The organism is Streptomyces sp. B3I8, from assembly GCF_030816915.1.
In the GTDB taxonomy this organism is placed as follows: Bacteria; Actinomycetota; Actinomycetes; order Streptomycetales; family Streptomycetaceae; genus Streptomyces.
Genome location: NZ_JAUSYN010000001.1, coordinates 1 through 457,256, shown reverse-complemented (window position 1 = coordinate 457,256; position 457,256 = coordinate 1). Strand labels below are relative to the sequence as shown.

At 70.5% G+C, this 457,256-nt stretch carries 393 protein-coding genes and 53 pseudogenes (1 of these 446 running past the window's edge); 233 read left to right on the top strand and 213 right to left on the bottom strand.

The window, feature by feature from the left end; translation table 11 throughout:
* Positions 1-165, top strand: the final stretch of a protein-coding gene (locus QFZ64_RS02225) for a CGNR zinc finger domain-containing protein (RefSeq protein WP_307061699.1). The gene continues 447 nt to the left of window position 1, outside the view; the window shows 165 of its 612 coding nt (coding positions 448-612); its start codon lies beyond the left edge, outside the window; it ends in the stop codon at positions 163-165.
* A 72-nt stretch (positions 166-237) separates the two neighbouring features.
* Positions 238-467 (top strand): annotated as a pseudogene (locus tag QFZ64_RS02220) (helicase); the annotation flags it as partial.
* Positions 468-1,353: 886 nt separating this feature from the next.
* On the opposite strand, the gene QFZ64_RS02215 reads toward QFZ64_RS02220, so the two are convergent.
* A complete protein-coding gene (locus tag QFZ64_RS02215; protein ID WP_307061697.1) occupies positions 1,354-1,686 on the bottom strand; it encodes a PCC domain-containing protein in 333 nt (110 codons plus the stop codon).
* Complete coding sequence (locus QFZ64_RS02210; RefSeq protein WP_307061695.1) at positions 1,683-1,883, bottom strand: hypothetical protein; 201 nt, start codon at positions 1,881-1,883, stop codon at positions 1,683-1,685. Before QFZ64_RS02210 ends, QFZ64_RS02215 begins: the two co-directional genes overlap by 4 nt.
* 165 nt (positions 1,884-2,048) lie before the next feature.
* Between QFZ64_RS02210 and QFZ64_RS02205 the strand changes: the two are divergent.
* A pseudogene (locus QFZ64_RS02205) lies at positions 2,049-2,258 on the top strand (transposase); the annotation flags it as partial.
* Positions 2,259-2,374: 116 nt separating this feature from the next.
* On the opposite strand, the gene QFZ64_RS02200 reads toward QFZ64_RS02205, so the two are convergent.
* The gene (locus QFZ64_RS02200) at positions 2,375-3,295 is read right to left on the bottom strand and encodes a LysR family transcriptional regulator (RefSeq protein ID WP_307061693.1); all 921 of its coding nucleotides are present in this window, start codon (positions 3,293-3,295) and stop codon (positions 2,375-2,377) included.
* A gap of 314 nt (positions 3,296-3,609) precedes the next feature.
* On the opposite strand from QFZ64_RS02200, the gene QFZ64_RS02195 reads away from it, so the two are divergent.
* The 3 genes from QFZ64_RS02195 (at position 3,610) to QFZ64_RS02185 (ending at position 6,019) form a co-directional block, all read left to right on the top strand.
* Positions 3,610-4,377 (top strand): enoyl-CoA hydratase/isomerase family protein, encoded by a 768-nt coding sequence (locus QFZ64_RS02195; RefSeq protein WP_307061691.1) that lies wholly within the window; start codon positions 3,610-3,612, stop codon positions 4,375-4,377.
* A gap of 7 nt (positions 4,378-4,384) precedes the next feature.
* Complete coding sequence (locus QFZ64_RS02190) at positions 4,385-5,197, top strand: maleylpyruvate isomerase N-terminal domain-containing protein (RefSeq protein WP_307061689.1); 813 nt, start codon at positions 4,385-4,387, stop codon at positions 5,195-5,197.
* Positions 5,198-5,311: 114 nt separating this feature from the next.
* Positions 5,312-6,019 (top strand): SDR family oxidoreductase, encoded by a 708-nt coding sequence (locus tag QFZ64_RS02185; protein ID WP_307061687.1) that lies wholly within the window; start codon positions 5,312-5,314, stop codon positions 6,017-6,019.
* 300 nt (positions 6,020-6,319) lie between these two features.
* Here QFZ64_RS02185 and QFZ64_RS02180 read toward each other — a convergent pair.
* The 4 genes and pseudogenes from QFZ64_RS02180 to QFZ64_RS02165 form a co-directional block, all read right to left on the bottom strand.
* Positions 6,320-6,634 (bottom strand): annotated as a pseudogene (locus QFZ64_RS02180) (transposase); the annotation flags it as partial.
* A complete protein-coding gene (locus tag QFZ64_RS35250) occupies positions 6,556-6,756 on the bottom strand; it encodes a DUF6192 family protein (RefSeq protein ID WP_373430531.1) in 201 nt (66 codons plus the stop codon). The pseudogene QFZ64_RS02180 and the gene QFZ64_RS35250, both read right to left, overlap by 79 nt.
* A gap of 442 nt (positions 6,757-7,198) precedes the next feature.
* Positions 7,199-7,732, bottom strand: a complete 534-nt coding sequence (locus QFZ64_RS02170; protein ID WP_307061685.1) for a GNAT family N-acetyltransferase — start codon at positions 7,730-7,732, stop codon at positions 7,199-7,201.
* Between the two features lie 52 nt (positions 7,733-7,784).
* Positions 7,785-8,288: pseudogene (locus QFZ64_RS02165) on the bottom strand (MFS transporter); the annotation flags it as partial.
* Between QFZ64_RS02165 and QFZ64_RS02160 the strand changes: the two are divergent.
* Positions 8,221-8,478 carry a hypothetical protein gene (locus QFZ64_RS02160; protein WP_307061683.1) on the top strand — a complete coding sequence of 86 codons (258 nt, stop codon included), beginning with the start codon at positions 8,221-8,223 and terminating at the stop codon, positions 8,476-8,478. The pseudogene QFZ64_RS02165 and the gene QFZ64_RS02160 sit on opposite strands and share 68 nt — an antisense overlap.
* A 260-nt stretch (positions 8,479-8,738) precedes the next feature.
* Here QFZ64_RS02160 and QFZ64_RS02155 read toward each other — a convergent pair whose 3' ends face one another.
* Positions 8,739-9,779 (bottom strand): NADP-dependent oxidoreductase, encoded by a 1,041-nt coding sequence (locus QFZ64_RS02155; protein WP_307061681.1) that lies wholly within the window; start codon positions 9,777-9,779, stop codon positions 8,739-8,741.
* A gap of 114 nt (positions 9,780-9,893) precedes the next feature.
* Here QFZ64_RS02155 and QFZ64_RS02150 point away from each other — a divergent pair, with 114 nt between their 5' ends.
* Positions 9,894-10,784 (top strand): LysR substrate-binding domain-containing protein, encoded by an 891-nt coding sequence (locus QFZ64_RS02150; RefSeq protein WP_307061679.1) that lies wholly within the window; start codon positions 9,894-9,896, stop codon positions 10,782-10,784.
* Positions 10,785-10,995: 211 nt separating this feature from the next.
* Here the strand turns inward: QFZ64_RS02150 and QFZ64_RS02145 are convergent, their stop codons facing one another.
* The 3 genes from QFZ64_RS02145 to QFZ64_RS02135 all read right to left on the bottom strand — a co-directional run bounded on the left by QFZ64_RS02145 (position 10,996) and on the right by QFZ64_RS02135 (position 13,734).
* On the bottom strand, positions 10,996-11,601 hold the full coding sequence (locus QFZ64_RS02145) for a TetR/AcrR family transcriptional regulator (RefSeq protein WP_307061677.1): 606 nt from the start codon (positions 11,599-11,601) through the stop codon (positions 10,996-10,998).
* 31 nt (positions 11,602-11,632) lie between these two features.
* On the bottom strand, positions 11,633-12,472 hold the full coding sequence (locus QFZ64_RS02140; protein WP_307061674.1) for an NADPH-dependent oxidoreductase: 840 nt from the start codon (positions 12,470-12,472) through the stop codon (positions 11,633-11,635).
* 434 nt (positions 12,473-12,906) lie between these two features.
* Positions 12,907-13,734 carry an IclR family transcriptional regulator gene (locus QFZ64_RS02135; protein WP_307061672.1) on the bottom strand — a complete coding sequence of 276 codons (828 nt, stop codon included), beginning with the start codon at positions 13,732-13,734 and terminating at the stop codon, positions 12,907-12,909.
* A 123-nt stretch (positions 13,735-13,857) separates the two neighbouring features.
* On the opposite strand from QFZ64_RS02135, the gene QFZ64_RS02130 reads away from it, so the two are divergent.
* Together QFZ64_RS02130 and QFZ64_RS02125 are read left to right on the top strand one after the other, a co-directional pair.
* A complete protein-coding gene (locus QFZ64_RS02130; protein ID WP_307061670.1) occupies positions 13,858-14,808 on the top strand; it encodes an alpha/beta hydrolase in 951 nt (316 codons plus the stop codon).
* A gap of 100 nt (positions 14,809-14,908) precedes the next feature.
* Positions 14,909-15,097: a hypothetical protein gene (locus QFZ64_RS02125; RefSeq protein ID WP_307061668.1), complete on the top strand. Its 189-nt coding sequence runs from the start codon at positions 14,909-14,911 to the stop codon at positions 15,095-15,097.
* Positions 15,098-15,371: 274 nt separating this feature from the next.
* Here the strand turns inward: QFZ64_RS02125 and QFZ64_RS02120 are convergent.
* Positions 15,372-15,833: pseudogene (locus QFZ64_RS02120) on the bottom strand (NmrA family NAD(P)-binding protein); the annotation flags it as partial.
* 235 nt (positions 15,834-16,068) lie between these two features.
* On the opposite strand from QFZ64_RS02120, the gene QFZ64_RS02115 reads away from it, so the two are divergent.
* From QFZ64_RS02115 to QFZ64_RS02105, 3 genes and pseudogenes are all read left to right on the top strand, one after another.
* The gene (locus tag QFZ64_RS02115; RefSeq protein ID WP_307061666.1) at positions 16,069-16,707 is read left to right on the top strand and encodes a TetR/AcrR family transcriptional regulator C-terminal domain-containing protein; all 639 of its coding nucleotides are present in this window, start codon (positions 16,069-16,071) and stop codon (positions 16,705-16,707) included.
* 1,004 nt (positions 16,708-17,711) lie between these two features.
* Positions 17,712-17,954, top strand: a complete 243-nt coding sequence (locus QFZ64_RS02110; RefSeq protein WP_307061664.1) for a hypothetical protein — start codon at positions 17,712-17,714, stop codon at positions 17,952-17,954.
* A gap of 75 nt (positions 17,955-18,029) precedes the next feature.
* Positions 18,030-18,944: pseudogene (locus tag QFZ64_RS02105) on the top strand (IS5 family transposase).
* Here the strand turns inward: QFZ64_RS02105 and QFZ64_RS02100 are convergent.
* The 5 genes and pseudogenes from QFZ64_RS02100 to QFZ64_RS02080 form a co-directional block, all read right to left on the bottom strand.
* A pseudogene (locus QFZ64_RS02100) lies at positions 18,905-19,027 on the bottom strand (IS5/IS1182 family transposase); the annotation flags it as partial. The pseudogenes QFZ64_RS02105 and QFZ64_RS02100 sit on opposite strands and share 40 nt — an antisense overlap.
* Positions 19,028-19,253: 226 nt before the next feature.
* Positions 19,254-20,453: an FAD-dependent monooxygenase gene (locus QFZ64_RS02095; protein ID WP_307061661.1), complete on the bottom strand. Its 1,200-nt coding sequence runs from the start codon at positions 20,451-20,453 to the stop codon at positions 19,254-19,256.
* Between the two features lie 5 nt (positions 20,454-20,458).
* Complete coding sequence (locus QFZ64_RS02090; RefSeq protein ID WP_307061659.1) at positions 20,459-21,676, bottom strand: FAD-dependent monooxygenase; 1,218 nt, start codon at positions 21,674-21,676, stop codon at positions 20,459-20,461.
* Between the two features lie 17 nt (positions 21,677-21,693).
* Entirely contained in the window at positions 21,694-22,044 is a 351-nt protein-coding gene (locus tag QFZ64_RS02085) for a hypothetical protein (RefSeq protein ID WP_307061657.1), read from the bottom strand.
* Positions 22,045-22,202: 158 nt separating this feature from the next.
* A complete protein-coding gene (locus tag QFZ64_RS02080) occupies positions 22,203-22,574 on the bottom strand; it encodes a hypothetical protein (protein ID WP_307061655.1) in 372 nt (123 codons plus the stop codon).
* A 395-nt stretch (positions 22,575-22,969) separates the two neighbouring features.
* Here QFZ64_RS02080 and QFZ64_RS02075 point away from each other — a divergent pair, with 395 nt between their 5' ends.
* Together QFZ64_RS02075 and QFZ64_RS02070 are read left to right on the top strand one after the other, a co-directional pair.
* On the top strand, positions 22,970-23,344 hold the full coding sequence (locus QFZ64_RS02075) for a peptidase inhibitor family I36 protein (protein ID WP_307061653.1): 375 nt from the start codon (positions 22,970-22,972) through the stop codon (positions 23,342-23,344).
* Between the two features lie 302 nt (positions 23,345-23,646).
* Entirely contained in the window at positions 23,647-24,414 is a 768-nt protein-coding gene (locus QFZ64_RS02070; protein ID WP_307061650.1) for a dienelactone hydrolase family protein, read from the top strand.
* A 387-nt stretch (positions 24,415-24,801) separates the two neighbouring features.
* Here the strand turns inward: QFZ64_RS02070 and QFZ64_RS02065 are convergent.
* Positions 24,802-25,214, bottom strand: a pseudogene (locus QFZ64_RS02065) (transposase); the annotation flags it as partial.
* 130 nt (positions 25,215-25,344) lie between these two features.
* On the opposite strand from QFZ64_RS02065, the gene QFZ64_RS02060 reads away from it, so the two are divergent.
* Together QFZ64_RS02060 and QFZ64_RS02055 are read left to right on the top strand one after the other, a co-directional pair.
* Positions 25,345-25,854, top strand: coding sequence for a hypothetical protein (locus tag QFZ64_RS02060; RefSeq protein WP_307061649.1), 510 nt, complete (start codon positions 25,345-25,347; stop codon positions 25,852-25,854).
* A gap of 229 nt (positions 25,855-26,083) precedes the next feature.
* Positions 26,084-26,904 (top strand): IS5 family transposase gene (locus QFZ64_RS02055; protein ID WP_373430525.1). Its coding sequence is split into 2 segments (ribosomal slippage): positions 26,084-26,438 and positions 26,438-26,904, totalling 822 coding nucleotides; the frame shifts between segments, so codons are not numbered across the junction.
* A 16-nt stretch (positions 26,905-26,920) separates the two neighbouring features.
* On the opposite strand, the gene QFZ64_RS02050 is transcribed toward QFZ64_RS02055, so the two are convergent.
* Together QFZ64_RS02050 and QFZ64_RS02045 are read right to left on the bottom strand one after the other, a co-directional pair.
* Positions 26,921-27,931, bottom strand: coding sequence for a hypothetical protein (locus QFZ64_RS02050; RefSeq protein WP_307061647.1), 1,011 nt, complete (start codon positions 27,929-27,931; stop codon positions 26,921-26,923).
* A 91-nt stretch (positions 27,932-28,022) separates the two neighbouring features.
* Complete coding sequence (locus QFZ64_RS02045) at positions 28,023-28,817, bottom strand: MerR family transcriptional regulator (protein WP_307061645.1); 795 nt, start codon at positions 28,815-28,817, stop codon at positions 28,023-28,025.
* A gap of 78 nt (positions 28,818-28,895) precedes the next feature.
* Here QFZ64_RS02045 and QFZ64_RS02040 point away from each other — a divergent pair, with 78 nt between their 5' ends.
* Together QFZ64_RS02040 and QFZ64_RS02030 are read left to right on the top strand one after the other, a co-directional pair.
* Complete coding sequence (locus tag QFZ64_RS02040) at positions 28,896-29,258, top strand: nuclear transport factor 2 family protein (RefSeq protein WP_307061643.1); 363 nt, start codon at positions 28,896-28,898, stop codon at positions 29,256-29,258.
* A 688-nt stretch (positions 29,259-29,946) separates the two neighbouring features.
* Positions 29,947-30,543 (top strand): annotated as a pseudogene (locus tag QFZ64_RS02030) (IS701 family transposase); the annotation flags it as partial.
* Here the strand turns inward: QFZ64_RS02030 and QFZ64_RS02025 are convergent.
* The 4 genes and pseudogenes from QFZ64_RS02025 to QFZ64_RS02010 all read right to left on the bottom strand — a co-directional run.
* Positions 30,534-30,752: a recombinase family protein gene (locus tag QFZ64_RS02025; protein WP_307061641.1), complete on the bottom strand. Its 219-nt coding sequence runs from the start codon at positions 30,750-30,752 to the stop codon at positions 30,534-30,536. The pseudogene QFZ64_RS02030 and the gene QFZ64_RS02025 overlap by 10 nt on opposite strands.
* A 380-nt stretch (positions 30,753-31,132) precedes the next feature.
* Complete coding sequence (locus tag QFZ64_RS02020) at positions 31,133-32,125, bottom strand: aldo/keto reductase (protein ID WP_307061638.1); 993 nt, start codon at positions 32,123-32,125, stop codon at positions 31,133-31,135.
* A gap of 121 nt (positions 32,126-32,246) precedes the next feature.
* Positions 32,247-32,372, bottom strand: coding sequence for a hypothetical protein (locus tag QFZ64_RS02015; RefSeq protein ID WP_307061636.1), 126 nt, complete (start codon positions 32,370-32,372; stop codon positions 32,247-32,249).
* An 88-nt stretch (positions 32,373-32,460) separates the two neighbouring features.
* Positions 32,461-32,835: pseudogene (locus QFZ64_RS02010) on the bottom strand (Tn3 family transposase); the annotation flags it as partial.
* Between the two features lie 711 nt (positions 32,836-33,546).
* On the opposite strand from QFZ64_RS02010, the gene QFZ64_RS02005 reads away from it, so the two are divergent.
* Genes QFZ64_RS02005 through QFZ64_RS01995 form a run of 3 tightly spaced genes read left to right on the top strand, consistent with a single transcriptional unit; the run spans position 33,547 to position 35,934 of the window.
* A complete protein-coding gene (locus QFZ64_RS02005) occupies positions 33,547-33,948 on the top strand; it encodes a hypothetical protein (protein ID WP_307061632.1) in 402 nt (133 codons plus the stop codon).
* Entirely contained in the window at positions 33,902-34,564 is a 663-nt protein-coding gene (locus QFZ64_RS02000) for a response regulator transcription factor (protein WP_307061630.1), read from the top strand. The genes QFZ64_RS02005 and QFZ64_RS02000 overlap by 47 nt, the downstream gene beginning before the upstream one ends.
* Positions 34,561-35,934: a sensor histidine kinase KdpD gene (locus QFZ64_RS01995; RefSeq protein WP_307061628.1), complete on the top strand. Its 1,374-nt coding sequence runs from the start codon at positions 34,561-34,563 to the stop codon at positions 35,932-35,934. Before QFZ64_RS02000 ends, QFZ64_RS01995 begins: the two co-directional genes overlap by 4 nt.
* A 6-nt stretch (positions 35,935-35,940) precedes the next feature.
* Here the strand turns inward: QFZ64_RS01995 and QFZ64_RS01990 are convergent, their stop codons facing one another.
* On the bottom strand, positions 35,941-36,849 hold the full coding sequence (locus QFZ64_RS01990) for a hypothetical protein (protein ID WP_307061626.1): 909 nt from the start codon (positions 36,847-36,849) through the stop codon (positions 35,941-35,943).
* 233 nt (positions 36,850-37,082) lie between these two features.
* Between QFZ64_RS01990 and QFZ64_RS01985 the strand changes: the two are divergent.
* From QFZ64_RS01985 to QFZ64_RS01970, 4 genes and pseudogenes are all read left to right on the top strand, one after another.
* A pseudogene (locus tag QFZ64_RS01985) lies at positions 37,083-37,409 on the top strand (transposase family protein); the annotation flags it as partial.
* Positions 37,410-37,552: 143 nt separating this feature from the next.
* Complete coding sequence (locus QFZ64_RS01980) at positions 37,553-39,538, top strand: APC family permease (protein ID WP_307061624.1); 1,986 nt, start codon at positions 37,553-37,555, stop codon at positions 39,536-39,538.
* 11 nt (positions 39,539-39,549) lie between these two features.
* Positions 39,550-40,962, top strand: a complete 1,413-nt coding sequence (locus QFZ64_RS01975) for an ATP-binding protein (RefSeq protein WP_307061622.1) — start codon at positions 39,550-39,552, stop codon at positions 40,960-40,962.
* A complete protein-coding gene (locus QFZ64_RS01970; RefSeq protein WP_307061620.1) occupies positions 40,959-41,645 on the top strand; it encodes a response regulator in 687 nt (228 codons plus the stop codon). The genes QFZ64_RS01975 and QFZ64_RS01970 overlap by 4 nt, the downstream gene beginning before the upstream one ends.
* Positions 41,646-41,753: 108 nt before the next feature.
* On the opposite strand, the gene QFZ64_RS01965 is transcribed toward QFZ64_RS01970, so the two are convergent.
* Both QFZ64_RS01965 and QFZ64_RS01960 read right to left on the bottom strand, forming a co-directional pair.
* Positions 41,754-41,957 carry a DUF6300 family protein gene (locus tag QFZ64_RS01965; RefSeq protein ID WP_307061618.1) on the bottom strand — a complete coding sequence of 68 codons (204 nt, stop codon included), beginning with the start codon at positions 41,955-41,957 and terminating at the stop codon, positions 41,754-41,756.
* An 89-nt stretch (positions 41,958-42,046) separates the two neighbouring features.
* The gene (locus QFZ64_RS01960) at positions 42,047-43,051 is read right to left on the bottom strand and encodes a zinc-binding dehydrogenase (protein ID WP_307061616.1); all 1,005 of its coding nucleotides are present in this window, start codon (positions 43,049-43,051) and stop codon (positions 42,047-42,049) included.
* Between the two features lie 17 nt (positions 43,052-43,068).
* On the opposite strand from QFZ64_RS01960, the gene QFZ64_RS01955 reads away from it, so the two are divergent.
* Complete coding sequence (locus QFZ64_RS01955) at positions 43,069-43,743, top strand: TetR family transcriptional regulator (RefSeq protein ID WP_307061614.1); 675 nt, start codon at positions 43,069-43,071, stop codon at positions 43,741-43,743.
* A gap of 493 nt (positions 43,744-44,236) precedes the next feature.
* Here QFZ64_RS01955 and QFZ64_RS01950 read toward each other — a convergent pair whose 3' ends face one another.
* The 4 genes from QFZ64_RS01950 to QFZ64_RS01935 form a co-directional block, all read right to left on the bottom strand.
* Positions 44,237-44,590 (bottom strand): hypothetical protein, encoded by a 354-nt coding sequence (locus tag QFZ64_RS01950; protein ID WP_307061612.1) that lies wholly within the window; start codon positions 44,588-44,590, stop codon positions 44,237-44,239.
* On the bottom strand, positions 44,587-45,444 hold the full coding sequence (locus QFZ64_RS01945) for an alpha/beta fold hydrolase (RefSeq protein ID WP_307061611.1): 858 nt from the start codon (positions 45,442-45,444) through the stop codon (positions 44,587-44,589). Before QFZ64_RS01945 ends, QFZ64_RS01950 begins: the two co-directional genes overlap by 4 nt.
* A gap of 81 nt (positions 45,445-45,525) precedes the next feature.
* Positions 45,526-46,434, bottom strand: a complete 909-nt coding sequence (locus QFZ64_RS01940; protein ID WP_307061609.1) for an NAD-dependent epimerase/dehydratase family protein — start codon at positions 46,432-46,434, stop codon at positions 45,526-45,528.
* A gap of 11 nt (positions 46,435-46,445) precedes the next feature.
* A complete protein-coding gene (locus QFZ64_RS01935) occupies positions 46,446-47,198 on the bottom strand; it encodes an SDR family NAD(P)-dependent oxidoreductase (RefSeq protein ID WP_307061607.1) in 753 nt (250 codons plus the stop codon).
* A gap of 142 nt (positions 47,199-47,340) precedes the next feature.
* Here QFZ64_RS01935 and QFZ64_RS01930 point away from each other — a divergent pair, with 142 nt between their 5' ends.
* Positions 47,341-47,838, top strand: coding sequence for a MarR family winged helix-turn-helix transcriptional regulator (locus tag QFZ64_RS01930; RefSeq protein ID WP_307061605.1), 498 nt, complete (start codon positions 47,341-47,343; stop codon positions 47,836-47,838).
* Positions 47,839-48,248: 410 nt separating this feature from the next.
* On the opposite strand, the gene QFZ64_RS01925 is transcribed toward QFZ64_RS01930, so the two are convergent.
* Positions 48,249-48,854, bottom strand: coding sequence for a TetR/AcrR family transcriptional regulator (locus QFZ64_RS01925; protein WP_307061603.1), 606 nt, complete (start codon positions 48,852-48,854; stop codon positions 48,249-48,251).
* An 88-nt stretch (positions 48,855-48,942) separates the two neighbouring features.
* Here QFZ64_RS01925 and QFZ64_RS01920 point away from each other — a divergent pair, with 88 nt between their 5' ends.
* From QFZ64_RS01920 to QFZ64_RS01905, 4 genes are all read left to right on the top strand, one after another.
* The gene (locus QFZ64_RS01920; RefSeq protein WP_307061601.1) at positions 48,943-49,368 is read left to right on the top strand and encodes a nuclear transport factor 2 family protein; all 426 of its coding nucleotides are present in this window, start codon (positions 48,943-48,945) and stop codon (positions 49,366-49,368) included.
* Positions 49,365-50,213, top strand: a complete 849-nt coding sequence (locus QFZ64_RS01915; RefSeq protein ID WP_307061598.1) for an NAD(P)H-binding protein — start codon at positions 49,365-49,367, stop codon at positions 50,211-50,213. The genes QFZ64_RS01920 and QFZ64_RS01915 overlap by 4 nt, the downstream gene beginning before the upstream one ends.
* Positions 50,201-50,344, top strand: coding sequence for a hypothetical protein (locus QFZ64_RS01910; RefSeq protein ID WP_307061597.1), 144 nt, complete (start codon positions 50,201-50,203; stop codon positions 50,342-50,344). Before QFZ64_RS01915 ends, QFZ64_RS01910 begins: the two co-directional genes overlap by 13 nt.
* Positions 50,345-50,483: 139 nt before the next feature.
* A complete protein-coding gene (locus QFZ64_RS01905; RefSeq protein ID WP_307061595.1) occupies positions 50,484-50,819 on the top strand; it encodes a hypothetical protein in 336 nt (111 codons plus the stop codon).
* A 534-nt stretch (positions 50,820-51,353) separates the two neighbouring features.
* Here the strand turns inward: QFZ64_RS01905 and QFZ64_RS01900 are convergent.
* Genes QFZ64_RS01900 through QFZ64_RS01890 form a run of 3 tightly spaced genes read right to left on the bottom strand, consistent with a single transcriptional unit; the run spans position 51,354 to position 52,920 of the window.
* Positions 51,354-51,773, bottom strand: coding sequence for an arsenate reductase ArsC (locus QFZ64_RS01900; RefSeq protein ID WP_307061593.1), 420 nt, complete (start codon positions 51,771-51,773; stop codon positions 51,354-51,356).
* Positions 51,770-52,546 (bottom strand): aquaporin, encoded by a 777-nt coding sequence (locus tag QFZ64_RS01895; protein WP_307061591.1) that lies wholly within the window; start codon positions 52,544-52,546, stop codon positions 51,770-51,772. Before QFZ64_RS01895 ends, QFZ64_RS01900 begins: the two co-directional genes overlap by 4 nt.
* A complete protein-coding gene (locus QFZ64_RS01890; RefSeq protein WP_307061589.1) occupies positions 52,543-52,920 on the bottom strand; it encodes a helix-turn-helix transcriptional regulator in 378 nt (125 codons plus the stop codon). Before QFZ64_RS01890 ends, QFZ64_RS01895 begins: the two co-directional genes overlap by 4 nt.
* 89 nt (positions 52,921-53,009) lie before the next feature.
* Here QFZ64_RS01890 and QFZ64_RS01885 point away from each other — a divergent pair, with 89 nt between their 5' ends.
* The 4 genes from QFZ64_RS01885 (at position 53,010) to QFZ64_RS01870 (ending at position 56,274) form a co-directional block, all read left to right on the top strand.
* Positions 53,010-53,516 carry an ArsI/CadI family heavy metal resistance metalloenzyme gene (locus QFZ64_RS01885; protein ID WP_307061588.1) on the top strand — a complete coding sequence of 169 codons (507 nt, stop codon included), beginning with the start codon at positions 53,010-53,012 and terminating at the stop codon, positions 53,514-53,516.
* Between the two features lie 92 nt (positions 53,517-53,608).
* The gene (locus QFZ64_RS01880) at positions 53,609-53,851 is read left to right on the top strand and encodes a hypothetical protein (protein WP_307061587.1); all 243 of its coding nucleotides are present in this window, start codon (positions 53,609-53,611) and stop codon (positions 53,849-53,851) included.
* 21 nt (positions 53,852-53,872) lie between these two features.
* Positions 53,873-55,138 carry a ParA family protein gene (locus QFZ64_RS01875; RefSeq protein ID WP_307061585.1) on the top strand — a complete coding sequence of 422 codons (1,266 nt, stop codon included), beginning with the start codon at positions 53,873-53,875 and terminating at the stop codon, positions 55,136-55,138.
* Entirely contained in the window at positions 55,135-56,274 is a 1,140-nt protein-coding gene (locus tag QFZ64_RS01870; protein ID WP_307061583.1) for a ParB/RepB/Spo0J family partition protein, read from the top strand. Before QFZ64_RS01875 ends, QFZ64_RS01870 begins: the two co-directional genes overlap by 4 nt.
* Positions 56,275-56,504: 230 nt before the next feature.
* On the opposite strand, the gene QFZ64_RS01865 is transcribed toward QFZ64_RS01870, so the two are convergent.
* A complete protein-coding gene (locus tag QFZ64_RS01865) occupies positions 56,505-57,278 on the bottom strand; it encodes a helix-turn-helix transcriptional regulator (RefSeq protein WP_307061581.1) in 774 nt (257 codons plus the stop codon).
* Between the two features lie 54 nt (positions 57,279-57,332).
* On the opposite strand from QFZ64_RS01865, the gene QFZ64_RS01860 reads away from it, so the two are divergent.
* Together QFZ64_RS01860 and QFZ64_RS01855 are read left to right on the top strand one after the other, a co-directional pair.
* The gene (locus tag QFZ64_RS01860; RefSeq protein WP_307061579.1) at positions 57,333-58,544 is read left to right on the top strand and encodes an MFS transporter; all 1,212 of its coding nucleotides are present in this window, start codon (positions 57,333-57,335) and stop codon (positions 58,542-58,544) included.
* 69 nt (positions 58,545-58,613) lie between these two features.
* Entirely contained in the window at positions 58,614-58,835 is a 222-nt protein-coding gene (locus QFZ64_RS01855; protein WP_307061577.1) for a hypothetical protein, read from the top strand.
* 26 nt (positions 58,836-58,861) lie between these two features.
* On the opposite strand, the gene QFZ64_RS01850 is transcribed toward QFZ64_RS01855, so the two are convergent.
* The 12 genes from QFZ64_RS01850 to QFZ64_RS01795 form a co-directional block, all read right to left on the bottom strand.
* The gene (locus QFZ64_RS01850; protein WP_307061575.1) at positions 58,862-60,070 is read right to left on the bottom strand and encodes an NAD(P)/FAD-dependent oxidoreductase; all 1,209 of its coding nucleotides are present in this window, start codon (positions 60,068-60,070) and stop codon (positions 58,862-58,864) included.
* On the bottom strand, positions 60,067-61,449 hold the full coding sequence (locus tag QFZ64_RS01845) for an NAD(P)/FAD-dependent oxidoreductase (protein ID WP_307061573.1): 1,383 nt from the start codon (positions 61,447-61,449) through the stop codon (positions 60,067-60,069). The genes QFZ64_RS01850 and QFZ64_RS01845 overlap by 4 nt, the downstream gene beginning before the upstream one ends.
* Positions 61,446-63,542: a molybdopterin oxidoreductase family protein gene (locus tag QFZ64_RS01840; RefSeq protein WP_307061571.1), complete on the bottom strand. Its 2,097-nt coding sequence runs from the start codon at positions 63,540-63,542 to the stop codon at positions 61,446-61,448. The genes QFZ64_RS01845 and QFZ64_RS01840 overlap by 4 nt, the downstream gene beginning before the upstream one ends.
* Positions 63,535-64,911 (bottom strand): nitrate/nitrite transporter, encoded by a 1,377-nt coding sequence (locus QFZ64_RS01835; RefSeq protein ID WP_307061569.1) that lies wholly within the window; start codon positions 64,909-64,911, stop codon positions 63,535-63,537. The genes QFZ64_RS01840 and QFZ64_RS01835 overlap by 8 nt, the downstream gene beginning before the upstream one ends.
* A gap of 24 nt (positions 64,912-64,935) precedes the next feature.
* Positions 64,936-65,469, bottom strand: coding sequence for an NADPH-dependent FMN reductase (gene ssuE / locus QFZ64_RS01830; protein WP_307061567.1), 534 nt, complete (start codon positions 65,467-65,469; stop codon positions 64,936-64,938).
* 138 nt (positions 65,470-65,607) lie between these two features.
* Positions 65,608-66,471 carry a PAS domain-containing protein gene (locus QFZ64_RS01825; RefSeq protein WP_307061564.1) on the bottom strand — a complete coding sequence of 288 codons (864 nt, stop codon included), beginning with the start codon at positions 66,469-66,471 and terminating at the stop codon, positions 65,608-65,610.
* A 71-nt stretch (positions 66,472-66,542) separates the two neighbouring features.
* Positions 66,543-67,277, bottom strand: coding sequence for a thioesterase II family protein (locus tag QFZ64_RS01820; RefSeq protein ID WP_307061563.1), 735 nt, complete (start codon positions 67,275-67,277; stop codon positions 66,543-66,545).
* 25 nt (positions 67,278-67,302) lie between these two features.
* The gene (locus QFZ64_RS01815; RefSeq protein WP_307061561.1) at positions 67,303-67,533 is read right to left on the bottom strand and encodes an acyl carrier protein; all 231 of its coding nucleotides are present in this window, start codon (positions 67,531-67,533) and stop codon (positions 67,303-67,305) included.
* Positions 67,534-67,573: 40 nt separating this feature from the next.
* Positions 67,574-68,137, bottom strand: coding sequence for a hypothetical protein (locus QFZ64_RS01810; RefSeq protein WP_307061559.1), 564 nt, complete (start codon positions 68,135-68,137; stop codon positions 67,574-67,576).
* Positions 68,138-68,244: 107 nt separating this feature from the next.
* On the bottom strand, positions 68,245-69,447 hold the full coding sequence (locus QFZ64_RS01805) for an acyl-CoA dehydrogenase family protein (protein WP_307061557.1): 1,203 nt from the start codon (positions 69,445-69,447) through the stop codon (positions 68,245-68,247).
* Between the two features lie 2 nt (positions 69,448-69,449).
* Positions 69,450-71,135 carry an amino acid adenylation domain-containing protein gene (locus tag QFZ64_RS01800; RefSeq protein ID WP_307061556.1) on the bottom strand — a complete coding sequence of 562 codons (1,686 nt, stop codon included), beginning with the start codon at positions 71,133-71,135 and terminating at the stop codon, positions 69,450-69,452.
* A gap of 236 nt (positions 71,136-71,371) precedes the next feature.
* Positions 71,372-71,542 (bottom strand): hypothetical protein, encoded by a 171-nt coding sequence (locus QFZ64_RS01795; RefSeq protein ID WP_307061554.1) that lies wholly within the window; start codon positions 71,540-71,542, stop codon positions 71,372-71,374.
* Between the two features lie 1,731 nt (positions 71,543-73,273).
* Here QFZ64_RS01795 and QFZ64_RS01790 point away from each other — a divergent pair.
* Both QFZ64_RS01790 and ectB read left to right on the top strand, forming a co-directional pair.
* Positions 73,274-73,420, top strand: coding sequence for a hypothetical protein (locus QFZ64_RS01790; RefSeq protein WP_307061552.1), 147 nt, complete (start codon positions 73,274-73,276; stop codon positions 73,418-73,420).
* Between the two features lie 200 nt (positions 73,421-73,620).
* Positions 73,621-74,907: a diaminobutyrate--2-oxoglutarate transaminase gene (ectB, locus tag QFZ64_RS01785; protein WP_307061550.1), complete on the top strand. Its 1,287-nt coding sequence runs from the start codon at positions 73,621-73,623 to the stop codon at positions 74,905-74,907.
* Between the two features lie 707 nt (positions 74,908-75,614).
* Here the strand turns inward: ectB and QFZ64_RS01780 are convergent.
* From QFZ64_RS01780 to QFZ64_RS01765, 4 genes are all read right to left on the bottom strand, one after another.
* Entirely contained in the window at positions 75,615-76,520 is a 906-nt protein-coding gene (locus QFZ64_RS01780; RefSeq protein WP_307061548.1) for a ParA family protein, read from the bottom strand.
* Positions 76,521-76,828: 308 nt separating this feature from the next.
* Positions 76,829-77,989 (bottom strand): ParB N-terminal domain-containing protein, encoded by a 1,161-nt coding sequence (locus tag QFZ64_RS01775; protein WP_307061546.1) that lies wholly within the window; start codon positions 77,987-77,989, stop codon positions 76,829-76,831.
* A gap of 237 nt (positions 77,990-78,226) precedes the next feature.
* Complete coding sequence (locus QFZ64_RS01770) at positions 78,227-79,708, bottom strand: phage/plasmid primase, P4 family (RefSeq protein WP_307061544.1); 1,482 nt, start codon at positions 79,706-79,708, stop codon at positions 78,227-78,229.
* A gap of 259 nt (positions 79,709-79,967) precedes the next feature.
* Positions 79,968-80,348, bottom strand: a complete 381-nt coding sequence (locus tag QFZ64_RS01765) for a MarR family winged helix-turn-helix transcriptional regulator (protein ID WP_307061542.1) — start codon at positions 80,346-80,348, stop codon at positions 79,968-79,970.
* Between the two features lie 717 nt (positions 80,349-81,065).
* On the opposite strand from QFZ64_RS01765, the gene QFZ64_RS01760 reads away from it, so the two are divergent.
* The 5 genes from QFZ64_RS01760 (at position 81,066) to QFZ64_RS01740 (ending at position 87,072) form a co-directional block, all read left to right on the top strand.
* Positions 81,066-82,181 carry a bifunctional DNA primase/polymerase gene (locus tag QFZ64_RS01760; protein WP_307061540.1) on the top strand — a complete coding sequence of 372 codons (1,116 nt, stop codon included), beginning with the start codon at positions 81,066-81,068 and terminating at the stop codon, positions 82,179-82,181.
* Complete coding sequence (locus tag QFZ64_RS01755) at positions 82,178-83,698, top strand: phage/plasmid primase, P4 family (RefSeq protein ID WP_307061538.1); 1,521 nt, start codon at positions 82,178-82,180, stop codon at positions 83,696-83,698. Before QFZ64_RS01760 ends, QFZ64_RS01755 begins: the two co-directional genes overlap by 4 nt.
* A complete protein-coding gene (locus tag QFZ64_RS01750; RefSeq protein WP_307061536.1) occupies positions 83,695-84,096 on the top strand; it encodes a DUF6009 family protein in 402 nt (133 codons plus the stop codon). Before QFZ64_RS01755 ends, QFZ64_RS01750 begins: the two co-directional genes overlap by 4 nt.
* A gap of 241 nt (positions 84,097-84,337) precedes the next feature.
* Positions 84,338-85,180 carry an endo alpha-1,4 polygalactosaminidase gene (locus QFZ64_RS01745; RefSeq protein WP_307061534.1) on the top strand — a complete coding sequence of 281 codons (843 nt, stop codon included), beginning with the start codon at positions 84,338-84,340 and terminating at the stop codon, positions 85,178-85,180.
* A 155-nt stretch (positions 85,181-85,335) separates the two neighbouring features.
* Positions 85,336-87,072, top strand: a complete 1,737-nt coding sequence (locus QFZ64_RS01740) for an endo-1,4-beta-xylanase (RefSeq protein ID WP_307061532.1) — start codon at positions 85,336-85,338, stop codon at positions 87,070-87,072.
* 160 nt (positions 87,073-87,232) lie between these two features.
* Here QFZ64_RS01740 and QFZ64_RS01735 read toward each other — a convergent pair whose 3' ends face one another.
* Positions 87,233-88,249, bottom strand: coding sequence for a YafY family protein (locus QFZ64_RS01735; RefSeq protein ID WP_307061531.1), 1,017 nt, complete (start codon positions 88,247-88,249; stop codon positions 87,233-87,235).
* 61 nt (positions 88,250-88,310) lie between these two features.
* Between QFZ64_RS01735 and QFZ64_RS01730 the strand changes: the two genes are divergently transcribed.
* Positions 88,311-88,766, top strand: a complete 456-nt coding sequence (locus QFZ64_RS01730; protein ID WP_307061529.1) for a VOC family protein — start codon at positions 88,311-88,313, stop codon at positions 88,764-88,766.
* A 132-nt stretch (positions 88,767-88,898) separates the two neighbouring features.
* Here QFZ64_RS01730 and QFZ64_RS01725 read toward each other — a convergent pair whose 3' ends face one another.
* From QFZ64_RS01725 to QFZ64_RS01710, 4 genes are all read right to left on the bottom strand, one after another.
* Positions 88,899-89,144, bottom strand: coding sequence for a hypothetical protein (locus QFZ64_RS01725; RefSeq protein WP_307061527.1), 246 nt, complete (start codon positions 89,142-89,144; stop codon positions 88,899-88,901).
* A gap of 89 nt (positions 89,145-89,233) precedes the next feature.
* The gene (locus QFZ64_RS01720; RefSeq protein WP_307061525.1) at positions 89,234-89,824 is read right to left on the bottom strand and encodes a sigma-70 family RNA polymerase sigma factor; all 591 of its coding nucleotides are present in this window, start codon (positions 89,822-89,824) and stop codon (positions 89,234-89,236) included.
* 205 nt (positions 89,825-90,029) lie between these two features.
* A complete protein-coding gene (locus tag QFZ64_RS01715) occupies positions 90,030-90,629 on the bottom strand; it encodes a redoxin family protein (RefSeq protein ID WP_307061523.1) in 600 nt (199 codons plus the stop codon).
* Between the two features lie 104 nt (positions 90,630-90,733).
* Entirely contained in the window at positions 90,734-91,384 is a 651-nt protein-coding gene (locus QFZ64_RS01710) for a MarR family winged helix-turn-helix transcriptional regulator (RefSeq protein WP_307061521.1), read from the bottom strand.
* 116 nt (positions 91,385-91,500) lie between these two features.
* Here QFZ64_RS01710 and QFZ64_RS01705 point away from each other — a divergent pair, with 116 nt between their 5' ends.
* The 9 genes from QFZ64_RS01705 (at position 91,501) to QFZ64_RS01665 (ending at position 98,683) form a co-directional block, all read left to right on the top strand.
* Positions 91,501-92,706, top strand: a complete 1,206-nt coding sequence (locus QFZ64_RS01705; RefSeq protein ID WP_307061519.1) for an acyl-CoA dehydrogenase family protein — start codon at positions 91,501-91,503, stop codon at positions 92,704-92,706.
* A 137-nt stretch (positions 92,707-92,843) separates the two neighbouring features.
* Positions 92,844-93,641 (top strand): aldolase, encoded by a 798-nt coding sequence (locus tag QFZ64_RS01700; protein WP_307061517.1) that lies wholly within the window; start codon positions 92,844-92,846, stop codon positions 93,639-93,641.
* Positions 93,641-94,570, top strand: coding sequence for a dihydrodipicolinate synthase family protein (locus QFZ64_RS01695; protein WP_307061515.1), 930 nt, complete (start codon positions 93,641-93,643; stop codon positions 94,568-94,570). Before QFZ64_RS01700 ends, QFZ64_RS01695 begins: the two co-directional genes overlap by 1 nt.
* Positions 94,571-94,675: 105 nt before the next feature.
* Entirely contained in the window at positions 94,676-95,431 is a 756-nt protein-coding gene (locus QFZ64_RS01690) for a DUF2180 family protein (RefSeq protein ID WP_307061513.1), read from the top strand.
* Positions 95,428-96,426 (top strand): hydroxymethylbilane synthase, encoded by a 999-nt coding sequence (hemC, locus tag QFZ64_RS01685; RefSeq protein ID WP_373430530.1) that lies wholly within the window; start codon positions 95,428-95,430, stop codon positions 96,424-96,426. The genes QFZ64_RS01690 and hemC overlap by 4 nt, the downstream gene beginning before the upstream one ends.
* A 116-nt stretch (positions 96,427-96,542) precedes the next feature.
* A complete protein-coding gene (locus tag QFZ64_RS01680) occupies positions 96,543-96,890 on the top strand; it encodes a hypothetical protein (RefSeq protein WP_307061511.1) in 348 nt (115 codons plus the stop codon).
* Positions 96,887-97,609 (top strand): glutamine amidotransferase, encoded by a 723-nt coding sequence (locus QFZ64_RS01675; protein ID WP_307061509.1) that lies wholly within the window; start codon positions 96,887-96,889, stop codon positions 97,607-97,609. The genes QFZ64_RS01680 and QFZ64_RS01675 overlap by 4 nt, the downstream gene beginning before the upstream one ends.
* Entirely contained in the window at positions 97,606-97,998 is a 393-nt protein-coding gene (locus tag QFZ64_RS01670; protein ID WP_307061507.1) for a hypothetical protein, read from the top strand. The genes QFZ64_RS01675 and QFZ64_RS01670 overlap by 4 nt, the downstream gene beginning before the upstream one ends.
* Before the next feature lie 103 nt (positions 97,999-98,101).
* On the top strand, positions 98,102-98,683 hold the full coding sequence (locus QFZ64_RS01665; protein WP_307061504.1) for a helix-turn-helix domain-containing protein: 582 nt from the start codon (positions 98,102-98,104) through the stop codon (positions 98,681-98,683).
* A gap of 45 nt (positions 98,684-98,728) precedes the next feature.
* Here the strand turns inward: QFZ64_RS01665 and QFZ64_RS01660 are convergent, their stop codons facing one another.
* Positions 98,729-99,316: a MarR family winged helix-turn-helix transcriptional regulator gene (locus tag QFZ64_RS01660; RefSeq protein ID WP_307061502.1), complete on the bottom strand. Its 588-nt coding sequence runs from the start codon at positions 99,314-99,316 to the stop codon at positions 98,729-98,731.
* Between the two features lie 118 nt (positions 99,317-99,434).
* On the opposite strand from QFZ64_RS01660, the gene QFZ64_RS01655 reads away from it, so the two are divergent.
* The 4 genes from QFZ64_RS01655 to QFZ64_RS01640 all read left to right on the top strand — a co-directional run bounded on the left by QFZ64_RS01655 (position 99,435) and on the right by QFZ64_RS01640 (position 101,305).
* Positions 99,435-99,977, top strand: a complete 543-nt coding sequence (locus QFZ64_RS01655) for a carboxymuconolactone decarboxylase family protein (protein WP_307061499.1) — start codon at positions 99,435-99,437, stop codon at positions 99,975-99,977.
* Between the two features lie 176 nt (positions 99,978-100,153).
* Positions 100,154-100,609, top strand: a complete 456-nt coding sequence (locus QFZ64_RS01650; RefSeq protein ID WP_307061497.1) for an ATP-binding protein — start codon at positions 100,154-100,156, stop codon at positions 100,607-100,609.
* Between the two features lie 70 nt (positions 100,610-100,679).
* Positions 100,680-100,934 (top strand): hypothetical protein, encoded by a 255-nt coding sequence (locus tag QFZ64_RS01645; RefSeq protein WP_307061495.1) that lies wholly within the window; start codon positions 100,680-100,682, stop codon positions 100,932-100,934.
* On the top strand, positions 100,931-101,305 hold the full coding sequence (locus tag QFZ64_RS01640; protein ID WP_307061493.1) for a PIN domain-containing protein: 375 nt from the start codon (positions 100,931-100,933) through the stop codon (positions 101,303-101,305). Before QFZ64_RS01645 ends, QFZ64_RS01640 begins: the two co-directional genes overlap by 4 nt.
* 164 nt (positions 101,306-101,469) lie before the next feature.
* On the opposite strand, the pseudogene QFZ64_RS01635 reads toward QFZ64_RS01640, so the two are convergent.
* Positions 101,470-101,745, bottom strand: a pseudogene (locus QFZ64_RS01635) (dTDP-4-dehydrorhamnose reductase); the annotation flags it as partial.
* A gap of 129 nt (positions 101,746-101,874) precedes the next feature.
* On the opposite strand from QFZ64_RS01635, the gene QFZ64_RS01630 reads away from it, so the two are divergent.
* Positions 101,875-103,308, top strand: coding sequence for a lamin tail domain-containing protein (locus tag QFZ64_RS01630; protein ID WP_307061491.1), 1,434 nt, complete (start codon positions 101,875-101,877; stop codon positions 103,306-103,308).
* 131 nt (positions 103,309-103,439) lie between these two features.
* Here the strand turns inward: QFZ64_RS01630 and QFZ64_RS01625 are convergent, their stop codons facing one another.
* Positions 103,440-104,555: an NAD(P)/FAD-dependent oxidoreductase gene (locus QFZ64_RS01625; RefSeq protein WP_307061489.1), complete on the bottom strand. Its 1,116-nt coding sequence runs from the start codon at positions 104,553-104,555 to the stop codon at positions 103,440-103,442.
* A 100-nt stretch (positions 104,556-104,655) separates the two neighbouring features.
* On the opposite strand from QFZ64_RS01625, the gene QFZ64_RS01620 reads away from it, so the two are divergent.
* Complete coding sequence (locus QFZ64_RS01620) at positions 104,656-105,351, top strand: TetR/AcrR family transcriptional regulator (protein WP_307061487.1); 696 nt, start codon at positions 104,656-104,658, stop codon at positions 105,349-105,351.
* 585 nt (positions 105,352-105,936) lie between these two features.
* On the opposite strand, the gene QFZ64_RS01615 is transcribed toward QFZ64_RS01620, so the two are convergent.
* Positions 105,937-109,257 carry a right-handed parallel beta-helix repeat-containing protein gene (locus tag QFZ64_RS01615; protein ID WP_307061486.1) on the bottom strand — a complete coding sequence of 1,107 codons (3,321 nt, stop codon included), beginning with the start codon at positions 109,255-109,257 and terminating at the stop codon, positions 105,937-105,939.
* 74 nt (positions 109,258-109,331) lie between these two features.
* On the opposite strand from QFZ64_RS01615, the gene QFZ64_RS01610 reads away from it, so the two are divergent.
* Positions 109,332-110,528 carry a S8 family serine peptidase gene (locus QFZ64_RS01610; protein WP_307061484.1) on the top strand — a complete coding sequence of 399 codons (1,197 nt, stop codon included), beginning with the start codon at positions 109,332-109,334 and terminating at the stop codon, positions 110,526-110,528.
* A 131-nt stretch (positions 110,529-110,659) separates the two neighbouring features.
* Here the strand turns inward: QFZ64_RS01610 and eccCa are convergent, their stop codons facing one another.
* The gene (gene eccCa, locus QFZ64_RS01605; protein ID WP_307061481.1) at positions 110,660-114,640 is read right to left on the bottom strand and encodes a type VII secretion protein EccCa; all 3,981 of its coding nucleotides are present in this window, start codon (positions 114,638-114,640) and stop codon (positions 110,660-110,662) included.
* 369 nt (positions 114,641-115,009) lie between these two features.
* Between eccCa and eccD the strand changes: the two genes are divergently transcribed.
* From eccD to QFZ64_RS01545, 12 genes and pseudogenes are all read left to right on the top strand, one after another.
* Positions 115,010-116,410, top strand: a complete 1,401-nt coding sequence (gene eccD / locus QFZ64_RS01600; protein WP_307061479.1) for a type VII secretion integral membrane protein EccD — start codon at positions 115,010-115,012, stop codon at positions 116,408-116,410.
* Between the two features lie 43 nt (positions 116,411-116,453).
* Positions 116,454-118,004 carry a type VII secretion protein EccB gene (eccB, locus tag QFZ64_RS01595; RefSeq protein ID WP_307061477.1) on the top strand — a complete coding sequence of 517 codons (1,551 nt, stop codon included), beginning with the start codon at positions 116,454-116,456 and terminating at the stop codon, positions 118,002-118,004.
* Between the two features lie 81 nt (positions 118,005-118,085).
* Positions 118,086-118,427, top strand: coding sequence for a hypothetical protein (locus QFZ64_RS01590; RefSeq protein ID WP_307061475.1), 342 nt, complete (start codon positions 118,086-118,088; stop codon positions 118,425-118,427).
* 127 nt (positions 118,428-118,554) lie between these two features.
* Positions 118,555-118,875: a WXG100 family type VII secretion target gene (locus QFZ64_RS01585; protein ID WP_307061473.1), complete on the top strand. Its 321-nt coding sequence runs from the start codon at positions 118,555-118,557 to the stop codon at positions 118,873-118,875.
* Positions 118,876-118,947: 72 nt separating this feature from the next.
* Positions 118,948-119,445, top strand: a complete 498-nt coding sequence (locus QFZ64_RS01580; RefSeq protein WP_307061472.1) for a type VII secretion system-associated protein — start codon at positions 118,948-118,950, stop codon at positions 119,443-119,445.
* Between the two features lie 163 nt (positions 119,446-119,608).
* The gene (locus QFZ64_RS01575; RefSeq protein ID WP_307061470.1) at positions 119,609-122,923 is read left to right on the top strand and encodes an AAWKG family protein; all 3,315 of its coding nucleotides are present in this window, start codon (positions 119,609-119,611) and stop codon (positions 122,921-122,923) included.
* Positions 122,924-122,945: 22 nt separating this feature from the next.
* Positions 122,946-123,401, top strand: coding sequence for a YbaB/EbfC family nucleoid-associated protein (locus tag QFZ64_RS01570; protein WP_307061469.1), 456 nt, complete (start codon positions 122,946-122,948; stop codon positions 123,399-123,401).
* 4 nt (positions 123,402-123,405) lie between these two features.
* Positions 123,406-123,777, top strand: coding sequence for a hypothetical protein (locus QFZ64_RS01565; protein WP_307061467.1), 372 nt, complete (start codon positions 123,406-123,408; stop codon positions 123,775-123,777).
* A 2-nt stretch (positions 123,778-123,779) separates the two neighbouring features.
* Positions 123,780-159,569: a lonely Cys domain-containing protein gene (locus QFZ64_RS01560; RefSeq protein WP_307061465.1), complete on the top strand. Its 35,790-nt coding sequence runs from the start codon at positions 123,780-123,782 to the stop codon at positions 159,567-159,569.
* 4,668 nt (positions 159,570-164,237) lie between these two features.
* On the top strand, positions 164,238-165,161 hold the full coding sequence (locus tag QFZ64_RS01555) for a type VII secretion system-associated protein (protein WP_307061463.1): 924 nt from the start codon (positions 164,238-164,240) through the stop codon (positions 165,159-165,161).
* A 71-nt stretch (positions 165,162-165,232) separates the two neighbouring features.
* Positions 165,233-165,697 (top strand): annotated as a pseudogene (locus QFZ64_RS01550) (type VII secretion system-associated protein); the annotation flags it as partial.
* A gap of 34 nt (positions 165,698-165,731) precedes the next feature.
* Complete coding sequence (locus tag QFZ64_RS01545) at positions 165,732-166,118, top strand: hypothetical protein (RefSeq protein WP_307061755.1); 387 nt, start codon at positions 165,732-165,734, stop codon at positions 166,116-166,118.
* A 54-nt stretch (positions 166,119-166,172) separates the two neighbouring features.
* Here the strand turns inward: QFZ64_RS01545 and QFZ64_RS01540 are convergent, their stop codons facing one another.
* From QFZ64_RS01540 to QFZ64_RS01530, 3 genes are all read right to left on the bottom strand, one after another.
* On the bottom strand, positions 166,173-167,621 hold the full coding sequence (locus QFZ64_RS01540; RefSeq protein ID WP_307061461.1) for an RICIN domain-containing protein: 1,449 nt from the start codon (positions 167,619-167,621) through the stop codon (positions 166,173-166,175).
* A gap of 69 nt (positions 167,622-167,690) precedes the next feature.
* Positions 167,691-169,625 (bottom strand): BTAD domain-containing putative transcriptional regulator, encoded by a 1,935-nt coding sequence (locus QFZ64_RS01535; protein ID WP_307061459.1) that lies wholly within the window; start codon positions 169,623-169,625, stop codon positions 167,691-167,693.
* A 519-nt stretch (positions 169,626-170,144) separates the two neighbouring features.
* The gene (locus QFZ64_RS01530) at positions 170,145-170,705 is read right to left on the bottom strand and encodes a TetR/AcrR family transcriptional regulator (protein WP_307061457.1); all 561 of its coding nucleotides are present in this window, start codon (positions 170,703-170,705) and stop codon (positions 170,145-170,147) included.
* Positions 170,706-170,815: 110 nt separating this feature from the next.
* Between QFZ64_RS01530 and QFZ64_RS01525 the strand changes: the two genes are divergently transcribed.
* Both QFZ64_RS01525 and QFZ64_RS01520 read left to right on the top strand, forming a co-directional pair.
* On the top strand, positions 170,816-171,202 hold the full coding sequence (locus QFZ64_RS01525) for a nuclear transport factor 2 family protein (protein WP_307061455.1): 387 nt from the start codon (positions 170,816-170,818) through the stop codon (positions 171,200-171,202).
* 392 nt (positions 171,203-171,594) lie between these two features.
* Complete coding sequence (locus QFZ64_RS01520; protein WP_307061454.1) at positions 171,595-172,155, top strand: GNAT family N-acetyltransferase; 561 nt, start codon at positions 171,595-171,597, stop codon at positions 172,153-172,155.
* 182 nt (positions 172,156-172,337) lie between these two features.
* Here the strand turns inward: QFZ64_RS01520 and QFZ64_RS01515 are convergent, their stop codons facing one another.
* Together QFZ64_RS01515 and QFZ64_RS01510 are read right to left on the bottom strand one after the other, a co-directional pair.
* Positions 172,338-172,925 carry a protoglobin domain-containing protein gene (locus tag QFZ64_RS01515; protein ID WP_307061451.1) on the bottom strand — a complete coding sequence of 196 codons (588 nt, stop codon included), beginning with the start codon at positions 172,923-172,925 and terminating at the stop codon, positions 172,338-172,340.
* 265 nt (positions 172,926-173,190) lie between these two features.
* The gene (locus QFZ64_RS01510; RefSeq protein ID WP_307061449.1) at positions 173,191-173,604 is read right to left on the bottom strand and encodes a Fur family transcriptional regulator; all 414 of its coding nucleotides are present in this window, start codon (positions 173,602-173,604) and stop codon (positions 173,191-173,193) included.
* A gap of 189 nt (positions 173,605-173,793) precedes the next feature.
* Here QFZ64_RS01510 and QFZ64_RS01505 point away from each other — a divergent pair, with 189 nt between their 5' ends.
* The 5 genes from QFZ64_RS01505 to QFZ64_RS01485 all read left to right on the top strand — a co-directional run bounded on the left by QFZ64_RS01505 (position 173,794) and on the right by QFZ64_RS01485 (position 179,755).
* Positions 173,794-175,257 carry a catalase gene (locus QFZ64_RS01505; RefSeq protein ID WP_307061447.1) on the top strand — a complete coding sequence of 488 codons (1,464 nt, stop codon included), beginning with the start codon at positions 173,794-173,796 and terminating at the stop codon, positions 175,255-175,257.
* Positions 175,258-175,400: 143 nt separating this feature from the next.
* Positions 175,401-175,787, top strand: coding sequence for an ankyrin repeat domain-containing protein (locus QFZ64_RS01500; RefSeq protein WP_307061445.1), 387 nt, complete (start codon positions 175,401-175,403; stop codon positions 175,785-175,787).
* Between the two features lie 294 nt (positions 175,788-176,081).
* The gene (locus QFZ64_RS01495) at positions 176,082-177,884 is read left to right on the top strand and encodes an HAD-IIIC family phosphatase (protein WP_307061443.1); all 1,803 of its coding nucleotides are present in this window, start codon (positions 176,082-176,084) and stop codon (positions 177,882-177,884) included.
* Positions 177,881-179,368 (top strand): FkbM family methyltransferase, encoded by a 1,488-nt coding sequence (locus QFZ64_RS01490; protein ID WP_307061441.1) that lies wholly within the window; start codon positions 177,881-177,883, stop codon positions 179,366-179,368. Before QFZ64_RS01495 ends, QFZ64_RS01490 begins: the two co-directional genes overlap by 4 nt.
* 3 nt (positions 179,369-179,371) lie before the next feature.
* Positions 179,372-179,755, top strand: a complete 384-nt coding sequence (locus tag QFZ64_RS01485; RefSeq protein WP_307061439.1) for a cupin domain-containing protein — start codon at positions 179,372-179,374, stop codon at positions 179,753-179,755.
* On the opposite strand, the gene QFZ64_RS01480 is transcribed toward QFZ64_RS01485, so the two are convergent.
* Entirely contained in the window at positions 179,727-180,494 is a 768-nt protein-coding gene (locus tag QFZ64_RS01480; protein WP_307061437.1) for a thioesterase II family protein, read from the bottom strand. The genes QFZ64_RS01485 and QFZ64_RS01480 overlap by 29 nt on opposite strands.
* A gap of 35 nt (positions 180,495-180,529) precedes the next feature.
* Between QFZ64_RS01480 and mmsB the strand changes: the two are divergent.
* Positions 180,530-181,483: pseudogene (mmsB, locus tag QFZ64_RS01475) on the top strand (3-hydroxyisobutyrate dehydrogenase); the annotation flags it as partial.
* A 76-nt stretch (positions 181,484-181,559) separates the two neighbouring features.
* Here mmsB and QFZ64_RS01470 read toward each other — a convergent pair.
* Positions 181,560-181,964: a luciferase family protein gene (locus QFZ64_RS01470; RefSeq protein ID WP_307061435.1), complete on the bottom strand. Its 405-nt coding sequence runs from the start codon at positions 181,962-181,964 to the stop codon at positions 181,560-181,562.
* Positions 181,965-182,081: 117 nt separating this feature from the next.
* Between QFZ64_RS01470 and QFZ64_RS01465 the strand changes: the two genes are divergently transcribed.
* On the top strand, positions 182,082-182,309 hold the full coding sequence (locus QFZ64_RS01465; protein WP_307061433.1) for a hexameric tyrosine-coordinated heme protein: 228 nt from the start codon (positions 182,082-182,084) through the stop codon (positions 182,307-182,309).
* Positions 182,310-182,949: 640 nt separating this feature from the next.
* Here QFZ64_RS01465 and QFZ64_RS01460 read toward each other — a convergent pair.
* Positions 182,950-183,672 carry a hypothetical protein gene (locus QFZ64_RS01460; RefSeq protein ID WP_307061431.1) on the bottom strand — a complete coding sequence of 241 codons (723 nt, stop codon included), beginning with the start codon at positions 183,670-183,672 and terminating at the stop codon, positions 182,950-182,952.
* A 63-nt stretch (positions 183,673-183,735) separates the two neighbouring features.
* Here QFZ64_RS01460 and QFZ64_RS01455 point away from each other — a divergent pair, with 63 nt between their 5' ends.
* Both QFZ64_RS01455 and QFZ64_RS01450 read left to right on the top strand, forming a co-directional pair.
* On the top strand, positions 183,736-184,500 hold the full coding sequence (locus QFZ64_RS01455; RefSeq protein ID WP_307061429.1) for a polysaccharide pyruvyl transferase family protein: 765 nt from the start codon (positions 183,736-183,738) through the stop codon (positions 184,498-184,500).
* Positions 184,497-185,333 (top strand): aspartyl/asparaginyl beta-hydroxylase domain-containing protein, encoded by an 837-nt coding sequence (locus QFZ64_RS01450; RefSeq protein ID WP_307061427.1) that lies wholly within the window; start codon positions 184,497-184,499, stop codon positions 185,331-185,333. Before QFZ64_RS01455 ends, QFZ64_RS01450 begins: the two co-directional genes overlap by 4 nt.
* Before the next feature lie 5 nt (positions 185,334-185,338).
* Here QFZ64_RS01450 and QFZ64_RS01445 read toward each other — a convergent pair whose 3' ends face one another.
* Together QFZ64_RS01445 and QFZ64_RS01440 are read right to left on the bottom strand one after the other, a co-directional pair.
* Complete coding sequence (locus QFZ64_RS01445) at positions 185,339-187,513, bottom strand: sulfotransferase (protein ID WP_307061425.1); 2,175 nt, start codon at positions 187,511-187,513, stop codon at positions 185,339-185,341.
* Positions 187,510-188,871 carry a 2OG-Fe(II) oxygenase gene (locus QFZ64_RS01440; RefSeq protein ID WP_307061423.1) on the bottom strand — a complete coding sequence of 454 codons (1,362 nt, stop codon included), beginning with the start codon at positions 188,869-188,871 and terminating at the stop codon, positions 187,510-187,512. Before QFZ64_RS01440 ends, QFZ64_RS01445 begins: the two co-directional genes overlap by 4 nt.
* Positions 188,872-188,953: 82 nt before the next feature.
* Between QFZ64_RS01440 and QFZ64_RS01435 the strand changes: the two genes are divergently transcribed.
* Positions 188,954-189,847 (top strand): hypothetical protein, encoded by an 894-nt coding sequence (locus QFZ64_RS01435; RefSeq protein WP_307061422.1) that lies wholly within the window; start codon positions 188,954-188,956, stop codon positions 189,845-189,847.
* Here the strand turns inward: QFZ64_RS01435 and QFZ64_RS01430 are convergent.
* The 7 genes and pseudogenes from QFZ64_RS01430 to QFZ64_RS01400 all read right to left on the bottom strand — a co-directional run bounded on the left by QFZ64_RS01430 (position 189,783) and on the right by QFZ64_RS01400 (position 197,052).
* Positions 189,783-190,607, bottom strand: coding sequence for a DUF1826 domain-containing protein (locus QFZ64_RS01430; RefSeq protein ID WP_307061420.1), 825 nt, complete (start codon positions 190,605-190,607; stop codon positions 189,783-189,785). The two genes, QFZ64_RS01435 and QFZ64_RS01430, sit on opposite strands and share 65 nt — an antisense overlap.
* A gap of 147 nt (positions 190,608-190,754) precedes the next feature.
* The gene (locus QFZ64_RS01425) at positions 190,755-192,608 is read right to left on the bottom strand and encodes a peroxidase family protein (protein ID WP_307061417.1); all 1,854 of its coding nucleotides are present in this window, start codon (positions 192,606-192,608) and stop codon (positions 190,755-190,757) included.
* 780 nt (positions 192,609-193,388) lie between these two features.
* Positions 193,389-193,829, bottom strand: a complete 441-nt coding sequence (locus QFZ64_RS01420; protein WP_307061416.1) for a hypothetical protein — start codon at positions 193,827-193,829, stop codon at positions 193,389-193,391.
* Between the two features lie 89 nt (positions 193,830-193,918).
* Positions 193,919-194,458: a hypothetical protein gene (locus tag QFZ64_RS01415; RefSeq protein ID WP_307061414.1), complete on the bottom strand. Its 540-nt coding sequence runs from the start codon at positions 194,456-194,458 to the stop codon at positions 193,919-193,921.
* Positions 194,459-195,023: 565 nt separating this feature from the next.
* Positions 195,024-195,107, bottom strand: a pseudogene (locus tag QFZ64_RS01410) (IS5/IS1182 family transposase); the annotation flags it as partial.
* Positions 195,108-195,130: 23 nt separating this feature from the next.
* Positions 195,131-195,694 (bottom strand): hypothetical protein, encoded by a 564-nt coding sequence (locus tag QFZ64_RS01405; RefSeq protein ID WP_307061412.1) that lies wholly within the window; start codon positions 195,692-195,694, stop codon positions 195,131-195,133.
* Positions 195,695-195,864: 170 nt separating this feature from the next.
* Positions 195,865-197,052 carry a DUF2235 domain-containing protein gene (locus QFZ64_RS01400; RefSeq protein WP_307061410.1) on the bottom strand — a complete coding sequence of 396 codons (1,188 nt, stop codon included), beginning with the start codon at positions 197,050-197,052 and terminating at the stop codon, positions 195,865-195,867.
* A 397-nt stretch (positions 197,053-197,449) separates the two neighbouring features.
* Between QFZ64_RS01400 and QFZ64_RS35245 the strand changes: the two are divergent.
* A pseudogene (locus QFZ64_RS35245) lies at positions 197,450-197,545 on the top strand (transposase); the annotation flags it as partial.
* Positions 197,546-197,643: 98 nt separating this feature from the next.
* Here QFZ64_RS35245 and QFZ64_RS01390 read toward each other — a convergent pair.
* The 6 genes and pseudogenes from QFZ64_RS01390 to QFZ64_RS01365 form a co-directional block, all read right to left on the bottom strand.
* Complete coding sequence (locus QFZ64_RS01390; RefSeq protein ID WP_307061406.1) at positions 197,644-198,318, bottom strand: peptidoglycan DD-metalloendopeptidase family protein; 675 nt, start codon at positions 198,316-198,318, stop codon at positions 197,644-197,646.
* 27 nt (positions 198,319-198,345) lie between these two features.
* Positions 198,346-199,662 carry a peptidoglycan-binding protein gene (locus tag QFZ64_RS01385; protein WP_307061404.1) on the bottom strand — a complete coding sequence of 439 codons (1,317 nt, stop codon included), beginning with the start codon at positions 199,660-199,662 and terminating at the stop codon, positions 198,346-198,348.
* Between the two features lie 183 nt (positions 199,663-199,845).
* On the bottom strand, positions 199,846-200,157 hold the full coding sequence (locus QFZ64_RS01380; protein ID WP_307061402.1) for a protealysin inhibitor emfourin: 312 nt from the start codon (positions 200,155-200,157) through the stop codon (positions 199,846-199,848).
* Between the two features lie 53 nt (positions 200,158-200,210).
* On the bottom strand, positions 200,211-201,404 hold the full coding sequence (locus QFZ64_RS01375; protein ID WP_307061400.1) for a M4 family metallopeptidase: 1,194 nt from the start codon (positions 201,402-201,404) through the stop codon (positions 200,211-200,213).
* A gap of 536 nt (positions 201,405-201,940) precedes the next feature.
* A complete protein-coding gene (locus QFZ64_RS01370) occupies positions 201,941-202,291 on the bottom strand; it encodes a DUF2235 domain-containing protein (RefSeq protein WP_307061744.1) in 351 nt (116 codons plus the stop codon).
* A 92-nt stretch (positions 202,292-202,383) separates the two neighbouring features.
* Positions 202,384-202,662, bottom strand: a pseudogene (locus tag QFZ64_RS01365) (phospholipase effector Tle1 domain-containing protein); the annotation flags it as partial.
* A 498-nt stretch (positions 202,663-203,160) separates the two neighbouring features.
* Here QFZ64_RS01365 and QFZ64_RS01360 point away from each other — a divergent pair.
* Together QFZ64_RS01360 and QFZ64_RS01355 are read left to right on the top strand one after the other, a co-directional pair.
* Positions 203,161-204,045, top strand: a complete 885-nt coding sequence (locus QFZ64_RS01360; protein WP_307061398.1) for a nuclease — start codon at positions 203,161-203,163, stop codon at positions 204,043-204,045.
* Between the two features lie 117 nt (positions 204,046-204,162).
* On the top strand, positions 204,163-204,354 hold the full coding sequence (locus QFZ64_RS01355; RefSeq protein WP_307061397.1) for a hypothetical protein: 192 nt from the start codon (positions 204,163-204,165) through the stop codon (positions 204,352-204,354).
* A 254-nt stretch (positions 204,355-204,608) separates the two neighbouring features.
* Here QFZ64_RS01355 and QFZ64_RS01350 read toward each other — a convergent pair whose 3' ends face one another.
* Positions 204,609-205,142 carry a winged helix-turn-helix domain-containing protein gene (locus QFZ64_RS01350; RefSeq protein WP_307061394.1) on the bottom strand — a complete coding sequence of 178 codons (534 nt, stop codon included), beginning with the start codon at positions 205,140-205,142 and terminating at the stop codon, positions 204,609-204,611.
* A 243-nt stretch (positions 205,143-205,385) separates the two neighbouring features.
* Here QFZ64_RS01350 and QFZ64_RS01345 point away from each other — a divergent pair, with 243 nt between their 5' ends.
* The 3 genes and pseudogenes from QFZ64_RS01345 (at position 205,386) to QFZ64_RS01335 (ending at position 207,687) form a co-directional block, all read left to right on the top strand.
* Positions 205,386-206,783, top strand: coding sequence for an FAD-binding oxidoreductase (locus QFZ64_RS01345; RefSeq protein ID WP_307061392.1), 1,398 nt, complete (start codon positions 205,386-205,388; stop codon positions 206,781-206,783).
* A 51-nt stretch (positions 206,784-206,834) separates the two neighbouring features.
* Positions 206,835-207,396, top strand: a pseudogene (locus QFZ64_RS01340) (IS5 family transposase); the annotation flags it as partial.
* Between the two features lie 33 nt (positions 207,397-207,429).
* Positions 207,430-207,687: a DUF6221 family protein gene (locus QFZ64_RS01335; RefSeq protein ID WP_307061271.1), complete on the top strand. Its 258-nt coding sequence runs from the start codon at positions 207,430-207,432 to the stop codon at positions 207,685-207,687.
* 31 nt (positions 207,688-207,718) lie between these two features.
* On the opposite strand, the pseudogene QFZ64_RS01330 reads toward QFZ64_RS01335, so the two are convergent.
* From QFZ64_RS01330 to QFZ64_RS01320, 3 genes and pseudogenes are all read right to left on the bottom strand, one after another.
* Positions 207,719-207,877 (bottom strand): annotated as a pseudogene (locus tag QFZ64_RS01330) (hypothetical protein); the annotation flags it as partial.
* A gap of 68 nt (positions 207,878-207,945) precedes the next feature.
* Entirely contained in the window at positions 207,946-208,683 is a 738-nt protein-coding gene (locus QFZ64_RS01325) for an SDR family NAD(P)-dependent oxidoreductase (RefSeq protein ID WP_307061390.1), read from the bottom strand.
* 46 nt (positions 208,684-208,729) lie between these two features.
* On the bottom strand, positions 208,730-209,083 hold the full coding sequence (locus tag QFZ64_RS01320) for an MFS transporter (protein WP_307061387.1): 354 nt from the start codon (positions 209,081-209,083) through the stop codon (positions 208,730-208,732).
* A gap of 106 nt (positions 209,084-209,189) precedes the next feature.
* Between QFZ64_RS01320 and QFZ64_RS01315 the strand changes: the two genes are divergently transcribed.
* From QFZ64_RS01315 to QFZ64_RS01300, 4 genes are all read left to right on the top strand, one after another.
* On the top strand, positions 209,190-209,774 hold the full coding sequence (locus QFZ64_RS01315; RefSeq protein WP_307061385.1) for a helix-turn-helix domain-containing protein: 585 nt from the start codon (positions 209,190-209,192) through the stop codon (positions 209,772-209,774).
* A gap of 860 nt (positions 209,775-210,634) precedes the next feature.
* Complete coding sequence (locus tag QFZ64_RS01310; protein WP_307061383.1) at positions 210,635-211,441, top strand: MarR family transcriptional regulator; 807 nt, start codon at positions 210,635-210,637, stop codon at positions 211,439-211,441.
* 337 nt (positions 211,442-211,778) lie between these two features.
* A complete protein-coding gene (locus QFZ64_RS01305; RefSeq protein ID WP_307061381.1) occupies positions 211,779-212,195 on the top strand; it encodes a hypothetical protein in 417 nt (138 codons plus the stop codon).
* 489 nt (positions 212,196-212,684) lie between these two features.
* Complete coding sequence (locus tag QFZ64_RS01300; RefSeq protein ID WP_307061380.1) at positions 212,685-213,062, top strand: HGxxPAAW family protein; 378 nt, start codon at positions 212,685-212,687, stop codon at positions 213,060-213,062.
* A 157-nt stretch (positions 213,063-213,219) separates the two neighbouring features.
* Here the strand turns inward: QFZ64_RS01300 and QFZ64_RS01295 are convergent, their stop codons facing one another.
* The 6 genes and pseudogenes from QFZ64_RS01295 to QFZ64_RS01275 form a co-directional block, all read right to left on the bottom strand.
* A complete protein-coding gene (locus QFZ64_RS01295; protein ID WP_307061378.1) occupies positions 213,220-213,702 on the bottom strand; it encodes a MarR family transcriptional regulator in 483 nt (160 codons plus the stop codon).
* 291 nt (positions 213,703-213,993) lie between these two features.
* Positions 213,994-214,329 carry a helix-turn-helix transcriptional regulator gene (locus QFZ64_RS01290; protein ID WP_307061376.1) on the bottom strand — a complete coding sequence of 112 codons (336 nt, stop codon included), beginning with the start codon at positions 214,327-214,329 and terminating at the stop codon, positions 213,994-213,996.
* 134 nt (positions 214,330-214,463) lie between these two features.
* A pseudogene (locus QFZ64_RS35240) lies at positions 214,464-214,691 on the bottom strand (cupin domain-containing protein); the annotation flags it as partial.
* Positions 214,692-214,751: 60 nt separating this feature from the next.
* Positions 214,752-215,816, bottom strand: a complete 1,065-nt coding sequence (locus QFZ64_RS01285) for an NAD-dependent epimerase/dehydratase family protein (RefSeq protein WP_307061374.1) — start codon at positions 215,814-215,816, stop codon at positions 214,752-214,754.
* Positions 215,813-216,283 carry a MerR family transcriptional regulator gene (locus QFZ64_RS01280; protein WP_307061372.1) on the bottom strand — a complete coding sequence of 157 codons (471 nt, stop codon included), beginning with the start codon at positions 216,281-216,283 and terminating at the stop codon, positions 215,813-215,815. The genes QFZ64_RS01285 and QFZ64_RS01280 overlap by 4 nt, the downstream gene beginning before the upstream one ends.
* A gap of 488 nt (positions 216,284-216,771) precedes the next feature.
* Positions 216,772-217,857, bottom strand: coding sequence for a Gfo/Idh/MocA family protein (locus QFZ64_RS01275; RefSeq protein WP_307061370.1), 1,086 nt, complete (start codon positions 217,855-217,857; stop codon positions 216,772-216,774).
* 70 nt (positions 217,858-217,927) lie between these two features.
* On the opposite strand from QFZ64_RS01275, the gene QFZ64_RS01270 reads away from it, so the two are divergent.
* From QFZ64_RS01270 to QFZ64_RS01260, 3 genes are all read left to right on the top strand, one after another.
* Positions 217,928-218,727 (top strand): IS5 family transposase gene (locus tag QFZ64_RS01270; protein WP_307061741.1). Its coding sequence is split into 2 segments (ribosomal slippage): positions 217,928-218,263 and positions 218,266-218,727, totalling 798 coding nucleotides; the frame shifts between segments, so codons are not numbered across the junction.
* 219 nt (positions 218,728-218,946) lie between these two features.
* Positions 218,947-220,215 carry an IS701 family transposase gene (locus QFZ64_RS01265; protein ID WP_373430524.1) on the top strand — a complete coding sequence of 423 codons (1,269 nt, stop codon included), beginning with the start codon at positions 218,947-218,949 and terminating at the stop codon, positions 220,213-220,215.
* Positions 220,216-220,553: 338 nt separating this feature from the next.
* The gene (locus tag QFZ64_RS01260) at positions 220,554-221,501 is read left to right on the top strand and encodes a helix-turn-helix transcriptional regulator (RefSeq protein ID WP_307061367.1); all 948 of its coding nucleotides are present in this window, start codon (positions 220,554-220,556) and stop codon (positions 221,499-221,501) included.
* 36 nt (positions 221,502-221,537) lie between these two features.
* On the opposite strand, the gene QFZ64_RS35235 is transcribed toward QFZ64_RS01260, so the two are convergent.
* From QFZ64_RS35235 to QFZ64_RS01235, 5 genes are all read right to left on the bottom strand, one after another.
* Complete coding sequence (locus QFZ64_RS35235) at positions 221,538-221,939, bottom strand: hypothetical protein (RefSeq protein WP_373430523.1); 402 nt, start codon at positions 221,937-221,939, stop codon at positions 221,538-221,540.
* Complete coding sequence (locus QFZ64_RS01250) at positions 221,891-222,133, bottom strand: helix-turn-helix domain-containing protein (RefSeq protein ID WP_307061365.1); 243 nt, start codon at positions 222,131-222,133, stop codon at positions 221,891-221,893. The genes QFZ64_RS35235 and QFZ64_RS01250 overlap by 49 nt, the downstream gene beginning before the upstream one ends.
* A gap of 195 nt (positions 222,134-222,328) precedes the next feature.
* Entirely contained in the window at positions 222,329-223,804 is a 1,476-nt protein-coding gene (locus QFZ64_RS01245; protein WP_307061363.1) for an aldehyde dehydrogenase, read from the bottom strand.
* Positions 223,805-224,000: 196 nt separating this feature from the next.
* On the bottom strand, positions 224,001-224,603 hold the full coding sequence (locus QFZ64_RS01240; protein ID WP_307061361.1) for a carboxymuconolactone decarboxylase family protein: 603 nt from the start codon (positions 224,601-224,603) through the stop codon (positions 224,001-224,003).
* Between the two features lie 153 nt (positions 224,604-224,756).
* On the bottom strand, positions 224,757-225,608 hold the full coding sequence (locus QFZ64_RS01235; protein ID WP_307061359.1) for an SDR family NAD(P)-dependent oxidoreductase: 852 nt from the start codon (positions 225,606-225,608) through the stop codon (positions 224,757-224,759).
* A gap of 87 nt (positions 225,609-225,695) precedes the next feature.
* On the opposite strand from QFZ64_RS01235, the gene QFZ64_RS01230 reads away from it, so the two are divergent.
* Positions 225,696-226,286, top strand: a complete 591-nt coding sequence (locus QFZ64_RS01230) for a TetR/AcrR family transcriptional regulator (protein ID WP_307061357.1) — start codon at positions 225,696-225,698, stop codon at positions 226,284-226,286.
* Between the two features lie 169 nt (positions 226,287-226,455).
* Here QFZ64_RS01230 and QFZ64_RS01225 read toward each other — a convergent pair.
* A pseudogene (locus tag QFZ64_RS01225) lies at positions 226,456-226,722 on the bottom strand (IS701 family transposase); the annotation flags it as partial.
* Between the two features lie 154 nt (positions 226,723-226,876).
* Here QFZ64_RS01225 and QFZ64_RS01220 point away from each other — a divergent pair.
* The 6 genes from QFZ64_RS01220 to QFZ64_RS01195 all read left to right on the top strand — a co-directional run bounded on the left by QFZ64_RS01220 (position 226,877) and on the right by QFZ64_RS01195 (position 231,062).
* A complete protein-coding gene (locus QFZ64_RS01220; RefSeq protein ID WP_307061355.1) occupies positions 226,877-227,239 on the top strand; it encodes a hypothetical protein in 363 nt (120 codons plus the stop codon).
* Positions 227,236-227,895 carry a nucleotidyl transferase AbiEii/AbiGii toxin family protein gene (locus QFZ64_RS01215; protein WP_307061353.1) on the top strand — a complete coding sequence of 220 codons (660 nt, stop codon included), beginning with the start codon at positions 227,236-227,238 and terminating at the stop codon, positions 227,893-227,895. Before QFZ64_RS01220 ends, QFZ64_RS01215 begins: the two co-directional genes overlap by 4 nt.
* Before the next feature lie 370 nt (positions 227,896-228,265).
* A complete protein-coding gene (locus QFZ64_RS01210; protein ID WP_307061352.1) occupies positions 228,266-229,588 on the top strand; it encodes an Nramp family divalent metal transporter in 1,323 nt (440 codons plus the stop codon).
* Between the two features lie 428 nt (positions 229,589-230,016).
* Positions 230,017-230,349 carry a hypothetical protein gene (locus QFZ64_RS01205; RefSeq protein ID WP_307061350.1) on the top strand — a complete coding sequence of 111 codons (333 nt, stop codon included), beginning with the start codon at positions 230,017-230,019 and terminating at the stop codon, positions 230,347-230,349.
* Positions 230,350-230,429: 80 nt separating this feature from the next.
* The gene (locus QFZ64_RS01200; protein ID WP_167796191.1) at positions 230,430-230,777 is read left to right on the top strand and encodes a hypothetical protein; all 348 of its coding nucleotides are present in this window, start codon (positions 230,430-230,432) and stop codon (positions 230,775-230,777) included.
* Between the two features lie 42 nt (positions 230,778-230,819).
* Positions 230,820-231,062 carry a transposase gene (locus tag QFZ64_RS01195; RefSeq protein ID WP_373430529.1) on the top strand — a complete coding sequence of 81 codons (243 nt, stop codon included), beginning with the start codon at positions 230,820-230,822 and terminating at the stop codon, positions 231,060-231,062.
* Between the two features lie 108 nt (positions 231,063-231,170).
* On the opposite strand, the pseudogene QFZ64_RS01190 reads toward QFZ64_RS01195, so the two are convergent.
* The 8 genes and pseudogenes from QFZ64_RS01190 to QFZ64_RS01155 form a co-directional block, all read right to left on the bottom strand.
* Positions 231,171-231,539: pseudogene (locus QFZ64_RS01190) on the bottom strand (integrase core domain-containing protein); the annotation flags it as partial.
* A 90-nt stretch (positions 231,540-231,629) separates the two neighbouring features.
* Positions 231,630-232,256 carry an NAD(P)-dependent oxidoreductase gene (locus QFZ64_RS01185; protein ID WP_307061347.1) on the bottom strand — a complete coding sequence of 209 codons (627 nt, stop codon included), beginning with the start codon at positions 232,254-232,256 and terminating at the stop codon, positions 231,630-231,632.
* A gap of 206 nt (positions 232,257-232,462) precedes the next feature.
* A complete protein-coding gene (locus QFZ64_RS01180; RefSeq protein ID WP_307061345.1) occupies positions 232,463-232,906 on the bottom strand; it encodes a MarR family winged helix-turn-helix transcriptional regulator in 444 nt (147 codons plus the stop codon).
* Positions 232,907-233,581: 675 nt separating this feature from the next.
* Positions 233,582-234,235, bottom strand: a complete 654-nt coding sequence (locus QFZ64_RS01175; protein WP_307061343.1) for a CoA transferase subunit B — start codon at positions 234,233-234,235, stop codon at positions 233,582-233,584.
* The gene (locus QFZ64_RS01170; protein ID WP_307061341.1) at positions 234,235-234,990 is read right to left on the bottom strand and encodes a CoA transferase subunit A; all 756 of its coding nucleotides are present in this window, start codon (positions 234,988-234,990) and stop codon (positions 234,235-234,237) included. The genes QFZ64_RS01175 and QFZ64_RS01170 overlap by 1 nt, the downstream gene beginning before the upstream one ends.
* Positions 234,991-235,179: 189 nt before the next feature.
* Entirely contained in the window at positions 235,180-235,773 is a 594-nt protein-coding gene (locus QFZ64_RS01165; protein ID WP_307061339.1) for a hypothetical protein, read from the bottom strand.
* A gap of 6 nt (positions 235,774-235,779) precedes the next feature.
* Complete coding sequence (locus tag QFZ64_RS01160; protein ID WP_307061337.1) at positions 235,780-236,706, bottom strand: VOC family protein; 927 nt, start codon at positions 236,704-236,706, stop codon at positions 235,780-235,782.
* Positions 236,707-236,747: 41 nt separating this feature from the next.
* Entirely contained in the window at positions 236,748-237,590 is an 843-nt protein-coding gene (locus tag QFZ64_RS01155; RefSeq protein WP_307061335.1) for a fumarylacetoacetate hydrolase family protein, read from the bottom strand.
* A gap of 227 nt (positions 237,591-237,817) precedes the next feature.
* Here QFZ64_RS01155 and QFZ64_RS01150 point away from each other — a divergent pair, with 227 nt between their 5' ends.
* Positions 237,818-238,243 carry an FCD domain-containing protein gene (locus QFZ64_RS01150; protein WP_307061333.1) on the top strand — a complete coding sequence of 142 codons (426 nt, stop codon included), beginning with the start codon at positions 237,818-237,820 and terminating at the stop codon, positions 238,241-238,243.
* Between the two features lie 54 nt (positions 238,244-238,297).
* Here QFZ64_RS01150 and QFZ64_RS01145 read toward each other — a convergent pair whose 3' ends face one another.
* Entirely contained in the window at positions 238,298-238,768 is a 471-nt protein-coding gene (locus tag QFZ64_RS01145) for a MarR family winged helix-turn-helix transcriptional regulator (RefSeq protein WP_307061331.1), read from the bottom strand.
* A gap of 123 nt (positions 238,769-238,891) precedes the next feature.
* Between QFZ64_RS01145 and QFZ64_RS01140 the strand changes: the two genes are divergently transcribed.
* From QFZ64_RS01140 to QFZ64_RS01085, 12 genes are all read left to right on the top strand, one after another.
* Positions 238,892-239,788 carry a dioxygenase gene (locus QFZ64_RS01140; protein WP_307061329.1) on the top strand — a complete coding sequence of 299 codons (897 nt, stop codon included), beginning with the start codon at positions 238,892-238,894 and terminating at the stop codon, positions 239,786-239,788.
* An 82-nt stretch (positions 239,789-239,870) separates the two neighbouring features.
* On the top strand, positions 239,871-240,806 hold the full coding sequence (locus QFZ64_RS01135) for an NADP-dependent oxidoreductase (RefSeq protein WP_307061327.1): 936 nt from the start codon (positions 239,871-239,873) through the stop codon (positions 240,804-240,806).
* Positions 240,807-240,997: 191 nt separating this feature from the next.
* Positions 240,998-242,338 carry a CdaR family transcriptional regulator gene (locus QFZ64_RS01130; protein ID WP_307061325.1) on the top strand — a complete coding sequence of 447 codons (1,341 nt, stop codon included), beginning with the start codon at positions 240,998-241,000 and terminating at the stop codon, positions 242,336-242,338.
* Positions 242,339-242,516: 178 nt separating this feature from the next.
* Positions 242,517-243,011 (top strand): flavin reductase family protein, encoded by a 495-nt coding sequence (locus QFZ64_RS01125; protein ID WP_307061323.1) that lies wholly within the window; start codon positions 242,517-242,519, stop codon positions 243,009-243,011.
* Between the two features lie 35 nt (positions 243,012-243,046).
* Positions 243,047-244,252, top strand: a complete 1,206-nt coding sequence (locus QFZ64_RS01120) for an acyl-CoA dehydrogenase family protein (RefSeq protein WP_307061321.1) — start codon at positions 243,047-243,049, stop codon at positions 244,250-244,252.
* Between the two features lie 138 nt (positions 244,253-244,390).
* Complete coding sequence (locus tag QFZ64_RS01115; protein WP_307061319.1) at positions 244,391-245,239, top strand: hypothetical protein; 849 nt, start codon at positions 244,391-244,393, stop codon at positions 245,237-245,239.
* Positions 245,236-245,988 carry an HpcH/HpaI aldolase/citrate lyase family protein gene (locus QFZ64_RS01110; RefSeq protein ID WP_307061317.1) on the top strand — a complete coding sequence of 251 codons (753 nt, stop codon included), beginning with the start codon at positions 245,236-245,238 and terminating at the stop codon, positions 245,986-245,988. The genes QFZ64_RS01115 and QFZ64_RS01110 overlap by 4 nt, the downstream gene beginning before the upstream one ends.
* Positions 245,985-246,476: a nuclear transport factor 2 family protein gene (locus QFZ64_RS01105; protein WP_307061315.1), complete on the top strand. Its 492-nt coding sequence runs from the start codon at positions 245,985-245,987 to the stop codon at positions 246,474-246,476. The genes QFZ64_RS01110 and QFZ64_RS01105 overlap by 4 nt, the downstream gene beginning before the upstream one ends.
* A 12-nt stretch (positions 246,477-246,488) precedes the next feature.
* The gene (locus tag QFZ64_RS01100; RefSeq protein WP_307061313.1) at positions 246,489-247,721 is read left to right on the top strand and encodes a DUF3500 domain-containing protein; all 1,233 of its coding nucleotides are present in this window, start codon (positions 246,489-246,491) and stop codon (positions 247,719-247,721) included.
* A gap of 236 nt (positions 247,722-247,957) precedes the next feature.
* Complete coding sequence (locus tag QFZ64_RS01095) at positions 247,958-248,485, top strand: flavin reductase family protein (RefSeq protein WP_307061311.1); 528 nt, start codon at positions 247,958-247,960, stop codon at positions 248,483-248,485.
* Between the two features lie 152 nt (positions 248,486-248,637).
* The gene (locus tag QFZ64_RS01090; protein WP_307061309.1) at positions 248,638-249,936 is read left to right on the top strand and encodes a CdaR family transcriptional regulator; all 1,299 of its coding nucleotides are present in this window, start codon (positions 248,638-248,640) and stop codon (positions 249,934-249,936) included.
* A 140-nt stretch (positions 249,937-250,076) separates the two neighbouring features.
* Positions 250,077-251,279: an acyl-CoA dehydrogenase family protein gene (locus QFZ64_RS01085; protein WP_307061307.1), complete on the top strand. Its 1,203-nt coding sequence runs from the start codon at positions 250,077-250,079 to the stop codon at positions 251,277-251,279.
* A gap of 230 nt (positions 251,280-251,509) precedes the next feature.
* On the opposite strand, the pseudogene QFZ64_RS01080 reads toward QFZ64_RS01085, so the two are convergent.
* The 3 genes and pseudogenes from QFZ64_RS01080 to QFZ64_RS01070 form a co-directional block, all read right to left on the bottom strand.
* Positions 251,510-252,623: pseudogene (locus QFZ64_RS01080) on the bottom strand (family 43 glycosylhydrolase); the annotation flags it as partial.
* 239 nt (positions 252,624-252,862) lie between these two features.
* Entirely contained in the window at positions 252,863-253,306 is a 444-nt protein-coding gene (locus tag QFZ64_RS01075; protein WP_307061305.1) for a MarR family winged helix-turn-helix transcriptional regulator, read from the bottom strand.
* A gap of 443 nt (positions 253,307-253,749) precedes the next feature.
* Positions 253,750-254,400 (bottom strand): hemerythrin domain-containing protein, encoded by a 651-nt coding sequence (locus QFZ64_RS01070; RefSeq protein ID WP_307061303.1) that lies wholly within the window; start codon positions 254,398-254,400, stop codon positions 253,750-253,752.
* A 659-nt stretch (positions 254,401-255,059) separates the two neighbouring features.
* Here QFZ64_RS01070 and QFZ64_RS01065 point away from each other — a divergent pair.
* The gene (locus QFZ64_RS01065; protein WP_307061301.1) at positions 255,060-255,917 is read left to right on the top strand and encodes an NAD(P)H-binding protein; all 858 of its coding nucleotides are present in this window, start codon (positions 255,060-255,062) and stop codon (positions 255,915-255,917) included.
* Between the two features lie 179 nt (positions 255,918-256,096).
* On the opposite strand, the gene QFZ64_RS01060 is transcribed toward QFZ64_RS01065, so the two are convergent.
* A complete protein-coding gene (locus tag QFZ64_RS01060; RefSeq protein ID WP_307061299.1) occupies positions 256,097-256,519 on the bottom strand; it encodes a transposase in 423 nt (140 codons plus the stop codon).
* A gap of 595 nt (positions 256,520-257,114) precedes the next feature.
* Here QFZ64_RS01060 and QFZ64_RS01055 point away from each other — a divergent pair.
* From QFZ64_RS01055 to QFZ64_RS01045, 3 genes are all read left to right on the top strand, one after another.
* Positions 257,115-257,762 carry an HD domain-containing protein gene (locus QFZ64_RS01055; protein WP_307061297.1) on the top strand — a complete coding sequence of 216 codons (648 nt, stop codon included), beginning with the start codon at positions 257,115-257,117 and terminating at the stop codon, positions 257,760-257,762.
* 8 nt (positions 257,763-257,770) lie between these two features.
* Positions 257,771-258,760, top strand: coding sequence for a GlxA family transcriptional regulator (locus tag QFZ64_RS01050; protein WP_307061295.1), 990 nt, complete (start codon positions 257,771-257,773; stop codon positions 258,758-258,760).
* A 68-nt stretch (positions 258,761-258,828) separates the two neighbouring features.
* A complete protein-coding gene (locus QFZ64_RS01045; protein ID WP_307061293.1) occupies positions 258,829-259,320 on the top strand; it encodes a helix-turn-helix domain-containing protein in 492 nt (163 codons plus the stop codon).
* 169 nt (positions 259,321-259,489) lie between these two features.
* On the opposite strand, the gene QFZ64_RS01040 is transcribed toward QFZ64_RS01045, so the two are convergent.
* Positions 259,490-259,975 (bottom strand): helix-turn-helix domain-containing protein, encoded by a 486-nt coding sequence (locus QFZ64_RS01040; RefSeq protein WP_307061291.1) that lies wholly within the window; start codon positions 259,973-259,975, stop codon positions 259,490-259,492.
* A 133-nt stretch (positions 259,976-260,108) separates the two neighbouring features.
* On the opposite strand from QFZ64_RS01040, the gene QFZ64_RS01035 reads away from it, so the two are divergent.
* From QFZ64_RS01035 to QFZ64_RS01025, 3 genes are all read left to right on the top strand, one after another.
* Complete coding sequence (locus QFZ64_RS01035) at positions 260,109-261,494, top strand: MFS transporter (protein WP_307061289.1); 1,386 nt, start codon at positions 260,109-260,111, stop codon at positions 261,492-261,494.
* A gap of 214 nt (positions 261,495-261,708) precedes the next feature.
* Positions 261,709-261,942, top strand: a complete 234-nt coding sequence (locus tag QFZ64_RS01030; RefSeq protein ID WP_307061287.1) for an aldo/keto reductase — start codon at positions 261,709-261,711, stop codon at positions 261,940-261,942.
* A 366-nt stretch (positions 261,943-262,308) separates the two neighbouring features.
* On the top strand, positions 262,309-263,787 hold the full coding sequence (locus QFZ64_RS01025; RefSeq protein WP_307061285.1) for an MFS transporter: 1,479 nt from the start codon (positions 262,309-262,311) through the stop codon (positions 263,785-263,787).
* Between the two features lie 265 nt (positions 263,788-264,052).
* On the opposite strand, the gene QFZ64_RS01020 is transcribed toward QFZ64_RS01025, so the two are convergent.
* The 4 genes from QFZ64_RS01020 to QFZ64_RS01005 all read right to left on the bottom strand — a co-directional run bounded on the left by QFZ64_RS01020 (position 264,053) and on the right by QFZ64_RS01005 (position 268,366).
* A complete protein-coding gene (locus tag QFZ64_RS01020; RefSeq protein WP_307061283.1) occupies positions 264,053-265,024 on the bottom strand; it encodes an alpha/beta hydrolase in 972 nt (323 codons plus the stop codon).
* A 264-nt stretch (positions 265,025-265,288) separates the two neighbouring features.
* A complete protein-coding gene (locus tag QFZ64_RS01015) occupies positions 265,289-265,915 on the bottom strand; it encodes a TetR/AcrR family transcriptional regulator (protein ID WP_307061281.1) in 627 nt (208 codons plus the stop codon).
* A 138-nt stretch (positions 265,916-266,053) separates the two neighbouring features.
* Positions 266,054-266,836 (bottom strand): oxidoreductase, encoded by a 783-nt coding sequence (locus QFZ64_RS01010; protein ID WP_307061279.1) that lies wholly within the window; start codon positions 266,834-266,836, stop codon positions 266,054-266,056.
* Positions 266,837-267,646: 810 nt separating this feature from the next.
* Complete coding sequence (locus QFZ64_RS01005) at positions 267,647-268,366, bottom strand: hypothetical protein (RefSeq protein WP_307061277.1); 720 nt, start codon at positions 268,364-268,366, stop codon at positions 267,647-267,649.
* Positions 268,367-268,540: 174 nt separating this feature from the next.
* Between QFZ64_RS01005 and QFZ64_RS01000 the strand changes: the two genes are divergently transcribed.
* Together QFZ64_RS01000 and QFZ64_RS00995 are read left to right on the top strand one after the other, a co-directional pair.
* On the top strand, positions 268,541-269,371 hold the full coding sequence (locus QFZ64_RS01000) for an alpha/beta hydrolase (RefSeq protein WP_307061275.1): 831 nt from the start codon (positions 268,541-268,543) through the stop codon (positions 269,369-269,371).
* Between the two features lie 77 nt (positions 269,372-269,448).
* Positions 269,449-270,291: an alpha/beta fold hydrolase gene (locus tag QFZ64_RS00995; protein ID WP_307061273.1), complete on the top strand. Its 843-nt coding sequence runs from the start codon at positions 269,449-269,451 to the stop codon at positions 270,289-270,291.
* 1,022 nt (positions 270,292-271,313) lie between these two features.
* Here QFZ64_RS00995 and QFZ64_RS00990 read toward each other — a convergent pair.
* From QFZ64_RS00990 to QFZ64_RS00980, 3 genes and pseudogenes are all read right to left on the bottom strand, one after another.
* Entirely contained in the window at positions 271,314-271,571 is a 258-nt protein-coding gene (locus QFZ64_RS00990; RefSeq protein ID WP_307061271.1) for a DUF6221 family protein, read from the bottom strand.
* A 33-nt stretch (positions 271,572-271,604) separates the two neighbouring features.
* Positions 271,605-272,463: pseudogene (locus tag QFZ64_RS00985) on the bottom strand (IS5 family transposase).
* Positions 272,464-272,931: 468 nt separating this feature from the next.
* Complete coding sequence (locus QFZ64_RS00980; RefSeq protein WP_307061270.1) at positions 272,932-273,849, bottom strand: NAD(P)H-binding protein; 918 nt, start codon at positions 273,847-273,849, stop codon at positions 272,932-272,934.
* A 358-nt stretch (positions 273,850-274,207) separates the two neighbouring features.
* Between QFZ64_RS00980 and QFZ64_RS00975 the strand changes: the two genes are divergently transcribed.
* Positions 274,208-275,077: an aldo/keto reductase gene (locus QFZ64_RS00975; protein WP_307061268.1), complete on the top strand. Its 870-nt coding sequence runs from the start codon at positions 274,208-274,210 to the stop codon at positions 275,075-275,077.
* 102 nt (positions 275,078-275,179) lie between these two features.
* Positions 275,180-275,584, top strand: coding sequence for a nuclear transport factor 2 family protein (locus QFZ64_RS00970; RefSeq protein ID WP_307061266.1), 405 nt, complete (start codon positions 275,180-275,182; stop codon positions 275,582-275,584).
* An 834-nt stretch (positions 275,585-276,418) separates the two neighbouring features.
* On the opposite strand, the gene QFZ64_RS00965 is transcribed toward QFZ64_RS00970, so the two are convergent.
* Complete coding sequence (locus QFZ64_RS00965) at positions 276,419-277,024, bottom strand: CGNR zinc finger domain-containing protein (RefSeq protein WP_307061264.1); 606 nt, start codon at positions 277,022-277,024, stop codon at positions 276,419-276,421.
* Between the two features lie 323 nt (positions 277,025-277,347).
* Here QFZ64_RS00965 and QFZ64_RS00960 point away from each other — a divergent pair, with 323 nt between their 5' ends.
* Positions 277,348-278,196, top strand: a complete 849-nt coding sequence (locus QFZ64_RS00960) for an MBL fold metallo-hydrolase (protein ID WP_307061262.1) — start codon at positions 277,348-277,350, stop codon at positions 278,194-278,196.
* Between the two features lie 321 nt (positions 278,197-278,517).
* Here QFZ64_RS00960 and QFZ64_RS00955 read toward each other — a convergent pair whose 3' ends face one another.
* From QFZ64_RS00955 to QFZ64_RS00940, 4 genes are all read right to left on the bottom strand, one after another.
* Positions 278,518-279,717, bottom strand: a complete 1,200-nt coding sequence (locus QFZ64_RS00955) for an MFS transporter (protein WP_307061260.1) — start codon at positions 279,715-279,717, stop codon at positions 278,518-278,520.
* A 172-nt stretch (positions 279,718-279,889) separates the two neighbouring features.
* A complete protein-coding gene (locus QFZ64_RS00950; protein ID WP_307061258.1) occupies positions 279,890-280,459 on the bottom strand; it encodes a TetR/AcrR family transcriptional regulator in 570 nt (189 codons plus the stop codon).
* Between the two features lie 239 nt (positions 280,460-280,698).
* Positions 280,699-281,703: an NAD(P)-dependent alcohol dehydrogenase gene (locus QFZ64_RS00945; RefSeq protein WP_307061256.1), complete on the bottom strand. Its 1,005-nt coding sequence runs from the start codon at positions 281,701-281,703 to the stop codon at positions 280,699-280,701.
* A gap of 94 nt (positions 281,704-281,797) precedes the next feature.
* Positions 281,798-282,427, bottom strand: a complete 630-nt coding sequence (locus tag QFZ64_RS00940; RefSeq protein ID WP_307061739.1) for a TetR/AcrR family transcriptional regulator — start codon at positions 282,425-282,427, stop codon at positions 281,798-281,800.
* A gap of 419 nt (positions 282,428-282,846) precedes the next feature.
* On the opposite strand from QFZ64_RS00940, the gene QFZ64_RS00935 reads away from it, so the two are divergent.
* The 4 genes from QFZ64_RS00935 to QFZ64_RS00920 all read left to right on the top strand — a co-directional run bounded on the left by QFZ64_RS00935 (position 282,847) and on the right by QFZ64_RS00920 (position 286,581).
* A complete protein-coding gene (locus QFZ64_RS00935) occupies positions 282,847-283,575 on the top strand; it encodes a flavin reductase family protein (protein ID WP_307061255.1) in 729 nt (242 codons plus the stop codon).
* Positions 283,576-283,661: 86 nt separating this feature from the next.
* Positions 283,662-284,798: an alpha/beta fold hydrolase gene (locus QFZ64_RS00930; RefSeq protein ID WP_307061253.1), complete on the top strand. Its 1,137-nt coding sequence runs from the start codon at positions 283,662-283,664 to the stop codon at positions 284,796-284,798.
* 25 nt (positions 284,799-284,823) lie between these two features.
* Positions 284,824-285,714, top strand: a complete 891-nt coding sequence (locus QFZ64_RS00925) for an alpha/beta hydrolase (RefSeq protein WP_307061250.1) — start codon at positions 284,824-284,826, stop codon at positions 285,712-285,714.
* Positions 285,715-285,792: 78 nt separating this feature from the next.
* Complete coding sequence (locus QFZ64_RS00920) at positions 285,793-286,581, top strand: enoyl-CoA hydratase/isomerase family protein (RefSeq protein WP_307061247.1); 789 nt, start codon at positions 285,793-285,795, stop codon at positions 286,579-286,581.
* 78 nt (positions 286,582-286,659) lie between these two features.
* Here the strand turns inward: QFZ64_RS00920 and QFZ64_RS00915 are convergent, their stop codons facing one another.
* Positions 286,660-287,115, bottom strand: coding sequence for a helix-turn-helix domain-containing protein (locus tag QFZ64_RS00915; protein ID WP_307061245.1), 456 nt, complete (start codon positions 287,113-287,115; stop codon positions 286,660-286,662).
* 156 nt (positions 287,116-287,271) lie between these two features.
* On the opposite strand from QFZ64_RS00915, the gene QFZ64_RS00910 reads away from it, so the two are divergent.
* Positions 287,272-288,126: an alpha/beta fold hydrolase gene (locus QFZ64_RS00910; protein ID WP_307061243.1), complete on the top strand. Its 855-nt coding sequence runs from the start codon at positions 287,272-287,274 to the stop codon at positions 288,124-288,126.
* Positions 288,127-288,128: 2 nt separating this feature from the next.
* Complete coding sequence (locus QFZ64_RS00905) at positions 288,129-288,443, top strand: putative quinol monooxygenase (protein WP_307061242.1); 315 nt, start codon at positions 288,129-288,131, stop codon at positions 288,441-288,443.
* A 617-nt stretch (positions 288,444-289,060) separates the two neighbouring features.
* Here the strand turns inward: QFZ64_RS00905 and QFZ64_RS00900 are convergent.
* The 4 genes from QFZ64_RS00900 to QFZ64_RS00890 form a co-directional block, all read right to left on the bottom strand.
* A complete protein-coding gene (locus QFZ64_RS00900) occupies positions 289,061-289,582 on the bottom strand; it encodes a hypothetical protein (RefSeq protein ID WP_307061239.1) in 522 nt (173 codons plus the stop codon).
* A gap of 451 nt (positions 289,583-290,033) precedes the next feature.
* On the bottom strand, positions 290,034-290,255 hold the full coding sequence (locus tag QFZ64_RS00895; RefSeq protein ID WP_307061237.1) for a hypothetical protein: 222 nt from the start codon (positions 290,253-290,255) through the stop codon (positions 290,034-290,036).
* Complete coding sequence (locus tag QFZ64_RS35230; protein ID WP_373430528.1) at positions 290,173-290,379, bottom strand: hypothetical protein; 207 nt, start codon at positions 290,377-290,379, stop codon at positions 290,173-290,175. The genes QFZ64_RS00895 and QFZ64_RS35230 overlap by 83 nt, the downstream gene beginning before the upstream one ends.
* 78 nt (positions 290,380-290,457) lie before the next feature.
* A complete protein-coding gene (locus QFZ64_RS00890; RefSeq protein ID WP_307061235.1) occupies positions 290,458-290,700 on the bottom strand; it encodes a hypothetical protein in 243 nt (80 codons plus the stop codon).
* 354 nt (positions 290,701-291,054) lie between these two features.
* Here QFZ64_RS00890 and QFZ64_RS00885 point away from each other — a divergent pair, with 354 nt between their 5' ends.
* On the top strand, positions 291,055-291,615 hold the full coding sequence (locus tag QFZ64_RS00885) for a hypothetical protein (RefSeq protein ID WP_307061233.1): 561 nt from the start codon (positions 291,055-291,057) through the stop codon (positions 291,613-291,615).
* Positions 291,616-291,766: 151 nt separating this feature from the next.
* Here QFZ64_RS00885 and QFZ64_RS00880 read toward each other — a convergent pair whose 3' ends face one another.
* Both QFZ64_RS00880 and QFZ64_RS00875 read right to left on the bottom strand, forming a co-directional pair.
* A complete protein-coding gene (locus tag QFZ64_RS00880; protein WP_307061231.1) occupies positions 291,767-292,405 on the bottom strand; it encodes a HEAT repeat domain-containing protein in 639 nt (212 codons plus the stop codon).
* Between the two features lies 1 nt (position 292,406).
* Positions 292,407-293,957, bottom strand: a complete 1,551-nt coding sequence (locus QFZ64_RS00875; RefSeq protein ID WP_307061229.1) for a hypothetical protein — start codon at positions 293,955-293,957, stop codon at positions 292,407-292,409.
* A gap of 469 nt (positions 293,958-294,426) precedes the next feature.
* Here QFZ64_RS00875 and QFZ64_RS00870 point away from each other — a divergent pair.
* From QFZ64_RS00870 to QFZ64_RS00860, 3 genes and pseudogenes are all read left to right on the top strand, one after another.
* Positions 294,427-294,765: pseudogene (locus tag QFZ64_RS00870) on the top strand (transposase); the annotation flags it as partial.
* A 192-nt stretch (positions 294,766-294,957) separates the two neighbouring features.
* Positions 294,958-295,809: an NAD(P)H-binding protein gene (locus QFZ64_RS00865; RefSeq protein ID WP_307061227.1), complete on the top strand. Its 852-nt coding sequence runs from the start codon at positions 294,958-294,960 to the stop codon at positions 295,807-295,809.
* Positions 295,810-296,076: 267 nt separating this feature from the next.
* A pseudogene (locus tag QFZ64_RS00860) lies at positions 296,077-296,529 on the top strand (transposase); the annotation flags it as partial.
* 284 nt (positions 296,530-296,813) lie between these two features.
* On the opposite strand, the pseudogene QFZ64_RS00855 reads toward QFZ64_RS00860, so the two are convergent.
* The 6 genes and pseudogenes from QFZ64_RS00855 to QFZ64_RS00830 form a co-directional block, all read right to left on the bottom strand.
* A pseudogene (locus QFZ64_RS00855) lies at positions 296,814-296,936 on the bottom strand (transposase); the annotation flags it as partial.
* Positions 296,937-297,029: 93 nt separating this feature from the next.
* On the bottom strand, positions 297,030-297,377 hold the full coding sequence (locus QFZ64_RS00850; protein WP_373430522.1) for a transposase: 348 nt from the start codon (positions 297,375-297,377) through the stop codon (positions 297,030-297,032).
* On the bottom strand, positions 297,338-297,865 hold the full coding sequence (locus QFZ64_RS00845; RefSeq protein WP_307061223.1) for a transposase: 528 nt from the start codon (positions 297,863-297,865) through the stop codon (positions 297,338-297,340). Before QFZ64_RS00845 ends, QFZ64_RS00850 begins: the two co-directional genes overlap by 40 nt.
* 241 nt (positions 297,866-298,106) lie before the next feature.
* Complete coding sequence (gene rox / locus QFZ64_RS00840) at positions 298,107-299,534, bottom strand: rifampin monooxygenase (protein WP_307061221.1); 1,428 nt, start codon at positions 299,532-299,534, stop codon at positions 298,107-298,109.
* Positions 299,535-299,975: 441 nt separating this feature from the next.
* Positions 299,976-300,643 (bottom strand): annotated as a pseudogene (locus tag QFZ64_RS00835) (site-specific integrase); the annotation flags it as partial.
* Between the two features lie 135 nt (positions 300,644-300,778).
* Positions 300,779-301,075 carry a hypothetical protein gene (locus tag QFZ64_RS00830; protein WP_307061219.1) on the bottom strand — a complete coding sequence of 99 codons (297 nt, stop codon included), beginning with the start codon at positions 301,073-301,075 and terminating at the stop codon, positions 300,779-300,781.
* A 300-nt stretch (positions 301,076-301,375) separates the two neighbouring features.
* Here QFZ64_RS00830 and QFZ64_RS35225 point away from each other — a divergent pair.
* A pseudogene (locus QFZ64_RS35225) lies at positions 301,376-301,522 on the top strand (DUF4158 domain-containing protein); the annotation flags it as partial.
* A gap of 147 nt (positions 301,523-301,669) precedes the next feature.
* On the top strand, positions 301,670-304,522 hold the full coding sequence (locus QFZ64_RS00825; RefSeq protein WP_307061217.1) for a BTAD domain-containing putative transcriptional regulator: 2,853 nt from the start codon (positions 301,670-301,672) through the stop codon (positions 304,520-304,522).
* A gap of 41 nt (positions 304,523-304,563) precedes the next feature.
* Here QFZ64_RS00825 and QFZ64_RS00820 read toward each other — a convergent pair whose 3' ends face one another.
* A complete protein-coding gene (locus QFZ64_RS00820) occupies positions 304,564-304,875 on the bottom strand; it encodes a hypothetical protein (protein WP_307061215.1) in 312 nt (103 codons plus the stop codon).
* A 465-nt stretch (positions 304,876-305,340) separates the two neighbouring features.
* Positions 305,341-305,463: pseudogene (locus QFZ64_RS35220) on the bottom strand (IS256 family transposase); the annotation flags it as partial.
* Positions 305,464-305,583: 120 nt separating this feature from the next.
* Between QFZ64_RS35220 and QFZ64_RS00810 the strand changes: the two are divergent.
* Entirely contained in the window at positions 305,584-306,057 is a 474-nt protein-coding gene (locus QFZ64_RS00810; protein ID WP_307061213.1) for a diadenosine tetraphosphate hydrolase, read from the top strand.
* A 75-nt stretch (positions 306,058-306,132) separates the two neighbouring features.
* Here the strand turns inward: QFZ64_RS00810 and QFZ64_RS00805 are convergent, their stop codons facing one another.
* From QFZ64_RS00805 to QFZ64_RS00750, 12 genes and pseudogenes are all read right to left on the bottom strand, one after another.
* Positions 306,133-306,552, bottom strand: coding sequence for a hypothetical protein (locus QFZ64_RS00805; RefSeq protein ID WP_307061737.1), 420 nt, complete (start codon positions 306,550-306,552; stop codon positions 306,133-306,135).
* Positions 306,553-306,599: 47 nt separating this feature from the next.
* On the bottom strand, positions 306,600-307,124 hold the full coding sequence (locus tag QFZ64_RS00800) for a DUF6262 family protein (protein WP_307061212.1): 525 nt from the start codon (positions 307,122-307,124) through the stop codon (positions 306,600-306,602).
* On the bottom strand, positions 307,121-309,616 hold the full coding sequence (locus QFZ64_RS00795; RefSeq protein ID WP_307061210.1) for a hypothetical protein: 2,496 nt from the start codon (positions 309,614-309,616) through the stop codon (positions 307,121-307,123). Before QFZ64_RS00795 ends, QFZ64_RS00800 begins: the two co-directional genes overlap by 4 nt.
* Positions 309,616-310,767 carry a site-specific integrase gene (locus tag QFZ64_RS00790; RefSeq protein ID WP_307061735.1) on the bottom strand — a complete coding sequence of 384 codons (1,152 nt, stop codon included), beginning with the start codon at positions 310,765-310,767 and terminating at the stop codon, positions 309,616-309,618. Before QFZ64_RS00790 ends, QFZ64_RS00795 begins: the two co-directional genes overlap by 1 nt.
* A 142-nt stretch (positions 310,768-310,909) precedes the next feature.
* Positions 310,910-311,282 (bottom strand): annotated as a pseudogene (locus tag QFZ64_RS00785) (transposase); the annotation flags it as partial.
* Between the two features lie 65 nt (positions 311,283-311,347).
* Positions 311,348-311,503: pseudogene (locus QFZ64_RS35215) on the bottom strand (ISL3 family transposase); the annotation flags it as partial.
* Positions 311,504-311,972: 469 nt separating this feature from the next.
* Complete coding sequence (locus QFZ64_RS00775) at positions 311,973-313,142, bottom strand: hypothetical protein (protein ID WP_307061206.1); 1,170 nt, start codon at positions 313,140-313,142, stop codon at positions 311,973-311,975.
* A 60-nt stretch (positions 313,143-313,202) separates the two neighbouring features.
* Positions 313,203-313,430 (bottom strand): hypothetical protein, encoded by a 228-nt coding sequence (locus tag QFZ64_RS00770; RefSeq protein WP_307061204.1) that lies wholly within the window; start codon positions 313,428-313,430, stop codon positions 313,203-313,205.
* A gap of 166 nt (positions 313,431-313,596) precedes the next feature.
* Positions 313,597-313,935, bottom strand: coding sequence for a hypothetical protein (locus QFZ64_RS00765; RefSeq protein ID WP_307061202.1), 339 nt, complete (start codon positions 313,933-313,935; stop codon positions 313,597-313,599).
* A 561-nt stretch (positions 313,936-314,496) separates the two neighbouring features.
* Positions 314,497-315,747: a cytochrome P450 gene (locus tag QFZ64_RS00760; protein ID WP_307061200.1), complete on the bottom strand. Its 1,251-nt coding sequence runs from the start codon at positions 315,745-315,747 to the stop codon at positions 314,497-314,499.
* 175 nt (positions 315,748-315,922) lie between these two features.
* Positions 315,923-316,045 carry a hypothetical protein gene (locus QFZ64_RS00755; RefSeq protein ID WP_307061198.1) on the bottom strand — a complete coding sequence of 41 codons (123 nt, stop codon included), beginning with the start codon at positions 316,043-316,045 and terminating at the stop codon, positions 315,923-315,925.
* Between the two features lie 73 nt (positions 316,046-316,118).
* Positions 316,119-316,758 (bottom strand): annotated as a pseudogene (locus QFZ64_RS00750) (transposase family protein).
* Between the two features lie 16 nt (positions 316,759-316,774).
* Between QFZ64_RS00750 and QFZ64_RS00745 the strand changes: the two are divergent.
* The 5 genes and pseudogenes from QFZ64_RS00745 to QFZ64_RS00725 all read left to right on the top strand — a co-directional run.
* Entirely contained in the window at positions 316,775-317,272 is a 498-nt protein-coding gene (locus tag QFZ64_RS00745; RefSeq protein WP_307061196.1) for a nuclear transport factor 2 family protein, read from the top strand.
* A 506-nt stretch (positions 317,273-317,778) separates the two neighbouring features.
* Positions 317,779-318,627 carry an IS5 family transposase gene (locus QFZ64_RS00740; RefSeq protein WP_307061194.1) on the top strand — a complete coding sequence of 283 codons (849 nt, stop codon included), beginning with the start codon at positions 317,779-317,781 and terminating at the stop codon, positions 318,625-318,627.
* Positions 318,624-319,022, top strand: a complete 399-nt coding sequence (locus tag QFZ64_RS00735; RefSeq protein WP_307061193.1) for a hypothetical protein — start codon at positions 318,624-318,626, stop codon at positions 319,020-319,022. Before QFZ64_RS00740 ends, QFZ64_RS00735 begins: the two co-directional genes overlap by 4 nt.
* Positions 319,023-319,120: 98 nt before the next feature.
* Positions 319,121-319,562: pseudogene (locus QFZ64_RS00730) on the top strand (hypothetical protein).
* Positions 319,562-319,744: pseudogene (locus tag QFZ64_RS00725) on the top strand (type I-E CRISPR-associated endoribonuclease Cas2); the annotation flags it as partial. The pseudogenes QFZ64_RS00730 and QFZ64_RS00725, both read left to right, overlap by 1 nt.
* Before the next feature lie 218 nt (positions 319,745-319,962).
* Here QFZ64_RS00725 and QFZ64_RS00720 read toward each other — a convergent pair.
* The 4 genes from QFZ64_RS00720 to QFZ64_RS00705 form a co-directional block, all read right to left on the bottom strand.
* Entirely contained in the window at positions 319,963-321,072 is a 1,110-nt protein-coding gene (locus QFZ64_RS00720; protein WP_307061191.1) for a hypothetical protein, read from the bottom strand.
* Complete coding sequence (locus QFZ64_RS00715) at positions 321,069-323,177, bottom strand: ferritin-like domain-containing protein (RefSeq protein WP_307061189.1); 2,109 nt, start codon at positions 323,175-323,177, stop codon at positions 321,069-321,071. Before QFZ64_RS00715 ends, QFZ64_RS00720 begins: the two co-directional genes overlap by 4 nt.
* A 229-nt stretch (positions 323,178-323,406) precedes the next feature.
* Positions 323,407-324,837 (bottom strand): radical SAM/SPASM domain-containing protein, encoded by a 1,431-nt coding sequence (locus QFZ64_RS00710; protein WP_307061186.1) that lies wholly within the window; start codon positions 324,835-324,837, stop codon positions 323,407-323,409.
* Positions 324,834-326,246, bottom strand: coding sequence for a hypothetical protein (locus QFZ64_RS00705; protein ID WP_307061184.1), 1,413 nt, complete (start codon positions 326,244-326,246; stop codon positions 324,834-324,836). Before QFZ64_RS00705 ends, QFZ64_RS00710 begins: the two co-directional genes overlap by 4 nt.
* Positions 326,247-326,481: 235 nt before the next feature.
* Between QFZ64_RS00705 and QFZ64_RS00700 the strand changes: the two genes are divergently transcribed.
* Positions 326,482-326,889 carry a cupin domain-containing protein gene (locus QFZ64_RS00700; RefSeq protein WP_307061182.1) on the top strand — a complete coding sequence of 136 codons (408 nt, stop codon included), beginning with the start codon at positions 326,482-326,484 and terminating at the stop codon, positions 326,887-326,889.
* 452 nt (positions 326,890-327,341) lie between these two features.
* Here QFZ64_RS00700 and QFZ64_RS00695 read toward each other — a convergent pair whose 3' ends face one another.
* Entirely contained in the window at positions 327,342-328,517 is a 1,176-nt protein-coding gene (locus QFZ64_RS00695; RefSeq protein WP_307061181.1) for a hypothetical protein, read from the bottom strand.
* A 426-nt stretch (positions 328,518-328,943) separates the two neighbouring features.
* On the opposite strand from QFZ64_RS00695, the gene QFZ64_RS00690 reads away from it, so the two are divergent.
* Positions 328,944-329,264 carry a hypothetical protein gene (locus QFZ64_RS00690; RefSeq protein WP_307061179.1) on the top strand — a complete coding sequence of 107 codons (321 nt, stop codon included), beginning with the start codon at positions 328,944-328,946 and terminating at the stop codon, positions 329,262-329,264.
* A gap of 574 nt (positions 329,265-329,838) precedes the next feature.
* Here QFZ64_RS00690 and QFZ64_RS00685 read toward each other — a convergent pair.
* The 4 genes and pseudogenes from QFZ64_RS00685 to QFZ64_RS00670 all read right to left on the bottom strand — a co-directional run bounded on the left by QFZ64_RS00685 (position 329,839) and on the right by QFZ64_RS00670 (position 332,307).
* A complete protein-coding gene (locus QFZ64_RS00685; protein WP_307061177.1) occupies positions 329,839-330,705 on the bottom strand; it encodes an IS5 family transposase in 867 nt (288 codons plus the stop codon).
* A gap of 59 nt (positions 330,706-330,764) precedes the next feature.
* On the bottom strand, positions 330,765-331,184 hold the full coding sequence (locus QFZ64_RS00680; protein WP_307061175.1) for a RacP protein: 420 nt from the start codon (positions 331,182-331,184) through the stop codon (positions 330,765-330,767).
* Positions 331,185-331,186: 2 nt separating this feature from the next.
* A pseudogene (locus tag QFZ64_RS00675) lies at positions 331,187-331,522 on the bottom strand (DUF6192 family protein); the annotation flags it as partial.
* Between the two features lie 494 nt (positions 331,523-332,016).
* A complete protein-coding gene (locus tag QFZ64_RS00670; protein WP_307061173.1) occupies positions 332,017-332,307 on the bottom strand; it encodes a hypothetical protein in 291 nt (96 codons plus the stop codon).
* Between the two features lie 459 nt (positions 332,308-332,766).
* Here QFZ64_RS00670 and QFZ64_RS00665 point away from each other — a divergent pair, with 459 nt between their 5' ends.
* The 3 genes from QFZ64_RS00665 to QFZ64_RS00655 all read left to right on the top strand — a co-directional run bounded on the left by QFZ64_RS00665 (position 332,767) and on the right by QFZ64_RS00655 (position 335,277).
* On the top strand, positions 332,767-333,966 hold the full coding sequence (locus tag QFZ64_RS00665; RefSeq protein ID WP_307061172.1) for a serine hydrolase: 1,200 nt from the start codon (positions 332,767-332,769) through the stop codon (positions 333,964-333,966).
* Between the two features lie 247 nt (positions 333,967-334,213).
* A complete protein-coding gene (locus QFZ64_RS00660) occupies positions 334,214-334,753 on the top strand; it encodes a winged helix-turn-helix domain-containing protein (RefSeq protein WP_307061170.1) in 540 nt (179 codons plus the stop codon).
* Positions 334,750-335,277 carry a transposase gene (locus tag QFZ64_RS00655; protein WP_307061734.1) on the top strand — a complete coding sequence of 176 codons (528 nt, stop codon included), beginning with the start codon at positions 334,750-334,752 and terminating at the stop codon, positions 335,275-335,277. Before QFZ64_RS00660 ends, QFZ64_RS00655 begins: the two co-directional genes overlap by 4 nt.
* Before the next feature lie 298 nt (positions 335,278-335,575).
* Here the strand turns inward: QFZ64_RS00655 and QFZ64_RS00650 are convergent, their stop codons facing one another.
* The 3 genes from QFZ64_RS00650 to istA (QFZ64_RS00640) are packed head-to-tail and all read right to left on the bottom strand — an operon-like array spanning position 335,576 to position 338,503.
* Positions 335,576-336,100 (bottom strand): DUF1877 domain-containing protein, encoded by a 525-nt coding sequence (locus QFZ64_RS00650; protein WP_307061169.1) that lies wholly within the window; start codon positions 336,098-336,100, stop codon positions 335,576-335,578.
* 33 nt (positions 336,101-336,133) lie between these two features.
* Positions 336,134-336,907 carry an IS21-like element helper ATPase IstB gene (istB, locus tag QFZ64_RS00645; protein ID WP_307061167.1) on the bottom strand — a complete coding sequence of 258 codons (774 nt, stop codon included), beginning with the start codon at positions 336,905-336,907 and terminating at the stop codon, positions 336,134-336,136.
* An 18-nt stretch (positions 336,908-336,925) separates the two neighbouring features.
* The gene (gene istA, locus QFZ64_RS00640) at positions 336,926-338,503 is read right to left on the bottom strand and encodes an IS21 family transposase (RefSeq protein WP_307061166.1); all 1,578 of its coding nucleotides are present in this window, start codon (positions 338,501-338,503) and stop codon (positions 336,926-336,928) included.
* A gap of 420 nt (positions 338,504-338,923) precedes the next feature.
* Between istA (QFZ64_RS00640) and QFZ64_RS00635 the strand changes: the two genes are divergently transcribed.
* Positions 338,924-339,628: a hypothetical protein gene (locus QFZ64_RS00635; RefSeq protein WP_307061164.1), complete on the top strand. Its 705-nt coding sequence runs from the start codon at positions 338,924-338,926 to the stop codon at positions 339,626-339,628.
* A 560-nt stretch (positions 339,629-340,188) separates the two neighbouring features.
* Here QFZ64_RS00635 and QFZ64_RS00630 read toward each other — a convergent pair.
* Entirely contained in the window at positions 340,189-341,556 is a 1,368-nt protein-coding gene (locus tag QFZ64_RS00630) for a tryptophanase (RefSeq protein ID WP_307061162.1), read from the bottom strand.
* Positions 341,557-341,629: 73 nt separating this feature from the next.
* Complete coding sequence (locus tag QFZ64_RS00625) at positions 341,630-342,733, bottom strand: tryptophan dimethylallyltransferase family protein (RefSeq protein WP_307061160.1); 1,104 nt, start codon at positions 342,731-342,733, stop codon at positions 341,630-341,632.
* A 228-nt stretch (positions 342,734-342,961) separates the two neighbouring features.
* Here QFZ64_RS00625 and QFZ64_RS00620 point away from each other — a divergent pair, with 228 nt between their 5' ends.
* Both QFZ64_RS00620 and QFZ64_RS00615 read left to right on the top strand, forming a co-directional pair.
* Positions 342,962-345,907, top strand: a complete 2,946-nt coding sequence (locus QFZ64_RS00620; protein WP_307061158.1) for a BTAD domain-containing putative transcriptional regulator — start codon at positions 342,962-342,964, stop codon at positions 345,905-345,907.
* An 867-nt stretch (positions 345,908-346,774) separates the two neighbouring features.
* Entirely contained in the window at positions 346,775-347,350 is a 576-nt protein-coding gene (locus QFZ64_RS00615; RefSeq protein WP_307061156.1) for an SMI1/KNR4 family protein, read from the top strand.
* A 7-nt stretch (positions 347,351-347,357) separates the two neighbouring features.
* Here QFZ64_RS00615 and QFZ64_RS00610 read toward each other — a convergent pair whose 3' ends face one another.
* Entirely contained in the window at positions 347,358-348,164 is an 807-nt protein-coding gene (locus QFZ64_RS00610; RefSeq protein WP_307061154.1) for a transposase family protein, read from the bottom strand.
* 210 nt (positions 348,165-348,374) lie between these two features.
* Between QFZ64_RS00610 and QFZ64_RS00605 the strand changes: the two genes are divergently transcribed.
* On the top strand, positions 348,375-349,124 hold the full coding sequence (locus QFZ64_RS00605; RefSeq protein WP_307061152.1) for a transposase family protein: 750 nt from the start codon (positions 348,375-348,377) through the stop codon (positions 349,122-349,124).
* A 214-nt stretch (positions 349,125-349,338) separates the two neighbouring features.
* Positions 349,339-349,518 (top strand): hypothetical protein, encoded by a 180-nt coding sequence (locus tag QFZ64_RS00600; RefSeq protein ID WP_307061149.1) that lies wholly within the window; start codon positions 349,339-349,341, stop codon positions 349,516-349,518.
* A 225-nt stretch (positions 349,519-349,743) separates the two neighbouring features.
* Here the strand turns inward: QFZ64_RS00600 and QFZ64_RS00595 are convergent.
* A pseudogene (locus QFZ64_RS00595) lies at positions 349,744-349,946 on the bottom strand (hypothetical protein).
* Between the two features lie 925 nt (positions 349,947-350,871).
* Complete coding sequence (locus tag QFZ64_RS00590; RefSeq protein WP_307061751.1) at positions 350,872-351,213, bottom strand: hypothetical protein; 342 nt, start codon at positions 351,211-351,213, stop codon at positions 350,872-350,874.
* Here QFZ64_RS00590 and QFZ64_RS00585 point away from each other — a divergent pair.
* Entirely contained in the window at positions 351,134-351,958 is an 825-nt protein-coding gene (locus QFZ64_RS00585; protein ID WP_307061147.1) for an ATP-binding protein, read from the top strand. The two genes, QFZ64_RS00590 and QFZ64_RS00585, sit on opposite strands and share 80 nt — an antisense overlap.
* Positions 351,959-352,512: 554 nt before the next feature.
* Here the strand turns inward: QFZ64_RS00585 and QFZ64_RS00580 are convergent.
* The 6 genes from QFZ64_RS00580 to QFZ64_RS00555 all read right to left on the bottom strand — a co-directional run bounded on the left by QFZ64_RS00580 (position 352,513) and on the right by QFZ64_RS00555 (position 356,037).
* Complete coding sequence (locus QFZ64_RS00580) at positions 352,513-352,992, bottom strand: HIT family protein (protein WP_307061144.1); 480 nt, start codon at positions 352,990-352,992, stop codon at positions 352,513-352,515.
* A 159-nt stretch (positions 352,993-353,151) separates the two neighbouring features.
* On the bottom strand, positions 353,152-353,469 hold the full coding sequence (locus tag QFZ64_RS00575) for a hypothetical protein (RefSeq protein ID WP_307061142.1): 318 nt from the start codon (positions 353,467-353,469) through the stop codon (positions 353,152-353,154).
* Positions 353,433-353,897, bottom strand: a complete 465-nt coding sequence (locus QFZ64_RS00570; RefSeq protein WP_307061141.1) for a hypothetical protein — start codon at positions 353,895-353,897, stop codon at positions 353,433-353,435. The genes QFZ64_RS00575 and QFZ64_RS00570 overlap by 37 nt, the downstream gene beginning before the upstream one ends.
* Before the next feature lie 42 nt (positions 353,898-353,939).
* Positions 353,940-354,608, bottom strand: coding sequence for a hypothetical protein (locus tag QFZ64_RS00565; protein ID WP_307061138.1), 669 nt, complete (start codon positions 354,606-354,608; stop codon positions 353,940-353,942).
* A gap of 381 nt (positions 354,609-354,989) precedes the next feature.
* Positions 354,990-355,445 carry a hypothetical protein gene (locus QFZ64_RS00560; RefSeq protein WP_307061137.1) on the bottom strand — a complete coding sequence of 152 codons (456 nt, stop codon included), beginning with the start codon at positions 355,443-355,445 and terminating at the stop codon, positions 354,990-354,992.
* Between the two features lie 274 nt (positions 355,446-355,719).
* Positions 355,720-356,037 carry a hypothetical protein gene (locus QFZ64_RS00555; RefSeq protein WP_307061135.1) on the bottom strand — a complete coding sequence of 106 codons (318 nt, stop codon included), beginning with the start codon at positions 356,035-356,037 and terminating at the stop codon, positions 355,720-355,722.
* Here QFZ64_RS00555 and QFZ64_RS00550 point away from each other — a divergent pair, their 5' ends adjacent.
* Positions 356,038-356,202: a hypothetical protein gene (locus tag QFZ64_RS00550; RefSeq protein ID WP_307061134.1), complete on the top strand. Its 165-nt coding sequence runs from the start codon at positions 356,038-356,040 to the stop codon at positions 356,200-356,202.
* Between the two features lie 495 nt (positions 356,203-356,697).
* Here QFZ64_RS00550 and QFZ64_RS00545 read toward each other — a convergent pair whose 3' ends face one another.
* Positions 356,698-357,414 (bottom strand): ATP-binding protein, encoded by a 717-nt coding sequence (locus tag QFZ64_RS00545; RefSeq protein ID WP_307061132.1) that lies wholly within the window; start codon positions 357,412-357,414, stop codon positions 356,698-356,700.
* Between the two features lie 58 nt (positions 357,415-357,472).
* Here QFZ64_RS00545 and QFZ64_RS00540 point away from each other — a divergent pair, with 58 nt between their 5' ends.
* Positions 357,473-357,754 carry a hypothetical protein gene (locus QFZ64_RS00540; protein ID WP_307061732.1) on the top strand — a complete coding sequence of 94 codons (282 nt, stop codon included), beginning with the start codon at positions 357,473-357,475 and terminating at the stop codon, positions 357,752-357,754.
* Positions 357,755-357,791: 37 nt separating this feature from the next.
* Here QFZ64_RS00540 and istA (QFZ64_RS35210) read toward each other — a convergent pair.
* The 5 genes and pseudogenes from istA (QFZ64_RS35210) to QFZ64_RS00510 form a co-directional block, all read right to left on the bottom strand.
* Positions 357,792-359,263 (bottom strand): annotated as a pseudogene (gene istA / locus QFZ64_RS35210) (IS21 family transposase).
* 201 nt (positions 359,264-359,464) lie between these two features.
* Positions 359,465-359,932 carry a hypothetical protein gene (locus QFZ64_RS00525; RefSeq protein WP_307061730.1) on the bottom strand — a complete coding sequence of 156 codons (468 nt, stop codon included), beginning with the start codon at positions 359,930-359,932 and terminating at the stop codon, positions 359,465-359,467.
* A 170-nt stretch (positions 359,933-360,102) separates the two neighbouring features.
* Positions 360,103-360,558 (bottom strand): annotated as a pseudogene (locus QFZ64_RS00520) (serine/threonine protein kinase); the annotation flags it as partial.
* A 539-nt stretch (positions 360,559-361,097) separates the two neighbouring features.
* Positions 361,098-361,496, bottom strand: coding sequence for a hypothetical protein (locus QFZ64_RS00515; protein ID WP_307061127.1), 399 nt, complete (start codon positions 361,494-361,496; stop codon positions 361,098-361,100).
* Positions 361,496-361,771 carry a hypothetical protein gene (locus QFZ64_RS00510; protein ID WP_307061125.1) on the bottom strand — a complete coding sequence of 92 codons (276 nt, stop codon included), beginning with the start codon at positions 361,769-361,771 and terminating at the stop codon, positions 361,496-361,498. Before QFZ64_RS00510 ends, QFZ64_RS00515 begins: the two co-directional genes overlap by 1 nt.
* 62 nt (positions 361,772-361,833) lie before the next feature.
* Between QFZ64_RS00510 and QFZ64_RS00505 the strand changes: the two are divergent.
* From QFZ64_RS00505 to QFZ64_RS00470, 8 genes and pseudogenes are all read left to right on the top strand, one after another.
* Positions 361,834-362,781: pseudogene (locus QFZ64_RS00505) on the top strand (IS701 family transposase); the annotation flags it as partial.
* A 521-nt stretch (positions 362,782-363,302) separates the two neighbouring features.
* Positions 363,303-363,689, top strand: a complete 387-nt coding sequence (locus QFZ64_RS00500) for a hypothetical protein (RefSeq protein ID WP_307061123.1) — start codon at positions 363,303-363,305, stop codon at positions 363,687-363,689.
* Between the two features lie 345 nt (positions 363,690-364,034).
* Complete coding sequence (locus tag QFZ64_RS00495; RefSeq protein WP_307061121.1) at positions 364,035-364,454, top strand: hypothetical protein; 420 nt, start codon at positions 364,035-364,037, stop codon at positions 364,452-364,454.
* Complete coding sequence (locus QFZ64_RS00490; RefSeq protein ID WP_307061119.1) at positions 364,451-364,801, top strand: hypothetical protein; 351 nt, start codon at positions 364,451-364,453, stop codon at positions 364,799-364,801. The genes QFZ64_RS00495 and QFZ64_RS00490 overlap by 4 nt, the downstream gene beginning before the upstream one ends.
* A gap of 414 nt (positions 364,802-365,215) precedes the next feature.
* On the top strand, positions 365,216-365,506 hold the full coding sequence (locus QFZ64_RS00485) for a hypothetical protein (RefSeq protein WP_307061117.1): 291 nt from the start codon (positions 365,216-365,218) through the stop codon (positions 365,504-365,506).
* A gap of 310 nt (positions 365,507-365,816) precedes the next feature.
* Positions 365,817-366,565: pseudogene (locus QFZ64_RS00480) on the top strand (transposase family protein).
* Positions 366,566-367,103: 538 nt separating this feature from the next.
* Positions 367,104-367,226: a hypothetical protein gene (locus QFZ64_RS00475; protein WP_307061116.1), complete on the top strand. Its 123-nt coding sequence runs from the start codon at positions 367,104-367,106 to the stop codon at positions 367,224-367,226.
* Positions 367,227-367,605: 379 nt separating this feature from the next.
* Entirely contained in the window at positions 367,606-368,004 is a 399-nt protein-coding gene (locus tag QFZ64_RS00470; protein ID WP_307061114.1) for a peptidase inhibitor family I36 protein, read from the top strand.
* Between the two features lie 180 nt (positions 368,005-368,184).
* On the opposite strand, the pseudogene QFZ64_RS00465 reads toward QFZ64_RS00470, so the two are convergent.
* Both QFZ64_RS00465 and QFZ64_RS00460 read right to left on the bottom strand, forming a co-directional pair.
* Positions 368,185-368,727, bottom strand: a pseudogene (locus QFZ64_RS00465) (transposase family protein); the annotation flags it as partial.
* A gap of 619 nt (positions 368,728-369,346) precedes the next feature.
* Positions 369,347-369,478, bottom strand: coding sequence for a hypothetical protein (locus tag QFZ64_RS00460; protein ID WP_307061112.1), 132 nt, complete (start codon positions 369,476-369,478; stop codon positions 369,347-369,349).
* 95 nt (positions 369,479-369,573) lie between these two features.
* Here QFZ64_RS00460 and QFZ64_RS00455 point away from each other — a divergent pair, with 95 nt between their 5' ends.
* Genes QFZ64_RS00455 through QFZ64_RS00445 form a run of 3 tightly spaced genes read left to right on the top strand, consistent with a single transcriptional unit; the run spans position 369,574 to position 371,818 of the window.
* Entirely contained in the window at positions 369,574-370,038 is a 465-nt protein-coding gene (locus tag QFZ64_RS00455; protein WP_307061110.1) for a nuclear transport factor 2 family protein, read from the top strand.
* Positions 370,035-370,964 carry an alpha/beta hydrolase gene (locus QFZ64_RS00450; RefSeq protein WP_307061108.1) on the top strand — a complete coding sequence of 310 codons (930 nt, stop codon included), beginning with the start codon at positions 370,035-370,037 and terminating at the stop codon, positions 370,962-370,964. Before QFZ64_RS00455 ends, QFZ64_RS00450 begins: the two co-directional genes overlap by 4 nt.
* A 29-nt stretch (positions 370,965-370,993) precedes the next feature.
* Complete coding sequence (locus QFZ64_RS00445; RefSeq protein ID WP_307061728.1) at positions 370,994-371,818, top strand: helix-turn-helix transcriptional regulator; 825 nt, start codon at positions 370,994-370,996, stop codon at positions 371,816-371,818.
* Positions 371,819-371,894: 76 nt separating this feature from the next.
* On the opposite strand, the gene QFZ64_RS00440 is transcribed toward QFZ64_RS00445, so the two are convergent.
* Positions 371,895-372,712 (bottom strand): IS5 family transposase gene (locus tag QFZ64_RS00440; protein WP_307061106.1). Its coding sequence is split into 2 segments (ribosomal slippage): positions 371,895-372,364 and positions 372,364-372,712, totalling 819 coding nucleotides; the frame shifts between segments, so codons are not numbered across the junction.
* A 64-nt stretch (positions 372,713-372,776) separates the two neighbouring features.
* Positions 372,777-372,980 carry a hypothetical protein gene (locus QFZ64_RS00435; RefSeq protein WP_307061104.1) on the bottom strand — a complete coding sequence of 68 codons (204 nt, stop codon included), beginning with the start codon at positions 372,978-372,980 and terminating at the stop codon, positions 372,777-372,779.
* Positions 372,981-373,730: 750 nt separating this feature from the next.
* Here QFZ64_RS00435 and QFZ64_RS00430 point away from each other — a divergent pair.
* The 11 genes from QFZ64_RS00430 to QFZ64_RS00380 all read left to right on the top strand — a co-directional run bounded on the left by QFZ64_RS00430 (position 373,731) and on the right by QFZ64_RS00380 (position 385,303).
* Positions 373,731-374,729: a substrate-binding domain-containing protein gene (locus tag QFZ64_RS00430; protein WP_307061102.1), complete on the top strand. Its 999-nt coding sequence runs from the start codon at positions 373,731-373,733 to the stop codon at positions 374,727-374,729.
* Between the two features lie 79 nt (positions 374,730-374,808).
* On the top strand, positions 374,809-376,344 hold the full coding sequence (locus tag QFZ64_RS00425; RefSeq protein ID WP_307061100.1) for a sugar ABC transporter ATP-binding protein: 1,536 nt from the start codon (positions 374,809-374,811) through the stop codon (positions 376,342-376,344).
* Between the two features lie 11 nt (positions 376,345-376,355).
* The gene (locus QFZ64_RS00420; protein WP_307061098.1) at positions 376,356-377,375 is read left to right on the top strand and encodes an ABC transporter permease; all 1,020 of its coding nucleotides are present in this window, start codon (positions 376,356-376,358) and stop codon (positions 377,373-377,375) included.
* 42 nt (positions 377,376-377,417) lie between these two features.
* Entirely contained in the window at positions 377,418-378,503 is a 1,086-nt protein-coding gene (locus QFZ64_RS00415) for a zinc-binding dehydrogenase (RefSeq protein ID WP_307061097.1), read from the top strand.
* A 3-nt stretch (positions 378,504-378,506) separates the two neighbouring features.
* Positions 378,507-379,778, top strand: a complete 1,272-nt coding sequence (locus QFZ64_RS00410; protein ID WP_307061095.1) for a DUF4380 domain-containing protein — start codon at positions 378,507-378,509, stop codon at positions 379,776-379,778.
* 59 nt (positions 379,779-379,837) lie between these two features.
* Positions 379,838-380,626, top strand: a complete 789-nt coding sequence (locus tag QFZ64_RS00405; RefSeq protein ID WP_307061093.1) for a FadR/GntR family transcriptional regulator — start codon at positions 379,838-379,840, stop codon at positions 380,624-380,626.
* On the top strand, positions 380,623-381,771 hold the full coding sequence (gene dgoD / locus QFZ64_RS00400) for a galactonate dehydratase (RefSeq protein WP_307061091.1): 1,149 nt from the start codon (positions 380,623-380,625) through the stop codon (positions 381,769-381,771). Before QFZ64_RS00405 ends, dgoD begins: the two co-directional genes overlap by 4 nt.
* Positions 381,772-381,840: 69 nt before the next feature.
* The gene (locus QFZ64_RS00395; RefSeq protein WP_307061089.1) at positions 381,841-382,473 is read left to right on the top strand and encodes a bifunctional 4-hydroxy-2-oxoglutarate aldolase/2-dehydro-3-deoxy-phosphogluconate aldolase; all 633 of its coding nucleotides are present in this window, start codon (positions 381,841-381,843) and stop codon (positions 382,471-382,473) included.
* Positions 382,470-383,435 carry a sugar kinase gene (locus QFZ64_RS00390; protein ID WP_307061087.1) on the top strand — a complete coding sequence of 322 codons (966 nt, stop codon included), beginning with the start codon at positions 382,470-382,472 and terminating at the stop codon, positions 383,433-383,435. Before QFZ64_RS00395 ends, QFZ64_RS00390 begins: the two co-directional genes overlap by 4 nt.
* A 192-nt stretch (positions 383,436-383,627) precedes the next feature.
* The gene (locus QFZ64_RS00385; RefSeq protein WP_373430521.1) at positions 383,628-384,527 is read left to right on the top strand and encodes an SMP-30/gluconolactonase/LRE family protein; all 900 of its coding nucleotides are present in this window, start codon (positions 383,628-383,630) and stop codon (positions 384,525-384,527) included.
* The gene (locus tag QFZ64_RS00380) at positions 384,524-385,303 is read left to right on the top strand and encodes an SDR family NAD(P)-dependent oxidoreductase (RefSeq protein WP_307061085.1); all 780 of its coding nucleotides are present in this window, start codon (positions 384,524-384,526) and stop codon (positions 385,301-385,303) included. Before QFZ64_RS00385 ends, QFZ64_RS00380 begins: the two co-directional genes overlap by 4 nt.
* Before the next feature lie 703 nt (positions 385,304-386,006).
* On the opposite strand, the gene QFZ64_RS00370 is transcribed toward QFZ64_RS00380, so the two are convergent.
* Both QFZ64_RS00370 and QFZ64_RS00365 read right to left on the bottom strand, forming a co-directional pair.
* Positions 386,007-386,405 (bottom strand): hypothetical protein, encoded by a 399-nt coding sequence (locus QFZ64_RS00370; RefSeq protein WP_307061083.1) that lies wholly within the window; start codon positions 386,403-386,405, stop codon positions 386,007-386,009.
* Positions 386,402-386,515: pseudogene (locus QFZ64_RS00365) on the bottom strand (IS5/IS1182 family transposase); the annotation flags it as partial. The pseudogene QFZ64_RS00365 and the gene QFZ64_RS00370, both read right to left, overlap by 4 nt.
* 201 nt (positions 386,516-386,716) lie before the next feature.
* Between QFZ64_RS00365 and QFZ64_RS35205 the strand changes: the two are divergent.
* Positions 386,717-386,866: pseudogene (locus tag QFZ64_RS35205) on the top strand (IS3 family transposase); the annotation flags it as partial.
* Between the two features lie 354 nt (positions 386,867-387,220).
* On the opposite strand, the gene QFZ64_RS00355 reads toward QFZ64_RS35205, so the two are convergent.
* The gene (locus QFZ64_RS00355; RefSeq protein WP_307061080.1) at positions 387,221-388,501 is read right to left on the bottom strand and encodes a nucleotide disphospho-sugar-binding domain-containing protein; all 1,281 of its coding nucleotides are present in this window, start codon (positions 388,499-388,501) and stop codon (positions 387,221-387,223) included.
* Between the two features lie 135 nt (positions 388,502-388,636).
* The gene (locus tag QFZ64_RS00350; RefSeq protein ID WP_307061078.1) at positions 388,637-390,919 is read right to left on the bottom strand and encodes a helix-turn-helix domain-containing protein; all 2,283 of its coding nucleotides are present in this window, start codon (positions 390,917-390,919) and stop codon (positions 388,637-388,639) included.
* 42 nt (positions 390,920-390,961) lie between these two features.
* Between QFZ64_RS00350 and QFZ64_RS00345 the strand changes: the two genes are divergently transcribed.
* The 3 genes and pseudogenes from QFZ64_RS00345 (at position 390,962) to QFZ64_RS00335 (ending at position 393,243) form a co-directional block, all read left to right on the top strand.
* Positions 390,962-391,765 (top strand): nuclear transport factor 2 family protein, encoded by an 804-nt coding sequence (locus QFZ64_RS00345; RefSeq protein WP_307061076.1) that lies wholly within the window; start codon positions 390,962-390,964, stop codon positions 391,763-391,765.
* Positions 391,766-391,973: 208 nt separating this feature from the next.
* A pseudogene (locus QFZ64_RS00340) lies at positions 391,974-392,577 on the top strand (transposase family protein); the annotation flags it as partial.
* 126 nt (positions 392,578-392,703) lie between these two features.
* On the top strand, positions 392,704-393,243 hold the full coding sequence (locus tag QFZ64_RS00335; protein ID WP_307061072.1) for a hypothetical protein: 540 nt from the start codon (positions 392,704-392,706) through the stop codon (positions 393,241-393,243).
* Here QFZ64_RS00335 and QFZ64_RS00330 read toward each other — a convergent pair.
* Positions 393,191-394,030, bottom strand: coding sequence for an IS5 family transposase (locus QFZ64_RS00330; RefSeq protein ID WP_373430527.1), 840 nt, complete (start codon positions 394,028-394,030; stop codon positions 393,191-393,193). The genes QFZ64_RS00335 and QFZ64_RS00330 overlap by 53 nt on opposite strands.
* Positions 394,031-394,363: 333 nt before the next feature.
* Positions 394,364-395,131 carry a TetR/AcrR family transcriptional regulator gene (locus QFZ64_RS00325; protein ID WP_307061724.1) on the bottom strand — a complete coding sequence of 256 codons (768 nt, stop codon included), beginning with the start codon at positions 395,129-395,131 and terminating at the stop codon, positions 394,364-394,366.
* A gap of 225 nt (positions 395,132-395,356) precedes the next feature.
* Here QFZ64_RS00325 and QFZ64_RS00320 point away from each other — a divergent pair, with 225 nt between their 5' ends.
* From QFZ64_RS00320 to QFZ64_RS00305, 4 genes are read left to right on the top strand one after another with little or no spacing between them, the layout of a single operon-like run.
* A complete protein-coding gene (locus QFZ64_RS00320) occupies positions 395,357-395,980 on the top strand; it encodes a (2Fe-2S)-binding protein (protein ID WP_307061068.1) in 624 nt (207 codons plus the stop codon).
* Positions 395,977-396,957 carry a xanthine dehydrogenase family protein subunit M gene (locus tag QFZ64_RS00315; RefSeq protein WP_307061066.1) on the top strand — a complete coding sequence of 327 codons (981 nt, stop codon included), beginning with the start codon at positions 395,977-395,979 and terminating at the stop codon, positions 396,955-396,957. The genes QFZ64_RS00320 and QFZ64_RS00315 overlap by 4 nt, the downstream gene beginning before the upstream one ends.
* The gene (locus tag QFZ64_RS00310) at positions 396,957-399,170 is read left to right on the top strand and encodes a xanthine dehydrogenase family protein molybdopterin-binding subunit (protein WP_307061064.1); all 2,214 of its coding nucleotides are present in this window, start codon (positions 396,957-396,959) and stop codon (positions 399,168-399,170) included. The genes QFZ64_RS00315 and QFZ64_RS00310 overlap by 1 nt, the downstream gene beginning before the upstream one ends.
* On the top strand, positions 399,167-400,318 hold the full coding sequence (locus QFZ64_RS00305) for an XdhC family protein (protein ID WP_307061062.1): 1,152 nt from the start codon (positions 399,167-399,169) through the stop codon (positions 400,316-400,318). Before QFZ64_RS00310 ends, QFZ64_RS00305 begins: the two co-directional genes overlap by 4 nt.
* Positions 400,319-400,339: 21 nt before the next feature.
* Here the strand turns inward: QFZ64_RS00305 and QFZ64_RS00300 are convergent, their stop codons facing one another.
* A complete protein-coding gene (locus QFZ64_RS00300; RefSeq protein ID WP_307061060.1) occupies positions 400,340-400,570 on the bottom strand; it encodes a hypothetical protein in 231 nt (76 codons plus the stop codon).
* Between the two features lie 146 nt (positions 400,571-400,716).
* Entirely contained in the window at positions 400,717-401,136 is a 420-nt protein-coding gene (locus QFZ64_RS00295; protein WP_307061058.1) for a hypothetical protein, read from the bottom strand.
* A 735-nt stretch (positions 401,137-401,871) separates the two neighbouring features.
* Here QFZ64_RS00295 and QFZ64_RS00290 point away from each other — a divergent pair.
* From QFZ64_RS00290 to QFZ64_RS00275, 4 genes and pseudogenes are all read left to right on the top strand, one after another.
* Positions 401,872-402,066: a hypothetical protein gene (locus QFZ64_RS00290; protein WP_307061056.1), complete on the top strand. Its 195-nt coding sequence runs from the start codon at positions 401,872-401,874 to the stop codon at positions 402,064-402,066.
* A 48-nt stretch (positions 402,067-402,114) separates the two neighbouring features.
* Positions 402,115-402,516, top strand: coding sequence for a toxin Doc (locus tag QFZ64_RS00285; protein ID WP_307061723.1), 402 nt, complete (start codon positions 402,115-402,117; stop codon positions 402,514-402,516).
* 207 nt (positions 402,517-402,723) lie between these two features.
* Positions 402,724-403,232: pseudogene (locus QFZ64_RS00280) on the top strand (transposase); the annotation flags it as partial.
* Positions 403,233-403,503: 271 nt separating this feature from the next.
* A complete protein-coding gene (locus QFZ64_RS00275) occupies positions 403,504-404,538 on the top strand; it encodes an aldo/keto reductase (RefSeq protein WP_307061054.1) in 1,035 nt (344 codons plus the stop codon).
* Between the two features lie 82 nt (positions 404,539-404,620).
* Here the strand turns inward: QFZ64_RS00275 and QFZ64_RS00270 are convergent, their stop codons facing one another.
* Together QFZ64_RS00270 and QFZ64_RS00265 are read right to left on the bottom strand one after the other, a co-directional pair.
* Positions 404,621-405,217 carry a YdeI family protein gene (locus QFZ64_RS00270; protein WP_307061052.1) on the bottom strand — a complete coding sequence of 199 codons (597 nt, stop codon included), beginning with the start codon at positions 405,215-405,217 and terminating at the stop codon, positions 404,621-404,623.
* Between the two features lie 117 nt (positions 405,218-405,334).
* On the bottom strand, positions 405,335-406,294 hold the full coding sequence (locus tag QFZ64_RS00265; protein ID WP_307061721.1) for a YafY family protein: 960 nt from the start codon (positions 406,292-406,294) through the stop codon (positions 405,335-405,337).
* Between the two features lie 106 nt (positions 406,295-406,400).
* Between QFZ64_RS00265 and QFZ64_RS00260 the strand changes: the two genes are divergently transcribed.
* From QFZ64_RS00260 to QFZ64_RS00245, 5 genes and pseudogenes are all read left to right on the top strand, one after another.
* A complete protein-coding gene (locus tag QFZ64_RS00260; RefSeq protein WP_307061050.1) occupies positions 406,401-406,868 on the top strand; it encodes a VOC family protein in 468 nt (155 codons plus the stop codon).
* A gap of 258 nt (positions 406,869-407,126) precedes the next feature.
* Entirely contained in the window at positions 407,127-407,273 is a 147-nt protein-coding gene (locus QFZ64_RS00255; RefSeq protein ID WP_307061048.1) for a hypothetical protein, read from the top strand.
* Between the two features lie 42 nt (positions 407,274-407,315).
* A pseudogene (locus tag QFZ64_RS35200) lies at positions 407,316-407,519 on the top strand (diiron oxygenase); the annotation flags it as partial.
* A gap of 56 nt (positions 407,520-407,575) precedes the next feature.
* A complete protein-coding gene (locus tag QFZ64_RS00250) occupies positions 407,576-407,836 on the top strand; it encodes a hypothetical protein (RefSeq protein ID WP_307061046.1) in 261 nt (86 codons plus the stop codon).
* A 75-nt stretch (positions 407,837-407,911) separates the two neighbouring features.
* Entirely contained in the window at positions 407,912-408,373 is a 462-nt protein-coding gene (locus QFZ64_RS00245; RefSeq protein ID WP_307061720.1) for a hypothetical protein, read from the top strand.
* Here QFZ64_RS00245 and QFZ64_RS35195 read toward each other — a convergent pair.
* The 3 genes and pseudogenes from QFZ64_RS35195 to QFZ64_RS00230 all read right to left on the bottom strand — a co-directional run.
* A pseudogene (locus QFZ64_RS35195) lies at positions 408,370-408,897 on the bottom strand (transposase); the annotation flags it as partial. The gene QFZ64_RS00245 and the pseudogene QFZ64_RS35195 sit on opposite strands and share 4 nt — an antisense overlap.
* Before the next feature lie 23 nt (positions 408,898-408,920).
* Positions 408,921-409,049, bottom strand: a pseudogene (locus QFZ64_RS35190) (transposase); the annotation flags it as partial.
* 263 nt (positions 409,050-409,312) lie between these two features.
* Positions 409,313-410,029 (bottom strand): TetR/AcrR family transcriptional regulator, encoded by a 717-nt coding sequence (locus tag QFZ64_RS00230; protein ID WP_307061042.1) that lies wholly within the window; start codon positions 410,027-410,029, stop codon positions 409,313-409,315.
* A 150-nt stretch (positions 410,030-410,179) separates the two neighbouring features.
* On the opposite strand from QFZ64_RS00230, the gene QFZ64_RS00225 reads away from it, so the two are divergent.
* The 6 genes and pseudogenes from QFZ64_RS00225 (at position 410,180) to QFZ64_RS00200 (ending at position 414,841) form a co-directional block, all read left to right on the top strand.
* Positions 410,180-410,917, top strand: coding sequence for an SDR family oxidoreductase (locus QFZ64_RS00225; protein WP_307061040.1), 738 nt, complete (start codon positions 410,180-410,182; stop codon positions 410,915-410,917).
* A 79-nt stretch (positions 410,918-410,996) separates the two neighbouring features.
* Positions 410,997-411,695 carry an SDR family NAD(P)-dependent oxidoreductase gene (locus QFZ64_RS00220; protein ID WP_307061038.1) on the top strand — a complete coding sequence of 233 codons (699 nt, stop codon included), beginning with the start codon at positions 410,997-410,999 and terminating at the stop codon, positions 411,693-411,695.
* Positions 411,696-411,713: 18 nt separating this feature from the next.
* Positions 411,714-411,887: a hypothetical protein gene (locus tag QFZ64_RS00215; protein ID WP_307061037.1), complete on the top strand. Its 174-nt coding sequence runs from the start codon at positions 411,714-411,716 to the stop codon at positions 411,885-411,887.
* A 228-nt stretch (positions 411,888-412,115) separates the two neighbouring features.
* Positions 412,116-413,570 carry an aldehyde dehydrogenase family protein gene (locus QFZ64_RS00210; RefSeq protein WP_307061035.1) on the top strand — a complete coding sequence of 485 codons (1,455 nt, stop codon included), beginning with the start codon at positions 412,116-412,118 and terminating at the stop codon, positions 413,568-413,570.
* A gap of 43 nt (positions 413,571-413,613) precedes the next feature.
* Positions 413,614-414,282 (top strand): annotated as a pseudogene (locus QFZ64_RS00205) (BTAD domain-containing putative transcriptional regulator); the annotation flags it as partial.
* On the top strand, positions 414,275-414,841 hold the full coding sequence (locus tag QFZ64_RS00200; RefSeq protein WP_307061033.1) for a hypothetical protein: 567 nt from the start codon (positions 414,275-414,277) through the stop codon (positions 414,839-414,841). The pseudogene QFZ64_RS00205 and the gene QFZ64_RS00200, both read left to right, overlap by 8 nt.
* Before the next feature lie 382 nt (positions 414,842-415,223).
* Here the strand turns inward: QFZ64_RS00200 and QFZ64_RS00195 are convergent, their stop codons facing one another.
* Together QFZ64_RS00195 and QFZ64_RS00190 are read right to left on the bottom strand one after the other, a co-directional pair.
* The gene (locus QFZ64_RS00195; RefSeq protein WP_307061031.1) at positions 415,224-416,249 is read right to left on the bottom strand and encodes an aldehyde reductase; all 1,026 of its coding nucleotides are present in this window, start codon (positions 416,247-416,249) and stop codon (positions 415,224-415,226) included.
* Entirely contained in the window at positions 416,246-416,851 is a 606-nt protein-coding gene (locus tag QFZ64_RS00190) for a TetR/AcrR family transcriptional regulator (protein ID WP_307061029.1), read from the bottom strand. The genes QFZ64_RS00195 and QFZ64_RS00190 overlap by 4 nt, the downstream gene beginning before the upstream one ends.
* A gap of 1,116 nt (positions 416,852-417,967) precedes the next feature.
* Between QFZ64_RS00190 and QFZ64_RS00185 the strand changes: the two are divergent.
* Positions 417,968-421,267, top strand: a pseudogene (locus tag QFZ64_RS00185) (RHS repeat-associated core domain-containing protein); the annotation flags it as partial.
* 110 nt (positions 421,268-421,377) lie between these two features.
* Here QFZ64_RS00185 and QFZ64_RS35185 read toward each other — a convergent pair.
* Entirely contained in the window at positions 421,378-421,677 is a 300-nt protein-coding gene (locus QFZ64_RS35185; protein ID WP_373430520.1) for a transposase, read from the bottom strand.
* A 183-nt stretch (positions 421,678-421,860) separates the two neighbouring features.
* Here QFZ64_RS35185 and QFZ64_RS00180 point away from each other — a divergent pair, with 183 nt between their 5' ends.
* A complete protein-coding gene (locus QFZ64_RS00180; RefSeq protein ID WP_307061025.1) occupies positions 421,861-422,508 on the top strand; it encodes a hypothetical protein in 648 nt (215 codons plus the stop codon).
* A gap of 186 nt (positions 422,509-422,694) precedes the next feature.
* Here QFZ64_RS00180 and QFZ64_RS00175 read toward each other — a convergent pair whose 3' ends face one another.
* Positions 422,695-424,056: a hypothetical protein gene (locus QFZ64_RS00175; RefSeq protein WP_307061023.1), complete on the bottom strand. Its 1,362-nt coding sequence runs from the start codon at positions 424,054-424,056 to the stop codon at positions 422,695-422,697.
* Positions 424,057-424,527: 471 nt separating this feature from the next.
* On the opposite strand from QFZ64_RS00175, the gene QFZ64_RS00170 reads away from it, so the two are divergent.
* The 3 genes from QFZ64_RS00170 to QFZ64_RS00160 all read left to right on the top strand — a co-directional run bounded on the left by QFZ64_RS00170 (position 424,528) and on the right by QFZ64_RS00160 (position 427,122).
* Entirely contained in the window at positions 424,528-425,133 is a 606-nt protein-coding gene (locus QFZ64_RS00170; protein ID WP_307061020.1) for a TIGR02391 family protein, read from the top strand.
* Positions 425,134-425,338: 205 nt separating this feature from the next.
* Complete coding sequence (locus QFZ64_RS00165; protein ID WP_307061018.1) at positions 425,339-426,304, top strand: PIN domain-containing protein; 966 nt, start codon at positions 425,339-425,341, stop codon at positions 426,302-426,304.
* On the top strand, positions 426,301-427,122 hold the full coding sequence (locus QFZ64_RS00160; protein WP_307061015.1) for a hypothetical protein: 822 nt from the start codon (positions 426,301-426,303) through the stop codon (positions 427,120-427,122). Before QFZ64_RS00165 ends, QFZ64_RS00160 begins: the two co-directional genes overlap by 4 nt.
* A 56-nt stretch (positions 427,123-427,178) precedes the next feature.
* Here the strand turns inward: QFZ64_RS00160 and QFZ64_RS00155 are convergent.
* Together QFZ64_RS00155 and QFZ64_RS00150 are read right to left on the bottom strand one after the other, a co-directional pair.
* Positions 427,179-427,877 (bottom strand): annotated as a pseudogene (locus tag QFZ64_RS00155) (class I SAM-dependent methyltransferase); the annotation flags it as partial.
* 353 nt (positions 427,878-428,230) lie between these two features.
* Complete coding sequence (locus tag QFZ64_RS00150) at positions 428,231-428,545, bottom strand: HNH endonuclease family protein (RefSeq protein WP_373430526.1); 315 nt, start codon at positions 428,543-428,545, stop codon at positions 428,231-428,233.
* Between the two features lie 133 nt (positions 428,546-428,678).
* On the opposite strand from QFZ64_RS00150, the gene QFZ64_RS00145 reads away from it, so the two are divergent.
* From QFZ64_RS00145 to QFZ64_RS00130, 4 genes are read left to right on the top strand one after another with little or no spacing between them, the layout of a single operon-like run.
* On the top strand, positions 428,679-429,854 hold the full coding sequence (locus QFZ64_RS00145; protein ID WP_307061013.1) for a tyrosine-type recombinase/integrase: 1,176 nt from the start codon (positions 428,679-428,681) through the stop codon (positions 429,852-429,854).
* On the top strand, positions 429,844-431,034 hold the full coding sequence (locus QFZ64_RS00140; RefSeq protein ID WP_307061011.1) for a hypothetical protein: 1,191 nt from the start codon (positions 429,844-429,846) through the stop codon (positions 431,032-431,034). The genes QFZ64_RS00145 and QFZ64_RS00140 overlap by 11 nt, the downstream gene beginning before the upstream one ends.
* Positions 431,031-431,438 carry a DUF6262 family protein gene (locus QFZ64_RS00135; RefSeq protein WP_307061009.1) on the top strand — a complete coding sequence of 136 codons (408 nt, stop codon included), beginning with the start codon at positions 431,031-431,033 and terminating at the stop codon, positions 431,436-431,438. The genes QFZ64_RS00140 and QFZ64_RS00135 overlap by 4 nt, the downstream gene beginning before the upstream one ends.
* A gap of 52 nt (positions 431,439-431,490) precedes the next feature.
* A complete protein-coding gene (locus QFZ64_RS00130) occupies positions 431,491-432,633 on the top strand; it encodes a DUF6183 family protein (RefSeq protein WP_307061007.1) in 1,143 nt (380 codons plus the stop codon).
* A gap of 19 nt (positions 432,634-432,652) precedes the next feature.
* Here the strand turns inward: QFZ64_RS00130 and QFZ64_RS00125 are convergent, their stop codons facing one another.
* Both QFZ64_RS00125 and QFZ64_RS00120 read right to left on the bottom strand, forming a co-directional pair.
* A complete protein-coding gene (locus tag QFZ64_RS00125) occupies positions 432,653-433,306 on the bottom strand; it encodes a hypothetical protein (RefSeq protein WP_307061005.1) in 654 nt (217 codons plus the stop codon).
* A 71-nt stretch (positions 433,307-433,377) separates the two neighbouring features.
* The gene (locus QFZ64_RS00120; RefSeq protein ID WP_307061004.1) at positions 433,378-433,758 is read right to left on the bottom strand and encodes a hypothetical protein; all 381 of its coding nucleotides are present in this window, start codon (positions 433,756-433,758) and stop codon (positions 433,378-433,380) included.
* Positions 433,759-435,210: 1,452 nt separating this feature from the next.
* Between QFZ64_RS00120 and QFZ64_RS00115 the strand changes: the two genes are divergently transcribed.
* The 3 genes from QFZ64_RS00115 to QFZ64_RS00105 all read left to right on the top strand — a co-directional run bounded on the left by QFZ64_RS00115 (position 435,211) and on the right by QFZ64_RS00105 (position 437,150).
* A complete protein-coding gene (locus QFZ64_RS00115; RefSeq protein ID WP_307061002.1) occupies positions 435,211-435,459 on the top strand; it encodes a hypothetical protein in 249 nt (82 codons plus the stop codon).
* Positions 435,460-435,565: 106 nt separating this feature from the next.
* Positions 435,566-435,994: a hypothetical protein gene (locus QFZ64_RS00110; protein ID WP_307061000.1), complete on the top strand. Its 429-nt coding sequence runs from the start codon at positions 435,566-435,568 to the stop codon at positions 435,992-435,994.
* Positions 435,995-436,091: 97 nt separating this feature from the next.
* Positions 436,092-437,150 carry a hypothetical protein gene (locus tag QFZ64_RS00105; RefSeq protein ID WP_307060998.1) on the top strand — a complete coding sequence of 353 codons (1,059 nt, stop codon included), beginning with the start codon at positions 436,092-436,094 and terminating at the stop codon, positions 437,148-437,150.
* Positions 437,151-437,246: 96 nt separating this feature from the next.
* Here the strand turns inward: QFZ64_RS00105 and QFZ64_RS00100 are convergent, their stop codons facing one another.
* Entirely contained in the window at positions 437,247-438,449 is a 1,203-nt protein-coding gene (locus QFZ64_RS00100; protein ID WP_307060996.1) for a hypothetical protein, read from the bottom strand.
* Positions 438,450-438,645: 196 nt separating this feature from the next.
* On the opposite strand from QFZ64_RS00100, the gene QFZ64_RS00095 reads away from it, so the two are divergent.
* From QFZ64_RS00095 to QFZ64_RS00080, 4 genes are all read left to right on the top strand, one after another.
* The gene (locus QFZ64_RS00095; protein ID WP_167357511.1) at positions 438,646-438,789 is read left to right on the top strand and encodes a hypothetical protein; all 144 of its coding nucleotides are present in this window, start codon (positions 438,646-438,648) and stop codon (positions 438,787-438,789) included.
* Between the two features lie 21 nt (positions 438,790-438,810).
* A complete protein-coding gene (locus QFZ64_RS00090; RefSeq protein ID WP_307060994.1) occupies positions 438,811-439,983 on the top strand; it encodes a cupin domain-containing protein in 1,173 nt (390 codons plus the stop codon).
* Between the two features lie 246 nt (positions 439,984-440,229).
* Positions 440,230-440,889, top strand: a complete 660-nt coding sequence (locus QFZ64_RS00085; protein ID WP_307060992.1) for an aldo/keto reductase — start codon at positions 440,230-440,232, stop codon at positions 440,887-440,889.
* 19 nt (positions 440,890-440,908) lie between these two features.
* Positions 440,909-441,706 (top strand): hypothetical protein, encoded by a 798-nt coding sequence (locus QFZ64_RS00080; RefSeq protein WP_307060990.1) that lies wholly within the window; start codon positions 440,909-440,911, stop codon positions 441,704-441,706.
* Positions 441,707-441,799: 93 nt separating this feature from the next.
* Here QFZ64_RS00080 and QFZ64_RS00075 read toward each other — a convergent pair whose 3' ends face one another.
* Together QFZ64_RS00075 and QFZ64_RS00070 are read right to left on the bottom strand one after the other, a co-directional pair.
* Complete coding sequence (locus tag QFZ64_RS00075; RefSeq protein ID WP_307060988.1) at positions 441,800-442,714, bottom strand: hypothetical protein; 915 nt, start codon at positions 442,712-442,714, stop codon at positions 441,800-441,802.
* A complete protein-coding gene (locus tag QFZ64_RS00070; protein ID WP_307060986.1) occupies positions 442,711-443,268 on the bottom strand; it encodes an RNA polymerase sigma factor in 558 nt (185 codons plus the stop codon). The genes QFZ64_RS00075 and QFZ64_RS00070 overlap by 4 nt, the downstream gene beginning before the upstream one ends.
* A 640-nt stretch (positions 443,269-443,908) precedes the next feature.
* Between QFZ64_RS00070 and QFZ64_RS00065 the strand changes: the two genes are divergently transcribed.
* The 10 genes from QFZ64_RS00065 to QFZ64_RS00015 all read left to right on the top strand — a co-directional run bounded on the left by QFZ64_RS00065 (position 443,909) and on the right by QFZ64_RS00015 (position 453,475).
* A complete protein-coding gene (locus QFZ64_RS00065; protein WP_307061718.1) occupies positions 443,909-444,169 on the top strand; it encodes a hypothetical protein in 261 nt (86 codons plus the stop codon).
* A 428-nt stretch (positions 444,170-444,597) separates the two neighbouring features.
* Positions 444,598-444,855, top strand: a complete 258-nt coding sequence (locus QFZ64_RS00060; protein ID WP_307060984.1) for a hypothetical protein — start codon at positions 444,598-444,600, stop codon at positions 444,853-444,855.
* A 225-nt stretch (positions 444,856-445,080) separates the two neighbouring features.
* Positions 445,081-445,914, top strand: coding sequence for a hypothetical protein (locus QFZ64_RS00055; protein WP_307060982.1), 834 nt, complete (start codon positions 445,081-445,083; stop codon positions 445,912-445,914).
* A gap of 141 nt (positions 445,915-446,055) precedes the next feature.
* Positions 446,056-446,358, top strand: a complete 303-nt coding sequence (locus tag QFZ64_RS00050; protein ID WP_164420520.1) for a hypothetical protein — start codon at positions 446,056-446,058, stop codon at positions 446,356-446,358.
* 6 nt (positions 446,359-446,364) lie between these two features.
* A complete protein-coding gene (locus QFZ64_RS00045) occupies positions 446,365-446,685 on the top strand; it encodes a hypothetical protein (protein WP_307060979.1) in 321 nt (106 codons plus the stop codon).
* A gap of 569 nt (positions 446,686-447,254) precedes the next feature.
* A complete protein-coding gene (locus tag QFZ64_RS00040) occupies positions 447,255-447,668 on the top strand; it encodes a hypothetical protein (RefSeq protein WP_307060977.1) in 414 nt (137 codons plus the stop codon).
* Complete coding sequence (locus QFZ64_RS00035; RefSeq protein WP_307060975.1) at positions 447,665-449,818, top strand: hypothetical protein; 2,154 nt, start codon at positions 447,665-447,667, stop codon at positions 449,816-449,818. The genes QFZ64_RS00040 and QFZ64_RS00035 overlap by 4 nt, the downstream gene beginning before the upstream one ends.
* A 591-nt stretch (positions 449,819-450,409) precedes the next feature.
* Positions 450,410-450,574, top strand: a complete 165-nt coding sequence (locus QFZ64_RS00025) for a hypothetical protein (RefSeq protein WP_307060973.1) — start codon at positions 450,410-450,412, stop codon at positions 450,572-450,574.
* A gap of 150 nt (positions 450,575-450,724) precedes the next feature.
* Positions 450,725-452,374 (top strand): hypothetical protein, encoded by a 1,650-nt coding sequence (locus QFZ64_RS00020; RefSeq protein WP_307061716.1) that lies wholly within the window; start codon positions 450,725-450,727, stop codon positions 452,372-452,374.
* A 159-nt stretch (positions 452,375-452,533) separates the two neighbouring features.
* Positions 452,534-453,475, top strand: coding sequence for a DUF4238 domain-containing protein (locus QFZ64_RS00015; RefSeq protein ID WP_307061713.1), 942 nt, complete (start codon positions 452,534-452,536; stop codon positions 453,473-453,475).
* An 86-nt stretch (positions 453,476-453,561) separates the two neighbouring features.
* Here QFZ64_RS00015 and QFZ64_RS00010 read toward each other — a convergent pair.
* Together QFZ64_RS00010 and QFZ64_RS00005 are read right to left on the bottom strand one after the other, a co-directional pair.
* Positions 453,562-456,259 (bottom strand): annotated as a pseudogene (locus QFZ64_RS00010) (Helicase associated domain protein).
* 43 nt (positions 456,260-456,302) lie between these two features.
* Positions 456,303-456,839 (bottom strand): hypothetical protein, encoded by a 537-nt coding sequence (locus QFZ64_RS00005; RefSeq protein WP_307060971.1) that lies wholly within the window; start codon positions 456,837-456,839, stop codon positions 456,303-456,305.
* Positions 456,840-457,256 lie beyond the last annotated feature (417 nt).

Sequence of the window (457,256 nt, the reverse complement as noted above, 5' to 3'; positions counted from 1 at the left end):
TGCAAGAACCCGGCCTGCGGCGCGGCGTTCTACGACCGGTCACGCAACGGCACACGCGTCTGGCACGACATGAAGACCTGCGGCAACGCCCTGAATCTGCGCGCATCGCGCGCCCGCCGCCGGCATCCTGCACATCCAGGCGAAGCCATCGAAGCCACTCCCTGACAGCGCCCCCCGTCACGACCGTCCGGTCTGACGGCCGCAACACATCGGACAACCAGACTAGGACCTGGATCCGAGCGGGACGAGGACCCGGCCGACATGGTCGCCAGCGCCGGCTTCAAGCCGCTCGTGGCCGTACTCCAGGGCCTGCGCCCGCATGATGAACGACTCGTCGAGCAGCTCGCCTCCCGCGCCCGCACCCACGGGCAGCACAAGGTGCACGTACGGCGCGACGAGGATGGATCATCGGCGCCGGCGGTGAGCAGGACGGCGAGGACCGGGAGCTCGACGACACCCAGGCCGCCGAAGCAGACCACCTCCGCATCCAGTCGGCTCAAGGCCCTCAAGGATTCCAGTGCACGAGAGCTTGTCGGTTCGGGAGAGGAACGCTGCGGGACGGAAGTCCGGTTGCAGCCGGATGACCGGCGCGGCGGCATCGGTAAGTTCGTCGGGCACAGGACGGTAAGTTCGTCGGGCACAGGACTCCTTGCTGTTCCATGCGCGGAGCAGCCAGTTGCTGCGGTGTTGCGGGCTGGTTCCGCGCGCAGCCGGACGGTCTCCCCCGGTGCATCCATGACAACGATGTGGCCGTGCCGCTTGGTGCCCGTCCCTGCGGCCGGGAGGCGAAGGGGCCGGCGCGAGACCAGCTGCGCGGCATGGCGTCTTCGCCTCTGGGCCCCCCGCGCCCCCGCAGCCGTGCAGGTGGGCGCCGCAGGCCCCGGTGGGAACCTTGGCCGGCTTGGCTCTCCCTGCGCCGGCGCGGGCGGGGTGCGGCGGCGGCGGTACGCGCCCTGCCGGTCGGCACCGCAGCGGAAAGCACTCGTCCTCCCCCGCCGCGCTGAGACCTCCGACTGATCGGGATGCGTCGTCGACCGGGCATCCGCCCCACCGAGCGCTGCCTGACATGGCAGCTGGGCACCAGGGCGTCACGGTGACAGCGGACGTGTCCGCAGGCGGTTCGGCGGCCTTCAGGCGCACGGTGACGGCGAGACGGAGTTCACCGAGGGCGCGGTGAACGGCCTCCTCGACGGCGACGAGCGGGACGCCGGACGGGGCGTGCAGGACGAGTACGGGTGGGCGGGGTGAACGGGCCAGGCGCCCGGGCGGGGAGCGTGACGGCCCCCGCCCGGGCGCCTTGAGCCTGCGGGCCGTCTCACGGGCTGGACGCACATGCCGCCGCGCAGGGGCTGATCAGCTGACGGGGAGGACGTAGGCGCGGGCGAAGTGGGTGCCGATGTGCGCTTCGTGGAGGTGTCCGGCGATGGCGCGGTCGCCTTCGACGCCCATGACGACGTGGAGGTGGACGAAACCGTTGCGGATCTCGCCGGTGCCGGTCATCTCGCCGGGCAGGCCGTACGTGGTGATGGTGTCCTTGAGCGCGTCGCCTTCGGGCATGGTCGAGACGGTGAAGGAGTCGGCGGCCCCGATCAGGGAGACGATCGCCGGGTCGGTGATACCGGCTTCGGCGGCCTGGCGGTTCAGCTCGTCGACGAGCTCACCGGCGGGGACTTCGAAGACGATCATGCGGGACTCCGTCCGATCATGGGGCTCAGCTCCCGCAGCATGACCGAGGAGCACCAGCGGGCGCCAGAGTCCCGGGGGTTGAGGGCCTCCCCCGCCAAGCGGGTGGCGAGGAAGTCCGCCCGGTGGCCGTACGCGGCGAGCTGGGAGACGATCCGGCCGGCGGTCGTCCAGTCGACGGCACACACACGGGAGGTCACGGCCGTCATGCACAGGAGGCGTACCTCCCCGTCGTCATGCAGAGGTGGCCTACCTCCCCGTCGTCATGCAGAGGTGGCCTACCTCCCCGTCGTCATGCAGAGGTGGCCTACCTCCCTGTCATGGGCCACGACGCGGGCGACCTGATCGCCCTGCCCCCGGCCGGGGGCTCGGAGATCCACCTGATCACCGAGCGGACCGGCCTGCCCCTGTCCATCGGCATCTCGGGGACCAACGTCCACGACAGCCAGGCCCTGATCCCGCTCGTGAAAGGCATACCCCCGATCCGCTCCCGCCGAGGACCCCGTCGGCGCAGGCCCGCCGAACTCCACGCCGACAAGGGCTACGACTACCGCCACCCGCGACAATGGCTGGCAGAAGCTGTGTCGTAACCCCTCATCGGTAACCGTCGGTAGCTCCGAGTCAATTGACATCGGCAGGCTGGGCGCGGTCCCGGCGGCCGGAGTGATGTCCTCCGACCGGCGATGTGGCTTCAACCGGCGGTGGTGGATGCTTCTTGAGCGGTGGGCTGGTCCAGGGCGGCGATGAGGTGGCCGAGGTCGCGGCGGTGGGATCCCGCGTTCCACACAGCCCAGGTGCGGCGGACGAGGGGATGGCCGGCCAGTGGGAACCAGGTGACGGTGTCGGGCAGGGGCTGGGACCAGCCCGGAGGCGCCAGGGTGAAGGCGTGGCCGGCGCTGACGGAGGCGAGTTTCACCTCGGCGATCAGTGGCTGTCCTTCGGGGACCTGCGCGCCCGGGTCGATGCCGTGGCTGCGCAGGATGGCGGTGAGTTCGTCGTACCAGGCGGGGCTGCCGGAGCGGGTGAAACCGACCCAGTCCAGTCCGGTCAGGGTGTCGAGGCGGATGCCGTCGGGGCCGGCCAGTTCTGTGGCTCGCTCCGCCGCGAGGAGAACTCCCAGGCGTTCTTCGACGACCAGCATCGCGTCGAGTTCCTGCCCCAGGGGGCGTTCTCGCAGCAGCCCCAGATCCAGGTCGCCCTTGCGCAGTTCCACCAGCTGCGCGGAGGTGGACAGGTGCCGGGCCTGGACGCGTGTGCCGGGATAGGCGACGGCCAGGTCGAGCAGCGCTCTGGACAGCAGGTCGGCGGGCAGCTCCAGCGGGATGCCGATGCGCAGTGTCGTAGCGCTCTCCCCGGTGCGGGCGGTCATGACCGCCAGTGCCTGGTCGTAGCGGGCCAGGACGGCACGGGCCTCGGCGAGCAGGGTCAGACCGGTGGGTGTGGTCTGCACGCCGGTGGAGCTGCGGATCAGCAACTGCGCGCCGAACTCGCGTTCCAGTGCGTTCACTGTCTGGGACAGGGCGGGCTGGCTGATGTGCAGCCGCCGTGCCGCCGCGGACAGGCCTCCCTCCTCGGCCACTGCCACGAACGCGCGCATCGCTCGGATCTCCATGCGCCTATCGCATCACGTGCAGCAAGTGACACACCACGCACGTCTGCGGAACCGACGTAATGTCGCTGTCCGTCACCTACGCCGTGCTCTTGGTCAGGGTGGGCACGAGCACCGCGATGCCACCACGGCAGGCCGTTGCCGCTTTGGGGAACACCCGCGTGCGATCCGGCCGGACGCAGGTCCGATGCCATCACCGGAGCTTATGGCCGCCCTCGGAGGGTGCTCTGGCCAGGCACTGTGCAGCAGACCGGGCCAGGAGTTGAGTAGGAGGCACAGAGCGGAACGCCCGCTCGCCCTTGACCGAGGAGCCTTTCGTGTCCGAGCAGATCCCGTCCTACTTCACGGCGTTCAAGAACCTGGCGATGAGCCGCACCGCATCAGGCGTGCTCACCCTGCGTTTCCACACCGACGACGGGCCGGCCACCTTCACCGGCACCACCCACACCGACCTCCCGCGCGCCCTGTACGAGATCGGCGAGGACCGCGCCAACCGGGTCCTGGTCCTCACCGGCACGGGCGACCGGTTCATGACCGACATCGACGGTGCCAGCCTGGGCGACATCACCAAGCCCGCCCAGTGGGATCGCACCATCGCCGAGGGCCGCCGCGTGCTGCAGCGCCTGGTCGACCTGGAGATGCCCGTCATCGCCGCGGTCAACGGCCCCGCCTCCGTCCACAGCGAGTACGCCCTGCTCGCGGACATCGTCGTCGCCGCCGACACCACCGTCTTCTCCGACTTCCCCCACCTCACCTTCGGCATCGTCCCCGGCGACGGCATCCAGATCGCCTGGGAGGAAGCCCTCGGCGTCAACCGCGCCCGCTACCTCACCCTCACCCAGGGCTCCTTCACCGCCGAGCAGGCCGAGCGCTGGGGCGCCGTCGCCGAAGTCCTGCCGCTTCAGAAGGTCCTGCCCCGCGCCCAGGAACTCGCCGAGGACCTGGCCGCCAAGCCCCAGCTCCTCACCCGCTACCTCGCCGTCACCCTGCGCCAGCGCATCAGCCGCCGCATGGCCGAGGGCCTCCAGCTCGGCATGGCCCTCGAAGGCCTCACCGCCGCCGACCTCGCCTACCAGAACAACTGAGAACGACATGACGACACAGACGATCACCGCCGACGCTCGCTGCGCTCTGCGCCCCTGGCTCGCGGCCCTGCACACCAGTTCCGCACGCCTGGCCGGTACCGTCGGCGCCCTTTCCGCGGAAGAACTGGACCGGCCCTCGAAAGCCGGCGGATGGAGCATCGCCCAAGTCCTCTCCCACCTGGGCAGCGCCGCCGAAATCTCCACCACTCTCCTCCGACGCGGTATCACAGGCGACGCGACCGGACCCAGGCGGGAGGACTTGCAGCCGGTGTGGGAGCGGTGGAACGCGCTGTCCCCACTCGCCCAGCGCGAAGCCTGGCAGGACGCCGACGCCCGCCACCTGCATGTGCTGGACTCCCTCAACGCGCCGCAGCAGCGGTCGGTGCGCGTCCCGTACTTTGCGGGCCTGCTCGATGTACCCGCCTACGCCGGCTACCGGCTCTCCGAGCAGTCCGTCCACGCCTGGGACATCGAGGCCGCGCTGGACCCGGAGGCCACCATCCCCGCACCGGAAGCGGAACTGCTGTGGCAGCGGCTGGACCTGGTCGCCACCCGCTTCCGGGACGCCGACACCCTCACCCGGCTCGCCCCGGCGCAGCTCACCCTCACCCTGACCGACCCGGCCGCCACCATGCTGTTGGACCTGGGCGCCGAGCTGCACCTGTACCCGTGCGAATCGGCCCACCCGGCCGGCACCCTCGCCGGCACGGCGGAAGCCGTACTGCGCCTCGTCTACGGCCGCCACCGGCCCACGGACGCCCTCCAGGCCACCGGAACCCTCACCCTTGCCGACCTGCAGTCCCTCTTCCCCGGCTTCTGAGCCCCGCACCGCCACGGGTGCCGGTGCCCGACAGGACACCGGCACCCGGGCTCCCACGCCCTCACGAACCCCGTACGGACACGCCCCGCAGACATAAGAAAGGCCGCCCTCTCCATGAACCCCCGACGCGTGCTCATCACCGGAGCCTCGCGCGGCATCGGCCTGGCCATCGCCGAACGCCTGGTCGGGCAGGGCCATCGGCCGATCGGCCTCGCCCGCACCCCGCTCGACACCTTCCCCGGAAAGCTCCACGCTGTCGACCTGTCCGATCCGGCCGCCACGCACCACGCGCTGCGCGCAGTCCTGGCCGACGGTCCCGTCGACGCCGTCGTCAACAACGTCGGCCTGGTCCGGCCCGCACCCCTTCTCCATGTCGGCCTGGACGACCTGCACGCCGTCTACGACCTCACCGTCCGCGTCGCCGTCCAGACCGTCCAGGCCGCCCTGCCCTCCATGACCGCCCACGGCTGGGGCCGCATCGTCAACATCACCAGCCTGGTGACCCTGGGGAAACCGGAGCGCACCGCCTACGGAGCGGCCAAGGCAGCACTGGACTTCTGCACCCGGGCCTGGGCCGGCGAACTCGCCGCCACCGGAGTGACCGTCAACTCCGTCGCCCCCGGCCCGACCGAAACGGAACTCTTCCGTGCCGCCAACCCCGCCGGATCCGTCTCCGAGCAGCGCTACCTCGCAGGCGTGCCGTCCGGGCGCCTGGGCCGTCCCGACGACATCGCTGCGGCCGTGTGCTTCCTGCTCTCCCAGGACGCCGCCCACATCACCGGCCAGATCCTGCGCGTGGACGGCGGCGCCGGCACTGGCTGACGCACGAGAAAAGGCCCTACCGGGATCACGTCGAAAAACCTCGGCCAAGCGGCCGTCATGACCAAGCACCTCACGACGTCTCATGCCGTGATCAGGGAGAAGGACTGTGATGTCGAGATCACTGCTGAGAGTGGACTGACCGCGGGCGGCAGAACCACCCAGCACCGCACCGGTCGCTTCCGGACAACGCGGAAACGAGTCCGACAGCCGCACGGACGTCTGAGGCCGCTTGGTCGGAACCGAGCCGGGGGCAGGGGTGCGGCTGGGGATTCACGGCCGTCATCGTGTCAGGTTGGGTCAGGGCCGCTTCGTCCAGCTGCCGGTGCGGGGTCCTCTGCGGGCGATGCGACGGGTCATCAAGGTGATGGCGGCCCAGGTGATAAGGGACTCCGAGTGCTGGATGAGCCGCTCGTAGTCGCGCGCGTGCCGGCGGGCGTTCATCATCCAGGCGAGCGATCGTTCGACGACCCAGCGGCGGGGAAGGACGACGAATCCGGTGGTGTCCTTGGGCCGGGAGATCGTGCTGATCGTGAGGTTCAGATACTTCTTTGCCCAGGTGCCGAGCTTTCCCGCGTAAGCACGGTCGGCCCGGACGAGGATGATCTCGGGGTGAGTTGGAAGTCGGTGGTGACCGCGGCCGCGACTTCCGCGTCCCGGGCCGGCGAGTGGATCGCGGTGACCTTCTCCTGCGGCGTAGTTGGCGCAGTTCGGGCAGGTGGGTGAAGTCGGTGGTGCAGAAGGCGCAGGAGAAGCAGCGGTTGTATACCGGGCAGCGGTGTCCGTCGGCGCGGACGTTATTCATTTCGTGGCAGCGTCCCGCGGGGACGGGCACCGAGCCGACGCCTGCGCGGATCCGGTCGGCAAGGTCGTCAGCGTAGTTGCGGGCGCGGAGCCGGCCGCCGGTGAGGTCGAACTGGTACGTGGCGGCGATGGCGCGTACCGCTTCCACTCGCCGGGGGTGCGAGGGCCGGTCGTAGACCTGTGTGGTGGAGGGGTCCTGGAGCAGCCGCCGGTGAGAAGAATCCACCCGGCGCCGACTCTGTCCGAAATTCCGCGAAAGCGCAGGTCAGCGACGGTAGGGCACTATCTGTCCCTCGTGTCCGTACCGTCACGATCAATGCGCTCGGGGACGTGGGGACATTGGTCGGCTGTCCTGCGATGATCGACGGCTCGGCCGATTTACGCCTGGAACTCAGTGAGGTCGATGGCATGCACGCGCAGAGGGTAGCCGTACACCGGGTGCACCGTCTCCCGCTCGGGCACCATGCCGAGCTTGCGGATGACGTTCTCGGAGGCACTGTCCCCCACCCGGTTGATGCTGATGACGCGGTCCAGGCCGCGGTCCTGAAGCGCAAACTCCAGCGTGGCGTGCGCGGCTTCGGACGCGTACCCCTGGTCCCAGAACTGTGAACCCAGCCGCCAGCTGATCGCCACGGCGGGCATCACCTCCGGCAGGAACTCGGGCACGGACAGTCCCGTGAAGCCGATCAGTTCGCCCGAGGCCAGCAGCTCGACGGCGAAGAGCCCGAAGCCCTCCTCGTCCCACTCCTCCTCCCATCGCTCGATGGCCTCGGCCGTGTGGTCCAGGTCGCGCACCGAGCCGTCGTCGATCCAGCGCATGACCCGTGGGTCCGCGTTAATGTCCGCCATTGGCACGAGGTCGTCGTCGTGCCAGCTACGGAGGAGAAGACGGGGTGTGTGGATCTCGGTCATGCACCCATCCTGCCGAAAGCAGACGCCTCATCGGTAATCCGGCGTCCGCCCGCGACGCGGGGACGACAGGGAGACAGATCCAGCGCCAGGCGAAGTGATTGAGGACGACGCCGGCGACGACCGGGCCCACCGCCAGAGCGGCCATGAGCAACGTGGCCCACACACCGATGAACTTGCCCCTCTCACGCAGGTCGGGGACGGCGTGGCTGATCAGGGCAAGAGTGGTGGGCAGCAACGCGGCCGACCCCAGCCCGGCCGGCGCCTGGCCCGCCCAGAGAACCTGAATGGACGGCGCACACAGTGCGACGAGACCGCTGAGACCGCTGAGACCGCTGAGACCGCTGAGAGCGAGTCCTACCTGGTAGACCTTCTTGCGGCCGTACACGTCGCCGAAGACCCCGGCTGTCAAGATCAGGGCTGCCATCGGCAGGACAAACGCGTCGGAGACCCAGGACAACTGAACGGTCGAGGTATTCAGGGACCGCTGGATGGCAGGAAGGCTCACCGAGACTGTGGTCACCGGCAGGTACGCGACGAACACTCCGACGCAGGCCATGACGAGCGTGACGGCCCGCCGTTCCTGCGGCGCGGTCGACGGGAGCCGGCCACCAGACACCCAGTTCGCCGCCGTCCTCGAGGACATCGCCGCCGACGGTTTGCCCTCGGTCGAGAACTGCTCACCGTGGGAGGAGCTGCGCGAGGCCCACCTCGCGCAGCTCGTCGCCCAGCGCCCGGTCGTCGCCTGATGCCCCACCGTCCGGCCCTCGCCGCGCCCGTATCGCCTTCTCCGACTCCGCCGCCGAGCAGTCCGCCAGTGAGCCAACCGCTGTCCCACAAGAAGCAGGACCCGGTAGGCAGGCGGCCGGGCGGGGATGCTCAGGGCCGTCGCCGCCTTCGTGTCGCAGGAGGACGGCACCGTCCCCATCGGCGTGCGGGACGACCCGCGGATCGTGCGCCTGCCCGAGGGATGGAAACAGCGACAATCGGGAACCGGTGAGTTCCTGTCTCACAGTTCCACCAGGACCGCTCCTACGTGGCGGCCTTCGATCAGTTCGCGCAGGGCCCTGGGGGCGTTGTCCAGGCCGTGCAGCCGGGAGTGGGGGAAGGTGAGCGTGCCGTCGCGCAGTCCGGCGCCGAACTGGTGGTGCCACTCGGGAATCAGGTCGAGGTGGTCCGCGTGCAGGACGGTGCCGCGCAACGTGATGCTCCGGGTCAGTAGAGAGAAGGTGTCGATGGCCGTCGCAGGGGTGCCGGATTCCGTGAGCTGGACTCCCAGCGCCCCGACGAGGCCGATGCGGGCGCCCCGGTTCGCCACGGCGATCGCTGCCTGGAGCTGTTCGCCGCCGACGGTGTCGATCACCGCGTCGACGCCTTTCGGAGCCGCGGCGCGCAGTTGCTCCTCGATCGGTCCCGCGCCGCGGAGGATCACGGCGTCGTAGCCGAGTTCCTCGCGCAGGACGTCCGCCTTGCGCTGCGAGCCGGTGCTGCCGATGACCCGCAGGGCCCCACGAAGCCGGGCGGCCTGTCCGGCGAGGGAGCCCACACCGCCCGCGGCGCCGCTGACGAAGACGGTGTCTCCCGGGCTTACCTCGGCTCCGCGGGTGACGGCCATCCAGGCGGTGGGGCCCTGAGACAGATAGGCGGCCGAGTCGGGCAGCAGGCCGGGTTCGAGGCGCTGTGTGACGGTGGCGTCCAGGAGGGCGAACTCGCGCCAGCCCAGGTCGTGTTGGACGAGGTCGCCGGGGGCGAACCCGGTGCCGGGAGCGGACACGACCTCGCCGATCGCGGGGCCGTACAGCGGAGCGCCGAGCGCGAAGGGGCGCATGGGCACATCGGTCGTCTCGTCCATGAGCGTCCGCATCACGGCGGCCACGCTCATCACCCGGGTGCGCACGAGGAGTTGGCCGGGCTGCGGGGAGGGGGTCGGGACCTCGACGATCTCGAAGAGGCTGTCCGTGAGCGGCGCCCTCGGGGCGGGGCGGGCCGCCAGCCGGATCTCGCGGTGGGTGCGGGGGGCGTGACGGGGGTCGGACAGTGCGGTGGTCATGGCGGTCGGCTCCCGGAGAAGTGGGCTCGTACGCCTTCCATGCTCCGCACCCCGGTGGATCACGTCCAACGCACGATTTTGTTCGCAGCCATCAGTTTGAGAGATGGTGGAGGGATGGAACTGCGCCAGTTGGAGTGTTTTATCGCGGTAGCTGAGGAGTCGAGTTTCACGCGCGCCGCCGCCCGGCTGCACATCGTGCAGTCGGCTGTGTCGGCGACGATCGCGGCCCTGGAAGGGGAGCTGCACTCCAGACTGCTGGAGCGCACCTCCAGACGGGTCGGTCTTACGGACGCGGGACGCGCGTTGCTGCCGAAGGCGCGGGCCGCCCTCGATGCCGTGCGGGACGCACGTGACGCTGTCGACGAGGTCAACGGTGGCGTCCGCGGGACCCTGACCGTCGGGACACTGAGTTTTCTGGGCGTGATCGACCTGCCGGCGCTGATGGGCCGCTTCCACCGCGAGCATCCCGCCGTCTCCGTGCGTCTGGCCACCGCGGCGTCAGACGGCGGCTCGCCCGGGCTCCTCGAGGCGCTCACTGCGGGCAGGCTCGACCTCGCGTTCGTGTCGATTCCTGACTCGCCGCCGTCCGGCGTGCGGTGGAGAGACCTCACCGCCATGCCGTTGGACCTCGTCGTTCCCGCGAGCCACCGGCTTGCCGACCGGAACCGGGTGGCGCTCGGGGAGTTGGCCGGTGAGGCGTTCATCGACTTTCCCTCCGGTTACGGCAACCGCGCCGTGACGGATCGCGCGTTCACCGCGGCCGGGCTCCGACGCCACGTCACCATCGAGATCACCGCCATCGGAGCCGGTGCCGACTTCGTCCGTCATGGCCTGGGCGTTGCTCTGCTGCCCCGGGGCAGCACTGAGCCCGATGCCGGGCTCGTCTCGCTGCCCGTCACCGGCGCGGACCTCGACTGGCCGATCTCGCTGGCCACGCCCGGCAACCGCGCCCGCAGCGCGGCTGCCCGCGCCTTTGAGTGCTTGGTCGATCTGCATCTGCGGTGACGCGGCCGCCGTGCAGGGGAGCCGGGCCGTCCGTGTGTGCGCGGGCTGCCCGCTCCACCGCGCCGCACGGGGGAAGTCGCGGGCCCGGACCACCTTGTGCGCCTGCGTCGGGACGTCGCGGCTCTCGGCGATGTGGAACAGCCCGGGAAGCCTTGCTCAGTGCCTGCGGGGAGGGGCGGTCAAGGGCTGGTCCGTCGTGTGCCGGAGTGCGTCACGGCCCACCGGGGTGGGCCCGGATCGCTTCCAGCCCGCCGACGACCATGGCCACGGAGAACTCGGTCGCGGTGGCCAGGTCGTAGCGCGAGTGGTCCACCGAGGCGGTGTAGGCGGGAAGGGTCTCGCGGATGTGGTCGGACATGGCCGGCGCCGGCAGTCCCTGGGCGAGACCGAACGCCTGGAACTCGACCATGGCGACGACCAGGCGCAGCTGGTCCCGCCGGAAGCCCCCTTCGATCAGTGCGGTGAACATCGGCTCGTAGACCGCGAGGGAACGGTCGCAGGCCATCGCGGTGGTGGACAGGAGCGGCAGGATGCGCCGGTGCCCGGCGTACAGGGCGGTGAGCCGGCGCAGGAGGTTGGCCACGGCCTCGCGCCAGTCGCGCGCGGGGCCGAGGGGTTCCATCCGTTCCAGCATCCGCAGCCGGGCGAGGTCGATGACGTTCGCCCGGCCCGTGACATGGGAGTAGAGGGAGGACGGGGCGACGCCGAGGTGCCGGGCCAGCTGAACCATCTGGATGTCACCGGTGCGGTCGGCGAGTTCGATCGCACCGTCCGCGATCCGTGCGGCGGACAACAACGGCGTCTTCGGCCTGGCCACGCCCGGCGCCCCCACTCCCGTCGAATGCCCTTCAGCGCAGCAGGTAGCCGCGCTCCTCCAGCGTACGACGCAGGTTCTCACGCCCGTCCATGTAATCCAGGCCCGTGCCCGTCACGACGGAGTGGCTCCATGTCTTGTCACGCAGTCCGTACTCGGCGCGGAAGTCCTTGAACGCGGTCTCGTAGTCATCGATCCACTCCTTGGTCGGACGTGTGCGGTAGCGCTCGCGGTGCAGCACGACGTCCTGCGCCGGGCGGGGATGCACCGCGCTGGGGCGGTTCGGGTCCGGGGTGCCGATGGCCATGCCGAATACGACGTAGGCGTACGCGGGAAGTCCGATCAGGTCGGCGAGTTCCTTGGCGTGGTTGCGCAGCGAGCCCAGGTACACGCCTCCCAGTCCGATCGCCTCCGCCGCGACGAGACCGTTCTGGGCGGCCAGGGCCGCGTCGACCGACGCCATCAGGAAGGCGTCGACGTAGTCGGTGACGACGGGCTTGCCGCCCTGCTCGACGCTGATCGCGTGGTTGCGCGACATGTCCGCCACCCACAGCAGCACACTGGGGGCCTCGGCGACGAAGTCGAACCCGGTGAACTCCGCGCCGTGTGTCAGCCTCGCGAGTTCGGCCTTCGTCTCCGGGTCCGAGACGGCCACGAGACTCCACTGGTGAAGGTTCGACGACGTGGACGCCGACTGGGCGGCCGCCACCACCGTCTCCAGAGCGCCTTCGGGCAGCGGCTCATCGGTGAACGCGCGCACCGAGCGGTGCGCGAGCAGCGCTTCGATCTGCTCGTTCCAGATGATGTTCCCCGGCGTCGCCTGCTGCCCGTAGCGGGCTTCCAGGAGTGCGTGCCGCCGCGACGAGTCGGTCATGAGCTGCCCTTCCGTTATCCGAATCAGATTCGGTTACGGCAACCGTGAGCCGGCCGGGTTCATTCCCCGCTGTCCCGGCCTGTCGGCAAGAAGCTGGACAGACAGACCCCGCGCCAAGGGCCGCGTACGGCTTCGGCCGAGGTGGAGGGAGGCCGTTCGCCCATGTCCCGGACTGGAGTTGGGATGAGGGAGGGGCGGGAAGGCCGGCGCGGACGTGGCTGGGGACCGGAGCACGCTCGCCGTGTCGCGCGCCGGCTCCGCCGCCGCGCGGGGCAGCGTTGCCGCGAAGAGGATGGTGGTGCGACCGGCCGCGCGGGCGGTTGTCCGTACGTGCGCCCGGGAGAGGGCCGCACCCGGCACCGTGCGTGAATGCGCGCAACGGACCGAGCATCACGTGCGCCGCCTTCGCCGTACCGCTCACATGGTGCCGCGAGTTACCGGCGCTTGTGGTCGGGGTTGTCCTCGCAGGGCCCGCTGCGTAGTTCGCGGGAGATCGCTCGTGCGCAGGTGCGGACGGCGGGCGTCATCGTCCTGTGGTCGACGGTCCCGCTCGGCAGGACCACGGACAGGGCGCCGCAGACGACGCCGCCGGGGCCCAGGAGTGGCGCGGCCACGGAGGTCCGCGGCCACGGAGTGCTCAGCGTCACGGTGGCGAACCCGCCCCGTCGTACGTCGGCCAGGATCCTGCGCAGTTCCGTGACGTCCGGCGCCTGCGGCCCGGCGGGCTGGGCGGAGAGACCCTCCAGGATCCGCTCCTGCTCGGCGGGTGGTGCGCCGGCGAGCAGAACCAGTCCGACTCCCGTGGAGTGCAACGGCATGCGGCCGCCGACGCGGTAGAGCACCGGATCGGCGTTGTGGACGGACAGCCGTTCGACCAGCAGTGCCTCGTCGCCGTCACGGACGGCCAGCAGGACATGCTGGCGGGTGATGTGGAAGAGGTCCTCCATGAACGGCATGGCGAGGGCCCGCAGGCCATGGCCGCGAGGTGCCAGCGAGGCAATCTCCAGGAGCCGCAGGCCGATGGCGTACCGGCCGTCGTCGCCTCGTTCCAGTGCTCCCGTGCCGACCAGTTTCTTCGCCAGGCGCAGGGTGGTACTGCGCGGCATACCCGTGAGACGCGTCAGCTCGGCCAGGGACAGGGTCCGGCGGGTCGGGTCGAAGGCGCCCAGGAGTGTGAAAGCGCGGTCGACGACCGCGTCACCCCGCGCGGGCCTGCGCCCGCGCCGCGGAGCCGGTTCACCGGGCGGGACCGCTTGAGCCATGCCTCAGCCTTCCTGTTCCACTCATTGGCATCTGCACTGCCACTCTACGGCACGCACTCATACGGTGGTCCGTACCGCAGGGCGACGCCCCGCCGGTACCGCATCTCCACCCAGGAGTGATCCATGAAGACCCTTTCCAGTGACATCACACTGTCCGGCGGCAGGACGACCGGCCTCGCCGCACTGCCGGACGAAACCACCGACCAGCCCGTACTGGTGTTCCTGCACGGCGGTGGTGCCACCGCGCGGTCGTTCGACATCCCGGGCCACTCACAGATCCTGCGGGCTGCACGCAACGGATTCCCCGCCTACGCCCTCGACCGCCCCGGCTACGGCGGCAGTAAGCCTCTCAGCCTCCCCGCCGGCTCTGACACGGGAGTGCTGCGGGCCGCCGCGGAACGGCTCGACCAGGCCGTCGCCGAACTGTGGCAGCGGCATGCCACGACCGCGCCCGGGGTCGTCGTGATCGGTTGCTCCATCGGCGGCGCAGTCGGCATCCACCTGGCCGCCCTGTGGAGCGCCCAGGAACGGCCGGGCTGGCCGCTGCTCGGTCTGGCCGTCGCGGACATCGGCCAACTGCCGCCGGAAAACGTGGTGGACGCCTGGCATTCCACCCCGGCCGAGGAACGCGTCGACATGTCGGTACTCCAGGGCAGGATCACCGCGCCTCCCCGGTGGGCACTGGCCCCCCATCAGATCGGCATGCACAGCCTGCCGGGCATCCTGGAACCCGTCGTACGGGCCGAGGGGCTGGAGATCGTCGGCGGCTGGCCGCGGGAGTGGCAACGCCTCGCCTCACGGATCACCGTGCCCGTCCACTACCGGCTGGGTGAGTTCGACACACTGTGGGCTGCCCGGCCTGACCTCGTCGCCGAGTTCGCCGACACACTGCGCACCCGTTCACCCTACGTCGACGCAGCCCTGTTCCCCGGCTCCGCACACGGCATCGCCGACAGCGTCGTCGGCCGCGAGTACTGCCTCCAGGTCCTCGGCTTCGCCGAGCGCTGCGCCGCCGCAGTGAGCACCCCGCAACTCCTGGGCCTGAACCGGCAGCCGGACGCAGAGCCCGCATGACCCCGCCGGCCTCGTCGCGCTCCGCGAGGGCGCCGTACTCGACGACGGGCTGCGCGACCGCATCCGCCGGGCGTCCCGGCGGCGTGCCGCACCGCGCCACGTGCCCGACGAGATCCTGGCGGTGCCGGCCGTCCCGCACACCAGGGCCGGCAAGGAACTGGAGGTCCCGTTCAAACGGATCCTCATGAGCGCGAACCCCGGCACCGTCGTCACCCCCGCCGCCGTGGACGACCCGGAGGGGCTGGAGTTCTTCGTGCGGCCGGCACAGCGCCGGGCACCGCACGGATGACGCCGGCCGGCGACGCGCACCGGCCGTTCCCGACGTCCGCCGACGGGGCACCGGACCGCCCGGCCGCTCTACGGTGACCGGTGGCGGGGCGGCCCGGTTCCAGTGGATCTTCACCTCGCCGTCGACCGGCGGTCTCTCGACGACCAGCGTGCCGGTGTCGGCCCCGGGCACGCCCCGGGAGCTTCGTGACTACTTCAACCGCTGGCGGATGCGTTGCCGTGCCCGGAGCCGAGACCGTGGGCGCGATGGCGGAGCGTTCATCGCGGCCGGAGGCTCAGGAACCGGCCACGTCGGTGGGCGCGGTCCAGCCGGTGGCTCGGATCCACCCGGCCAGGTCCAGGGTGGCCGGCTCGATCGAGCGCACCACCGCGAGGTCCGCGGGGTGTTCCGCCGCCTTCGCGAACTCGCGGAACATCACCCTGTCGAGGTCGGTGGGAAGCACGCTCAACGGGAGGACCTCGTACCGTGCCGGGAGCCCGGCGCGCGCGCCGAACGCCGCGGCGATCTGGGGACCCGTCAGCTCGTCGCCGACGAGCTCGACGGCTCCGCCGGGCGCCTTGGCGGTGCCGAGCAGGAGCGCGGCGGCGACCCGGCCGATGTCCCTGACCGAGATCATCTTCAGGGCGACGTCCTCCGGCAGCGGCAGCCTCAGCACGATCTCCCCGTGCTCCAGGCCCGGTGCCATCACGCTCGCGAAGTGCTCCATGAAGGCGGTCGCGCGAACCATCGTGGCCTTACAGACCACGCCACGACTGACTGCTCCGCCGGCAGCGAGCCCGCGGCCAGGCCGAACTCGCCGCCTGAACCCGGCGCTTCCTCCTCGGGCGCCGGCGGCAGCCACACATCGTCCGCGGCTGCTTCGGCGGCCCACACGCCCGCTGGGACCCGCTCGAGACCCCCATGAGTTTCTGATCAATAACCGTGGTAGGGCGGCCCGCCCTGCGGGCCTGAACGACGTTAAGGTGTCAAGTATGAACAAAGGCATCACCCGGGACCGGATCGTGACAGCAGCGCTTGGCCTTCTCAACGAGGCAGGTATGGACGGCCTGACCGTGCGTGCGCTGGCGACCAGGCTCGACGTACGCCCGTCCGCCTTGTACTGGCACGTTCGCAACAAGCAGGAGCTGCTCGACGAAATGGGCACCGCTGTCATGCGCCGGGTCGGCTCCGCCTTGTCGGAGCTTCCCCCGGGTGACGGCTGGCGTGATGATCTGGTGGCGTTCGCGAGTGTGCTGCGTGCGGAGTTCCTGCTCCACCGTGACGGAGCACGCATCTTCAGCGGCAGGCGCATCGCCGACCCGGAGGTGGTACAGGCGAAGGAGATCTGGTTCGTCCGCTGGACCGCGTCCGGGGTCGAACTCTCCGACGCGGACGACGCCGTCGACCTGGTGACCGCCTTCGTTGTCGGCTTCGTGATCGAGGAACAGGAACACCTCCAGTCCGCCGAGACCGACCCCACCCGCTATTCCCTCGCCGAACGCGACGCATGGCTGGGCGGAAACGCGCCCCTGGTCAAGCAAGCCGGCCACCTTCACGACCACGGTGACCAACGCTTCGAGCGGCACCTCGGCATCGTCCTCGACGGGCTCGCCGCCCGGCTGAAGGTCTGACACCGGCCCAGGATGCCTGCCGGCGGCTCATCATCTCGTCCGGAGCGTTCGCTCCGTGACGGAGCGGACGTGAGCGTTCTTCTTGCCCGACGGAGGACGACGGATTCTCCACGGTCCCCGGCATCGAGGACGACCCTCCCGGCCTGCGAGGGCCGCAGACGGGATCGGCGGCGGCGCAAGGGGGCGAGTGCGAAGACTGCTGCGGCGACGAGGGCCGGTCCCGCCATCAGGATGCAGAGGCGCACTCCGGTCGGGGAGTTCGCGGCCACCCCCTCGACCATGATGTCCGTGTCGGTGAGCTGGAGCACCGCCCCCTCGGAAGATGTACCGCCGGCCGAGCAGGTCCACAACGGTCCCGACACCGTGACCCCTGTCGCGGGGGTGGTGTCCCAACCCCTCCGGCCTGGCAATTCGGTCATCCTGCGGAACGGCGCCCCCGCAGGAAGCGGCCGGACCGTCGAAGCCTCCCACCGCCCGGCAGGCCGGCCGCATGGGCGTCCTTGGCGCTTCGCATCCCGTGGGCCGCGCCGTCCGCGGGGCAGGCCGAGCGCCCCCGGCTCCACGTCCTCCCCCGGTTGCGTTGCGCACCCCGTTCCAGAACTCGTCGGTCTCGGCAACGCCGAACAAAGGCAACAGCCATGAGCACCCTCCGACCTGAACTAAGTTCATGCTATAAAGAAGACAGCGCCCTGAACGACGTTAAGGAGTCGGCCCGGGCTCGGACGCGGGACTGCGGCCGCAGAGAGCGTCGCGACAAGGAGGGCAAGCAAGACAGTGCACCCAGGGCTCGTGGCTGACCGGCCCGGGCGGGCTGTTGAAGCATTTGACCCGGACGGTGCCGGAGACCTCTCCGAAGGAGGAAATGCCCGGACATCCGGCCATGAGAAGCACGACACCCCGCCCGAGGGGGTCGGCCGGCAACGTCCGTAACGGGACGCGACGCAAGACCGTGCCGAACGAGTATTGATCGCACCGAACTGATGGCAAGCCAGGTGCGCCACCCAATGAAGAACGACGCGGCGCCGCACTCATCGAGAAACGAGGAGAAATTGCTGAAATCACTGGTGTGGAAGAACCTGGCCATCGGGCTAGTGATCACGGTCGTCATCACGACGCTGTCGGTGGTTATGGCGGACGACGGCAGCAAGATGGAGGAGTTCAAAATGTCACTGATGGTGGGCCTATTGGTGACGGGGACAGTGACAGGGGGTACCTGGTTGCTGCAGCGGAGACGTTCGGCACCGTGACGGTCGCGCGTTGGAGCCGGCCCTGCGGTTGCCGACGCTCCAACGGCATCACCTGGGCCGTTTCGTTTGGATCATCTGATCGTTGGTCTGAGCGTGCCGTTGACTGACGTGCAGTGGGCGCGGATCGAGCCATTGTTGCCAGACCGGACGCCGCGGCGGGGTGGTCGGTGGTGGGATCACCGTGAGGTGATCGAGGCGATCGCCTGGAAGTTCCAGACCGGATCGCAGTGGGTCCACCTTGCCGAGAAATACGGGAACTGGAGGGGCCTCTCCAACCGGTTGCGGATGTGGGCCGTGGACGGCACCTGGGAGCGGGTGTTCACCGCGCTCATCGCGCAGGCCGATGCCGAGGAAGACCTTGGTTGGGCCGTCTCGGTCGACTCCACTATCGCGCGCGCTCACCAGCACGCAGCCGGGGCCCGCAAAAAGGGGCCCCGGCCGGCGAACCTGATGACAATGCCATCGGCCGGTCTCGCGGTGGACTGACCACGAAGATCCACCTCGCCTCCGATGCTTACTGTCGGCCACTTGCCTTCGTGCTCACCGCCGGACAGGCCGGTGACGCGCCCGTCTTCCCTCACGTCATGGCCCGCCTCCGCGTCCCTCGGCAGCGAGGACGGTCCCCGTACCGGGCCGGACATGGTTCTGGCCGACAAGGCGTACTCTTCACGCGCGATCCGTGAGCACCTGCGCAAGCGCGGAATCCGCGTGGTCATCCCGGTTCCGGCGGATCAGCGTGGCCACCGGCTGCGGCGCGGCAGCCAGGGCGGTAGGCCGCCCGCCTTCGACCGCGAGGCGTACAAGCAGCGCAACACCGTTGAACGCTGCATCAACCGCCTGAAGCAGTGGCGGGGCATCGCCACCCGTTACGAGGAGACCGCAACCATCTACCTGGCCGGACTCCACGTCGCGGGCATCTCTCTTTGGTCTGCCAGGCCAACGGCTCACTCCCGCACGTTCACGCCGTGGCGCCGGTGCTTGAAGGAGTAGTGGGCGCGTCCGTCGCCCAGGCGGTCACCCTCGCCGAGGGGGCCGTCCAGGAGCACGTAATCCGGGCCGTGTTCGCGCAGGGTCCAGCGAGTCGACCGCGAACCTCGCCGGAGACGCTGAACCCCGGACACCGACGGACGTCGCGCTCGCCGCACAACCTCAGCACCCCCTAACCGCCTCTGACCAGCCCAAACCTGACAGGGGTGCCTTTACGGAAGGCATAAAGGCACCCCCCGGCTACCACGATGCCCGCAGCGACCCAGGCTCTCCGGCGTCCCGCATCGTCCCTCCTCGGCGCGGACACCGTCGTCAGCGCGACGTGCCGGACAGCGCCAAGGCCTGCGGCCCGCCCGCCTCCGTCGCCGGCCGGCGGCCGCGGATCCTGCGGGCCAGACCGACGAGGACCGAGCGCAGCGCCTCGGCCCGACGGCTGGACGGGACGAACATCTGCTGCTTGAGCCGCGCGGTGCGCTGGTGCTTGGTGATGAACGGGCGCAGCCCGGCCTCCCAGGCGTCCAGGGCGGCGGCGAGGTCGTCGGGGTGCTCCCGCAGGGCCGCGCCCAGTGCGGCGCCGCCGCGCAGCGAGGACGTGGCGCCCATGCCCGAGTAGAGGTTCATGCACCAGGCCGCGTCCCCCACCAGCACGACCCGCCCCGCGCTCCACCGCTCCGTCCGCACCTGGTGCACCGAGTCGAACACGTGGTCAGGGGCCTCTTCCAGGGAGTCCAGGACGTGGCGCACCACAGGGTCGTCGTCCATCCCGGAGAAGACCGCGCGCAGCCGCTCGACCCGCGATCCGTCGAACTGCTCCTGGATGTCCCTTGTCCGGTAGGTCAGCAGCGCGGTGGGCGCGTGGTCGGCGAGCCCGAACACCCACACCGCCCGCTTGGCGCGCGCGATGATGATGCTGTCGCTCGCCTCGTAGGACGGCACCTGCTCCTTCAGCTGGAAGGCGCAGATCATCGCGTTCCACGTGGTCAGGTGGTCCTCGTGCGGACCGAACACGATCCGGCGCACGCTCGAGCGCATCCCGTCCGCACCGACGACCAGGTCGAAGCTCTCGCGGTACTGCGCACCGGTGCCGGCCTCCTCGAGCAGGACCTGCGCCTCGGCAGGACCCTCGGTGATCGCGACCGGAGTGGTCCCGAACCGCACCTCGACACCCGTGGTGCTCTGCCACAGCGCGGCCTCGATGTCCCCGCGCAGCACCGCTGCCGGCCCTCCGGGCTGATCCAGGAATCCCAGGGCCGGCCTGCGCCTGCCCCTGCGATCCACCGACCACGCATTCGCGCCGGCCCCCCGTTCCGGGTTGCGGGTGTGCAGGTGGTCGGCGATCCCCAGGTCGACCGCGGCCTGCACACCCTCCGGGAACAGCCCGACGAAATAACCCCCGGTGCGCCGCTCGGGCGCCCGTTCGACGATCACCGGCGTCCAACCGGCCCGGCGCAGCCCGATCGCCGCGGACATCCCCGCGATCCCGAGCCCGACCACCAACGCCCTCTTCCGCATGGCCGTCACCGCGCCGTGCCGGACGGGGCAGCGGCCGCCGCCGCGGTGAACTCCGCTGCCAGCCGGCGGTGGACGACCCTGCGGGCCAGATCGAGAACGCCCCCGACCAGCACCTGGACCGGGCGGCTGGACGGGACGAACCGCTGTTGCTTGACCCGTGCGGAGCGTCGCTGGCTGCTGATGTAGGGACGCAGGCCGGCCTCCCAGGCGTCCAGAGCGGCGGCGAGGTCGCCGGGGTGCTCCCGCAGGGCCACGCCCAGTGCGGCGCCGCCGCGCAGCGAGGACGAGGAGCCCATGGCCGAGTAGGTGTTCATGCACCAGGCCGCGTCCCCCACCAGCACGACCCGCCCCGTGCTCCACTTGGGCATCTTCACCTGGTGGATCGAGTCGAACACGTGGTCAGGGGCCTGCTCCAGGGAGTCCAGGACGTGGCGCACCACGGGTTCGTCCTCCATCCCGGAGAAGGCCGCGCGCACCTGCTCGATCGACGGCCCGGCGAACCGGTCCGGGATGTCCTCGGTGCGGAAGGTCAGCCACGCGCAGGGAGCGTGGTCGGCGAGTCCGAACACCCACATCGCACGCTTGGGGCGCGAGACGATGATGCTGTCGCTCGCCTCGTAGGACGGCACCTGCTCCTTCATCTGGAACGCGCAGATCATCGCCTTCCAGTTCGCCAGGTAGTCCTCGTCCGGACCGAACACCATCCGGCGCACGCTCGAGCGCATCCCGTCCGCGCCGACCACGAGATCGAAGTCCTCGTGGTACTGCTTCCCGGTGCCGGCGTCCTCGAGCAGGACCCGTACTCCGCCGGTGCCCTCGGTGATCTCGACCGGAGTGGTCGCGAACCGCACCTCGACCGCGTCCTCGGTCCCGTCGCCGGTGATGCCCTGCCACAACGCGGCCTCGATGTCGCTGCGCAGCACGGCTGCCAGCCCGCTGGGCGCGTCCAGCAGTCCCAGAGCCGGCTTCCGCCTGCCCCGGCGATCCACCGACCACGAGTTCCCGCCCGGTCGCCAATCCGGGTTGCGGGTGTGCAGGTGGTCGGCGATCCCCAGGTCGGCCGCGGCCTGCACACCCTCCGGGAACATGAAGATGAAGTAGCCCCCGGTACGTCGCTCGGGTGCCCGTTCGACGATCACCGGCGTCCAGCCGGCCTGGCGCAGCCCGATGGCCGCGGACATCCCCGCGATCCCGAGCCCTACCACAAGTGCCCTCTTCTGCATGGTTTTCCTTTCTCCGATCACGTTCTGATGAATGGACGGCTCGATCCGGCACGACGACGGCGCGGCTGCGGCCCGGTGTGTGCCCATGCCTCACCGACCCGGCTCAGCGGGAACGCGGTGCGGGGCAGCTGCGGGGACCCGTCGGCGAAGCGGGCCATGACTTCGGGTGCCTCGACGAGCATCTCCTCGGCCGACCGCGATCCGGCGCCGCTCCCGGTGGTCCGGATCCGCCGGCTGGGCAGCAGGTCCGCGCTCAACGACGCCTCCAGGCCCGCGAGCGACGTCGATGCCCGGCACCAGCGGATACCTCGTCCGGCTGCGCCGTGGTGCCGCCTGGTGGCCGGCCCGCGCACGATGGTGTGCAGCACGCATCACGACTCTCCTTAACTAAGTTCAATGCCGTGACCAGCATGCCTGAACGCTGTTAAGGAGTCAATGGCCCTAGGCATCACCCGGGAGCGGATCGTCACGGCGGCGCTCGAACTCCTCGGCGACCAAGGCATGGACGCCCTCACCGTCCGCGCGCTCACCTCCCGGCCGGACGTCCGCGCCTCCGCCCTCCACCAGGCACGTGCGCAACAAGCAGGAGCTGCTCGACGAGAGGGCCACCGAGGTCATGCGCCGCGTGGCCGGCGCCCTCGCCGCGGTCCCGCCGGGCGACGAGCGGCACGAGGACCTCACCGCCTACGCCCGCGTGCTGCGCTCGGAGCACCTGCTCCACCGCGACCCCGGCGGGCGGCGTGCGTGCCGGACCGATCGGGGACACGAGGACACCCGGCACCGCACCGTTCATGATCCCGACCGCGGACAGAACGAACGACGCGAGCTCCACGTCGCCACCGCCGAGCGTGACGAGCATGGTGACGACGAGGATCCGGCGCTCGCCGTGGATGTGCACTCCTCGTGGTGCTCCCGCACCGGCCGCTTCTTCGGGCCCGCCGGGGGCGCGGGCTGCGGGGCGGGCTGCGTCGGGGCGGCCTCGACGGCCGGCGCCGGGCCCGCCCGGTCCATGCCCAGTGCGGCGAGGGCGGCACGCTGCTCCTGGGTGAGCTTGTCCCGCCTCGCGGTCTTCCGATGGGCCACCCGCTGCAACACCAGGAGGAGGCACTCCGGCATCGGCCAGATCAGCCCGAACGCCCGAACGCCCGAACGCCTTCGAACAATGATCGGTTACGCTGACTGCCGCCGTGGGAACCGGCGTTCACGATCTCGGGTCAAGCCCCGGGCAGCAGGAGGCGGGACCACGACCGCGCTTCCACAGATACCCACGCGCACCAACGGGAAGAGATAGTCATGAACCTGACGTTAAAGACCTCGGTAGTAGGAGCAGTCCTCGCCTCCACCGCCGTACTGGCGGCTCCGGGAGCCGCATCGGCCGATGAACCCGTGACCCGCTGTGAAGAAGGCCAGATCTGCCTCTACGACGGCCACAACCTCACCGGGAACAACCTGCAGCTCCAGTATCGGGTGGACACCCCCAACCTCGGCTGGGCGTGGAACGACCGAGCCAGCTCGGTGTGGAACCGTGGCGAGGGGTTCGTCTGCATCTACACCGATGCCGACTACCACGGCTACCACTACACCATCCCGCCGGGTGAGAAGCAGGAACTTCTGTTCCTCTACGACAACGCAGTGAGCTCCCTCGAATACGGTGGCTGCGGGGGCTGAGCCGACTGACTGACCGAACCCCTCAACTACCCGCCCCGCCGGAACCGTTGGGAGGCGAGGCGTGCCTCCCTCACACACGGGTTGACACGTGCACCTTGATGGCGTCCCTCTATGTGATGCGGGGGATTCCGCTCCTGGACGACGCGCTGGGGGTGTGACACTGGCGCGCCCAAGGGGCATCGGGATGATCTTGAAGCCCTGAGCGCCGGGTCCGTCCCGTGTTTCGGAGGGACACCCGCGCTGTTCTGCCAGCGGCAGAACAGCGGCCGGACCGGGCTCGACGATCACTACAGTCCCGTCTCATGGCGACGATTACGACGCGTGCGGTCGACTACCCGGCCGACGGTTTGACGATGATCGGGCACCTCGCGCTCCCGGCCGGTGCCGGCCGTCGGCCCGCGGTGCTGCTCGGACCTGAGGGCATGGGGCTCAGCGACGTCGAGCGCCGCCGGGCCGATGCTCTCGCCGAGCTCGGATACGTAGCGCTGGCCTTCGACCTTCATGGCGGGCGCTATCTGGGTGACCCCGGGGAGATGCTGGCCCGTTGTATGCCACTGCTCGCTGATCCCGACCGGATGCGGGGGATCGGCCATGCGGCGCTCGACGTGTTGCGCACCGAACCGCGGACCGACCCCGACCGGATCGCCGCCGTCGGCTACGGCACTGGGGGCGCAGTCGCACTGGAACTCGGTCGCGATGGTGTCGATCTGCGCGCGATCGGGACAGTCAACGCACTGACCACGGGCCGACCGGGCGAGGCGGCACGCATTCGCTGCCCGGTGTGGGCCGGGGTCGGGTCGGAAGACCCGATCATGCCGCCCGCGCAACGAAACGCGTTCACCGCTGAGATGCAGGCCGCTGGCGTCGACTGGCGCCTCGCGGTCTACGGCGGCGCCTTGCACGCCTTCCACCACCCGCCGGTCGACCACCCTGTGGTCCCTGGCGTCGGCCACCACCCACAGCACGCGCAGCGAGCCTGGCGCGACGTCGTCGACCTGCTCGCCGAGTGCCTGCCCGTGATGGAGGACCTGGGGAATGGCCCAGGTGAGCGTGCTGGCACCGGGCGCTGACAGTCCCCTCCCCTCAAGTCCGCACCTCACAACCGCATGCGGGCGGATGCTCAGCGGATCCGGGGCAGCGCCCTGTCGGGGTGCGCGGTGTAGACGTATCGGGCGGCAGTGCCGGGATGGATGCCGAACAGGGTGCACCAAGTGCACCAGGTCGGCGGTGCTCCGTGCAGAACGATGTGGCGGAGCGGATCAGCCGGTTCACCTACGAGTCCAATACCGGCGCGGCGGTCATGGCCTTGTTCCCGGCCCATACGACCAAGGTCACCTGACCCCCTGATGCGTTGGACAAGCGCGCGGCCCAGGTCGGGAAGTGCTTCTGGGGTCTGTGCTGCCCCCGCCCTGTGCCTGTGTTGCGCTTGCGGGCGGACGCTGCCCGGACCGCGAGGTGACGCACTTGAGGGCTGCCTGCTCGGCGGGGAAGCGCCCGCGGGCGCGGACGGCCTTACGGATCCGGGCGTTCGCACTGTCGACTGCGTACGTCGTGCACACGATCTTGCGGATCTCCACGTCGAATCGGAGGAAGGGGACGAACTCCGCTGCCCAGGCGCGTTCCCACAACCGTACGATGGCCGGGTATTTCGCTCCCCATTCCTCGGAGATCTCCAGGAACCGCTCCATGGCGGCCTCCTCGGTCGGTACGGCGTAGACCGGGCGGAGGGCCTTGGCGATCTTCTCCCGGTCCTGGCGGCCCGCGTACTTGAAGCTGTTGCGGAGCAGGTGAACGACTCAAGTGTGCACGATCGCCGCAGGCCAGACGGTGTTCACCGCGTCCGGAAGTCGGTCAGCCCGTCGCAGACCAGTTACCGGTAACCATCCCCGCCGGTTCACTCAAATGGCACCCCTGACTACCCAAAGAAAAGCCAAGAGAGTAAAAAAGGAACTCAGCCGCCTGACTGGGTTGCCCTTTCGTCTTTTCTGGAGGTACAGGCCATGGAAACTTTCGCTGCCATTGATGAAATCGTCAGCGGCGGACAGATCGTCCTCGCGGCGGACGACGGGAGCGTCTTTGCCACGGTGCGCGAAGCGATTAAGAGCGGCAGGACCGAGACGTTCTACCTTCCCCGCGCCCAAGCCGACGCAATCAAGGTGTGGTACTGGTCGCCTACGCGCATCAGGGAAGCAGGCATGGAGCCGGTATCACCCGGAGAAAAGGCTCGGATTGAGTCCGAATTGGGGGTCAAGTGCACAGGGTCAGCCTACTCGAACAAGCTTTCGTGCGAGTGTGGAGGTACATACGGCGCGTTCGAATTCCTGCAACAGGGAATCCGCGAACACGGAAAAGACATGGTGGAGGCGATCTTCGCAATGAAGGACGCCTCCGTCATTCGCGTGAATCCTAACAATAGCGCCATTTGCGTCCAGTGCAACCAAAGAATGCTGGGATCTCATTATTACGACTACCGCAATTATGGGTGCTGTGCCGAAACTCTCGCCTCCTGAATCAGGACGCGGTGTGGTCGGTGAGCCGGGGGCCTGCCAACACGTCCCGTAAGGAGATCGGACAAGCGGGTTATGAGCGCGTGTCCTGAAGAGAATTCCCGACTCAGAACACTGAGGGCTGTCCCACGACCAGCACGGTGTCCTTATAGCGGCTAACAGCGGCTAACGCAATGAGGTGGATCGCTCCTGGTTGCCGTGTCCAGGGCGGCAGTTGAGCGTTCGGTCCTCTGTGGGGACGTCACCGTGGATCGCGTCGGATGAGCTGTGGGATCACCTGGAGCCGCTGCTGCCGCAGCGCGAGCGCAGGTTCCGTCACCCGGGCCGTAAGCCGTTGCCGGACCGGGATGTGCTGTGCGGGATCTTGTACGTGCTGCACACCGGGATCCAGTGGGAGTACCTGCCTCAGGACCTCGGTTTCGGCTCGGGCATGACGTGCCGGCGCCGTCTGCGGGACTGGAACGAGGCCGGAGTGTGGCAGCGGCTGCACAAGGTCCTGCCGGCCGAGCTGAACGCGGCCTCCCGGCTGGACCGGTCCCGCTGCGTGGTCGACTCCTCCCACGTCAGAGCGCTGAAAGGGGGATCCATACGGGCCCCTCGCCGGTCGACCGAGGCCGGGCCGGCTCGAAGCACCACCTGATCACCGACGGGCACGGCACACCGCTCGCCGTCCTGCTGACCGGCGGCAACCGCAACGACGTCACTCAACTTCTGCACCTGCCCGACGCGATCCCACCGGTCCGCGGCCGAGTCGGTAGGTTCCGCCGCAAGCCGGACTCGCTGTTCGCCGACCGCGGCTACGACCACGACATCTACCGCGACCAGGTCAGCGCACGTGGCATCGTGTCCGCGATCACCCGCCGCGGCACCCTGCACGGCACCGGACCGGGCACCTACCGCTGGGTGGTCGAGCGGAGTTTTGCGTGGCTGCACGGCTTCCGACGTCTGCGCATCCGACGGGAACGGCGAGCCGACATCCACGAAGCGTTCCTCACACTCGCCTGCTGCCTCATCACCCACCGACAACTCGGCTCATTGTGTCAGCCGTTGTAAGCGATCGAGTCAGGAACTACTTCACGTGACGGACCCACATATATTTCGAGTCGTCCCAGCGGATGGTTACTGGTTTCCCAGAAGGATCTGGGGCGGCGAGGGATTCGAGATCGGTTTCGATAAGCTTATCAAGAGCCTCGTCACTGAGAAATTGATCGTCCTTCATTTCGAAGGTGACACCATTTTTGGGGTCTCGAATTATGCAGATTTCCGCGCTCCGCCCCGCTGATCGCTCAATTTGTATGTTCCCGCCCCTGTGCATGAGATTGAGAATTAAGTTTCGAGTGGCGTAGTAGGAAGATTCTGCTGCTTTTGATGCGATTGTTTGGATGAAGGGGAGGATTGCTGCCGTCAGGATGGCGGTGACGATGACGTCGGTCGTACCCGGACCGGGTGCTTGCGGTGGTCTGAGGCTGGGTGTGCCGAGATGACGAAGAACTTCTTTTGCGGGTTCGAAGCCCTCCCTGGCTAGCCGGGTGTACGCAGTCTGATGACCTTCATCGCGTTTCAGCTGGGCGAGGAATGTTCTGCTGCTGCTTCCGTGGGAGCGGATGAACCACTCGGCTGCCGCCTTGTACTCCTTCTTTTCTTGTTTCTTGACGGCGAGAGATCCGGCAGCGTCGCTGCTCCCTTTCTCGGCAAGATCGAGAAGTATTCTCTCTGCTTCCTCTGTGCGTCTTGACACCCACTCCGGCATGCGCTCTGCAAGTGCTACGAGAGGAGCATGTTTTTGTGCGTACCATGCCGGCCTGCTTTCCGTGTCGAGTTTGTCCCAACGTCGGTACCAGTGTTCTGCCCAGATTTCGGCTTCCGGGTCACTTCGGGCCCGTTCGCTGGTCTTGTGGATCAAGGCCTGGAGTGCGTAGTAGTGGCCCGCCTCAGCAGCGCGTCGCATCCACTGCTCGTACTCTTCGTGGCGTCCTTGTTTACGGACGAGATCCGCGAGCTGGTATGAGGCTTCGGGATCTCCGGCCTCGGCGGCTTCCTGGAGTTGTAACTCGTCGTGTTCTTGCATCATGCCCTCCATGACGGTGAACTGAAGCCGATTCTAGGAGCGCTGGGTGGTGGGAGGGTGTGAGTTACTGAGAGCTCGTCGACTCCGCACTACACTGACGGCTTCAGGTGACGCGAAAGACCGGCCAGCCGATCTCGGTGCGCCACGCAGCGGGATCGCTTGTGTCACGGGGGCCGACAACGTAGACCTCCCGCACGGGCCCGGCCACCGACATCGCGTTCTCCACCACCCAGGTCCCGAGTTCGCCGTACGTGACCTCGATGCCGTCATGCTCGCCGACATGGGTGGTGACGGCCAGTTCCGCGGCCGGCAGAGTCATGGGGTGCACGCGTCCGGTGCGAGGTGGCGCAGCGGTCGGCAGGTAGACGACCGCGTGACCGCGCTCCTGCTCGAAAAGGGCGTTGTCGTAGCTGCCGCCCGGCGGTCCGGTCACGTCGCCGGCGACGGCCGCCTCCAATTCGGCCATCGCGCCTGCGTACCAGGTCGTGATGTCGCGATGCCCGACTACGGCCTCCACCGCCGCGACCGTCCGGGCGGGCTCCGCACGTAGCTCGACGTCGATGGGCGCGGGGTCGGGCCGGAGCAGGCGGCGCAGCGATACGACTGCGGCCCGGGTGCGGTCGAGCGAATCCTCGAGGCGTTGCAGGTGGCCCGCGACCAGGGCCGCCCGGACACCGGGGTCGGGGGTCCGCAGGATCCGTTGCACCTCGCTCAGGGGGACGTCGAGCTCGCGGAGCCGGTGGATGACCTGCGCGGTCGGGATTTGGTCGACGCCGTAGTAGCGGTAACCGGTGGTCTCGTCCACCACGGCGGGTTCCAGCAGGGCCGCCTCGTGATACCGGCGCAGGGTCCGCACGCTCAAGTGGGTCAGCCGCGAGAACTCCCCGATGGTCAGCATCCCTTCATTCTGGACGTTCCCCCTGGGGGAGAGTCCACGGCTTGACCCTCCCGCGCCGTGAGGTCACACGGTGGGCTCATGACACAGCACACCGATCTCCCGTCCCATCTGCTCCCGACCGCCGTGCGCGAGTTCTTCGCCGCTCACGTCGCCCGCGACGCCGACACCGCCTCGTCGTTTTTCGCCGAGGATGCGGTGATCGTCGACCAGGACGAGACCTTCCGCGGCCGGGAGGAGACCTACGCGTTCCTGCGGGACGCCGGGTCCGAGTTCGAATACACGACCGAGCAGATCGGCGCTCACCGCGTCGATGACACCCACTGGGTGGTAACCGTGCGGCTCGAGGGCACCTTCCCGGGCGGCGTCGCCGAGCTGGACTACCGGTTCGCGCTGCGGGACGACCTCATCGCCGAACTCGTCATCGCCAACCACCCGGCCTGACCGAACCCGCACCACCTCAATCTTCACTGGAGAGAGAAATGTCCAGTTCAGATCGCGATCGTCTCGACGGTCGCCGGGCGTTGGTCACGGGCGGTTCGAAGGGCTCGGGCAAGGCCGTCGTGGAGAGACTGCGAGAGATGGGTGCCGACGTCTACGCGACGGCACGAACGATGCCCGACGGGTACGAGCACCCTGGCCGATGCATCGAAGCCGACCTGCTGACGACAGAAGGCACCAACGCCGTGGCCGCTCGAATCGCAGAGGCCGGCGGCTGTGGCTGGTCTCTCCTCAGCCGTGCTTGCCGGTTCCCGCCTCGGGCCGCATACCCCAGGACGCACTCCGCGACGACCCGCTCCCGCCGCGCCCCACCCATCTGTTCCGGGCCGACCGGGGTACGTTCCGGCACACCTTGGCCCGGCTGCCGGCCGTGCGCAGCCCGTGGCTGCGCACGATCCTGGAGAACCTCACGCAGAGCCCCTCGGCCGACCTCTTCCAGCCGTCCGGCAGTCGAACAGCGCCAGGCTCTCGTGTCCCCCGAAGTATTCGACACCCGGCTGGTCTTGGCTTGTCGTTTGGACCGTGTCCCATGTGGTGAGGCGGACGTTGTCCGGGCATGGGGCGGGGAACGTGGAGTTGGATCGTGCCGGACGGCTTGTGGCCTGGGTGGGGCCCCTACTGATGTGCGTGTGTGGGCGCGCGACTTGATGCGGTGCATGGGCGGTTCGTGCATCGGTTCAACCGGTCCGAGCCGCGGGAGTCGGCGCTGGCTTACATGCGTGGGCTGCTTGCTCCATCGCAGCGGAAGAACGGCTGGACACTGGCCGAAGAGGCAGGACACGACGGCCCTGACCGTATCCAGCGGATGCTGAACCGGATCGAGTGGGACGCCGACGAGGTCCTCGACGACGTGCGCCAATACGTGGTCGACAACCTCGGTGACCGGCACGCGGGGCTCATCGTCGACGACACCGGCTTTTTGCGGAAGGGCTCCCGATCGGCAGGGGTTCAACGGCAGTATTCAGGCACCGCGGGCCGCACCGAGAACTGCCAGATCGGTGTTTTCCTCGCTTACGCCGCAGGCCGCGGACGCACCTTGATCGACCGGCGGCTCTATCTGCCCATCTCCTGGACCGACGACCGGGCACGCTGCCGCCACTCGGGCATCGGCGACGAGGTCGCGTTCGAGACGAAGGCGACCATGGCCAAAGCGATGGTCCGCAGGGCGATCGCAGACCGCATCCCGTTCCGGTGGGTGACCGCGGATGCCGCCTACGGCTACCGCAAGGGCTCGGAGATGTGCACGGTGTCGCCCGGCCGCGCATAGTTCAGCAGCTCGCGGAACTCCGGCCGCCGGAGCGGATGGAGGCGGCTGGAGGTACCCGGGTCCTCCTCGAAGACGACCGGGTCCTCGATCCCGGCCTCGTGCAGGACGAGGTTCTGCCGGGCGGTCGACTGCCGGTCGGTCGAGACCCGCTTGTAGACCAGGTTCGCCACCGAGGGCCCCTTCCGTACGGAGGAATGGGCCCTGTCTGTCGTCAAACCCTGTCAGCAACCACCATCGGATCTGATGAGATTCGCGCCCGGACGCCCGGATTGCACGGGTTCATCGGACGCGTCGCCCGCCTGTCGTCAAACGATCGGTTGACGACGCACAGCTGAGCGTCAGCGTGCTCGCGGTGGGCGCGGACGGGCACCGGGCGCTGGGCTCCTACGGCGAGATCGCCCCGGGCGTCGGCAACCGGGGCGATCCTGGCCGTCGAACAGGACGGGGCACCGCCGGCCCGACCCCGGCTGGTCGTGACCGGCGAGGTCACTGGTGGGCGTGACGTCAACGATGTCGTCGAGCTGGACGTCGTGCGCGTCGAACCCGCTGGCTAACCCCGGGCGACCTCGGCGGTGTGCGCGGGGGTGTAGCGCTCGCCCATTACCTGGTCGCTCAGCGGGTCCAGCGCGGCCAGCGCCTCGGCGTCCAGGGTGAGTTCCAGCGCGGCCGCGTTCTGCTCCAGCCGGACTGGGCTGCGGGTGCCCGGAATGGTCGCCACCGCCACCCCGAGCCGCTCGGCCTGGGCGTACACCCAGGCCAGCGCCACCTGGGCCGGGGTGGCACCCAGCCGGTCGGCCACCTCGCGCACGGTCTGCGCGATCTTCTCGTTGGCCTCGCCCGCCTCGCCGGCGAAGCGGGGGTTGGTGCGCCGGAAGTCCTTCTCGCCCAGTGTGGAGCGGTCCAGGGTGCCGGTCAGGAACCCCCGCCCCAGTGGCGAGTACGGCACCAGCCCGACCCCCAGCTCGGCCATCACCGGGGTGACCGCCTCGACGTCGCGGGTCCACAGCGAGTACTCGCTCTGCACCGCGGTGATCGGGTGCACCGCGTGCGCCCGGCGCAGCAGCTCGCCGTCGACCTCGGACAGGCCCAGATGGCGGACCTTGCCCGCCTCGACCAGCTCGGCCATCGCCCCGACGGTCTCCTCGATCTCCACGTCCTGGGGCGGGCGGTGGGCGTAGTACAGGTCGATCACCTCGACGCCCAGTCGCAGCAGCGAGGCGTCGCAGGAGCGCAGCACGAAGTCCCGGGCACCGCGGATGCGGCGTCCCCGGTCGCCGGCACTGCGGTCGATGCCGAACTTGGTGGCTAGCTGCACCTGGTTCCGGCGGGCGTGGATGGCCCGGCCCACCAGCACCTCGTTGTGCCCGGTGCCGTAGGAGTCGGAGGTGTCCAGGAACGTGATGCCCAGCTCCAGGGCCCGGTCGATGGTGGCCAGGCCGCCGTCCCAGTCGGCGGCGCCGTAGCTCTCGCTCATCCCCATGCACCCCAGGCCCATCGCGCTGACGGTGAGACGGGGCGAGCCGAGCGTGGTTCGGGTGATCATGCGGGGCTACTCCTCCTGCCCGGTGGACCGGGCGGTACCTTAAGCGCTGACGAACGCCTGCGACACTAGGAATTGGAGCGCGCTCGAAGTCAAGCCGGAGGACCGGCCCCCGGCCGGCGGGTCAGGCGCGGCGGGAGCGGGTGAGGGTGAACCGCTCCACCGGCAGCAGGTCGCCACAGGGCCCGGACACCGCGTATTCCCGGCCGTCTTCACCAGCGGCCCGGCGCCGGGCCTTCGTGCGGGCCATGGTGTCCTCTTCTCTTACCGGTCCCCGGGTATCTGCGCGGGACCTCCGCTTCGAAACGAACGGCCTGACAGGTCGGGTGCGTCGCCCATCACTCCTGGTCTTCACCGTCCTCGACGGCGTCCGGGTCCCGCAACGGGCGCAGGCCCTGGCCGGGGTCGCCGGCCTTGATGTTGAACAGGCAGCGGCCCAGGAAATTGATGTGCCGGTCCCTGAGCGGGGAGAGGCGGGCGACGTCCTCGTCCTTGATGTCGTGGCCCTCGGCGCGGAGCCGGGCGACGGCAGCGTCCAGGTAGCGGGTGTTCCACAGGACGACGGCGTTGAGGACGAGGCCGAGGGCGGCGAGCTGGTCCTCCTGGCCCTCGCGGTACGCCTGGCGGATCTGGCCGCGGCCGCCGTGGCAGATCGCGCGGGCGGGGCGGTGGCGGGACTCCTGCACGGTGAGCTGCCGGTTCATCAGCCGGCGCGGAAGCCGTGCATCTTGTACAGGCCGAAGGTCATATCGGAATTTATGCGGACAGTTCGAGTTGGTCTTCCTCCGAGGTGTCGTCAGGCCGCGTGGACATAGGGTGAGACTTTCGACGAGGCGGCAGGGGGAAGCGTCGTGGAGGCCACCGTTCAGTGGATGCGGACGTCCTGGACAAAGCGGCCTCGGGGAGGAGAGGCTGCGGCCCGCGGGAACGCCGTCCCGGTCGGCTTTCGGGTCCCGCCGATGACGCCCGGGGTCGCGCACGTGGTCCGTATGCATGAGTGCCACGGCTTCGATCCTTTTGACAGCCAGGACGACCTGCGCAAGGTCGACGTCCAGCTCCGAGAGGACGACGGTCGGCTGCGAGTTCTCCCCCAGGTCCCAGGAACCGGCCGACGTAGCGAACCGTGCAGATCTGCACCGCCACGTCGACGGAGGGCAGGACCTTCACGCCCGCCGCTCAGTGATCTCACCGAGTGGCTTTTCCCCCCTCAGCCTCCGCTCGGCGGTGCTGCGATGCGGGCGGGCGGCCTCTGTCCGGCAACGGGCTGGTCCACGATCACCAGGACGGTGCCGCCCGCTCGCGGTGCCGTGGGAGGTCGTGGAGTACCTGGCGGGGCAGCTCGGTATGACCGCCGTGCGGCGGTGGTCGCGATCGGTGGGCCGGTGGATCGGCTCCGGCCGTCTGCGCCCGCTGGTGACGGCCTCATGAACCGGCGCGACGCCGCCTACCTGGCCGGCACCATCGGTCTCGGCGCCCTCATGGCATTCGGCATCCTCACCTGGCTGGTGAGCGGCCGGAACAGCGCCCCACTGTGGGCGGACGACGGCTTCCTGACCTGGTCGCTCGGCCATCGCCCGGACGTGACGACGGCGCCGGCCCGAGAGGTGACCGACACCGGCACCGGCGCCGTCCCCTATGTCCTCGCGGCGCCCGACGTCATCGGGGGCCGGCGGTTCGCGACCGGATGGCTCGGAGTGTGCTTGTACGGGGTGGCCCGGTGGCTCCCGGCATCGTTCGTCCCGAGCCCACCCCCTACGTCCGAAGATCCAACGGAGGACCATGCGCCACAAGATCCTGGTCGTCGAGGACGATCACGCCCTGCGTGACGTGCTCCGCCGCGGCCTGCTCGACGAGGACTTCGAGCCGGTGCTCGCCGCCGACGGCGCCACCGCCCTGAAGCTGGCCACCGACAGCATCTCCGCTGTCGTCCTGGACGTGGGGCTCCCCGACGCGGACGGACGGGACGTCTGCCAGGCGCTGCGCGCCAACGGTTTCGCCGCCCCGATCATCTTCCTGACGGCCCGCCACCACCTCACCGACCGGCTGTCCGGGTTCTCCGCCGGGGCCGACGACTACCTGCCCAAGCCATTCCACCTCGCCGAACTCGTCGCCCGGCTGCGAGCAGCACTCAAACGCTCCGGGCCCCCAGCCATGGCCACCTCCGGGGATCTGGTCCTGGACCCGACCCGGCACAGTGCGAGGGCCGGCGAAGCCGACGTCGACCTGTCGCCGACGGAGTTCCGGCTGCTGGCCACGCTCGTCGCCGCGGGCGGCGCCCTCGTGAGCCGACGCGACCTGGTGAGAGCCGCCTGGCCGGACGGCGCACAGGTCAGCGACAACACCCTCGATCAGTACCTGAGCCGGCTGCGCCGCAAGCTGCGCGAGGCCGACAGCGACCTGAGCCTCACGACGGCACGCGGGATCGGACACCGCCTGTCATGAACCGTCTCCCGCGCCGCCTGACTCCCCGCACACTGCGCGGCCGGCTCTCCCTCGTGGCACTGACCACCGCCGCGCTGCTGATGACCGTACTGACGGTGACGTTCAACACCGTGATGGACCGGCACCTGCAACACCAGGCGGACGACCAACTGCGCAACCGTGCCGCAGCCGTCGAAACGACCATCGACACCAGCGGCCGACGGGTGCAGGTCCTGGAGACCGTCAACGACCGCCTCCTCGACGCCAACGCGTGGATCTACGCCGGGACACGGCTGCTGGAGCAGCCGCCCGCCACCACGGCCGGCAGCACGCTGACCCGGGCCGCCAACCGGCTCGCCGCACAGGGCGAGCGCGCCTGCTCGACCGTCGACGCTCAGAGCCCACACGCCGTGCGCCTGTGCTCGGATCTCGTGGGCGGCCGTCACGGCGCCACCGTGGTCACGGCCCTGGACCTCGAGCCCTACCGGAATTCGGCCGACACCCTGCTGCTGGGTTCCCTGATCCTGGACGCCGTCATGCTCGCGTGCACCTACGCGCTGACGCGTCTGGCCGTCGGACGGGCGCTGCGCCCCGTACGCGCCATGACCGAACAGGCCACCCAGTGGAGCGCCGTCGGTTCCGACGAACGCTTCAGCGCCGAGAGCCATCCAGCCGAACTCGCCCGTCTGGGCTCCTCGTTGGACACTCTGCTGGACCGTATACGCACCGTGCTGCGCCACGAGCAGCAGCTGACCGGCGAACTGTCCCACGAACTGCGCACCCCGCTCACCCGGATCGTCATCGAACTGGACTGGTGGCAGGCGCGCCCACGCACCGCCGCCGAGACCCGCGCCACCCATGGAGTGATCGCCGAAGCGGCCCAGTCCATGCGCACCATCTGCGACACACTGCTCGACGATGCCCGGGACAGAGCTCAGAACACCTCGGTGGCCCCTGGCACCACCAGCGTCGTGCCGGTCCTGCACCGGCTGGTCGAGAGCCTCGACGCCCGGGATCATGTGAAAATCCTCGTCGACGTGACCGATCCAGGACAGCAGGCGGGAGTCGCGCCCGCTCTCCTTGAACGCATCGTCAGCCCGCTGCTGACCAACGCGGTCCGCTACGCCCGCGCCACGGTGACCGTGTCCGCGCGGCAGCTGCCCGGCAGCGTGCGTATCGACGTCACCGACGACGGCCCCGGCGTCCCGGCATCGTTCGTCGACGACCTCTTCCAGCCCGGCCGCCGCGCCGACTCCGGCGACGGGCACGACGGCGCGGGTCTCGGGCTGTCGCTCGCACGGCGCCTGGCCCGCGCCGTCGGCGGCGAGGTGTCCCACGATCCCGGTTACGCCTCCGGAGCACGCTTCCGGGTCGACCTGCCTGTCGGGTGACCGGACTCAGTCGGCCTGCTGTGCGACCGGCTCCCGTTCCGTCGGCCGCGACGTGGTGGTCCGGCGTTCTCGGACCTGCGCGTAGGCCACCAGAGCGAGCAGGACGGCCAGCAGTACGGCCGAGGATCCTGCGGTGCCGAGGTCCAGGCCGCCCTTGGCGACCGGCTTGGTCAGGAAGTCACCCGCCGTGGCACCCAGCGGACGGGTCAGGACGAAGGCGATCCAGAACAGCAGCACGTTCGGCACCACCGGCGCCTTCATCAGGGCGACGAGCACGGCGAGCGCCCCGCTCACGAGCAGCGCGCCTCCGGCGTAACCCAGCCCGGAGCTGTCGGACAGGAAGTCGCCCATGGACGTGCCAAGGGTGTTGGAGACGAGGATCGCCGACCAGAACAGGGCCTCGCCGCGGAAGGTGACGATGTCGCGGATCTGGAAGGTCATCCCGGTGGCCTTCCAGACGGCGAAGACGACCAGCAGGATCGAGATGAGGATCGCCGCACCGGTGGGGTAGCCAAGGCCCAGGCCCTGCGGTCCCCAGCCGAGCGAAGTGGCGCCGCCGGAAAGGAACTTGGTGCTCGCGTCGCGGTTCATGAAGTCGGACATCGTGGTGCCGGCCATGCTGGTCGAGAGGATCACGGTCCAGTAGAAGAACGGGTTGTAGCGGCTCGACCTCAGCTGGATGACCAGCGTCACCACGAAGAGCAGGAACAGGGCGATCGTGGTCAGGAAGTAGCCCAGTCTCAAGGTCTGGGCGAAGAGGTCCCCGGCCGTCTCGCCAAGAGTGGTCGCGGCGACCTTCATGATCCAAAACGCCAGAGTGACCTCGGGAAGTTTCTTCATCACCGACTTGGTCGCGCTCGCGACCTCCAGATCGGTGAAAATTTCCGGTTGCTGCACGGTGGGGAAGCTCCGCATCGGTCGTACGGCAGAACACCTGCCCAGCGATAGGGCAGGCACCCTGTGTCATGGGCAGGCAACCCTCTGGAGTGATCGCCCAAACCGATCTTGGCAGCGTCGGCCTGAACGCATCCTGAACGCCTGCCGCGCCTGGTCTGTCCGACGAGTGGGTCTGCTCCGTAGTCGGTGGTGACGACGAGTGCCCGCCTGTGGTCATGAGCGTGCATGAGGCGAACGGGCCTGTAGGAACGGTGTTTTCGGGGTTGTCGGCGTTGGTTGTCGAGGATGTGGCGGACGGTGGCGAGATAGTCCGGGCCACGGCTCGGACCCGGGGTGTTCCCGTTCCCTGTCCGGTGGGCGGGGTCGTAACGGGGAGGGTCCACGGGTATCACGGCCGGACGGTCCGGGATGTTCCGGTCGACGGCCGGCAGGTCGTGGTCCGGGTGAGGCTACGACGGCTGGTCTGTCCCGTCCTGGGCTGCGGGCGGCAGACCTTCCGAGAGCAGGTTCCCGGGCTTCTGGAGCGCCATCAGCGTCGCACCACACGTCTGACCGGTCAGCTCTCCGAGCTGGTCAAGGTGAGCTGACCCCGGTTTCGTGGAGTACCTGAAGCCGGGCTTACTGGATGATCACGCCAAGACGGCGTGAAGATCGCCAGTAGCGGCGTCAAGAACGCGCGAAGAATCGGGCGCTGCTTCGAAGGGCGCGTTGGCTGCCGGTTGTGTCGATATCGTTCAAGCGCCTGATCGTGGGCCGTCCGCTCAGCAGTGACCGCCTGGGTGAGCAGATGTTGCCCAAGCGGATCGCCCTGCCGGTTTTTGCCAGTGACCCGTTGTCGTCGGTGGCGTACGCGACGCAGGAGATCCTGCTGGTGCTGACGCTGGGCGGGCTGGCCTATCTGCACCTGGCGCCGTGGGTGGCGGCCGCGGTGGTGGTGCTGCTGGCGGTGGTGGTGCTGTCCTACCGGCAGGTGGTGCAGGCCTACCCCTCCGGCGGCGGCTCGTACGAAGTGGCCACCCGCAACCTGGGGCCCTGGGCGGGACTGGTGGTGGCCTCGGCGTTGCTCGTGGACTACGTGATGACGGTGGCCGTGTCGGTAGCGGCCGGCGTGGACAACATCATTTCCGCAGTGCCGGCACTGGACCCGTACAGGGTCGCGGTGAACCTGGGGTTCGTGGCGCTGTTGACCGCTATGAATCTGCGCGGGGTCCGCGAGTCGGGGCGGATGTTCGCGGTGCCGACCTATCTGTTCATCGCCGGCGTCCTGGCGATGGTCATGACCGGGCTGCTGCAGACATCCTTCGGCCATGCGCCGGTGGCCGAGAGCGCTGGCTGGCAGGTCCGCGCCGAGCCAGGACACGTGGGGCTGACCGGGATGGCACTGATGCTGCTGGCGCTGCGGGCGTTCTCCTCCGGCTGCACGGCACTGACCGGTGCGGAGGCGATCTCCAACGGAGTGCCGGCCTTCAGACCCCCCAAGGCACGCAGCGCGGCCACCACCATGGCGGTGATGGGCGGGCTGTCGATCACCATGTTCGCCGGGATCACCGCACTGGCCATGATCAGCCACGTGCACTACGTGGACGACGCCTGCCAGCTGGTCGGATTCCCCGGAGACTGTGCCACCGGCTCGCAGCGCACGGTGATCGCGCAGATTGCCGCAGCCGTGTTCGGCGGCACGCACTCGGTGATGTTCTTCTACATCCAGGCCACGACCGCATTGATTCTTATCCTGGCGGCCAACACCGCCTTCAACGGCTTCCCGCTGCTGTCGGCGATCCTGGCCGAGCACCGCTACCTGCCCCGGCAGCTGCACACCCGCGGGGACCGGCTGGCGTTCTCCAACGGCATCATCATCCTCGCCGTGGTCGCCGGAACCCTGATCTACGCCTTCCAGGGGTCGGTGACCCGTCTGATCCAGCTCTACATCCTGGGCGTGTTCACCTCCTTCACCCTCTCCCAGACCGGAATGGTCCGGCACTGGAACCGTGAACTGGCGAGTGTGGCCGATCCGGGGCAGCGCCGACGAATCCACCGCTCAAGGGTGATCAACGCGGTGGGCGCGTGCCTGACCGCGCTGGTGCTGGTAGTGGTCCTGGTCACGAAGTTCAGTCACGGCGCCTATCTGGTGGTGATCGCCATGCCGGTGCTGTACGCGATGATGCGGGGCATCCGCCGCCACTACGACCGGGTGGCGCGTGAGCTGCATCCGCAGCCGGGCGGCATCGTGCTGCCCAGCCGCACCCACGCGGTGGTGCTGGTCTCCCATCTGCATCAGCCCACCCTTCGCGCGCTGGGCTACGCCAAGGCCACCCACCCGGACTCCCTCAGCGCACTGACCGTCAAGATCAGCGACGAGGAGGTCAGTGCCCTGCGCGCCGAGTGGGACGAGCGCCAGATCCCGGTTCCGCTGACGGTGATGGCCTCCCCGTACCGGGACATCACCGGCTCGGTGCTGGAGTACATCGCCGGCCTGCACCGTGAGCACCCCCAGGACCTGATCGCGGTGTACATCCCCGAGTACGTGGTCGGCCACTGGTGGGAGCAGCTGCTGCACAATCAGTCCGCGCTGCGGCTGAAGACCCGGCTGTTGTTCCAGCGCGGGGTGATGGTGACCAGCGTGCCGTGGCAGCTGGACTCCAGTGACCGCGTGGCCGCGCAGCAGCCGTACCCGGCCTCGCCTGGCGCGGGGTCGAAGGTCGGTTAGCGTTTTGAATCATGAAGGGCTTGGATCTGCCGCACGAGGGTCGGCGTCGCCGCTGGAGCACGGGGCGTCGGCTGGCTGCGGCCGGCGCCTCCGCAGCGGGCCTGACTGTCCTGACCACGACTCTGGTGCCCGTGAGGGACTCGCTGTCGCTCGCGAGCATCGTGCTGCTCTACCTCACCGCGGTGGTCATCGTGGCCGCCACCGGCGGACTGCGCCTCGCACTGGCCGCCGCAGTGGCCTCCGACCTGCTGGTCAACTTCTTCTTCGTCCCACCCTTCCACACCCTGACGGTGGAGAACCGCGACCTGGTCATCACCCTGGCCGTCTACGTGGTGGTCGCCACCACCATCAGCGTCGCGGTCGACCTGGCCGCCCGGCAACGCGCCGCCGCCGCCCGCAGCGGCGTCGAGGCCGCCCTGCTGGCCCGGATCACCGAGGCGCCGCTGGAGGAACGGCCGCTGACCGCAGTACTGGAGCATGTCCGGGACACCTTCGGCATGACCGGCGCCGCGCTGCTGGAACGCGACGCCGACGGCGAACGCCCGGTCGCCGTCGTCGGCGAGCCGCCGTCAGCTCATCCGACGCTGTCCGCACCGGCCGGGGAGCACCTGCGGCTGGTGGCCGACGGCCCGGCCCTCTTCGCCGCCGACCAGCGCTTCCTCACCCTGCTGGCCACCGGCGCCGCCCGCGCGCTGCAGGCCGAGCGCCTCGCCGCCCAAGCGGCCCGCGCGCGGGAGCTGACCGAGATCGACAAACTGCGGGCCGCGCTGCTGGCCGCCGTCGGTCACGACCTGCGCACCCCGCTCGCCGGCATCAAGGCATGCGTGTCCAGCCTGCGCGAGCCCGACCTGGAACTCACCGACGCCCAGCAGGCCGAACTCCTGGCCACCGTGGACGCCTCCGCCGACAAGATGAGCGACCTGGTGGAAAACCTCCTCGCGCTCAGCCGTCTGCAAGCCGGCGCCCTCAGCGTGCACCCCCGCGCCACCGCCGTGGACGAGATCACCGCCGTGGCCCTCCTGCACACCCCGCTACCCCCCGGACGCGCCGTCGACATCGACGTCCCCGACGACCTGCCGCCCGCCTGGGCCGACCCCGGCCTGCTGGAACGCGTCGTCGCCAACCTGGTCGCCAACGCACTCCAGGCCGGACCGCCCGGCCGGCCCGTCCACGTGCACGCCCGCCAAGAAGGAGAAGTGATCAGCCTGCAGGTCACCGACCACGGCCCGGGCGTCCCCGCCGACGAGCGGGAACTCATCTTCGCCCCCTTCCAGCGCCTGGACGACCACACCACCCATCACGGCCTCGGCCTGGGGTTGGCCATCGCCCGCGGATTCACCGAGGCCATGAACGGGACCCTGATCCCCACCGACACCCCCAGCGGCGGCCTGACCATGACCCTCACCCTCCCCACAGCACCGTGACCTGCATCCTCATCGTCGACGACGACCCCCACCTGCTGCGCGCCCTGACCATCGCCCTGACCGCCCGCGGCTACCAGACCGACGCGGCGCCCAACGCCACCACCGCTCTGGAGGCAGCCGCCACCGCAGCCCCCGACCTTGCTGTCATCGACCTCGGGCTGCCCGACCTTGACGGCATCAACATCGTCGAAAGCCTCCGCGGCTGGTCCACCGCTCCGATCATCGTCCTGTCCGCCCGTCACGACGAGACCGCCAAGATCAACGCCCTGGATGCCGGCGCCGACGATTACGTCACCAAACCCTTCGGCATGGGCGAACTCCTCGCCCGCATCCGCGCCGCCCTGCGCCGCGCCACCCCCGCCGACGAACAGCCCGTGATCACCACAGCGGCCTTCACCATCGACCTCGCCGTCAAGCGCGTCACCACCGCAGCCGGCGAAATCCGCCTCACTCCCACCGAATGGCATCTGCTGGAGATTCTCGTCCGCAACCCCGGACGCCTGGTCACCCAACGCCAACTCCTCCAGGAGGTCTGGGGACCGCGCTATGAGAAGGAGACCAACTACCTGCGCGTTCACCTCGCCAACCTGCGCCGCAAGCTGGAACCAGAACCCTCCCGACCCTGCTACCTCATCACCGAGCCCGGCATCGGCTACCGCTTCACCCCCGACCCTCCCGCTTGATTCCGCGTTCGCTGTTCCGAGACCAACGATGGCCATACCCACGCCCTGGGCCCTGTCGACCGCCCGGGCTCCCTCGCTCCGGGCGGGCGCCGTATCACGCCAGGGCGTTCACGTCGGTCGGCAAGCAGAGTGCCGCGCAGCCATCGCTGGGGCCGCCGGGCGGTCCACGTCGCCGGTGTCGCACACCGGCCACAGCTCCAGGTGGATCGGCCGTCCGTGTTCGTCGTTCTGCGGCGCCACCCCGCACATGATGAGGTCGCCTCGGCACCGTGAACACCGCGGCAGCCGGTCGGAGAATTCCGACAACGCCATGGCCAGCCCCCCCTTGCTCCGGACGTGGCCCTCCGCGCAGGACCCGCTGATCTACGCCGTCAACCCCTCCCGCGACGGTGGGACAGCCCTTAGGGGTGCAGCGTGATCTTTCCGAAGACGGGAGCCGATTCGAGACGCTCGTGTGCGCGGTGAGCTTCGGCGAGCGGGAACTGTTCGTCAATGACCCCTCGGAGATCGCCCCGGGCAGCTTGATCGAACAGTGCGGCCGCCGCCACTCCGACCGTTTCAGGGCCAACAGAATTGAGACTGAAAGCGATCAGTGTTGGTGAGTTGTGGTAGCCGGCGAGGAAACTCTGGAAGGTATCCGGCTCTGGTACGCCCCCTGCGGACCCGACGAGCAAGTACCGGCCGTTGGGCCGCAAGCCCTCGATGTAGCGGCCGAGGTCCGCGCCCGCAACCGGGTCGACGACGACGTCGTAGCCCTCCCCCCTGCCGTCCACGCCTTCGCTGCGGTCCAGAACCCGCGCCACACCGAGTTCCCGCAGCCGATCCGCACGCTCCGGCGACGAAGTGATCGCGGTCACCTCGCCCTCAGCCAAGGTGGCCAACTGGGCGGCCATCAGCCCGATGCCCCCACCGGCACCCCTGACCAGCACCCGATCGCCCTTCTTGACGTTCGCCCTGTCCAGGCCCAAGCCCGCCACCAGTGCGTTGATGCCCAACGCGACCGCCTCGGCGGCGCTGACACCCGCCGGCAGGCGAACGAGGTCACGCTCGCCGACTTCGATTGCTTCGGCATAGGCTCCGCACTTCGTCAGCAGGAAGACCCGCTGACCGGTCCACCGCGCGTCCACTCCCTTCCCGACAGCGGCAACAGTGCCTGCCGCCTCCAGCCCCGGGACGAAGCCGGGTTCGGAGAGCGGCTGGTAGTCGCCCTTGCGAGCCATCACATCGACATAGCCGACCCCTGCGGCCTCCATCTTCACCACCACCCGCCCCAGCCCTGGGATGGGCTCGGCGTGATCGACGAGTGTGAGCACGTCGGAATCCCCGAACGACGGCACGATGACAGCCTTCATGAACACCATCCCAAAATTTGTCACTGAGTGGCAGACGCGTATCAGTGTCAGCATCTTGTTAGGGTGATCGCATGTCAACCGCCAGACTGAGGGCAGCGCCCGAAGCTCCCGCCGGGCTGCGAGAACGCAAGAAGCAGCAGACCCGGGATGCTCTCATCGACGCCGCCCTGCGCCTCTTCCAGGAACACGGCTTCGCCGAGACGACGCTGGACGAGGTCTGCGCCACGGTGGAGATCTCCAAAAGGACGTTCTTCCGCTACTTCGCCAGCAAGGAGGACGCCGTCCTGGCCCCCAGCCACGAACTGTGGCTGACCTTTCTGCGCGAAGTCGAGTCAGTCCCGTCCTCTGGCCGGCCTGTCTTCGCGATCCTGCAAGATGCCCTGCTCACCGCGCTCGACAAGATGACCGCCTCCCACTGGGCGGAACGCATGGCGGCCAGCCGGCGGCTTGCGGAGACCTCGCCCTCGATCACCGCACACAACCTGAGCTTCTGCGACCGCATCAGCGACCGAACCCGGCAGACACTGTCCACGCGGCTGACCCTGACCGACCCTGAAGACCTGCGCCCGCGCCTGGCCCAGGACCTCCTCGTCGCCGCGTTCCAATCCGCCGTGGAGCAGTGGGCGAAACAGCCGGGCGAGAAGACCCGCCCAGGCCTGCGCGCACGGCTGGAGAGCGCCCTCACCGCGGCGGCACAGGTCACCACCTACAGCGGCGACCCCACGCTCGGCGACGGACAGACATAGCGGTCGCGCAGACGGTGACCTGGGGAGTTCCGGCACGGGGCAAGCACCAGTCGCCCGCCGTCGAGCCACAGAGTCGCTGCACGTGGCCGACACGAGAGTCGTGGTCGATCTCCTGCCTCGTCGGCGCCTGCCCGTGGTCGGCGCCGTACGAACAGATCCAGGAGGACGACCGCGTTCGTCTGCCCGCGCAGCAGGCGGGCGTCGGAGCAGTCGAGGCCGGCCGCCGCACACCCCCGCTCGAAGATCTCGTACATCTCGGACTCGTCGAACCCGCCGGGAGCCGGCGCGGCGTGTGTCATGGGTCCGGGCTTGCCGACGGGCCGGGCCGCTGTCACATCCCTGCGGCGGGCAGGGCCAGGACCTCGCGCCGAACCGGGGACACGTTGCCACTGCGGTTGGACCAACTGGTCGGTGACCGGCCTCGGGCCGCCAGCGCGCCAGTCCGAGGCGTGCCGTCTCTGCGGCATGGGAGGCGGCTTCGATCAGCCCGAGTTCACCGGCGAGCGTCGAGGAGGCCGATCGTCTGCCGACGGGCCTTCCACATGGTGATGTGATCCGGACGGGGACGGGGACGGGCCGGTACGGGCCGGGAAGGGCTCGTTCGATCCTCGGCATGCATGCCGGGCTGGACTGGCCAGGGTGAGTACAGCTCCGTGAGGACCGCGGTCAGTCTGCTGATGTCGATCTTCCCGGACCGCTCGGCCGCTACGGCTTCACCGCCGGCGTCCCGGCTGGCGGCGTCCTGCGCCCGCTGCGCGCCCCGGACGCACCCGGGCCGGACGAGGGCGACGACGGGAGCGGGGATCGGTGAGTCACGGCCTTCGGCGTCGAAGGGCCGGAGGATCACGCGAGGAAGGTGGTCACCGTCTCGGTGAACCAGCTGGGGTCCTCTTCGGCGACGAAGTGTCCGGTCGGTGCGACGGCGCTGCGTACATCCTTGGCGTGGGGCCCCAGGGCCTGGGCGGTGCTGGTACCGGAACGGGTGGTGCCGATGGCCAGGACAGGCATGGGCAGCTTGCGCCGGGCGAGCAGGGCGCGGTTGTCGCGGCCGTCGTCAAGGAGGGTGCGGTAATGGGCGAACCCGCCGCGCAGCCGCTCGCGGCCGGTGTAGGCACGGGCGTAGTGGGCGAGGTCGGTGTCGGTGAAGGTGCCCGGGTTGGACATGGCGCTGAAGGTGGCGGTGAAGAACTCCAGCTCATGGCCGTCGAAGAGCATCTCCGGTATGTGCTCGGTCATGAAGAGGCCGAAGTGCCACATGCCGCCTTCGGCGACGTTCATCGCCTCTTCCAGGCCGAGGCCGGGCAGCAGGGCGTCGACCAGGACCAGTCGGGAGATGTCGTCGGGGTGGGAGGCGGCCCAGGCCAGGGCGACCATGGAGCCGATGTCGTGGCCGACCACCGCGACCGGTCCCGTCAGGTTCAGGGCGTCGAGAACGCCGCGCATGTCGTCGGCCTGGTCGGTCTTGGCGTAGCCGTTCTCGGGGCGTTCGCTCTCGCCGGTGCCGCGCAGGTCGGGGACGACGACGGTGTGGGTGCGGGCGAGTGCGGGCATGACGCGGGCCCAGGCGCGCGAGGTCTGGGGCCAGCCGTGCAGGAGGACCAGGATCGGTCCGCTGCCTCCGACCGCCACGGACAGGTGCGTGTCGTTGGTGGCTGTGCGCTGGAGGGTGTAGCCGTCGGGAAGCCAGTCGGTGCTGCTCACGGGTCGAAGCCTTTCGGGAAGGAGGAAGCCTGCGGGAGAGGGCTGCTGCCGCGGGCCCGAGGCCCCCGGCAACGGCGGGTGTCAGCCGGTGGGGACGGCCAGGTCGCGCAAGCGCTGGTCGCCGGTCATGGTGAGCATGTCGGTGTGCCGGGGTTGCCAGCCCAGTTCCCGCTGGGCGGCGGTGGCGCGGATACGGCTGGAGGCGGCCAGGACGAGGGCGCCGAACGGCCCCCACACCTGCTCGGCCTCCTCCGGGGTGACGCTGCGGGTCTTCACGCCGAGGTCTTCGGCGACCTTCTCCGCGATCCACCGGTTCGGGGTCTCACCGGCGACCGCGTGGTACAGGCCCCCTGCCCGGCCCTTGGCCAGAGCGAGGCTGAACAGGCGGGTCACGTCGTCGATGTGGACGTGGCTGTAGACGGCGAGCCCGTCGCCGACGTATGCGGCGGCGCCGAGCACGGCGACCGACTGGTAGATCATCGACATGTGTCCGTGGTCGCCGGGGCCCCAGATCTGGCCGGGGCGGACCACCATCGCGCGCACACCGTGAGCGGCGGAGGCCAGAACGGCGTCCTCGGCATCCTTGCGGAATCCGGCCAGTGGCTCGGTGGCGAAGGCGTCGTCCTCGGCGAAGACGTCCGGACTCCAGGCGCCTGCGGTGCGCTGCATCAGTACGCCGCTGCCGGACAGGAAGAGCAGCGTCTTGCCGGATCCCGCCAGCGCACGGGTCAGGTCGGCGACGGTGGCCGTTTCCTGTTCCGGGTCGGCCTGGGCGGCATAGATGACGGCGTCCGCGGCCGACGCGGCGTCGATCGCGGCCGGGCGGCGTGCGTCCAGGTCGGCTGCGACGGGGGTGATGCCCCGCTGCCGCAGGGCGGTGACAGCGGTATCGGTGCGGGCCAGGCCGGAGACGGTGTGTCCTTCGGCGGCCAGGTGGGGGGCGAGGCGGCCGCCGACGAAACCGGTGGCTCCGATGATGAAGACGTTCATGGGACTGCTCCTCAGGCGGGAAGGGCGCTTCGCTCGCCGCCGTCGGCGAAGAGCACGGCTCCATTGACGTACGAGCTGGCCGGGCCGACGAGGAAGGACACGATCTCGGCGATCTCCCGCGGGTCGCCGGCGCGGCCGCGGGCGTTGGTGGTGTCCAGGACGGCGATGTGCTCGCCGAGCATCGAGCGGGTGCCCTCGGTGTGGACCGGGCCCGGGGAGACGGTGTTGACGCGCACGCCGGCGGGCCCGTACTCGGTGGCCCAGTAGCGGGTGAGGATCTCCGCTCCGGCTTTGGAGGCGCCGTAGGCGGCGCCGACCGCGGCGGGCAGGCGGGCGGCGCTGGAGCCGACGAGGACGATCGATCCCTGTCCTCGGTCGGCCATACCCGGTGCGAGCGCCCCGACCAGGAGGAAGGGGGCGCGGGTGTTGACGGCGATGTGCCGGTCGAAGCTCGTGGCGTCCGTCGCGGCGGTCGGCGCGAACACGTACAGGCCCGCGTTGCTCACCAGGATGTCGACCCGGCCGGCCTCGGCGGCCAGGCGCAGCGTGTCCTGCGCGTCGGACAGGTCGGCGGCGAGGAAACGCGCCGTCGCGCCCTCGGCCGCCAACTCCTTCACCAGTGCCTCGCCGCGCGCCTGGTCGCGACCGTGCAGCACGACCGAAGCGCCCTGGCCGGCCAGGTTGCGGGCGATGGCCTTGCCGATCCCCGAGGTGGCTCCGGTCACCAGCGCCGTGCGGCCCTGCAGATCGTTTCTGCTGCTCATCGTGGGCATTTCCTTGCGATAGAGGGGTCCGGGCGATCAGCGCACGACGTGCGGTCGCTCCGGCTGCCCAATTCACTATGCATCCAAGATGTTCTGTTCGCAAGAACATCTTGGATGCATAGCATCGTGCTATGGTGCGGAGATGAGCGCATCGACGTCGGACACGCACCCCGGCGAGGACTCCCGGCCGACGCTGGACACGGACCTGGGCTGGGCGATCCGCATGGTCTCCTCGGCCTTCCGACGGGTCGCCACCGAATCGGTCGCCGACCTGCCCGGCGGCGCACGCGCCTACCTCGTCCTGGTCGCCCTCGCCGACGGAGAGCCCCCGTCCCAGCTCGCCCTCGCCAAGGCGGTCAGCCTCGACCGGACGGTCATGACGTACCTCCTCGACGACCTCGAAGCCCACCACCTCGTCACCCGCAGACCCGACCCCCGCGACCGCCGCGCACGCCAGGTCCTGCTCACCGACACCGGACGCACTCGCCTCGCCCAGGTCCGTGACAACCTCGCCGCCGCCGAGGCGGAACTGCTCGCCGACCTCGACGAACACGACGCCCACCACCTGCGCACCCTGCTGGCCCGCGTCGCCCGGACCGCGCAAAACTCGGCGGACGCTCCCGCGGACTCCGACTGCTGACGCCTTGCGCCGCGCGCCGAACCGGGTGTCGGCAAAGGACCGAATGACGACAGGCGCCCGCGCGTCCGATCGACCCCCGCTCCCCGGGGGGTACGGAACGGCTCTGATCCCATCGGATCCGACGGTCCTTGATGACGGGGTAAGGCGGCGGGCAAAGCGCGGGCAGCCCGGACGAGGCGCTGTCCGGCATCGTCGGTGATCAGTGCGACGGACAGGAGACGTCAGGTTGCGGTCGGGCTCGATCTGCCCGGCTCGTTCCGCGACGGTGAACAGCCGCACGCCGGACGCCATGAACTCTGACCCGGCACGACGCCGCTCGGATCGCGGCACTGCGGCTATTTGCTGATCCTGCTCGGGCAAGGGGTCGTTCGTGAGAGGCCCCGCTGGTCAAGGACTCACCCGGTCCTCGATCACTCGGCGGTCGTGCCTCGCGGTGGGCCGGAGGCCAGGACGCCGGTGACGAAGCTCGCCAACTGCGCCCGCATTCTTTCCCTCGGAATACGCTCTTCTGCGGCCAGGTGCTCGATGAGGTCGGCTCGTGTGGCGGCGAGCAGGGCGTGAGCGGTGAAGTCGCTGTCGGTCAGGCCGGGGATCTGCTCCAGCACGGCTCGGAGCAGGCGGTGCCACCGCTCGTAGTGTTCCGCCCGGTACGGGCTGCTGCTCCCGCTTTCCTCCAGGGCCAGCGCGAGGCGCCGGTTGTCGAGTTTGAAGCACAGGACGGCGTCGAGCAGGGCGGGCACGCGATCCTGCGGTGGGGTCGTGGGCCCCAGGGGCGGTGGGCCGGCTGCGATGGCCTCCCTGATCGGTTCGAGCCGTGTCTCGTACAGGGCGCGGAGCAGCCCGGCGCGATCACCGAAGGCCCGGAAGAGCGTGCCCTTGCCGACGCCGGCCGCTGCGGCGACGTCGGACATGGTGATGTCTTCGGGACTCCCACGGCGGGCGAAAAGGGTGTCGGCGGCCTCGAGTACGGCCACCTGGTTGCGGGCGGCGTCCTTGCGGGACCTGCGCTCCGGCATGCTGCTCCTCCATTTGCAAAACGGACCCGTGGTCCGTATCTTCGTCGAAGCGGACCTCAGGTCCGCATTCTAGAACTGGAGGATGCCCATGTCCGCACCGACTTCCCCGACGGATCTGTACCGCCACAGCCTGCGGCTGCTGCTCGACAAGGACATTCCCGCGTGGGTCGCTCTGTGGGCCGAGGACGGCCTCATGGAGTTCCCCTTCGCTCCCACCGGCTGGCCCCGGCGCCTGGAGGGCAAGGAGGCCGTCGCCGCCTACATGCGGCACTACCCCGACCACATCGACCTGCATGACTTCCCCGACCTGCGGATCCACCAGACCACCGATCCACAGACCATCGTGGTCGAGATGCGCGGTGTCGGCCGCCTGGTGGAGAGCGACGCTCCCTTCGACATGACCTACATCGCCGTCGTGACCGTCCGGGACGGGCACATCACCTCTTACCGCGACTACTGGAACCCCCTCGCCGTCCAGGAACCCGGCACCGGATTCACCGGGGGCAGCCGATGACCACCGCCGGCACCACTCTGGTCATCGGCGCCACCGGCACCACCGGCAGCCGCACCGCCGCACAGCTGACGGCCACGGGCCATCGCGTCAAAGCCGCCAGCCGCCGGGCCGCCCCGGTCGCCGGCGCCGAGCCGGTCGCTTTCGACTGGTACGACCCCGCCACCCACGCGGCCGTCCTGGACGGCATCGACCGCGTCTACCTCATACCGCCCCTGGGCGACTCCGACCCCGCGGCCACCATGCTGCCGTTCCTCCGTCAGGCACGCGCTGTCGGCGTGCACCGCGCGGTGCTGCTGAGCTCCTCGGCCATCCCCGAGGGCGGCGCGGCGGTGGGAGCGGTGCACCGGGCCCTGCCCGATCTCTTCGAACAGTGGGCGGTCCTGCGGCCCTCGTGGTTCATGCAGAACTTCACCGGCACGCACGCGCACGCCCACAGCATCCGCGACGAGAACATCATCCGGACCGCCACCGAAAGCGGCCGGGTCGGCTTCGTGGACGCCGAGGACATCGCGGCCGTCGCCGTGCGCGCTCTGACCGACGAACAAGCCCCCAACACCGATCTCGTCCTCACCGGACCCGAGGCACTCGGCCACGACGACATCGCCACGATCATCACCGAGGTCACCGGGCGGCCCGTGGCCCACCACCGCCTGTCCTACGAACAGATGCGCGACCGCCTCACGACGCAGGTGCCGGCGGAGTTCGCCGCGATGCTGGCCGGCATGGACCGTGCCATCGCCGAAGGGGCGGAGGACCGCATCACCGACACCGTCCAGCGCCTCACCGGTCGCCCCCCGCACACCTTCCGGGCCGTCCTCGAGAGGGAGATGCAATGCAGCAGCTGATGTTCCGGGACGATCAGCAGTTCTGGTTCGAGACCCTGCGTGATCTCGGCCCGGCCCTCCACGGTGGCTCGGACATCGGTGAAATCGTCGCCACCGCCTCCCAGGCCACCTCCGGCGACGCGGACTGCTGACACGACGCACGGCTGTCCACCGCCGAGCGTCTGGAGGCCGAAGCCCGCGCAAGCCGTCCCGTCAGCGCGCGGGACGGGCTGCTGCGCGCCTCCGTCCCACCGGTCCCCACCGCCGAGAGCCCCTTGGGCTGAGCCGCGCGTGTGGTCCAACGGCGTCCTGATCACCTCATCCCCTGCCGAGATCGACGGCGTCGCGGCCTGTCGGCCGCTGCGTCTGCGCAACGACGACGACGGCCAGGAGCTGAACGAGACGGCCGCGGCCTTCGCTGCCGGGCGAGGTCACGTCTTCGGCGTGACCGAGGGACTCGGCTGCAGGACCGCCCTGGCGTTCCTCCCCGACCACCCCGAGGAAGGCGTCGGCACGCTGACCCGGGTCCGCACCGGCGAAGGCCCGGACAGCGACCTCGTCTTCGAGCGGTCCGCAAAACGGCCGATGGGCCTGGAAAGCAGCGACCCAGCGATTCTCGGTCGCTGAGTCGCTGAGTCGCTGAAGAGAAACCGCAGCTCAGACAGGGTAAGGACGGGGGGAAAGCGACTGAAGCGACTCAACATGCGGGTACATGAGGGGTTCATGCGTGCGCGTGTGTGCGTCGTATAGAGGAGGCTTCAGTTGCTTCAGTCGCTGTTTTAGTTGCCTCACCCCTCTGACCTGCGGTTTTGTCGAGGACTGAAAACAGCGACTGAAACCCTCTCAGTGAGCTCTTTCCAACCTGCCGGCTGGGCCGGCCAGTTGGGCCGGCAGACGGGTGAAGCCCCTGACAGAGGGGCTTTCGACCAGAAAATCCGTCTCCAGGCTTCGCGATCCATGGCGGCGCGGACGCGGTCGCGGTCGTCTGCTGCTCCGCTCACGATGCGGTGTCCCTCAGTGTGATCCGGGTCCGTGCGTGAGTGCCGGCGATGCCGCGCAGCGACAGTGGCGTTCTGTTCGTCGATGCCGAGCTGGTGGATCTCCAGTACGGCAGCGGCGTGCTCGGGGTGCATCACCGCGACGCGTACGCGGTGGCCGTGCTCACGGTGTCACCTCGATGCCGAGCTCGGCGAGCAGGCCGCGGATGCGCCGCTCGATCTCGTCGCGGATCGGCCGGACGGCCTCGACTCCCCGACCGGCGGGATCGTCCAGCTTCCAGTCCAGGTACCGCTTGCCGGGGAAGTACGGGCAGGCGTCCCCGCAGCCCATCGTGATGACCACGTCCGAGGCCTGCACCGCCTCGACGGTGAGGACCTTCGGGATCTGCGCGGAGATGTCGATGCCCACCTCCTTCATGGCCTCCACGACGGCGGTGTTCACGGCGTCGGCGGGGGCGGAGCCGGCCGAGCGGACCTGAACCTTGTCCCCGGCGAGGTGGGTGAGGAAGGCGGCGGCCATCTGGGAGCGGCCGGCGTTGTGCACGCAGACGAACAGCACGGACGGGGTGGCGGGAGTGCTCATGGGGCAACGATGCTTTCTTCAGCAGGTCGGGAGGGGGTGGGGAGGTGCTGCTCGCCGTGCGGGACGGCGACCTCGTTCCCGGTCGCAGGCGCCGGGCGCCCGAAGGTGAGGGCGACCAGGGCCAGGCCCACGCCGGCGCCGGCGAGCTGGGCGGCGAGGAACGGGGCCACGGAGGCGGGGGCGATGCCGGCGAAGGTGTCGGTGAACGCCCGCCCGATGGTCACGGCCGGGTTGGCGAAGCTGGTGGAGGAGGTGAACCAGTAGGCGGCGCCGATGTAGGAGGCGACCGCCACCGGCGCCAGGTGCGCCCGGCCCACCCGGGCCAGCCCGAAGATCAGCCAGACCAGTCCCCCGGTGGCGATCACTTCGCCCAGCCACAGATGTCCGGCGGACCGGTCGTGCGTCGACCACCGCACCAGCGGCCGGGCGAACATGGCGTCGGCCAGGACCGCGCCGCCGATGGCGCCGGCGATCTGCGCGGGCACGTACACGGCCACCTCCCGCAGGCCGGGACCGTCGGCCGTACGGCGGCCGGTGAACCAGGCGGCGAGCGTCACGACGGGGTTGAAGTGCGCCCCGGAGACGGGGCCGAGCAGGGCGATGAGCACCCCCAGGCCGAAGACGGTCGCCAGGGAGTCGGCCAGCAGCTGCAGGCCCATGTCGCGGGTCGATTCAGTCGCCTGGATCCCGGAGCCGACCACCACGGCCACCAGCGCCGCCGTCCCGACGGCTTCGGCCGCCGCCCGCCGCGCCAGCGGCACCGGGGCGCTCACGCGGACGCCTTCGCGGGCACGGCAGGGGTATGCAGCAGAACGGACAGCTTCGCCAGGGCCTCGGGGAGGACCCAGTAGTACACCCAGGTCCCGCGCCGCTCGGAGCCGACCAGCCCGGCCTCGCGCAGCACCTTCAGGTGGTGGGAGATGGTCGGCTGGGAGACGTCGAACGGGCCGATCAGGTCGCACACGCATGCCTCCCCGCCCTCGTGGGAGGCGATCAGGGACAGCAGCCGCAGCCTGATGGGGTCCGACAGCGCCTTGAACATCCGCGACAGCTCGATGGCGTCCCCTTCGCCCAGCGGCTCGCGGACCATCGGGGCGCAGCACGCCGCGCCCTGGCCGAGCAGCGGCAGATCAGCTTGTTTCGACATGGCTCTATGTTGACGTCTGTCTATCCAGGTGGCAACCTCGACTGTATCGACAGTTGTCGATACAGCATCCTCTGTGAGGGGAGACCGCCATGTCCCGAGTCCAGCTCGCCCTGCGCGTCGCCGACCTGGAAGGCTCGATCGCCTTCTACTCAAAGCTGTTCGGCACCGAGCCCGCCAAGCGCCGCGAGGGCTACGCCAACTTCGCCGTCACCGAGCCCCCGCTGAAGCTGGTCCTCATCGAGGGCAAGGCCGGCGAGGAGACCCGCCTGGACCACCTCGGTGTCGAGGTCGCCGGCACCGAGGACGTCACCGCTGCCACCACCCGGCTGAAGGAAGCGGGCCTGGCCACGTTCGAGGAGAACGACACCTCCTGCTGCTACGCCCTGCAGGACAAGGTGTGGGTGACCGGCCCGGGAAAGGAGCCGTGGGAGGTGTACGTGGTCAAGGCCGACGCCGGCACCCTGGAGAAAGCCGGCACCGCCCCGGACGCCTGCTGCGGCACCACCGCCTGCCGCACTCCCGAGGAGCAGACCCGCGATTCCTCCCGGACCCCGGCCGAGGCCGAGGCCGCCGCCGGGTGCGCCTGCGCCGGCTGACCGGCTGCCTGCCGGGCGGCGTCCGCGCCGGCAGTACGCGCACGGCCGCATGGCGGTCGGCGAGCTGCCGGCGCAGGTGACAGTTCGCTGTCGTGGCACCGGTGCAGGGTGCCCACCAGAGCTTCGACGTCGGCCTCGAGCTGGGTGATCTCTTCGGCGTCGGCCGCCCGGAGTTCCTCGAGCCTGCGGACCCGCTCGCGCAGACGGCGCTCGCTGTCCGGGGAACGCAGCCACGGCATGTCGGGCCGCGAGGTGATTACGCCGTAATCACCTCGCTCCGCCTCGCCCCCCGTCAACTTGGTCTAACTAACGTGTCGATGGTGAAGATGATCTAGGACGTTAGTATGGTGACTCCCATGAGTTCGCCAGCCACCTCCAACGACCGCGAAAAGGTCGTCTCGAAACTGCCGGGATGGCTCCGGCAGAACCTCAAGATCAGAGCCGCCCAGCACGGCGTCGAAATCCAAGTCGCTGTTGAGCAGGGCATCAGCGGCTGGTGCGACCTGGCCTCTGCCACCGCAGCCGTCGACACCGCCGGCGCCGACTCCTTCTCCACGTTCCTCCCCCCTGGCCAATGGGAGGAGTTCCGGCAGATCGCTGCCGACCGTCGCGTCTCCCTCATCCAAGGCCTCGCCCAGTCCGTCCAGCTGTGGCTCGACACCAATCCGGCCCCGGACATCGAACGCCCCGCGATCACTCGCCGCGTCATCGTCTGCAACCAGAAGGGCGGAGTGGGCAAGACAGCGATCACCGCCGGACTCGGCGAGGCACTGGCCGAAGACCCCAACACTCTCCACCCCGTACGGGTTGCCAAAGCCCTCACCAAAGCCCTGCGCGCGAGTGAGACCCGCACCGCAGACGCAGAGCCGGGCGACGATCCGCTGGACATCGAGAACATGCCAGGCCCCGGCCTGCGGGTACTCCTCGTCGACTTCGATCCGCAATGCCACCTCACCAACCAGCTCGGCGCCACACCGTTGCCCATGAACGGGGACAGCCTCACCAACCACATGGCAGGCGACCCCAAGGGCGACCTGCGCGATCTCATCGTCACCGTCGACGACGACACCTTCGGCGGTCGGCTCCACCTTCTGCCCGCCTGCAACGACGCGTTCCTGCTCGATGTGCGGCTGTCCGCCGTGCGAGCCCGCGAAGCCGCTCTGGAACGGGCTCTCGCGCCCCTCGAGGCTGATTACGACGTAATCATCGTCGACTGCCCGCCAAGCCTCGGCCTCAGCATGGACGCCGCCGCCTACTACGGGCGCCGCCGTGACGGCGAAAAGCCCGGTCAGTCCGGAGCCCTCATCGTCGTCCAGGCCGAAGACAGCTCCGCCGACGCCTACGGACTCCTCACCACCCAGATCGACGATCTGCGTGGCGACCTCCAGATCGACATCGACTACCTCGGCATCGTCGTCAACCTGTACGACTCACGCCGCGGCTACATCGCCACCTCCTCCCTCCAGGGATGGGTCGACATAAAGGACCCCAGAGTCGTCGGCCTCATCGGAGACCTCAAGGAACAGAAAGAAGCGGTCCGGGTGAAGAAGCCCCTGCTGTCCTACGCGCCGACATCCCAGCAGGCAGTCGGCATGCGCGCCATGGCCCGGGAGGTCTCGTGAGCAAGGCCGATCAACTGGGCGCAGGCCGCTTCGGAGGGGGAGTGCGCCCCGTCAGCTCTCGCCGTCAGGCCGTCGCCGCCGCCACCGGCGTTCCCACAGACGGCATCGCCCCGCCCACCGAACTCCCCCTGCACCGCATCAGCGTCAACCCCGACAACCCACGCTCCAGCCTGGGTGACCTCACCGACCTCGCGGGCAGCCTCAAAACCCACGGCCAGAAGCAGGCGATCACGGTCATGAACCGTGACGCCTACGTCAAGGCCAACCCCCAGCGCGAAACCGACCTCGAACCCGACACCACCCACGTCGTCATCGACGGCAGCAGCCGCCTCGCCGCAGCCCGCGAAGCCGGCCTCGCCACCCTCAAGGTCATGGTCAGCGACGACCAGGGCGCCACATCCGAGGAACTCCTCGAATCAGCCCTCGTCGCCAACATCCACCGCCAGGACCTCGACGAACTCGACGAGGCCCGAGCCCTCGAACGACTCCTGGCCATCCACGGCAGTCAACGAGCCCTCGCCCGACGTCTCCACCGCTCCCAGGGCTGGGTGTCACAACGCCTTGCCCTGCTCAACCTCACACCGGAACTCCAAGCCAGAATCGGGGCAGAGCCCATCGACATGCTGCGCGCCGTCGGCAACAGGCCGGCAGCGGAGCAGGAAAGAGCCCTTGAGCAACTGAAGCAGGAGCGAGCCCGAAAAGAAGCAGACAAACGAGGGCGCGGTGCAGACCGGCCGGCAGCGCCCGGTGGGCCCGAGGCCCGAGAGCCGGTGAAGTCCAGCAGTGATTACGCCGTAATCACCCCTGCCGAACCGAGCCGATCACCCTCGAGCGCCACGTCACACCGAACGGGCGACGGCGAGCGCGTACCTCATCAGACAGCGCCCGAGACACGGGAGGTTCCGCTCCCGGCCGGGACCGGCGAGCAGCCCGCCCCCGAGGAACGGCCTGTCCGCAAGGTCCCGTACGACCAGCCCGGCGCGCTCGCGATGCTCTTGGACACGAAGATCGAGAGTGACGAGACCTTCTTCGACTTGTTCCGCTGCCTGGGCATAAGAGGACTGGAACGCAATCCGAGCCGACTGCGCGAACTGGCCCGCTCTCTGGCCGAACAGGCCGACGCGCGGATCGGATGACTTCTTCCTCACGGACTCCGGTCCGGACAGTGCCTGCGTGCCGCTGCCATGTCACCGGTACGGGGGCCGTGCCAGGGTCCGCTTCCGTCCGGCACGAGGTGGCCGGCCGGAAGCGGGGCGTTCCCCGTCGGTCGTTCTTCAGCGCAAGGGGCCGCGCCGCTGCCTTCCTTGCTGTCGTGACGGGGTGGGGCAACCCTGAACCTCGCCGAGCCGAGTGACGGGACGTCGGTTCATCCGCCCCCGTCCCGTCCCGCCGTCCGCGCCGCGCTCACGGCGCGGCCCGGTGTGTGGCCGAAAGCGCTGCGGTAGACGTCGATGAACGCGCTCGCCGAGGACCAGCCGCACCGGTGGGCCACCACCGTCACCGGGGTGTCCTCGGCGAGCAGCACCAGGGCGTGGGAGAGCCGCAGTTGAGTGCGCCACTGCGGGAACGTCATGCCGAGGTCGGCCCTGAAGAGCCGGGACAGCGTGCGGCCGCTGGCGCCGACCTCTGTGCCCAGGGATGCCAGCGTGCGGTTGTCCGCGGGGTCGGCGTGCAGGATCGCGCACAGCGCCTTCAACTGCGGTGCCGTCGGTGTCGGCACGTGCAGCGGCTGCTGGGGGGAGACGCGTAGCTGGTCGTAGAGGACTGCGCGCAGGCGTCGGTGTTCCGGGGTGATGTCCACCGGGTCGCGGGTGCAGGCGAGAATGAGTTCCCTCAGCAGCGGGCTGACGCTGAGCACGGTGGGGCTGTCGGCGCCGAGCGGGAGGATGTCAGCCGGGATGCCGATCAGGTGCAGTTCGAGTTCTCCGTGCGCCTGGTGGGAGTGCACGGTGCCGGCCGGTACCCAGATGGCCCGGGTGGCCGGTGCTGTCCAGGAGCCGGCGCCGGTGGTGACGGCGAGCACGCCCCGGCCGGCGTAGACCAGCTGGTGGTCGTCGTGCCTGTGGGCCTCGATCCCTGTCCCGGAGGCGAGTCGGCGGGCGTTGGTCGACGCCACCGGCTCATGGCGGAAGTTCTTCATCGGTTGGCAGATTATCGGAAGCCGGACACGGCGGCCACGGGTGACCATGACGCCATGCCAAGGAACAGGTCAATCGTTCTCCTGTCGGTCGGACATGCCTGCGTGGATGTCTACCAGGGCTCTGTGGCGGCCCTCGTCCCGTTCTTCGTCGCCGAGCGCGACTACACCTACGCCGCGGCCTCGGTGATCGTCCTCGCCGCCAGCCTGTTGTCCTCCGTGGTGCAGCCCTTGTTCGGCGCCCTCACCGACCGGCACGCCATCCCCTGGCTGCTCCCGGCGAGCACCGTCCTCGGCGGGCTCGGCGTGGCCCTGAGCGGGGTCGGCGGCTCGTACACGCTCACCTTGGTGTTCGTCGCGTTGTCCGGCATCGGGGTCGCCGCCTACCATCCGGAGTCCGCGCGGATCGCACGGGCGGCCAGCAAGGGCAGCCACAGTTCCATGGGCTGGTTCTCCCTGGGCGGCAACGTGGGTTTCGCCGCCGCTCCGGTACTGGTCACCGCCGTGATCGCCACGGGTGGACTGCGGTTCTCACCGCTGCTCATCCTGCCCGCGCTGATCGGCAGCGTCCTGACGCTGCCGGTGCTGCGGGCGCTGGAGAAGACCCCGTCCGCCGGCAAGGGCGCGACAGCCGCGGAGGGACAGAACGACTGGGCGTCGTTCATACTGCTGTCGCTGGCGGTGGTGTGCCGGTCCGTCGTCTTCGTCGGCATGAGCACCTTCGTCGCCTTCCATGTCCGCGAACAGACGGGCGGCGGCACCTCCGCCGGGACCGCCGCACTGTTCGTGCTCTATCTGGGCGGCGCCGTCGGCACGCTCCTCGGCAGCAGGCTGGCCCACCGCTGGGACCGGGTCACCGTGGTGAGCACGTCGTACCTGATCACGGTCGCGGCCGTGGCCGGCGTGGTGTTCGTGCCCGGTCCCGCCATCTACCTGTTCGTGGCGCTCACCTCGGTCGGCCTGTACGTCCCCTTCTCTCTGCAGGTCACGCTCGCCCAGGACTACCTGCCCACGCGCGTCGGAACGGCCAGCGGGATCACCCTCGGCCTCATGGTCAGCGTCGGCGGGCTGACCAGTCCTCTCATCGGCAGCATCGCCGACGCCACCTCGCTGCGCACGGCACTGATGCCCCTGGTCGCGATGCCCGCCCTCAGCTGGCTGCTGTTCCGCACCCTGTCCGAACCGGCCTTGCCCGAGCTGTCGGCCGAGCTCGGCGACGAGGCCGAGCCGGAGACCGCGAGCCACACCGCCGAGCGCGCCGGCAGCTGACCGGCCCGGCCGCCGGCACGCGGGCCGCCCCAGGACCAGCCACGGAAGGACGACGGAGTGCGAAAGCAAGTGAGCCGGCCGGTGGTGTCTTCTCCGGCCCCATCCGCCGAGGATGCCTGCCCGCTGGCCGCCTGGGGTTGCTGTGCCGAACTGCCGCGGCCCGACTGGTTGTTGGTGTCCGGCCATGACACGTCCGATGGACGTGTCGAGTACTGCCGCTGTGCCTGTGCGGCGTTCGTCATCCTGCGCGAGGGCGAGGTGGCGGCCTTCACGGGGCCGCGCCTCGCCTGACGGAGGCCGTCAGCGGTCCGGTTCGTTCAGGGGAGGAGCAGCCGCTCCAGGTCCGCGGGCGGCCGGTGCCCGACCAGGGAACGGAGTGGGGAGGTGGAACCGGTGGTGTCGCGCGCGAGGATGCCGCCGAGCACAGTGCCGGTGTCCGGCCGTAGGAAGATCTTGGCGTAGCGGGCGATGCCGTCGGCGAAGGTCACCTCGACCGGCCGAGGACCGCCGGGGTGGACCGTGGCGCCGAAGGTGGCCACGTGCACACCGAGAAGTTTCAGCGTCGTGGCGTCGTCGGTCCGGTCGAAGGACTGCCCCTCACGGCCCGTCAGCTGGGCGGCCACGGAGTCGGCCATGGCGTATCCCGGGGCGATCAGGCCGTGGCAGCGCCCCTGTACGGCGGCGCACTCGCCGATGGCCCAGACGCGTGGGTCGGCGGTGCGGCACAGCGCGTCGACAAGGAAGCCGCCGCGCTCTCCGCGGGCCAGGTCGAGAGGTTCCGCCAACTCGTCGCGGGGCCGGATACCCGCGGCGAAGACGACCAGGTCCACGTCCAGCGCCGTCCCGTCACCGAGTGTGACTGCTCTCACGGTCTCGTCGGGCCCGGCGTGCACGTGCGCGACCCCTGTGCCGCAGTGCAGGCGCAGGCCGAGTTCGGTGGCCCGGCGGTGCAGCACCTCGGCCGCCCCGGGGTCGAGCTGCGCCGGCATCAGGTGGGGCGCGGTCTCCACGACGTGCGGGCGCACGCCCAGTCGGCTCAGGGCATAAGCCGCCTCCAAGCCGAGCAGGCCGCCGCCGACGACCACTCCCCGCGCGCCGGGGCGGGCCACGCGGCGGATCGCGTCCAAGTCCTCGAAGGTGCGATAGGCGAAGCAGTGCGCGAGGTCCCGGCCCGGCACCGGGGGCACGAAGGGGCGGGAGCCTGTGGCGAGCACCAGGGCGTCGTAGCGGATGTGGTCGCCGCCTCGCGTCACGACCACGTGTGCCGTGCGGTCGACGCGGGCGAGGGGCGTCGCCAGGCGCAGCTCCACTCGGGCGTCGGCGAGGAAGTCCCGGTCGGCGAGCGTCAGGTCGCCCCTGCTGCGGCCGGCCAGATAGCCGGACAGGGCCGAGCGGTCGTAGGCGGGGTGGGGTTCCTCGGCGAGGATCACGATGTGCCAGTCGCGTGAGGTGTCCAGGGTGCGAAGCCGGTCCGCGAGGCGGTGTCCGATCATTCCGTGTCCGGCGACCACCAGGGTTCGTGTCACGGCGTCCGCTTTCCGTCGTACCTCATCTCGCGTGCCCATCGGGCGCTCAGCTCCGCCACGTCACCGCCGCAGCCGCCACAGCCTGTCGTGGCCCGGGTCGCGGCGGCGAGCGCGGTGACGGTACGGGCACCGGCCCGCCATGCTTTGGCCAGGGCCCGGCGCTGCACGTTGTTGCACAGGCAGATCACGGCGTCCTCGGACGGGTCGAGGTCCGTCGACGCGGGTCGCGGCGGACCGCCGAGGAGCAGTTGAAGGCGGTCGGAGGGCAGTGCCTGGCCGCGCCGATACAGTTCGCCGACGGCGGCGACGGCCTCCGGCAGGCCGAACAGCACGGCGGCGACCAGACGTTCGCCACTCATCGCGAGCCTGGCGTACCGCCCGCCTTCTCGGTCGGCGAGAGTGAGCCGGCGCAGAGCGGGGTCCGCGAAGGCGCCCGCAGCGCCCACGCAGGCCACTTCGGCGATCCGGGTACGCAGGCGGAACACCGCGGGGGTCGTGCGGTGCGCGGACGCGTCCTGCCCGGTGAGAACCCGCGCGAGGCTGTCGGCCTGGGCCCAGGCGGCCTCGATGCCGGCCACCGTCCGGCCCTCGTGCTCGGCGCAGTCGCCGATGGCGTGGATGCGGGGGTCGCTGGTGCGCAACTGGTCGTCGACGACGATTCCGGTACGGACCCTCAGCCCGGCCGCCCGGGCGAGGCGCACCTCGGGATGCGCGCCTGTGCACAGAACGAGGGTGTCGGCGGGCACCCGGGTCCCGTCGTCGAGGAGGACACGGCCGGGCTCGCGCGCGGTGACGGTACGCCCGGCGAGCACGTCGACGCCCGCGCGGCGCAAGGCATCGGTGAGCAGGGCGGAGGCGCTCTCGCCGAGCCGGCCGTACAGGGGGTGAGGCGCGGCGCAGACCAGTGTCGTGGCCGTGCCGCGGGCCGCCAGGGCGGCGGCGGTCTCCACTCCCAGGGGCCCGCCTCCGAGGACGGCCACCGTGTCCCCCGTGACGCGCGCACAGTCCGCCACGGTGCGCAGCACCGTCACGCCGGGGCCCCTCGCACCACGGATGTCCGGCACGTCCGCGCGGGCTCCGGTGGCGAGGACCAGGACGTCGTATCCGTGGACGGACTCGGCCGTGTGCACCTCGCGGCGCACTCGATCGATGTGAGTGACGGCCGCGCCGGAGTGCGTCTCGATGCCGGGCAGAGCCGGCATGCGCAGGGCTTCGGGGTCCGCCTGCCCGGAGAGGATGTACGAGAGCAGGGGCCGGTGGTAGGCCGGAGACGGTTCGGCGCCGAGGATCTTGACGGGTCCCAAGGCGCCGTGGTGGCGTAGCCGGCCGGCAAGGCGGTGGCCGGCGGGGCCACCTCCGACGACGAGGATCCGGTTCATGGTGTGGCCTCCGGAAGCGGCTCGAGCCGCACGGCGCTCAACTTGAACTCGGGCATGCCGCTGCGGGGGTCGAGGGCCGGGTTGGTGAAGAGGTTGGCGCTGCCCTCGCCCGGAAAGTGGAACGGTATGAAGAGGGTGTCCGGGCGCATCGTCGGGTCGAGCTGGATCCGGGCTGTCATGCCGCCCCGTGCGGAGGTGACCCGGGCGAGAGCATGGGCCGTCACTCCGGCGCGGGCGGCGGTGTCGGGGTGGACGGAGATGAGCGGTTCGGAGGCGGCACCGCGCAGTTCGGCGACGCGCCGGGTCTGTGCCCCGGACTGGTAGTGCGCGAGGACACGGCCGGTGGTGGCGTACAGCGGGTATGCGGCGCTGACGGTCTCGGCGGGTCCGCGGTGGTCGACCTCGGCGAACCGGGCCCGGCCGTCGGGGTGCGTGAACCGCTCCAGGAAGAGCCGTGGTGTACCGGGATGCGCGGGCTCGGTGGCGGGGCAGGGCCAGTGCAGGACCTCTCCGGCGTCCAGACGCCGGTAGTCGATGCCGGAGTAGTCGGCGAGTCCGCCCCGGGATGCCGCGCGCAGTTCCTCGAAGACGTCCCTCGGAGCGGTCGGGTATCGGTGCGGGGGTTCGCCGAGTCGCACGGCGAGGCCGTGCAGGACCTCCAGGTCGGTACGGACGTGCGGGGGCGGTGTCAGCAGCGCGCGGCGGCGCAGTACCCGGCCCTCCAGGCTGGTCAGCGTGCCCTCCTCCTCGGCCCACTGGGTGACCGGCAGCACGACGTCGGCCGTGCGGGCGGTCTCCGAGGGGACGAAGTCGGCCACGACCAGAAGGTCCAGCGAGGCCAGCCGCCCGGCCACGTGCGCGGCGTTCGGTGCGGAGACGAGGGGGTTCGACCCGAACACCAGCAGGGCGCGTGGCCCCTGGTCACGACCGAGGGAGTCCAGGAGGTCGTAGGCGGTGCGCCCGGGCCCGGGGAGCGATTCGGGCGGCACGCCCCAGACGCGGGCGACGTGAGCGCGGGCCCCGGGGTCGGTGAGGGAGCGGCAGCCGGGCAGCTGGTCGGCCTTCTGCCCGTGTTCGCGCCCGCCCTGGCCGTTGCCCTGCCCGGTCAGGCATCCGTATCCGCCGTGGCCGGAGCCGGGCAGGCCGAGCGCGAGGGCGAGGTTGATGAACGCGGCGGCGGTGTCGGTTCCCTGGCTGTTCTGTTCCACGCCGCGGCCGGTGAGGATGTAGGCGTTCGGGGCCGCCGCGAGCATCCGGGCGGCGGCGCGCTGGGTGCTCGCCGGGACACCGGTGACGGCTTCCACCCGCTCGGGCCACCATGCCATCGCCCGGCGCACGGCGGATTCGAAGCCGTGGGTGCGGTGCCGGATGTACCGCGCGTCGGTGAGCCCGTCGACGACGGTGATGTGCAGGAGCCCGAGGGCGAGGGCGAGGTCGGTGCCGGGGGCGGGCTGGAGGTGCAGCCTGGCTCGCTGGGCGGTGGGTGTGTACCTGGGGTCGATGACGATGAGGTCCGCCGTGTCGACGTGCTGCATGAGTGGCGGCATGGTCTCGGCGACGTTGGCGCCGGCCAGCAGCACCGTGTCGGCGGCCGCGAGGTCGGTGACGGGGAAGGGCAGGCCGCGGTCGACGCCGAAGGCGGCTGTGCCGGCCGCGGCGGCGGACGACATGCAGAACCGCCCGTTGTAGTCGATATGTCTCGTGCCCAGTGCCACTCGGGCGAACTTGCCCAGCAGGTAGGCCTTTTCATTGGTCAGGCCGCCACCGCCGAAGACGGCCACCGTGTCGGGGCCATATCGCGTACGCAGCTCCCGCAGGCGTCCCGCGACCGTGTCGAGGGCGCGGTCCCAGGTGGTCTCGGTCAGGTGGCCGTCCGGTGCGCGCACGAGCGGCACGGTCAGCCGGTCCGCGGCGGCCAGGACGTCGGGCGCGGTCCAGCCTTTTTGACACAGGCGGCCTCGATTGGTCGGGAAATCGGCCGGGCGCACCCTCACGCCCATGTCCCGGTCGCCGCTCAGTCGCGTACCGCACTGCAGGGCGCAGTAGGGGCAGTGCGTCTCCACGTCCGACGTGTGGGCAGGCGGTTCAGACATGGCTGGCCGCCTCGGCGCGGTCGGCGGGAGCCGTGTGCCCGACGGGCCTCCGGCGCAGGTGGACGGCCCGGATGAGCACCATGCACAGGACGTAGTAACCGAGGAAGGCGAGGAAGGCGGGCGCACCGGAGCCGGAGCCGTCCGCGTACGACAGCGAGAAGGCGATGTCGATGGCGGCACCGCCCAGCGCGCCGACCGCCCCGGCGATGGCGATGACCGCCCCGGACAGCCGGCGCGCCCGGGCGAACGCGGCGTCGGCGTCCTGGCCGGCGGCGATCTCTTCCCGGGCGCGCCCCGCGAACACGGCGGGGATCATCTTGTACGTGGAGCCGTTGCCGATGCCACTGAGCACGAACAGGGCGGTGAACCCGGCCACGAACAGGGCGAAGGAATCGGCCTCGGCCGCGCCGAGCAGGAGGAGGGTGCCCGCGCCCATGCCGAGGAAGTTCCAGAAGGTGACCCTCGCCCCGCCCAGCCGGTCGGCCAGCAGCCCGCCCAGTGGCCGGGCCACCGAGCCCAGCAGCGGGCCGAGGAAGGTGTAGCCGACCGCATCGACGGGGCCGGCGTCGAACTCGTTCTGCAGCACCAGCCCGAAGGCGAAGCCATAGCCGATGAATGAGCCGAACGTGCCGATGTACAGCAGCGAGATCCACCATGTGTCCTGGTCCCGGGCGGCCTCGCGCTGGGTGCCCGGGGCGGCCCGTACCGCGTCCACGTTGTCCATCCGCCACGCGGCGAGCAGCGCGACGAGCACGATCACCGGTGCACAGGCCGCGGCAACGTACGACGGGTGGGTCCGGCCTGCCACGCTGATGACGGTGAGTCCGACGAGTTGCACGGCCGCGACGCCCAGGTTCCCGCCGCCGGCGTTCAGGCCGAGGGCCCACCCCTGGTGGCGCTGCGGATACAGGGCGGTGATGTTCGTCATCGACGACGCGAAGTTCCCGCCGCCGACGCCCGAGAGGGCGGCGACGATCAGGAACACCCACAGCGGCGTGCCGGGCCGCTGGACGAAGTACAGCGCGAGCAGGGTCGGTACGAGGAGGATCCCGGTGGCGAACACGGTCCAGTCCCGCCCCCCGTACCGGGTCACCGCGAAGCCGTAGGGCAGGCGCAGCAAGGCGCCGACGACGGTGGGCGTGGCCACGAGGAGGAACTTGTCTCCGGCGTCGAAGCTGAGCCCGATATCGGGCGACATGAACAGGACGAGGACGGACCACAGCGTCCAGACGGAGAATCCGATGTGTTCGCCGAGCACGGAGAGGACGAGGTTGCGGCGCGCGAGTCGCCGGCCGTATCGCTCCCAGGCGTCTTCGTCCTCCGGGTCCCAGCCGACGAGCCACACTCCCTTGCGGGGGCGATGAGTCATGGTGTGCTCCAGGGAAAGGCCGGCTCAGGATGCCGAGATCAGGGACTTGCGGAACTGCTCGATGACGTCGTCGAGCAGGCAGGCACTCTGCGGGAGCAGGTGCGGCCGGCCCTCCTGCCGGACGAGGTGTTCGTCGAGCAGGAAGAGGCTCTGCACCACGTGCCGGGCGCCCAGCGCGTGCACCACGGGCCGCAGCGCGTAGTCGAGGACCAGGACGTGGGCGACGCTGCCGCCGGTGGCCAGGGGAAGCACGACCTTGTGCCGGAATCCGTAACGGGGCAGCAGGTCCAGGAAGGTCTTGAGCAGGCCCGAGAAACTCGCCTTGTACGTCGGTGTGGCGAGGACGATGCCGTCGGCCCGGGAGACCTGTTCCAGGGCCTCGGCGATAGCGGGATGCGTGGTGTCGGCGTTCACGAGCGGTTCGGCGGGCAGGGTGCGGACCTTGAGGTGGTGGGCGTGCCACTCGTCGTCGGCGAGGCGCCGCGCCACGTGATCGCCGACGGCTTCGGTCCTGGAGGCCGCGGACGGGCTGCCGGATATGACCAATACGTGAGACACAGCCACCCCTGGTGTCGTGTGTTCCGGGCGAAGAAGCGAGCGGGTGCGGAGCGGACGGGTACGGAGCGGACGGGTACGGAGCGGACGGGTACGGAGCGGACGGGGCGCGGGCATGGCCCCCGCCCCGCCCGCCAGGGGTCAGGCCGGCCAGCCGAAGGCGCTGATGGTGTCGCGGGCGCGCTGCGGCTCGGGGTCGCTGAAGACGAAGCAGCGGGTGTTGGTGACGCTGCCCCCCTCGGCCTGGGCGGTCGAGAAGATCAGCACGGGCTTCGGTGTGCCCTGCTTGGTCAGGAAGTCGGCCCGGAAGTTGATGATCGGCGAGTCCTCGTCCCAGCGGCCGAGGAAGTCGTCGAGCAGTCCCTCGTCGGCGTAGATGGTGCGGATGTGCCCGCCGACGTAGTCGGAGGGCGAGGACGTGTACTCGACGAGGGCTATGTCCGCCGGGTTGGCATGCATGACCTGGCCGTTGACACCGATCAGATGGATCGCCACGGGGGCGACCTCGTAGAACTCGCGCATGACGTCCTCGAGCTCCTTGGTGGGAGCCAGGGCGGGCAGCGGCTGTTCGTTGACGGCGCGGATCCAGGACGTGGCGTCGGAGGTGGCGTCCTCGGTGGCGTCGTTGGGGACCGGGAGCCGTTCGCTGAGCTCCGGCCGGCTCACCCAGTGGATGCGTGTGTCGTCGCCGCTGCCGGTCAGCACGGCGTTCACCCGGGCGGCGTGCTCGTTCCCGCCGTCGACGCCGCGGTAGGTGACCTGGACGTTCTCGACCCGCTGCTCCTTCACCAGGCGCTCGATCAGCGTCTGGAGGCCGTTCTGCGCGCTGTCGAGCAGGATTCGGCCGCCGAGGTGGTCGGCCTCCCCGCTCATCAGCACGGACTGCGCCCTGTTGTGCAGTACCACGGCGCCCGTGCGGTCGGTGACCGCGATGCCCACGGAGCTGTTCGCGATGACGTCGATCAACTGCTCGATCGAAGGCGTGTTCTGCTGGTCGTTCGGCATGTCTGAAACCCCATTCGTTCGGCGGTGCGGTGGAGGGATCGGTTCCAGGGAGGGCAGGCCCACGCGCCGGATCACTGGGAGCGCGGGATGAGTTCGGGGTGCCGGCTGTGTTCGACGACGCGGGAGATGACGTCCGTGATCGCCTGCTCACCGGACAGGTAGTAGTCGTGACCGCCGCGGAAGGTGAACATTCCGAGGTACGGACCGCTCGTGAAGTCCTTCCACCGCTCCATCTCGGCCGGTGTGGCGAAGGGGTCGGAGGCACCGCACAGCAGGGCCAGCGGGGCCCGCACCACCTGATGGGCGGTCCGGTACTCGCCCCGCATACGCAGGTCCCGGTCCATCCAGTGCTCCCCCGCCCCCTGCTGCTGGTCCGGCGTCCGCAGCGCGGCGAAAGCGGTGGCCAGCAGCGAGCGGGGAGTGCTGCCCGGCTCGCGGGCGCCCGACGCGGACAGGCTCGCGACCTCACAGTGGGGGCGCGACTCGAGACGGAGCGTCACTTCATAGGCGTAGAGCGCCCCCAGGCTGTGGCCGAAGAGGTGCAGCCGTCGGCCCGGCACGATCTCGGCCAGGTCGGCGGCCCAGCGGTCGGCCGCGCTGTGCACGGAGCCGGGTGCCTCCTCGTTCGCCAGCCGGCCGCGCCCCGGCGTCTCGCAGTGCACGGCGGGCAGGGTGTCCTGGAGAAGGGCGCCGATCGGGAGGTAGGGCGAGGCGACGGCGCCCGCCGGCGGCAGGAACACGACGATGTCGTCGGCCTTGTCGGCATCGCCCTGGATGACCAGGGATCGTTCGGCTCTCGTGTTCATCGCCACTCCCCGCACGGTGCCGGCCTCATTGGAAGAAGGTCTGCTCGATGCCTTTGAGGGTGCGGAAGGAATCGAGGCTCACGTCGTTCGATTCCAGCGCCGTGCCGCGCAGGTCCTCGATGAACAGGACCAGTTCGACGAACTGCAGTGAGTCGATGATGCGTGAGTCGATGATGTCGGTCTCGGGCTGCAGATCCGTCAGGTCGGGATTGCGCTCGAGGATCCACTCGCGTACGTCGTGCCAGGTCGCTGCCATCAGCCCTCCTCGGTGGTGTCCGGCGTTCGGACCGGCCTCGTCACTTCCCGGAGCGGGCGGCCAGTCCGGCGAGCGCGTTGAACGCCCCCACCCGGTCGGCCACTTCGCACGCCAGGGCGAGGTCCCCGGGGCTGAAGGTCCCCCGGCGGTGCTTGGCCTGCCGTACGAGGACGAGGTGACCGCCGGACAGCCCGCGGTAGGCGAGGGAGATGACCACCGCCGAGTCGCCTCCTCCCTCGCGCAGAAGCTCGAGGTGACGCGGGTCGGTCCTGGCGGCCAGCCCCTCGTGCTCGCTGATGACGATCTGCCGCTCCTTCGTCTGCGCGGCGAGTGCGCGCAGCGCTTCGACGACGTCCGCCAGTTCGTCCGAGCCGTGGAAGACGGCCCGGTCGTGTGTGGCCCCGGCGTCCAACGAGACCGCGCCCGCGAAGAACGGCACGCAGGTGCGGGCCACCGCCGGGACAACGGCCGCGGCGTCCTCGGTGTCACGGACGGTCGCGCTGACATGCGCGACGAAGCCCAGCGATTCCTCGGCCGCTTTGCGCCCCGCGATGTACTTGAGGGCGGTGTTCCAGTTCTGGGTCTCGGTGGTGCTTCCAGGCATGAGGGATCCTCGGAGGTCGAGATGCGGATGGGTGCGGCAGCGATCGGGTGGCCGCGTGCGTGTCGGGAAGTACGTGGGGCCCGGCTCCCTGGGAGGTGCCCCGGGATTCAGGCGAACCGTACGTCCGGGTCCAGCAGGCAGAGCCGCCCGTCGGCCAGGTGCAGCCGGTCGTTGCTGTAGTTGAGGGCGGCCGACCGCAGGTCGCGGAGGGCCTTCTCCAGGCGGGTCGGCGAGTCCTGGAGATAGCCGTGCGCGAGGCCGACCGCATCGATGAGTTCGTCGACGACGGCGTAGCACTCCTCGGCCGCCGTGATCTTGAGGTTGTTCAGCAGCAGCTGGTGACTGGTGACCGACCAGTCCGTCCCGGACTCGGCCAGTGCCTGGGTCCGGCGCAGCAGCGCGTGGACGGTCTCCAGTCGCTGCCGGGCCCTGGACAGCCTGCTGAGCAGCAGCTCCGAGCCCAGGTCGAAGCGTTTGCGGCCGGCCGGGTCGCGCAGCAGGCGCAGCACCCTCGACAGGGCCCCGGAGGCTGTGCCCAGCCAGACGGCCGACCAGCCCAGGTGGGCGAGGGGGCCGAAGACGGACTGCACGACACGGTGGAACGCGCCGTGCTCACCGATCACCTGGTGGACCGGGATACGGCCGCTGAGCTTCAGCGGCGGACTGTGGGTGGCGCGCATCCCCATCGGGTTCCACTGCCCGGTGACCTCCACGTGCAGCTGGTGGCGGTGCGCGTAGACGAGGGAGACGTGCTGGTCCCCCGTGGCATAAGGGCTGCGCATGGTGATCAGGAAGCCATCGGCGGAGGTACCGCCGGTCGAGATGGGCACGGTCCGGTCGATCTCCAGAGCCCCTTGCGCCTCGTGCAGTGGCGCCTCGGACCTGAACAGGTCGGCGCCCTTGCCGCTCTCGGTGGTCACCGACGCCAAGTACAGTTTGCCTTCGGCGAGGAGCGGGATCAGCTCCTCCCGCAGGGGCGATGCGGCGTGCCGCACAACGGCCTCGGCCTGCTGGCAGTGCATCACGAAGATCATGCCCAGTGACATGTCGGTGCGCCCGAGCTCCATGCCTGCCTCGATGAGGTCACCGAGGGTGCCGCCGAGGCCGCCCTCCTCCCTGGGCACCTGAAGGCCGAGCAGCCGGGTGCTGCGCAGCTCCGCCAGCGCCTCCACGGGGAATGTCGCGTCCCGCTCCGTGCGTTTCAGGTGCTGTTCGGCGACGCCCGTCACCGCCGCGAGGCGCTCGGCGAGGTCGGGGACGCCGGCCCGGTCCGCGCTCTCGGCCACACTCACCGTTCCTGTAGTTGCCATGGTTACAGCGCCTCTTTCCGGGTAGTGGACATGGCCGCCGTGAGCGACCGGTAGTCGATCTTTCCGTTGCGGCTCAGGGGCAGCGCGTCCCACCGCTGCCAGCGCCGCGGAACCATCACCGGGGGCAGGGCCGCGCCGAGCGCCAGCCGTAACTCCTGCTGCAGCACCTCGGTGCGCAAGGTGTAGTGGGCGACCAGTTCGCTCACGACGTCCTGGTCGAAGACGGTGACGGCGCACTGTTCGACGGCTGGGTGCCGGCTGAGGACGGCCTCGATCTCGTCGAGTTCCATCCGCACGCCGCCGACCTTGACCTGCCGATCGCTGCGGCCCAGGTAGTACAGGAGCCCGTCCTCCACGCGGGCGAGGTCGCCGGTGCGGTAGATCCGGCCGGTCGAGGAATCCGGGTCGAAGGGGTCACGGAAGAAGGCGCGTTCCGTGGTGGCGGCGTCATGGAGATATCCCGACCCGACGCATGTGCCGCCGACGAACAGTTCGCCGCTCTCCCCGGGTTCGGCCGGCTGCCAGGTTCCGTCGTCCCCCCGGCGCAGGACTTGGAGGGTGCAGTTGGCGACGGGGGTGCCGACCGGCAGCCGGGGACGGCCCAGGTCGGCGCGGGTCACGGTGTGCAGGGAGACGTCGTCGGAGCACTCCGCGGGCCCGTACGCGTTGACGAGGGCCACATGCGGGAGCATGTCGAGCACCTGCTCGGCCAGAGCGGGATACAGCTCCTCGCCCGTGGACAGCAGCCACCGCAGTTTCGGCAGAGCGGGCCCCTTCGCGCGCCGCGTCTCCTCGAGCATCCGGCCGACGACCGTGGGCACCAGTTCCACGACGGTGACGTCCGCGGTGTCCAGGGCGCCGAGCAGCCAGCGCGGCATGCGCATGGCGGCATCGTCGATCACGACGACCCTGCCGCCCACCAGGAGTGGGCAGAGCATCTGCCAGATGGAGATGTCGAACACCAGCGGCGCCGAGAAGGCCACCGCGTCCTCGGGTCCCAGTGACAGGTCGGCCGTCTTGGACCACAGGTGGTTGAGCAGGCCCTGGTGCTCGATGGTGGCGCCCTTCGGACGGCCGGTCGTGCCCGAGGTGAAGATCGTGTACCGGATCTCGCCGCTGCGGTCGCCGTGCGGGTGCTGGTCCACGGGGCCCGGCCTGCCCTCTGTCGGCAGGCTCAGCGTGCCGAGCCCTTCGGCGTCGGCGGCCGCACGCGCGGCCGAGGCTGTGCGGCCGGAGTAGTCGAGCAACAGGACAGGCTTGCTGCGGTCGAGCACGTCACGGACACGGTTCTCCGGCCAGCTCATGTCGATCGGCACATACGACGCTCCGAGGCTCTCCAGAGCCAGGAAGACGACCGGGGTGTGCGCGCTGCGCGGCCCGACGGCGGCGACCAGGTCACCGGCCCGCACTCCCCGGGCATGCAGTGCGTCTCTCGCTGAGGCGACCCTGGCGAGCAACAGCCCGTAGGTCAAGGTGCGTTCGCCGTCCAGGACGGCACAGGCGTCCGGGCGGACCCGGGCGTGCCGGATGACGTGGTCGAGGAGGGCGGTCGTCGTGTCGAGTGCCACCGGGTTGCGCAGGGCCAGTTCTCGCGCCCGGGTGACCGCGCCGGGCGCCATGGGCAGTTCGGGTCGGGACCGTGGATCGGGATCGGCGGTGTGGCGCGTGAGCGGAACCTGGCTGTTCAAGGTCTCTCCCGAGTCCGTCCGTGGTGGGTGATGAAGGTCGACCGGTCACCGCGACGAGGAGATGTGCCTCCATCGGCAGCCGGCACAGTGAATCCATGGCGAACCCGGCCCGAGCGGGAAGAGCGCGGTAGCGCGCCTCCTCCCGTACGCGGCCCTGCCGTGCACTGCCGGCATGTGCAGGTTGTGGCCCTGGTCGAGCGAGGAGCCCGTGTCCCTGGCGAGGACGCGTTCCACGATCACCGGTCGGGCGTCCGGGGCCGTCGCGCTGCGGCAGTCCGTGACAATCCGATGGCAGGCTTCGTCAGCAAGGCGTCGGCAGGGGTGAGGACACAGCAGGCTTTCTCGTCGCCGTCGGCCACGTCGAGGCTGTCGCTGTCGCGGCTGTCGAGGAACAGCAGCAGCCACATCCACGCCCTTCTGCTCGTTCATGACCAGGCCTCACCGGTCTGCTCCCCTTCGGCGCCGTGCCGGCCGGATGCATTCGGCCCCCTCGGGCTTGTTCCGGGTGATGGATGCGAACGGGCACCCCGTCGCGGGGCCTTTGCGGGTGTCAGCCTCGCAGGCCCCCGTCGAGATCCTGTGGGGAGCCAGCCCAGAAACCTTCAACGTTGGGCCTGGAGACGGCAGAGGCGCAGCTCGGAGGGCGCCTGTCGGCCCGACCTGGATGCTCGAAGGCCGAAGGGCGAAGGGCGAAGGGCGAAGGGCGAAGGGCGAAGCCGGAACGGCCGCCGGGCGCGGGAGATGGCATCGCCGAGCCGGGGCGTGGGGCGGGCGGGACGATGTGGGCGAGCCGGTACCCACAACGCGCGTATCCGTCCGGCTGATGGTCGTGCGCGAGCGGTCCTCGACCCGGGCGGCATCGGCGAGCGAGCGGCCGGTGAGGGTGCACAGAGTTTTTCTGCGGTTCAGTACTGCAGGGTCCGCAACCCGGTCGCCGGCGGCCGCTCCCCCGGAGTTCCCGCACGAAGGCGTGGACCAAAGCCAGTTGGCCGACGTGCACCAGCAGCAGGGCCATGACCGTGCGCGTCTTCGGTGCGACGGAGACGCCCGCATCCGACCCGGAGGCGCCCGGATGCAGGGGGCCGGGAACCCTGCCCTGAATTCGCTTGCTGTTCCCCTGCCAGCGGCCTTGGGATTCCTTCGTCCGAATGCTCCGCGCGATCCGTCCGTCCCCCGTTTCTGACGCAGATACCGGTGACCCATCCAGACTCACGAAGCAGCCGGAACATACACAGTGGCTTGCGGGGGACAGGGGTGCTTGGGATCGTTGTGGCACTGAAGCTACGAACGGGCTTCGCGTACAACGCGGTGCGACAGCGAAGTGCGCACGTCCGTTTCGGCCCTTGTACAGCAATTGCCACCAAGGCGGCGGCTTGCCCAGAAGCCTGCAATCACCTGGGGCAGCAAGGATTCCCGCCCCCACAGCAGCTCATCACCACAGTCGCCGAGGTCCACAGGGGTGCGATTCCACCCGCGAGGCGGCGATGTGGCGCAATGTGGATTGACGGGCCGCAAGACATACGCCTGGCCGAAACGTTCCCCGCATCCGCTGCCATGAAACTTTCCGCTTTCACAGTGGTAACGGCAGCGGGTCACCCTCGACGGCCGCCGCACCTCACGTACCGGGCGCCTCCGAGCTGCGAGTCAACATTTTCCCCCACAGCTTCTTGAGTATCCTTCGCCATACTCGCCTCGACCCGATGACCGCGACCTCCGGGCGAATGGTCGCCAGAGATAATCCGCAATGTGGACGCCACACCGACGCGATCGTCGGACGCGAACACAGCAGGCGGCCGCTCGCCCCGAGGACAGGGAGTACCCGGAGCTCGTCCACGGGGCCGACGCCACGGCCCCGACGTCGGCCCGCCCTCACAGCCGGCTCCCGGACCCGGAGACCCAGCCCGTCCTCACCAACAGGGCCTCGTCCGCCGCGAGACCCGGGAGTCGGCCCGTAGGCAGGAGACAACGCACCATGCCCGACCAAGGCACCTTCCTCCGTGCAGCCCGCCAGGTGAGGCGACAGAAGCAAGGGAGCGCCGCGCGGCGACACGGCCTCGCCCCCCCGATACGCCCTGATCATCGGCGTCAGCCGATCGGCTGACGCCCTTCAGGTCGTGTGCCACGAGGACGCTGTGACGGTGGAGTTTCCCGGGACCACCGTCCGCGCGGATCTGTCCACCCTGCTTCCCGGGGGAAACGGCGGCGTTCTGCTGCACTGCCGTGCGTCGTACCGGTCCGGCGATCTCAGCCCGCTCGACACCACCCCTGTGTGGGGCGGGCCCTGACCGGCCGTACGGGCACGCTGCACCAGAGAAAGGCGCTCCTGCGGGAGATCCTGGCCGTCCGCAGCCGAGCCGCCCGGCCAGGTCGTCGCCCGGCCCGCGTCCGCCTGGCTCCGTCACCTCACAGCGGCCCTCTGACGTCGCCTGCCCGCCCCTGCTTTCGAGCTCACCCGTCCACTTTCCTGCTCCTCCAAGGATGTGCCATGGACCGTCATCAGCGGGTCACCGCACCCGATCAGGACGTCTTCGAGACCCTGGAGTCGGAAGTCCGCAGCTACTGCCGCAGCTGGCCGACCGTCTTCGACCGTGCCAGCGGTTCCTACCTGTACGACGAACAGGGGCGCACGTACGTCGACTTCTTCACCGGGGCGGGCTCGCTCAACTACGGTCACAACAATCCCCTCCTCAAGGGGGCGTTGCTGGACTATCTCCAACGTGACGGCATCACCCAGGGCCTGGACATGTCGACCGCGGCCAAGCGCACGTTCCTGCAGGCCTTCCGGGACATCATCCTGCGTCCGCGGCAACTGTCGTACAAGGTGATGTTCTCGGGCCCGACCGGCACCAATGCCGTCGAGGCGGCGCTCAAGCTGGCCCGCAAGGTCAAGGGCCGCGAGACGGTCGTGTCGTTCACCAACGCGTTCCACGGTATGACCCTCGGCTCACTCGCGGTCACCGGCAACACCTTCAAGCGGGCGGGGGCGGGTGTGTCACTGGTGCACGGCGTCCCCATGCCCTACGACGGCTATCTGGACGATGCCCCTCCCTTCACATGGTTCGAGCGGCTCTTGGCGGACAGAGGTTCCGGGCTCGACCGCCCCGCGGCCGTGATCGTCGAGACCGTACAGGGGGAGGGAGGCGTCAACGTGGCCCGGCCCGAGTGGCTGCGCGAACTCGCCGAGGTGTGCCGGCGTAACGACATGCTGTTGATCGCGGACGACATCCAGATGGGGTGCGGCCGCACCGGCGCCTTCTTCTCCTTCGAGGAGGCGGGCATCGTTCCCGACATCGTCACCGTCTCCAAGTCCCTCAGCGGTTACGGGCTGCCCCTGGCACTGTGCCTCTTCAAGCCGGAACTCGACATCTGGGAGCCGGGCGAGCACAACGGCACCTTCCGCGGTAACAATCCGGCCTTCGTCACCGCCACTGCCGCGCTCGAGGCCTACTGGGCCAACGATCAATTGGAGAAGCAGACGCTGCTGCACGGCGAGCAGGTCGAACGCGCCTTGGCGAAAATCCAGGCCGATCACCCCGAGGACATCAAGGAGTTCCGGGGCCGGGGCCTGGTGTGGGGTTTGGAGTTCCGCGACGCGGATCGCGCGGCGCGGGTCACCGCGCGATCCTTCACACTCGGTCTCCTGGTCGAGAACTCGGGCCCGGACGGCGAGGTCGTCAAACTGCTGCCGCCTCTCACCGCCACCTTCAGCGAACTCGATGAAGGCCTGCACGCTTTGGCATGCGCCGTGCGTGAAACGGCACTGTCCACCTGAGCTCCCGCGCCGCAACCGGCGGCGGCGTGGCACCGGGCGGGCAGGGTGCGTCGTTCGAGACAGCCGCGGCACAGCGAGCCGCGGACCAGGCCGTGGCCGTGATCCCAGACCGCCGCTCGGGCCTCCGGGCACGGGCGGCGCCGGTAGCCGTCGGCGCGGGTGCCGCGCGTGCGGGTGCCGCGCGTGCGGGCCGACTCGTACAGTACGCCGCGCGGGTGGCCGGTGCGGCGCTGGAAGACGACTCCCGAGCACGGCGGGCGCAGGGTGACGCAGCCGAGGGAGCTCGGTGTGCGCCAGGCACCCCGGCGCGAGCCCTGGGCGCGGCAGCGGCTGCAGGTCCGGGCCCGGGCGACCAGGTCCTGCGTCACCTGCTGCCACCGTCGAGGAGTTCGGCGCAGGCCCTTGGCAGAAGCAGGCCGCCGCCGGAGCGGGTCGTCAGCTCCGGCAGCCGGGTGTCGGCGATGTCCTGGTGGCGTCCGCTGTAGGCCGCAGTGAACTCTTCCCAGATCAGGTCACGGGGCAGCCCGTGGGCACTGATGCGTTGCCGGCTGTCGTTCCAGCCGTCGTACGGCCGCTGCTACTGGTGCCTGTGGCGGGCGTGCCCGTACATCCAGGAAGCGGTCTTCTCCGAGGCGGCACCTGGAATCCGAATCCCTCACGGTATACGCGGCGCGCTACCTGTCTCGGCTCTGCTGATTGCGGCGCAATCAGCTACGCCGGGTGAAACCCAGGGCCTGCGCCACGAGGTAGTAGTCGTCCGTGGCCGACAGCGCGGACGTCTCCGTGAGCTTGGTCGGGTTCTCCGTCGCCGGGTCGTAGAAGCGGAGGACTTTCTGCGCGGCGTACGCCTCCGGAATGCGCGGGCTCCTGCGAACCGTCGGGAGGACCAGTTCCTCGTAGGCCTCCTTGGCCTGCTGCTGGCTGTCGTCGTACACGGCACCCTGGTTGCGGGTGGTCGGGCAGTCGACGATGAGGATGTTCGTCAGTTCTGCCTCGGCTCCCATGACCGAGAACGTCTCCCGGATGTCGTCGATCTTGGCTTCCATCCGGGTCAGGGCGCGCAGTTCCTTCCAGCCCGGCTTGACGCAGGCAACAACCTCGTCGGAGGCGACGATGGCGTTGACCACGATCAGGCCGAGGTTTCCCGGGCAGTCGATGAGGATCAGGTCGTAGGTGTCCCGGATGCGGTCGAGCTGCTTGCGGAGCCAGAACTCTCGGCCCGTCTTGGGCGCAAGGAGCTGCTCCGCCTCTTCCAGTGCGCTGGAGCCGAGAACGACGGACAGATTGGGGATGGGCCTGCTCGCCTTGTCTCCGGCGGGGCCGGCCATGGCGGAGACCACGGCCTCCTCGATCTTGGCAACGCCGGTGAGAACGTCATAGAGGTTTGCCTGGTTCGGCATGTCATCGGGCGCGTCATAGCCCAGGGCCGCAGACGCGTCGCACTGGGCGTCGGCGTCGATGATGAGGACCGCATAGCCGAGGTCGGCTGCGCAGGCGCCGACGTTCACGGCGGAGGTGGTTTTGCCGGCGCCTCCGCTCTGATTGGTGAGAGCCAACACGCGGGCGATGCGGCGGGTGGTCCCATCAGCGGTGGTCTTGGTCGATGAAGCCATGGTGATCCTCCACGGATGATTGCGCCGCAATCGCCAGAGGGGGCGAGGGGGTGTGCTGCGGCGCGCCTTGAGGGGCTCGAAAGAGGGATGCTGGGTTGGGGAAGGGCTCAAGGGACTGTCGGGCAGTGGTGATTGCGTGGCAATCACCGGTGTGCTGGGGAGCTGTTGTCCGCTTGGCTGTCGGTCCCTGGCGACCGAACCCGGGCGCACGCTACAGGGGCGGCAGCTCGCGCGCCAGCCACTCATGGGCAGGGGAGAGGTGGCACAGGCGCCTCGGTCGGTCGGCTCAACACCGGCTCAACGCCGGCTCAGCGGGCGAGAAGCTCTGCGAGCATTTTCAGCTCGTTCTGGTTGAGGAGCTCCCTGATGCTGGTGGCGAGTTCTTCGACGTTGCGTACGACGATGACTCCCCGCGGCTCCTCGACGGGGGCGACAGGTGCCGTGGTGGCGCTCTTCTCCGGGGCGCCGGCTCCGCCTGGGTAGGGATCGGCCTGGTGCTGGGGGGTACGTACGCGTGACGGCCGGGGGCCGTCTTCGGCGCGGGTGGCAGGGGCAAAGCCCTGCGGTGCGGTCCCCTCGGTGCGTGGCTCCGGGAGCTGGGGGCCTGCGGCCGGCTCCTCAGTGATTGCGGCGCAATCATCGGTGACGGCCACATCCACGGGGATGGTCTGCTGATCGGCCGGAACCTTGCTGAGCACAGTGGCCTGGGAGGCGGCCAGCTCGCCCCGCAGAAAGGCCTCCTGCATGTCAGGGTGGAGACGCGCGTACACCGTCGCGGCCTCGCGGACGGGAAGCAGAAGCCTCTCGTCCTCCCTCTCCTCGTTGACTTCACCGTCCTCGATCCGTTGTTCCTTCATCCAGTGGTCGACGACTGCTTGCCGGAGCTGGGGGACGAGCCGGAGAAGTGCCACACGATGGGAGACATAGGTTTGTGAGCAGCCCACCCGACGCGCGAGTTCGCGCTGCGACAACTGCTTGCCGCTCTCATCCTTCTCGCTCAGCGCTGCCTGGAACTCGACGCCTTCCTCAATGGGGTTGAGCCCCATGCGCTGCAGGTTCTCCTGGATCGCCGCGATCCGCAGGCTCGGCACATCGTTGCGTACCAGGATCGGCACCTCGGCCAGTCCGGCCGCTCTGGCGGCGGCCAGACGCCTGTGCCCGTGGTGCACAACGAAGAGAACACCCTCGGCGACCCGCTGGCTGACGGCCTCTTTGTGCTGCGGGTAGATGGCGGTGTAGACATCGGGCGGTACCACGGTCATGGCGGTGTTCATGCCGTCGGTGAGAAGTGTGGCCGCGAGTTCTTCGATCTTCAGTAGTTTCTTGCGGCCGTTCTCCGGACTGGGCATCAGCCGATCGGGGTGAACGGTCGGCAGACCCTGAGGTACCAGTCGGGCCTGCTGTGTGGCCGCCTTGCGTGCGGCCCTCTCCGCAGCGAGATTCCTGCCGAGGCCTGGCTTCTGGGACATGGTGCATCTCCGTGTGGACGATACGAAAACAGGGTGCGCTCGGCGGCTCTGGCGGCGCCCGTGCGCACCCGTGCGGACGGTACAGAAACAGGGCGCGGCGGCGAGCCTACAAGCCGTGAGTGCAGCGGACGGTGTTGTGGGTGGTGATTACGCCGCAATCACCACCTTCCGGCCGCAGACCGGGAGAGCGTTCACGCCCTGCCGACGGATGTCGCACCGGGGAGGGACCGAGGATGATCACATGTTGTTCCGGACACCGGCGACAAGCCCTATCCCGGGGTAGAACTTCCTCTGGTTGGAAAGGATCATGTCTTTCGGTGTCGACAGACCCACTGCTTCTCTGACTCGGGCCGCGAAGCTCCGGGAGGATCGCGGAACACTGCCTTCTACTCGGCACCATGCGCGGTAGGCCGTGTAGAGCAGCGTCTGCTCGACGCGAAGAGGACCGCTCAGCTCACAGCATTCCTCCAAGAACCGGTCCAGGGGGTCGTCCTTCCCCGCGTGCCGTTCTCTCACGGGCAGCCCGACCTTCTCGGGTCCGCGGAGGACTCGGGCTCCGTTCAGGTACCGGTGTGCTCCGCTGATCAACCACTGCAGGATGCCGGGCCCTTCCTCCGCCACCAGGACGTCCGCGAGGTTGTCCACCGAGCGGCCGTCGATGGGCGTCCGCTCGAAAGGTATGACCCTGAGCCGGTTGGTGAAGGCAGGGCCACCCGCACCGGGTCGGGGTTGGTGATTGCCTATCAGCCACAGAGTGTGGGTGGGGCGGAAACTGAACGAGCCCTGGCGCAGGCGCCGGGCTCTGATGGTGGTGCTTCCGGTGAGCATTCTGACCCGTGCCTCGTCGTAGCGGTCTCCCGAACGCAGCTCCGAGCAGACGACGATGCGCCGTCCGTGCAGTTCGGCGAGGTCCATCGCATGGCCTTCGGGCGGCTGTGCCAGCAGGAAGTCGGGTGGCGCGGCGTCGGCGTAGTCGCCGAGAAGTCGTATCACCACATCCAACAGCACGCTTTTTCCGTTTTTCCCTTTACCGTACAAAAAGGGTATTACTTTCGCGTCGACGTCCCCAGCGATCGAGCAACCCAGCAGTTTGTGCACATAAGCGATCATGCGAAGACCTTCGGCGTCACTTCCGAAAGTGTCCGTCAAGAACCGGTACCAACGTGGTATAGGCATGTCCGCAGGAGGGACGCTGGTGGTGCGCGAGTGATGATGCCGAGTCGGGTCGGGAGGGACCAGACGACCGGTGCGAAGGTTCACCACCCCCACGGGTGTGCACAGGGCATGAACATCGGCATCCAGCAGCGAGGCGGGCAACAGGATGTCCTGAGCCTCCTTCGCGTGGGCGAGGACCGCTTTCATGCCCGCGGTCGACATGGCCCGTCGCCGGTTGCGCCGGAGGGCCGCCCTGGTGTGTCGGCCCGCGGGGTCCAGTTCGGCCAGGGACTCCGCCAGATCGCCGACGGCCCACAGCACGGCGTCGTCCTCGTCGGGTTCCCAGCGCCAGCCGGACCAGCGGTACCACCCCTGGTCCGTGACGTACCGGAAGCCACGGCCGTACAGGGCGACGAAAAGCTCGGCGTTGCCCTGGTCCGTGAGAGTGCCCGGAACCAGTCCCGCACGCGGGGTACCGGCCGCCGTTCGGCCCGCGCAGGGCTGCTGCGGCAGGTCCGCCGGAACGGTCGTCAGGAGGGCGGTCTGCCCAGCCGGTTCTCTCATGTCGAGCGGTGCCTCCTTCCCGAGACGGTCTCGTGCCGCACCCGCGGCCTTCGTGTCCGTGCCTGGCGCTCCTCGCCGCGAGCGGACATGCGGTGAGGGGAGCATCACCGGCAGCGACTGAAGCGACCGGCCTTCGGCACTGGGTCTACGACCGGCTCGCGGGGTCGGTTCACGTCCGGGACGACGAAATGATGAAAACGGCACGGGATCGTCCGGCATCCGGCACATCGCGGATTCCGCGCAGGGGAGAAACCTGCGGTCAGCGGCCCGTCACGGCGGTCAGCCGGCGCAACACGCTCAGCAGCTCCGCTTGGGGGGAGCCGGCTGAGCCGGACCCTTCTCGCAGTGTGGCTTCCAGAGCCTGCGCAGGGGCCCGCAAGGCGTCTCCTGACGGGGTGGTGGTGACGTCCACCCTGCGGCCGTCCTGCCGCCCCCGGCGTCTTTCGACAAGGCCCGCCGACTCCAGACGCTTGAGCAGCGGTGAGAGAGTCCCCGAGTCCAGGCCCAAGACCCCTCCGAGTTCGCTGACGGTGGCCGATCCCCGCTCCCACAGCACGCGCAGGACCAGGTACTGGGTGAACGTGATGCCCAGCTCCGCCAGCCGCGGGCGGCACCGGGCGGCGACGGCACGTGTCGCCACGTACAGAACGAGAGAGAGCGGCAATTCGTCACGGGGGGCACAGAGCTCGTGTGCCGGGGTCAGGGCCGAGGCCGGGGCTGGTCGGGGATCGGCTGTCACAGGGGTCCTCCAGGGCCAGGAGGGCGCGCCTGGCTGGGCACCCACTCGGGTCGACGTCGCGATTGCCGGATCGGTTCACGAATCCTGCACGGCGCCACCGGCACCCGGGCCGCTCCGGTCGCTGGGCCACCGAGCCTCAGTCGCTCCGCTTCAGTCGCTGAGTCGCTCGGTCGCTGAGCCTCAGTCGCTGGCCGAGCGGGGCAGCTACTGAGAACCAGCGACTGAGCGACTCTTCGGTCGCTGTTCAGTCGCTTGAGAAAACCGCAGGTCACAGGGGTCTTCCAAGAGGAACAGCGACTGAAGCGACTCAAGTATCGGGTATATGAAGGAGTTATGTGTGCGTGTGTGCGTGATATATAGGATGCTTCAGTCGCTTCAGTCGCTGTTTGGTCTTTTGTGCGTCGCTGACCTGCGGTTTTCTCAAGCGACTGAACAGCGACCGAAACCGCTTCAGTCGCTGGCCTCTTTTCTTCGGTCGCTGGGACGTTCCGTGGGAGTCGTCGCGCGGTGTCGAGACGGTGCCGACGCGTCCCCGGCCTGTGCTCCGTGGTCTTGTCTCCCGTATTCGCTAGTCTGTGTCCGTCGTTGAGTCGCTTCGGTCGCTGATAGGGGGTGCGGATGTCTGCTGAGCTGCGCTTTTCTCGCAGCGACTCACGGCAGTCCGACCCCGTCCCCTCAGGCGCTGCGAGGTCGACCGCCCTCGCCCGCCGGTGTGTGGCGCAGGGCTGGCCCGTCCACCCCCTCGCTGCGGGGAGGAAGACCCCCGCGGGCAACTGCGGCGACTGTCGTACGCACATCCACCCGCCGGCGGCCTGCCCCTGTCTGCAGGCGGGGCGCTGGTGCCACGGCTTCCATGCCGCGACCACCGACCCCGATCTCGTCTCCCGCTGGTGGGGCGAGCACCCGGACTTCGGGGTGGGCGTTTCCTGCGGCCCGGTCGGACTGGTCGTCATCGATGTCGACGCCCACCCTGCCCAGCCTCCTGCCAGGGACCGGATCCTTCCCGGTATCCCCATCGCCGACCACGTGGACCTCAGCGGCCTGGCCAACGGTTTCCACACCCTGGCGGTGCTCGCCGCCCTGCGCGGCCGCCCCAGCCCCGTCGACGACGAGGGGACCCTCCGGGTGCGCACGCCCTCGGGGGGCATGCACGTCTGGTACCGGGCCGGGGACGCCCGCCGCTGGCAGTCCTCCGTGGGGTCCGGGAGGGGCCGCGGTCTGGCCTGGCAGGTCGACGTCAGGGCGCACGGCAGCTACATCGTCGCGCCGGGCAACCGGACCCGGGACGGCGCCTACACGCCCGTCGGCGACATCCGGACACCGGCCGTGCTCCCGGCCTGGCTGGCCGAGGAACTCGAGCGCACCGGCCACCTCCAGGCGCAGAAGCTCCCTGCGCCCCGCTCAGCGCCTCCCAGGGCCCTCCAGGCCGTCCTGGCCGTCGGCGGGGCCCGCGGGCGCTCAGAGGGCGTTCTGAGCGCGGTGTTGGCCCCTGTGGAGGCCTGCGGCCAGGTCGACCAGGGCGCGGGCTTCTCCGACGCGCTGAACCGGGCGGCGTACACCCTGGGCGGACTCGTCGCGGCCGGGAGGCTTCTTCGGGACCAGGCCGAGGAGGCTCTGAGGGATGTGGCCATGAGGGTCCGTCCGGGGCAGGACCGCCGGATCGGGCAGATCATCCACAGCGGCTTCACGGCGGGACTCAAGAGGCCCCTCCACGGCACGGGGGGCGGCCGGTGACGTCACCCGGGCACGAGGCCCTCTTCGACTTCGACCCCGAGGCCGTCGCGGCCCAGATCCGCGCGCAGGGCACGACGGCCGTTCCCCGCCCGGCGCAGGCCGACAGGCGGCAGGACAGCGGGGCGACCCCGGAGGGCCTGCTGCCGGACACGCTGTCCGACAGGGGCAACGCCAAACTCTTCGTCAGGCTCTACTGCAACGACTACCGTCACGTCCCCGGCATCGGCTGGTACCGGTGGGACACCACCCGCTGGCAGATCGACGAGGACGACACCGTCCTGTGGGCCGCCGGCGACCTCGCGGAGAACATCGCGGGCCATGACTCCCGAGGGGTGTTCACGACCACCGCTCTCCAGCAGCACCGGCGCAGGGCCCTGTCGACGACAGGCATCAACGCGATGCTCACCCAGGCCAAGTCCGCCCCCGGCATGGTCCTCAACGCCGCCCTGCTGGACGCGGACCCCTACGCGCTGTGCACCCCGGACGGGATCGTCGACCTGCGCACCGGACTGGTGAAGACCCCGGACCCGAACAAGGATTTCCACTCCCGTTCCACCATGGTCGGGCCGCAGCACGTGTCCACTCCCAGGTGGAGAAGATTCCTGACCGACACCTTCGGCGACGACGCCGAAGGCGAAGAGATGATCGACTACCTCCAGCTCCTGCTCGGGTACTCCGTCACCGGGGACGTCGGCGGCCAGATCCTGCCCTTCCTCTTCGGCTCGGGCAAGAACGGCAAGTCCGTTCTGCTGGACGTCCTGATGAAGCTCCTCGGCGACTACGCCGATGCCGCTCCGCCCGGCTTCCTGATGGCCCGTCCCTACGAGGGCCACCCCACGGACCTCGCCGAACTGCACGGCCGTCGCGTCATCGTGTGCTCGGAGGTCAAACCCGGGGACAAGTTCGACGAGGCACGGGTGAAGCTGCTGACCGGTGGCGACCGCATCAAGGCCCGCCGCATGCGGCAGGACTTCTTCAGCTTCGAACCCACCCACAAACTCTGGCTGTTGGGCAACCACCGCCCCGAAGTCGGCACCGGTGGCTTCGCCTTCTGGCGGCGCATGCGCCTCATCCCCTTCGAGCGCGTCGTGCCCGACCACCGGAAGATCGACAATCTGGCGGACATCCTCGTCACCGAAGAAGGCCCCGGCATCCTGGGCTGGCTCATCGAGGGAGCCCGCCGCTACCTCGCAGGCGACCGCGATCTCACGGGCCCCGAACGCGTCCGTATCGCCACCACCGCCTACGCCGAGACCGAGGACCACACCGGCCGTTTCTACGAGGAGTGCTGCATGCTGGGGGCCGATCTGAGAGCCGAGCAGACGGCTCTCTACTCCGCCTACAAGACCTGGTGCCAGAATGAGGGCGCACCGGTCATGTCCTCGAGGGCGTTCGCCGCCCGCACCCGGGAGCTCGTGGGACTGGCCTCGCCCAAGGAAATGATCCTGTCCAACCAGCGCAAGCACTACCCGGGCATCGGACTGCTCACCGACCAGGAAAGGGACGCCGACGCATGAGCTCCCTGATCGCCGAGGACGAGATCAGCCACGAGATCGAACTCGTGTGGCTGGAAGAGATCGATGACCTCGACTACGTCCGGCAGAGCCTGGACCGGCTGCCCACCCGCAGGGGGAAACCCGCCTACCACCGTGACGGGCGCATGGTCGGCTACGCGCTCCTCGGCCCGACCGCCAAGCCGTCCCGCCAGTCCGGCACCTTCCGTCGCCGCGTCTTCTGGCTCCTGCCCCACGACCGGGACAGCCAGCCGGCCGGGCTCTACGCCAGGAGCGCCCCCGCCGAGGCGGTCGATCCCCGCACCCTGGAACCGCGTGCCAAGGGCTACAAGACCGAGCGGTCCGAAGGGGGCCCGCCCTCGTCGGCCATGCGGCAGCTCGGTATAACCCTTCCCCTGTGAACCGGCGGGCGGGCACACGCGCGGCCCTTCCGACGGCTGTGGGCCGCCGGTAGGGGAGGAGGGCGGCCGCGCAAGCTCTGAGCAAGGTGCGTGCTGTGCTCCGGGGGAGATCACTCCTAGGGTGGGCGTCACGCCCCGGCCGGGTGCCCACCGTGGTCCCTGTGCAGTGCCCCGGGTTTCGCCGTCTCCCGCAGGCCGACGAGGGCGATGTCAGCGGTACCGTCCTTCGAAGGAGTCGCCCATGCCTGCCCGCCGCCGCCCCCGCACGGGGAAGATCGTCACCGGCCTGGCCCTGGCAGCGTCCTGCGCCACCGTCATGGCCGTGCTGAATCCGTTCCGCTCGGAGGCGGCCGAGACCGTGGTCCTGCCTCCGGTCAACGCGTCCTTCGACTACCAGATCGGCGGCGCCTACGAGCCCGACGAGGGCGTTCAGGTCGTCACCCGGGACGTCAAGGAGTCCCCGGCGAAGGGCCTGTACAACATCTGCTACGTCAATGCCTTCCAGACCCAGCAGGAGGGAGACGTCAGCGGCCCGCAGGACTGGGACAAGGATCTGCTGCTGACCAAGGACGGTGAGCCCGTCATCGACCCCGAGTGGGACGAGGTGATCCTCGACATCTCCGAGGACGGGAAGCGCGAGCGGATCGCCGAGCAGATCGACAAGCAGATCGACCAGTGCGACACCAAGGGCTTCGACGCCGTCGAACTGGACAACTACGACACGTACGACCGTGACGTGGTGAACGGCGCGCTCACCGCGCAGGACGCCCAGGCCTACATCCGCCTCCTGTCGGCCCACGCGCACGACAAGGGACTCGCCGTCGGGCAGAAGAACACCGTGGAACTGGCCGGCAACCACAAGGCCAACGGGCTCGACTTCGCCGTCGCGGAGGAGTGCGGCGACCCGAAGTGGAACGAGTGCGGCACGTACGTGTCCGCCTTCGGTGACCACGCGATCTTCATCGAGTACACCGAAGAGGGCCTGCGCAACGCCTGTGCCTACGGGGACCGGGTGAGCGTGGTCATGCGTGACATGGACGTCTCCGAGCCGGACAGCGAGGACTACGTGCGCGAGACCTGCTGAAAGAGCGTCCTGTTCCGCCATCTGACTTGTGGCGGCCCGGCCGCGGCCCGGCCGCCAGTCCCGCCATCCGCCGGTCAGCGAAATCTCACGTGTGATGAACTGTGGCCCGGTTCCGAGACGTTGATCTCGTCTCGAACAAGAGAGTGGGAGGGACCGTGGGCCTCGGTGGGGGGACGTGGCAGCGACTGACCGCCGTGGTGCTCGTCACGGCGGTGGCGGCCGGGTGCACGGGGCAGGGCGAAGGCGGCGCGCACGACGAAGACCTGCTGCGGAACCAGGACTGGACGCAGATGCCGGGCACCACCGCGCGGAACGACATCCTGCGGGTCAGCGCATTGGATCGGCACATCGTGGAGCAGGACTCCTCCGGCGGCCGGCCCAACCCCCCGCTGAACCTGGCCGGCCCGCATCTCAGGTCCGATGGCGACTTCACCGTCACCGCGCGCATGTCCGGTGTGGGTGACGGTGACGGCGGCTCATGGCTGCGGCTTTACGGACGTGTACCGGTCATCTACGACGAGTGGCGGCAGGAGCGGCCCTCACTCCGCGTCGGCGTGACCGCTGACGGACACGTGAAGGTACAGATATGGGACGGCGAGGGCGATGAGCCGGCCACCTCCAAGGTTTTCGACTGCGGCTGCTCCGGGAGGGTGACGCTCGCCGTGTCGAGCATCGGTGACACCTTCCGCGTGAAAGCCGACGGGCGGCGGCTGGGGACCGTGCACGACCCGGGGGTGTTCGCCGAGGGCACTGTCTGGTTCGGTCTGGAGGCGGACGCGGGCCAGGACGAGCGCCGCGAGGGATGGCGGCTGACGCGGCTGACGGCGCGGGCGGAGAGCGGTGACTCGCTCCGCGTGATCAAGGCGCCGCAGCTACGCCAGGAGCAGTCCGACGACTCGCTGCGTGCGCGGGCCGCAGACGTGGGGCGGCCGTTCGACGTCGGCGCCGCCCTGGCCGAGAACCCGCTGCTCACCGACTCACGCTACCGGGCGCTCGCGGGAAGCCAGTTCTCCATGCTCACTCCGGAGAACGCGTTCAAGCCACAGTTCCTCCACCCGCGCCGGGGCGTCTACGACTTCCGCGACGCGGACCTGCTCGTACGTTTCGCCCGCGCGAACGACATGAAGGTGCACGCGCACACCCTCGTCTGGCACGAGGCTCTGCCCAGCTGGATGCGGGAGAACGACGACCCCGAGGAGGTGCGCCGGACCATGCTCCGGCACATCGCCATGGTCGCCGGGCACTTCAAGGGAAAGGTCGCGGAATGGGATGTGGTCAACGAGCCCATGTCCGACGACGAGAAGAGCTACACCAACGGGGATCTCGGTCTGCGCTCCGAGCAGAGCCCGTGGTTCGAGGCCATGGGCGAGAAGTACATCGACGAGGCGTTCAGGGCCGCCCACCGGGCCGATCCGAAGGCACGGCTGTTCCTCAACGAGTACGGGGTGGAGGAGGAAGGCGAGCGCTGGGACGCCCTTTACGATCTGGTCGAGCGGCTCAAGGAACGCGGCGTACCGATCGACGGCGTGGGTTTCCAGAACCATGAGTACGCACCCGGCGACCGCATCGACCCGGAGACCTTCCGCAGCCATGTGCGGGATCTGGCGGAGCTCGGGGTTCAGGCGCGGGTGTCGGAGATGGACGTCCCCATAGGTGAGGACGAGGAGGACGGGCGGCAGACCCAGGCCGATGAGATGGCGGGCAAGCTGCGGGTCTGCCTGGAGGAGCCGAACTGCACATCGTTCTCCACATGGGGATTCACCGACCGGTACGGTTCCACCGCCGACACGAAGATCTATCCTCCGCGCACGGCCGATTCCCTGCCGTGGGACGCGGCCCTGCGGCCGAAGCCGGCGTACGAGCGCCTGCTCGAGGCCTTTGACGAGGCGTGAGACATCAAGGTGCGATCTCTCGGTCCGGTGCCGCTGGTGGACCGACCGTCTGGAGCCGTTGGGCGTCGACCACCGGCGGTGTCCGGGGCGGGCCGCCCGCGATCAGGTCGTCCTGGCCGCGGGCGGTATCGAGTCGTTCCTCGTCGTCGGTGACTTCGCGTCACTGGGCGGAGTGTTCAGCCAGTCGGTGTCCGAGTGCGAGAACCACCGTTCTGAGGGCTTCCGGCTGTTGGATGATGAAGGGCCGGTCCAGCATGGCGAGTGTGCCGGCGACCCATTCGAGGCGTTCAGCCCGCAGAAACACCTGCAGCCAGTCTTGACCGTCCGCAGCATCGGGAGGCGACGCCGGCGCGACTGACCCGAGCGTCTCCGGGATCCAGCGCCGCACATGGGCCGGATCAGCGCGGATGAGCACGGAGACGTCGTATCGCGAAGGTGCCGCCGACAGTGGTCCCAGCACCTGGGCCGCTGGGTCGATGTTCGCGGGCGCTTCGAAGGTGCCTGGCAGAAGCCGCAGATCGGCCATCCTGTCCAGGCGGTAGGTACGCTGCGCCCGGCGGTCGGTGTCGAAGCCGGTGAGGTAGAGCAGGTTTCGGTACGCCACGATGCCGTGCGGCTGTACGTGCCGCGTTGCCGCGTGCCCCTGACGGGTCCGGTACGCGAACGCGACCGGGCGCTGGTCCCGTGCTGCCTCGGCCAGACCGAGCAGCGTCTGAGCGCCTTCGTCTGTACCAGGACGAGCTTCGGCGTCGTCGTGGTCTTCCGCGCCCGGGCGTGGCTCACCGGTGAAGTCCACTGCCCGCAGTACCGCGTCGATGCGGCGGGCGAGCGCGGCCGGCAGCACTCGGCGTACCTTCGCGGTGGCCGTCTCCCTCACCAGCGGGGTCACCGGACCACTGTGCGCATGTTGGTTGACCAGCAACGCCCACACCACGGCAAGGCCTTCCTCGTCGTTCAGCATCAGCGGGGGCATGCGGTAGTGGCGGGCCAGACGGTAGCCGCCGTACCGACCGCGAACCCCGTCCACCGGAATGTCCATCTCGCGTAGCTGCTCGACATAGCGGCGCACGGTGCGCTGGTCGACTCCGAGGCGCTCGGCGAGGTCGACGACAGTGCGGGTTCCTCCCGCCTGCAACAACTCCAGCAAGGCGAGAACGCGTGCGGTTGGTCGGGTCATACCTGCGATGATGCGGTATTTCCGGGCGGAACATGACCTGTATTGATCCTAAGGTGACCGCATGACCGTCTCAGCCGCAGTGCAGCTCGCCTCCGTCCGTCTCATCACCGATGACGTTCCGCGGCTCGTCCGCTTCTACAGGGCCCTCACCGGTGCGACTCCGCAGTACCTCACCGAGGATTTCGTCGAACTGGTGACCCCCTCGGCCACCGTCGCTGTCAGCGGCTCCGCCCGCATCGCTTTCATCACCACCAACACGCCTCGTGGGGGTGCAAACAACAGTGCGATCGTCGAGTTCCTCGTCGACGACACCAACGCCGTGTACGAGAGGCTTGCGGCCGATCTCGGCGACGATCTTGATGTCGTTCAGCCTCCGACCATGATGCCGTGGGGCAATGTGTCGGCTCTTGTCCGCGACCCCGACGGATCCCTCGTCAACCTCTACACGCCAGTCACCCCCGAGGCATGGCAGCTTCAGCGCAACCGGACACCGAAGCCACCGCACGCAGGCCTGTGAAGCGAGCGGTGCAGCCGATGCCGACGGCGAAGCAGGCGGCGGTACCGGCGGCGCGGCGGGCCTGACAGAGGCGAGGCGGGCCACCGGACGGCTCGCCCCGCCCGTGCCGTCCCGGAGCCTGCCGTCCCACGTCTACCGCGGTCCGCGAGTTCCCCGCGGTGCGGCAGGCTCCCGGACGGCGGCGCCGGCCTGAAGGGCGTCGAACGCCTCCAGGGGAACGCGGGAGAGCAGAGCGCGCGTGTGGCGGAGCCGACGGTGTTCCGCCGCGCACGCGGCACAGCCGTCGAGGTGCTCCGCGCTCGCCGCGTCCGGCGGTCCGTGCCGGCCCGCCGACAGGATCTGGACCGTCAGGTCCTCTCGGGCTCGTTCACAGCGCATGGCATCTCCTCGGCGCGGACTCCGTCAGCTACGGCTGGAACGTCCCCCGCCCCCGGGCGGTTCACCCCGACCGCGGACAGGGGGCGTTTTCAGGCCTCGCGCCGTTCCGCGCCGGCGGCCGGTCCGCTCGGCACTCCCCGTGCCTCCAGTGCCCTGCGCAGGGCCCGCATGGCGTAGAAGGCACGGCTCTTGACCGTTCCCTGCGGTATGCCCAGGTGTTCGGCGGCCTGGGCCACGCTGTACTCCAGGTAGTACATGAGCCTGATCACCGTCCGCTGCTGCTCGTTGAGGTCCTTGAGCGCGTCGAGGACCACATGCAGGGTGAGCAGGTGGTCCGGGCCCTCGCAGACGGCGTCGAGTTCCTCGACGGGCAGCAGCTTCAACGGCCGTAGCCGCCGGGCCCGGTGATGGTCCAGCGCCAGATTCCTGACCACGGTGAACAGCCAGGGCCGCAGCGCGGCGTGATGTGCCCTCAGGAACCCGGCGTGCCGCCAGGCGCGGGCCGCCGTCTCCTGGACGACGTCCTCCGCCCGGTGCCAGTCGCCGTCGAGCAACCGGGTCGCGTAGCGCTGGAGTTCAGGGCCGTACTGGTCGTAGAAGGTCCGGAGGAAATCGTCGCTGTCCGGCGCGAAGCCGCCGGCGGGCGGACGGGCAGGAGCGGAAGCGGTGCTTCCCCTCACCGCGGTCCCTTGCATGGGTGGTACCTGTCGTCTTCCGGTGGTGGTCGCGTGCCTGCCCCGCGGGTCGGGACGGGCACCGGCAATCCTCTCCGGACGCCATTGGCCGAAGGTTGTCGTTTTCTTGCGCCGCTGCGGGCGCCCGGCACCGGGCGGCGGGCTCGGGCGCCCTCGCACGGCGAGTGCGCCCGGTCAGGTGCCGGCTCCTTCAGGTGCATTCCCCGCCCACGGTGCACACGCCGCCCTCGTGCGCGTGCGCGTGGGCGGGCTCGGGCGTGCGTCCGGCCGCATGCGTGTGGGCGGCCTCGGGCAGTGGCCCGTCGGCGGGCTCGCTCCGTTCCGCGAGAAGCGTGGCGACGGATGCGCCGAGCACCAGGTCGTCCACGCTGCCGAACCGTTGCATGCGCAGCCTTCCCTCCCGGTCGATCAGGACGGTGGTGGGAGTGCCCTGCATGGCGTAGCGGGCGAAGGTGAGCGGTGTCGTACCGTCCTCGGCGTGCCGGTCGACGCCCACCGGGAACGTCAGCCCGTACTCCGCGAGGAAGGCCTCCAGCGACACAGGGGTCATCGCGGCATGGTGCTCGAAGACCGAGTGCAGTCCGACGACCTGGACGTCGGCCCCGGCGAAGGCGGCCTCCAGGCGCTTGGCCTGCGGGAGGGCGTGGGCGACGCATCCGGGACACAGCATCTGGAACGCCTCCAGGACGACGACCTTGCCCCGGAGCCGGTCCAGGTCCAGTGCGTCGGAGTTGAACCACTGGCTGATGTCCCAGGCGGGGGCGGGGCGGTGCGCGGGAGTACGGGACATGGGCTTTCTCCTGGGTGAGGGGGAGCGGTCCCCGGGCGGCGGGGTCGGCGGGGCGACGACGGGAAGTGTATAGGACTCCTAACTAAAATGCATAGGACTCCTAATCAACCGTCGGGGTGGGCGTGCCCGCGGGTGTCCCCGGCCGCGGCGGGCCGCGCTCGGGCCGTGTGGTGGTCGGAACAGTCCAGGCGCAGTTCGAGGTCGGCGAGGGGGCTGTCGAGGAACGCGCAGTGATGCGGTCTGTCGCTGGAGGGATGGGCTTCGGGACGGAAGAGTTCGCAGGTCAGACACATCTTCGTGACGGGGATGGCCTGGTTCTCCTGGAGGGACCTGATCATGGTGCTGGTGCCGCGCAGCATGGCGGCGACGTCGTCCGGCGAGAGGGCCGCCATCGCCTCGCCGAACACCGCAGGCATGCGCGCCAGCCGGTCGGCCTCCGTGTGCCCGTCCGGTGTGAGGGTCAGGAAGACCGCCCGGGCGTCGGACGGGTCGCGCCGGCGCTCCACGAGTCCCTTCGTGGTGAGGGTCTTGACCGCGTCGCTGATGGTGGGGGGCGAGGAGGTGAGCGCGTGGGTGAGCTCGCTGGGACGTCGGGGCCGCTGATCCCCCCTCAGTATCGTGAGAATGTCCGCCTGCAGCGGGGACAGTCGGTAGGGGCCCGCGTTGCGGTAGCTGTTGATGCGCAGCGCCTGGCCGAGCCGGACAAGCCCCACCAGGAGCTGCTCGTGGGGTGCGGTGTCTGGAACGTCTGTCATCGCGGTCTCCCGGTCGGGTCGTGTCTGCAATGATAGGCACTGCCAATTTATGAGGGTGGCGCGCGTCGTCCCGCGTTCCGGGCCGGCGCGGGACGACTGCGGGGAGGAACTGGACGATGCGTGATGCCGGTGGACCGGACGGGGCCGCGGACGACGTCCCCGATGTCCTCGACGGTTTCGGAGAACTGCGTCGTGCCGCCGCGCGCTGCTCCGACCTGGCCGCCTCGGTGGCCGGGGCCGGGGAGAAGCGTCGAGCGCTCGACGATGCCCTCGTGCGCGAGCTGGTCGCGAACGGCCTGCTGCGCACCGGGGTGTGCCGCTCGGCGGGCGGCCCCCAGACGCCCCCTTCGGTGATGCTGGAGGCGGCCGAGACGGTCGCGCGGGGCGACGCCTCCGCGGGCTGGTGCGTCGCCATCGCGATGACGTCCAGCCTGCTGAGCGCGTACCTGTCCGCGGAGGGCGCCGACGAGGTCTTCGGCGACCCCCGGTCGACGGCGGTGGGGGTGTGGGCCCCGACCGCCCGCGCCCGTGCGGTCGGGGGCGGTGTCGTGGTGTCCGGCCGCTGGACGTTCTGCAGCGGCGTCCCGCACGCCGACTGGCTCTTCGCGGGATGCATGGCCGCGGACGCGGACGCGGACGGCGCCGGCTCCGGGCCGAGGCCGCTGGTCGTGGCAGTGCCCGTGGCGGAGCTGGAGATCCTGGACACCTGGCACACGGTCGGCATGCGGGCCACGGGGAGTCACGACTGCGTGGCCGAGGAGGTGTTCGTGCCCGAACACCGCGTGGTGTCGGTCGTCGACGGCCCTCCGGCCGGGGCCGGGGCGCTGTACCGCTTCCCGCTCCTCGGTTTCTTCGCCGCGTCGGTGGCCGCCGCCGCACTGGGCAACGCCCGCGGCGCGGTGGACGACCTCCGCGCGCTCGCCACCGTGAAGAAGCCGCTCGGGTCCGCCCGCACGCTGGCCGAGAGGTCGCGGACGCAGGACACGCTGGCCAGGGCGGAAGCCTCCCTCCAGGCGGCACGTCTGCTCTTCCGTCAGGCGGTCGACGACGCCTGGCGCGCGGCGCGGGACGAGGCGCCCGTGGAGGACGAGCTGCGGGTGCGCCTCCGGCTGGCCGCGGCCCATGCCGCCCGGACCGCCGCCGACGTGACCACGGCGATGTACGAACTCGGCGGCACGTCGGCCGTCTACGAGACCTCACCGCTGCAGCGCCGCTTCCGGGACGCCCACACGATGACCGCCCATGTCCAGATCAGGCAGCCCATGTACGAGGTGACGGGACGGTACCTGCTCGGGCTGCCCACGGAGACCGCGCTCCTGTGAGGCGGCCGACGGCACGGGGAACCTTGCCCGCAGGACACAAGGTGTCCTATGGTGAACATGGTTTCCTTGCCGTGCTGTTCAGGCAGCACACTGACACGGGGCCGCGCGCGAGCGTGCCCTCGGGACTGGAGCGGAGAATGGCAGACACCCTGCGAGACTCGAAGGACGTGCTCGTCGACCGCGCCCAGCGGCAGATGAACGACCACTTCGGCGACTCGAAGCTGACCACGCGGCAGAAGCTCGCCCTGACGTGCCGCATCGCCTTCGACGGGGGCCACGACTCGGGCCTGGCCGGACAGATCAGCGCCCGGGGGGAGCAGCCCGGCACCTACTACACCCAGCGTCTGGGCCTCGGTTTCGACGAGATCACCGAGGACAACCTGCTGCTGGTGGACGAGGACCTGCGGGTCCTGGAGGGGGAGGGCATGGCCAACCCCGCCAACCGCTTCCACTCCTGGATCTACCGGGCCCGGGAGGACGTCAACTGCATCGTCCACACCCACTCCCTGCACACCGCCGCGCTCGCCATGCTGGAGGTCCCCCTCGTGGTCTCCCAGATGGACACCACGCCCCTGTACGACGACTGCGCCTTCCTCAAGACCTGGCCGGGGGTGCCGGTCGGCAACGAGGAGGGCGAGATCATCGCCGGAGCGCTCGGCGACAAGCGCGCCATCCTCCTGGCCCACCACGGCCAGCTCGTGACCGGCTCCACCGTCGAGGAGGCGTGCAATCTGGCGATGCTCATCGAGCGCGCCGCCCGCCTGCAGCTCCTGGCGATGTCGGCCGGCACCGTCCAGCCGCTCGACCCCGAGCTCGCCCGTGAGGCCCACGACTGGACCTCCAGCGACCGCCGCAACAAGGCCAACTTCGGCTACTACGCGCGCAAGGCCCTGCGCAACCACCCCGACTGCCTCTCGGGCCAGGTGGAACTCTGATGACGAACCCGCCGCTGAAGGGGATCATCTCCTACCCCGTCACCCCCTTCGAACCGGTCACCGGCGACGTCGACCTCGCCGCCCTCGGCCGGCTCACGGAGGACCTGGTGGCCGCGGGCAGTCACGCCGTCGCCCCGCTGGGCAGCACCGGCGAGAGTGCCTACCTCCGCGAGAGGGAATGGGACGCCGTCTGCGAGACCACCCTGCAGACCGTCGCACGCAGGGTGCCCACCCTGGTGGGCGTCTCGCACTGGAGCACGGAGGGCACGATCCGCCGGGCCCGGGTGGCCGCCCGCAACGGCGCCACCGCGATCATGGTGCTGCCCCAGGTGTACTGGAAGCTGACCGAGGCGGAACTCGAGGGGCACTACGCCGCGGTGGCGGCGGCCACCGACCTCCCGCTCATGCTCTACAACAACCCCGGCACCAGCGGCATCGACCTGCGGCCGGAGACCGTGGTCGCGCTCGCCCGGAAGATCCCCAACCTCACCATGGTCAAGGAGAGTTCCGGCGACGTCGCCCGCTTCCGGGCCCTGCGTGAACTGTCCGACGGGGCCTTGTCGGTCTACAACGGCAACAACCCGGTCGCGCTCGAGGCCTTCCGTTCCGGTGCCGTCGGCTGGTGCACGGCGGCACCCTGCCTCGTCCCGGAATGGGCCCTGGCGCTCCACGCCGCGGCCACGTCGGGCGACGACGAGCGGGCCGACGCCGTCCTCGCGCAACTGCTGCCGTTCCTGCAGTTCATCGTCGGCTACGGCCTGCCGCGGGCGATCAAGGCGGGCCTGCGGTTCCAGGGCCGCGACGCCGGCTACCCGCGCACACCGCTGCTGCCACTGCCAAAGGAGGAGACCGAGCAGCTCCAGGAGCTGCTCGAGCACCTGACGGCGCATCCGCTCGTGGACAGCGCGGCGGCCGGCTCCGGCGCCTGACACCGGCCCTCGTGCCCCGTGTTCACGGTGGACGCCGCCCGTGGGGGAGGCCACACCCCCCTGCGGGCGGCCCCCGGGCCGGGACCGCGAGCGAAGGGAAGACCCATGCTGCCCCAGTCCGCCGTGCCGCTGCGCGGCGGCCCGCCCGCAGGCACCCCGGCGCTGCTGCGCCGCACCCTGCGGCGCCACGCCGCCGGCGTCACCGTCGTCACCGTCCCCGGACCCGCGGGCTTCACCGCGACGTCCTTCTGCTCCGTCTCCCTGGAACCGGCGCTGATCTCCTTCTGCGTGGCGAGCGGTGCCTCCGCGGCGCCCGCCGTGGAACGGGCCGGCCGCTTCGCCGTCCACCTGCTGGGACCGGACGACGCCGAACTGGCCGACCGGTTCGCGCGCAGCGACGCCGACCGGTTCGCCGGGCACGAACGCCTGCTGGAGCACGACGGACTCCCGCTCCTGCCCGGGGTGCCGGCCTGGCTCACGGCGCGTGTCGTCGCCCGGCACCCCGCGGGGGACCACGTCCTGGTCGTCGGCGAGGTCGACGCCGGCGGTGTGCGGGAGGAGACGCCCGGACTGATACGCCACGACGGCGGCTACGCCGTACCCCTGCGACTCCCGCCCACCCGTACCGGCCGACGAGGCCGTCACGCTCCACGAGGAGTACCGATGCAGTGTCTCGACTGCCGTACGAAGGACCTGGCGGCCCCGGCCGTCGGCGTCTGCCTCACCTGCGGTGCCGCGGTCTGCGCCGACCACGCCGAGATCACCGAGACCGCGGACGATGCCAGGCGGGGCCCGCTGACGGGCACCCCGCAGCGCTCCACGCGTCGCGCGGTGCGGTGCCGTACGTGCGGGCCGGCGTGACGGCGCGGACCCGGGCGGGCCGGCCCGGGAGGACCGGACGGACCCTGCGGCTGGGGACCCGGCGCAGCGCACTGGCCCTGGCCCAGTCCGGGCAGGTGGCGCGAGCCGTGACCCGGATGACCGGACACCCCGTCGAACTCGTCGAGATCACCACCTACGGTGACGTCTCGCGCGAGGACCTCGCGCGGATCGGCGGCACCGGTGTGTTCGCCGCCGCGTTGCGCGAGGCGCTGGTCCGCGGCGAGGTGGACCTCGCCGTGCACTCGCTGAAGGACCTGCCGACCCGGCAGCCGCGGGAACTGGTCCTGGCCGCGATCCCCGCGCGCGAGGACCCGCGCGACGTGCTCGTCGCGCGGGACGGGCACACGCTCGCGGACCTGCCGCGCGGCGCCCGCATCGGCACCGGCTCGCCGCGCCGTGCCGCGCAGCTCAACGCGTACGCCCGCAGCCGCGGCACGGAGTTCGAGACGGTCCCCGTACGGGGCAACATCGACACCCGCATGGGATACGTCACCGCCGGCGGCCTGGACGCCGTGGTGCTGGCCGCCGCCGGACTGGGCCGGCTCGGCCGTGCCGGTGAGGCGACCGACGTCCTGCCGGCCGGCACGCTGCTGCCCGCGCCCGGCCAGGGCGCACTGGCCGTGGAGTGCGGCGCGGACGACGCGGAGCTGATCGCGGCGCTCGCCCCGCTCGACGACCCCTCGACGCGGATCGCGGTGACGGCCGAGCGGGCCGTGCTCGCCGCCCTGGAGGCGGGCTGCAGCGCTCCCGTGGGCGCGCTGGCCGACCGGACCCGGGGGGAGATGCGTCTGCGCGGCGTCGTCGGCACGACCGACGGTGCCACGCTGGTACGGCTGTCCGCCACCGCGCCGGTGCCCCGCACGGCCGACCGGGCGCGTGCGCTGGGACACGAACTGGCCGCGGAGATGCTCGCGCAGGGCGCGGCCGGCCTGATGGCGGACGGCACGGCACCCGCCCCGGACCGCACCCGATGAGACCGGCGCCGAGCACGGTCGCGACTCGCGGGACGGCACCCGGCGGGTACCCGGCGCGCGGACGGACGGTTCCGGATTGCGTCCGGACACCTGTTCCGGCGCGCACACGCCACGGCATGGCCTCGCCGCCGGCACCTGCGCTCCACCGCGTCGACGGCGCCGCCGGTGACCGTCATGGGTACGTACGCCGCGCTCCCGCCGCGCGCGCGTCCCGCCCGTCCCGGGTCCGCGCGTGCTTCTCCCCGCTGCGCGGACCGCGCGACCGGGGGAGGGAACTCGGGCTCGTCGGCCCCGGCGGGTTGTCGACGGGCATGTCCGGCGACCACGGGATCGCCGTGGGGGAGGGCGCCACCGTGGTCCGCGTCGGTCAGGCGCTCTTCGGCGCCCGGTCCCTGCCGGACAGCCACTTCTGGCCCGGCGCCGCTGCCGCTGCCGCGACCGACACCACCCGGGAGGCCCTGTGAGCCGCACCGCCCTTGTCATCCGCCATGTCGCCTTCGAGGACCTCGGCATCCTCGGACCGCTGCTGAGGGAGCACGGGTACCGGGTCCGGTACCTCGAGGCCGGTGTCGACCGCGTCGGGGACGAGGACCTCGTCGCCGCCGATCTGCTCGTCGTCCTCGGCGGCCCCGTCGGGGTCGGCGACTTCGCGCGCTACCCGTACCTCGCCGACGAGGCCGCCGCCGTCGGAGCCCGGGTGCGCCGCATGCTCCCCACGGTCGGCATCTGCCTCGGCGCCCAGCTCCTCGCACACGCCCTCGGCGCACGGGTCGCTGCCACCGGCCGCTTCGAGATCGGCTACGGGCCCCTGACGCTCACCGCCGAGGGCGAGGGGTCCGTCCTCGCCGGACTCGGCGGGACGCCGGTACTGCACTGGCACGGCGACCAGTTCGCCGTGCCGGAGGGTGCCGCGCTCCTGGCCGGGACCCCGGGCTTCCCCCACCAGGCCTTCACCGTCGGGGACACCCTCCTCGGACTGCAGTTCCACCTGGAGGCGGACCACACGCGGCTCGAACGTTGGCTGCTGGGCCACACCCACGAACTCACCGCACACGGCGTCGACCTCGACCGCATCCGCGCCGACGCCGACCGGTACGGCGCCGAACTCGCCTCCCGGGCACGCACGGTGTTCGCCGACTGGCTGCGGCGTGCGCTGCCCGTCGCGCAGCCGGACGGGGCATGACGGCGATGGGCACCAAGACCTCCCGGGACGCCGTCCCCACCGCGTACCAGAGCCGGCTGCTGCTCGCCGCCCTCAACGATCCCCGGCACCGGCTCCCCTCCGGTGTCCGGCGCGCGACGACGGACGTCATGCGCAGACGCCAATGGGTCAGGGAGTACGGGGTTGACGGCAGACCCGTGGACGACGGCCGTCTTCCCGGGGCGGGCGCGCCGCTGTCCCGCTTCCGGCTCACCCATCACGGTGTCAACGCCGCCCGGCGGGCCCGCCAGGCACAGGCCGGTCCGGTCAGGCCGGATATCGCCTCTCAGGAAAGACCGGAAATGACCTTCGGGAGAACGGTGTCCGGCTCAGGACACCGTGTGTCTTCCCGTGTCGACCAGCACCGGTGACCGGCGTGCCGGGGGCTCGTCGGCGGCCGGGAGGCCTCGCGCGATACTGAGGCCCCCGCGGGCCGATGTCTCGCCGCCGGGCACGCGAAGGGAAGTCCGAACAGTGATCAACCGTGTACGACAGCTGCGCAAGGAACGGCTCATGACGCTGGAGGCGCTGGCGGAGCGGTCCGGCGTGACCAAGAGCTACCTGTCCAAGGTCGAGCGGGGGCGCAGCGTCCCGTCCATCGCGGTCTGCGCCTCCCTGGCCAAGGCCCTGGACGTCCCGCTGGACAACCTTTTCGCCGACGCCGAGGAACTCGCGGAGATCACCGTCACCCGGGCCGGGGAGCGCCAGGCACTGACCCCGCAGGACGAGCCCGGCACCCGGTACGAGGGGATGGCGCTCCGGGCCGGCACCAAGAGCATGACCCCCTTCATGCTCCACCCCCCGCTCGACGCCGATCACGTTCCTTTCCGTGACCACCCCGGTGAGGAGTTCGTCTTCGTCCACGAGGGACGGGTCGAACTCGTCCTTCCCTCGCGCACCATCACCCTCGAACCGGGGGACTGCGCCTACTTCAGGGCCAGCACACCGCACAAGGTCCGTTCCCTCGGTGAGCGGCGGGCGGCTCTCCTGCTCCTCGTCGCCCACGACGCCACCGGGCCGGACGCCGCGGAGGTGCCGCACCCTCACCTGCCCTGAGGGCCGGGGAGCCCGGAGGGCACGCGGGGGGGGAGAGACAGGGGTTCAGGGGTTGAGGTGGTCGGGGCAGTCCAGCCGAAGTTCCTCGTCGTTGAAGGGGTTGTCCACGAACGCGCAGTGATGGGGTTTGTCGCTGCCGGGGTGGGCCTGGGGGCGGAAGTGGGCGCAGGTCACGCACATGCGGGTGACCGGGATCGCCCGGCGGTCCTGCAGTGACCTGATCATGCTGCTCATGCCGCGGAGCATGGCCGCCAGGTCCTCGGGAGCCAGGTCGGACATGGCCCGCGCGAACTCCGGGGGCAGCCGCGACAGTCGCTCGGCCTCCGCCGCGCCGTCGCTCGTCAGGGTGAGGGAGACGGCGCGGGCGTCGAGGGCGTCGCGTCCGCGTTCGACGAGTTCCTTGGCGGTGAGGGTCTTGACCGCGTCGCTGACCGTCGGGGGCGTGGAGGCGAGCGCGGTGGCCAGTTCGGTGAGCCTGCGCGGCCGGGGGTCCCCGGCCAGGAAAACGAGGATGTCCGCCTGCAGGGGCGAGAGGCGGTAGGGCCCCGCGTTGCGGTAGCTGGTGATGCGCAGGGCCTGCCCGAGACGGGTGATGCCCACCATCAACTGTTCCTGGGGCGGTGTGCCCGGCACGTCTTCCATGGTGCGCGCTCTCCGACGAAGGGATCCGTACTTGCCATAGTAGGCACTGCCAATCTATGTTGGCAGTGCCAAATGATTTGGCGCCGTACCCGTCCAGGGAGGAACACCCATGTCCCGTCTTTCCGTCGTCGACCCCGCGACCGCCGAGCCCGCCGCCAAGTCGCTGCTGAACAAGGTCGAGCGCGCCCTCGGCGCCACGCCGAACATGATGCGCGCGATGGCCGTCTCGCCCGCCGTCCTCGACGCCTACCTCTCCCAGAGCGGCGCCCTGTCCAAGGGCTCGCTGCCGGGCGCGGTGCGCGAGCAGATCGCCCTGGTCGCCGCGGTGCAGAACTCCTGCGAGTACTGCTACGCCGCTCACCACGTCCTCGGCGAGCGGGCCGGCGTCAGCGGTGAGGACCTCACGTCCTCCGGCAAGGGGCAGGCCTCCGACCCCAGGACGCAGGCCGCGCTGACGTTCGCCCGCGCCGTCATCGAGACCCGCGGCTTCGTCTCCGACGAGGACCTGGCGCAGGTGCGCGCCGCGGGCTACGGGGACGGCGAGATCGGGGAGATCGTGGCCAACGTCGCGCTGAACGTCTTCACCAACTACTTCAACTCCGTCGCCCGTACGGACATCGACTTCCCCGTCGTCGCCCTGCCGGCGAAGTAATACGGCACACCGGACGCGGCTCCCGGGGGTGCGGCCCTGGCCGCTCCCCCCGGGCCCTCAGGGGCGGCACGGCGGCGCGACGCCCCGAGCCGCCCCTGCGCCGCACCCCCTGCGGACCGGCAGCCGATGCGGCCGGGCCGCCGCCCCCCTGCGGGGCCGATCGCGAGGGCACTGCCATGAGGACGACGCTGACGATCATCGGCACACCTCCGCCCGGAGCCGGCGGGGAGGACCGTCCTCCTCCCGCGGCACGGGTGACAGGAGCCGCGCGGGCCCACGTCACCGCGCGGCTCGGCCAGTGGCGCGCCCGCGAACTCGTCGACGCGGCCACGCTGGTGACGAGCGAACTCGTCACCAACGGGATCCGGCACGGCCGCGCTCCCGTCCTCCTGGACCTGTACCTGCTGCGGGGCGCGCGGGGCGGACCGGACCGGCTCCGGATCGCGGTGTCCGACGGCGGCCCCGGCTTCGACCTCGGGACCGTCCGCGCGAGCTGGAACCGTGACGACGGCCTGGAGGAGGGCGGACGGGGCCTGCGTCTGACCGAGGCCCTCGCCGAGTGCTGGGGCAACCACGTGGACGACGGCCTGCACGTGGTGTGGGCCTGCCTGCCGCTGCCCCGGCCGACGTGACGGCGGGGGCGGGACGCACTGATGAACGTCCGGCCGCCCGCGGCGTTCTACCGCGGGTAGAATCGACGGTATGAGCAAGCCGACGAGCATCAAGACCAGCGAGGAAGTGCGGGACCGACTGCGCATCCTCGCCGAGGAGCGCGGCACCACCATCACCGAGCTGCTGGAGGAGCTCGCCGTCCGTGAACTCACGGCGGCCGAGCGGGAGCAGCGTGCCGTCGAGGCGGCCCGTGAGCTCGGCATCGAGTACAGCGAGCGGCTGCAGCAGGCCGGCCAGGACGCCTGGGCGAGGATCCGCGCCCATCAGGGCGACACCGCGGCATGAACCTGACGGCTGTCCTGGACCACACCGCTCTGACCGCCCTGTACCGTGCGGACCCTTTCTTCACCGGCCTCTACGTCGAAGCCTCGCGCGGCACCGGCCGCGTCCTGATCCCGTCGCTCTCCGTCGTCGCCGCCGAGCGGCAGGACGCCGGCGCCGGCAGGCACGCGGCATCCCTGCGGTTCGCCGAGCATGTCCCGTTCACCGCCGCGCACGCGGCGGACGTGATGGGCTGGGCGAGCACGGACTGGCCGGTGGCGCACGCGGCGGCGATCGCCTGGCACGCGGCCAAGGCGGGAGAGCCGCTGACGGTCCTGTCACTGGACCCCGAGCTCTACGCGGGCACCGGCATCACTCCGCTGGACCCCACCTGACCCCGACCCGACGTGCCGCACCGCGGAGCGATGGCCGGGGCGTACCCCACAGGGGGTGCTCGGCGGGGAACTCGGCCGGAGCCTGCCGGGCGCTCGGCTTTCAGAGCGGTCCGCGGGGCGGACAGCGGTGTGCGGCGGCCTCGCTCGGGTGACGGCCCGCAAGGTCACGCGGGTTCAACGCAGAACTGTCGGGCGCCGCGCAGCGTGGTGCCCGGCTGCCGCCGGGTGGCTCGGCTGTCGAGGCGGACGTCGAGGGCGCCGTGAAGCCCGCTGTCCGTCCGTGTGCCTGCGGGCAGGCGGGAGGCGTCGAGGCTGTCGCGCTCGGCGATGAGGACGCCGAGTTCGTGGCGGCTCAGGGCGTCGGGGCCTGCCGGATGGTGGACGCCGGACGCGTCGTAGGACGCCGGTTCCAGGAGGGCGGCGGCCAGGCCGGTGACGTGTGGTGCCGATCAGCACATGATTTCGCCGGCTGTTCGCGAGCTGTCCTCCTGGTCGGAGGAGTCCCGTTCGGTGCGGGGCGGACCGTCGGCCCGGTTGCCCTGATCACGACAACTCCAGGATGGACACCAGTGACCGCATCGACCGCTCGCCGTCGGCGTCGTGCTCTTTCCCGTCTCCTCGTCGCCGCGCCGCTCCTCGCGGCGGGGACGCTGACCGGTGTGCCCGCGGCGCACGCGGCCGCGGCGGACGACGTCCGTGTCAACGAGGTCGTCACCACCGGTGACACGAACGACTCGATCGAGCTGTACAACAAGGGCGCCGCCACGGTCGACGTCTCGGGCTGGGTCCTCAAGGACGACGACAAGAGCCACTCCTACAAGATCGCTTCGGGGACCACGCTGGCTCCGGGCGGGTTCCGGGCGTTCGACGTCAGCGGCGGCTTCGGACTGGGCTCCAAGGACGAGGCCCGCCTCTACCTCGCCGACGGCAAGACCCTGGTCGACAGCTTCGCCTGGAGCGAGCACTCCGATCCCTCCTGGTCGCGCTGCGTGGACGGCACCGGCGGCTTCGAGCAGGCGACCACCACGACCCTGGGCGGTGCGAACGACTGCGGCACCGGGGGCGGTGGCGGTGGTTCGACGACGCCGGTGGCGTGGCCCGGCGGCAGCGGCGTGGTGACCGCGGACGGCTCCGGCGTGTTCGGCGAGGACCTCAGCGGCCTCTACCAGGAAGGCAGCGTGCTGTGGGGCGCGCAGAACAGCGGGAAGCTGTGGCGCCTGGTACGCGACGGGTCCGGCGGCCGGCAGCCCGACACCGCCGACGGCTGGGCCTCGGGCAAGACCCTGCGCTTCCCCGGCGGCTCCGGCAGCCCCGACAGCGAGGGCGTCACCCTGACCGGTGCGGGCTCGGCCGGCGGGGTGTTCGTCGCCAGCGAGCGCAACGGCGACGCCTCCGGCACCAGCCGGCTGTCGGTGCTGAAGTACGACGTCGGCGGCTCGGGATCGTCGCTGACCGCCGCCAAGGAGTGGAACCTCACCTCTGACCTGCCCTCGACCGGAGCCAACCTCGGCCTCGAAGGGATCACCTGGATTCCGGACGCCGCGCTGACCGGCGCCGGGTTCAGGGACGGCTCGACGGGCGCGGCCTACGACCCGGCCCGCTACGGCGCCCACAGCGGCGGCGTGTTCTTCGTCGGCGTCGAGGGCACCGGCATGATCCACGGTTACGTCCTGGCCGACTCCGGCGCGTACACGCGCGTGGCCTCGTTCACCAGCGGCATGCCCGGTGTGATGGAACTGCAGTGGGAACCGCAGGCGTCCCGCCTGTGGGTGGTGTGCGACGACACCTGCGACGGCCGGCACCACACCCTGAAGATCGACGCCGGCGGCGCCTTCGCCACCACGGCGGTCTACGACCGGCCGAGCGGCATGCCGAACTACAACAACGAGGGCTTCTCCCTCGCCGGCGCCGACGAGTGCACGGCCGGGTCCAAGCCCGTCTACTGGTCCGACGACACCGCCGACGGCGGCCACGCCCTGCGCCGGGGCACCCTCACCTGCTGATCCGCCGACCGCCGACCGCCGACCGCCGACCGCCGACCGCCGACCGCCGACCGCCGACCGCCGACCGCCGACCGCCGACCGCCGACCGCCGACCGGCGACCGCCGACCGGCGTCGCCGACGCCGGATCGAGTCAGCCGGTGAAGGCGTCGATCAGGCTGTGGGGTGCGCCGTCGCCCAGCATGACGTCGAGATCGGGGGCTTCGGCATTGGCCGCGGCGGTGCGTACGAACATGGCCTGCTCGAATTCGGTGAGCGCCGTCTCCACGTCGTCGGGGTGCGCGGCTATCGCCCTGCCCAGTTCGGCGCCGTCGTACAGGGCCAGGTTGGCGCCTTCACCGTTGGGGGCCGTCAGGTGCGCGGCGTCGCCGATCAGGGTCACCCCGGGCGCGCGGTCCCATCGGTGTCCGCCGGGCAGGGTGTAGATGTGGCGCAGCACCGGAGGCGTCTCGCCGTCGGTGACCAGCGCGGTGAGTTCCGGTGCCCAGCCGTCGAATTCCCGCACGATCCGTGCGGTGGCCGCGGCGGGATCGGTGAAGTCGATTCCGGTGAACCAGTCCTTCGGCCGGGAGAGCATGACCCAGGTGTGGAGATTCCCGCCGCGCTCCCGGTGGGCCAGGATCCCCTTTCCCGGTTCGAGCACCATCATCGTTCCACCCCCTACGGTCTTCGCGCTGGTCGGATGCCGATCGTCGCCGTCGAACAGGTAGGTTTCGATGAACGAGGTGCCCGTGTACCCGGGCGTCGCGCCGGAGAGCAGCGGGCGGACCCGGGACCAGGCGCCGTCCGCGCCGACGAGCAGGCCGGTGGTGACCGCCGTGCCGCCGGCGAAGGTCACTTCGTGCGTGCCGCCTCCGAGGGAGCGGACACCGCTGACTCTGTGGCCCCACTGGACCGTGCCGTCGGGGAGCGAGTCGAGCAGCATCCGCCGCAGTTCGCCGCGCTGCACCTCGGGACTGTCGCCGGTTCCGTCGTCGGGGACGTCGATCAGGAGGTTCGTGTCCCGGTCCAGGAGCCGCATCGCCTGGCGGCCTTCCAGGACGAGTTCGCGGAACTCCTCGGTCAGGCCCGCCGCCTCCAGCGCCGGCTGGCCGTTGTAGTCGCGGATGTCGAGCAGCCCGCCCTGCGTGCGTGCCGACGGGGACGGTTCCGCCTCGTGGACCGTGGACGGGATGCCGTGCAGGTGCAGCACACGGGCGAGCGTCAGGCCGCCCAGACCTGCTCCGATGATCGTGACCGGTGTCGTCACGGTGGTCCTCCTGAGACTGCGGGAGATCCCTTGTGGATCGTCACTCCAAAAACGCTAACACGAAGTTGGATCGCCGATCCACTCGTGCGATACTGGAGCCATGGCGAAGACAACCGGGAACGGATCGGCGCGGGCCCCCAGGTCCAGGGGCGGCCTGTCCAGGGAGGTGATCATCCAGGCCGCGATCGAGCTCCTGGACGCCGGCGGCGAGAGCGCGCTGACCCTGCGGGCGCTCACCGTTCGCCTGCGCACCGGCTACGGAGCGATCTACCACCACGTCGCGGACAAGGGCGATCTGCTCTCGACCGCCACCGACGAGATCTTCGCCCGCGTGCTGACCGGCGCGGTCTCCGAGACGGACCCACGCGCGACCCTGCGCCGCCTCGCCCTGGGACTGTTCGACGCGATCGGCGCCCACCCCTGGGTCGCGGCGGAACTCTCCCGGCAGCCATGGCGACCGGCGCTGCTGGACTTCTACGAGAGCATCGCCAGACTGCTGGACGCACTCGACGTCCCCGAGCGGGCACGCTTCGACGCGGCCGGCACGTTCATGAGCTATGTCCTTGGTGAGGCCGTGCAGAACGCCGCGAACGCCCGGCACCTCGCCGACAGCGGCACGGACCGAGCCGCCTTCCTCGACGCGGCTGCCGCACGATGGGCAGAGGTGAACCCCAGCACGTACCCGTTCGTGCACGCGGCCGCGAAGCAGCTGCGCGATCACGACGACCGCGAGCAATTCCTCGCCGGCGTCGACATCGTCGTGGCCGGCATCGCGACCTTGCGCCAGGTGTATTGACCCGCAGGGTTGTTGACGCGGCTGATGGGCGGGTGTCCGTCGAGTGCGGTGTGGCAGCGGTGGTGGTTGTAGGCGTGGAGGACGTCTGCCGGGGGGCAGACCGCGGGCACGTCCGCGCGCGTCGCCTCCCACCGCGGAGGGGAGGGCCGGGCTGATCCCGCGGCTTCCCCCGGACCCGAGCCGGGCTCCCCGGACATGGCGGCGCGGTGGCGCCCATCCGGCCGGGAGCCGCCGCGGGGCTGGGCACCGGCCGGCGTACGGCCGGTGCGGACCGGGGCTACCGGTTCGCGTCCGCGGCCCGGCGAGAGGCGATCCGGTTCGTGCGGCCGGCCGCGCGGTCCGCCGCGGTGCGCACCGCGTTGCGCACCGCGAGGCCCCGCCGGGTGCGGGCACCATGCCGGGAGAGCAGGCCAGGCCGAGGCACCCGCATCGCCCGCACCACCTCGGCCGCGGCAGTGAACCAGCCACGCCTGTCACCGCGGTGCGCACATGGCCGAGTGATCCGACTCCGGAGCCGGCATACCGGAGGGGCGGGAGTCCGGGGCTCCGCCCCCCGGGCCCCGGCCGTCCCCCCGCCGGCTTTGTTCAGGCGGGCACGCTCAGGCCGGGGGCGGGCAGGTCCTGGGGGAGCAGTGCGCGCAGATCGTCGATGCTCGGTTCTCCGAGCGCCGTCAGTCTGCGGGCCTGGCGGGTGATCATCGTTTCCAGGAGTTGCCGCGCCAGGCGGGCGTTGCCGAACGTGCGGCCCCTGGGGACGCCGTCGAGGTAGGTGCGCAGAGCCTCCAGCGTGAGCGGCGCGCAGGTGTAGCCGGACTCCTCGGCGTGCCGTTCCATGATCGTGAGCAGCTCCTCGGTGGAGTAGTCCTCGAACTCCACGAACCGGGAGAAGCGGGAGGCCAGACCCGGGTTGGAGTCCAGGAAGCGGCGCATCTCCTCGGTGTAGCCGGCGACGATCACGACCACCTCGTCCCGGTGGTCCTCCATCAGCTTCAGCAGCGTGTCCACCGCCTCGCGCCCGAAGTCCGATCCCGACCCGGAGCCCTCGGGGGTGAGGGTGTACGCCTCGTCGATGAAGAGCACTCCGCCCAGCGCGCTTTGGAACACCTCCTTGGTGAGCTGCGCCGTGTGGCCCACATAGCGTCCCACCAGATCGGCGCGCGCCACCTCGACGAGCTGACCGCGCGGCAGCACCCCCAGCGCGGTCAGCAGTTCCGCGTAGAGGCGGGCCACGGTCGTCTTGCCCGTTCCGGGGGGCCCGGAGAACACCAGGTGCTGGTTGACCCTCGGCGCGGGCAGTCCCGCCGCCTCCCGCTGCCGGGCCGTGGTCAGCAGGCTGACCAGGTCGGTCACCTCGCGCTTGACCGCGTGCAGGCCCACCATCGCCTCCAGCCGGTCCAGCATCGTCTGCCGGTCCTCCGCCCGGGTCGGCCGCTCCGCCGCGAACGCGCTGACGTCCTCGGGCAGCAGCAGCGTCAGATCACGTTCGGCCGGCTCGGCCACCGTCGCCAGCCGGACGGCCTGACGGTCCACCATCTCCTCGAACACCCGCCGCGCCGCACGGCCGTTGCCGAACGTCACTCCCTTCTCCATCGCCTCGAAGTGGGCCGCCAGGGCCTGGGTGGTGCCCGGCCCCAGTTCGTACAGGTGCGAGCGGCACATGCTCTCCGTGATCGTCACCAGTTCCTCGACGGAGTAGTTCCCGAACTCGATGGTCCTGGTGAACCGCGAGGCCAGGCCGGGGTTGGAGGACAGGAAGGAGTCCATCTCGGCGGAGTAGCCGGCGGCGATCACCACCACCTCCTCGCGGTGGTCCTCCATCAGTTTCAGCAGCGTGTCCACGGCCTCGGTGCCGAAGTCGTTCGACGATCCCCCCGAGGTGAGCGTGTACGCCTCGTCGACGAACAGGACGCCGCCGAGCGCCTTCATGAACGCCTCCGTCGTCTTGATCGCCGTACCGCCGATGACCTGGGCGACCAGATCGGCACGGGAGACCTCGACCAGATGGCCGTCGGGCAGCACCCCGAGCTGGGCCAGGATCGAGCCGTACAGGCGGGCCACGGTCGTCTTGCCGGTGCCGGGCGGGCCCGCGAACACCAGGTGGCGGCTCATGGACGGCACCGGCATGCCCAGCCGCTGACGGCGCTGCGCGAGCTGGTTGAGGTTGACCAGGGTCCGCACCTGGTCCTTGACGCCGTCCAGACCGATGAGGCCCTCCAGCTCCTCCAGGGGATCGTGCGGCTTCGCGGCGGCGCCGCGGCCCGCGGGTGTCCCGGCGGCGCCGGAGGCCGCGGCGACCGCCAGCGCGCCCCAGGCGTCGGGCGTGGCGTTGTCCGTGCTGGTGAGGTCCAGGACCTCCAGCCGGTCCCCGGCCCGCGTCTGGGTCAGGCCCGCCCCCCGGTTCTCGCGCACCGTGCAGCCGGTGACCGCCACGGCCCCGTCGGTGTCCACGCGGACGCCGTCGCCGAGGCTGCCCGTGATCTCGCACGCGCGCACCTGGGCGCGGGAACCCGCCGCGAGGAGCACCCCGTGCGCCCCGGCACCGTCGATCCGCACCCGGGTCAGGGCCAGTTCACCGCCGTCCTCGGCCACGGCCCCGCTCGAACCGCAGCCCTCGATCCGCGTGTCGCGCACCGTGAGGACACCCTCGGACGCCACCAGGACACCGGCCTCCCCGCAGTCGCGCAGCACACCGTCGTCGAGCTGGGTCCGGCCGCCCTCGGCGACGCGCAGACCGGCGGCTCCGGAGCGTTCGACGGTGCAGAACTCCAGCCGCCCCCGGCCGTCCTCGCGCACCTCCACGCCGCACCGGCCCGCCCCGGCCACCCGCGCCCTGCGGATCAGGGGGTTGGCGTGGGAGGACACCAGGACGCCGCTGCCCGCCGGGTCCGTCACCTCCAGCCGGTCGAACTCGGCGGTCGCGCCGTCCTCGAGCCGCACCGCGGCCACCGGGTCGGCGCAGTCCCGCACCCCGGTGCGCAGGAACGACGGGGAGCTCGACTCCGTGACCATGACGGCGACGCCCGCCGAACCGGTGAACTCGCAGTCCTCGAACGTCCCTCGGGACCGCTCGGACACGATCAGCCCGTACCCCTTGCTCCGGGCGGACGAGCAGCGGCGCAGCAGGGGATCGGCACCGTCGGCCAGCGCGAAGCCCGGCCCCGACGTGCCGGAGACCGTGACGTCCTCCAGGGTGGGCCGGGAGGAGCTGGTCAGGTAGACGCCGACCGCGCAGTCGCCGACCGTGGTGGCGGTGACGTGCGTGGTGCAGTTGCCCTCCAGGGCGATGGCCGGCTTGTCCGTCCCGGTGATCTCGCAGGTGTCGACGACGCCCCGCGCCTCGCCGTTGGCCAGGACACCGTTGCCGCGGGCGTCGCGGATGCGGCAGCCGCGGACCGTGGAGCGGGCGCCCTCGCCGAGCACCACGGCCGAGGTGCCCAGGTTCTCCAGCAGACAGTCCTCGATGACGCTCGGGGCGTCGGAGGTGTCCACGATCCCGGCGCCCTCGCGGTTGGTGACCCGGCAGCCGCGCATCGCCAGCGACCCGCCGTCGCGCGCCAGCAGCGCCGTCCAGCCGGAACCGGTGACCGAACAGCGCTCCATCGCCAGCTGGCCGCGCGGCACGTCCACGACGGCCACGTCCTCACCGCCGCCGCGCAGCACCAGGTCGGTGAGCATCACCGCGTCGGCCACCAGGGTCAGCGCGGTGCCGCGCCGCGGGCAGATCTCCACCCCGCCCGGCTCGCCGGTGCCCACCACCGTGACCCGGGTGCGCACCACGAGATTCTCCGGGTAACGTCCCGGCGCCACCTGGATCACCGCACCGGTGAGCGCGGCGGCCAGCGCCTCGCCGATGGTCCGGAACTCGTCCGTCCGCCCCTGGCCCACCGTCAGAACTTGCCGTGACACGCTCGCCCCTCCTGATGCTCCGGCAGGCGCGGGGCCCGCCCGGCACCACCGTTGCTTCCCATATCATCTGCCCCATGCCTCACGACCGTTGTCGTCGTGCCATGGCCCTCGCGGCTGTCGCCGCCGTTCCCGCCCTGGTACTCGCCCCGCCCGCCGCCGCCGACGGAGCGCCGGTCTCCCTGCCCCCACTGCGCCTGCGCATGGCGGCGGACGACACCTGCGCCACCGCCTCCGCCACCTCCGCCGAGCTGCGCCCGTGGACCCACCGGGCACTGCAGCTCTCCCGGTCGTGGCAGCTCTCGCGGGGCGGCGGTGTCACGGTGGCCGTGATCGACACCGGTGTCTCCGCCCGGACACCCGCCCTGAAGGGCAGGGTCACGGCCGTCGACGGGGCCGGCGAGGACTGCGTGGGGCACGGGACCTTCGCCGCCGGGCTCATCGCCGCGGCGGCCACCGGCACCGGAGCCGTCACCGGCGTCGCGCCGGGCGCCACGGTCCTCGCCCTGCGCGGCACCGACGCCCGGGGCAACCCGAGCGCCGCCAGGATCGCCGCCGGCATCCGGGCCGCCGCCGACCGGGGCGCCGGTGTCATCTACGTCGGACAGGTGGTGAGCGGGAGCGGCGGCAGTGGCGGGGACGGCGGGGACGTCGCCGACGCCGCCGCCTACGCCCGCGGCAAGGACGCGCTCGTCGTCGCGCCCGCGGCACCCGACGTCGCCCCCGAGGGCGCGGACGGCAAGCCCGACACCCGGCCGCGCGCCTACTGGCCGGCCCATGTCCCCTCCGTGGTGTCGGTCGTGGACCACGGCCCGGCCGGAACCCGGCCCGAGGCCGCCCCCGGCGCCCTCGACCCGGACCTGTCCGCGCCCGGCGACGCGGTCGTCGGCGTCGGCGTCGAGGGCGCGGGGCACTTCATCGGCTCGGGGTCCTCGCTGGCGGCCGCGCACGTCGCGGGAGCCGCCGCCCTCCTGCGGTCCTACCTCCCGGGCCTCTCCGCGGCCGAGGTCGCCCGCCGGCTCCAGGAGACCGCCTACCCCGACAGCATCCCCCGGCTGGACGCCTACGCCGGGCTGACGGCGGTCCTGCCCACGGTCCGGGCCCGGGCGGAGGCCCGGCCCGAACCGGCGCGGATCCCGCACACCACCGCGGACGGCACCCGCGGCCGGGCCCTGATGGTCGGCGGCGCGGCCCTGGGCGTGGCGCTGCTGATCGGCGCGGCCATGGTCCTCGTACCGCTGGGCAGGGCCAGACGCTGGCGCCCGGCACAGTAGCCGCACGTCGGCCGCCCGTGCGGGGGGCCGCCGGACACCGCTCGGCTGTGCGGGGGGCCGTATGCCGGCCGCCTGTGCGGGGGGCCGGCGCATTCCGTACGGGCGGGCCCGGGTGGTGGGAGGAAGGGCCCTCATGAGCTCTCCACGTCCACCAGGGCCGTCTGGATGTCGACGCTCCTGCGCCGGGTGACGAGCGCCCCCCGGCCCGGGACGAGGTTGCGGCCCTTGACGTTGCCGAAGACGAAGCCCTCGGTCGGCGGGCAGGACAGCAGGACGCCCGGGGTGTTGACCTCCAGCAGCCGGCGCAGCAGGGGGTCGTTCAGGCCGCGGCCCGCCCCGGCCGCCGAGCGGGCGACGACCAGGTGCAGGCCCACCTCGTGACCCAGCGCCAGGTGGTCCGTCAGGGGCTCGAACGGCTGGTTCAGCGGACCGCCGCCGCCGACCATGTCGTAGTCGTCGACCAGGACGAACAGCCTCGGTCCGGTCCACCAGTCGCGCAGCCGCATCCTGGCCGGGGTGATGTCCGGGCCGGGCAGCCGGGTGCGGACCGCCCGGGCCGCCCCCTGGATCAGCTCCTTCAGCGCGTCGATGCCGACGGCGTGCCCGAGCCGGTACTCCTCGGGCACCGATTCCACGAGGGTGCGCCGGTAGTCGACCACCATGATCCGTGCCTCGGCCGGTGTGAAGCGCTCGGTGATCGACCGGGCGATGAGGCGCAGCATGTTGGTCTTGCCGCTCTCGGTGTCGCCGACGACGATCAGGTGGGGCGTGGCCGTGAAGTCGTGCCACAGGGTGCCCATGCCCTCCTCCTCGACGCCCAGCGGCACCCGCAGGTCCCCCTCGGCCGGGGGGAGTTCCGCCGCCGGCAGCAGGGTGGGCAGCATCCGTACGGGCGGGGCGGGCGGCCCCGCCCAGTGCTCCCGCACCCGGGCGACGAGGTCGGCCACGCCCTCGGACAGGTCGTCCGCGCCCGGCCGCCCGTCCAGGCGCGGCAGCGCGGCCAGGTAATGGAGCTTGGAGTCGCGGGTCAGACCGCGCCCGGGCACCCGCGGCACCTCCGCCGCCCTGCGCACGTCGATCCCGGAGTCCATGGCGTCACCCATGCGCAGCTCCAGGCGGGTGCCGGTCTGGTCCCGGACGGTGGCGGTCAGCTCCACCCAGCGGGAGGTGGTGACGACGAGGTGGATGCCGTAGTTCAGGCCGCGCCCGGCCAGCGCGTTGAGGGCGCCGATGTGCTGGTCGTAGTCCTGCCGCACGGTGGACCAGCCGTCGATCACGAGGAAGACGTCGCCGTGTCGTTCGCCGGGGAACTCGCCGGCCGCCCTGCGCCGCCGCAGGGAGACCATGGAGTCGATGCCGTGCTCCAGGAAGAACCGCTCCCGGTGCGCGAGCAGCGCGGTGATCTCGGACATCACCCGGCCCACCCGCTCGGTGTCCATCCGGGCGGCCACCCCGCCCACGTGCGGCAGCGCCGCCAGCGCGGACAGGGTGCCGCCGCCGAAGTCCAGGCAGTAGAACTGCACCTCGCGCGGCGTGTGGGTGAGCGCCAGCGAGGTGATCAGGGTGCGCAGCAGCGTGGACTTGCCGCTCTGCGGGCCGCCCGCGACGGCGACGTGACCGCCGGCCCCGGAGACGTCCACCAGCAGTTCGTCACGGCGCTGGTCGAAGGGCCGGTCGACGATCCCCACGGGTGCGACGAGCCGGCCCCGGCGGGGGGAGTCGCAGGTCAGCCCGTACTCGGGGTGGGGGACGAGCGGGGACAGCAACTGATCCAGGGTGGCGGGCGCGCCCAGCGGCGGCAGCCACACCTGGTGGGCGGCCGGCCCGGAGCCGCGCAGCCGCTCCACGGCCACCGACAGCAGCGAGGCACCCTCCTCGACGTCCTCGTCCTCGGCCCGGATCTCCGGATCGCCCTCCGCGGGATCGGGGGTCTGGCGGGGCACCACCCAGTCCGCCGTCCAGGGCACCACCTGACTGGCCACCCGCGCCTGGTCGACCGAGCCGCGGCGCTGCCGGTAGGGGCCGGACACGTAGGCCGCCCGGAACCGGGTCAGCGCCTCGACACCGGACTTGATGAAGCCGCTGCCGGGCGTGGGCGGCAGCTCGTAGGCGTCGGGCACGCCCAGCACGCCGCGGCTCTCCATGGCCGAGAACGTGCGCAGACCGATGCGGTAGGACAGATGGGACTCGAGCTGGTGCATCCGCCCCTCGTCCAGGCGCTGCGAGGCGAGCAGCAGATGGACGCCGAGGCTGCGCCCCAGCCGCCCGATCATGACGAACAGCTCCATGAACTCGCGGTGCGCGGCCAGCAGTTCGCTGAACTCGTCCACGACGACGAACAGGCTCGGCAGCGGCGCCAGCGGCACCCCGTCGGCGCGCGCCTTCTCGTACTCCAGCGCCGAGGTGTAGTTGCCCGCGGAGCGCAGCAGCTCCTGGCGGCGCATCAGCTCGCCGTGCAGCGCGTCCTGCATGCGGGCCACCAGCTCGACCTCGTCCGCCAGGTTGGTGATCACCGCGGAGGTGTGCGGGAGTTCGTCCAGCCCCAGGAAGGTCGCGCCGCCCTTGAAGTCGACCAGGACGAAGTTCAGCGTCTCCGAGGAGTTGGTCAGCGCCAGCGCCAGGACCAGTGTCCGCAGCAGTTCGCTCTTGCCCGAACCGGTGGCGCCGATCAGCATGCCGTGCGGGCCGGTGCCGCCCTGGGCCGACTCCTTGATGTCCAGTTCGACGGGCGTCCCGTCGGAACCCACGGCGATCGGGACCCGCAGCCGCTCCGGTCCGGTGCGCGCGTTCCACAGGGCGGGCGGATCGTGCCGGTACAGGTCGGTGATGCCCAGCAGGGCCGTCAGTTCGGTGTTCGCGGCCATGGGCTCGCTCGCGTCCCTGCCCACGCCCATCCGGTACGGGGCCAGCCGCCGGGCGAGCGACCGCGCCGTCGGCAGACCCATCGTGTCCGGGAGGCCGAGCGCGGAGAACTGCTCCCTGCGTTCGCGGTCGGTGCGCACCAGACGCAGTTCCCGCTCGGTCAGGTCCAGTCGCAGCGTCGTCCGCCCCGGCCGCCAGGTGAGCGCCTCGCCCAGGTCGAGCACGACGGTGTTGCGGAACCCGGGCCCGTCCATGCGGTGCCCGGCCGGAACCGCGGAACCGTCCAGCACGACCACCACGTAGGGTTCCTCACGGCCGGCCTGCGCCTGCGGGTCGTGCGGCGGCCGCTCGGTGAACTCCGGCCCGAGCAGGGCCTCCAGCTCGTTGACCGTGCCCACCACCATGCGCACCGCGCCGGCCCCGTCGGTCTCCCCGCGGTGCTGGTTGTGCGGCAGCCACTTCACCCAGTCCCAGTCGGCGCGACGCTCGTCCGAGACGCACACCGCGACCCACAGGTCCTCGGGGGAGTGGGCCACCGCGAGCTGGGCCACCACGGCCCGGACCAGCCCCTGGGCGCGCTCCGCCCCGCCCCGCAGCAACACCCGTGACCAGGCCCGCAGGTACACGGCTATGGGCTGGTCGGGAACGGTGGAGTACGCCCGGACGAAGCTGCGCAGCGCGTGCGCGCTCAGCGGCTCCAGGTCCTCCACCGGCGTGTTGGACAGCGGAGCGAGCCGCAGCCCCAGCTTCTGGCCGCCCACCGCGACCCGCACCTCGCCGAAGTCCTCGTCCGCCGACCGGCGTTCCCACAGACGGCTGGTGCCCACCAGCGACCACAGCGCCCCGGGCTCCGGATGCCGCCAGGCCAGGGCCCGCTGCTGGTCGGACACCGCCGCGCGCACCGTGCGCCGCACCTGCCGCAGATAGCGCAGGTAGTCCCGGCGCTCGCCCTTCAGCCGCTGCTTGCGCTCGCTGCCGCGGCGGGCGAACTGGCCCAGCATCATGGCACCGGCCGACACCACCATCATTCCCAGTGCCAAGTATGTGAAGGCGCCGCCGCGCGAGCCGCCCGGCCTCATGTACATCAGCATCATGGACACCGACATCATGGCCATGGGCAGGTAGTTCCACACGGCCGAGCTGTCGGGTGTCACCTCCGCGAGGGCGGGTGGCTCCTGGAGGCTCAGTTCGCCCTCGGGCATGTCCGGTCCGCGTCGACGCGCGGGCCTGCGGAACAGGACGGTACTCAAGGAGTGCTCTCCTTCGAAACTGCCGCCCGGGACGGGGCCCGGCGCACTGCGGATACGGGGAAACACCAGGTAGAAGGGCTGAACACGGCGGGAGGCGACGGGACATGGGCTGTCGCCCCAGGGGCGGCACGAGGGAACACCACGTGCTTCGGGGCACGCGGAAGAGGCGGCGGGCGCATCCGTGGCCGGACCCCGGACCGGATCCCCGACGGCCGCGAGCAGTCTACGATCCGTCTCACGGTTCGCTCGGACGGATGTGCGCGAGGAACCGGTTCACCCAGCAGTGTGCAGCCCGAAGGCGCACACGTCCAACGATCGATCCGCCGGAGACATGATGTCTCCCGACGAACGAAGCGTGAGACCTCCCTCATGACCGACACCACCACGTCAGGCCTGTGCCGTGTCACCGTGCACGCGCCGGCGAAGTCCATCGACCTGGCCGTCCCCGCCGACGTCCCCGTCGCCGACCTCCTTCCCACCCTGGTGGGTTACGCCGGTGACGGCCTCGCCGAACAGGGCCTGGAGCACGGCGGATGGGTGCTCCAGCGCCTCGGCGGCCCGCCCTTCGACGAGGACAGCAGCCTCGCCTCGCTCGGCCTGCTGGAGGGCGAGACCCTCCACCTGCGCCCCCGCGCCGACACCCTGCCCGAAGTGGCCCTGGACGACCTGGTCGACGGCATCGCCGACACCATGCGGGAACGCCCCTTCGGCTGGAGCGCCGCCGTCTCCCGCCGCGTCCTGCTCGGCCTGCTCGTCCTCGTACTCACCGCCGGCCTGGCGGTACTCGTGCTGCCCGGCCCCGCCGCCCACCTGCGCACCCTCGCGGCCGCCGCCGCGGGACTCCTGCTGCTCGCCGGCGCCGGTTCGGCCAGCCGCGCCGTCGGCGACGCCGAGGCGGGCGCCGCCCTGGGCCTGGCCGCCGCACCCTACTTCGCCGTCGTCGGCTGGCTGCTGCCCGGAGGCGACCTCGACGGACCCGACCACTACGCGATCCTCGGCTCCCGGCTGCTCGCCGCCGGTGCCGCCGCGGCCGGTGGCGCGATGATCGCCGTCGCCGCCGTGGCCGCGTTCGCCGCCCTGTTCCTGGCCGTGGTCGTGATCGCCGTCGCGGCGGTGGGAGCCGGCGCGCTGATGATGGTCACGGACCTCGGGCCCGGCCACGTGGCGGCCCTCGTCGCGCTGGCCGCGGTCCTCTTCGGCGCCTTCGTGCCCACCATGTCCTTCCGGCTCTCCGGCATGCGCATGCCGCCGCTGCCCACCAACGCACAGCAGTTGCAGGAGGGCATCGAGCCGCACTCCCCGTCCGTGGTGGCCGCCCGCACCGTCGCCGCCGACGGCTGGATGACCGGCCTGTACGCGGCCACATCGGTCGTGTGCGCCGCCTGCCTGCTGGGCCTGGCCCACCGCACCACCCTGCCCGCCGTGCTCACCATGGCGACCCTGTCGGTACTGCTGCTCCTGCACAGCCGGGGACTGGGCAACACCCTGCAGCGCCTGTCGCTGGTCGCCGCCGGGGTGTGGGGTGGGGCACTGCTCGTCCAGGACGTGGCGCTCCCGGCCGGCCCGGCCGACCGGCTGCTGCTGGTCGCGGGGCTCATCGCCGTCGCCGCCGCCCTGGCCATCGCCTCCTGGACGGTCCCGGGACGCCGGCTGGTGCCCTACTGGGGCCGGGGAGCGGAGATCCTGCACTCCGCCACGGCCGTCAGCCTGCTGCCGCTCGCCCTGTGGGTGCTCGGCGTCTTCGGCAGACTGCGCGCCCTCAGCGCCTGAACGCGCCCTCCCGCCGCACGACTTCCCAAGGACTCACGAGCCCATGCAGAACAAACGCGACCAGGTCCAGGCCCACATGTTCCTGATGGGCAGGCTGACCTCGAGCATGCTGCGCCACGACCCGGACGCCCCCGAGAGCCCCCAGGGCCGCACCAACCGGGGCATCGCCATCGGTGTGATCATCGCGGTGCTGGTGGCCGCGGGCGCCTTCGTCTTCGGCCTGATCAGCCCCGGCACGCAGGACTCCTGGCGCACCGCCGGCGGCCTGATCGTCGACAAGGACACCGGGACCCGGTACCTCTACCTCGACGGCAGACTGCGCCCGGTCCGCAACTACGCCTCCGCCCGGCTGCTCGGCGGCGACGGCCTGAAGACCACCACGGTGGGCTCGGCGTCGCTCAAGGGCACCCCGCGCGGCACCCCGGTGGGCATACCGGGCGCCCCCGACGACCTGCCCGCCGCCGGCGACCTCTCGGACGCCCCGTGGCAGGTGTGCGCCACCCACACGGCGAAGGCGTCCGGCGCCCTCGACCGGGTGACCACCACGCTCGCCGTGTCCCACGACGCCCCCGGCCACCCCCTCGGGGAGAACGAGGGGCTCCTCGCCGCCGCCCCGGACGGCACCGAGTACCTGCTGTGGCAGGGCAGCCGGCTGCGGCTGGACAAGGCCGCCGCGGCCGGGGAGGCCCTCGGATACGCCTCCGTGCACGCCGTCCCCGTCTCCGCCGCCTTCCTCGACGCCCTGCCCGCCGGACCCGACCTGGCACCGCCCGGCATCCCCGGCATGGGCACCCCCGGCCGGCGCCTCGGCGGCGGCGACACCACCGTCGGCCAGGTCTTCGTCCTGTCCGTGCCGGGAGCCGAGGAGCGTCACTACGTGCTGCGCGAGGACGGTCTCGCGCCGCTCACCGCCACCGAACTGGCCCTGCTGCTCGGCGATCCGCGCACCCGCGAGAAGGCCTACGGCGGGGCCACGCCCAAGGCCCTGCCGCTGAGCTCGCAGGCCCTTGCCGGCAACACGGCCGACAGGTCCGACCCGCTCGCCGGCCCGGGGGCCTTCCCGAGGACCCCGCCGAAGGCGGTGAGCGTCCCGGAGGACCGGACGCCCTGCGTCTTCGTGACCCCGGCCGGTGACGGGACCCGCGTCGGCCTCTCGCTGTCCGCCACCCGGGAGCTCGGACCCCTCGCCCAGCACGCCTCCGGTGTCTCCTCCGCCGCCTGCCTGCCCGTGGACCGGGTCACGGTGGAGCCGGGACGGGGCGCCCTGGTGCGCGCCCTGGGCGCCGCCGGCGGCGAGGTGGGCGGCACGGTGTACCTGGTCACCGAGACCGGCGTGAAGTACCGCCTGTCCACCAAGGGGGCGGTGCGGGCGCTCGGTTACCAGGACGTGCCCCGCAAACAGATACCGGCCCTGATGCTGGCCATGCTCCCCTCCGGGCCCGACCTGTACCCGGAGGCGGCCGAGGCGGGCCGGGCGAGCGTGACGTCCCCGCGCTGCGGGGGCAGGTCGGCGGGCGACGCGGGCAAGGGCACGAGCGGTGCCGGGGCCTCGGGCGACGCGGGCAAGGCGGCGAGCAACGCGGATGCAACCTGACGGCAAGTCAGATACGGCCGAAAACAAAACACCTGTGCGTACGCTCTGCCTCCCCCGGACCGAACGACGAGAGGGCTGGCGATGGCAGTCAACGGAATGCAGGCGTCCGAAGAGTCCGCGACGCGCAACGGTGTCCAGGCGCTGGAGATGGCCTACTCCGGTGTCCTGAAGTGCCGCCAGGACGTCGAGACCACCAAGACCAACCTGATGACCCACTACAAGGGCAGCGACGGCGGCGCCTTCAGGGACCTGGTGACCTCCTGGGAGGAGAAGGCCGACATCATCCTCGTCAACGTCCAGGACATGATCGAGACGCTCAACCAGACCCTGCGGGAGCACGGCAAGCAGCAGGGCTCCTCGAACGAGGCGATCAACCAGGCGTACGCCCAGTCGGACGCCGTGTTCGACGCACTGGCCGGCTGACCACCGCACCGCGCATCACGCACCGGAGCCGGCACCGGCGCCGGGCACGGCGTACCGGCACCACGCATCGCGCACCGCCTACCCCACCGTTCGCCTCGCCTCCCACGCGACGACACGAGGACAGACCATGAGTGATTACACGGACGGCTACATCTACGTCGACTACTCGCAGATGAGCAACGCCGCCGACGACATGATCAGCCAGACCAGGGCGATCGCGACGACCATGTCCAGCCTGGAACAGGAGCTCAACGCGCTCCGCAACTCCTGGATCGGTGACGACAAGGACGTCTACGACGGCAAGCAGCGGGCCTGGGACAACGCCGTCAAGGGCATGGAGGAGCTGCTGACCAAGCACTCCGCGCTGCTGACGACCGTCTCGGAGAACTACCAGTACAGCGAGCGGTCCCTGACGCAGATGTGGGACTCGGTCAAGATCGGCCGCTGATCGGCCGCTGAACGGCCGCGGGAACCCGCCCGCCCCACCGCATCCGGTGATCCGACGCGAGGAAGACGTGCCATGGCTGAAGACCCGAACCCCAAGACCGGCAAGCTCGCCATGGACAAGGCCGGCCTCCAGGCGTTCCTGGAGACGCGCGTGCTGCCCTTCCAGGAGGAACTGCGCCGGATCACCCTGGACGACCCGGTCCTCGGGCCCGCGGTGAGCACGCTGATCCGGAAGTCGGACATCACCAGCAAGCAGGAGTTCGACGCCTACGGTTCCCAGCGGCCGCTCGCCATCGGGCAGATGGTGAAGGCGGAGAACCTGCACGGCAAGGGCGAGACGCTCAGCCAGGCCATCGGCAAGACGGCGGAGGAACTGCTCGAGGTCTACGAGGAGCAGACCAAGCTGTTCAAGGACGTGGTGGACAACCTGCACACCACGATCGACACGCTGTTCACCGCGCAGGCCAAGAGTCTCACCGACATCGACGGCCAGGACTTCCTCGACGTCTTCGAGGACGTACAGGCCGACCTCGGCGGCGCACAGCGCCCCGGCGGCCGGGACAAGGACTGACCGACCCCGTTCCGGTCGCACCGCGCCCGCCGTCCCGGCCGTACCGCGCCCGCACCGGTCGTACAGACCCCGTCCCGGCCGCACAGACCTCGTACCGGTCGGACAGACCTCGTACCGGTCGCACCGCCGCCCGCACCGACACGCCACCCGAAGGACCAGCACCGTGGCCGACAACGTCGTATTCCCGGCAGACTCCGTCGACGACTACTGGCACACGGCCGTCAAGGTTCTGACGGGCTATGTGATGCCGGCCCGCGAGACACTGTTCGGCCGGCTGCTGGGCAACGACAGCATCCCGCTGATGAGGGTGGAGTTCTCCGACTTCGGCGGCTACCCGCCCGACGCGGTCGTCGACGCCGTCGACGCGCTCGAGTGGCGGACCCAGAACTCCGGTTGGCGCATCGAGAACACCGACTTCGTCGTCCCGTTCTACTCCGGCAAGAAGGGTGCCATCGGGGACGCGGGGGTCAACACCGAGGTCAAGATGAAGAAGGCCCGGATCACCCTGCTGGGGACCAGCAGCATCGACGTCCCGGCCGGCGGCGTGGTCATGGGCAGCGAGTTCCGCAGCGGTCTCGGCCACGACTTCCAGGGCCAGTCCAAGGACACCGTCTGGAGCAACAAGGCGCTGTCGCAGTACAGCTACGGGGGCGGCGAGGCCCTGAACCAGCTCCTCGTCAACGGCAGCACCCGCGGATTCTCCTGGAACGACCTGCCGGTCACCGACACGGACGCGGTCGATCTGAACTCCTTCGACATGAACGCCCAGGCGTTCGACCGCGTCGCCCAGTTCTTCCAGCACCGTTCCCGCGACCTGCAGGACTGGGAGTTCGACCTCGGCAAGCAGGACGCGGCCTGGAAGGGACAGGCGGCCGGGGTCTTCCGGGACCTCGTGCACACCCTGGCCCGCAACTACGCCGCCTACAGCCGCCAGTTCCCCGCCTCGGGGGCCGCAGGTTCCCTCTACGGCGACGACCTGCGCGCCTTCCGCAGGCAGGTGCAGGGTGCCGCCCAGCGGCTGTGGAACGAGTGGGACAGGTGGCAGCTCTACCTGGGCAACCCGCTGCGCTGGCTGCACGACGTGCTGCTGGAGGTGACGGACGAGGTCTGGTACCACAACCTCACCAAGGTCCGTTTCAAGTACAACTTCTCCGGCCGCGGCGTGAGCACCGGCAACCACTACGTGAAGTTCCCCGGGTTCTACGGCGGATCCCGCGCCTTCGGGCCGCTGGAGAACAAGGACACCTGGAAGAAGATCGGCGAAGAGGCCATCCGCCGCTGGCAGAAGTCGGTGAAGGACATCCTCTCCAGCGCCGGCAAGCAGGCGCTGATCGACATCGAGAACGCCTTCAACGACGAGCGTTTCCCCAAGAAGGTGCAGACGGAGACCGTCGACCTGACGCAGAAGTACACCACCGACCTCGCGGCGCACGACAAGGCCGAGGCCAAGAAGGAGAAGGAAGAGGCCGAGCACCGGGCCGACGAGAAACAGAAGCAGGCCGAGGACCGCGCGGCGAAGGCGCAGGCGGCGGCGGAGGACCGCGCCGACAAGAAGCAGGCGGAGGCCGAGGCACGCGCCGAGCAGAAGCAGGCCGAGGCGGAGCGCAAGCAGGAGGCGAAGGAGAAGGAGCAGGAGCAGAAGCAGGAGGCGAAGGAGAAGGAGCAGGAGGAGAAACAGGCCGCCGCCGAGCGCAAGCAGGAGGCGAAGGAACAGGAGCAGGAGGAGAAGCAGGAACGCAAGGAGAAGGAGCAGGAGGAGAAGCAGGCCGCCGCCGAGCGCAAGCAGGAACAGCAGCAGCAGGAGCAGCAGGACAAGCAGGAGGCGAAGGAGAAGGAGCAGGAGGAGAAGCAGGAACAGAAGGAGAAGGAGGCCGGGGAGAAGCAGGCCGCCGCCGAGCAGAAGCAGGAACAGAGGCAGAAGGAGGCCGACGACAAGCGGGAGGAGCTGCAGGCCAAGCAGGACCAGAAAGAGGCCCAGGCCGCACAGCAGCAGACGTTGTTGACTCAGCAGGCCGCGCAGGAGCGCGAGCAGCAGAAGAAGGACCAGGCGCGCAAGGAGAAGGAGCAGGAGCAGAAGCAGGCCGAGGCCGAGCGCAAGCAGGAGGCCAAGGAACAGGAACAGGAGGAGAAGCAGGAACGCAAGGAGCGGGAGGCCGAGGAGAAGCAGGCCGCCGCCGAGCAGAAGCAGGAGGCCAAGGAGAAGGAGCAGCAGGACAAGCAGGAGGCGAAGGAGAAGGAACAGGAGGACAAGCAGGCCGAGGCCGAGCGCAAGCAGGAGGCCAAGGAGCAGGAGCAGGAGAAGAAGCAGGCCGCCGCCCAGCAGGCGCAGGAACAGAAGGAGAAGGAGCAGGAGCAGCGGCAGATCCGGACGGAGACCGAGTACCGGGACCGTCAGGAACAGCAGCAGCACGCGGCCGAGGAACGCCAGGACCGGCTCCAGGCGGAACAGGACCAGAAGCAGGCGGAGCAGGAGAAGAAGCAGGCGGAGGCCGAGACCCGCGCCGAGCAGAAGCAGACGGAGGCGGAACGCCGGGCCGAGCAGCAGCAGCGCGAGGCCCAGGACCGTTACGACCGCCGGACCGGGGCGCTCGGCGCCGACGCGGGGCTGCCGGACGGACTGTCCCTGCCCGGCGGCGGTGGCGGGCCGGGTGCCGACGGCGCCACGACCACCCTCAACCCCGACGGCTCGGTGACCCTGGACTACCCGGACGGCACCTCACGCCACATCGACCTGCCCGGCGGCGAGGTGGTCACCACCCGCCCCGACGGCTCCGTCCTCACCGGTGATCTGCGCCCGGGGGAGTCGCTCACCAACAGCGACGGCAGCACGACCACCCTGGGGCCGGACGGCCGGCTCACCACCTCGCTCCCCGACGGCAGCACCAGCGTCCTCGATCCCGACCACGGCACCATCACCACGCAACGGCCCGACGGCACGACGGTCACCACACCCATCGACCCCGGCCAGACCCTGCCCACCGGCCCCGGCGGCATCTCCGGCGCGCATCCCGGCGGCGGTTCCTCCCTCTACTCGCCCTCGTACGGCGACGGCTACGAGGAGGAGCTGTACGACGACCTGTCCGACTCCCCGGACGCCTCGGAGCACGGCATGGGCGCGGGCAACGGAGCGGGCGGCGGCATGCCGATGCTGCCCATGGGGACGCGCCTCAACGGGATGAGCAGCGGTGGCGCGGGCGGCGAGGGCGAACGGGTGCGGGCCATGTTCGACGACGGCCAGCCCGTCACCACGCGGCGCTCCGTCGGCCGGGCCGGACCGGAGGAGACGGTGACCACGGCGAGCCGCAACAACGTCGCCACGATGGGCGGCGCGCCCTTCGCCCCGCCCATGGGCGGCGGCGGCCCCGGACAGCAGCAGACGGAGAGCGGCGACCGCCAACGGGCCTCGTGGACCGACCAGGACGAGGACGTGTGGGGCACCGACGAGGACGCCGCTCCGGCCACGGCCATCGGCCGCTGAGACGGGTGAGGAAGAGCACGACATGACAGAACCGATCAAGGACAGGCTCGCCAGGGCCATCTCCGAACTGGAGGAGACCAGGCAGGCCGTGGACCGGGCCGAGCGGCAACTGCGGGCCACCACGGTGACGGTCCGTTCGAAGGACCGCAGCGTGGAGGTCATCGTCGACGCCCAGGGACACCTCGCCGACGTGCGGTTCCTCAACGGCAAGTACCGCACCATGGGCGCCGCCCAGCTCTCCGCGGCCCTGATCGAGGCCGTACGCCAGGCCCAGGCCGACGTGGCGCGGATGGTGCTGGACGCCTTCCGGCCCCTGTCCGAGACCCCGGGGCTCCAGCCGCACGTCGAGGGCTCCGGCGTGGAGTGGGACGACATCTTCGGGCCCCTGCTGGAGACCGTCGACAAGGACGAGGAAGCCCGCCGGCGGGCGGGCGACGGGCTCCGCGACGAGATCACCGAGGACGGCGAGAAGGGATGACGCGATGACCTACGGATACGGAAAGGCCTTCGAGGCCGACCCCGCGCTGCTCTCGTCGTTCATCACGCAGGCGCGCGAACTCGGCAAGGACGTCCGGGGCATGGCCGGTGACTTCGTGGCCGCCACGGAGCCCACCTCCAACTGGTACGGGGTCGACGACGACTTCGCCCGCGAGGCGGGCCCGCAGTCCAGGAAGGACGTGCAGTACGTCGTCGACGCCCTCGGCGCCATCGGCGACGCCTTCGTCGGCATCGTGGAGGGCCACCTCCAGGAGCTCCACGGCATCCGCGGCGCCCAGGGGCAGGCGATGGACGACATCGCCCTGCTCAAGGGGCAGACCGGCGCCGTGGGCGACAAGGGCAGTGGAAAGCACTGACGTTGATCCGCGACAGCATCGAATTCCCCGACGAGGTCCGCTGGATCCTCTTCGTCCTGCTCGGCGAACTGCCGCTGCAGGGGTCCTCCGACATGGCGTACGAGAGCAGTGAGCCGTACGACGACTACGGGAACCGGGTGCTGGACCTGCGCGACCGCATCAACGACCTGGTCGGAAAGGTGGACGGCGCCCTGCCGCCCGAGGTGGCGGACCGCTTCAAGGAGGCGATGGCCACCCTCACCGACCGGCACGGTTCGGACACCATGTCGGACCTGTCCGCCCAGCTGCGGCAGATCTCGGACAACCGGACGAAGCACTCCAGGAACATCATGGAGTCCAAGTACGAGATCATCGCCGAGGCCCTCCTGCTCCTGGCCCATCTCGCGATCATCGCGGCGATGTCCTTCTTCACCGGCGGCCTCTCCTTCGGCCAGACCGCCCTGGCCAAGGCCCGCTCCCGGCTGGCCGTGCTCACCGTCCTGTTCCGCCTCCTCAACCAGACGCACCTCATGCCCGGCCTGAGCGAGGCGGTGCAGGAGGCCCTCACCACCTTCGCGGTGCGGCTGGCCATGATCGCCCTCAACGACGGCAAACGCCGGCCGGGCGGATTCGACGTCAAGGACATCCTCAAGTCCGCCGCGGTGGGCGCCATCGCGGGTTCCCTCGGCTCGGGCATCTCCAAGACCATCGGGAACGTCTACAAGAACCAGTTCAAGAACTTCGGCGGCAACAAGTACGCGCAGTTCGGCGGCCACGCGTTCCGCGACGGCGCCAGCGAGGGGCCCAGCGAGGGCGTCGCCGAGTTCCTCGTCAACGGACTGATGGACGGCAAGTGGAAGTTCGACCTGCTGTCCCTCGCCGGCGGCAGCGCCAGCGCCGTCAGCGAAATGGTCATCGGCGCCGGTATCGAGCGCGCCGGGAAGTCGCTGAACAACGCGTTCACCGGCTACCGGGGCCCGTCCGGCACCGCCAACCCGCTGCCCGGACCGGGTTCCGCACTCTTCCCGTCCGGGAGCCCGCGGAGCGGGGCGTCGGGGCACGCGATCACCACTACGGGCACGCCGACGCCGACGTGGACACCGCCTCCGCACACCGCCGTTCCGCACACGCCCGTCACGGGGGCGTACACCGGCACGTCGAAGGACGGGACGCGGATCCCGGACGCGGGGGGCACCACGGAGCCGTATCCGGATCCGTACCCGGACTCCGACACGGCCACGGTGTACACGATCGACAGCGACTTCGACACCGACACCGACACGTATGTCGGCAGCGGTGCCGGTGCCGATACGGACTTCGGCACCGGCACCGGCACCGGTACGGGCACCGGAACCGATGTCGGTGCCGGTACGGGCGCGGGCTCGAACGGCTACGTTCCGACCACCGGCGGGGATCCCTATCCGGGGGCGGGAGTCGGTGGTTCCTCGCCGGCCGGGCGGTTCGGCACCGCGCCCCTGCCCGGTGCAGGGACGGTGCCGACGGGAGCTCCGTCGGGCGGTGCGGGCACCGTGCCGACCGGTGGCGGCGTGACGTCAACTCCGTCCACGGCGTCCTCCCTGTCCCCCCTGTCCTCCCCGTCCTCCCCGTCCACTCCGACCGCACCTGCCGCCACCGCGCCGGTGTCCTCGCCGGGGGCTCGCGGCACGACAGGGGACACCGCGTCCGACGACGGCACCCTCCACACGGTGCCGGACCCCGCGCCCGGTGACGGACTCCCCGGCACACCCGGCCCGGCGCCGGAGGCCCCCGGTCATGCCGCCCACCCGGCGGCCGGGGGCGCCGGGGCCGGACCGCGTACGGAGTCCGGACCGCGTACGGAGTCCGGGGCGGGCAGCGGCCGGGGCGGTACGTCCGCCGGTGACCACGACCCGGCCGCGCGGAACCGGTACCGCGACCTCGGGGGTACCGGGGAGGACACCGCCGGCACCCGCGCGGACGGCAACCGTACGGAGGAGACCGGCACCGGCACCACCGTGCCGTCCGCCGCCGACGGGACCGGACCGGCGCCCGCCGTCCACCCCGCCCGTCCCGCGCACCCGGAACCCGTCCGTCCCGAGCAGTGGCGGCCCCGGCAGGCCTCCGTGCCCCCGCACGTCGTGCACGTGGACGCGGGGGCCGTGTCCGACGGCGCGCCCTCGCGGCCGGGCGGTGCGGAGCGGGGCGGTGGTCCGGCCGGCCGGACCACGGTGCAGCGCGTGCCCACCGACGACGGCAGGTGGGTGCGGGCCCTCACGCTGGAGCTCCCGGTGACAGCGGGACCCGGCGCCGGCCCCGAGACCCGCCAGGAGTTGCAGGAGCGGATGCGCGCCCTGCTGGACTCCGGCGTCAACGACGGTTCGTACCTCCCGGAGTCCGGCGACCGGCTGCACGTCGAGGTGCGCCTCGTCGACCCGCCGACGGGTACCGATGCCCGTACCGGCGGGGCCGTGGAGCTGTCCGTGACGGACACCCCTGCCGCGTCGGACCCGTTCCGCATCGGGCTGCCGCCCGACGACCCGGCCCTGGCACCCGGCGAGCGCGACCGCCGCCGCACGGAGAGCGACACGGCGGTCCTGCGGCAGATCCTGCGCCACGCCGGGATCCGTCCCGCCCCGCAGGGCGGGCCCCGGCCGGTCCTCCCGCCGGAGGCGCTCCACGCCATCGAGGCCATGACGGGGGCGGAGAAGGAGACGGAGACGGGCCCGACGGCCACCGTCACCTCCCCGACGCGCACCGTCACTTCCTCGTCCGGCCCGAGCACCACCCCGACGCCCGGCGTCACCTCCTCGTCCGGGCCGGACGTCTCCCCGGCCGGCCCGGGCTCCTCCCCGTCCGGCGTCCCGGCCGGTCCGGGCGCCCGCCCGGCCGTCGTCTCGGCGGGTCCGGACGCGACGCCCGCCTCCCCCCGGCAGGACCGGGACGGGGCGCCGGACGACATACCGGACGACGCCCCGCAGCGCGCTCCCCGTCCGGCACGCGCCCGCGGCCTCGCCGATCGCGACGACGACGTGCGGACCGCCCCCGCCGCCCCGCCCGCCGCGCCACCCGCCGGTACCCCGTCCGTGCCGACCGCCGAGAGCCCCGCCGACGCCCTGGTGCGGGTCTTCGGGCCGGGCATCACCGCAGACGCCGACCACCGGGGCCTGCTCGACGCCATGACCGTGCTGGACGCGGCCCGCGCCGGGGACCGGCGGTTCGGCGCGGGGCCGGTCGATCTGGACGGCATCGTGCGGTGGCTGTTCCACGTGACCCCCGCGACGGCCCTCGGCCACCCGGAGTACCGCAACACCCTGGCGGCGGTGGCCAGTGCCGCACGCCACGGCAGGGCCGCCACTCTCGCCGCCGTCGCCGCCCACATCTTCCACCGCTCCGGCAATCCGGCCCCGTCGACCGCCGTCACCGACGGCAACGGGCGCCCCACCGGCCGGAACTGGACCGCACAGCCGGACCTGCGCGTGCGCGTGGACCGGGTGGGGGCCGACGAGGCCGGGCAGATCACCCGAGCCCTGGCACCGTGGCCCGGTCAGGTCCACGTGGTGGTCGCCGAACGCACCGACACCGGCCTGCTGCGCCTGCGCCACGCCGGCGGCGCCGACATGGCGGTCGAGGAGGACGTGTTCACCGAGCTCGTCGTGCACGACCCCGACCGGCGCCCCGGCGACCCGGTGATCCTGCTGGTGTCGGACCCCGAGGGGCTGCGCAACGAGGCCCTCGCGCGCCGGACGGCGGACCGGGTCGGCGCCAGGGTGTGGTCCACGGACGGCCACCTGTACCTGGCCCCGGGCTCCGGCCTGTCCGGCGCGCTGCTGCCCGTCCTCGCCGCCGATCCCCAGGCGTCCACGGCCACCGGCACCTGGGTACCGAGCGACCCGGGCCTCGCGCCGGACGATCCGCGGGCGACGGTCACCGCCACCGACGGCAGCGCGTTCCCCGAGGACGACGTGTACTCGTTCGCGCTGACCACACTCGACGGGCAGCAGCTGACCGGGCGTGCCTTCCTCGACCCGCGGGAGATGGCGGAATTCGAGAGGCCCGCCCGTGAAGTGTCCGCGATGCGGCACTACGTCGACCACCAGGAAGCGTCCCCGTCCGGAGAGCCGGCCCGCAGCAGCGGTCTCCTCCCCCTGCCCCGGGCCCTGGCGGACTCCTATGTCACCATCGGCCACGGCGACCCCGGTGCCATGGCCCTTCCGCGTCGCAGCACCGGCGGCAACGCACGTGTGGACGCCGGGGAGTTCGGCCGCATGCTGGCCCGCCGCAAGAGCCTCGCCCGGCTGCCGTACGACCAGCCGGTGTGGATCCTGTGGTGCCGGCAGGCCCTGCGCGCACCCGGCACGGACCTGCTGGAGCACCCGGTGGCGGCGCAGTCGGTCGCCAACCGGACCGGCCGCGTCGTGCACGCCGTCGACGGTGCGCTGACCCTCCTGGAGGCGAGGAACGGCAACCCGCCGGCTCTGGTCAAGTTCGACGACCCGGCCGGTCCCGCCCACAGGTTCGAGGAGTTCCGTCCCGAACCGCTGAAGGTGGCGCTCGCGGTCCTCACCGAGATCGCCGGGCTCCCGCCGTCGCTGTCGAAGAAGCGCCTGACCCGGGCGCTGCGCTGGGTGCGGGCGCTGCGGGCGACGTACGGCGTGGACATCGACAGCAGCCCCTCCCGCAGGACGGAGTTCACCGAACTCCTCCAGGGCTTCGGCGCCCTGGAGATGCTGCGGGTGAACGCCCAGGGGAACAGCGACACCGGCCCGCTGACCTGGCGGACGCTCGAACACCTCGTGGGGGAGCACGCCGTACGCCGGGGCGCGGACCGGGCCCTGACCGGGGACAGCCTGCGCCACTTCCTCGACCAGGCACGGGCGGGCACGCTCACCGACCAGGACGTGAGCATCACCCCCGCCCCGCCGGTGCCGCCCGCCGCACCCGTCACGCCCGCCGCGCCGGCCGCATCCGCCGCGCCGGCCGCATCCGCCGCGCCGGCCGCATCCGCCGCGCCGGCCGCATCCGCCGCGCCGGCCGCATCCGCAGCGCCGGCCGCGTCGTCCGCGCCGTCCGCAGTGTCCCCCGGGCGGCCGCTCGGCCCGCCCCCCGGGCAGCGGGCGACACCGGACCCCGCGCCCTCCGAGGCCGAGGCCCTCGCGCAGTTCCGGTTCACCGACGACCCCGGCACCGCCGGCACCACCGGCGTCACCCGCAACTCCACCCGCCCCCGCAGCGAGTCCGGCGCCGTACGGGACGCGTGGGCCGGTCTCCTCTTCGGCCCCGCCGCCCGGCGCGACCACACGCCACGGACGCTCCGGGACACGGCGGCGTCGCTGCGCGCCCTCGCCCGGGCGCAGGCGTCCGACACGTCCGTGGCCACCGGCGGGCCCGGCGAGGTGCACGACCTGGCCCGGCGGGTCCTCGGCCTCGGCCCGGACATCACCGTGCACGCACGGCACCTGCGGCTCCTCGGGTCGCTGGCCCTCGCCGCCTCGCCCGCCGAACTGGCCGACGCCGGCGCCCTCGCCCACCGTCTCGGGCGCCGCGACGCCGCCCTGGGCCGGGAGAGCCGGCTGACGCCGGAGAACGGCACCGGGCGGAACTGGACCGGCACCGGTGACCAGGTGCCGCCGCCGACCAGTTACACGGTGGAGGACGAGGACGGCGAGCCGAGCGCGTGGCCCGCCCCGTGGTCCGCCCCCCACATGCTCCTCGCCGGCACCGACGGGGACTCGATCGTGCTGCACACGGCGCGCGGCAGGCTCGTCCTGGACGACCTCGGCGAGTTCGCCCTGCTCGTCGCGCGGGACGGGGCGCGGCCCGCCGGCGCCGACATCGTCCTCGCCTTCCCGCACCCGCGGATCGCGGCCCTGGCCGGGCACGTCGCCGACCTGACCGGCGGCAGGGTCTGGTACTCCGAGCACGACCCCCGCCTGTCCACGGACTGGCGCACCGGTGCCGACCACCTCACCCTGGGCCCCGTCGACGAGGCCGCCGGCCCGCTGTGGACCTCCGTCCGGCCGGACCGGGACGGCGAGGGTGACAGCGACGGCGAGAGCGACAGCGACGGGGACGTGTCGGACATCCTCGGCATGTACGAGGACGAGCCCGCCCCGGTCCCCGACCCCGGCTCCGACCCCGACCCCGGCTCCGACCCCGCCGACGGCACGCGCCCCCGCCGCCCCGCGCCGCTGACGACGACGCACTACGGCGTGACGGACCGGCGCGGCGCGGGCGTGCTGTTCCGCCGGCCCGGCGGGATCCGGGGCGAGTGGCGGGCCCCGCGGACGCCGGCGGACACCGGGAGCACCGGTGACACCGGTGACACCGGTGACACCGGGGACGTCCCCCGGCTCGCCCTGTCCGCGCAGCGCACTCACGAGACGCTCGTCACGGAGCGGCCCGTCCTGCGGATCTCCGCGGACCGCACCCTCGCGGTCGAGGACGGGGCGTACGGACAACAGGTCTTCGCGACGGCCGAGACCATCGCCCGCGCGTCGGTGGCGCAGGCGCGCGCCGGCCTCGCGGTGCGCCTGCGGGCCGACGAGGAGCTGAGCATCGTCCTGCCCGTCCCCGGCGGGGGCAGGCGGCGGCTGTACCGGGTGACGCCCGACTTCCCGACCCGCCCGGGCCAGTCCATGGAGGAGGCCTGCCGGGACTTCGCCGACATGCTGGCCGGGAACTTCCGCACGTCGCACCTGGTCTTCCGCCCGGCGGAGGGCGGCCCGGCGGTCACCGCCCCGGTCAACGCCTCCGACGGTGTGGAGGTCACCGGCACCCACCACCTCGCCGAGGCCCTGGGCACCGTCGCGGACGGCGGGCTGCCGCCGGACGACACCGGCCCGGTGTGGGCGGCCTCGTACGTCCGCCGCGACGACCGGCCCGCCGGGGGCGACGGCGGCGGCCCGCTGCCCGGCCGCGCCTACGGCAGCGCCCTCAGCCCCGCGAAGGCGGCCGACCCCAGACGCGACGCCCTGTCCGGCGCCGCACGCCGGATCGGCGTCAACGAGCACGCCTGGGCCGGCATCGGCGAGGGCTACCTCTTCCAGTCCGTCGCGGCACGCGGCGAACACGGCGGGCCGAGCCTGGAGATCAACTATGCCCGGCCCGAGGACCCCGTCCGGCCGCGCTTCGGCTACCACTTCGGCACCGTCGTCCTGGCCAGTGAGGACGGCAGCCACCAGATCTCCCTGGAGAACCACACGCGGGTCTCCCAGCGCGAGCACCGCCACCGCCGGGCGGTGCGGGCCAACCTGCGCATCCACGAGCTGGAGGAACTGCGGGAGAACGCGGCACGGCTGCGCCGGGAGATCGAGCGTCGGCAGAGCGCCGGCGCCGCCGCCCGGGACCTGGCCGAGCTGCACGGCCACCTGGACCTGACCCTGGCCCTGACCGGGGCGAAGCGGGCCGAGGAGGCGCTGCGGGCGGCGCCGGAGGGCTCGCCGGAGCGTGCCGCCGCCGAGCGGACGCTGGAGGGCGCCGTCCGCGCCGCCGCGCAGCGCGTCGGACAGCTCGAGGCGGTCATTCCGGGCAGCCACCAGTGGTACCTGCGGATGTACTCGCGGCGCCCGGGCGAGACGGCCCACGACACCAACGCGGAACTGTACGAGGACCGGCCCTCGGCCCAGGCGAACCTGTTCACCGCCGTGGTGCTGCGCGGACAGCAGGCACTGCCGGTGTCCGTCACCTTCGACCGGGGCGCCACGCACACGCCCGAGGGCGCGCGGTACGCCCTGCGGCACCTGGCCGAGGTGGTGGCCAGGACCGCGCTGTGGAACGCGGCGGGCGGACTGCCGCTGCCGGACGTCCGGGTCACCGGCCGCCACACCGGGCGCCTGACCGGCCGGGACACGGCACGGGCCCGGGCGGCGGCGGTCGCGGCCTCGTTCCGGCAGGAACTCGCGCGGGAGCTGGACGCGCTCCAGGACGGCACCCCGCATCCCCGTCTCACCGCCGACCTGCTCACCGTCGAGCCGGTCACGGCCCGCGAGGGGCGGTCCGCCGCACCCGACGGGGACACCGGCACGGTGGACCTCACGGTCGACGACCGGCGCGGCGGACCGCGGCGGACCGCCGTCCGGGGGCCGCGCGACGGCACCCGGCAGCCGGGCCTGAAGGGCGGCTCGCGCGACGACGGTCTCGACCCGGTGGCGCGGCAGTGGCCGATCGGCCGCCCGGTCACCCTCGTGCGGCCCCGCTTCGGCGGCGTCGCCCCCGCCTCCGTCGTCCCCCTCACCGACCTGCCCGCGCCGGGCACCCCCGCGGACGGGGCGCCCGGCCGGTGGTTCACCTATGTGCGCGCCGCGGCCTCCCGCTCGGAGCCCTTCCGGTACGACGTCGCCGACACCGGACACCTCAGGCTCCCCGGCGGGCACGAGGTGCCGCCCACGGGGTGGACGCGGTTCGGCGACGACTTCGTCCACACGGAGACGGGCACCCTGCTGCGCGGGGACAGCGGCTGGGCGGGCCGCGTCGCCAACATGGACACCCTCGCGGGCGTCATGGCGGACCTGGACCCCGACGCGGCGTCCCACCGGATCGTCGCGGACGCCTCGGCCCTGTATCTGGTGCCGGAGGACGGCACCGGCACCGCGCTGCGCATCCCGCTGCGGGAGCCCGCGACCCCCGCGCCGTCAAAGATGCCGGAACCGTCGGCCGCCACACCCGGCGGCGTCCCCGCCGACTCCGTCGGATGGCTGACGGGGCTGCCCGCCGGGGAGCGGCGGACGGCGCTGGCGGGGCTGGCGTCGGCGGAGCGGGAGCGGCTGGCGGCCGACCCGGCGGTGGTGGACGGGCTGCGCCGGACGCTGCCGGCGGGGGAGTTCGCCGAGGTGGCGGCGGAGCTGATGGTGCGGGTGCCGGCGGGCGTGGAGCGTCCGGTCTCCGCGCGCGGCGCGGTGCGGACGCAGGTGGCACGGCTGCTGCGCGACCCGGAGGTGGCGGCACGGCTGCTGAAGGGCGGCTCGCGCGTGGTGGTGGTGCCGCGGGGCGAGGCGATCACGTCGCTCGGCCCGTTCCGCGACCTGGCCGGCCGCCGCACGGCCGACGGGCGCCCGTGGGAGGGCGTGCGGGGTGTCGGCCGGCGCACCGCGGGCGTCACCGAGGAGAACCTGCTCGGTGAACGGACGACGGTGGCCACGGACCACCCCTTCCACCCGGACGGCTACTCGTCGACGGTGCACGAGGTGGCGCACACCGTCCACCAGTACGGGCTCGACGAGGCGGACAAGCGGCTGATCCGGGAGGCGTTCGCCGCGACCGGCGAAGAGGCGTGGCCGGACGGTCCGCTGTACTCGGCGGGCGGGGACGGGCGGCGCCGGGGCCCGAACTACTCGTCGCGGGACGAGTACGAGTTCTTCGCCCAGCTCACCAACGTGTACCTGCGGGCCAACGCGGGGCTCGACCCGTTCACCGGGGAGCGCCGCAACAACGCCGGCCCGCAGTGGGTGGCCCGGTTCCAGCCGACGCTGCTGCCGTTGCTGCGCAGGCTGTACGGGGCCGACCCGGACGCGGTCTTCTCGGGCGCCGTCAACCCGGTGCGGGAGACACGGGCCGAGGAGGAGATGTTCGAGGGGTTCCGGGCGCTGTGGGACCGGGCGGAGGACGCCCACCGGGCGCGGGCCCACGACCCGGCCCCCGTCCCGGCGCCCGGTCCGCGCCGGTCCGCGCCCGCACCGGCCGGCGTCCCCGCGGCACCCCCCGCCGGCGGTGTGAGCCGGGAGCGCTACCGCGAGCTGTCCGACGCCGTCGTCCGCGCGTTCGGGCCCGGCCCCGCCACCGAGGCCCGGCTGCCCCAACTGGTCGCCGCCCTCGCCGTGCTGGACGGCGCCCGCGCCGGCGACGCCCGCTTCGGGACCGGTCCGATCGACCTGGACGGCATCGTCCGCCGCGTCCTCCACCTGCCGGACACCCACGCGCTGGGCGAGTCCGACTACCTCGGCGCCCTGGTGGGGGCCGCCGGCGCCGTGCCGCAGGGGCGGGCCTCGAGCCTGGCCGCGATCGCCGCCCACGTCTTCCAGCAGTCGGGGCGGCTGTCCGCCGCGACGGTCATGGCCGGGCCCGACGGGCGTCCCGCCGGACGGAACTGGACGGGGATCGCCGACCCGCGGCTCCTGGCGGACCGGGTGGGCCTGGACCGGGACGGCAGGCTCACCGAGGTCCCGTCACCCTGGGGCCCGCGCGCCCACCTGGTCTTCGCCGTACGGGCCGACACCGGCCTGCTGATCCTCAAGGGCCCGGACGGCGGGCAACGGACGGTCGACGACGAGGAGTTCGCCGAGATCATCGCCCACGACCCCGCCCGCCGCCCGGGCGACCCGGTGGTCCTGCTGGTGGCGGACCCCGAGGGTCAGCGCGACGAGACGCTGGCCAGGACCGTGGCCGAGCGCACCGCGGGGCGCGTGTGGTCCACCGACGGCCAGGTGCGGCTGCGCCCGTCCACCCGTGTCGCCGGCCGCCGGTACCCCGTCCTCGTCGTCTCCGGCCGGGGCGACCGGCCCACGGGCACCTGGATCCCGAGCGACCCCGGACTCGTGCAGGAGGACCCGTCGGCGACGGTCACCGCCGCCGACGGGAGCGTGTTCCCCGACGGCGACGTCCAGTCCTTCGCCCTGACCACCGCGGACGGGAAGCGGCTGACCGGCCGCGCCTTCCTCACCCCGCGCGACATGGCGGACGCCGAGGAGGGGTTCCGCTCGGCGTCCGCGGTCCGCGACTACTACGACCTGCGGGCGGCCACCGGGAACACACCCTCCCGCCGGGGCGCCCCCCGCCCGCTGCCCCGGGCCTTCGCCGACTCCTACATCGCCGCCGGCCACGGGGACGGCGGCCGCATGGTCCTGCCGCGGCGCAGCACCGGGAAGGACCAGTACGTCGAGGCCCGGGAGCTGGGCCGGATGCTCGCCCGCCGCCGGAGCCTGCGGCGGATGCCGCCCGACCGGCCGGTGTGGATGCTGTGGTGCGAGACCGCCGCCCGGCCCTCCGTCCGCGCGGACCGGCTCGCACACCCGGCGCCCGCCCAGCTCATCGCCAACGAGACCCGGCGCACGGTCGTCTCCTCCGACGCCTCGCTCGGACTGGAGCTGGGCGCGGGACGCACGGACCGCCTCGTCAAGTTCGACGACCCCGACGCCCCGGCCTTCCGCATCGAGGAACTCGCCCCCGAGCCCACGGCGGACGGCCTCACCGCGCTCGCCGACCGCGCCGGGCTCGCCGGGACGGTCCCCGAGCGCGCCGAGCGCGCCCTGCGCTGGGTGCGCGCGCTACGGGCGACCCACGGCGGGACCATCGACACCGATCCCGCCCGCGCCGCCGAGTTCCATTCCCTCCTGGAGGGTCTGGGCGCCCTGGAGACACTGCGGACCGGGGCCGCCGGGAACAGCGACACCGGGCCGCTGACCTGGCGGACGCTGGAACACCTCGTGGGCGGGTGGGCCGCCCGGCAGGGCTGGGACCGGGCGCTGACCGCCGACGCCCTGGAACGCTTCCTCGACCAGGCGCGCACCGGCGGCCTCACCGACGTCGACGTCGTCGAAGCCGGTGAGGACGGTGAGCCCGCGCCCCCCGCCGCCCCGCCTGCCACCGCGTCCGCCGCCCCGTCGTCCCCCGCCGCGCCCCGCGGTGAACTGTCCGCGTACGCCCGCGCCTACGGCACCGCGCACGACGGGCACGTCGACCTCGCCTGGTTCGAGGAGACGCCCGCGCCGGTCCTCGACGGCCTGTACACACAGATCACCGAGGCGCTCGGGATACCGGAGTCCGGGGCGGGAGCGGTCCGGGCGCACCTGGAGGAGGCGCTCGGCGCCGCCGCGATCGAACTGCACCGCCCCTCGCTGCGCGGCAGCCGGGGCCACCGAATCACCGTCCACCACGACGGCCGCGAACGGACCGTGGACATCCGGCTGGCCCACCGCGACCCCGTGCTCCCGACGGAGCAGACGGGGGACCGCCGCCCGCCGGGCGACGTCGGGGTGGAGAGGTCGGCCGAAGGGTCGCAGACGTCCTCCGCGGGCGAGAACTGGGGCAACTTCCGCACCGGGGCCCTGCCCTGGACCCTGGCCGGACCGGCCGGCGGGGGAGGGCCCCTGCACCGCGGCGACGTGTCGGTCACCATGACCCTCGTCCACCACCAGCTCACCGAGAGCGTCGGGGTCGGCGAGACCTTCCGGATCACCAGCAGGCAGCAGTCCAAGGACCCGGCCCTTCCGCTGGAGCTGGACGCCCGCTGGCAGGTGCGGGTCGACACGCCCCGCGAGACCCCGGGCGGCTGGTCGCCCGCGCGGTCCCACGGCACGGTCACCACCCGGCTGCCCGCGCACCGGGTCCTGGACGACGGCGCGCGCGAGGCCCTCCCGACCCGGGCCGCGGCGCTGGACGACATCCCGCTGTGGGGCGCCGAGAGCATCGCGGAACCGGGCCGGCTGCTCGCCGGGGCGCTCACCGAACCCGCCCTCGCGGCCCTGACCGGGCTGAGCGAGGAATCCCGGCAGGCCCTGGAGGAGTTCCTCTCCGAGCAGTTCCTGCGCGGCACCCTGCAACTGCAGGCCGACGGCGGAGTGTTCTCCCCGGTGCTGACGGACGCCGACGACCACGCGGTGGGCGTGCTCCGTCTCACCGCCCGGCTCACCCCGGGCCACCCCACCCTCGTCACCCCCGCGCACGCGTTCGACCTGGAGACGCACCTGTCGCACGGCGTGAGCCTGGAGCACTCCGCCAGGTTCACCAGCGGGATCGGGGTCGAGGCCGCGGGCGGGCCGGGCCTCACCGCCGACCACAGGCCCGGCCACCCCGCCTTCACCACCTCCGTCGGCGGCCGCCTCACCGGGCGGCTGGGCGCCGGCTGGCAGGTCGACGAGGCGCACGACGTCACCGGCTCGGCCACCCTCACCCACGTCCTCACCCACCAGGGCACCCACCTGCTCACCCCCGCCGCCGTCACCTACGAACTCACGCTGTACGGCGCCGGCGGGGGCGAGGTCCGCCGGACCTTCGGGCCCTGGGAGGACGGGGCGCGCCTGACGACGCCGGACCGCAGCACCCTCGAAGGGCGGCGGCCCGGCCCCGGGGAGACACGCGAACTCCCCCCGCGGCTGGAGGGTCTGCACGCTCTCGGCACCGCCGAGACGGTGTTCGCGGCCGAGGGCGCCGGCCGGCTGCTGGAGCGCGCCGAACAGTGGCTGCGCCAGGAGGGGTTCCTGCCGCCCGCCGAGCACCACGACACCACCCTGCCGATGCGGCTGGACGAGCCGCTGCGCCAGGCACGCCTGACCAACCTGCGCAGGCTGCGGCAGCTGCGCGGCCGGCTCGGCCTCGCCGCCGCCATGACCGGCGCCGTCGACGGCGGGCACTCCCTGTGGTTCGAACTGCCCCGCACACTGGCCGGCACCCGCCGGGTCCGACTGCGCCTGGGCGTCGTACGCGACATCTCCCGGCCCACCGCGCACACGCGCCGGCTGCCCGACGTCGGCCGGCACGGGATCAGCAGGTACGAGGCGTCCTCGGCACGGCGGCGGGGGACCGCGTTCACCGGCACGGCCGGCGGCGGCGGTGCCTTCGGCATCCCGCTCGGCGACGGCGAAGGCATCCTCGAGGCGGGCGGCGACCACACCGGCACCCGGCAGACCGGGGCCGCCGTGTCGACGGGCGCCGCGACCGGCTTCGAGCAGTCCGCCGAGGCACCCGGCGGCAGCGACGTCTTCACCGTCCCCGTGACGTTCTCCCTGGACCTGTACGAGGGGGCGGGGGACGCCCCCCTCGTCCGGTTCGGCGACGGCCCCGGCACGGCCGACGGGACCCTCTCGCTGCTCGTCCCGCACCACCGCACCCGGCCGCCGGGCACGAACACGACCGTCCCCGGGCCCCGCCCCGGCCACGTCATCACCGTGCTCGGCCCGGACGGCCCGGACGGACACCCCCTGGCGGACCCGGTCCCGGTTCCGCTGCCCGAGGGCGCGGTGGTCGACACCTTCCGCGGCACCGCCGCGCTGATGGAGGCGCTCCGCCGGATCGCCGCCGGCACCCCGGCCCCCTCCCCGGCGCCGGGGGCCCGCCGGGAGCCGGGCCTCCGCCGGGAGCCGGGCATCGCGCCGTCCGACGCCTTCGCGTCCTCCGGCGCGCTGGAGCGGCAGGCCCGGCACGGGAGCGACACCGCCGGCTGGGCACGGCACGTCAACCGGGCCGCGGCATTCGCCTCCCGGCTGCTGCCCCCGCCCCTCGCCCGGGCCGCCCGGCTCCCGTACATCTGGGGGAGTGCCGCCCGCGAGCGCGTGTCGGCCGCCGTCGCCGGTGCCCCCAGGAACGACGCGGGGACCCTGGCCGCCGAGGCGCAGTACACCGGCATCCGGCCCGCCCAGCTCATCTCCCGGGCGGCGCAGATCCTCGGCGGCCGGTACGTGGTGGAGGGGCTGACACTGCCCGGCATGGCCGCCGACCAGGTCATGCTGGTGGAGATCGAGGGCCGGCTGCACCACCCCCGCCACCTGGGCGTGCACACCCTGAAGTCCGGGCACGGCACCGTCGCGGCGGACACGGCGGGCCGGCAGCGCACCACCGGCCGCGCACGCCGGACGAACGTCACCCTCGCGGGCCTGCAACGAGGCGCCAAGGAGCGCCCCGCGGGGCTCGAGCACCAGTTCAACCCGGCCTTCCGGCACGGCTACGCGCGCCGGACCGAGGACGAGAGCTCCCTCGGCTCGGGCACCAGGGTGTCCCGCTCCCTGACCCAGGAGGGCACGCACCACCTCGTCGGCGCCGATGTGACGCTGACGGTGACGGTGCGGCGGGGCACGCGCAACGTCCTCGGCAACACCTTCGGCCTGGGCGAGCACGCCCCCGTCACGGTGACCGTCCACCTCCCGGGGGCCGTCACCTTCCTCGCCCCCGAGGCGGCACTCCTGCGGCACCCGCAGTGGTCCGCGCACCTCCCCGGCCCGCCCCCCGCCGAACTCCCGCCTCCCGACGTCCCGCTCCCCGACCGGTTCGCCCGCACCCGGGAACTCGGGCTCGGCACCGTCCTGTCGGTCACCCAGCTCGACGACCCGCACACCCGCGTGGAACGCCGCGACCGGCTGCGCCGGGAACTCACCGACCTCGTCGAGAACGAGGCCCCGGGCGTCACCCGGCCCGGCCACGCCTCCTACCTGCTCGGCGTGGCCACCGAGATCGCCCGCCACACCGAGCCCAACGCCCTGCGCGCCCTGCCCGGACGGGGCCGGCGGGGGGTCCGGTTCCAGTTCCTCCACCACGCCTACGGCGGTGCGCGCCTGGTCGAGGTCTCCCTCGCCGCGGAACCCGCCCTGCAGACCCCGGGCCTGCGCGCCCTGCGCGGACGCGCCGCGGGCGCCGGCGGTCTGGCCGTGACGCAGGCCCACACCCCGGACAGCCGCGGCGACGCGCGGACCGTCGGCCGCACCCACCAGGTCGCCGTCACCCCCCTGTCGCGCCACTCCCGGCCCGGCGGCCCCCCGCGCACCGACCGGACGGGTCCCTCCGCCACCCTGACCGCCGCCGACACCCGCGTCCGGCGCACCGAGATCTCGGACGAGAACCGCGTCACCACGCAGACGGACAACGGCGCCGACTTCGACGGGGTCGACTACACCGTCACCGCGTCGGTCCGCTCCGAACTGGTCACCCAGTGGCCGGCCGGCATCCCCGGCGGGCTCCTCCAGGCCGGGATCCTCTCCGCCGCCCACCTGGACGGCGACACGGCGGCCCGGCTGGGCACCTGGGTCCGGCGGCTGCTCACCGGCCGCCCGCGCAACACCGTCACCGTCCCCGTGGCGGTCTCCCTGCGGTTCGCGGCCGCGGAGTCCGTGCCGCCCGCCGAGCACCGCGGCCCGCTGCGGCCCGCACTGCTCGACAGCGACCCCCGGCGGACGGAGCCGTTCGCCTCCGGCCCCCCGCTCGTGCCCTCGGGCGCCGCGCCGGTCCTGGACTTCAACGGCTTCCCCGAACTCGCCCGGGCGCTCGAACAGGTCGCCCCCGCCCTGTCCGCGGCCTGGGGGCTGCCCGCGAACGCGTCCTCCGAGGCGGCCGCCACCCGCCTCGGCGAGCTCGTCCAGGCCGGGCGGATCACCCTCGCCGCGCCCGGCGCCGCCACCGGCCTGTCCCCCCGCATGCCGGGGAGCTGGCCCCTGGCGTCCCCCGGCGAGGCCCCCGTCCTCACGGTCACACTGCACAGTCCGAGACCCGTCACCGGCGCCGACGACATCACGGTGGACCGGGCCACGAAGCAGACCCGCAGCAGTGTGTCCGGCTCCTCGGCGGCCGGCTCCCTCACCCTGACCGGCCGCACCCTGCACGACCTGCGCCACGGCAGCCGCCACCTGGTGGGCGTCGACGTCCCGCTGGTCGCCCAGCAGCCGCACGCCTCCTCCGTGGGCGCCACGGCCGCGGGCGCCGGCCACCACGGCCTCCGCGCCGAGGACACCCCCGGCGGGCCCGGCCTCCGCAGCCACGAGACCCTCGTCGACCTCGTGGCGACCGTGGAGGGACCCGCCGGGGTGCGGCACGTCACCGGGACCGCGACCGTCCGGCTGCCGGAACAGGACCTGCTCGGCTTCGGCCTGACCCCCGCCCGGCCCGACGCCGGGATCTACGACCTGCCCGCCGTGCTCGCCGACCAGGACGCCGAGGACCTCCGCGACTGGACGCGGCACCCCCTCACCGACCTCCCCCGGGTGCTGGCCGGCGCCGTCGACGAGCGGGACTCCGCCGCCCGGCTGTGGCTCGCACTCGGCGCCGACCCGCAAGGACACCTCCTCGCCCGGGCGCTGCACGTGGCCTCCCGCACCGCGGCCCTGGCGGGCAAACCGGTGGAACTGGTGCTGCGCACCCCCACCGGCGTCCGGCACTGGCCGTTCGCCCCGGACGGCACCCTCGCCGACACCACGGGGGCCACCCGCGAGCAGTGGGCCGCGCTGCACGGCGCCGTCCGCGCCTGGACCGAGGCGGCCGACGCCGAACACCGCGCGGTCGCCGAGGAACAGGACCTCACCGCCCACCTGGCCGCCGCGACCACCGCCCTGCACGGCTCGCAGCGCGCCCTGGAGGCGGCGGAAGCCGCCCACCGGGAGGCCCGCGCCGCCCTGGAACGGGCCACCGGCCCGGGTCCGGTCCCGCGCGAGGACGCGCGTCCGGAACCGGCCGAGCCCGGCGCCGGCCGGGACGCGGCGGCCCGGGCCCGCGACGCGGAGGCCCGCGCGGCCCGCACCGCCGACCGCCGCAGGCGCTTCCGCGACGACGACCGGACCCGGTTGGAGGAGATCGAGCGGGCCCTGCGCGACCTGCGCGCGGACCGGCGGAGCCGGACCCGGGCACAGCGGGAGGCGCTGCGGGCCCTGCCCGGCCTGGCCGCCGCGCTCGACACCACACGCCGCGTGGAAGGCACCGGGGCGAGCGCTTCCTTCCTCGGCCCCCTGGCCTCCGCCCCCGCCCGCTGGCCCGCCCCCGCCGTCCGCCCCGGTGATCCGGCGCGCCCGCACCCGGCCGCCCCGCGCGCCTCGGGCACGACGACGCCCACGTCCCCCGCCACCTCGGCGGCCGGGCCGACGACGGGGCCGTCCGCTGGGCCGTCGACCACGTCTCCCGCCACCCCGCCCGCCGACCCGTTCGCCGTACCCCCCGCCGCGCCGACGACGGCCGCGCCCTCCGCCCTCTCGACGGCCCCGCCCCCCGCCGTACCCCCCGCCGCCGCCACCCGCGAGGCGCTGCTGCGCACGGTGCGGCGGGTGGCCGCGCGCACGGCCGCACGGGAAACGGACGGGGGCCGGTCGGTGGAGCGCTGCCTGCAGTCGCTGACCGCCCTGCGCGACGAGCTGTACCCCGGCGGGATGCGCGCCGCCGTCGCCCTCGACGACCTCGCGGCCGGCCCCCGCACGACCGGACCGCGCACCTCGCTCGCACAGGGGCCGGGCTGGCGGAGCGTACGGGACTGGGACACCGTCGTACGGGCCGTCGCGGCGGCCGGCCCCGGCGCCTCGGCCCTGGTCCTCGCCCGGCGCCAGGGCGGCCTGCTGGGCCACGCCTTCGCGGCCGTCCACGTCGGCGATCCCGGCAGCGTCCTCTGGGTGGACGTGTCGGCGGGCGCCGGCCGGGCCCTGTCCGCGCTCGCCCCGCCGGTGGCGCCCGCCGACGCCCGCGCGGTGCTTGTCGACCCCACCGGCAAGGTCGTCGAGGACGGACTGCCCGCCTTCACCGCCTCCGCCTCCACCGCCCACGCCGTCCTCGACCGCCCGGTCACCGACCGCTACGGCGCCCTCGGCATCGAGGCGGAGCACCAGCGGGTCTTCGTCGTCCTGGGGCTGGACGACGGCGGTCACCACGGCAAGAAGGCCCTGGCCCACGGCAACGGTCTGAAGATCGTCACGGAGTACATGCACTTCTACCGGACCGGGGACCGCCTCACCCTCGCCCGGCCCGAGACGGCCCCCGGACAGCCCGAGCCCCTCCGGGTCCGGGCCCTGATCGGTGAGTTCGTCACGGACCCCGCGGCGGTCCTGCCCGGGGAGCGCGGCCTGACGCCGGGGGAGGCGCTGCGCCGCCTCGAACGCCTGCGGCGGGCGATGGAGACCACGGACCGCGAGAGGACCCCCCTGCCGCTGTCCGCGCTGCTGCCGCAGGGCGACGGCTGGCACGCCACCGACCTCGGTCTGCGCGCCCAGGTCCTGCCCGCGCCCGAGGACTACACCGGCTCCTCCTACACACAGCTCACCGTCGGCCAGCCCGCCCTCGGCCTGCTGGACGTCCAGGAAGCGGCGTACGCCAGGCTCTCCACGAAGCTCCTCGCCCCGGTGATCGACGCCGGACGCACGGTGGCGTACGACACCACGGCGGCCTTCGCGGGACACGTCCTCGGACGCGGCGACGTGCCTCGCTCCCTGAGTCCCTTCCTCACGGTGATCCCGGACGTGGAGGAGGTCGCGGGCTACGCCTGGCTCGCCTTCCAGAACGTGATGGCGACACCCGGCGCCATGGTGTTCAGCTACGCCTCGCCCGGCGGCACCGAGAACACGCTCATCAAGAACCTCCTGATGGCCGCCCCCCGGCCCGCGCTCGACCGGGTCCTGCGGGCCCTGCGGCCCCGCACCCGCGCCTTCCTGCGCGCCGCGCACCACCACGTCAGTGCCCTCTTCCGGGCACAGGCCGAGCGGACCGTCGGCCACTACCAGAACCGGGCGGTTGCCCCGCGCAGGCTCCTCGCCCCCGGCTTCTTCGACGCCGTCGGCATCGTGGAGGTCCCGCTGAACGAGCAGACCACGGCCGCGCTGACCGGACGCACCTCCCGCGGCGAGCGGGTCACCCAGCAGCAGGCGGTCGGCATGGACGACCACCCCGGGCTGGACATCGGCCAGGGCGCCCTCGACCTGGGACTGGTCCCGCTGGAGCTGCGCCACCTCGGCCTCACCGGACGGTTCCTGTCGCCGGAGGAGCTCGAACAGCTCGTCGAGGAGTTCGCGGAGCTCAGCCGCAGGGCGTACGAACGGGCGCGCACCTTCGCGGCCCCGCTGCCCGCCGACGTCCTCACCGCCTCGGTGCTGCGCGTCCTCGACGACCCGGCCGTCGCCGGCACGGCGGGCTTCCTCGAGGCGGCGACCTCCGGGCTGCCGATGGCGGACGGCCGCAGCCGGGCGGTGATCAGCCACGCCGACGGCCTGCGCGTGGCGTCCGCCCTTGGCAGGCGGGCGCTGGGCACCCCCCTGCCCGCCGACGCCCCCGAACAGCGCCTGCTGCGCCGGGCCGTGGAGGCGACCGCCGCCGCGCTGCCCCGCCTCGCGCCCGCCGCACGCGACCGGATCGCGGCACTCGTCGAGGCCGCGCGCGCCGCCCTGACGGTGCTCGCCGACCCGGACGCCACACCCCCCGCCCTGCCCTGGCACCAGGAGGTCGTCACCGCCGGCGGCCTGCGGATCCCGCTGGAGAAGGTGTCGCTGGTACGGCACCGGGACGCGCGGGGCATGCCCGTCGGCGTCTCCTCACGCCCGGACTCCGACTGGGGCGACCCCCGCCGGCACACCTACGCGCTGCTCCCCGAGACCACGCACCACACCCTGCTGAGCCACGGCCCGGCCCCCCAGGAGGGCCCCCTGCAGCCGCTGCCGTTCGAGGCCGCCCACCTCGTCGGGCTGCGCGGCGACGGCAGCGGTGTCGCGCTCGCCCTGGCCGACGGCGGCGCCGTCCTCGTCGACCACGAGAGCCTCGTCGACCTCCTCTTCGCCGTCGACCCCGTCCTCAACGCGCTCCCGCCCGAGACGGCCGCGCTGTTCCCCGCCGCCGACCTGACCGGTCCGCCCGCCCGGGACCCGCTGCGGTGGCCGGTGCCCGGCCAGGTCCTCGCCAACGGCCTCGACCGCTGGGTGTGGGCCACCGCCGGCGGCCACGAACCGGTCCTCGCGCCCGGGGACGGGGAGAACGGCCCCCGGTTCCTGCTCCCGGGCGGCAACGGCGAGGGCAACGGCGACGGCTGGTCCGGCTTCCGGCCCGAACCGGCAGGGCCCGAACTCGCCGGTCTCGCCGAGTACTTCACCGGCGACCGCGGCCGCGCCGCCGACGTCCTCACCTGGATCCGCGCCGTCCGCCTCGTCTACGGCCCGACGCTGGAGGACGACCGCGAAGCCTTCGGGGCGCTCCTCACGGGCTTCTGGGCGCTGGAGCGCGGCCGTGCCGGGGACGGCACGGCAGAACCGCCGGGACCGCTGACCTGGCCCGAGCTCAGGCAGACGATCAGCGCCTACTTCGCCACCGGCACCCTGGCCGAGCCGCCGCTGCCGATGGCACTGCCCTTCCTGCTGGTCGCCGCCGCCGGGGCGGCCGGCATCCACCTGGAGATGTCCCGGTGGAACCTGACCCCCCGCCACCACGCCCCCCGCGCCTGGGGCCCGACCCCGGCCGCGCAGCCCTTGACGTTCCCCGCCGCCCCGCCGGCCGCTCCACCGGCCACCGGCCCGAACGCGCAGGCGTCCACGGGCCCCGCCTCCACGGGCCCCGCCTCCACGGGCCCCGCCTCCACGGGCCCCGCCTCCACGGGCCCCGCCTCCACGGCCCCCATGGCTCCGGCCCGTCCGGCTCCCTCCCGGCCGGTCCCGGCCCGTCCGGCCCCCGCCCGCCCCGCCCCGGCCCGCCCCGCCCCCCTCCCGACCGCCGCCCGGCCCGTACTCCGCCCGCCCACCGGCACCTTCACCGGCCCCCTCGACCCCCTGCTCGGCCCCGGCACCCTGCTGACCGGGCCCTCGGGCCGGCCCCAGGGCCGCAACTGGACCGCCCGCCCCGCCGGCCAGGTGTCCCCCGGCACCACACGGCTCGTCGAGATCACGCCGCCCACCGGCGCGCGCGTCGTCCGGCAGGAACGGGCGCCGTGGCCCGACTCGGCGTACGTCGTCGGCGCCGACGGCGCGGCCGGCCAGGTGTGGACGGCCGACGGGCGGGTCCTGGACCCCGACACCGTGGCCGACGTCCTCGCGGCCGACCCCGAACTGGCCCGGCTGGACCCGGACGTACCGCTGGTCCTCGCGCTGCCGTTCGCCGCGAGCGGATACATGACCGCCCTGCGGGCGCTGTCCGTACGGCTGGGACGGCCGGTGTGGGGCCCCGTCGGCAACGGCACCCTGCTGCCCGACGGCCGTCCCCCCACCCCCGGCCCGGCTCCCGCTCCTGCCCCCGGCCAGGCCCCCGTCCAGCCCCTCACCCTCACCCTCGGCCCGGCCCTGATCGACGCCGGTCCCACCCTCCCCGTGGGCGGATGGGTCTCCGTCGACCCCTCGGGCGGGACCACGACCCACATGGACCGGGAGTGGACCGCCCTGGACGGCACCCGGTTCCGGGACAGCGACGTCGAGACCCGGCCGCTGGGCGACACCGGGTACCGGCGGTTCGGCCGGATGGCCGTGTCCGCCACCGACGCCGTCCGGCTGCGGGAGGAGAACTTCCGCCGCTACCCCGCCATGCGGAACCTCGTGCACATGGTCCCCGCCGGCCCCGCCCACCACCCGGTCGAGACCGAGCCCGTCACCCCGGACGCCGCCGTGTACGTGTACGCCGGCCACGGCATGCCCGGCAGGATGATGCTGCCGCTGCTGGACGGCCGCACGGTGTGGCTGTCCAAGCAGGACGCCGCCCGCTACCTCGCCGGACTGACCGACGTGCGGGAACTGCCGCCGGGACACCGCCTCCGGCTCGAGGTGTGCTGGAGCGCCAGCGACGGCAACCCCTACGCCGGGCACGCCGCCCACCTGCCCGCACCCCGGGTGGACGACCCCCTGGAGGACGTGTCCCAGGCCCAGCACGTGGCCAACGCGACCCGCCGCGAGACGGACGCCCCGACCCGCCCGACGGGACTCACCAACCTCCGGCGCGGCGCCATGGCGGCGGCCGACGGCGAGCGGGGCCGCGTCGTCCGGCACCGGCCCGAGCCCACCGACGCCGACCTCGACCGGCTGGCCCGCGACGCCGACCTGCACACCGGCCCCGGTCCGGTACCGGACGAGGCCCGGCACACCGCCCTGCGGCTGGTGCGTGCGCTGCGCCGGGGCCTGGGCACCGAGGTGGAGGACGACGCCGCGCGCCACGCCCGCCTGTGGCAGGGGATCGCCGCGCTGGAACACCTGCGCGCCGCCGACCCGGCCCTGAACCGGCTGACCCCGTTCCGCATGGAACTGTGGGAGTTCCTCACCGCCCAGCACACCGGCCGCCCCGCCGACCGGGCCGGCCTGGAGGCCCTGCTGGAGCACGCCAGGACCGTACGGGCCGCGCGCCCGCAGGCCCGGCTCACCGCGGAGATCCCCGTACCCGCGCTGCTGTCGGCCCTCGCGCACCTCGGCGCCGGCGGCGAGGCGCTCGTCCGCCACGTCCAGGGCCTGCCGGCGACCGCCGTGCCGGCCCCCCGGCAGTGGGCCTCCACCCTCTGGGCCGCCGTCCGCGCCGCCCACCATGAGTCCCTGCTGTCCCCGGACGAACAGGAACGCCACGGCCGCGCCGTCCTCCACCTGCCGCCGGCGGACCCTTGGGACCCGCAGGCGCAGGAGACGATGCGCGCGCTGACGGCGAAGGCCGTCGTGGCGGGGGTGGACCCCGGCGACACCGAGGCGCTCGCCGCGTTCCACCTCGTGGAGTCCGGCGCCTTCGCCCCCGCCACCCGGCTCCCCGTCACCGGGCCGGACCGCATGTCCCAGGGCGTCAACTGGAGCGCGGCCCCCGCACCCGCGGGCGTCGCCGCGGACAGCCCGCGGTACGCGGTCCCCGGCCCCGCCGGCACCGTCACCGCACGGTCGCGGACGCTGCCCCCCTGGGCCGGACCGGGGCTCCCGCAGCCCCTGCTGCGCATGGTCCACGTGGAGCGGCCCGGCACCGTCGCCCTCCACCTGCCCGGCGGCCGACGGACCGACGTGTCCGACGAGGAGTTCCTCGCCCTCCTGGACCTCGACCCCGTCCTGCGGGCCGTGCCGCTGCACCTCCCCGTGCTGTTCCTGACCACCGGCCCCGGCGCGCTCACCGCCGATCTCGTCACCCGGTTCGCGCAGCGCACCGGCCGCCCCGCCTTCGGCTACACCGCCCCCATGATGCTGACCGGCGGCCCCTCCGACCCGCTCACCGTGCACTGCCTGACGCAGCCCGGGACCGGGACCCCCGGCCACTGGAACGCCGCGACGCGCGGCACGCTCCCGCCCCCGGCCCCCACCGGCCTGACCGTGTTCGGCCCCACGACGCCCACGACGCCCACGACGCCCACGACGCCCACGACGCCCACGACGCCCACGACGCCCACGACGCCCACGACGGCGCCCACGACGGCGCCCGTCGTGGACCGGGAGTGGACGGCGCTGGACGGCACCCGGTTCCGGGACGGCGACGTCGAGACCCGTCCGCTCGTCTCCGACCGCGGCGAGCGGTTCGGGACGATGGCGCACGGCGACGACGTGCGGGACCGCGAACGCGTGCTGCGCACCTACCCGCGCGCCCGCCGACTGGTCCACCTGATGCCGGCGGGCGCGGGCACCGTCCTCGTCAGTGAGGAGACGCGGGCGGCGGACGACACCGCCGTCCACGTGTTCGCCGCCCACGGACTGCCCGGCGGACTCCAGCTCCCGCTGCGGGGCGGCCGCACGGTGTGGCTGGACGCCGCGTCCGGCGGCCGCTACATCGGCGGCCTCCCCCAGGCCGGGGAGCTGCCCCCCGGGCACCGCATGGCGCTGGAGGTCTGCTGGTCGGCGTCGGCGGGCGACCCCTCGCTGGCGCAGCTCGACAACCGCCCGGCCCCCACCACCCACGACCCCCTGGACCTGGTGCCGCTCGGCCAGCACACCGCGAACGCCTCCCGGCGGACGACCCGGGCGTCCGTGATGAGCAGCGGCTTCGACGTCGACGCGCGGATCCTCCTGGACACCCCCGGCGGCGTCGCCGGCCGCACGACCGACTTCGTGCCCGAGCCGCTCGACGAGGAACTGGACACCCTCGCCGTCACCGCGGGACTGCACCCCGGGCCGGGCCCCGTCCCGCCCGCGGTCCGCCGGACCACGCTGCGGCTGGTGCGGGCGCTGCGCCAGGTGTTCGGACCCGAGGCCGAGACCGACCGGTCCGACTGGGCGCACCTGCTGCGGGGCATCGGCGCGCTGGAGACCATGCGGGCCAACGACCCGCTGCTCAGCCGGTTCACCCCGTTCCGCCTCGAACTGTGGGCGGCCGCCGCAGGGCGCCTGGCCCCCGGCTCCCCGGACCCGCGGGCCGCCCACCGCGCGGTGCTCGACCTCGCCGTGCGACGGCTCGCCCAGCAGCCGGACGCCCGGCTCTCCGAGGACCTCGGCGACCCGTACCTGAACCACGCGCTGGCGCGGTTCGCCGGACTGGGCGAGAACCTCGTGCGCACCGTGCTGCGACGCCCCGCGGCGGCCGGCCCGGTCACCGGTGACGACACCGCCCGGGCCCTGTGGGCGCTGGTCGCCGCGGCCCGCAGGATCGGCGACCTCGACGCCGCGGGCACCGAGACCTTGGGGCGCCGCGCCCTGCACCTCCCGCCCGCCGAGCCGTGGACCCCGGCACGGCGGCAGGAGCTGTGGATGCTCACCGCCCGGGCCGCGGCGACCGGCCTGGACACGACGGACGACGCGGTGCTGGCCGCGTTCCACCTGGCACTCGAGGGCGCCTTCGGCCCCCACCACCACCTCGTGACGGGCGGGGCGCCGCGCGGCTACAACTGGAGCGGCGTCCCCGCGCCCGCCGGCATCGACCTGCGCGTCCTCGGCCGGCCGGAGACACGGCCCGACGCCCCCGCCCCGGTCCGGGAGAGCCCCGCCGACTGGACCACGGACGAGGACGGCCCCGACCCCCTCGCGGTGTGGACCGCCGCGGACGGCGCGGGAATGGTGGTCCTGCGGCTGTCGGGCATGCCGGCGATGCGCGTCTCCGACGCGGAGTTCCTCGCCCTGCTGGACCTGGCGCCGCTGCTGCGTGCCGTGCCCCTCGGCGTGCCGCTGGTGTTCCTGACGTCGCGGGCCGCCGCCGCGACCCGCCCGGCCCCCCTGCCGCAGCTCTTCTCGAACCGCACGGGCCGCGACGCCTGGGCCTGCACCGGCAAACTGCTCACGATGCCCTCCGCCCCCGCCGAGGACACCGGCACCGGCACCGGCACCGCGAGCCACGGCACGGCACCGGCCGCGGCCACCCCGCTGCGGCTGCTCGTCCTGCCCGAGCCGGACACCGGGACCGAGGGCGTCTGGCGCCGGACGACACTGCGCGGTCCGGGCCCGCGCGTGCACCCCTCCCACAAGACCTCCGCCCCGGCGCCCGGCACCGGACCGTTCCGCGGCCGGTTCCGCACGCAGACCCCGCACCGGCCCGGCCCCGTCCACGCCGCCCCCGCCCTCACCGGACCGTGGACGGGGGACATCCCCTGGCTCCCCGCCGGACACGCCGTCACCACCCGGCCGCTGGTGCTGTACGTGGCGAGCCACCGCCCGCTTCGGAGCGTGCTCGACGAGGGCGTACCGGAGACCGAGCCCTGCCTCTACGCCTTCACCGACCCGGACGCGGCCCTCACCTACGGGCGCCGGCCGGCCGTCCTGCTCCGCCTCCACGTGCCGGCCGGTCTGGCCGTCGACCTCGAACGGACCTTCGCCGACGGGCACACAGCGGGCGTGCCCGCCTTCGTCGAGGGCATGGTGGAGACCGGAAACACGAGCGGCGCCCACGTGCTCCCCGCCTCGGCCGTGCACCGGATCACCGTGACCGGAACGGCGCTCGTGGACGGCGCCGGCCGGCGCACGGCCACGCGGGACCACGACTCCGTCCTGGGCATCGTCGTGGAGAACCCCCGGCAGCCCCTGCGCGGGCTGCCCGCCGGCTCCCCCCGCTGGCCCGCCGCCGCACAGGGGCCCACGCACGCCTACCTCGTGATCGGCCCCGCCGACGGCTCCCCGGAAGAAGGCGTCACCGTCGGCGACGGCAGGCTCGCGCTCTCCACGACGAAGCCGCAGCGACTGCCGGCCGGAGCACGACTGCTGCGCGTCTCCGTTCCCGTGGGGCAGGCCTTCGACCTGCGGGCGCTCGCCGCGAGGCATCCCTTCCTCGACCGCCCCGGCAGCGCGCTGCGGCGCGCCGTCGAGACCGGCACCGACCTGTGGCTGCCGCACACCGCCCTCCCGACGGCGACCGTCGACAAGGTCTACGCGCCCGGCCGGACCGACTCGGCACTCAAGGGCCACAGACTGGAGCGGGCCCCTCTCTCCCGGCTCGAACGCGTGCCGTACTTCGCGCCCCCGGCCGACCCGGCCCCCCTCACCACGGAGGAACTGTCGGCGCTGCCCGCCGACCAGGTGTGGCGGCGGACCGCCGCGCGGAGCGCGCTGCGGCGACCGGAGGACTTCGGGCGCTGGATCTGGAGCGAGCGGCCGGACTGGCGGCGCACCCCCCTGTGGCGCGTCGACGGGCGCCGGCCCGACGGCGTCTTCGAACGGGGCCTGACCCCGCGCCGGCCGCACGCCGTCGACCTGCGCGAACACGTGATCAGCGCGATGGGGCTCGGCGGGTCGGCCTTCGTCTCGTGGTCCGCGACCCCCGGCCTGCTGCGCACCGACGGGAAGGGATCCGCCTGGTCCGGCTACCTGTACGTCGGCTTCTTCCCGGGCGGGATCGACGCCGACCAGTCGGTGGCGAACACGGGACTCACCGGCAACCCGCACTGGCAGCAGCGGGAGGTCACCGCCTTCGGCGGCACGGCCGGCCGGTACATCGCCGGCGCCTTCCCCATCCTGGGCACCGACTCCGGGGTGGTACTGGGCGGCTGGATCCCCAACGACGGCTTCGACCACGCGCTCCCCGACGAGGGGGTCTCGCCCCGGCTGACCGCCATGGACGTGCTGCGCGAGGAGCGGATCCTGTTCGAGACGCCGTCCCCGGTCCTGGCACCGGTCGACGACACGGCACACGCCACACCGTGGCCGGAGTACGACCTGCGGCACACCCCCGAGGGGACCTTCCACTTCGCCCCTCTGGCCCTGTCGGGCTCCGGTCCCTCCGCAGCGTCGGATTCCGGCCGTCCCGCCCCGTCCGGTTCCGCCCCGCAGGGCCCCGGCCGCACGGCTCCCTCCACGCCGACGGGCCCCGGCCGCTCCGCACCGACGCGACCGTCCACCGCCCGTTATCCGGACCCCTCGCAGATCAACGGCGTCCTCACGCTCCGCCCGGCCGGCGCGCCGGACACCGTCGAGGAGGCGGACGGTCCCGCGGATGCCGGCACCGACACCGCCCCCTGGGCCGTGCCGTCCTGGCAGCCCGCGGGCTCGCCCGCCCGGGTCCGCTTCGCCCCGCTGTACCGGGACCCCGAGTGGCGGCGGCGCAGCACCGCCCTGGAGTTCGCGCTCGCCGCACAGCTCGGCCGGGCGCCCATGGTCGCCGAAGCCGCCCGGGAGGCGGTGTCCCGCCTGCTGGAGGAGCTGACCGCCCGGCACGGCGCGGACGCCGCCGCGCGCTCCTTCTTCGACCCCGCGGACCTGCCCGCGGACCCCGCCGGTGAACTGGAACGGCTGCGCGCCCTGCCGCCGGGCCTGCTCACCCTCGACGCGCTCATGGCCGCCTTCGTACGGGCCGCCTTCGCCGGCCGGGAACTGCCCCGGGACCTCGCCGAGGCCCTGGCGCGCCCCGCCGGCGCCCGCGCCCGCCACACACCGGGCAGCGCCTACCGCACGGTCCACGACAGCCGGGGATTCCGCCGGATCGGCAGCGAGGACGGCCCCGCCGTACGTCTGCTGCAGACGCACCGCGCACTCGGGCCGTCGCGCACGGAGGCGGCCGTGTTCCGGATCGCGCTGGTGGCCTGGCTCGTCCCCGCGGACCTGCAGTCCCTGTACGAGATCTTCCTCGCCGACCACCGCATCGGCAGCACCGACGCCGGCGAGCGCGCCATCGCCCTGCGCGACGGCGCCGGACTGCACACCTGGGTCCTCCAGGCGTACCGCGGGCTCGACCTCGTACCGCCCCATCAGGAGCTGTACGGCGAGCGGATGACGTACGAGGCGGGCATCACGCCCGGCAGGATCGACGTCCCCGGGCACCTGGTGGCCATGGTGGACGCCGGCCTCGACGGCGGCCTGCGGGTCACCGGCCGCCGCACCCAGGCGTTCGCCGACTGGCTGGAGCGCCACGGCGAGGAGGGCGCGGAGGCCCTGGAGAGCCTCACCCCCGCCCACCTGACGGCACTGCACCTCTACAGCGCGGCCGACTACCGGCTCATGAAGGCCCACCTCAACGGTGAACGCCTGGGGGCCGGCATGAGCCGCCGCCTGGTGCGCATGACGACCTGGTCGACGGCGCGCAGGGCCGCCCAGGCCGCCGAACGGGACTACCTGCCGATCATCCTGCGACGGCAGCCCGGCGCGGACGCCCTCTTCGACCGGATGTGGAGCGTGGACGACCTGGGCGCGGAGACCGCCGAAGTCGCGGAACTGCGCCGCCGTATGGACGAGATCGCCGACCGGATGCGCGCCGAACTCCCCCTGCACATCGACATGGCGATCGAGGCCCTGGAGATCCTGCCGCCCGCCCACCGCGACGTCTGGTGGGGCGACCGGGGCGTGCCCGGCTCCCTGGAGGCACCCGCGCACGGACCGGTCTACGGCAGGTCCACCCTCACCATGCCGTTCTTCCGCAGCACGTCGCTGCGGCGCGAGCCCGCCCTCGGATTCATGTTCCGCGGCAAGGGCACACCGCGGGACAGCCACCGCGCCCTCGTGCACGTGCGCCGGTCGACGGCGCGCGACGTCACCCCGTTCGTGGTCTACGTCAACGAGCAGGAGGCCGCCTACCCGCCCGGGGTGTCCTTCCGCGCCGTACGCCACCCCTCCGCCCCCTCCGAGCGCCGCGGCCAGTTCTACGAACCCGTCTCCGCACAGGAGATCCCCGCGCCCCACCCGGCGACCGCCATGCCCCCGCTGCGCATGATCGGCGCCCCGGACGACCTGTTCCTCGCCGCCCCGGACAGCGAGGACGAGGACCGCCACCGGTACGTGGTGCTGCGCGAGATCCGCGCCGGCGACGGACGCCTGCTGGGGGTCGCCTCGTTCGACGGCCAGGACTGGACGGAGCGCCGCGCCGCGTACGCGCACCTGGAGGGCGCGGCCGGATTCGTGAGCTGGGAACGCGACGCCTCCGGAACCCCCGTACCGGCCCACCGCGCCCTGCCGGACGCTACCGGGAACACCTTCTACTTCGCCTCGCACGGCGGTCCGGAGGGACTGTCCCTGGCCCTGGAGGGCGGACGGGTCCGCCGGGACGACGGCACCCGTCTCGGACAGTTGCTGCGGCCGCTGCTCGGCCGCCGGTACACCAGCCTGACGGTGCTGGCCTGCGGCCCCGGGGGTGCCGCGGGCGACCGGGCCGCCGCGCGCGCCCGGGCCCGGCGGCTGGCCGACGCCACCGGGCTGACGGTCCACCTGGCGGCGGGCCGGGCCGCGGTCTCCGGCGGGCTGCCCCACCTGCTGGAGGACACCGACGGACGGGCCACCGCCTGGGTGACCGAACACCCCGGCGGACAGCCTGCCGGTGGAGCCACCCCCACCGACCCGGCCACCACCACCCCGGCCCCCGGCCGCGCGGACCCCGTCGTGCCCGCCGGGCCGTCCTACCCGGGCGCCGGACAGACCAACGCCGACACGGTGATGCGGGAGGCGGACGAGTCCAGCGAGCCGGACGAGTCGAGCGGGGCCGACGAGTCCGACGAGCCGGGGGAGTCGGAGGACGACGGCAGCGACCGCATGAGCATCGCCGACTCCCACTCCGGCGACGGCGACGGCGACAGCACCGAACCCTCGGACTCGGAATCCTCCGGCCCCGAGGACTCCGAAGACGACGACGCCGATGACGATGCCGACTCCGACGACGACTCCGGTCCGCAGGAGCCCGTCCACACCGACCCGCCGCTGCACCTCGCCTCCTGGCGGATCACCGGCGCGCCCGACACCCCCCGCTTCACGGCCCTGTACGGCACGGCGCCGTGGCGGCAGCGCAGCCTGAACTTCGAGTTCGCCCTCGCCCGGTCCCTCACCACGAGCGACGAGGCCCACACCGTCGCCCGGCAGACCCTCGGCCGGGCCCACCTCTTCCTCAGCCGCCGCTACGGCGCGGACGCCGCGGCCCGCACCCTGACGGCGGGGCACGAGACGGACCCGGGGCACACCGCCGACCCGCTCGCCCACCTCCTCGGTCCCGACGCCCGGCCCACGCTCCAGGAGGTCCTCCAGGCGTACGCCAACGCGGTTTACGCGGCCGGCCCCGGGGCCGCCACCCTCGCCCGCGCCCTGCCCGACCGCATCGGATACCGGGGACAGCCGGTGTCGGCACCGGGCCGCACGGACGCGGCGGCCTGGAACACCTACGACGACCGCGGGTTCCGCAGGATGCGCGGCACCGACGGCCCGGCCCTGTGGCTGCTGCGGGCCGCCCGCGAGACCGGCGCCGGCCCGGCCGAACTGCTGACCCTGCGCTCGGCGCTCATCGCCTGGGCGGTACCCGCCGGACTGCACTCGCTGCACGAGATCCTCCGCGCCTCCCACCTGGCCGGCGCGGGCTCCCCCGAGGAACGGCGCGCCGTCGCGCTGGACGCCGGCCGCATGCACAACTGGGCGCGCCGGCACCTCGTCCCCTGGGACGCCCTGCGCGGCCTCCCGCAGGCCGGCGCCTTCGCCGACGCCCTGCGCGCGCCGCACGAGGCCGTCTACAGCGACACGGCCCGCTACACGCAGGAGATGACCGGCACCTTCGCCGTCCCCGACGAACTGCAGGACATGATCGGCGAGTTGCTCGCCCCCGGCTCGACGCACTACCTGGACCAGCGGCGTCTGACAGTGGCACGCGAGTGGCTCGCGCGGTACGGCGACGACGGCCGGCGCGCCCTGCGGTCGCTGGCCCCGGGCCACCTGACCGCGCTGCTCCTCTACAGCATGGCCGACTACGAACTCATCAAGGCCTTCCTGACCGGCGAGCGGTTCGGCAAGGGCGCGAGCCGCTGGCTGATGCGCTCCGTCGCCTGGAAGATCGTCAGGGAGAACGCGTTGGGCGAGAGCGACGACCTGCCCCTGACCCTGGAGACCCTGCCGGGCTTCGACGCCTTCATGGACGACCTGCGCGACCTCCCCGACTTCACCCCGGGCCCCGGACCGACCCGGCTGCGCCGCCGCCTCGACGTCCTCGTCGGCCGGCTGTACCCGCAGATCCGCACCCACATCGAGATGGCCGCCGAGGCCCTCGAACTGCTGCCCCCCGTCGGACGGAGCGTGTGGTGGGGCGACCGCGGCGTGCCCGGCACCCCGCGCCGGCCGCGCAACTCGCCCCTGTACGGCGCCGACCGGATCACGATGCCGTTCTTCCGCAGCACCTCCCTGCGGCACGGGGCGGCCCTGGACTTCGCCATGCACCGCAAGACGGCGCCGCCGGACACCCACCGGGGCCTGTTCAAGGTCTCCGACTCCAGCGCCCGGGAAACCGCCATGTTCTCGGCCTTCATCGACGAGGCCGAGGCCCTCTACCCGCCGGGCATCGTCTTCCACCCCGTGAGCCGCAGCACGCGCCGCTACGGGGAGGGCCCGGAGCACTACGTGTTCACCCGGGCCAGGGAGGCCGGGATCCTGCGGCCGTCCGCACCGGTCCGGCGCACCCCCGCGGGGACGGGGCCCGAACTCGGCGCGCTCTACGCCGACCCGCGCTGGTGGGGCCTGGCCGCGCAGTACGAGAGGGCCCTGGGGCAGGTGCTCGCGCACGAGCAGGCCGTACTGGACGCCGCCCGCACGGCGATCGACACCCTGTTCACCCACCTGGCGCACCACCTCGGCCCCCGGACGGCCGTCGCCGCCTTCCTCGCGGACGTCCCGGGACAGCAGGCCCCCGGTGCACGGCTGGCCGACCTGATGGACCCGGACACCCCCGCCCCGCTCGCGGATCTCCTCGCGGTGTTCACCGCCGCCGCCCACGGCCGCCCCGGCGACCGGGACGGGTACTCGCTGCGGCGGCTGTGGCGGGAGCGGCCCGAACTGGCCCCGGCCGGCCTCGCCGACGGCCCCCCGCCCGCGGGCGACAACCCCCCGGCGGGCGACGCCACCCCGGCGGGCGCCCGCTCCCGGCTCGGCCACCGCACCGGCGGCGGCCGTGCCGCACTGCTCGAATGGCTGCTGCGCGCCCACGTGGCGCTCCCCGGCGCCGACCGTGCCGCCCTGCTCGGCCTGCGCACGGCACTGCTGGCCGAGCACCTGCGCTCCGGCGGCCACTCGCTCGCCGAGGTGCTGGAGGCCTCCCACCGCGCCGGCGTGCGCGAGGAGGGCGAACCCGCACCGGGGAACACCGACGCGGCCCGCCTGCACACGTGGGCCGACGCCGTGTTCGCCCCGCGCGCCCGCCTCGCCGCCGACCCCGCGCTGCGCCGGGCCCTGGCCGGACAGGACGGTGACCGGCTGCGCGACCACCTCCACCTGCCGCACCGAAGGCTGTACCAGCGGCGCAGCGGCTGGCTGGCCCCCTGGCTCACGGCCGGGGCGGCGGAACCGGCTGCGATCACCGAACTCGCCGGACTGGAGGGCGGCACCTGGAGCGAGGAGGACCTGCGGAACCTGCCGAGGCCCACGGGCGCGGCGGCCCGCGAGCGCCGCTCCGCGCTGCGCGCCTGGCTGCTGCGGCACGGGGACCGGGCCGTCCTGCGCAACGTCACCGCCGCGCACGTCCCCGCCCTCCACCTGATCAGCGGGGCGGACGCCGCCCTGGTCCGCCACGTCACGGCACAGGCGTCGTCGCCGGACCGGGACGGCCTGGCCGACCTCCTGACCGGCCTCGTCCGGGACCTCGTCGGACGGGGCGCCCCGGACGGGGACGTCCCGCTGCTCCTCCTGCGCGACACCCGCCTGCGCGCCCTGGTCCGGCAGGCCGCGCGTCACCCCGCCGCCGACCCCGGCCGGCCCGCCGCCCTCCAGGCCCTCGCCCGGCGGGCCGCCGCGCACGCCGCCACCCTGGCCGACGGGGTCCGGGACGAACTCGCCCCCCTCGCCCACATGGCCCCGGGAGGCCCTCGAACTGCTGCCTCCGCTGCACTCGACGGCCTACTGGACCGCCTGGGAACCCGGCACCCCGCCGCACCCCGGCCCCGCCGCCGCCCCGGGCACCGGTTCCGCGCTGTCCCGGCCCGCCCTGCATTCCGTGCTCACCTCCCGCACCGCCGCCCTGCGGGCCTTCCAGGGCGCGGCACCGGGGGAGGGGCGCCACCCGGTGCTGTACCAGGTGCTCGGCTCCACCGCGCGCGACGTCGCGCCCTTCGCCCGCGCCCCGTGGCGCCGGCCCGCCCTGTACCCGGGGCGGACGGACTTCCGGGTGGTGTCGCGGCACCTGCGCCACGACGAGGCACTGCGGCGCTCCTACACCCACGTGGTGCTGCGGGAGACGCCCGCGCCGCCGGAGGACCGGCACTGGGAGCGGCGGATCCTCACCCGGCCGGTCGTCTCGCCCGACGGAACCTGGTCCGGCGTCACCGCGCACACGGCCCAGGAGTGGTCCGGGCGGCACCGGGACCTCGCGACCCTCCCGGAGACGGCGCACTTCGCGTCCCCCGACGACCCGGCCGGCCTGTGGGCCGACGAACGGGGCGGCCCGGCGTCCCGGCCCACCGGCGGGCCCTTCTTCGCCGCGCCCGGGGAGGCATCGCTCCCGCGAGCGGGCACGCCCCACGGCTCCAAACTCCTCACCGCCTCGGAGGCCACCGCCTTCTGGCGGCAGGCACGGGCGGCCTCCGGCACATCCGACGGCGCCCCCCTGATCGTCCTCGACACCACCGGCGGACCCACGCTCCTGCGCCCGGCGGACGGAACGGGCCCCACCCCGGAACCGGCGGCCGACTCCGAACGCCTGGCCGCCCTGTACGCCGACCCGCGCTGGCCGCAGGCGAGCCGCGCCCACGAGCGGGCACTGGGCCACGCCCTGACCGAGGACCCACGGGTACGGGAGTCCGCGCGACAGGCGCTGCGCCTGCTGCACCGGCACCACACGGACCGGCTGGGCGACCAGGTGCCCGCCGCGGCACTGCTCCTCGGCACCGAGCGTCCGGGCTCCGCGCGTCCGGGCGCGGACCGCCCCGACCGCCCCGCCCCCGACCCCCTGGCCGCGCTGCGCCGGCTGCTCGATCCCCAGGAGGGCGCCCCGCTCGCCGAGCTGCTGGACGCCTTCGCCCGCGGCACCGGGCTGACCGCCTGGTTCGAGGCGCCCACGGCACCGGACCCGGACGGCCCCTGGTACCGCGAGCTCCACCACGACCGCGGACACCCCGTCGCGCACGGCTTCGCCCAGGTGGCGCACGACGCCCTCACCCGGTACGCGCTGCTGCCCGGCGTCTCCCGCGCCGGCCTGCTCGCCTTCCGGCGGGCCGTCCTCGGCCAACTGCTGGCCGACGGCCGGCACTCGCTGATCGAGGTGCTGCTCGCCACCCAGGCCGCGGGAGTCGGCGGCACCGACGAACAGGCCGTGACCACGGCCGACGCGGCCCGGCTGCACCGCTGGGCCGACACCGCGCTCCACCCGGCCGCCGGCCCTGGCACCCCGCCCACCGACGCGCCGCGCCTGCCCCACCGCGTCCTCTACGCCACCGGCGCGGGCCGGCTGCCGAGCCAGGACACGACAACCCCCTCCCTGCCCGACGGGCTCGCCGCCGCCCTCCGCGACGACGAACGGTCCCTGACCGGCCCGCCCGCAGCGGACGGCGGACCGTCCGCCCGCGCGGAGGCCCTGCGCGCCTGGCTCCGCCGCCACGGCACCTCCCCCCTGCACGGCCTGGACCCCGCCCACCTGACGCCCCTGCACCTGCTGGGCGGACCCGACGCCGCCCTCCTCGCCGGACCGGCCGTCCACGCGGCGGCGCTGCGGGCGGTCCGTGCCGCGCTCGCCGACGGAGGCCCGGACCTGCCCCGGCTGCTGACGGACGACCCCGCCCTCCGCGCGCTCGCCGCACGCGCCCGGTCGATCCCCGCGACCGCCCCGGACCGGACGGAACTCCTGGCCGCGCTCTGGCCGCAGCTGCGCGCCGCGGTCGCGGCACGCTCGGCCGCCCTCCAGGCGGACGTGGACCAGCACATCGCGCTCGCCGACGAGGCCCTGGAACTGCTGCCGCCGATGAACGCCCCCGTCTGGTGGGCCGCATGGCTGCCCGCGGAGCACTCACCGGGACCCGACGGCACCGGACCGGAGGTGCGGGAGGACGCCGTCTCCACCCCCCGGCTGCACGTGGCCCGGCGCACCCGCGAGGCGGCGCTGTCCCTGCTGACGGCCGAGCCCCGGCCCGACGGCCTGCTCCCCGTGCTGTTCGAGGTGGAACGCTCCCGAGCCCGTGACGTCTCCGTCTTCGCACGCCACCCCGAGCAGGCGGCCGTGATCCTGCACGCCCCGGCCGACCACACCGTCGTCGCCCGCCGCACACTGACCGATCCCGCCAGCGGACTGCGCTACGAGCACGTCCTGCTCAGGGAGGAACGACCGCCCGCCCCCGCCCCCGCCCCGGCGCCGGGTCCCTCGGGTCCTTCCGGCCCGTCGTACCCCGAGCCCGACCTGTGGAACACGCCGTGGGCCGGGCACGAGCCCCGGCAGCCGCAGGACGCCCTCGTCGTCCGGGAGATACGGCACGACGGCCGGCCTGTGGGCAGCGCCTCGTTCACCGCACGGGACTGGGCCCTGCGCAGCCCCTTCTACGGCCGCCTGCACCAGGTGACGCACTACACCCAGTGGCACCGGGGCCCCGGCGGGGAACGCGTCGCCTCGCGCCGGGCCCTGCCCGCCACCGGAGCGGGCGGCACCTTCTTCTGGACCTCGCACGGCGCGGACGGCGGCTTCACCCTCGCGCGCACCGACGGCACACCCATCGGCGCCGGCGCGGAGACGGTGGGCCGCATCCTGGCCGGCGGGCCGGCCGCCGCCGGCTTCACCAGCATCACCGTGCTCGCCTGCGCCGTCGACCTCGGCGCCGGCCACGGCGCCGAGGACGTCACCGCCAAGGCCCGGGCCATCGCCGAGGCCACAGGTCTGGAGGTCCACCTCGGCACCGGCCCGGTCGCCGTCACCCCCGGGGACGGCACCGGAGCCCCTGAGATCCACCTGCTGGAGGCCGCGGACGGCAGCCCCACACGATGGCTGCGCGTGCCGCCCCCCGGAAGGGCGGGCGTGCCGTACGGCCTGCCGTCCGCCACACCTGCCCCTTCCACCTCGCCCACCACGTCCGGTCCGCCCGCCCCGTCCGCCGGCGCCCTCTCCCGCCCCGCGAGCGGCACGAGCACGAACCCCTGGTCCGTGCCGGGCTGGCAGGTCGCCGGAACCCCCGGGAAGGTGCGCTTCGCCTCGCTGTACGCCCGCCCGGACTGGCGCGGGCTCAGCGCCCGCTTCGAGTTCACCGTCGCGGCGAAGCTCGCCGCCGACCCCGAGAACGTGCGCCAGGTCCGCGACGTCGCCCTGCGCGTCCACGCCACGCTGGCCCGGCGCCACGGCACCGAAGCGGCCGACCGGGCGTTCCTCCCGCCCCCCGCCCCCGGCGGGCCCGCCCCGGCCCCCGGCGCCGTCGAACGGTTCCTGCGGGCGGAGCCCCGCCTGGAACCGCTGGTGCAGGCGCTCGGCGCCGCCGTGTACGGCCCGGCCCCCGAGGCGCTGTGCCGCACCCTGCCCGGCCGCATCACCTCCCCGCACCCGCCCCACCCGCGCGGGAGCCGGCGGGGTGCGTACCGGATGGCGCACGACGACCGGGGCTTCCGCTACGTCGGCGGCAGCGTGGGTCCGGCCCTGTGGCTGCTGCAGGCCCACCGGGCGGTCGGCGCGGACGACGCGGGGCTGCCCGCCTTCCGCCGGGCCGTGCTCGCCTGGTCGATCCTCTCCGGCACCCACTCCCTGGCCGAGGCGGTGCGCGCCTCCCACCTGACCGGCATGGGCGACGCGACGGAACGCGCCGCGGTCACCCACGACGGCGCGCGCCTGCACCAGTGGGCCCAGCAGACCTTCGCCGTGCACAGCGCGCTGCCCCACCACCTCGTGTACGAACGCCGGGCACGCTTCACCTCCTTCCACGGCGTCGCCGTCCCCCAGGACATCCGCCAGGTGCTGGACGCGACCCTCACGGGAGGCCACGTACCGGGGCGTCTCGCCGAACGCGCCGAGGTCGCCGCGCAGTGGCTGGCACGCTTCGGCGAGGAGGGCCGCCTCGCGCTGCGCACCCTGACCGGCAGCCACCTCGTCGCACTGCACCTCTACACCGGACTGGACCACAAGCTGTTCAAGGCCTACCTGTCGGGCACGCGCCTGGGCGAGGCCGTCAACCGCTGGATGATCCGCGGCAAGGTGTGGGCGATCGTGCGCGACGAGGCCTTCGGCGAGGACTCGGCCCTGCCCGAACTGCTGCGCGCGGACCCGGAACTGGACGCCGTCATCGACGAGTTGGTCGAACTGGGACCGGACGCGCCCGACCGGGACCTGGCCCCCCTGCGGTCCCGGGCGGACCGCGCCGCCGACCGGATCCTCGAGGCGCTCGCCCTCCACGTCGACATGGCGGTCGAGGCCCTGCGGATCCTGCCGCCGGTCAACGCCCCCGTGTGGTGGGGCGGCTGGCTGCCCGGCCCCCTGCCCGGCCCCCTGCCCGGCCCCGCGCCGGACACCCCGCTTCTGGACGGCACCACCCTCCACCTGCCGCGATTCCGCAGCACCACGGAGGACCCGGGCCTGGCCATGAACTTCATGCGCGACGACCTGGACGACGCGCCGGACCGGCACGCCATGCTCGCCGTCGTCGACCGCTCGACGGCGCGCGTCGTGTCCCCCTTCTCGGCCTGGATCGAGGAGGACGAGATCCTCTACCCGCCGGGCACGGCGATGCGCATCGGACACCGCGACACCGAGACCGACGAGGACAGCGGGCAGCGGTACGCCGTCTACCGGCTGCAGGAGATGCCGGCCTACCCGGCGCCCGCGTACCGCAACACGGCCCCGCCCGCCGCCCCCGGCACCGGCGCCCCCGGTCACGCCGGATCCGGCGGCCCCGTCCATGCCGACCCCGCCCGTCCCGGGCCGGCCGAGCCCGCCACGGCCCGCGGTGCCTACCGCCGTACCGGCCCCGGCACCGCCGAGCTCGACGGCACCCCCCACACCCTCCGGCCCGCCGGGCCGCTCCTCGCCGCCCTCCACACGGCGCTCCGCTCCGTGGCCCCCGGCGTACCGGCGGCCACGGAGGCGGACGGTCCCGCCGCCTTCCGCGACTGGCTGGCCCGCACGGTCACCGACGAGCACCTGACCGGCGTACCGCTGCCCCCTCTGGCTGCCACCCGCGACCTGCCGCTCGCCCTCCTGGAACGGCTCGGCGTCCCCCTCACCGCCGCCCAGCGCACCCACGGAGCGCTGCTCGGCGACGTGCTGCCCGCCCCGGAGGTGCCGCTCGGCCCCGCGCAGCGGCTGCGGCTGCTCCTGGAGGAAGCGGCGGACACCGGCACCGAGCCGCCGGCGGAACTCCTGGCGGCCGTACTGGCGCGCGCGCTCGGGGCGACGGTGGCCGTGGCCGGACCGGAGGGAACGGTGACCGTGCACACCTCCGGCTCCCCCGGTCCGGACGCGCCCTCGGTGCTCCTCGTCCACGACGGCGCCCACTGGAGCGTCGGACGCGCCGACCCGGCCGGGGCGCGGCTGCGCGAGGTGGCACGCGCGCTGACCGCCGCGCCCCCCTCGGTCCGGCGCCGGCTGCGGGACATGGCCGCCCGGCACACCCCCCGGGGCACCGCCGCCCGCGTCCCCGACCGGGTCCGGGCCCGCCTGCGCTACCGGGAGGAGGCCGAGGCGTTCGAGGAGCGGCTGGGCTGGTACCTCGGCGAGCACCCGGCGGTCCACGACCAGATCGGCGTGCTGGTGCGCGCGGTGTGGGACCGGGCCGTCGCGGCAGGACGCCTGCGGGAACTGGGCTCCGACGACCCCACGGTCGACGGCGCGGTCGGCGTCGCGCACGAGCGGAACCGGGCCGTCGTCGAGTCCGGCAACCTGCGGGAGCGGATGGCACTGCTGTGGACGGCCGAGGGGATGATCTCCGACCTGCTCGGCACCTCCCACCCCAACCCGCCGCGGATCCAGGAGGAACGCGCGTTCCGCCTGCCCGCGGAGCCCTACGCCGCCTGGGAGGGGCTGCGGGCGCAGGCACCGGCTCTGACCCCCGCGCAGCGCGCCCGGCTCGCCGAGCTGGAGAGGGCACTGCGCGTGACGGCCACCCGCGAACAGGTCCGGCCACCGCTCAGCGACGCCGAACGCGCCCTGATGCCCGACGGGGGACTGCCCTGGATCCCCGGGGCCAGCCGCTGGGACATCGCCATGGGTGCCCCCCTGCCCCTCGCCGCCGAGGCCACGGGAGCCCTGGTGCGGGCCGGGACCTCGGGCACCACCTACCGCCTGCTGCGGCAGGCCGCGCAGATGCGCGAGCAGTGGGGGGTGGACGTCGACCTGGGCCTGGTGCGGCTCGCGCTGATGGCCGAGATGCTGCCGGTCCGCCACCACTCCCTGCACGAGATCATGCGGGCCTCACAGCTCGTCCTGGACGAGCTGCGGGCAAACGGCGCCGCGGAGTCCGCCGACCTCGACTACACCGACGGCTGGGGCCGCTACTGGCGCATCGCGCCGCTGACGGAGGACGAGCTGCGCACCCACGTCGCCGCCGACGGCCGCTTCCCCGACGAACACGCCCTGGACCTCCTGGGCCTCCTGGACCGCCCGGCCGGCCAGGCACCGCCGGACGGACCGCCGGCTCCGGGGGACACCGAGGAGACGCGCTGGTTCCGGGCGCACCGCGCCCGCGTGGAGGACGTCCTCGGCCTCCTCGCGGCCCTCGGCCCCTCCGTCCTCCCCGACACCGGCAGCGAACCGCTCACGCCGCACGACCTGCGGCGTCACCTCACCCGATGGTTCCGGGCCCGCGGCCTGGAACCCTCCCCCTCCGCGGAGGACGACCTCCGCCGGATCCTGCACGCACACGCACACCCGAACAGCGAGGAAGCATGAGCGACGACACGGCCACGTCCGGAACCGGGACGGCCGGGGACGCCGATCCTCCCGTCCCCGACGAGATCAAGGAGGCCGCGCGCCAGGCCCCCGACCACTGGCTGGGCATGGTCGACCCGGCGTGGACGGGCGAGGGCACCCCGCCGAACTGGGCGGTGGTGGGCGAGTGGCGGTCCGGCCTGGACGGCGAGATCGAGGAATGGCGGGCGAACGAGGAGTACCGTCCCTCGCCCCAGGCACTGGACTGGCCCGCGCCGACGGACCCGGTCGACGAGGCCGTCCAGCTGGCGGCCACCGGATACGGGCCGGGGGACGCGGTGACCGAGACCCTCGCCGGGGCGGAAGTGGCCGTGCCGCTCGCCCCCGGCGGTGCTCCGCTCTCCGCCACCTCCCCCGACGGGGAGGCCGTCGTCCCCGTCTACACCTCACCCACGCACCTGCACGCGGGCGGACGCCTCGGATACGCGCTCTTCACCGTGCCGGACCTGCTGGAGCGCCTGCCGGACGGCCACATGCTCTACCTCAATCCGTCGGGCCCGGTCGGCATGACGGTCCGCACCGGCGCACTGCGCACGGCCCTGGAGAAGCGCACGGCCCTGGAGAAGACGTCCGCGCGCCAGGAGGACACCTCCCTCCCGTCGGACCTGCCGGACCTGCCGGACCTGCCGGACCTGCCGGACCTGCCGGACCTGCCGACAGGCCGGGCGGGGCAGGAGGACACGCCGTCCTTCCCGCCGGACCCGCCGTCCGCCCCGACGCGCCCGGCCACCACGGGCGGCGACGCACCGACGGCGCCCTCCCACCCCGTACCCGCCGTACCCGCCGTACCCTCCCGCCCCGTACCGGCCGACGAGGCCCCCGGCGCACGGCCCGCCGGGGACGAGGTCTCGGCGGTCCTCGCACCGGGGACGGCCGAGTGAGCCGCCCGCACTCCGGCCGGGCGGACGACGACGCCCCCCGCCCCTCCGTACCCGCACAGGAAGCCGACCGCATGACCACTCCCCTCGGGGTGCCGGGCGAGGAGCCCGGGGCCGCCCCCGTCATCGCCACCGAATCCGGCCCCGGCCCCGTGCTGCCCGGGACCACACCGGACCCCGCGTCCGGGGCCGCGCCCGCCGCCCAGGGCGGCCCCTCCTCGGTGCTGCGGGGCGAGGAGGGCTTCCGGGAGCCGCCGGAGGACTTCGTGACCGCCGCCCGGCTCGCCCCGGACCACTGGCTGTCGGTGGTGGACCGGCACTGGGACGGTGCCGACGGCGACATCCCGCCGGCCTGGGCCGTTCTGGGCCGCTGGCGGAGCGACCCGCAGGGCGAGATCGTCGAGTGGGAGGTGAACCCGGAGTACCGGCCGTCACCGGACGCCTACGGCTGGGGCGAGCCCACCGGCCCCGCGGACGCGGCGGCCCGCATCGTGGCCACCGGCTACGACCACGAGGAACTTCTCGCGCTCGTCCTCGCGGACGCCGAGGTCGCCGTCTGCGTCGACGGCTCCGGTGCCCCGGCCGTCACCGAGGCACACCGACGGCACGCCCGCCGTGCCGGTGTTCTCGCCCTCGCCGCGACTGGCGGCGGACGGACTGCCGCCGCACGAGGTGATGCCGGTGACGGACCTCCTGGACCGGCTGCCCGACGGCAGCGAGGTGCTGTTCCTCAGCTCCTCCGCCCCGGTGGCCCAGCTCCTCACCGGGCAGGCACTACGGGCGGCCGTCGCCGACCTGGACCGGGCCGCCGCGCGGGAGGAGGCGCGGGCCCCGTCCGCCCCGGCCCCGCGCCCCGCCGGGCCGGAGGACCTGCGCCGCCTGGAGCGGTCGTCGGCCGGGGAGACCGCCCGGGAGCGGGTGCCGGCCGGTACGCCGGCCGAGGCGCCGGACGCCGGGTGAGAACGCCGCGGGGCCCGGCCCGACGGACCGGACCCCGCGGACGGGAGCGGGAGGTCAGGGACGGCTGATCGTCCACTCGTGGTTGTTCAGGTTCTCCGGGGCGCACGGCGAGACCAGCAGGTCGCGCGTGCTGTCGTCACGGCCGTCGGCGTCCAGACACATGTTGCCGGCGGCGGCGTTGCGCACCCAGTACTTCCCGGCCGCCTGCCGGTCCAGCCACCAGAGCTGGTTGTCGCCCTTGGTGCCGTCGCACGAGAACTCCGTGACCTTGGTGCCGGCGTCCACACCCCCGAAGTCGGGCAGGTCCAGACACATGCTGTCCATGACGTTGCGGATCTGGAACAGGGGCGCCCCGCCCGGGCCCGCGCCGGCATACCGCTTCTCCACGTTCCAGAGCTGGTTGTCGTCCGGTGAGCCGTCGCAGTCGGCCTGGATGACCGGGCCGTCGGCGGCACCGCTGGAATAACCGGGAATGTCCACGCACGTGCCGTTCGTGTGGTTCCTGATCAGCACCTTCGTCAGGACGGCCGGCAGAGTGGACGGCGCCTTCCTCCGCGCCTGCTTCCGCGCCGCCGTGCCCGTTGTGGCGGAGGCCGGGGGAGCGGCGGGCGAACTCTCCGGCCGCCCCTCGCGCGCCGCCTCCTTCCCCGGCGTCTCGCGCTTCTTCTTCGTCGCCGTCGCAGACGGGGACTCGGCCACGAAGGCGCCCGCCGGGGAGTCCCCGCCGTCGACGACGGTGTCGGAGACGCCCGCGGCAGTGACCTTCTGGCGGTGGTCCTTGTCGTCATTGGTCGCCATCATCAGCAGTGGCAGCGCGATGAGCAGCGCGCCCGCCAACGCGGCACCGGCCAGCACGGGCTTCCTCGGCCCGTGACCGCTCTCGTCGGGCCCGGAGGGACCGTCACCGGAACCCGCCGCCGCCACGGCACCCGCGCCCCGCCCACCGACGGCACCGGCCGCGCCGACGGCACCACCCGCACCGGCCGCGCCCGCCGTCGTGGCGACGGTCTTCCCCGGGGCCGTGGCGGTGGCGGTTCTCCCCGGTGCCCCGGCGGTGGTGCGTGCCGCAGTGGCGGTCGTGCTTGCCGAGGTGGCGGTCGTGCTTACCGAGGTGGCGGGGCCCGTCGGCGTGGCGGCGGCGCCTGCCGGGGCCCCCGCGGCCTCCCGGGACGCGGACGCGGGAGCCCCCGTCGGACCCGCCCGGTCCACCTCCCGGCGGGCGGGGGCGCCCCCGCCCGTGCCGGACGCCGTGCCGGTGCGCGTACCGGACACCGTTCCGGCCCCGGACCGCCCGTCCGGGCCCACCGCGTCCCCGTCCCGCGCCCCGGAGGGCGGGACGGCGCCACCGGGCCGGGCGCCCTCCTCGGGTGCCCGCTCCGGCGAGACCGCCCTGGCCTCGTCGTCACCCCCCGGCCGGACGGCCGCGGACCGCGTGCCGGGCGAACGCGCGGCCGCGCCTCCTCGCCCGGACGCCTCACCGGAACTGCGCTGCTGGTCGGACATGTACTTCCCCTCCGCGCCCGCGGGCATCACCCCGGGCGGTGGCAGATGGTGCGGATACGGTCGGTCGGGTCAGTGGCCGGCGCTCCGGCGCGGGAGGCGGACGGAGCGCGAAGCCGCCGCCGGAGCCATCGGGCCCGCCGCGTCCAGATGGGCCGCCAGCCGCGCCGGGTCGGTCCCCGGCCGGCCGTCGAGCGCGCGGGCGAAGGCGGCGTGCAGCAGTTGCCGGGAGGACGGCGTCAGCGCGCCGAGCAGGACGTCGCCGACGAGCTCGGGCACCCGGTAGTGCCCCTCCGCAGCGGTGCGGTCGGCGTGCCAGACGAGCAGCCGGGCCGTCACCGCGTCGTCGATCGACGTGAGCAGCCGCTCCCGCTCCACGTCCCGCATCCGCGCCACCAGGTCTATGTCGAGCCGCCCCCCGTCGGCGGCGGCGTGCGTGAGCATCGCCCGGCACGCGGCGGGGAGCGCGGAGAGCTGGGCCTGGACGATGCTGCGCACGGCCGCCGGCACGACCGCCCCCGGGCCCGTGCGCCGGTGCGCCGGCAGCTTCAGCAACTCGTGCAGCAGGAACGGGTTGCCCGCGCTGCGCCGGTGCAGGGCCACCGCGTGGTCCGGCCCGGCGTCCTCGCCGAGCGCCGCGAGCAGCTCGCCCACCTCACCGGCGTCCAGCGGGGCGAGGTGCAGCCACGTGGTGTCCAGGCGGGCCAGCTCCGCGAGAAGGGCGTCGAGCGCGGGCGGCTGCCCCTCGCCCACCGCGCAGACGATGACGAGGGGGGCGTCCCGCAGGACCGGGGCCGCCCGGCGCAGCCGGTCATGGACGCCCGGCGAAGCCCGGTCGAGGTCGTCGACCAGACAGAGCGTGGGCACGCCCGCCCGGCCCTCGTCGGGAAGGGACCCGGCGCTGTCCGGGCCGCCCCCGCACAGGGTGTCCAGCAGCCGCAGGACGGGGCACGCGGGGGCCCCGCCGCCGGCCGCCTCCCGGCCGTACCGGGTCCTGACCACGGTGAGCCCGGACTCCGATGCCCGTGCCGCCAGTTCGTCCAGCAGCCGGGACCGGCCGGTGCCCTGCTCGCCGGACACGACCGCCCACCGGGCGCGCCCGGGCCGGGACGGCTCCCACAGGCCGCTCAGCTGCGCGAGTTCGAGGTCGCGCCCCACCAGGGGCGTGGCGGCGGGCGGGTGGGCGGGGGCGGACGCCGCGAGCGTGCCGGGCGGACGGGGGGACCCGAGGACGGCCGTGTCGTGCCGCAGCACCGCCGTGTGCAGTTCCCGCAGCGCCGGGCTGGGGTCGAGGCCCATCTCCCGGGCCAGCATGACGCGGAAGCGCTCGTACTGGCTCAGCGAGTCCACGGAACGCCCGGCCGCGTAGAGGGCGCGTATGAGGAGGGACCACGAGGCCTCCCTGAGCGGGGCGGTGGCCACGAGCTCCTCCGCCGCCTGCACCGCCCGCTCCAGATCGCCCTGTTGCAGCAGGACGGTGGTGCGCAGCTCACGGGCGTCCTGGAGGGCGGAGCCGAGCCGGGACTTCTCCTGCTGGGCGAAGGCGTGGTCGGCCGCCTCCCCGAGGGCGGTGCCGCGCCACAGCGCGAGCGCCGCGTCCACCTCCTGGCGTGCCCGCGCCGGCCGCCCCTGCGCGAGGGCCTCGCGCGCCCGGCCGACGGACCGGTCGAACCCGGTGGTGTCCCGGGCCTCCGGCGGCACGTGCAGCGCGTACCCCGCCGGCCCGCTGACGAGCACCGACGGCCGTCCCGCGCGGCCCGGCTCCAGTACCGCACGCAGTCGGCTGACATGGGCGCGGATCGAGGACACCGCCGCCGTCGGCCGGTCGCCCTGCCACAGGGACTTGGCGAGCTCGGCCAGGGAGACGGGCCTGCCGTCCTCGAGCAGGAGTCGGATCAGCAGTACCCTGCGCTGCCGGGGGCCCAGGTCGAGCAACTCCCCGTCGCGCCGTACTTCGAGAGGGCCGAGCACGTGGTAGCACATGTCCTGCCCGTGACGTGCGTTCACTTGCGTCCGTTCGTCTTCCACCCGCGTCGCGCGAGACGCCGCGTCGACTCATGACGCGACGACGGCGACTACTGCTTGGCAGTGCCAATATATTGACTCGCAATCGATCCTGGCAAGTGGCAACGGTCCGATATTGCGCGATACTTGGCCGATTCTGAATGGATCATCACTTGAATCAGACGGTAGGGACGGTACGACTGCCCGCTGCCCGGGATCTTTCACGAGAAATTCGCCGGCCATGACGCAGACGACACGTGTGCGGGCCCTCGGTGCGATCACGCCGCGACCGCGGTGCGGTCGTGGCGGATCTCCCGGCTCTTCGGTGAACCGGTCCGCCGCCCCCGGCGTAGTAAGGGTGTGGGGCGTGTCCCGCGGTGCTCACGGCGCGGCGGAGGACGAGGGTGGCCGCTCAACCGTCCCTTCCGCGACGGACGGTCACCCCGCGCCCCGCACGTCCGGTCCCCGGGGTGGGTGGCCGGTCCGGCCGGGGCCCGGGTACTGAGCGGTGCCGGGCCCCGATCAGCCGGTCAGCAATGCGGTGACCAGGCTCCGGGCGTACGCGTCGTCCGTGTCCGGCAGTGAGAAGACGACGTGGAAGTAGAGGGGGGCCACGACCCGGTCGAGCACCTGCTCGAGCGAAGGCGGCTTCTCGCCCCGTTCGGCCGCCGCGTCGAGGACGTCCCGGAAGCGGACGCTGACCCGCCGCAGGCATTCGCGCAGGCCGGCCCTGCGTTCGTCGACGTCGGAGGCGACCTCGGCGCGGAAGAACGCGACCCCTCCGGGGCGGGAGAGTTCGGCCAGCGTCCACACCGCCTGGTTCTCCAGGTCCGTGCGCAGGTGACCGACGGGTTCGGGGGCGGCCGCCGTCCGGTCCTCGGCGACATCCGCCATGAGCGCGGCGAGTGTCCCCCAACGCCGGTAAAGGGTACTGGAGTTGACGCCCGCCCGCCGGGCCACGGCGGGGAAGGTCACCTGGTCGGCGCCGTGCTCGGCCACCAGCGCGACGACGGCGTCGTGCACCGCGGCGCGGACGCGGCTGCTGCGCCCGCCGGGCCGTCTGGCCGGGGTTCCTGTGTCCATGCGCCCACTCTAAGGCAAAGAGTTGTGCGTTAGGCAGAGGTGCGGTTAGGGTGGCTCTTAAAGCGTAGAACTCTGCTTTAAGTGAGCAGCCCGACAGAACGGTGACCGCCATGACCGCGAACGACGCAGCCCGCGCACTCGGACAGCGCTTCCACGCCGCCCTCACCGCCGGTGACTGGGAGGCCGTCCGCCTGCTGCTGCACGACGACGTCACCTGGACGCTTCCCGGGGACAACACCGTCTCCGGCACGGTGGAGGGTGCCGAGGCCGTCGTCGAGCACGTCCGGAAGATCGCTTCCTACGGTGTGCGGTTCGAACTGCTGCACATCCTCGTCAGCCGCGAGAACATGGCGCTGTCCCTGCACAACACAGCGCGCCGCGGTGACGTCGTCCTCGACGAACACCTCTCCACGGTCTGCCGTGTACGCGACGGCAGGATCGCGGAGATCGAGACCTATCTCTCCGACGTGCCGGGGATGAACGCCTTCTTCGTCTGAACTCCGGTAGGGCCTGTTGCGAAAGTCCGGCCTGCCCCGCGACGCCGTGCACGCTCCCCCGAGTTCTCGGCTTCGCTCGGGCAGGGGGACCTCCACTCGCCGTACCGGGCCCAGACCCGAGTACATCCGGTACGAGCGCCTGGGCCCGGCCCCCGAGCTCTTCGAGCAGGGGGGACCCCCGGAGCACGCACCTGACGCCGCAGGCCCGCCCTCCGGGCGGACGACGGGACTTTCCCAACAGGCCCTGACCCGCAGGGGCGGTGACCGGGCCGCCGGGACAGGACGTGAGCGCGGCGCCGGGGGCGGCGGGCCTCACACGAGAGAGGTACGGCACGACGGGCCGGCCCCGGGCGTTCCCGGAACGAGACCGGCCACAGTTCAAGGAGCATGGTATGGACCGCGAGAACGTAACCGACATCACCTGGCTGTCTTCGGCGCAGGCCCGCGACCTCCGCCTGATGTCCTCGGTCACGGAGCTGATCAACGAGGTCTACGAGGAGGCCGAGAAGGGATTGTGGGCGCAGGGAACGACGCGGACCTCGCCGGAGGAGGTCGAGTCGTTCACCCGGGCGGGCGAGATGGCGGTGGCGCGCGTGGAAGGGGAACTCGTCGGGTGCGTGCGGATCCGGCGGCTGGACGGACACACCGGCGAGTTCGGCATGCTGGCGGCGGCGCCCGAACGGCGCGGGACGGGGATCGGCCGTGCGCTGGTGAGGTTCGCCGAACGGGAAAGCGCACTGCGGGGACTCGAGGCGATGCAGCTCGAACTGCTCGTGCCCCGCGCGTGGTCGCACCCGTCCAAGGTCTTCCTCGACGAGTGGTACACGCGCATCGGATACCGGGCCGGCCGCACCGGGGCGATCGAGGACTTCCATCCGCAGCTCGCCCCGCACCTCGCCACGGCATGCGACTTCGTTGTCTACCGGAAGGCCCTGGAGGCGGCAGCACGCTGATCCCCCTGCCCGGCGGCGGGCCGTCACGAGGATCCGGGTACGACGCCGGCAGGGCCGGGCACGGCACCCTGCCGCGTGTCCTGCCCGGATCCTCGGACCGGCAGTGCCCGTGGCCCCGTGAAGCGCCGTGGCCGGCCGGTGTCAGGACACGGCCGGCCACGGACGGTGTGCGGGAGTCCGGCTCACCAGCCCTCGGTGAGGTACGGGCGCGTCCAGAGGGCGACCTGGAGGGTGATGGACTTGAACCAGGCCTGGAACATGGCCTCGACCTCCTCCTCGGAGTGGCCGCCGGCGGCCAGGAAGGGCCGGATGGTGGCGGTGATGGGGTAGATGAAGGCCACCATGTAACGCATCGACACATTGTGGACCGAGGCCACGTGGTCGGTGTGGTTCTTCTTCGCCGGCGTGTGCCGCACGGCGATCTCCTCCTGGTACGCGAGCCACTCGGCGTCGTAGGGCCGCGTGCAGGTGTCCTCGATCCACTTGCCGAAACGGTGGCGCACCGCGTCGAGGTAGGCGCCGATCGGCTCGCCCTCCGGCGTGGAGAAGTAGGCCACCAGGTGCTCGTTCGCCCCCACGAAGCCGTACCAGACGTCGAGGACCGCCTCGACCTGGCTCTCCAGCACCTGCCACGCCTGCCGCAGCGCGGCCTCGTCGGCCTCGCCGAACAGGACGGCCGACTTCAGCCTGTCGAGCTCCTCGACGGACACCGGCGATGCCGGGAGTGCGGAATCACCGTAACGGTATCCGGGAACGGTCGCTTCGCTCATCACTGCTCCTGGTGTCTCCTGGATCCCGCGACGAGGACAGGGGCGCCGGGCAGCGCTGCGGCCCGCCTCCGAGTCTCCACGGGGGTCGCCACACGCGACCAAATAACTGGCAGTGCCAACAGTATGTGCTCCGGGGGTGGCCTGCAAGGGGCGGTGCCCGTGAAGAGGAAAAAGGAGGCGGGGAGGCGGGGAGGCGGGGGAGGCGGCTGGGCGGGACGGGCGGGAGCGGCACGCCGGGCTGGGGGCGCACGGTGCGCCCTGCCCGTCAGCGTGCGCAGTTCGGGCAGATCCCCCGGTACGTCAGGTCGACGGCGAAGAGCGTGTATCCGTCGCGTTGCGGCTCCGGCAGGTGGGCGAGGAGATCGCCCTTCGCGGGCACGTCGCGCATCTCGCCGCAGCGGACGCAGGCCAGATGATGGTGGGGGTGGTGCGCGTTGGGGTCGTAGCGCTTGGCCCGCTCGTCCGTGGAGACCTCCAGGAGCTCCCCGCGATCGACGAGTTCACCCAGGATGTTGTAGACCGTCGCCCGGGAGATCTCGGGCAGTCGCTCCACCGCGCGGGAATGGACCTCCTGCGCGGTCAGGTGGACATGGTCCCGGTCGAGCACCTCGGCGACGACGCGCCGCTGCGCCGTCAGGCGCCAGCCGCTCCGCCGCAGCCGCATCAGGAGATCACTCACGTCGCGGAGCCTAACAGTGACGGCACCCGGACAGGAATACTTCCTGAACTGGATGTCACCTTGACTTGGATTAAGTCCAATGTAGGGTGGGATCGGATGCGAGCGACGGGGCACTCTCCGTGGACACTCGGCCGGCCGGGCTCGCCGGGCCTCGAACGCAGCCATGACCCACACACCGAGGAGCAGGCTTTGCCCGAGAATACCCAGAACCCGTTGACCACGGTCGCCGGTGCGCCGGTGCCCGACAACCAGAACTCCCTGACCGCCGGCGTGCGCGGCCCGATGCTCCTTCAGGACGTGTGGTTCCTGGAGAAGCTGGCCCACTTCGACCGTGAGGTGATCCCGGAGCGCCGGATGCATGCCAAGGGCTCGGGCGCGTTCGGCACCTTCACGGTGACGCACGACATCACGCGGTACACGAATGCGAAGATCTTCTCGGAGATCGGCAAGCGGACCGAGCTGTTCGTCCGGTTCTCCACCGTCGCCGGCGAGCGGGGCGCGGCGGACGCCGAGCGCGACATCCGCGGCTTCGCCGTGAAGTTCTACACGGAGGACGGCAACTGGGACCTCGTGGGGAACAACACCCCGGTGTTCTTCTTCCGTGACCCGCTGAAGTTCCCCGACCTCAACCACGCGGTCAAGCGCGACCCGCGGACCAACATGCGCAGCGCCGAGAACAACTGGGACTTCTGGACCAACCTCCCCGAGGCGCTGCACCAGGTCACCATCGTGATGTCCGAACGGGGCATCCCCGCCTCCTACCGGCACATGCACGGGTTCGGTTCGCACACGTACAGCCTGGTCAACGCCGAGGGCGAACGGTTCTGGGTCAAGTTCCACCACCGTACGCAACAGGGCGTCAAGAACCTCACCGACGCCGAGGCAGAGGCCCTCGTCGGCAGGGACCGCGAGTCGCACCAGCGCGACCTCTTCGAGGCGATCGAGAACGGCGACTTCCCGAAGTGGAAGCTGTTCGTCCAGATCATGCCCGAGGCGGACGCGGAGAACTACCGGTTCCACCCCTTCGACCTCACCAAGGTGTGGTCGAAGAAGGACTACCCGCTGATCGAGGTCGGCGAGTGGGAGCTCAACCGCAACCCCGGCAACTACTTCGCGGACGTGGAGCAGGCCGCGTTCACCCCTGCGAACGTGGTCCCGGGAATCGGCTTCTCCCCCGACCGGATGCTGCAGGGCCGCCTCTTCTCCTACGGGGACGCCCAGCGCTACCGGCTCGGTGTCAACCACCACCAGATCCCGGTGAACCAGCCGAGGAACCCGGTGAACTCCTACCACCGCGACGGCGCCATGCGCGTCGACGGGAACCACGGAGCCACCCCGAGCATCGAGCCGAACTCCTACGGGCACTGGCAGGAGCAGCCGGCCCGCCGCGAGCCGAGCCAGGCCGTGGGCGCCGTGGCCGACCGGTTCGACTTCCGCGCGGACGACGACAACTACTTCGAGCAGCCCGGTGACCTGTTCCGCCTGATGAGCCCCGAACAGCGGCTGGTCCTGTTCGAGAACACGGCACGCGCGATCAGCGGCGCCTCGCGGCTCAGCATCGAACGGCACATCTCCCACTGCACGCAGGCCGACCCGGCCTACGGCGAGGGTGTGCGCAAGGCGATCGAGGCCCTGGCCGCCGCCGGGAACTGAACGCGGGGCCGGGCAGCCCCCGGCGGACCCGCACCGCCACCCCGGGCGGGCACACGGACGTGTCCGCCCGGGGTGCGGACACGATCACGAGTGGTCACGGCGGACGGTCGGCAGCACCGCCGCGTGAGCAGGAGGTACCCGTCATGGACACCGGTGGACCGACCCCCGAGCAGACCGCACGCATCGTCGCCCTCGCCATGGACCTGGCCCGCGAGGGCAGCACCGGACAACTGCTGGAGTTCGTGGAACACGGCCTGCCGGTGGACGTGTGCGATCCTTCCGGCAACACCCTCCTCATGCTTGCCGCCTACCACGGCCACGCCGGCACGGTGCGGGCCCTCCTGCGGCTCGGCGCCGACCCGGACCTGCGCAACGCCCGCGACCAGACCCCCCTCGCCGGCGCCCTGTTCAAGGGCGCGGACGACGTGGTGACGGAACTGCGGCTGGCCGGCGCCGATCTGGACGCCGGTACACCGACCGCCCGGGTCGCGGCCGCCATGTTCGGCCGCGCACACCTCCTCACGGACTGAGCCCCGGCCCCGGGGAGCGCCGGGACACCCCGGCCCCCGGGGCCGCGCGGACGCCCGACAACCCCCTGAGGCCGCGGGCGCACAAGACTCCCCGGCCGTGGCACATGACAGCGACACGGCCGGGTCGAGCACACCTCATATAGGCCCCGGACAGGGCCATTTCCGGTGTTTCCCTCCGGCGTGATGTTGCCGGCACCGCCATCACGGCATTAGATTGGCACTGCCAAGTTTCTTACGGGGCCGGGCCATGTGCCGAGCGATGTCCGCCGCGCACCGGCCGATCGAGGGGAACAGATGCCGGACTCACCCGGGTGCACCACCCAAGACCTCATCACCGTGGCCGCGACCTTCACCGTCGACCCACTCCTGCCGCTGCTGCGCGACGCGCTGGAGCACATCGGCGCTCCGCACCTCGTCGAAGCCGCCCCCTACGGTCAGCTCGTCGAACAACTGCTGTCCCCGGCCTCCCGCTTCGCCCGCAACGCCGGCGGCCTCAACGTCGGACTGATCCGGATCGACGACTGGGCAGGGGCGACTCCCGAAGACCCCGAGAACTCGCAGGACGCCGAAGACGCCGAAGACGCCGAAGAGCCGGCCGACCCGGACCGGCGCATCGACGAGTTCCTCGCGGCGGCACGGGAATTCGCAGCCGCACACGGCACGCCGACGGTGTTCGTCGTGTGCCCGGGACCCCCGGGGACGGAACACGGACTCGACGCCGTCACGCGGCTGCGCGCCGGCCTCGCCGAGGCGCCGGGCCTCGCGGTGGCCGACGCCGAGGAGTGGTTCTCGGCCCACGACGGCCTGGACGTCCACGACGCCGAATCCGCCGCCATCGCCCACATCCCGTACACCGACGAGGCGTTCGGCGCGCTGGCGATCGGCCTGACCCGGGTGCTGCACTCCCTGCGGGCCCGCCCCCGCAAGGTGATCGCCGTCGACTGCGACGACACCCTGTGGGGCGGCGCCTGCGGCGACCGGCCCCCCGCCGACCTGGAACTCACCCCCCGCTTCCTGGCCGTCCAGCGCTTCCTGCGGCGCAGGCACGACGAGGGCTTCGTCCTCGCCCTGTGCAGCCGCAACGACCCCGACAGCGTGGAGCGGGTCTTCACCGACCGCGCCGGGGACCTGGAACTGACCCGCCACCACTTCGCCGCCGCGCGGATCAACCAGCTGCCCAAGTCGCGGAACATCGCCTCCCTCGCCGAGGAGCTGCGGCTGGGAGTGGACTCCTTCGTCCTCGTCGACGACAACCCGTTCGTGTGCGCCGAGGTCGCCGAGGCCCTCCCCGAGGTCACCGTGCTCCACCTGGATCCCGCGGCCGATCCCGCCACCGTGCTGGACGGCTGCTGGGAGCTGGACCGGTTCTTCTCCACCACCGAGGACCGCACCCGCAACGACGGCTACCGGGCCGACGCACGGCGCCGGGAGGCGACCGCCGGCCTGGCCGACACCCACCGGCTCAACGAACGGCTCGGCACCGTCGTCGTGGCCCGCCGCGCGGACACCGGCGACCTGCCACGCATCACCCAACTGCTCTCCCGCACCAACCAGTTCACCTCCGCGACGGCGGGCGGCGCGGACGTCCCCGCACTGCTGGCCCGGGAGGGGACCGGCACCTGGACGGCCTGGACGGCCACGCTGCGCGACCGGTTCGGCGACTACGGCACCATCGCCACGGCCGTGACCGCCCGCCGGGCCGACGGCGGGGTCGGCATCGAATGCTTCGCGATGAGCTGCCGCGCCCTGGACCGGGGAGTGACCGAGGCGCTCTTCGCGCGGATCGCCGAGGACGGCGACGTCGACGAACTGCACGTGCGCTTCCGCGGCACCGGACGCAACGGACCCGCCCTGGACTTCCTGCGCGCCCACGGCCGCACCGGCACCGACACCGACAGCGACACCGGCACCGGCACCAACAGCGACACCGGCACCGACAGCGACACCGGCACCAACAGCGACACCGGCACCGACATCGACAGCGACACCGGCGACGACGCCGACACCGGCGACGAGAACCCGCCCGCGGAGGAGCGGACCTTCGTCGTCCGGGCCGCCGCGCTCACCCGGTCACCCGCCGAAGGAGGCACCCGATGACGTACTCCCGCACCTCCTCGCCCCTGACCCCGAAGGCCCTGGCCGGCCGCGACCGCGCCCGCACACTGCGGGCCGCACACCTCGCGGACCGCGTCCGGGAGTTCCTGCGCCTGCAGAACGGCGTCCACGCCGCCGAGGTGTCGACGACCGCCGGGGACGGCCGGCTGTCGGCCACCGTATGGGTCGAGGACAACGCCCACGGACTGCCCCACCGGATCCTGCCCGACGGCACCCCGCTGTACGAACTGAACGCCTACGAGACCGACTACCTCCTGGAGGAGATCTTCCAGGAGGGCGTCTACTCCACGGACACGCTGCGCATGCCGGCCCGGCCCCTCGTCATCGACATCGGCGCCAACATCGGCCTGTGCTCCCTGTACCTGGCGCGCGCCCACCCCGGGGCGACCGTCTACGCCTTCGAGCCGTCCCCCGACGCCTTCACCGCCCTGGCCGCCAACGTCGCCGACCTCGGCCTCCCCGTGGTCGCACTGCCCTGGGCGGTCGGCGGGGCCGACGGCACGGCGGTCATGACGGTGTACCCGGGGGCCACGGTCTACTCCGGCCTGTACGCGGACGGGACCGGCGACCACACCGCCATCAGCGCGGCCATCGACGCCGCCGCCGGCACCGGCACCGAAGCCGGTGTCCGGCTCGCCGGGGAGATCGCCGACGCCCGGATGCGCGGCGCACGCCCGGCCGGAGTGACGGTCGCGGGACTGCGTGGGGTGCTGGCGCGGCTCGGCGGAGCCACGGTGGACCTGCTGAAACTGGACGCCGAGGGAGCCGAGGCGGACATCCTGGGCTCGCTGGAGGAGACGGACTGGGCCCGCATCCGCCAGATCGTCATGGAGGTCCACCACGAGGCCGACGTACGGGCCCTGACCGGCCTGCTGACGGCGGCCGGCTACGAGTGCCGGGTGGAGAGCCTGCCCGCACTGCGCGGCACCGGCTACCGCAACGTGTACGCGGTCCGCCGGGACGACGGCGCCGCACCGCCGGACCGGCCGGGACCGGCCGCCGACGCCGCACCACCACACCTGCCCGGACCGGCCGCCGACGCCGGGGCGTCGCAGCCCCTGCTCCCCGTACCGCCCCCGGGCCCCCGCGAACGGCTGCTGCAGGCACTGGAGGACTTCCTCGGCGACGACGTGCCGCGGATCGAACTCGGGGTACGGCGCGGAGCACCGCCCACCGCCGTCACCGGGACGTGCACGACGGCCCCGGTCGCCCCCGCCCCCCGGAACACCGACCCCGCGACGCTCGCCGTCGTCACCACCGTCTGGACCGACCTGCTGACCCGGCCGCCGGCCCCGGAGGACGACTTCTTCGCCGCCGGCGGCACCTCGCTGGCGGCCGTACGGATGCTCGCGCGCCTGCGCGAGCGGCTCGGCGGCACGCTGGGCCTCGCGGACCTGCTGGAGGACCCCACACCCTCCGGCCTGGTCCACCGACTGCTCATATCACTCGACACGAAGGACGACTGAGTCATGATCATCAACAGCCCCGCCCAGTACACCGACGCCCTGGAGCCGCTGCCGGAGAAGTACCGGAAGGTGTTCTCCGGCGAGGCCCGGCTCACGGACCTCTTCCCCTCGCAGGACCAGCACACCTCCAGCGTGCTGCTGGTCCGCTTCGAGACGGGCGTCCGCAACCACTGGCACTGGCACACCGGCGGCCAGCTCCTGTACATCACCGAGGGCGAGGGCTACGTGCAGGTGCGCGGCCAGGAGCCGACGGTGGTGCGCGCCGGCGACGTGGTGGCCTGCCCGCCCGGCGAGGAGCACTGGCACGGCGCCACCGAGAACAGCCCGATGACGCACCTGGCCGTGACCCTCGGTGACATCAACTGGCTGGAACCGTCCGACGGATGACCTCCGCGAGGACGGCGGCCAGCTCCGGAAGGCACGACCCCGGAAGGAAATGACCGCCGTCCAGCACCCGCTGGGCGAAACCGCCCTCCGTGTGTGCGGCCCAGCCCGCCATCACCTCCGGCGGCGCCTCCCCGTCGTGCTCCCCGGCGACCGCGGTGAGCGGGCAGGACAGCGCCCGCCCGGGGGCGGGCCGGTACCGCGCGGCCGCCCGGAGGTCCGCCCGCAGGACCGGCAGCGCCAACGCCCGCACGTCCGGGTCGGCGAACGGCTCGGCGGGCGCCCCCAGCCGGACCAGTCCGGCGACCAGGTCCTCGTCGGTGCGCTCCGCCCAGGGGCGCACCCCAGTGGGGGAGGGCGCGCCGGGCGGGCGGGAGCCGGAGACCACCAGTTCGGCGGGGGCGACCGGCAGCGCGGCGGCCACCGCGTGGGCGAGCAGGGCACCCATGCTGTGCCCGTACAGCACGACGGGGCCGGGCACCCTCGCCACGGCCCCGGCCAGCGGTCCGGCGAGCGCGTCCAGGGACGGCGCGAAGGGCTCACGGACGCGCCGCCCGCGGCCCGGCAACTGGGCCGCGAGCACCGCGACCGGCAGCCCGGCCGCGGTGAGCGCCCGGGCCAGGGGGAGGAACGCCGTCGAGGCCGCGCCGGCCTGCGGACAGCACACCAGCGTCACACGGTGCCGTACGCCCGCAGGCCCGGCGGACAGCGGCACGAGCCACAACTCATTGGCAGTATCCATGAAAACTACCCTATGTCACCGCCCGGCATGCCGAGCGGGCTGAACGGCAGGGACTACCACAGGGACTGACGTCCCGTCGGAAAGGGAACGGCATGTCCGACCTCTCGGTGGCCTTCATAGGCCTCGGCACCATGGGCCGCCCGATGGCGCAGCGGCTGATCGACGCGGGGTACCACCTCGCCGTGTACGACCGGCTGCCCGAGGCGGTGGCCGCCCTCGTCGCCGCCGGCGCGGAAGCCGCCCCGTCCGCCCGGAAAGCGGCGGCCGGGGTCCAGGTGGTGATCACGATGCTGCCCGACGGCCCGCACGTCCGCGAGGCCCTCACCGGTCCCGACGGCGCCCTCGAGGAGATGCCCGCCGGAAGCACTCTGATCGACATGAGCACCATCGACCCGTCGACCAGCAGGGAACTGGCCGGCCTGACCGCGCGGCACGGCGTGCGCATGCTGGACGCGCCGGTCAGCGGCTCCAGCGCCGGAGCCGTCGACGGCACCCTCACGGTGATGGTGGGCGGCGACGCCGACACCCTGGCCGAACTGGAGCCGCTGCTCACCGTGCTGGGGCGGAACATCGTGCACTGCGGGGACCACGGCGCGGGCGTGTCCGTGAAGCTGGCCAACCAGATCATCGCGGGAACCTCGATGGTCGCCGTCGCCGAGAGCTACGCGCTCGCCCAGAGTCTCGGCGTCGACCCCAGGCTGCTCTTCGACGTGGTGTCGGCGAGCTCGGGCGACTGCTGGGCGCTGCGCACCCGGCCACCGGTGCCGGGAGTCCTGGAGAGCAGCCCGGCCGAGGCCGGCTTCCGGCCGGGCTTCCGGGGCGCGCTGATGCGCAAGGACCTCGACCTCGCACTCGCCACGGCCGAAGCCCACACGGTCCACCTGCCGGTGACCTCCAGAGCCCGGGAACTGTACGCGCGGATGACCGACGAAGGCCTCGGCGACCAGGACTTCTCGGCGGTGTTCACCCTGCTCACCACGACCGACTGAGCACCGGCCCGCCCTCGCCCGCCCGGTCCCGCGCCACTGTCGGCGCGGGCCCCGGGCGGTTCATCCGGCTCGGTTCCTACGGCACCGGCCGGCGCCTCCACGTCGCACCGGCCCCCGCCCGGCCGAACGCGTGACTCTCACGGACGAGCTGCCGGACGACCGCGAACTCGTCGAGGGTGCGCGGACCGTAGACCATGAGCAGGGTCGGGGCGGCGAGGCCGAGAGCCACGACGGGGTGCTGCTCCGCCCACTCCCGCCGGACCGCTTCGGCCGCACGCGGCCGGGGCGGCGTCAGGTGCGGGCTGCCGCTGCCGTCACCGTGCAGATGCGCGAACTCCGTGCCGCCGAGGACCGCCTCGCGCGGCACCCGCGCCGACTCGTCGAGGTGCGGGACCCTGCTCCGGGCCCCGGAGACGCCGCTCGTCCCGGTGCGCACCCCCTCCAGCATCTGACGGCAGGCGCGGCCTCGCCATGACGCCACGGACAGGCCGGAACCGCCGGGCGTTCACGTGGAGATCGCGGCCCCGCCACCGGATAGGCATTGACATGACCAAACGGGCAATTAATCATTGGGGCTCCCAATGAATAGGAGGGGGCCATGAGCCTCGTGCCCGACAACACCCTGATCACCGCCGACCCCGACGCGGGCCGCGCCCTGGCGATCAAACTCGCCCGTGGCACCGTCAAGGCCACCCAGCCCGACGCGGAGGTCCGCGGCCGGCTGCGGCCGGCGTACGCCGAGGACCCGGGCAGCCTCGTCGCCATCGCGCACGTCGTGGCCATCGAGTTCGCGACCATCGCGGCGGCCAACGACTACTGGCGCTGACGGCCCCCGGCACGAGCAAGGGCGCCGGCGTCAGGCGGCAGCGCTCGCCGGAACAGTCCGGCCCCTCCACGAGGGCCGGACACCCCGCGGAGGAACAGCGCCGCGGAAGCCGTGCGACCAGGTCCGCGACACCCCCTCCCGCGGACCTGGGCCCCGCTGAGGGCGGTTGACCGCTGTCCACGCGGCGGGGACAGCGGTCACGGCGGCATCGCGAACACTGCGCCAGGCGCCCTGAGACCGATCCCTCGCTGAGCGTCGTTGCTCCCCTCCGCGGCCTCGCGAGCGCGGACCGGTACGACCGGCTGATGATCACCTCGCGGGGATCAGGGGCGACGAGCGGCTCACCGTCTGCTCTGCCGAGCACAAGGACCGGTCACCGAGAACCAAGTGCTCGACGAGGTCCTCGGACAGGCGCAGGATGTCTGCGGTCGCTGACGGACTGATCGGGTCGGCGACATCGCAGGTGTCCCACTGAGCATCAGATGCTGCTGAAACAGACCGGCAAACACTGTCGCCCGAAGCGGACAAAACCACCGGCCCTGTTCCAGGACCGCGGAGAACATGACGGAGAAAGGGAGCCGTGGAGTGCCTCTCCCGCGTGATCGGGGACGGAGCGCCGGACCGGATCCCCCGGTCCCTCTCAAGCCGAAGGATGTGCCGACCGGGTCCGTGCGTCGGACGGGGAACGCGTCGGCTCTGTGGGACCGCCGACGATCCCTTCCAGCTCCCGCCGCACATCGGCGTCGATGCCGCCTCTGCTCCAGTACCACCTGCACAACCGCGGCACCTGCGCCGTGTCCGCGTCGTACCAGGCGAACTCGGTGCGGTGAGTGGCGTAGGCGTGGGCACCGAGCACGTTGAACTCGGAGAAGCCCCGGGGCGGCCGACCCGCCACGTAGCGGTCCAGCGGGATTCCGTGACGCTCGAGGGACAGGGCGCGCACTTCCGGGTAGAGGCGGCGCGGGTAGGTGAAGGGCGGCTGCTGCATGAAGTCGTAGGCGACCGAACGGCCCAGGAACTCCTCCGTCGGGGCGAGCCAGGGCCGGTGCCGACCGAGCTGGGAAACCGGCCGGCGGACGATCCACGGGCGGCCGCCGTCCAGGAGGTCTGCGGGGGAGACAGGGCGGGTGAAGATGACGTCCGTGTCGACATGGCAGATGAGGTCGGCGGCCGTGAACTCGTCCGCGTACACCTTGCTCACCTGCTGCCCCAGGTAGTCGTCCCGGTAGTCCGGGCAGATCTCCAGACGTACGTCGCCGCCGATCGCTCGGCGCACAGCGGCCGATCCGGTGCGCGGGGTGATCACGACGACTTCCGCGAACCCGTGGCACCACGTCCCGATGGCCGCCAGCGCATACCTCAACCAGGGAACATCCCGATGGTAGGTGCGAATGAAAAGAGCGATCCGTTCGCTACAGTGAGTGACGTGGTCGATGCCGTACCCGCCTTCTGGTGCCGGGCGCCCAGCCAGGGCAACGTCGGTGACAGGCTCACTCCCTGGCTGATCCGCCGGATCTCCGGAGCCCCGGCCCGGTGGGTCGCTCCGCATGCCCCGGGCCGCAAACACTTCGTCACGGGCAGCGTGGTCGCGCTCGCGGGGCCGGGCTGCGTGGTGTGGGGAGCGGGCGTGATGAAGGCCGGCGAGTACGTCGATCCGCGCGCCGAACTGCTCGCGGTCCGGGGACCACTCACCCGGGAGGCGGCTCTGCGGTCGGGTGCGGCGTGCCTCCCGGTCTACGGTGACCCTGGTCTGCTGGTGCCGAGATACCTGCCGCGTCGCCCCGCCCGGGCGGGCGGACGGCCCGCGGTCGTACCGCACTTCGCCGACAAGGCCCGGGCCCGGCGCGGCGTCCCGGAGGGCTGGCAGTTCGTCGATGTGCAAAGCAGCGTCGAGGACGTCGTCGAGCAGCTCATGGGAGCCTGCCTGGTCGCCTCGTCGAGCCTGCACGGCATCGTCCTCAGCCACGCCTACGGGATTCCCGCTGTCTGGATCAGCTTCCGGGACCTGCCCAGCGGTGACGGCAGCAAGTTTCACGACTATTTCCTCTCTGTCGGGGTGCCGGTACCGCCACCGGTGTCCGTCGGTCCCGCCGGCGCCTGTCTGGACGCGGCAGCGCTGGGCGATTTCGCGACGCTCCCCATGAACCTCCCCGACCTGGACCTGCTCCTGGAGAGGTGTCCCTTCCGGTGACCGATGAAGATCGAGACCAGCACCACGGTCAGGGCCATGACCCGGATCCGCGACTGCTCCTGTACGGCATCCGCGACGCCAACTACCATCGCGCCGGCATCCGCTGTCTGCGGCTGTTCCGCGCGGACGCCCCGACCACGAAGACACTCGCCGCGGAGGTGGAGCGGTTGCGCGCCCGGCACACTCCCTCGCTGGCCGGCGCCACGGGCCACGTGACGGCATGGGCCGGTCCCCGGGGCCGGGTGGAGCAGTTCAGTCTGCTCAACGCCTCCGGGCGCTGTGACGACTTCTCCCGGGATCACGATCTGTCGTGTTTCGGCAAGCGATTTCACCATCGCGCGCGCTACCCCGCGTTGGCCGCGTTGGCCGAAGCTCTGCCGCACCTGGTCAACTTCCGGATCAACGTGCTCGGCCCGGGTGCCGCGCTCGCGCCGCACGAGGAACACAGCGTCGTGCGGTCGCGGACCGGCACCGTAGGCGTACGAGCCCGTTTCCACCTGCCGCTGGTCACCAGCCCGCAGGCGTCCCTGCTGATCGAGGGCGATGTCCATCACCTGGAGGCCGGCACCGTCTACCTGGTCAATCACGGCTGCGTGCATGGGGCCGAGAACGCCGGGTCCGCGGACCGGGTCCACCTCGTGTGGGACTCGCTGCTCACCGCCACCGCCGCCGAGGCGATGTTCGGGACGGGAGCGGCGCCCGAGGGCTTCACCCGTACGCGGGTACGCGCCGTACGCCCTGCGGGCCGGCGGATCGTCACCAGGTGGGAACGGATCCCGCCCCGGGTCACGGAGGCCGAGGCCCGGCATGTCGGCTTCCTCGAGCCGCAGTAGCCGCTTCAGTACAGGGTCCTGGAGAACTCGGCCGGGACGTAGTGGAACAGCAGAGAGGTGTGGGTGCTCCCGTCGGGCAGCGGAGGGCGCCAGTGCGCTACCCGGGTGCCCCTGAAGAGCACGGCTTCGCCGGGACGCTGGAGCAGGGAGACGGACCCCCGGCCCGTGTCGAGAAGCAGCGGCCACCCGCCCTCAATGCCTGGTCCCGATTCCCCGAGCAGCAGGGAGACCGTGTACTCGCACTGTTCGCGGTCAACGTGCCGGTCGAGGACGGCGCCGCCCCGGTACGCGGAGACATAGGAGTACGACGGCCGCACCGGCCGTCCGGCGAGGCGGCCCACCAGAGCGCGGAACTGATGGTGGAAGAAGCGTGACAGCGACTCGTTGTGCCAGCCGTAACGGCCTTTCACCTGTGCGTCTCCGAGCGGCCAGGAGCCGGTCGCGATGAGCCGTTCGTAATAGTCGAGCAGCGCCTCGCGATGCCGGGGGTGCAGCAGGCGGCCCATCCCGCAGACATCGGTGCGGGCGAACTCCTCGGCAGCGCCGGCAACGGTGTCATCGGCCAGAGCCGTCCGCCGGGCGCGCACCTCCGCCGCCCCGAGCGCACCGGCTCCGGTGAGCGAGGCGCGCAGCCGTGAGGGGAATCCGGGAGGCAGGGGGCACCCGGGGGTGAGCTCGCGCAGCGCCCAGAATTCCTCGAATCGGATCCAGAACGGTACGAGTGCCCCGGTAGCGGGTTCGTCGGTCCACAGGATGGGGTGGCCGGGCAGGAACCGGTCGCGGAAGCGGGCGCGGCGCGCCAGCCCCAGGGGAATGGTGACCCCCGCCTGGAGCACCACGGCCGCATCGAGCACCATCCCGTCGCGATGGCCCATGGTCTCGGCGGTGTCCGACGCGTCGGCGTCCACCTCGTGGAGCCAGCAGGCGAAGGAGGGGAGATCACGGGTGGCCTCCGGCGTGGCCTGTGTGACCTGGGCTGCCCGGGAGGCCGGGGTGGACTTGGGCATGGTGGTGCGTCCGTTCGTGAGGCGTCGCAGGGTCTCCTGCACGGCACCGAGCGCCGACGGGTCGAAGCCGGGGGTGTGGCGCCATTTGCCGGAGCGTGGGGGACTGATCGTCGTGGCCGACAGCGGCAGGTCCCTGCCCTGCGCTGTTGCGGGCAGGCCCAGTACCGCCTCCAGCCACCGCAGGGTTCGGGCCGGTGCGCCGCGCAGCTCGGCGTAGTCGACGTCCACCCAGGGGACGGCCGGATGAAGGGCCCGGGCATCCAGGGTCGCCTCCACAGCAGCTGCCCACTGCCGCGCCGCGATCCGCGTGAGGTCCTCGCCGGCCCAGGCCCGCCAGCCCGGTGGCAGCAGGAGATGCCAGGCCCGCCGGGGCCAGCCGGGCAGATCCGGGATGTTGACGAAGCCCGGGTGGGCCCATGCCCGCACCATGCTGGCTACCGTGTCACGGGCCTCGCGGTGCAGGTGGATGACCGTGGCGTCCGGAAACAGCCGCAGCAGGAAGGGGAGCCGCAGGCTGTTCTCCGGGGTTTTCTCCAGCAGCCTGACAGGCGCGGCGCGGGAGCCGCCGTTCTCGGGCCGGTGTCGCCCTCGCGCATCGAGCAGATCAGCGAGGAAGCCCGCGCGCACCGGTCCTCCCCATGCTTCGGCATCCCGGGAACCCAGCGCGTGCGAGGCGTAACCGCGGGCCGCCGGATGGAGTCCGGGCACGCCCTCGATCACCCCCTCGCTCTCCCCGCCGACCGTCCCCAGGGCAGGGTTGCGGGCCAGGGCATCGAACAGCGCGGTGCTGCCCGAGCGGGGCGGGGAGACGATGATCACGGGCGCCACGAGCGGCGCCGCCGGGACAGCGCGTACCGGGCCGGTGACCGGTGTTCCCAGACGGGTCAGTGCGGGATCCTGCGCCGTGGAGAACCCCGAGGCCGCCGCGGCCGAGGCGAAGAGGAAACGTGCGCGCACTCCACGGGCATCGGCCCGCACACTGCGGGCCAGCAGCTCCGGCACATCGGGGAAGGGACCGTGGTGCGTCGCGCGCGCCGCCCGCTGCGCGCGGCCGGACGGGAGCGCCACATGGCCCACCAAGGACCATGCCGCGACCTTCCCTCGCTCCTCCGATCCGTCCCGCCTGCTGTCTTCCCGCCCGCTGTCCTCCCGTTCGTCCTGCCGGTCGTTCACTTCCGGTGGATCCAGCCGGTCACGCTGAACCGGCTGTCGGCGAACGCCTTGCTCGGCACCCGGACGGGCAGGACCTCGTGGTCGTGCCGGCTCGGGAAGAAGATCCCCAGGTTCGCACGCGGCACGATCGTCTGGCTGCGATCCGTGGGGACGACCTGCCCGTCCTCCACGAGCGTCTCGAAGATCCGCAGTTCCCCACCGGAGAACCGGCGCGGCTCGGCGGAGAAGAAGTAGACGAACGTGAGCTCGCGGGTGTCCCTGCCGTCGCTGTCACGGTGCATGCCGAAGTAGTCCCGGTCGCCGTTCGCCGTCACCTGCAGCTCGATACGGCCCAGCGGAAAAGCCGGGTGGCCCAGACGAACCCGTACGGCCTCGAGCTGCTCCTTGATGCGCTCCGTGAACAACGCTTCGAAACGACCGAGCCCGTCGAGGACCAGGCTGCTGCGGATTCGCTCATCCACCACCGCGGAGCGAGTCCCGCGCGGCCGGACGGTGGCCGCCGAGAACTCGGATTCCCTGTCCAGCACATACTGAAGGAGCTCGTGGTGCTCCGCTTCGGTGAGGAACTCCCGCACCCCCTGGGCGACCTCCGCGATCACGTCCCTCTCGAACCGGCCCGTCCCCGTCGGCACTCCCGCCGGCTTGCTGTAGTGGCCGCCCCGCACCAGGCGGGCGATCTCGGACGGGGCGCTGATCCGGTCCGCCGTCCATTCCGCACGCGACCCCAGATGGACAGTCCCGTGAAAGGCGGCGTTGCGCTCGTACACGTCGTCCTCAACCGCGCCCGCGAGCACGTCGACGGAGTCGGTCCCGGCCAGACCGAGGCTCTCCAGCAGTTCACCGGCCGGCGCGCGATAGGTGAGATAGCGCGCGGCCTCGGTGAGGAAGACATCCTCCGTACGCTTGAAGCCGACACGGCGCATGGCCAGGTCGGCCAGCCTCGAGTCCTCGGCGACGAGGTAGTGCACCTCGGCGCCGGGGTCGACGGCCAGAGTCTCCAGCGCCTCCTTGTACAGGGCGGCACACAGCCCGATATTCGTCAGATTCTCATCGCCGACGTGCACCGGGCTCAGCCCCCAACAGCCGTCGGAGACCAGGTGCGTCTGCAGGACGGCGACGATGTTGCGCGCGCCCAGACCCCACGGCGGCCACGGCCGGTCGCGGACCGCGGCGAAGATCTGCGAATCGCCGTCATGGAACATGGGCAGCACCACCTCGTCCATGAGATGCCGTGCGCCCGTCCGCCGGAAGAACTCGTACAGGGCGGCCTTCGCGGTGTCACTGAGCTCGTCGAAGATCTCGATCCGCGTGCCGCCGTTGCGATCCGCGAAGAAGTCGCGTCTGATGGGCTGGGGCATGGCCTCTCCTGTCATGTCGCTGTCCTGATCCGGTTGTGGAGGACGACGGGTGGACCTCTCCGCAGGCGCACCTTTTCTCCGGGTGACCCGTCCCTGCGGCGAGGTACTGCCGTGGGTGGTGGTCCGGGCGCCCGTCGTCACACGCGCCCAGCACGTACGCCTGAATCAGCTGGCAGCCGAGGGCTGCCGTTTCGCCGGTGCCACCAGCTGCCTGGGTTTCCCGGGGGCGGGATTCCGTGACGAACGCGACTACGGACTGCTCTGCGAGGCATGGCTGCACTGCTTCCGCGACCCGGACCGCTTCCTTCCGCCGAACGGGTCGCGGGCCCGGGTGAGCGAGTCCGACTTCACCGACCCGCTGCGCGTCGACCCGCGTCTGGCGGCACGAACCCTGCCCCCGGAACTGGTCGCGGACGTGGTCCACGTATCCGGTGCGGAACCCTGGCGGCAGCGGGCCAAGAACTGGCCGCTCGCCGCACGCTGCCTGCGCCGGCTGGCCGAGGAGGCGCACCTGCGGATCCTGGTCGTCGACGCCCCTCCTGGCGCTGAACCGCTGCCCGGCGTCAGGCTGACAGGACCGCTGGAGTGGCCGCTGCTGCTCGCCGTGATCGCCGCCGCGCGCTGCCTGTTCGTGCCGGCGGTTCTCGACGCGTCGCCGAGGGTGCTTGCAGAGGCCCTCTGCCTCGATGTGCCTGTCGTCGTCAATCAGGCGATCCTCGGCGGCTGGCAGTACGTCAACCCTTTCACCGGGATCTTCTTCGGCGGCGAGGACGACGTGGTGCCCGCCGTCCTCGAGGTGGTCGCCGCCGCGCGCCGGCCGAGGGCCTGGTTCATGGCCCATCACGGGCCGGTCCGCGCGGGTGCGCGCGTGCTTCGCCTGCTGCGTCCCCTCGACTCCGCGCTGCCCGCCCTCACCCACGTGCTTCTGGCCTCCGACCGCGGCGGGTGGGAACGGGCTGTGCCGGGGACACGTTGAGGACCAGCCGTGGAGCGCCCTGCATGGGCGATCGGTGGATCCACACGTCTGTCACGGGATGCGGTGACCAGTGCTGTCGTACGTCGATGTGCTTGAAGTAGACGGTCGCGTCGCGCGGCACCCGGTGAACGGGGGCGCGGGGCCGCAGAAACGAGGGTGCTTCGTCCATGGCGATCAGCCGGCCGGGCGCCGAACCGGTGGCTGTCACGCTGCAGGCCCCGGCGCCCGCCGCCCGTGACAACCGCTCCCTGCGGGACAGGTAGGCGTAGAAAGCCGCCATGCTCATCACGTCGTCGCAGGCCACGTACTCGGTCGTCGGACCGTTGTAGACCCGTAGGGCACCGATCGTGGGCGCCTGCGGTGGGACCGTGTCGACGTGGAACCCGCAGCGGCGGGTGGGGGCCTCGGTGAACACCCGCACCGTCACGCGCCCGACATCGGTGGTGGCCATGACCTGCTCCACGATCCCCGTCATGTCGTCGAAAAGTGGACCCGACACGGCCCTGGTCGTATCGGCGAGGGCGGCGCGGAACCAGCGGGCGAAATCGTCGAGGGAGACCGCGGTCAGTGTCGTACGGGCGATGACGAGCCGCCGCGTGACCACCAGCTCGGCCAACTCGTCCAGCCAGCCGGCATGTTCCTCCCGGGGGACGATGACCGCGGTCGGTCCGGGGTTCGTCAGCCGTGCGATGTCACGTGCCGTGGATCCGTGCAGGACACCTGAGGGGAACGTATCCCCGTTCCGGATGATTGGGACCACGGGTCGCACCGTAGTCACCGGCTCGTCCGGCAACGGGCCGACAGGCAAGGACCGAGGCGCGAGCACCCGTTCGGCTCAGACCCCGGTCCTGGCTCCCTCCGAGTCATGGGCGGCGGCCAGGGCCGGGCGGCGGGCGTCTCTCAGCTGTCAGGAACCGCCCGTGCCCGACTGTGCCTTGTGCCATGGCACGAATGCGTTTGTCAGTCCCGCCAGGGCCGGGCGCAGCTCCGGGTGGTGCCGCAGGATCACCGTGGCCATGGTGTTGTCGTCGATCCAGGCCATTCCGGCCTTGGAGTACACCTCCGGGGTGTAGTACGCGGTGAAGAAGCGGTCACTGCTCAACCTGACCGAAGCCATCAGGATGAAGATGCGGAACGCAGTGTTGCTGAAGGTGAACCCGGCCGGAAGCTTCTCGGCGTACATGCCGATCATCAGGTCGACGTTCTCGATGTCGTTCTCGTACAGACGCTTGATCTCCTCGGCCCACGTGGGATTGTCTGTCAGATCCTCGAAGCCTGCCGCCGGCTTCATCCGTAGAAGCCGTCGGAACTCGTTGTAGCGGGGGACGCCCAGCTCCCGGCTGCGCAGGATGTCGGTGGCGGCAAGGTCCTGCAGGTGCCCGTCGGGGCGTTGGTACTCCTGCAGGAACTTCGGGAAGTTGTGCAGGGTGACCAGACCCGGGTGGAGCGTGCCGAAACTGTAGAGCAGGTCGGCCATGTCGGTGGTCTCGAGGACCTTCAGTGCCTCGGGTCCGGAGATCTCACGCAAGGAGCAGTGGCGAAGGGTCTCGTTGTCGACGGCGGAGCGCAGGTGCCAATCGTCGCGGATCAGCGGATGCATGCGGTAGATGGCCACGAACTCCTCGGTGAGGGCGAACGGGGCGCCGTAGTGATCCGTTTGCGCGCCGGGGATACCGCTGACGAGCTCGCTGTCGCTGATCCGGCCAAGAAGGCTGTGGACACGTTCCCCCGCGAGGCCCCACCAGTTGGTGTGCAGGGCCTTGACGGTCGTGGGATGGCTGATCACAGCCGGTGTCCACTCCACGGTGTGGATCTTGGCAATGAGTGCGGAGTTGACGAGCCGCGCCCGTTGGAACAGCTCCTCGTCGCCCCAGGACGGATACGCGGCGTGCAAGTGGTCGCAGATGGCGTTGTGCTCCCGGGCGAACAGGTTCTGCATGATCACCAAGCCCAGCCAGAAGCCGGGCACCCGCGACGGGTCGCGAGAGGGGTCGGGGAACGGGGACTGCTCGTCGTCCCACAGCCGCAGCCTGCCCAGCTCACCGGTGCGCAGTCGGCGTTGCTCCGCGTCACTCGACCCGTAGATCTGCGACGCGTCCCACCAGTGGGAGGAGACGTTGACGCGCGTGTCGGGCATTTCGGTACCCGCCTGCGGGTCCCGGGTCGGGTCGTCGGGTGTCCGCATGATCCGCATGGGGCGCTCCGGCCAGGGATCGTCGTCCATGAGGGGCACTTCCCAGGGCCGGTCCTCGGGACTCGTACCGTGGCTGAACCAGTCGCGGATCATGAACTGCAGCCAGGTGGAGACGAGGGAGTTCACCGACTCGGCCGGGATCAACTCGTGACGGGTGAGCAGGGCTCGGCTGACCTCGCGCGGGTTGGGCCGGGACAGGACGTCCTCGGGCGCGGCCGGCGCGATCTTGTCCAGCGGGATATTGCGGTTGAAGCGTGTGCCCGCCATACCCGTCCGAGGCTCGTCGAGATCGTTGAAGCTGCCGTCGGCGCTCCGGTTGACCTTGTGTTTCTCGGACTTCGGCCCGGGATCGGGAAGGTTGACCGAGGGGAGGTGCGTGGTGTCGTGCAGATTCTCCTGACGGAGCCTCACGCGCAGCCCGTAGAGGATCGCCAGGCCAGGAATCACGGCCAGCTTGTCCCAGCCGATGCGCCGGTCGACATACTCGGCGAGGCCGCCGACGATTCTCCACGCAGGAGACACGGATGAGGAGCGGGAGCGGCGGAAGAGGGAGCGTAGTGTGCTCATGTCGGTACTCCTTGGGGCACTCCTGGTGGGTCCTCCCTCAGGCTGACCACACCGGCCTTTCGGCGGTTCGTGGCGTCACCGGCGCCGAGGAGGCGGGTCGCGCATGCGGACGGCGGCGAGGCCAGCTGCGGATGGCACCCGCCGGCTCCCGCGCCGACGATGTGGTCCGACCCCGTATCGGGCTCGCGGAACACCAGGGCTCCGCCGTCACCGCGACGTCGTCCGCCCGGACAGCCGGCACGGCCCGGGGGTTGGCAGTGGAGGAGAGGCTGGGTCATGGCGGCGGCGCCATGGAGTGGCCGCAGGGCCGCGACCGCCGAACCGACCTCACGGTCCGGGGCGAGGGGCCGGACAGGCGGGGCGGGCGCCAGTGGGCCAGTGATCCCGTCGAAGAGCCGGCCTCCGGCCGGCACGTTACCGAGGCGAGCGGCCGGGAGGCGCGTTGCTTGACCAAGGTGGCTCCTCGGATCTCGGACTGCGATGGCCTCTGCCGCGATGGCGCGTAGGCGTCTCGACATCACACCTGAACCGGCGTGGAATGCACACTAGGAGAGGTCCAGCTCGCCCGCATGTCGGGACAGCACCGTGACACGGCCCGGTGGCAGTGCCCACGGTGCGCGGCATGTCCTCCAGAGCGGAATCCGTCTGCGGTGCGTGCGGGCACTTTCCTTCCCGGCCGGAGCCGGATCGTGCTCGTGACGGTCCACCGACTCCGCCGGTGGACCGTCACGAAAGATCGAGGCTACGGGACAGACCTCAGCGCCTCGTTGAAGGGCCGACTCAGGCGTACATGTAGTTATCGGTCCAGTAGCCGCTGGCCGTGAACTCACGGTTGCACCGCTGACACGGCGCTGTGCGCCCTTCATCGGCGAACTCGAACAGGTTGTACACGCCGATGACGGTGTCGCGCAGCAGTTGCTCTTCGTGCACCCTGTGGGCGACGGCGTGGGCGACGATGTCCAGCGCGGTCGGGGTTCGGCCACATGGACAACGTGACTGGCCGGAGGCAGGGATGATCGCGAAGTCGACGATGGAATCCAGGGGCAGCCTCAGCAGGCCCTCGATGTAGCGGAGTTCTGCGCCAGGGGCTTTGACTACAGGTCCGTGGTCTGCGAGCAGTGAGATGGCGCTCCGCATCTCGGTGTCGTCGAGCTTGATGCCGGCTCGAGCACCGCTCTTGCGGTACTGGGCCTTCAACTGTTCCAGGGTTGTGGCGCCCATCGTTCATCCCTTCGGTTTCGTTGGCGTTCTCACCGGGCCCGTCGAACACGGTGTCGCTGAGTCATGACTCATGACTCATGACTCATGACTCATGACTCATGACTCAGGCCGTGAGCCGACCGATGCTCCGAGCGAGCTTCGTAGACGGCTGACAGGCAAGAGCCCGGTTTCCGGTGCCTGTCCGGCCCTTCGTCGAGGCTGCCCCAGGCCATCCATCGCTCGGGACATTCGGCCGTCCAGCGTTCGAAGAAGGCGCCGAGTCCGCACAGAACCTGTTCGATGTCGCCGGGCAGTGGGGAACTCACTGCTACGGAGACCTGTCCGGCCGCCCCGGGAGCGGCGACCGCCCGGACGTCGAAGGACCTCCTCACGGCAAACGAAAGCAGGCCGACCAGGATGGTCAGGCGACCGTCGAGAAACGGCAGGGGCCGTGTGTGCCGTGTGCCTGGATAGCTCGTGTCGACGTTCATCACCACGATGCCGTCGGAGTCGATCCATTTCCGGATGTCGGCGGCGTCGAGCGTTGTCAGGATCAGGGGTCGGCCCAGCCGTAACCGCTCGCGATACATGTCGACGACCAGCGGGTTGGGGGCAGTGGTCTCCTCCCGCAGAACGGGGCATCGCACCAAGGTGCCGCACAGTCGCCGGCATCGCAAACCGCTCGGCTGCCACAGTGAGGATCACAATGGTCGGACCGGGTTGCGCCTTGCCGAGTTCGTAGACCAGACCGCCTAAGTTTGCCGCCGCCACTGATCCGGTACCGATGACCACGGTCAAGCCCTCACGCCGGGCCTGCTCGTCGAAATCAGGGCTGAGTGCCGGTGCGAACTCACCCACGGGACTCCCGCACTTGTCGTAACCATAAACAGGCAAGCGTGGGCGGTCGACCGGCCCGAATTCATGCTGGCCAGTCACCGACACCCCGAAGCCACCGGTCACAAGCCAGTAGACAGCACGGGAAGCGAACTTTCATCCTGGCCGTATATCCAAACGGGAAGTTCACCCGGAAGGCAGCGACGAGATGGTGAAGACGTGCTGCCGCTCTCGGCCACGACATCGTTGACGGGTGAACCGGTCCCCACGGGCGGCGGCCACCTGCGGGACGGGAAAACGGCAGCATCACCGTTGCGTTTCGATCCGGGGGGCCCGGAGTTGTGGGCCTTTACACCGTCGGGCCCGCGAAGCCGTGTTGAGGGTCTTCACGCTCCGGGTGTCGATCACGGAGGCGGTCGGTTCAGGCTTGCGGCCGTCCTTGATGCGGGCCAGGCCGGACAGGTCGCTGGGGTACGGCTTGCACTTGCTCACGGCGCAGCGTGATCATGAATACGGCGGAGGGGCAGTTCCCTTAAAATTGTGATGCATAGGGAGATGAGCAGGGCTGGTCCGACTGCTTCTGCCAGGCCGGCGCCGAGTCCGAATACTCCGAGGTATTGGCCGGTGGCGTGCTGGGGGGCGAGGGCGAAGGAGACTTCGAATCCTGCGGCGGAGTGCCACAGTTCGCCGATGGTGTGTACGGCCACGGCGGCCGGGAGGAGGGTTGCCGCAGCCCAGGACGGCACGCCGGCCGACATGGAGATGAGTGCGCAGGCCAGGAGGAAGGCGACGCCGGAGCGGCGGTAGGCCGTTGCTCCGGCGCTGGGGTTGTCGATGTTGCGGCCGGCGCGTATCTGGAAGGCGATGACGAGGAGGGTGTTGAGCAGCATGGTGCCCGAGATGAGCCAGTGGGGGGCTTCGGTGTGGGTGACCAGCCACAGGGGGATGGCCACGGTCAACACTTTGAACTGGATGGCCATGATGCCGTCCAGGACGGTCAGGGCCAGGTAGGGGCGGTCTCGCAGGGCGATCCGACGGGGGCCCTTGGCCACCGGGACGGGGGCGACCTTCGGCAGCCAGCCCCGACTCGAAAGACACCTCGGACAGGCCGCGACCCGAGTGCAGCGGGCGCTGCACTCCCTCGAACCCGTACCCCACACCACTATCAGCCCTCGGCGAGAAATCGGACCTCGGAAACATCGGCCGGTGGATCCGGGCTGAGTCATCGGGTGGTGCGGCGGGCCCCCGGCGCGGACGCGGCGGGCGGCATCGGCGGCAGGCCGGCCGCGAGGCCCGGCAGTAGGACGGGCTCCAGGCGGACCCGCTCCTGGTGGGTGAGATACCGCCTGAGCTCCGGCGGCCGGTATCCGCCGTCCCGGTCGTAGCGCTCCTTGGCCGGGACCGCCACGAACTCGTTCCCGTCGGGCTCGGCCCTGTCGTTCACCGCACTGCCCAGCGGCCGGTGGTAGACCTCGGCCAGCCGGTACATGCGCGTCCGCGACTCGTGCAACTCGTCCGAGCCATCCGGCTCGACCCGGAAGTCCACGCTCTTCTGCGGCCTCGTCTCCGCCGGCCCGGTCGAGCTGAACGCCTCCTCGTCAAACTCCAGCCCGTAGCGCCGCGCCTGGTCGACCATCCACAGCAGGGAGATGTCGGACAGTCCCGCCTCCCTGTACCCGCCTCCGACGTCGCAGTGCACCCCGGCGAACCAGACCTGCTTCAGCTCCTGTCCCTGCTGGGCGGCGTCGGGCTGCTGGTGCCACAGCGCCGGCCGGAACGCCGAGCGCTTCTCGTCGATGGCCAGCGCGTGGAAGGCCCCCTCGACCCAGCTGCTCAGCTCGGTGTCGTGGAACGCCCAGCGGTGGTTGAACCCGTTCACCGCCCACCGAAGCGCAGCGGCGTCCGGCAGAGGTATGCCCAGAGCACCCACGGTTTCCCACACCCCGACGAAGTGGACCCGCGTCTCGCGGGCGTACGAGCGGCGGAACAACGTGGATGCCACGCCGTTCGGATGCTCGACCCGGTTGCGGTAGAGGGACCACGCCGCCTGCGCGCGGCCGGCCTGATCCCGCCGCAGGATGCCGCTGTTGCGCACCAACCCCGCCAGGCTGCGGGCGGTGAACGCGCCCCGACTGAAGCCGAAGAGGAACAGTTCGTCGCCGGGCTCGTACGTCTCGACGAGGAACCGGTAGGCGTCCGCGACATTCCGCGAAAGCCCCACACCGAAGGCGCCGCCCCGCAGCCGTTCCCCCTGCTGGGTACCGACGCCGCTGTGGTAGTAGACCCGCTGTTCCTTCCCGCCGGCGGACCCCTGACGCACGGACAGAGCGACCTTGGCAACGTTCGTCTTGCTCGGCTGGTCGGCGAAGTTCCATGTGCCGTCACAGCAGACGACCAGACGCTTGGCCATGACCATCCCTCCTCGCGAGAGCGTGGAGTGGCGTTGACACCACTTCCATGCTTCCACCACCCGTCGGGCCGCGCCATTTGTGAGGGGTGCGAGGGGACGGGGACCACTCGAGCACGCGGACTGCCCGCGCCACCTCCCCTCCTTCTGCCGTCAGGTAGCGCGGCGCCGAGGAGGCACACGGGGAGAGCGAACCCGCACCGGTCGACCGTGGTCCTGACCACCGCTCAGGGACAGATCCCCCGCTTTCTGTGATCAGCACAGATATTCATGGAAAGTGTCGATCGGGACTGCTGCACGGATAGGTGGCACACGTGGCCCAGGCACGGCGGTCGAGGACGTTCTTCCGCAGCGCCACCCGCCAGGAGCTGCGGAGCGCGATCGGCACCTGGATCGAGGCACCGCAGCACAGATCCTGGTCAACTGGTCGCATCCGGGCCGCTTCCGCTCCGAGGCCGCCTTCGCGTCCTTCGCCGGGGTCGCCCCTTCCCGGGTGGGCCGGTATTGAGTGCAGGGGGGACGGTGGTGGTCCCGCTGCCCGTGTGTCCTTGCCCGCTGTCTGGGTGTGTGTGCCGTTCGGGGTCGACGCCTCGCTCACCATGACGGTTCGCGGCACTGGGCGTAGGCGAACGGGCCTGCCGGGTGGTCCTCGAAGTGGAGGTGCGGGCCGGTGACGTTGCCGGTGCTGCCGACTTTCCCGATCCTCTGGCCCGCCTTGACCTTCTGGCCGGGGGCGACGCCGCGCTGCGAGAGGTGGCAGTGGACGTAGACCCGGCCGTTGTCGGCCTGGAGGCCTATCCAGTGGCCGTACGCGCCTCCGTTGTCGTTCGACCACCGGATGGTGCCGTCGAGGACGGCGACCACGGTGGTCCCCACCGGCGCGGCGTAGTCGTCCCCGGTGTGGTAACCGGCCGCGTAGCGCGGGTTTTTGACTCCGAAGGGGTAGGTGACGTGGTGCCCGGGCACCGGGGAGTCCGCCCGGCCGCTCGACGTGTGCGAGGGGTGGTGGCCGTCGGGACCGACCTCGAAGCCGAAACGTTCTCCGAGTTTCCTGAGTGACACCTCTCCCGGGATTCCGTCCGCCTGCGCGCCCGAGAAGCCGAGGTGGCGCTGCCATCTGGCGTACGCGTCCTGGGTGAGTCGGCCGAAGACGCCGGGGCCCGAGCTGAAGTCGAGGCCCACGGCTGCGGCCAGGGCTTTCTGGACGATCAGGACGCTGTCGTTGTGCGCGCCGGGCATGACCTGGGACAGGAGTACGGACCTGGACATGGGGGGTATTCCTTCGATGGCTGGTGATCAGTAACCGCCGGGCCGGCGCGTGGGGTCGAACTGGCGGACGCGGCCGGCGAGGTTGGAACCGTCCCGGTAGACGCCGTACCGGACCATCACGTAGTGCATGGCGGCGCAGATGTTGGCGACGCCGTCGTAGATCGCGTCCGGGGTGCCGGGGTGGTGGTAGGCGGCGAACGTGGGCGGGATGACCTGGAGGACGCCGCGCGAGCAGTTGAGCGGATGACCGTCGCTCTGTCGGGGACCGACGGCATTGCTGTCCCAGGTGTTGACCGCGTTGAAGTTGTACGACGACTCGCGCTTGGCGGCCACCAGGATGCCCGGCACCCAGTGGGTCTGCGGCACGCCGAGGAGCCGGCACGCCTCCTTGGCCGCGGCCGTGGTGCTCGCGTCCGTCACGTGGGCGAAGGTCACCTCATCGAGCGGGATCGCGGCGTGGCCCCGGGCGCTCGGTGTCCCCGGAGCCGCCGCCTCTTCGTCCGGCCGGTGCCGGCCGTCGAAGAAGTCCAGCCCGAGGACGGTGAAGCCCTGCCGGCGCCCCAGTTCGGTGAGCGAGTAGCGGCCGAACACGCCGTCCGCGTCGGAGCCGGTCAGACCCAGCTTGCGCTGGAACGCCGCGACTGCCGCCCTGGTGCGGGGCCCGAACGTCCCGGGTGCGGCGGCGTAGTCGAGCCCGACCTCCCCGGCCAGGGCGCTCTGGACGGTCCGCACCGACGTGTTGCGGGCCCCCAGTACCAGTTCCGAGGCGGTCGCCGTACGCTCCTCGACGGGCAGCGCCGTCCCGGGCCAGAGCCAGGACTCCATCGCTGTGGCGCCCCGGGGGTCGTCCGGGTCGGCCGTGGGCGGGCATCCGTCCTCGAACGCGGGCGCGAAGTAACCGACGACCTCGGAGCCCCTGCGCTCGGTCCGGTGGGAGTAGACGCCATTTCCCCGACCGGCGTCCGTGGCGTCCTCGGCCACCGTACTGCCGCCTTTGGTGCGGATGTGTGTGGCGTCGAAGCCGACGACGAGTTCGGTGTGCCTGCCCTGCGAAAGGTTGACCCACGCCCCGATCGAGGGGTACTCGGACCACTGGCCGCGCACACGCGCCCAGTCGCTGAAGGCGGTGACTCTGTCGGTCTTGGGCACGAGGTGATCCAAACTCACGTCCGCGTACATGTCCCAGTCGAACATGACGCACCACGACTGCCCGTCCTCGCCGAACTGCTTCCCGAACCGGGTCCGGTTGTTGTAGCCGGTCCCGGGCAGATTCGTCTCGTAGACACCCTCGGGAACGCTCTGGATGTGATCGACGAGTCCGCGCCACTGAGGTATTGCCATCATCGTCCTGCCTTCCGTGGATCAGCTGCCGGCATCGGCGGTGTTCGGCGGCCGCAAAGGCGGCCGGCGGCCCCCGGGGGCAGGGCCTCGTCCCGACGCTGCGGCGACGGCGGCCCGGTACCGGGAAACATGCTGTGGGCGGGCGGCACAGCGGGCCACTGGCCGCCGCCTTCGCCGGTGTCGGCGTCACCGCCGCGCGGTGAGTTCCCTCAGCCGCCGCAGCAACGCCGCGAACTCGGCAGACATGGTCGTGTCCGACTGGACCAGGACAAGGGTGCGGCCGCCCTGTTCCACCGTGATCGAGTAGCTCATCGCGTCCGCCGCGGGGCCGGCGGGCTCCCCGCTTCCTTCCGTCACCGACCCGGCGGCCGCGGACACCAGCCGGCCCAGCTCGGCAGCGGCTCCTTCGGACAGGGTGTCCGTGTCCAGGACCTGCGGCGCAAGGCCGGCGAGAACGGTGGCGGCCAGCCCGCCGTCCGTCACCAGGGTGATTCTCATGGCGCCTCACAGCCATCCGGCGCGCTCCACCGTTGCGGCGGAGCGCGCAGCGATCAGCGGCTGCCGGCCATGCGTCCCTTCAGCATGGCCACGTCGTCGCTCAGTTCCTGCACCCGGCCGGTCAGCGTCTGGACCTGCCTGGCCACTGCCACGGAGTCCTGCCGGCCCGCGTCACCGCTCTCGCCGACCGTGCGGCCCTGTTCCTTCGCCACCCCGGCCGGGATACCGGTGAGGGTGATGCCCACCTGCTGCCACGCGCCCAGTACGGCCTGCTGCGGGGTGCCGCCGTCACCGTAGAGGTCTCCCGCCTTCTGGTAGGTGGTGTCGGCGAATTCCTGGAACCGCGTCTCACTGTTGGACGCCTTGAGCGCTTCGTACCAGATCATCCCCGGGGCCTCCCACGCGTATCCGCCGATGGCGGACGCCGTCAGGTAGAAAGCCTTGTTCGGGATCCCGGAGTTGAAGTGCACCCCGCCGTGGTCCCCCGACATGTGGACGTAATGCGACATGTGGTCGGGCTGGGGGTCCCGTGCCCAGGCGTGCCCCGGGGCCTTCATCGATCGCAGAGCGTCCTTTTGGACCTTGGGGGTGAAAACCTCACGGCCGATCAGCCAGTCCGATTGCTCGGCCGTCTGATGCAGTGTCCATTGCTCGACCAGCGTCCCGAACACGTCGGACATCGACTCGTTCAGAGCGCCCGACTGGTCCCGGTACGCGAGTCCCGCGGTGTGCTCGGTCACGCCGTGCGCCAATTCATGGGCGATCACGGAGAGCGAGCCCGTGAGATCGGAGAAGATGATCCCGTCACCGTCGCCGAAGCACATCTCACGCCCGTCCCAGAAGGCGTTGTTGTACTTCTCGTCGTAGTGGACGTAGCCGTCCAGGCGCATCCCCTGACCATCGACGGAGTTCCGGGCGAAGACCTGCTGGAAGAAGTCCCGGGTCCTGCCGAGGGCGTCGAACGCACGGTTGGCGGCGCCGTCCGTGGACGGCTGGCCGTCCTCGGACCGGGCCAGTACCGCCAGGGCGAGATCTGTGCCGTTGCGGCAGTCGAAGACGGTCCTGCGCCCGTTGCCGGGCGTGGCGGCGCCGGGGAAGGCTGCCAGAACCGTCCGCTCACCCCTCAGACGGGCAGTGGTGAGCAGGGAATTCAGGGCCGCCTGCCGCACCTCGCCGTCATCGCTCCCCAGGAGGTCCTCGAGGATGTACGGGGGAATCGCGCAGTGCATGCGAAGTTCGCTTGTCATGGAAAGGCTCCGTGGTCGAGAACGAAGGTCCGTTCGCTGACGTGCCCCTTCCCGTCCGCCTGTACCGCCCGCGGCAGGAGAACTGCCGGCCGCGCGGGGGCGTGCGGTGCGGAGGGGCCGGACTGTGACACGCGGCCGGCCAGAGCGGACCGGGCCGCCGGCCACGTCTCATGTGTCACCTTGAGAGTTCTGCCTCCCCACCAGTCTCGCAGGGTCCCGAGTGCGGTGCCACATCTCACCGCCCAGGCAAAGAAAGGGCGTTGAGCTTTCGGTTTCACCTAACTGTCCGCATGTGCCCCGCCTCTTCGGGTGGCCGCGGGTGCCGCGTCAAGGACCGGGCGTCACCCACCGGCCCCCGGGCATCCGCCTGGGAGCCCGAGCGTTGCCCGCAAGTCCCCGGCACAGGGCGACTCGGGCGGTAGAGCGGCCCGGCCGGCCGGTGTCCTCCGGTCCGTGACGCGTGCGGCCGGCCCAGGCCGTCCGGCCGCACCCGGAACGCGGTGCTCGCTTCCCAGTCCATCGTCCCGGGCCCGTTCTCACCGAGGGCGCCGGGACGGAAGCGCAGCCCGCATTTGTGGACCTGCCCGGCCATCCACGGCAGAGGAATGTCGGACAGCCCGCTCTCCCCGGTAGCCGCCGCCGGCATCGCGGTGCACCCCGGCGAACCAGACCTGCCTCAGCTCCTGCCCCGGTTCGGCCGCACCCCGCTGCTGATGCCACAGGGCCGGGCAGAGGGCCGAACGTTCCTCGTCGATGGCCAGCGCCTGGAAAGCGGCGGCGATCCAGCTGCTCGGCTCGGTGTCATGGAACGCCCAGCCCCGGTTGAACCGGTCAACCGCCGGCCGCGGCCACGCGGCGTCGGGGGCGGGGATGCCCAGGGCGCCCACGGTGTCCCACACACCGATGAAACGGATGGGGGCTCCCGGGCGTAGGTCCTGCGGAACAACGTGGCGGCGCCGACGGGCCGCTCGCTCCGGTCGCGGTACAGCGCCCAGGCCTCACGCGTGCGGTCCGCGTGGCCCCTGCGCAGAATCCCGCTGTTGCGTACGAGCCCCGCAAGGCCGCGGACGGTGAACGCGCCACGGCTGAAGCCGAAGAGGGACAGGTCGTCGGGCCCGTGGCTCGCTGTCCCGGAACGTCCTGGCCCACCGGTTCCTCGTGGATTCAGCAGACGCCGCCGGGCCGTCGGCTGCGACGAGCCGTGCCGGAGTGCCGGGCGCCGGAGGAAGGGCGCCTCCGGCCGACGGCGCTCGTCCACCTGTTCGCTCGATCGCAGGGAGTTCTCCACCGTCGTGCACGCCGGTCGACGGCGACCGCCCTTGCCGGCCGCCGTGTCGGCATGTCAGGGAAAGGTGCCTCGGACAGGCCCCGCACACGGTGAGGCGACCGCCGGTCGAGCGGGCCGCCCCGGTGCGCGGGCCCCCAGCGCTGCCGTACGCCCGGCCGAGGGCGCTGACGAGGCGGGATCCGCCGGCCCGTCCGGGCCGGCCGCCCGTGAGGGGCACCCGAGGAACACCGGGCCGGCCGCCCGGGCCGGCGCTGAGCCGGTCCGCCACCCCGTCCGGGGGACCCGGCCCGCCGGACAGCAGCCACCGGTGCTGTCCATGCCGGGCGGACCGCAGACCGAGGTCAGGCGGACGGCCCGCACACGGGGCGGCACGGGGGAGAGCTTCCGGCACCGGACGACCCCCGCACACCCGTATGCACTCTGTGTCATTATCCGAATACCGAGTGTCATTCGTGAGAGGGAGTCGCCATGCCCATGCTGCTCATCAAGGGCTCGTTCAAGGTCTCGGAGAAGGCCAAGCCTGACGGTGACACCGTCCCGTTCATCCCGGACAACGTGGCCGACTGGAAACTCGTCCCCGGGTGCGAACCGATCCTGCCCGCCGCCGACGGCCACGCCAACGTCCGGCTCGAAGGCATCGACGCGCTGGAGACCCACTACGGGGGCCCCTACGGACCCGACCAGCATCAGCCCATCGGCCTCGCACACCAGGCCGCGGACGAACTGCTGAAGTTCCTCGGCTTCACCAGCATTGTCCGTAACCCGGACGAGACCGTCACCCTCACCCCCGCCGACGTGCCCGGCTTCATCCTCACCCGGGGCACCGACCTCTACGGCCGCTGTGTGGCCCTGGTCGGCCGCGGCGGCCCGCCCGGGTGCAGCGGCTACGAGATCAACGTCGACGACGCCCTGCTGAAGAAGACCGCCAACTACCACCTGGTCTCGCTCGGCCTGGCCTACCCGACCTTCTACACCGGCTTTCCCGTCTCCCTGCGCAAGGTCCTCGCGGCCGCCGCCCAGCAGGCGCGGCAATCCACACCCCCGCTCGGCGTGTGGGCCAGGGACGTGACGCAGTCCGGAGTGAAGATCACCAAAATGGCCTCGCTCACGGCCGACGACGGAGCGGTCATCCTCCCGAAGCTGTTCCGCCGGCTGAAGGAATACCTCGACCTCAACCCCACTGACCCGTCCCTGGCCTGCCTCCCCTCCTTTCTGGGCGGAGGCGCCGACAAGTTCCACATGCCGCCGGACTCCAAGGAGATCACCGGCCTGCAACACGCCATCGAGATCACCAACGGCAACACCGTGAGGATGACCCACCAGCCCGAAGAGATCATCTTCGTCGAGAAATGAACAGGCCGCGAGAAGCCGTGCCCGCCGCCCGCCTCCTCCTGGGCCTTTCCCTCGCTGTCAGACCAGCAGCGCCGCATCGCGGGCATCGCCCTTGAACGGCCTACCTGCCCCACGTGGATGGGCGACCGCGTCGCTGCCGTGGCCGTCCGCCCGCGCCGCGAGTACGACCTCGATCCCGCCACCGTCCGGCCGCGTCTGCGGCTGTGCCTGCCCGACGCGACACGCGCTGAATCCACCGAGGCCCGCAGCGCCCGGCTCCAGTGGGCCGACAGGCCGTCCCGGACCAGGACCACCCGCTCGCCGCGGTAGGACACCTTCAGCTGTTCCAGGACCTCGATGAGGGCGGCGGTGTCGTAGCTGGGCGGGCTTGAGGTGGAAGCACGGGCGGGCCCCGCGACCGGGGTCGGCGGAGTGGTAGCCCAAGGCCCCGGCCATCGATGCGCGCTTCCGGTTCAGGCGGTGCCGCAGGAGCGGAGTCCGCCCTCGGGGGGAGTAGGTGCGGCGGATCCGAGGAAGCAGGGAGCCGCCTGATTCGTCGGGGAAGACGTTCCAGGCACGTGTGTTCACGGCCCCTTTTTGATGCGCGGCCACTCGTGCGCGATCCAGCGGGCGATCTCCGGCTCGTCCCGCTCGACCGCCCGCCGCTCGGGCCGCTGCAGGCTCCATCCGAGCCGGCTGGTCAGCAGCCGCCGTACCGACGCCCTCGACAGCACCACTCCCGTTGTCCGGGTGACGACCGCACCGACTCGTTCCAGGGTCCACAGGTCGGTCTCGAAACCGTGGGCCTGGGCACCTTGCTCCAACGCGGTCCGGACCATCTCGACCTGGGTGTCGTCCAGCTTGGGCGGGCGCCCGGTGGCGGCCCGTCGCCGCAGGCCCGAAGCACCACCTTGCTCCCACACCCGCCGCCAACGCCGCACACTTTCGGCGCACACCCCCACCGCCCCCGCGATCTCCGCATTCGAGACGCCGTCCTCAAACAACTCGACTGCCCGAACACGACGCGCCTCCGCCAACTGAGGTCGACAAAGGAGGAAGGGAGGAGCCGGCAGCCGAAGGGGAAGGTTGACACGCCACGCCGACAGCCTCCCACCCACACGCTCACCACACCCACCGAACTCACGAAAAGATCAGTAGGACGTGTTTCGAAAGTCCCACCTGTCCGGACCGCCTCAAGCATGTGCGAAGTGCGGGGGACGGGCGCACACTGGAGGGGTGGGGGCGCACTCGCCGCATCGCTGCCGGGGCGCACACGGGACCCGCGCCTTTCCGCGTGGACGTGACGCGCCGACCCCGGTGCGGGATTCACGGAACAGCATGCGGAAAAGGGGTCCTCGGCCATGGGCGGCATCGACGACGCTGCTGTCGGCACTCTGCGGGAGAGTTTGAGAGGAGCGGTGATCACGCCGCCGGACGCGGGCTACGACGAGGCCCGCAGCATCTACAACGCGATGATCGACCGTCGGCCCGCCGTGTTCGCGCAGTGCGTGGACGCGGCAGACGTGCGGACGACGATCTCCTTCGCCAAGGACACCGGCGTCGAACTGGCGGTGCGCGGCGGCGGTCACAGCGGTCCGGGCCTGTGCCTGGTCGACGGGGGACTGGTGCTCGACCTGTCGCCGATGCGCTGGGTCAGGGTCGACCCGGAGGGGGGAACCGTCCAGGTCGGGGGCGGTAGCGTGCTCGGTGACGTGGATCATGCCACGCATGCCTTCGGACGGGCCGTGCCCGCCGGGATCCAGTCGACCACGGGTATCGGCGGCCTCACCCTCGGAGGCGGGCACGGCCACCTGACGCGCAAGTACGGTCTGACGATCGACAGTCTGCTGTCGGCCGACGTCGTGCTCGCCGACGGCAGGTGTGTCACCGCGTCGGCAGACAACCACCCCGACCTGTTCTGGGCGTTGCGGGGTGGCGGCGGCAACTTCGGAGTGGTGACGTCGTTCACCTTCATGCCGCGACCGGTCGACACGGTGGGGGTCGCGGTGACGGCGTGGCCGGTGGACCGCACCCCGGACGTGCTGCGCTGGTACCGGGAATTCCTGCCCGCCGCCCCGGAGGATCTCAACGGCTTCTTCGCGGTGCTGGTCGTACCGCCCGCCCCGCCCTTCCCCGAGCCGCTCCACGGGCAGAAGGTGTGCGCGGTGGTGTGGTGCTACACGGGTGACCTCGAAGCCGGCCGGATGGAACAGGTACTGGCAGTGGTCGACGAACCGGCGCCGCCCGCCTTCCACTTCACGAGCCCCATGCCGTACCCCGCGCTCCAGTCGATGTTCGACGCGCTGATCCCCAAGGGTCTGCAGTGGTACTGGCGCGGCGCCTTCTTCGACACGATCCCCGACGCCGCCGTCGACGTGCACCACAGGTTCGGGGAGAGCATCCCCACCGACCTGTCGACCATGCACCTGTATCCGGTGGACGGGGCGGCTCACCGGGTCGGCGCCGACGACACGGCATGGGCCTACCGCGACGCCGTCTGGTCCGCGGTGATCGGCGGGATCGACCCGGACCCCGCCCGGGCCGACGTGATCCGGCAGTGGTGCGTCGACTACTGGACCGCCCTGCACCCGCACTCCATGGGCGGCTCCTACGTCAACTTCATCGGCGCACAGGAGAGCGCCGACCGCGTCCGGACCACCTACCGGGGGCACTTCGACCGACTGGCCTCGGTCAAGCGCGCCTACGACCCGGACAATCTGTTCCACGCCAACCAGAACATCCCGCCCGCCGCGGCCTGAGAGCGACGCCCCTGGGGTGCTTCTTCCGGATCTTGGTTTGGGGTCGCAGGCTGGGCAGTACGGCACGCCGACGGCACCTGGGAGAAGGTCCTCACCGGCCTGCTCGCTCGGTCCGACGCCGCCGGTGCGAGGGAGAAGGGGCGCCGGACCGGGCTGAGCCCGAGGACCATGCCCTCGGACGCTCCCGCGGCGGCCTGAGTACGAAAGTCCACCTCGCCGGCGACAACCGTGCACGGCCCTTGGGGTCGTCCGGGTCCGCATCGCGGAACGCGGATGCCTGCCATGCCGGTCTCGAAGGCAGACCCGGCCCGATGCCGTCCTGGCTGACCGCGCGTATTCATCCCGCGCGATCCGCAATCACCTCCGACGACGCGGAATCCGCGCTGTCATCCCCCAGCCGTCCGACCAGGTCGGCCACCGGCTGCGGCGAGGCCGCGACGGAGACCGTCCACCGGTCTTCGACGCCGAGGCCTACAAGCAGCGCAACGCCGTCGAACGGTGCATCAACCACCTCAAACAATGGCGTGGCCTGGCCATGCGAACGGACAAGCTCGCCATCGCCCACCAGGCCGCACTCCACCTCGCCACCATCCTCATCTGGACAGCCGCGTGACCGCCGAAGCACCTTGCCCGCGAAGATGGCCGCATGAATGGCCTTGTGGAGTTCCTCATCGCACGCATCAACGACGACAACCACGCTTACGCCTACGTGGCCGGCACCCTGGGCGGCGAGGCCCTTCTCGACAGCCACCTCCCCATGCTCGACCTGATCGAGCAACTGGCGAACGACTACAAAGCCATGGATCCCTCCGACTCCCGCTCGGCCGGCCTGGCATACGCGCTGCGAGTCCTTGGCCAGTCATACACCGAACACCCCGCCTACCAGCAGGAATGGCGCCCATAGCCTTTCAAATAGCCTTTCAAGGAGACAGCCCCTAGCTCCCACCGCGCGTTCGGCATACCGCTGCGCGCGGGGCGTACATGATGACCGCCATCCCCGCGGGGCAGACCAGGGCGCCGATGACGTCGGAGCGGGCGGGTCGATAGCCGTCGGCCACCATGCCCCGGGCGATCGACCCGGCGACGAAGATCCCCGTCCAAGGCACGCTGCCTTTCGACGTCTTCACCGAGATCCCGCATCTCCTTGGCGGCCAACCCGCGATCAGCCGAGGGCGGGTTGGCCACCCATGGCGCTGAGGGTGGCGCCGTTGACGTAGCTGGCGTCGGGGGAGGCCATGAAGGCGATGGCCTCTGCGATCTCTTCGGGGTCGGCCAGGCGTTGGAGGGCGACGGCTTGTCCGGCTGATTCGAAGGCTTCGCCGTAGGCGGCGGTGCCCTCTGTGCGGGTAGGGCCGGCGGCGACGGCGTTGACGCGGACTCCGGCGGGCCCGTATTCGGCGGCCCAGACGCGGGTGAGGGATTCCAGGGCGGCTTTGGTGGCGCCGTAGATGCCACTGCCAAGACCGGGGGTGCCGGCGGCGCCGCTGCTGACATTGATGATGGAGCCGTGTCCGCGTTCGGTCATGCCGGGGGCGAGGGCCTGGACGAGGAGGTAGGGGGCGCGCAGGTTGATGGCGATGTGGGCGTCGAACGTGGCGGGGGTGGTGTCGGCGGTGCGGGCGAAGTGAAAGATGCCTGCGTTGTTGACCAGGATGTCGACTTGCCCGGCGCGTTCGGCCAGGTCTGTCACCTGTGCGGGGTCGGACAGATCAGCCGGCGCGAAGCGTGCTGAGGCGCCGAGGGCGGTGATGCGCTTCACGGTGTCGGCTGCGCGTTCCTTGTCGCGGCCGTGGACGAGGACGGCGGCGCCGCGGGCGGCCAGGGCCAGGGCGGTGGCCCGACCGATTCCGGCGGTGGCTCCGGTGACCAGGGCGGTCTGGTGCGCGAGGTCGTGCTGCATGGTCGTACTCGTTTCTGGGTGGCGTCGCGTGCTGGTGAGGGGTGGGTCACCGGGTGTGCTGGGCGGTCAGGGCGGTGTCGTGAATGGTGATGCCCAGAACCAGGGCGCGGCGCGGCCCGATCATGGAACCGACCTTCCCGGTCAGCAGGATCAGGCCGCCGAAGGCCAGCGCGTAGGCGGTGACGACCCAGGACAGGCCCGCGCTGGAAAAGCCCAGATCACGGCCGGTGTCGGGCAGCGCCACGTTAACGATCGAGGTGTTCATGACGAACATCAACTGCGTCAGCACCAAAATCACCACCGCCGGCGCGACCGGACCGCGGCGCACCTTCACCGCGGCGCCGGGCGGCGCTGCGGCCCGCCGCACCGGCGCCACCTCACTTCCGCTGTCGTTCCGCATCGCGTCTCTCCCTCCGCCCGGCAGCCCCGGTCGGAGCGCCTGCCACCACCGTCGGCCGGTCCGGCATCACACGCAAAGATCCTTGCTGTGGTGGCAAGGTGGAGGGATGGACGAAGAGACACAGTCGACGATGGCCGCAGTCGGCCCGCGCCTCAAAGGGCTGCGGACCCAGCGCAGCCTCTCTCTGACGGCCCTGGCGGAAGCCACCGGGATCTCCCTCAGCACGCTCTCGCGACTGGAATCAGGCCAGCGCCGCCCCACCCTCGAACTGCTCCTGCCCCTGGCCCGGGAGCTGCGCGTGGACATCGGCCAGCTCATCGGCGCACCCCAGACGGGCGACCCCCGGCTGCACCTCCAGCCCATCACTCGCCACGGCATGACCATGCTCCCGCTCACCCGACGGGCAGGCAGCCTGCAAGCCTACAAATTGATCATCTCGCCGAAGCTGCGCTCGCCCGAGCCCGAGCAGGCCAGCCACGAGGGCTACGAATGGATCTACGTCCTCGACGGCCGCCTGCGCCTGGTCCTGGGCGACAACGACCTCATCATGGGCCCCGGCGAAGCCGCCGAATTCGACACCCGCACCCCCCACTGGTTCGGCAACGCCGACGACCACCCCGTCGAAATCCTCAGCCTCCTCGGCCACCAAGGAGAACGCGCACACCTCCGCGCCCGGACCACACCAAGATGAACCCCCCTCCGCCCGCTGTTCCGTCGCGTCGAGAAAAGACGACGAGCATCGACGGGCAGCCGTACGACGGGCGTTGAACCTGCCCGTGCATCGCCGCCGACCGTCGGGCCGTAGACGAGTTCCCAGCACCACGACTGCCGGATATCTGGAACCTGCGCGCTTCCGACCGCTCTGTCCAAAAGGTAAGAAAACAGGAGCAAGGGCACGAATATGCCAAAGCCAAACTCATGTCTCTTGGCGCCCTGGGCCGGCTGCAACCCGGCCCAGTGGCTACGGACGCCCGGCATGCCGCGGGAGCTCGGAACCTGCGCCATCGCGGTACGCACCAGTTCTGCGGACAGCGAGCCTTTCCGACCTGACGGTGCTGGTCGCGTGTTGGACAGCTCTGCAGAACAGCGGGGCTCCTGGTGGACGGGTTCTCGACCAAGATCGCCCGCAGTCACCAGGAGCTTCGCGTGCTTGTCCACCCGTCGTCGATCGACCTGTCCAGTCACCTTGCGGTGCCTGGCCGGACACCTCGCCGTCCGGCGAGGGGAGGTCGGGACCCGGTGGCGGCGGCGCCCGCGGCCAGCGGCGATCACCTGATCGAGACTCCCGTTCGACGAACACTCCTCAAGCTCGGAACGACAACAGCCACTCGGACTTGTCACAGGCGCACGTTCGGCAGTCTTGCTGTCACCAGGCTGGACCCGAGCCCGCTCTCGCATACACAGCCGCGCAGACGCCAACCCTTCTGCACTGCTCCGCTTCGGTCGCCGATGAGTTCTGGTGTCCCGGACGGTCCAAGCCGGCACACCTGACGTAGGGAGAACCCAATGGGCGAGACGCGCTTGCATCCGATGACTCACATCGCACGTCGCATGTTCGAGCTCCTGGAGCCGATCTGCCTGGTCACGTTCCTCGCGGACGAGTGCAACGAAGAACTGGCCGCACTCGGCCACCGCACCTATTGGGACGGCTACTTCGCCAGCCGCGCCGCACCCCTGGGGCGGGTGCCGGCCCAAGTCGTGCACGCAGCCTTCTACAACTTCGCCGACGGGGAAGCCGCACGGCACATCCCCAGCGCCTGGGAGACGATCTCGCCCGAGGCCTCCGTCGCCGCGCGGGAGCGGGGCAGCGCGGCCTCCCTACGGCGCATCCTCGGCGAGGAGCTGGCCGGGTCCCCGGGTTTCGTGCGCGCCGCGGACCTGACCACCAAGGCCGCGACGAGCGCCCCTACCGAAGGCCGGGTGATGTACGCCGGCATGCGCACCCTTGAGGTCCCCAGCGACCCCGTCGCCCGGCTGTGGCATTCCGCGACCATGCTGCGCGAGCACCGCGGCGACGGGCACATCGCCGCTCTCGTCGGCGCGCGCATCGGCGGTACCGAGGCCCACGTGCTCTCCGCTCTGGAGCAGGGCATCCACCCCCCGGAGTCGTTCGGACGCATCCATCACCTGCCGAAAGAGCGCCTGGCCGCGGTCATGGGCGGCCTGCGCGAACGCGGACTCGTCGACATCGACGGCCACTTCACCGACGCGGGCCGCGCGACCAAACAACGCATCGAGACCCTCACTGACGAACTCGCCATCCCGCCCTACGACGCCTTGTCCCCAGCCGAACTCGACGAACTGATCACCGACCTCGAACCCATCACCGCGACCCTGGTGGCCACGGGCTCGCAGTGACACACGGACATTGCCACAGATCTCGGGCCTTGTCAGCGGTCATGCATTTCCCCGGTCTCGGCCGCCTGAGCGTCACGTGATTCCCCACCTTCGCGGTCACGATTCCCCATGGGGACGGCGGACGCAGGCGGTGTTGGTGACGCGTCGACGCCAGTCCAACTTTCCCTGTTCTGGGAGGTTTGCGTATCGAGTGTCGATCTCTTCGGGTTCCTCCGGCATCCCCCTGGGCATGCCGGAGCCGGGCTGAGGGTCCTGACCCTCTCGGAGTCGTAGACGTCCCTCGACCTGCGGGCCGAGAGGCCAACGGGCGCACCGAATGGCAAGGAGAACCTTCACCGTGGTCGACATCAAGATCTACGTCCACCGGCACGCGGGGCGCGCGAAGAGCCGGCTGGCCGCCTCGCTCGGGGTGGATCGCAAGACGATCAGGAAGTACCTGGCCCCGGCGGAGGCGGCCGGGATGAGCCCGGGCGGGCCGCCGATGAGCGAGGCGGACTGGGTCAAGCTGATCAAGAGCTGGTTCCCGGAGCTCGCCGGCAGACGGCTGAACCAGATCACCTGGGGCGAGATCGAACAGCGCCGCGACTACGTCAAAGACCTGCGGGCGACCACCGCCGTCACCACGATCCACCAACGCCTGCGGGACGAGCGGAAGTTGCGGGCGTCGCTGGCGTCCTTCCGCCGCTGGGTGCACGAGAGCCTGCCGGAGATGACGGCCAGGCCGAAGGTCACCGTGCTGCGGGGCGACGTCTAGCCGGGCTCGGAGGCCCAGATCGACCAGGTTTCCTGGGGCAGTGGATCAACCCTGGCACCGGCAAGAGGCACCGGATCCGGGCGTTCGTGATGGTGTTGCCCTGCTCGCGGCACATGCTCGTCCGCGCCCCGTCGTCCACATGGACCAGCACGCCTGGACCGAAGCCCACGTCGAAGCCTTCCGCTACTTCGGCGGCATCCCGCGCCGACCGGTGCCGGACAACCTGCGCACGGGCGTCGACCGGCCCGACCTCTACGACCCGAAGATCAACAGGGCTCAAGGCCATTTGCCAGACACGGCCCAGCGAGGAGCGGCACGGACCGAGGGGCCCGGTCGGAGGGCAGCCCGGGCCCCTCGGCAGCGGCATGTGGGGGTCTGCGCGAGGCGTTCTTTGTCGCGCCGATTCGGAGCCGCTTGCTCCCCGCGAACGAATCTCTTAGTATCTAAGATGTTTAGTTGCTAAGTTACTTCCGAACCGGAGGAGCAGCCATGAGCAGCCTCCATGGCCACGTTGATCTCGGTCACACGGTTGCCGGGTGGACCGGCACGGCCATCGCGCTGATCGGCTTCACGGCCATGGGCCTCGCCGTCGTCCTCGCCTCCCCTGCGGTGGCCGTATGCGGGGGCCTCGTGATGGTGCTGTCCATCCTCGTGACGTGGATGTTGCACGTGGCCGGCTGGGGCAAGCCCACCGGACCGCGACCCGCGAGTGAGTGGTCCTGGCGAGTCCGCGACCTCGGTGCCCGTCAGGGCCACCCCCACTGTCTCGGATGCCGTCTTGCCGGCCGCACCGGCGCCCCGGCCGCCGCGATCATTCCGGCCGCCCGGCCGGCCCCGCAGCCGAACGCGGAGCCGAGCAGCCGCTGATCGATATGAGCGTGGGCCACGGCGGCCGGTCACCTCGTCGTCCGGTAGCCGTTGCTCATTCGCCGACGACGGGTTGCGGGCATTGCCGTGCGGGGGCGCGGCCCTGCCGACCGCCCGGGTCTCCCACACGTGACACGCCAAGACGCCGGGCCGACGATCACCGGTCTTGCTGCCGCAGTTCCTCTCGATAGGTAGCGGCGAGTCCCGCGGCCTTTGCGAACCACTGTGCCAGAAAGGCGGTTTCGGCGGGCGAGCAGCCGGCGAGGAGTTCGTGCAGACGGAGGTAGTAGGGCTCGTAAAGGGCGTGAACCCGGGCGACGGCATCAGGTTCCGCGGCCACGCGGACGCGTCGGCGGTCGAGGGGGTCCGGACGTCGTGTGATGTAACCCGCCCTTTCCAGGCGGTTCAGGATGCCGGTGACCGCGCCCGAGGTCACGTGGACCCGGGAGGCGAGGTCTCCGGCGCTCAGGAGGTCGTCACCCGCCTGGATGACGTAACCGAAGCACGTCAAGTCGGTGACGTTCAGGCCGAGACGCTGTGCCATCTCCTGCTGCCCGACCATGTGCGTCGCCATGAGGTCGTCCATCGCCGACAGCGCCTGCGCGGGGGTGGCCGGCGGGTAGGGGGGTGTAGCTGTCATCGCGGCCCGAGACTTCCTCTCTTCGGTCACTCGTCGATAGCGTCGTCTGCGGCTTCCCTCACCCTATAAGCGGCCACCGATGCGCCACGTGCCCCCGTGCCGACCCCACGGCTTCCGGGGAGGACCGTCGGACGGAGCGACGGTGAGCATGTGGCGAGCGGCCGGCGGTGGCTGTCCGCGACGAGCGGGTGCCGCGGGTCTGTACGAGTGCGGGCCTGTCTTCGCGGAGCGGATGCAGTGGCTCTGCCTGTCGGTTCCCGGGCAACCCGCCGCCCTACGCCGGCTGCACCCTCACGCCGTCGTCCCGGACTCCGGGCGCCACCGGGTCGGCTCCCGGTCACCGGCGCGCTCGAGCCGGTAGCGGCCCGGAGCAACACCGTGGAGACGTTTGAAGGCATTGGCGAAGGCGTACCGCGAGCCGTAGCCGACGCTGCGCGCGACGGACTCCAGTGACCTGTCACCCTCCTTGAGCAGACGGGCGGCGACACTCAGCCGCCACCAGGTCGGACAGGCCAGCGGTGGCTGCCCCACCAGGCGTGCGAACCGGCGCGCGAAGGCCGCCCGCGACAGGTCGGCCTGCCTGCCGAGCTCCTCCACCGTCCACGCGCGCGCCGGGTCCTCGTGCACGGCACCGGAGCGGCACCGACGGCGGGGCCGGCCAGCGCCGCGGACCAGCCCGTGGCACCACGGCCCCGGTCCTCGTCCAGCCAGGCCCGCAGAATGTAGACCAGCAGCAGGTCCAGCAGCGTGGACAGAGCGCAGACGGACCTCTGCCGCCGGTCGCTCAGCTCCCTGCCGAGCAGGGACACGGCACCGTGCAGTGCCGAGCGGCGCCCCGGCCGTGCGCGCAGGTGGATGACGTCCGGGAGAGCGGCCAGAAGAGGGTGCGACCGCGCCCGGTCGAGCCGGTAGGCCCCGCACAGCAGGGACGTGGCACCACCGCCCTGCGCGCCGGGAGACCCGAGGTTCCGCAACGGACAGTGCCTCACCACATACGCGATCGTCTCGCCTGCCGGAACCAACGAGCCACCGGCAGAACGAGCCTTGGCTCACACCCTGGTCGTCCCCACCGCGCGGATCTGCTGCTCCGCGGTCGCCAGGATCGTCTCCCGGACGTCTCGCGGTTTCCAGCCCAGCACCGTGCGGGCCTTGTCGTTGCTGATGACGGGGATCCGGCCGCACAGGGCGGCGGCCGCCCGAAGGGCGGGATCGGTCCGCGCCGCCTCGCGGACCTGCTCGATGGTCATTTCCGTGGCGGGCAGGAGTGCGGCCGCGGCGGGGTATCGCTCCCGCAGGATCCCCGCCATGCCGAAGAGGCTGATCGAGGGGCCCGCGACAGCGATGAACCGTTCGCCCGCCGCCCTGGGATCGCGCATGGCACGCAGATGGAGGTCGACGACGTCCCGTACGTCGACGACACCGAAGTACATGACAGGAACGACCGGCATCCGGCCGGCGAACATCGCCCGCACCAGCCCGAGGGAGGCGGAAGGCCGCTCGCCGAGTTGGGGACCGAAGATGCCGGTGGGGTTGACGACGGTCAGCTCGATGCCGCCGTGGGCGTGCGCGTACTCCCAGGCGGCCCGCTCGGCCAGCACCTTGGACCGGTGGTAGGCGGGCAGCCCTTCGGTGTCCGGGTCCGTCCAGTCCGCCTCGGAGTAGTGATCACCGGGCTTCACGGTGTACCCCACGGCGGCATAGGACGAGGTCATCACCACTCGTGGGACACCGGCACGCCGGGCCGCGGCCAGGACGCGCAGTGTCCCGTCGCGGGCCGGGCGGACGAGTTCGTCCTCGGTCTCGGGAGGGGTGGGCGGGAAGGGGGAAGCGTGGTGCAGTACATGGTCGACGCCGGTCATGGCCTGCGCCCAGCCGTCATCGGCGTCGAGGCTCGCGAGGGCGAACTCCAGCCGGCCGTCCGGGGCGACGCCGGCCTGCCGGAGCGCGGCGCGCACTTCGGCCTCCTGCCCTGTTCGCCGCACCGTCAGCCGGACCCGGTGGCCCTCGCGCAGCAACCGGGCCACCGAGTGAGCGCCGACGAAACCGGTGCCTCCCGTGACAAGCACGCGTTCGCCCTCCGGCGTCGAGGCCGCGGGGCCATGGTGTGTGTTCACGTCGTTCTGTCCTTCCGCGTGATGCGGTCCATGACGCGTGTGACGTCCTGGACCACGCGCTGCTCGGTGTCCGTGTCGCCGCGCTCCCGGGCGTCCCACAGCTCGGCCTTGAGCCGCAAGTAGGTCAGACGCAGCCGGAGCCGTCCGATCTCGTCGGCGAGCCCGTCCGCGTGCGAGGCGAACAGGTCGCGCAGCTCCGCCGCCGCGGCGTCGCCCTCGGCGAGCAGGTCCACGTAGCGGCGCATGCCGCTGACGCTCACGCCCGCCGACCGCAGACAGGCGAGTGCCTCGACCCGGTCCGCGGTCGTCGGCCCGTAGCGGCGGTGGCCACTGGACTCGTCCCGTGCGACCGGTCCCAGCAGACCGGCCTTCTCGTAGTAGCGCAGTGTGGGCTCGGTGAAGCCCGACCGCCGTGCCATCTCCTGGATGGTCAGCTCCGCGGATCGCCGCCCGGTCGCTCCTGTCATGTCGCTCAGCCTCCGACCTGTCATGTCGCTCAGCCTCCGATACTTCAAGCGCTTGAAGTCAAGCGTGGCATCCGCGCTGGTCACACATCGGTCGTCCGCACTGTCTTCCTGAACTCGAGGATCGAACGTCGACAGGAGACACACGGAGGTCCTGAACCGTGTCCGACGAGGACGCCACACACCCACTCGGCCGAGGTCACCGAGGAACGCCGGGCCGGACGCACGCCCGGCTGTCGGCAGGAGGACGAGACAGCCGGCCGGAGGGGGCGCAGGCGGACATCGAGGCCGCGCCGTGGACGCCCCCGAGGGCGGGCCCTTACGGGCTTGGGTTCGCGGTGGTCGTGCGGTCGAAGCGCCCCGGCCACCCGGCCATGAGTGTCCGGCACGGCAGGACGCCGTCCCACCTGCTGCGGCGCCGCCCGCCTCCTGCGCCGCAGCCGGCCGGGGACTGCTCGCCCCGGGGCCCCTCCCTCAGGATGCACGGCTCGTCAGCTGTTCGCGGACGTCCAGCGCCGCCCAGACCTCGCGGCCTCGGACACGGCGGCCATCAGGCCGGAATTGTGCCGCGCGTGGGCGAAGTCGGGTGCGGACCGGCCGCCCGTCCGCAGGTCGCGAACCAGACATGCGTAGAGTTCGGCGACGTTCAGCGCCGGGCTTGCGGCGGTTGCCGGCGCCGCGGGCCTGTCGGGAGCGGCGAAGGGGACGCTGGAGGCCAGGCTGAGGTCCCCGCCCTGCACTCCGTAGAGGGTGCCGCCGGTGAGCGTGAGCCATCCGTCGGTGCCGCGCAGTTCGAACCGGAAGTCCGCATCCTCGGGCGGCACACCGCCGACGACGTCGGCGGTCACGATCGCTCCTGTAGCGGTCCGAGCCAGGACGTCGACATGGTCGGGTACTTCCCGCCGTGTCCTTCCGCCTGTGTCGAGGAGTCGGGGGTGCGGCCACAGGGTCTCGGTGCGGGCGTCCACCTCGGTGATCTCGCCGAGCAGTGCCTCGACGAGGTCGAGGGTGTGACCCGCGGTGAGCGTCAGCAGGGAGGCGCCGGACTCCTCTTTCTCGAAGTACTCGTACGCTGAGATGCTCGCCGCTCCGAAGGCGGACGAGGTCGACACGACCCGCGCGTTGAGCGGTCGTCCGACACCGCCCTCGGCGATGATCCGGGCTGCGCGCCGCACCGCCGGGTTGAGGCGGCCCTGCAGACCGATGACGCTGTGCCCTGACTGGGCCGAAGCCGCGAGCATCCGCGTCTCGGCGGGGGAACTTCCCAGCGGCGCTTCGCAGTAGACGGCTTTGCCGGTTTCGAGTGCTGCGAGCACGAGCTCGCGGTGATCGGGGACCTTGACCGCCACGGTGACGATGTCGACCGCGGAGTCCTGGATCATGGCGAGCGGGTCGGTGTGCCAGGTCCGGGCCCCGAAGGCAGCCGCTGCCTCGCGTGCGCTCTCCTCCCGCCGGGTGACGACCGCTTCCAGCGTGATGCCGTCGAGTGCCTGGATCGCCGGGACGTGGGAAACCTGCGCCCAGCCCGTCCGGGCGCTCGCCCCGATGATTCCTACGCGCAACGGTGTGGGGGACATGGGGATCTCCTGGTGGTGTTGACTTAGACGTCATCTCATTTGGTTCGGTAGGTTATCGGGCGTGGTTTCGATCGTTGAGCGGCTGGTGCCGGATGAGTTGTGGGAGCTGTTCCAGCGGGTGGTTCCGGAGGCTCCGTCCCGGCCTCAGGGCGGCGGTCGGCGGCGGCATGGTGACCGGGAGGTTCTGGCTGCGATCGTGTTCGTGGCCACGTCGGGCTGCACGTGGCAGCAGTTGCCGTCCGCGTCGTTCGGCCCGTCGGGGGCGACCGCTCACCGGCGTTTTGCCGAGTGGTCGAAGGCCAGGGTGTGGGCCAGACTCCATCGCCTGGTACTTGACGAGCTCGGCTCCCGCGGCGAGTTGGACTGGTCTCGATGCGCGATCGACTCGGTGAACATGCGTGCCCTGAAAAGGGGGATCTGACAGGTCCGAATCCTGTAGACCGGGGCAAATACGGGTCGAAGATCCATCTGGTCACCGAGCGGACCGGTCTGCCCCTGTCCGTCGGGATCTCGGGGGCGAACCTCCACGACAGCCAGGCGCTGATCCCGCTGGTGAAGGGCATACCGCCGATCCGCTCTCGTCGGGGACGCCGGCGGCGCAGGCCGGCAAAGCTCCACGCCGACAAGGGATACGACTACGACTACCTGCGGCGATGGTTACGCGGGCGCGGCATCCGGCACCGCATCGCCCGCAAGGGCACCGAGTCCTCGACCCGCCTGGGCCTGCACCGCTGGACCGTAGAACGCACGATGTCCTGGCTCGCCGGATGCCGCCGACTGCACCGCCGCTACGAGCGCAAAGCGGAGCACTTCCTGGCTTTCACCAGCATCGCCTGCACCCTCATCTGCTACCGCAGACTCACCAAATGAGATGACGTCTTAGGGTCTTTCGTTTGGATCAGGCCGGCTGGGAGGCGCGGTGCGCCTTCGACCGACCCGAGCGGGGTCCGGTGCGTGCGGCTGCGAGGCGGAGGAGGGCGCCAGGGCGGAGCCCCGGCAACCGACGACAACGCCGCACAGGCGCGTACCGGACCCCGCGACGCCGGAATGATCCGAATGAGAGGCCCTAGTAGTGCTTCGTTACGTGGAGTGATCTCGGCTGATCGTGGGCAGCTTCCTGGAGTGAGGTTGGGGGAGGTGGAACGGCTCCGGGGCGAGTTGGCGGAGTTCGTTGCCGATGTGTTCGGGTCGTTTCCGCGGCGGGATCAGCGGCGGTGGGGCGAGTGCTATCTGCGAGGCTTGATGCTCGACGGCCGGCGCAAGTCCATCCAGCCGATGGCCGAGCGTCTGCCGGACGGGAACATGCAGGCCCTGCAGCAGTTCGTGAACCAGTCGCCGTGGGATCCGTTACCGGTCAGGCGGCGGATCGCCGAGTGGTTGTGCGAGGCCATCCGCCCTGAGGTGTGGGTGATCGACGACGTGTCGTTCCCCAAGTGCGGCAAGGCGTCGGTCGGGGTGGCCCGCCAGTACTGCGGAGCGGTCGGCAAGCGGGCGAACTGCCAGGTCGCGGTCAGTGTCCATGCCGCCACCGACACCGCCTCGTGCCCGTTGGAGTGGCAGTTGTATCTGCCGCGTGAGTGGACGGACGAGCCGGACCGGTGCCGCAGGGCAGGAGTCCCCGACGAGGTGGTGCACCGGGAGAAGTGGCGCCTGGCGCTCGGCCTGCTGGACACGCTCGCCCAGTGGCGGCTGAAGGCTCCGGTCGTGGTCGCCGACGCCGGCTACGGCGTCAGCACCCTGTTCCGGCTCGGCCTCCAGACGCGAGGGCTGTCCTATGTCCTGGCCCTGAACGGGAAGGAAGTCGCCCACCCCGAGGATGCCGAGCCGCACCAGCCTGCTTATGGCGGGCTCGGACCACCCACCCTTCCCCGCTACCGCACCCCACCACAAGCCGTCTGCGTCCTCGCCGCACAGGCGGGTGCGGAGCGGTTCACCGAGGTGACCTGGAGGCAGGGCAGCAAAGACGCGATGACCTCACGGTTCGCGGTCCTGACAGTACGGCCCGCGGGCAAGCAGTCCCTGGCCGCGGCTCAGGAGGCCGGCGGCGGCCGCAACCGGTGGGACGGCGTCCTGCCCGTCCAGACGCTCCTCATCGAATGGCCGGACGGCCAGGACACCCCGACGGACTACTGGATATCGAACCTGCCCGCCACCACACCCGTCACCGACCTGGTGCGGTGGGCCAAGATGCGCTGGCGGATCGAGCACGACTACCGCGAGCTCAAGCACGGCCTCGGACTGGACCACTTCGAGGGCCGCACCTGGCGCGGCTGGCACCACCACGTCACCCTCGTCACCGCCGCCCAGGCCTTCCTCACCCTCCGGCGGCACGACCCAAAAGTCCGCACACCGGCCTGACCCTCTACCAAGTCCTCGACGTTCTTCAGGACCTGCTGAGGTGCTGGACCGGTACCTGCACCACCTGCGGACGACCCCTGCCCAGCCCACGAACCCGCCGCAGACAGCCCAGAACTTAACGAAGCACTACTAGGCACTCGGCGGGGGTGCCGGCGGTCGGCTGTGGCGAGCGCGTGCCGCCGCCACATTGGTATCGCGGTGGCGTCGGTGACCGGCGCCGAGTTCGAAGTGCTCATGTCGGCGACGCTATGTTCGCCGTCCGTGGCGCAACCAGGCCGACCGGTGCCTGGTCTTCGCATGACCAGGCACCACGCACAGCGGTCTGGTCGAATGGAGTGATGCATGACCCTCACCCCACGGCAGGCCGACGCACCAGGCCGAACCCGGCTTTGGGGGCCTTTCTCCGCTCCCGCCGGGACCGTCTCACCCCCGCACAGGCCGGGATCCGCCCCTGGCCCGGCCCTCGACGTGTGCCGGGGCTGCGCAAGGAGGAGGTTGCCGGCCTGGCAGGTATCAGCCCGGACCACTACAGCCGTCTGGAACAGGGGCGCCAGCGCACGCTGAGCGACGACCTGTGCGAGGCACTGGCACGGGCCCTGAACCTCACCGACGCCGAGCGCAGACATCTGCGGTCCCTGGCCGATCCCGGATCCCGCCGCGGCGACTGGCACCGCCCGCAGCAGCCGGAACCGGGACTCCTGCGAGTGATGACCGCCCTGGAGGATCTGCCGACACTCCTGCTCGGACACCGCCTTGAGGTACTGGCCACCAACGCGCTGCTCGCGGAGGTTCTGGGCGTGAGGCTCGACCCGGGGACCTCTTTCGTGCGGTGGCTCCTGCTTGATGAAGCCGCCCGTGTGCGCATCGTCAACTGGGCGGATTACGCGAGCGCTGCTGTGGGCTCACTGCGTTACGAAGTGGGCCGGCACCCGCACGACCGTGCGCTCGCCGCGCTCATCGAGGACCTGCGCGCCAAGAAACCCCGGGTCGATCGGTGGTGGAACGACCAGGGCGTCACAGACCGCTCGTCGGTCACCAAGCGCATCGCGCACCCCGCAGGGGGCCCGCTCGAGTTCGGCGTCGAAGCGGTGACGCTTCCCCAGAGCGCCGACCAACAACTGGTGATCTACACGGTCGAGCCCGACTCACCGACTGCACACGTCCTCCCCCTGCTCCGCAGCTACGCGTTGCGCCACCCGCAGGTGAAGACAGAAAACCCTGACGAAGCCGTCGCACGTGACGGTGGGGGAGGAGGCAGATGGCGAAGCCCGGGCAGGCTCCGATGAGGTCGTCGCCGTGTCGAGGCCGCCCGGGTGGCCCTCTCACCGCGTCGACCGGCCCGGCTGTAGGCGTACACGTGGCCCTGACACGATTTCCGTGACGCGGGGCCGTGCTTCGGTGCGGTCGAGGTCGGACACCAGCCACTGCCGGCCCTCGGTGAGGGAGCGGGATGCCCTGCCCGTCGACAAGGACGTGGTGCTTGCTGCCCGGCCGTGCACGGTCGACCGGGCTGGGACCGCTTTTGGGCCACGTCGGGCCGCCCGGACATGGGAGGAGCCGATCACCGCCCGCGACCAGTCCAGCTGTTTCGCCGACCGCGGCTTCTTCAGCAGCACCAGGTGCAGTTTCTCCCACACGCCGGCCTCGTTCCAGGCGGCCAGGCGCCGCCAGCAGGTCATGCCCGAGCCGAAGCCCAGTTCGTGGCCACCCTCACCGCGGTCCACACCTGGTCCTCCGTCCAGCCGTGCGCGGCCGGACCCTGCTCGAGATACCTGGCGAGCTTTTCCAGACAGCGTGGCGACAGGCGACACCGGCCCCCGCTCGGTCCTCTCGAAAGCAGCTCGTCGGCACCGCCTCGCCGCCACAACTGCTGCCACTGGTAAGCCGACCTCAGACTCACACGCAGCTGCCGGGCCACCTCGGGCGGTTTGACCTGCTGCGCAAACAGCTCCGCCGCCCGTTCCGCACCGCTTCCCGACGCCGCCGTGCTGCAGGGGTCACCCCGCCCCCATCCGCGTATCTCACAGGCCACGGACTACCGGCAACACCACACCGGCATCGGCAAGTTCAGCAAACATCATCCTGAAGTGCCGAGATCAGTGAGGCCCACCGGTCAGATCCCGGCGGGCTTCTCGTCAAGGACGACGGTCTTGGTCTCCAGGTAGGAGCGAATGCCCTCGCGCACGCCCTCCCTTCCGATGCCGGACTCCTTGAAGCCGCCGAACGCGATGCCGAAGTCGGGCTTGAAGCCGTTGTGGCCGACGGTGCCGCAGCGCAACTCCCGTGCGGCAGCCAGTGCCCGATCTGCGTCGCGGGTGAAAACGGCGGCGTTGAGACCGTACTTGGAGTCGTTGGCCAGGCGGACTGCATCCCGTTCGTCATCCGCTGGGATAACGCTGAGGACGGGCCCGAAGATCTCCTCCTGAGCGATCGTGGAGGAGTTGTCGACGTTGGCGAAGACGGTGGGTTCGACGAACCATCCGCGGTCGAGTCCTGCGGGTCGTCCTCCGCCGGCGGCGAGTTCGGCGCCTCCATCGATGCCCTTGGCGATGTATCCTTCGACCCGCTCCCGCTGGGAGGCGCTGACGAGCGGGCCCATACCGGAGGCCGGGTCAAACGGTGAGCCGACCTTGACCTGCTTGAAGAAGTCGGCGATGGCATCAACCATCTCGTCGTGACGGGCCCGGGGAACGATGATGCGCGTCAGCGATGCACAGACCTGACCGGACTGGAAGCATTCGATACCGGCGAGGGACTGCGCGGCGCTTTGGATGTCGGCGTCGTCGAGGATGACAGCGGCGGACTTGCCCCCGAGTTCCAGTGTGACGCGGGCGATGCGATCTGCTCCCAGTACCCCGATGCGGCGGCCTGCGGCGGTGGAGCCGGTAAAGGTGATCTTGTCGACTCGCGGGTCGGTAACAAGCTGTTCGCCCACGACGCGATCAGCCGTCACCAAGTTGAAGACGCCGGCCGGCAAGCCGATCTCGTGCAGCAATTCGGTGAAAATGTAGGCCTCGCCGGGTGCCTGGGTCGGTGACTTCATGACGATTGTGCATCCGGCCAGCAGTGCGGGTGCGGCCTTGTGGACCAGATATTCGAGCGCGCCGTTCCAGGGGTAGATGGCACCGACCACTCCGACCGGCTCGCGAACGATCATGCTGTAGCCGCCCCACATGCTTTGCAGACCCGGCTCCGTGAAGGGGAACGTGTCAGCCAGGTCCGCGTATCCGTTGAGGGAGCGCTCGGCCATCGGTGCGATCTGGCCGGCGATGCCGGCAAGTACTCCGGTCTCACGGGCCCACGTGCGTGCAAACTCATCGGCACGTTCACGGACACCCGTCGCGAGCTTGCGGAGACAGCCCGCTCGTTCGGTGTGGGACATGCGGGGCCAAGGCCCCTCATCGAAGGCCCGCCGGGCAGCACGGATGGCGCGTTCCATGTCGTCGGGTTGGGCCAGAGGCACCTGCAGGAAGGGCTCCTCGGTGGCGGAGTCGGTCACCGTGACGGTGGCATCCGAGCTGGGCTGGGTCCACTCACCATCGATGTAGAAGTGGCGGTAGGACTTGACGGGTTCCGACGTCGCGGACATGTGCTTTCTCCTGATGTCAAGATGATCAAACGGTGCGAAGTGCCGGATGGCCTACGCGTGGCCTGAAGGATGGCTCGGCGTGCGGACCGGGTGCAGTTCCTACGCCCGGTCTGGCGCGCGCGGACGCACCGGGTTACGCATGTGGCGGTGGTGCGGGTTTACAGTCGGGGCACGGCGACCGACTGATCAGAAATGCTCAAGCCTGGAGATCGAGTCGGGGCGCGGGAGTGTCGAACGCGTTGAGCATGACGGCCTGCGCCACGTACATGGCGACGAGGTGGACCAGGTCGATCACTCCGTCGCGCCCGAAAGCGTGCAACGCCTGGTCGTACGTGGCATCGCTGATGCGGTGGGTGGTGAGCAGTTCCGTGGTGAAGCGGTGGGTCAGTTCGTGGGTGCCCTCCAGTGCGTCGGTGTTGCCGGCAAGGAGGCTGCGGATGGTGGCTTCGGAGAGGCCGACCGATCGGGCGAAGACAACATGGGCATACGTTTCGTAATCGCATTTCCAGTGCGCGCCAACGGTGAGGATGGCGACTTCACGGGTGGCCCGGGAGAGGCAGGAGCCGTGGTAGTCGGAAGCCACCCACTGTTGGAAGGCCAGTCCTGGCCTGGGCCTCAGCACGGTTGCGATGAACGGCCCGATGAGGCCGCCGGCGGCGTCGGTGGCAGCAAAGCCGAAACTGTCTGCCCAATCGCGCAGTTGCGCTGCGGCGGCCTGCTGCTCCGGATCGAGTTCGGTGGACTCGACGCGAGGGAGGCGACCTCCCCAGGCTTTCTCATCGGCTGCTGGACGGCGCATGGAAGCTCCTGAGTGATGCGGTCGGTGGGGTCGGAGGTCGTTGAACGCGTCGGCTGTGGTGGGGAGGGGCCGCGCAGGGCTATCGAGCGGTGTCGGCTGTTCCGAAGGGTGGCTTCGCCGCTTGCCGGTGTGCGCGGGAGATCTCCTCCGGGCTCAGTGAGAACCGATACCAACGAGTTCAGCACTGCGGGTCCACAGGGTTTCGACAAGGGCGTCGTTGTTGACTTGCTTGTTGGTCTGACGCGGCTTCGCGGGCTCGGTCTGCGCGTAGAAGCGTCCGTGGCCCCAGTCGATGCCGGGGCGGCCGGTCAGGAAGTAGGCGAGGTTCGCTCCGCCCTTCTCGGGCGAGATCAGCGCGATCCGGGACAGCGGTGTCCGATACAGAAGTCGGGTGAGGAAGTCGTTATTCTCGGCGCCGAAGCCCGTTCGCACATTGCCCGGGTCGACGGCCGCCGCGTTGATCCCTTGAGCGCCGTATCGTGCGTGGAGTCCCCGGGTGAAGAGGATGGTGGCTAGTTTCGCGTCGCCGTACGCGCGCATCGGGGCGTAGCTTCTGGTGTGGTTGAGGTCTTCAACGTCGATCTTTCCGACGATCCTGGCGGATACGCTGGAAGTGTTGATCACGCCGCCTTCGCCGGCCTGCAGCAGGTCGAGCAGGAGGTTTGTGAGCAGAAAGGGCGCGAGGAAGTTCACCTGCAGGGTCTTCTCGTTGCCGTCCGCCGTTACGGTGCGTTCGCCGAAAATGCCTCCGGCGTTGTTGGCGAGCACGTCGATACGATCGACCGAGCGCCGGAGGTCGGCCGCCAATTCACGCACCTCGTCGAGACGCGTGTAATCCGCTATGTAGGACTCCGCACCGACCTCGCGTGCCACCGCCGCCGTCTTGTCCCGTGAACGCCCCACGAGGATGAGCCGCTGCCCTGGTTCCTGCCGGGCGATCCGACGTGCCGCCTGGGCACCGATGCCGTCCGAACCACCTGTGACCACAACGATCCGCTCGCTCATACGCATGCCCCTGCCTTCCAGAGCTGACCCTCTAGGGTCATTAATGACACTTGAGTGTCACCTTTGGCTCCACGGTAGCATGGAGCTGTGAGTGAGGATGCTGAGCTGAATCTGCGGGAGCGGACCCGTCGCGCCGTCCGGTCCGAGATCGTTGCGGCGGCAATGGATGTCTTCGGCCGCCAAGGTTTCGAGAGCACAACCGTGGAGGAGATCGCGAGAGCCGCAGGCATCTCGCGCCGTAGCTACTTCCGTTACTTCCCCACCAAGGACGCCGCACTGGCTGAAGGGCTGGCCGTGGTCGGCCGGGCGGTCGTCGGGGCACTGGCCCAGCGTCCCGACGACGAGAGCCCTTGGGACGCACTCAGACGGGCGTTCGACCCGCTGCTCGATCAGGCCGAGACCGAACCGGGCGCCAGAGCCCTGGGCGGCCTCATGCTCGAAAGGCCGGCCCTCCGGTACGACAAGGACACCGCATGGCAGGAAGCCATCACGGCCGCCCTGGAGACCCGCATGGCAGGCCACGCTGGTGACGTGCGGTTTCGGGCCGGGGTCCTCGCATCAGCAGCCTTGGCATGCCTCCACGCCGCGCAAGCGCGCTGGCTCCATACAGACGACCTCCGCCTCGCAGACCTGCTCGACACCGCCATGAGCACAGTCCACCCCTTGTCCACCTGCTGACACGGTCGCCCTGAAGTCCACGCTTATCGCCCAGGACGTGCGAGGGCTCAACCCGGCCAAGCCCGCAGCCTTACCCGGCGCACGTTCGGTCGCGCTGCTCATTGGTCATCGCCCTTGCGGACAGCTCGTGTTGAGATCTCGCTGCGAGCCCCCACAAGCGAACCCGGCCCTACCGGCCACAGACCAATGGCAAGGGTGCAGGCGCCGGTCCAGGCGGCGAGAAGTGTCTGGAGTTCTCGGACGACTTGGTAGAGGCTCGGACCTGCGCCGCGTCTTTTGGGTCTTGTGCCAGTCGTTGCAGGGTGCAGAAGGCGTGGGTGGCGGAGACGAGGGTGACGTGGTGGTGCCAGCCGCCCCAGGTGCGGCCTTCGAAGTGGGCCAGACCCAGGGCCTGTTTCATCTCGCGGTAGTCGTGTTCGATGCGCCAGCGCAGCTTGAACGCCGGCTGCTGGCCGAATGGCCGGCCACCGAACCCCAGTGGCCGGCGAGGGCGGCGACGGAGGCGGGCGCGGGCCGCGCCCGCCTGTGCGGAGTGTGCCGGGAGTCCTGTATCCGCCGTGCGGCCGCCGCTCACCGGCGATACTGGACGCATGGATGCCACGACCACCGCCCCCCGCGCCGAGGTGCTGCGGGACCGTTACCGCGGCCGGCTGCCCGAGCTGCTGCAGGAGCTGGCCGGCCCCGTCACGGGCACCGTCGACCTGCCGCTGCACATCGTCTGGTCCGGGCGGACCAGCTACAGCCTGGACCGCCCGAAGTCCCGCATGACGCTCTACCGCACCGTCCTCGCCGAGGGCCTGCGCGAGGACCTGGCCGCCTTCCTGCACCACCGGCTGCTGACCGAGCAGTGGCCCGTCCTGCGGCGCCTGGTCAGCCCCTACATCCGTGAGGTCTGGGAGGACGCCTTCCCCGAGCTGTCGCGCACCGCCGCGGGCGACGCGACGGCCGCGTGAAGCTGACCCCGCTCCACGAGCGACTCCTCGTCGACATCCTCGACCTCGGCTCCCCCTACCCCCTGGTCCTCACCGGCGGATACGCCGTGCAGGCCCACGGCCTGGTCGAACGCTTCAGCCGCGACCTCGACGTCGCCACCGAGAACCCGGCTCCGATGGAGGAGATCATCGCCTCCCTCACCGCCGGCCTCACCGCGCGCGGCTGGCGGACCACGCACGTTCAGAGCGACCCGCTCAGCGGCCGGTTCCTCGTCACCGCCCCGGACACCGGCGAGGAGTGCGAGGTCGACGTCCTCAAGGAGGCGTTCTGGGCCCCGCCCGCCCAGACCCCCTACGGGCCCGTCCTCTCCCTCGACGACGTGATCGGCACCAAGGTCCGCGCCCTCGCCGACCGCGGCACGGTCCGCGACCTCATCGACGTCCAGGCCGCCTCCCGCCACCGCTCCACCGCCGACCTCGAATCCCTCGGCCGCCGCCGGACCCAGGACGAGTTCAGCCTCGAGGACCTCCGCGACCGGCTCACCGGCGCGGAATGGTACGAGGACGAGGACTACGCCGCGTACGGACTCAACCCCCGGCAGATCGACGAGCTCAAGGCATGGGCGCTCGCGTGGGCGACGGACCTGGGGGAACGGATCCACGACGAGAACGCCTGACGAAAAGCCAGATCATCGCGAGCCGGGTACCGGAGGGCGAAGCGCGTGATCGCTTGCACCACCTCGCGGGACGCGACCCTTGGACGAGGTCCTGGACGCCTGCTTCGAGGACGACGGACCGGAGACGGCGTCGGAGCCAGAGCCCGAGCCCGAGACGGACGCGAAGTCGGACGACGCCGCCAAGGGACGACAACAAGGGGGACGAAAAAGCCCGACGAAGGCACCGACGAGAAGACCGACGAAGGCACCGACGAGAAGGTCGACGAAGGGGCCGACAAGGGCGCCGCCGCCCGCGCCGAGTAAGCGCATCGGGTGAAGATCCGCGTACGCCCTCTTGTCCCACTGCCCGCCATGGGCTTTCTTGGCCCTCATGGCGGACACCACGGGCAACACCACCGGCGCAGGCGTATCGGTCGGGGCCGGTCCGGCTCCTCGTAAGTCCAGTTGGCGCTACATCGGCCCCGGCATCGTCGTCGCGGCGACCGGGGTGGGCGCCGGCGACCTCGTCGCCACCCTCATCGCGGGCAGCAACTTCGGCTACACCCTGTTGTGGGCGGCCGTCATCGGCTGCCTGGTGAAGATCTCCCTTGCCGAGGCGTGCGGCCGCTGGCACCTGGCCACCGGCCGCACGTTGTTCGACGGCTGGGCGAGCCTCGGCCGCTGGACGATGTGGTTCTTCGCGATCTACGCCGCGATCTGGGGCTTCGTCTACGGCGCGGCGGCGATGTCGTCCAGCGCCCTGCCCCTCCAGGCCCTCTTCCCGGACGTGATGGGCCTCGAATGGTGGGGCATCGCCTCAGGTCTGGTGGGCCTGGTCTTCGTCTGGTTCAACAAGTACAACGTCTTCGAGAAGGTCATGACGATCCTGGTGGGCGTCATGTTCGTCGTGACCGTCTACCTGGCCATCCGCGTCACCCCGAACCTCGGCGACGCCTTCGCCGGCCTACTCCCGGTCCTCCCGGACGAGAAGGACTCGGTCCTCAACACCCTGGGCCTGATCGGCGGCGTGGGCGGCACCATCACGCTGGCCGCGTACGGCTACTGGGTCAACGCCAAGGGCTGGACCAACACCGGCTGGATGAAGGTCATGCGCCTGGACAACCGGGTCGCCTACGCGACGACCGGCATCTTCGTGATCGCCATGCTCCTCGTGGGCGCGGAGATGCTGCACTCGGCGAACATCGCGATCGCGAGCGGCGACAAGGGTCTGATCCAGCTCGGGGACATCCTGGAGCAGCAGTACGGCACGGCCACCGGCAAGCTCTTCCTGATCGGGTTCTTCGCCACCTCCTTCACCTCCCTGATCGGCGTCTGGCACGGCGTGAGCCTGATGTTCGCCGACTTCCTGGCCCGGCAGCGCGGCGAACGCGAGGCACGCGGCGACGAACTGGCCTCGGGCCGCCGCGAGAGGTCCTGGACCTTCCGCGCCTACCTGCTCTGGCTGACCTTCCCGCCCATGATCCTGCTCTTCCAGGACGAGCCTTTCCGCCTGATCATCATCTACGGCGTCCTGGGCGCCGCCTTCATGCCCTTCCTCGCGCTGACCCTGATGTGGCTCCTCAACTCCTCCCGCACACCCCGCGAATGGCGCAACGGCGGCCTCAGCAACGGCATGCTCGTGATCGCGGGGCTGCTGTTCCTGGTCCTGTGCGTGAAGCAGATCTGGGACCAGCCGTGGTCGGAGTTCTTCTAGCCACTGTCCGGCCGATCAGGTGACTGTCGCTGATCTGCTCGTTGGTCCCGTTATGGGGCGGGGGAGAACGCGGCGATCCGTCGGACGCCGAATGGGAACGGCTGCGGCCGTTCCTGCCGGTGAGCAATGAGCCTCTTCAGCGTTGGCGCTCCACGCGGTCCGCGTCGAATCACAGCACCACCGGAGAGCAGTGCGTGACCTGGGAAAACAGACATCATGTTCGGCAGTCACGCAGGCGCGCATCGTGACACAACAAAGAACACGTTTCGATGGTGTTCGAAAGGATGGCTGGTATCCACGGCCGGCACTACGGTACGACGCAAAGAGATCGACCACAGCAGGCGGCATCGGTCGACCGAGTGGCAGGTTCTCACGGGTGTCTGCTCGAACTGGCGTCGCAGTGGGGCCCCGGACAGGGAGACTTCTGAATGCAGTTGCTCAAAAAGCATGTGACTCGGACAGCTCTGGTTCTCGCCCTTGGCGCTGGCATTCTCATCGGCAGCTCCAGCAATGCTTCAGCTGCGTACTTGAGCTACAAGTGCGATGACGGGCGGGCCTGCGTGTACGATACTTTGGGGCAAGTCTGGAATATGGAACACTGTGGAAATAACCCAATCTACGGCCGATTCAACTATGCCAAGGCCCACGGCAACACCTTCAGGGTGTGGTACCAGAACAACACGTGGGATTTCGTCACGGCATGGACTGAGCGCAGCCTGGACGGCGGAAATATGGTCACGCAAGTAGACGTGTACTGCTGAGCACTGGCAACAGAAGAGGCCCTCTCCAATCGTCTGCTCGAACCGGCGTCACAGTGGGCCCCAAACAAGGAGGCTTCTGGATGCAGTTACTCAAGAAACACGTGACCCGTATTGCTGTGGCTCTCGCCCTCGGTACTGGCACGCTCATCGGCGGCTCCAGCACTGCTTCAGCTGCCGACGTCCATCCCCAGTACTGGAACTATAAATGTGATTACGGACGGGCCTGCATATACTCGATTTCCGGGCAGGTCTGGAATGCAGACCAATGTGGAGTGAACCCTGTCAACGGCGTCTACAACTATGCCAAGGCCCATGGCAACAGCTTCAGGGTGTGGTATCAGGACTGGACGTGGGATGTGGTCACGGCCTGGAGTGAGCGGACCCTGGACGGCGGCAATGTGGTCACGGAAGTGCAAGTGTATTGCTGAGCGTTGACGACGAAGCAGCCCTCCAGCTTCAGACGTCATCTCATGTGGGTCAGCAGCCTGTCGGTCGATTGTGTTTCGCGATCGTCGAGCGGCTGGTGCGGGATGGGTCAGGTGGCCTCGGAGGCTCCGTCGCGGCCTCAGGGCGGCGGCCGGCGTCGGCACGGTGATCGGCAGGTGCTGGCCGCAATCGTGTGCGCGGCCACGGCGAGCTGCGCGTGGCCGCAGCTTCCGTCCGCATCGTTCGGGCCCTCCAGGGCGACGGCTCACCGGCGCTTTTCCAAGTGATCGAGGGTTCGGGTGTGAACCAAGCTCCATCGCCCGGTCCTTGATGAGCGCGGTGCCCGGGGGGAGCTGGACTGGTCGATTGTCCAGCATCGCCCTCGATCCTCATCGTCAACGGGCCCTAATGGAGCGCGCCTCACTGCTGATCGGGGGCTTGCCTCCGAGCGCGGTGTGGCAGCGATGGTAGTTGTAGGTGTGCGGGAAGGTGCCGAGGGCTGCCGTTCGCTGTTCGTTGCTGTTGTAGGGCCGTTGGTAGGCCCTTTCGTCGAGCAGGGTGCGGTGGAAGCGATCGACTTTGCCATCGGTCTGCGCCCGGTAGGCGCGGGTGGGTTTGCCGGTCGCGCCGAGTTTGTCGAGGGCGGCTTTCCGGGCCAGGCCCTTGCGGTAGGCCCAGGCGTTGTCGGTCAGGACCCGCTCGATGCGGGGGATGCCGTGTGCGTGGAAGAACGCGGCCGCGCGGGTGAGGAAGACTGCGCAGGTCGCGACCCCCGACGCCCCCTCGCCCAGCTCGGCCTCGCATGAACACAAGACGTACGTCACCCGGCTTTGCCAAAACCCTGCCCCGGTGACCTACTTGGTGTCGGCGACGACGACGATCTGACGGATGTGGGTGTCTTCCACGGCGGAGCGGAGGAGGAAGTCGGCGACGTTCTCACGAGCGGTTGAGGGGAAGAGCGACAGCTTCTTGAGATCCTCGAGCACGGTCGCGGAGTAGCGGGTGTTGCTTCGGTTGCTCAACGGACCGGGGTATTCGACGGTCCATTTCAGGTCACTGGCCTTCAGGAGCGCTTCCGCCGCGACCTTGTCCTCGTATTTCTTCCGGAGCATGCTGCTCACAATGGCGTGTACGAGGAACGAGGTTTTGGGGAGGGAGTCGCCGACTCCGAAGGCGGACACGATGAGGAATCGGTCAACGCCGGAGATTTTCGCCGAGGCGATGACCGCGCGGACGGTGTCGGTGATCAGCGTCGGGGCTTCGCTGGCGTTTCCGAGCGTGCTGATGACAGCGTCGTGGCCCTCGGCCGCCGCCGCGATCACGGCGGCATCAGTGATGGCTCCGCTGATGACCTGGGCACGCGGGTCAACCTTGGCGTCGGCCCTCCGAACGAGGGCGGTCACCTGGTGTCCCTGATCGAGTGCCTTTTTGACGAAGTGGACGCCGGTACGACCGGTTGCTCCTAGGACAAGAAACTTCATGACGTTCGCTCTCTGTCGAGGCTGAGTCGAACCTCCTCAGGTCGCTGCCGATGCCGGCGCGCCGTTTGCGGTGAAGGTCCGATCGCCAACGTTAGTCATGAAAACTGACTAAAGTCAAGGCGACGCCGGGGCATGCCGACACCCGCTGAGCCAGGTGAACCGGGCGGGCGTGAGCCGGTTGCGGGCGCGGTTCGGTGCGGCTGGGATCAACCCGCGTACGGGTCGGTGATCTCGCGGAGCTGGTCCAGGATCTGGTGCAGCAGGGCGAAGTTGCGGGTGCCCAGATACGCTTTCCACTCGGCGAGGATTTCGTCGAGTGTGGCTGCGGTCACCTCGATGGCCCGCCGGCCGCGTTCCTCGATCACGATCAGCCGGGCGCGGCCGTCAGTGGGGTCCGGCACCCGGCGGACGTAGCCCAGGCGTTCCAGTTGGTCGACCAGTACACCGGCGCTCTGCTTGGTCACTTGTGCCTGGTCAGCGAGGTCCGTGAGGCGTGAACGGTCCGAGGTGATGCACTGGAAGACCCGGCACTGGGTGAGTGTCCAGTCGTCGAATCCGACGTCCTGGAGGGCCTGGAACATCCGGCTCTCGGCGTACCGATAGGGGATGAACAACAGCACCCCAAGCTTCACCCGCTGCTCGTCGTCCATGCCGCCTTTGGCTCCGTCGCTCTCCTGATCCCACGATGTCCATGCCCCGCGTCGGCACCGCCGTGCCGGTTCGCCGTCGGCCCGGCCCCGGCGGCGCGAGCACAGTTTCCGCCCTCCGCGCGCGCCGTCCGCCCCCTCTCCGGAACCTCGCCCCCCAGGGCGTTGCCGCGTCGTACGATACTAAGAATAGCTGACTAATGTGGCGGCCGGTGAATCGATAGGGCGCTGCCGCCGCCACCGGACGGCGACTCGTGCGCCGGCCGTGCGACGGACCGCCATGCGCGCCCGCTGATCCGGTGCGCTCCGGAAACGGCATGCGCGTCAGCGTGATCCTCTGCCGCATGGAGTGTCCATGGGCCGGGTCGGCCCGCACGAGGGTCTGTGACGGAGAGTGACGGAGCTGCGATGAGTGAACACCCGGGACGCGACGTACGAGGTGAAACCCGCCTACCGGGCACCGGGTTTTTCAGGACTCATACCGAAGGCTTGCCGACTTTCCTGACGCTCCGTCAGCGACATGTCAGCGGTGGGGCGGCGGGGTGGCGTATCCGCCCCGGCCGTGAGGCAGGGCAGCCTCGGACAGGTCGCGGCCGGGGCGGAGCTCAGGGCGGTCTGCTCGGATGCCGGTTCCGCCGGCCCGGTGGCTGTCCCTGATCACCGGGCCGGCGGAAGTTCTCATTCGGGCAGGCCGGCCGGTTCCGGGATGTGGAGCGGGGCTGCCGTGGCAACGGCCACGTCCTGGGGTGTGATGCCGGGGGCTGTTTCGACCAGGAGGAGTCCGTGGTCGGTCACGTCCAGGACGGCGAGGTCGGTGATGATGCGGTGCACGCAGGCCCGGCCGGTCAGCGGCAGCGTGCACTCGGGAACGATCTTCGGGCTGCCGTCCTTGGCGGTGTGTTCCATGAGGACGATGACGCGCCGGGCGCCGTGGACGAGGTCCATCGCTCCGCCCATGCCCTTGACCATCTTCTCGGGGATCATCCAGTTGGCCAGGTCACCGTTGGCGGAGACCTGCATGGCTCCGAGGATCGCGGTGTCGAGGTGGCCGCCGCGGACCATGCCGAAGGAGAGGGCGGAGTCGAAGAACGCGGCACCGGGCAGGACCGTCACGGTTTCCTTTCCCGCGTTGATCAGGGACGGGTCGACGGCGTCGTCGGAGGGGTAGGGGCCGGTGCCCAGGATGCCGTTCTCCGAGTGCAGCACCACATGGACGCCGGCCGGGATGAAGCCGGGGACGAGGGTGGGCAGTCCGATGCCGAGGTTGACGTAATCGCCGTCGTTCAGTTCGCCGGCGGCCCGGGCCGCCATCTCGTTGCGGGTCCAGGGCATCAGCCGGTCACCGTCCTCTTCTCGATCTGCTTGTCGGCCGCCTGCTGTGCGGTCAGGGCCACGATTCGCTGGACGAACACGCCCGGCAGGTGGATGGCGTCCGGGTCCAGGTCGCCCGGTTCGACGAGTTCCTCGACCTCGGCGATGGTGATGCGGCCGGCCATGGCGGCCAGGGGGTTGAAGTTGCGGGCGGACTTGTCGAAGACGAGGTTGCCGTGCCGGTCGCCGCGTGCTGCCCTGACCAGCGCGAAGTCGCAGGTGAGAGCCGTTTCGAGGACGAACTCCCGGTCGTCGAAGATGCGGGTCTCCTTGGCCGGTGAGGCGACGGCGACACCTCCGTCGGGATGGTGACGCCAGGGAATGCCGCCGTCGGCCAGCGGGGTGCCGACGCCGGCCGGGGTGTAGAAGGCGGGGATGCCGCAGCCTCCGGCGCGCAGGCGTTCGGCCAGGGTTCCCTGGGGGACGAGTTCGACTTCGAGTTCGCCGCTCAGGTACTGGCGGGCGAACTCCTTGTTCTCCCCCACGTAGGAACCGGTGACACGGGCGATGCGGCCTGCGCCCAACAGAACGCCCAGGCCGTGGTCGTCGGTTCCGCAGTTGTTGGACACCACCCGAAGCCGGCTCGCTCCGTGGATGTACAGGGCGTCGATGAGGGTGCTCGGGATGCCGCACAGGCCGAAGCCGCCGACGGCCAGCGAGGCGCCGTCACCGATGTCGGCCACGGCATCGGCCGCGCAGGAGAAGGTCTTGTCCATCAATGGTCCTTCCGAGGAATCCGGGCAGACGCGCGCGGGCGTCCGGGCCGTGCGGCAGCGGTGGCAGGGCCCGGACGCCGTGTGGTGCCCCCGGTTTCCGGCCGGGGACACCGCGGCGTACGGGACCATGCGGTGTCCGTGCGCCGCGGTCGGTGCGTGCGCTGGCGCTGGTGGGCGGGGAGTACCCGGCTACTGTTCGGCGGCAGCGAGCAAGCGCTGGGGCACGGGAACCGCCGGGGCCGCGGGCTGCCGCAGCTGCTCGCGCAACTGCCCGATCAGCTCGTGGAGCCCGTCGCCGTCGGTGGCTGCGCCGAAGAGGTGGAAGCCGGGGCGGACGATCGCGGCGACGTGTCCGTGCGCGCGCGGGTGGGGCAGGCAGCCGCCGGGGGCGTCGATGTGGCCCGAGGGTGGTGCTGTGCCCTCGTACAGGGCGACGATGTGGGCGCCGATGCCGGTGAGGAAGGCGCGGTCGGTCTCGTCGAGGGCGGTCAGCGGGGCATGGCCGTCGGTCAGGACGTCGAAGCCGCCGGTGAGTTCGTCCGGCAGGGCGGTGCGGCCCTGGTGGGTGAGCCGGTACTCGGGGGTGGGGTGCCCGACGTGCGGGGCGCGGGCGCCGTCGGGGCCGCGTTGCAGGATGCCGTCGCCCAGGACCGGCGGTGGGATGGGCGGTAGCGCGTGCCGGGGGCCGACGCCCGCGGCGATCATGCGGGCGTCGCGTGCGGCGGCCTCGTCGGGGTCGAGGACGCAGATGACCTCGCGCATCGCGGCGGACGTGTCTGTCATGGTGCTCTACCTCGTCGGGCTGTGGGTGCCGGTCATCAAGGCGCCGAGATCGTCGGGGGCGAGGAAGGACGGCGGGGGCGGGGGGCCCCAGTTGAACAGGCCTCTGGCGCCTTCGAGGATCTCCGGTGTCCAGAGCTGGTCGTCGACGACGCAGTCCATGTCGGAGTAGTACTCGCTGAAGTTGCCGGCCGGGTCCTTGAGGTACCAGAAGAAGTTGGAGCCGGCGTGGTGGCGGCCCAGGCCCCAGATGTGCCGCTCGGGGTGGTTCTGGAGCATGGCGGCGGCGCCGCGGCCGACCTCGTCGATGTCGTCGACCTGCCATGCGGAGTGGTGCAGGAAGGTGACCGGCGCGGTGAGGACCAGGATGTTGTGGTGGTCGGTGGAGCAGCGCAGGAACGCTCCGTGGTCCTTGATGTAGTCGGACGCCTTGAAACCCAGCCCGTCGCGGAAGAAGGCGGTGGTGGCGTCGAAGTCGGTCGTGCCGACGACGGCGTGCCCGAGCTTGCGGGGCCGTACCCGGCCGGTGCGCAGCACACCCGGGGCGCGGGAACCGGTGCGCTCGGCGCGGCCGGGCCCGTTGTAGACGGTGGCCGGCACCGGGTCCTGGGTGAGGCGGGGGGTGACTTCCAGGACGGCGCGGACGGTGGTGGCCATGTCGTACGCGGACAGGGTTCCGTTCGTGGCGAGGGCCTCGATGCCGAGCCGCTCCAGGCGCGAGGCGGCCGCGGCCAGGTCGTCGGAGGTGTCGACGCCGATGCGTACCTCCACCAGGCGGCGGGTCGGCGCGTGGACGATGCGCAGCTGGCGGCCGGCGTCCTGGGTCGTGAACCAGCCGTCGCCGTCCGGAACGAGGCCGAAGTCCGTGTAGTAGGCCGCCGTTTCGGCGACGTCGGGGACCCCCACGGTGAGGGAGGTCAGACGGTGCAGTGCCATGGGGACTCCTCGACTCCTCTGTCCGGCGGGTTCGGCTCGACTCAGGCGACGAAGGTCTGGCGCAGCTCGCCGATGCCCTCGATGGTGCTGACGAGTTCGTCACCGGCCGCCAGCCAGCGCTGCGGGTCGCGGCCGAGACCGACGCCGGCGGGGGTGCCGGTGAAGAGGACGTCCCCGGGAAGCAGCGGCAGCACCGCGGACAGCTTGGAGATCAGCGCGGGCAAGGAGAAGATCAGGTCGCGGGTACGGCCCTTCTGGACCTCTTCGCCGTTGATCGCGCAGCGCAGTTCGAGATCGTCGGGGTTGTCGAACTCGTCCGGCGTGACCAGCCACGGCCCGATGGGGGTGAAGCCGGGACGGGACTTCCCGAGGCTGAACTGAGGTACGGGACCGGCCAGCTGGGACACCCGCTCGGAGATGTCCTGGCCCACCGTCAACCCGGCGACGTGGCTCCAGGCGTCCGCCTCCGACACTCCCTCGGCACGGCGGCCGATGACGGCCACCAGCTCGACCTCCCAGTCGGTGTTGCCGCCCTCGGGCAACTTCACCTCGGTGACGGGACCGCTGATGCTGGTGACGAACTTGGTGAAGACCGGCGGCAGCCCTTCCGGCACCTCGAACCCGGACTCGGAAGCGTGATCCCGGTAGTTCAGGCCGATCGCCAGCGTCTGCCGGGGAGCCGGGACCGGCGAGCCCAGCTCGGCCGGGTCGAACACCACGCCTTCGGGCAGGTCGGCGGCAGCGGCCCAGGCACAGAACACTTCCCAGTGCTCATACACGGCCTGCGGGTCGGCGGAGAAGCTGCCGCCACTGGCCTCTTCGACGTCGACGGCCTTGCCGTCGACAACGAGGGCCAGCCGACCGCGGAGGTTGGCGATACGCACGAGGTGTCTCCCGAGGAGGAAAAGGAAGGGCCGCCCGAAGCAGCGTGAGGGAGCGGGCCGCTCGATCCGCCGGCAGTGACGGAAGGCCGACTGCCGCAGGCAACGGCGCCCTTGCTCACCCAGCAATTCAGCATGATGATTACCCTGATATTGCGCCGACGCTGCCGGAGCGTCAAGAGGGTGGAGAAAAAAATCAGCATGATGATTATGAGTCTGGAGGAGTCGTCTTGACCGTCACACCCAAGCGCCCCGCACCCGCGAATGCCGGTTCTTCCCCCACGGGGACCCGTCCTGAGCAGCTGCGGAGCACTTCCGGGGCACCGTCCTCGGGTGCGCTCCACGGGGGCCGGGGCTCTGACGGCGCCGGCCGCGGTGCGGCCTCCGGCCGGGCCGAACGAGCCGCCGAACGGGTCACGGAAATCGCCGCGATCAGCCCGAACGCCCTGCTCGGCTCGCTCTGCACCAGCCTGCTCGGACTCATCGAAGACCACACCCTGTCCGTTCCGCCCACTGTCGAGCAGCCGCTCGCCGAGTACATCGCCCAGCGCCTGGAGCTGCACCGCGCACTCGTCGACGCACTCGAGCAACGCGACCGGGACGAAGCACTCCGGCTGATCCACGAGCACAACACCAGCCCCGCCGCACAGCACTGACCTGCCCACCTGACCGCAGAGGTGGCGGGAGCCCCCTGCGGGGGAGCGTGGCTCTCAGTATTCGAGTTCCTGACGCACGGTGGCCGCGATGCGGGTGAGCGCGGTTCCGAGATGGCGACGCTGGGCGGCGGTGAGCGGGTCGAAGACGAGCCGCCTGACCTGTGCGACGTGTTCGGGTGCGGTCTCGACGAGTTTTTGCCGGCCTGTGTCGGTCAGGGTGGCCAGCGTGTATCGACCGTCTTCCGGGTCGGGTCGGCGGCCGACCCAGTCGCGGGCTTCGAAGCGGTCCATCACCTTGGACAGGCGGGGTTGGGTGCTGTCGCAGTCCCGGGCCAGATCACTGAGGCGCATCGTGTGCTCGTCGGCCATGGACAGTCGCGCCAGCACCCCGTACTCGAAGTTCGAGATGTTCGAGGTTCGCTGCAGCTGGCGGTCGAGGGCTGCGGGGAGGGCGATGACGACGGTCAGGAGCGCCTGCCACAGGGCCTGCTGGTCATCGTCGAGCCAGGGTGACTGGGTGTTCATGAGACTCATCGTACTTGCCCAGGCACATCACATGACTTGCCTGGGCAAGCCTTTACGGGTTAGCGTTTCACTTGCCCAAGCAAGTCATGGAGCTTGCCTGGGCAAGTAAAGGAGTCGAAGTCGATGACCCGCATGCCTAGCCCGGCCTCCACGGACGGCCCGGCTTCCGCTGTTTCCTCAGCCACTCCCGCCGGGGCCTACGACGACCTGTTGGCGCGGGTTCTGCCGCAGGCACGCCGGCAGCGGACGTGGGATCCGTCGGACGGTCCTCTGCCTGGCCTTTTCGTCAGTCACGGGGCGCCGTTCACGCTCGATGACCCGCAGTGGCTGGGTGAGCTCTTCGACTGGGCGCAGTCGATGCCGAAGCCCCGGGCGATCGTGGTGATCTCGGCCCACTGGGAGCAGGCGCCGGTCGCGCTGTCCGGCGCTGCGGCCGGTACCCCGCTCTTCTACGACTTCAGTGGCTTCCATCCCCGCTACAAGACCCTGCCCTACGCCACACCGGACGCCACTGACCTGGCACGGCGGGTGTCGGGCCTGCTGGGCCGGGCACCGGTGCACGAGTTCGCCGACCGCGGCCTCGACCACGGCGCCTTCATCCCGCTGATGGCCATGTATCCGGCAGCGGACATCCCGGTCGTGCAGCTGTCGATGCCCGGTCTGGAGCCCGACGCTCTGCTCGATCTGGGGGCGCGCCTGCGGGGTCTGCGTGACGAAGGCATTCTCGTTCTCGGCTCGGGCTTCATGACGCACAGCTTCGCCGTCTTCCGGCGACCGGAACTCGCCGCGGCCACGGCGGCCTTCGACACGTGGGCTGTCGACGCCCTGGCCCGGGGCGACGCGGACGCTCTGGCCGACTACCGCACCAAGGCACCCGGCGCCGCCATCGCCCATCCGACGGCCGAGCACTTCGTCCCACTGCTGGTCGCCGTCGGCGCCGCCGACGACCCGGCCAGTGCCACGAGCGGCATCGATCGCATGGTGATGGGCAACTCCATCCGGTCCGTGCAACTGACCTGAGCACCCTGGCGTGCTTCCCGTTCCCGCCCGATCGCCTCGATCCCATGGCGACGGCATCCGTCAGATCCTGGAGGAAAATGCCATGAAGGCCATACGTTTCCACGAGTTCGGCAGCAGTGACGTCCTGCGCTACGAGGACATCGACCGTCCCGTTCCCGGCACCGGACAGGTGCTGGTGCGGGTGGCGGCCACCTCGTTCAACCCGGTCGACGACCACATCCGCGCCGGTGTCCTGGCCGAGATGATCCCGATCTCGCTCCCGTACGTGCCGGGGATCGACCTGGCGGGCACGGTCGAGGAACTGGGCGCGGGCGTGACGGGCTTCCAGGTGGGCGATCAGGTGGTGGCGATGCTGCCTCTCGATTCCGCCGGTGGCGCCGCGGAGTATGCCGCCGTTGCGGCCGAGTCCCTGGCCCCGGCGCCCCGGACGATCGAGCTGGCCGACGCCGCGGCCCTGCCGCTGACCGGCCTGGCGGCCTGGCAGACGGCGTTCGAGCTTGCCGAGCTGAAGTCCGGCCAGTCCGTCCTGGTCAACGGAGCGGGAGGCGGGGTGGGCAGCCTGGTGGTACAGCTCGCTGTCGACGCGGGAGCGAAGGTGACCGCGGTGGACGGGCCGCAGCATGCCGAGCGCCTCCGCGGCTACGGCGCACACCGGGTCCTCGGCCCCCTCGACCTTGCCGCCGGACCGGCCGCCGTGGGCGGTCCGTTCCAGGTCGTGGTGAACCACGTGCGTGTCTCCCCCGACGAGCTGGCGCGGTTGACGGCCTACGTCGCCGACGGCGGTGTCGCCGCGAGCACGGCCGGACCGGTTCCCGAGGATGCCTCCCGGGGTGTGCGCAGTGCGAGCCTGTGGGTCCGCAGTGACGGAGCGCAGCTGGCCGAGCTGGTCGGCAAGGTGGACGCCGGCACGGTCCGGACCCACGTCGCAACCCGCCGCTGGCTGGCCGAGCTGGCCGCCGTGCATGCGGATGCCGGAGCCGGGCGGCTGTCCGGCAAGACGGTCCTGCTCGCTCCCTGACCGAGCCCGGCCGCCGGCCATGTGCGGCACCCCGCTGCGGGGGATCGCAGGGCAGCCGGCGGCCACGTCCCAGCCGTCACTCCGCGGCGGGGACAGCCTGTTCGGCTCCGTCGTCGGCCTTCGCTCCGACGCACGTGCCGCAGACCGTCGGTATATGGGGCAGCCCGCCGGAGTGTCCGAGGAGGGACGGCGTGAGCAGGACCAGTCGGCCGAGACGGGCCTGGCTCGCGCGGCTGGGCCCGCGGGGCGAGGTCGATCTCGGCCGAGCGGCCTCCCCGCGCACCGTGATCGAGGACGCCGTCGCGCGACTCGGCCGGGCTCCCGTGTGCTGGGCGATCGAGCTGAGCACCGTGGTCGTGCAACGGATCGTCGCCGAGGTACCGCACCTCGGGGGCAGCCCGGCCGCGATCGAACTGCTGCGTCGCGGCAATGAGGCGACCACCGTGCAGGCGCTGTCCACCCTGGCGGACAGCCCTGTCGCCGTCCTGCCTGTCGGTGAGGCGACGCTGGAAGGCATCCGCGAGTTCGTCCACCGGGCCATCCCGCTGGAGCGCGTGTTGCAGGGTGTCCGGATCGGACATGCGGCAACCACCGAGGCGTTCCTGCGGGCCTGTGCCGAGCTGGTCGATCCGGATGTGGCGGTCGACGAGGTCACGGCCGTCTCCCGGGACCTGTTCTCCTACGTCGACGACCTCTCCGACGCGATGATCCGCGCCTACCTCGCGGAGCACGAGGTGTGGAGCACCAGCGCGGCCGCGGCACGGGCCGGCCTCGTGCGTTCCCTGCTCAGCGATGCCCCGGCAGTGGACATCGACGAGGCGTCCCGAGTCCTCGGCTACAACCTGCGGCGCACGCATCAGGCGGTGGTGGTGTGGTCCCACTCGCCGGACGTCGGCTCCGCCCTGCAGGCGGCGGCGATCGAGGTGCTCCGGGCCCACGGGGGCACGGCGACACTGGTCGTTCCCGTGGCCGCGGGGCGAGTGTGGGCATGGGGCGCCGTGCCCGCGGACGGCACACGCGAGGACGGTCCGCGGGAGACCCTCGCACAGGACCTGTCGCGCCGGCAGGTGCAGGCGGCCTTCGGGACCCCGGGCGCCGGTGTCGCGGGCTTCGTCCGCTCGCACCGTGAGGCCCAGCGCGCGGAGCGGGTCGAACGGCTGCGGCGTGAGGCGGGCCGGAGTGCGCGGCCGGCCACCGCCTATGCCGACGTCGCCGCCCTCGCGCTCCTGGCCACCGATCTCGAGGCGGCCGCCGACTTCGTACAACGGGAGCTCGGCGCGCTCGCCGGCCCCGGCGCGGCGATGGAGGCACTGCGGACCACGCTGTACCACTACCTCGGCGCCGAACGCAGCCTCCTGGAGGTCGCCCGACGCGTTCACGTGGCCAGAGCGACCGTGACCTACCGGGTGAAGCGGGCCCAGGAGGTATTGGGTCACGACCTCGACAACCGCCGCTTCGCCCTCCACACCGCCCTGGCCCTCGCCGAGGAGCTGGGCGACGCGGTCCTCCTGCCCCGCACGCCTCACCGGTGAGTGGGGGTGTGCGCGTCGCCGGCCGACACCTCGGTCCGGCAGACCGGCGGGGGACCAGAATTCTCGGCCGGCGGACCAAGCTCCCGCCTGAGCAGCGGAGTTGACTTCGTTGTGCCGTATCCGCCGGTGCACGGGACGCGCGTCGCGGCACCGATTCCAGCCCACCAGGAGGCACGGGATGATCGACCAGGAAACCTTCGTCGAGCTGATGAGCGGGGTCTGTGCCCCGGTCACCGTCGTGACGGCGACAGCCGTGGACGGGCGACCGCACGGCAGTACCGTGTCGAGCTTCACCTCGCTCTCCCTGGCTCCTCCGCTCGTGAGTTTCGCCCTGGACCGCTCCTCCGGGCTGCTGCCCCATCTCCCACCGGGAGCCCCGGTGGGAGTGAACATCCTCGGCGCCCACCAGCAGGACCTGGCCGCGACGTTCGCCCGCCGCTCCCAGGGGCCGGGCTCGAAGTTCGACAACGTCACGTGGACTGTCCGCGCCGGGCTTCCCCACCTGCCCGAGTCCGCCGGCTGGACCGCGGGACACGTCGAGCGCCACGTGGACGGCGGCGACCACATCCTCCTCGTCGTCAGCGTCGAGGAGGCCGAATCGACCCCCACGGCCCCGCTGGTCTACGCCCGCCGCACTTTCGGCACCCACTCCGGCCTCGCCGTCGCCGGCTGAGCACCGTCCCACCGACCGACACGGAAGTGACGATGATGAGTACCACCACGCACGCCCCGCGCACCGCCGACACCATGCGCACCCTGCGGGCCGAACTCGTCGAACGCGCCGCCGCCCTGCGCCCCTTGATCTCCGGCAACGCCGAGGAGACCGACCGCGCACGCATGGTGCCCGCCGAGAACATCGACGCCCTCGCCCGGGCGGGACTGCTCTCGCTGATGCGGCCCGTCCGCCACGGCGGTCTGCAGACCGATTTCCGCACCCTGCTGGAGGTCAGCCGTGAGGTCGGACGCGCCTGCGGCTCCACCGCCTGGCTGACCTCGTTGCTCAACGCCAACGCGTGGTTCGTCGGACTCTTCCCCGCCCGGGCCCAGGACGACGTCTGGGCCGACACCCCGGCCGCCCGGGTCGCCGGCGTCGTCACACCGATGGGCACAGCGGAGGTGGTCGAGGGCGGGTACCGGGTGAGCGGACGCTGGTCCCCCGCCTCCGGGTGTGCGCACGCCGACTGGGCGATCCTCGGGGTCAGGCGTCCGGACGCGGAGGGCACGGCGGACGGCGTCGGCATCGTACTGGTGCCGATGCCGGAACTGACCGTGGAGGACACCTGGTTCGTGACGGGCATGCGGGGGACGGCGTCGAACACCCTGGTCGGCGAGGACGTGTTCGTGCCCGCGCACCGCTTCCACTCCGTACCCGACGCCGTGGAAGGCCGCTACGCCACGCCCTTCACCGACGAGGCGTTGTACCGGGCGCCGTTCGTGCCGGTCACCGCGCTGGTCCTGACCGGGCCTCAGCTCGGACTGGCCACGGCCGCCGTCGACATCCTTCTCGACAGAGCGCCGCAGCGGGGCCTGACCCTGACGAGCTACAGCATCCAGGCCGAGGCCCCCACCATCCAACTCGCCGCCGCGCACGCGGCCTCGCTCGCCGACTCCGCTCACCTGCACGCCTTCCGCGCGGCCGCCGACATCGACGAGGCCGAGGGCTTCCCGGCATACGACGCCCGGGCCCGGATGCGGATGGACACCGGACGGGTGGCGGTGCTCGCCCGGGAGGCGGTCGGCATCGTGTGCTCGGCCCAGGGGGCCTCGAGCTTCGGCGAGTCGAATCCGCTGCAGCGCGTCTGGCGTGATGTCGAGGCCGCCGGCCGGCATGCCGTCCTCAACCCGGACGTGGCTGCCGAGATCTACGGCAAGTCGCTGTTCGGGATCCGCGGCACGGTTTCCGCACTGGTGTGAGGCAGTCCCGCCGGCGGCCGGTTCACCGCGCCGCCCACACGGCCGGCCCGGTCGATCGATGCGCCCGGGACGCGTGACCGCTCGCGGGTCGGCCGCGATCAAGCTCATACGGTCCATGCGATGTCGAAGGAGAGGCTGATGACCATCGCCGCAGTCACAGGAGCCGCCGTTGTCGACGAGGTGTCGGCGCGTGACCCGGACCTGACCTCGGCCGGCGGCAGCCGGACCTGGTCGGTGTGCGGCCGCAACTTCGTCGTCGCGATCACCGAACTGGCAGCGGGCGACCGCCTCACCGAGGACGGCCTGCCCGACGAGTACCTGCTGCTCGTCCAGGACGACGCGGTGGTGGGCGTGGAGCATGGCGGCCGGCCACCGGTGGCCGTGGCCTCACCCGCACTCGTCGTCGTACCGGCAGGCACCAGCACGCTGTATGCGGCGGCGCCCACGACGGTGACCCGGGTGTTCACCGCACGCTGCGCCGAGCAGATGCGGCGGGCCTTCAACCACACGGCCGGGGCCGACCCGCGGACCGCGCCACTGCCCGAGCCCACCGAGAACGGTGGCGACCGGGTCCGGGTTCATCACCTGCGCGACATACCTGCCGAGGAGGGGCGCTTCGGCCGGATCTTCCGCACGGCGTCGCTGATGGTCAACTGGTTCCCGGTGCAGGACGGGCCACGCGACACCGAACGTCTCTCGCCGCACTCCCACGAGAGCTTCGAGCAGATGTCGGTGACCCTCGCCGGGAACTACGTCCACCATCTCCGGGTCCCGTGGACGGCGCGGATGAGCGAGTGGCGCGACGATGAACACGTCCGGGTCGGCAGTCCCTCGATGACACTGATCCCACCGACCGTCGTACACACCACGCGCGCCGTCGGTGCGGGCCCGCACACGCTCATCGACGTCTTCGCCCCACCGCGTGAGGACTTCCTCGCCAAGGGCTGGGTCCTGAACTCCGGCGACTATCAGGGAATCCGGCCGTGACGGGCGACGAGCTTCCCCGGCTCGGAGCCTGGGTCAAGCTCCCCGCGCCGGAGAGCGTCGAGCTGCTCGCCCTTGCCGGGTTCGATTTCGCCGTGATCGACGCCGAGCACGGTGCGATCGACCTGCGCACCATGTCGACCATGATCGGATTGGCCCGCGGCTGCGGCATCGCGCCGTTCGTCCGGGTCGCCGGCACCACGCCCCGTGACGTGCAGGTTCCCCTCGATGCGGGGGCGGCCGGCCTGTTCGTCCCGCAGATCAACTCCGTCGCCCAGGCACAGGACGCCGTCCGGGCCGTGCGGTTCCCCCCGCTCGGCCGACGCGGGGCCAGCACCTCCGGACGGGCCGGCCAGTGGGGACGCGCGCCCCTCGGCGACTACCTGCGAGCCGGCAACGACGACGTCCGCCTCATCGCCCAGACCGAGAACGTCACCGCCCTCTCGGCCATCGCCGATATCGGCGCGGTCGCCGGCGTCGACGCGGTCTTCATCGGGCCGATGGATCTCACGGTCTCAGGCCGGTTCCAGGAGGGAAGCCCCGAGATGACGAACCTGATCACAGCGGCCGAGCAGAGCTGCGCCGACCACCACATCCCCCTGGGGACCGTGGCCTCGGCCGACGCCGCCGAACTGCTCCAGCGCCGTGGATACGACTTCCTCGTCCTGGGCGCCGACACCACCATCCTGCGTCAGGGCGCACACGCACTCGTGAACAGCGTACGGACCGCCACACCCGGAGCCGGGCGATGACCCGCGAGGCCGGCATCATCGCCGGCCCGACGCTCGCCACACTGCTGCACACCGAGCTGTCGATGCTGGTGACGGCGCTGTGGTACGAGATCGACCACGGTGACGGCTCGGCGGCCGCCGGCTTCTTCACCCCCGACGCCGAGCTGACGTTCTCACGTCGGAGCTTCCACGGCACCGACCAGATCAGCGGCGTCTACCGCGACCGCACCGCCCGTGGCCCCAGGGTCTCGCGACACCTGATGTCCAACTTCCACGTCCTGCGGCACGGACACGGCCATGTCGAGGCCGTGTCCGCCCTGGTGCTCTACGCACAGGACGGAGAACCTCCCCTGCCCACGACCGTGCCGGTACTGATCGCCGACGTGTACGACCGCTTCGTCCGCACCGGCGACACGGATGCGCACACCGGCCGGTGGCGCATCGCCTCCCGGCGTATCGAGAACCGCTTCCTGATGCCCGGCGACGTCCTGGCTGTTCCCACCGAGTAGAAGGAGACGACGATGTCCTCTCAGCGACAACAGCCGGACGAGTTCCCGCTGCCGGACGGCCGGGGCGATCTGCCGATCGTCGACTCCCATCTCTTCGATGAACTGCTCCCCGCGGAGGCGGCCTTCGAGCTGACCGCAGGCCTGCGCAAATATCGCGAGCCGTTCATCGGCATCACCGAGGACGGCACCCCCCGCCCGGGCCTGTACCGCCTCAATGACGCGGGTGCCTCCCCCAAGGCCGCGGTCGCGGCGGCTCGGGCGTACCTCGACGGGCTCGCACCTCACCAGCAAGCGGTCGGCAACCTGCCGATGGACGCCGCGGAGTGGCGGCTGTGGACCAACGCGATCCCGACCTGGCATCCCAAGGGCATGCGTCTGGAACGGCTCGCCGGACCCGACCGCGACCGCGCACTGGCCGTCGTCGAGGCGAGTCTCAGCCCGGCCGGCTACACCCAGGTACGCGTGGCGATGGCGCTCAACCAGAATCTGGGCGAACTCATCGACGACTACCGCGACACCCTCACCGAATACGCCTACTGGTTCACCGTCTTCGGCACGCCCTCGCCCGACGCTCCGTGGGGATGGCAACTGATGGGACACCACGTGGACCTGCACTGCGTCTTCGTCGCAGGACAGGTGGTACTCGCCCCGGTGTTCCTCGGCGCCGAGCCCACCGTCGGTACGGGACGCTTCGAAGGCATCCACGCCTTCCGCGACGAAACCGACGTCGCCCTGCGATTCCGCCGCACGCTCGACCCCGACCGTGAGGAGGAGTTCCTCATGGGGACATCGCTGCGCACCGCGGACCTGCCGCCCGACCTCGCCGGACCGTGGAACGGACGACATCTCGCCGGCGCGGGCAGCGACAACCTCGTCCTGCCTCCCGAAGGCATCGTCGCCGCGAGTCTGCCCGCAGATCGGCGTGACGGCCTGGTCGAGTTGATCCGGGTCTATCTCGACCGCCTCCCGTCGCCACAGGCCGAACGCACTCTGGCACTCGTCCGCGAGCACTTCGACGAAACCCGGTTCGCCTGGCGCGGCGGCCACGACGACGTCTGCGCCTTCTACTACCGGATCCACTCCCCTGTACTGCTCATCGAATACGACAACCACCCGGGCGTCTTCCTCGCCAACCCCGAACCCGCCCGCTACCACGTCCACACCATCGTGCGCGCCCCCCACGGAGGCGACTACGGACGTGACCTCCTCGCCCGGCACTACCGGCTCCACCACGGCGGTGTGTGACGTGTTCCAGCACCCGCGGGGCGTGCACTTCCGTGCTTCTGGCACGGGAAGCGATCCAGATCGCCTTCCGACGCGGGCGGTCACCATCCGGACCGGAGTGCCGGACCAACGGCATGCGCGGATCCTGAACCGTCAGACCAAGAAGCCGCTCCGGGGATCGGCGTTCACTTCGTGTTGTCGGACGCTCTTGCCGAGGCACCGCGTTCGGCGGACGACTGAAGCCTGCCAGGAGGTAAATGATGATCGACCGAGACACCTTCGTCGAGCTGATGAGCGGGGTGTGCTCCCCGGTCACCGTGATCACGGCCACCGGTGCCGACCGGCGACCTCACGGCAGCACCGTGTCGAGCTTCGCCTCGCTCTCTCTCGACCCTCCGCTGGCGAGTCTGGCCCTGGGCCGTGCTTCCGGATTGCTCCCCCACCTCCAGCCGGGCGACCGGATAGGAGTGAACATCCTCGGTGTCCACCAGCAGGAACTGGCCTCGGTTTTCGCACGGAGGAGTCAGGAAGGCTCCAAGTTCGACGGCGTCACCTGGACCTTCCGTGCCGGGCTGCCCCACCTGCCCGAGTCCGTCGGCTGGACGGCAGGCATCGTCGAACGTCACGTGAACGGCGGTGACCACATCCTGATCGTCGTGCGCCTCGAGGAAGCCGAGACCAGCCCTACCCCTCCACTCACCTACGCCCGCCGGGCCTTCGGCACTCATACCCCCCTGACCGCCGCGAGCCGACCCGCATCGGCACGAATCCCGACATCGAAGTGACGGCAATGACCACGGACGCGGTCTCCTCCCGCGCCACCGATGCGGCACGGGAGGTGCTTGTCGACATGTCCACAATGTCCGATGATCGGGTCATGAGCACACATACGGTCCGGCGGCCCGCCCCACTCGCGACGACCTCACGGTGACTGGTCATGGAGCCTGGACGAAAGTGGCTCGCGAAGTTGGCCCCCTCCGGGCCGTACAGCCTCGCGATGTCCTCGTGCGCACCGGCCGCTCTCGCCGACGCCACAGCGAGGATCGGCCTGGATCCGGTGTGCTGGGCCATCGAACAGGGCCAGGTCACCGCCGCGCGCATCGCGGAGGAGGTGCCCCTGGTCGACGGTGCCGGGTTGGCGATCGAGGTACTGCGCCGCGGCAGCGAGGCCGCCACACTGCACTCGCTGTTGCGGCTGGCCGATCCGTCGGCGGCATTCCCCCCGGTCGGCGAGGGGTCGTTGGACGGAGTCCAGGACTACGTGCATCGTGCCGTTCCGCTGCACCATGTGCTGCGGGCGATCCGGGTCGGGCACGCATCCCTGGCCCGGGCGTTCCTGCGCGCCTGCGAACAATTGGTTGAGCCGGCTGAGCTCACTCGTGAGATGAAAGCCGTCAACGACGAGTTGTTCGCCTACGTCGACGCGTTCACCGACGCGATGACCCGCGAGTACCTGGCCGAACACGATCGCTGGGCCACCAGCGCGGCCGCAGCCCGGGTGGCGACGGTGCATGCGCTGCTCGCCAACTCTGTGGGCGACGTCAAAGACGCCGCACGCACACTGGGCTACGACATCGACCGCACTCATGTCGGCGTGATCGTGTGGGCCGACTCTCCCGCCGAGGACTCCCGACTGCCGTCGGCGGCGACGAGCCTGTTGACGGGGTTGGGAGCCACGGCAACCGTGGTCGTGCCGGTCGGCTCGGGGCGGATCTGGGGCTGGGGAGCGGTGCCGAAGCAACGGCCGCAGCAGATGTCCGCCGCGAGGGTGGGAGCTGGGCTGCGCGCAGCCGTAGGCACGCCGGCCCCGGGGCTGGCGGGATTCCGCCGGACGCATCAAGAGGCGATCCGTGTCGAGCGGCTGCGCGGCCTGTCCGTCAGGAGAACCCCCCGCGTGACCTTGTACCGCGACGTGGTGCTCACCGTGCTGCTGTCCGATGATCTCGGAGCAGCCGGGGAGTTCGTGCGAAGCGAGCTGGGTGAACTGGGGGGCCGCGGCGAGGGCGCGCACGCTCTGCGTACCACCCTGCTGCACTATCTCGAAGCCGAGCGGAGCCTTGTGCGGGTCGCCGAGGAGCTGCACATCGCGCGAGGCACGGTCGCCTACCGGGTCAAGCGGGCGCAGGAGGTGCTCGGCCATGACATCGGCGCTCGCCGATCGACCCTGCATGCCGCGCTGCTGCTGGCCGAGGAACTCGGCGACTCGGTTCTCGAGCCGACTCGGCCGACGACCTGACCGGGCGTTCAAATACCTCCCTCGATGTTGGATCCCCGGAACAAGCGGGCCCAGCGGTCGAGGCTGTTCTCTGGAGCACGTGAGCCCGCGCTGTTGTCGGTGCATCGACGGCGCGGCACCGATCCATAAGGAGCTGACCAATGACGATCGCCCTCGACCGCCCTGGAGCCACCACCGCCGACCGGGAACTGCGCGCCGATGTGGTGGGGCGCATCACGAAGCTGCTTCCGCGGCTGGCCGACCAGGCCGAGCGAAGTGACCGGGAACGATCGGTGCCGGCGGAGAACATCGAGGCGCTCGCCGAGGCCGGGGCGCTGTCCATTCTGCAGCCCGCGCGCTACGGCGGTCTGCAGACCGACATACGGACCTGTCTCGAGGTTTCGCGGGAGGTCGCGCGCGCCTGCGGGTCGACGGCGTGGACGACGACGCTGCTCAATGTGTGCTCGTGGTATGTCGGGCTCTACCCGGCCCAGGCCCAGAAGGACGTCTGGGCCGACGACCCGACCGCCCGGGTGGCGGGCGTTCTCGCGCCTACGGCGACCGCCCGTGAGGTCGACGGCGGCTTCGTCGTCTCCGGCCGCTGGTCGCCGGCGTCGGGCCAGGCCCATGCCCAGTGGGCAATCGTCGGCGTGCTCCGTGGCAATGGTCCCGAGCGGGGGATGGTCCTGGTTCCGATGGCGGAACTGACCGTCGAGGACACCTGGTTCGTGACCGGTATGCGGGGCACCGCGTCCAACACCCTCATCGCTGACGAGGTTTTCGTTCCGAGCCACCGCTACCTGTCGTCGCCGGACGCTGCGGCGGGTCGGTACGCCACTCCTCACACTGAGGAGGCCCTCTACCGTTCGGCCTTCGTCCCGGTGTCGGCACTGGTACTTGCCGGACCGCAGCTCGGGCTGGCTCAAGCCGCACTCGACCTGGTGGTGCGGAAGGCCCCGAACCGGACCATGACCTACACCTTCTACGACAACCAGGCCGTCGCACCCACCACGCAACTGGCTGTCGCGCAGGCCGCATCGCTGATCGACTCGGCACACCTGCACGCTTACCGGGCCGCGGCCGAGATCGACGAGGCTGCCGCGCAGGGCATCTACCCCGACTACGACACCCGTGCCCGCGCGCGGATGGACACCGGAGTCGCCGCCGTCAATGCGCGCGAGGCCATCCGGATCCTGGTCTCCGCGCACGGAGCGGGCAGCTTCGCCGAGGTCAACCCGTTGCAGCGCATCTGGCGCGACAGCGAGGCCGGCAGTCGGCACGCGATCGTGAACCCCGAGGTGAGCACGGAAATCTACGGGAAGTCGCTGCTCGGTATCCGAGGTGACGTCACTGATCTCGTCTGACATCTCTGTCTCCCCTCCGCGGTCCCAAGCGGGCCGACCAGCCCTCTCGTGAACTCCGCGAGGCAGCCGGCGCACATCGTCCTGCAGCCCGCCCGGCACTTGTCCTCGACCGGTCCCTGAGGCGGTCGAACCGTGGTCGGTGTCGATATCGATCTCGGCTGATCAGCACAGCTTCGAGATGCCGGCGCGCCGCACCCCTCGGGGGTGCGGCGCCCGTCCGCGCGCGGGTGTCACGCGGACGGTGCCGGGGTCGGGACGTACTCGAACCAGTCGAAGGCGACCTGGCCCTCGGTGGCGTACATGCCGATCACCCGACCGGTGAAGCCGCCTGCGACCTCGGTGGACAGGTGGCCTCCGTCCAGTTCGGCGAGTGGCCGGGCCTCGCGGGTGGCGGGGGTGCCGGGGACATCGGGGGTGCCGGGGTCGCCCAGCCAGAAGGCGGGGGTGTCGGGGCCCGTGGTACCGCCGTCGGTGGGTTCGGGCGACGCGGGCACGAGGTCCGTCGTGCGGATCGTCACGGTGAGGCGCAGCGGCCCGGCGGGGGCGGGCCGGCGGGGGCGGGCCGGCGGGCCACGGTCCGGCGCAGCGGTCCGATGCGGGCGACGACGGAGACCTCCCCGCCCCCGGCCTCCAGTTCGTAGTGGTGGGCCTCGTCCAGGCGCACGCAGAGGCCGCCGCGTCCGGTGCCCGGGTCGATCTCGACGGTGACGCGGCAGTCGTGGTGCTGCTGGCGGCGGCCGGCGAAGGTGCAGCCGGGGCTGTCGAGGGTGGGGCCGGTGGTGCGCAGGACCAGCCGGCCGGGGCGCTCGGTGAGCGACCAGGAGCCGTCCGGGCGGGCGAAGGGCGAGATCCAGTGGGGCGCGAGGGCGGGCGCGTCGAAGTCGTCGCGGGCGGGCGGCCGGTACGGGGTGCCAGGCGCCGCCCGGGGCCGCGTGGCTCTCGGGGACGGGCGCGACGACGGGCCAGCCGTCCTCGTCCCACCGCACGGGGGTCAGGAACGCCTCGCGGCCGAGCACGTGCACGTCGGGCGTGAAGCCGCGGGGGCGGACCCCGAGCAGCACCATCCACCAATCCCTGTCGGGGGCCCGCACCAGGTCGGCGTGGCCGGTGTTCTGGATCGGGCGGTAGGTGCCGCTGTGGGACGGCAGGGGGGTTGGCGGGTGCGCCCTCCCAGGGGCCGCGCGGCGAACGACTGCGGGCCACGGACACGCTGTGGCCGCGTTCGGTGCCGCCCTCGGCGATCAGCAGGTACCACCAGTCGCCGATGCGATACAGGTGCGGCGCCTCGGGGAACTTCGGGCCGGTGCCCGACCAGGTGGGGAAGGGGCCTTCCAGCACCTCGCCCGCGGCACCTGCTGGTGCGCTTTCTCCGGCCCCGCCGGCACTGATCCGCTACTCCACGAAGAGGGACATGACCCGCGTGCCCCGGGCGTGCGTCATGCTGCGAAGGAGTCGGGTTGATCAGCTTCTTTGACAAATGGGGTCAATGGAACTATGTCACGGCGGCGTCGGCGCAGGTCTGCGGGGCGCGGGCGGTCCGGGATGAAGGGGAGCGGGGTGCGGACGATTCGCTGCCGCCGGGACTAGCGGGCGTACGGGTCGGTGATCTCGCGGAGCTGGTCCAGGATCTGGTGCAGCAGGGCGAAGTTGCGGGTGCCCAGATATGCTTTCCACTCGGCGAGGATTTCGTCGAGTGTGGCTGCGGCCACCTCGATGGCCCGCCGGCCGCGTTCCTCGAACACGATCAGCCGGGCGCGGCCGTCAGTGGGGTCCGGCACCCGGCGGACGTAGCCCAGGCGTTCCAGTTGGTCGACCAGTACGCCGGCGCTCTGCTTGGTCATTTGTGCCTGGTCAGCGAGGTCCGTGAGGCGTGAACCATCCGGGGCGATCCGCTGGAAGACCCGGCACTGGGCGAGCGTCCAGTCGTCGAACCCGGCGCCCTGGAGAGCCCGGAACATCCGGTCCTCGGAGTACCGATAGGGGATGAACAACAGCACCCCAAGATTCACCTGCTGCTCGTCGTCCATGCCTCTCTCGGCCCCGTCGCTCACCTGATCCCACGAGGTTCACACCCTACGCCAACACCGCTTGGCCAGGCCGCCGCCGACCCCGTCGCGGCAGCGCGCGGACACCGCCGCGCGCGCCGCCTTCCGCGCACCGTGTTCCCTGCGCACCCTCCGTCCCTCGGCCACCTCGTACCTTCCCTCTTGTCAAGCGCGCCGCTATGTACCTCTTGTGATAAAGAATCCTGACTGGAATGGCTGCCGAGAGGGCACGCGTAGGACGACGACATCGGCATCAAGCCCGACAGGGGAGCGGCCCGGTCACCGGCAGGTGAGCGGTTCGCCCTCGGCGACGAGGGTCCGCGCGCCGCGTGCCGGCGTGCCGACGCGCCGGCACGCCGACGGCTGAAGGCGACGCACCGTGGCCCGCGCGGAGGTTCGGGGTGCGGTGTGGGATCGCCCGACGGTCAGCGGCGGATCGTAGCGGTTTCGCGGGTGAACTGGCGGTGGCCGATCAGCTTGTAGGCCAAGCGAGCCGGCGCCGGCACGACCTGCAGAAACGTCTGCCGTTCCGCGTCATCGGCTTCCTCGGTGATGTGGCCGAGCATGACCAGCCGCCGCGTGAGCGGAATAGCGCTCATCCCGTGCTTGCCGAGCGCGTCCCATTCGCTCTGCGTCACCGTGACGGAGACGATCGGGAGCAGTTTCTGCTCCTCCTCAGCCAGGTGATCGATCAGCGTCGGCATCATGGCCTCGATGAGGGCCGCCATCCGCTCGCCGGCGGCGGCGTCCGCGCTCGCCGTCCATCCGGGCAGCTCCGCGCTGATGCCCGTGACGGCATTGTCGACCTGCTCGTGCTGGGCGTCCATCCGGTCCATCAACTCCGGGTCGAGCGCGGCCCGTTCGCGGAGCAGCGGGAAGAGCAGCTCGTCCTCGCCGGAGTGGTGCGTGTGCAGGAAGTCCACCATCTCCCGGGCGTGCGCGCCGATGACCTTGGACCGTGCGCGGTCACCGGCCGCGGAGCGCAGCAGTCGGGGCAGCTGACCGAACTCGCGCCGGATGACACGGTGGATCAGGACCATCTCGTGGGTGTCGACGCCGGGTCCGGAGGTGCTCACTGTGCCTCCTCGATAGTGGCGACGGCGTTCCGTACGGCTGCGCGCGCGGTGGCTGCCAGCCGGCCGACCACGGCCCGCCTGCCCGTCGGGCTTGATGGCGACGTCATAGCGCTACCTCTTTCTTTCCGTCTTCTCTGTACGTGAACAGTGCTTGGGTCGCGCCGCGACGTGGCGCGCTTGCCGACGGCCGCGTCAGGTGACCCTGGAACGACGCAATTGGTCAGCGACTCTTACTATCATACATTGCGGCAATGGCGGACGGGCGTGAGGTCGCAAGAGGGCTGAGTGGTACGGAAGGAACGCGGCACGCGCGGCGCAGTGTGCAGAGTCACCGTGGTTGAAGGGGATCATGTGTCGCCGGACTTCCCCTCGTCGCGGCCTGTCGGCGCCCTGTGGGCACTCTCGGCGCCGCCTTGACGAAGTCAGTTGCGTTGACTAATCTCATCAATGATCCTGACGATCTGGTGATGGGTGATCGCGCAGCGACGCGCCTTCCGTAGTGGACGAGCGTCCGTGTACGGACCGGTCCGTACGCCGATCAGGGCCGTGGCGCAGTGGCGCGGTCCGGCAACTTCTCTCTCGGCGCCCGGCGAGTCCGGCCGGCTGCGTCCCCTCCCCGTTCGCCCCGGAACCCCGTATCAAGCAAAGGACCACAGGCCATGATTTTGATCACCGGAGCCACCGGCACCATCGGTTCGGAAGTCGTCAAAGCGCTTCTCCCCGCCCAGGCGGATCGCCTCCGGGTCCTCACCCGCAATCCCGACGCGGTTTTCCCCGAAGGCACCGAGAAGGTCGTGGCCGATCTCGGTAACGGCGATCTGGCACGCGCGCTGGACGGTGTACGCACCGTGTTCTCGCTGACCGAAGGGCTCAACATAGCCGCGCACGGCCAGCGGCTCATCGACGCGGCGCAGCAGGCGGGCGTCGAGCGGATCGTCAAGCTGTCCGTACGCAACGTCGCTCACGGCGCCACCGACCCGATCACCAGCCTGCACCGGGCCGACGAGGACGCCATTCGCGGCAGCGGTATCGGCTGGACGTTCCTGCGGCCCACCGGCTTCATGTCCAACGCGCTCAACTGGGTGGGAATGATCACGGGCGACCAGGTCGTGCACGCCCCGTTCGCCGCCGGCCGGGGTGCCTTCGTCGACCCGGCAGACATCGCCGCGGTCGCCGCGGCCTGCCTCACCCAGGACGGCCACAACCACCGGATCTACGAGCTCACGGGTCCCGATCCGCTCAGCCCCGCCGACCAGGTCGCCATCCTCAGCAAGGTGCTGGGCCGCGACCTGCAGTACGCCGAGGCCGACCCGACCGGCTGGGTCGCGCAGATGGTGTCCTATGGCATGCCCGAGGAGCACGCGAACGCCATCGGGGAGCAATTCCGCTCCACCCTGGAACCGTGGAGCTCCGAGCCGACCAGCGACGTCACCGCCGTCACGAACCGCCCGGCTCGAAGCTTCATCGACTGGGCCGAGGCCCACCGCAACGAGCTGCTCACCCCGGCCAGTTGGTGAAGTGATCCCGGCGACGGCCTACGCCTGCTTGGCCCGGATGACACCCGGGCGGTGATTGCCGGAGGTACGGCCACCGTTCGTCGCTCGTCCGGCTCTTGACGGCCCGCCGGGTCCAACTGCGCGGTGTGGCGACCGAATCCGCCGCTGATTGTCGATCCCCTCGGATCGTGGAGTCCTTCCTATGCCGCCGGCCTCACTGTGAGGCCGGCTCGGTGGTCGTTCTCGTGGTTGATCGGGCTTGTGAACTCGCACACGCTGTGTAGTCGGCGGGTGTGGTAGAAGTCGGTGATCCAGGTGGCGATCCTGAGTCGGGCCGCTGCGCGGGTGCGGAAGGTGTGACGGTGGACGTACTCGACCTTGTTCTCCTTCTTCAAGGCCGCGTTCTCCGCCGTCAGCCGGGCGATCAACGCGTCCTGGCCCTCCGGTGCGGCCTTCTCGGCTCGCTTCGCCCGCGAGACCCAGCTCGCCGGAGTCGTCCCGTTGATCCCCAGGTCCTCCGCGACCTCGGGGACCGGCTTCCCAGTGCCCGTCACGATGCGTACCGCCCCCTCATGAAACTCCGCCGTGAACTTGCGACGCTTCTCCGCCACGACAACCAACATCCCCTGCTGTCACGGACTCCACGCTACGAGGGGAGCCTCGGCGAACGATCTCCCCTACTGCGGGACAGCCCTTGGCCGGTCGGCCCTCGCGGTACGGCCTGCCCCCAGAGGGCCCGTCCCTCGCCGTGCGGGCCGACCGGCCCGCACGCCATCGGCCCGTCCCGGACAGGCGCCGTGCCCGAAAGCCGGGCCGCGCACGGTCCGCCGGGCCGGCCGTGTCACCCGGCCCGGCGTCATGGCGCGAGCCGCCCCGCGACCACCCTCGCGCGTTCCGGGCGCACCACCCCATCGCGTTCCCCCGGTGCGGAACGCCAGGAGAAAGTGAGATGGCCGCGTCTCGTGATGGATCCACCGGGGCGCCCACGCCTGTCGAGCCGCGTCCGCACTCCGCCCGTGCGGATGCAGCGGAGTGGAGCACCAGCACTTGTGCCGCGCTGGGCAGAGCCGGGGTGACGACCGCCGAACGGGCCGCTCGGCATGTCCGTATCCGTGGGATGGCCGTCCGTATCGCCATGGCGCGGCGGGGGCCGCCGGCGCCACGCTGAAGGTGGCGTCACCGAGTGGACGGTGACCGCACACCAGGAAGGCTGACACCATGGGAATTAACGACGCCGGGGTGGCGGACGTGGAGGTGCCCGGGACGAAACTGGCCCGCGAGGCAACGGAGCTGATCCGGGACACCACGAGCGAGCTCATCTACCACCACTCACGCCGGGTGTACTTCTTCGGCAGCCTGCAGGGACGCAACCGCGGCCTCGACTTCGACCCGGAACTGCTCTACATCGGCGCCATGTTCCACGATGTGGGCCTCGGCGAGGCCTTCCACGGCAGTGGCCGCCGCTTCGAGGTGGACAGCGCGGAGGAGGCGAAGCGGTTCCTGGCGGCGCGCGGGATCCCGGAAGACAGCATTCGCCGTGTCTGGACGGCGATCGCCCTGCACACCACGCCCGGGATCCCGCAGTTCATGGAGCCGGAGGTGGCCCTGGTCACCGCCGGGGTGGAGTACGACGTCCTGGGCATCGGCTACGGTGAGATCCCGGAAGCCGACCGGGCCGGGATCGTGGCCCTGCACCCGCGCCCCGCCTTCAAGCGCCGGATCCTCAAGGCGTTCACCGACGGCATCCGCCCGAAGCCGGACACGACGTTCGGCAACGTGAAGGCGGACGTCCTGGAGCACTTCGTCCCCGGCTTCCAGCGCGGCGATTTCGTTCGTACGATCCTTGAGTCCCCGTGGAAGGAGTAGGTCCCCCGGTGTCCCACCCCCGTCACACGGTGGCCGTCGTCGTCTTCGACGCCGTCCAGCTTCTCGACGTCACCGGCCCGGTCGAGGTCTTCACGACCGCCAATCGCTACGGCGCGCACTACGACGTCCGCGTCGTCTCACCCACCGGTGCCGACATCACCACCTCCTCGGGACTGGTGGTCGGCGTCAACGGTCCGCTCTCCTCGCTTCCCCGCCGGATCGGCACTCTGCTGGTGCCCGGACGCAGCGACTGGCGGGCCGCTGTCGGCGACACAGATCTGGTGGAGAACATCACGCGCCTGACCGGCCGGGCCGCGCGCGTCGCCTCCGTGTGCGCGGGAGCGTTCGTCCTGGCCGCGAGCGGCACGCTGGACGGCCGGCGCGCCACGACGCACTGGGAGCTCGCACCGGAGCTGGCGGCCGCCTTCCCCCAGGTCCGGGTGGAAAGTGATCCGGTCTTCGTCCGGGACGGCCACGTGGTCACGTCGGCCGGCGTCACGGCGGGCATCGACCTCGCGCTGGCCCTGGTCGAGGAGGACCGGGGGGCCGAGGTGGCGCGCAGCGTGGCCCGACAACTGGTCGTCTTCATGGCCAGGCCCGGCGGGCAGGCGCAGTTCAGCGCCCGCATGGCTCCCCGCCACCCCCGGCACCTGGCGGTGCGACGGGTGATGGACCATGTGGGCGCCGACCCTGCGGCCGAGCACACCCTCGATTCGCTGGCCGCCGTCGGTGGGGTGAGCACCCGGCATCTGGGACGGCTCTTCCGCACCGAGATCGGCATGCCGCCCGGGCAGTACGTCGAATCCATCAGGGTGGAGGCCGCTCAGGCCCTTCTGGAGAACGGCAGCAGCACGGTGGAAGAAGTGGCGCAGCAGGCGGGGTTCGGTTCCTCGGAGTCCCTGCGCCGGGTCTTCCAGCACACCCTCGGCGTCTCACCGACGGCCTACCGTGCCCGCTTCCGGAGCACCGCGGGCAGTCGCCGCATCGTCGCGGCCTGAGGATGGGCGGATCAAACGGACACTCCTCAGTTTGCCTTCCAAACCGAATAGCGTGGCAGTATGGGGGCGTGGTTGCCCGACGTGATCCCCAGACCGTTGCCGGCCGGCCGTGCGCCGTCGCGGCGTCCGTGCAGCTGATCGGCGACCGCTGGTCGATGCTGGTGATCCGGGAAGTGATCTTCGGTAATCACCAGTTCAGCCAGATCGCCCGCAACACGGGCGCCCCGCGTGACCGGCTGACAGCACGGCTCCGCGACCTGGTCGAGGCGGGGGTGCTCGAACGGCGCCCCGTGAGCGAGGGCGCCCGCCACGAGGGCTACTACCTCACCGAGGCCGGCGAGGACCTTCGCCACGTCGTGCGGGCACTGCTCGCCTGGGGTGACAAGTGGGCTGTGACCACCCCTCCGATGCGCCTGACCCACCACGATCACCCGCTGGAGCCGGAGAGCCACTGCTCCGCCTGCGGCGAGAAGGTCGACGACGCCGATCTCACCGAGGAAATGCTCGTGCCCGGGTGGGACATGCGAGGACGGCTGGACGAGGTGGTGGCCGAGGCGTGAGGGTGGCGCCGACGGCGCGGGCACGGCGGCCTCGCCCATCAGCCCGGGCGGGGCTCGCGATCCCGCCCGCGAGGCGAGGGGTCTGTTGCCGTTGCAGCGCTTCCCCGGCCATGCACAGCGGATCTGCCGCCCATGCGCGGCCGACCGGTCGGAAGGGCCCGAGGGGCACCTAACGCCGGGTCGACCGCACCGTGACCTCTTCGGGTTTCACCTCATGCCCCGCGGCGCACATCAGCCGCGCGGCCACCGGCTCGCCGCAGTCCGTGTGGTGCAGGGTCAGCGGGGGCCCGGAGGGTCGGGGCACGTGCTGGTCGCCCCACTGCATGAGCGCGACCAGAACCGGCTGGAAGTCCACGCCGGCCGGAGTCAGCACGTATTCATGACGGGTGCGCTGTCCGGGCTCCTGATAGGGGCGGCGTTCCAGAAGCCCCGCGGCCACCAGTTCCCGCAGGCGTGCCGCGGCGACGGCCTCCGTGATGCCGACGCGTTGTACGAAGTCGTCGTACCGGGTGGTCCCGTAATGCGCCTCACGCATGATGAGCATGGCGGACCGGGTTCCCAGAACGCGCATCGTCCCGTCGATGGAGCAGTCGTCGGCAGTCCACGTCGTCCGGTCGGCCAGTTCACCCACCAAGGTCATGTGCGTCGATTCCATGACCACCTCCTCTGGCTGCAATTTTACATAGCCAGCGGGGAAGGGTACCGTCCTGGCTATGGCATTCTCAAGTCAGGTGGTTGTGGAGTCGACACCCGGCCGGGGGCGACAGCGACCGGGCATCGTCCTTACCGTGCTGTGTGCGTCCGGCTTCATGGCGGGTCTGGACGTGTTCATCGTGAACGTGGCTCTCGACGACATCGGCCATGACTTCCCCGGCGCCTCCCTGGCGGACACGAGCTGGATCCTGAACGCCTATGCCATCGCCTACGCCGCGCTGCTGGTGCCGCTGGGAAGCCTGGCCGACCGCTACGGCGCCAAGCGCGGCTTCCTGCTGGGCCTGGCGTTGTTCACCTCGGCCAGTGCCGCGTGTGCGGCCGGCCCCTCACTGTGGGCCCTGGTCCTCTTCCGCGGCCTGCAGGCCGCAGGAGCGGCGGCGCTGACCCCGGCCGGCCTGGGCCTGCTGCTCGCGGCCACGGCTCCCGAACGGCGCACCAGGGCGCTGCGGATCTGGTCCGCCTCCGGCGCCCTGGCCGCAGCCGCCGGACCGGGTCTGGGCGGGCTGCTGGTGCAGTCGTCCTGGCGGTGGATCTTCCTGGTCAACCTGCCGGTGGGCGTGCTGGCACTCGTTGCCGGTGCCCGCTTCCTCCCCGAGGTCCGCAAGACCGCGACGGGCAGGATCCCGGACGTCTTCGCGGGCATGGTCCTCGCGCTGTCGATCGGCTCGCTCAGTCTGGCCCTCGTCAAGGGCCCCGACTGGGGCTGGGCATCGCCCGCGACCGCGGAATGCCTCCTGCTGGCCGCCGCGGGAGCCGCCGTGTTCGCCCATCGCACGGCACGCCACCCTGCGCCCCTGGTCGAGCCCGCCCTGCTCCGGGTGAAGGCGTTCGCCTGGTCCAACGCCACGGCACTGCTGTTCTCCGTCGCCTTCGGCGCCAACCTGCTGGCCATCGTCTTGTGGACGCAACAGGTGTGGCACTACAGCGCGGTCAGGACGGGACTGGCCGTCGCCCCGGGACCGCTCATGGTGCCGCTGTTCGCCGCGCTCGCGCAGTACGTGACGCGCCGGGTGCCGGCCGGTGTGATTGCCACCGTCGGCAGCCTGCTGTACGGGCTCGCCGCCGCGCTGCTGGCGCTACGGGTCGAGACGCATCCCCACTACGCCACCGGCCTGCTGCCCAGCATGCTCCTCTCGGGAGCAGGCGTAGGGCTCACCATGCCGACCATCCTCGCCTGCGCCACCGCCGACCTGCGCCCCGCCCAGGGCGCCACGGGATCGGCCATGGTCAACATGAGCCAGCAGGTCGGCAACAGCCTCGGCATCGCGGCCCTGGTCGCCACCCTCACGGCCACCACCGCCTCCGGCGACGCCGCACGCCCCTCCCCGCACGGCTGGTGGCTCGTGTCGGGCGCCGCGCTCCTCGCGGCGCTGTGCGCCCTGGGCATGACCCCGCGCCGCAAGACGGCCGACGCCACCTTCGTGGAGGCACCCTCTCGGGCCGCCTCCGCAGCACCATGACGGGCTGAATATTTCCCGCCTTCGGGCAGGGACAGCCCCATCGCGGGGGATCTGCGGCTTTCCTGCGAGACGCTGCGCGTGGCCGATGACCCGCGCCCGGCTCTGCTGGTCTGTTCCGCATCCGGCAGTTCTTCGGCGGACGCTCTCCGGCTGCTTCTGGCCTGGACGCCCAATTCCCCGCACGACGCGGTGAGTCCCCGATGAATCAATCGCCTTGAAGGGGCCGCGGTCTGCGCGTCTGTTCCCGAGGGCCGCCTCCCGGTGCACCGGCGACGCTTCTGAGAGCAACAGGCCCATCGTCGAGGTGGTGCGCGAGATCGCCGGCCGCACGGGCATCACCCCGGGACAGCCGGCTCTCGCCTGGGTCCTCGCCCAGGGAAAGGAGATCGTCACGCTCCCCGGCACCAAGAGGGTCGTCCACCTGGAGGAGAACGTCGCCGCGGGCTGACGTCCGGCCGGCGGACTTCGAACTCGCCGATCCTTGGATCTCCTGCCGAAGGTCGTGGAGACAGACGCGATCCCTCTTGGATGGCAACCGTCAACATGTGACCCGGCACCCGCTGCCACATGGCGCGATCCAGCAGCCGGGGCCCACGGACTCCAGGCCTGGCGAGCCGGGCGCCGAGGACGTCCCAGAGGTTCCCAATGAAGCCGTGCCCACCGAGCAGGACCGAGGCGGCAGCGGCTGGCTCACCGTCGCGGGCGAACCGGTTCACACTTCTTCCTGCATGCCCCCGACGTTGACAGTTTGGCTTCCAAACTGACACAGCTACCGTCGCCCCGTCAGCAGGTTCTTCGCACTCAGGGGGACGCCATGTCCGCACCGGAACCCGCCACCTCGCTGTCCCGGCACGGCGATCCGCCGCGGCCCGTACGGACCGCGGGGCACAGCCCGTCGCGCATCCTCGCGCTCAGCAGCTTCGGCGTGTTCGCCGTCTTCCTGGACACCACGATCGTCAACGTGGCCTTCGAGACGATCAGCCGCAGTTTTGACACCACCACGAGCAAGCTGGCGTGGGTCCTCAACGCCTACAGCCTGGCCTTCGCAGCGATCCTCGTCCCCGCCGGCCGTCTGGCGGACCGCTACGGCCGCAAGAAGATCTTCCTGATCGGTCTCGGCGGGTTCGCCCTCATGAGCGCGCTGTGCGGGCTCGCCCCACGCCCGGTGTGCTCATCGCCGGCCGGGCGCTCCAGGCGGTGTTCGCGGCCCTTGTCGTCCCCACGTCGTTGGCTCTGGTCCTGCCGGAGTTTCCCGGAGCCAGGCGGCATGTCGCGGTCGGCACCTGGGGGGGGCAATGGGTGCCGCCGCTGCGGCCTGCGGGCCGACGCTCGGCGCACTGCTGACGCAGTACGCGTCCTGGCGCTGGTTCTTCCTGGTCAACGTGCCGATCTGCGCGGCCGTGATCGTTTTCGGTGTGCGGATCCTGTGCGAGTCCCGCGATCCGCATGCCGGGGGATCCCTGATCCGGTGGCCGTGGTGCTGGTGGCCGCGGTTCCCGCTGCTTTGAGCTACGCCGTCATCAAGGGCCCCACCCGGGGCTGGAGTTCGGCTGTCGTCATCGCCGCGTTCGCGGGGGCCGTCGTGCTGACCCCGCTGCTGTTGTGGCGCTCGGCGACGGCGGCCCGGCCGGTGATCGATCTGTCGCTGTTCCGCGACCGGCAGTTCAGCCTGATGAACCTGGCGATGCTGCTGTTCTCCGTGTCTTTCTTCGGGATGTTGCTGAACAACGTCATCTTCTTGCAGCAGGTCTGGGGGTATTCGGTTCTGCGGGCTGCTCTGGCCGGCGCCCCGGGGCCGCTGCTCGTGGCGTTCATCTCCCGTCCGACCAGCGGCCTGGCGGCGCGGATCGGGTTCCGGCCCGTTCTTCTTCTCGGTGGTGTGACCTGGATGGCCGGGGCCGCGCTTCTCGCGGTCGGAGTCGGCGCCTCGCCCCACTGGGCCACGCACTGGCTGGCCGCCGTGCTGCTGACCGGTGCCGGTATCGGTCTGACGCTGCCTGTCCAGGCCGGCGTCGCGGTCGCGTCACTGCCCGACCACAGGAGCGGGACGGGTTCCGCCGTGAGTCAGAGTTTCCGGCAACTGGGTGCCGTGCTAGGTATCAGTCTGTTCGTGGCCGTCGTCGGGGATTCCGGGCCGGCGCAGGCTGTCGGTGCTTTCCCGCACGTGTGGTGGGTGTTCGGCGCGGTGGGCCTGGTCAGCGGGCTGATCGTCTGCCTTCCGGTACAGGCTCGAGGTACCGGCGGACCGGAGCCGGTCGGGGCCGTCGGCGCGGCGGCCGACCTCTCGCGTTGAATCGCTCGGAGCCACCGCCCGCCCCGCGACGCCCCTGCTTGGCCGTCTTGCTGCCGCCTGTGCAGGCGGCGGAGATCCGGGCGGGTGGCCGGTCTCTGCTGAGGCCGGCCACCCGCCCGGATCCTGTTTCTGCCGCCGCCCCTGGAGCAGCGGGTGCATGCGTACCTGGTGTCCGCTGTTCACGAAGGGACGTTGTCCGACCCCTGGTCGGCCGTACTGGAGCCCTGGGCGTCACCCTCCCGCCCGTGGCAGGGGCGGAAGCCGCTCAGAGGCCCAGCGTGCGGCGCACCCAGTTGGTGCGGGCCTCACGGGACGCGACGCCGATGGCCGTGTCCGCGGCGACGAGCTCGTAGAGGTGGAAACCGCCGGCCCAGATGTGCAGTTCGGCCGAACCACCGGCCGCCCAGATCGACGAGGCGTACGCGGCGCTCTCGTCACGGAAGACCTCCGCGCTGCCGACCTCGATGTAGGTGGGCGGCAGGTTGGAGAGGTCGGTGGCCCGGCTCGGAGACTCGTAGGGGGAGACGTCGTCGGTGCCGCGGCGGTCCCCCAGGACGGCGTTCCAGCCGGTGAGGTTGCTGTTGCGGTCCCAGACGCCGATGCCGTCGATCTGGTGGCTGGAGACCGTGTCGTTGCGGTCGTCGAGCATCGGGTACATGAGCAGCTGGCCGGCCAGGGAAGGGCCGTTCTTGTCCCGGGCCAGGAGCGTGACGGCGGCCGCCACGCCACCGCCCGCGCTGCCGCCGACCGCGATCAGCTTGTCCGCGGCGAAGCCGAGCTCCTCGGCGTGCTCCGCGGTCCACTTCAGAGCGGCGTAGGAGTCCTCGACCTGGGCGGGAGCCGGGTTCTCCGGGGCCAGCCGGTACTCCACCGTGACGACGACGGCGTCCAGCTGCTCGACGTAGTCGACGATCGGTGCGATCCCGACGAAGCGGTCGCCGAAGATCAGCCCGCCGACGTGGGTGAAGAAGAAGCCCGGGCCGGGGGTGCGGTGGTCGGTGCGGCGGAAGACGGAGACAAGCAGGTCCGGGGCACCCTCGGGACCGGGGATCGTGCGCTCGAAGTGCTCGATCGGACGGTCCTTGATGAGCTCCTCGACGCCGGGCGTGAAGCCGCCGGAACGCAGTGCCGGGATGTCCTCGGGGTACAGCGACGAGTTGAAGGACTGCAGAACGACATCGAGGACGGGCTTGAGCTCGCGGTCGAACGGCGGGGCGGGGTACTTCGCGTGGGACATGGTGACCTCAGGGACAGGCCGCACGAGAGGGCGGCGGCTTCGACACCTGCTGACTTGCAGGTTGTGAAGTCAGCTTACCAGTGACTGACCGGCAGTCATTCGCGCGGTTCTGGAAGGTGCTGTGATGCGCGTCCCAGTGATGCCCCGGCCGTGGGGATCGGCAGGCGCACGGCGGGCCGAACGCCTGCGGGGGCGGCCGGCAGACGACTGCCGGCCGCCCCCGCAGGTGAGGAGCCGATTACATCCCTGGTGCCGGGTGCGAGGTTATCCGCGCCCGGTTTCCTTGAGCCCGAACACGGCACGGGTCATGTGACCCGAGGCCGTCACCACTTCCTCGTGGGAGAGGGGCGCGAAGCCGGTGATCGCGTCCGTGACGGCCCCGCAGAACCCGTGGAAAAGTGCCCGGGCCATCATGTCCGGCTGCCGGCAGGTGACTTCGCCGCTCTGGACGCCCTCCTGTGCGGCGGCCGCGATCATGCCGATCAGACGTTCGTTGGCGGCTGCGTGCACTTCCTGGGCGCCCGCCCCGTCGTACAGGACCTGGTGGAGGTCGGCGTGGTCGAGCGCGAACCGGCAGAGGGATTCCAGGACGTCCACGAGCCGGCTGCCCAGGGGCACGTCCATATCGCCGAGGATCTTCGCGCCGACGCCGGCGAAGTCGTCCATGTGGCGTTCCCACAGGGCGGCGGCCGCCTCGTCCTTGGTCTTGAAGTAGAGGTAGAATGTGCCTTTGGAGACCTCGGCGAGGGTCGTGATCTCCTCGATCCTGGCGTCGGCGATGCCCTTACGGGCGAACACCTCGGCCGCGGCGTCGAGGATGTCCTTGCGGCGCTCCTCCGGCGGCTTGGCGACCCGTTTCCTCTTGGCGGTGGCGGTGGCGGGGGTTCCCATCGGCGCTCCTTTGTCGTCGCGCCTGTCCGCACGACCGAATGACTGACGTCAAGTCAATCGTACGCTCCTGGCAAAAAGCGCTCGTATCCGGTCGTGCGGACATGGTGGCGGTCTGACCGCCGCCCGCGCATGCGGCGGTCAGACCGCCTTGTGCTGGCCGCCGTCGACCAGGTAGTCGGCACCCGTGATGCTGGCCGCGGCGTCGGACAGGAGGAAGGCGACGGCGGACGCGATCTCCTCGGGCTCGACGAACCGGCCAGTGGTGATGCCCAGCGCTCCGGGCGCCTGCCTGAGGAAGGTGGGGATGTCCATGTCGAAGGCCGCCGCGATCCGGCCGCCGAACTTCTCCGGGCCGTCGTAGATGGAACTGCGGACGAAGCCGGGGGAGACGGTGTTGACGCGGACGCCCTGCGGGCCGAACTCCTCCGCGAGGGACTTGCCGAGCGCGGTGACCGCGGCCTTGGCGGCGGCATAGGCCACCGGGCCGAGGCTCGGCAGACGAGCGGCGACCGTGGACACGTTCACGATGGCGCCCCTGCGCGACACGAGGCTGGGCAGGGCGCCCCGGGTGACCCGGACCGTGCTGAGCAGGTTGATGTCGAGGATGGACGTCCACTTCTCGTCGTCGGTGCCGAGGAAGCCCTGGACAGCCAGGTCGTCGCCGCCGCCGACATTGTTGACGAGCAGATCGATTCCGCCCAGTTCTGCCAGCGCCTGCTCGACCAGGGTGTGTGCACCCTCCGCGGTGGAGAGGTCGGCGGCCACTCCGATGGCGCCGGTTTCCTTGAGTTCGGTGGTGATCGTGCGGGAGGCGCCGATGACGCGGACGCCCTCGGCGATGAGTGTCTTGACCGTGGCCAGTCCGATGCCGCGGCTGGCGCCGGTGACGACGGCAGTCTTGGAGGCGAGCTTCAGATCCATGAAGACATCCTTTTCTTGAAAGCGGTACAAAATTTTGGGTGTGGGTGCACCTGTCCCGGCCGTTGTCGCGCGAGTGCGGTCAGAGCAGGCCGATGGTGGTGTCGATCACTCACGCGAGCGGGTCGGGCCCCGGATCGACACGGCCCATGGAGCCGCATGCCGGCCACCGTGTTGAGCAGCAGGCCGGCCAGCGCCTTCGCATCACGTGTGGTGCTGATCTCTCCCGCGCGCCGGCCTTGTTCCAGCAGGGCCTGGAAGGCGTCCTCCGTGCGGTCGGGCATGCCCCGGACCTGGGTCGTCACGGATTCATCTGTGACCCCGAACCGGCGGCGCCGTTCATAGCCGGGCAGCCGCGGCGGGGCCTTCCCGCTCGTACCTGAGCGTCCGGCCCACGGGTGTCGCCCCCGCCTGGCTTTAAGAAGCAAAAGCTAGCCCTGGATGGTCTGACTGTCAATCATGGAAGCCAGAGGGTCTGCCGGTCATGGTGCCCGTCCGGGCGGTAGGCCGCGGTCGGCCGTCGGTCCGGTGTTCCGCGACGCCTCTGCGCCGGTTCCGGGCTCCACCGCGGATCCCGGCCCATGAGGGCCAGGGCGTGGTCGGACACCGAGATGCCGTCGGCCGGGCGAGCGGGGTGGCCAACAGGCCCAGGCCGTGCATCCTGGGGCCTGTCCGGTGCAGATGTCCGTGGAGGTGTCGGTCGGCCGGTCCGGGATGCTCGGCTTCCCGTGGCCGCGGCACCCGAGGCTTCACGCGCCGAGGCCCACGGGGTTCGACTGCTCGCCCGAACCCCCGACCTGGCCCGGCTCCTGATCAGCGGACGGTGATCTGTGTCAGGTCGATGGCGACGAGAACCGGCGTCGGTACGGAGAGGCCGTCCTTGCGGACGGGGACGACACGGCGGCGGGTGGGGAAGACCAGACCGGAGACCTCCTTGTGGGCATCGCCGTAGTGCGCGGCCGGTGCAGCACCGAGAACCTCCGCGGCGTAGTCGTGCCGACGGAGCAGACCGGTGGAGTCGAAGTGGAAGACCTGCTCCCTGCTGTGCGTGGCGATGTCATCGGGGAACACCGCGCGCAGCCGGCGCCATCTCTCACCGGCCTCCTCCCACGGCTCCAGCTCCTCCACCTGCACACCGGGCATGGTCAACAGGAAGGGGGTGGTCAGGTAGTTCCACATGGCATAGCCCCCGAAGTACAGGGCGTGCAGTTGGTCCCACGGAGAGTTTGGGCCGTGTCCGGTGAAGGCCATGCGCGGGGAACGGCGCTGCGTGAGCACGTTGCGCGCGCGATCCTCGATCGACACCCGGCCGGGAGTGAACACCCCGCGCAGTCCGGGCCCGGTGAAATCGTGGTAGACGAGGTGCTGGCGCCGTACGTCGAGGGTGAAGTCGGCGGTGGCGAAGATCCCTTCCTGTCCGCGCGAGCCCCACAGGAGCCCGCCCACGGAGCCCCGTACGTGAATCGACCCAACTTGTCGCCAGCGGTCGAGACCGCCGTGAGCATGCAGGGCGTGATCCAGAAGATCGGACATGTCGGATTCCTCTTCGTGTTCATGCGTTCACGGCGGCGGACGCCGGCTTCGGTCAGGCCGTTGTAGGGTTAGTTTGAGAATCAAACCATATTTGCCTTACTCGCCCTTGACTCGGGGTACCGCGCCTGCCTAGCGTCCTAGGGAGACACAACGTTCTCCCTCTTGGAGTCCGACATGATCAACGATGCCCACGACGCCCCGGCGGTGGTGCTCATCCACGGATTGTGGGTGACTCCTCGCAGCTGGGAGCACTGGGTCGCGCACTACACCGCCCAGGGGCTCCGGGTACTGGCTCCGGCCTGGCCCGGAGTGGAGGGGGAGGTCGAGGACTTGAGACTGGACCCCTCGCCCATGGCCGGCATCGGCCTGGAGGAGGTGGTGAACCACTACGAGGCCATCGTGCGCAACCTGGACCGACCCGCCCTCCTGATCGGTCATTCCTTCGGCGGGGCCATCGTCCAGCTGCTCCTCGACCGCGGCCTGGGCGCCGCAGGCGTGGCCATCGACTCGGCGGCGGTCAAGGGGGTGCTGCCCCTGCCGCTGTCCACGCTCCGCTCCACCTGGCCGGTACTGCGGAGCCCGGCCAACAAGGGCAAGGCGATGGGGCTTTCCCCCCGGCAGTTCCACTACGCGTTCGCCAACACCCTCAGCGAAGAGGAGTCACTGGCCGCCTACGACCGCTACCACGTGCCCGGTTCGGCCCGGGTGCTCTTCCAGGGCGCCTTCGCGAACTTCACTCCGCGGGCGGTCACCCGTGTCGACTTCCGCAACGACAGGCGCGCACCGCTGCTGTTCATCGCGGGCGGCGCGGACCACATTGTGCCGCCCCAGGTGAACCGGGCCAACGCCCGCCTGTATCGCAAGTCCGCGGCACTCACCGACTACCAGGAGTTCGCCGGCCGGTCCCACCTCACGATCGGCCAGGACGGCTGGCGGGAGGTCGCCGACTACGCCATGGACTGGGCCCTCAACCGCGCACTGCTCCTCAAAACGCCGCTCACCTGACAGCCCCGGCGTTTCCCGGCACAGAGGCCGGAGTTGCCCGGCCTCTGCCCTCAATCACACAAGGAAGTACTCACGTCATGAACCGTCGTTCCTTCACCATCGCGGCGGCCGCGACTGCGGCAGCGGGCCTTGCGGCCACCGGGGTGCTCACCCAGACGGCCGACGCCACCACCCCGCAGACACCCAAGCCGACGGTGGTCCTCGTGCACGGCGCCTGGGCCGACGCCTCCAGTTGGAAGGGCGTGGCGAAGCGGCTGCAGAACGACGGCTACCCGGTCGCCGCTCCCGCGGTCCCGCTGCGCGGCCTGTCGAGCGACGCCGCCTACCTCGCCGACTACCTGAAGACCGTCAACGGCCCGATCGTGCTCGTCGGCCACTCCTACGGCGGCTCGTTGATCACCCAGGCCGCCGCCGGTAACTCGCACGTCACCGCCCTCGTCTACCTGGCGGCCTTCGCCCCCGACAAGGACGAGACCGCCTCCGCGCTGACCGCGAAGTTCCCCGGCAGCCACCTCAGCGACGACCCGAACGCCTCCATCCCGACGGCGCTGAACCCGGTGCCCTTCGCGCAGAACGGCGCCACGAACGTCGACCTCTACATCAAGCCGGACAAGTTCCGCGACGTCTTCCTCAGCAACGGCCGCAGCACTCAGGAGGCCGCCGTGCTCGCCGCGACCCAGCGGCCCGTCACCCCCCAGGCGCTCGGCGAGCCCTCCGGCACTCCGGCGTGGAAGACCATCCCCTCCTGGTACCTCGTGGCCGGCGACGACCACCTGATCCCGCCGGCCGCGGAGCGCTTCATGGCGCGGCGCGCCCACTCGCACACGAGTGAGGTCGACGCGCCGCACGACGTCCTGCTCACCAACCCCGGCACGGTCACCCACGTGATCGAGGACGCGGCACACACCACCGTCCACTGATCACCGGGCCCGTCACAGCCTCCCGGCCGCCCCTCCCGGGCAGCGTCCCGGGAGGCCGTGACGGGGCGGGTACGGCCTCCGGTGACCTGGCGGTCGCCCGAGCCCGAAGGAGGGTTCCTACGACATGAGCGTGCCGGCCGAACGCGGCGAGAGCGGAGCGTGCCGGCAGCCACCGGGGCCCCGTGGCCGCCCTGAACGGCATGCTCAACGTGGCTGCTCGTCCCGATGCCGCCGGGATCGCTGAACTGGCCGCCCTGACGGCCAGGGAACTGACCACCGTCCCGTGGAGTATCCAGATACGCGGCGAGCCGACCACCGTCATGGTGGAGGTCGCCGAGCACCACGGGCTGACTGTCCGGTCGCAACAGCCGTTCATGCTCAGACCGTTCACCAGCAACGAGCCGACGCCGACGCGCGGGGCTTCAGCGGGGGTGCGGCGCGCCCGGGCAAGCGATCACAAGGTGTTCAGCGCGACGCTTGCCGCCGGTTTCGGAGTGCCGCAGCACGTGTTCACCGAGGTCGCCTCGCCCACCCTGATGGCAGCTTCCGCTCTTCCGCAGACGCGGCTACGCGCGGGTGATGACCGAGCGGATGCTGAGGGAAGGGCGGGTCATGGGCGCGGGCCGCGTACCTCCACACCACCGAGGCGGGCCGACGTCTGTACGAGTGCCTGGGCTTCCGTACAGTCGGTCAGTGGGCCACCTTCTCCGCCCCGTAAAAGGGCCGGCGCTGCCCCGTTTCTCTCAGGTCGACCGGCCCTCCCACCGCACGGTGCGAAAAGCGGACTGATGCGTGGTTGACCTCACTCAGGACGGAGAAAGGCCCAAGGACCAGCCCTCCGCGTGCCTCCCCCCGATCGGCCCCGGCCGGCCCACCCCCGAGCCGGCCGGGGGCCCGCCATCCGAGGGACGCCCCCTCACTGGGCTGCTGATCGACGTGGGCCCACCGTGCCCATCATCTCGGCTCATCGCCAGGACCTCATTGGATTCAGGGGCTGTCTCCTTGAAAGGCTATTTGAAAGGCTATGGGCGCCATTCCTGCTGGTAGGCGGGGTGTTCGGTGTATGACTGGCCAAGGACTCGCAGCGCGTATGCCAGGCCGGCCGAGCGGGAGTCGGAGGGGTCCATGGCTTTGTAGTCGTTCGCCAGTTGCTCGATCAGGTCGAGCATGGGGAGGTGGCTGTCGAGAAGGGCCTCGCCGCCCAGGGTGCCGGCCACGTAGGCGTAGGCGTGGTTGTCGTCGTTGATGCGTGCGATGAGGAACTCCACAAGGCCATTCATGCGGCCATCTTCGCGGGCAAGGTGCTTCGGCGGTCACGCGGCTGTCCAGATGAGGATGGTGGCGAGGTGGAGTGCGGCCTGGTGGGCGATGGCGAGCTTGTCCGTTCGCATGGCCAGGCCGCGCCGTTGTTTGAGGTGGTTGATGCACCGTTCGACGGCGTTGCGCTGCTTGTAGGCCTCGGCGTCGAAGGCCGGTGGGCGGTCTCCGTCGCGGCCTCGCCGCAGCCGGTGGCCGACCTGGTCGGACGGCTGGGGGATGACAGCGCGGATTCCGCGTCGTCGGAGGTGATTGCGGATCGCGCGGGATGAATACGCGCGGTCAGCCAGGACGGCATCGGGCCGGGTTCGGGGTCGTCCGGGTCCGCTTCGCGGAACGCGGATGCCTGCCATGACGGTCTCGAAGGCAGGGGCGTCGCCCGCCTGGCCTGCGGTGACACGAATGGCCAAGGGCCGTGCACGGTTGTCGCCGGCGAGGTGGACTCTCGTGCTCAGGCCGCCGCGGGAGCGTCCGAGGGCGTGATCCTCGGGCTCAGCCCGGTCCGGCGCCCCTTCTCCCTCGCACCGGCGGCATGCTGATGAGCCCGGCAGACGGTGGAGTCCACCGAGATGGTCCAGCCGATGTCGGCATCAGCGTCGGCTGCTGCCAGAACTGCGGCGAGGATGCGTTCCCAGGTGCCGTCCAGGGCGACCTGATCAGCCGTTTATGAGCAGTCTGGAACGGGCCGAGCTCGTCCGGAAGGTCCCGCCAGGGCGAGCAGGTGCGGTACTTCCACGCGATGGCTTCCAGGGTTCGGCGGTGATCGGCCCATTGCCGACCGCGGACCGGATCAGCCGGCATCAGTGGCTCGATCCGGTCCCACATCGCATCAGTGATCACTAATCGGACAGACACATCCGATCAACTGACCAACCGATCAAAAGAGACACGCCCTGGTCCCGGGGAGATGGGACGTCATGAGCACCAGCCCTCTGCTTGCGCGGCCACCCGCAGCCACGGGTATGACGTCAGCCATCTGCCCGATGGCTGCCACCGACGCCGCGGTGCCCGCCATGCGCGCGTTCACCAGAAGAACAGTGCACGCCTGGCGCCAGGGAGGACCGGCGGCTGAAGCCCTCGCGCTCATCGTCACAGAACTCGTGACGAACGCCTGCCCACACAGCGGAAGCCCGCAGGTGACCGTGCATCTGTTCGCCGGCGAACACCACGACGGTCGGCGCGCCGCGCCCGTCGGCCGCAACCGTTGCCGCTCTCCGCGGCGCATCGGAGGCCGGGGACCCGAGGACCTCGGCGTCCCCTTTGGTCCCCGGCCGTCGATGCGGCCTGCGGGAAACCCCGAAGGCCAGGCCTCAGGGGCAGCCTTCAGCTCGTCTTGATGGGAACGAAGTGCGAGCCGTTCTGTGCGAAGGCGTCCTTGCGGCCGGTGACGAACTCCTCGACGGTCAGGGGAGTGCGGTTGCCGATGACCTCGATGAGGTTGTTCGTGCCCTGGAAGATCCCGTTGCGGTAGTCGATCGCGATGCTGCTCAGGTGCTGGATCAGGTGGGCCGGCTTGCCCAGGGAGGCCAGTCCCTCCGCGAACTCCTCCACCTCGGTGGGTTCGTAGGTGACCGGAATGCCCAGAGCGCGGGACATCGCCTCGGCGATCTCGTGGTGGTCCATCTCCACCGGCCCGTGCAGGGAGTAGGCCTGCCGGTCGTGCGGCGCGGGGTTCTCGAGGACTGCGGCGATGACGTGCGCCTGGTCCACGCCGGCGACGGGGGCGTGCCGACCGGCACCGAGCGGAAGCCGCAGCACGCCCTCGTCGTCCTGCCGCCCCCACCACCAGCTGATCCACTCGGCGAAGAGGGTCGGCCGCAGGTGTGTGGTGAGCAGCGGGGTGCGGTCGAGCAGACGCTCTGCGAGCCAGTGCTGGCGTGCCGCGTCGCTGACGGCTTCGCGGCGGGCGGAGATCTGGGACATGTTGACCACGGACGTGACGCCGGCCTCGGTGGCGGCCTGGGCGAAGACGACGGTGGCGTCCAGGAGGCCGGGATGGATCGGGTAGCAGAAGTACGCTCCGCTGACCCCGCGCATCGCTGCGCTCACATCGTGGAAGTCGAGCAGGTCGCCTACGACGATCTCGGCGCCCGCGGCCGCGAACACGTGGGAGCGGTCATCCTCCCGGTGTACGAGGGCACGTACCTGGTGCCCCTGCTCCAGCAGGAGCCGCACGGTCTCGGCTCCGGTCGTGCCGGTGGCTCCGGTGATGAGGAAGAGTCGGTCGTCCTGGGTGGTCATTGCGATGTCCCTTCTGAGTGCCATTGGCTCTCGCGATCGTGGGGGGCAGGGATGCGGAAGTGGGGAACCGGGAGCCTGATGCGAGAGCTCGTGCATCAGTGGGGCGGCCGCGAGGGATGAGGCCGTGGCTCCTGAGGGTGCGGTGCTGTCGGACGTGAAAAAGTCCTGCGTTCCGGCACCCCCTGCTAGCTTCTGTTTCCCATAGTCAGCAATGTACACGCCAGATCTGACTGTGCAAAACAAAAGTCAGATCGGTTAGGGTGTGGGAGTGTGACGGTGGCCGGCGCGGTGGCCCGGCCCGTCCGCGGACGTCGCCTCCCATCGTTGCGGGCGGCTTTTCCGAAAGGGAAAATCGATCATGGTATCCGCAGATTCGCGTCCCGCTGACGCCGCGGGGATCCTCCGACTCGGAGGGGATCTCCCTGTCAACCGGCTCGGCTTCGGCGCTATGCAGCTGACCGGCCCCGGCGTGTGTGTGGGAACCCCGGACCCGCAGGAAGCCGTCCGTGTGCTGCGTCGAGCCGTTGACCTGGGTGTCAACTTCATCGACACCGCGGACTCCTACGGTCCGTTCGTCAGTGAGCAGTTGATCCGCAAGGCGCTTCACCCCTACCCCGGGGGGCTGGTCATCGCGACCAAGAGCGGCCTGAGCCGATCGGGCCCGGACGGCTGGAGGCCGCTGGGACGTCCCGAGTACCTGCGGCAGCAGGCCGAACTGAGTCTGCGTCACCTCGGCGTCGAACGCATCGACCTCTACCAACTGCACCGCGTCCACCCGCAGGTGCCGTTGGCCGATCAGGTCGGGGAGCTCGCGCGGCTTCGGAAGGAGGGGAAGATCCGGCACATCGGCCTGTCGGAGGTGAGTGTCGAGCAGCTCGAGCAGGCCCGGCGCATCGCGCCTGTCGTCTCCGTGCAGAACCACTACAACCTCGCCAACCGCGCGGCCGAGGGCGTGGTGCAGTACGCCGAGCGGGAGAACCTCGCATTCATCCCGTGGTTTCCGATCGCCACGGGGAGGCTCGCACGTCCGGGCGGACCGCTGGACGGGATGGCGAAGGAGCACGGGGTCAGCCCGTCCCAGCTGGCGCTGGCGTGGCTGCTGAGGGCATCGCCCGTCATGGTGCCGATCCCCGGCACCTCGAAGGTCGCTCACGTGGAGGAGAACGCCGCCGCGGCTCTGGTGACGTTGACCGATGCCGTGTTCGAGGCCCTGAGCCGCGCCGTATGAGGCGTCGTGGGCGAGCTCCCGGCCGGCCGCTGCGTCCGGGCCGGCCGCGGATACCCACCGGCATGACCAACCCCGCCCATCGATGGAAGCGAGTGAGAAGTGATGTCCGCCAGCAGACACGAAGCCAACAAGGCGATGGTCCTGGAAGCGCTCGACGTGCTGTTCAACCAACGTGACTTCGCGGCCGCCGAGACGTTCTGGGCCCCGGACTACATCCAGCACAGTGCGATCATCGCGCCCGGCCGGGACGGACTGTTCAACCTGGTCAAGGCACTTCCGCGGCTGAGGCACGAAGCGGGATTCATCTGCGCCGACGGCGACCTGGTCATGCTGCACAGCCGCTACTCCGGGAATGAGCAGCCCACGGCCTCGGTGGCTGTCGACATCTTCCGCATCAGGAACGGACGCCTCCAGGAGCACTGGGATGTACTGCAGGACGAAGCCACCCGTGGGACATCCCTGAGCGGGATGCCCATGTTCGGCGATGCCTTCCCCGGCGAACGCTGACGTCGGGTCCCGGCGGGCGGATCGGTGCACCGGGCGCGGGAGCGCCGAGCCATGGACCCGCCCGCCCGCCCGGTCGGTCGCGTGCAACAGGCCGCAAATCCGGCGAGAGGGGCTGTGCGCGTCTCAGGCACGAGGAGATGGGAATTGGCCGGTCACAGCCAGCGCACGGTCATCGTGACCGCCTCGGTGGACCGGTTCCATGCCAAGGGCTACCACGCGACCGGCGTCAATGACATCGCTGTCGCCGCCGGTGGCCCCCAGAGGCTCTTGCCGCAACCACTTCGCGAGCAAGGAGGAGCCGGCGGCCATCGTGCTGCGGCAGTACGGCCAGACGCGCCGGCTGGTGGAGCTGAGCGATCCGGCGTGGCGCCCCTGGGGCGGCTGCCTCGGTACTTCGAGTTTCTGCGTGACGAACAGGTGGAGCATCACATCACCCGTGGTTGCCTCTCCGGCGGCTTCGGGAGCGAGATGGCAGACCACAGTAAGGTGCCGCGCGGTGGAGTTGAACACTGCCTGGGGGCGATGGCGGGCGGCGCCGACCGAGGTCCTTGCCGAAGCGGTGCGCAGCGGAGCGGTGCGTGCGGGGCTCGATCCCGAGTCGGCCGCTCTCTTCATCCCGTGTGCCTGGGAGGGCGCTCTCGTCGCCGCGCGGTGTGGTCGCCCCGGACGAGGCGTTCAGCACGTTCTTCCGCATGGTCTTCGGCAGTTTGCTCCAGCCCGGCCAGGACAACGCTCCGCTCTGAGCCGTCGCGAGCCGGGCCGTGGGTCCCGCTGTACGGCCGCTCTCGGCGGCCCGTGCGCGAATCGACTTCTGCGACAGCGGCGGGACCCGCCTCAGTGCCGGAGGCCCGGCTGCTCAGGGGTGCGCCGGCGGGCGCGGTAGGCGCGAAGATTCGCGGGGTGACCGCACTTGCGTACGTCGTGCCAGACACCGCTGTTGTTTCGTGACCGATCGAAGAACGTCACTCGGCACCGCTCGCTGCGGCAGACCTTCAGCCGCCGCCAGGTGCCGGCCCGCTGGGCATGGAGCATCTCGATCAGGACCAGTGAGACCACCACCTGCCAGCCGCTGCCGGCCGGCTCCACCTGGACGGTGCCGTCAGGGTCGAGCCGGAGGGCCGCGTCGAACGGAACCTGCGGGAGCGGGCTGTGCTCGCCGGCCGGCTTTTCCCCGGCCTTGGTGAGCCAGTCGCGCAGCCCGTCGCGGAAGGTGTGCAGGCGCTGTACATCGTCGCTGTCGAGCTGGATCGGCGACTGGTCCCGCATCGGGTTACGGTCGCGCCAGACCGTGTCCAGCCAGGCCTGGGCGTCCTCGCGGTCCAGCAGGAGATCTGCCTTCCGGGGTTTGTCGGCCGACAAGGTGTTGAGCAGGTCCTGGACCAGGGCGAGCCCGTCGGGGGCGGGCTCGATGTCGTACCGGTCGGTGGCGGCCCATGTCATGAGGAATACGACTCCAGCAGCGGCTGAACGTGAGGCGGAAATAGGCGTAGCTCTCTCACAAATTACCTCACTTGCCCTTCGGGGATTGCGAGGGCTGCGGTGGCGTTCGGGACGGGGTGCGGCGGCGGGGGCTCCGGCTTCGTCCGGCGGTCCGCGCCGGGGCCCTGGTGGGGCGGCGGTGGTGGCCGGCCTTGCGTGAAGACGTGCGCACAAGTACAAAGTAATAAGCAAAAGCAGTTTGACTATAACGCTCTTGCTCGATCGTCTGGCGCTCTTTGCTGCCCGGCCGCCTTCCCCGCCTCCGACCGAACAAGGGAGCTCCCATGCCGCACGGCCAACTGACGTACGAGGTCTTCGTCGCCCCGGGGATCCCCACGACGGTCACGGATCTGCCGCCCGACCTGGACCGCCGGATGTGGTCGCCGATCTCCTCGACCCTCATCCAGGGAGAACGGGACGCCGTGCTCGTCGACCCGCTCATGACGATCGCCCAGGCCGACGCGCTGAGCGAGTGGGTGGCGGCCCGGGGCAAGCGGCTCACGGCGGTGTACATCACTCACGCACACGGCGACCACTGGTTCGGACTCGCGAAGATCCTCCAGAAGTTCCCGAAGGCCCGTGCACTGGCCCTGCCGCATGTGGTCGGACGCATGCGGACGCAAGCGAACCCCGACTTCGTGAAGTCCTTCTGGAACGCCCGATTCCCCGGCCAGATCCCCGAGAACCTCGTGCTGGCCCAGCCCATGGACGAGCCATTCATCGAGCTCGAGGGACACCGGCTCGAAGCCGTCCCGCTCGGGCACACGGACACCGACGACACCACGTGTCTGCACATACCCTCCCTGCAACTGGTGGTGGCCGGGGACGCCGTGTACAACAACGTCCACCTGTACCTCGCCGAGTCCGCCCAGGAGGGCAGGCGCGAATGGCTCGCGGCGCTCGACCGTATCGAGGCCCTTGACCCGCGGCTGGTCGTGGCCGGCCACAAGGACCCCCAGGCGCCGGACACGGCGGCCGCCATCGAGGAAACGCGGGCCTACATCCACGACTTCGCGGGCCTGGAGCAGGACGCGGAGTCCGTCCTGGAGCTCTACGAGGCGATGCTCAAGATCCACCCGGGCCGGATCAACCGCGGAGCGTTGTGGGGGTCGGCGCGGTTCGCTCTCGGGTGAGCGGTACATGCGCGCGAGGACTGAGCGCCGCGAACTCCGCCGGCAGTGCTGACGGGGCGCTGAAGAGCCCGGCCCACCGCGGGCCGGGCCTTCGTCGCGTCCGCGCCGTGCATACCGGCGGACGGTGCAAGCGCCGCACCGCGGCGAGGCACGAGCGGCCGGAGCCGAGGCAGGCGATGCCGTGAGGGGCCGCGCGCGACAGCGTGGCCGGAGCGATCCGCCGGGCGGTGCGCTCCGGCCATGTCGTGGTGCCGGGACTGACAGCCGGGCCAGTGCCGGACGCCGACCGGGGCAGAGAGCGGCGCCGGCCCGCGGCACGCGTCAGTCCTGGGCGGCAGCCCGGACCTCTTCATGGCTGACCGCGACGACCGCTTCCTGCGCCGTCGCACGACGCGCGGACAGGGCCATGAATCCGAGAGCGAGGACGCAGGCGATCGTGCTCGCGACGGTTCCGAGCACGGCCGAGCTGCGGACGCCGGAGGTGTTGACGGCGACGCCGCTCAGCAGCGAGCCGCTCGCGACAGCCACCTGCACCACGGTCGTGAAGGTCGCGTTGACGGACTCGGCAGAGAACTTGTCCTGCCCGTAGGTGTGGAGCCAGTGCTGCAGGGCCACGGGTGCGTTGCCCCAGGCCAGCCCCCACAGGGCAAGCCCCGTGCAGACGAGCGCCGTCACCGTTCCGCCCGCGCTCAGCGCCAGGAGACCGCCGACGCCGAGGACGAGGGTGGCGATCACGGTGCGGCGGATGCTGCGCCCCAGGAGCGCGCCACCGCCGAAGTTGCCGACGATCGTCAGAACGCCGTACCCCAGCAGCAGGCCGCTGGCCGGCCCGGCGGCGAGGCCTGTGACGTCATGCAGGTAGGACACGACGAAGGTGTAGGCACTGAACTGGGCGAACACGACGAGGAAGACGACGGCGAGGATGACGTTCGCGGGCACCGACCGCAGGAGTGGACGGAAGTCGGCCGTCGTCACCCGGTCCGCGGCCGGTATCTTCGGGACCGCCAGCGCCTGGACGAGGGCGGCGATGACCGCGACCGCCGCGGCCGCGACGAACGTGATCCGCCAGCTGGCGTGGGTGGCGATGAGACTGCTGCTCGGCACGCTGACCACGGACCCCACCGCGATGGCACCGAAGACGACCGACGACGCGGTGTGCACGATCCGTGCGGGAACGAGCCGGGCCGCCGCGGAGACGGAAGTGGCCCAGACCCCGCCGATGCTGATGCCGAGGATCAGCCGGGACACGAGCATCATCGTGAAGCCGGTTGCCGCGGCGGACAGGACGCACGATACGGCGATCAGTACGGTGAGCCCGATGATGGCGAGCCGCCGGTCGAGACGCCGCATGAGGACGGTCGCGGCCGGTGCGGCGACGGCGCCGGAGAGAGCGGGCAGGGTCACCATCATGCCCGCGGTGCCTTCGCTGATGCCCATTCCGTCGCTGATCTGGGGAAGCGCGCCGACCGGCATGAACTCCGAGACGACCACGGAGAAGGCGCCCAGGGCGATGGCCGCCACCGGTATCAAAGGGTGCCTGGAGCGGGTGCGGGCGTGTGAGGCGGAGGGCGATGAGGACATGACAGTTGCCTTTCTCGGGACAGATCATTTGAGACCGAACGGTGCGGAAAGTGGGTGTGCGAACGGCGGGGCCGGGCAAGGGGGGTGGGGTGGGCGGCGGCCGCGGAGTGGGTCAGCGCAGAGGCGACAGCAGATCGTCTGCGGCCGCGTCGAGCTCCGGGTCCGGCGATCCCAGCCGTGCCTGCACGCGAAGGCCGAGCCAGCCGTTGTGGATTGCCTGCGCCGCGCGGTCGAGCCGCTCCCTCCGGGTACCCGCCCACTGGTCCTCCTGGCGGAGGAGCCAGGCGATCCGGTCGGTGGAACGAGTGAAGTACCCATGGACGGCTGCATGCACGTCCGGGTCGTCCGGGCGCTCCGTCGCGGCGTTCACTGCGAAGCAGCCCGAGGGGCAGCCGGGGAGGGCCACACGGGACCGCAGCAGTGCGCGCACGCCGGCGAGTCCTCCGCCCGGTGCGGCCTCGACCGCTTGTGTGTGGGACTCCTCCGCGTGCGCGATGTAGGTCGTCAGCGTGCGCAGGTAGAGGTCGTGTTTGGTGCCGAAGGTGTCGTACAGGCTGCGCTTGCCGATTCCCATGGCGGCGGTCAGGGCGTCGGTGGAGGTGCGCTCGTAACCGTCCCGCCAGAACTCGAACAGCGCCTGCTGGAGCGCGAAAGCCGGTTCGAAGCTTTTGGTCCGTGCCATGAGAACCCTCCTGACGAGAACAATAGGAAATGAGACCGATCGGTGCAATATGTGGGCGCGAGACGGGCGCCACATGCTCCCGCCGCCGGTCACCGGCCCGCTCCTCGGTACACAGGAGCCTGAGTGCGCGGTGGCCGCCTCCTCGCGCCCTGCCTCCGACGGAGCGGCCGGTCCCCGGGGGAAACCGTCAGGACGGGTGGCGGCAGCGCGGGCCACCGGTGTCCGCGGCTCCGTGACTCTCACAATTCGATGCCGACCTTGCCCAGATGTGCGCCGGAGGTGAAGTAGCGGAGCGCTTCGCCCAGCTCTTCGAGGGGGAACTTCCGGTCGATCACGGGACGCAGGCCGGATCCCTCGATCGCGCGGACCAGGTCGCCCAGCTGCTGGTGGTTGCCGACGAGAACGCCGTTCAGCCTGACCTGCTTCATGTTGATGGCTCCGGTCGGAATGTCCCCGGACAGTCCGGTCAGTACGCCGATCACGGAGATGCGGCCACCGACGCGGACCGCCTGGATGGACTGGGGCAGGGTCGACGGGCCGCCCACGTCGAGCACGAGATCCGCGCCGCTGCCCTTCGTCAGTTCTCGGACCCGCTCACCCCACTCGGGCTGGGACCGGTAGTTGATGACGTGGTCGGCTCCGAGCGCGCGAGCGCGCTTGAGTTTCTCTTCGGACGAGGAGGTGACGATCGTGGTGGCGCCGGCGAGTTTCGCGAGCTGCAGGGCGAAGACGGAAACGCCGCCGGTGCCCTGGAGCACGATCGTGTCGCCCGACTTGACGCCGCCGTTGTCGTGCAGGGCGGCCCACGCCGTGAGCCCGGCCACGGTCAGGGTGGCGGCTTCGAGGTGGGAGTAGCCGCGCGGGGCCCGCTCGAACTGCACGGCGGGTGCGACGACGACCTCTCGTGCGTAGCCGGGCACACCGATGCCAGGGGTGGTGCCGAAGTGGTCGATCACCGGGCCGCCCGCCAGCCAGCCCGGGAAGAAGCGCGCGAAGACCGCGTCGCCGGTGGCCAGGTGCGTGACGGACTCGCCCACGGCCTCGACCACCCCCGCCCCGTCCGCGAGCGGCACATGGCCCACCGGGGTGTCGGGGCTGCCCATGACCATGTTGTCGTGATAGTTCAGGGCGCTCGCGTGAATGCGTACCCGCACCTCACCCGGCCCGGGACGGCCCGGATCCGGAAGATCGGTGACCTCCAGTACGTCCTTTTCACCGGGATGCCTGACGATTACGGCCTTCATGTCGCTTCTCCTTCACGTGGTGAGGGGTGGGCCGGCCCGGCCACGTGGTGTGGGTGCGGCGACCCCTCGGCCAAAAATAGATTACATGCACTATCTATTCTGAACGTGCCGGGGGACCCGGGAGTTGGCCCGGTGCTGCGGAGGGTGACTGCCGGCGGCCGGGTGCCGAGACCGTGGTGCGGGCCGTTGCCGGAAGGCGCTCCGACAGGGATGAACCCGCCGTCGCGCGGGCGAGCACCAGCGCTCCGACCATGGTGCAGAGCGTCGCGAGGGCGTCGTCGGGCACTGCCGGGTCGTCGGCCTCTTCTGCGGGAGGGTGCGCCGCTGTGTCCGGTGCCGCGTTTCCGAGCCGGCCGGCCGGCTCGCGGACTCCGCGGATGTACTGCTCCTTGGCCCGGGAGTCCGGAGGTTGCCGGGAGACGTCCGCGCTCAGGACGGAAGCGGGGCATCCGGTCGCCGTGATGTCGCGGTGCTCGGGCGAGAAGTGGTAGCCGATCAGTGCCTCCCGGGCCGCGGTCCGATCATCGTCGCCCGCCGCCTCGAACCCGGCCAGGAGCGCCCGCAGTTCCCCGAAGGCGCGTTCCGTGGCCTCGCCGGGAAGGGCCTCCTTGGAGTGGAACTGCCGGTAGAGGGCGCCGGTCGTCAGTCCGACCGCATCGGTCGGTTCCGCGAGGCTGACCTCGAAGCCTCTTTCCCGGAACATCCTCGAAGCGGTGGCGACGATCTGCTCCCGGTGTCCGGCCGCCTGTGCGCGTGATGCCCGGCACGTGGTGCCACCCCTTTCCCGGCGTTGACCGCCTCTGATCCTGCGGCGATGGCCTCCGTCGGTTCGCCGGCCGCCAGCGGCTCCTCGTACCGGCGGGGCCGCGCACGAGGAGCCCGCGAGCGGGTGTCACAGGTCGCGGGCCGGGGCGGGTGCCGTGTCGGACACTGCCCCCGACCTTGCGTGAAATAGCCGTAGCTCATACAGTTATTTCACACTCCGTGGGTGAGCGCGAAGTGCCCCGCCAGTTCCCCCGCAACGGCGTCGGCAGGCCGCAGCTGCGCCGCAGCGCAGGCCAAGGACACGAACCAGGAAAGGGCACCCCGGAGGTCCCGTGGGCCAGTCAGGGCTGTGCGGGAATCAGCGTGAAAGGTGCACAGATGTTCGTCGATGCCGCAGATCTGGATGCCAAGTCGGCCTACAAACTCCTCATCGGGGGGATCATTCCCCGCGCGATCGCCTGGGTGAGCACGGAATCCGCCGACGGCGTGGGAAACCTCGCACCGGTGTCCTTCTTCACGGCCGTGGGCCGCAAGCCGCCCATGCTGTCGATCTCCCTGCAGCCCCGGGCGGACGGCGTCACGCTCAAGGACACGTTCATCAACATCCGCGACACGGGTGAGTTCGTGGTCAACACGGCCACTCTGCCTCTAGCCGGCCATCTGCACCGTTCGGCCTTCGAGTTCGAGAGCGACGTCGACGAGTTCAGTGCGTTGGAGCTGGAGACCGAGGCCTCGCAGGAGGTACGTCCGCGCCGGGTGAAGGACACGCCCATCGCCTTCGAGTGCCGGCTGCGGCGCATCCTGCCCGTCGAGGGGAGCCTCGATCACGTGGTGTGGGGCGAAGTGGTGCGCTTCTACATCCGCGACGACCTCTACCTGCCGGGCGGACGCGTCGACACGGCCGCCATTCCGTCCGTCGGCCGCCTGGCGGCGGAGTACACGCTGGTCAACACCGTCTTCACCACACCACTCGACGACGACCTCGTCGCCAGGCATGCACAGACACGCATGCACCGCCTCGACGAACACGCCTCCGACTGGTCGCCCATCGACACCGACGCGTGGTCCGCGTCCGGCTCCACCCTCACCGAAGGGCCCAAGGCATGACCCGGACAGCGGGTTTGACGAGAACGGAGCGGGTGGCGGCCACCGACATCCGCTTCAGGCGCCGGGGCACCGGTGACACAGCTCTCGTGTTCGTTCACGGCTTCCTGGACGACCAGTACGTCTGGGACGGGGTGATCGACGCGCTGGCCGCACCCGGCTTCGAGTACGTCCAACTCGATCTCGCCGGCAGCGGGGACCGCACCGCCTCCGGCGGGCCGTTCGACCTGACCCGCTTCTCGCGGGACGTCGGAGCGGTCGTGGAGGCGCTGGACAAACCGTTCGTCCTCGTGGGCCAGAGCATGGGGACCCTCGTCGCCGAACTGGTGGCAGCGGGCCACTCCTGCCCCGCGCTCGGCCTGGTACTGCTCTCGCCCGTGCCGCTGGCCGGTGTCGGCCTCCCCGCAGAGGCGGCCGAGCAGTTCCGCTCGCTGGGCGGCGACGCCGACGGCCAGCGCACGGTACGCCGGCAGCTGTCCGTCGCTCTGGCGGAGGCGGAACTCGACCGGCTGGTCGTGACCGGCACCCGGATCCCGCAACCCGTCGTCCGTGATCTGGTCGACTGCTGGAACGACGGAGACCCGCGCGGGCAGACGCCGAGCGAGTACCAGGGACCCGTCCTGGTGGGCCGCGGCGCCGCCGACGGCTTCGTCACCGACGAACTGGTGAAGGCCCACGTGCTGCCCCGCTTCAGGGCACCGGAGTTCTTCGCCGTCCAGGGCGCGGGCCACTGGGCCCATGTGGAGGCACCCGCGGAGGTCGCCGCCCGGATCGAGGCATTCGTCACCGGTCTTCCCACGGCGGCCGGCAGCACGCCGCAGGCGCCCGGCCGGGGCTGGCGGAACGCCTTCGCAGGCAAGGCCGACACCGCGTTCGCCGCCGCGTTCGCCGAGGACATCGTCCTGGAGGCGAGCGTGCTGGCCATCCCCGTCCAAGGACGCGACCAGGTCAAGGCCACGATGAGCGCGGCGAGCCGGATCTACGAGTCCCTTCAGTTCATCCGGGAGACCACTGCCGGGCCGCGCACCTACCTGGAGTGGGAGGCGACCGCCTTCGGCGGCCACGAGATCTTCGGCGTCACGGTCCTCACCAAGGACGACGAGGACCGCATCAGCCATGTGGCCATCCACCACCGGCCCCTGGAGGCGGCTTTGAGATTCTCCGCCGAGCTCGGCGAGCGCCTCGCCGCAACCGTCGACCCCGGCCACTTCCACCACGCCCACTGACGATTCTCGGAACGGAAAATACGCCATGGCCACACGCGAAGACGTGGAATTCGAGGCCGAGCCGGGACTGACCCTGCGCGGATGGTTCTACCTGCCCGGCGGACCAGGCCCCCATCCGGCGATCACGATGGCGCACGGCTTCGCCGGGGTCAAAGAACAGCGTCTGGCGCAGTTCGCCGAGGTGTTCGCACAGGCCGGGTTCGCCGTCCTGGTCCACGACCACCGCAACTTCGGCGCCAGCGACGGCACACCGCGCCACGACATCGACCCCTGGCAGCAGATCAAGGACTGGCGCCGGGCCGTCTCCTACCTGGAGAGCCGACCGGAGGTCGATGCGCAGCGCATCGGCGTGTGGGGGACCAGCTACTCCGGCGGCCACGCACTGGTTCTGGGCGCCACCGACCGGCGGCTGCGCTGCGTGGTCGCTCAGGTGCCCACCATCAGCGGATACGAGCAGGGGCTGCGCCGGGTGGCTCCGGACGCCGTCGCCCAGCTGAACGAGGTCTTCTCCGCCGACGAACGCGCGCAGTTCCGCGGCGAGGAGCCCCGCACCCAGGCGGTCGTCAGCTCCGATCAGTCGGTGCCGGCCTCCTACCGGGCTCCCGATGCCGTCGACTTCTACCTGAGCACCGCCCCAGACGGCTGGGAGAACAAGATCACTCTCCGGTCCAATATGGCAGCCCGCATGTACGAGCCCGGGTCGTGGATCTCCCGGATCTCGCCGACACCCCTGCTGCTGATCGTCGCGAAGAACGACCCGATCACCCTCACGGATCTGATGCTCTCCGCCTACGAGCGCGCCCTCGAACCCAAGCGACTGCAGCTCGTCGACGGGGGCCACTTCGCGTCCTACCTCTCCGAATTCCCCACGACGAGCGCCGCCGCCCGCGACTGGTTCACCCTCCACCTGGGCTGACACGCCGGCCGGTTCCGCTTCTTCATCCCCTCGCACGCCCGGCCGCCGACAGCCGGCTCATTCCCCTGGAAGGACCTCATGCCCCGTCTCACATACACGATCGACGACCGTCTGGCGACCGTGGTGCTGCGAAACCCGCCCCAGAACCGCCTGGACAAGCCCCTTGTGGAGGAACTCGCCGAAGCGCTGGCCGCCATAGCGTCCAGTGACGCCCGAGCCCTCCTCCTGCGCGCCGACGGGCCGGACTTCAGCTTCGGCGGCGACATCATGGACTGGCCCGACATGAACGTACGCGAGCTGCGCACGCTGTTCGAGCGGTACATGAACGTCTTCAACGAGTTCGAACGGCTGCCCATCCCGGTCGTCGCCGCCGTGCAGGGCCTGTGCGCCGGAGGCGGTTTCGAACTCGCGCTGCGCGCCGACGTCATCTTCGCCGCCCAGAGCGCGCGGTTCGGCCACCCCGAGCAGTCGCTCGGTCTCGTCACCCTGCTCGGCGGCATCTACCGGGCCGCCCAGCGCGCGGGGCAGGCCCGCGCCTCCGAGTGGGCCCTGACGTCGGAGCAGATCTCGGCCACGGCCATGGCCGAGGCGGGTGTGGTGAACCGGGTCCTTGAAGACTCCGCGCTGGAAAAGGAGGCGAAGGCGTTCGCGCACCGGCTCACCAGCGGCCCCACCCGGGCCTACGCCGTACACAAGGCATTGCTGCGGGCCTGGCGCGTGGGCGGAACCGCTGCGGCCGACGAGGCGATGTTCGACATCGCCCTGCCCCTGTTCGAGACCGAGGACGCCCAGGCCGGTCTGGCATCGGCCGTGAACGCACTCAAGGCCGGACAGCCACGCCCGGTGCTGGACTTCGGCGGGCGCTGACGTCGGTCGCCGGGAGAGGATGAGGCGGCGGACAGCAGGTGCCGCCGCCGAGGGGCCGACCGTCAGGCGGGGCGGCTGTCAGGCCTGTGCCCCACCCGGCACGGCGAGATCCGACTGGTGCACGTCGCGGTCCGCCGTGATGACGGACGAGGGGCCCAGAACCTCACCACACGCGCCGCAGCGGGTCTCCGGATGCAGTACGGCACCGCAGCTGTGGCGGAAGGCGACGATGTTCTCCGGGTCTGTCCGGACGTACCGGTCACCCCAGTCGCGGATGGTGTGCAGGATCGTGATCAACTGCTCGCCCGCCTCGGACAGGCCGTACTCGTAGCGGGCGGGGCTGGTCTCGTACTGCTGTCTGGTGATGACCCCGGCAGCCTCGAGCGACTTGAGCCGGCCGGCGAGGATGTTCCGGGCGGCACCGGTGTTGAAGACGATGTCGTCGAAGCGGCGGACGCCGAAGACGATCTCACGCAAGGCCAGCAGGGCCCACTTCTCGCCCAGGATGCGCATCGCCGCGTCGATGGAACACACACGGGGGTCTGGTGTCCTGGCTCTTCTCACGCCACGAGGGTAGCCACACCCTACTGGGTAGTCAAATGCTACTCAGCAGGTCATCGGCTTGACGAAAGGGGGAGTCCGGTCTTAACTGGAGTGGATAGCAAAATAAAACCCACTAGGAGTGCCTTCATGGCCTACATCTCCGACACCGCGGACACCCTTCACGTCGAGGGCCGTCTGGCCCGGTATGCCTACCGGGACTTCGGCAAAGCCGCGCCAGTACCCCCGCTGGTCCTGTTGCAGCGCTTCCGCGGCACCCTCGACCACTGGGACCCGGCCTTCCTCGAAGTCCTCGCCCAGGACCGGCGGGTCATCATCTTCGACAACGCCGGCGTCAGCGAGAGCACCGGCGAGGTACCGACGACCATGGAGGGCATGGCGGAGTCGGCGTTCGACTTCCTGACAGCCCTGGGCCTCGACGAGGTCGACCTGCTCGGCTGGTCGGTCGGCGGCTTCGTGGCGCAGCTCGTGACGCTCGACCACCCCGAGCTGGTCCGGAAGCTGATCGTGGCCGGCAGTGGTCCGGGCGGCGTGCCCGGCACGCCGGAGCTGGAGCAGCGCGTCGTGGAGTACATGACCTCACCGGTCCCCTCCCAGGAGGCGTTCCTGTACCTCTTCTTCGGGCTCACCGACGAGGGCGTGCGGCTCGGCAAGGAGTCGCTCGCCCGGCTCGAAACCCGTCTTCAGCACTCCAAGGCGGACGTCCCGCCCGAGCAGTGGACCCACCAGCTCCAGGCCATCCAGCGCTGGAGCAGCGGTACGGGCTCGGCCTGGTCCCGGCTCGAGGAGCTGAAGCTGCCGGTCCTGGTGGCCAACGGCTCGCATGACGTCATGGTCGACTCCGGCAACTCCTTCGCCATGGCCCAGAAGCTGCCGACCGCCAGGACGGTGTTCTACAGCGGTGCCGGCCATGCCTTCCTCTTCCAGTACCCCGACGAGTTCGGCGGTGTGGTGCTGGACTTCCTCAACCGACAGGAGAAGTGACCATGCCCTCATACGGATTCTTCGTGGAGTTCGAGGCCAAGCCGGGCAAGGAGGACGACGTGGCCCAGTTCCTCGTCGACGCCAAGGCACTGGTCGACGCGGAGCCAGGCACCCTGGCCTGGTTCTCCTTCCGGCTCGGCCCCAGCTCCTTCCGGATCTTCGACGCCTTCCAGACCGAGGAGGACCGCGAGGCGCACCTGCAGGGCAAGGTGCGTGAGCAGATCGAGGCCCGTGCCGACGAGTTGTTCAGCACCTTCCCCACGATCACTCCGGTGAACCTGCTCGCCGCCAAGCTCCCCGGCCAGGTGACCGAGTAGAGGATCGATCGGGCAACGGCCGGATCGGCCGGGCGGAACGACGGGCGGATTGGCTATTCGGCCCACCGGCCTGCGGCTGTCCGTCAGGCCGCACTGTCACACGGCTTCCTCCGGGACATGGACAGCCCTTAGGGCCTGTCTCTCCATTCCCGTCTGCCGGGCGACGCCATGCACGCTCCCCCGAGCTCTCGGCTTCGCTCGAGCAGGGGGACCCCCGTGACGCCGCCCGGCCCGCCCTCCGGGCGGACGACGGGAATGGAGAGACGGACCCTAGCGGTCTGCGGCCACCGACAGGCGACAGACCGCTACGCACGCCTTCTCCTTGCCGTCGGCGCCTGACTCGAGCAGACGGCCGGGCGCCTGAGCCGGCGATCAGAGCGCAGGCGCCCGGCCGTCGCCGTCCGTTGCAAGGCCGCCACGCCGGCCTACCGCCATCACAGCACAGCCGCGCGCACGCTGAGCGGAGCCAGGGGTTCTCCTTCGCCACTCCCGCAGGATGCCTGTGCCTGGAACCGGTGATGGGAAATTCCGGAAACGGTCAGGGCTACTCGCCGCCCCACTCGGTCCGGCCCTTACCGGAGCGGGGAGTTTCAGCGAACACCGAGCCCCCGTCGGGGCTACTGGATCCTCGACAGTGCCTCGCGGGCCGAGGCAGTGAACATGTCCAGCCGACGGTGGAACTCGCCCTCCGCTGACTCGTACGCGGCCAGTGCGCCCTCGCCTGACTCTTCCAGGGGGTGTAGCGCCCTGTTGGCTGTGATCACCGACTCGCTGAGCGCCTCTGCGGCCTCAGCCACACGCGTTGGCCCCTCCAGGACGGCGAGGCGGATGCACCGCATCAGAGGATCGAAGGCCGCACCCAACTCACCCCGGAGTTCCGTGAGGCGCTGCACCATTTGCTCGTCGGGCCCCGCGAGCGCACCCTTCACCTGGAAGTGAAGTTCCGCTGTCTCATGTGCGTGTCCGATCACATCGGAGTAGGCCGCACGGCGCAATTCCCGTATGCGGTCCAGCTGTTGGGCTCTTGAGGAGGCTTCGACCTGGATGCGGGCAGCGCGGGCAGTCCCTCGGCTCGTCACCCAACTCGCGAGAACAGCAGTTCCGCCAGTGAAGACGGCGACCCAGAGCGTAGAGTCCACCGGCCCAGTCTCGAGGCGGCGTCGGTTCCGCTCCAGAGCGCAGATTAGCCATATGGTTCGTTCGGCCAGATCAGGCGCGGTGTCGCGTGGGACGGCAGCGAACGCGCCGACGAACTGAACTGCGGCGTTTGAGGCCGCCCGCCCGTGGGGTGTGCGGGCCGGCCACGGGTGCCTTCGACAGCGCTGCACGCTGGGCTTCGCCCTTTGGACAGCCTGTCCCGCCCCTGGACCTGGCCGGCTGTCGGATGGCCCCGCCCCAGCGGCGCCCGACCGGGAGTCAGGTGCCGTACGAGCAGGGATAACCATGGAGCAGGTGTGGGGCCTGTCCCGGACAGGTATGGGTCACTTCCGAGGAGGGCCATCACTTCTGACCCTGTGTCATTTGCGTGATTCGGCAGGGGGCGAGTGCGGCGTGAACACCCCGCGCACGCCGCACTCGACGGGCCCCGGTTCAGGCGGCCGGGCAGGGCAGGCACGTCCCGCTGAGGACGAGTTCGACCTGGTCACCCCCGGGGGCCGCACGACGGTCGAGCCTCAGCCGGAAGTCGATGGCGCTCATGATGCCGTCACCGAACTCCTCGTGGATCAGCTCATTGATCGCGGGACCGTGGACCGCGACGATCTCGCGGATCCGGTGGATCACCGGATCCCCGGCCACTGCCGTGGCGTTCACAGCCCACGGGCGGGAGGGTCTGCAGGACGTGAAGGCTTCGACGGGCAGCTCGAAGACCAACGCGATCCGAGAAGGTCATCTGGCCGAGACAGACGGCGGTCGCCCATTCCTTGCTCGCGCCCAGCTCACGGGCGACGTCAGCCCATGTGATCCCCTTCCTGATCCTCGTCTCAGACGATCTGCTCGGTCAGGGTCGTCCTGTTCACGAAGCGGTTTCCTTGACGGTGGCCGAGGATGTCAGTGACCCCGCCAGGGCCTCGACGGCCTCGCCGTCGTCCACGTCGCGGCGGCCAGGGAGCGGAAGTTGATGAGAGCGGAGAGGCAGCCGTCGCCTTCGGGGAGCCGCGCCGTGAGCTGGGACGATGCCGGTCCAGTACCGGCCGAGGACGGCAGCGGCGAAGGCGTTCTTGCTGCCGTAGTAGCTGTAGAACGAGCCTTTGGGCACGCCCGCCGTGTCGGTGATCTCCTAGATGCCCACCGCGTTGAACCCCTGGGCATGGAAAAGGGCCAGTCCCGCGCTGAGGAGATTCTCGCGGACCAGGCGGTTGGCGGGTCGGGGCACGGCCACAGCCCACAGAACGCCCGTGCGAGGCAGGCCTGGCGCGTACGCGGCGAGCACAACCGCAGGCGAGCGTCCCCGGATGTTCGCGCTCGCTACGGCACCTATGCTGACCAGGTTAGTTGCACCTACCGCCTACGCTGTATCGAAGGGGAAGCCGGGTGGTGTGCTGTGCGGCGGCAGGCGGGGCCGTGTTCCCGAAAGGGGCGAGCCGCCGCGACGTGATGGATGAGAGGTCAAGTGGACGTGTCTGGTGTCGCCGTTCAGGCTGATGGCTTGGTGTCGCAGTACATCGCCCGGGTGGAACAGGACCTGACACACAATGCCGAGGAACAGGATCGCATCGGGCAGGAGATGGAGGGGCTGCGGCAGCGGCTGGATGTCCTGCAACGGGACCGCGGCGTGCTGCTGAGTGTGAGGCAGGCGCTGGGCGGCCAGGGCGCGGATCAGGCGGCACCCTCCACGCTGGCCGCGGCGTCAGAGGGAACGGCGTCCAGGCAGCAGGCTGATGCTCCGGGCAAGCCGGGAACCCCGGATGCCCACCAGGCACGCAAGATCTCCGAGCTCACCTTGGTGGACCTGGTCAGTGGTCACCTCGCCGGTCAGTCGGAACCCCGCTCGGCCGCGGAAGTCTCCGCGGACGTCGCTCAGGCTCATCCGGGCCGGCGAGTCAAGGCCACCGTGGTGCGTGCCACCCTGGAGGCGCTCGTGGCCCAGGGCCGGGCCAGGCGGACGAAACGGGGCCGGTCGGTCTTCTACAGTTCCTCCGCCCCGGCCAAGGCGACCCGCGCCTCCGACTGAACCCATCGGCCGATGCCGGCGGGTGACGCCCAGCCCTTCGAGGCTCGGGCGCGCATGACGCCCCCCGGGCAGAGGCAGAACGTTCGAGTTTTCCCCGTGGGTGAGCGGCGTACGGCTCGGTCTCAGGGGAAGTGGCTTGAGCCGCATACAGCTACGACGTGGCGGGGCCGCCCGGATCCGCTTCCGTCACACGCGGTCCCCTCCTCGCCTCGGCCGCCTGACGCCCCGCTGCGGCCAGGGCCGCGTCCAGGCGCCGCATCGCCTCCTCGCCACCGAGGGCCAGCGCGTGCGCCCGTACCGCTTCCTCGGAGGTCACGGCCGCCAGGTGGCGCAGCGCCTTCACCGCCGCGGCCCGCTCGAAAGGCTCAGTTGCCTCCAACGCGGCGAGCACAGCCCCCAGATGGGCGTACGAGCCGGTGTGGGCGAGGGCGAGCACGGCATGCCCCCGGACGTAGAAGTCCTCGCCGAGGCGGGCCAGGTCGGTGAGAAGGTTGAGGTTCGCCGCCGAGGGGTGCCGGGCCAGCGCGGCAATGGCCGCATAACGCACCGGCGGCTCGACTCCGGACGCCGCGCCTTCCTGGGCGATCACGCGCACCACGACCAGGTCCTCGGGAGTCAGCTGGCCGAACGCCCGCTCCGCCTCGGAGAAGTCATGGGTGCGCAGGATCGTCTCAACCCGCTCGCGGACGCGGAGGGCGGGGATGCGGCCGCGGTCCACGGTGACGGAGGGCCGGTGTCTGCCACCGGGGGCCGGAAGCTCCGGCTCGGGGCTCAGAGGTTGGTCGGTCATGTCAGTCGATCCTCACCCATCCGTGGTGGATCATGGTGTCGTACTGCCCGTACGTGAGGGCGATGTCGTTCGTACCGCTGCTGGGCAGCATGAGATTCCCCGCGTCACCGACATGGACCAGGCCCAGGTAGTGGCCGAGCTCATGGCCGATGAGCATGCCCAGGTATTCGGCATGCAGTCGCCGGGTCCCGCCCGCGTCCACGTATCCGCACTTGCTGCTTGTGATCCCGCTGTCGGGCCCCGCGTGCGAGGTCGGTCCGGGGATGCTGCCGTCGATTCCGTCGACGCCCGTCCCGGCGATGGCGATGCTCTGGACGATGAAGGCGTCGATGTTCTGGTCGGTGTCCGGTCCCGACCAGTCCGACAGCAGTTGATGGAACTCGTCGAAGCTGTCGATGATCTCGTACCCGCCGACGTTCGCCCGCGCGATGCCCCGCCACTGGACGTCGAAGGTCATGTCCCTCTGCTCGTAGAGGGTGCGCGTGCGGTTCACCGCCGTGCCCAGGTCCGTGTACTCCTGGTTGGTGAAGTCCTCGGTGGCCACCCGGGTGATGTTGACCCCGTAGCGGAACATGGTGCGACAAGTGATCGTCCCGCGCACCGGCCCGAAGGGGCCGGACATGATGATCTCGATCGTCATGTCGTTGCGGGCCTCGTAGTGGTTGTACACCCCGGAGTTGGCGGGCGAGTGGAATCCGATCGTGCCGCGCCAGGTGTTGTGGCCGGGGACTTCGATCGTGCCGCCGGGAAAGGCGCCGTCGCCCTCCTCCACCAAGGTGCCGCCCACGCCGCCGTCCCAGAACTTCCAGTGGAACCCGGCAGGGAGCTGCACCCCGCCGGCGTCTCCGTTGGACAGCGTGACGGCGATGCCGGTGTCGTACGCATCGCCGTGCCGGACCCCGCGGGCGCTCCACGTGCCGGTGACGAATGCGGCGTCCGGCCCGAGGTCCAGTGAGAACGGGTTGGATGGCAGGACGGCGCACGTCGTACGGAAGCGGGCCCGTGCGCCCAGCGCGTTGTAGAGGGTCACCTCGAACGACGCTGCTCCGACGGGAAGCGTCTGGTCCTCACCGAACGGTACATTGATGTACCCGCGGGCCGCGTCCTCTCCTTCGAGCAGGATCTCGTTGGCGAACGGGTCACCCGCCCACTCGACCGCGACCCGCACCAGACGGGGCGGATTGAGCGAGGCGGCGGCGAACCGCACGCGCAGGGCGAACCGTTGTCCGCTCATGATTCGCTCGTCGACGGGGACGACGTCCGTGACGACCAGCCGCTCGTCCCCCGGAAGGATCAGCGTGCGCAGGGCGCGTTCGCGCAGGTCGGGGGCGAGTTCCGGGACCGCGCCCAGGGCGTGCATCGGGGCGGCCGGACGCCCGGCCGCGGCCAGCACGGCCGAGGTGGCCGCAGGGCCGATGCCCAGGGTCTCGCGCAGCCAGTCACCATGGGCGTCCTCTGCCCGCCGCACCATCGTGGGAGTGGAGTCGAGCGGACCGGACCGGTTGAGCGGCCGAGGGTCGAGCAGCCCTGCCCGCACGGTTGAGTCAGGCACCGTGACATCCTTACTGGGCACACTCTGTGCCCGGGCCGGGGGTGGTCATGTCCCAGAGTCCCGACAGGGCGGGGGAGTGGCAATGCGGACCGGTGACGCGGTACGCCGAGCGGGTGAACCTTGGGCGGGTGGCGTTCCGTCCGTCCTTCCTTTCTCCCGGCCGGCTGGTCGCACACGCCAGTCCGCGGAGGGGAACTGCTCCAGCCCTTCCGGGCCGCCGGCCCGCGGCCGGGCTTTCGCCGGCCGGCGGCGCGCCGAAGACGGCCGGTGGGGTGCGTGGCCGACCTCCACGGCACCAGGGCGTTGGCGGCGGGAGGAGGTGTCACCAAGAAGCACGAGCGTCAGCGGCTGGGGGTGTCAGGAACCGCCCGCTCGGGTTCGCGCAACCTGCGACGAGCACTCCGAACCAAGGTCACACGTGCGCGGGGAGGCCGGCGCGGCCCTTGCGATGGTGTCAGAGCTCGTCGAGTCCGGAGCCCCGATCTACATCATCCTGGACAACCTCTCAGCCCACACCGGTGCGGACATCCGCCGCTGGGCGAAGAAGAACAAGGTCGAACTGTGCTTCACCCCGACCTACGCCTCCTGGGCCAACCCGATCGAGGCCCACTTCGGCCCGCTGCGGCAGTTCACCCTGGCCAACTCCCACCACCGCGGCCACCCCGCACAGATCCGGGCCCTGCACCGCCACCTACGCTGGCGCAACGCCAACGCCCGCCACCCCGACGTCCTCGCCGCACAACGCCGAGAGCGTGTCCGCATCCGCAGTGATCCGCTGGGGCGGACACCCCTCACCCCAGCGGCCTGAACACAATCCGGCGAACCTGACGCGGTCACAGCACGAGCAGATGGTTGGTTGCTGTCGAGGCTCAGGATCCTGGGGCCTGGAAAAGGCTTTGACGCGCGGTTCGCTGTTCATCGATGGTGAGCCGGACGTCCGGACCGGGCGGTCACGAACCGCCGCGTCGGCGACGGCTACACCACGGTGAGGGAGTTGTGGATGATTGTTGTGTCGGCCGCTTCGGGGGCTTTCGGCCGACTGGTCATAGACCAGTTGCTGGCCCAGTGCCCCGCTGATCACATCGTTGCCGCGGTGCGCAATCCCGAAGGGGTCGCGGATCTCGCCGCTCGCGGGGTCCGTGTCCGCCTCGGTGACTACGATGACCCGGCAACGCTGCGCACCGCGTTCAAGGGAGCTGACCGGCTGCTGCTGATCTCCTCGCCGGAGCTGGAACCCTCCCGCCGCGCCGGCCAGCACCAGGCAGCCATCGACGCGGCCCGCACCGCCGGAGTCGGTGCGATCATCTACACCAGTTTCCTGGGTGCCGACACTCAGGCCCACGGTGTCACCGCTGCTCATCACGCCACCGAGCGCACCCTGTTCGCAAGCGGGCTGCCCCACACGCTGTTGCGCCACCCCTACTACAGCGAGGCATTCCTCAACGCGGGCCTGCGCACCGCCGTCACCTCGGGTGAACTGGCCAGCGGCACCGGCGGGCGTGGCATCAATACCGCTTTCCGCAGCGAACTCGCCGAGGCCGCCGCCCACGTCCTCACCGAGGACTGCCACCTCGGCCGCGCCTACGACTTCACTGGCAACCTGTGGACCTACAACCAGCTCGCCCACGCACTCAGCCGTATCTCCGGCAGACCCGTCGTCCACCGAGACCGGCACGGCCGCGCGCCCGGTGCCCAGGGCTGGCTTGAGGACCAGGTACGTGCCGGCGCACTGGAGCGACAGACCGACGATCTCCAGCACGTCCTCGGTCACCCAGCCGCCACCCTCGACCAGGCCGTCACCGCAATCCTCACCCGACCCGCCCCACCAGCCGCCGGCCCTGCCCCGGAGTGACATCCTGGCCCTACGCGATGATGTTGCATGGGAGCAGGAGTGGAGAATCTGCATGCCCCGACAACCCGGCGAGCCTGATCCGTAGTCAAGGGCGTCCCGACGGAGCGGAAGCTTCTGGGGATGTTCAGAGGGCTGCGATGCCTCCGGCGAACTGGGCCCGCTGAGAGGGCGTCAAGTCCCGTTCCTGATGATGTGGTGTCACCCGTTCGTGGGTGATGGGTCGGTACCTCTCTCGTGTCATGTCGTGTGCATGATGGGCTCGCGGACATGGAACGGATGCCGTACGCAACAGACTTGTCCGACGAGCAGTGGGCGTTGACCGAGCCGCTGGTCGCCGCGTGGAAGCAGGAGCGGGTGGCGCGGTCGGCGACCGGGGCCGCAGGTTCCTGCGACCTGCGCGAGGTCGTGAACACGCTGCTCCACCAGAACCGGACGGGCTGTCAGTGGCGGCTCCGGCCCCACGGCCTCACGGCCTGGTCGGCGGTGTTCCACTACTTCACCCTGTGGCGCCAGGGCGGCCTTGACCAGCGGATCCAGGAGATCCTGCGCTGCCAGGCGCGGGAGTGGGCCAGACGATCAGAGGACCCCTCCCTGGTGATCATCGACACCCAGTCCGTCCGCGTGGCGGCCGGGGTGCCGAAGACGACGACGGGACTGGACGCGAACAAGAAGACACCCGGCAGGAAGCGGGGACTGGCCGTCGACGTGCTGGGCCCGATCTCTCACTCTGGCCAAACGCGGATACCCGATCGCCGACGACCTCTACGGAGACGACCGGCCCACGGAAACCGCCGCCGTCTACACGCAGTCCTTCAACTGGCTCCGCTCATGACGACCGTGATCGACGGTAAGGCGATGGCACGGCAGGTGCGTTCCTGGGCAGCCGACCAGCCATCGCCGCCTAACCTCGCTGTTTCGCCTGGGTGGCTGAGCCTGGTCTGGTGGCGGTCGACCGATGATTTCGGTCGCCGGCCGGTCGGTGGGTATGGCGAAGGCCCGACGCTCGCCTCCATGACGACCGCGTAGAGGGCCTGGTCGATGTGTCGCCGGCGCTTGAGGAGGCTGGGGAGGAAGCTCCCGGCCCGCAGTTTCGGGATGGCAAATTCCAGGTCGCCGGCCTGCGTGGTCACCGTCTTCTCCCGGTGCCGGTTGCGCCAGGTGGGGGTCTGTACGGTGATCGGTGTAACTGATGTTTCCCCGTGATCTTGGAGACTCGTTCGTTATGTCGCGAGGGTGTGTTGATGCCGCTGCCTGGTCTCGGCCGGGGTGAGGTAGCCGAAGATCCTGTGCTCGCGTAGGCGGCGGCGGTTGTAGAAGGTCTCGATGAAAGTGAAGACCTCGGCGCGGGCGGTGGCCCGGTCGGGCCAGGTCCGGGTTCCGATCTCTTCCTTGAGCAGGGCCCAGAAATTCTCCGCGGCGGCGTTGTCGAAACATGATCCGGTGTGTCCGCAGCTCTGTCGCAGCCCCAACTCCCGTATTCGATCGCTGAATTGCGCCGATGTGTACTCGCTGCCGCGATCACTGTGGATCACGCATCTGGGCTCCAGCCCGCCTCGGCCGTGGGCCATGTCGAGGGCGTCGACGACGAGGTCGGCGCGGTGGTGATCGGCCATGGCGTAGCCGATCTGGCCAGGTCCAGCCGGCAGGCGAGGTAGAGCCGGCCCTCGGCCGTCGGGAGACAGGTGATGTCGCCGACCAGCTTGGTCCCGGGACGCTCGGCGTGGAAGTCGCGGCCGATCAGGTCCGGGGCCGGCTTCGCCTTCACGTCCGGCCGGGTCAGCGAGCGGTGCTTGCGGCGGGTGACGCCGCGGATGTCGCGCTCGCGCATCACGCGGGCGATGCGCTTGCGGTTCACCTCACGCTCCGCGCTGGTCAGCTCGCCCGGGGCGCCCTCGCCCTGGTCGGCCTTGGCCCGGCGGTACCAGCCGCGCAGAGACTCGGAGCTGATGTCGAGTTCCAGGGCGACGGCGGTGACCGTCCTGCCCGAGGAGTCGACGAGCGCGATCGCGTCCCGCTTGAACTCCTCCGTGTACCGCTTCGTGTACTTGCTTCCCACCTGGTGCTACTCCCTCTGGAACCTCAGGCCCCAGTCTCCAGGTGTCCACGATCAAGGGGAAGCTTCACACGACACCTCACCCGCCATCACGCACCAACTCGTCAGCCGCCCCCCACTCCATCTCCGCGTCAGTACTGGTCAGTGGCCTGGAGCGGGTACAGCGTCTCCTCACGAGTGACAGCTTTGCGTACCCGCTCCGTCCGGGCAGGCCCGGTGGGCTTTCGTGCCCCGAGTTGCGCGCTCAGCTGACCGCAGCGCCGAACCACCGGGGAAGCCGGTCGAGCAGGTCCTGCTGATCGTCACCGACCCACGCCACGTGGCCGTCCGGCCGCAGCAGCACCGCGGGCGCGTCCAGTTCCTCGCTGCTGTCGGCGATGTGGTCGACTCGATCTGCCCAGCCTGTCACCGAGAGGCGGCCAGTCTGGTCGAGCAGCAGCCCGCGGCCGCCATGCATCCGCTCATAGAGGCGACCCCGCTTCAGCCCCACGTCCCGCAACCGTCGGCCGAGCAGTTCATGCCCCTCGCCGAAGTCGTAGCGGATCCCGATCGCAGTGATCTTCTCCATCAGGTACCGGTTCACCTCCTCGATGTCCATCAGTTCCGACACCAGCCGACGCACTGCTTGGGGACCCGGCTCGACGGACATCAGCTCCGTCTGCGCGCGGGTGTTGTCCAGCACATCGGCGGCCACCGGGTGCCGTTCGGTGTGGTAGCTGTCCAGCAGTCCCTCCGGTGCCCAGCCGTTGACTTCGGCGGCCAGCTTCCAGCCGAGGTTGAACGCGTCCTGGATGCCGAGGTTGAGCCCCTGCCCGCCGGTCGGCGGGTGGATGTGCGCCGCGTCGCCGGCCAGCAGCACCCGGCCGGTCCGGTAGCGCTCGGCCAGTCGGGTGGCGTCGCCGAAGCGGGAGAGCCAGCGCGGTGAGTGCACGCCGAAGTCGGTACCGGCGAGCTTCCGCACCTGCCGCTTCAGCTCGTCCAGGGTCGGCGGGACCGTGCGGTCCTCGGCCACCCCCTCGGCGGGCGCGACGAGGCGGTACACCCCGTCTCCGAGGGGCATGGCGCCGAACCGTTTGTGGGTCTTGCGTACTTCGGCCATCACGGCGTTCAGCGTATGCGGCGGCGCGGTGACCTCCACCTCGCCCAGCAGCGTCTCGACCCTGGAGGGCTCGCCGGGGAAGCCGACACCGAGCAGCTTGCGCACCGTGCTGCGGCCGCCGTCACAACCGACGAGGTAGCGCGAGCGCAGCCGCGTGCCGTCGGCCAGTTCGGCGGTCACCCCGTGTTCGTCCTGGCTCAGCCCGGCGAGTTCGCGGCCGCGCCGGATCTCGACGCCGAGTTCGGTGGCGTGCTCGGCAAGCAGGCGATCGGTGGTGGTCTGTGGAATGCCGAGGGTGTACGGATGTGCGGTGTCCAGCTGGTCCGGCGCCGGCTTGTTGATGGCGGCGAAGAAACCACCGACCGGGTGTTGCTTGCCGAGCGCGAGGAACCGCTCCAGCAGACCGCGCTGGTCCATCACCTCGACGCTGCGCGCGTGCAGGCCGAGCGAGCGGACGATCCTGGTCGGCACCGCCTCCTTCTCCAGCACGAGCGCGTGCACGCCGTGCAGCCGCAACTCGCCGGCCAGCATCAAACCGGTCGGTCCGCCGCCGGCAACGATCACGTCAATCATGAACCCCCCACTCAACAAGGTTGCATTTCCGCCAGCTGCTCTACGCAGTCCGGCGGCACGCACACCCGGACCTCCGCGCCACGTGCCCGCAACCACACCGCGAGTCCCACCAGCGGTTTCACGTCCCGTAAAACCCACAGTCGATAGAGGTGCACGTACTTCGCGGAATCCCTGATTTCCTCAAGCTCTGGCCTCGGCCGACGATTCTGCGCCACGACCCGGGCCTTGCCGCAAGGCCCCCTGTGCGCTATAAGTTGAGAGTGGCAAGGAGTAGGTGATCTCCTTGCCCTTTGCTTTTTCCGTACGCTGCGCATGGACAAGCCGCTCCCGCATCGGGGCCCGCGACGCGCGGTCGGCAGCCGAGGTGTGGTCGCCGAAGGCGGCGGTCCTCGCCCATACCCCACCGTGTATGAGGGTCGGCGTTCCGGCTGACCGGGTGGATCAACGCCGGGCGTTGCCGGGTGCGAGCAGGCTGGTGACTTCGGCGATCGCCTCGGACGAGTGCTTGAAGCAGCGGCGGAGGTTCTCCGGCTTCTCGTGCCGGGACTTGGCCATGAGCATCAGCAGCGAGGCGCCCCGCTCACCGAGGTGAGCCAGGGCGGAGCGGCGGTACTCGTGCAGGTCCCAGCCCGTTCCGGGACCACGCACCGCGGTGTGCTCGTCCAGCAGGGCGCGGGCCTGTCCGTAGGAAAGCCGGGCCGGCCCGGTACCGGCAGACGTCACGGGCTGACGACCTTGCCCGGCCCCGGACGGCGGTGCGTGACGAACACCGGCCCGCGGGCCCGTACGTGAGCAGCCGGGGCAACAGCCGGGCGGTGCCGGCCGCCCAGTAGACGGTCTCCCCTACGGAGCCCTCGCGCGCCTGGCCCCGGCCGCAGGCCTTGGCACGGGCGCCCTTCGCCCTGACCAGGCAACGACACCTGGCGAAGTCCAAGCTCCGCAATGTGCGCGCCCAGGATCTCCTCCGCCCGCCCAGCGGTCTCGTAGAGCATCCGCCAAAGCGTTTTCCCCCGCAGATGGACCTCGCGCCGCGCGATCAGCCGGTCGATCGCCGTCTTCGAGCGGGCCGGGGACTCGGAGCCCGGCACCGCCAGACGCTTCGCCCACGAGACGCCCGTACCGGCACCGACTTCGACCCTGACCCGGACGGCGGCGAGGACGCCCCCCTCCCCGAGGCCCCGCCCACCAGGGAAAACAGGGTGTGTGACTCACAGCAGGAGCCGGGCTTCTGTGAGCGGCGGCGGTCAGAGGACGGTGCCGTGCAGGGCGCGGCGGTCCCCGGACATCGCGTAGCGACGGGCGGCAAGGCCGTGCTCGAGGGGCTCGCCGATCTGCTCGCACAGCAGCGCCAGGGCGTCGGCGGCCTCGGCGTCGGAGAGGTAGGCCGGCGCGACTTCGAGCATCAGCTCCCCGATCGCGCACGTGCCGGCGGCGAGGTCGTCGACGACGCGGCGCAACGCGGCCACGGTCGGGTCCGCCGACGGATCGGCCGGCGGCGGAGGCGGGGCGGTGCGGACGTCGCGGACGGCCTGGCGGACCACGGCGCGCACCGTGGCGGTGTCGAGGGCCTGGCCGCTGTGGGCGAGCGTGGTGAGGCGGCGGGTGAATCAAGCTCCGCGACGTCGCTGCTGCGGCTGGAGACGGCGATCAGGGCGCGCTGGGACAGCCCGTAGTCGAGCGTGGCCGCGGCGGCCGGGGCGCTGTCTCCGGCTTCGGGGAACAATGGAACAGCCGTTGTCGCCAAGGGATGATCTTGCTCGCCCAGCACAGTGATCCACTTCGCCTCTGGGGTTCGGCGAAAGATCGTATGAGCGGTGGGACGTGGGGCCACCGTCCGCCGCGTGCCGGTGGAATTTCTGACTGATGAGCAGGCCGCGGCGTACGGACGGTTCGTGGAGGAGCCGACGCGTCCGGAGCTGGAGCGGTTTCTCTACCTCGACGACGTCGACCGCGAGCTGATCGGGAAACGGCGGGGGACCACAAGGCGACGACGCCGTCAGCGTCGCCGTGGCAAGCGGGAGCGGCCCCGCGTTCGGCGTTGCCGAGAGCCCGAGCCTGGCCGGATTTTGGATTGGCCGGGCGGCCGAGGGGGCCAAGACTTGGAGAAGGCTGCTTCGGGGGAAAACGGGGATGTAGTGACGATCGAGTTCGGCATGCTCGGGGAGATCCAGGCGCACGTGGGCGGGACGTCAGTGGATCTCGGGCCCGCCCGGCAGCGCTGCGTGCTGGCGGTGCTGTTGGCGGACGTCAACCGCGCGGTGCCCGTGGACGGCCTGGTCGGTCGGGTGTGGGGCGCTGACCCGTCGCCGGGGGCCAAGTCGACGTTGTACAGCTATCTGTCCCGGCTGCGGCAGGCACTCGGCTCCGCGGCGGACGCATCGTCCTCCGGCGCCGCCATCGAACGACGTCCTGGTGGATACGCGCTGCTCACCGACCCGGACCTGGTGGACCTCCACCTCTTCCGCGATCTGGTCGGCCGGGCGAGGGCCGCTGAGGATGGACGTGCGGCAGCCCTGTTCAAGCAGGCGTTGGGGCTGTGGCGGGGTGAGCCCTTCGCCACGCTGGACACGCCGTGGTGCAACTCCCTACGGGAGTCGCTGCTGGAGGAGCGGCACGCCTGCCTGCTGGACCGAAACGACGTGCTGCTGCGCCAGGGCCGCCATGCGGCACTGCTGTCCGAGCTGGCCTCCTGCCTCGACAGGCACCCGCTGGACGAGCGCTTGGCCACCCAGTACATGCTCGCGCTTTACCGGAGCGGCCGCACCGCCGACGCCCTACGCTGCTTCGACCGGATCCGCCGCGCCCTGGCCGAAGAGCTGGGCAGCGACCCAGGCCCCGAGCTGCGGCGACGACACCAGCAGGTCCTCACGAATGACCCGTCGATCGGCGCGCCGTCCGACGCCCCCGCCTCGGCACCGGCAGCCGGTGCCGTCGCCGCCTCCGGCATCGCCTCGTCACGGGACCGCACCCTGCCGCGCCAACTGCCCTTCTCGGGGCTGTTTGTCGGACGCAGCACCGAATTGGCCGAATTGGACAAGGCACTGGGCACCGCGTGCCGGCCCGGCGGGTCCGCAGCGGTGTGCGTCATCAGCGGCAGCGGCGGCGTCGGCAAGACCTCGCTGGCCGTGCACTGGGCCCACTGCGCCATGGACCGGTTCCCCGACGGTCAGCTCTACGTGGACCTCCGGGGATTCAGTCCCTCCGGAGAACCCCTGGCACCGGCCACCGCGGTACGGGGATTCCTGGACGCCCTCGGCGTCGACCCCGGCTCGATCCCGGCGGACCAGCAGGCCCTGACCGGGCTGTACCGCACCCTCGTCGCCGACCGACGCATGCTCGTCGTCCTCGACAACGCCAGAGACGTTGACCAGGTGAGCGCCCTGCTGCCGGGCGGAGCCGGCTGCGCGGTGCTCGTCACCAGCCGCCGTCGGCTGACCGGGCTCGCCGTCACCCACGGCGCGCGCCTGCTGCCGCTGGACGTGCTCACGCCGTACGAGTCCCGGAACCTGCTCGGCCGTCACCTGGGCGAGGGGTGCCTGGCCGCCGATCCCGCAGCCGTCACAGCGGTACTGGAACACTGCGCGGGCCTGCCGCTGGCAATCAGCATCGCCGGGGCCCGCGCCGCCGTCGGCAGCGGTCCCACGCTCGCCGCGCTCGCCGAGGAACTCCAGGACCAGTCGGCGCGGCTCGACGCCCTGGACGCGGGCGACCTGTCGACCAACGTCCGCGCGGTGTGTCGCGTGTCGTACCGCGGCCTGACCGACCGGGCTGCGGAGGCCTTTCGTCTCCTCGGCGCCGCGGGACCGGCCCCCGAGATCGGTCTGGCGGCCGCCGCCGGGCTGCTGGGGCGGCCACCGGCCGCGGCCCGGGTGACGCTGCGGGAACTGGAGACAGTCCACCTGGTGCAGCAACTGGCTCCTGACCGGTACAGCATGCACGACCTGGTCCGTCTGTACGCCGCCGAGCGAGCTGTCGAGGACCAGGCGCAGGAGTCACGCGAATGTGCGCTGCGGCGTCTGGTGGACTACTACCTGCACACCGGCTACGCCTGCGACTTGATCCTCAGTCCGTTCGAGCACCACGCCCTGGAACTCGAACCGCCTCTGGACGGCGTGACGCTCGAGCTTCCCGCCGATCAGTCGGCCGTCATGTCCTGGTTCCGTGCCGAGCACGCCAGTCTGGTCGCCGCGCAGCGCGTGGCCGGCCTCCACGGGTGGGACCGCCTGGTCTGGCAACTGGCCCGGGTCGTGGACGGCTTCCTGTGGCGGCAGGGACGGCTCCACGAGCACCTGGCCCTGTGGCATACGGGACTCGCCGCGGCCGAGCGCCTCGGCGAAGACACCGCCCTTGCCTGGGCCCACCGCCGCCTGGCCCACGCCTGCGCCCGAGCGAGCCGCCACGACCGCGCGGTCCACCACGCCGATCGGGCCCTGGCCGCGGCGGAGAAGGCCATGGACGTCACCGAGCAGGCACGCATCCACGACGTCATCGCCTGGTCATGGGCGAGGCAGGGCGACGACCGGGAGGCCCTGGCACACGTCCGGCACACCCTGCGGCTACAGCGCCAGGGCGGCGACCCGTTGGCGCAGGCGAACGCCCTCAACGCCGTCGGCTGGTATGAGGCACGCCTCGGCGAGTACCGGCAGGCCCTCACCCATTGTGAGGAGAGCCTGGAGATCCACCGCCGCCACGGCTTCCGCGACGGTGAGGCGTGCACCCTGGACAGTCTCGGCTTCATCGCGCACGCAGCAGGCCAGCACCATGGAGCTCTGGCCCACTACGAGCGCGCCCGCGTCCTCTTCCACGACCTCGGCAACCTCTACGAGGAGGCGAACACCCTCGCCAACCTCGGCGACGTCCACCTGGCGCTCGGCCGGCCCGACCGGGCCCGGGACCAGTGGAGGCGGGCGGCCGGCCTCTTCCGCGTGCAGCACCGTGCGAAGGAGGCCGGCATCCTCGAGGACAAGTCGGCTTCAATGACCGACTGACCACCCGGCCGAATGTCGTCGATGCAGGCCGGGCACCTGGATCACACCACCCAACCGCCATAGCCGGAGAATCCGCCCTTGCCCGCGCAGTAGGCGTACGACTGCGACCCGTTGGCGTACTTCGTCTGACCGAAGGCGATGTCGCCGTTGTTGCACTCGGCCCAGGCGTAGAACTTCGTGCTTGCGGCGCCGGAGCACTGCGCCGCGTAGGTGTTGCTGTCGTACCAGGACGTGCGGCAGGTGGCGGCCGCCGCCCCGGACTCGCCGGCCGGCGCGGCCTGGGCTGCCGGAACCGCTCCGAGGACGACTGCTGCCGCGAGGACGCTGCCCGCGATGGCGTGACGAAGACGCATGGTGACTCCCAATCGATGGAGACTCGTTCGTCGGGTTCCGGATGTGTCCGGCCCGTCACGTGCCACCATGCCGGGGGCGGTTTGAGGAAACCTTGGACGAATCCTGCGGCGCGGCCGTGCCGCCCGCGTGCTGCTCTCGTCCTCGCTGTCGTCGGGCCGGCGGCCGAACGGTCCGAGGTAGCCGGGGCCTTCGGCTCCAAGTACGCCGGGGCCCTTCGTGCGCGAGGCTGGGATCACGCGTCCTCCCCTTCGCGCCGGGCCTAGCGAGCAGCGCCGCCACGACGTCGTTCGTCTCGTCCTCGGTCTGTTCAACGAGCGTGTCCAGCACGTCGTTGGTGGCGTCGCCGCCGAGGACCTGGCGCTGGAGGCGTTCCATCAGCTCGGGGTCGGTGCCGCTGCTGGGCCGGTGAGGTCCACCCGCGTCGGCCGGCGCGGGGCAATGATCTCCGGCCCGGCCGGGGCCTCGGTCTGCTCGGCTTCGGCCGCCCCGTAGACCTCGGCGAGATGAGCTGAGATTTCCCCGTGGGTGAGGCCCTTCGCCGAGAGCGACAGCACCATCTCGTCGACGCCGGTCAGCCGTCTTCTCTGGGGGTAACCGTGTGGCGCGAGGCAAGTGGAGACCATTTTGTGCAGCTCAGCGCCGGTGTGATCAACAGTATCGTGTGCAACACCTGTGGCGCTACTTGATGTTGGGTAGGGTCGCCGATCATGAGCGATGACTGGCGGAAGGACCGGATCGGCAGTGCCCTTCGGGGTGAGAACCCCGCGGTGCTCCGGAAGTTGGCAGCGGGATTCGCGGTGATCGGGGACGTCCAGTTCCTGCCGGGATACTCGGTGCTCCTGGTCGATGATCCCTCGGTGGAGCGGCTGCCGGAGCTTCCGAAGGGCAAGCGCCTGGCGTTTCTCTCCGACATGGACAAGCTGGGTGAGGCCGTCGAACGCGCTTGCAGACGGCTGGACCCCGCTTTCCGACGGGTCAACCTGGAGATCCTGGGGAACACCGATCCGTTCCTGCACGCGCATGTGTGGCCGCGGTTCGAATGGGAGCCCGCTGATCTTGTGGGCCGACCCGTGTGGCTGTATCCGCGTGAGCGGTGGCATGACGAGCAGTATGTGCTCGGCCCGCAGCACGACGCGGTGCGCGAGGCGATCTCGGATGAGCTGGACCGCCTCGCCCTCTGACGCCTGTGGGGCGTCACCGAGACCGGGACCCGCTCCTATCGCCTCGGCAGCGCGAGGCGATAGGACTGCGTTCCGTCAACAAGCCTCGGACGCGGAAACCGTTTTGCGTCCTTGGTTGAGCTTCTCCATGACACGATCGCGGAGGAGTTCGTACTCCTCGCGGAGCCTGCGCCACTCGGTGATGGGCGGGCGGGGAATGACGATGCCTCCGGTGACGATCTCCTTCGGCCGGAACTGCTCTCGGGTGAGGTCGATCTCGATGCCCATGCCCAGGCGGTTCCACCAGTGGTAGTCCACGCGTTCTCCGTTCACGTGGACTTCCCCGCGGATCAGCTCTCCTCCCAGGAGGTCATTCAGCACCATGGCCGTGACACCGCACTGGTCCCGGGCCGGGTTGTCCGGGCTCCAGCGTGGCCGGAACTCAGGTGTGCATGTGTCGGCACTCCAGCTGCTGCGAACAGCTCGCTCGATGTCGGTGAGAAGAAGCGGTGTCATGCCGCTGATGTTCTCAACCAGCACTGACAACGGCTTCACGAGGATCGTCAGCCTCGTTGGTTCAGCGCTCTGGTCAGGTCTCGGTTGGCCTCCCTTGCGGCATCGAGATCGGATCGGGCTTCCTCCAACGCGGAGGCCAGTTCGACGTTGAGCTGCTCCAGCCTCGTGATCTTCCGCTGGATCTCGTCGATGTCCGCTGGGGCTCCGAGTCCCGACTCCTGCCATGCCTGAGCTCCCAGGGCCTGCGACAGTCGCTTCTCCAGCTGTTGAATGCGGGCGGTCAGGCGGGTGTTGCGGGCCTGGGCGTTGGCGAGGTCGGCCTGGAGCGAGGCCCGGCTGACTGGCGAGCTGCCGGCCGGCTCCTGGGCTGCCGGTTCGAGTTCGGCGGCATGGACGATTTCGAGCAGGTCGCGGTGACGGTAGAGGAAGCTGCGGTCTACTCCTGCTTGCCGGGCGATGGCCGAGACGCTGATCGGGGTGCCGTTCTTCGCGGCGTTCTTCACCGCGGTTGCCACCCGCTGGCGGCGGCGCTCGGTGTCCGCTTGACGGCCATCACGCATGGCGGGGATCACGGCAGCCTCCAGGGCCTGACGTCGGGAAGTGGCTGGCCGACGCGGGGCATGCCCAGCATTACCGGGCGGCTGCGGCGGACCAGGGCGACGGCTTCCTCGATCTGGGCACGTTCCTCTTCGGACAGGTCGTCCAGGTCCGCCTTGACCCGGTTGATCAGGCGGCGGACGCGGCCGATTTCCTCTTCGGAGGGCATGGCCTCGCTGCGGGCCCAGTCGTCTGCCTCGAAGGCCGACATGAGCCGTTCGCGGCTGCGGAGCAGATCAGAAAGGTAGCGCTCCAGGTCGGGAAGGTAGGAGACGTCGGTGCGGAAGTGGTCGCAGCCGACACAGCGGAAACGAATCGGGCAACTCTGTCCGCCGGCCGCGACGTTGTGCGGTTCGAGGCAGATGCCGTAGGCCGTAGCTACTTCCCCGATGGCCCGCCGCACGTGTTCGGAGTCCAGCATCCCCTGTGCTTTGCGCCAGACACGGTTGCCTCGGCGGTCGAATTGCAGGGCGGTGACCCGGTCGACGGCCTCGCGTCGTCGTTCCTGGCTGACGCGGTAGTACGCCTGAGTTGTGGAGAGTTCACGATGGTCCATCAAATCCATGAGCACGTCCGGGGCGATGTCGCTGTCCGCGTGCCGCTGCGCGAAGGAATGCCGGTAGGCGTAAGGGAAGATCCTGGACTTGTCGAACGGCAGCATCTTCGTCACCAACTGCCCGTCGACCAGCACCACGACCGGCATCATGATGTCGGGCAAGTCGTCGACCCACGCTCGGTGAGCCTCGCCGATCGAGCCGATCGGCTTCGTCCCCGCGGGGTTGGCCACCGGGCTCGGCAGCAGCTTGAGCTTGCTGGTCGGGGTGCCGGGGAACCGCTCACGTACCCGTTCCTGCTGCGCCGTGATCACGGCGGCGGTCGCTTGCGCGATCGGCAGACGACGGCCCAGCCGGTAGTTCTTGGAGTTGTCGTAGACCATCACGAGCGTGCCGTCCGGATCCTTCGCCAGGCAGTCCCACGGCAACGTGCTGATCTCGTCAGGCCGCCGCCCGGTGTCGATCAGCAGCTCGGTCGCCACGCGGAACTCGCGGTTGCTGCTCTTCTCCAGCAGATCGAGGTTGTCGCAGAGCTCCCTCATCACCTCGTCCGGGAGGTCCCGGCCGGCCTCGGTGTCCTCGGGCTCGTCCGGGATGTCCTCCACAGACAGCGCGAAGTCGGCCGGCAGCCCCTCCAGCACTTCGCCCGGGCCGGTGAGGCCCATGACACGAATCCGGTTCACGATCTTGCGGACATAGCGGATCACGTTGACCCGATGGTGAGCTCCGAAGACGCCGCTCTCGGCGAGGAACGCCACCCGGTTGCAGAAGCTGACCATGTCCGTACGACTCAGGAGCCTCAGATGATGTCCCTCGTCCTCACGCTGCAGCCGCAGGCTCTCCGAGAGCTGTTCCATCCCGCGGATCATGTTCTGCACGGAGCCGGCGACGTTCCGGCCGCGTCGTCGCGGGAGTTCGTCATAGGCCCAGACCTTGACCGCTTCGCGGAGGGGCCGCTGATGGATCCTGGTGAAGTTCAGGGTGCGGCTGTGGCCGAAGACGGCCAAGTCCCATATGTCCTTGAGACGTTCCGTCTCCGGCGTCGCCCCCAGCCGACGCAGCGCGGTCCGGGCCCCCTTAATGATCATCTGGAGATCAGTGGTCACCCCCGCATGGTCCAGGTCCGCGTCTTGAAGGGTCTCCAGGCTGGGGGCCTGGAGGAGGCGCATCTGGTCGCAGATCTGCCTGAGCCGGTGATCGCGAGTCTTCACCTCACGCGTAGTACGAACTTGGAGGCAGTAGAGGAGTTCAGCGACCAGCCGGTCGGGCAGACCGCGCAGGCTGACCTCTCGGTCGACGGCCACCGCTGGCGTCGTCAGACGCCAGCGTTCCTCGTCGCCGTCGAAGCTCCCGCGGCGCCGCGCAAGGTTGAGCCGTGTGGCGTGCACGTCGCAGTAGCGGCGTCCTTCCCGGCCTCGCGCCCGGTAGCAGGAGGCGACCTGGCAGGGTCCGATACTCGAGAGCGGCCGTAGATTCGGGCGTTTGAGAAAGTCCTCCAGCGTCAAGTCGCTGGATCTTGACCAGTGGTACTGGTGCGCGGGACACACCCGGACGGCAACCGTCCTCCGTGGCCGTTCACAGCCCGGCACCTCGCAGAACTTCTGCCCGATGCTCCGAAACGGGCTGTCGGCCCGGCCCCTGGCGGTGAACTCCTCCAAGGACAGTTCGGAACCGGACCGCCTCCAGCGGTTCATGCAACTTGCGCATACCGGCTCACTGACCGGAGTGCCCTTCACGCAGCCGGGGACCAGACAGTCCGGCATGCCCAGCACCGGGTGGCTCATGGGGTAGCGGACGACCCGCAGGTTCCAGTCCCAGCTCACGAGTGTCAGGAAGTCGGTGTCCAGCGCGGCGATGATCTCCCCGGTCCGCAGGTCCCGCAGTTCCTGGGCCAGCGGCAGTGGCCTCGCCATCACTTCTCTCCCGTCCCGTGCAGAAGCCGCGGGGAGGGAACCCGCTCGATCGCCTCGCGCAGTCGTGTCCGGTCGGGGATCAGGTAGGGCCGTGGGGATTCCGGGTGCGTCTGACCGAGGAGGGCCTGCACCTCGTCCAATGAGCCGCCGGCGTCCGCGACGTTGCTGCCGAAAGCGCGGCGGGCCATGTGCGGGCCGACCTTCCGCGGCAGCTTGGCCCGTTTCCCCAGGCGCTCGAACAACTCGCCCAGCGCGTCCGGCGACATCGGCGCCCCCAGCGGCTCGCGGAACAGGTTCACCAGCAGAAAGTCGCTGCCGCCCGCTCCGAGGATCTCGTGGCGCTCATCGATGTACTGGTCGAAAGCCTGGACCACCAGGAAGTCCACCGGCTGAGTCCACGCCTCCTTCGACTTCGACCACGCCCGGTTGCTGTTGTCGCGGCGCCGGACGTGCAGGTGAGCCCCCTCGTAGTCACAGCCCAGGGCCCGCGAGTCGGGCAGCAGGTGACAGTCGCTGCGGTGCAGACCGGCCGCCTGGCCACGGCGCAGTCCGACCCGGCCGAGCAGCAGCACGATCAACCGGTCCCTGGCGTTGCGGCATTCCAGGAACATCGCCACCAGCTCGTCGTCAGTGGCCCGGTCCACCTCCGTCTCCGGCTCCTGCACCCGGTGGACGGCCCGCAGCCGGTAGGACAGGTCGGCGTCCTCGCCCTGGGCCTCCAGCGGCAGGTCCCGGCTGTCGGCCAGCTCGTAGATCTGCCCGAGTACCGAGCGGGGCGCCTCGCCCACCGACACGGCGTACGACAGCAGACCACGCACCGCAGTCAGCACCCCGTTGATCCGCCGTTCCCTCCGGGCCGGCTCGGCCCCGGGCCCCAGCACCACCGCGGCTGGTTCACCGTCCGGCGTCGACGGCGTGTACTTCAGCCAGACCATGAACAGGCCCATGTCCCGGGCCGCTTGCAGCCATTGCCGCCCCGTGATCCGGCACCACAGCAGATACAGCGACACGCTCTCGGCGTACGCCTTCGTCGTCAGCTCGGCCCGGCTGCGACCGAACCGCAGGAACCGCAGCCACTGATCGGCGACCCACACCACCTCGAAGTCGTCGTCGACGACCGTCCAGTACCGAACACCCGACGGCAAATCCACAGGAAAGGCACGCAATGCAACTCCATGATCTGACGGTTGATGCAACAACCCGCCACAGAGCCACACCCCCCGAGAACGACTCTCAGAAGAGCAACTTACTGCCCCCACACAACGTCACACCACATCGGGCTGGCCCCCAGAGAAGGCGGCGCTGCCGCTTCTTGACGATCTGCGGCTCGAAGGTGCCGGCGGTGTCACGGGGCACCTTCACCTCCACCGGGCCGACATCGGTCAGCACGGTCCTGGCCCGGGTGCCGTTGCGGCTGCTTCCCGTTGTTCTTCCCGGCCGGGTCGTGCTTCTCATAGCCGACGTGGTCGGTGATCTCGCCCTCCAGGGCGGATTCCAGCACCCTCTTGGTCAGCTGCTGCAACAGCCCGCCCTCGCCGGTCAGCTGCAGCCCGTCGTTCCGGGCCCGGTCAACCCACATCGCAACGAGCTGCTCGTCCGACACCGCACTCGACGGTACCTGAACCACCTGCTCAGCCTGCTCGTTCTCCACGGCGGTCTCCGTCATCAGACGTGTCTCCTTGATCATCAGACCCGCCGTTGATCAGACACTCCCGGTGACGGAGCGTGCTGCTATCCGAGGAGGATGCGGTGGCGGAGCAGGGCGAAGCCTGCTCGTCCGTGCATCTGGCGTGCGATCCGTTTGGTCTTGGTGTTGACGCCCTCGGTGGGGCCGTTGCTGTACGGAAGCGTGAGTCCGGCGATCACGGCCTCCACCTCCGCCTCCAGGGCGGCGGCCAGCATCCGCCGAGCGCCCTCGCGGACGATCTCGTCGATCAGTGAACCGGCCTCGGTCGTGCCGTCTTCGCTGACCAGGCTGAGCACGGGCGTGCCTTCCCGACCCGCGTTCGCAGCGCGGGCCTACTCGGTGACTTGACGATCACTCACTCGGGAAGGTACGCCCTTCGCGCGCCCTCCAGAGGAGCTGATCCACAAGTCCTGAGCATTGCTCGCCGACTTGGGTAAGGGCATCGTTGTGATGCCCGGTGACGACCCGTCCCTCCACGTCCTTGAGGGCGATCACCCCAAAGTCTCCTGCCGAAGATCCGGCATGCGCCGGGCCGAACCTCGGGGAGGCGCTCCACGCCCTCCGCGAACAGCCCTCCGCGCGGGGCGGCGCATCCAGTCGGGCAGTGCGGTCATGGCTTTCGCCGTACCGGTACGTCGGGTCCGGAAGGCGGCGCGCGGCGGGGCTGTCCTACTCGGCCGGCAGACAGAGCATCGGTTCGAAGGCCGCGTCCTCCTCGCCCTCGACCGAAGGGAGGAAGCCGTCCGGGACGGTGCGGGCCGCCGTGGTGAGGAGGCGGGTCAGGACCTCGGCCTCGGTGGCCGGGGGGAGGCGGAGGGCGGCGAGGAGGCGGTCGCGGACCTCGGGGTGGTCCGGGTTGTCCTCAAGGTAGTCGGCGTTGAGCGCGGGGGGACGGAAGCCGGCCAGGGCGTCGTGCCAGGAGGGGAGGACGATGGCCAGGGTCAGGGCCTCGGCGAGGGACTCCGCGATGAGGGAAGCCTGGCCCTCGGAGTCGGTGTAGAGGACGGGGCGGACGCGGTCGGAGCCGGCCGGGCCGCAGAGGTAGTGGGTGCCTCCCGCGTTGCAGCCGGCCACGGGCTCCACCGGGAGACCGGCCGGCAGGGCGATCGACTCGATGGGGTCGGTCCGCGTGAGGTCGAACTCGCCGTCGCAGGCGAGGTATCCCTCGACCTCGGGGTCGGCGGCGATCCGGCGGAGCAGGGCCTCGTCGGAGAGGGCGGCGGGGTTGAGGCCATGGGCGGCTTCGGGGGTCAGGGGGTGGCCCGCGAGGACGTGTCGGACGGTGTCGAGGGGGACGGGCCGCCCGTAGTCCTCCTCGAAGTGCGCCTGGACGGCCTCGGGGGAGCGGTCGGTGAGGAGGCGGAAGAGGTGCCCGGAGCCGTCCGGGTCCGAGCTGCCCGAGGGGAACTCGATGCCCGAGCTGGTGTGCCAGGCGCTGCCGCCGGTCTCCCACCACAGGCAGGCGGTGACCCGCGGGGTGCCGAGGCCCTCATCGACGAAGGCCGGGTCGTCCAGGAGCGGGCGCAGCGCGGCGGGCACCTCGTCGATGACCCCGGGCCAGACCCGTTCGTCGTCCGTGGCGTACGGGCTCATCTCCGACTCGTGGTCGAAGCCGCGGACGAGCACACCGACCGGGGTGAAGAGGACGGAGAAGTCGTCACCCGAACCGTTGTCCATCAGGGCCGCCTCCGTCCCAGGCCCCCAGGCAGTGGAGAAGGAATAGCGGGAGAACTGCGGGTCGCGGCAGATCGCCTGGTCCAGCACGGCCAACGCGCGCAGGTGCGCGCGGAGCCCGGCGGGGTCCGGGAGGAGGGCGGCGGTCGTGTGCACGGTGTCCATGGGCTCATGTAAGCAGCCGGCACTGACATCCAGGGCGGCAGTTCGGTCACACCCGCTCTCTCACTCAGGGAACGCAAAGCCCAGCTCACGCAGACGGGGCAAGCACACTGCGAGGCATTGCTCCACAGACGCGGCTTCGGTTCGCACAAGGACGTCCTCACGCGACGGCGCTCCACCGGCGACGAAGGTCCAAGCCGTGCCCCTCTCCGCCATCCGCTCGGCGTCGGCCTTGAAAAGCACCGTTACGCCCTGTTCAGCCAGTGCTTCCATACTCGCGACGACGTCCACCGGCACTCCCCCTCCCGAAGCGCTTCGAACGCACCGTCGGACGAACATACTCACTCCGGGCCGGACCCTGGACACCCGCCCGCATGACCCGAAGCGACCGATCGGGGCGCTCTGAGCTGGAATTCGCGACACCTCGACATGCGAGCTCACCAATCCCGGGGCTGGGCTACTCGGGACGCCACCAGCCCTGGCCGACATGCCAGTCCCGGATCCAACCATGGAAGCCGCCCCCGAGCCGCGCGGACGGGGCATCGGCGTAGGGAGCTGCGCATCCGTCGCGGAGCCACCAGACCTGACCGCGCCGTGGACCGGTCACCACCAGCGTCCAGTACTCACCGGGCCGGTCGCTGCCCAGCAGCACCGAGCCGCACTGGTAGATCTGATGCAACGTGTCGGAGTGCAATGCGTGGTCGTAGTAGTCGTACTCCCACTGCCATTCCTCTTCGAGCGGGAAGGGCTGACCGAGCCGGCGCACGGCTGTGCCATCGAACGGAGCAGGACTCATCCAGCAGTCCGCTTCCCACCTGACCCAGCTGGCTGGCTTCTCTCCCAGGGGCAACAGACCGCCTTCGTCAGGGGGTCCCTCGTCTGTCCCGTTCGCGATCTCAGCAACGAAGGTGCGATATGGCTCAGGCAACACCACGCCCTGCCGGTCCTCCCAGGAGCGGAGCGCCTTCCAGCCCAGAGGGCGACGGCGGACCTGTGCGGGAAAGGCGTCGTGCAGGAGAGCCAGCGCATCCGGGATCGTGTCTTCCACGTCCTCACAGGTATCACCCGCCACCGACACCCCGACTGCGGCCGGCAGAACACAGCAGTTCCGACGTCAAGCCCAGGGTTTCGGCGTGTGCCCCTGCCGGACCTCGATGATCGGCAGGAGCTGGCGTGGCGTCGCGCCGGACGGAGTGGGGACGTCCGCCAGACGCTCCAACAGTTCATCCAGCGCGGCCTGGCCGTCGTCGACCGCCGTTTCGGGTCGTCCTCGCCCATCACGCGGAGGCCGTCGCGCGTGCGGACGCGCTGTTCCGTACGGAACGGCCTCCGCACTGCCTGCACTGGTTCGGACGGGTCAGCGGGCGGGCTCACCGGTCGTACGGCGGGGGCGAACCGGCAGGGTTCGGTGGCCGTTACCGATCGCGGTCGGGAGGGTCCGCAACTCGTCAACGGGAACAGCCAGTTCGATGTCCGGGAAGCGGGTGAAGAGCAGGCGGAGCGCCGTGGCCACCTCCATCCGGGCCAGCGGGGCGCCCAGGCAGAAGTGGACGCCGTGGCCGAACGCCAGGTGGTCCTTGTTCAGGCGGGTGACGTCGAACCGGTCGGCGGTGGGGCCGTGCCAGTCGGGGTGGCGGTTGGCGGCTGCGTAGGAGGCGAGGATCGCCTCGCCGCGGGGAATCGTCCGGCCGTCGGGCAGAGCGATGTCTGTGAGGGCGTAGCGCAGCGGGAGGTGCTTGAGGGCGGGTTCGTGGCGCAGCGTCTCCTCCACGACGTCGTCCCAGGTCGCCCGGCCCGCGCGGAGGTGGCTGAGTTGTTCGGGGTCGGTGAGCAGAGCGGTGACCGCCTGGTCGATGACGTTCACCGTGGTCTCGTAACCGGCGCTGATCATCAGCAGGAGCGTGTCGCGCAGCTCGCCGCCGGAGAAACCGCCGCCGTCGCCCTCGTGGTCGCGGGCGGCGATGAGAAGGGAGGTCATGTCGTCGGCGGGTTCGGCGCGTTTGGCGGCGATCAGGTCATCGAGGGCCTTGTAGAGGGACGCCGTGTTCTCGGCGGCCTGCACGGCGGTGGCCGTGGTGTCAAAGACGCCGTCCACCACGTCGCGGAAGCCTTGGAGTTGGCTGTCGGCGATGCCCATGAGGCGGCCCAGTACCGCGATGGGCAACGGGTACGCGAAGTGTTCGCGCAGGTCGACGATCTCCCCGGCAGGCCGCGCCTCGAGGTCGTCGAGGAGCGTCGTGACGATTGTCTCCACGGTCGGGGACAGGTCCTGGACGCGGCGGGCGCTGAGGGCCGGCGCGACCATCCGGCGCAGCCTGCGGTGGTCGCCGCCGTACGCCGTGAACATGCTCTCCACAGCGATCCACAGGGCCAGCGGCCACGTGGACACGGTGTCGGCGTAGGCGGGCCAGTGGGCGCGGCCGTCCTTGGAGACCTGCGTGCTGGTGAGCAGCTGCTTGAGGAGGGCGGGGTCCGTCACCGACCAGACGGTCAGACCCAGGAGGTCCACGCGAGTGGCCGGGCCACGGTCGCGTAACGCCTGGTGCTCGGCGTGGTGGTCGGAGGCTGCGGGGTCCAGGACGAGGGGTGTCGACGACTGTTCGGGCATGGAGGCTCCAAGGCGGACGGCAGGGATGGCGGCAGCAGCTCGAGTCGTCCGAGCGGTGAGCCGACGGGCCGGGTGTCGGTGTGGGTGTCGGTGTGGGTGACGGTTGGTGTCGGTCACGTACAACTGACCGTGCCGCCGACCGACTTGTGACACCCGACCGGATCCGCGCTCAGCGTCACGCCCGCTTCAGCAGGTCGAAGAACACGCCGCCACGCATCATCTTGAACGGGTCCTCCAACTGGGCGACGACCGTCGCGATGTCGCTCGGTGTCCAGCTCCACGCGTATCGCCACCGCAATGAAGGAAGGGACTGTAAGACGTTCGGTGTAACTGCCGATCACGGAAGATGCATCGATGATCAGTGAGCCCTTTCAGCGTTGCCTCTCCAGGGTGAGAACGGCGGCTGCGATGACGGTCATCCGGTTGGGACCGCAGCGCGCTCTGCGGAAGATCCGCCGTGAGTTCAGTCGCGCGATGCTTCGTTCGACGGGGGCGCGTGCCGCCGGCAGGGCCCGGTTAATCGTTCGCTGGGTCGCGGTGAGGTCTTGGTGCGGAAGGCGTCTGATCGGTGTGGTCACCCAGGAGCCGGCGCCGATGTAGGCGCGGTCGGCGAGGACGGGCACGCCTTGGCGTTCGCAGATCCGGATGATGCGGTGGGTGCGGGCTGCGGTCAGGTCGTGGGTGCGGCCGGGCAGGGCGGGCGAGATCCACAGCAGGTCGCCCGCGGGATCGGCGATGACCTGCACGTTCACGCCGTGTCGGCGGTGCTTCTGGGAGAAGTCGGCCCGGCTGTCGCCGACCCGGTCGCACTCGGCGAGCGTTCCGTCGAGCAGGACGTGATCGGGATCGGCTTCCCGCAGGACCCGCAGTAGGCCGGGCGCCCGACGTGCGAGGTGGCCGACGACGGCGGTTACGTAGGCAGCGGCGGTCACCCTCACGGGTGACGATGAGCATCGTTACCCACTCGACCAGGGCGTGAGGCACGTCGAGTGAGGCAGGATAGAGAACCAACGAGGCTCCTGCGCTGATGAGTCGAGACGTCGAACACCTCTCTCAACGGCACAGGAGCTTCGTGCGTTGCGGGACGCCGGCCGACTGCGAGCGCATCATTGTGGACTTCATCCACCGCCTTGACCTCGGCGACCCAAGTTCGGTGGCCGAGCTGTTCACGCCCGATGGTGTCTGGCACTGGCCTTTCGGGGACCGGCACATTGAGGGGCGCGAGGCTCTGCGCGCCTACTTTGCCTCTCGCTCGAAGGACAGGCTGTCGCGCCGTCTGATGGCGAACATCCTGGTCACGGTGGAGTCCGAGGCGACAGCACGGGCCGTCTCGTATCTGACGGCATACCGGGTCGATGGCTACTCAGGGTGGAATGATCGCGCCCAGGCTCCGGCGAACGTCGGCCACTACGAGGACATCTTCCGGAAGATCGATGGCGCCTGGTTCCTCGCCAGCCGCACTGTCTTCCTCCCCTTCGGCGGCGGAACGGAACGGCTCCCCGTCGCGGATGGATCACCCGCCTGACGACACTGCATTGCGCCCGGCGACCGTCAGGTCGCCGGGCCGTGGTGATCGGTGAGGGTCAGCCGAAGTAGGCGCGAAGGATGTGGTCGATCGTGGATCGGACGGACCTGCCACCGGCGTCGGCGCCAGGGAGGCCCGGGCCGGCGGGCCCCCGTCGGGTACGAGACCATCCGCCCCCGCAGGCGTGGCTGCACAAGCCCCGCCGTCCGGTCATTCAGCAGATCCGGGTCTTGTTGCCCGGTGGGTGGCGCCCCTGGACGCCGAATACGGGTCAAGTCACCGGCGTCCAGGGGCACAGGGCGTGCGGCGGGGCGTGATCCGCGCCCTCGAGGAGCGCTACAGCGCCTTGTTGCTGCGTCCGTCGCAGTACGTCCAGTTCCCGGACTGCGAGGTGGGCACGTTAGGGGGCGGTTCGTGAGCCTTTGAGGGGGTCTGCTGTCGCCTGATGGTGTGGCGGTGGGGCGGAATCTACCGGTCCGCGGTTGGTGATCTGGTGATGTGACCGGGTGAGTGAACGCAAGCCGTATCCGAGTGACTTATCGGACGAGCAGTGGGCTCTGATCGAGCCGGTGATCACGGCGTGGAAGGACCGGCACCGCTCGGTCAGCGGCCACCAGGGCGCCTACGACATGCGGGAGATCGTAAACGCGATCCTCTACCAGGGGCGGACTGGCTGCCAGTGGGCCTATCTCCCGCACGATCTGCCGCCGAAGAGTGCGACGTACTACTACTTCGCCGCGTGGCGGGACGACGGAACCGACCAGGTCATCCATGAACTCCTGCGCTGCCAGGTCCGTGAACGCGCCCGGCGATTAGAGGACCCGACCCTGGTGGTCCTGGACACCCAGAGTGTCCACGCGGCCGCCGGGGTACCCGCCGCCACGACGGGTCACGATCCGGCCAAGCGGGTGCCGGGGCGCAAGCGTGGCCTTGCCGTGGACGTGCTGGGCCTGGTGATCGCGGTCGTCGTCCTCGCCGCGAACACCTACGACAACGCCGCGGGCATCGTCCTGCTGGACCGGGTCGCCGAGCACGCCGGCGGAACCGTCCGCAAAGCCCTGGTCGACCAGGGCTTCAAGAACCAAGTCGTCGTGCACGGCGCCGGCCTGGGGATCGAGGTCGAGATCGTCGAACGCAACCCGCGGGACAAGGGGTTCGTGCCGCAGCCGAAGCGGTGGAGGGTCGAGCAGACCTACGGGATCCTGATACTGCACCGGCGCCTGGTCCGCGACTACGAGCACCGCCCGTCCTCCTCCGCCTCCCGCGTCTACTGGGCGATGACCCACGTCATGACCCGACGCCTCACCGGCGCGAACGCCCCCACCTGGCGCGTGGCGCAGGCGGTGGCAGTGTGAACGTCCAGCCCCTGCTCGATGCGCTGAACCTGCAGGAAGACGCCGCCCGGGCCCTGGCCGACGACCTCCGCGCGCAGATCAGCCAGCTGCAGACGCGGTTGCGGGAGGCCGAGATCCATCTGGAGCACCTCGTGATCACGCGCAAGACCGTCACCGGCCTCGTCGACCGGCTCCCCGCATCCCCGCCGGAGCTGCCCGAGCACCCGGACTACCCACGCATCCTCGCCGTCTTCAACGGGGCGACCGGACCGCTGCGAGCCAAGGACGTCTGCGAAGCCCTCGGCCACGCACAGCTGCCGAAGAACGTCGAAGGCACCCGCGCAAAGCTGAAACGCCTGGTCAAGCTCGACATCCTCACCGAGGTAGACGCCGGCATCTTCACCGGGAAGCAGTAGCGGCCGAGCACTGCGGCCAGCGGCCCTGCTCCTGACCCGCTGGAAATGGACACCAACGCACGCTTCCCTCTCACGCGCCACCGATAGCCTGCGTCATCATGACGCGCGCATGGATCTTGCCGATGCTGTTCCTGGTCTGCGGCTCGCTCGTTGCGACCGCGTGGGCGGTCAGGGGGTTTCCCGGCGCCGCCGTTCCCCTGCTACTGCTGACGTTTGTCCTGCTCGCGGGGCTGAACTCGCCGCTGGCGTTCCCCCCGGTCGATCAGCGCGATGGAGGCTCAGCGCCGCAGCGCGGTCGACGACCGACCGATCGTCTACTGGAGGGCCAGCTGCAAGTACTGCCTGCGCCTGCGGATCCGGTTGGGCCGCAGTGCCAACCAGCTGCACTGGGTCGACATCTGGCGCGACCCGGCTGGGGCGACGGTGGTGAGGGCAGCCAACGACGGCGACGAGACCGTGCCGACCGTCATGGTGGCGGGTCAGCCGCATGTCAACCCCGATCCCGAATGGGTACGTGCGCAGCTCTCCCCCTCCACGTGATCGGCCCTGTCCCTGCCTCACACGGAAACGGACATCAACTTACGAACCGCCCTCTCAGATGGTGTGGCCAAATCTCCGCAGGCGTTTTCGTGGGCAACCTCTCCACCCGCATCCGCGACGTGCTCTGGAACGAGGTACAGCAGTACGCCGGCCAAGGCCGCGCCCTGCTCGCCCACACCACCACCAGAAGGGCGCGGGTTCCAGAAATACTGGACGCCCTGGGCCGCGAACCTGCATGCAGATGGCGACACTTCCGCATCTCGGGGGTCGGGTTCCAGCACGCAAACAGGCTTTCGCATCCAAGTCGTTTGCGATGTAGGAGCGTTCGGCTTGAGAACGTAGTCGGCTGACTCTGTCGCCCGTACCACGCGTACGCAGTACCCCGGCCCGCTGTGACCCGCTATTCGGCGCCGGCCGCCAGCCCCTTGGATGGGGCGGGTTCAGGAAGGAGTCGGCCGTTGTACAGGTAGAGGCCGGTGTCGTGAGCACGGGGCGGCGGGAACCGGGTGGCGTCGAGCTCGTGATGCCAGGCCGGGACGTCGAAGGCGGCAGCGTAAAGCCGGGCGCAGGTGTCCAGGTGGGCAGCGAAGGCGCCGCGCAGGCGCATGGTGTAGTGGGTGCACAGCCGGTCGGCCGGGGCGCCGGCCGCCGTGGAGCCGATGACCGCCGCGGCCAAGACTGCGGTGCGCAGCGCCTGCGCGGTGCCTGTGCCGCTGAGTGGGTCGAACCGGACGGCCCCGGCACCGACGATGAGCAGGCCGGGGGTGCCCTTCCTCGGTGCGGTGGCAGGTGCCAGGTGCAGCCGTGGCGCGGCGGCCAGCACGGTCGCGGCCTTCGGCGGGTGGCGCAGCAGTGGGCTAAGGCCGGATTCGGCGAGCAGTCGGGTCAGCAGGTCGGCCGGGCGCTCGACCGGTCCGGGGACCATAGCCTGGGCCAGGGCGGTCCCGTGGCCCAGGGGAACGAGTTGCAGCCAGCCCAGCGCGGTGGTGTGGAGCTGCGCGGTGGCCTCGTCCTGACCGGAAGCAAGGGGGGCTTCGCCCGCGAGCAGACATCGGCGGCCAGCCTCCCAGTGGCTGGCGCCGACCGGGGCAGCGGTCACCGTCCACTCGGCGGTGGCTGCCGGACGGGCCTTGGCGGCGACGAGCTCGACCGCGTTCGGGTGGGTGGCGAGCCGTTCACGCAATCGGGCCGCGAGCAGCGCGCCGTCCAGCGCCCAGGCGGCCTGCGGAATGCGGCGTGTGGGCTGGCCGGGCCCCCAGCGCACCTGGCGGTGAGTCAGTGGCCAGCTGCAGTCGGGCAAGTCCTGTCCGACAGAATGGGGTGGCTCGTTCCCGCCCTGCCCGGCGGGCCACAGATCCTGCAGGAGGCTTAGGGTCGGTGCGTTGAGGAGCAGCGGCCGGGGGCCCAGCGTGGTGCCCACCCGCAGGCGGACCTGGTGGCCGCGGTCGGCCAGCAGTCGCGCGCAGGTCAGCTCGGCCAGGCCGGAACCGGCGATCTCGACAACGGTCACCGGTCGTTGTCCTGTGGAACGTCTGGGTCGTCCGGTGGAGTCCGGTGGGCGCCTGGTGAGATGTCCGGCTGGTCAGCCGTGTAGCCCGGGCCTCGCAGTGGAGCGCCTGGGGCGGTCGGCCCGGTGCCTGGGACAGCCGGGGGTCGCGCGGGGACCGGTGAGATGTCCGGCCTGGCGTCATGGTCGTCCGGAGCGGTATCCGCGGAGTCATAGGCCGGGGCCGTCGGGCCGGCCTGATGCAGGAGCAGGGTGGTGAGCAGAGCCTGGGAGTCGGCCTGCTGGCGGAGCACCATGGCGCGCTCGGTCTCCTCTCCGAGCACGCCGACGGCCTGCCGGGCGCTGGTGGCGGCAGCCGCTGCCCGAGTGATCCACTCGGAGTCAGGCAACCCGGTTGCGGCCTCGGCGAATCCGACGGGGAGGGTGAAGCGCGGCGCCACTCCGCGGTCGGCCAATGCGTGGTTGACCTCGTGAAAATTGAACATGGCGCGGCGGGCCTGCTCGATGAGTGCGCCGGCCGCCCGGTCGCCGAGCATCAGGGTGGAGTTCAGGGTGCCCAGCACCAAGGCGTAGTTCTCGTCGCTGAGCCGGAGCATTGAGTCCTCCAGAGGCTCTGAGGTTTCGTCGCGCAGGGGCCGCAGGTACGTCTCCGGTGAAAGGCCGGTCAGGTGGGTCCTAACGGCTGTGAAGCGCAGGAAGTGGTCGTTTCCCTCGTCAATGATGAGCTTGATGAGGTGCATTAGGCGGTCGGCCTGTGGGTAGCGCTCCGGCTCCCGCCGCAGTGCCTCATGTAGCCGGACGTACATGCCGTCGATGCTGGTGCCGACCTCCTGGCTGGGCCGCTCCACCTCGATGAACCAGTCCAGCTGCTCCGACGTGAGAGGCTTGAGCTCGAAGGGGCGGTCGAGCTGGCGGTGGATGTGGGTGGCGCGGCCGAGCCGGGGTGGTCGGCCGAGGGCGCCCAGGGCCTCGTTGACCCACCGCAGGTGGCGCATCTCGTCGACCGCGACGGAGAACACCTCCTCGGCGGCGGAGTAGATGCGCGCGGTGGTGTTGTCGGCGCCTTCAGGCAGCCGCATCGGGGCGTTCAAGGAATAGTGGGCGAACAGGTACTCCACGCACAGTGCGTGTTCTACGGTGGCCAGGTACTCGAGTTCGGCGATCACCTGCTCCGGGGTGAGTGGCTCGGTGGCGGGGGTGACCGGAACCCCAAGGCTGTCGTTCTCGCGGCCGTTGAGGACGACAGGCAGCATGTTCCAGTTGTTGATCAGCTGTGCATAGCCGAGTTGCCGTCCCCGGCGCCCCACGTTGGTGGGCTGGTCGGGCTGCGGAGGGTCGGTGCGGTCTCGGCGCAGGAAGTCCAGGTCGCGGTGGACGCCGTCCGAGCTGGTGGCGATGTCGGGTTTGCTGGCAGCCCAGTAGTAGCAGCCGCAGTCGCGAAAGTCGTACTGCCATGGTGCGCACAGACTGCGGGTCAGCTCGCCGGGCCGGTACACCTCGGGGTCGATCACGCCGTTGGGGTCGAGGTAGCGCGCCCGGTCGGCCACGAGCACGGCCGTCTGCAACACGCCGTCCGTGCTGCGGCGCACGAGGCTTCGCCCCTCCTGCCGCAGGGCGTTGAGATCTTCGCGGATGGCGTTCGGGCCTGGGGAGAATCGGCCAGGTGAGGGGCCTAGAAGGACGGCCACCCGGCCGGGGAGAAGGTCGTGGACCCGGCGCCAGACGTCCAGGCCCTCCAGGTTGGTGCAGGTGAAGACGGGGGCGTTCGGCTCCGTCTGGTCCACGGTGGTGCGCCCGCACACCGCCCACAGAAACAGCGGCAGGTCCGCGGTGGTCAGCCCTTGATCGAGGGCCGGGCCGCTGCTGATGGCTGTCACCTGCGAGCCCGTCGGGCGGTGGAAGTCCACGGTCAGGCCGGGGAAGAATGCTGTGTCGAGGTTGCGCTGGTCGAGTTCCAGGCCCGGGAAGCAGTTGTCCACACCGCTCTCCGGGCGGGTGCCCGCCGGGTTGCCGCGGACCTGGTAGTCGGCCCGGGCGGTGAGGTTGCGCGGGAAGATCTTTCCCACCGGGGTCGGGGAGGCAGGAATCGGGTCGGCCGGGTCGGGCATGTGAAGCTCCATGGATGGTCGGCGCCCCCGGGCGGGAAATCGCCGAGGACATCGGGCGAGGCGTGCGTGGCGGGCAAGCCCATAGGTGGGACGGGCAGCGAGTGACGCGGTCCGAGGGCGGACGGGACGGACGGGTGTCGTGAGGCAGGTGGAGGTGGTGGCGAGCGGCCGTATGGCAGGCCAGGCGACGGGAGAGCGCGGACGCCGGGCATGCGCGGGGCGGGTCCGGTCAGCGGGCGACCGTGGTCGGATCGCTAATCACGTCCGGCCCCGGCGACTGTTCGAAGAATCCGGGCATGGCCTCCGCCACTTCCACGTAGGCCCGGAGGCAGAAGTCCAGCCAGCCGCGGATGTAGTCGCAGCCGGGTCGTCCGCGCCGGCTCACCTCGTGATAGCAGCCTCCCCCGCACAGGTACCGGGCCCAGCAGCTCTGGCAGGGCCGCATCCGGTCGACGTGGCTGCGTGCCAGGTGTTCCTCCCGGGCCAGCGTGTCGGGTCCGTCTGCGACAGAGCCCATAGCGAAGGCGGGGTCGCCAACGAGCCGGTGGCAGGCGTAGAGGCCGCCCTGGGCGGAGGCGCTCAGGTAGCCGGCCCCAGCGCCGCACGGGTAGGGACGGTGGCTGCCGCGGTGCAGTTGGTGCAGGGCGGTGTGGAAGTTACCGAACGGGTAGTGCCGCCCGGCTGTGACCTCGCGCAGCGCCGTCCGGCCGCACTCCAGCATCCGGTCGAGGAAGCCTGCGAAGGCGTCGTAGTTGATCTCGAAGGCAGGGTCGGGGGCGCTCACCACCGCAGCGAAGCCGACCTCGTCGAAGCCCAGGCTGATGCCGTGTTCGAGGACGTCCAGCAGTCGTTGGGTGCGTGGGGTGACGCTGACCCGGGCGGCCAGGTGGCGCGGGCGGCCGTGCAGACGCAGCACTTCCAGTCCAGCGCGAAGCCGGTCGTAGGCGCTTCCGCCTCCCCGGGTACGCCGCAGGGCGTCGTGGCCGGCCCGGTCACCGTCCAGGCTGACCGACACTGTGAAGGGGTGCTCGGCGAACAGCCGCGCGTCCTGCGGCTGCACGGTAGTCAGATTGGTGGTGAGTGAAAAACGCACCGGATGCCCCGTTGCCGCACCGGCCCGCGTGGCGTGGTCGACCACCGCGTGCACCAGGTCGCGGGCGAGCAGTGGTTCACCACCCATGAAGCCGACTACTACGTCTGCGCCGGGTGCCGCCTCGGCCAGCAGCCGGTCGACGGCGGCGAGCGCCGTCGACCGGGACATCGCGCGGGCGGTGCCGCCGAACCTGCCCTCGTCCGCGTAGCAGTGCCCGCAGCTGAGGTTGCACGCCTGCATGACATTGAGCGAGAGAGACGACAACGGCGGCACCTCTGCAGGCGTGCCGTTGATGCGGAGAGGCGGCGCGTCCACTCCTCCCCACAGGGGCAGGCCCAGTGCTCGGGCGAGCTCGGTATCAGCCGCCAGGTCGTGCGGAACGGCGGTCCACTGCTCCAGTCGGGCGGCCGTCTCCTCCCGCAGGTCGTACACCCGACTGCCGTCGGCGACGAACAGATGGGCGCCATAGGCACTGCGGAACACCTTGGTCTCGGCGGCGAGTCCTGGCGGTGGGCCCGCCGTGGGCGGCTCCGCCGGGCGCCGGCCGATCTGCAGCAGCACGCTCATGTGCCCTCCTCGGTCTCGGCCCGCAGCGTCCGCGCCCAGCCGGTCAGCAGGTCGTACTGACGGCGGGTGAGGTGCAGCGGATAGGAGTCCGCACCGCGCATGGTGATTGGCATCCGGCGGTCGTAATAGACGTCTTCCGTCATCGGCTTACGGATCACGCGGTCGATCAGGTCGGGCTGCTCGCGCACCACGTCCTCCAGAACCTCAAGCGCCACGAAGCGGCGGTGGCGTCGGCGGGCTCGTTCAGTGAGCGCGAGCAGTAGCCCCTTCAGCGGTTCGGGATGGGGAAAGTTCAGTCCGCCGACGGTCTCCAGCGGCTGGCTGCGGGCGAAGGCGGTGAACGTATTCGCGAGGTTCGCCGTGTCGATTTGGGCATCCAAGTTGATGGCGCCCACAGTCTCCAGGATCCGCTCGAACAAGTCGCGTACCTCCCACGAGGTCCACGGGTCTGCGAGGTAGGCGGGATCGCGGACGTCGGCGCGGCCCACGCGGTCGGCCAGGCCGTCCGCGATGGAGACGAACGGCCTGCGGTCCGGGGCGAAGTCGGGCGGGCCGACCACGATCCGGGCGGCGGCCGTAAGGCCGTTGGGCAGTGTGACGCGGACCAGTCCGTCGCATACGTCATCGATCATGCCGAGGCTGACCACCCGGCCGTCCGGGCGCTGGATCTCCGCCCCGGCGAACAGCTGAGCCGGGGCTGTCCGGGGATCGTCCGGGCTGAGTGCGAATCCACACCAGACAGCGTTCGCATTGAGGACCAGTTGCTCCGGGGGCAAGGTGTACCGGTTGGTCCGCTGCGCGAGGTCGGTCGGCCCGTACACCAGCCCTGCGGCAGGGGTGAACCGCAGCCGCAGCTCGGGCAGCGCGCGGTTGGGGGCCGGCAGTTGAACGGATCCGAGCGGCACTGCGCGGCCCGGCGGCACCAGCGGCCGGTCCACGCCGTCCGGTGAACGCCCGTTGAGATTGTGTGGCCGGTGGTCGTCGCCGGCGAATTCCACATGCCCTTCGATCCGGTCGCCGTCGGCCCGGGTGATGTGGTGCGCCTTGAAATTGGCGACCGTGACCACCCAGCGGACGTCCGCCAAAGAGAGCCCAGAGCCGGCCAGTACCTCGGGAGTCACCCGGCCGGTGTGCCGCTGCCTGTCCCGCGTCCAGGTGCCGTGCAACTCGAAGTACGGGCACACCGGCCGCCAGCCGTCGGCGTCCTTGAAACGAACCCGCTCGGGCAAGCGCTCGCTTAAGGTGCCGTCCGGAGCCAGGTCGAGGGTGGGTTCGGGAGCCACGGTGGTTTTGCCGGTGCCGCGTACCGACACGTCGCTGGGGCCCCAGCGATAGTTGTCACACGGCACCGGAGAGGGACCCAAACGAGCGAAGGCGAGGGGCGGGTGGAGCCAGACCTGTTCGAGCACCGGTGTCTCCTGAGCCGTGGAGGCCCTATGGGATGGCGGGTGCGGCGCGGCGACGCCGACGGAGGAGCCCCGGCGACCCAGCGGGCGACGGCCAACCGGAGGCGGGACATGGAATATGTCCCCTGTTGCCGTGCGAACTGCCACACAAATACCTAAATTCACCCGGCCAGCGGCTTTCAAATTTTCCGAGGCGCGGCACTTAGTAACAACACGAGACCCGACTGAGGAGGAAAAGATGGCACGTAGTTTCGAGTCTTGTGTCGAGGAGATGGAGAACGCCGTCAGGGCAAGCGGCCTGAACCTGAGGGACCGCGTCACCACGTCCCGGGACCCGGGCGTCCGCAAAGCCCTCGAGATGCTCTACGTCGAGGATGTACCGACCGGCTTCCGCAAGTGGCAGCTCCCGGTCCACCTGAACGGCCCCTCGCTGGACTTCATCACCGTGGGGGAGCCCGGCGCCCGGGTCGGAGACCACTCCCACGACGGAGACGGCATCCGGTACGTCATGAGCGGCTCGATCACTGTCAACGGCAATGAGCTCACCTCCGGGGACTGGATGTTCATTCCGGCCGGTGTGGACTACTCCTTCGAGGTCGGGCCTTACGGCGCGCTGATGAGCTCCAAGTACCTGTGCTGTTGCTGAGTCGAGACCGCGCGACGTTCCGGCGTCGGTCAGTGGGTGACGTGCCATCACCTGAAGGCAGTCACCCGCCACGGCGGCCGCGGCCAGGCGGGCGAGGCGAGAGTTCTGCGCGCCGGTGCCGCGGCATCCCTCGAGGCGGCGCGGGGTGTCCGGCCGCACCGCGGTGACGGCGTCGGCATAGCTTCGCCTCCACCCGTGAGGCCGTGCGCACCTCTCTGCTCAGGTGCTTGCTCGCGCTCGGAGCAGGCGGCCCGCGTGTCGAACTCTCAGCTGGTGGGAAAGCGCGGCGGGATAGCGTTGTCAGACTCGGCGCTGATCTGTGTCCGTGCACAGCGACCTCCTGGCGGGCGACACCGGGGCTGCGGCGTACGCGGAGCTCACCCTCGTCCAACACCTCGCGGTCGTCGGCGCCCCCTCCGGGGCGCCGACGACCTGCTCCGGTCCGGCCGTGCTTACCGTGGCAGTTTCGCAGTGCGTTCGGGATGGGCAGCGGTGATGTACCGCATCGCGGTCTGGGAGCTGATGCCGAACAGGCGCATCAGGTGCAGCGGGTCGTCGACTTCGAATGCCTCGTCGCGGATCCGGTCCTGTCGCAGCGTTGGCATCGTGAGTCCTGTGGGCCGGAAGATGGCGGTGAACGTGGTGCCGATGGGCGAGTGTGTGGTGTCTACAGCGGTCCATCGGTTGATAAGCAGATGCGGGTTGGCCGTCACCGGCCAGCGGCGGTGACGTTCACGGAGCCACGCGGAGGCGCAGCGGTAGGTTAGTTCATCCAGGTTGATGATGTGTCGTTTGCCGGGACGCCGGACGATGAGCCGCTCACGGGGCAGGTCGAGGTCGGTGAGCAGCAGGTGGCGGATGTCGGTGCCGCTGAGTGCGTGGACGCAGACCAGTACCATCACTAAGCGCTGGAAGTCGTTTCGCGCGTGGCTGAGGACGCTGGCCAGTCGGTCCGAGGGCACGGAAGGCGGCATCTTGTTGATCCCCGCGAAGACGAGGCCGCGGGTGGGATCGCGGAAGATCACACCTTCCTGCCGAAGGGCCCGGAAGACGTTGCGCAGGACGATGTGGATCGAGCGGGCCGGCGTCCCCTTGCGGGTGGCGATGGCCCGCTTGACGTCGTCCTTGGTGATCTCGCGCAGGCTCTCGATGCCGTCCGCGAGCCACCCCTTGAGGATCGGGTCCAGGACATGCCAGTAGCGGGCGATGCTCCGGTAGGTACGGCCAGCATGCTCCCACTTGCCCTCACCGCGCACGGCCCTGATCCACACCGAGAGTTCCTGTGCGATCGTCGCAGGCAGTGCGGCGAGCTCGGCCTCCAGTCGCCTCTCATGCGCGTCCCGGCGGAACTCGGCATCCGGGATCAGCAGCCCGCGGGTTTCCAGGAACTGCGTGACCCGCCGCCCGCTGAACTTCAGGGGACGGTTGTCGACGAGCGATCGGATGTCGGACTCCAGCAGCGGGGCATCGGCGCCGAGCCAGGACACCAGGATTGTCAGCGTGTTTCGGGTCTTGGTGGCGGGGACCTGGGACCACATCTCCCGCTTCATCACGCTGCTGAGGTCGTCGAGCAGCCGCTCGGCCGAGTCCGTGAGCGTCGGCAGATCATGCCGCGCCAGCTCGACCACTGGGCGCCAGTCTCGCCGGACCTCGAACAGCCTCTCCTGCCCAGGGGCCACCAGATGCTCGGACACAGGGCGGCGCGGAGCAGGCGGGGTCGCGCCCGGGTGACGCAGGCTTGTGGGTGCCGGGACCGGTGAACCGAGCCACAACTGCGTCCCGAACCGGGCGATGTCCCCTGGCCCGTGGTTGGCTACGTGCCATCGGCATCCGCGGCAGTATCCGTCGGCGAGCGGCAGGTCGAAACGGCGGCAGCGGCCGCATGCTCCCGCGGAGGCCGGGCTGTTCCCTCTCTTCCGGACGGCGAAGGATGAGCAGGGCTCGCAGGTGACCTTCGTCTTCGCTGTGAACCAGGAGCCGCACTGCTGGCAGGACCTCGGTGTCATCGCCCGGGACGCCCAGACCCGGCGCGTGGTCCGTGACGTCCGTGACCGTTGGGGACGGTCGGGTTCGCGTGGCTCTGGCAGGAGCCCGAGCAATTCCGCCCGCAGAAGGATCGCCCGGACGGACCGGCCGTAGTTGGGGATGTCGTCGAGGACCAGCTCGTCGACGAGGTCGTCGCCGTCGGCGTCGCGCACGGCGAGCGCGAGGCGCAGCATCTCGTGCAGCTTGCGCTGCATGGGTTTGCTGATCCCGGTGTCCGCCGCGAACGCCGCGGTGTGCTCGACGACGTCGTGGTAGTCGGCGAGCGGCCTTTGCAGAATGCGTCGGCAGACGGCGATGGACAGCATCCGGCGGACCGGGAAGAGCGGTAGCTGCCCTGGGACGGTGGGTGGGAGGACCGCAGGGTCGTCTCGGGTCGGGGCCGCGGCCGCGCGCAGGTGTTCTACCCAGTGCAGCCGCTCGCGCTGATCGGTTCCAGTGAGGCCGGTGCGCCTGCCGTACTTCCTCAGTGCGTGCTTCTGAACCCGATTGGGTGAATTGGCGTGAAAGATCATCCGGTTTCGCTACTCAACGTATTCAATAAGAAGCAAAGAGTGTCGACGAGTAGGAGATCGTCATGGGTGGTTCGCGCGGCAGGTCCGCGGCTCTTGCGGTGGCTGTTCTCGCTGTGGCGAGCCTCATGACAGCCTCGCCAGCTCAGGCGGCTGACACCGAGGACGTCACCGATGTCACGCGGCTGGATTGTGCCCCCATCATCCGTCAGGGGATCTGGAACTCTGTTTTCAACCGGTACGCCATCGTTCGCAATGACTGTGGGCGAACCATCACTGCGAGCGTCCAGGTCAGTTACAACGCGGATCCCGACTGCGCCACCATCGCTCCTGGAGCTACCCATGAGTTCCGATGGTTCCAAACTTCAGCAAGTGGCTATAAGGCGAACTACACCTACTCCTGCTGAGTGTTTTCGGCCGTGGCCTGCCCTGGTTTCCTCGACCAGCTGGGGGTGGCGCCTCTCCGGGCGAGGCACCTGGTCATGAGGGTGATGGCGGCCCAGGTGATCAGGGTCTCGGAGTGCTGGATGAGCCGTTCGTAGTCCCTCGCGTGGCGGCGTGCGTGCATCATCCACGCGAGGGACCTCTCGACGACCCAGCGGCGGGGCAACACGACGAAGCCGGAGGCGTCCTTGGGACGGCTGACCGGCTTGATGGTGAGGTTGAGGTGCTGTTTCGCCCAGCTCACGAGCTTCCCTGCACAGGCGGAGTCGGCCCACACGATCGTGATCTCGGGGTGCATCAGGCGCAGACGGAACAGGACTTCCTTCGCCGCTGCCGCGTCATGCAGGTCCGCGGGGGTGACCATCACCATGAGGGGCAGGCCGCGAGTGTCGACGACCAGGTGGCGCTTACGCCCATTGATTTTCTTGCCCGCGTCGTAGCCTCGGGTGGCCTTGGAGACGGTCTCAGCGGCTTTCACGCTCTGGGAGTCGATCACGGTGGCCACCGCCCGGGGGCCTTTGCCCAGGTCGCGGCGGATCCGGCGGGCGAGGTGGTCGCGGATCTGGCCGATGATCCCGGCGGCTGCCCATCGAGCCATGAACCCCCAGACCGTGCGCCAGGGCGGGAAATCCGCAGGCAGGGCCCGCCACTTGCAGTCCGTATCGACGACGTATCGGATCGCGTCGACGATCTCACGGCGTGGGTGTTTCTCCGGCCTGCCGCCTTTGCTGGTCTCGCAGGCCGGGGTGGGCAACAGCCCTTCGAGCAGGGCCCATTCGGCGTTGGAGGTGTCCGAGGGGTAGCGGCGAGAGCGCATGACGGCTGGCCTTCACAACGAGTCCGGCGGGACCGCCCGCAGGGCGGCCCCGCCGCAGGTCAGGAGCTGTTGATGAGGTCGAGGGTGGACTCGATGGAGTTGAGCTGGGCGACGATGTGCTTGACCCACTTGTCGCCGGGGTGGACGGCGGCGTGCGGGGCGACGGTCCCGGTGATGAACCGGCGGAACTCGGTCAGCTTCTCCCTGACCACCGCCCGTTCGTATGCCTCCAGCACCGGCCGCTCGGCGCCGAGCTGGTAGCCCGTCTGCCGGGTCCAGGTCAACGGGGGCCAGCCCTTCTCCGTAGCCTGGTCCTTCAATGCGGCGAGCCCCGAGCGGACCTGACTTGGGGACAGGTCGCTGGCCCGTACCAGCTGAGGGAACTCAAGGCCGGCGGGTCTGGCCTCGAACAGTACGAACCGAAGGGTGTCCGCGTGGCGTCTGGCGGCATCGCCCCGTCGCCGTGAGGCGCGGGGCATCCTCATTCGCCCTTGAGCAGACGGGCCAGTTCGTCGTCGACGTCGACCTTGCCGGTGTCGACGGCCGTCTCGATCCAGTCCAGCGTCGCCCGCACCCGGGCGAGGTTCTCGTGCACGAGCGTGCGTTCGTCGTCGTTCAGGGTGCGGTCCCGCAGGCCGGGGACGGTCCGGCCGGCGGCGGCCACGAAGGAGTGGCAGGCGGTGACCAGGTCCAGGAACTCCACCGACCGGTCGATCGCGCGGACGGCCGGGGCGACGGGGCTGGTGCGGTCGAAGTCCTCACGCGCTTGCCGACTACGTTCGACCTGGGCATGGTTGACCTGGAAGCGGGCGGTCGCGCGGGGCAGGGAGAGGCCGAAGCGTTTCTCGAAGATCGCCAGGCCACGGCGCTTGCGTTCGGCGTAGTCATCGAATCCAGGTGGCCACCCAGCGGGCCCCGCACTCCGGGCACTCCACTTCGCCCGTACCGTCCCGGACGGCCGCCAAGCGCTTATCGGCACGTGGCGACGGCACGAGATTGAGGGTGCGACCTTCGAAATCTGACACAAGCAAAGTCCGGCTCGCGTCGTCCGTGGTCCACCGGGTCTTGCCGTCCGGCGGCGTCCCGATCGCCGCGGACGCTTGAGGAAGTCGGTGGTGACCGCCGCGGCGATCTCTTACCCGCGAGCGAAGTACACATCCAACATCCACCCGGAACTCGTCGTCGCGCCCACCATCCACTGAATACCGCTGTCCACGTGCCCTCCCCCTCGGAAACGAACGGGCCTCCGCCCATCCGTGATGGCGCCGGCGCAGACCAGCCCCGCTGGCACGGCGAGCCCTGTACGGCGGCTCACCGGTCGCCGTTGAAGTGGTCGAGAATTTCATCGCTGCAGTCGTCCGCGCCCACCCGGGTTCGCGTGAAGGACAGCACGCCGTCGTCGTTGCCTTCCCTCTTGGCCTTGGCCAACTGCGTCTCGATGTCGGCGATGTACTGGGCGCACTCGGCGCTGACGGGTTTCTCGGGCTGCGGGGCGGGCGTCGGAGAGTCGTTCAGTGCAGTGGTGGAAGCGATACCGGCCACGCACAGCACGACCCCCGCGGCAACCCACGTGCGGCGGCTCATCCGTAACGGCTTGGGCATGCAGGCATCCTACGAGCGTCACGCCGGGCCTCTTCCAGATCCCTGGAAGCGAGAGCGACGCAGCCGGCTTCATCAAAACGTGAACGGGTGCCCTGCGGTAGCAGACCGCAACAGCCCGCGGAGCGGGCGGATGAGAGCTGTGAGGAACCTTGGAGGCTGTGGCTGCGATCCCCTGTCTCGGGGCGCTCGTCCCGGTGCCGCTGTGGCCAGCCGCTTCGGGCCTCTTCGGTGCGACCGGTCTCAAGGGCTGGTCAGATGAACGTGACGTACATGAGTGTTGAGCTTGTTCTTTACGGTCTGACTTCGTGTGACAGGTCGGTGTAGTCGGCGGATGTCCATGAGCCATGGCAGGTGGAGGACGGTCCGGACAACATCAGCCGGCGCATTGGGGAGAACCCGACCGTGTGACCTCTGGTTGTCCGGATGGTTCGCCGGACGTGTCGTTCCTAGCGTTGCCTCATGTCGATCATGCGGAGTCGGACCAGTCGTTGGACAGTGCTCGTGCTCGCTGTCGCCCTTCTGGCGTTGCTCGTTCCGGCAGGATTCGGAGCGGCGGCCCCCGATCGCCTGTCCCGACTGCAGCGTGATGCCGACGCCCTGCGGGACGACGGCACCACAGGCGTATCGGTGAGACTGGAGACGCCCCACGGAGTGTGGGCCGTCCGTAGCGGGGTCGGTGATCTCAGCACCGGCCAGCCTGTGGCCACGAACGGCTACCTGCGGATCGGCAGCACCACGAAGACGTTCGTCGCGACCGTACTGCTCCAACTCGCCGGCGAAGGCCGCCTATCGCTGGACGACACGGTGGACACATGGCTGCCCGGCCTGGTCCACGGCCGCGGCAATGACGGGCACCGGGTCACGCTGCGCCAGTTGCTCCAGCACACCAGCGGGCTGCCCGACTACATCGGCGACGTCGTTCCTGATCTCAGCGCGGCCGGGTACCGTGCGAACCGCTGGACCACCTACACGTCCCAACAGCGTGTGGCCTTCGCGTTGAAGCACCAGCCCTCCTTCGAACCTGGTGCCTGCTGGGAGTACTCCAACACCAACTATGTTCTCCTGGGCATGGTCATCAAGGCGGTCACGGGCCATTCATGGGAGTACGAGGTCCGGGCCAGGATTCTTCGTCCGCTGCGGCTCACCCGCACTCTCATACCTGGCAACTGGCCGTTCCTGCCCGGCCCTCATGCCCGCAACTACCAGCAGTTCGAGCCGGGTGGTGCCATGACCGACACCACGGTCGCCTACCTTCCCTTCGACGCCGATGCCGACGGGTCGATGATCAGTACAGCTGCGGACACCACCAGGTTCTTCACAGCACTGGTGCAAGGCAGGCTTCTGGCCCCCGCCCAGCTGGCTGAGATGCAGCGCACCGTCGAAGTCCCCGCCGACCGCGGCTTTCCACCGGACACACGCGACGGGCTCGGCCTGTTCTGGACACCACTGTCCTGCGGTGGCGGGTACTGGGGACACAGCGGCGACGGATTCGGATACCTGGTGTGGCCCGCCACGACTCCGGACGGCCGGACCACCGTCACGGTCTCCTTGCACAGCCGACCGGGCGATGAAAGCAGCGCCACTCGGCAGATCCAAGACGCTACGGCTCTCGTCGACCGCGCACAATGCTCCGCTCGTCGCTCTCCGACGTCTACGTGAACAGCACTCGCCCAACCACACTGAACGAAGTCGCTGCAACAAACCCGCACAGCGCACCCTGTCCGCCGGCCAAGCCAAACAGCTGCACTTCGAACGATGCCCCGAACGCAACCGCTCGTACGAGGATTCCGGGGACGTGAACACGACCCCCGTCTGATCCTGTGCTCCGACCAAAGAGGCACTACTGACCTTCAAGCGGGGTGTCGTAGGGGCTGACGCCTCGTGATCCCTGCGGTATGCCGACCGCATGAGGTATGCACAAGGGGGCGGACTGACCGACGAGCGCCGGGCTTTCCGCGAGAAGTTGAGGATGGAGGCGGCCGAGCGGTTCGCCCAGGGCGACGAGAACCCGGTCATCGCGCACGACCTGCGGGTCAGCGTCCGGTCGGTTCAGCGCTGGCGCAGGGCCTGGTCGCAGAACGGGCCCCGGGCCCTGGCCTCCAAGGGCCCGGCATCGCTGCCGCTGCTCAGTGACGAACTGTTCGCCGTGCTCGAGCGGGAGCTGGCCAAGGGTCCGGTGGCACACGGCCGGCGGGACCAGACCTGGACCCTTGCACGGATCAAGACCCTGATCGGGCGCCGCTTCCACAAGAGTTACACCGTCCAGGGTGTCGCCGCGCTGCTCAGACGGCACGGCTGGAGCTGCCAGGTACCAGCCCGCCGCGCGGTCGAGCGGGACGAGCACGCGGTGGCCGGCTGGGTGAAGGAGACCTGGCCCCAGGTGGAAGGACCGTGGCGGCGCTCGACGCCTGGCTCGTCTTCGAGGACGAGGCCGGCTTCTCGATGACGCCGCCGACCACCCGCACCTGGTCCCGCCGCGGTCACACCCCCGTGATCCGCGTGCGGGGCCGCTCCCGCCGCCGCTTATCGGTGGCCGCACTGGCCTGCTACAAGGCCGGCGAACCCTCCCGGCTGATCTACCGTCCCTGCCCCGATGCCCGGCCCGACGGGCGCAAGAGCTTCTCCTGGAAGGACTACCGCGACCTCATCCAGAGTGCCCACCAGCAACTCGGCGGCCCGATCGTGCTGGTCTGGGACAACCTGAACACCCACCTGACCGCCGGCATGCGCCGCTACATCGCCGAACGTGACTGGCTCACCGTCTTCCAACTGCCGCCCTACGCACCCGACCTCAACCCGGTCGAGGGCCTCTGGTCCGTACTGCGACGCACCACCACAGCCAACCGTGCCTTCGCCGATCCGGACGACCTGATCACCGCGGTCCGGCGCGGCCTACGCAAACTCCAGTACCGCCCCGACGTCCTCGACGGCTGCCTCACCGGCACCGGCCTCCGGCACCAGTCACCATGACCGCATCACGCATTCAAGGTCAGTAGAGCTGGATTTCATACGGATCTGACCCCATTGTGAGTGGTGGTCCCTATCTTGCCGGAGGAGTCTCCTGCGCACTGCTACCGAGTGAGGAATATCAGTGGCAAACGGTGTATGGCATTCCGGCCTTCAGCGGATCATCGAGCTCGACAAGGAAGACCTCGGCCTGGGCAGCACGTGGCCACACCTGCCCGTGTGGACGTTCGCGTAATTCCCCAGCCGAAACGTCACGTAATTCCCCAGGTACTGAGTCGTGAGCCGACTGTGAAGTCCTGGGTCAGTCCCACCAGAGCACGAGGAGAAGGTGCCGTTGGGATGCAGCAAGGTAGAACTCGCGCAGGGCACTGAAGTGCCCCAGCAGGTACTTCCTCGGGCCACCGACGGTCTTGTCCGCCCCATGACCGATCAAGGAAGCGACCTCGCTGTCCTCGGTCGGCAGGACGGCCAGGACGGCCGGAAAGTCGATTTGACCGAGTAGTTCCGAGACGCGGGCCACTTGACCTGCGGAAAGGGCAGTGGGAGGCGGTCCGAAGGGACCAATGGCATGCGGGTGCGTGTTGAGGAAGCCGAGATCGATCACCGAGTCCCCGGCGGTGGCCTGCCGAAGAGCACCCAGGTGGACGCCGTCGAGACCTGCCAGCTCGCATGCCCGTTCCAACATGGCCGGTGCCCAGTCCAGGTCCAGGACGTCCGCCGACGGCGGATCCCAGGTGGGATCACCATCGGTCGATGTTCCGGCTGACTGACGGCAGGCGGCGAGATACTCCGCCGGGACGCGGGCGAGTTGCTGGGTGACGGCCATGACGGCAGTATCCCGACGGCGTCCACCGGTTTCCTACTTGGTTGGGGGTCTGCCGTTCTTGTCGGTGGGGTTCTTCGGGCGCTTGTTGGGGCGGTAGCTGGGGCCGTTCATGATGACCTGGTGGCTGGTGTTGATCAGCCGGTCCAGGAGTGACTCGGCGACGACCGGGTTGGGGAAGAGGGGATACCAGTCGCTGGGCGCCCGGTTGCTGGTGATGATCAGGGACCGGCCCTGCCGCTCGGAGACGAGTTCGTAGAGGTCGTCGGCGTGGGCCGCGGAGAGCTGGCGCATGGCGAAGTCGTCGAGGATGAGCACGTCGGGCCGTACCAGTTCGCGGATCCGTTTCTCCCAGGTGCGGTCCGCGTGACCGCCGGCGAGTTCGGCGAGGATCCGGCTGGTCTTGGCGAAGCGGACGTGGGCGCCCTGGCGGACCGCGAGGTGGCCCAGCGCCTGGGCGATATGTGTCTTGCCGACCCCGACCGGGCCGAACAGGATGACGGACTCGCCTGAGTGGAGCCAGCGCAGGGCTCCGAGGTCGCGGATTTGGGCGGCGGGCAGTTTCGAGGAGGCGGTGAAATCGAACTCCTCCAGAGTGACCTGCTGCTCGAACTTCGCGCGCTGGAGCCTGCGCTGGAAGGCGACGGTCTCGCGGCGCGTGATCTCGTCCTGGCAGAGGACCTGGAGGAAGTCGAGGTGACCGAGTTCGCCGCCATGGGCCTGGGCGAGGCGGGCATCGAGGGTCTCCAGCATCCCGGACAGCCGCAGAGATTTGAGTGACTCGCGCAGGGCGGTATCCATCACGCTCATCGTGCCGCCACCTCGTCTTCACCGTGGACCTGGTCGTCGCGGGTGCCGTCCGGGGTGTCCGGGGGCACGGACGGAGCCGAACAGCCCCTGGGGGCCGTGGAGGAAGGCAGCGGCGCCCGCGTCTCCGCTGGTCTCGGGCTCGGGATCGCTCTCGGTGCCGGCGACCAGGATGCCCTTGATGGTGCGGTAGGACGGATCGCCGACCGTGATCGCTCTCGCGCAGGCCGCCTCCAGGCGAGTGTCGCCGTACTTCTTGCGCAGTCCGAGAACCCCCTGGGCAGCACGGAGCCGGTAGAGCGCGTTGACCTCCAGGAGCTGGTTGACGACCTCGCGGCAGGCTTCGCCGACCTCGGATGCCTGGCTGCGGCACCAGATGGGCGTCTTCATCTGGAAGGCGATCCTCTCGGGCGGGTAGTCGCTCCTGTCGGTGCGTTTCCCCTGTGCAAGTGCGGCGTGGGTCTTGACCAGGCTGCCGTCGAGGAAGACCTGCACCATCGTGGCGGTGGAGCGGACGTCGACCTTGCGGCCGATCAGTTTCCAGGGCACGGAGTAGAGGGTGCGGCCGACCTTGATGTGGATGTCCGGGCCAACGGTGGCCGTCGACCAGCGGGCCAGGGTGAACGGGGTGGGCGGCAACGGCAGCAGGGCGGCGGCCTCGACGGCGCCGAACACGGCCATCGGAGCCGCCCCTCCGAGCGGCCGGCACTGGCGGTGCCCGGCGACCTGCTGGGCCCAGGTGACGGCCTCGGTCTGCATGTGCTCGATGGAAGTGAACTCCCGCCCACGCCAAAATGAGTCGCGGACGTAGGGCATGGGCCGCTCCACCCTGGGCTTGTCCTTCGGCTTCGCAGCTCTCGCCGGATCCACCAACGCCCCATAGTGGGTAGCGAGTTCGGCATACGCCTTGTTGATTTTCGGGTCGTAGAGGTCGGGCTTGTCGACGCCGGTCTTCAGGTTGTCCGGCACGAGACGGCGTGGGACGCCGTCGAAGTAGCGGAAGGCCGCGACGTGCGCTTCGGTCCACGCATGCTGGTCCAGGTGCAGCACCGGCCGGACGAACATGTGCCGTGAGCAGGGCAGCACCATCACGAACGCCCAGACCCGGTGGCGTTTTCCGGTGCGCGGGTTGATCCACTGCCCCAGGAACCCGTAGTCGATCTGGGCCTCCTCGCCCGGCTCGATCTCGTCGCGCAGGACGGTGACCTGCGACCGGCTCACCTCGTCGGGCAGCGTGGCGTGCACCCAGCGGCGGAACGAGGAGACCGACACCTTCAGCTTGTGCTCGTCCCGCAGCCGCTGGTGGATCGTGGAGACGGTCACGGTCCCGAGCAACTCCTTGATGTAGTCGCGGTGTTCGTCGATCTCCGGCCACGTCACCTGCCGCAGTCGCTTGTCGATGAGCCCGGGGAACCATCCCTCGATCAGCCGGGACCAGTCGGCCTCGCTCATCGGCGGCCCGCCCGGGGTGATTCCGGACGCCTCCGCCGGCGCCAGGTACTTCCTGACCGTCTTGCGGTCCACTCCCAAAGACGCGGCAAGCGCGCTCTTCGAGCGCCCCGCGTACCAGTGGACGTAGATCTCGGTGATGTCGACCACGACGAACGTTCTCCTTGCCATCCGGGCTGCCCATCGGCCTTCGGGACCCACAGGTCGAGGACCATCCACAGCTCCGAGATGACCAGGTCCATCGATCCCGAACACCGTCGTACCCATGGACAATTAGGAGAATTCGGTGTGGGGAATTACGTGACGCTCAAACCACACCAAGTGGGGAAAAACTTGATCGTCGACAGCCCGACCTGATCGAGAGCCTTTTGCAGCCTGTGGCGGAGAGAGACCGCGAACTTCTTGTCTGCGTAGAGAGCAGCCAAGGACAGCAGTGCAAGGCTGAACTGGGCGGGGTCAAGAGCCCGCATATGTACGTGCGGAAGCATCGCGGCCCTGATGGCCTCCTGCGCCTGCGCGCTGCGCACTGCGCACCATATGACTCCGGAGGAAAGTGACAGACACAAGGCCATGAAGGACTTCCTGACCCGCACCGGGCAGTCGGCCGGCCTTGAAGTCCAAGTGGAGACGACGACCAAGAACCGGACATCCAGACCCGACGTCACGATCACCGGAGCCGGCGGAGTAAGCCTGGGGTGCGAAGCCCAGTACTACAACGCCAGCGCGGGTACTGTGCTACGCCGGTCAAAAGCCCACGCTGAAGCCGGGCTGACCGCCAACTGGATCACGCATGACGACAGGTTCCACCTGATCGACCGCTCCAACTGGATGCTGACCAGGGAGATGACCTGGAAAGAGATCAGTCACGCGGCAGACATCGCCCTGATGGGCGGCTTCCGAGTTCTGGCCGAGTGGCGATGCACCGCGAGTGCTGAGCGACCATGTCCAGACGCCCGGGTGAAGACAGGCTGCGGGAACCGCCACCGCCTCCCTCTGGCCGTCGCCCGACGCCGCACCGGAGTTCGGCGAGCGCTGCTCGTGGCGGCCGGGGTGGTGCGTGAGCAGTTCGGCCCCTGGCCCGCACAGCGCCGACGCATCCCAGGCACCCCTACCAGCAGCCCCGGATACTCCCCAACAACAACCCATCATGAAGTCGACGAGGAACCACTTCTCGAACTCGTAACGACGGCGGAGTTCGAATGTCCCGTCCTCCACAAGGTCCTGCCCGATCCCACCACCAACGAGGCTTCTCGTCGAGGGCCTTGGGGTGGTTGAAGAGTTCGTCCGGCATCGGCTGTTCATGGAAGTTACTTGGAGGTAGTCAACCCTGCTCGCCGACGATGACACCGGCGATAATATCAGCGGTGAGCTGAAAGTCCGGAGTCTGGCCTTCTTAAAAGCAGAGCCACTCGCGTTCATGGAGCCAGTCGGCACGTCCCGGTGCATAGCGAACCCGTCGGGCTCGGAACGAGGCAGGCATGTCGTTGGTTGCGTTCATCTCCTCGCCTGAGAGGTGGAGAACCGGTCGGGCCCCAGCCGCTATGAGGGCTTCGCGATTGAGGAGGATCGCCCATGGGGCGTATGGACCACGCGGCTTGATTCCCTCGCGGAAGAGGAAACGGCGGGCCGCAACGGGCGGTTCGCCAAGGCAGATGACCTCCTGGCGCCCCATGGGCGGGGTATTGCCCCGTATTTTGAAGGATCAGGTGGGGCGGTCATGCTTGGGACGAGCGGGACTCTTGGACCGAGTCGGTCCTTGCTCCGTCGGCCACCGGCCCTCCGGAGGGCCACCGGTACACCCGTCGCATCCATGCGGTGCTGCTCCAGGCGCGCCATCACAGGGGTAACGGTTCGAGTTCGGAGTGGAAGTGGCGGAGGACCGGGCTCGACTGGACCAGGCGATAGCCGGGGATCTTGGCCCTGTTCCTCGCGGTCCTCGCCAGGATTTCGCCGACGTGGTTCAAGTGGCTGAGCGTGTACGTCCTGCGAGGGAGGGCCAGTCGCAGCAGTTCAAAGGGGGCTGTGGTGATCGGGTCTCCGTTCTCGTCCTCCTTGCCGAGGTAGAGGGAGCCCAGTTCGACAGAGCGGATGCCGCCCTCCAAGTACAGCTGGCAGGCGAGGGCGTGGCCGGGAAAGCGGTGCGGCGCAATGTGGGGCAGGAGACGGCCGGCGTTGAGATAGATCGCGTGCAGGCCGGGTGGTTCGAGGATGCTGATGCCTGCGTTGCGGGCCAGGAAGGCGAGGTGACGGGCTGCCTCCGCCCGGGACCGGAGATAGTGGGGATCGGTCACCTCGGTCAGGCCCTGGGCGATCATGTCAAGGTCTCGGCCGGCCAGTCCGCCGTACGTGGGGAACCCCTCGGTGGCGACGAGCAGCAGCCGGCATCGTTCGGCGAGCGCGGGGTCGCGCAGGCCCAGGAACCCGCCGATGTGCACGATTCCGTCTTTCTTGGCGCTCATCAGGCAGCCGTCGGCCAGACGAAAGGCCTCTTCGGCGACCTCGCGTGGGCTGACCCCCTGGTAGGCGGGCTCATGCTGGGTGACCAGCCAGGCGTTCTCGGCGAAGCGTGCGGCGTCCAGGAAGAAGGGGATTTCGTGTTCTCGGCACAGCGCGGCGGCGCGGGCGAGGTTGTCCATGGAGACGGGCTGGCCGCCTCCGCCGTTGTTCGTCAGCGTCATGATCACCACAGCGATACGGGAGGCGTCCGGGCCGCACAGGGCGTCTTTGAGCCGCTGCAAGTCGATGTTGCCCTTGAACGGCTCCTCGCTGTCGAGGTCCTGCGCCTCACGGCAGGGCAGGTCCACGGCTTGGCCGCCGCTGAGTGCCACATTTGCGCGGGTGGTGTCGAAGTGGGTGTTGCTGAGTGTGATTCCCCCGGGGCCGAGCAGCGCCGAGAAAAGGATGCGTTCTGCCGCCCGGCCCTGGTGGACCGGGAGGATGTGGGGACAGGACGTCAGCTCGCGTACCACCTCCTGGAAGCGGTAGAAGGACCGTGAGCCGGCATAGGACTCGTCACCGGCCATGCCCGCGGCCCACTGCGCCGCTGAGAGAGCGCCTGTCCCCGAGTCGGTGAGCAAGTCGATCGTGATCTCATCGGCGCGCAGGGCGAAGAGGTTGTAGTGCACGCGCTGCAACGCTGTTTCCCGCTGTGCGCGTGTGGTCATCGGGAGGGGCTCGACGGCCTTGATCCTGTACGGCTCCATGTGGGTTGTTCTCCCGTTCGGCGCGGGGCGAGTTCCGGTCATCCATCGGTGCGACGACAAGTCGGCAGGTCGGTCACTGCCGGTCGCCGGAGGCGAGCGGGGGCGTCGGCTCCTGGGGGGGCCGGACTTCGTAGCACTCGGGTGAGAGATAGACCGTCAGCCGAGGGGGCAGCCGGGTGCTCTGGACGAGCGAGACGTACGAGATCAGTCCCACCCCCTCGCTCGTGCCGCGGTGCGTCATGGCGGCCAGTGCGCGGTCGAGGGCACCGGTGTCCATGCCGTAGCGCCGCAGGACGGTCGCGGCCCGGTTCCGGGTCACTCGGTCGTCCCGGGCGTAGTCACGCACCGGGACGTGCAAGGTGTAACCGCTGGGACGCTCCACGTCCCACTCCGTAAAGGACAGACAGGAGACAAGCGGTCGGCGGCCGAAGAACTCGGTGTCGCCGACTGTGCGGCAGAACTCCCCCAACCGTTGTGCGCAGCCACCTGGCAGCAGGCGGGAAACGGCTTGTGCGCCGGTCACCGAGAAGTCGCGGTGGGCGATGTAGACCTTCACCCGCCGCGTCTGCCAGTCCCCCACATCCACGGCGAAGAACAGAAACTCGTCGCTGTCGGGCCCACGGGACGCGGCATGCTCCAGCAGCGTCGGCCACGCCCGGCCGAATCCGAACCGGGCCAACGCCTCCTCGGTGACCTGTACGGACCGATCGCGGCCGTGGCACGCCGGGTTGACGTAGACCTTGACGCCGGGCGCCCGGTCCTTGCGCAGATCCATCGCGCACCACAAGGCGAACGGACCCTGGGCTCCGGCTGGGAAGAACAGGTCCGCCACCCGGTCCACCGGCTCGGTCGAGAAACTCCAGCGTTCGGCCAGCGCCTCGAGAGCCCGGCGGCCCACGCGCCCGCTCTCCGCGAAAGAGCGCGCGGCGCACCCGGGCTCGACCACGACCCGCACGGTCGGGGCGTCTGCGGTGGGGAACGACACGGAGAACTCGGCCGGAGAGTGGTCGTCGGAGACGAAGGACGGCGACGGCGGGCCGGCTGCCACCGGACGCTGTGCCGAGGCGCCCAGCAGATCGAGCAGTGAGCGCGTGGAACCGTCGTCGGGCGGGCTGACACCCACGGCGCCGCACACCCCCGACAGTTGGCGGCTCAGGTGCTCGCCCAAGGTGACCACCGACCGAGACAGTACGGCCGCAGCCTGGGAGGAGGAGTTCAGCTGAGAGGGACCGGTTGAGGCCATTGCGGACTCCACAGAGGCGCGCCGTCGGGACGGGCCTCACCGTGTCAGTGGCCGCCGTCACCCCGGTCACCTCCTGGTCGCGCGACGGTTACGCGCAGTCGCTTGCCGGTCACGTGGTGTCGTATGCTTGCGGCGCCCGGGGAATGGAGCACCGAGGGATCAGTGAGCGCACGGTACGAATTCAAGATCCTGGGGCCCCTGGAAGTCTGGCGTGACGGGCACCCCGTGGTCATTCGCGCGGGCAAACTCCGGTTGCTGCTCGCCGCGTTGCTGACCGAAGTCAACCAAGTGGTCACCGCGGAACGGCTGATGAGTCGACTGTGGGGCGACCAGCCTCCCAAAGGGGCTCGCAACACGCTCCAGAACTACGTACTGCGCCTGCGTCGTGCTCTTGACTGCCCCGCCGACGGCACCCCCGTGCTCACCCACCCCCGCGGTTATGTGATCAAGGTCGACCCGGACGCACTGGACGTGCACCGCTTCACCTTCCTCGCCCTCCAGGGCCGCACCGCGCTCAAGGAGGGAAGGGCGGCGAGTGCGGCACAGATGCTGCGCGAGGCGCTGGCCCTGTGGCGTGGCGAACCTCTTTCCGATCTCCCCGCGGAACTCCTTCACGACTTCGTGCCAGCGCTGAACGAGCAGCGTCTGGACGCCTTGGAACTGAGGATCGACGCCGAACTCGTGCTGGGCCGGGCCTTCGACGTCCTGCCGGAGCTGCGCGCACTCATCGGGGCCCACCCGCTGCGCGAACGTTTCTGGGCCCAGCGGATGCTGGCGCTCGCCCGCTGCGAGCGGCAGGGAGAAGCGCTGGAGTGCTATCGCGAGGTCGCCCGAGTGCTGGCCGACGAACTGGGGGTCACCCCGGGGACGGAGCTCAGGAGACTGCATCAGCGGCTGCTGGCCGCCGCACCGGACCTGGGTGAAGCGCCAGACAAGGCGGCGGCTGCGCGTCCTCGGGCAACGGGGAACCTGCCGATCGAAATGACCACGTTCATCGGCCGTGAAGCCCAACTGGCCGAGGTGCGCGCCGTGCTGGCGTCCGCCCGGGTGGTCACTCTCACCGGCGTCGGCGGCGTCGGTAAGACCCGGCTCGCGCTGCGGGCGGCCGCGGAGCTGGAACCGGCGTTCGCGGACGGCGTCCGGCTCGCGGACCTCGCGCCCCTGACCGGCCCCGAACTCCTCGGCCGTGCCGTCGCCGAAGCCCTCGGGGTGCGCGACCATTCCGCTCGGCCTGTCGTGGACACCATCCTGGATCATCTGCGCGACCAGCGGCTGCTGGTCGTCCTCGACAACTGCGAGCACCTGGCCGATGACGTCGCAGCCCTGGTCCTGAGGATGGCACGGGCGGCTCCCGGACTGCGCGTACTGGCCACCAGCAGACAGCGACTGGGGATTCCCGGCGAACACGTCCTGACGGTGCCCTCACTCACCGTCCCCGGCATCGGCTGTCCCGCACCGCTCCAGCGGACCGACGGTACGCCCTCTGCCGAGGACGGCACAGCGGACCGCTCCGAGGCCGTACGGCTGTTCGTCGACCGTGCCGTCGCCGCTGCGCCGACGTTCCGGATCACCTCCCGCAATCGCGGTGCGATCGCCCAGCTGTGCCGACGGCTGGACGGGCTTCCGCTCGCCATCGAACTGGCGGCGGTACGTCTGAGCACGATGACGGTCGACGAGATCCTGGAACGGCTCGACGACAGGTTCCGTCTGCTGTCCGTACCGTACGGGCACCCCGTCATCCGCTACCAGCACACTCTGCGCGGGGTCGTCGACTGGAGCTACGACCTGTGCAAACAGCAGGAGCAACTGCTCTGGAGCCACTTGTCAGTGTTCGCCGGCGGCTTCGATCTGGAGGCCGCCGAGGCGGTGTGCGGTGGAGCGGACATCGCCCGGGAGGATGTGCTGAATCTGCTGGCCGGGCTGGTGAACAAGTCGATCGTGGTGGTGAACAGTTCAGGCGACCGCGCCCGGTATGGCCTGCTCGAAACCATTCGCCAGTACGGTCAGCAACGGCTCCGCGAACAGGACGGTGCACCAAAGCTCCGCCTCCGGCACAGCGACCACTACCGCATGATGGCCGTGCGCGCCGGCGACGAGTGGTGCGGACCGGGGGAAGTCGACTGGCTGATCCGGCTACGGACCGAACTTCCCAACTTTCGTGCCGCGCTGGACTTCTGCACCACGCGCCGCGACCGCGTGGATGCGGGCCTGGAGATCGCCGTCAACCTGGCCCGCACCCGGTTCTGGTTCTTCAACAGTACGCTGGGTGAAGGCCGGCACTGGCTGGAGCGCCTCCTCGGCCTGAACACAGACGCACCGCGGGCCCTCATCGCGGGAGGGCTGGCGATGAAGGCCTGGATCGCACTGTGCCAGGGGGACAACCCCTCCGCCGAGGCGTTTCTAACCGCATGCCACACCATGGCGAGCGAACTCCCCGACGGCGCGGCGGCTCCGCCGTTGACCTTCATCGAAGGCGCACACGCCATGCTCGTCCGGGGCGACCCGTGCTCTGCCGCTCTACTGACCAAGGCGAGGGACCAGTTCCTCGCGGCGGGCCAGAAGGGGGACGCTCATATGGCCACGATGCTCTGGGCCATGGCCGAGGCTTTCCTCGGCGACCGCACCTCGGCCCGCACGGCCCTCGACGCGTATGCAGTGGAAGCCGCGGACAGCGGTGCCGAGTGGGCCCGCACCTGGGCCCAGTGGTGCACAGGCCTGTTCGAGCTCCGGCACGGCACGACAGACCGGTCCCCGGCCCACCTGCGCGAAGCGCTGGGTCGGCAATGGGCCATCGGCGACAGCTGGGGCCCGGTCTGGGGCGTCGAGACACTGGCTTGGGCCATGGCGGCCACCGGCCACCACGCACAGTCGGCACGGCTTCTGGGCGCCGCCCATCGCCTGCGGCAGGACACAGGAGTCGCTCTCATCGGACTGCGTCCGTTCCACGACGCCCACGCGGCCACCGAACACCAGGTACGTGAGGCGCTGGGCACCCAGGAATACGGGGCGGCGTGGTCCCAGGGTGCATCAGCCCAGGACGGTCTGCGGCTCGCCCTGGACGCGCCGGATCACGGAGCCCTTCGGGGCACTGATCACGATCTCGCCTGACGAAGTCCGGCCGGCGTTTCCCTGGCACTGGACGAGCTTCCGGTTTCCCGGACTCATGGGCAGCGCGACCAGCAGAGCTCGCAGTTCGTCCGCTCCGATCGGCATTGGGTGCTCGTCCCGTAGTACCTCCAGCGGCCTGGACATGTTGAACTCGCACCCGCACCCGCACCCGCACCCGCACCCGCACCCGCACCCGCACCCGCACCCGCACCCGCACCCGCACCCGCACCCGCACCGGCACCGGCACCCGCGCACGCATCGCATTCATTCGAATGTGCAAAGTAGTCATCGTGGTTGCGAAACGGCTGTGACCACAACGTGACCGGAATGAGAGCACCGCACGGCACGGTGGGCGCGTCCGTCCGTTCCGAAGGCCCCGACAGGGCCGGCGACCACACGTTGCCCAGCCCGCATCACGTCCGTGGACTACGTGGCCGACGCCGCACCCCCCGATTTCTGGTGGCGTCCCGCCATGTGGTGTAGCGGATCAAGGCGCCGGAACCCGCAGGTCACCGCAGCATCGGTGCGATTCGGGGCCGCACATGGTGCTGACGGCAGGTCAGCCGCTATGCGAACCGGGAGCCGCGCCCCGTGCGGTGGCCGACGCGCGGCTCACCGGAACGCGTCGAGCAAGGTCGCTTACACCACGAAGCGAGACACGACCCGATTTCTGATGGCATTTGCCGTGACCTGCCCCCTCACCCTCGTTGTACGTCCCGCATCGGAGAAGATCCATGATGATGCCGTCGCCCTGAAGGCACTCGTATGGGATGCCGAGTCCGCCCTCGGGCCAACCGGCCACGAAGCACTGCGGTTCCGCTTCGCCGACTCTGTCCCGCCCAGTCCAACAGAATGGATGGCAACGGCATGACTGCCACTGACGACGGCTCTGTCGCGGCTTCCTGGGCCCGCATCGAGTCCTGGCTCGATGCGCACGCCCCGGGCACCAGGGCCACCCTCAACCCGCCTGCCGACCTGACCGCACTCGATACGGTGGAGGCCGCGATCGGACGCCGCCTGCCTCCCGACGTAGCCGCCTCACTGCGCTGCCACGACGGCGTTGGCCTCGACGAGCACACCAAGGGATGGTTCATGCTTCTCGACGGCTACATCCCTCTGAGCGCCGCCGGAATCGTCGACCAGTGGCGCATGCTCGGCGAAAGCCTCAGCCGCCTGGGCGACGACATGGTCGGCCACTGGTGGCACCCACTGTGGCTTCCCGTGGGGCTGCACAACACCGGCGACACGCTGTTCGTGGACCAGCGCCCAGGTACGGGACACGATGCCGTCGGTGACCTACTCACCCACGACAGTGCCGAGGTCGGTACCTGGGGCTCCTTCGCGTTGCTCCTGGAACAGACGGCCTCCGCCCTGGAGTCAGGCGCCGAGATTTACGGAAACAAGGCCACCGTGCATCAAGAAGGATTTGTCTTCTGGCAGTGAACCTCTTTCATCCTGAATAGTCGCAGGTCAGTAGTACGTGGATGGCTTGGGCGGTGCGGCTGATGCGGCGGGTGGAGGAGCGTGCTCTGCGCATGATGCGCCAGGACTTGAGCCGGGCGAAGGCGCGTTCGCCGGGGGCTCGGAGCCGGGTGTGGTCGCGGTTGAACTGCTGGTAGTGCTCGGGCTGTTCGCTGTGGTGGTAGTACGGGGTGCGGAAGGTGGTGCCGGCACCCTGGTAGGCGCGGTCCGCCGGCACGAGGATCTGCCGGGTCAGGCAGGCCTGGACGATGCCGTGGGCGCGGGCCGAGGTCAGGTCGTGTGTGCGGCCGGGTGTCGCGCGGGGGAACCACAGTGGTGGGCCGTCAGGGCGGGCAATGACCTGTACGTTCATGCCGTGCTTCTTGTGTTTCTGCGAGTAGTACGGCTGATCGGCGCGGACGCGGTCGGTGGGGATCAGTGTGCCGTCAACGATGACGTGGTCGCCCTCACCGAGGCCGGTGTGGGCTTCATGGAGGCCTGGGGCCCAGGAGGCCAGTACGTCCAAGGCCTCGTCGACGTAGCGCCAGGCGGTGGCCTGCGATATCGCGAACCCGGCGCCGAGCTGGGGGAACGTCTCGTTCTTACGCAGGTGGACCAGCGTGAGCAGCGCCTGGTCGAAGCAGCCGAGCTTGCGCCAGCGGGTGTTGCGTGCGCGACGGTGCTCGTACAGCAGCCAGGCAACGTGCTCGACGAGTTCATGCGGGACGTCGAGCGTGGCAGGATACGGAACCAACAGGGCCCCTTCGATTGCCGGTGTGCTGAGTGGAATCACCACGCCGACGACGAGGGGCCCTGCCTCGTCAGCACACACTCTGACCAGCCCTTTTCACCCGCCAGCAGAGGATGAAAGAGGTTCACTGAGCATTTTCAGTACGGCCACCGATCGGGTGACGGAGTGGTGTGAGGTTGGGGTGCGCAACGGACAGGGCTCCCGTGCCGTTGAGGGAGGTGTTCGACGTCTCAACTCAGCAGCACAGGAGCCCTGTTGGTTCCGTATCCTGCCGTACTCGACCTGCCTCACGCCGTGGTCGAGTCGGTCACGATGCTCATCGTCACCCGTGAGGGTGACCGGCGGTGCAAACTCCCGCCGCACCGCCGTGCGCTGGTCGCACTCGTGTACCTGCGTCGCCACGACACCCTCGCCCGTATCGCCGGAGCCTTCGGTATATCCGTCGGTACCGCCCACGCCTACGTCACCGCGGTCACGGGTCTGCTCGCCGAGCAGGCACCGGGCCTGCTGAAGACGCTGCGCGCGCACGACCCGGACTTCGTCCTCCTGGACGGCACGCTCGCCGAGTGCGACCGCGTCGGCGACGGCAGGGCCGATTACTCCTCGAAACACAAGCGGCACGGGGTGAACGTGCAGGTCGTCACGGACCCGGCCGGCGAGATTCTGTGGCTCTCGCCGGCGCTGCCGGGCCGGACCCACGACCTGACGGCCGCCCGCACCCACCAGATCCTCCGGATCTGTGCGCGCCAGGGCGTCCCGATCCTTGCTGACATGGCCTACATCGGTGCGGGCGACTGGGTCACCACCGCCAAGCGCCGCCCGCCGGGCGGTGAACTCACCCTCACCGAGCGGACCAGCAACCGGGCCCTGTCTGCGGCCAGGGCACCTGTTGAACGTGGCATGGCACGGCTGAAGTCCTGGCAGATCTTCCGCAGATCCCGCATCAGTCCCAACCGCATGAGCGTCATCACCAAGGCCGTCCTCACCCTGGAGAAGCAACGCTGAAAATGCTCACTGACCGCATCGCCGTGCGTCAGCAGTACATGGACCGGGCGATCCCCGAGTTCGTCGGCCTCCCGGCCCCGGCCGTGACCTGCTGGACGACCGCCCACGCCGACCTGCACTGAGCGAACCTCACCGAGCCCCTGCGGCTGTTGGACTGGGAAGGCTGGGGGCAGGCCCCGGAGGGGTTCGACGCCGCCACGCTCTACGCCTACTCGTGCTCCAGCCGGACGTCGCCGCCCGGGTCCGCGACGCTTTCCCCGTCCTGGGCAGCCCGGTCGGCCTTGCCGCCGAAGCGACCGTGTGCGCGCAGCTGCTGCAGACGGTCGCCCGCGGCGACAACCTGGTCCTCGAGGGCCAGCTCCGGATCTGGGCCGGGGAACTCCGCCACCGCTGACCGAGCTCCCCCGGCGCGGTGCGGTCCTTCCCGGATGCGGAGTGATCCGCAGCCGCCGACGCTGGCAGCATGAGCGCCACCGCCACCTGGTCGGGCACGATCGCCTTCGGGATGGTCGTGATCCCCATCCAGCTGTCCGCGGCGACCGCAGCGAGCGTTGAGGAGGCACGATCCGCCCGGCATCCCCCGAAGAAGTCCTCGAAGGCCGACCGGGACGGCAAGCGATCAGTCTGTCCACCCGATGTCACGGACCTCGATCGCTCCGGCGTGCGGCATGTACTGGATCCAGCACCGCCGCCCGAAGGCCTCCCGGATCTCCTCAACCGAGCCCGGATCACGCACATCGGGCCAACCCGCGGATCCCTCCGCGCGACCTCCACGAGCGCCATCACCTCCTGGAGGGCCCGGTCGTTGGGCAGCTGCGCCATGACCTCCACCGCCAGTTCCTCCACCACCACGCCGTACTTGGGCAGCCTGTGCGAGCAGCCGGTGCCGCCGTGAGCGACACCGGGACGACGAAGCCTCCGGGGTTCGACCCGGTCCCGGAGGCTTGTCCCTTGCTCCGCAGACCCATCAACGAACGGGGCCTGTCGGTGTCCGCCGCCACGGCGGCCTGCCCAACTCGTGCCGATTACCTATTGCGGGGTGCGGTCGCCTGGAGCCTGGCGCGGGTCTGCTTCAGGCCGCACGGTGGTCAAGTCAGTGCGAGACAGGCAGCCTCCCTTGGGGCGGTTCGCCGCCGATCAGCCGACCAGTTTATGCAGCGAATTGAACCTATGAGGCATCTAAGGGCTGTCCCGTAATCCCCGGCGGGCGCGCGACGACAGCTACGGCATCTCGCCGCGTTGTCGGAACGTCCGCATACATCCAGTATTCGGACGCCCCTCCGCCTTGCGATGCACCACATCTGACGCCGCGCGCTGGTCCACCGGGGATTACGGGACAGCCCTTAGCCCGCGGTTCTGCATAGACGTGACAATCTGTCATCGATACGGGCAGGAGGCGGCTGGTGACGATTCCGAGGGTGCGGCGTCCTGTAGGCCGGAGTCGGCTACAGGCCTGGATGCGGCGACCTGTCGGATGTACCGTGCCCGCTCGATCTTCCGGGCTTCAGCGGCACGGGCCTCAAGCGCCTCACGAGCTGCCTCAGCAGTCCGTTCATGGACGCTGGTTGGTGACACGACGCTGGTCGGTAACTTCGAGGTGTTGGTGCGACATTTCCGGGTGCGGCGCTCCGATGTGGTCAAGTCTGGCCGTCCCGACCCTTTCAACAGCGATGGGAGGCTCGGGTAGGCGCACTCGGGCTCCCGGAAGACGATCCGTAAGGCCGCTGAGAGCGCTGCCAGGAGCCGGTCAGCCGCTGACACGGCTGGCCGGCGCCAGGCGGCTGGGCACGCTCATCGACCTCCAACGCGAGCCCCGCGTGGCGAACGCCGCAGTGACCTGACCGCTGGAGGGGGAGCAGACGGTAGCCATCCGGTCGAAGCGCCACCGGCGAGCGGTCCCGCCCAGCTTGCGCACGACATGCCAGGTACTACGAGGTCGGGGTGGACATCTGCCCACCCCGCCGCGGCACCGCTCGACCTCCAGCTCGGCCGGGAACGGCCGCACCGGGATGTCGAGCAACGGCTCGGCCGCGGCGAGCTCACCGACGGTGGTGACCGCTCCGTCGATCCGCCGGCGCCGGTCGTCCATCCGGACCGAGAGCTTGTCGACCCCGGACTGGGCCTGTCCTGGACCAGGCCCGCACCGAGCGGATGTCACTGACCGCAGCCCTGGAACGGCTCCTGGAGATCGAGGTCGAGGCCACCGAGGCCCGCAAACTTGCCGCCCGGGAACGGTTCGCCTGTCTGCCCGAGCCCTGGACCTGGCCGACTTCGACTTCGACTTCGCCGCCCAGCCCGGCGTCGACGAGAAGCCGATCCGAGACCTGGCCACCCTCCGCTTCCTCGACGACGCGTCCAACGTGCTGTTCGTCGGCCCACCGGGAGTGGGCAAGACCATGCTGTCGGTCGCCCTCGGACGAGCGGCCGTCGACGCCGGTCACCGTATCTACTTCACCACCGCCGCTGAACTCGCAGCCAAGTGCCACAAGGCCGCCCTCGAAGGCCGCTGGAAGACCTGCATGCGCTTCTTCGCAGGCCCGAGACTATTGATCATCGACGAGCTCGGCTACCTGCCGCTGCCCGAGGACGGCGCCTCAGCCCTGTTCCAGGTGATCAACCAGAGGTATCTCAAGTCCAGCACGAGCCTCACGACCAACGTCGGGATCGCCGACTGGGCCGGAGCCTTCGGCGATGCCACCGTCGCCGCCGCCATGCTCGACCGGCTTCTGCACCGGGCTGCCGTCGCAGGCATCGACGGACCCTCCTACCGGCTTCGCGGCCACCAGAACCAGGCCGACGCCATGCGCAAGGGAGTTAACGCACGTGCCTCCTGACTCCACCCACAACGACGAAAAAACAGCTCACCCCCGCATCAATCAACTGCCCAGTCTGCGCAGGCGAGTTCATGCCGAGCCCGAGGCAGATCTACTGCTCTCCCCGCTGCAAGAGCGCCGCCCACCGACGCGCTCCCGCCAGCCTGGCCGCACACACCTGCCCGGTCTGCGACGGCATCTTCACCGCCAACCCCCGACTCCGCCAGATCTACTGCTCGCTCGAATGCCGTCGCGAGTCGGAAAGGCAACGCAACCGGACCCGCGACGAAGAACGAGCACGCCGTCTCGGCGAACATCCCCGAGCCCTTCCGCCCGCTCCGCAGCCGACAGCCCCCGGGGCCATCGACCCTCTGGCACCGACGGCAGTCCGGAACTGTCCTCACTGCGACCAGCCCGTCACGATCGTTGCCCTGCTCGCCACCCAGGAAGCCGCCCGCCCCACGATTACCAACCGCGTCACCGACATCGTCCCGCTCAGACGCCTCCAGTGAGCTTCGGCTGACCGTCACCGATCTCCGGGCCCGCCGACCTGACGGTCGGCGGGCCCGCAACACTCAGGTCACCGAGCGCAGTTGGTCCAGTTCGTTGCTGATCGCATCCCGCAGCGCGTCGTGCTGCGGACCGAGCCTGAACTGCTCGTCACTCCACCGTTCACGCGGATAGAGCCACACTGGCTTGCCCACCACATCGGCTGGCTCCCACTCGAACCGCGGCCAGACATGCGCATGCAAGAACGGGTCCGTGTTCCCCAGGATCTCCAGATTGACCCGGCGGAAAGCCGGGTCCAGCCGCCGACAGGCACGCTCGACAGCTTCGCCGAGCTGGTCCATGTCGGACAGGAACGACAGCCGCTTCGCCCTCGGCAGGTCCGACAGCCGCTGCACATCCGGTTCGTCCACCAGCAGAACCGAGTAGCCGGGCAGGAACTGAACGTCCCCGATCACCGCGAACCCCGACGTCAGCCGTCGCAGGACGGTCGGGTTCTCGCCCCTCACCGCAGTCCCGATCCGGTCCATCCGCCAGTCACCAGTCATGGCCAAAACCTACATTCTGGTGATCAAGGACCGCTCTTCGATCCCCATCCTCCCCACTCAGTTCAAAGACCAAGCAAGTGGGGTGAGGAGCGGTCCCGGCCGTTTTCAAAGATCCCCATCAACATGTGCGCGGTGTTCCAGCAGCCGTTTGGCAAGGGTCTACTCGAAGGCATCCTGGTCGTTGTCGAGCAGGGTCCGAAGGAGTTGCTGGTCCGGATCAAGGGCGCCGGCCGCGTCGAGCCGCTCAGCGGCGCGGGCTCGAGTGTCAGGGTCCTGCTTCTGCAGGGGGACGGGGCCGGGAACGGCCCCGGGCGCCGGCCCGCGAACGACGGTGAGGTAGTCGCACAGCGCGTCCATTTCGGCGAGGTCGGCCGCAGTGGATACCGACTCCCGCTTCGAGTCGGGCACCCCGTCGCGGATGGCGGGCGCGTAGTCCTCGCTCAGCAGGGGACCGATGACCCGACTGTGCTCCCACACCAGTCGCTGATCACACACAGGGTGAAAGCCTGGACCCAGGTCTGGGCCGTGGTCGCCGGTGAGGCCGGTTCCCCGGCCTCCTCGTAGTGGATTTTCTGGCTGGTGAGCGTGTCGTCCACGAGGGGGAGGGGGACGTCCCAGTCGCCGTCGGGGAAGGTGCCCAGAGCCAGCTCACCAAGAGCGCACTCCGCGGCGGTGATCAGGACCTTCCGCGACCACGGCGCCTCCAGGGCGGGATCTGCCAGAGTACGGGCGCCGGCGAGGTCCAGGAGGTCGCCGCGCATCTCCCGGAGTCCCTGCCGCAGGGGACGGATGCCGTGGTGGCGCATGTTGGCCCAGTACCCGAAAGCCCGGTGCACTCCGCGTTCGAGGGTGTCCTCTATCCGCTTTCCGGCTACGTCGTGACCGGTCACGTCCTTGATCGTCATATCGGCCACCCTGGCAGCGGGGACTGACAGCCCAGCAGCGGATCACCGGCCTCGGGGAACGTGGCGCGCGTCCCGGGTCAGGCGCCGCCGAGGGCCCAGCTGCCGTCCTGCGGCACCGCGAAGGCGAGCGTCCAGGGCTTGTGATCCGGGACGGTGCAGGTCGTCCAGAGGCGGATGGGAGAGGCGCGGTAGCGGTCGCGCCAGCCCTGCTCGCCGTCGACGCCTTCGTACCAGGAGGGCCGCGGAGGGGTCTACGGCGAGCCGGGTGCGGCCGCCGGGGAGGAGAGGGAACGCGGGGACCGCCCGGCCCAGTGCATCCGCGTAATCGACTCCGGGCCTGAAGCGGTACGGCCCCCAGACGGCTTCGTCGGCTTCAGCACGCTGCTCGGGTGTCAGACCGGCCATGTGGTGTGTCCGGGAGCCCAAGAGGTCATCCTGAATGCGCAGTTCGATGTGGAGTTCGCCGAGCTTGGCCGGACCATCGAAGCGCACGTACAGCACCTCATGAGGCTCCGCCTGGAGTTTGATCCGGAGCTGGGGCGTCAGTTCCCTGTGCCAGCGCTCCTGCTCGATCTGCGCGACGACGGTCGCTGTCTCGTTCGCGTAGCGGGCTGCCATGTTCGCCTGGCGAGAGGCCTTCCATGCGCCGTAGGCGGCAGCGCCGGTGAACGCTGCCGAGGCTGCGGTTATGGAGGTGTCGAGGATGCTCATGCCGGACTGTATAGCCCAACCTCACGAGCACGTGCCCCGAGCCGGACGTCGTGGGTCGGCAGGAGCGTATGGGCCCGGACGACGCGCCTGATCGCTACAGTGGGGGCGTGCTCTCCGCGCGAGCGGAGGTGGACCCGTGATCACTCAGTCGCGCAGGTCGAACGCACCTTGTCCCCGCCGATGCGGCGGTGGTCCTTCAACTCTCTCGCGCCCCCGCACTGAACGCCCCCCGTCCACGGGTGCTCTCCGGCCGGGGTGAGGAACCCGGCGACCGCTCGGCCCGCGGCCTCCGGGAGTGTCGTGCTGCGCCCGACGTCATTTGCCTGGCTTCATCGAGGGCACCACCCACCCAGTTGTGCCCTCGCCGGTCCACACCTGCAGCTACAGGGCGGCGTTATCCGGACGGGTGCGGTCGCCTGGCCGGGCGTCGGCGTCGGCGTCGAGCCGGTCGGCGGCCTCGGCGAGTTGGCGGGCGCTGTCCCTGAGCAGGCCCCAGTCGTGGTTGTGGGCTGCCTGGACGCAGGCGGCAAGATGGACCTGCAACGTGGTGTCCGCGTCGGCCGGATGCTCCTCTGACAGCGTGTGCTGCTCCGTCCCGGCCGGGGACGTCACCGCGGGGGAGCCCTGGCGTGCGGTGCGGCGTTGCTCGGCGGCGCGGATGGATTCCCGGAAGCGTTCGACCTCGCGCAGGCGCGCGGCCCGCGAGGTCTTGCCGCCCAGGGCGGTGGACTTGCGCGAGCCCTTCGGCTTCTTGTCCTTGGGCCCGCCGTGGTCACCGCTGGTGAGCTGCACGCGCTTGGCGGAGCCGTCCCGCCGCTGCCGTCCGCTACTGGTCATGCGTCCACGCTACCCAGGGCGTGCCCGCGCCGGGCACGCCTGCGCCCGGGCTGAGCACGGAATCCGTTCCGCGAGGCGAACGGTCCTGGCGGTCTCGCCGACCAGCCACAAGAGCACGGTCTCATCGTCGGGGCGGGCTGTGCAGGCGACCGCGTGCACGGGGACAGGGGCTTGCCCGGCTGGTCCCGCTGGTGCGAGGACCAGGCAGGCTTCGGCTTCTCTTCAGTCCGGCTGCCCGTTCCGCTCAACTCGCAGTACCTCTCACCTACCTGCTTCAGGGAGCCGCTCTTGTGCGCACTGCCTGGCGTATGCGGGGGTGGGCGGTGCGGTCGTCGGCTACGTGGCTGAAGTGCTGGGCAGATTCCGGATGGTCGCGCAGGATGGCGGCCATGACAGATGCGGCCTCGCTCGTCAGAGCCCGCAGCCAGGGGGCGATCTTGTCCTGGGCGCTCCACTGATCCCAGACCCCGTCCCAGGTGCACATGGTGTGGGCGGCCTCCTCCAGCAGGTCCCAGTCGCGCTGGTCGGTGGCGTAGGCGCAGATGCCCTGGAGCCAGATCACGACCGTTGCGGCGTCGCCGAACTGCACCATGTGCGTGGCGACTCCGTGCACGTGCTCGGCCAGGGCCCGCAGGACACGATGGGCTTGCGCGGGTTCTCGTTCGAGGGCCGGTCCCGCTTGGTGGGTGTCCAGACGGGTGAGCACGCCGACGTGGAGTTCGTAGTCCTCCGGGTGGTCGCCGACCAGGGTCAGTAGCGTGTCCGCGGCTGCCGAGTCGCCGGTGCCGGCGGCTTCGAGCAGCGTCTGGGCCCTCTGGAAGGGGTCTTCGGGGATGGCTGCGTGTTCGCGGTCGATCAGGGCGAGCAGATCGCTGACGGTCTGGGGGCGGCGTTGCGGATCCTGCTGGGTGGCGGCGCGGACGATGGGACGCCATGGGCCGGGAGGGGCCTGCAGGGGGATGTTGGTCTCCGGCAGTGTGCCGGTGAGGGCCCACGCGATGACTCTGCCGACGCCGTAGATGTCACTGGACGCCGTGGCCTCATGAGGCGTTCTGGACAGCTCCGGGGCGGCGAACCCCTCGGTGCCGAGGAAGTGTCAACGGTCATTGAGATGCCCAGGTGGGTGGCCGTTGGAGGCCCAGGCTGGTGGCCATCAGAAAGCCAGGCGTGTGGCCAGTGGTGTTCCCGGGGTGGGTGTCAGTTCAAGGGAACCACTCCCTTCCCGGCGAGTGCCTCGGCGAGGCGATGCGAGTCACCGGTGGTGGTCACGAGGCGAGCGTGATGCATGAGGCGATCGGTGCTCGCGCCCGCGAGAGTCTTCGGCATGATCGTGTCGAAGCCAAGGGTGAATGTTGCTGGTCACAGCGATGGACCGGCGTTCGTAGGCTGCGTCGATGATCCGGTAGAACGCCTTGGCGGCGTCTTCCCCGAGGGGCAGCAGGCCGGTGTCGTCGATGACGATGAGGTCCGCGCGGCAGATCCGGGCGACGGTCCGTGCGGTGGATCCGTCGACCTTCGATTTGCCGATCGCGGCGCTCAGCGTCTCCAGGGTGAACCAGGACACCCGTAGGTCCTTCTCGATCGCGGCCTGGGCAAGGCCCTCGGTGAAGTGGCTCTTGCCTGTCCCCGACGGGCCGGCGATCACCAAGTTCTCGGCGCGGCCGATCCACTCCAGGGTGATCAGGGAGTTCTGGGTGGGTTCGGGGATGGTGGAGTCCTCGGCTCGCCAGGAGCCCAGGGTCTTGCCGGTGGGGAAGTTCGCCGAGTGGCGACGAAGACGCCGGGTGGCGGCGTCGCGGCCGGTGACCTCCTCGGATATCAGCAGCCGCAACACCTCGGCGGGGTCCCAGCGTTGGGCTCGGGCGGTGACCAGGACGTCCGGGGCCGCTTTGCGCATGTAGGGCAGGCGCATGCGGCGCATGAGCTTGTCGAGCTCCTCGGGCAGGGCCGGGGCCTGGGGGAACGTCATGGTCGTTAATTCCTTCGTCGGTCAGGATTGGCGCCGATAGGCTCAACGGGTGATAGATATGCAGGTGCGTGGTGACAGCGGCGACGTCATAGCCCGGGCCGAGGGCGGGGTGGAGTGGACTTCCGCTTTCGGTGATCTGAATCCGGGGCTGTTCCCGATGCTCTGGGGCCTGATTCCCTATGGGGATGCGGTCTTCAACCATCGGCAGGTGTCGCTGCTGCTGGCGGAACTCGACCGGCTCCCGGCTGCCTGCGGCGGTGACTGGGCCGGGCAGGCTCGCGAGTTGTGCCAGGTCGTCGGGCAGGGGTCACACCGTTATCTGTGGTTTGTCGGCGACTGACCGCAGAGTCGTGCGTCAACTTCCCTGAAGTCGTTGCCTACTGGCCCAGGGCTTGCCAGCCGATGGTTCCGTTCTGGACGGAGTGGGACTCGTCGGCGCGGACGACCTCGCCAGCGGGCTTGCTGTCGGCGATGTGTCCCAGGATCGAGAGCAGGTCGTCGGCGAAGCGTCCGGCCGTGGCCGCCAGACCGAGGGCCTGGTCGACTTTGTCGTTGCCCAGGACGGTGGCCAGTTCGACCGCGCGGGCCATCTTGGCGCGGATGCGGACCGCGCCGGCGGGGCCGGCTTCCTTGAGTCAGCGCCCGGCCCCGCCGCCGATGCCTATGAACGCGATCTCCGCTTCCGAGCGGGGCTGCAGCCTCGGCTGGTGGATGCTGCGGCCGTCGGGATGGTCGGGGTAGTGCTCGTCGATGATCTGTGGAACACCCGGGGTGGAAAGCTGGTGGCGCCAAATCTCCGACATGTCACCGGAGTTGGTGCGGGCGGTGATGGAGAGTTCCTCGCCGAGCACCCGGCACCACACCTTGGCACCGGTATAGCCCGGCGGGGTCGAGTAGCGCACCGAGTTGAAGCTGATGGTGCGGTCCGAGCCGACCAGTCTCTCCTCGCCCAGTGCGAGCGCGAGCGGCTCGATGGGCAGGACATGCAGCGTGGTGCGTTCGATGTCCAGACGGTCGACGGGTATCTGCCCGGTCGCCCGGTGACGGCGTGAGTTCACCGCATCGCACCAGGTCAGGCAGGCATCGGCGAGCTCGGCGAAGGTGTCGTAGGCGGCCAGCAGGTTCGCATCTGTGGGCACCAGGTCGGCCTTCGCGATGCGGACCGTGGCCTCCGCGCCGCCCTTCGATTCGGGGTCGTAGGGCACGCAACTGACCACCTGGCAGCCGTAGTGCCGGCCCGCGGCGACCATCTGCGGATGACGTACCGGGATCCCGGCGATGCGCTCGACGGTGACCGTCTTCGCGTTGTCGGTCAGTACATACGTCGGCGCCCCGCCGATCCGCCTGAGTGTGGTGTCCAGCAGGCCACCAAAGTGCCCAGCGTGCAGTCCCAGACCGGGATCACCACCCGGAACCGCGACCAGGACAGCCATGCGCAGAACAGCCAGGTCCGACGCCCCGCAATGCGCGGCCCCTCGCCCCAGTCGAACTGCAGCCACCGGCCCGGCTCGGGAATCCACGGCCGGTACGTTCGTCGCTTGCCCGCCTTCCACGCGGTCTTTGCCGTGTTCACCGCCCGTCGCGTCGAGCGTTCGCTGCCCCGGTAGCCCATCTTCACGAGCTTGTCGTGGACCACATCGGCGCGGATCGTCGCCTTCGACTGCTCGACCCACTCCTCGACCTTCTCCAGGAACGCGTCGATCACCTTCGGCCGCGGCTCTCGCTCATAGGGATTGCGCCCGCCGTTGCGGGCGTCGACATACCGCTTGACCGTCTTCGGGTCGTGCCCCGTCAAGGTCGCCGCGGACCAGACCGTCCCGGTCAGGTCGTACGCCTCAAGGATTTCCATGATCTCCGTGTCAGACTTCGTCACAGGACCTCTCCGGCCGGTAGCTGATGCGTGCAAACACCAGCAAATGGTCGGAGGGGTCTCCTCCAGTTAAGGAAGTGATCAGGAACACCACTGGTCAGACGGCCATCCACCTGGAATTCCGGTGGCCATCAGCCTGGACTCGGCTGGCCGCACAACTGGACTTTGCCACGGCCGCCGTCAGAAGTGGCCCGTGCGTCCCGCCTTGGTGGTCTGGCCTCGTGGCCGGCGGACGATGCCCCAGTCGGCGAGGGCCCAGCGGCCGTCGAAGTAGAGGATGTTGGAGGGCTTGATGTCGCGGTGCAGCCAGTCGTGCTCGTGCGCGGCGGCCAGCACCGATGCCAGGGCGTGGACCAGGGCGCGCAGCTCGGCCGGTTCCCGCAGCAGCTCCTGGCGTTGGACGGCGGTCGCATCCGCCCAGGGCATCACGAACCACGTGTGGTCGGCGCCGGAGTCGAGAACCGGCATGGCGTGGGGATGCCCGTCCAGCAGCCGGCCGATCTCGATCTCCCGCCGCATGCGGGCACCTGGCGCTCCGCCGGGTACTTGCTGTGCAGCTTCCTCAGCGCCACGGTCGTGCCGGTGGGCTTGTGTACCGCCTCGAACACGTCCGCCTGGCCCCCGTCCGGAACTGGCATACGCGGGCAGGCGTAGTCCTTGCGCTCGCCGCGAGCGGCACGGCGGACCGCGGCCCAGCCGTCCCGGCCGGACGGTGCGGAGGGCGTCCCGGCCGGGGGAGCGGGGTGTTCGGTGCGGGGGCGTGCTGGTATCCGGCGGGCCTCGTAGACCGGGTAGCCGCTGACCGTGCGGGCCTCGGCGAGCTCGTAGCCGTCGGGGGCCAGATGGCCGTTGACCAGTGCCAGCAGCCGCTGGACCTCGCTGGAGTCCGTCCGCACGGCGGGGTGGATCATCTCCGCCAGGAAGCGCAGCAGGACCTCGTCGGCGCCGTCGGACAGTCCGAAGCGGTCGTCGCCGAAGACCCAGTCGTCGTCCCAGTCCTCGGGGTTGTTGTAGCGGTGCTGGACGATGTCGCCCTCGGCCGAGGCGAACCGCGGGTCATGACTCTTCAGACGGTCCAGGTCGTACAGCCTGCGCAGGAAGGTGACCTCGTCCAGGCTTCCCGACCAGCTCGTCCCCGTGTTGCGCAGCGCGTCGAACAGGTGCCGCCGGGTGACCTCGGTGATGTCCGCCGAGGAACCTGCGGGTATGCCGACGCCCCGGAAACGGCCCGCGACGGTGTCGGCGGAAACAGACCGGAGCAGGGACGTACCCATCACGTTCTCGGTGCGGGCACGGGAGAAGAGGTCCAGATCGAAGCAGACATCGTGAAGAGCCCGCAGCACGGTGTGCTGCAGCGCGCCACCCAGCTCGCGCAGCCGTTCGTAGTAGGTGTCCCGCAGCCCGAGCGAGAAGAAGCTCCCGTCCAGGGTCTCGAAGTCGTCCGGCAGCGGAGTCCTGGCCGGCGCGGCCATGCCGAACCGGCCGATCTTGACCCCGCCGATTTCCCTGATTTCGCCGCGCGGATCAACACAGAGCAGCTGGAAAGTCGTCTTGAAGCTGTAGTCGTCCCAGTCGTCCCGGACCAGGAAGGCCTGCCCCGGTGCGGGGGAGACAGGCCGCCCGCCGACGGGCAGGACAGTGAACTGCACGGTTCCTCCGGAAGGCCCTCGGCCTGCGGCCGGGTGTGTCAGAAAAGAGAATCCCACCAGCCCTGTGTCGGGCGGTGCTGTTCCCGGCGAAGTGGCGCCGGGCCTTTCCCGGCTGTCAGGCCGAGGCTCGTCAGACCTGGGCCGACGCGACAGGTGGCCGCCGCCTACTGGTCGGGGTGGACGGCCTGGACGCCGGTGCCCGCATACGCCTTGGGCGTCAGGGTGAGCAGGTACCGGCCGCCGGGGTGGGCGGGGGAGGGGCGGGCGGCGTGGATGGCGTGGACGGCGGCGAAGGAGTGCCCGAAGCGCAGCAGTTCGGTGGCGGTGACGGCGGCGTCGGTGTCGAAGGCTTCGATCCGGATGTACCGCAGGCCCTTGATGTAGCCGAGCAGGCCGGGCCGCTCGGCGTCGCCGGCCGTCAGCGACAGCACCGGCGCGTACAGCTCGCCGAGCCCGCCGGAGGCCTGCACGTAGAACGCGGCGACCGCTTCGTTGAAGGGGTCCTTCGGGTCGTACAGCGCGCCCGCGGTCGTGTGGTCCAGGACGACCGCGATCCCCGCCACTACGCGGCCGCCCGCGGGCCGTGGGAGGAGGCGCCCAGGCGCTCCAGCAGCGCGCGGGCCTTCGCCTCGGCCTCCGGGCTCGGCGCGCTGCCGAGGGCGGAGGCGAGCTCGATCCGGGCGAGCTCGGCCCGCTCGGCGTACTCGGCCTGGGTGGGGGTGCTCTGCGCGAGGTTCTCGACCAGGTGGCGGATGGTGGTGCCGTGCTCGGCCGCCAGCTGCGCGAGCCGGTCGCGCGCGGCAGTGCTCACCTTGATGCTCGTCTCGTCTGCTGCCATACCCCGACTCTACCGCCTTCCTCTACCGCTGGTAGAGGGAGACGTCTGCGTGGCAGTGCGTGGTGGCGGTTGCCCGCCAGTACTGCGGAGCTTTGGGCAAGCAGGCCAACTGCCAGGTCGCGGTGAGCGTGCACGCGGTCTCCGACACCGCGTCCTGTCCGCTGCAGTGGCGCCTGTTCGTGCCCCAGGAGTGGGCGGACGATCCGGGCCGTCGGCGCAAGACGGGGATCCCGGACGAGGTCGGGCACCGGGAGAAGTGGCGCCTGGCCCTGGACACGATTGATGAGCTGGCCGGGTGGGGTCTGGTGCCGCCGGTGCTGGTGGCCGACGCCGGCTACGGACAGAACGCCGACTTCCGCGACGGACTGGAACGTCGCAGCATCGACTACGTGGTGGCCATCCGTTCGGACGTGACCGTTCACCCGCATGATGCGATGCCCACGGCTCCCGCCTGGTCGGGAAACGGCCGCAAGCCGCAGCCCCGCTACCGCGACCAGCCGTCCCCGGTCGACGTACTCGCGGCCGGCCACGGGCGGCAGGCGTTCACCGAGGTCACCTGGCGGGAAGGCTCCCGCGGGCCGATGCGCTCATGCTTTCTGGCCGCGCGGGTGCGGCCGGCCGGCGTCCGAGCCCGCCGCCTGGCCCAGGCCGCCACCACCGAAGACGGCCACTGGGACGGTGTCCTGCCCGAGGTCACCCTGCTGGCCGAGTGGCCCGAAGACGCCGAAGCACCCACCGACTACCGGCTGTCCAGCCTGCCCGCCGGCACCCCGCTTGCTGAACTGGTCCGACTGGCCAAGATCCGCTGGCGCATCGAGCACGACTACCGCGAACTCAAACACGGCCTCGGCCTGGACCACTTCGAGGGCCGCTCCTGGAACGGCTGGCACCACCACGTCACCCTGGTCACCGCCGCCCATGCCGTCCTCACCGAACAGCGTCTGGCCCCAAAAGCCGATACACCGGACTTACTCTCTACCAGATCCTCGACACCATCCAAGACCTGTTGAACTGCTGGACCGGCACCTGCACCACATGCCACCGCCCCCTGCCCAGAACACCCGCCACCAGCCCAAACTCAAGAGCCAGAGCAACCTAACGGAGTCCTACTAGTCCAGTCCGGCGTAGGCGATGCTGAGGACCGTGATGGTGCTTCCATGGGCGCCCAGCGCGCACGATCTCAGCCAGCGACAGGCCACAGACCACCCCCATCACGATGCCGGACCACGCCCCCGCCAGGGAGCCGATGATCACGCGTCGTCGTGCGAAGGAGGGGCGCCAACGGCGCCACGCTCCTGACAGCCCCGGCCCTTCTCGACGATCCCTCACCTCCTGAACCGAGTTGGCCACCGGCGCCGGAGGAGTGGAACGACCGTGCGGCTGGCCGCGACCGCCCTTTCCCCCCGTGCGCCGACGGTCCCTCCTGCCCGTGAACGGTGGGATGAACCCGGGCGCATGGTGGCAGGCTTCCCTGACGTTCAGATTGATCACTGGTGCCTGAAACCCGTGCACCGTCAGAGAAGGAGCACTCTTGGGATTCATCGCCAAGCTGTTAGGCAAGCCGCCCTACAGCGACTGGCCCGCGAGCTACGACAGTTTCCGCGGTGACATGGCCAAGGCCGCAGGCCTGGGGGTGGCACGCATCCGCTGCCACCGCAACACCTGGGCCTACCTGCTGGACAACGTCCCCAAGGACAGCGAGACGATCATCACCGGTCGCGAACGAGGGCAGAACAGCGCGTTCAGGCCCCCGGCGCAGGACGAGGTCACCACCGAGGAGGACGCGATGGTCACGGTGCCGCTGTCCGGTACGACCCTCGCCGCCGTGCTCAGCTGGTGCCGCAACATCCAGCCGAACACTCTGAGCAGCCCTGGACCGAACTGGACCGCTCGATCGGACGCCGTGTCGGCGCCGTGATCTCCCAGGCTCTGGACAACATCGTCCCCTCCAACGGCGCGGACGGGCCGACGGCCGTCATCTACCTCGACGACCGCGTCACCGCCAAGGACACCACCCCTTACCCCCTCAAGTACCCGCTCTGCCCCAGAGCAAGGCACGCCTGGGGCAGAGCGGCCCGGCGGCCGAAAAGACCGGCGCCGGGCTTGACGCGGTGCCCAGGGCGGCGATGCCTGCGGACCGGCGTGGACGCCCGAGACCACCCGGGGACACGGGGAGGCAGCACAAACCCCAGATGCGCTTTCCGACCTGGGCCGCGCACAGTCCGCTACCACTCCTGCCCTCAGGCTTCTACCGTGGCCGGTCATGAGCACGCGCGACTTCAACGGCGCCTACCTACTGCCCCTCTTCGGCGAGGTCGAGCAGGCCCGCACGGACGGCGCCTACCGGCAGCTGCCCGCCCCCGACTCGGCCAGCAGCCTGGCCACCGACGACGCACCGCTTGGCGCCTACGCGGCCGCTCACCTGATCCGGGCCTCCTACACCGCGGGCCTGGCCCACGCCGACGCGCTGCGCCGCCTGACGGTGGCCGGTGAAATCGACCCCACCAGCCCTGGACCCTGCTGCGCGGCGCCCTGGAGAACTTCGCCACCGGCCTGTGGCTCCTGGACGGCGCGGGCCGGGCCGAACGACGGCGCCGCGCGCTGTCGCTGTGGGACGAGGACATGCGCAACCGTCACCAGCACGAACAGGACACCGGCCACACCCCCACCGGCGACGGCATGAGCGGAGCGCAGCGCCGGGCAGAGATCCGCGGCATCGCCGACCACCTCGCCCTGGCCCCGCTCACCACCCCCAGGACTCACCAGATCCTCCTCACCGCCGCACCCGTCGCGGGCCTCACCGCGGTCAAGGTGGGCGCCGCCTGGCGGGCGGCCTCCGGCTTCGCCCACGGCCGCTACTGGCCCAACCTGCGCGCCTCCCAGCCCCGCGCCGCGATACCGGGAGCCGACGGCGTCCACACCCTCGCTCTGGTCATCGACGAGGACCAGCACCGGCCACTGGCCGAGTACTGCCGCATCATGCTCCGCCGACTGCAGGAGCATTACCACGCCCGCGCCCAGGCCCGCTGACCCCCGGCGAGCGACCGTGCCTCCAGAGCCCGGCCCCTTCGCACCGGTGCGGCTGCCGAACAAAGATCTGCTGAGAGCGCGGCCGGGACCGACCGGAAGATGGGCGACGCCGTCGGCGGCGCAGCCGATGAACTCAGCGCTCATGTACGCCACGTTCATCTGGCCGGCCCTCGAGACCGGTCGCACCGAAGGGGCCCCAGGCGGCTGGCCACAGCAGCATCGGGACGAACGTCCCGAGACAGGAGAACGCAGCCACAGTCTCCAAGATTCCTCACAGCTCTCATCCACCCGCTCCCCGGGCCGTTGTGGTCTGCTTCCGCAGGGCACCTGTGCACGTTTCGATGACGCCGGCTGCGCCGCTCTCTTCTCCAGGGAGCTGGAAGAGGCCCGGCGTGACGCTCGTAGGATGCCTGCATGCCCAAGCCGTTACGGATGAGCCGCCGCACGTGGGTTGCCGCGGGGGTCGTGCTGTGCGTGGCCGGTATCGCTGCCGCCGCCGCACTGAACGCCTTCCCGGCGCCCGACCGGCAGCCCGAGAAACCCGTCAGCGCCGAGTGCGCCGAGTACATCGCCGGCATCGAGACGCAGTTGGCCAAGGCCAAGAGGGAAGGCAACGACGACGGCGTGCTGTCCTTCACGCGAACCCGGGTCGGCGCGGACGACTGCAGCGATGAGATTCGTGACCACTTCAGCGGCGACCGGTGAGCCGCCGTACAGGGCCTGCCGTGCCAGCGGTGCTGATCTGCGCCGGCGCCGTGGTACTCCTGCCGTGAGCGAGGCGACGGAACCACAGCCGCAGTCCACTCCGCCGCGGGTGCACTCCCCCTGGCTGGCGGCTGGCATCAAGCCGATGCCTGCGGGCGACGCCCGGTGCGACAGCCGTTGAAGAACCACTGAGTGAGCGTTTTCAGGCTGGCCACCGATCGGGTGATGGCCTCGGTGCCCGCAACGGACAGGGCTCCCGTGCCGTTGGGTGAGGTGTTCGAAGTCTCGACCTGTCGGCCCAGGAGCCCTGTTGGTTCCCTGTCCTGCCGCACTCGACCTGCCTCATGCGCTGGTCGAGTGGGTCACGATGCTCATCGTCACCCGTGAGGGTGACCACCGCTGCAAGCTCCCGCCGCACCAGCGTGCCCTCGTCGCTCTCGCCTACCTGCGCAAGCACAACACCCTCGCCCAGATCGCCGCCGGATTCGGCATATCCATCGGCACCGCCCACGCCTACACCACCGCGGTCGTGCGGCTGCTGGCCGACCGGGCGCCGGGCCTGCTCAAGACCCTGCGCGAGCACGACCCCGACTACATCCTCCTGGACGGCACCCTCAGCGAGTGCGACCGCGTGGGCGACGGACGCACCGACTACTCCCACAAACACCGACGCCACGGCGTGAACGTCCAGGTCGTCACCGATCCCGAAGGCCGGCTGCTGTGGATCTCGCCGGCCCTGCCGGGCCGAGCCCACGACCTGACCGCCGCACGCACCCACCGCATCATCCGGATCTGCGAACGCCAGGGCGTCCCCATCGTCGCCGACCGCGCCTACATCGGAGCCGGCTCCTGGGTCACCACCGCCATCCGCCGCCCGCCAGGCGGCGAACTCACACCGACGAGCGGACGCTGAACCGCGCACTCGCCCACGCCCGCGCCCCCGTCGAACGAGGCGTCGCCCGCCTGAAATCCTGGCGCATCTTCCACCGGAGTCGCTGCAGCCCGAACCGCATGACGGTCATCGCCGCCGCGGTCCTCACCCTGGAGAGGCAACGCTGAAAACGTTCAATGAGCCGGTCACCGTCACTCCCCCGTCCGCCGGGGACACCACGGACCTGGGCGCCCTGCTGGACGCACAGACCGGCTGACCTTGTCCTTCCTTCCAGGCGCCCCGGCGTTGGCACCGAGGCCGGCACCGTCGGCACGGCGCATCGAGTGCAGCGCCGAGCTCCCTGCCTCGAGCCTCGACCTGCCTCAACGCGCGGGAACATTTCGACCGAGTTCGAAACGTTGGGCTGTGCCGGATTTGCGGCCGTAGAGTCGGCGTTTGTGGTGTGGTTCACGGCCGCACCCTGCCCTCGCCGCTTCTCCACAGAACTGGAGTGTTCTGATGCAGCCCACCCACCTCGCCCGCGGCCTCGCTTCGGCGGGCGCGACGGCCGTATTGCTCATGGGTCTCGCCGTAGGGTCCGCAAGTGCTGCGGTGCCGGCCCGTCCAGCAGGACCTCAGAACGTCTGCTTCGAGCGCGAGACGTGCTGGGTCACCGCAAACAACGTCATTTACAGGGTTTCCCCCGGTGGTACCCCGTTAGGGCAGGTGAACCGGGGTCAGGGATTCGACACCGTCGAATACCGCGACGGCTGGTTCCGAGGAAATCTGTGGGGCGGAAGGGCCAACGTCTGGATCTACGCGGACTACCTCGACTCGACCCGTCCCTGACCCGCCGACGAATTGCACGGCCTAAAACCATCGCCGTCACATGAAGGTTCGGGCTGTCCGCAAGATGCATCGCGGGTGGACCGAGTCCCTTGCGTTCGCGAGGACTTCGTCCAGAACCTTGATCACCGGGTACCGGTGTGGTGAGGCTTGGCGGCCAACGGCCCAACTGCCCTGTACCGCTGGCGGCCGGCGCCTACGTCGCTCGGCGCCAAGGCTGTTCGATCACGGTTGAAGAGCTTTGCCGGAAGCCAGCCACAAAGGATGGGGAGCGCCGACGCGGCGGACTCCCACACAAGGACGGACATCGGTTGTCTGTCAGAAAGCGTCGTCTGCCGGCCGATGATGATGCGGCCGGCACTCAACTGGGAATAGAGGTCTGATGATCAGGAAATGGATTGCCGGCGCTGCGGCTGGTGCAGCATTGGTGTTGAGCGGGAGCATGGCGGTCGGCCAAGCCGACGCCGCACCCGCGTCGCCTGCCGCGGGATGGGACCGCTGCCCGGCCGGGAACTTCTGCATCTTCGACGGTCCCAACGGGACCGGCGGGATGGCATGGTTCCAGTCGGGCTCCGCGGATCTGCGGGGCCAGGGAATGGACAACCGCACGACCTCGTACTGGAATCGCTCGTCCAGCACCTTCACCATGTATGACGGTTACAACTACACGGGCGAGGACGCCTGCATCACGGCGAACTCAGGCCCGTGGACGATCACAGGGCACTACGACAACGTAGCCAGTTCGGTGAAGGCCACCCCCGGACGTACGTGCCCCCTCTGAGGTATCTCGGACACTCCTTGCATCCCGGGAATTGAGCCGACTGGGGGCGGTGGCGGGTCCGGCATGGAGGTACCTTCCGGACCCGCCACCTTTCGGGCTGAGCTGGGGGCTCGGCAGCAGAATTCGTCAGCTCAGGGAGTGCCCGGCAGGAGGCCTGGCCGACCGCGTCATTGAGCGCTTTCAGCGTTGCTTCTCCAGGGTGAGGACCGCGGCGGCGATGACCGTCATGCGGTTCGGGCTGCAGCGGCTTCGGCGGAAGATGCGCCAGGATTTCAGGCGGGCGACGCCTCGTTCGACGGGGGCGCGGGTCTGGGCGAGTGCGCGGTTCAGCGTCCGTTCGGTCGGTGTGAGTTCGCCGCCTGGCGGGCGGCGGATGGCGGTGGTGACCCAGGAGCCGGCTCCGATGTAGGCGCGGTCGGCGACGACGGGGACGCCCTGGCGTTCGCAGATCCGGATGATGCGGTGGGTGCGTGCGGCGGTCAGGTCGTGGGCTCGGCCCGGCAGGGCCGGCGAGATCCACAGCAGCCGGCCTTCGGGATCGGTGACGACCTGGACGTTCACGCCGTGGCGTCGGTGTTTGTGGGAGTAGTCGGTGCGTCCGTCGCCCACGCGGTCGCACTCGCTGAGGGTGCCGTCCAGGAGGATGTAGTCGGGGTCGTGCTCGCGCAGGGTCTTGAGCAGGCCCGGCGCCCGGTCGGCCAGCAGCCGCACGACCGCGGTCGTGTGGTCCAGGACGACCGCGATCCCCGCCACTACGCGGCCGCCCGCGGGCCGTGGGAGGAGGCGCCCGGGCGCTCCAGCAGCGCGCGGGCCTTCGCCTCGGCCTCCGGGCTCGGCGCGCTGCCGAGGGCGGAGGCGAGCTCGGCGCGGGCCAGCTCGGCCCGCTCCGCGTACTCCGCCTACGTCGGCGTGCTCTGTGCGAGCTCCTCGACCAGGTGGCGGATGGTGGTGCCGTGCTCCGCGGCCAGCTGCGCGAGCCGGTCGCGCGCGGCCGTGCTCACCTTGATGCTCGTCTAGCCTCCGTCTGCAAGCGCAACACCACCTCGCAACCCGGAGCTGTCGTAGCGGACAACCGGCATTCGAGCGGGAGGATCGAGGCCGGCGCTCCCACTCAACTGCCACGACCGCCCCCGCCCGCGATGCTCCTGCAGGCGGGTGGTCCCGCCCGGCGCTGACGGCCTTGCGTGAAGCGCAGTGCCGTGCACGTGTACTACCCGCTGCACGCCACCCCTTACCCGCCCGCCACTTCGTCCGTGGCCGGTCCGATCCGGCTGGGCGATCGAACTGCTGAGTGGCTGTCGGGGACCTTGGTGTCACCCGGCAAGCAATCCCTTGCCTTCGATCATCCACTGACCTCGTCGATGTCGAAGCCGATGGACTTCAGGAAGTCGGGCGCGGTACGCGCGCTGAGCTGCCGGCCGCGGCCGATGCCGATGCCGTCGGGCCGGCCCGACGGCATCAGCCAGGGGGGCACTGCACATACCACCATGATCTCGGACTGGCTCTGATCCCTACCCCGGCCGAGACTGGACGCAGATTCAACGGGACGCGACACAGGAGATAAATCCGATGAAGGTCAACAGCACCGCCCCTTCCTCCCTCGATGAGGAAATCCGTACGCGGATGCAGGACTGGAAGGAAGCTTTCGAATCGAAGGACGTCGATTCCATCATGTCGTTCTACGCGCCCGAGGGCTTCACCGCATTCGACTTGATGCCCCCCTTCCAGTTCGAAGGGGGCGAGATGTGGCGGAATAACTGGGTGAACTTCTACGAGTCGTTCGACGGCCCGATAGAGCTGCAACTGGCCGACCTTCGTGTCTATGCGCAGGCCGACCTCGCGATCGCGCGATGCGCCGTCCGGCTGGCCGGAACGATGTTCGGGCATCACATGGACTCGTGGGTGCGCACGACCAACTGCTTCCAGCGTATCGAGGGAGAATGGCTGATGATTCACGATCACGTTTCATGGCCCATCGACTTCGCCACCGACAAGGCCTTGAAGGACCTGACCCCCGCAGGGGCTGGCCGATGAGCAGCCTGAACGCTGACGAGATCCTCGACAACGTGGCCCGCTCTTTCGTCAATCCGCTGCGTTCCCCTGTGGCGAGGGATCCCTCGCACGTCGGCCTCGACTACGAGAGCGTCACCTTCCCGTCCCTAGACGGGGTCCCCCTCGAAGGATGGTTCATTCCGGCTGACAGCGATGACGTCGTCGTCCTGAACCATCCCATGGGTTTCAGCCGTGCCGGTCAGCCGACCCACCTGGAGCCGTGGCAGTCGATCTGGGGTCCCAGCGGCAATGGAATGGAAGTCGATTTCCTGCCCGACTACGCCATCCTGCACGAGGCCGGATACAACGTACTCACGTACGACCTGCGCAACTTCGGTTTGAGCGGTGCCGCCAACGGGGGCGCGGTGACCAGCGGACTGTTCGAGGCGCGTGATGTGGTGGGCTCCCTGCGATACCTTCGCGCCCGGGCGGACACGGCGTCGATGCGAGTGGCCCTCTTCAGTCGCTGCCTCGGTGCGAACGCCACGTTCGCGGCCATGCGGCAAGCACCGGAGGATTTTGACGAAGTCTGCTGTCTCGTCGCCTGTCAGCCGGTCTCCGACCTGGTCATCATGGGACGCCTGCTGGAGATCCTCGGCCTCGGGAAACAACACCTTCCCGAGCTGGATCACCGCGTCATGCTGGGAACGTCCCTCCCCTTCGCGGCTCGCCCCGATACGAGCTGGGCGCAATACGTCAGTGTTCCCACCTATCTGTACGCTGTCCGCCAGGACTCCCTGACCGAGCCGCACGACATCGAGACCGCGTTTGCCATGCTCGATACCAGCGACAAGGAGCTGCAGTGGGTCGAGGACACACGCCGACGGTGGGACGGTTATCTTGAGTTCCAGCGCCGCCCGCAGCCCGTCCTTGACTGGCTGCACGCGCACATGAGGACCCAACTGTAACCAGCTATCAGTTGTAATGGAGACCGGCCCTGACGCACGAGAATACGGACGAACTGGGCACGTTCCTGCGCGCATGCCGTGAGCGGTTGCAGATCGACCCGCATTCCGGGCGAGCGTCGTCCACACGACGCACGCCCGGAATGCGGAGAGCTGAGGTCGCGGTCACCGCCAACATCAGCGTGGAGTGGTATTCGCGACTGGAGCAAGGGCGGGGCGGACGCCCGTCGATCCACGTCCTGGAAGCGATCTGCGAGGCCCTGCGACTGAAGCCGAAGGAGCGGGAACACGCCTTCCTGCTCGCCTACGGCACAATCGGCGCCTCCCACCAGGAACTGAGCCCTGCCGAGAGACGCAAGCTGCGTGTGGTGCTCGACGCGCTGGAACCCTGCCCTGCGTATCTGAAGTCCCCGTCATGGGACATCCTCGAATGGAACGCCGCCGCAGCACGCGTTCTGACGGATTACGCGGCACTGCCCGCCGCGGAACGCAACGTGCTCCGCATCCTGTTCACGCATTCCGAGTCCCGCAGGCGAATCCGGGACTGGCCCACCGAGGCGAAGCTGGCCGTTGCGACGTTCCGTTCCGAACTGGTCCGCTGGGAAGAACGCTCCCCGCGGGTGCAGACGCTGATCCATGACCTGCGTACCACCTCGCCGGATTTCGACGAAATATGGCGACGCAACGAAGTCGGACACCTGGGGGAGGGAACGAAGACCATCCTCATGCCCGACGGATCAGAGACAACCATGCAGTACACATCGTTCAACATCGACGCCCACCCAGGGACGGGCCTGGTGGTGTACACGCCGGTGACCGATGCAACACCCCTGTCCCCTAACCTCGGCCTTTCATGACGGTCCGCCAACGGAGTTGGCGGACCGTTTCGTGCTCTGTGCCTGCTGATGGGTAGGGAGTGTCTAAGATCGTGTCCTACGTGGTGTGTCGAGCGAGTCGCTTGTAGCAGCAGAGGGCGGCTGCGAGGCCGAGGAAGGCCAGGTAGTTGCGGGGGTGGCGTTCGTAGCGGTGGTTGAGTCGGCGGTAGCCGGTCAGCCAGGACATGGTCCGCTCGATGACCCATCTGCGGCGGCCTAACCGTTCGCTGGACTCGACTCCCTTGCGGGCGATGCGCACGCCGATGTGTTTGCCCCAGAGCCATTTCCTCAGGTGAGGTACGTCGTATGCCTTGTCGGCGTGCAGGCGCTGGGGCTTGAAGTAGCGGCCGCGGTGGGGGTCGTGTCTCGTTTGGTGACCGGCGACCATGGGTTTCAGCGCGAGGCTGTCGTGGGTGTTCGCGGCGGAGAGGCCGACGAGGAGGGGCAGTCCGTTCGCGTCGGACAGGATGTGCATCTTGGAACCCGGCTTGCCCCGGTCCACGGGGCTCGGACCTGTGAGTTCGCCCCTTTTTTAGCCCTCACGTGGGCGGAATCGAGAACGGCACGGGACAGGTCGAGCAGGCTGGCATCGTCCAGGCGGTGCAGGATCTCCTCGTGCAACCGTCCCCAGACGCCAGCTCTGGACCAGATCAGGAACCTGCGGTGGGCTGTGGACTTCGATATCCCGAAGCACGGGGGCAGCGCCCGCCAGGCGCACCCGGACACCAGCACGTAGATGATCGCCGCGAACAGCGTCTCATCAGGCGTGTCCTGCGTCCCGCCGCCCTGCGGCCGCGCCTTCGACGGCGGGTTCAGCGGCTCCGCGATCTCCCACAGCCCGTCCGGAACAATCCAACTCCACTTACCCCGCCCCATGACGAGCCCAACGAGCCAGCACCACGTAGGACACGGTCTAAGAGGTCCTGACACAATGAGGTAGTCACCAGCAGGCGACGCACTGGGTGAGGTCTTCCGATTCGACGAGCACGGCCCGGTTCCCTGGTGAGCAGCCTGTCAGGGAACCGGGGGACGGGGTGGTGGGGGTCAGCCCGGACGGGATGGGCGAGCCGGAGACCGCGCCGGCGCCGCCGAGCAGCAGCTCCAGGACATCGTGGCCAAAAGGACTCCAGGAGATCTGCTTCAAGGACCGCGGACGGCGCGCACGGACTGCTGGTGGACTTCACCGGCATCGACTCCTCGACGTCGGCTACTGACCGGGGCGGTGCTCCTTCCGTGCTCCGGCATCTGCGCCTGAGTGCTTGAGCGAGGGGGGGCGTGACAGCCGGCCGGTATGCGCCGCCGGCCGGCTCAGGCGAGTTCCTTCCCCGTACCGGGCGGGCAGCGCACGCAGTTCGTCGGACCTGGCGTCGTCGCGGACCCCGGGGCGGTTTTCTGGTTGCGCTTCCAGCGGGCGGGCAGGAAGCGGGGGCGGCGCCTGTCGTGCGGCTGCCGAAGTGCCGCCCGAACGTATGGCTGGGCCGCGCGGCAGCGGCCACCACCCCCCAGGGCCGCGCCGACCGTACGAGGGTCCGCCGGCTTCCGGAGCGCGGTTCGATCTGCTGCTTTGCCGCTCTGGCCGCTCGGGCGCCGCGCCAGGGCGGCGTACGTGCGGGTCCCGGCCCGTGTTCGGCGGTCTCCCCGGTCCCCGAGAGGGCCGCCTCGCTCCGCCGGCACGCTGCTTCGCTCCGCCGGCACGCTGCCTCGCGATGCCCGTATGGCTCTCCGGAGGCGTCACCGCCCGGCAACATGGGCGCCGATCACGATCAATTCATTAATTAGCAATTAATCTTGACCTTGCTCGGGTGTCTCTTTCATACTCGGAGCACACGCCGCGGCGCCGATCCGCGCTGAATGTGGTCGTGCGTAGCTTTTGCACGTGATTCGGAGTGATGTCATGAGGAACGGCAGGGAGCGGCGTCGCACCGCGGTCGTCGTGTGCCTCGGTCTTGCGCTGACGATGGTCGCGCTGACCGGGTGCATACCGCGGGCCGGGGACGGGGGCCGGGTCGGGCTGGTCTACATGGACGCACAGGGCTTCTACGCCGGTGTCCGTAAAGGCATGCAGGACTCGGTCAGCAGCCTCGGGGATGAGGTGCAGCTGCTGGAGCTGAACGCCCAGGGCGACGCCTCCAGGGAGAGCACCTTCGTCGACACCGTCAGCGCCGCGGGGGTGAAGGCCCTGGTGCTCTCGCCCGTCTCCACCACGGCGTCCGTCCCCGCCGTGCGCCTGGCGCACGAGAGCGGCGTCAAGGTCGTCTGCTACAACACCTGCCTGACCGAGGAGGCGACGCGGAAGTACGTGAGCGCCTGGGTGCTGGGCGATCCCCTGAAGTTCGGGGAGCTGGCCGGGGCGGAGGCCGCCAAGTACTTCAAGTCCGAAGGCATCGACGATCCCCACATCGCCGTACTCAACTGCGAGACGGTCGAGGTGTGCATCCAGCGCCGGCTGGGCTTCGAGAAGGCGCTGTTCGCCGAGCTGCCCGCGGCGCGGATCGTCACCAACCAGCAGGGCACCACGATCGACCAGGCCCTCGAGGTCGCCGACCGCATCCTGAGTGCGCAGCCTCGGGTCGACGCCTTCTACGGAGAGTCGGGCGGCAGCACGATGGGCGCTGTGCGCGTCGTGCGCCAGCGCGGCCTCGTCGGCCGGACGGTGGTCTTCGGCAGCGACATGACGGCCGACCTGGCCCGGGAGCTGGCCGACCACCGGGTACTCAGGGCCGATGTGGACATCTCCGGGATCGAGGTCGGTGAGCTGGCCGCGCGCACCACCGCGAAGGTCATCGACGGCGAGAAGCTGGACAGCCCCATCGTGCCGGCCCCGGTGAGGCTCTACTCCACCCCCGAGGACGCCCGCGAGTGGCTGACCACCCACCCGGACGGCCTGCCGTGACGGCCGCCGGGTCCGCGGCCGACGCCGTCAGGACCCCTTCCGGACCCTTTCCCGTCCCTCCGGTTCCCCTGGAGCGAGTATGACGACCCCCTCACCGCCGCCCGGCCGGCCCGCCCCCGTGCCGGCTGCCGAGGCGAGCGGCCTGAACAAGCAGTACCCGGGTGTCCGCGCGCTGTCCGACGTCGACTTCCGGATCGAACCCGGTGAGGTCCGCGCCCTCCTCGGACGCAACGGGGCGGGCAAGTCCACGCTCATCCGGATGCTGTCCGGTGTTGAGGTCCCCGACAGCGGTGAGGTACGCATCGGCGGTGAGACCCTGGGGCACGGCGGGGTGCGCCGGGCGGCCGAGCTGGGTGCAGCCACCGTCCACCAGGAACTGAGCCTGGTACCGGAAATGACGGTCGCCGAGAACCTGTTCCTCGGCGAGTGGCCCCGCAGTGGCCTGTCCGGGGTGGACTTCCCCCGCATGCGCCGCGAGGCCGCCGAGGTGCTGGCCGAACTGGACGTACGGGTCAGTCCCGAGGCCACGGTCGGCTCCCTCTCGCTGGCCGAGCAGCAGCTCGTCGAGATCGCCCGCGCGGTACGCCGCCGGCCTCGGCTGCTGATCCTCGACGAGCCGACCAGCGCGCTGGCCGCCGGTGAGGCGCGCACCGTCCTGGAGGCGGTCGGCCGTATCTCCGCATCCGGTGTCGCGGTGATCTACGTGAGCCACCGGCTGGACGAGATCCGGCAGGTGGCGCGGAGCGTGACCGTCGTCCGGGACGGCAGAGTGGTGGACACCGTGGACGTCCAGGAGGCGACCACCACACAGATCGTCGCCCTCATGCTCGGCCAGGCCGCCCGTGAGCAGGAGCCGTTCGCGCCACGCACGGTGAACCGCTCCGGTGCCCCGCTGCTGTCCGTGCGGGGCCTGACGCTGGCGCCGAAGCTGGAGGACATCGGCTTCGACCTGTACGCCGGTGAAGTGCTGGGCATCGGCGGGCTTCTGGGGTCCGGACGCAGCGAACTACTGCGCTCGGTCGCCGGGTTCGAGCCCGAGGCCGAGCGCACGGTCGCCTTCGAGGGGCGGCCGGTCGCGCGTCCCTCCGCGGCCGAGATGAAGCGGCTCGGGGTGGGCATGACCCCCGAGGACCGCAAGGGCGAGGGCATCGTCCCGCTGCTGGGCGTCGGCGAGAACATGACGATGGCCTGGTTCGCCGGGATCAGCGGCCGGGTCGGTCTCTCCCCCCGCCGGGCCGCTGAGGGCGGTGACGAGCTGGTGCGCCGGCTCGCGGTCAAGACCCCGGGCCTGGACACCCCCATCGTCAACCTCAGCGGCGGCAACCAGCAGAAGGCCGTCATCGGCCGCTGGCTGCACGCCCGCAGCCGGGTGCTGCTTCTGGACGAACCCACCCGAGGTGTGGACGTCGAGGCCAAGCAGCAGATCTACCGGCTGATCCGGTCCCTGGCCGACGAAGGCGCCGCCGTGGTCTTCGTCTCCGGCGAGCTGGAGGAACTGCCGCTCGTCTGCGACCGGGTCCTGACGCTGCAGAACGGCCGGTTCACCCGCGAGTTCCTCGCACCCGACATCACTCTCGACGACATCATGGCCGCCACCATGGCCGTGGAAGTGTGAGGCAGACAACCATGTCCTCGACCCTTGTGTCCGACAAGCCGTCCGGCCCCACGTCATCACCGGCAGGCGCCGTCCGCTTCCGCAGGCTGCGCCACCTGAACGAACTCGGTCTGCTCTCCGCCGTCGTGGTGCTGTACATCGTGCTTGGCGTCATCGCGGGCGGATTCCTCAGCGCCGACAACCAGCTCGGCATCCTGCGGGACGCCGCGACCGTCGGCATACCCGCCCTCGGCGTCACCCTGGTGATCATCGCCGGGGAGATCGACATCAGTATCGGCCCGGCCGTGGCCTTCGCCTCGGTGCTCTTCGCCAAGGCCGCCTCCGAATGGGACTTCGGGCTGCCGATCGCGCTGCTGCTCACCCTGATCGCCGGTGCGCTCTGGGGGTCGGCGGCCGGCTGGCTGCGCGCCCGGTTCGGGGTGCCGTCCTTCATCGCGACGCTCGGACTCTGGAGCGCGCTGGGCGGCTTGGCCCTCTACAGCACCAACGCGCTCCCCGTCGCCACCCCTGGTGGCGGATTCATGGAGGCGCTCGGCGGCAAGATCCTGGGCGTCCCCACCCCGGCGATCGTTCTGGTGCTGCTGTTCCTGGCGTTCTGGTACGTCGCCCGCCGGACGGCCTACGGGCGGTCGGTCTACGCGGTGGGCGGCAACGCAGCCGCCGCACGGCTGGCGGGCATCCGGATCAGCCGGGTGCGCGTGGTGCTCTTCGCCACGACGGGAGTGCTCGCCGCTCTCACCGGCATCCTGATGGCGGCCCGGCTGGGCTCGGGCAACGGCGGCGCGGCAGCGGGCCTGGAGTTCGACGTGATCGCCGCCGTCGTCATCGGCGGCACCGCTCTCGCCGGAGGCCGGGGAAGCCTGGTCGGGACGATGCTGGGCGTCGTGTTCATCTCGGTGATCGCCAACGGGCTGGTTCTGCTGGGAGTCAACTCCTTCCTCCAGGACGTCGTGCGCGGCCTGATCATCGTCGGTGCCGTACTCATCAACGTCGTCATCTCCCGCAAGAGCCTCACGACACGCACCACGTGACCCGTCCGCCCTGACCCGCTCGACCCACACGAAGGACACCCCATGAGCGACACCACCGCCCCGCTGCCCGCCACCATGCGCGGCGTGTACCTGCCGGGCAACAGCACCGCCGAGGTGCGGGAGCTGCCCGTGCCCGTGCCCGGCCCGGGACAGGTACTGCTGCGGGTGGGCGCGGCCGGTATTTGCGGCAGCGACATCGGCTACATCTACCGTGAGCACAAGAGCCACCGCGGGGTGGACGGTCCCGCCTACCGGGGCGTCGTCGCCGGTCACGAGCCCAGCGGCACCGTCGTCTCGACGGGCCCCGGCGTGCGGCGGTACCGGGCGGGCGACCGGGTGCTGGTCTACCACATCGCCGGATGCGGACTCTGCGACAACTGCGCACGCGGCTACCAGATCAGCTGCGCCGACCCCTCCCGCGCGGCCTACGGCTGGCAGCGGGACGGCGGAGCGGCCGACTACCTGCTCGCCGACGAGCACACCCTGGTGCCGCTGCCCGACGAGCTGAACTTCGTCGACGGGGCACTCATCGCCTGCGGCTTCGGCACGGCCTACGAGGGCATCCGGCGGATCGGCGTGAACGGCGACGACGACCTGCTCGTCGTCGGCCTCGGCCCGGTGGGCCTGGCCGCGGCGATGACCGGCCGGGGGCGTGGCGCGCGGCGGGTCATCGGGGTGGAGGTCTCGCCCGAGCGCCGCGCCTGGGCGGACGGACTGGACGTCTTCGACGCTACGGTCACCCCGGAAGAGGCGGCCGACACCGTGGCGGCGCTCACCGGCGGGCGGGGGGCCTCGACCGCGATCGACTGCTCGGGCACCCGCCCCGGCAGGTCCACCGCCATCGGGCACATCGCCGAATGGGGACGGATCTCACTGGTCGGCGAGGGCGGGACGCTGGAGACCGAGGTCTCCGACGCCCTCCTGCACAAGCAGGTCACGCTCTACGCCTCCTGGGTCACCTCGGTGCCGGTCATGGCGGAACTGGCACGCAACCTGGTGCGCTGGGGCGTCAGGCCGGAGCGCATCGTCAGCGACCGCTTCGGCCTCGCGGGGGCGGACGAGGCGTTCGGGCTCGCCGCGGGCGCTGCCCGGGGCAAGGTCGTGCTCGAACCCGGTCTGGACGGCTGAGCGGTGACCGCCGCGGACGACGCGGTGCGGGTACACCGCACACCGACCGCGTACGGAGAGCTGATCACGCTGGACGCCGGCGCCCTGACGGTGACCGCCGCGCCCGGGCTGGGCGGCCGGCTCCTCTCGGTGACGCTGGGCGGCTCGGAGTTCCTCTACCGCAACCCCCGCCTCCTGGACGACGACCTCACTCCGCTGCCGGGCGTGCGGGCCGGCCCGCACGACGGACCGATGGCCGACTGGCTCAACTGGGGCGGCGACAAGACCTGGCCCGCACCGCAGGGCTGGGACGGCCCCGGCCAGTGGGCGGGCCCCCCGGACCCGGTGCTGGACTCGGGCCCGTACACCGCACGGGTGGAACAGCGGGACGGCACAGCGGCGCTCGTGCTGACCAGTGGCGACGATCCCCGCACCGGCCTGCGGCTGGAGCGCCGGATCGCACTGCGCCCCCGCAGTACGGCCTTCGGCCTGCACCTGACGATGACCAACACGTCGGCCGTGGAACGCCGCTGGGCGCTGTGGAACGTCACCCAGATCGCCGGGGCGCCGCCGGCGAGCCCGGCGGGTGCCGAGGGCGTCTACCTCGGCCGCGCCCGGTCCGGGCGGCCGCCCACCGTACCGCTGGTCGCCGGTACCGGTCGGCCGCGGGTGCTGGAGGCCGCTGCCGACGTGCTGTGTGTACCGCACCAGGACGTCGTCGGGAAGGTGGGTTTCCCCGACTCCGCGGGATGGCTGGCGCACGTCGGGCCGGAACGCACCCTGGCGCAGCGCTTCACCGTCCATGAGGGCTCCTATCCCGACGAGGGGTCGCGCGCCGAGGTGTGGATGGAGTGCCCGCTGGCTGGGGGGCTGCCTCATCTGGGCGGTCTGCGGCCGCGTGACCACGTCGTCGAATGTGAGGCGCTGGGGCCGCTGACGACGCTGGCGCCGGGGGCGTCGGCCGTGCTCGAAGTGGAGTTCGGTGTCGGGCCCTCGGCCGGCCCGGTTCGGGCGGTGACCCCGGCCGGCTACTGGGCGGGGCCGCTCCGCGACGGGCCGGAGGGCGTCTTCGTGCCGTACACCGCAGGTCGGCTGGAAGCGCGCGGTCCGGCCGGGACGCAGCCGCTAGTGCTGGGCACGCTGGAGCCGGGGCGGGCCTGCGGCGTCCGCCTGCCGGAGGGACAGGAGCATTACGGGCGCTGGGAGTTGACGGCACCGCTGCCCGGCGGTGGCAGAGCGCGAGTGGCCCGCATCACCGTCGGGGAGAGCGGAATTCGCCCCCATTTTAATTCATAAATTATATAGAGTGGGGTGTGCGCACCGCGTGGGGCGTGCGGGGCGAGAAGGGACGGAACATGGCCGAGTACGTAGGCAGAGGCCTGCACGGACAGATCGTGGAGAAGGTCGGTACCCGCATCGTGCAGGGACGCCTGCGGGTGGGGGAGACCCTGGACATGACCTCCCTCATCGACGAACTCGGCATAAGCCAGACGGTGCTGCGCGAGGCCGTCAAGGTGCTCACCGCCAAGGGTCTGGTCGACGCGCGGCAGAAACGCGGCACGTTCGTCCGCCCCCGGGAGGACTGGAACCTGCTCGACGCCGACGTCATCCGCTGGCAGTTCGCCGCGGACACCCCGGAGCTGGTCCTGCGGGACCTCGCCGAGCTCCGCCTGGTCGTCGAACCCGCCGCCGCCCGCCTGGCCGCCGAACGGCGCACCGAGGAAGACCTGACCGCGCTGGAGGCGGCCCTCGCCCGCATGGGGGAGACCTCCGGCGACCCGGCCGAGGCCGCCGAGGCCGACCTCGCCTGGCACCGCGCCCTGCTCCGGGCCACCCACAACGAACTGCTCCAGCGCATGGACGTCTTCATCGGACCGGCCCTGGCCGAACGCGACCGGCTCGTCCACTCCACCGAGGCCGACGACCCGGTCCCCGCGCACGAACCCGTCCTGCGCGCCGTGCGCGACGCGGACCCGTCCGCCGCAGAGGAGGCCATGCGGGCGCTGCTCGCCCGCGCCGACGCCGACCTCGCCCGCACGGCAGACCCCTCCCGTACCCGCACCGGGGCCGAGGCGGACGACGACGACCGCACCGGCCGGGACAGCGGGCACGGCACCGAACCGGAGGACCGAGAAGCACCATGAAGATCACCCGCATCGAGACCTTCCGGGTACCGCCCCGCTGGCTCTTCTGCCGTGTCGAGACGGACGAGGGGATCGTCGGCTGGGGGGAGCCGGTGGTCGAGGGCCGCGCCGACACCGTCCGTACGGCCGTCGGCGAACTGGCCGAGTACCTCGTCGGGCTGGACCCCCGGCACATCGAGGACCACTGGCAGGTGATGACCCGCGGCACCTTCTACCGCGGCGGACCGGTGCTCTCCAGCGCCGTCGCCGGCATCGACCAGGCTCTGTGGGACATCCGGGGCCAGGCGCTCGGCGTCCCCGTGTACGACCTGATCGGCGGCGCCGTCCGCGACCGGGTCCGGGTCTACTGCTGGGTCGGCGGCGACGAACCGGCCGAGATCGCCGACGCCGTCAACGCCCAGGTCGAGGCCGGGTTCACCGCCGTCAAGATGAACGCCACCGGCCTCACCGGACGCCTGGGCGGCGCGGCCGACATCGCCGCCGCACACGCCCGGGTGGCCACCGCGCGCGAGGTGCTGGGCCCCGGCCGGGACGTCGCCGTGGACCTGCACGGCCGTCTGGGTCCCGCCGGGGCGCGACGCCTGCTCGCCGCGCTGGAGGAACTGCACCCTCTGTTCGCCGAGGAGCCTGTCACCCCGGAGCACACCCGGCTGCTGGAGCCGCTCGTCCGCTCCACCACCGTGCCCATCGCCACCGGCGAACGCCTGTATTCGCGCTGGGACTTCCTGCCCGCGCTGACCGCCGGGATCGCCGTCGCACAGCCCGACCCCTCGCACGCCGGAGGCATCTCCGAACTGCGCCGGATCGCCGCCCTCGCCGAAACCTTCGACGTCCAGCTGGCACCGCACTGCCCCCTCGGACCGATCGCGCTCGCCGCCTCGCTCCAGGTCGCCTTCGCCACACCCAACTTCCTGATACAGGAACAGAGCATCGGCATCCACTACAACGACGGCGCCGAACTCCTCGACTACGTCGTCGACCCGGAGGTCTTCCGCTTCACCGACGGACACGTCGCCCGCCCCACGGGACCGGGTCTGGGCATCACCGTCGACGAGAACGCGGTCCGCCGGGCCGATGCCGCGGCGGGCTCTCCCTGGCGCAGCCCGCTCTGGCGCCACTCGGACGGATCGTTCGCCGAGTGGTGACACGGCCCCCGCCGGACCGCCGGACCGCCCGACCCCGCATCCCCACCGCAGCCCCGAGGAGTGACCCGTATGAGCCTTGTCGACCGACTCCGCCGTGAACGCGTGATCGCCATCGTCCGAGGCACGGACGCGAAGGCCGCTGAGCGGACCGTGCACATCCTCCGCGAGGAGGGCATCGCCCTGATCGAGGTGTCCCTGACAACTCCGGACGCGGCCGGGATCATCGCGCGCAGCTCCCGGGAGTCCGGTGACGCCCTCATCGGCGCCGGCACGGTGCTCACGGGCGACGACGCCCGTGCCGTCCAGCAGGCCGGCGCCGCCTTCGTCGTCACGCCCGCACTCGCCGAGGGGAGCGTCACCGCGCACGCGCTCGGACTGCCCGTCGTCGCCGGGGCGCTGACCCCCACCGAGATCGTCCGGGCGGTCGGCGAGGGCGCCTCCGCCGTCAAGCTCTTCCCCGCCTCCGCGGCCGGCCCGGCCTATCTGCGTTCCCTGCGCGAACCGCTGCCCGAGGTCCCGTTCGTACCGACCGGGGGCGTGGACACCGAGGCCGCCCACGCCTACCTGGAGGCCGGGGCCCTCGCCGTCGGCGTGGGGTCGCCCATCATGGGGGACGCCCCGCACGGCGGCGACCCGGACGCGCTGCGGGAACGGTGCCGCGCCTTCCTCGCCGCCCTCGCCCGCCACCGGGAGGGGGAGTGAGCCCCGAGACGGCCCCCGAAGTGGTGACCCTCGGGGAGACGATGGCCGTCCTCCGGGCGTCCGGCCCGCTCCGGATGGGGGCCGACCTGCGGCTCTCGGTAGCCGGAGCGGAGTCCAACGTGGCCATCGGGCTGACCCGGCTCGGACACCGCGCCCGCTGGATCGGCCGGGTCGGTGACGACGAACTGGGCACCCTGGTCCTGCGTACCCTGCGTGCCGAGTCCGTGGACGTCACCGGGGCCCGTACCGACCACGACGGACCGACCGGGCTGCTGCTCTCCGAACCGCGGATCGCCGACCTCACACGCATCCAGTACTACCGGGCGGGCTCGGCGGGCTCCCGACTGTGCCCCCAAGACGTGCCGGCTGCCATGCTCAGCGGCGCCCGGGTCCTGCACGTCACAGGCATCACCTGCGCCCTGGGGCCGCAGCCGCTGGACGCGGTGCGTGCGGCCGTCCACGCCGCCCGGACCGCGGGAATCCTGGTCAGCCTGGACGTGAACCACCGCCCCCGGCTCTGGAGCGCGTCCCAGGCCGCCGACGTCCTGCGCCCGCTGGCCCGGGACGCCGACCTCGTCATCGCCTCCGACGACGAACTCGCCTTGGTCGCCGACCCCTCGGCCCGCACCACCACCGACCGCGTCCGGTCCCTGCTGTCCAGCGGCCACACCCGGGAGGTGGCCGTCAAACTCGGCGGCGACGGCGCCGAACTGCACACCCCGCAGGGCCGGGAACGCACTCCCGCGCGCCGCGTCACGGTCCTCGACACCGTGGGCGCAGGCGACGCCTTCACCGCCGGCCTGCTGTCCGGGCTGCTCGACGGCCTCGGTCCGCGTGACCGCCTGGAACGCGCCAACACCCTGGGCGCCTTCGCCGTCGGCTCGGTGGGGGACTGGCAGGGACTGCCCGAACGCCGCGAACTCACCCTGCTGGACAGGGAGGACGGCGCCACGCTCCGCTGACCACCCCGCCGTGCCCCGCTGACGCGTCCGCAGCCCCGCACCCGTCCCCGACCTGCGGAGGGTGCGGCGGACCGGAAGGAGAGAGCCCTGACCCGCCACCCGACCGGAGCGACCGCCCCACCGGCGTTCCGCCCCTGGAACACCCACCGGCGCGAACTGGGCGAAGGCCTTCGCCACACCGGAGACCACCTGGTGACCGTCGACATCCTTGACGGCACCCTCACCGCCCTCGACCCCGCCACCCCCGGCGACGGGGCCGTCCTGCTGCGCCTGGACGTCCCGCTGGGCGCCGTCGCACCCCTGGCCGGCCTGCCCGGACACTGGCTGGCGGCGGTCGGGACCGGCGCCGCCGTGATCACCCCCGACGGCAGCCTCACCTGGCTGGCCCACCCCGGCGCCGCTGATCCCGTGCGCAGCCGCGTCAACGACGGATGCTGCGACCCATCGGGACGCTTCTGGTTCGGCACCATGCCCTACGGACCGGAGCGCGGCCTCGGACGGCTCCACCGGGTCGATCACGACGGGTCCGTCACCACCGTGCTGGACGGACTGACCATCCCCAACGGTCCGGCGTTCACGGCCGACGGGACGGTGATGTACCTGGCCGACAGCGCCGAGGGCCGCATTGACCGCTTCCGGGTGGATCTCGACGACGGGCGACTGCTCGACCGGACCGGGTTCGCCGTGTTCGCCCCGGACGCCGGCAGCCCGGACGGCATGACGGTGGACGACGACGGCCGGCTCTGGGTAGCGGTCTGGGGCGCCGGATCGGTCCACCGCTACGCACCGGACGGCACCCTCACCGCCGTTTTGCCGCTCCCCGCCGTCCAGCCCACCAGCCCCGCGCTCGTCAACGGCACCCTGTTCGTGGCTACCGCAGCCATCGGTCTCACTCCGCTGCCTGACGACCGCCCCGACGAGACCCGGTCCGGCGGCGCCCCCCGGCACGACGGCCGGGTGCTGGCCGCTGAGGTCGGCGCATCGGCACCGCCCGCCCGCCCGGCCATCCTGCACCCCGGGGCCCCCGGGGTCCCGTCCACGACCATCGCCGCCCGTCCTTCCGGCGGCGCCACCCACAGGGAGGCACTGTGAGCCCGTACCCGTTCCAGGACCGCACCGCCATTGTCACCGGCGGCGCCCAGGGCATCGGCGAGGCTGTCGTCGACGCCCTGCTGGCAGGAGGCGCCGCCGTCGCGGTGCTGGACCGCGACGAGGCCGCACTCGAACGGGCCGCCGACCGCCATGCCGCCCACGCGGACCGGATGCTGCCGCTGGTCGTCGACATCACCGACGAGGCAGGCGTCGCCGCGGCCACCGGGTCCGTCGCCGAACGGTTCGGCCCGGCGACGCTGCTGGTCAACAACGCCGGGATCAACGCCTACTTCGACCCCGCCGCGATGACCTCCGACGAATGGGACCGCGTCTTCGCGGTCGACCTCAAAGGCGCCTGGCTCGTCGCCAAGCAGCTGATCCCCGTCATGCGCGAGCGTGAGACTGGCTCGATCGTCAACGTCGCGTCCCTGCACGCCCGCCTCACGTCCGCCGGGTACTTCCCCTACGCGGCGGCCAAGTCCGGTCTGCTGGGGCTGACCCGGAGCCTGGCCCTCGAACTCGCGCCGCACGGGGTGCGGGTCAACGCGGTCAGTCCGGGCTGGACCCGGACTGCCCTGGTCCGCGACTACTTCGCCGCCCAGCCCGACCCCGCGGCAGCCGAGGCCGAGGTGGTCAACGTGCACCCGATGCGGCGGATGTGCGAACCCCGGGACGTGGCCGAGGCCGTCGCCTTCCTGCTCGGACCGGGCGCTCGTGGCATCACCGGCGCCGAGATCCCGGTCGACGGAGGCCTCGGCGCCCGCTTCGCGGGCTGACCCGCGAGGCCGCGACGCCGGGCCACGGATTCGTGCGGCGGTCGGAATCCTGCGGCCCGTCGGCGCGGCACCAGGCGGCCTTCACCGCAGCGGACGCTCCGGGTCCACCGGGCTCCGGCGGCGAGGCGCCCGCTACCCTCGCCGCACGGCTCCACCCGTCGCCCCCTCCCACGGCTTCCCGTCCGACCCGACCTAGGGGTTCACGGCCCCGGACCAACTGCTGCGCGTCCCGGCCCCGCCCGCCCCCGAAGCCTTCGAGGCGTTCTGGCGCGACCGGTACGCACGGGCCCCCGCCCTCTCCACGCGGCCGGTCCTCGGCCCGGTGGAGGAGGAGCGCGACGGCGCGCGCGTCCACTGCGTCACGTACACCTCCGTGGGTAACGCTCGGAGTGAAGCTTCCCCGTGGTCTCGGACACGTGATCGTTATGCCGCAAGGACGTGCTGGTTCCACTGCCTGGTCTCGGCCGGGGTGAGATAGCCGAAGTTCTTGTGTCTGCGCAGTCGGCGACGGTTGTAGAAGGTCTCGATGGTGCGTTCGTTGACGTTCCGTGTGCTGCGCAGGGGGGAGCGTTTCCAGGAAGCTCCCGGGCCGGCAGGTAGCGCTGCGTGCCCGCACTCGGCTGCAGCCGCGTGCCTTCGCCGTGGCGCCGCTCGGTGAGTGCGGGACGGGTGGCGCCGGACGATGCGTACCTCTCAGAGGGCGTTAGGTCCGTTTCTGATATTGGCCGCGTCCAGGTTGCTCAAGGAACCCCTGGCGGACGAGTCGGCCCAGGCGGGAGCGGGTGACGTTGATCGAGGGCTCGCCGGTGGGCAGGTCAGGGTGTTCGTGCAGATCGCGGACGCGGAACAGCTTCTCGGGGTGCTCGTTGAACGCGGTCACCATGCGCTGGTAGACGGTGGCGTTCTCCGCGGGGGCGGGTTCGTGGTCGGGCGAGGCGAGGCCGTCGATGACCTTGCGGGTGGCGGCCAGTTCGGCCAGGCGAGTCTCGGTCTCGGCCAGGACGGTGGTGAACTGCTCCATCTGTTCCCGCAGTTGGTAGGCGCGGGCGGCTGTCTCGTCGTGCTCGGCCTGCAGCGACCGCAGGAGTTCGGTGACGTTCACACGGCCAGCTCCATGTCGTCCCGCCAGGCGGGGGTGGGGGTGGTGAGGCGGCGGAGCATGCCGGCGGTGGAGGCCCAGTAGACGCGGGAGGCGGCGTTGTCGGGCCGGTATGTCCGGGGTCACATGGACTCCAGTGAGCACTTCGGCCCGCCGATTCCGGGGTGAACACCGAGACACCGCGGAACTGGATCCGGGCCGCCGACGGCGGCCGACCTGGCGCCCGCTCCGAGCCGCCCACCGCCTCGTCGGCCGGCGGTGACGCGGTTCGAGCAGAGCTGGCCGCAGCCCGCAGGAGGATCCGCCAGCTCGAGGAAGAACGGGATATTCTCCGCAAGGCGGCCCGGTATTTCGCGATGGAGACGCGCTGGTGAACCGCTGCCAGTTCGTTGACGATCACCAGCGCCGATACGGCGTGAAGCGGCCCTGCGACATCCTCGGTCTGGCCCGCTCGAGCTTCTGCTACTGGCGCCGCACCGCAGGCGCGAGAGCGGCCCGGCACATCGTCGAAGCCCGGGTCGTGGCCCGGATACGCGAGGTCCACCAGAACTCCGACGGCACCTGCGGTGACCAACCACATGAGGTGGCGACTGTCCGCCGTCGATCCTGGCATGGTCGAGTCGGCACCTTGAGGCCGGTGAACGAATTCGTCAGAACCGAGGCGCTTCCCAGCGTCAGTGGACCTCAGGGCCGTTCCGAAGACGCTCGGGTACGCAGTGCTCGCCCGCGCCCACACCGCCGGGGCCGTCACGAACGGGGATGTCGGTCACCGCCGACGAGGCCGGCTGAGCCGCAACGGACGGTCGTGGGCGGAGAGGTCACGCGCCGTCGATGATGTCGAGAACGGCGCGCACTGGGTCTGCGGACCGGTACTCCGCGCTCAGGTCCTGCGCCCGGCGTCGGAATGCCGGCTCGTCAAGCACCTGCCGGACGGCCTTTCCGACCGCGGCGGTTTCGGGTCGTCCGGTGCGCAGGTCGACACCGACTCCGAAGTCCGCGACCCGGGCGGCCACAGCGGGCTTGTCCTCGCTGCCGCCTGCCACGACGAGCGGCACGCCGTGGTGCAGGGCGAGCTGTACGCCGCCGTATCCGCCGTTGGTGACCACGACGTCGACCAGTGGGAACAGCGCGTCGAACGGGATGAACGACTCGACGCGTGCGTTCGACGGCACGCGCAGGTCGCCGGGGGCGATCTTTCGGCCGCCGAGCCCGGCTACGACGAGCACGTCTTCGTCGGCGAGCGCGTCGAGCGTCGGTTGGACGAGATCGGTCAGGTCGTGATTGGCCACCGTGCCCTGGGTGAGCGCGACGACCCGGCGCTGCGACAGCTCGGGCCACCACGAGGGCGGCTCCCATGCGGTGGGCGGTTCGGGCGGCAGGGCCCCGACCAGCCGCAGCGCCGGCGGCGCATCGATCCGGGGGTACTCGAAGGACGGGACGGTGAGCTGAGCAAACACGTCGGGCAGCAGGACCTGCGCGTCACTGATCACGGGCAGTGTGGCCGTCGCGCCCAGCCCCGCCATGACGTGCTGGGCGTGCGCGGTGGCGCCGGCGAGCTGCGCGGCGAGTTCGGCGTTGAACGCCGCAGCCGCTCTGCGCACGTCGAGCCCGGCGCGCGGGGCAGGAGGCCCCATCATGGTCAGCTCGGCCCCGCTGAGGGTCAGAGGGAAGATCCCGAGGCCGACGGTGCGCCGTGGCCGGATCCCGGGTGCGCCCAGCAGCTGCGGCCACGTTCCGTAGAAGGCGGCCTCGTGGATGACGGCGGCGTCCGGCTGCTGTGCCAGCACCTCCTGCAGCACGGCGTTCTGCGTTGGTGCCATGTCGGTGAACCAGCCGAACATGGCCTCCAAGAAGGCCGGGCCCGGCGGCAGCTCGTGCAGCCACGGCTGCAGCTCACCGAGGCGGCGGTCGTCGAAGTCGGCCGGTCCGGCCAGCGGGACGAACGCCGCTCCCGCTGCGTCGGCCTGCCGCGCGAACCGGCTGCCGCTGACGACCGTGACCTGTCGTCCGGCCGCGACGAGGTGACGGGCAAGGTTCAGGATCGGCCGGACGTGACCGGTGAGTGGGGTCGCGGCGAGCACGATGGGGGCGGCTGTCATGGGGGAGCTTCCTCGGGGTCGACGGAGGTCGGCCCGCAGGGGCGGCCGACCCGATGAACCCGATCCTGGCCCCCTCGCTCGGGGGAAACCACCGGACATCGACCGGACAGCGCCGGTACGGGCGGACGGCCGGGCTCAGTCCCGCCCGGAAACGGTCTCGGCACGCCGGACAAGTTCCCGGAACCGTTCGCCGAGTTGGTCGGAGTCCGGCGCTGGTTCCGAGCCTGCCACCCCCTCCCACCATTGCGCTGATGCCACGTCACCAAGGTCGGCGGCCACGGCTGCGGCCACGCACGCCAAGTGTGTCCGCGGCCGCTCGTCCTGCTGGGGGGAGAGTTCGGCGGCGGCCGCGAGCATCACGGCGGCGTCGTCCAGGCGTCCTTCGCTGCGGGCGGCCTGCGCGCACTCCGCGAGGACCGCTGGGACCGAGAAGTCACTGCCCAGCTTTCGCGCCGTGTCCGCCGCGGCCCGCCAGTGCCGCGCTGCCGCGGCCCGGTCGCCGCGCAACAGCGCACCGTCGCCGTAGCCGATCGGCACGTGCACGGCCGCCCACACACCGCGCTCCACATCAAGGCGCTTCTTCATCAGGACCTCTGCCCTGGCCAGCAGAGTCTGTGAACCGTCGAAGTCCTCCAGGCGCAGCGCCGCCGCCGACGCGAAGATCGCTGCTTCCGCGGCCAGCGAGGAGTCGTCGATCCGCTCGGCAAGGCGCATCGCCCGCTCTGCGGTGGTGAACAGATCCGCGGCCACGCGATGGGACCCGGCGCGCGCCACCAGCCAGCGGGCCCGCCCATGTTCGCTCAGGTCGTCCTCGTACAGGCGGTTGGTCCAGGCGAGGGCTTCGTGGGTGTGCCCGGTCATCCACAGCGGCAGCCACACCGACCACAGCAGCTCGGCGGCGGCGTCGTACTGGCCGGTGTCGACGAGGTGGTCGAAGCCGAGCCGCAGCACATGGCGGTCGGTCTCGACCCGCTCGACCGCCGTCATGTCGCCGCGGCCCCGGATCCGCGCACCGTGCTCGCGTCCCGCCCGCAGGGCCCATCGGGCCACGCCCCGACGGACGTGTTCCCGGTCGGCTGGTTCGAGGGTCTCGACGGCGTGCCGGCGGACCGGTTCCAGCAGCCGGTACCGCGTGACCGGCCCCGTGCCGTCGGCGCGAGCCACCAGGGAGTGCTCGATCAGCTCGGCGAGCGCCCCCACCGCATCCGCCGCGTCCGGCGCGGCGATCGCGTCGACGGTGTCGAGGGAGAAGCTGCCCGGCACCATGGCAAGCCGGGGGAGCAGGCGTTGGGCCGCGGGGCCGAGCATCTGGCAGCTCCACTCCACGGTGGCCGCCATGGTGCGTTGCCGCGCCGGCAGGTCCTGTGGGCCGGCCACGGGCAGTTCCGTGAGCGCGTCGATCCGCTCAAGCAGCGCCCGCGGCCCCAGTCGGGCCGCTGCGGCGGCCAGAAGTTCGATGGCCAGGGGCAGCCCGTCGGCCTGTCGGCACAGCTGCGCGACGGCACTGTCGTCTGCCCTCCCCATGGGCGGTGCCCCTGTGGCGGCCAGCCGCTCGCCGAAGAGCCTCTCCGCCGCCCTCGGACCGAGCGCGGCGATACGCACCTCACGTTCCCGGCGTACGCGCAGCGGGACCCGGCTCGTGGCCAGGATCACCGTGTCGGGGGAGGCCATGAGCAGCTCGGCCAGGTGGGGGCCGCAGGCCGTGACGCGCTCCAGGTTGTCGAGCACGAGCAGGGCCGACGTCCCGGCAAGATGCTCCGCGAGTCTGGTCACGGTGTCGGCGGCGCAGGCCGCCGCGTGGGCCACGGCCGCGAGGGCGTCGTCGGGTTCGGTGACGTCGGTGAGGTCGGCGAAGTAGACGGCGCCCGGGCGCTCGGCGGCCATCACATCAGCGGCTACGAGGGCGACGGTGGTCTTGCCCACCCCGCCCGGACCGGTGAGCGTCACCAGCCGGCCCGGCGTGGTGCCCAGGGCGGCGACGATCTCCGCGACCTCGTCGTCACGGCCGACCACCTCGACGCTCGGCGGCGACGGCATGCGGGGCGTCAGCTTGCGGGACGGCATTTCGAGCGCCGCGTCCCCGGCCCGGCCCAGGGTGGACAGCAGCGCCATGCGGTCGGCGTCGCGGAGCTGCAGCGCCGTGGCCAGCGCCCGCACGGTGTGCGGCTGGGGCTGGGTCCGTCGCCCGCGTTCCAGCGCGCTGACCGCGTCGACGGACACCCTGGCGGCGGCGGCCAACTCGTGCTGGGTCAGCGATCTGGCCTCCCGCAAATCCCGTAAGAGCGTCGCGAAGCTGATCGTCTTCCGTGCCGGTCCCGCTGAATCGTTCACGATGTCGATTATGCCCGCCAGGTCCGGACGGCTGTCCGGACGGTGTCCCGGCAGTGTCCGGTTGTCGGGCAGCACCTCCGTGTTCATGATCGACATGACAGGACGAACCACCGCTAGGAGATCCACGCCATGCTCCCCCAGGCTCTTCAGTCACTGCGCGACGCGATCAACTCCCACGTCCCGGAACGGATCGCCGGCTGTTTCACCGAGGACTACGTCGCCGAACGACCTCTGCGACCGGCCGAAGGATTCATCGGTTCCGGCGAGGTCGCCGCGAACTGGACGAAGATCCTGGCCGGGCTGCCCGACCTCCACGTCGAGATCCTGCGCCACGCCCAGAACGGCGACGAATTGTGGTCGGAGTGGGAGTATCGAGGCACCGCCCCGACCGGGGCGACGGTCCTGCTGCGCGGTCCGGTCATCCTCACCACCCGCGACGAACGGATCGCATGGGCCCGGTTCTACCCCGACCCGGTCACCATGGAGGGCCCGACCCACACCACCGTCTCCCAGGTACTGAACGCACCGGCCGAACGGATCTTCGCCGTCCTCCGCGACCCCCGCCGCCACCCCGAACTCGACAGCACCGGCCGACTGCGGCACGCCGAAACCTCCCAGCCGCTCGCCGCTGTAGGCGACACCTTCATCATGGCCATGCACAGCGAGGAGCACGGCGACCACCGGATCGAGAACCGTGTCGTCGCCTTCACCGAGAACCGGATCATCGGCTGGGCCCCCGGACAGCCCGGACAGCGCCCGCCCGGGTACCGCTTCACCTGGAAGCTCACCCCGACCGACGACGGCCGCACCGAGGTGACCCAGACCTACGACTGGGCGGCGGTCACACACCCGGCACACCTGATGCGACTGCCGGTCGTAGCCGCCGACGAACTCGACGCATCGCTGACCCACCTGGCCGCGGCGCTGGCCTAACCGTTTTCTCCACAAGATTGGTGACAGCGATCACTGAGCTCTTTCAGCGTGACCACTGATCGGGTGACGGGCTGGTGTCCCGCAACGCACGAGGCTCCCGTGCCGTTGGAGGAGGTGTTCTACGTCTCAACCCGCCGGCGCGGGAGCCTCGTCGGTTGTCCATCGAGCCGTACTCGATCTGCCTCACGCCCTGGTCGAGTGGGTCACCATGCTCATCGTCACCCGCGAGGGTGACCGCCGCTGCAAGCTCCCGCCGCACCAGCGTGCCTTGGGCGGCCTGGTGTACCTGCGCCGACACGACACCCTGGCTCGGATCGCGGCCGGCTTCGGGATCTCGGTCGGCACCGCTCACGCCTACGTCACCGCCGTCATCAACCACCTGTCCAAGCGGGCGCCCCGGCCTGCTGCGGGTGCTGCGGGAGACCGATCCCGAACACGTCCTCCTCGACGGCGCGCTCGCCGAGTGCGACCGGGTCGGCGACAGCTGGGCCGACTACTCTTACAAACACCGCCGTCACGGCGTGAACGTGCAGGTCGTGACCGATCCCGCGGGCAGGCTGCTGTGGATCTCACCCGCGCTGCCCGGCCGCACCCCCGACCTCACCGCAGCCCGCACCCCCGAGATCATCCGAATCTGCGAACGCCAGGGCGTCCCTGTCCTCGCCGACCGCGCCCACACCGGAGCCGGCCCCTGGGTGACCACACCAATCCGACCCCCGCCCCGCCAGGAACTCATACCGACCCAGCGCACGACGAACCGGGCACTGTCAGCGGCACGAGCACCGGTCGAACGGGGCGTCGCAAGACCGAAGCGCTCAGTCAGAAGCCGTATCCCAACCGAACATGATCGCTTGATTTCTGCTGGTCAGACATGGTGCAGCTTCGAATGAGGGAGGGATCCGGCGTCTTGTTTCCGTTCCATGAGCAAGGGGTGCGCGATGGCGTCGGTTCTGGGAAGCCTGGAGGAGCGGGAGACAGCGGCCCGTGTGCGGGTGGAAGGGCTTCGGGAGGAAGTCGCCCGGTTGGCTGCGGTGTTGGAGGCCGCTGAGATCGAGCTGGACCGGCGGGTGATCACGCGGGAGGAACTGGTCGAGGCCTTGGCCGTGTCCGCCGCCGAGACGACTGCCGTCACCGAGGCGGAGCAGGAAATCGTGCCCTTGCCCTCGCCCTCGCCTGCGCCGGTGCCGGGCTCGATCGTGCCGCCTTGGCGCGAAGGCTTGCCGGTGACGGTGCTGGCGCCGGACTACCAGCGGATCCTGGGCGTGCTCGATGAGCGGCAGCCGGCGGGCCAGGGACCGCTCAAGGCCAGAGAGATCGCGGTGGGGCTGGGCCTTCAGACGACGTCGGCGAAGGTCGAGGGGGTGCGTTCGAAGGCCGGGCGCCTGGCGGAGCGCGGGTGGCTCGTGCAGGAGGCGTCGGGGGCCTTCACTGTCGGTCGGCGGCCTGTGGCCGTGCCAGGTGACGGCTCATCCGCGTGACCATCGACCACCGGATCATCGCCTCGCTGCTGGCCGGCAACGTCTCGTAGTCCCGGCCCAGGCGGCGCGAATGCACCAGCCACGCGAACGTGCGCTCTGCCACCCAGCGCCTGGGCAGCACCACAAATCCCGTCATGTCGTCGGTGCGCTTGACGATCTCCAAGGTCAGGGCGAGTTTGTCCCGGCACCAGTCGACGAGGCCGCCGGTGTAGCCGCCATCGGCCCGGACCAGGGTGATGCCGCGGTGCAGGCGGCGCAGCCTCCCGAGCAGGCCCGTCGCAGCATCCCGGTCGCCGATGTTCGCGGCAGTCACCGCGGCGACCAGGAGCAGGCCGAGGGTGTCGGTCACGATGTGCCGTTTGCGGCCGCCCACCTTCTTCCCGCCGTCGCAGCCGCGTGAGACGGACGGCACCAAGGCCGCGGCCTTCACCGACTGCGCATCGATGATCCCGGCCGTGGGCTCGGCCTCGCGGCCCTCCCGCTCATGCACCCGTCCGCGCAGCCGGTCAGGGAATTCGGTGATCAGCCCGTGCTCGCGCCAGCGGCGGAAGAAGGCGTAGACCCGGCCCCAGGCGGGGAAGTCCGCGGGCATCGCCCGCCAGGAGATCCCGCCCGCGACCAGGCAGCGGATCGCGTCCAGCATCTGTCGGTGGCAGTAGCCCTCGGGCTGCCCACCCCGGCCCTCCAGCCAGGCCGGCACCAAGCCCCAGCAGAGCCCGGATCTCCTCAGTGACCGTGAACCTCCCGTGACTGCTGGCCCGCTCCCCCGGCGCCACACCCGCGCCATCATCGCGTTCCGCCGCAGCCAGCCACCGCCACACCGCACGCTCCCGCACTCCCAGCACATCCGCCGCCGACCTCACATGCGCCGTGGTAAGCCTGCCCTCCCGACGCAACCCCACAAGCCGACGCACTGCAGGCCCCCGCAACGCCCGAACCGACTCCGGCGGCAAAACGCCCGACCCCGCACCCGACCCCGGCGACGGCTGAGTTCCTTGACCGTCCGCCTCGCCGGTCAGCCCGTCTGACCGGCGAGGCGGGAGTGCGTGGCCGAGGCGGGACCCGCCCGGCTCGGCCATCGGCATTCGGCCAGCGACACAGGGAGGTCCGGAAGTGGGGGTCAACTGTCGGACGCGGCAGGGGAGTCGCTTTCCTCACCGTCCGCCGCCGCGGTGGCGAGCCTCGTGAGCCACTCGCCCAGCAGGGTGTACTCCCCCGCGGTGAAGGGGCGCTCCCCGTCGTCGAGCAGGGCCTTGAGGGCGACGGCGTGCCGGGCGCAGCGCGCGGCACACGTGCCCTCGGGCGGGGTGTCGTCCAGGTCCGTGACGAGTGCCGCGAACACGGCCTCGCGGGTGCGTTCCGACAGGCCCTCGTGGTCGGCGAGGCGGCCGGCGGCGTCGGCCTTGATGAGCGTGAGCGTGACGCCGACGCCCGCCGCGTGGATCATCGTCGCCGCCTCTTCGACGCCGACGCGCAGCCGTCCGGCCTCGGCGACCCGGGTGACGAGCTGCCGGAGCAGGCTGCCGGCCTCACCGTTCGCCGCGTCCCCGGCGCCGGGACGCGCGTCGGTGTTGAGCAGCCGGTAGACAGCCGGGTTGGCGAGCCCGAAGGCCACGTGCAGGGACCAGCCGCGCCGCAGTTGCTCGACGGGGTCACCGGTGATGAGGTTCTCCCGCTTGGCGGCCAGGTAGGAGGCGTAGCCCTGGCGGGCCACCGCGTCCAGCAGCCCCTGCATGTCTCCGAAATGCCGGTAGATCGTCTGTGCCTGCACGCTCGCGGCGGCGCTGACCGAGCGGGTGGAGACCGCCTCGCGTCCGCCACGCGCGAGCAGGTCCGCCGCTGCCCGGAGGATGCGCTCGCGTGGCTGGTGGGGATCGGGGAGCGTCATCGTCACGGATCGATGATAACGCTTGACCGACATCACTGCTGTGTTATCGTCGATACAGTTAACTCGTAAGCAGTGATTCTCTGCGGGAACACCCGCTGGTCAGCGCCAAGTTGGGCTTCCCCGCGGACCCTGGACGGCGCCTTCCCGTGCCCGGCCCGGGTCCCCCGACGCGCCACCGCATCCCCTTCTCCCGCCCGTCACCCTTCCGCTAGGAGACCCAGACGTATGTCCGACACTGACGAGCACGACCACTCAGCCGACGAACACAGCCGCCGCAGCGTGCTCAAGGCCGGCGCGGTAGGCGCGGTCGCCGTGGCCGCGTCGGGCGGCATCACCACGGTCGCCGCCGGCGCGGGGACCGCGCTGCCCTCCCCCGCCTCGACGGCCGACGTGACCCTCCGTGTCAACGGCGTGGAGCGCCACGTCACGGTCGAGTCCCGGGTCACCCTGCTGGACGCGCTGCGCGAGCGGGTCGGGCTGACCGGGACGAAGAAGGGCTGTGACCGCGGTGAGTGCGGCGCCTGCACCGTCCTCATCGACGGGCAGCGGGTCAAGTCGTGCATGACGCTCGCCGTCATGGAGGACGGACGGGAGATCACCACGATCGAGGGCCTGGCCCGAGGGGACGAACTGCACCCGGTGCAGGAGGCGTTCATCCGGCGCGACGCCTTCCAGTGCGGGTTCTGCACCTCCGGGCAGATCATGTCAGCCGTCGCCTGCATCCGGGAGGGCCACGCCGGATCGGACACCGAAGTCCGCGAGTGGATGAGCGGCAACCTGTGCCGCTGCGGCTGTTACCCGAACATCGTCGACGCCGTACGGGACGCCGCGAAGGGACAAGTGAAGTGAAGCTCTTCGAGTACGCGCGTGCGTCGCGCCCCGCCGACGCCGTCGGCCTGGTCGCGGGCCATCCCGGTGGCGCGTTCATCGGGGGCGGGACCGAACTGACGAACCTGATGAAGGACGGCGTCCTCACCCCGGACCTCGTCGTCGACGTGAGCGGTCTCGACCTGTCGGGCATCGGCGTCGGCCAGGGCCGACTGCGGATCGGTGCCACGGCCCGCATGGGGGACGTAGCCGAGCACCCGGTGGTCCGGGAGCGCTTCCCCGTACTCTCCGAAGCCCTGCTCGCCTCCGCGTCCCCGCAGATCCGCAACAGGGCCACCATCGGCGGCAATCTGATGCAGCGCACCCGCTGCTGGTACTTCCGCGACGTCGGCAGCGCCTGCAACAAGCGCGAACCCGGCAGCGGCTGCCCCGCGATCACCGGGCAGAACCGCTGGCACGCCATCCACGGCGGCAGCGAGCACTGCATCGCCGTCCATCCATCCGACCTGGCCGTGGCCCTGACCGCCCTGGACGCCACCGTCCTCACCCTCGGCCCGGACGGCCGCCGCTCCCTCCCGCTCCAGGACTTCTACCGCTTGCCCGGCTCCACCCCGCACCGGGAGACCGCGCTGCGGCACGGCGAACTCATCACCGGCGTCGAGATACCGCAGAGCCGCCTGGCGGCCGACTCCCGCTACCTCAAGCTGCGCGACCGGGCCACCTTCGAGTTCGCCGTGGTCTCCGTGGCCGCCGCCCTCACCCGGGAGCGGGGGACGGTTCGTGACGTCCGGCTCGCCTTCGGCGGCATCGCCACCAGGCCGTGGCGTTCACCCGAGGTCGAGGACGCCCTGCGCGGGCGCCCCCTGAACCAGGCCACCATCGCGGCGGCCAGGCGGGCCCTGGTCGAGGGCGCTCAGCCTCGCGAGCACAACGCGTTCAAGGTCGAGCTGGTGCAGCGTGCCCTGGCCGACGTTCTCGAAGATCTCGGAGGACGGTAATGAGCCCGATCGTCGGCAGCCCTCTCGCCCGGGTCGACGGGCGCGCCAAGGTGACCGGTGCGGCCACCTACACCGCGGACATCGAAGTCCGCGGGGCCCTGCACGGCTTCCTCGTGCTGAGCACGGTCGCCAACGCCCGCATCATTGGCATCAACGTGCGGAACGCCGAGCGCTCACCCGGTGTGGTCGCCGTCTACACCCACGAGAACATGCCCCGGCTAGCCGTGCCCACGGAGCAGGGAACGGTGTACTGGAAGCGGGTCATCCCCCTCCAGAACGCGGACATCCACCACAGCGGCCAGCCGGTGGCCTACGTCGTGGCCCAGACTCCCGAGCAGGCCCGACACGCCGCGTCACTCGTCGATGTCTCCTACGACACCAGCACGCCTCAGGCCGACCTGGCCGCGGCCATGGACGAGGCCTTCGTGCCCACGTCGGGTCTGAAAGGCCCCAATGACGTCACCCGCGGCGACCCCGTGTCGGGCCTGGCGCAGGCGGACGTACGCATCGACGTCAGCTATACGACGCCCATGCACCACCACAACGCCCTCGAACCCTCCGCCACGACCGCCGTATGGGACGGCGAGAAGCTGACGATCTACGAAACGGCGCAGGGCATCAACGCCACCAAGGCCACCGTGGCCGCGGCGCTGGGAGTGCCTCCCGCCAACGTGCGGGTGCTGTCCCGGTTCCTGGGCGGAGGCTTCGGCGCCAAGGGCCCGGTGTGGCCGCACACCCTGATCACCGCCGCCATCGCCCGCGAGCTGCGGCGCCCGGTCAAACTGGTGCTCTCCCGCGCCCACGCCTACACGTCCAACGGCCACCGCCCGGAGACCCACCAGCGGCTGCGGATCGGAGCGAAGCGGGACGGCACGCTCACCGCCATCGAGCACGTCACCACCTCCCAGGTCGGTCGTACCGAGGATTTGCTGTTCAACACCAGCGAGCCCACCCGCATGTTGTACACCTGCCCCCATGTGCGGGTGACACAGCAGGCGGTGGCGCTGCACCTGCCCGCGCCGAGCATGATGCGGTCACCGGAGGCCGTCGCCTCCCACGGCCTGGAAACGGCACTCGACGAGCTGAGCTACGAACTGGGCATGGACCCCATCGAACTACGGCTGCGCAATTACGCCGCGGACAACCCCGAGGAGGACGGCGCCCCGTTCGGCAGCAAACACCTGGAGGAGTGCTACCGCCGTGGTGCTGACGCCTTCGGCTGGCACCGGCGCGATCCGCGCCCGCGGTCGATGCGCGACGGGGACACCCTGATCGGCTGGGGCATGGCGACCGCCGGGCACACGGCCGGCGGACGGCCGGGGGCCGGGGCCCGCGTCATGATCTCCGCCGACGGGCAAGCGGTGGTCCAGGTCGCCACCCACGACATCGGAACCGGCACGTACACCGTCATGTCCCAAGTGGCCGCGGAGAGCCTCGGCCTGGACGTCGACGACGTGGACTTCCAACTCGGGGACACCGCTTACCCGTTCGCGTTCGTCTCCGCCGCTTCCGCCACCGTTCCCGGGGTCGGCGCCGCCGTCAACCGGGCCTGCACCACGGCCCGCCGGGCACTGATCGACATCGCCGTCGCGGACACCCGCTCCCCCCTGCGCGGCGTCCCGGCCGACCGGATCACCGTCGAGGACGGAGTCCTCTACGACACCGACCGGCGCACACGCCGCGACACCGTCCGCGCGGTCGTGACCCGGCATGGCGAACCCGTCGAGGCCACCGCCAACCCCGTCTTCATCCCGCCCGGTTACTCCACCGGCGCCTGCTTCGCGGAAGTACGGGTCAACCCCCGGCTCGGACAGGTCCGCGTCACCCGCATGTACGGGTACTTCGACGCCGGCCGGGTGCTGAACCGCAGGACCCTGCGCAGCCAGGGCATCGGCGGCGCTGTCTGGGCCGTCGGTTTCACCCTGTCCGAGCACACCCTGGTCGACCAGCACCTGGGGCGAATCGTCAACCCGAACCTGTCGGGCTACCTGGTGCCGGTCAACGCCGATATCGACGAGATCCGCATGGGCTTCGTGGACAAGCCCGACCTGGCTAACCTCGACGCCCTCGGCGCACGCGGGTTCGGGGAGACACCGATGACCGGGATGACCGCCGCCATCGGCAACGCCGTCTACCACGCCACTGGCCGCCGCATCCGCGACCTGCCCATCACCCAGGACAAGCTCATCGAAGAGGAGGGTGGAGCCCGATGAACGACATGAGGAGCCCGGTCAACGACATGTGGGAGCGGCTCCACCGCTTGTGGGCGGCGGGCACACCGTGCGGCCTCGCCACCGTTGTCTCGGCGTACGGCTCGGCCCCGCGCCAACCCGGAGCCCTCATGATCTGCGCCTCGGACGGCACCGTCACCGGCAGTGTGTCGGGCGGCTGCGTGGAAGGCGCCGTGTACGACCTGGCGCAGCAGGCCATACGGGACGGCGTACCGGTCCTCGAACGCTACGCGGTGAGCGACAACGACGCCGGGGCGATCGGCTTGACCTGCGGCGGAACCATCGAGGTGCTCGTCGAACGGGTCGACCGGCAGTCCTTCCCCGAATTGGGCCTTGTCATGGAGCGCCTGCGGGCGGGGGACGCCGTAGCCGTGGCCACGGTCGTGGAGCCGCACGGGTCCGTACCTGCAGGAACCCACCTGGTGTACTGCTCCAACGGCACCACCGGATCCACCGGTGACGCCATCCTCGACGCCGAAGTAGCGGAAACGGCCCGACACCTGCTCACGCAGAGGCGCTCCCACACGTTGCGCGCCGGGACCGCCCCACGGGTGTTCGTCAACTGCCTGGCTCCCCCGCCCCGCATGATGGTCTACGGTGCCACCGAGTTCGCCTCGGCCCTCACCCGCCAGGGCGCGCTGCTCGGTTACCGGGTGACGGTGTGCGACGCGCGGCCCGTGTTCATCACCCCCGAGCGCTTCCCGGACGCCGATGAGGTCGTGGTGGACTGGCCCCACCGGCACCTGGCCGCCGAGGCGGCGGCGGGGCGGCCCGGCCCCGGCACCGTGGTCGTCTCCCTCACCCACGACCCCAAGTTCGACGTGCCCTTGCTGCAGGCCGCGTTGCAGATGGACCTCGCGTACGTCGGCGCCCTGGGCTCCCGCCGGACCGCCGGGCAACGCAAGGCGTCGCTACGGGCCGCAGGCGTACGGGACGATCAACTGGCCCGGCTCTGCTCTCCCGCCGGTCTCGACCTGGGCGGCGCCGAGCCAGCGGAGACGGCGCTGTCGATCGCCGCCGAGATCCTCCTCCACCTCCATGTCAGCACAGGCGCCCGGCTCTCGGAGACCGAGGGAGCCATCCACCGGCTGGCTCCGGCGCCGGTGGTGTCCCAGGTGGCGGCGGGCTGAGCCGACTGACGGCCTCTCGCGTCAGTCGACGAGCCAGCCCGCCACCCCGTTGACCAACTCGAGCAGGGCGTTGACGCCTTGAGACAGGGCCGCCGCCCTGCGGCGACGGGACGGCCCACCTGAGTCGAGGAAGAACTGAGGGAACCCCCGGGTCGTACTCCCTGTCGCCGTATGCGTAGTGACCGGCCCGACCTGGGGGGCGTTGGTGGCGTCGTAGTCGAGCGGTACGACCGTGGTCCAACTGTCGCTCACGGGGCGAGGCGGATTCATCCCCGGGGAGTACGCCGGGCGGGCCCGCGAGGTGCAGTAGGGCACCGCCCCCAACGTGTAACGCAGGTCACTGCAGCGCCGTCCGTGCCGAGGACAGGAAGGAATGTGGAGCTTTACATGCGCACCGGTCATGCCGTCGCCGGACGGGAGGGGGCTGGTGTCCGTCTCATGCCGCTGGCGGTTGCGCATGTCCTCGTCCCACAGCGACAGTGCGCGGCGCCAGCGCTCAGTCCGGCAGGGCCGTCCAGGAGCCACAGGGCGGTGACGAAGTTCTCCAAGGCGCCGCGCAGCAGCGTCCAGGGGCTGGTCGCATCGACCTCCCCGGCCGCCGTCAGACGGCGCAGTGCGTCGGCATGAGCCAGGCCGGCGGTGTAGGAGGCGCGGATCAAGTGCGCGGCCGCGTACGGGCCCAGGGGAGCGTCGTCGGCGGCCAGGCTGCTGGCCGGATCGGGGTCGGGCAGCTGCCGGTAGGCGCCATCGGCGCGGGCCTGCTCGATCGCGTGGAAGAGAGGCAGGAGGTAGGCGCCGGAGAAGGCCTGCGTGCTCATGACCGCCCACGGTAGGCCGTAACTGCTCTGCTCGGCAGCCGCTTTGGGACCGCTCTGGTCGGGGCGGGCAACGCTGGTGGCGGGTGAGCTTGGTCAGTGCTCCTTGCCGGCCCGGCGGGTTCCGTCCGGGCGCCACCATCATGAGCTGTCGCCAGCACCCAGCTCTGACCAGGTATTCCTTTGGCACTGGTGTGCTTGACGAGACTTTCGACCAGGTTGCCCGCTTACGAGCGGGGTGTGCCCCGCCGCTTCATAGCCGGAAGTCTTCTCATGCCTCGCCTGCTCCGCTGAGAGCCGCTCACCACCACAGATCCGCATCCCTCGAAGGCCCCGTTGCCGTCTCGGCTACGGGGCCTTCGCCATGCCCGCACACCCTTGAAGGAGATGCGCCGTGACCCATGCCCGGTTCACCGACCCGGAGTTCAACGACCCGGAGCTGCAGGCCGTCTACGACTGCCTTGCCCCCGCCAGGACCGGCGCGCCGGCCGATACCGCTGAAGCCATCGCCGCCCGAGAAGGCCTCGACCCGGCGGCCGACCTCGCCGCGGTCCGCCGGCGCACCGCCCGCGCCGCCGCGGCCCGGCGGCGCACGGACCGGTCAGGCCGCCGCGGTGATGGACGTGCGCTGGAGTCCCACGCCTTCACCCTGTTCAGCCGCCAGGCCCGCACCTGCGCACCCCCGAGTTGCGGACCCGGGCCCGGGCCTGGGCCCGGGTGGGGCTGTGGCCCGAGGAGATGCGGGCGTGGATCGCTGCCCTCGGCGTGGACGGTGCCGCCCTCGCCCGGGACTGCCGCACGGCGGGTATCGCCCTGTCCGCTATGGGCGTCGTCCTGGACGGCATGCGCGTCAAGCACCGTCTGCGGGGCGGGGAGGGCGCCTTCTCCGTCCTGGCCCGCGCCGCGGCCTGCGGACGTGCGCCGAACAACTGACCCACCAGCGGGCGCAGGGCCAGCGCGTCGGCCGCCGTGCCGGTCAGCCTGCCGTGCCGGAATGGCGCTGCATCCAACACCCTCGACATCCGGTGGCTCCTTGACCGGCAGGAGGAACCGCTCGGCAAGGAACCCGGGGTCCGGGACTACTCCGGCCTCGTGGCTGCCGTCGCCCGGCACCGGGTGAACACCCCGCAGCTGGAGATGGGCGAGCCCGACGCCTATTGGCGGGCGGCCGCCCTGCTGGAGCAATTGGTTCTGCTGCGCCCCTTGCCGGCCCGCAATGCCTACTTCGCTTACGGCGTGGCAGTGGCGTACATCCGGGCCTCCGGGGAGGAGATCGACGACTCCTTCGAGCCGTGGCGGGACCTGATCACCGACATTCGCGCGCTGCGGCTCACCGTCTACGACATCGCCGACCGTCTGCGCTCCTGGCGCAGCACCCGGTAAAGCCTCCGGCACCCGCGAGCGGGGACAGCCGCCGTCGCCCGAGATGCCCAGCCGAGACAGCGGCCACCGAACCGTCTACAGCACACGTACGGGGCCGGGGACGCACGTTCCCGGCTCGCTTCGGACCGCCCGGCGGAGAAGGCGCCGGGGTAGGCGCGGCATTCGCCGCGGCGGCGAGGTAGAACGCGGCGAGCTCCGGCCGGGCCATTGGTCAGCGGCTGCGCCTGGCGGGCTTTGCCGCCCGGGGTGTCGAAGACGACGGCTCACCGCCGGTTCCTGATCTGGTCGAGAGCGGTGTCTGGGGCCGACTGCACGAGGCCGTGCTGCGCCGACTCGACGACGCCGGGGGGCGACGTCACCCGCGTCGTCCTCGACACCGCCTACGTCCGCGCCAAAAAAGGGGCGAACACACAGGTCCGAGCCCCGTGGAGCGGGGCAAGCCCGGTGCCGAGATACGCGTCCTGTCGGACGCGAACGGCCTGCCCCTCCTCGTCGGCGTCTCCACCGGCAACGTCCACGACAGCGAAGGACTGAAGCCGATGTGGGGGTCACAAACGAGACACGACCCCCACCGCGGCCGCAACTTCAAACCCCAGCGCCTGCATGCCGACAACGCCTACGACCGGGCCGACCTGCGCAGATGGCTCCGCGGGAAGCGTATCGGCGTGTGCATCGCCCGCAAAGGCATCGAGTCGCGGTGTGCCCAGGCGTCGTGGTCGTCCCCAGGGCGCCGGTGAGGGTGGGCCCGCTCCGCGGTGCCGGGGAAGACGGGCGTGCAGATCGCGCCGAGCGGCTACCGCGCCGCCAGGACCGGAGCGCCGTCGGCACATGCGGGGAGAAAGGCAGTCGCCCCGGGATGTCGGTGATGTAGAGGACTCCTACTGACCTCTTCATTCGCCAAAGTCGAAGAGACGGGCGCGCGGCCTGATGCGCGCTCACCCGACGTGACGGGAATTCCCTGTCACCTGCTCACTGTGGAGAACCAGCATGAAGATGCGCACACTCGGCCGAACCGGTATCCGTGTCAGTCCCTACTGCCTCGGCACCATGATGTTCGGTCCCGCCGGGAACCCGGATCCTGACGACTGCCGACGCATCGTGGACCGGGCCCTGGACGGCGGGATCAACTTCATCGACACGTCGGACGTCTATGGCGGTGGCGAGGCGGAGACGATCGTCGGGAAAGCGATCAGAGGCCGTCGGGACGAGGTCGTGCTGGCCACCAAGTTCACCGGTCCGATGGGCGAGGACCCGAACCGCCGGGGCGCGTCACGTCGATGGATCGTGACTGCCGTCGAGGAGTCCCTGCGCCGACTCGACGTGGATCACATCGATCTCTACCAGATCCACCACTTCGACCCCGAGACAGACCTGGACGAGACCCTCTCCGCCCTCACCGATCTGGTCACCAGCGGAAAGGTGCGGGCGATCGGCTCATCTAATTTCCCCGCATCGACGATCGTCGAATCGCAGTGGATCTCCGAACGCCGCGGGTTCGCACGACTGCGAACCGAGCAGCCCACATACTCGATCCTCGCCCGTGGCATCGAGCGCGAGGTGCTGCCGGTGTGCGGCGAGTACGGCATGGGAGTGCTGACATGGAGCCCGCTGTCATGGGGTCTTCTCACCGGCAGGTACCGCCGGGATCAGCAGACCCCCGTGACGGCGGGCCGTATGGCGTATGGACCCCGTCATATGACCGACCCGCACAAATTCGACGCGATCGAGGAACTGGTCCCGCTGGCGGAATCGGCCGGTTTGCCGATGACGCACCTGGCGATGGCGTTCGTTGTCGCTCACCCGCAGGTCACGTCCGCGATCATCGGACCCCGAACGCTCGAGCAGCTCGAAGACCTGCTCGACGCAGCGGAGACACGCCTCGATGACGATGTCCTCGACTGCATCGACCGGATCGCCCCTCCCGGCACCGATATCGGAGTGATGGACGTCGGCCATCGGCCGCCTGCGATCGAAGACGCCGGCCTGCGGCGTCGCCCGGCGGCCGACCGTAGTGCCGCTTAGTCGGGGAGGTCCGGAAACCCTAGGAACAAACCTGAAAAGTTCCCACTCTACCCTGCCGCTCCGGAAGCCCGGCCAGCCAACGTCAGGCCTCCGGGGTGCCTTCCAGACGCGTGAGGGACTTCGTGATGCGGCTTCTTCGACTGGTCCCGCTCGGAGCCGTGATCACCTGATGGATGACGGCGTAGCGCTGCGCGCGGGTCAGCGCGGCGAAACGGGCCGCCGCCGTGGGCGACGCGGCGAGCGCCTGGGCGAGGTCGGCGGGTACTTCGGCCCCGGCCTGTCCGGCATAGGCCCGGTCCCAGCGCCCGTCCGCTTTGGCCCGTTCGATCTCCGCGAAACCCCGTGGCCGCATGCGGCCCTGCTCGATCAGCGTCGCGACGATGGTGACGTTTCGCCGAGACCAGATCGACCCGGTTCGACGCGGGGTGAAGTGCTGTTGGAACGTGCGTGCGTCGACGGCGTTGCGGCGGCCGTCGATCCAGCCGCTGCAGAGAGCCTCTTCGAGGGCCTCGGCGTAGGCCAGGGAGGTCGGTTCCGTGATGCCTTTCTTCGCAAGAATCAGCTTCACCCCGGCAGATGAACTCTCATGAGCATCGAGCCAGGTCCGCCAGGCTCGCGCGTCGGCCACCATCAACCGGCCTGTCCGCTCCTCTTCCGCCATGTCTGTCATGTTCGTCATGAGGTGAGCCTCGCACGCGAAGCGGTCGCCTCCTGTCCTGTACTCTCTCGGCGCTTTCCCGTACTTCCCTCCACTTCCCTATACCTTCAGCGCGCACGGGATCTTCCCGCTCGACGGTCAATCTTCCGGCGACGACGCAGAGACGGAGTCCTGGAGTCGCCCGGCGAGCTTCGCCGCGGCCTCGGCCAAGGCGTCCGGGCCCACCACGGTGAAGGGAGCGTCGTACCGGACCACGGATGCGAGCAGACCGGTCCAGGACCACGACCCGATCGTGACTCGACAGGACCGCTCCGTGAGCTCTTCGACCTCCCCGTCACCGATCCAGGGCGTGATGTCACGCGCGGGAAGCTCGATGACGACATCGCCCACGCAAGGCCAGCGATCCTCGCTCTGCGATCCTTTGGACCGGGCGGCGAGAAAGGAGCGCGCATCGGCCGCGGGAAGCGAGCGGGGCGTGAACGCCGGCCCCGTCGGGGTGCGTGGTGCCATACGGTCCATGCGGAAGACGCGCCAGTCGTGGCGGTCCAGATCCCACGCGATCAGATACCAGAGGCTGTGCCGGGCGACGACCGCGTGCGGCTGAACGCTCCGTGCAGGGCCGTTGCTCCCGCCGTAGTCGAATCGGAGCGTGTGCCGTTCCCGGACGGCGACACTGACACTCTCCAGCACGGACGGATCAACACGGGAAGAGGTGTCGGTTCCGGTGAAGTGGATGCCGTCGATGTGGTGACGGAGCCTCGACGGCATTACCTGGCGGACGGTGGCCAACGCGCGGGCTGCCGCCTCGTCGATGTCGACCCCGGTGGAGGGCGCACTATGGAGCGCGACTGCAATCGCGACTGCCTGTTCGTCGTCGAACAGCAGCGGTGGCAGTTCCGAACCGGCCTCGAGCCGATACCCACCGTCGGGTCCCTTCATCGACCCGATCCGGTAGCCGAGTTCCCGCAAGCGGTCCACGTCACGGCGGACCGTGCGCGGGCTCACCCCCAGGCGCTCCGCAAGGACCTGCCCCGGCCAGTCCCGTCGCGTCTGCAGGAGGGACAGCAGAGCGAGCATCCGCGAAGTACTTCCGACCATGAATCCAGTGTGCTTCGCGTAGAGGACCGTCATTGACCTCTTCTTTCGTGATGCTCATCCCTGACAGCGGCCCGCCGGTCGCATCCATCGAGGAGAAGAGCAGATCATGACTGTCAGCACGACCACCCACCTGAATTTCCGCGGTACCGCTCGCCAGGCGCTTGACTTCTACGCGACCGTGTTTGGCGGCCGGACCGTCATTGCCACCTACGGCGACCTCGGCATGCCGAAAGAGGTTCCCGGCGCTGACAAGGTCGTGTACGGGCAGGTCGAGAACGAGGACGGGTTCCGTGTCATGGCCTACGACATCCCCGGTCAGGACGACACCGACATCACGGTGACGGCCGGCTACACGCGCCGGGAGAACGGTGCCACGATCACCGACCGGACATTCTTCCAGTCCGTTCGCGCCGACACCCTTGAGGAGATCACCGGCTACTGGAGCGTCCTCATCGAGGGCGGCACCATCATCGAGCCCCTCGCCGCGTCGGCATGGTCTCCCGGTTTCGGCATGCTCACCGACCGGTTCGGCGTCACCTGGATCCTTGACGTCCAGACCCACCACGCCGACTGACTCCCCCGGCACTGGTGCAGGGCCTCACGGCACCGTGAGGCCCTGCACGGTGCCGCCCCTCCTGACTGCACCAACATCATCACCAAGCCGGAAAGCACTCCCGGCCAAGGCCGTCTGACGACGTGTGACACGCGTCCGGCGAACGCCGCTCGCCGACGGAGGCGATCGGGCCCCTGACGCAGTGCGGTTCACCACAGGAGTGACCAGCGATGGAACCGGCATGCATCATGAACCTGTACAGGGCACCTTCAAGGGGCGTTGCAGACGCCGGCCGGCACCCTCAAGCCGCTGGGCGCGAGGGTCGATGCACCGACCGCCGACTTCCGGTACCTGCAGGACGGCAAGGTCGAGCGGTTCGACTGCTACGTCGGGTACACGAAGATAGGTACTCGGACATGGGCGTGAACCTCGACAGGGCCGCGGCGGTCGAAGGCAAGTGACCTACCGCTGCCGCATCTCGTGGACCGCTATCGGAGCCGGCGCGAGGAGAGCCGCCACGGCTGGCAGCGGGACCTGGCCGGTCTCGCGTTCACCACCGCCATCGAGATATCCATCGACGCCTACCTGGTGGTCGTCGGCAGAGATCCGGACATCCAGCCGGTCACCCAGGCCACCGCGGCTCTGCACTGGCAGGATGAGAAGTGCCACGCGTCCATCAGCGAGCTCGCCACGTTGTCCGACTCGACCGGAAGCAGCAGGACCTCTTCATGCGGCAGATGGTGCACGCTGGCCGCGTCTTCCGCGAGCAGGACTTCTCGACCTGGCGCCGGATCTCCGACCTGGCCGGGATGCCGGACGGCCGAAAGCTGCTGGCGGAGTGCGCCGAGATTCCTGCGGCCCGCCACCTCGTCCGGGACAACACCGGCCTTCACCAGCTCTGGTCAGACCTCAACGACCGCGCGGGCTCCCGGTACGACGAACTCCTCGCCGACGAGCCCGAGCGAGTCGACGGTGCCGCGGTCGGGTGAGCCGCATCGTCCGTCAACGCCTTCCCCTTCGACGGATGGGCACCCACTGTGACTGTTACTGAGGGTTAATGCGTGATGTCGTCGGAGACACACGTCCTCGTCTCGATGGCGAGGGGAATATCTGCATCTCTGGATACCTTGTTGATGATCATGCGTATCTTCCGTACCTACGCCCGTGTCTACGCCAATGACCTGGATGCGGTGCTGGCACCGCTCACCACGGTTACGGGTGAGCCGATCAGCACCCGCTTCACGATGCCGAACGGTTTGGAGTTGGCCACGGTCGGCCGCGTTTTGGTGGTGGCGGGCAATGAGCGAGTACTAGAGCCCTACAAGGCGACAGCGGCCACGCTCATCATCGATGACCTCGACGAGTGCCATGCGCTGCTCACACGGACCGGAGCGCAGACCGTGCGCGGTCCGCAGGCCGTTCCCACTGGCAGGAACCTGACTGCCAAGCTGCCAGGTGGCGTCCAGATCGAATACGTGGAATGGGACGACGCCCAGTGGGGACGTGCCGGAGGCCGACCAGCCTAGGGACTCTCCTTCCTGAGCCCGGTGCCGGCGAGGCATCCGTCGACGAGAGCGGGCCTGTACTGGATCTGCCGGAGCCCTTGTCGAAAGGTGAGCATCAGGTGCGCGGGGTCGGTGAAGGCCGGTGTTGGCCTGGCAGCGGCGTCGGAGCAGGGACCAGATGCCTTCGACTGGGTTAAGTTGCGGCGCGTAGGGCGGCAGGTAGTGGACGGTGATCCAGTCCTGGGCGTCGGTCACGTAAGCGGCGGTCGCGGTGGACGTTGTGGTTGTCCCATAACAGTACGAGGGGACGGCCAAGTTGCTGGTGGGCCGAGATGAGCAGGTCGCGGTAGTCGTTCCGAGCAAGCGCGGCGCCCGCCCGCCTTGTGGCCCGGGTGGACGATCGGCCGGTAGATCAAACGGGAGCGTTCGCCGTGCTTGTAGCAGGTCAGGGCTGCGATGGAGATGCGGCGCTGAGAGCGGGCGCGAACCCGGAGGAGCGGGGTGTTGACGTGGCGGGATCATGTGCTCGCGGTGGGCGGCGCCCCCGCGGCCGGCTCACCCCGGCAGCCCGGACCCGGTTGCGCAACGTCTCCGGGTTGATCCCCAGATCAGCGGCGACCGACCTGATCGTCGCCTCCGGCCGCGACTCGTACAACGCGACCGCGTCCGCCTTGAACTGCGGCGGATAGTGCTTCATGACCACGGGACATCCGTTCTCCTGGACTCAAGATCCAGTTTCTCGGGTGTCCAAGCCCCGGGGTCAAGGCCCATCCCAAGGTTTCATCCCCAAGGGCTGGGCGCCAGACCGCCGACAGCGGCACTTCCTGGAGATCACTGACCCGTCACACTTTGCCGAACGCGACGAGGGCGGACTGTGAAGGCGATAACTCAACCAGAGTCCTTCATCCGGTGAGGGGCCGGGTGAACGGGGGTGCGGGGCGCGGCCGGGTGGGGCGCTGTCTATTGCCGCGGTCGTCCGCCGGAGGAAGGCTGTGTGGCCAGGCGGGACAGCAGTTCGTCGAGCAGGGCACGCTCACCGGGCGAAAGCAGGGTCTGCGCATCATCGAGGACCGCCGCCAGGGCCGTCGCTCGGGCGGCGGGCTCTGCAGCGTTGGGTGGCACGTCGGCGACTATGGCCGCGATCACCGACTCTCGTAGCCGCACGGAAAGGATGGGTTCACGGGCCTCGGCGGGGGCGGCCAGCAGCGACAGCGTGGCGCCCCGTGCGGCCGCATGCATCATCTCCGCCGCCAGGGCCACAGGCACGCTGAGCCTTCCTGTCTCCGCAATGCGCTGGACCAGTCCGCGCAGGACGCTCAGAGCGGCTTCCGCAGCGGGGATCGGCGCTTCTGGCCAGGGCTCGCCGAACATGATCAGGTAGTGCCCTGGGTTTTCAAGACCGAATCCCAGATGCAGGTCCCACCCCGCACGCAGATCATCGACAGGGTCCGCGTGCCGTCTCAGCTCCGACTTGCCGGCCAGATAGCGCTCGAAGCCCTCGGCTGCGACAGCTTGCAGGAGGCCGTTCATGTCGTTGAACAACCGGTACAGAGTCGGCGCCTGAATACCGGAACCGGCGCAGACGGCGCGTGTGGTGACTGCTGTCCGTCCGCCCTCGGCGAGCAGCCGCGACGCCGCTTCGATCACGCGCCGCTTGGTCTCGTCTCTCGCAGGCATCTATCAACGCTAACACAAAATCGTTACCTGCGCCGTCAGTCCCGGCGGGCCCGGCGGCGGTGTTAGCGGCGCTTGCCAAAATTTGGTAGCGCCATTTGACATTCCCGCTCGCTAACATGACAGTGGTAGCACCGATAACAAGGAGTGGTCATGAGCAATGTCTCTCAGCGCGTCGCGATCGTCACGGGTGGTTCCGGCGGCATCGGCTCCACAGCCGCCCGGCGTCTGGCCGCCGACGGATTCGCGGTCGTCGTGCACTACGCGGGCAAGCCCGCTCCGGCCGAGGAAACCGTGAAGAAGATCCGCGCAACGGGTGGTCTCGCCACGGCCTTCCAGGCGGACGTCGCCGAAGAGTCCGAGGCCAGGGCTCTTTTCCAGCACGCCGAGGACGAGTACGGCCACGTCGACGTGGTCGTGCACACGGCGGGCATCATGCCGCTCGCGCCGATCACCGCAATGGACCTCGAGACCTTCGACCGGGTCGTGCGGACCAACCTGCGCGGGACCTTCGTGGTCGACCGGCTCGCCGCCCAGCACGTCCGCGCCGGCGGCGCGATCATCAACTTCTCCACGTCCGTGACCAGGCTCCAGATCCCCGCCTACGGCGCTTACGCCGCCTCCAAGGGCGGTGTCGAAGCACTGACCCTGATCCTCGCCCGCGAACTGCGCGGCCGCGACATCACGGTCAACGCCGTCGCGCCCGGCCCGACCGCTACGCCCCTGTTCTTCGAAGGCAAGAGCCAGGAAGCCATCGACAACCTCGCCATGGCCAATCCGATGGAGCGCCTTGGCACGGCGAAGGACGTCTCCGAAGTCGTCGCGTTCCTCGCCGGTCCCGGCCGTTGGGTCAACGGCCAGGTCGTATACACCAACGGCGGCATGGCCTGACGCTCCACCCGGTCACCGCGGCGGCAGGCCACCACCCCGCCGCCCTCACCCACGCTTCCCAGCAGAAAGGACCAGTGTCATGTCCGTCATCCTGGTCACTGGTGCCGCCACAGGCATCGGCAATCTCACTGCCAGGGCCCTCGCCAAGGCCGGTCACACCGTCTATGCCAGCATGCGCAGCACCCAGGGCTCCAACCAGCGATATGCCCGCGAACTTCTCGACATCGCCGCACGGGACAGACAGGACTTGAAGGTCATCGAGCTGGACGTGGTGTCCCAGCAGTCCGCCGACGCCGCCGTCCAGCGCATCATCGAGGAGTCCGGCCGGCTCGATGTCGTCGTCCACAACGCCGGCCACCTGTACGTCGGCTACCTCGAGGCCTTCTCGCCCGAGGACATCGCCCACCTGCTCGATGTCAACCTTCTCGGAGCACACCGCGTCAACCGCGCCGCCCTTCCGCACATGCGCCACCGGGGTACCGGAACGCTTGTATGGGTCGGCAGCACCATCCCCGTCACCACCCCGCCTTTCCTCGGCCCCTACACCGCCTCCAAGGCGGCGATGGACTCCCTGGCCATCAGCTACGCCTACGAGCTGAATGCGTTCGGCATCGAGACGACCGTCGTGATGCCCGGCGCCTTCACCCAGGGAACCCAGCACTTCGCGAACGCCACCCAGGCCAGCGACACCCACCGCGCAGCCGAGTACACCAGGCTCGACCCCCTCGTCCAGCGCAACCACGAGGCACACGGCACGCTCTTCCCCGACGGGGCGTAGAACGCGCACCCCTCCGCGGTGGCCGACGAGATAGTGCGCGTCCTGGCCCTGCCCCGGGGCGCCAAGCCCCTGCGCACCGTCATCGACTTCACCGAAGCCGGTGTGGAGGAGGTCAATGCCGTCGCGCAGACCACCAGGGAGACGTTCGTGAACCGGATGGGCTTCGGCGAACTGCTGCGCGTTCACCTGTGACTGACCGGCGATGAATCGCCCCTGAGGGGCAGAGCCCAATTGCACTGCGGACCCGTCCCAGGTCTGCCGTCGGCACGCTCCTCGCAAACCGCTCGCCGCTGCGCTTCCCTCCAGAACCGCAGCGGCGAGCCGCCCTCTTGCCTCAGTGGCCACCCGGCAGTGCTCCCACGGAGTTGGCGGACCGGAACACCCCGTCACGCCTGCACACATACGACAGGGAAATACCTCATGTCTGATCAGCACGCGGCCCGTCACTGGATCGACGGCCAGTGGCTCACCTCCTCTACACAGCGGCCCAGTTTCAACCCGGCCACGGGTGAAGAGATCGGCACGTTCCACGACGGCGGGGCCGAGGCCGCACAGACCGCGATCGACGCCGCAACACGCACCTTCCAGGCAAGTTCGTGGCGATGGGACCCCATGGCCCGCGCTACGGCCCTGAGCCACCTGGCCGACGCGTTCGACGCACGGCTGAACGACCTCATCGACACTCTCTGCCGGGAAAACGGCAAGCTCCGCCAGGAGGCGGTCTACGAAGTGCAGCACATCGTGCGCGCGCTGCGTTTCGCCGCCGGACTCGCGGTTCAGAACTTCGGCCGTGTGGCGGACCCCCGGCCAGGTCTGCAGTCCCTGGCCATCCGGCAACCCGTGGGAGTGGCCGGCGTGATCACCCCATGGAACTCACCCGCCTACCTCAGCATCCGTGCGCTGTCCCCCGCCCTGGCCGCCGGGTGCACGGCGGTGGTCAAGATGCCGGCTCAGGCGGCGCAGACCGCAGCTCTGGTCGCCGACATCCTTGCCGGCGTTCCCCAGTTGCCCCGCGCAGTGGTCAACATCTTCATCGAATCGGGCTCGGAGGGCGCCCGTCTGCTGGTGGACTCACCCGTCGTGCCGGTCATCAGTTTCACCGGCAGTACCCAGACGGGGCGGCACATCGCACAGGCCGCCGCCGCTCGCCTGAAACGTGTGGGACTGAAACTGGGCGGCAAGACCCCGCATCTCGTCTTCGACGACGCGGATCTGACCGCGGCCCTCCCTGTCATCGTACGTTCGTCGACAGTGTTCGCCGGGCAGTTCTGCATGACCGGTAGCCGGATCCTCGTGCATCGAGACCTCAGCGAGGAACTCGTCACCCGGCTCGCCAAACGGCTGGAAGGACTCCGCCCGGGACCGGCCTCCGACCCGAACAGCGAAATCGGCCCCATGATCGACAAGGCGTCCGTGACCCGCGTCAACGCCTTGGTCGAGGAGGCCATCAGCGCGGGAGCCGAGGTCATCGTGCGCGGCGGCCCCTCGCCCCTCCCGGAGCTGGCAGCCGGCGCCTTCTACCACCCCACGCTCCTGGCGGTGCAGGACTCCTCCCTGCCGATCGTCCAGCAGGAGACCTTCGGCCCCGTTCAGACCGTGCAGGTCTTCGACACCGAAGAAGAAGCCATCGCGCTGGCCAACGCCACCGAGTACGGGCTCAGCGCCTGCATCTGGTCCCGCGACGCGGACCGGCCGATGCGCGTCGCACGTCACCTGGAAGCGGGTCTCATCTCCATCAACAGCTGGGCGAATCTCGCCATCGAGTTCGAGGAAGGCGGCTTCAGATCCAGCGGACTCGGACGCCTGGGCGGTCTCGCCAGCCTCGACGACTTCACCGAATACAAACAGATCAGCCAGAACTACGCCCGACCTTGACCGAGGGGCCACATTTGCTGTACTCCAAGGCGCGACACCTCGAAAAGCGGTACTTTCAGGCCCTCAGCTGGCGTTGGACCTGGACATGCAGCTGGGCCGGCACGCCGACCTCGTGCCCGAACTGTGGCGGCTGACCCGTGAGAATCCCCTCTACGAAGGCCTGGCGGCGAAACTCATGCTGGCGCTGTTCCGCTCCGGACGCCAGTCCGACGGGTTGAACGCGTTCCATCAGATCCGGGCTGCGCTGCTCGAGGCACTGGCCACAGAACCGGGCACGGAACTGCAGCAGGTACAGCAACAGATCCTGGCCTCCGAGGACGCACGGCTCACCGGGCCGGGACCGGCGGACGCCCGGCCCGTCACCCTGATCGCCGCCCCGTCACTGCCACCTCCGGCCCAACTCCCCGCCGTGCTACCCGACTTCCTCCCGCACCCGTCCGCCGGGCTGCGGTCGCCCGTGGACGGTCCCGCGAACATGCTCTCCAACCCCACAGCTCCGCCACGGGAGACGCTCACGGTGATCAGCGGCAGCGGCAGCGGCGGTGTCGGCAAGACGTGCCTGGCGGTGCACTTGGCGTACGCCTGCCGCAAGGAATACACCCGTGGCCAGCTCTACGCCTCCCTGGGCGGCAGCAGCAACCGCCCCGTCCGGCCGTCCAACCTGCTGACACGATGCGGAACTCGAGGGCCTTTACCGCTCGGTGGTGGCTGACAGCAAGCTGCTGGTCGTCCTGGACGACGCGCACAGTACCGCGCAGGTGCGCCCGCTCATCCCCGGCGGCATACACAGCAGAGTGCTCATCACCAGCCTGGACCGACTCGCGGACCTGCAAGGCGCGCGGGCCGTCGTTCTCGGGTGCATGAACGAGGACAGCTCCCTGCGGCTACTGTCCACCATCATCGGCCGGGCACGTGTCGACGCGGAGCTCGCGGCCGCGCGGCAGATTATTCGAATATGCAATGGTCTGTCCCTGGCTCTGCGGATCGTCGCCATCAGACTGCTCGGTCGGCCGCACCGTCCCCTCGCCTGCATGGCCGACCGGTTGGCGAGAGCCGACCGGCTGCTGGACGAACTCACCGTCGGCGACCTGTCGGTACGCGGCTGCTTCGACGCCGGCTACCAGGCTCTCGGCCCCGCGCCTAGGCATGGCATGGCATCCACGCGAAGATGGCACTACAGATCCTTGGCACACTCGAAACGGGCATCCTCAGCACCGCTGTGCTGGTCGAGCGGCTCAGATGCTCCTCCATCGAGGCCGAGGACGTCCTAGACCGCTTGGTGGACGCCAACCTCCTCCAATAGGGCCGGGTCCCTGCTGGGTGCCGGCTTGTGTGCCGCCGAATCTGCAGCGGATGCCGGTCCTGACCGGGGTGGACAGCGTTCTGCGGGTGTATGGAACCTTCGCCGGGGCCGAGGTCCGGTGCTCACGTTGGTCCGAGGATGAGGTCCGGGCTGGACCGGCTTCCGGGGCGGCGGGGTGCCCAACCTCACCGACGCCGGCCTGCGGCTCCTCGACGGGCATGGTCTGCTGAGCCGGCGTGCTCGTGGAAGCGGAGCAGCGGACTCCTGCGGCCTCGTTCACCTGGGGTTGGGCGAGGCCGGGCCGTGGCGTTCGCTCCTGATCGCTGGTGAGGACGGCAGGGGCGGTGCGGTCAGGATTCGCGGGTTTTGAAGGCGAGGATGCTCTGTGCGGTCGCGAGCAGGGCCTGCTCCGGCGAACGCGGCGCCCATCCGAGCACGCGCTGCGCCTTGGCGCTCGTCGCGTCGCGTGGGGTGCCGAGCATCGACAGGCTCAGGCGGACGTTGTCGTCGAACACGGAGGCGATTCGCACGATCCAGTCGGGGATGGTCCTGGTGGGGACCTTGCGCGCTGCCTCCCCGAGCCCGTCCCGCAGCGTCCGCGCCATCTCGGGGAGGGTCATCAGCTTGGCAGTTGCGATGAAGCGTTCGCCTGCGGCGGCGGGGTGCGTCATCGCGCGCACGTGGAGATCGGCGACATCGCGGGCATCGACGATCCCGACCGTGGCTCGCGGCAGCACAGGGATACCTCCGTCGAGCAGGAGCGCGATCGTCCCCACGGAGGTGCCGTAGTCGCTACTGAGTACCGGCCCGAGTATGCCGACCGGGTTCACCACCGCCAGCTCGAGGCCCGCACGGTCCGCGAAGTCCCACGCGGCGCGCTCGGCGAGCGTCTTGGACTTGGCGTACGCGGTCACGCCGTGGCCGGTGAGGTCGGTCCAGATCGTCTCGTCGTAGGGCGTGGTCGTCGGCGCGTGCCCGTAGTCGATCGCTGCCAACGACGAGGTCGACACGACCCGCTTGACGCCGCCGCGCAGTGCGGCACGAAGCACGCGCAACGTGCCCTCGCGGGCCGGCACGATCAGGTCGCTCTCGTCGGCGGGCGGTGTGGCGGGAAAGGGCGAGGCGACATGCAGTACGTAATCGCAGCCGGCGACAGCGGCGTCCCATCCGTCGTCCGTGGTGAGATCCGCCCGCACAGCCTCGACGTCGGTTGCGGCCGTGCTGCCGCCCGCGGCGATCATCGAGCGGACGCGGTCGGCGCCGCGTTCGGAGCGCACGGTGGTGCGCACCTGGAAGCCCTCCTCCAGCAGGCGCAGGATGCAGTGCGCGGCGAGGAAGCCGCTGCCGCCCGTGACGAGCACTCGGGAGTCCGTCATGACCGGTTCCTTTTCTTGTCCGTACCGGTATCGGAAGACCGGCCCCCCGTCCTGATCGCTCCCCACACCGCGGTGAAGCCCGCACGGCAGCGGCTGTCGAACTCTTCGGGCTCGCGCGACACAGCTTCCATGGTCGTGGCCGCCAGGGCACCCACCGTGGCCACGAGGAACTCGAGGGGCTGGTCGGCGAAGGGCCCGCGCGCCTGCGCTTCCGCGAAGAGCGAGTCGGCGCCCCGCATGGTGGCGACACCGTCACGACGGGTCTGATCGGTCAGTTCATGGGAGGCATCGCACAGCATCAGCACCCGCTGCTTGTCGGGATCGGCCGCTCCCCATCGGATCCACCGCCGCCAGCCCTCCCAGGCGCGTTCCCCCAAGGAGCCGTCAGGAATGGGCGGCTCGACCACCGCGGCGGCCAGGTCGCGCTTCAGGCAGAGGTACAGCTCGTTGAGCAGCACCGCCTTCGTCGGAAAGTAGTTGAACAACGAGCCGACCGAGAGTCCCGCCTCTGCCGCGATCGAGGCGGTCGACGCCGCCAGTCCGTCGCGCGCGATCGCCCGTGTCGCAGCCTTCAGTACCGCCGCGCGGCGCTGGTCGCTCAAGGTCCGTGGCATCGACGCCTCCTATAAACGACTGAGTGGTCAGTCATGTATAACATTCGCAGCGGCGAGCCGGTACCCCAGAGGGTCAGAAAACAGCACCCGCACCACATGGCGACCTTGGGATGCCCGATGCCAGGCAGAGTGCTCGCGGCGGCGCGGGACGGCACTCATGAGCAGCCACTTTGTGGTCGGCGGTGCGACGGCCACGAGCTGCCGTAGATGAAGCGTCCGGCCCGAGCAGCTCTGGACCGGGCCGCCTCACAGCGACGGTCAGCACCACGGCGGTCGCCGTTCTGCTTGCGTGCGGTGAAGGGGTGGCGACTGGCGGTGCCAGGCCGGGTCGATTGGAGGCCGTGGCCACGGCGCCCGAGAGCTGGTTCCGTATGTCTCGCGAGAGTTGCACCGACCCGGTGAACGGGAGGAAGCCGTGAACGGCTCAGCTGGGTCAAGGGCGTCGGGCAGGCCGGCACGTTCACCGTCACCCCGCCGTCCGGGGACCACAACGCCATCGAGTGGTCGGACGACGGCGACACCTGGACGTCCATCCCGACCGGGGGCACCACGAGTCCGCGCACGTTCACTGTGACGCCGAAGCAGGCAGGCACGCAGAGCGTGGAAGTACGCACCAGCGACAGGGCTGACAACAAGTCCGACACCGTCGAGTACACCTTCCATGTCGGGCCGGGCGGTGTCACCCGCCCCGACGACGGCACCAGCACCGCGGCCCGGCTGCCCCTGGCGGCCGAGGCGGACAGCGCTGCCTACAACGCCGTGACCTTCTCCTGGCGCCGCGGCACGGCCGCCGAGTGGACTGCCATCCCGGCCTCCGACGTGCTGCGGGACGGCAGCGCTCTCTCCAGCTGGCCGGTCGCGCTGAGCAGCGGCAAGTCCCCAGCGCTGACGTGGAACACGACCGACACCGTCGATCCCGACGGAGCGGTTCAGTTGCGCGCCGACTTCACCGGCAGCGGAGGAGCTACCGCCTCCAGCGATCTCATCGAGATCGTGGTCGACCACAACGCCGACTACGCCGACAGCGAGGAGGTCGGTCCCGGGTCACTGAACCTGCTCACCGGCGACTTCTCGCTGTCGGGCACCGACGCCAGCGCTTTCGGTATGTCCATCACTCGCACTGCGTCCTCACGCAGCCCGCAGGCAGGGGGACAGCAGGAGGGCCGGGCTGCGATCTTCGGTGACGAGTGGCTGGCCGGCACCGCCGCCGAGAGCGTGGCCTCCGACTACACCCACATCGCGAAGACCTCCGCGACCTCGCTGGACGTCGTCAAGGCCGACGGCAGCACTGTCAGCTTCACTGCAAAGGCTTCCGGCGCCTGGACACCGCAGACAGGGGCGGAGACCCTCACCCTCCAAGGCGCTTTCGTCTCCGGTGACTTCACCCTCACCGATACCGATGGCGCCGTCATCACCTTCGCCAAGGCCACCAGCAGCGCGGTGAACTGGACGGTCACCAGCGCCCTCGCGGACGGTCTGGCCAACTCCACCACCGCCGTCATCAGTGAGGCGGCCGGCAGCAGCACAGTGACCCGGCCCAAGCAGATCATCGCCGCGACGACCGCCACCACCATCGCGGCCTGCACCGCAACGCCGGCCACCAAGGGCTGCCGGGTGCTCGACTTCGTCTACGCCACCTCCACCACCGCCACCGCATCGGCGGTCGGCGACTACACCGGGCAGGTGTCATCGCTGCGCCTGTGGGCCACCGCGCCCGGTGCCAGTGCCGCCACCGCCACGACCGTCGCTCGCTACGCCTACGACAGTGACGGCAGGCTGCGCGAGGCGTGGGACCCCCGGATCAGCCCGGCGCTGAAAACCGCCTACGCCTACGACAGCGCGGGCCGCGTCACCTCTGTCACCCCGCCGGGGCAGCTGCCCTACACCTTCTCCTACGGCAACGCCGCCTCCACCCCGTCGGCGGGGGAGGGCATGCTGCTGAGCGTCTCCCGCGCCACTCTCACCCCCGGCAGTGCCTCGCAGACCAACGGCACCGCCACCACCAGCATCGTCTACGACGTGCCCCTCACCGGCGCCTCCGCGCCCGTGGACCTCGCCTCGGCGACCGTGTCCGCGTGGGGCCAGAGCGACCTGCCCACCGACGGCACCGCCATCTACCCCGCCGACCAGGTCCCCTCCAGCCACGACGGCACGACGCTGGCCGCCAACGCCTACAGCCGCGCCAACGTGTACTACCTCAATGCCTCCGGCCACGAGGTCAACTCCGCCGCACCCGGCGGGCGCCTCGCCGTCACCGAGTACGACCGGTTCGGCAACACCGTGCGGACCCTGTCCGCCGGCAACCGCGAACTCGCCCTCGGCGCCACCGCGGCGACGAAAACGACCCTCACCACGCTGGGCATCATCGCCCTGCCCTCAGCTGAACGCGCCCAACTGCTGTCCGAGACCTCCGTCTTCAACGCCGACGGCACCCTGGAGACCGACGCCTACGGCCCGCTGCACGCCATCACCCTGGAGCGTGATCTCACCAGCGGAACCACCACCTATGCGGCCGCAGGATCCCAGATGGTCGCCCGCTCGCACACCGCCAACTCCTACGACGACGGGCGGCCCACCAACGGCACCGCGGTCGTGAGCCACCAGCTCACGAAGAAGACCGTCAGCGCCCAGCTCCGCAGCTGGCCGACCCAGGCCGCCGACGCGCGCACCACCACCGGCTACGACTGGACCAAGGGCCTGGCCACCTCCACCGTCCAGGACCCCGGCGGCCTGGCCATCACCTCCACCACCGCCTACGACAGCCAGGGCCGCGTCACCAAGAGCACCCTGCCCGCCTCCTCCGGCTCCGACGCCGGAACCACCACCAGCACCTACTACACCCCCGACGGCACCGGCACCTGCGCACAGCGCCCCGAATGGGCCGACTCCCCGTGCCAGACCAGCTCCGCCGCAGCCGTCACCGGCGGCGGCAGCAACCCGACGGCACGCCCCGTCACGACCACTCAATACGGCCTGTACGGCCAGCCCACCGTCACCACCGTCACCGCCGGGACGACGACACGCACCACGACGATCGGCTACGACACGGCAGGCCGGCAGACCATCCGCACCATCACAGGCGGCCTCGGGGCCGCGGTCCCGGTGGCGACCACCGCCTACGACCTGCCCCTGACCCAGACCACCAACGCCGGCAAGATCACCAAGAGCTACGACCAGCTCGGCCGGGAGATCAGCTACACCGACGCCGACAGCGCCACCACGACCACCCGCTACGACCAGCTCGACCGCCCCACCACCCTCACCGACAGTGCGCCGTCCACCACCACCTACGGCTACGACCCGGCCATCGACCCCCGCGGCAACCCCACGTCCGTCACGGACTCCGTCGCCGGCACCTTCGCCGCCCGCTACAACGCGGACGGCGACCTCACCAGCCAGAGTCTGCCCGGCGGCTACACCCTCACCCAGCAGTATGACCCCACCGGCTCCGCGGTCACGCGCACCTACACCCGGGACAGCGACGCCACCGTCGTCCTGTCCGACACCGTCACCACCACCGTCCACGACCAGCAGGCCACCCATGCCGGCACCCCCGGTGTCACCGCGGCCCAGGCCTACTCCTACGACAAGGCCGGACGCCTCACCGGGGTCCAGGACACCACCCCGGACGCCGTCTGCACCACCCGGACCTACACCTTCGACGCCAACTCCAACCGCACCAAGCTTGCCACCGCCGCCGCGGCGGTCAACGCCGACTGCACCACCAGCGGCGCTTCCACCAGCACCTACACCTACGACAGCGCCGACCGGCTCGTGAACACCGGCTACGTGTACGACGCCTTCGGACGTACCACCGCCACCCCCGCCAACACTCTCGCCTACTACGCCAACGACCTCGTCCAGCAGCAGAGCACCACCACCCAGCGCCAGACCTGGACCCTGGACCCCGCCGAGCGGCCGCGCGCCTACACCGCCGAAACCAACACCGCCGGGACCTGGGCCACCCAGTCCACCCGCACCAACCACTACTCCTCCGACGGCGACAGCCCTCGCTGGATCACCGAGGACGCCAGCGGCGCCCTCACCCGCAACGTCATCGGCCTCGACAGCCAGCTCGTTGCCACCACCAAGACGAGCGGCCTCGTACTGCTCCTGAGCAACCTGCACGGCGACATCAGCCTGCGCCTGCCTGCAGACACCGCCGTCGCCCCGGCTGTCCTGGACACCGACGAGTACGGAAACCACCGCACGACCGCCACCGCAGCCACCCGCTACGCCTGGCACGGAGCACAGCAACGCTCCAGCGACGCCCTCTCCGGGCTCGTCCTCATGGGCGTACGCCTCTACGACCCCTCCACCGGACGCTTCCTGTCCACCGACCCGGTCGTCGGTGGCAGCTGCAACGCCTACGACTACGCCTGCGCTGACCCGCAGAACGCCAGCGACCTCACCGGCACCACCATCAAGAGCCGCAGCCAAAAGCACTGCACGAAATACTCGTGCGTCGGCATCAAACGCTCGTGCGACAGTAAGACCCGCTGCGTGGAAGCGGTTCACCAGCGCGTCTCCCCGGCGAAATACTTCGCCGCCTTCCGCAGGATCTCGCGCTCTTCCTCCAGCTCACGGACCTTCTTCCGCAGAGCGGCGTTCTCCGCCTCCAACGGCGTCGACGGCTCGGCCGGCACCTCCGCCCGGCGCCCCCGGGGCCGGCTCGCCCCGGCCGCCCGAACCCAGTTCCGCTGGGTCTCGGGGTTGATCCCCAGATCGGCGGCGACCTGCCTGATCGTCGCCTCGGGCCGCGACTGGTACAGCGCGACCGCGTCCGCCTTGAACTGCGGCGGATAGTTCTTCATGACCACGAGATGTCCGTTCTCAGATCCTCAGGATCCAGTGTCTCGTGTGTCCAAGATCAAGGGTCAAGGCCCATAGCCAACGCCCCCGAGGATCTACCCACCCTGCTGAACCGCATCGCCAGCCTGATCGCAATAGGCCTGACCCATGAGCGGACCCAGTGGGCTGCTCGAGGGATCGGGATCTTGCTGGCCGTCTACAACCAGGGCAACGAACTCCCCTCAAACCACTCTGCAGCCTTGACCAGCCCGCAAGTCTGGCTGGCAGTGCTGGACCGCGCCTACGGTCTCGGCGGTCTCGCGGTACGTCTGAAGGAGTGGCCCACGATCCGCCTCCTTGCATATCAGCGTGGCACGGACCATGGGTTCAGTTGGCATGGCAGCTGGCTGCGACACGGCCTGACGAACGCCGCTCGGGCAGGCATGCTCAATTCCGAGGGAACCCACAGCTCAGGATTGATCGCCGGAGCGCACAATGTGGTGCGCGAAGTCCCCGCTCTGCACCCGGGCACATCAGCCGACGACGACACCGTCCTCAACAGTCTGTGCCAGTTCGACGCCCTCGGCGCGCTCGTCGTCATGGGCGAGACCGGTATCACCGACTCCCGGAACTTCTACACCAACTTCGCGCGCTACTACACGCAACGGACCGAGCCCGCCCTGGTGGCCATCACCCGCGACGACGCCATGCGGGAGGCGCTCTTCGCAGGCGACGCCGGCCTCCTGCGGAAAAGCCTCCGTGCACTGGTCCACATCGCTGACAAAGAATCCTTCGCCTACAGCGGCTGGGAAGGCATAAGCGACCCCCGCCTACGGGAAGCGCTCGTTGACTGAGTCAGATCCGCCCACGGCGCCAGCCGACCTGCCCGGTCTACGTCGTTCGCTGACGGTGTTGCGGCCGCGGTGGAGGGTCTCGTAGAGCGCGTGCGCATTGAGCTGAACCCAGAGCGAGCGGGAGAGTCACTGTCGATGGCTCCCGGCCCTCCTCCGTGTCCGCTCGAGGTTTCAGTTCTCCGGTTCTCACGGCACGACGCGGGAGAAGAACTCCTTCGCGGCCTGGGCGTCGAGTTCCCCGTTCGTGGTCGCCGAGCGCCGCAGGGCTTCGCCGGACACCTGGGCAGGGATGCCGAGCTGCTGGTCTGCCTCGCCCATGATCTCGCCGACGTACCACTGGGCCGAGGTCGGGAAGTGCTGGATGAACCAGCTGAGCATCTTCGCCAGAGGCACCGACAGGATGAGGTCGAAGCCCTTGAGCTGACCGCCCCGGCGCTCTTGGGAGCGCAGCGAGGTGGCGAAGTCCTCCAGAACGGCGTGGCGGAGGGTCGGTCCGAGGGCGTCGGTGGGGATGATCTGCCGGAGGCCGTCGGCGACCTCGAAGGCGAGTTGGTCGGCCACCTCCCGCACGCTCGGCTCGTTGCGGTGGCGCAGGACCCACCGTTTGCGGATGCTGGGCCGCTTCCATAGGAGGCTGAAGAAGCTCTCGCTGAAACGGTCACGGATCTGGGCCGCCCCCGGAGCGAGATGGTGCCGGTCTCCGGCCGACATGGCATCGCTGAGCCCCTCGGAGGAGCGGCGCCGGGCTTCAGCCCAGTCTTCGGCTACCGGACGCGACCACTGAGCGCGGCCGCCGACGGTCGCCTGAGGCAGGGGCACGTCGTTTTCGCCTCGGGAAAGGTAACCCCGCAGGGTGGAGGCCGTGATGCCGCCGAGCGCTGCCATCTCGGGCACGCCGAGGAGCCGGTCCCCTGCGAGTTCGGGACTGGCCAGGTCGACGACGCAAGCGTCGAGCGGCAGGGGGTCGTCCTGCTTCTGGTGGTGCTGCGCCCACCGGGTCAGGTTGTCGAGCCAGTCATCCGGTTGTGCGGTGGCCGGATCGAAGGCGGCGACCTTGTGCACGTGCGCGCGGTGGGGGTGGGCTCGGCCGTCGAGCAGGTCGGCGGCGTGGACGGTGACGGTGGCGCGTGCGGTGTTGCGTGCGTAGTCCTCGGTGACCGGGTCCCAGACCTGGCCGGGCCGGTACCAGGCGTCGCCGTCCCACCAATAGCCGCCGGCCCGGAACAGCAGCGGAGCCCCGGCCCAGTAGGCGTGCAGGCTGGCGGTGTCCTCGTCGCGCAGCAGGAGCACGGTGCGGCCGTGGTCGGGGTGGTGGCGCACGGCCCAGCCCAGGTGGTGGGCGATCGGGTCGGTGGTGAAGGCCAGCCATCCTCCTTCACGGGAGGGGTCGCAACGGCCCCACATGCCCTCGCCCTTGTTCCGGCCGACGGCCTCGATGGCGTCCGGGCCATCGTCGAGCGGCAGGTGCGAGTCGTCGACGAACGGCAGACCGGGCACCGGATGGTCCGTGCGCAGGCCGTTGGCGAGCGGACGAATGTCGTAGACCAACGTTGTTCCCCTCCTCAACTCAAGTGCTGTACTTGACTACAGCGCTATTGCTGCCCAGTAGTACACGACTGGAAAGCCGATCGGTACAGCTATTTCGAGACAGGTTCCACAGGGGTGAGTTGGCGAGATAGCCACGCCGGGCAGCACTCCGGCCGGCAGCCGCTGTGCCGCACACACCGCAGCCATGAACAGAGAAAGCGGGGATCTGCGCCTCACGCCCGCGTCATCCTGGTCGTTTGGCCACGAGACGAGGGGAAAGGGACGGCATATGGCAACACGTCATGAGCCCTGGCCGGCAACGGTCGTCACGGCGGTGGCAGGTGTGCTCGGCGACACCGCTCACGGCTTGACCGGACGGGAGATCGGGCAGCTGCTGGCCGCCGTGAAGGTGCCGGACGCCGACGGCGGCAACAAGCGGGACCGGCTGGCCGCAGCGCTGCTGGCGCAGCAGGCGCGCCAGGGGGTGTCGAATTGCGTGATCGCGTTCATCAAAGAGGCGATGGTCCCAGTGCGTTACGTCCAGCAACCGCACACGTTCTCACCCGGCAGGACGACCTCAACGAGGTCCTCGTCCACGTCGGGCTGCGGGTCAACGACCGGGAACAGGTCGCCAGGGGGCCGGCGGCCGCCACGTTGAACGAGGCCGCACGCCATGCCAGTTCCCTGCGGGCCGAGCTGCGCCGCCGCTCTACCCACCCGGAGGTGCTGCGCTACTGCACCCTGGAGATCCTGGCAAAGAACCCCTTCCACGCCAGCCTGGAGGCGGTCAAGTCGGTGGCCGACCGGCTGCGGACCCTCGCCGGCCAGGGCCTGGACGGGGCGCGGCTGGTCGACACGGTACTCATGCCCGGCCAGGGAACGGCCCGTGTAGCCATCAACGCGAACACCACAGGGCCCGAGCTGGATGAGCAGAAGGGGCTGGCGAACCTGGTCAAGGGCCTGTTCAGCATGTACCGCAACCCGGCCGCACATGAGCCGTGCCTTCACCGCACGGTCACCGACGAGGAACTGCTGGAACTGCTCACCACGCTGTCGATGGTGCACCGACGGCTCGACAGCGCGCACGTCATCCCCTGATGCCGTGGTCAGTGCAACGCGTACCTGTGTTGCACTGGGCGCAGCGTTGCCGAACCCTTCCCGCGCAGGCGGGCACGCTCCTGATGGGCCGCCCTTCACTCCCTAGGGCGGTGCGGCCCTATTCGAACAGGGTTCGGGTGCCGACCGCTGGCAGGATGAGCCCGATGGGGCACGCCGAGCCCCATCGGGGGGAGAGAACAAGGACATGCTGAGAGCCGGAACGACCTGCACCGACGCAATCAATTTCCTGGACAACGAGCTTGCGGCCGGGCTGAACGATGTCTCCATCCGGCTGCCTCACATGATGAGGACCGGCGCGGATGCCGAGGCCGAGATGCGGGCCGTGCGCAGGCGGTACGACGAGTGGACCTGGAAGGCCGCCGAGGAGCTCGACCGGCGGTTCAGCGACCGGGAGATCGCGGGACAGCTCCGTGCGGGCCGCTACCGGGCGATCCTCACCGCTCCGCTGGACGAGGCCCTGCTGATGATGTACGTGGAAATCGCCGAGCTCCAGGACTACTTCAGATCCGTGGCCAACCGGGTCCGTGCCCTGCAGGAGCGGTACGGACGCGTCGGCGCGGTCCGGTACGCGGTGCTGGACACGAACACCACGCTGCACTTCACGCGGTTCGACAAGGTCCCCTGGCACAAGGTGTTCGGGAAGGGCACCGCGGTCATGGTGCCGCACGTCGTGGTCGACGAGATCGACGCCAAGAGCTACCAGACCGGGGACAAGAAGATCTCCCGGCGGGCGCGTGGCGTGTTCCGGCTGCTGGAAGCGGTGCTGGAAGCAGGGCCCGAGAAGGCGACCGCGGACGACGGGACCCCGGTGTTCATCGCGGCCGATGAGCCCGGGCACGCCCGCCTTGCCGTGCCGGACGACGAGTTGGTGGCCTCGGCGCTGCGTCTGCACCAGGCCGTCGCTCCCGCGGAGGTGGTCGTCGTCAGCCGCGACATCGGCGTACGGACCCGCGCCCGCGCCTGGGGGCTGCCTGCACGGCCCCTGCCCGACACGTACCTGATCGAGGGCGGCGAGCTTCGCCGGCAGGAACTGGAACAGGCGGCTGCCGAGCTCGTGCCGGGCGGGGGCGTGTCAAAGCAGCCCGACCCGAAGGAATCCGCCGCGTCCTCCCTCAGCTCGGCGGCACGTCAGGCGGGGAGCGGCTCGTGAACGAACGGGACGGGCGGGGCCGCCAGGAACGTGCGGACGCGGTGGACCGCGAGATGGCCGCTCGCCTGCTGCCCGGTTCCGTTGTACGGGCGCTGGGCCGCTGGTGGGAGGTGAACGCGTCGGCTTACGCGGACGGGACACCCGGCGCGCATTTCGTCCGCTACACGCCCGGCCGGTGGGCGCAGATCACTCCGTGGCCCAAGGCGCTGGCGCCTACCTCCGCAGGCGGTGACGCGGCGGTCAGCCGGGCGGAGGTGGCCTCGGCCGTCGCAGACGCGCTGCGGCGTGAGGCCTTCAGGGAGGCCCTGGTCGCGACCTACGTGTGGGGGAAGGGGAAACGCGGCTCCCCCAGCGGCAGCGGCCCCGCCTCCCTGCAAAAGATCCTGGCCGCCGAGAGTCTGGATACCGCACTGGCCCATGCGGTCACCACGTTGAGCGAGCACAGCGCAGAAGCTGCTTACGCGGGGCTTCAGAGCCTCGTTCCCTGGTTCGGTCCGTCGTTCTACACCAAGTTCCTGTACTTCGCCGGCAAGACGGTTCCGTCGGCAACCGGCCCCCAGCCGCTCGTCCTCGACCGGGTTCTGGCCCGGCGTCTGCGGTCCCTGGCCCAGGCGGTCGGCCGGGAGACCGGCCACGACCCCGACGGCTCGATCGCCAACTGGGTCTGGCGGGACAGGAACTGGTCACCGCACCGCTACGCGGTCTACCTCTCCTTCATGCAGGCGGCTGCCAGCCAAGCAGCGGCAGCGGGTACCTGGCCGCCCGACGCTGCGCCCGACCTTATCGAATACGCCCTGTTCAGCGCCTCGTGGACGTGAACCCCTCGCCGCGCCCGGCTTCCGCAGGTCGCTGGCGGGAGCCGGGCCCTGTTCCAGGACGGGTGGTACGCGCTCACCAGCAGGGTGTCGGCGGTGCGCAGCCCGCCGGTGACGGCGGGCAGCACGTCAACGGTGATGTGGGTGAATCCGGCCTCGTTGAGCAGCTTGGTCCACACCTGCTCCTGCAGAACCCAGCGGCGCATTGTGATGGTTTCGCCGTCCGGTGTCTTTGCCGGGATGTCGGCAGCCACGGCATCGGGCTGGGCAGGTGCCCCGTTCAGGTAGTGGGCGAGAGTTGCGAACACCAGTCGTCCGCCCGGCTTGAGGGCGGCTACCGCCGCGGGCAGCAGCTCGCGTGGGTCGGTGAAGTCCACGGCGCCGAAGACGCTGTACAGCACGTCGTACGTGCCGGTCATCGCCTGCAGGTGGGGCACCGCGCCGGACTGCACGATGCGCAGACGCGGGGCGAGGCGTGCGTAGAGGTCGGTTGCCATGGCGTGCTGGGCGGGTGAGGCGTCGATGGCGATGACCTGGGCGGGCTGGTGATGGACCGCCAGGTGTGCTGCGTGCCGGGCTGTTCCGGCGCCGAGGTCGCCCACACTGCGGCCGGTCAGGTCGCCGAGGATTTCGGGGCCAGGCCCGGCGTCCTGGCCCCAACTCCAGTAGAAGGTGTCGGGAACGGCGCGGTCACTGGTGGCGCGGGCGCGACCGTAGTAGTGCCAGAGGTCTGCGGTGCTGGTGGTCACCCGGCCCATCCTGGCGGCCGCGACCGGGCCGCGGGCCGGTTCGCTGGAATCTCACCCGGGCGTGCTCATGCAGTCGTGTCCAGGAACGGGCCATGCCCGGCACCCTACGGCGCGGCACTGACAGCGCCGGCCGGTACGGAGCCGGAGCAGAGGTGTCCCCGGCTTGCCGCCGGTGGTGAGTTTCCACGGTCCGGACGAGGGTGGCGAATCGTCCGCGTTCTTCGTCCGCGACGGCTGGCAGGGCGTGGTGCGCCAGCCCGTTCAACTGCCGCAGTCGGGGCGTCGCCAAGGCCTGGCGGCGCTCTTGCCCGCGCCCCGGGCCGCTGTGGTGGGTGTGCGCCGCCCCGGTGGCATGCCGAGGGTCAGCGGGCGGGGGTCACGGTGATGGGGGTGTTGGGGCACCGGCTGAGCTGGTCGGCGAGGGCCTCGTGTTCGGTGGTGTCGACGGTCAGGCTCCAGCGGGTTTTGTCGGCGATCCAGTCGGTGACGTACTGGCAGTGGTAGCCGGTGGCCGGGGGCAGCCATGTGGCCGGGTCCTGGTCCGCCTTCGACCGGTTCGAGGTCGCCGACACGGCGATCAGCGCTCGCGCGTCCCCGAGGTCGTTGGCGTAAGCCTCGCGTTCGGCCGCGGTCCAGGCGTCGGCGCCGGAGTCCCAGGCCTCGGCGAGCGGAACCAGGTGTTATCCGTACCTCTGGATGGATGCCGCTGACGTCTGTGACGTAGGTGATGCGGGCCGTGTCCTCTCTGTGAGCGGTGCGTTATCCGGTGTAGCGGTGATGTGCCGCTGACAGTGGTGACGGAGGGGCGCGGTGGCCAGTACGCAGCGGGTGGCCATGAGTGAAGGCGTGACGTGGACGGTCCTTGGCGAGGACTTCCGTGTCGCGGAGCCGGTCGAGCAGTACCTGGAGTACCTGAGATCGAGGGACTGCTCGCCCAACACCGTGAAGAGCTATGCCCGGGCGCTCGCGTTGTGGTGGACGTTTCTGGAGCGGCGGGCGCAGGCGTGGGACGCGGTTGGGATCACTGAACTCGGAACGTTCGTAGGTCAGTTGCGCCGCGGAGAGGTAGCCGAAGAGGTGGTGGTGCTTCACGGGCGGACGCGGATGGCTGACGCCACTGTGGCGAACCGGGCCCGCGCAGTCATGGGCTTCTACCACTATCACGCCGCGCGCGGGGTCGAGGTCGCCGGCCGGCTGTACGAGACGGTGCGGGCCAGGCCGGGCGGTTACCTTCCGTTCCTGGAGCACGTGGCGCGCAGGACCGGACGCCGTTCGAGCGTGGTCAAGATCCGTGTACGGACGAAGCCGGTGCCGGTGCTGCTGCCCGCTCAGATGGCGGTGATCCGCGACGCGGAAGCGTCCTGGGACGCAGCGGGCGCAGTCTGGTCGGGCGAGCTGCGGTACCGCTTGCTGTGGACACTGCTGGAGGAGACCGGGCTGCGGCTCGGCGAGGCACTCGGCCTACGGCACTGTGACTGGAAGACCGGCACGGGCACGACCGCACAGGTCGAGGTCGTCCCTCGCGAGGACCACCCGCACGGCCTGCGGGCCAAGAGCGGTCACCGCCGCGTCTTCATCGGCTCCGCCCTGGACCGTCTGTATGGGGACTGGGTCTGGGCGCTGTGCGAGGCAGGCGCCGATGTCGAGCTGGACGACTGGGACAACGCGTACATCTTCTGCAACCTGCGCCGTGGGCCCCGGTTCGCCCCGCTCCGGCCGGAGAGCGTCTACAAGCACCTGGGAGTGCGGAAGAAGGACGTACCCGGGCTGCCGCCACACATGACACCGCACTGGTACCGGCATACGCACGCCACAGCCCTGCTCTTGTCCGGTGTGCCGATGCATGTGGTCAGCCGGCGGCTCGGCCACGCAGATATCCAGACCACCATCAACACCTACGCCCACGTGACCGAGGACGCCGAGCTGCGCGCGTGCGCGGACTGGCAGAAGATCACGCGAACCTGGGGGAGCCGTCATGAAGGCTGAGTCGGCCCTCCATGCCGTGGCCGACGATTTGGCCGTCCCGTCGCCGCGGACTCCGGAGCGCAAGCGGCAGGACAAGCGAGATCCGCGTCTGCCCGTGGCCCGGCTCTTCAGCGAGGAGAAGGCGAGGCGTCTGTGGGACAGCCTGCCGGAGGCGCACCGGCGGGACCACTTCGACTCCGCCAACATGCCCGAGGACTACGGCAGTGCCTTCCGTAAACAGGTCATCGACCGGGAGAAGGGCTGGTTCACCCAGGCGATCAGCTTCCAGGGGCTGCCCGAGCCCATGATCTGGGAGCTGGCCTGGTGTATCCATCAGCAAGTGGCCGAGGGGTACGCCATCACCACCGAGCGGTTCCAGGAACTCAGGCGAGGATTGACTCTTGCGATCGAGCACGGCGGCCCGCAGGCGCGCTCGGCGAGGTCGCTGACAACGCTTTCCCATGAGGAGTGGGCGCGCGAAGTGCAGCGGGCGGTCATGCGGACTGATCCGTCGAGGAACAGGAGGCTCGTCACGCATGTGCTGCACAGCGTCAAGCACCTGCAGGACCGCCTGGCCCACGCCTACCACGACGGCGAGTGGTGGCGGCTGGACGTGTGGAATCCCGGCCTGGACCGGCGCATCCCGCAACGCGAGCACGAGCCCTGGGGCCGGGCCGTCGCCAACTTCAGCCAACTCACGACGGACTGGCTCCGGGAAGCCGCGAAGTGGTGGCTGTCAGTGCAGCTCACCACGGAACGGTACGTGTGGTCGTCGGTCAAGAGCCGCCTCGACCACCTGAAGTGGCTCCAGTGGTACATCGACCAGGCCGGCTGCTCCGGCCCTCAACTCGTCGACTCTCCGGAACAACTCCGGACCTGGCTAAGCGGATTCGTGGACACCCTCAACAACCACACCGCGATGACCGGACCGAACAAGGGCGGCAGGCTCTCGAAGAACGTACGCCGCAGCACATTGGTGACCATCGAGGCGTTCTACCGCTGGATGTACGACAACCGTGCTGAGGCGGTCTCGGTGCTCGCCGGCCGCCTCGCCGAGACCCGCGCCCTGAGCAAGGTCCTCGTCGCCCTGGACCAGGTCAGCGTCCACGAGGACGGACAACTGAGGGCGGTTCGCGGGGCAGGCGCAGCAGACCGCCCTGAGCCGCCGTTCACAGCCCAGCATCAGGAGCCGACCGCATGACGCCGTTGCCCGAACACCTACGCAATGCCACCCACGCCCGCACTCGGGAAGCAGAGAAGCGGGCTCGCGCCGCCCTCGCCGAGCTGGTCAAGGTCGGTAAGCCCATCAGCTTCACCGCCGTGGCCCGCCAGGCCGGAGTGAGCACCGACTTTCTCTACCGGAGCCCGGAACTGCGGATGCAGATCGAGCGACGCCGTGCCAAGGGAGGGTCTGTTCCGGCCGCACCCGCAGATGCGTCGGGTGACTCCTCGACCTCCGCCGCGGTGAGAGCACTGAGTGCCCGCCTCACGCGGCAGCAGGAGACTCACCGTGAGGAGTTGGCGAGCCTTCGCAAGGCCCTCGAAATCGCGCAGGGCGAGAACCTCGACCTGCGTCGGCGGTTGGCGCGCTACGAGGCCGACTGAGGCCGCAGAAAAGGGTGTGTCTCTCGGACCAGCCCTCCCTTAGGGTCACGGCGTGAGCGACCGGATACAGAAGATCGTGACGCGACTGCCCGACCTGAAGAGGGTCACCGAGGTATGGAACACGGCCGAGGGCAGGCTCACCCAAGGTGATGCCGAGTTCGTGGCCGATCTCGGCATTGCCCTGGCCAACCGATACGGTTCCTCCGCCGCTCAGATCTGGCAGTATCGCAGTGTTTTCGACCGTCTTCTCCGCCTGCTGACCATGGCTCCAGGTCCCGAACACGTCGAGCAGGCGGTGCGGCTCGTGTCCGCTGCCTCGCCCGGCAACCGGAAGCTGGCCCGCTACGCGGCTTCACTGCTCGCCGAGGGCCAGACACCACACGACCTGACCTTCGTCTTCGCAGGCGGCAGCTCACGCGCCGCAGCCTCGGAGGAGCTTCGGGTCTGCCTCGTCCACGAGATGGTGCTCAGAGGCATCACGATCGCGGAGTCGCCGGTGATCGAGGCGTGGGCGACGTCACCGCACTGGCGCCATCATCCGCTTGCCTGGCTGCCGCTGGAGCTGTCGGTGATCGAGGAGACGCCACCCCTGCCGAGTTACTCAGTGGGTGGGGGCAGCTACTCGATGCCTTACGGGCCCCAGGACGGCTCCGGTGTCACGCTGGGCAGCGTCAGGCACCTGCCGCAAGTGACCGATACAACGACGGAAAAATTCAGCGAGGCCGCTGCTGCAGCCGTGGCCAACTGGGCCAAGGAGTCCAATGGCCGCAGTGAAACGGGAACGTACGACCTGGCTGAGCCGGTCGAGACGGAGTGCCTTCCCGACCTGTTGGTGACGCTGGGCCTGGAGTGCCTGAACGGGGTAGGTCCGCGCAAACGCCTCGCCCTCTCCTCCTGCCAAGCGGAACACGCCTGGCGCATGCTTTTCGCGGCGGCATCGACCGGCGGTGCGTACAACAACGGTGAGTATGGCGCTTACGGGCGACTGGCCGCATGGCGTTCCGTCGGCAGCCTTTCCGGAGCATCCGTGGCAGCACCGTTCAGCGAAGTGGAACGAAACGCCCAGGCGTGCGACTGGTACAGCTTCGAGGCCGCCACAAAGTGGTTCGAGCTCGTGGCCTGGGACATAGGGCTGGTCTCCGTTGCCCCAGGGGCTCGACGAATCGCCGTCCTGGCCGCCACGGACACGGACTGATCCCGATGAGGAGCTTGGCTCACCCGTCAGTCTCCTGGGCTTTGTCGTTGTGGATCAGCTCGGTCATCTTCAGCAGGAGGCGGAAGTATGCAAATGCCTGGGGGAAGGCCCACGGATAGCCCAGTTGGGCAACGTGCCGACGTAGCTTCGGCAGGCACTTCGTGATGACGTTCTGTCGACCGATGTCAAGATCCCCGTCATTCGCGAGGTAGGTGGAGACGCAGCCGGCCAGCCACGTGTCCAGCTCGGCCAGGGCTCCCTTGCTGCCGGCCGGAACGTCGGGAAAGGGGGCTCGGTAGTGGGCGGCCCAAAGCCGCCCGACCTCGTTTAGTGTCGCCTGTTTCCCTTCGGGACCGGGCCATCTCCACCCGAGCAGGTAGCGAACCTCCACCTGGCACGGAGTCCGCCGGTGGCGTGCCTTGTCGACACGGCGGCGATCTGCGAACGACGCCACCTCCTGCAGCCACACTGTGCGGCTGGCCTCCAGCTTCTCCAGCGCGTGAAGCAGTGCCGTCTCGTCGTTCCTGAGGTCACCTGCCGTGCTCAGGTATGACCACGTTCCGTGAAATCCGAGTGGGCAGTAGCAGCCCACTGCGTCCCTCAAAGCTCGATAGCGCCTGCCGAAAGGGAGATCACAGTCACGAACCTGCCTGGCATACGCGCGGAAATTCATGCGCTGATCATCTCGCAGCCGACACTTGTCGGCGGTATGGCGCTGACGTTTTGAACTGCAAAAATACCGATTTAGATCGTCACGGCTACGGATACCAGGTGGTCGATGTCCAGACCGCGGGGTGCGTCGACGTAGGTGTTGCTGTAGGCGCTGTACCACCGGCCGCCGGAGAGTTCGCAGCCCGCGGCCTGCTCCGGCGCGGTGACCGCTTCGGCTTTGAGGACCTCGTTGCGAGTGTTGCAGCCGTCCCGGTCGGCATCGACCCAGTGCTTGAACGCGCTGCGCTGGTAGCCGGCGCGGTCATCTCCCGCGGCGGGCAGTGCGGCGAGGGCGTCGGCGAGCGGCATGGACAGGGTGTCGCCCTTGGCCCCGAGTGGGCCGTCGGCGTGCGAGGGGGTGATCAGTGCAGCGAGGGCAGCAGCGGCGGCCGCGAAGGCGGTGAGGATGCGCACGGGTGTCCTTCTGGAAGATCCGACGAGTCGTAACCTTCGTAACGGCGGTAGGGACGGGATGGCGGAGTATCCCGGCGGTGTTCACTCGTGGGCGTGGTAAATCAGACCACCGCAGCCGGGTCTGGCAGGCCGAGCGCGCAGCGGCCTTCCGGTGGGGCCGGCATACCGGCCTCATCCCTGCCCCCGACGCATCGTCCTAACGGCTCGTCTTCCTGGCAGCCAGCGAATTGTGCCGCGATTCGACGAGCATCGAAAACATGGCAGTGGACATGCCCGCGCGGAAGCATGTAGTGCGCAGCGCATCGACCAACGCTGTGGCACTTCATGGAGATAGGAGCTTTATAGCTATGCGGAACAGGGCGGGACGCAGTGTGGTTACGGCCGTTGCAGTGGGACTTTGTGCACTCGCGCTCACAACGGGGACAGCAGCTGCCGCGAACGGTCCCCTTGCGACTACTGGTGAGGCGCACTACAGCCCGGCTGGACCGTTGCAGTGCGGACACTTCACAGCCGATGGAGTCAGGATTCACAGCGCGCCAGGAACCGGCACCTCGGTCGTTGGGGTCGGTTACCAGGACGACTGCCTCGACTACAACAGCAGTGTGTTGAACGAGTGGGTAACGTGTCCTGACGGCAGGTCGCGCATCTGGTGGAACATCACCAACGAAGACACGGGCGTGACCGGCTGGGTCTCCGACTGCTACCTCACCCACTAGAGCAAAACCCAGCGCGGGACCTTCGGCCAGGAGGCTCGCCTGGCGAGCCCGCGCTGGTTTCAGGGGCCCCGACCAGACGGAGTAGCCGACAGTCGTCACGTCCAGGCAGCCGACGGTCGAGACACTGAACCGCTCCGAGTTTGATGGAGGCTCGATTCCCTGAGAGGATCGAGTCGGTGGGGACCAGCGGCAGGTGTGGGTGCTAACCAAGCGCGGACACGGCGAGGCGAAGCAGCTGCTGGAGCCGAAGGGCATACGGGTCTCGGTGCTGCGCAAGCAGGAGTGCGACCCGGACACCGGTCAGCTGCTGGGCACCGGCTACGACGACCACGCCGCTGTGGCGCAGGTTCTACCCGCCGACCGGCCGCGAGGGCCTGGTGCCCCTCGCGTTCGTCTTCGTGGACACCACCGAGGCGAAGGTCGCCAACACGGTCGCCGCCTTGGAGGAGGCTGGCCACCGCTACTGGGCGCCGCGCCGGTACGACTCCCTCTACGAGAAGGCCATCATCGCGCGGGACTACCGCCAGGCGGTGCCTGTCGTCGTCACCACCCTGGAGCAGCTCCAAGAGCACGGCGCGGACGCGGCGGTGTGGCGGCGGCTGGGACGCAAGGGCGAGCAGACGCTGACGGCCGCACTGGACAACCCCGACGGCGACGTCCTTTTCCCGAGCAGGAGGCCCGCGCCCAAGCGGCGGAGGAGCAGCGCCGCCTTGCTGAGCGGGAGGCGCAGCGTCCCGTGTGCAAGCGGTGCGGGCAGAAGTTCACCAACCAGCACTGGGAGGAGACCACCGCGCACCAGACGGCCTGGAACGCCGGGAACGTGTCTGTGTGCGGGACTTGCCACGCCAGCGACGTGGCCCGCAAGCAGGCTGCCGCCGAAGCGGCCGACGTCGCCCGCGCGGCCGCGGTCGCACAGGCGGAGCCGGACCCGGACGCCGCCCCGGAACCCGGTGGACTCCGGGGCCTGTTCCGCTGGCGGGCCTGACGCCGCCGGGCCCGGCCCGCCCGGCTGGATCCCCCTACCACGGCCAGCGCGGGCCGATAGGGTTTCCCGAACCCGTGACGTGTAGCCGCCCTGGAGGAGATTCCCGGTGACCGAGATCCCCCGAGCAGAACGCGCGCCGTACTTCGCGTGCACAGCGTGCGGGCTGATCGGGGAGCCGGATTCCGCGGACTTCACCCTCACCGCCGACCGCGAGCACGTCGACCGGACCCGGCCGATGACCGTGGGCTGCGGTTTCTGCCGCACGCACACCGAGATCGCCAGCACCGACGTCCTGGACCGCGACAGCGTGCACGCGTGTTCCCGCTGCGGGACCCGCACTGCCTGCCCGGCCGACGCCGACCGGGTCGTCTGCTGGGGTTGCGGCCTGAACGAGCCCGGACCTGCTTCCGTCGGGGCGTGCGCCACCTACCGGCGGGACGTTGAGCGTGGTGCTGATCAGTGGGCCGCCGCCCGGGTCCGCGTCGCCAAACAGGACGCACGCGCGCGTGGGACTCTGCCCGGCTGGGCTTCGTAGTCATCGGCCGACGACGGGCTCTGAGGATCTGTCACCCAGGCCGGTCCGGGCCCGGAAATTCCGCACCGATGTCAGTGGCAGTGGCGACACTTGATCCATGACGCTCGACCGTGCCGATGCGGCACCGCCCCTGCTGGTCCCCTCCGGATCGGCGTTCAACCCGATGGTGCTGGACCGGCGGATGCTGCTGCCCGTCCTCGACACCAACGCGCTGCTGGTTGAAGCCTGCGCCCTGGCCAAGCACGGCGGCCGACAGGACCGGGTCACCGCGCTGGCTGTCACCGGCCGTGCCACCCCGTACATCGCCGCGCACGTCCCCGGCGAAGTCGACGAACACCTGGCCAAAGTGGCCGCCGACCTCGAAGCGTCGGAGAGTCAGGCACGCCGTGTGCTCGATCAGCAGATCCTGCCCGCACTGCGAGTGGTCGACCTGGAGATCCGCGACCACCTGGCCCCGCAGACCCGGCACATCCTGCGAGTCGACCGGGAGATGCCGAAGCGGCACCGGGGCGATCCCGACGACGCGCCCACCATGGCGCTCGCGGAGTTCCTGGGGCCGTCCGTCATCGTCTCCAAGGACAGCGTCTTTTCCCGCTTCGGGTTCGCCGTCATCGACTGGATCCCCGTCACGGAGAGCGTGCTGCGCATGGCCGGCCTGGAGGCCACCGCCGCGAACGCGCTAGTACTCATCGACATCGCGTTCCAGCTGTTCGGTGCTGGCGTTCACCGCCTGGTTGTCCTCGCCGCGAACAACCCGCTGGCCGCGACGGCCGCTGTGGGCGGGCTGTTGTGGTGGTGCCACCGCCACGGTTACCTGACCCGCGACAACTGGCGACGCCGCCTGTCGCAGGCAGGGGGTGTAGCGAAGCCGCTGCTGGAGCTGGCGCAAGCCGGGATGACCGAGCACCGAACGCTCAGCGATTCGCTCCTGGTGGTGAAGCCCCCGGCCTATCCCACCAACGAGCAGCTCGCAGCCCGCTACCTCGCGCGCTGCGGCCGACCTCTGACGCCCGGCGAACTGCGCGACGTGCTCGCCCGACGCGGCCACACCATCTCCGCCGCACAGCTGAAGCGAGACATGCAGGCCCACGCCGCGTTCGTACGCGCACCTGGCGATCTGTGGTCCGTCGGCCGTCCGGTGCGGCAGACCACCTGACCCGGGCGCCCCCGAGCGAGAGGCTTGCCCGGGAGCCGGTGGCCCGGCTACGCCATGGCGGCGGCCACGGTCTCCAGGACGGCGCGCTGCTGCGGGTCAACGGGAACGTCGGCCTGGCGCAGCGAGCGAAGCGTGGATCCCTCGGCACAGCCTGCACAGCCCCATCAGCGGGAGCGGACCGGCCCCGATCAGGGTGTGCGAGGAAGCGCTCTCATAGACGGGCCGGCAGGTCGGCGCAGACAGCTCCAGGGCGTGCTGCTGGCTCTCCCGGGCGCGGCGGGTGTCCCCGAGGGTGGTGAAGGCGTGGCTGAGGTGGACGTGGTGCTTCTGCTCGCCGTACGTCAGCCACGTGTCCGACCGCTCGCCCTGGGGGAGCCGTTCCATGAGGGCGTCGGCGTCGGCAAGCGCCTGGCGGGCCTGTTCGCTCTGGTGGTTGAGGGCGAAGGCACGGGCGGCGACGGCGGCCGCCAGCACCGCGGCGGCGGTTGGCCGGGTGCTGGCGATGCGGCGGGCCTGTTCGGCGAGGTCGGCCGCTGCCTTTGGGGCGCCGTAGTTGAGCGGCACCATCGCCTCGCGGGCGAGGACCCAGGCGTGCAGCTGGGGGTCGCCGGATTCGGCGGCGGCCCGGGCGGCGGTGGCGAACCAGGCGCGGGACTCCCGGCGGCTGCCCAGGTCGTGTAAGACGATCGCGGTCATCCCGGCCATCTGCCCGGTCGTCCGGCACAGCCGCGCCCGTACTGGTGCGGGCTGAGGGACGGTGAGGAGCGGGCGCAGGGTCGTGAAGTCGGTGACCAGGTCGGCCAGGACGCGGGTGGGCGCTTGTCCGTGGTAGCCGTATCCGTAGCTTTCGGCTGCGGCCTCGAGGTCGGCCAGGTCCTGGGGAGTGTCGGGGGAGAGGGTCTGGTCGACGTCGGTCCGGGCGGCGGTGAGGGCGGCGAGGGCCGGGGCGGTGAGGCCGGCGGCGAGTGCGCCGCGCAGCAGGTTGCGTCGCTTCATCGGATCGTCTCCATGGTCGGGCTCCGTGCTGTGAACGGCGGTGTCCTCCCAGGGTTGCGCAGCAAGCCCCAGTAGGGCACCGGGAATGCGCAGTCCGCCGGCGATTCGCTCGACAGTCGTGAGGGCGGTGACAGCTGTGGTGCCCCGGGCGATCTGGCTGACCCGCTCGGCTTTGAGCGCGCACGCTTCGGCGATCCGGTTGAAGGAGATCCCCGCGTCGTGGGTCATGGCGAACACCGTGGTGAAGTCCCGCTCACGCAAGGCACGGACGAACGCGGGGTCGGTCAGCAGGCGGCGCGGCACTTGGGCGGGTGACGGCGGTAAGTCGTCCACAAGTCCCCCAGAACTCTCGTGGAATGACAGTGCGTCAGCCCAACGACCATACCCACCGTGGGGGCCCCATCACGGGGTTATCGCCCGCGTGGTTCGCGGCTGTACTGACGGTGTTCGCGGCCGCGGCTATCCAGAGCCCGGCCGCCCGATCAGGAGGAGGGTCCTCATGCAGAGTCCCGCCACGCCCCCGCCCGCCGTGCCGTCGACGGGCGGCCTGGTCCGCTCCCGTCGGCTGATCGTCGCCGCCCGGGGCCGCAACGCCATCCCCTCGGACGGCGGCGGCACCGGCAAGAGCGACGGCAACGACTGACGGACCGGGAGCCCTGACGCGATGACGCACACGTCCATCGCGGCGTGCCTGGGCGAGGACTTCCTCGCCCAGGCACTGCACCGCGAACACCGCCACGTACCCGACGCCCTCGACGTCGCCGGGATCATGACCTGGGACGACCTCAACCAGATCCTCGCCGCCCACCGCCTGGAACCGCCCCGGATGCGGCTGTCCCGCGACGGCGAGACCCTCCTGGTCGGCGGCTACACCACCCCGGTCGCCACCCGCCGCCACACCGTGTGGCACCGCCTCCACCCCGCCGAACTCCACGCCCGCCTGAAGGAGGGCGCCTCGCTCGCCCTGGACAGCGTCGACGAACTCCACCCGCCGATCGCCCGCCTCTGCGAAGCGATCGAGCGCGAGCTGCGCACCCGCGTGCAGGCGAACCTCTACGCCTCATGGAGTGCCACCGAGGGCTTCGGCGTCCACTGGGACGACCACGACACGATCGTGGTCCAGCTGGACGGCGCGAAGCGGTGGCGGATCTACGGCACCACCCGCCCGTTCCCGCTGTACCGCGACATCGAGGACCCGGGCGAGGCGCCCACCGAGCCGGTCGCCGACCTGGTCCTGTGGCCGGGCGACGTCCTGTACGTGCCGCGCGGCGTGTGGCACGCGGTCTCCGCCGACCAGGGCACCCGCTCCCTGCACGTCACCTGCGGCCTGCAGACCCACACCGCGACCGACCTGATGGCGTGGGTGTCCGAGCAACTGCTCACGCACGAGGACTGGAGGCGCGACCTGCCACTGCTCGCCGCACCGGACGTCCAGGCCGACGCCGTGGACGGGATGCGCAAGCGTCTCGCCGAACTGCTGGACGACCCCGAGCTGCTCGCCCGCTACCGGACGGCGATGGACGGGCAGGCCGTCGGCCGGATGGTGCCGAGCCTGCCGTACATCGACGGCATCCCGGCCGACGGTGGTCTGCGGGTGCGGCTGACGACCGCCCGCGCGGTGCTGGAGGTCGATGAGGACGCGGTGACGCTGTCCGCCGCCGGGAGCACGTTCGAGTTCGCGCCCGCGGCGGAGGCGGTGCTGCGCCCGTTGGTCGACGGCCGCACCGTGGACCTGGCCGCGCTCGCGGAAACAGCCGGCCTTGATGTTAAGGACATCGCCGGGCTGGTCCAGGAGCTCGTTGCCGGGCAGGCCGCGACGGTGGGGAGCCTGCTGTGACAGCGGAGCTCGCTCTGGGCACCTACCGGTGCCGGGCGATCCCGGAGGCGGCCGTCCGTGCGGCCGCCTCCGGCGCGCGGTGGATCGATACCGCCCCCAACTACGCCACCGGCCGCGCTCAGGACTTGCTGGCCCTGGCCCTGGCCGCCCACCCGGCCCTGCGGATCGCGACGAAGGCCGGGTACTTCACCGCGGCCACTGGTGCCGATGCCGTGAGCGCCGGTGTCCTCACCGAGGACCAGGCGGGTGGTTGGGCACAGCCTCGCCCCGCAGTACGTGCGCTGGCAGGTGGGCCGCAACCGCGCCCAGCTCGGGCGCGAGCGGCTGGACCTGGTCCTGCTGCACAACCCGGAGCGCGCGCACCCCGGCGACCGCCCGACCCTGCACCGCGCGATGCGGGAGGCGTTCGTCGTCCTCGAGGAAGCCGTGGCAGCCGGGAACGTGGCCGGGTACGGCATCGCCACGTGGGCGGGCCTGGAAGAAGAGGCGTTCACGGTGGGGGAACTGCTCGCCCTGGCCGCCGAAGCCGCGGGCGGCCGTCACCACCTGGTCGCGGTCCAGATGCCGGTCAGTCTGGTGATGATGACGCCGATCACGCAGGCCCTTCACGGCCGGGGCCCGCTCACGGCCGCAGCCGGGGCGGAGCTGCGGGTGATGGCCTCCGCTCCGCTGCACGGCGGCGAGCTCCCCGGCATCGTCGACCAGGAGCTCGCCGACCTCATCCGGCCGGGCCTGACCCCCGCACAGGCGTGCATCCTCGCCGTCGCGTCATGCCCAGGAGTGACAAACGTCCTTCTCGCCGCCTCCGGTGCGCCACACTGGAAGGAGGCGGCCGACGCCGTCGCCCAACCCTCCCTGACCGCCGCCAAGTTGCGGGAGATCACCGGTGTACTCGCCTCCCCCTGACCCGGACACCGAACAGCGCATGCGCTCCCGCCACGCCCGCGCCGCCCAGGCGCTGGACGTCCGAGTCGAGCCGGGCGGGGAGTTCTGGGGTTGGGCCGGGCGCACCCTGGGTGTCCCGGCCCGCACTGCCGTCGGCGCCCCGGTGTGGCTGCGGCTGGTGTCGGCTCCGGAGGACAAGGCGTCGGGGAAGCTGTGGGACGGAGCCCTCGACGCGCAGCACGTCTTCGGGGACCTCGACGGGCGCCGGCCCGCTCTCCTGGCTGTCCACGATGCCGTCGACGACGGCACCGCCTACCGGGCGGAACTGTCGGCCCGCGTCGACCAGCCGGTCCTGTCCGACGATCCGGTCCTCCAGTGCGACCTTCAGCTGCCGGACTCCTGGTGGGCCGACCTCGCCGGGACGCTGGAGAAGGTGTCGGCCGTCGACACCGACCGCGTCGCCGTACGGCCGCAGTACATGGACCGGGCGATCCCCGAGTTCTTGGGCATCCCGGCCCCGGCCGTGGCCCGCTCGACCGCCGCCCACTCCGACCTGCACTGGGCAAACCTCACCGCGGCGCCCCTGCAGCTTCTGGACTGGGAGGGCTGGGGGCGAGCTCCGGAGGGCTTCGACGCCGCCACGTTCTACGCCTACACGCTGCTCCAGGAGAACGTCGCCGCCCGCGTCCGCGCCGTCTTCCCCATCCTGGGCAGCCCGGCCGGCCTCGCCGCCGAAGCCACCGTGTGCGCCCAGCTGCTCCAGACGGTGGCACGCGGCGACAACCTCATCCTCGAAGACCAGCTCCGGAACTGGTCCGAGGAACTGCGCAGCCGCTGACTCGTGTGGCCTGTCCAGCCACCGTGCAGTCGCTGAGAGTCGGTTTCGCGAGCAGCCTGGGAGGGCGGGCCTCGCCCGTTACCGGAACCCAGCTCACGCGCACGCGAGGTTGTCGGGGATGTTGGTCATACCGCGTTGGGTGATCACATAGATTCCTGGTGCGGTCTGGACCGAGTCGAGCTTGAGCAGTTCGATGTCTACGTACGGTGGCCAGCTCGTTGAGGTCTCTGACCACCACAGCCCGTCCAGGTTGACCTCTGCCAGGTCCGCCCGGCGCAGGTCTGCACCGATGAAGTCATCCAGCAGGCTTAGGAGCGTCTCGTAGTCCGGGCGGAGCGTCTCGCTGAGGCCAAGGAGGGTGACGACCTCCGTAGTCAGGGCCCGCAGGAGGTCCTGAGCTCGCGCGAGAGCACCTTCCAGAGCCTGGGCGTAGTGCGCGCGACCGTGCGCTTCGACGTACTCGAGCACACACAGCAGGTCATGTGCACACAGGACAGCCTGAGGGGGAAGGGCTTCGACGTCGCAGTCGACAAGGAGCGCACGAGTGCAGTTGGTGGCCATCATCCGGTCGGTGTCGAACTGGTGAATCGGACCGGGGCCCTGCGGTTCGCGCTGGCTGCGGGCTTCCTCCTGCTGCGCCTGCTCCTGGGCGCGTGAGAGAGAGCGGACCGCCGCATGCGACAGATGCAGGGCGTGCGCGAGAGGAGACGTCCGCACAGCCAGGCGGGCCTCTACAGGCACCGCCTCAAGCCACGGTCCGGGGTCCTGGCCCGGCTGTGCTGAAGCGGTTTCAACCGGCACGAACCCGGGCGCGTCAAGGTTCCCTGCCAGAATGGCCGCTAGCCCCCCCGACAGATCCAGGACGTTTTCCAGCCCGGATTCGAGTTGCGCCTGATCCCTCTCCAGCGAGATCTCACGCAGGCCGGCCTTGAGGTCAAGAAGGTCTGCCAGCTCCGTGTCGAACCGCGTGTTCTGCTTCGCCCACGACTGCTCGAACAGGTCTGTCATCGGTCTTCACGCTCCTCACGCGGTGCCAGGCGGGCAGTAAGCATGAGGCGGGCCTTGCGGAGGCTGGAGCGTACGGTTTCAGGACTGATGCCCAACTCTTCGGCGATCTCCGTAGGCGAGTGACCGTCGTACTTCCAGGCCATGATCTGCCGCTGGCGGGGAGGGAGATCGGCCAGCAGTCGCAGGAGGTCCTGCTGCTGCTCCCATTCCGCAGCGGCGTCCGGTGAGGAAAGAAGCGGGGAAGGCTCTGGAACGTCCTCACAGAGATCCGCTTCGGCGCGGCTGAGATGCCGGATGAGTTCTCGGGATGCGACCCGCCGGGTCCAGGCAGGCGGGTTGCTGATCTCAGCCCACTTCCGGAACGCCGTGAGCATGGTGTCCTGGGCGATCTCCGCCGCTATCGAGAGACGCGCTCCCTGCCTGATGAGGAAACCGACCAGCTTGGGTGTGAACTCCAGGTAGAAGGCCTCGAATTCTTCGGTGGAGGGGAAGCTGGAGGCGCTCTGGGCCGGCTGTGCCGTGCCCATGGCTTCCCGCGGCTCACGATCACTCATGCTCGCTGCTCCCGTTCACGACCAGACGAAGCCGGGTTCCGTCCCCACACTGTCCGTCGAACCGCCCTCCCCGGGGGAGGGCCTGAGCGATACCAACGAGGTAGGCACCGCGCGCCTGCTCTTGCCGCACGCGCCAGCGAAGGCGAAGCCACAAGGCCAACGGGCCGGTGGCAAGGCTTCCGACCAGGCCCAGAGTTGTGAAGTCCATATTAGGTAGAGGGCTTTGAGACGGCGAGCGTGAACTGCTCCCGCAGATTGATTGGCAGGTCGGACGTGCCCCGCTCGGACTGCGCCCGCGTATGCGACGGAAAAGCACCCACCCGGGAGCCCCTGCGAGCGCCCACCGAGCCGCCGTGGTCGGGGCGACCACGGCCCGACCAACAGGCCGACCACGACTCCCGCCCGCACCGCCCACAGCCCGACCACGGCTGCTCAGCGCGGTGCGCCGCGATCTACTACGGCGGGCGCGGTGATCGGATCCATCCCGGTATAGCCGACGCGGACCACAAGGGGGCGCGCTTCGACGTAAGGCGTCCGGGACCTGACCATGAGGCCGACCGCGCTGGTCCGCACCCGATCTGCGCCAGGGGCGAGCGTGTCCGAAGTGACACGCAATTCGAACAAGCGATCTAATGCCTATATGGACGTGACCGACTTCCCCGACGACCTGGTGCAGACGCAAGCCGCCTGGAACGCCACCTACCATGCACTCGCCGCACCCCGCCCCCGCGACACCACCGCCCTGCGCCGCCGCCTGCTGCACCTGTCCGTCCGGCTGTGGTGGCACCCCTACTGGGAGACCGTCCCCTCGGCGCCGGCGCCGGCGCCGGCGCCGGCGCCGGCGGCACGCTCCGAGCTGCGCCACCTCGCCCGCGCTCACGGAGCCGTCCGGGCTGCGTGACCGGCCGTCCCGGTCGACCAGGAGCACGGGGGTTGCGCCAGGTGTTGCGCCTGTCTGTTGCGATGGGTGTTGCGGCAAGGGTTGCGGTAGGTGTTGCGCGGCCCGCAGGACCGTCCCCGTGTCCGTGCAGGTCACCACGCGGTTTTGCCGTGGTCGGCCTGCTGACATCCCCGTTGCGGCTGCTCTGCCCATGTCTCTTGGCTGGTGTGAAGGAGGAAGGGACGGGCGGGATGGGCGTCCCCGGTTGCGGCCGGGGATCGGGGCGCGCTCAGCCGGTTGCGCGTCGGCCGGGCCGCCGCGCCGCACCCGACGTCGACCCTGCGGCCGGGCCGGGACGGAAGTCGCCGGCACCCTGGCGCTGTCCTCCGGGCGCTGAGCCCCGCCAAGGGGTGAGGCGGGAAACTCCCGCCGGAGGAGGCACCGCTGTGATGGTTCGACTCGTGGGCGGCCCGCTCGCCGGGCGCGAGCTGGAGGCCCCCGACGCCCCGTGGTCCGGGGACTGGCTCACGGCCGGTGCCGCCGACTGGGGCCTGTACGTCCCGGTGCACCGCGACCCGGCGACCGGCACCGTCCTGGCGGAGGTCCGGGTCAACCATCCCGCGCTGCCGGTAGTGGCCCGCCGACGCAGTGACGCACGAGATCCCCGTCCTCTGGGCCAGCGGGGGGCCTTCGCGGGTTTCTGGTGAAGCGGGTGGCAGTTTCTGCCTTGGCGGATGGCTCCCGTGCCGGGGACCCACGGATTCAGCGCTGCGCCGTCTGAACCCCACCTACTGGTGTTATTGGCATTGACCTCGTCACTGTCATCGTCAGTTGTCATCGTCACTCGTATCTTCCAGATACCCGCTACAGCGTCTGAACTACGGAAGCTGGATTGTTTGTCTGCGGGGTGCCCGTCCGGCATGGTCTGTGGTGTGAAGCAGCAGACATCCCAGAAGCCGGTCGCCTCTCCCGCCGAGACGCGGGAAGCCCTCCTCGAGCGGGCCGCGCGTGACTTTGCCCCCATCTGGCGGGCGTTCGTCCAGAAGAAGCGCGACGAGGCGGACCGGTCCAGCCGGCTGGCCGAGTTCGTCACTAATGGAGACGTGCGCGGCCTGCGCGCCTACCTGTTCATCATTGCGGTCACCAGCGCCGAGACCCCCGAGTCGGGGTGGAGCACCACCCTCCCCGGCGGGGTGTGGGCCAGGGCCTTCGGCACCACGGAAAACGCGACGCCCGCCTCCGCCCGCACGGCGGTGACCAAAGTCCTCAAGCGCCTCAAGGAACGCCGCTTGATCACCTACGAGCGGCCCAAGGGGACCTGGGACATCCAGGTCACGCTGCTGCGCGAGGACGGAAGCCTCGATCCGTACACCCGGCCCGGCAACCAGAACCGCGACGCCTACCTGAAGATCCCGTTCGAGCTTTGGCGTACCGGCCTGATCGACCAGCTCAGCCTCCCGGCCCTGGCCATGCTGCTGACGGCCAGCTGCGAGCCGGCCTTCTTCGAGCTTCCGACCGAGCGGATGAAGGACTGGTACGGATGGTCGCCCGATACCGCCGAGCGCGGCTTCCGGGAGCTGGCTAAGGAGGGCGTGCTCCAGGTCCACAAGACCTACATCACCGCCCCGCTCAGCCCGACCGGGACGGCTGAGGTCAACCGCTACGAGCTGCTCGCCCCGTTCATCGCACGCCCCGCGCGGAAGGTGGCGGCCTCCACGGAGAACACCATCGAGGCCGCGGGCGGTGCCGAAGCCAGCGGGCCTTGAGGAGAGGAGGACCACGAAAGTGGGAGTTACCCACTTTCCCAAATGCGGGTACCTTGGTAATAAGCGCTGGAAGGCGTGCCTCCCGCTCGAAGGAGGCATGAGCTGTGGAGAGCCTTCCGGCGGAACCGAGGGAGTACGCACATGACCGCCATTCACGAGCGCGAGGAGTTCGAGACCGTCGCCGAGACTGAGGTCGACAGCCGCGGACGAGTTTCCCTCGGCCGTGCCGGAGCCCGTGCGGGCCGCCGGTACCGGATCGAGAGCAACCCGGACGGCGTGCTGCTGCTGACCCCGGTCGTCTCCATCCCGGAGCGGGAGATGCAGGTGTGGAACGACCCGCACCTCGCCGAGCGCATCCGCACCGGGATCGAGCAGGCCAAGGCCGGCAAGACCATCGACCGCGGCGACTTCTCGCACTACCTCGACGAGGACTACGAGGACTAGAACCAGGTGCACAGCCTCCGCTTCACCGAAGACGCCGACGAGACCCTCAACCGCCTGACTGTCGGCTCGAAGGCCGACCCGGCCAAGCTCAAAAAGGTCAACAACGCACTCGCCCGTTTGCAGGCCAACCCGCGCCACCCCGGCCTGCACTCCCACCAGTACGAGAACTTCCCCGGGTACGCCTCGGAGAAGGTCTGGGACTCCTACGTGGAGAACCACAACCCCAGCGCCTGGCGCATCTACTGGATGTACGGGCCGGACGAGAGGAACGCGGCGGGCGAGACCGTCTCGGTCATCACCGTCCTCGTCATCGGCCCCCACCCGTAGAGCAGAGCTGAAGGGGGAGATCAGCAATTGCTGATCTCCCCCTTCAGCTCTGTCCGGGTGCCGGCGGCCCGCTGGACGGCCTGATGCTCGACACCACGGGGCTGGACAGCCAACGAGATCCCGACCGGCGTCGCGCTGATGACCGAGCTCGGGCAGGTCGGCGCCGGCGGCCGGGCCCTGTACGACCCGCCCCAGCGAGCGGAACCGCTGGGACTGGTCAGGCGACTCACCCTCACGGCCCCCGAGTCGCTCGCCCGGCGCACCGGCCCGGGGCACGTTGGAAGGCGTGACCAACGCGCCGATCGTCGTGCACCGACCCGCGCTCTCGGGCGGCCGGAGAGTCACGGTGCACAGCAGCGGCCGGGATGAGTTCCTCAACACTGCCTACAGCAACGCTCCGCACTCACACCCGATGAACGGCCTTCGCCCTGTCTTGGTGTCGTCAGTAGCGTGATGCTCGTCGACGTCTGGTTTCAGTCATTCTCATGGACTCTGTCTCTCTATATCGGCATCTCTGAGACCCTTCCTGATTGCAGTAGGTGATCGTTTGGTCACTTAGAGGATCTTGGATGGGGGTGAAGGTCGTGCTGGAGCAAGCACAGCTGGTGGGATTGGCGGGGGCAGCCGCCGCTGCACTGGTCGGAGAGATGACCAAGGAGAGCTGGGCGTCGATGCGCTCGCTGGCAGCTCGGTTCTTCCGGCGCGGTGGCCAGGAAGAAGAGGAACGTCAGCTCGCCCGGCTGGATGCCGACCAGGTGCAGGCGGCCACGCTGGATCCAGCGGCTTTGCGGGAGAGGTGGAACCGGCGGTTGCTGACGCTGGTGGAGGACTTCCCCGAAGCAGCCGAGGAACTGGCGGCAATGGCGCGTCGCAAGCCGGAAGAGCCGCAGAGCGGGGTGAACCAGACCGCAGAGAACAACACCGGTTCGGTCATTCAGATCGGCAGGGACAACTCCGGCAGCCTGAACACGGAGCGAAGGTGACCACGCTCGACGGGCATGACCTGCCCCAGCCACCCACCAACCCGCCGTCTGTTGGGCAGTCCGCCGTCGGCAACACCGGTCCTACTGTCCAGGTCGGCGGCTCCAACCACGGCAACATCAACATCACTCGGCTACCCAAGCTACCGGTCATCCCCATTCCGCGCGATGACCAGGAGGCCGCCCTGGAGCCGGTCTGGGCGCACACTCCCACCCCGCAGCGGGCCGCAAACCTGCTGGCTGCACATGGCCTCGCAGTCATCATGGGGGAACGCGGCACGGGACGGCGCATCTCGGCAGTCCGCGCCCTGCACACCCATCTCTCCACTCCCGCAGGCCCCCCGCAGCTTTTCTACCTGGCAGCCGACTGGGACGAGGACGAAGCACCGGAACGTGAGGTCCTACCCGAGCCGGCCATCGGGCACGGCTACCTGATCGACGCGACCTCGCGCTTCTTTTCCGAGGACGCCGCCCGCACTCTCACTGCTTGGGCAGAAGAGCTCCACGACGCGGGCAGTTGCCTGGTCATCACCCGTAATCAGCGGGGTTGGCGGGGCGACAGCCGCTTCGAGATTGAGGCAGTACGTCCCGACGCCATCCAGGTCGCCCGGAACCACCTGGCGGCCTGGGGCAGCCACGCGCAGGCCGGGTGGCTGCAGCAGGACGTCGAGCGCTCTGCGACACGCGGCCTGTTGCGCCAAGCAGCTCCCGACCGGACCGTCGGCGTCCTATCTGACCTCATCACCCGCAGTGTCAGCCCGGATGATGCTTTCGCGATCGCCGAACGCCTGCGCGGCATCGCTCCGGAACGGCTGGCCAAAGCGGTTGAGCGCATAGACGCATCCTCTCCACCGGAGCGTGAACAGGGAATCCAAGAGCTTCGCCGCATCCGGGAAGAAGTCCTTTTATGGACCGACTTCCTGGAGCAGACACTCACCGGCACAGGCACCCGCGGCCAGGACCGAGTGATGCTGCTCGCCGCCGCCTACCTCGAGGGCGCCCCTATCGAACGATGCATCAAGGCAGCCACCGAGTTCGGCGCTCGCCATGAGGCAGTCGCGCGCCGGTACCGGGAAGGCCGCAGCCCTCGGCGTCGGCTGAGAGACGTCGGTGTCGACATCACCTCCAGCGACACAGCCGCATTCCACAGCCGCCCAGGCCTCGCCCGCTCCGCCATCCGCATGGACTGGCACCACTGGGCCGACGAACGAGAGGCGACCACGAGGTGGCTCGCCCGCATCACCGCCCCCGACGGTGTCGCGAGAAAATGGACGGAGCAGATCGGGTCCCGTCTGCTGGAGCTGTCCATCACAGAGGTTGAATCTCCCTTCTTCACCCTCCTCGACACCTGGGCCACTACCTACCCCGACGAGCAATATCTCCGAATCGTCACCGCACTGATCGCCCAAGCCGCGGAGACGGAAGAACTCGCCCGGGATGCCCACAAACAGCTGCTGGACTGGGCGAAAAAGCCTGACGCGCATCGACGGAAGGTTGTCGCCTGGGCATGCAGCGGCCGGTACGGCATGCGATGGCCGCACATGGCCCTCGTCCGGCTACGCCACATCCTGGCCGTCGACGACGAAGCAACTCGCATCGCAGCGACCGCCCTGACGGCCTACGCCGCCGCGAGCACCGAAGGGTTCCAACGAGTCGTTGAGACGGTCGAGACCTGGTTGGAGAAGTACCACACCCACCTCGCCGGCCCTCGGGCCTTCCTCGCGCTCACCGATCCCGCATACAACGTCCTGGACACCCTGGTAAGCGCAGCACAGGTCGCCCCAGCCGTCCGTGATTTCCTGATCAACGGCTGGATGCAGACACTGCGACAACCAGACGTACGCGACGACGCACACCAGGTCCTCCTCGGCTGGGCCCGAGCCGCTCACGAGGGCCGACTGGACCGCACCGCCACCTTCGGCATCCTCACCGACGTACGCAACGCCCACACACCCCTCGATGCCATGTCCCGCTTCCTGTACGGAAGCCCGGACCAAGACGACCACGCCCTGATCGAAGCGCGCCTCGCCCTGGCCAACCTCCGAGCTTGCAGCCACACCCAGTGCTCCGAACCCCACTGCCCGCTCAAAGAAGCTGCTGGTTCCCTCCCGGACACCAGCGCTGCCGGAGGCACAGGTGAACCCCGGCCATGAAGCCTCCACAGGACACCAGCACGTCAAATTCCCACTGAACCGATGGCTGCTGGCACCGCTGACCACATGGCGCGCCCGACGTCTGGCAGCCGCATACGGACCCGGCATGGACGCACGCACAGCCTGGGCACTAACCCGCACAGCTACCCACCCCGAAGAGATCCCCTTCGCCATGAACCATCTAAGTGAAGACAAGGAAGAGGAGTCATAACCGTTGAAGTGATGACTGGCCAGCTGCTGCACCGCCAGGTCTACGGCGCCGACCACGAGCCCCCTGGCCCGTGACCCCTACCGGCGCTACGCCGAACTGGTCGGCTCCCCGCTGGATGGCCTGCTGCTCGACATCACCGGCTGGACGCAGGACAAGGTCGACACCGGCGCCGCGCTCCCCGCAAGGCTGGGTTCGGTGCCGGCGGCCGCGCCATATAGGACCCGTGCCCCGGTGACCTGGACAGCTGGGACTGGACCGGCGACACTCTCTGGCGTCCTGAGCCGACTCGCCTGCCAGCCCGTCCCGGGGCACGCCGGGAGGTGTGACCAGTGCACCGATCGTCGTGCATCGGCTCTCTCTCGGGCGGCCGTAGAGTCACCATGCACAGCAGCGGCCGGGCCGAGACCCTCGGCACCGCCTATAGCGACCACGACTTGGTCGTCTTCCTCGAAGGCGCCGGCATCACCGATCACGAGGCCATCCTGGAAGACCCGCAGCAGGTGAAATGGCGCGGCGGCTCTGCCCACGAGTTCCACGGTGCCTGACCCACGCAAGAGGCAAATCCTGCGAGCTCGGCCTGGTCCAGGGCCTTCACCTCTCACTGCACCGGATGCTGGGGGCCGAAGCCGTACACGGGGGCCACGAAGACCGTGCGTCGGCTTGGCCTCCGCTTTCCTACACTTGTGGTCGTGGCGATGATCTACAGCAGCGGAAGCTGCGACGACCTTCCCGAACACGCACAGCCGGATGACTACCTGGCTCCGCTCACCGCCACGCCCACCGAGTGGGTCACGGTCCTCGGTAAGCCCGTCCAGGACCGCTTCGACTGGGGGATCAGCAGCTACCTGACTCGTCCTGAGACACGGGCACATACCCTTCAGCAGTACACCTGGAGTCAGGCAGCGATCGGCGCCGCCGGGATCAGCACCTTCTACCCGGAGCAGCGGACGGTCTTCGAAGAGGGATTGCGAGACGAAGAGGAGGACGCGGAGTTCTTCATACAGCTCCGCACCCATCACGGGCTCGCCGAACCGACGCTGGAGTTCACCCCCTCCTTTCTGTGGTACTTCGACGCCATCCCCAGGAACGACGGCTCCTGGTACTACCTTGACGACGCCGGTCGTGACCACGAACTGGTGCGCACCCGACGCACCGATACCGAGCTGCGCATCGACATCGCGGCCCTGCCCTTGCGCCGCTACCTCGCCGCACGGAGTCGCTTGCTGGTGATCCAGCACGACCGCATTACCCGGCTCGATCACGTACCCGACCCGGCGATCGACGCAATCGACCGCTCCGACCTGCGGCACTTCGCCTTCCACAGCGGAGACATCCACTCAGTGGATCGCCCGGGTTTCGTACGGCTGGTCGGAAAGCAAATCGTGCTGCCCATCGACGCAGACCCCGCTGACCTGGCCCGGCCTCACCCATCCGAACGCCAGTTCCCCGAATTCACGGTGGCCATCGACCCCAACACCGGGGAGCGCATCACCTGCACGTGCGAGCCCGACAAGTTGAGCAACTACTTCACCGACCGCGGCACCCCGCACTACCTGACCCCGGTCTATTTCCGGCGCGAGGTCCTCAGCCGATACACCTCTCAGCCGTCCCGCTACCGCATCGAGAACGGCCGCCTGAGCTGCCTGGGACTCTGGGGAATCTCCATCGGCAACAACCCCGACGGCCTCATCGAGGTCTACCTCGGAGACCTCGGACGTGACCTGCCGACCGAAGAACGCGATCACTGGCTCAGCTTCAACGTCCCGCCCAGCGGAGGACGCGACGAGGGCCGTTTCGACCGCGACATCCTCGGCCGATGGACCGATGGACCGCCCGACCCGCTACGCCGGCTGTTCGCTGCACGAGAGCACTTCAGCACTGCCCTGGGCACGCTTCTGGGACAAGCGGTCTACAAGCCGTGGCACTCCGCCGACCAGATCGCTTTCGAGGGCATGCACATGCCCACCAGCAGCGAGCAGCACGAAGCCGACACCCTCATACTGCTGCTCGCCAAGGGCGTCATCGACTACCTGGATGTCAAGGCCCTCCGACGCCTTCCCGGAGTGACCGACACCAAGGCGCAAAGCATCAACTGCCTCGAAGCATGGGTCTCTTCCAGCGGAGGGGACAACGACACGCTGATCCGCCCGCTGCGTGTCCTGCAAGGCCTCCGCTCCACCGGGCCGGCCCATCTCCGCGGAAAGGACTGGCACGCCACCCTTACGCGGGCTGGCCTGGACGCATTGAGACCCGATGAGCAGTTCGTGCAGGTACTCACGCTGACCGGTGACGCCCTCAGCGCGCTTGCCCAGCACGCCGAGTCGCAGCACCAGTCCAGCCAGTAGACAGCCCGCGTTCCCCCGCAAATCCACTGACACTTTCTGCTCAGTCCCCTGTATGACTGGCGTGAGAAGCCGAACAGGGGAGGGCAGCTGGTGGGTAAGGCGTCGTCGGGGAAGCGCGCGGCTAAGGCAGGCGGCACCCGGGATTACACAGTGCCGCAGATGTACCTAAAGCACTTCGCCCAGCACACAGCACGCCGCAAGTACCAACTGATGGTGCGACGGCTTGACAAGATCGATGAACCGTTCCCGGTGACGCCCACCGGCATCGCTGCTGAGACCGGCTACTACTGGGGGATCAGTGCCGAAGGAGTCCCTCACCACCACATCGAGGAACTGTTCACCTCGCTCGAGGGACACGCCGAAGCAGTACTGAAGGTCATCCTGAACGACCCGAACTGGGCGCTCACACCGCACTGGCCGCTGCGCCCGGATCAGCGCCACGTCCTCGCCTGGTGGATGGCTGCCCAGATCTTGCGCACGACGCGCCAGCGCAAACGGCTCACCCACCAGCAGACCGAAGCACCGGACATCACCGACCTGCCGCAGGAAGTGCACACGCTCGCACAGAACAACCCCCACCTGCGCTACATCGTCGAGAACATCGTCACGTTGGCACTCATCCTGGAAGCACGTCCGTGGGCGCTGGGCTTCAGCGACATGTGCCTGCTGACCAGCGATACCCCCATCGCCATATGGAACCGCCCCGACGACGAAGACCAGCTGCGCGCTGCCGCACTGAGCGACATCCTGCTCCCGCTGGACCCTCACCGCTTTCTGTTCCTACCCGGCCCCGCTACCCGGGGCACGGACCGGCGTAAGCACGTGGACCACCTGATGCACGCGGAAGGCACCATCGGCTTCGCGCTCGTGGACGTGGCCTATGACGTAGCTGACCAGTTCGTGATCCACCACCCAGAGCACGATCCCTGGAAGCATTGGAAGCCGGACAGCCCAGGGCAGCCCAAACCATGGGACGGGCAGACGCATTCCGCTCCTCAGTACATCTTGGAGTACGGCGTATTTCCGCCCAGTCAGAACATCGAACGTCGCTGGACCGTGGAACACCCGCCGCCTCGCTCCCCAGATGACTTGCACCTCTGACCTGCCAGAACATCCCCCGGCGTGTACACATGACCGGACCCCGGGCCCTACGAGGCCCGGGGTCCGGTCACGGCGCAAGAAGGCGATCAGAGGCCGTCCGGTACGGCCTGCGGGACCGTCACCGGCCTTGCCCAGTCCATGCCCAGCTCCGCGAGCGCAGCCAGCTGGTCGGCGTCCAACCGGTCCCTCCTTGATTTCGCGTTCGAAAGCCATACGCCCAGCTTCACAATCACCGGCTCGCCGTCGACCGTGATCTCTTCGCTGTGCCCCCTGGGCACCGGCCGCTGGCCCTCCCGTTCCACCCACTGCGCAAGTGCTGCCAGGCCTCGCTGGAATGCCTGCTGCGCTTTGCCCAGGCGCTTCATCGCATCCATAGCCGCCGAGGCCAAAGACGGCGCTTCAACGGGCTCCATGCCGAGCTCGGACAGCCGCTGCTGCTGTTCGGGCAGAAGTCGCGCCCAGGTAGCGGGCCGTTTCTGCTGGTGAAGCCACCGTCCGATGTCGTCGCCGTCGAAGGTGACGCCGGGTGCGATGTCAGGGAGCCGGCCGTGGGGTTCGTCGGCGACCAGGTCGGCGAGGACGCGGTAGTGGCGTTGCCAGTTCAGCGGCCATGGGCAGTTCCAGTCGGGGTCGATCTCCGTGAGCTGTGCCGCGCGCACGGCGGCCCGCTGAGGGTCCTTGCCCAGCCCGTTCTTCGCTCCCTTGCGCCGGAGGTTGGCCATGTGCTGCCCGATGGGCTCCGTTGCCTCGCCCTCGCCCCACACAGCGTCCTGGCGCGGGGGCGAGGTGCCCGGTGGCGCGCCGGTAGGACCGGAGGGCGGCGAGCTTGGCCTCCCACGCTTCCTCACCGGGCTCCCAGACCATCCCGGCCTCGGGGGCGTCCAGCAGGGTCTTGCGCCGCTCCTCCAGCTCCCCGGCCCGCAGCGCCTTCCTCTGCTGGTGCACCCACCGCCCAAGCGGAAAGTCTTTGGTGACGCCGACTTCGACCTCCACGTCATACGGAACGGCGTGCAGGCCGGTGATCCCGTGCTCCTTCCGCCACCGCAGCAGGGCCTGGTAGCCCTTCAGCCACACCAGGGACTCCGGCCGGTAGACCCGGGTGCGCAGGAACGCGGCGATCGTGGCGGCGTCCCGCGGGCTGGAGAAGTGCAGCAGGGCGGACTCGGCAGCGGCCTGCGTGTCGTCCTCCTGGTCCTCGCCCTCGGCCCCGACAATCCGCCCGTCCTCGTCACGCTGGAGGTGGACCTTGCGCTTGCCGCTGGTGAGCGCAAGGGAGGCGAGCTGCTCGACGAGTCGTTCGTCATGCGAGCGCAGGCCCTGCAAAACGGCTACAAGGGGGCGGAACGAGGCGCTGGCGACCATGTTGGTCGGGTCTTCGCCGGGTTCCAGGAACACCGGCACGATGATCCTGGCGACCTTGGTAGAGCCGTCTCTGTTGAGCCTCAGCGCGCGGCCGATGTTCTGGACGATCTCGATCTGGGAGCCACGGGTGTCGGCGAAGCAGACGGCCTCCACGCCCCGTTCGCCGGTGATGTCGACGCCTTCCCCGAGTACGCGGACGCTGGCGAGGAAGGCGCGGTGGACCCGGCGCCCGGCGGCGTCGATGCCGTTGGCGAACTGGCGGATGACCTCGCGGCGCTCGGTGACGAGGTGGTCGCCGCACAGCCACGCTGACCATACGCGGTCCGGGGGTACGTGGCGGCCGGCCTCGAGTTCGTAGAACTCCGCGTCGATCGAAGACTTCGGCAGCTTGTCCGCAGCCGCCAGGTCGTCGTCGGTGGCGTCGTTCATGTACAGCTCGGCTGCCGTCTCGGGCAGCTTTTCCGCGAACGCGGCGGCTTCCTCGACCTTCTGGTGGAACGTCATGACCGTACGCAGATTCCACGCGGCGGCGTGCTCCAGGAGCGCGGTCTGCAGGAGCGCCAGGCGCCGGCCCCGCCGCGCCTCCTCCGACTCCCCCAGAACGGGGAAGGGGTCGCGGATCTCCAGCACGTCGATCTCGAACCCCGCGAGGATCTCCCGCTCGATCGCCTCCGACAGCCCGAGCTCCGCGATCCATGCGCCGTACGTCCCGTTCGGGTCGTCGGCCATGGTCGCGAGCTCCACCTTCTGGCCGTCCGCGCCCTTCTGCGGGCGGGCCGCGGCGAGGATGCGCGGCGTTGCGGTCAGGTAGAGCCGGAAGTCCGCCGGGATGCGGGCGTTGTCGTGGATCGCCGCCCACGTACGACCAAGATCACCAGCGGTTCCGTGAGCCTCATCCACGATGGCGAGGTCGAAGCCGTCCATGCGCTGGCCGTAGAGGCGCTCTCCGCCCGCCAGAGCGGCCTCCAGCGGCCCGCGGACCTTCCGCTGGCCCTCGCGTTCGTCGATGTCCTCGCGGTCCACCAGAGAGGCGTACGTGGCGAACACGACGACCGGCCCGGACCCGGCCCACAGGGCGAGCTGGATCGGGTTGGTGGTGGTGCGTACCCCCAGCGAGGTGAGCACTGGATCGTTCTCCAGCGAGCACACCGCGACCATGGAGGCCCGGTGGCCCACCCGGCGCCATGCCTGGGTGGTCTGCACGAGCAGGTCCAGGGTCGGCACGGTCACCAGGATCCGCCCGGTGGGGAAGCACTCCAGCGCGCACGCGGCGGCCGTGATCGTCTTGCCCGACCCGGTCGCGGACACGATCGTGCCCCGTGCTCCCTGAGCGGGCACAGACGTCCTTGCAGGGAATCTCACCCACTTACGGAAAGCAGTTTTCTGGGCCACCTGGTGTTCCCGAAGCTGAATTCTCAGCATTCTCAAGCCCTTCCTCTGGCTTCTTTTTCACTCGCTTCGGGAATCACTGGGACGCTGTGAAGGGTGGCACGGAGACCGTACCGTCCTCGCCCACCACGATTCGCTCGGCGAGCTGGGCCAGAACCTGAGAGGGAGGGAGCCCCGCCCGGTAGGCCACCGACCGGAGCAGCCGGCTGGAAGCGGCGGACAGCCAGACCTCGGCATGCAGCTCGTCCGCTCCCTCCCGTCCCTGCTCCCCGGAGGCGGACTGCGCCTCAAGCGCACCAGCAAGCCGTTCCTCACGCTCACGAGCCCACATCGAGCCTTGAACATCCTGCTCCGGCTCGTACACACCCCAACCCAGCGCACGCATCAAGTCCCTGACACGCCGCCACTCAGCATGCTTGGCCAGCCAGATGAAAGCCAACCGCTCCCGGTCCATCTCGAACGTGTAGAAGGAACCGTTCCCCCTCAACCGCTCTGCGGTCTCCCGCTCACGGACAGCGGCCTCCGCGACCTTCTCCGCAACAGCGGCGACATCCAGGCCACTCGCCTGACGCCGAACCTCATCCCGCGCCACATCCTGAGCACTCCACATCATTTTTCCTTTTCCGGAAGCGCGGACAGCTCAGTCCGCATCAGGTGGTTAGGAGGTGTCTCATGCTTCTGCCAAGTCTACATGTGCATCAAATGCAATAAAGCCCACACCCAACACCCTCTTCCCCGTAGCCATCCGGGCCGGCCGAAGGCCCGTTGACGGCACCGCGCAGCGGGGTCGTCCTTCAAGGCGCGCAGCGCCCTCGGTGATTGGAGGGCAGGGGAGGCCGCCTTGCGGGGCCGCAGGCCCCGTAGCTGCGGGAGCGTAGCGGACGGAGCGTCACCGGCCCGGCGCAGCCGGGCCGCTGCGCTGCTCGCGCAGCGAGCAGCAGCGCTCCCGCGGAGCGGGAGCGCAACCCCCGCGCGCAGCGCGGGGGTTCGCTGCCTTCGCGCGCAGCGCGAAGGGGACCCGCTCCGCGGG

What these genes read in the sequence shown, in the direction of transcription:
- QFZ64_RS01020 (WP_307061283.1), bottom strand. Translation starts at nt 265,024, where the DNA reads ATGTCCCACGCGAAGTACCCCGCCCCGCCGTTCGACCGCGAGCTCAAG.
- QFZ64_RS00635 (WP_307061164.1), top strand. Translation starts at nt 338,924, where the DNA reads ATGAAGGACTTCCTGACCCGCACCGGGCAGTCGGCCGGCCTTGAAGTC.
- QFZ64_RS00095 (WP_167357511.1), top strand. Translation starts at nt 438,646, where the DNA reads ATGCAGAGTCCCGCCACGCCCCCGCCCGCCGTGCCGTCGACGGGCGGC.
- QFZ64_RS01940 (WP_307061609.1), bottom strand. Translation starts at nt 46,434, where the DNA reads ATGAACGTCTTCATCATCGGAGCCACCGGTTTCGTCGGCGGCCGCCTC.
- QFZ64_RS01990 (WP_307061626.1), bottom strand. Translation starts at nt 36,849, where the DNA reads ATGCGGAGCTTCCCCACCGTGCAGCAACCGGAAATTTTCACCGATCTG.
- QFZ64_RS00510 (WP_307061125.1), bottom strand. Translation starts at nt 361,771, where the DNA reads ATGGCAGCAGACGAGACGAGCATCAAGGTGAGCACTGCCGCGCGCGAC.
- QFZ64_RS00305 (WP_307061062.1), top strand. Translation starts at nt 399,167, where the DNA reads ATGAACGACATGAGGAGCCCGGTCAACGACATGTGGGAGCGGCTCCAC.
- QFZ64_RS01760 (WP_307061540.1), top strand. Translation starts at nt 81,066, where the DNA reads ATGTCTGCTGAGCTGCGCTTTTCTCGCAGCGACTCACGGCAGTCCGAC.
- QFZ64_RS00325 (WP_307061724.1), bottom strand. Translation starts at nt 395,131, where the DNA reads ATGACGCTCCCCGATCCCCACCAGCCACGCGAGCGCATCCTCCGGGCA.
- QFZ64_RS01480 (WP_307061437.1), bottom strand. Translation starts at nt 180,494, where the DNA reads ATGGATACTGCCAATGAGTTGTGGCTCGTGCCGCTGTCCGCCGGGCCT.
- QFZ64_RS00585 (WP_307061147.1), top strand. Translation starts at nt 351,134, where the DNA reads ATGTCGAGCAACGGCTCGGCCGCGGCGAGCTCACCGACGGTGGTGACC.
- QFZ64_RS02075 (WP_307061653.1), top strand. Translation starts at nt 22,970, where the DNA reads ATGAACCTGACGTTAAAGACCTCGGTAGTAGGAGCAGTCCTCGCCTCC.
- QFZ64_RS00065 (WP_307061718.1), top strand. Translation starts at nt 443,909, where the DNA reads ATGGACGTGACCGACTTCCCCGACGACCTGGTGCAGACGCAAGCCGCC.
- QFZ64_RS00655 (WP_307061734.1), top strand. Translation starts at nt 334,750, where the DNA reads ATGACGCCGCCGACCACCCGCACCTGGTCCCGCCGCGGTCACACCCCC.
- QFZ64_RS00810 (WP_307061213.1), top strand. Translation starts at nt 305,584, where the DNA reads ATGAGCGATGACTGGCGGAAGGACCGGATCGGCAGTGCCCTTCGGGGT.
- QFZ64_RS00310 (WP_307061064.1), top strand. Translation starts at nt 396,957, where the DNA reads ATGAGCCCGATCGTCGGCAGCCCTCTCGCCCGGGTCGACGGGCGCGCC.
- QFZ64_RS00980 (WP_307061270.1), bottom strand. Translation starts at nt 273,849, where the DNA reads ATGACCACCCAGGACGACCGACTCTTCCTCATCACCGGAGCCACCGGC.
- QFZ64_RS00990 (WP_307061271.1), bottom strand. Translation starts at nt 271,571, where the DNA reads ATGAATGGCCTTGTGGAGTTCCTCATCGCACGCATCAACGACGACAAC.
- QFZ64_RS01680 (WP_307061511.1), top strand. Translation starts at nt 96,543, where the DNA reads ATGGCCTCGCCGCCGGCACCTGCGCTCCACCGCGTCGACGGCGCCGCC.
- QFZ64_RS00960 (WP_307061262.1), top strand. Translation starts at nt 277,348, where the DNA reads ATGCCGCACGGCCAACTGACGTACGAGGTCTTCGTCGCCCCGGGGATC.
- QFZ64_RS01120 (WP_307061321.1), top strand. Translation starts at nt 243,047, where the DNA reads ATGAGTACCACCACGCACGCCCCGCGCACCGCCGACACCATGCGCACC.
- QFZ64_RS02050 (WP_307061647.1), bottom strand. Translation starts at nt 27,931, where the DNA reads ATGGAGGGCATGATGCAAGAACACGACGAGTTACAACTCCAGGAAGCC.
- QFZ64_RS01385 (WP_307061404.1), bottom strand. Translation starts at nt 199,662, where the DNA reads ATGATGGCAATACCTCAGTGGCGCGGACTCGTCGATCACATCCAGAGC.
- QFZ64_RS00250 (WP_307061046.1), top strand. Translation starts at nt 407,576, where the DNA reads ATGCGGCAGATGGTGCACGCTGGCCGCGTCTTCCGCGAGCAGGACTTC.
- QFZ64_RS01735 (WP_307061531.1), bottom strand. Translation starts at nt 88,249, where the DNA reads ATGACCCGACCAACCGCACGCGTTCTCGCCTTGCTGGAGTTGTTGCAG.
- QFZ64_RS00260 (WP_307061050.1), top strand. Translation starts at nt 406,401, where the DNA reads ATGACTGTCAGCACGACCACCCACCTGAATTTCCGCGGTACCGCTCGC.
- QFZ64_RS01530 (WP_307061457.1), bottom strand. Translation starts at nt 170,705, where the DNA reads ATGGACACAGGAACCCCGGCCAGACGGCCCGGCGGGCGCAGCAGCCGC.
- QFZ64_RS01520 (WP_307061454.1), top strand. Translation starts at nt 171,595, where the DNA reads ATGGACCGCGAGAACGTAACCGACATCACCTGGCTGTCTTCGGCGCAG.
- QFZ64_RS00935 (WP_307061255.1), top strand. Translation starts at nt 282,847, where the DNA reads ATGTTCGTCGATGCCGCAGATCTGGATGCCAAGTCGGCCTACAAACTC.
- QFZ64_RS02140 (WP_307061674.1), bottom strand. Translation starts at nt 12,472, where the DNA reads ATGACCGACTCGTCGCGGCGGCACGCACTCCTGGAAGCCCGCTACGGG.
- QFZ64_RS00950 (WP_307061258.1), bottom strand. Translation starts at nt 280,459, where the DNA reads ATGGCACGGACCAAAAGCTTCGAACCGGCTTTCGCGCTCCAGCAGGCG.
- QFZ64_RS01835 (WP_307061569.1), bottom strand. Translation starts at nt 64,911, where the DNA reads ATGACTCATCGCCCCCGCAAGGGAGTGTGGCTCGTCGGCTGGGACCCG.
- QFZ64_RS01805 (WP_307061557.1), bottom strand. Translation starts at nt 69,447, where the DNA reads ATGGCAACTACAGGAACGGTGAGTGTGGCCGAGAGCGCGGACCGGGCC.
- QFZ64_RS00050 (WP_164420520.1), top strand. Translation starts at nt 446,056, where the DNA reads ATGACCGCCATTCACGAGCGCGAGGAGTTCGAGACCGTCGCCGAGACT.
- QFZ64_RS01280 (WP_307061372.1), bottom strand. Translation starts at nt 216,283, where the DNA reads ATGACAGGAGCGACCGGGCGGCGATCCGCGGAGCTGACCATCCAGGAG.
- QFZ64_RS01245 (WP_307061363.1), bottom strand. Translation starts at nt 223,804, where the DNA reads ATGTCCGCGACGTCGGAACCCGTCAAGTCCTACCGCCACTTCTACATC.
- QFZ64_RS01555 (WP_307061463.1), top strand. Translation starts at nt 164,238, where the DNA reads ATGAGCGACGACACGGCCACGTCCGGAACCGGGACGGCCGGGGACGCC.
- QFZ64_RS01135 (WP_307061327.1), top strand. Translation starts at nt 239,871, where the DNA reads ATGAAGGCCATACGTTTCCACGAGTTCGGCAGCAGTGACGTCCTGCGC.
- QFZ64_RS00700 (WP_307061182.1), top strand. Translation starts at nt 326,482, where the DNA reads ATGGCACGTAGTTTCGAGTCTTGTGTCGAGGAGATGGAGAACGCCGTC.
- QFZ64_RS01815 (WP_307061561.1), bottom strand. Translation starts at nt 67,533, where the DNA reads ATGGCAGCGACCTGGCACGACGTACGCGAGTGGATCCTCGAGCGCAAT.
- dgoD (WP_307061091.1), top strand. Translation starts at nt 380,623, where the DNA reads ATGAAGATCACCCGCATCGAGACCTTCCGGGTACCGCCCCGCTGGCTC.
- QFZ64_RS01465 (WP_307061433.1), top strand. Translation starts at nt 182,082, where the DNA reads ATGAGCCTCGTGCCCGACAACACCCTGATCACCGCCGACCCCGACGCG.
- QFZ64_RS01275 (WP_307061370.1), bottom strand. Translation starts at nt 217,857, where the DNA reads ATGTCCCCCACACCGTTGCGCGTAGGAATCATCGGGGCGAGCGCCCGG.
- QFZ64_RS01845 (WP_307061573.1), bottom strand. Translation starts at nt 61,449, where the DNA reads ATGAACCGGATCCTCGTCGTCGGAGGTGGCCCCGCCGGCCACCGCCTT.
- QFZ64_RS00405 (WP_307061093.1), top strand. Translation starts at nt 379,838, where the DNA reads ATGGCCGAGTACGTAGGCAGAGGCCTGCACGGACAGATCGTGGAGAAG.
- QFZ64_RS00850 (WP_373430522.1), bottom strand. Translation starts at nt 297,377, where the DNA reads ATGGCCCACGGCCGAGGCGGGCTGGAGCCCAGATGCGTGATCCACAGT.
- QFZ64_RS02160 (WP_307061683.1), top strand. Translation starts at nt 8,221, where the DNA reads ATGGCAGGAAGGCTCACCGAGACTGTGGTCACCGGCAGGTACGCGACG.
- QFZ64_RS01000 (WP_307061275.1), top strand. Translation starts at nt 268,541, where the DNA reads ATGATCAACGATGCCCACGACGCCCCGGCGGTGGTGCTCATCCACGGA.
- QFZ64_RS00715 (WP_307061189.1), bottom strand. Translation starts at nt 323,177, where the DNA reads ATGCCCGACCCGGCCGACCCGATTCCTGCCTCCCCGACCCCGGTGGGA.
- QFZ64_RS00745 (WP_307061196.1), top strand. Translation starts at nt 316,775, where the DNA reads ATGAGTCGAGACGTCGAACACCTCTCTCAACGGCACAGGAGCTTCGTG.
- QFZ64_RS01355 (WP_307061397.1), top strand. Translation starts at nt 204,163, where the DNA reads ATGGGCGACCGCGTCGCTGCCGTGGCCGTCCGCCCGCGCCGCGAGTAC.
- eccD (WP_307061479.1), top strand. Translation starts at nt 115,010, where the DNA reads ATGACCGACACCACCACGTCAGGCCTGTGCCGTGTCACCGTGCACGCG.
- QFZ64_RS01750 (WP_307061536.1), top strand. Translation starts at nt 83,695, where the DNA reads ATGAGCTCCCTGATCGCCGAGGACGAGATCAGCCACGAGATCGAACTC.
- QFZ64_RS01860 (WP_307061579.1), top strand. Translation starts at nt 57,333, where the DNA reads ATGCCAAGGAACAGGTCAATCGTTCTCCTGTCGGTCGGACATGCCTGC.
- QFZ64_RS01105 (WP_307061315.1), top strand. Translation starts at nt 245,985, where the DNA reads ATGACCCGCGAGGCCGGCATCATCGCCGGCCCGACGCTCGCCACACTG.
- QFZ64_RS01820 (WP_307061563.1), bottom strand. Translation starts at nt 67,277, where the DNA reads ATGAACACGAGAGCCGAACGATCCCTGGTCATCCAGGGCGATGCCGAC.
- QFZ64_RS00070 (WP_307060986.1), bottom strand. Translation starts at nt 443,268, where the DNA reads ATGAGTGATCGTGAGCCGCGGGAAGCCATGGGCACGGCACAGCCGGCC.
- QFZ64_RS01185 (WP_307061347.1), bottom strand. Translation starts at nt 232,256, where the DNA reads ATGAAGTTTCTTGTCCTAGGAGCAACCGGTCGTACCGGCGTCCACTTC.
- QFZ64_RS00775 (WP_307061206.1), bottom strand. Translation starts at nt 313,142, where the DNA reads ATGGACACCGTGCACACGACCGCCGCCCTCCTCCCGGACCCCGCCGGG.
- QFZ64_RS00670 (WP_307061173.1), bottom strand. Translation starts at nt 332,307, where the DNA reads ATGCCCAAGCCGTTACGGATGAGCCGCCGCACGTGGGTTGCCGCGGGG.
- QFZ64_RS01890 (WP_307061589.1), bottom strand. Translation starts at nt 52,920, where the DNA reads ATGTCGAAACAAGCTGATCTGCCGCTGCTCGGCCAGGGCGCGGCGTGC.
- QFZ64_RS00760 (WP_307061200.1), bottom strand. Translation starts at nt 315,747, where the DNA reads ATGCCCGAACAGTCGTCGACACCCCTCGTCCTGGACCCCGCAGCCTCC.
- QFZ64_RS01010 (WP_307061279.1), bottom strand. Translation starts at nt 266,836, where the DNA reads ATGGATCTGAAGCTCGCCTCCAAGACTGCCGTCGTCACCGGCGCCAGC.
- QFZ64_RS01885 (WP_307061588.1), top strand. Translation starts at nt 53,010, where the DNA reads ATGTCCCGAGTCCAGCTCGCCCTGCGCGTCGCCGACCTGGAAGGCTCG.
- QFZ64_RS00090 (WP_307060994.1), top strand. Translation starts at nt 438,811, where the DNA reads ATGACGCACACGTCCATCGCGGCGTGCCTGGGCGAGGACTTCCTCGCC.
- QFZ64_RS01375 (WP_307061400.1), bottom strand. Translation starts at nt 201,404, where the DNA reads ATGACAAGCGAACTTCGCATGCACTGCGCGATTCCCCCGTACATCCTC.
- QFZ64_RS01125 (WP_307061323.1), top strand. Translation starts at nt 242,517, where the DNA reads ATGATCGACCAGGAAACCTTCGTCGAGCTGATGAGCGGGGTCTGTGCC.
- QFZ64_RS01745 (WP_307061534.1), top strand. Translation starts at nt 84,338, where the DNA reads ATGCCTGCCCGCCGCCGCCCCCGCACGGGGAAGATCGTCACCGGCCTG.
- QFZ64_RS01975 (WP_307061622.1), top strand. Translation starts at nt 39,550, where the DNA reads ATGAAGGGCTTGGATCTGCCGCACGAGGGTCGGCGTCGCCGCTGGAGC.
- QFZ64_RS00295 (WP_307061058.1), bottom strand. Translation starts at nt 401,136, where the DNA reads ATGAGCACGCAGGCCTTCTCCGGCGCCTACCTCCTGCCTCTCTTCCAC.
- QFZ64_RS00265 (WP_307061721.1), bottom strand. Translation starts at nt 406,294, where the DNA reads ATGGTCGGAAGTACTTCGCGGATGCTCGCTCTGCTGTCCCTCCTGCAG.
- QFZ64_RS00965 (WP_307061264.1), bottom strand. Translation starts at nt 277,024, where the DNA reads ATGACATGGGCCGCCACCGACCGGTACGACATCGAGCCCGCCCCCGAC.
- QFZ64_RS01145 (WP_307061331.1), bottom strand. Translation starts at nt 238,768, where the DNA reads ATGAACACCCAGTCACCCTGGCTCGACGATGACCAGCAGGCCCTGTGG.
- QFZ64_RS00910 (WP_307061243.1), top strand. Translation starts at nt 287,272, where the DNA reads ATGGCCTACATCTCCGACACCGCGGACACCCTTCACGTCGAGGGCCGT.
- QFZ64_RS00580 (WP_307061144.1), bottom strand. Translation starts at nt 352,992, where the DNA reads ATGACTGGTGACTGGCGGATGGACCGGATCGGGACTGCGGTGAGGGGC.
- QFZ64_RS00195 (WP_307061031.1), bottom strand. Translation starts at nt 416,249, where the DNA reads ATGACGGACTCCCGAGTGCTCGTCACGGGCGGCAGCGGCTTCCTCGCC.
- QFZ64_RS01825 (WP_307061564.1), bottom strand. Translation starts at nt 66,471, where the DNA reads ATGCCGAACGACCAGCAGAACACGCCTTCGATCGAGCAGTTGATCGAC.
- QFZ64_RS00075 (WP_307060988.1), bottom strand. Translation starts at nt 442,714, where the DNA reads ATGACAGACCTGTTCGAGCAGTCGTGGGCGAAGCAGAACACGCGGTTC.
- QFZ64_RS01260 (WP_307061367.1), top strand. Translation starts at nt 220,554, where the DNA reads ATGCATGACCCTCACCCCACGGCAGGCCGACGCACCAGGCCGAACCCG.
- QFZ64_RS00320 (WP_307061068.1), top strand. Translation starts at nt 395,357, where the DNA reads ATGTCCGACACTGACGAGCACGACCACTCAGCCGACGAACACAGCCGC.
- QFZ64_RS00245 (WP_307061720.1), top strand. Translation starts at nt 407,912, where the DNA reads ATGTCGTCGGAGACACACGTCCTCGTCTCGATGGCGAGGGGAATATCT.
- QFZ64_RS01315 (WP_307061385.1), top strand. Translation starts at nt 209,190, where the DNA reads ATGGACGAAGAGACACAGTCGACGATGGCCGCAGTCGGCCCGCGCCTC.
- QFZ64_RS01915 (WP_307061598.1), top strand. Translation starts at nt 49,365, where the DNA reads ATGACCACCGCCGGCACCACTCTGGTCATCGGCGCCACCGGCACCACC.
- QFZ64_RS01695 (WP_307061515.1), top strand. Translation starts at nt 93,641, where the DNA reads ATGACGAACCCGCCGCTGAAGGGGATCATCTCCTACCCCGTCACCCCC.
- QFZ64_RS00925 (WP_307061250.1), top strand. Translation starts at nt 284,824, where the DNA reads ATGGCCACACGCGAAGACGTGGAATTCGAGGCCGAGCCGGGACTGACC.
- QFZ64_RS00665 (WP_307061172.1), top strand. Translation starts at nt 332,767, where the DNA reads ATGTCGATCATGCGGAGTCGGACCAGTCGTTGGACAGTGCTCGTGCTC.
- QFZ64_RS00560 (WP_307061137.1), bottom strand. Translation starts at nt 355,445, where the DNA reads ATGACCAGTAGCGGACGGCAGCGGCGGGACGGCTCCGCCAAGCGCGTG.
- QFZ64_RS00490 (WP_307061119.1), top strand. Translation starts at nt 364,451, where the DNA reads ATGAGCGGAGCGCAGCGCCGGGCAGAGATCCGCGGCATCGCCGACCAC.
- QFZ64_RS00105 (WP_307060998.1), top strand. Translation starts at nt 436,092, where the DNA reads ATGACGCTCGACCGTGCCGATGCGGCACCGCCCCTGCTGGTCCCCTCC.
- QFZ64_RS00350 (WP_307061078.1), bottom strand. Translation starts at nt 390,919, where the DNA reads ATGAACACGGAGGTGCTGCCCGACAACCGGACACTGCCGGGACACCGT.
- QFZ64_RS00630 (WP_307061162.1), bottom strand. Translation starts at nt 341,556, where the DNA reads ATGGAGCCGTACAGGATCAAGGCCGTCGAGCCCCTCCCGATGACCACA.
- QFZ64_RS01705 (WP_307061519.1), top strand. Translation starts at nt 91,501, where the DNA reads ATGCGTGATGCCGGTGGACCGGACGGGGCCGCGGACGACGTCCCCGAT.
- QFZ64_RS01060 (WP_307061299.1), bottom strand. Translation starts at nt 256,519, where the DNA reads ATGTTGGTTGTCGTGGCGGAGAAGCGTCGCAAGTTCACGGCGGAGTTT.
- QFZ64_RS02170 (WP_307061685.1), bottom strand. Translation starts at nt 7,732, where the DNA reads ATGACCGAGATCCACACACCCCGTCTTCTCCTCCGTAGCTGGCACGAC.
- QFZ64_RS01570 (WP_307061469.1), top strand. Translation starts at nt 122,946, where the DNA reads ATGACAGAACCGATCAAGGACAGGCTCGCCAGGGCCATCTCCGAACTG.
- QFZ64_RS01690 (WP_307061513.1), top strand. Translation starts at nt 94,676, where the DNA reads ATGCTGCCCCAGTCCGCCGTGCCGCTGCGCGGCGGCCCGCCCGCAGGC.
- QFZ64_RS01335 (WP_307061271.1), top strand. Translation starts at nt 207,430, where the DNA reads ATGAATGGCCTTGTGGAGTTCCTCATCGCACGCATCAACGACGACAAC.
- QFZ64_RS00455 (WP_307061110.1), top strand. Translation starts at nt 369,574, where the DNA reads ATGAAGGTCAACAGCACCGCCCCTTCCTCCCTCGATGAGGAAATCCGT.
- QFZ64_RS00920 (WP_307061247.1), top strand. Translation starts at nt 285,793, where the DNA reads ATGCCCCGTCTCACATACACGATCGACGACCGTCTGGCGACCGTGGTG.
- QFZ64_RS01025 (WP_307061285.1), top strand. Translation starts at nt 262,309, where the DNA reads ATGTCCGCACCGGAACCCGCCACCTCGCTGTCCCGGCACGGCGATCCG.
- QFZ64_RS01095 (WP_307061311.1), top strand. Translation starts at nt 247,958, where the DNA reads ATGATGATCGACCGAGACACCTTCGTCGAGCTGATGAGCGGGGTGTGC.
- QFZ64_RS01955 (WP_307061614.1), top strand. Translation starts at nt 43,069, where the DNA reads ATGTCAACCGCCAGACTGAGGGCAGCGCCCGAAGCTCCCGCCGGGCTG.
- QFZ64_RS02015 (WP_307061636.1), bottom strand. Translation starts at nt 32,372, where the DNA reads ATGGCCCGCACGAAGGCCCGGCGCCGGGCCGCTGGTGAAGACGGCCGG.
- QFZ64_RS00020 (WP_307061716.1), top strand. Translation starts at nt 450,725, where the DNA reads ATGATCTACAGCAGCGGAAGCTGCGACGACCTTCCCGAACACGCACAG.
- QFZ64_RS02135 (WP_307061672.1), bottom strand. Translation starts at nt 13,734, where the DNA reads ATGGCTCAAGCGGTCCCGCCCGGTGAACCGGCTCCGCGGCGCGGGCGC.
- QFZ64_RS00485 (WP_307061117.1), top strand. Translation starts at nt 365,216, where the DNA reads ATGCCCAAGCCGTTACGGATGAGCCGCCGCACGTGGGTTGCCGCGGGG.
- QFZ64_RS01700 (WP_307061517.1), top strand. Translation starts at nt 92,844, where the DNA reads ATGGCAGACACCCTGCGAGACTCGAAGGACGTGCTCGTCGACCGCGCC.
- QFZ64_RS01935 (WP_307061607.1), bottom strand. Translation starts at nt 47,198, where the DNA reads ATGAGCAGCAGAAACGATCTGCAGGGCCGCACGGCGCTGGTGACCGGA.
- QFZ64_RS02200 (WP_307061693.1), bottom strand. Translation starts at nt 3,295, where the DNA reads ATGGAGATCCGAGCGATGCGCGCGTTCGTGGCAGTGGCCGAGGAGGGA.
- QFZ64_RS00570 (WP_307061141.1), bottom strand. Translation starts at nt 353,897, where the DNA reads ATGACGATCAAGGACGTGACCGGTCACGACGTAGCCGGAAAGCGGATA.
- QFZ64_RS01345 (WP_307061392.1), top strand. Translation starts at nt 205,386, where the DNA reads ATGGGCGGCATCGACGACGCTGCTGTCGGCACTCTGCGGGAGAGTTTG.
- QFZ64_RS01240 (WP_307061361.1), bottom strand. Translation starts at nt 224,603, where the DNA reads ATGCGCCGTCCAGCAGCCGATGAGAAAGCCTGGGGAGGTCGCCTCCCT.
- QFZ64_RS00995 (WP_307061273.1), top strand. Translation starts at nt 269,449, where the DNA reads ATGAACCGTCGTTCCTTCACCATCGCGGCGGCCGCGACTGCGGCAGCG.
- ectB (WP_307061550.1), top strand. Translation starts at nt 73,621, where the DNA reads ATGGACCGTCATCAGCGGGTCACCGCACCCGATCAGGACGTCTTCGAG.
- QFZ64_RS01710 (WP_307061521.1), bottom strand. Translation starts at nt 91,384, where the DNA reads ATGACAGACGTTCCAGACACCGCACCCCACGAGCAGCTCCTGGTGGGG.
- QFZ64_RS00555 (WP_307061135.1), bottom strand. Translation starts at nt 356,037, where the DNA reads ATGGTGCAGTTCGGCGACGCCGCAACGGTCGTGATCTGGCTCCAGGGC.
- QFZ64_RS00225 (WP_307061040.1), top strand. Translation starts at nt 410,180, where the DNA reads ATGAGCAATGTCTCTCAGCGCGTCGCGATCGTCACGGGTGGTTCCGGC.
- QFZ64_RS01655 (WP_307061499.1), top strand. Translation starts at nt 99,435, where the DNA reads ATGTCCCGTCTTTCCGTCGTCGACCCCGCGACCGCCGAGCCCGCCGCC.
- QFZ64_RS01840 (WP_307061571.1), bottom strand. Translation starts at nt 63,542, where the DNA reads ATGTCTGAACCGCCTGCCCACACGTCGGACGTGGAGACGCACTGCCCC.
- QFZ64_RS01490 (WP_307061441.1), top strand. Translation starts at nt 177,881, where the DNA reads ATGACGTACTCCCGCACCTCCTCGCCCCTGACCCCGAAGGCCCTGGCC.
- QFZ64_RS02185 (WP_307061687.1), top strand. Translation starts at nt 5,312, where the DNA reads ATGAACCCCCGACGCGTGCTCATCACCGGAGCCTCGCGCGGCATCGGC.
- QFZ64_RS01960 (WP_307061616.1), bottom strand. Translation starts at nt 43,051, where the DNA reads ATGCTGACACTGATACGCGTCTGCCACTCAGTGACAAATTTTGGGATG.
- QFZ64_RS01175 (WP_307061343.1), bottom strand. Translation starts at nt 234,235, where the DNA reads ATGCCCTGGACCCGCAACGAGATGGCGGCCCGGGCCGCCGGCGAACTG.
- QFZ64_RS01235 (WP_307061359.1), bottom strand. Translation starts at nt 225,608, where the DNA reads ATGAGCGAGCGGATCGTTGTGGTCACAGGTGGTTCGGACGGCATCGGT.
- QFZ64_RS01780 (WP_307061548.1), bottom strand. Translation starts at nt 76,520, where the DNA reads ATGGCTTCATCGACCAAGACCACCGCTGATGGGACCACCCGCCGCATC.
- QFZ64_RS00905 (WP_307061242.1), top strand. Translation starts at nt 288,129, where the DNA reads ATGCCCTCATACGGATTCTTCGTGGAGTTCGAGGCCAAGCCGGGCAAG.
- QFZ64_RS00590 (WP_307061751.1), bottom strand. Translation starts at nt 351,213, where the DNA reads ATGGACGACCGGCGCCGGCGGATCGACGGAGCGGTCACCACCGTCGGT.
- QFZ64_RS01640 (WP_307061493.1), top strand. Translation starts at nt 100,931, where the DNA reads ATGAACCTGACGGCTGTCCTGGACCACACCGCTCTGACCGCCCTGTAC.
- QFZ64_RS00330 (WP_373430527.1), bottom strand. Translation starts at nt 394,030, where the DNA reads ATGGCGCGGGTGTGGCGCCGGGGGAGCGGGCCAGCAGTCACGGGAGGT.
- QFZ64_RS00125 (WP_307061005.1), bottom strand. Translation starts at nt 433,306, where the DNA reads ATGAATTTCCGCGCGTATGCCAGGCAGGTTCGTGACTGTGATCTCCCT.
- QFZ64_RS01220 (WP_307061355.1), top strand. Translation starts at nt 226,877, where the DNA reads ATGGATGCCACGACCACCGCCCCCCGCGCCGAGGTGCTGCGGGACCGT.
- QFZ64_RS01965 (WP_307061618.1), bottom strand. Translation starts at nt 41,957, where the DNA reads ATGGCGTTGTCGGAATTCTCCGACCGGCTGCCGCGGTGTTCACGGTGC.
- QFZ64_RS01420 (WP_307061416.1), bottom strand. Translation starts at nt 193,829, where the DNA reads ATGGGCGCCACAACCCTGGAACAGTTGAAGGCCCAGTACCGCAAGAGC.
- QFZ64_RS00040 (WP_307060977.1), top strand. Translation starts at nt 447,255, where the DNA reads ATGGGGGTGAAGGTCGTGCTGGAGCAAGCACAGCTGGTGGGATTGGCG.
- QFZ64_RS00420 (WP_307061098.1), top strand. Translation starts at nt 376,356, where the DNA reads ATGTCCTCGACCCTTGTGTCCGACAAGCCGTCCGGCCCCACGTCATCA.
- eccB (WP_307061477.1), top strand. Translation starts at nt 116,454, where the DNA reads ATGCAGAACAAACGCGACCAGGTCCAGGCCCACATGTTCCTGATGGGC.
- QFZ64_RS00140 (WP_307061011.1), top strand. Translation starts at nt 429,844, where the DNA reads ATGAAGGCTGAGTCGGCCCTCCATGCCGTGGCCGACGATTTGGCCGTC.
- QFZ64_RS02040 (WP_307061643.1), top strand. Translation starts at nt 28,896, where the DNA reads ATGACACAGCACACCGATCTCCCGTCCCATCTGCTCCCGACCGCCGTG.
- QFZ64_RS02005 (WP_307061632.1), top strand. Translation starts at nt 33,547, where the DNA reads ATGAACCGGCGCGACGCCGCCTACCTGGCCGGCACCATCGGTCTCGGC.
- QFZ64_RS02060 (WP_307061649.1), top strand. Translation starts at nt 25,345, where the DNA reads ATGGAAACTTTCGCTGCCATTGATGAAATCGTCAGCGGCGGACAGATC.
- QFZ64_RS01295 (WP_307061378.1), bottom strand. Translation starts at nt 213,702, where the DNA reads ATGACAGCTACACCCCCCTACCCGCCGGCCACCCCCGCGCAGGCGCTG.
- QFZ64_RS00680 (WP_307061175.1), bottom strand. Translation starts at nt 331,184, where the DNA reads ATGCCCCGCGCCTCACGGCGACGGGGCGATGCCGCCAGACGCCACGCG.
- QFZ64_RS00615 (WP_307061156.1), top strand. Translation starts at nt 346,775, where the DNA reads ATGACTGCCACTGACGACGGCTCTGTCGCGGCTTCCTGGGCCCGCATC.
- QFZ64_RS00165 (WP_307061018.1), top strand. Translation starts at nt 425,339, where the DNA reads ATGCTGAGAGCCGGAACGACCTGCACCGACGCAATCAATTTCCTGGAC.
- QFZ64_RS01865 (WP_307061581.1), bottom strand. Translation starts at nt 57,278, where the DNA reads ATGAAGAACTTCCGCCATGAGCCGGTGGCGTCGACCAACGCCCGCCGA.
- QFZ64_RS01810 (WP_307061559.1), bottom strand. Translation starts at nt 68,137, where the DNA reads ATGCCTGGAAGCACCACCGAGACCCAGAACTGGAACACCGCCCTCAAG.
- QFZ64_RS00430 (WP_307061102.1), top strand. Translation starts at nt 373,731, where the DNA reads ATGAGGAACGGCAGGGAGCGGCGTCGCACCGCGGTCGTCGTGTGCCTC.
- QFZ64_RS01205 (WP_307061350.1), top strand. Translation starts at nt 230,017, where the DNA reads ATGCAGTTGCTCAAAAAGCATGTGACTCGGACAGCTCTGGTTCTCGCC.
- QFZ64_RS01085 (WP_307061307.1), top strand. Translation starts at nt 250,077, where the DNA reads ATGACGATCGCCCTCGACCGCCCTGGAGCCACCACCGCCGACCGGGAA.
- QFZ64_RS02045 (WP_307061645.1), bottom strand. Translation starts at nt 28,817, where the DNA reads ATGCTGACCATCGGGGAGTTCTCGCGGCTGACCCACTTGAGCGTGCGG.
- QFZ64_RS00545 (WP_307061132.1), bottom strand. Translation starts at nt 357,414, where the DNA reads ATGACGTTCCCCCAGGCCCCGGCCCTGCCCGAGGAGCTCGACAAGCTC.
- QFZ64_RS00710 (WP_307061186.1), bottom strand. Translation starts at nt 324,837, where the DNA reads ATGAGCGTGCTGCTGCAGATCGGCCGGCGCCCGGCGGAGCCGCCCACG.
- QFZ64_RS01525 (WP_307061455.1), top strand. Translation starts at nt 170,816, where the DNA reads ATGACCGCGAACGACGCAGCCCGCGCACTCGGACAGCGCTTCCACGCC.
- QFZ64_RS01645 (WP_307061495.1), top strand. Translation starts at nt 100,680, where the DNA reads ATGAGCAAGCCGACGAGCATCAAGACCAGCGAGGAAGTGCGGGACCGA.
- QFZ64_RS00765 (WP_307061202.1), bottom strand. Translation starts at nt 313,935, where the DNA reads ATGAGTCCTGCTCCGTTCGATGGCACAGCCGTGCGCCGGCTCGGTCAG.
- QFZ64_RS01725 (WP_307061527.1), bottom strand. Translation starts at nt 89,144, where the DNA reads ATGCGCTGTGAACGAGCCCGAGAGGACCTGACGGTCCAGATCCTGTCG.
- QFZ64_RS01900 (WP_307061593.1), bottom strand. Translation starts at nt 51,773, where the DNA reads ATGAGCACTCCCGCCACCCCGTCCGTGCTGTTCGTCTGCGTGCACAAC.
- istB (WP_307061167.1), bottom strand. Translation starts at nt 336,907, where the DNA reads ATGAGCGTGATGGATACCGCCCTGCGCGAGTCACTCAAATCTCTGCGG.
- QFZ64_RS01515 (WP_307061451.1), bottom strand. Translation starts at nt 172,925, where the DNA reads ATGAGCGAAGCGACCGTTCCCGGATACCGTTACGGTGATTCCGCACTC.
- QFZ64_RS01140 (WP_307061329.1), top strand. Translation starts at nt 238,892, where the DNA reads ATGACCCGCATGCCTAGCCCGGCCTCCACGGACGGCCCGGCTTCCGCT.
- QFZ64_RS02215 (WP_307061697.1), bottom strand. Translation starts at nt 1,686, where the DNA reads ATGATCGTCTTCGAAGTCCCCGCCGGTGAGCTCGTCGACGAGCTGAAC.
- QFZ64_RS01325 (WP_307061390.1), bottom strand. Translation starts at nt 208,683, where the DNA reads ATGCAGCACGACCTCGCGCACCAGACCGCCCTGGTCACCGGAGCCACC.
- QFZ64_RS00470 (WP_307061114.1), top strand. Translation starts at nt 367,606, where the DNA reads ATGATCAGGAAATGGATTGCCGGCGCTGCGGCTGGTGCAGCATTGGTG.
- QFZ64_RS02110 (WP_307061664.1), top strand. Translation starts at nt 17,712, where the DNA reads ATGAAGAACGACGCGGCGCCGCACTCATCGAGAAACGAGGAGAAATTG.
- QFZ64_RS00820 (WP_307061215.1), bottom strand. Translation starts at nt 304,875, where the DNA reads ATGCGTCTTCGTCACGCCATCGCGGGCAGCGTCCTCGCGGCAGCAGTC.
- QFZ64_RS01210 (WP_307061352.1), top strand. Translation starts at nt 228,266, where the DNA reads ATGGCGGACACCACGGGCAACACCACCGGCGCAGGCGTATCGGTCGGG.
- QFZ64_RS00970 (WP_307061266.1), top strand. Translation starts at nt 275,180, where the DNA reads ATGTCCGCCAGCAGACACGAAGCCAACAAGGCGATGGTCCTGGAAGCG.
- QFZ64_RS00060 (WP_307060984.1), top strand. Translation starts at nt 444,598, where the DNA reads ATGGTTCGACTCGTGGGCGGCCCGCTCGCCGGGCGCGAGCTGGAGGCC.
- QFZ64_RS01015 (WP_307061281.1), bottom strand. Translation starts at nt 265,915, where the DNA reads ATGGGAACCCCCGCCACCGCCACCGCCAAGAGGAAACGGGTCGCCAAG.
- QFZ64_RS01400 (WP_307061410.1), bottom strand. Translation starts at nt 197,052, where the DNA reads ATGGCCAAGCGTCTGGTCGTCTGCTGTGACGGCACATGGAACTTCGCC.
- QFZ64_RS00015 (WP_307061713.1), top strand. Translation starts at nt 452,534, where the DNA reads ATGTACCTAAAGCACTTCGCCCAGCACACAGCACGCCGCAAGTACCAA.
- QFZ64_RS01730 (WP_307061529.1), top strand. Translation starts at nt 88,311, where the DNA reads ATGACCGTCTCAGCCGCAGTGCAGCTCGCCTCCGTCCGTCTCATCACC.
- QFZ64_RS00425 (WP_307061100.1), top strand. Translation starts at nt 374,809, where the DNA reads ATGACGACCCCCTCACCGCCGCCCGGCCGGCCCGCCCCCGTGCCGGCT.
- QFZ64_RS02150 (WP_307061679.1), top strand. Translation starts at nt 9,894, where the DNA reads ATGGAACTGCGCCAGTTGGAGTGTTTTATCGCGGTAGCTGAGGAGTCG.
- QFZ64_RS01925 (WP_307061603.1), bottom strand. Translation starts at nt 48,854, where the DNA reads ATGCCGGAGCGCAGGTCCCGCAAGGACGCCGCCCGCAACCAGGTGGCC.
- QFZ64_RS02070 (WP_307061650.1), top strand. Translation starts at nt 23,647, where the DNA reads ATGGCGACGATTACGACGCGTGCGGTCGACTACCCGGCCGACGGTTTG.
- QFZ64_RS01040 (WP_307061291.1), bottom strand. Translation starts at nt 259,975, where the DNA reads ATGGAATCGACGCACATGACCTTGGTGGGTGAACTGGCCGACCGGACG.
- rox (WP_307061221.1), bottom strand. Translation starts at nt 299,534, where the DNA reads ATGATTGACGTGATCGTTGCCGGCGGCGGACCGACCGGTTTGATGCTG.
- QFZ64_RS00270 (WP_307061052.1), bottom strand. Translation starts at nt 405,217, where the DNA reads ATGACGAACATGACAGACATGGCGGAAGAGGAGCGGACAGGCCGGTTG.
- QFZ64_RS00495 (WP_307061121.1), top strand. Translation starts at nt 364,035, where the DNA reads ATGAGCACGCGCGACTTCAACGGCGCCTACCTACTGCCCCTCTTCGGC.
- QFZ64_RS00230 (WP_307061042.1), bottom strand. Translation starts at nt 410,029, where the DNA reads ATGCCTGCGAGAGACGAGACCAAGCGGCGCGTGATCGAAGCGGCGTCG.
- QFZ64_RS01930 (WP_307061605.1), top strand. Translation starts at nt 47,341, where the DNA reads ATGAGCGCATCGACGTCGGACACGCACCCCGGCGAGGACTCCCGGCCG.
- QFZ64_RS02095 (WP_307061661.1), bottom strand. Translation starts at nt 20,453, where the DNA reads ATGCGGAAGAGGGCGTTGGTGGTCGGGCTCGGGATCGCGGGGATGTCC.
- QFZ64_RS35185 (WP_373430520.1), bottom strand. Translation starts at nt 421,677, where the DNA reads ATGAAGAACTATCCGCCGCAGTTCAAGGCGGACGCGGTCGCGCTGTAC.
- QFZ64_RS00415 (WP_307061097.1), top strand. Translation starts at nt 377,418, where the DNA reads ATGAGCGACACCACCGCCCCGCTGCCCGCCACCATGCGCGGCGTGTAC.
- QFZ64_RS00220 (WP_307061038.1), top strand. Translation starts at nt 410,997, where the DNA reads ATGTCCGTCATCCTGGTCACTGGTGCCGCCACAGGCATCGGCAATCTC.
- QFZ64_RS01495 (WP_307061443.1), top strand. Translation starts at nt 176,082, where the DNA reads ATGCCGGACTCACCCGGGTGCACCACCCAAGACCTCATCACCGTGGCC.
- QFZ64_RS01065 (WP_307061301.1), top strand. Translation starts at nt 255,060, where the DNA reads ATGATTTTGATCACCGGAGCCACCGGCACCATCGGTTCGGAAGTCGTC.
- QFZ64_RS01115 (WP_307061319.1), top strand. Translation starts at nt 244,391, where the DNA reads ATGACCATCGCCGCAGTCACAGGAGCCGCCGTTGTCGACGAGGTGTCG.
- QFZ64_RS01580 (WP_307061472.1), top strand. Translation starts at nt 118,948, where the DNA reads ATGGCTGAAGACCCGAACCCCAAGACCGGCAAGCTCGCCATGGACAAG.
- QFZ64_RS00355 (WP_307061080.1), bottom strand. Translation starts at nt 388,501, where the DNA reads ATGACAGCCGCCCCCATCGTGCTCGCCGCGACCCCACTCACCGGTCAC.
- QFZ64_RS01380 (WP_307061402.1), bottom strand. Translation starts at nt 200,157, where the DNA reads ATGAGAATCACCCTGGTGACGGACGGCGGGCTGGCCGCCACCGTTCTC.
- QFZ64_RS01540 (WP_307061461.1), bottom strand. Translation starts at nt 167,621, where the DNA reads ATGTCCGACCAGCAGCGCAGTTCCGGTGAGGCGTCCGGGCGAGGAGGC.
- QFZ64_RS01920 (WP_307061601.1), top strand. Translation starts at nt 48,943, where the DNA reads ATGTCCGCACCGACTTCCCCGACGGATCTGTACCGCCACAGCCTGCGG.
- QFZ64_RS01425 (WP_307061417.1), bottom strand. Translation starts at nt 192,608, where the DNA reads ATGAGCACACTACGCTCCCTCTTCCGCCGCTCCCGCTCCTCATCCGTG.
- QFZ64_RS01485 (WP_307061439.1), top strand. Translation starts at nt 179,372, where the DNA reads ATGATCATCAACAGCCCCGCCCAGTACACCGACGCCCTGGAGCCGCTG.
- QFZ64_RS01300 (WP_307061380.1), top strand. Translation starts at nt 212,685, where the DNA reads ATGAGCAGCCTCCATGGCCACGTTGATCTCGGTCACACGGTTGCCGGG.
- QFZ64_RS01360 (WP_307061398.1), top strand. Translation starts at nt 203,161, where the DNA reads ATGCCCATGCTGCTCATCAAGGGCTCGTTCAAGGTCTCGGAGAAGGCC.
- QFZ64_RS00345 (WP_307061076.1), top strand. Translation starts at nt 390,962, where the DNA reads ATGCTCCCCCAGGCTCTTCAGTCACTGCGCGACGCGATCAACTCCCAC.
- QFZ64_RS00395 (WP_307061089.1), top strand. Translation starts at nt 381,841, where the DNA reads ATGAGCCTTGTCGACCGACTCCGCCGTGAACGCGTGATCGCCATCGTC.
- QFZ64_RS00880 (WP_307061231.1), bottom strand. Translation starts at nt 292,405, where the DNA reads ATGACCGACCAACCTCTGAGCCCCGAGCCGGAGCTTCCGGCCCCCGGT.
- QFZ64_RS01055 (WP_307061297.1), top strand. Translation starts at nt 257,115, where the DNA reads ATGGGAATTAACGACGCCGGGGTGGCGGACGTGGAGGTGCCCGGGACG.
- QFZ64_RS01775 (WP_307061546.1), bottom strand. Translation starts at nt 77,989, where the DNA reads ATGTCCCAGAAGCCAGGCCTCGGCAGGAATCTCGCTGCGGAGAGGGCC.
- QFZ64_RS02090 (WP_307061659.1), bottom strand. Translation starts at nt 21,676, where the DNA reads ATGCAGAAGAGGGCACTTGTGGTAGGGCTCGGGATCGCGGGGATGTCC.
- QFZ64_RS01075 (WP_307061305.1), bottom strand. Translation starts at nt 253,306, where the DNA reads ATGGACGACGAGCAGCAGGTGAATCTTGGGGTGCTGTTGTTCATCCCC.
- QFZ64_RS00135 (WP_307061009.1), top strand. Translation starts at nt 431,031, where the DNA reads ATGACGCCGTTGCCCGAACACCTACGCAATGCCACCCACGCCCGCACT.
- QFZ64_RS01620 (WP_307061487.1), top strand. Translation starts at nt 104,656, where the DNA reads ATGGCGAAGACAACCGGGAACGGATCGGCGCGGGCCCCCAGGTCCAGG.
- QFZ64_RS01100 (WP_307061313.1), top strand. Translation starts at nt 246,489, where the DNA reads ATGTCCTCTCAGCGACAACAGCCGGACGAGTTCCCGCTGCCGGACGGC.
- QFZ64_RS01565 (WP_307061467.1), top strand. Translation starts at nt 123,406, where the DNA reads ATGACCTACGGATACGGAAAGGCCTTCGAGGCCGACCCCGCGCTGCTC.
- QFZ64_RS02155 (WP_307061681.1), bottom strand. Translation starts at nt 9,779, where the DNA reads ATGACCACCGCACTGTCCGACCCCCGTCACGCCCCCCGCACCCACCGC.
- QFZ64_RS01195 (WP_373430529.1), top strand. Translation starts at nt 230,820, where the DNA reads ATGTGGGTCAGCAGCCTGTCGGTCGATTGTGTTTCGCGATCGTCGAGC.
- QFZ64_RS01650 (WP_307061497.1), top strand. Translation starts at nt 100,154, where the DNA reads ATGAGGACGACGCTGACGATCATCGGCACACCTCCGCCCGGAGCCGGC.
- QFZ64_RS01585 (WP_307061473.1), top strand. Translation starts at nt 118,555, where the DNA reads ATGAGTGATTACACGGACGGCTACATCTACGTCGACTACTCGCAGATG.
- QFZ64_RS00210 (WP_307061035.1), top strand. Translation starts at nt 412,116, where the DNA reads ATGTCTGATCAGCACGCGGCCCGTCACTGGATCGACGGCCAGTGGCTC.
- QFZ64_RS01170 (WP_307061341.1), bottom strand. Translation starts at nt 234,990, where the DNA reads ATGGACAAGACCTTCTCCTGCGCGGCCGATGCCGTGGCCGACATCGGT.
- QFZ64_RS00865 (WP_307061227.1), top strand. Translation starts at nt 294,958, where the DNA reads ATGATTGTTGTGTCGGCCGCTTCGGGGGCTTTCGGCCGACTGGTCATA.
- QFZ64_RS01500 (WP_307061445.1), top strand. Translation starts at nt 175,401, where the DNA reads ATGGACACCGGTGGACCGACCCCCGAGCAGACCGCACGCATCGTCGCC.
- QFZ64_RS00945 (WP_307061256.1), bottom strand. Translation starts at nt 281,703, where the DNA reads ATGAAGGCCGTAATCGTCAGGCATCCCGGTGAAAAGGACGTACTGGAG.
- QFZ64_RS02020 (WP_307061638.1), bottom strand. Translation starts at nt 32,125, where the DNA reads ATGATCACCCGAACCACGCTCGGCTCGCCCCGTCTCACCGTCAGCGCG.
- QFZ64_RS01320 (WP_307061387.1), bottom strand. Translation starts at nt 209,083, where the DNA reads ATGCGGAACGACAGCGGAAGTGAGGTGGCGCCGGTGCGGCGGGCCGCA.
- QFZ64_RS01670 (WP_307061507.1), top strand. Translation starts at nt 97,606, where the DNA reads ATGACGGCGATGGGCACCAAGACCTCCCGGGACGCCGTCCCCACCGCG.
- QFZ64_RS01180 (WP_307061345.1), bottom strand. Translation starts at nt 232,906, where the DNA reads ATGGACGACGAGCAGCGGGTGAAGCTTGGGGTGCTGTTGTTCATCCCC.
- QFZ64_RS00335 (WP_307061072.1), top strand. Translation starts at nt 392,704, where the DNA reads ATGGCGTCGGTTCTGGGAAGCCTGGAGGAGCGGGAGACAGCGGCCCGT.
- QFZ64_RS00540 (WP_307061732.1), top strand. Translation starts at nt 357,473, where the DNA reads ATGCAGGTGCGTGGTGACAGCGGCGACGTCATAGCCCGGGCCGAGGGC.
- QFZ64_RS00275 (WP_307061054.1), top strand. Translation starts at nt 403,504, where the DNA reads ATGAAGATGCGCACACTCGGCCGAACCGGTATCCGTGTCAGTCCCTAC.
- QFZ64_RS01875 (WP_307061585.1), top strand. Translation starts at nt 53,873, where the DNA reads ATGAGTTCGCCAGCCACCTCCAACGACCGCGAAAAGGTCGTCTCGAAA.
- QFZ64_RS02130 (WP_307061670.1), top strand. Translation starts at nt 13,858, where the DNA reads ATGAAGACCCTTTCCAGTGACATCACACTGTCCGGCGGCAGGACGACC.
- QFZ64_RS01995 (WP_307061628.1), top strand. Translation starts at nt 34,561, where the DNA reads ATGAACCGTCTCCCGCGCCGCCTGACTCCCCGCACACTGCGCGGCCGG.
- QFZ64_RS01910 (WP_307061597.1), top strand. Translation starts at nt 50,201, where the DNA reads ATGCAGCAGCTGATGTTCCGGGACGATCAGCAGTTCTGGTTCGAGACC.
- QFZ64_RS02000 (WP_307061630.1), top strand. Translation starts at nt 33,902, where the DNA reads ATGCGCCACAAGATCCTGGTCGTCGAGGACGATCACGCCCTGCGTGAC.
- QFZ64_RS00290 (WP_307061056.1), top strand. Translation starts at nt 401,872, where the DNA reads ATGCGGGCGTGGATCGCTGCCCTCGGCGTGGACGGTGCCGCCCTCGCC.
- QFZ64_RS01005 (WP_307061277.1), bottom strand. Translation starts at nt 268,366, where the DNA reads ATGTCCGATCTTCTGGATCACGCCCTGCATGCTCACGGCGGTCTCGAC.
- QFZ64_RS01165 (WP_307061339.1), bottom strand. Translation starts at nt 235,773, where the DNA reads ATGACAGACACGTCCGCCGCGATGCGCGAGGTCATCTGCGTCCTCGAC.
- QFZ64_RS01715 (WP_307061523.1), bottom strand. Translation starts at nt 90,629, where the DNA reads ATGTCCCGTACTCCCGCGCACCGCCCCGCCCCCGCCTGGGACATCAGC.
- QFZ64_RS01390 (WP_307061406.1), bottom strand. Translation starts at nt 198,318, where the DNA reads ATGTCCAGGTCCGTACTCCTGTCCCAGGTCATGCCCGGCGCGCACAAC.
- QFZ64_RS01440 (WP_307061423.1), bottom strand. Translation starts at nt 188,871, where the DNA reads ATGCCCCAGCCCATCAGACGCGACTTCTTCGCGGATCGCAACGGCGGC.
- QFZ64_RS01610 (WP_307061484.1), top strand. Translation starts at nt 109,332, where the DNA reads ATGCCTCACGACCGTTGTCGTCGTGCCATGGCCCTCGCGGCTGTCGCC.
- QFZ64_RS00565 (WP_307061138.1), bottom strand. Translation starts at nt 354,608, where the DNA reads ATGAGCATCCTCGACACCTCCATAACCGCAGCCTCGGCAGCGTTCACC.
- QFZ64_RS00450 (WP_307061108.1), top strand. Translation starts at nt 370,035, where the DNA reads ATGAGCAGCCTGAACGCTGACGAGATCCTCGACAACGTGGCCCGCTCT.
- QFZ64_RS00660 (WP_307061170.1), top strand. Translation starts at nt 334,214, where the DNA reads ATGAGGTATGCACAAGGGGGCGGACTGACCGACGAGCGCCGGGCTTTC.
- QFZ64_RS00080 (WP_307060990.1), top strand. Translation starts at nt 440,909, where the DNA reads ATGCGCTCCCGCCACGCCCGCGCCGCCCAGGCGCTGGACGTCCGAGTC.
- QFZ64_RS01160 (WP_307061337.1), bottom strand. Translation starts at nt 236,706, where the DNA reads ATGGCACTGCACCGTCTGACCTCCCTCACCGTGGGGGTCCCCGACGTC.
- QFZ64_RS00975 (WP_307061268.1), top strand. Translation starts at nt 274,208, where the DNA reads ATGGTATCCGCAGATTCGCGTCCCGCTGACGCCGCGGGGATCCTCCGA.
- QFZ64_RS00795 (WP_307061210.1), bottom strand. Translation starts at nt 309,616, where the DNA reads ATGGCGAGGCCACTGCCGCTGGCCCAGGAACTGCGGGACCTGCGGACC.
- QFZ64_RS01310 (WP_307061383.1), top strand. Translation starts at nt 210,635, where the DNA reads ATGTTCGAGCTCCTGGAGCCGATCTGCCTGGTCACGTTCCTCGCGGAC.
- QFZ64_RS00650 (WP_307061169.1), bottom strand. Translation starts at nt 336,100, where the DNA reads ATGGCCGTCACCCAGCAACTCGCCCGCGTCCCGGCGGAGTATCTCGCC.
- QFZ64_RS00025 (WP_307060973.1), top strand. Translation starts at nt 450,410, where the DNA reads ATGCACAGCAGCGGCCGGGCCGAGACCCTCGGCACCGCCTATAGCGAC.
- QFZ64_RS01090 (WP_307061309.1), top strand. Translation starts at nt 248,638, where the DNA reads ATGGAGCCTGGACGAAAGTGGCTCGCGAAGTTGGCCCCCTCCGGGCCG.
- QFZ64_RS01795 (WP_307061554.1), bottom strand. Translation starts at nt 71,542, where the DNA reads ATGTGGCTGCTGCTGTTCCTCGACAGCCGCGACAGCGACAGCCTCGAC.
- QFZ64_RS02190 (WP_307061689.1), top strand. Translation starts at nt 4,385, where the DNA reads ATGACGACACAGACGATCACCGCCGACGCTCGCTGCGCTCTGCGCCCC.
- QFZ64_RS01590 (WP_307061475.1), top strand. Translation starts at nt 118,086, where the DNA reads ATGGCAGTCAACGGAATGCAGGCGTCCGAAGAGTCCGCGACGCGCAAC.
- QFZ64_RS00685 (WP_307061177.1), bottom strand. Translation starts at nt 330,705, where the DNA reads ATGCGCTCTCGCCGCTACCCCTCGGACACCTCCAACGCCGAATGGGCC.
- QFZ64_RS01200 (WP_167796191.1), top strand. Translation starts at nt 230,430, where the DNA reads ATGCAGTTACTCAAGAAACACGTGACCCGTATTGCTGTGGCTCTCGCC.
- QFZ64_RS00805 (WP_307061737.1), bottom strand. Translation starts at nt 306,552, where the DNA reads ATGACACCGCTTCTTCTCACCGACATCGAGCGAGCTGTTCGCAGCAGC.
- QFZ64_RS00005 (WP_307060971.1), bottom strand. Translation starts at nt 456,839, where the DNA reads ATGATGTGGAGTGCTCAGGATGTGGCGCGGGATGAGGTTCGGCGTCAG.
- QFZ64_RS02115 (WP_307061666.1), top strand. Translation starts at nt 16,069, where the DNA reads ATGAACAAAGGCATCACCCGGGACCGGATCGTGACAGCAGCGCTTGGC.
- QFZ64_RS01770 (WP_307061544.1), bottom strand. Translation starts at nt 79,708, where the DNA reads ATGAGAGAACCGGCTGGGCAGACCGCCCTCCTGACGACCGTTCCGGCG.